This is a genomic window from Heyndrickxia vini, from assembly GCF_016772275.1.
GTDB lineage: Bacteria > Bacillota > Bacilli > Bacillales > Bacillaceae_C > Heyndrickxia > Heyndrickxia vini.
The window spans coordinates 3,344,187-3,687,500 of the sequence record NZ_CP065425.1; the positions used below are offsets into that span (position 1 = coordinate 3,344,187).

The 343,314-nt window shown below is 36.2% G+C and carries 324 protein-coding genes, 7 tRNA genes, 10 pseudogenes, 1 CRISPR repeat array and 6 riboswitches (2 of these 348 running past the window's edge); of the genes and pseudogenes, 100 read left to right on the plus strand and 241 right to left on the minus strand.

Annotated features, from left to right (window positions below):
* On the plus strand, positions 1-61 hold the 3' portion of the coding sequence (locus I5776_RS16725) for an MFS transporter (RefSeq protein WP_425490288.1). The gene continues 1,199 nt to the left of window position 1, outside the view; 61 of the gene's 1,260 nt are visible here — the last part of the coding sequence; the start codon falls outside the window, past its left edge; it ends in the stop codon at positions 59-61.
* Between the two features lie 92 nt (positions 62-153).
* Here the strand turns inward: I5776_RS16725 and I5776_RS16730 are convergent, their stop codons facing one another.
* The 3 genes from I5776_RS16730 to I5776_RS16740 all read right to left on the minus strand — a co-directional run bounded on the left by I5776_RS16730 (position 154) and on the right by I5776_RS16740 (position 2,621).
* Positions 154-615: a hypothetical protein gene (locus I5776_RS16730; protein WP_202777472.1), complete on the minus strand. Its 462-nt coding sequence runs from the start codon at positions 613-615 to the stop codon at positions 154-156.
* A 161-nt stretch (positions 616-776) separates the two neighbouring features.
* A complete protein-coding gene (locus tag I5776_RS16735) occupies positions 777-1,547 on the minus strand; it encodes an SDR family NAD(P)-dependent oxidoreductase (RefSeq protein WP_202777473.1) in 771 nt (256 codons plus the stop codon).
* Positions 1,548-1,577: 30 nt separating this feature from the next.
* Positions 1,578-2,621 carry a 2,3-butanediol dehydrogenase gene (locus I5776_RS16740; RefSeq protein ID WP_202777474.1) on the minus strand — a complete coding sequence of 348 codons (1,044 nt, stop codon included), beginning with the start codon at positions 2,619-2,621 and terminating at the stop codon, positions 1,578-1,580.
* Positions 2,622-2,730: 109 nt separating this feature from the next.
* On the opposite strand from I5776_RS16740, the gene I5776_RS16745 reads away from it, so the two are divergent.
* Together I5776_RS16745 and I5776_RS16750 are read left to right on the plus strand one after the other, a co-directional pair.
* Positions 2,731-3,639 (plus strand): LysR family transcriptional regulator, encoded by a 909-nt coding sequence (locus I5776_RS16745; protein ID WP_202777475.1) that lies wholly within the window; start codon positions 2,731-2,733, stop codon positions 3,637-3,639.
* A 319-nt stretch (positions 3,640-3,958) separates the two neighbouring features.
* Positions 3,959-5,605: a beta/alpha barrel domain-containing protein gene (locus I5776_RS16750; protein WP_343066399.1), complete on the plus strand. Its 1,647-nt coding sequence runs from the start codon at positions 3,959-3,961 to the stop codon at positions 5,603-5,605.
* Positions 5,606-5,752: 147 nt separating this feature from the next.
* Here the strand turns inward: I5776_RS16750 and I5776_RS16755 are convergent, their stop codons facing one another.
* Together I5776_RS16755 and I5776_RS16760 are read right to left on the minus strand one after the other, a co-directional pair.
* Entirely contained in the window at positions 5,753-8,851 is a 3,099-nt protein-coding gene (locus I5776_RS16755; protein ID WP_202777477.1) for an MMPL family transporter, read from the minus strand.
* Between the two features lie 21 nt (positions 8,852-8,872).
* Positions 8,873-9,379, minus strand: a complete 507-nt coding sequence (locus I5776_RS16760) for a MarR family winged helix-turn-helix transcriptional regulator (protein WP_202777478.1) — start codon at positions 9,377-9,379, stop codon at positions 8,873-8,875.
* Positions 9,380-9,588: 209 nt separating this feature from the next.
* Here I5776_RS16760 and I5776_RS16765 point away from each other — a divergent pair, with 209 nt between their 5' ends.
* Together I5776_RS16765 and I5776_RS16770 are read left to right on the plus strand one after the other, a co-directional pair.
* The gene (locus I5776_RS16765; protein ID WP_066231340.1) at positions 9,589-9,909 is read left to right on the plus strand and encodes a YbjQ family protein; all 321 of its coding nucleotides are present in this window, start codon (positions 9,589-9,591) and stop codon (positions 9,907-9,909) included.
* A gap of 4 nt (positions 9,910-9,913) precedes the next feature.
* Positions 9,914-10,138 (plus strand): hypothetical protein, encoded by a 225-nt coding sequence (locus tag I5776_RS16770; protein WP_202777479.1) that lies wholly within the window; start codon positions 9,914-9,916, stop codon positions 10,136-10,138.
* A 47-nt stretch (positions 10,139-10,185) separates the two neighbouring features.
* Here I5776_RS16770 and proP read toward each other — a convergent pair whose 3' ends face one another.
* From proP to I5776_RS16845, 14 genes are all read right to left on the minus strand, one after another.
* Positions 10,186-11,655, minus strand: coding sequence for a glycine betaine/L-proline transporter ProP (gene proP / locus I5776_RS16775; protein WP_202777480.1), 1,470 nt, complete (start codon positions 11,653-11,655; stop codon positions 10,186-10,188).
* A 910-nt stretch (positions 11,656-12,565) separates the two neighbouring features.
* A complete protein-coding gene (locus tag I5776_RS16785) occupies positions 12,566-13,630 on the minus strand; it encodes an Ig-like domain-containing protein (RefSeq protein ID WP_202777481.1) in 1,065 nt (354 codons plus the stop codon).
* Positions 13,631-14,251: 621 nt separating this feature from the next.
* A complete protein-coding gene (locus I5776_RS16790) occupies positions 14,252-15,001 on the minus strand; it encodes an ABC transporter permease (RefSeq protein WP_202777482.1) in 750 nt (249 codons plus the stop codon).
* Positions 15,002-15,763: an ABC transporter ATP-binding protein gene (locus I5776_RS16795; protein ID WP_202777483.1), complete on the minus strand. Its 762-nt coding sequence runs from the start codon at positions 15,761-15,763 to the stop codon at positions 15,002-15,004.
* Positions 15,764-15,916: 153 nt separating this feature from the next.
* The gene (locus I5776_RS16800; protein ID WP_202777484.1) at positions 15,917-16,261 is read right to left on the minus strand and encodes a DUF1048 domain-containing protein; all 345 of its coding nucleotides are present in this window, start codon (positions 16,259-16,261) and stop codon (positions 15,917-15,919) included.
* Between the two features lie 18 nt (positions 16,262-16,279).
* Positions 16,280-16,657 carry a DUF1048 domain-containing protein gene (locus I5776_RS16805; RefSeq protein WP_202777485.1) on the minus strand — a complete coding sequence of 126 codons (378 nt, stop codon included), beginning with the start codon at positions 16,655-16,657 and terminating at the stop codon, positions 16,280-16,282.
* Positions 16,654-16,983, minus strand: a complete 330-nt coding sequence (locus I5776_RS16810; protein WP_202777486.1) for a PadR family transcriptional regulator — start codon at positions 16,981-16,983, stop codon at positions 16,654-16,656. The genes I5776_RS16805 and I5776_RS16810 overlap by 4 nt, the downstream gene beginning before the upstream one ends.
* 320 nt (positions 16,984-17,303) lie before the next feature.
* A complete protein-coding gene (locus tag I5776_RS16815; RefSeq protein ID WP_202777487.1) occupies positions 17,304-17,816 on the minus strand; it encodes a zinc ribbon domain-containing protein in 513 nt (170 codons plus the stop codon).
* A 141-nt stretch (positions 17,817-17,957) separates the two neighbouring features.
* Positions 17,958-18,527: a dihydrofolate reductase family protein gene (locus tag I5776_RS16820; protein ID WP_202777488.1), complete on the minus strand. Its 570-nt coding sequence runs from the start codon at positions 18,525-18,527 to the stop codon at positions 17,958-17,960.
* Between the two features lie 188 nt (positions 18,528-18,715).
* Positions 18,716-19,036: a hypothetical protein gene (locus I5776_RS16825; protein WP_202777489.1), complete on the minus strand. Its 321-nt coding sequence runs from the start codon at positions 19,034-19,036 to the stop codon at positions 18,716-18,718.
* Between the two features lie 160 nt (positions 19,037-19,196).
* A complete protein-coding gene (locus I5776_RS16830) occupies positions 19,197-20,087 on the minus strand; it encodes an SH3 domain-containing protein (protein ID WP_202777490.1) in 891 nt (296 codons plus the stop codon).
* Positions 20,088-20,825: 738 nt separating this feature from the next.
* Entirely contained in the window at positions 20,826-22,007 is a 1,182-nt protein-coding gene (locus tag I5776_RS16835; RefSeq protein ID WP_202777491.1) for a NupC/NupG family nucleoside CNT transporter, read from the minus strand.
* Between the two features lie 71 nt (positions 22,008-22,078).
* Positions 22,079-22,786 (minus strand): purine-nucleoside phosphorylase, encoded by a 708-nt coding sequence (deoD, locus tag I5776_RS16840; RefSeq protein WP_202777492.1) that lies wholly within the window; start codon positions 22,784-22,786, stop codon positions 22,079-22,081.
* Between the two features lie 189 nt (positions 22,787-22,975).
* Positions 22,976-24,412, minus strand: coding sequence for an AcpB/EbpR/MafR family transcriptional regulator (locus I5776_RS16845; RefSeq protein WP_202777493.1), 1,437 nt, complete (start codon positions 24,410-24,412; stop codon positions 22,976-22,978).
* 200 nt (positions 24,413-24,612) lie between these two features.
* On the opposite strand from I5776_RS16845, the gene I5776_RS16850 reads away from it, so the two are divergent.
* Positions 24,613-26,310 carry a M3 family oligoendopeptidase gene (locus I5776_RS16850; protein WP_202777494.1) on the plus strand — a complete coding sequence of 566 codons (1,698 nt, stop codon included), beginning with the start codon at positions 24,613-24,615 and terminating at the stop codon, positions 26,308-26,310.
* A gap of 229 nt (positions 26,311-26,539) precedes the next feature.
* Here I5776_RS16850 and I5776_RS16855 read toward each other — a convergent pair whose 3' ends face one another.
* The 7 genes from I5776_RS16855 to I5776_RS16885 all read right to left on the minus strand — a co-directional run bounded on the left by I5776_RS16855 (position 26,540) and on the right by I5776_RS16885 (position 33,322).
* Positions 26,540-27,124, minus strand: a complete 585-nt coding sequence (locus I5776_RS16855) for a class I SAM-dependent methyltransferase (protein WP_202777495.1) — start codon at positions 27,122-27,124, stop codon at positions 26,540-26,542.
* Positions 27,125-27,255: 131 nt separating this feature from the next.
* Positions 27,256-27,654, minus strand: coding sequence for an Rrf2 family transcriptional regulator (locus I5776_RS16860; RefSeq protein ID WP_202777496.1), 399 nt, complete (start codon positions 27,652-27,654; stop codon positions 27,256-27,258).
* 459 nt (positions 27,655-28,113) lie between these two features.
* Positions 28,114-28,992, minus strand: a complete 879-nt coding sequence (gene vanY / locus I5776_RS16865; protein ID WP_202777497.1) for a VanY-A/VanY-F/VanY-M family D-Ala-D-Ala carboxypeptidase — start codon at positions 28,990-28,992, stop codon at positions 28,114-28,116.
* Between the two features lie 114 nt (positions 28,993-29,106).
* Positions 29,107-30,213, minus strand: coding sequence for a sensor histidine kinase (locus I5776_RS16870; RefSeq protein ID WP_202777498.1), 1,107 nt, complete (start codon positions 30,211-30,213; stop codon positions 29,107-29,109).
* A complete protein-coding gene (gene vanR / locus I5776_RS16875) occupies positions 30,206-30,907 on the minus strand; it encodes a vancomycin resistance response regulator transcription factor, VanR-F/VanR-M family (protein WP_202777499.1) in 702 nt (233 codons plus the stop codon). The genes I5776_RS16870 and vanR overlap by 8 nt, the downstream gene beginning before the upstream one ends.
* A gap of 147 nt (positions 30,908-31,054) precedes the next feature.
* On the minus strand, positions 31,055-32,443 hold the full coding sequence (gene rlmD, locus I5776_RS16880) for a 23S rRNA (uracil(1939)-C(5))-methyltransferase RlmD (RefSeq protein ID WP_202777500.1): 1,389 nt from the start codon (positions 32,441-32,443) through the stop codon (positions 31,055-31,057).
* Positions 32,444-32,449: 6 nt separating this feature from the next.
* Positions 32,450-33,322 (minus strand): DNA-3-methyladenine glycosylase family protein, encoded by an 873-nt coding sequence (locus I5776_RS16885; protein ID WP_202777501.1) that lies wholly within the window; start codon positions 33,320-33,322, stop codon positions 32,450-32,452.
* A 205-nt stretch (positions 33,323-33,527) separates the two neighbouring features.
* Between I5776_RS16885 and I5776_RS16890 the strand changes: the two genes are divergently transcribed.
* Together I5776_RS16890 and I5776_RS16895 are read left to right on the plus strand one after the other, a co-directional pair.
* Positions 33,528-34,109, plus strand: a complete 582-nt coding sequence (locus I5776_RS16890) for a helix-turn-helix domain-containing protein (protein WP_202777502.1) — start codon at positions 33,528-33,530, stop codon at positions 34,107-34,109.
* 23 nt (positions 34,110-34,132) lie between these two features.
* Complete coding sequence (locus I5776_RS16895; protein WP_202777503.1) at positions 34,133-34,432, plus strand: hypothetical protein; 300 nt, start codon at positions 34,133-34,135, stop codon at positions 34,430-34,432.
* A 47-nt stretch (positions 34,433-34,479) separates the two neighbouring features.
* Here the strand turns inward: I5776_RS16895 and I5776_RS16900 are convergent, their stop codons facing one another.
* The 8 genes from I5776_RS16900 to I5776_RS16935 all read right to left on the minus strand — a co-directional run bounded on the left by I5776_RS16900 (position 34,480) and on the right by I5776_RS16935 (position 40,201).
* Complete coding sequence (locus I5776_RS16900) at positions 34,480-35,502, minus strand: DUF3231 family protein (RefSeq protein ID WP_202777504.1); 1,023 nt, start codon at positions 35,500-35,502, stop codon at positions 34,480-34,482.
* Between the two features lie 45 nt (positions 35,503-35,547).
* On the minus strand, positions 35,548-36,309 hold the full coding sequence (gene pdaA, locus I5776_RS16905) for a delta-lactam-biosynthetic de-N-acetylase (RefSeq protein ID WP_202777505.1): 762 nt from the start codon (positions 36,307-36,309) through the stop codon (positions 35,548-35,550).
* 237 nt (positions 36,310-36,546) lie between these two features.
* Positions 36,547-37,011 (minus strand): GNAT family N-acetyltransferase, encoded by a 465-nt coding sequence (locus I5776_RS16910; protein WP_202777506.1) that lies wholly within the window; start codon positions 37,009-37,011, stop codon positions 36,547-36,549.
* A 22-nt stretch (positions 37,012-37,033) separates the two neighbouring features.
* Positions 37,034-37,636 carry a GNAT family N-acetyltransferase gene (locus I5776_RS16915; protein WP_202777507.1) on the minus strand — a complete coding sequence of 201 codons (603 nt, stop codon included), beginning with the start codon at positions 37,634-37,636 and terminating at the stop codon, positions 37,034-37,036.
* A 16-nt stretch (positions 37,637-37,652) separates the two neighbouring features.
* A complete protein-coding gene (locus I5776_RS16920; RefSeq protein WP_202777508.1) occupies positions 37,653-38,189 on the minus strand; it encodes a DinB family protein in 537 nt (178 codons plus the stop codon).
* Between the two features lie 72 nt (positions 38,190-38,261).
* The gene (locus I5776_RS16925; RefSeq protein ID WP_202777509.1) at positions 38,262-38,735 is read right to left on the minus strand and encodes a methylated-DNA--[protein]-cysteine S-methyltransferase; all 474 of its coding nucleotides are present in this window, start codon (positions 38,733-38,735) and stop codon (positions 38,262-38,264) included.
* On the minus strand, positions 38,728-39,636 hold the full coding sequence (locus I5776_RS16930) for a DNA-3-methyladenine glycosylase family protein (RefSeq protein ID WP_202777510.1): 909 nt from the start codon (positions 39,634-39,636) through the stop codon (positions 38,728-38,730). The genes I5776_RS16925 and I5776_RS16930 overlap by 8 nt, the downstream gene beginning before the upstream one ends.
* Positions 39,620-40,201, minus strand: coding sequence for a bifunctional transcriptional activator/DNA repair enzyme AdaA (locus tag I5776_RS16935; RefSeq protein ID WP_202777511.1), 582 nt, complete (start codon positions 40,199-40,201; stop codon positions 39,620-39,622). Before I5776_RS16935 ends, I5776_RS16930 begins: the two co-directional genes overlap by 17 nt.
* A 428-nt stretch (positions 40,202-40,629) precedes the next feature.
* On the opposite strand from I5776_RS16935, the gene I5776_RS16940 reads away from it, so the two are divergent.
* The gene (locus I5776_RS16940; protein ID WP_202777512.1) at positions 40,630-41,604 is read left to right on the plus strand and encodes a nuclease-related domain-containing protein; all 975 of its coding nucleotides are present in this window, start codon (positions 40,630-40,632) and stop codon (positions 41,602-41,604) included.
* Here the strand turns inward: I5776_RS16940 and I5776_RS16945 are convergent.
* The 3 genes from I5776_RS16945 to I5776_RS16955 all read right to left on the minus strand — a co-directional run bounded on the left by I5776_RS16945 (position 41,590) and on the right by I5776_RS16955 (position 44,033).
* Positions 41,590-42,003 (minus strand): DUF1259 domain-containing protein, encoded by a 414-nt coding sequence (locus tag I5776_RS16945; RefSeq protein WP_202777513.1) that lies wholly within the window; start codon positions 42,001-42,003, stop codon positions 41,590-41,592. The two genes, I5776_RS16940 and I5776_RS16945, sit on opposite strands and share 15 nt — an antisense overlap.
* 111 nt (positions 42,004-42,114) lie before the next feature.
* Positions 42,115-43,659 carry a fumarate hydratase gene (locus I5776_RS16950; protein WP_281397255.1) on the minus strand — a complete coding sequence of 515 codons (1,545 nt, stop codon included), beginning with the start codon at positions 43,657-43,659 and terminating at the stop codon, positions 42,115-42,117.
* Between the two features lie 197 nt (positions 43,660-43,856).
* A complete protein-coding gene (locus I5776_RS16955; RefSeq protein WP_165797778.1) occupies positions 43,857-44,033 on the minus strand; it encodes an SE1561 family protein in 177 nt (58 codons plus the stop codon).
* 173 nt (positions 44,034-44,206) lie between these two features.
* Between I5776_RS16955 and yfkAB the strand changes: the two genes are divergently transcribed.
* Complete coding sequence (gene yfkAB / locus I5776_RS16960) at positions 44,207-45,334, plus strand: radical SAM/CxCxxxxC motif protein YfkAB (protein WP_202777514.1); 1,128 nt, start codon at positions 44,207-44,209, stop codon at positions 45,332-45,334.
* A gap of 111 nt (positions 45,335-45,445) precedes the next feature.
* Here yfkAB and I5776_RS16965 read toward each other — a convergent pair whose 3' ends face one another.
* From I5776_RS16965 to I5776_RS16990, 6 genes are all read right to left on the minus strand, one after another.
* Positions 45,446-47,014, minus strand: a complete 1,569-nt coding sequence (locus I5776_RS16965; protein WP_202777515.1) for an IS1182 family transposase — start codon at positions 47,012-47,014, stop codon at positions 45,446-45,448.
* Positions 47,015-47,170: 156 nt separating this feature from the next.
* Positions 47,171-47,767, minus strand: coding sequence for a S26 family signal peptidase (locus I5776_RS16970; protein ID WP_202777516.1), 597 nt, complete (start codon positions 47,765-47,767; stop codon positions 47,171-47,173).
* Positions 47,768-48,398: 631 nt separating this feature from the next.
* Positions 48,399-48,971 (minus strand): histidine phosphatase family protein, encoded by a 573-nt coding sequence (locus I5776_RS16975; protein WP_202777517.1) that lies wholly within the window; start codon positions 48,969-48,971, stop codon positions 48,399-48,401.
* A 90-nt stretch (positions 48,972-49,061) separates the two neighbouring features.
* The gene (locus tag I5776_RS16980; protein ID WP_343066400.1) at positions 49,062-49,898 is read right to left on the minus strand and encodes a phosphotransferase family protein; all 837 of its coding nucleotides are present in this window, start codon (positions 49,896-49,898) and stop codon (positions 49,062-49,064) included.
* 115 nt (positions 49,899-50,013) lie between these two features.
* A complete protein-coding gene (locus I5776_RS16985; protein ID WP_202780839.1) occupies positions 50,014-50,463 on the minus strand; it encodes a GNAT family N-acetyltransferase in 450 nt (149 codons plus the stop codon).
* Positions 50,450-50,875: a MarR family winged helix-turn-helix transcriptional regulator gene (locus I5776_RS16990; RefSeq protein ID WP_202777518.1), complete on the minus strand. Its 426-nt coding sequence runs from the start codon at positions 50,873-50,875 to the stop codon at positions 50,450-50,452. The genes I5776_RS16985 and I5776_RS16990 overlap by 14 nt, the downstream gene beginning before the upstream one ends.
* A gap of 691 nt (positions 50,876-51,566) precedes the next feature.
* Positions 51,567-51,667, plus strand: a riboswitch (SAM riboswitch).
* 81 nt (positions 51,668-51,748) lie between these two features.
* Here I5776_RS16990 and I5776_RS16995 point away from each other — a divergent pair.
* Entirely contained in the window at positions 51,749-52,876 is a 1,128-nt protein-coding gene (locus tag I5776_RS16995) for a 5-methyltetrahydropteroyltriglutamate--homocysteine S-methyltransferase (protein WP_202777519.1), read from the plus strand.
* Positions 52,877-53,473: 597 nt separating this feature from the next.
* Here the strand turns inward: I5776_RS16995 and I5776_RS17000 are convergent.
* On the minus strand, positions 53,474-54,034 hold the full coding sequence (locus I5776_RS17000; RefSeq protein WP_202777520.1) for a cysteine hydrolase family protein: 561 nt from the start codon (positions 54,032-54,034) through the stop codon (positions 53,474-53,476).
* Positions 54,035-54,354: 320 nt separating this feature from the next.
* Here I5776_RS17000 and I5776_RS17005 point away from each other — a divergent pair, with 320 nt between their 5' ends.
* Positions 54,355-54,876, plus strand: a complete 522-nt coding sequence (locus I5776_RS17005) for a GNAT family N-acetyltransferase (protein ID WP_202777521.1) — start codon at positions 54,355-54,357, stop codon at positions 54,874-54,876.
* 32 nt (positions 54,877-54,908) lie between these two features.
* On the opposite strand, the gene I5776_RS17010 is transcribed toward I5776_RS17005, so the two are convergent.
* On the minus strand, positions 54,909-55,544 hold the full coding sequence (locus I5776_RS17010) for a VanZ family protein (protein ID WP_202777522.1): 636 nt from the start codon (positions 55,542-55,544) through the stop codon (positions 54,909-54,911).
* 600 nt (positions 55,545-56,144) lie between these two features.
* On the opposite strand from I5776_RS17010, the gene I5776_RS17015 reads away from it, so the two are divergent.
* Positions 56,145-56,288 carry a hypothetical protein gene (locus I5776_RS17015; RefSeq protein WP_202780898.1) on the plus strand — a complete coding sequence of 48 codons (144 nt, stop codon included), beginning with the start codon at positions 56,145-56,147 and terminating at the stop codon, positions 56,286-56,288.
* 244 nt (positions 56,289-56,532) lie between these two features.
* Complete coding sequence (locus tag I5776_RS17020) at positions 56,533-57,540, plus strand: ketoacyl-ACP synthase III (RefSeq protein WP_202777523.1); 1,008 nt, start codon at positions 56,533-56,535, stop codon at positions 57,538-57,540.
* A 276-nt stretch (positions 57,541-57,816) separates the two neighbouring features.
* Here the strand turns inward: I5776_RS17020 and I5776_RS17025 are convergent, their stop codons facing one another.
* Entirely contained in the window at positions 57,817-58,278 is a 462-nt protein-coding gene (locus I5776_RS17025) for an NUDIX hydrolase (protein WP_202777524.1), read from the minus strand.
* Between the two features lie 176 nt (positions 58,279-58,454).
* Here I5776_RS17025 and I5776_RS17030 point away from each other — a divergent pair, with 176 nt between their 5' ends.
* The gene (locus I5776_RS17030) at positions 58,455-58,655 is read left to right on the plus strand and encodes a helix-turn-helix transcriptional regulator (RefSeq protein WP_202777525.1); all 201 of its coding nucleotides are present in this window, start codon (positions 58,455-58,457) and stop codon (positions 58,653-58,655) included.
* Between the two features lies 1 nt (position 58,656).
* A complete protein-coding gene (locus I5776_RS17035; RefSeq protein ID WP_202777526.1) occupies positions 58,657-59,055 on the plus strand; it encodes a DUF2178 domain-containing protein in 399 nt (132 codons plus the stop codon).
* Positions 59,056-59,389: 334 nt separating this feature from the next.
* Here the strand turns inward: I5776_RS17035 and I5776_RS17040 are convergent, their stop codons facing one another.
* The 16 genes from I5776_RS17040 to I5776_RS17110 all read right to left on the minus strand — a co-directional run bounded on the left by I5776_RS17040 (position 59,390) and on the right by I5776_RS17110 (position 74,210).
* Entirely contained in the window at positions 59,390-61,234 is a 1,845-nt protein-coding gene (locus I5776_RS17040; RefSeq protein ID WP_202777527.1) for an ABC transporter permease, read from the minus strand.
* Positions 61,224-61,985, minus strand: a complete 762-nt coding sequence (locus tag I5776_RS17045; RefSeq protein ID WP_202777528.1) for an ABC transporter ATP-binding protein — start codon at positions 61,983-61,985, stop codon at positions 61,224-61,226. Before I5776_RS17045 ends, I5776_RS17040 begins: the two co-directional genes overlap by 11 nt.
* A gap of 121 nt (positions 61,986-62,106) precedes the next feature.
* Positions 62,107-63,096, minus strand: coding sequence for a sensor histidine kinase (locus I5776_RS17050; RefSeq protein WP_202777529.1), 990 nt, complete (start codon positions 63,094-63,096; stop codon positions 62,107-62,109).
* Positions 63,093-63,785, minus strand: a complete 693-nt coding sequence (locus tag I5776_RS17055; RefSeq protein WP_202777530.1) for a response regulator transcription factor — start codon at positions 63,783-63,785, stop codon at positions 63,093-63,095. The genes I5776_RS17050 and I5776_RS17055 overlap by 4 nt, the downstream gene beginning before the upstream one ends.
* Positions 63,786-63,824: 39 nt before the next feature.
* Positions 63,825-64,928 (minus strand): GerAB/ArcD/ProY family transporter, encoded by a 1,104-nt coding sequence (locus tag I5776_RS17060; RefSeq protein WP_202777531.1) that lies wholly within the window; start codon positions 64,926-64,928, stop codon positions 63,825-63,827.
* 42 nt (positions 64,929-64,970) lie between these two features.
* The gene (locus I5776_RS17065; RefSeq protein ID WP_202777532.1) at positions 64,971-65,192 is read right to left on the minus strand and encodes a hypothetical protein; all 222 of its coding nucleotides are present in this window, start codon (positions 65,190-65,192) and stop codon (positions 64,971-64,973) included.
* 20 nt (positions 65,193-65,212) lie between these two features.
* Positions 65,213-66,382 (minus strand): Ger(x)C family spore germination protein, encoded by a 1,170-nt coding sequence (locus I5776_RS17070; RefSeq protein WP_202777533.1) that lies wholly within the window; start codon positions 66,380-66,382, stop codon positions 65,213-65,215.
* A 32-nt stretch (positions 66,383-66,414) separates the two neighbouring features.
* Positions 66,415-67,938, minus strand: a complete 1,524-nt coding sequence (locus I5776_RS17075; RefSeq protein ID WP_246483826.1) for a spore germination protein — start codon at positions 67,936-67,938, stop codon at positions 66,415-66,417.
* A 320-nt stretch (positions 67,939-68,258) separates the two neighbouring features.
* Complete coding sequence (locus tag I5776_RS17080; RefSeq protein ID WP_202777534.1) at positions 68,259-68,894, minus strand: pentapeptide repeat-containing protein; 636 nt, start codon at positions 68,892-68,894, stop codon at positions 68,259-68,261.
* 326 nt (positions 68,895-69,220) lie between these two features.
* Entirely contained in the window at positions 69,221-70,141 is a 921-nt protein-coding gene (locus I5776_RS17085; protein ID WP_202777535.1) for a DMT family transporter, read from the minus strand.
* Between the two features lie 101 nt (positions 70,142-70,242).
* Positions 70,243-70,983, minus strand: a complete 741-nt coding sequence (locus I5776_RS17090; RefSeq protein ID WP_202777536.1) for a DUF5694 domain-containing protein — start codon at positions 70,981-70,983, stop codon at positions 70,243-70,245.
* A gap of 417 nt (positions 70,984-71,400) precedes the next feature.
* A complete protein-coding gene (locus I5776_RS17095) occupies positions 71,401-72,111 on the minus strand; it encodes a class I SAM-dependent methyltransferase (protein ID WP_202777537.1) in 711 nt (236 codons plus the stop codon).
* A 99-nt stretch (positions 72,112-72,210) separates the two neighbouring features.
* Positions 72,211-72,654: an NUDIX hydrolase gene (locus tag I5776_RS17100; RefSeq protein ID WP_202777538.1), complete on the minus strand. Its 444-nt coding sequence runs from the start codon at positions 72,652-72,654 to the stop codon at positions 72,211-72,213.
* Positions 72,655-72,834: 180 nt separating this feature from the next.
* Positions 72,835-73,272, minus strand: coding sequence for a VOC family protein (locus I5776_RS17105; protein WP_202777539.1), 438 nt, complete (start codon positions 73,270-73,272; stop codon positions 72,835-72,837).
* A complete protein-coding gene (locus I5776_RS21645; protein WP_281397258.1) occupies positions 73,259-73,393 on the minus strand; it encodes a hypothetical protein in 135 nt (44 codons plus the stop codon). Before I5776_RS21645 ends, I5776_RS17105 begins: the two co-directional genes overlap by 14 nt.
* Positions 73,394-73,715: 322 nt before the next feature.
* Complete coding sequence (locus I5776_RS17110; RefSeq protein WP_202777540.1) at positions 73,716-74,210, minus strand: S4 domain-containing protein; 495 nt, start codon at positions 74,208-74,210, stop codon at positions 73,716-73,718.
* Between the two features lie 512 nt (positions 74,211-74,722).
* Between I5776_RS17110 and I5776_RS17115 the strand changes: the two genes are divergently transcribed.
* The 3 genes from I5776_RS17115 to I5776_RS17130 all read left to right on the plus strand — a co-directional run bounded on the left by I5776_RS17115 (position 74,723) and on the right by I5776_RS17130 (position 77,290).
* On the plus strand, positions 74,723-75,193 hold the full coding sequence (locus I5776_RS17115) for a low molecular weight protein-tyrosine-phosphatase (protein WP_202777541.1): 471 nt from the start codon (positions 74,723-74,725) through the stop codon (positions 75,191-75,193).
* A gap of 155 nt (positions 75,194-75,348) precedes the next feature.
* Positions 75,349-75,711 (plus strand): hypothetical protein, encoded by a 363-nt coding sequence (locus I5776_RS17120; protein WP_202777542.1) that lies wholly within the window; start codon positions 75,349-75,351, stop codon positions 75,709-75,711.
* A 1,123-nt stretch (positions 75,712-76,834) separates the two neighbouring features.
* Complete coding sequence (locus tag I5776_RS17130) at positions 76,835-77,290, plus strand: hypothetical protein (protein WP_202777543.1); 456 nt, start codon at positions 76,835-76,837, stop codon at positions 77,288-77,290.
* A gap of 212 nt (positions 77,291-77,502) precedes the next feature.
* On the opposite strand, the gene I5776_RS17135 is transcribed toward I5776_RS17130, so the two are convergent.
* The 5 genes from I5776_RS17135 to I5776_RS17155 form a co-directional block, all read right to left on the minus strand.
* Positions 77,503-78,006: a DinB family protein gene (locus I5776_RS17135; protein WP_202777544.1), complete on the minus strand. Its 504-nt coding sequence runs from the start codon at positions 78,004-78,006 to the stop codon at positions 77,503-77,505.
* 232 nt (positions 78,007-78,238) lie between these two features.
* Positions 78,239-78,697 (minus strand): NUDIX hydrolase, encoded by a 459-nt coding sequence (locus I5776_RS17140; RefSeq protein WP_202777545.1) that lies wholly within the window; start codon positions 78,695-78,697, stop codon positions 78,239-78,241.
* Between the two features lie 9 nt (positions 78,698-78,706).
* Positions 78,707-79,735: a serine hydrolase domain-containing protein gene (locus tag I5776_RS17145; RefSeq protein WP_202777546.1), complete on the minus strand. Its 1,029-nt coding sequence runs from the start codon at positions 79,733-79,735 to the stop codon at positions 78,707-78,709.
* A gap of 1,031 nt (positions 79,736-80,766) precedes the next feature.
* On the minus strand, positions 80,767-81,435 hold the full coding sequence (locus tag I5776_RS17150) for an O-methyltransferase (RefSeq protein WP_202777547.1): 669 nt from the start codon (positions 81,433-81,435) through the stop codon (positions 80,767-80,769).
* A gap of 15 nt (positions 81,436-81,450) precedes the next feature.
* The gene (locus I5776_RS17155; RefSeq protein WP_202777548.1) at positions 81,451-81,852 is read right to left on the minus strand and encodes a hypothetical protein; all 402 of its coding nucleotides are present in this window, start codon (positions 81,850-81,852) and stop codon (positions 81,451-81,453) included.
* 416 nt (positions 81,853-82,268) lie between these two features.
* Between I5776_RS17155 and I5776_RS17160 the strand changes: the two genes are divergently transcribed.
* Positions 82,269-82,889, plus strand: coding sequence for a cysteine hydrolase family protein (locus tag I5776_RS17160; protein ID WP_246483827.1), 621 nt, complete (start codon positions 82,269-82,271; stop codon positions 82,887-82,889).
* Positions 82,890-82,958: 69 nt separating this feature from the next.
* Here I5776_RS17160 and I5776_RS21650 read toward each other — a convergent pair whose 3' ends face one another.
* The 7 genes from I5776_RS21650 to cax form a co-directional block, all read right to left on the minus strand.
* Positions 82,959-84,185: an adenine deaminase C-terminal domain-containing protein gene (locus I5776_RS21650; RefSeq protein WP_202777549.1), complete on the minus strand. Its 1,227-nt coding sequence runs from the start codon at positions 84,183-84,185 to the stop codon at positions 82,959-82,961.
* 23 nt (positions 84,186-84,208) lie between these two features.
* Positions 84,209-84,712, minus strand: coding sequence for an amidohydrolase family protein (locus tag I5776_RS21655; protein WP_202777550.1), 504 nt, complete (start codon positions 84,710-84,712; stop codon positions 84,209-84,211).
* A gap of 26 nt (positions 84,713-84,738) precedes the next feature.
* Positions 84,739-86,520, minus strand: coding sequence for an adenine deaminase C-terminal domain-containing protein (locus I5776_RS17175; RefSeq protein WP_202777551.1), 1,782 nt, complete (start codon positions 86,518-86,520; stop codon positions 84,739-84,741).
* A gap of 18 nt (positions 86,521-86,538) precedes the next feature.
* Positions 86,539-87,843 carry an NCS2 family permease gene (locus I5776_RS17180; protein ID WP_213085701.1) on the minus strand — a complete coding sequence of 435 codons (1,305 nt, stop codon included), beginning with the start codon at positions 87,841-87,843 and terminating at the stop codon, positions 86,539-86,541.
* A gap of 363 nt (positions 87,844-88,206) precedes the next feature.
* Positions 88,207-88,308: riboswitch (purine riboswitch) on the minus strand.
* A 184-nt stretch (positions 88,309-88,492) separates the two neighbouring features.
* Entirely contained in the window at positions 88,493-89,251 is a 759-nt protein-coding gene (locus tag I5776_RS17185; RefSeq protein WP_202777552.1) for a GNAT family N-acetyltransferase, read from the minus strand.
* 218 nt (positions 89,252-89,469) lie between these two features.
* Positions 89,470-90,270 (minus strand): YfkD famly protein, encoded by an 801-nt coding sequence (locus tag I5776_RS17190; protein ID WP_202777553.1) that lies wholly within the window; start codon positions 90,268-90,270, stop codon positions 89,470-89,472.
* Positions 90,271-90,658: 388 nt separating this feature from the next.
* The gene (gene cax / locus I5776_RS17195; protein ID WP_202777554.1) at positions 90,659-91,714 is read right to left on the minus strand and encodes a calcium/proton exchanger; all 1,056 of its coding nucleotides are present in this window, start codon (positions 91,712-91,714) and stop codon (positions 90,659-90,661) included.
* Positions 91,715-92,020: 306 nt separating this feature from the next.
* On the opposite strand from cax, the gene I5776_RS17200 reads away from it, so the two are divergent.
* From I5776_RS17200 to lepB, 3 genes are all read left to right on the plus strand, one after another.
* A complete protein-coding gene (locus I5776_RS17200; RefSeq protein ID WP_202777555.1) occupies positions 92,021-93,205 on the plus strand; it encodes an MFS transporter in 1,185 nt (394 codons plus the stop codon).
* A gap of 147 nt (positions 93,206-93,352) precedes the next feature.
* Positions 93,353-95,278: a heavy metal translocating P-type ATPase gene (locus tag I5776_RS17205; protein WP_202777556.1), complete on the plus strand. Its 1,926-nt coding sequence runs from the start codon at positions 93,353-93,355 to the stop codon at positions 95,276-95,278.
* Between the two features lie 140 nt (positions 95,279-95,418).
* The gene (lepB, locus tag I5776_RS17210; RefSeq protein WP_202777557.1) at positions 95,419-95,958 is read left to right on the plus strand and encodes a signal peptidase I; all 540 of its coding nucleotides are present in this window, start codon (positions 95,419-95,421) and stop codon (positions 95,956-95,958) included.
* 209 nt (positions 95,959-96,167) lie between these two features.
* Here lepB and I5776_RS17215 read toward each other — a convergent pair whose 3' ends face one another.
* Complete coding sequence (locus tag I5776_RS17215) at positions 96,168-97,004, minus strand: YihY/virulence factor BrkB family protein (protein WP_202777558.1); 837 nt, start codon at positions 97,002-97,004, stop codon at positions 96,168-96,170.
* A gap of 152 nt (positions 97,005-97,156) precedes the next feature.
* Between I5776_RS17215 and I5776_RS17220 the strand changes: the two genes are divergently transcribed.
* Complete coding sequence (locus I5776_RS17220; protein ID WP_202777559.1) at positions 97,157-97,378, plus strand: DUF1128 domain-containing protein; 222 nt, start codon at positions 97,157-97,159, stop codon at positions 97,376-97,378.
* A 217-nt stretch (positions 97,379-97,595) separates the two neighbouring features.
* Here I5776_RS17220 and I5776_RS17225 read toward each other — a convergent pair whose 3' ends face one another.
* The 5 genes from I5776_RS17225 to I5776_RS17250 all read right to left on the minus strand — a co-directional run bounded on the left by I5776_RS17225 (position 97,596) and on the right by I5776_RS17250 (position 102,378).
* Positions 97,596-98,666 carry a PQQ-dependent sugar dehydrogenase gene (locus I5776_RS17225; protein WP_343066401.1) on the minus strand — a complete coding sequence of 357 codons (1,071 nt, stop codon included), beginning with the start codon at positions 98,664-98,666 and terminating at the stop codon, positions 97,596-97,598.
* Between the two features lie 559 nt (positions 98,667-99,225).
* On the minus strand, positions 99,226-99,975 hold the full coding sequence (map, locus tag I5776_RS17235; protein WP_202777562.1) for a type I methionyl aminopeptidase: 750 nt from the start codon (positions 99,973-99,975) through the stop codon (positions 99,226-99,228).
* A 328-nt stretch (positions 99,976-100,303) separates the two neighbouring features.
* Positions 100,304-101,113 carry a flagellar motor protein MotB gene (motB, locus tag I5776_RS17240; protein ID WP_202777564.1) on the minus strand — a complete coding sequence of 270 codons (810 nt, stop codon included), beginning with the start codon at positions 101,111-101,113 and terminating at the stop codon, positions 100,304-100,306.
* Positions 101,106-101,897 (minus strand): flagellar motor stator protein MotA, encoded by a 792-nt coding sequence (gene motA / locus I5776_RS17245; RefSeq protein WP_202777565.1) that lies wholly within the window; start codon positions 101,895-101,897, stop codon positions 101,106-101,108. Before motA ends, motB begins: the two co-directional genes overlap by 8 nt.
* A 106-nt stretch (positions 101,898-102,003) precedes the next feature.
* Positions 102,004-102,378 carry a DnaJ family domain-containing protein gene (locus tag I5776_RS17250; RefSeq protein ID WP_202777567.1) on the minus strand — a complete coding sequence of 125 codons (375 nt, stop codon included), beginning with the start codon at positions 102,376-102,378 and terminating at the stop codon, positions 102,004-102,006.
* 203 nt (positions 102,379-102,581) lie between these two features.
* On the opposite strand from I5776_RS17250, the gene I5776_RS17255 reads away from it, so the two are divergent.
* Entirely contained in the window at positions 102,582-102,746 is a 165-nt protein-coding gene (locus I5776_RS17255) for a hypothetical protein (RefSeq protein WP_202777569.1), read from the plus strand.
* 48 nt (positions 102,747-102,794) lie between these two features.
* Here I5776_RS17255 and I5776_RS17260 read toward each other — a convergent pair whose 3' ends face one another.
* Positions 102,795-103,451 carry a hypothetical protein gene (locus I5776_RS17260; protein WP_202777571.1) on the minus strand — a complete coding sequence of 219 codons (657 nt, stop codon included), beginning with the start codon at positions 103,449-103,451 and terminating at the stop codon, positions 102,795-102,797.
* A gap of 201 nt (positions 103,452-103,652) precedes the next feature.
* Between I5776_RS17260 and I5776_RS17265 the strand changes: the two genes are divergently transcribed.
* Complete coding sequence (locus I5776_RS17265; protein ID WP_202777573.1) at positions 103,653-104,726, plus strand: branched-chain amino acid aminotransferase; 1,074 nt, start codon at positions 103,653-103,655, stop codon at positions 104,724-104,726.
* A gap of 36 nt (positions 104,727-104,762) precedes the next feature.
* Here I5776_RS17265 and I5776_RS17270 read toward each other — a convergent pair whose 3' ends face one another.
* A complete protein-coding gene (locus I5776_RS17270; RefSeq protein ID WP_202777575.1) occupies positions 104,763-105,542 on the minus strand; it encodes an IucA/IucC family C-terminal-domain containing protein in 780 nt (259 codons plus the stop codon).
* A gap of 208 nt (positions 105,543-105,750) precedes the next feature.
* On the opposite strand from I5776_RS17270, the pseudogene I5776_RS17275 reads away from it, so the two are divergent.
* Together I5776_RS17275 and I5776_RS17280 are read left to right on the plus strand one after the other, a co-directional pair.
* Positions 105,751-106,478 (plus strand): annotated as a pseudogene (locus I5776_RS17275) (ZIP family metal transporter).
* Between the two features lie 695 nt (positions 106,479-107,173).
* Entirely contained in the window at positions 107,174-107,563 is a 390-nt protein-coding gene (locus tag I5776_RS17280; protein WP_202777577.1) for a hypothetical protein, read from the plus strand.
* 151 nt (positions 107,564-107,714) lie between these two features.
* Here the strand turns inward: I5776_RS17280 and I5776_RS17285 are convergent, their stop codons facing one another.
* Positions 107,715-108,167: an SRPBCC family protein gene (locus I5776_RS17285; RefSeq protein ID WP_202777580.1), complete on the minus strand. Its 453-nt coding sequence runs from the start codon at positions 108,165-108,167 to the stop codon at positions 107,715-107,717.
* Between the two features lie 300 nt (positions 108,168-108,467).
* On the opposite strand from I5776_RS17285, the gene I5776_RS17290 reads away from it, so the two are divergent.
* Positions 108,468-109,469 carry a DUF3231 family protein gene (locus I5776_RS17290; protein ID WP_425490289.1) on the plus strand — a complete coding sequence of 334 codons (1,002 nt, stop codon included), beginning with the start codon at positions 108,468-108,470 and terminating at the stop codon, positions 109,467-109,469.
* A 143-nt stretch (positions 109,470-109,612) separates the two neighbouring features.
* Here I5776_RS17290 and I5776_RS17295 read toward each other — a convergent pair whose 3' ends face one another.
* The gene (locus I5776_RS17295) at positions 109,613-112,039 is read right to left on the minus strand and encodes a bifunctional diguanylate cyclase/phosphodiesterase (protein ID WP_202777584.1); all 2,427 of its coding nucleotides are present in this window, start codon (positions 112,037-112,039) and stop codon (positions 109,613-109,615) included.
* Positions 112,040-112,297: 258 nt separating this feature from the next.
* Between I5776_RS17295 and I5776_RS17300 the strand changes: the two genes are divergently transcribed.
* The gene (locus I5776_RS17300) at positions 112,298-113,233 is read left to right on the plus strand and encodes an ABC transporter substrate-binding protein (RefSeq protein ID WP_202777586.1); all 936 of its coding nucleotides are present in this window, start codon (positions 112,298-112,300) and stop codon (positions 113,231-113,233) included.
* A gap of 550 nt (positions 113,234-113,783) precedes the next feature.
* Here the strand turns inward: I5776_RS17300 and I5776_RS17305 are convergent.
* The 3 genes from I5776_RS17305 to I5776_RS17315 form a co-directional block, all read right to left on the minus strand.
* Positions 113,784-114,203, minus strand: coding sequence for a disulfide oxidoreductase (locus I5776_RS17305; RefSeq protein ID WP_066232406.1), 420 nt, complete (start codon positions 114,201-114,203; stop codon positions 113,784-113,786).
* Positions 114,204-114,275: 72 nt separating this feature from the next.
* Entirely contained in the window at positions 114,276-114,536 is a 261-nt protein-coding gene (locus I5776_RS17310) for a hypothetical protein (RefSeq protein WP_066232407.1), read from the minus strand.
* Positions 114,537-114,781: 245 nt separating this feature from the next.
* Complete coding sequence (locus tag I5776_RS17315; protein WP_066232410.1) at positions 114,782-115,627, minus strand: hypothetical protein; 846 nt, start codon at positions 115,625-115,627, stop codon at positions 114,782-114,784.
* 171 nt (positions 115,628-115,798) lie between these two features.
* On the opposite strand from I5776_RS17315, the gene I5776_RS17320 reads away from it, so the two are divergent.
* Both I5776_RS17320 and I5776_RS17325 read left to right on the plus strand, forming a co-directional pair.
* The gene (locus tag I5776_RS17320; RefSeq protein WP_202777588.1) at positions 115,799-116,338 is read left to right on the plus strand and encodes an RNA polymerase sigma factor; all 540 of its coding nucleotides are present in this window, start codon (positions 115,799-115,801) and stop codon (positions 116,336-116,338) included.
* Complete coding sequence (locus I5776_RS17325; RefSeq protein WP_202777590.1) at positions 116,304-116,927, plus strand: hypothetical protein; 624 nt, start codon at positions 116,304-116,306, stop codon at positions 116,925-116,927. Before I5776_RS17320 ends, I5776_RS17325 begins: the two co-directional genes overlap by 35 nt.
* Positions 116,928-117,365: 438 nt before the next feature.
* Here I5776_RS17325 and I5776_RS17330 read toward each other — a convergent pair whose 3' ends face one another.
* Together I5776_RS17330 and I5776_RS17335 are read right to left on the minus strand one after the other, a co-directional pair.
* Entirely contained in the window at positions 117,366-117,797 is a 432-nt protein-coding gene (locus I5776_RS17330) for a thioredoxin family protein (protein ID WP_107982185.1), read from the minus strand.
* A gap of 340 nt (positions 117,798-118,137) precedes the next feature.
* Complete coding sequence (locus I5776_RS17335; RefSeq protein WP_133174984.1) at positions 118,138-118,344, minus strand: hypothetical protein; 207 nt, start codon at positions 118,342-118,344, stop codon at positions 118,138-118,140.
* A 93-nt stretch (positions 118,345-118,437) separates the two neighbouring features.
* Here I5776_RS17335 and I5776_RS17340 point away from each other — a divergent pair, with 93 nt between their 5' ends.
* The 3 genes from I5776_RS17340 to I5776_RS17350 all read left to right on the plus strand — a co-directional run bounded on the left by I5776_RS17340 (position 118,438) and on the right by I5776_RS17350 (position 121,062).
* Positions 118,438-119,478: a FecCD family ABC transporter permease gene (locus I5776_RS17340; RefSeq protein WP_066232424.1), complete on the plus strand. Its 1,041-nt coding sequence runs from the start codon at positions 118,438-118,440 to the stop codon at positions 119,476-119,478.
* Positions 119,478-120,473 (plus strand): FecCD family ABC transporter permease, encoded by a 996-nt coding sequence (locus tag I5776_RS17345; protein ID WP_066232426.1) that lies wholly within the window; start codon positions 119,478-119,480, stop codon positions 120,471-120,473. Before I5776_RS17340 ends, I5776_RS17345 begins: the two co-directional genes overlap by 1 nt.
* Positions 120,474-120,543: 70 nt before the next feature.
* Positions 120,544-121,062 carry a type 1 glutamine amidotransferase domain-containing protein gene (locus tag I5776_RS17350; protein WP_202777592.1) on the plus strand — a complete coding sequence of 173 codons (519 nt, stop codon included), beginning with the start codon at positions 120,544-120,546 and terminating at the stop codon, positions 121,060-121,062.
* Positions 121,063-121,487: 425 nt separating this feature from the next.
* Here the strand turns inward: I5776_RS17350 and I5776_RS17355 are convergent, their stop codons facing one another.
* Entirely contained in the window at positions 121,488-121,664 is a 177-nt protein-coding gene (locus tag I5776_RS17355; RefSeq protein ID WP_202777594.1) for a hypothetical protein, read from the minus strand.
* A 46-nt stretch (positions 121,665-121,710) separates the two neighbouring features.
* On the minus strand, positions 121,711-122,322 hold the full coding sequence (locus tag I5776_RS17360) for a hypothetical protein (RefSeq protein ID WP_202777596.1): 612 nt from the start codon (positions 122,320-122,322) through the stop codon (positions 121,711-121,713).
* Between the two features lie 206 nt (positions 122,323-122,528).
* Between I5776_RS17360 and I5776_RS17365 the strand changes: the two genes are divergently transcribed.
* Positions 122,529-123,722: a nucleoside transporter C-terminal domain-containing protein gene (locus tag I5776_RS17365; RefSeq protein ID WP_202777598.1), complete on the plus strand. Its 1,194-nt coding sequence runs from the start codon at positions 122,529-122,531 to the stop codon at positions 123,720-123,722.
* Between the two features lie 29 nt (positions 123,723-123,751).
* Here I5776_RS17365 and I5776_RS17370 read toward each other — a convergent pair whose 3' ends face one another.
* From I5776_RS17370 to I5776_RS17400, 7 genes are all read right to left on the minus strand, one after another.
* Positions 123,752-124,765, minus strand: a complete 1,014-nt coding sequence (locus I5776_RS17370) for a C40 family peptidase (RefSeq protein ID WP_202777599.1) — start codon at positions 124,763-124,765, stop codon at positions 123,752-123,754.
* 260 nt (positions 124,766-125,025) lie between these two features.
* Positions 125,026-126,084, minus strand: a complete 1,059-nt coding sequence (locus tag I5776_RS17375; RefSeq protein ID WP_202780843.1) for a dipeptide epimerase — start codon at positions 126,082-126,084, stop codon at positions 125,026-125,028.
* 61 nt (positions 126,085-126,145) lie between these two features.
* Positions 126,146-127,309, minus strand: a complete 1,164-nt coding sequence (locus I5776_RS17380) for a DUF819 family protein (protein WP_202777601.1) — start codon at positions 127,307-127,309, stop codon at positions 126,146-126,148.
* Between the two features lie 67 nt (positions 127,310-127,376).
* Entirely contained in the window at positions 127,377-127,703 is a 327-nt protein-coding gene (locus I5776_RS17385; protein ID WP_202777603.1) for a DUF3870 domain-containing protein, read from the minus strand.
* Between the two features lie 182 nt (positions 127,704-127,885).
* Complete coding sequence (locus I5776_RS17390) at positions 127,886-128,437, minus strand: YdhK family protein (protein WP_066226536.1); 552 nt, start codon at positions 128,435-128,437, stop codon at positions 127,886-127,888.
* 101 nt (positions 128,438-128,538) lie between these two features.
* Complete coding sequence (locus tag I5776_RS17395) at positions 128,539-129,081, minus strand: GrpB family protein (protein WP_202777605.1); 543 nt, start codon at positions 129,079-129,081, stop codon at positions 128,539-128,541.
* A gap of 71 nt (positions 129,082-129,152) precedes the next feature.
* Entirely contained in the window at positions 129,153-129,503 is a 351-nt protein-coding gene (locus tag I5776_RS17400; RefSeq protein WP_066226533.1) for a VOC family protein, read from the minus strand.
* Between the two features lie 158 nt (positions 129,504-129,661).
* On the opposite strand from I5776_RS17400, the gene I5776_RS17405 reads away from it, so the two are divergent.
* Complete coding sequence (locus I5776_RS17405; RefSeq protein ID WP_202777607.1) at positions 129,662-130,162, plus strand: GNAT family N-acetyltransferase; 501 nt, start codon at positions 129,662-129,664, stop codon at positions 130,160-130,162.
* Between the two features lie 130 nt (positions 130,163-130,292).
* A complete protein-coding gene (locus tag I5776_RS17410) occupies positions 130,293-130,451 on the plus strand; it encodes a hypothetical protein (protein ID WP_165797709.1) in 159 nt (52 codons plus the stop codon).
* 79 nt (positions 130,452-130,530) lie between these two features.
* Here I5776_RS17410 and I5776_RS17415 read toward each other — a convergent pair whose 3' ends face one another.
* Positions 130,531-130,992, minus strand: coding sequence for a GNAT family N-acetyltransferase (locus I5776_RS17415; protein ID WP_066226529.1), 462 nt, complete (start codon positions 130,990-130,992; stop codon positions 130,531-130,533).
* 171 nt (positions 130,993-131,163) lie between these two features.
* On the opposite strand from I5776_RS17415, the gene I5776_RS17420 reads away from it, so the two are divergent.
* Positions 131,164-131,610, plus strand: a complete 447-nt coding sequence (locus I5776_RS17420) for a carboxymuconolactone decarboxylase family protein (RefSeq protein WP_202777609.1) — start codon at positions 131,164-131,166, stop codon at positions 131,608-131,610.
* Between the two features lie 99 nt (positions 131,611-131,709).
* On the opposite strand, the gene I5776_RS17425 is transcribed toward I5776_RS17420, so the two are convergent.
* From I5776_RS17425 to I5776_RS17445, 5 genes and pseudogenes are all read right to left on the minus strand, one after another.
* Entirely contained in the window at positions 131,710-132,180 is a 471-nt protein-coding gene (locus I5776_RS17425; RefSeq protein ID WP_066226525.1) for a DinB family protein, read from the minus strand.
* Positions 132,181-132,464: 284 nt separating this feature from the next.
* On the minus strand, positions 132,465-132,890 hold the full coding sequence (locus tag I5776_RS17430; protein WP_066226523.1) for an ester cyclase: 426 nt from the start codon (positions 132,888-132,890) through the stop codon (positions 132,465-132,467).
* Between the two features lie 129 nt (positions 132,891-133,019).
* Positions 133,020-133,474: pseudogene (locus I5776_RS17435) on the minus strand (GNAT family N-acetyltransferase).
* A gap of 122 nt (positions 133,475-133,596) precedes the next feature.
* Positions 133,597-133,905, minus strand: a complete 309-nt coding sequence (locus tag I5776_RS17440) for a hypothetical protein (RefSeq protein WP_066226521.1) — start codon at positions 133,903-133,905, stop codon at positions 133,597-133,599.
* A gap of 271 nt (positions 133,906-134,176) precedes the next feature.
* The gene (locus I5776_RS17445; protein ID WP_066226519.1) at positions 134,177-134,362 is read right to left on the minus strand and encodes a hypothetical protein; all 186 of its coding nucleotides are present in this window, start codon (positions 134,360-134,362) and stop codon (positions 134,177-134,179) included.
* 397 nt (positions 134,363-134,759) lie between these two features.
* Here I5776_RS17445 and I5776_RS21475 point away from each other — a divergent pair, with 397 nt between their 5' ends.
* Positions 134,760-134,885: a hypothetical protein gene (locus tag I5776_RS21475; protein ID WP_373454629.1), complete on the plus strand. Its 126-nt coding sequence runs from the start codon at positions 134,760-134,762 to the stop codon at positions 134,883-134,885.
* 494 nt (positions 134,886-135,379) lie between these two features.
* Here I5776_RS21475 and I5776_RS17450 read toward each other — a convergent pair.
* The 7 genes and pseudogenes from I5776_RS17450 to hmpA form a co-directional block, all read right to left on the minus strand.
* Positions 135,380-136,546 (minus strand): annotated as a pseudogene (locus I5776_RS17450) (IS256 family transposase).
* Between the two features lie 411 nt (positions 136,547-136,957).
* Complete coding sequence (locus I5776_RS17455) at positions 136,958-137,446, minus strand: CBO0543 family protein (RefSeq protein ID WP_066226517.1); 489 nt, start codon at positions 137,444-137,446, stop codon at positions 136,958-136,960.
* A 119-nt stretch (positions 137,447-137,565) separates the two neighbouring features.
* Positions 137,566-138,201, minus strand: a complete 636-nt coding sequence (gene cdaS / locus I5776_RS17460) for a sporulation-specific diadenylate cyclase CdaS (protein ID WP_066226516.1) — start codon at positions 138,199-138,201, stop codon at positions 137,566-137,568.
* Between the two features lie 287 nt (positions 138,202-138,488).
* Complete coding sequence (locus I5776_RS17465) at positions 138,489-139,631, minus strand: mannitol-1-phosphate 5-dehydrogenase (protein WP_202777611.1); 1,143 nt, start codon at positions 139,629-139,631, stop codon at positions 138,489-138,491.
* A gap of 6 nt (positions 139,632-139,637) precedes the next feature.
* A complete protein-coding gene (locus I5776_RS17470; protein ID WP_202777613.1) occupies positions 139,638-141,728 on the minus strand; it encodes a BglG family transcription antiterminator in 2,091 nt (696 codons plus the stop codon).
* 205 nt (positions 141,729-141,933) lie between these two features.
* Positions 141,934-143,841, minus strand: a complete 1,908-nt coding sequence (locus tag I5776_RS17475) for a PTS mannitol transporter subunit IICBA (RefSeq protein ID WP_202777615.1) — start codon at positions 143,839-143,841, stop codon at positions 141,934-141,936.
* A gap of 540 nt (positions 143,842-144,381) precedes the next feature.
* Positions 144,382-145,608 (minus strand): NO-inducible flavohemoprotein, encoded by a 1,227-nt coding sequence (gene hmpA, locus I5776_RS17480; RefSeq protein WP_202777617.1) that lies wholly within the window; start codon positions 145,606-145,608, stop codon positions 144,382-144,384.
* Positions 145,609-145,777: 169 nt separating this feature from the next.
* Between hmpA and I5776_RS17485 the strand changes: the two genes are divergently transcribed.
* On the plus strand, positions 145,778-146,227 hold the full coding sequence (locus tag I5776_RS17485) for an Rrf2 family transcriptional regulator (RefSeq protein ID WP_202777619.1): 450 nt from the start codon (positions 145,778-145,780) through the stop codon (positions 146,225-146,227).
* Here I5776_RS17485 and I5776_RS17490 read toward each other — a convergent pair.
* The 4 genes from I5776_RS17490 to I5776_RS17505 all read right to left on the minus strand — a co-directional run bounded on the left by I5776_RS17490 (position 146,224) and on the right by I5776_RS17505 (position 150,213).
* Positions 146,224-146,583, minus strand: a complete 360-nt coding sequence (locus I5776_RS17490; RefSeq protein ID WP_202777621.1) for a DUF488 domain-containing protein — start codon at positions 146,581-146,583, stop codon at positions 146,224-146,226. The genes I5776_RS17485 and I5776_RS17490 overlap by 4 nt on opposite strands.
* Before the next feature lie 62 nt (positions 146,584-146,645).
* The gene (locus tag I5776_RS17495) at positions 146,646-148,298 is read right to left on the minus strand and encodes an acyl-CoA dehydrogenase family protein (RefSeq protein WP_202777631.1); all 1,653 of its coding nucleotides are present in this window, start codon (positions 148,296-148,298) and stop codon (positions 146,646-146,648) included.
* Positions 148,299-148,313: 15 nt separating this feature from the next.
* Complete coding sequence (locus I5776_RS17500; RefSeq protein ID WP_202777633.1) at positions 148,314-149,831, minus strand: class I adenylate-forming enzyme family protein; 1,518 nt, start codon at positions 149,829-149,831, stop codon at positions 148,314-148,316.
* Positions 149,832-149,847: 16 nt separating this feature from the next.
* The gene (locus I5776_RS17505) at positions 149,848-150,213 is read right to left on the minus strand and encodes a MerR family transcriptional regulator (protein ID WP_202777635.1); all 366 of its coding nucleotides are present in this window, start codon (positions 150,211-150,213) and stop codon (positions 149,848-149,850) included.
* A 158-nt stretch (positions 150,214-150,371) separates the two neighbouring features.
* Here I5776_RS17505 and I5776_RS17510 point away from each other — a divergent pair, with 158 nt between their 5' ends.
* The 3 genes from I5776_RS17510 (at position 150,372) to I5776_RS17520 (ending at position 154,254) form a co-directional block, all read left to right on the plus strand.
* Positions 150,372-151,604, plus strand: a complete 1,233-nt coding sequence (locus I5776_RS17510; protein WP_202777637.1) for an aminopeptidase — start codon at positions 150,372-150,374, stop codon at positions 151,602-151,604.
* A 561-nt stretch (positions 151,605-152,165) separates the two neighbouring features.
* Positions 152,166-153,401, plus strand: a complete 1,236-nt coding sequence (locus I5776_RS17515; RefSeq protein WP_202777639.1) for an MDR family MFS transporter — start codon at positions 152,166-152,168, stop codon at positions 153,399-153,401.
* Positions 153,402-153,486: 85 nt separating this feature from the next.
* Positions 153,487-154,254, plus strand: coding sequence for a TraR/DksA C4-type zinc finger protein (locus I5776_RS17520; protein ID WP_202780845.1), 768 nt, complete (start codon positions 153,487-153,489; stop codon positions 154,252-154,254).
* 31 nt (positions 154,255-154,285) lie between these two features.
* On the opposite strand, the gene hutH is transcribed toward I5776_RS17520, so the two are convergent.
* A complete protein-coding gene (hutH, locus tag I5776_RS17525) occupies positions 154,286-155,761 on the minus strand; it encodes a histidine ammonia-lyase (protein WP_202777641.1) in 1,476 nt (491 codons plus the stop codon).
* A gap of 355 nt (positions 155,762-156,116) precedes the next feature.
* On the opposite strand from hutH, the gene I5776_RS17530 reads away from it, so the two are divergent.
* Positions 156,117-156,623, plus strand: coding sequence for an acyl-CoA thioesterase (locus tag I5776_RS17530; RefSeq protein ID WP_202777643.1), 507 nt, complete (start codon positions 156,117-156,119; stop codon positions 156,621-156,623).
* A gap of 49 nt (positions 156,624-156,672) precedes the next feature.
* Here I5776_RS17530 and I5776_RS17535 read toward each other — a convergent pair whose 3' ends face one another.
* Positions 156,673-157,092 carry a GNAT family N-acetyltransferase gene (locus I5776_RS17535; RefSeq protein WP_202777645.1) on the minus strand — a complete coding sequence of 140 codons (420 nt, stop codon included), beginning with the start codon at positions 157,090-157,092 and terminating at the stop codon, positions 156,673-156,675.
* A gap of 213 nt (positions 157,093-157,305) precedes the next feature.
* Between I5776_RS17535 and I5776_RS17540 the strand changes: the two genes are divergently transcribed.
* From I5776_RS17540 to I5776_RS17555, 4 genes are all read left to right on the plus strand, one after another.
* Positions 157,306-158,166, plus strand: a complete 861-nt coding sequence (locus I5776_RS17540; RefSeq protein WP_202777647.1) for a permease — start codon at positions 157,306-157,308, stop codon at positions 158,164-158,166.
* Positions 158,167-158,182: 16 nt separating this feature from the next.
* On the plus strand, positions 158,183-159,022 hold the full coding sequence (locus I5776_RS17545; protein WP_202777649.1) for a TIGR03943 family putative permease subunit: 840 nt from the start codon (positions 158,183-158,185) through the stop codon (positions 159,020-159,022).
* A gap of 344 nt (positions 159,023-159,366) precedes the next feature.
* Complete coding sequence (mreBH, locus tag I5776_RS17550) at positions 159,367-160,374, plus strand: rod-share determining protein MreBH (protein ID WP_202777651.1); 1,008 nt, start codon at positions 159,367-159,369, stop codon at positions 160,372-160,374.
* 740 nt (positions 160,375-161,114) lie between these two features.
* Entirely contained in the window at positions 161,115-161,333 is a 219-nt protein-coding gene (locus I5776_RS17555) for a hypothetical protein (RefSeq protein WP_202777653.1), read from the plus strand.
* Between the two features lie 23 nt (positions 161,334-161,356).
* On the opposite strand, the gene floT is transcribed toward I5776_RS17555, so the two are convergent.
* From floT to I5776_RS17590, 7 genes are all read right to left on the minus strand, one after another.
* Entirely contained in the window at positions 161,357-162,904 is a 1,548-nt protein-coding gene (gene floT, locus I5776_RS17560) for a flotillin lipid rafts scaffold protein FloT (protein ID WP_202777655.1), read from the minus strand.
* A 21-nt stretch (positions 162,905-162,925) separates the two neighbouring features.
* A complete protein-coding gene (locus I5776_RS17565; RefSeq protein WP_202777657.1) occupies positions 162,926-163,489 on the minus strand; it encodes an NfeD family membrane protein in 564 nt (187 codons plus the stop codon).
* 221 nt (positions 163,490-163,710) lie between these two features.
* Entirely contained in the window at positions 163,711-164,352 is a 642-nt protein-coding gene (locus tag I5776_RS17570) for a queuosine precursor transporter (protein ID WP_202777659.1), read from the minus strand.
* 18 nt (positions 164,353-164,370) lie between these two features.
* Entirely contained in the window at positions 164,371-164,871 is a 501-nt protein-coding gene (gene queF / locus I5776_RS17575) for a preQ(1) synthase (RefSeq protein WP_202777661.1), read from the minus strand.
* 120 nt (positions 164,872-164,991) lie between these two features.
* Positions 164,992-165,038: riboswitch (PreQ1 riboswitch) on the minus strand.
* Between the two features lie 66 nt (positions 165,039-165,104).
* On the minus strand, positions 165,105-166,241 hold the full coding sequence (locus I5776_RS17580; RefSeq protein WP_202777663.1) for a bifunctional cystathionine gamma-lyase/homocysteine desulfhydrase: 1,137 nt from the start codon (positions 166,239-166,241) through the stop codon (positions 165,105-165,107).
* A gap of 8 nt (positions 166,242-166,249) precedes the next feature.
* A complete protein-coding gene (locus tag I5776_RS17585; protein ID WP_202777665.1) occupies positions 166,250-167,176 on the minus strand; it encodes a PLP-dependent cysteine synthase family protein in 927 nt (308 codons plus the stop codon).
* A gap of 64 nt (positions 167,177-167,240) precedes the next feature.
* Complete coding sequence (locus tag I5776_RS17590) at positions 167,241-167,882, minus strand: class I SAM-dependent DNA methyltransferase (RefSeq protein ID WP_202777667.1); 642 nt, start codon at positions 167,880-167,882, stop codon at positions 167,241-167,243.
* A 163-nt stretch (positions 167,883-168,045) separates the two neighbouring features.
* Between I5776_RS17590 and I5776_RS21480 the strand changes: the two are divergent.
* Positions 168,046-168,297 (plus strand): annotated as a pseudogene (locus tag I5776_RS21480) (carbonic anhydrase); the annotation flags it as partial.
* A 39-nt stretch (positions 168,298-168,336) separates the two neighbouring features.
* On the opposite strand, the gene I5776_RS17595 reads toward I5776_RS21480, so the two are convergent.
* Positions 168,337-168,642, minus strand: coding sequence for a hypothetical protein (locus tag I5776_RS17595; RefSeq protein ID WP_202777669.1), 306 nt, complete (start codon positions 168,640-168,642; stop codon positions 168,337-168,339).
* A gap of 94 nt (positions 168,643-168,736) precedes the next feature.
* Positions 168,737-168,823, minus strand: a riboswitch (cyclic di-GMP riboswitch).
* A 183-nt stretch (positions 168,824-169,006) separates the two neighbouring features.
* On the opposite strand from I5776_RS17595, the gene I5776_RS17600 reads away from it, so the two are divergent.
* Positions 169,007-170,248 (plus strand): ATP-binding protein, encoded by a 1,242-nt coding sequence (locus tag I5776_RS17600; protein ID WP_202777671.1) that lies wholly within the window; start codon positions 169,007-169,009, stop codon positions 170,246-170,248.
* A gap of 10 nt (positions 170,249-170,258) precedes the next feature.
* Here the strand turns inward: I5776_RS17600 and I5776_RS17605 are convergent, their stop codons facing one another.
* From I5776_RS17605 to I5776_RS17615, 3 genes are all read right to left on the minus strand, one after another.
* On the minus strand, positions 170,259-170,837 hold the full coding sequence (locus I5776_RS17605; protein WP_202777673.1) for a CBO0543 family protein: 579 nt from the start codon (positions 170,835-170,837) through the stop codon (positions 170,259-170,261).
* Between the two features lie 122 nt (positions 170,838-170,959).
* Positions 170,960-171,733: a hypothetical protein gene (locus tag I5776_RS17610; RefSeq protein ID WP_202777674.1), complete on the minus strand. Its 774-nt coding sequence runs from the start codon at positions 171,731-171,733 to the stop codon at positions 170,960-170,962.
* Complete coding sequence (locus I5776_RS17615; protein ID WP_246483828.1) at positions 171,717-172,244, minus strand: RNA polymerase sigma factor; 528 nt, start codon at positions 172,242-172,244, stop codon at positions 171,717-171,719. The genes I5776_RS17610 and I5776_RS17615 overlap by 17 nt, the downstream gene beginning before the upstream one ends.
* Before the next feature lie 351 nt (positions 172,245-172,595).
* Between I5776_RS17615 and I5776_RS21485 the strand changes: the two genes are divergently transcribed.
* Positions 172,596-172,859: a TetR/AcrR family transcriptional regulator gene (locus I5776_RS21485; RefSeq protein ID WP_246483829.1), complete on the plus strand. Its 264-nt coding sequence runs from the start codon at positions 172,596-172,598 to the stop codon at positions 172,857-172,859.
* On the plus strand, positions 172,860-173,495 hold the full coding sequence (locus I5776_RS17620) for a TetR/AcrR family transcriptional regulator (RefSeq protein WP_246483830.1): 636 nt from the start codon (positions 172,860-172,862) through the stop codon (positions 173,493-173,495).
* Between the two features lie 296 nt (positions 173,496-173,791).
* Here the strand turns inward: I5776_RS17620 and dhaM are convergent, their stop codons facing one another.
* The 6 genes from dhaM to I5776_RS17650 form a co-directional block, all read right to left on the minus strand.
* Complete coding sequence (gene dhaM / locus I5776_RS17625; RefSeq protein WP_202777676.1) at positions 173,792-174,166, minus strand: dihydroxyacetone kinase phosphoryl donor subunit DhaM; 375 nt, start codon at positions 174,164-174,166, stop codon at positions 173,792-173,794.
* Positions 174,159-174,788 (minus strand): dihydroxyacetone kinase subunit DhaL, encoded by a 630-nt coding sequence (gene dhaL / locus I5776_RS17630; protein ID WP_202777678.1) that lies wholly within the window; start codon positions 174,786-174,788, stop codon positions 174,159-174,161. Before dhaL ends, dhaM begins: the two co-directional genes overlap by 8 nt.
* A 17-nt stretch (positions 174,789-174,805) precedes the next feature.
* Complete coding sequence (gene dhaK / locus I5776_RS17635; protein ID WP_202777680.1) at positions 174,806-175,801, minus strand: dihydroxyacetone kinase subunit DhaK; 996 nt, start codon at positions 175,799-175,801, stop codon at positions 174,806-174,808.
* 421 nt (positions 175,802-176,222) lie between these two features.
* Complete coding sequence (glpK, locus tag I5776_RS17640; RefSeq protein WP_202777689.1) at positions 176,223-177,713, minus strand: glycerol kinase GlpK; 1,491 nt, start codon at positions 177,711-177,713, stop codon at positions 176,223-176,225.
* An 11-nt stretch (positions 177,714-177,724) separates the two neighbouring features.
* Positions 177,725-178,540, minus strand: coding sequence for an MIP/aquaporin family protein (locus tag I5776_RS17645; RefSeq protein ID WP_202777693.1), 816 nt, complete (start codon positions 178,538-178,540; stop codon positions 177,725-177,727).
* Positions 178,541-178,751: 211 nt separating this feature from the next.
* Positions 178,752-179,297: a glycerol-3-phosphate responsive antiterminator gene (locus tag I5776_RS17650; RefSeq protein WP_202777696.1), complete on the minus strand. Its 546-nt coding sequence runs from the start codon at positions 179,295-179,297 to the stop codon at positions 178,752-178,754.
* Between the two features lie 180 nt (positions 179,298-179,477).
* Here I5776_RS17650 and fdhA point away from each other — a divergent pair, with 180 nt between their 5' ends.
* The 4 genes from fdhA to I5776_RS17670 all read left to right on the plus strand — a co-directional run bounded on the left by fdhA (position 179,478) and on the right by I5776_RS17670 (position 183,152).
* Positions 179,478-180,695, plus strand: coding sequence for a formaldehyde dehydrogenase, glutathione-independent (gene fdhA / locus I5776_RS17655; protein WP_202777697.1), 1,218 nt, complete (start codon positions 179,478-179,480; stop codon positions 180,693-180,695).
* Positions 180,696-180,999: 304 nt separating this feature from the next.
* Positions 181,000-181,422 carry a DUF1641 domain-containing protein gene (locus tag I5776_RS17660; protein ID WP_202777698.1) on the plus strand — a complete coding sequence of 141 codons (423 nt, stop codon included), beginning with the start codon at positions 181,000-181,002 and terminating at the stop codon, positions 181,420-181,422.
* A 30-nt stretch (positions 181,423-181,452) separates the two neighbouring features.
* On the plus strand, positions 181,453-182,631 hold the full coding sequence (locus I5776_RS17665; protein ID WP_202777699.1) for an NAD(P)/FAD-dependent oxidoreductase: 1,179 nt from the start codon (positions 181,453-181,455) through the stop codon (positions 182,629-182,631).
* 448 nt (positions 182,632-183,079) lie between these two features.
* Positions 183,080-183,152: transfer RNA gene (locus I5776_RS17670), tRNA-Arg, on the plus strand.
* Between the two features lie 97 nt (positions 183,153-183,249).
* Positions 183,250-187,364: direct repeats of the CRISPR family, unit length 32 nt; unit sequence ATTTCAATCCACGCACTCATGTAGAGTGCGAC.
* Between the two features lie 170 nt (positions 187,365-187,534).
* On the opposite strand, the gene cas2 is transcribed toward I5776_RS17670, so the two are convergent.
* From cas2 to cas8c (I5776_RS17695), 5 genes and pseudogenes are all read right to left on the minus strand, one after another.
* On the minus strand, positions 187,535-187,825 hold the full coding sequence (gene cas2, locus I5776_RS17675; protein WP_202777702.1) for a CRISPR-associated endonuclease Cas2: 291 nt from the start codon (positions 187,823-187,825) through the stop codon (positions 187,535-187,537).
* Between the two features lie 9 nt (positions 187,826-187,834).
* Positions 187,835-188,866 (minus strand): type I-C CRISPR-associated endonuclease Cas1c, encoded by a 1,032-nt coding sequence (gene cas1c, locus I5776_RS17680; RefSeq protein ID WP_202777704.1) that lies wholly within the window; start codon positions 188,864-188,866, stop codon positions 187,835-187,837.
* Complete coding sequence (gene cas4, locus I5776_RS17685) at positions 188,863-189,531, minus strand: CRISPR-associated protein Cas4 (protein ID WP_202780847.1); 669 nt, start codon at positions 189,529-189,531, stop codon at positions 188,863-188,865. Before cas4 ends, cas1c begins: the two co-directional genes overlap by 4 nt.
* Positions 189,512-190,372: a type I-C CRISPR-associated protein Cas7/Csd2 gene (gene cas7c / locus I5776_RS17690; protein WP_202777706.1), complete on the minus strand. Its 861-nt coding sequence runs from the start codon at positions 190,370-190,372 to the stop codon at positions 189,512-189,514. Before cas7c ends, cas4 begins: the two co-directional genes overlap by 20 nt.
* A 15-nt stretch (positions 190,373-190,387) precedes the next feature.
* Positions 190,388-191,101 (minus strand): annotated as a pseudogene (gene cas8c / locus I5776_RS17695) (type I-C CRISPR-associated protein Cas8c/Csd1); the annotation flags it as partial.
* Positions 191,102-191,187: 86 nt separating this feature from the next.
* On the opposite strand from cas8c (I5776_RS17695), the gene I5776_RS17700 reads away from it, so the two are divergent.
* The 6 genes and pseudogenes from I5776_RS17700 (at position 191,188) to tnpC (I5776_RS21825) (ending at position 195,831) form a co-directional block, all read left to right on the plus strand.
* Positions 191,188-191,427, plus strand: coding sequence for a hypothetical protein (locus I5776_RS17700; RefSeq protein ID WP_202777708.1), 240 nt, complete (start codon positions 191,188-191,190; stop codon positions 191,425-191,427).
* A gap of 32 nt (positions 191,428-191,459) precedes the next feature.
* A complete protein-coding gene (locus I5776_RS17705) occupies positions 191,460-191,654 on the plus strand; it encodes a hypothetical protein (protein ID WP_055740709.1) in 195 nt (64 codons plus the stop codon).
* Complete coding sequence (tnpB, locus tag I5776_RS17710; RefSeq protein ID WP_202777712.1) at positions 191,651-191,944, plus strand: IS66 family insertion sequence element accessory protein TnpB; 294 nt, start codon at positions 191,651-191,653, stop codon at positions 191,942-191,944. The genes I5776_RS17705 and tnpB (I5776_RS17710) overlap by 4 nt, the downstream gene beginning before the upstream one ends.
* Before the next feature lie 308 nt (positions 191,945-192,252).
* Positions 192,253-193,695, plus strand: coding sequence for an IS66 family transposase (gene tnpC, locus I5776_RS17715; protein ID WP_246483979.1), 1,443 nt, complete (start codon positions 192,253-192,255; stop codon positions 193,693-193,695).
* Positions 193,683-194,042: an IS66 family insertion sequence element accessory protein TnpB gene (tnpB, locus tag I5776_RS17720; protein ID WP_202777717.1), complete on the plus strand. Its 360-nt coding sequence runs from the start codon at positions 193,683-193,685 to the stop codon at positions 194,040-194,042. Before tnpC (I5776_RS17715) ends, tnpB (I5776_RS17720) begins: the two co-directional genes overlap by 13 nt.
* A 205-nt stretch (positions 194,043-194,247) precedes the next feature.
* Positions 194,248-195,831: pseudogene (gene tnpC, locus I5776_RS21825) on the plus strand (IS66 family transposase).
* A gap of 87 nt (positions 195,832-195,918) precedes the next feature.
* Here tnpC (I5776_RS21825) and cas8c (I5776_RS17730) read toward each other — a convergent pair.
* From cas8c (I5776_RS17730) to cas3, 3 genes and pseudogenes are all read right to left on the minus strand, one after another.
* Positions 195,919-197,109: pseudogene (gene cas8c, locus I5776_RS17730) on the minus strand (type I-C CRISPR-associated protein Cas8c/Csd1); the annotation flags it as partial.
* Positions 197,106-197,825 (minus strand): type I-C CRISPR-associated protein Cas5c, encoded by a 720-nt coding sequence (gene cas5c / locus I5776_RS17735; RefSeq protein WP_202777719.1) that lies wholly within the window; start codon positions 197,823-197,825, stop codon positions 197,106-197,108. The gene cas5c and the pseudogene cas8c (I5776_RS17730), both read right to left, overlap by 4 nt.
* Positions 197,826-197,884: 59 nt before the next feature.
* Positions 197,885-200,314, minus strand: a complete 2,430-nt coding sequence (gene cas3 / locus I5776_RS17740) for a CRISPR-associated helicase Cas3' (RefSeq protein ID WP_202777724.1) — start codon at positions 200,312-200,314, stop codon at positions 197,885-197,887.
* A gap of 184 nt (positions 200,315-200,498) precedes the next feature.
* Between cas3 and I5776_RS17745 the strand changes: the two genes are divergently transcribed.
* From I5776_RS17745 to I5776_RS17755, 3 genes are all read left to right on the plus strand, one after another.
* On the plus strand, positions 200,499-201,056 hold the full coding sequence (locus tag I5776_RS17745) for a GNAT family N-acetyltransferase (RefSeq protein WP_202777726.1): 558 nt from the start codon (positions 200,499-200,501) through the stop codon (positions 201,054-201,056).
* 62 nt (positions 201,057-201,118) lie between these two features.
* Complete coding sequence (locus I5776_RS17750; protein ID WP_202777728.1) at positions 201,119-201,271, plus strand: hypothetical protein; 153 nt, start codon at positions 201,119-201,121, stop codon at positions 201,269-201,271.
* Positions 201,272-201,377: 106 nt separating this feature from the next.
* Complete coding sequence (locus I5776_RS17755; RefSeq protein WP_202777730.1) at positions 201,378-202,694, plus strand: bifunctional folylpolyglutamate synthase/dihydrofolate synthase; 1,317 nt, start codon at positions 201,378-201,380, stop codon at positions 202,692-202,694.
* Positions 202,695-203,335: 641 nt separating this feature from the next.
* On the opposite strand, the gene I5776_RS17760 is transcribed toward I5776_RS17755, so the two are convergent.
* The 14 genes from I5776_RS17760 to I5776_RS17825 all read right to left on the minus strand — a co-directional run bounded on the left by I5776_RS17760 (position 203,336) and on the right by I5776_RS17825 (position 222,198).
* Positions 203,336-204,388 carry a diguanylate cyclase gene (locus tag I5776_RS17760; RefSeq protein WP_202777740.1) on the minus strand — a complete coding sequence of 351 codons (1,053 nt, stop codon included), beginning with the start codon at positions 204,386-204,388 and terminating at the stop codon, positions 203,336-203,338.
* Between the two features lie 76 nt (positions 204,389-204,464).
* Complete coding sequence (locus tag I5776_RS17765; protein WP_202777752.1) at positions 204,465-205,205, minus strand: IclR family transcriptional regulator; 741 nt, start codon at positions 205,203-205,205, stop codon at positions 204,465-204,467.
* A 72-nt stretch (positions 205,206-205,277) separates the two neighbouring features.
* Entirely contained in the window at positions 205,278-206,450 is a 1,173-nt protein-coding gene (locus tag I5776_RS17770; RefSeq protein ID WP_202777754.1) for a saccharopine dehydrogenase family protein, read from the minus strand.
* Positions 206,451-206,932: 482 nt separating this feature from the next.
* On the minus strand, positions 206,933-208,435 hold the full coding sequence (locus I5776_RS17775) for an aldehyde dehydrogenase family protein (protein WP_202777756.1): 1,503 nt from the start codon (positions 208,433-208,435) through the stop codon (positions 206,933-206,935).
* A gap of 23 nt (positions 208,436-208,458) precedes the next feature.
* Positions 208,459-210,135: a thiamine pyrophosphate-binding protein gene (locus I5776_RS17780; protein ID WP_202777758.1), complete on the minus strand. Its 1,677-nt coding sequence runs from the start codon at positions 210,133-210,135 to the stop codon at positions 208,459-208,461.
* Positions 210,119-211,312 (minus strand): LL-diaminopimelate aminotransferase, encoded by a 1,194-nt coding sequence (locus I5776_RS17785; RefSeq protein ID WP_202777760.1) that lies wholly within the window; start codon positions 211,310-211,312, stop codon positions 210,119-210,121. Before I5776_RS17785 ends, I5776_RS17780 begins: the two co-directional genes overlap by 17 nt.
* Before the next feature lie 742 nt (positions 211,313-212,054).
* Positions 212,055-213,143 (minus strand): DUF871 domain-containing protein, encoded by a 1,089-nt coding sequence (locus I5776_RS17790; protein WP_202777762.1) that lies wholly within the window; start codon positions 213,141-213,143, stop codon positions 212,055-212,057.
* A 66-nt stretch (positions 213,144-213,209) separates the two neighbouring features.
* Complete coding sequence (locus I5776_RS17795; protein WP_202777764.1) at positions 213,210-213,518, minus strand: PTS sugar transporter subunit IIA; 309 nt, start codon at positions 213,516-213,518, stop codon at positions 213,210-213,212.
* A 20-nt stretch (positions 213,519-213,538) separates the two neighbouring features.
* Positions 213,539-214,840, minus strand: a complete 1,302-nt coding sequence (gene celB, locus I5776_RS17800; RefSeq protein ID WP_202777765.1) for a PTS cellobiose transporter subunit IIC — start codon at positions 214,838-214,840, stop codon at positions 213,539-213,541.
* Positions 214,841-214,860: 20 nt separating this feature from the next.
* Positions 214,861-215,169 carry a PTS sugar transporter subunit IIB gene (locus I5776_RS17805; RefSeq protein ID WP_202777767.1) on the minus strand — a complete coding sequence of 103 codons (309 nt, stop codon included), beginning with the start codon at positions 215,167-215,169 and terminating at the stop codon, positions 214,861-214,863.
* Positions 215,170-215,358: 189 nt separating this feature from the next.
* On the minus strand, positions 215,359-217,992 hold the full coding sequence (locus I5776_RS17810) for a sigma-54-dependent transcriptional regulator (RefSeq protein WP_202777776.1): 2,634 nt from the start codon (positions 217,990-217,992) through the stop codon (positions 215,359-215,361).
* 194 nt (positions 217,993-218,186) lie between these two features.
* Positions 218,187-219,515 (minus strand): polysaccharide biosynthesis protein, encoded by a 1,329-nt coding sequence (locus tag I5776_RS17815; RefSeq protein WP_202777778.1) that lies wholly within the window; start codon positions 219,513-219,515, stop codon positions 218,187-218,189.
* Positions 219,516-219,882: 367 nt separating this feature from the next.
* Positions 219,883-221,070 (minus strand): alkaline phosphatase, encoded by a 1,188-nt coding sequence (locus I5776_RS17820; protein ID WP_202780848.1) that lies wholly within the window; start codon positions 221,068-221,070, stop codon positions 219,883-219,885.
* A 216-nt stretch (positions 221,071-221,286) separates the two neighbouring features.
* Positions 221,287-222,198, minus strand: coding sequence for an SDR family oxidoreductase (locus tag I5776_RS17825; RefSeq protein WP_202777780.1), 912 nt, complete (start codon positions 222,196-222,198; stop codon positions 221,287-221,289).
* 168 nt (positions 222,199-222,366) lie between these two features.
* On the opposite strand from I5776_RS17825, the gene I5776_RS17830 reads away from it, so the two are divergent.
* Positions 222,367-222,957, plus strand: a complete 591-nt coding sequence (locus I5776_RS17830) for a biotin transporter BioY (RefSeq protein ID WP_202777782.1) — start codon at positions 222,367-222,369, stop codon at positions 222,955-222,957.
* Positions 222,958-222,992: 35 nt separating this feature from the next.
* Here I5776_RS17830 and map (I5776_RS17835) read toward each other — a convergent pair whose 3' ends face one another.
* Positions 222,993-223,736 (minus strand): type I methionyl aminopeptidase, encoded by a 744-nt coding sequence (map, locus tag I5776_RS17835; protein ID WP_202777784.1) that lies wholly within the window; start codon positions 223,734-223,736, stop codon positions 222,993-222,995.
* A 250-nt stretch (positions 223,737-223,986) separates the two neighbouring features.
* Between map (I5776_RS17835) and I5776_RS17840 the strand changes: the two genes are divergently transcribed.
* Positions 223,987-224,427, plus strand: coding sequence for a C40 family peptidase (locus tag I5776_RS17840; protein WP_202777786.1), 441 nt, complete (start codon positions 223,987-223,989; stop codon positions 224,425-224,427).
* A 96-nt stretch (positions 224,428-224,523) separates the two neighbouring features.
* Here I5776_RS17840 and abc-f read toward each other — a convergent pair whose 3' ends face one another.
* From abc-f to I5776_RS17855, 4 genes are all read right to left on the minus strand, one after another.
* Positions 224,524-226,383, minus strand: a complete 1,860-nt coding sequence (abc-f, locus tag I5776_RS17845; RefSeq protein WP_202777787.1) for a ribosomal protection-like ABC-F family protein — start codon at positions 226,381-226,383, stop codon at positions 224,524-224,526.
* A 311-nt stretch (positions 226,384-226,694) separates the two neighbouring features.
* The gene (locus tag I5776_RS21675) at positions 226,695-226,826 is read right to left on the minus strand and encodes an RAxF-45 family protein (protein ID WP_281397266.1); all 132 of its coding nucleotides are present in this window, start codon (positions 226,824-226,826) and stop codon (positions 226,695-226,697) included.
* Positions 226,827-227,089: 263 nt separating this feature from the next.
* Positions 227,090-228,040 (minus strand): Gfo/Idh/MocA family protein, encoded by a 951-nt coding sequence (locus I5776_RS17850; protein WP_202777789.1) that lies wholly within the window; start codon positions 228,038-228,040, stop codon positions 227,090-227,092.
* A gap of 70 nt (positions 228,041-228,110) precedes the next feature.
* Complete coding sequence (locus I5776_RS17855; protein WP_202777791.1) at positions 228,111-228,644, minus strand: RNA polymerase sigma factor; 534 nt, start codon at positions 228,642-228,644, stop codon at positions 228,111-228,113.
* Between the two features lie 791 nt (positions 228,645-229,435).
* Here I5776_RS17855 and I5776_RS17860 point away from each other — a divergent pair.
* Positions 229,436-229,999 carry a hypothetical protein gene (locus I5776_RS17860; protein ID WP_202777793.1) on the plus strand — a complete coding sequence of 188 codons (564 nt, stop codon included), beginning with the start codon at positions 229,436-229,438 and terminating at the stop codon, positions 229,997-229,999.
* Positions 230,000-230,296: 297 nt separating this feature from the next.
* Complete coding sequence (locus I5776_RS17865; RefSeq protein WP_202777795.1) at positions 230,297-231,853, plus strand: ABC-F family ATP-binding cassette domain-containing protein; 1,557 nt, start codon at positions 230,297-230,299, stop codon at positions 231,851-231,853.
* Between the two features lie 85 nt (positions 231,854-231,938).
* Here the strand turns inward: I5776_RS17865 and I5776_RS17870 are convergent, their stop codons facing one another.
* The 4 genes from I5776_RS17870 to I5776_RS17885 all read right to left on the minus strand — a co-directional run bounded on the left by I5776_RS17870 (position 231,939) and on the right by I5776_RS17885 (position 235,140).
* Positions 231,939-233,000, minus strand: coding sequence for a DUF4097 family beta strand repeat-containing protein (locus I5776_RS17870; protein ID WP_202777797.1), 1,062 nt, complete (start codon positions 232,998-233,000; stop codon positions 231,939-231,941).
* Between the two features lies 1 nt (position 233,001).
* A complete protein-coding gene (locus I5776_RS17875; RefSeq protein ID WP_202777799.1) occupies positions 233,002-233,553 on the minus strand; it encodes a DUF1700 domain-containing protein in 552 nt (183 codons plus the stop codon).
* Positions 233,540-233,869 (minus strand): PadR family transcriptional regulator, encoded by a 330-nt coding sequence (locus tag I5776_RS17880; RefSeq protein ID WP_108072680.1) that lies wholly within the window; start codon positions 233,867-233,869, stop codon positions 233,540-233,542. The genes I5776_RS17875 and I5776_RS17880 overlap by 14 nt, the downstream gene beginning before the upstream one ends.
* Positions 233,870-234,000: 131 nt before the next feature.
* On the minus strand, positions 234,001-235,140 hold the full coding sequence (locus I5776_RS17885; protein ID WP_202777801.1) for a DEAD/DEAH box helicase: 1,140 nt from the start codon (positions 235,138-235,140) through the stop codon (positions 234,001-234,003).
* A gap of 246 nt (positions 235,141-235,386) precedes the next feature.
* On the opposite strand from I5776_RS17885, the gene I5776_RS17890 reads away from it, so the two are divergent.
* A complete protein-coding gene (locus I5776_RS17890; RefSeq protein WP_202777803.1) occupies positions 235,387-235,875 on the plus strand; it encodes a GNAT family N-acetyltransferase in 489 nt (162 codons plus the stop codon).
* Positions 235,876-235,882: 7 nt separating this feature from the next.
* Here I5776_RS17890 and I5776_RS17895 read toward each other — a convergent pair whose 3' ends face one another.
* Together I5776_RS17895 and helD are read right to left on the minus strand one after the other, a co-directional pair.
* Positions 235,883-237,127 carry an ATP-binding protein gene (locus I5776_RS17895; protein ID WP_202777805.1) on the minus strand — a complete coding sequence of 415 codons (1,245 nt, stop codon included), beginning with the start codon at positions 237,125-237,127 and terminating at the stop codon, positions 235,883-235,885.
* 185 nt (positions 237,128-237,312) lie between these two features.
* Positions 237,313-239,613, minus strand: a complete 2,301-nt coding sequence (helD, locus tag I5776_RS17900; RefSeq protein ID WP_202777807.1) for an RNA polymerase recycling motor HelD — start codon at positions 239,611-239,613, stop codon at positions 237,313-237,315.
* Positions 239,614-240,008: 395 nt separating this feature from the next.
* On the opposite strand from helD, the gene I5776_RS17905 reads away from it, so the two are divergent.
* Positions 240,009-240,209: a cold-shock protein gene (locus I5776_RS17905; RefSeq protein WP_058003138.1), complete on the plus strand. Its 201-nt coding sequence runs from the start codon at positions 240,009-240,011 to the stop codon at positions 240,207-240,209.
* Positions 240,210-240,754: 545 nt separating this feature from the next.
* Here the strand turns inward: I5776_RS17905 and I5776_RS17910 are convergent.
* Positions 240,755-241,672, minus strand: a complete 918-nt coding sequence (locus I5776_RS17910; protein WP_202777809.1) for a nuclease-related domain-containing protein — start codon at positions 241,670-241,672, stop codon at positions 240,755-240,757.
* Between the two features lie 201 nt (positions 241,673-241,873).
* Between I5776_RS17910 and I5776_RS17915 the strand changes: the two genes are divergently transcribed.
* The 4 genes from I5776_RS17915 (at position 241,874) to I5776_RS17930 (ending at position 244,233) form a co-directional block, all read left to right on the plus strand.
* Positions 241,874-242,428, plus strand: coding sequence for a 3D domain-containing protein (locus I5776_RS17915; protein WP_202777811.1), 555 nt, complete (start codon positions 241,874-241,876; stop codon positions 242,426-242,428).
* A 217-nt stretch (positions 242,429-242,645) separates the two neighbouring features.
* Positions 242,646-242,777, plus strand: coding sequence for a hypothetical protein (locus I5776_RS21680; protein ID WP_281397267.1), 132 nt, complete (start codon positions 242,646-242,648; stop codon positions 242,775-242,777).
* Between the two features lie 100 nt (positions 242,778-242,877).
* Positions 242,878-243,171 carry an RNA polymerase alpha subunit C-terminal domain-containing protein gene (locus tag I5776_RS17925; protein ID WP_202777813.1) on the plus strand — a complete coding sequence of 98 codons (294 nt, stop codon included), beginning with the start codon at positions 242,878-242,880 and terminating at the stop codon, positions 243,169-243,171.
* A 99-nt stretch (positions 243,172-243,270) separates the two neighbouring features.
* Positions 243,271-244,233 carry a D-2-hydroxyacid dehydrogenase gene (locus I5776_RS17930; protein ID WP_202777815.1) on the plus strand — a complete coding sequence of 321 codons (963 nt, stop codon included), beginning with the start codon at positions 243,271-243,273 and terminating at the stop codon, positions 244,231-244,233.
* A 168-nt stretch (positions 244,234-244,401) separates the two neighbouring features.
* Here the strand turns inward: I5776_RS17930 and I5776_RS17935 are convergent, their stop codons facing one another.
* The 3 genes from I5776_RS17935 to I5776_RS17945 all read right to left on the minus strand — a co-directional run bounded on the left by I5776_RS17935 (position 244,402) and on the right by I5776_RS17945 (position 249,125).
* A complete protein-coding gene (locus I5776_RS17935) occupies positions 244,402-244,887 on the minus strand; it encodes a DinB family protein (RefSeq protein WP_202777817.1) in 486 nt (161 codons plus the stop codon).
* A 27-nt stretch (positions 244,888-244,914) separates the two neighbouring features.
* Complete coding sequence (locus I5776_RS17940; protein ID WP_202777819.1) at positions 244,915-246,276, minus strand: aspartate kinase; 1,362 nt, start codon at positions 246,274-246,276, stop codon at positions 244,915-244,917.
* Between the two features lie 158 nt (positions 246,277-246,434).
* The gene (locus I5776_RS17945; protein WP_202777821.1) at positions 246,435-249,125 is read right to left on the minus strand and encodes a tetratricopeptide repeat protein; all 2,691 of its coding nucleotides are present in this window, start codon (positions 249,123-249,125) and stop codon (positions 246,435-246,437) included.
* 531 nt (positions 249,126-249,656) lie between these two features.
* Between I5776_RS17945 and I5776_RS17950 the strand changes: the two genes are divergently transcribed.
* On the plus strand, positions 249,657-250,007 hold the full coding sequence (locus tag I5776_RS17950; protein ID WP_202777823.1) for a hydrolase: 351 nt from the start codon (positions 249,657-249,659) through the stop codon (positions 250,005-250,007).
* A 29-nt stretch (positions 250,008-250,036) separates the two neighbouring features.
* Here I5776_RS17950 and I5776_RS17955 read toward each other — a convergent pair whose 3' ends face one another.
* Entirely contained in the window at positions 250,037-250,432 is a 396-nt protein-coding gene (locus I5776_RS17955; RefSeq protein WP_202777825.1) for a VOC family protein, read from the minus strand.
* 163 nt (positions 250,433-250,595) lie between these two features.
* Positions 250,596-250,708, plus strand: a riboswitch (SAM riboswitch).
* Between the two features lie 159 nt (positions 250,709-250,867).
* Here I5776_RS17955 and I5776_RS17960 point away from each other — a divergent pair.
* Genes I5776_RS17960 through I5776_RS17970 form a run of 3 tightly spaced genes read left to right on the plus strand, consistent with a single transcriptional unit; the run spans position 250,868 to position 253,424 of the window.
* Positions 250,868-251,851 (plus strand): aliphatic sulfonate ABC transporter substrate-binding protein, encoded by a 984-nt coding sequence (locus I5776_RS17960; protein WP_202777827.1) that lies wholly within the window; start codon positions 250,868-250,870, stop codon positions 251,849-251,851.
* Positions 251,852-251,865: 14 nt separating this feature from the next.
* Positions 251,866-252,708, plus strand: a complete 843-nt coding sequence (locus I5776_RS17965; protein ID WP_202777829.1) for an ABC transporter permease — start codon at positions 251,866-251,868, stop codon at positions 252,706-252,708.
* Between the two features lie 14 nt (positions 252,709-252,722).
* Complete coding sequence (locus I5776_RS17970) at positions 252,723-253,424, plus strand: ABC transporter ATP-binding protein (RefSeq protein ID WP_202777830.1); 702 nt, start codon at positions 252,723-252,725, stop codon at positions 253,422-253,424.
* A gap of 27 nt (positions 253,425-253,451) precedes the next feature.
* On the opposite strand, the gene I5776_RS17975 is transcribed toward I5776_RS17970, so the two are convergent.
* The 5 genes from I5776_RS17975 to I5776_RS17995 form a co-directional block, all read right to left on the minus strand.
* Positions 253,452-253,685 carry a helix-turn-helix domain-containing protein gene (locus I5776_RS17975; RefSeq protein ID WP_202777832.1) on the minus strand — a complete coding sequence of 78 codons (234 nt, stop codon included), beginning with the start codon at positions 253,683-253,685 and terminating at the stop codon, positions 253,452-253,454.
* Between the two features lie 18 nt (positions 253,686-253,703).
* Positions 253,704-255,335, minus strand: coding sequence for an L-glutamate gamma-semialdehyde dehydrogenase (pruA, locus tag I5776_RS17980; RefSeq protein WP_202777834.1), 1,632 nt, complete (start codon positions 255,333-255,335; stop codon positions 253,704-253,706).
* Between the two features lie 228 nt (positions 255,336-255,563).
* Complete coding sequence (locus I5776_RS17985; protein ID WP_202777836.1) at positions 255,564-257,417, minus strand: ABC transporter ATP-binding protein; 1,854 nt, start codon at positions 257,415-257,417, stop codon at positions 255,564-255,566.
* Between the two features lies 1 nt (position 257,418).
* Positions 257,419-259,143: an ABC transporter ATP-binding protein gene (locus I5776_RS17990; protein WP_202777838.1), complete on the minus strand. Its 1,725-nt coding sequence runs from the start codon at positions 259,141-259,143 to the stop codon at positions 257,419-257,421.
* Positions 259,144-259,269: 126 nt separating this feature from the next.
* Entirely contained in the window at positions 259,270-259,854 is a 585-nt protein-coding gene (locus I5776_RS17995; protein ID WP_202780849.1) for a histidine phosphatase family protein, read from the minus strand.
* Positions 259,855-260,128: 274 nt separating this feature from the next.
* Here I5776_RS17995 and I5776_RS18000 point away from each other — a divergent pair, with 274 nt between their 5' ends.
* Positions 260,129-260,419, plus strand: coding sequence for a CD3324 family protein (locus I5776_RS18000; protein WP_202777840.1), 291 nt, complete (start codon positions 260,129-260,131; stop codon positions 260,417-260,419).
* 789 nt (positions 260,420-261,208) lie between these two features.
* On the plus strand, positions 261,209-261,847 hold the full coding sequence (locus tag I5776_RS18005; protein ID WP_202777842.1) for a FusB/FusC family EF-G-binding protein: 639 nt from the start codon (positions 261,209-261,211) through the stop codon (positions 261,845-261,847).
* A gap of 126 nt (positions 261,848-261,973) precedes the next feature.
* On the opposite strand, the gene I5776_RS21515 is transcribed toward I5776_RS18005, so the two are convergent.
* From I5776_RS21515 to I5776_RS18040, 8 genes and pseudogenes are all read right to left on the minus strand, one after another.
* Positions 261,974-262,594: an NUDIX hydrolase gene (locus I5776_RS21515; protein ID WP_246484018.1), complete on the minus strand. Its 621-nt coding sequence runs from the start codon at positions 262,592-262,594 to the stop codon at positions 261,974-261,976.
* Between the two features lie 9 nt (positions 262,595-262,603).
* Positions 262,604-263,257: pseudogene (locus tag I5776_RS21520) on the minus strand (HAD family hydrolase); the annotation flags it as partial.
* A 41-nt stretch (positions 263,258-263,298) separates the two neighbouring features.
* Positions 263,299-264,696, minus strand: a complete 1,398-nt coding sequence (locus I5776_RS18015) for a right-handed parallel beta-helix repeat-containing protein (RefSeq protein ID WP_202777846.1) — start codon at positions 264,694-264,696, stop codon at positions 263,299-263,301.
* A gap of 47 nt (positions 264,697-264,743) precedes the next feature.
* A complete protein-coding gene (locus I5776_RS18020) occupies positions 264,744-266,381 on the minus strand; it encodes a hypothetical protein (protein ID WP_202777848.1) in 1,638 nt (545 codons plus the stop codon).
* A 2-nt stretch (positions 266,382-266,383) separates the two neighbouring features.
* Positions 266,384-267,163 (minus strand): ABC transporter ATP-binding protein, encoded by a 780-nt coding sequence (locus I5776_RS18025; RefSeq protein ID WP_202777850.1) that lies wholly within the window; start codon positions 267,161-267,163, stop codon positions 266,384-266,386.
* 294 nt (positions 267,164-267,457) lie between these two features.
* A complete protein-coding gene (locus I5776_RS18030) occupies positions 267,458-268,414 on the minus strand; it encodes an endonuclease/exonuclease/phosphatase family protein (RefSeq protein ID WP_202777859.1) in 957 nt (318 codons plus the stop codon).
* A gap of 163 nt (positions 268,415-268,577) precedes the next feature.
* Positions 268,578-269,528 carry a DMT family transporter gene (locus I5776_RS18035; protein WP_202777861.1) on the minus strand — a complete coding sequence of 317 codons (951 nt, stop codon included), beginning with the start codon at positions 269,526-269,528 and terminating at the stop codon, positions 268,578-268,580.
* A gap of 75 nt (positions 269,529-269,603) precedes the next feature.
* The gene (locus I5776_RS18040; protein ID WP_202777863.1) at positions 269,604-269,921 is read right to left on the minus strand and encodes an MGMT family protein; all 318 of its coding nucleotides are present in this window, start codon (positions 269,919-269,921) and stop codon (positions 269,604-269,606) included.
* A gap of 88 nt (positions 269,922-270,009) precedes the next feature.
* Positions 270,010-270,054: riboswitch (PreQ1 riboswitch) on the plus strand.
* 8 nt (positions 270,055-270,062) lie between these two features.
* Between I5776_RS18040 and I5776_RS18045 the strand changes: the two genes are divergently transcribed.
* A complete protein-coding gene (locus I5776_RS18045; protein WP_202777865.1) occupies positions 270,063-270,548 on the plus strand; it encodes a QueT transporter family protein in 486 nt (161 codons plus the stop codon).
* A 50-nt stretch (positions 270,549-270,598) separates the two neighbouring features.
* Here I5776_RS18045 and I5776_RS18050 read toward each other — a convergent pair whose 3' ends face one another.
* The 8 genes from I5776_RS18050 to I5776_RS18085 all read right to left on the minus strand — a co-directional run bounded on the left by I5776_RS18050 (position 270,599) and on the right by I5776_RS18085 (position 282,903).
* Positions 270,599-272,398 carry a S9 family peptidase gene (locus I5776_RS18050; RefSeq protein WP_202777867.1) on the minus strand — a complete coding sequence of 600 codons (1,800 nt, stop codon included), beginning with the start codon at positions 272,396-272,398 and terminating at the stop codon, positions 270,599-270,601.
* 107 nt (positions 272,399-272,505) lie between these two features.
* Entirely contained in the window at positions 272,506-273,717 is a 1,212-nt protein-coding gene (locus I5776_RS18055) for an MFS transporter (protein WP_202777869.1), read from the minus strand.
* 17 nt (positions 273,718-273,734) lie between these two features.
* On the minus strand, positions 273,735-274,184 hold the full coding sequence (locus I5776_RS18060; protein WP_246483833.1) for a MarR family winged helix-turn-helix transcriptional regulator: 450 nt from the start codon (positions 274,182-274,184) through the stop codon (positions 273,735-273,737).
* 142 nt (positions 274,185-274,326) lie between these two features.
* Positions 274,327-275,694, minus strand: coding sequence for an MATE family efflux transporter (locus I5776_RS18065; protein ID WP_202777871.1), 1,368 nt, complete (start codon positions 275,692-275,694; stop codon positions 274,327-274,329).
* 30 nt (positions 275,695-275,724) lie between these two features.
* Complete coding sequence (locus I5776_RS18070) at positions 275,725-277,905, minus strand: ATP-dependent helicase (protein ID WP_202777873.1); 2,181 nt, start codon at positions 277,903-277,905, stop codon at positions 275,725-275,727.
* Positions 277,906-278,112: 207 nt separating this feature from the next.
* Positions 278,113-279,372 (minus strand): exo-beta-N-acetylmuramidase NamZ family protein, encoded by a 1,260-nt coding sequence (locus I5776_RS18075; protein ID WP_202777875.1) that lies wholly within the window; start codon positions 279,370-279,372, stop codon positions 278,113-278,115.
* A gap of 75 nt (positions 279,373-279,447) precedes the next feature.
* The gene (locus tag I5776_RS18080) at positions 279,448-281,043 is read right to left on the minus strand and encodes a serine hydrolase domain-containing protein (protein WP_246484019.1); all 1,596 of its coding nucleotides are present in this window, start codon (positions 281,041-281,043) and stop codon (positions 279,448-279,450) included.
* A gap of 87 nt (positions 281,044-281,130) precedes the next feature.
* Complete coding sequence (locus tag I5776_RS18085) at positions 281,131-282,903, minus strand: glycoside hydrolase family 3 protein (protein ID WP_202777877.1); 1,773 nt, start codon at positions 282,901-282,903, stop codon at positions 281,131-281,133.
* 377 nt (positions 282,904-283,280) lie between these two features.
* On the opposite strand from I5776_RS18085, the gene I5776_RS18090 reads away from it, so the two are divergent.
* Entirely contained in the window at positions 283,281-284,984 is a 1,704-nt protein-coding gene (locus I5776_RS18090) for a M4 family metallopeptidase (RefSeq protein WP_202777879.1), read from the plus strand.
* A gap of 82 nt (positions 284,985-285,066) precedes the next feature.
* Here I5776_RS18090 and I5776_RS18095 read toward each other — a convergent pair whose 3' ends face one another.
* The 3 genes from I5776_RS18095 to I5776_RS21865 all read right to left on the minus strand — a co-directional run bounded on the left by I5776_RS18095 (position 285,067) and on the right by I5776_RS21865 (position 287,090).
* A complete protein-coding gene (locus I5776_RS18095; RefSeq protein ID WP_202777881.1) occupies positions 285,067-285,825 on the minus strand; it encodes an ABC transporter permease in 759 nt (252 codons plus the stop codon).
* Positions 285,822-286,577, minus strand: coding sequence for an ABC transporter ATP-binding protein (locus tag I5776_RS18100; protein ID WP_202780852.1), 756 nt, complete (start codon positions 286,575-286,577; stop codon positions 285,822-285,824). The genes I5776_RS18095 and I5776_RS18100 overlap by 4 nt, the downstream gene beginning before the upstream one ends.
* A gap of 228 nt (positions 286,578-286,805) precedes the next feature.
* Complete coding sequence (locus tag I5776_RS21865) at positions 286,806-287,090, minus strand: YczF family membrane protein (protein ID WP_484496855.1); 285 nt, start codon at positions 287,088-287,090, stop codon at positions 286,806-286,808.
* A 63-nt stretch (positions 287,091-287,153) separates the two neighbouring features.
* Here I5776_RS21865 and I5776_RS18110 point away from each other — a divergent pair, with 63 nt between their 5' ends.
* From I5776_RS18110 to I5776_RS18120, 3 genes are read left to right on the plus strand one after another with little or no spacing between them, the layout of a single operon-like run.
* A complete protein-coding gene (locus I5776_RS18110) occupies positions 287,154-288,782 on the plus strand; it encodes a spore germination protein (protein ID WP_202777885.1) in 1,629 nt (542 codons plus the stop codon).
* Positions 288,779-289,984, plus strand: a complete 1,206-nt coding sequence (locus I5776_RS18115) for a Ger(x)C family spore germination protein (protein WP_202777887.1) — start codon at positions 288,779-288,781, stop codon at positions 289,982-289,984. The genes I5776_RS18110 and I5776_RS18115 overlap by 4 nt, the downstream gene beginning before the upstream one ends.
* 23 nt (positions 289,985-290,007) lie before the next feature.
* Positions 290,008-291,126, plus strand: coding sequence for a GerAB/ArcD/ProY family transporter (locus I5776_RS18120; protein WP_202777889.1), 1,119 nt, complete (start codon positions 290,008-290,010; stop codon positions 291,124-291,126).
* Between the two features lie 45 nt (positions 291,127-291,171).
* Here the strand turns inward: I5776_RS18120 and dacB are convergent, their stop codons facing one another.
* The 7 genes from dacB to I5776_RS18155 all read right to left on the minus strand — a co-directional run bounded on the left by dacB (position 291,172) and on the right by I5776_RS18155 (position 300,102).
* Entirely contained in the window at positions 291,172-292,674 is a 1,503-nt protein-coding gene (gene dacB / locus I5776_RS18125; RefSeq protein ID WP_202777898.1) for a D-alanyl-D-alanine carboxypeptidase/D-alanyl-D-alanine endopeptidase, read from the minus strand.
* A gap of 213 nt (positions 292,675-292,887) precedes the next feature.
* Positions 292,888-293,595 (minus strand): response regulator, encoded by a 708-nt coding sequence (locus I5776_RS18130; RefSeq protein WP_246483835.1) that lies wholly within the window; start codon positions 293,593-293,595, stop codon positions 292,888-292,890.
* Positions 293,573-295,183 carry an ATP-binding protein gene (locus I5776_RS18135; protein ID WP_202777902.1) on the minus strand — a complete coding sequence of 537 codons (1,611 nt, stop codon included), beginning with the start codon at positions 295,181-295,183 and terminating at the stop codon, positions 293,573-293,575. Before I5776_RS18135 ends, I5776_RS18130 begins: the two co-directional genes overlap by 23 nt.
* Before the next feature lie 154 nt (positions 295,184-295,337).
* Complete coding sequence (locus I5776_RS18140) at positions 295,338-296,864, minus strand: tripartite tricarboxylate transporter permease (protein ID WP_202777904.1); 1,527 nt, start codon at positions 296,862-296,864, stop codon at positions 295,338-295,340.
* Positions 296,865-296,882: 18 nt separating this feature from the next.
* A complete protein-coding gene (locus I5776_RS18145; protein ID WP_202777906.1) occupies positions 296,883-297,335 on the minus strand; it encodes a tripartite tricarboxylate transporter TctB family protein in 453 nt (150 codons plus the stop codon).
* Between the two features lie 114 nt (positions 297,336-297,449).
* Positions 297,450-298,478: a tripartite tricarboxylate transporter substrate binding protein gene (locus I5776_RS18150; RefSeq protein WP_202777908.1), complete on the minus strand. Its 1,029-nt coding sequence runs from the start codon at positions 298,476-298,478 to the stop codon at positions 297,450-297,452.
* 481 nt (positions 298,479-298,959) lie between these two features.
* Positions 298,960-300,102 carry an AbrB family transcriptional regulator gene (locus I5776_RS18155; RefSeq protein ID WP_425490293.1) on the minus strand — a complete coding sequence of 381 codons (1,143 nt, stop codon included), beginning with the start codon at positions 300,100-300,102 and terminating at the stop codon, positions 298,960-298,962.
* Between the two features lie 162 nt (positions 300,103-300,264).
* Between I5776_RS18155 and I5776_RS18160 the strand changes: the two genes are divergently transcribed.
* From I5776_RS18160 to I5776_RS18175, 4 genes are all read left to right on the plus strand, one after another.
* The gene (locus tag I5776_RS18160) at positions 300,265-301,146 is read left to right on the plus strand and encodes a LysR family transcriptional regulator (protein ID WP_202777910.1); all 882 of its coding nucleotides are present in this window, start codon (positions 300,265-300,267) and stop codon (positions 301,144-301,146) included.
* A gap of 129 nt (positions 301,147-301,275) precedes the next feature.
* Positions 301,276-302,859, plus strand: a complete 1,584-nt coding sequence (locus tag I5776_RS18165; protein ID WP_202780854.1) for an ATP-binding protein — start codon at positions 301,276-301,278, stop codon at positions 302,857-302,859.
* A 17-nt stretch (positions 302,860-302,876) separates the two neighbouring features.
* Positions 302,877-303,560: a response regulator gene (locus tag I5776_RS18170; RefSeq protein WP_202777912.1), complete on the plus strand. Its 684-nt coding sequence runs from the start codon at positions 302,877-302,879 to the stop codon at positions 303,558-303,560.
* A gap of 229 nt (positions 303,561-303,789) precedes the next feature.
* Complete coding sequence (locus I5776_RS18175) at positions 303,790-305,082, plus strand: CitMHS family transporter (RefSeq protein ID WP_246483836.1); 1,293 nt, start codon at positions 303,790-303,792, stop codon at positions 305,080-305,082.
* 46 nt (positions 305,083-305,128) lie between these two features.
* Here the strand turns inward: I5776_RS18175 and I5776_RS18180 are convergent, their stop codons facing one another.
* A complete protein-coding gene (locus tag I5776_RS18180; protein ID WP_202777914.1) occupies positions 305,129-306,124 on the minus strand; it encodes a S8 family peptidase in 996 nt (331 codons plus the stop codon).
* Positions 306,125-306,286: 162 nt separating this feature from the next.
* On the minus strand, positions 306,287-307,549 hold the full coding sequence (locus tag I5776_RS18185; protein ID WP_202777925.1) for an ATP-binding protein: 1,263 nt from the start codon (positions 307,547-307,549) through the stop codon (positions 306,287-306,289).
* 339 nt (positions 307,550-307,888) lie between these two features.
* Between I5776_RS18185 and I5776_RS18190 the strand changes: the two genes are divergently transcribed.
* Both I5776_RS18190 and I5776_RS18195 read left to right on the plus strand, forming a co-directional pair.
* Positions 307,889-309,964 (plus strand): carbon starvation CstA family protein, encoded by a 2,076-nt coding sequence (locus I5776_RS18190; protein ID WP_202777927.1) that lies wholly within the window; start codon positions 307,889-307,891, stop codon positions 309,962-309,964.
* Positions 309,965-309,968: 4 nt separating this feature from the next.
* Complete coding sequence (locus tag I5776_RS18195; protein ID WP_202777929.1) at positions 309,969-310,163, plus strand: YbdD/YjiX family protein; 195 nt, start codon at positions 309,969-309,971, stop codon at positions 310,161-310,163.
* A 100-nt stretch (positions 310,164-310,263) separates the two neighbouring features.
* Here the strand turns inward: I5776_RS18195 and I5776_RS18200 are convergent, their stop codons facing one another.
* Complete coding sequence (locus I5776_RS18200) at positions 310,264-311,025, minus strand: stalk domain-containing protein (RefSeq protein ID WP_213085684.1); 762 nt, start codon at positions 311,023-311,025, stop codon at positions 310,264-310,266.
* A gap of 195 nt (positions 311,026-311,220) precedes the next feature.
* Positions 311,221-311,844 carry a 3'-5' exonuclease gene (locus I5776_RS18205; protein WP_202777933.1) on the minus strand — a complete coding sequence of 208 codons (624 nt, stop codon included), beginning with the start codon at positions 311,842-311,844 and terminating at the stop codon, positions 311,221-311,223.
* Between the two features lie 594 nt (positions 311,845-312,438).
* Here I5776_RS18205 and I5776_RS18210 point away from each other — a divergent pair.
* Positions 312,439-312,864, plus strand: a complete 426-nt coding sequence (locus I5776_RS18210; protein ID WP_202777935.1) for a universal stress protein — start codon at positions 312,439-312,441, stop codon at positions 312,862-312,864.
* Between the two features lie 78 nt (positions 312,865-312,942).
* On the opposite strand, the pseudogene I5776_RS18215 reads toward I5776_RS18210, so the two are convergent.
* The 4 genes and pseudogenes from I5776_RS18215 to metA all read right to left on the minus strand — a co-directional run bounded on the left by I5776_RS18215 (position 312,943) and on the right by metA (position 317,690).
* Positions 312,943-314,277 (minus strand): annotated as a pseudogene (locus tag I5776_RS18215) (IS3 family transposase).
* A 145-nt stretch (positions 314,278-314,422) separates the two neighbouring features.
* Positions 314,423-315,484 carry a dual-specificity RNA methyltransferase RlmN gene (gene rlmN, locus I5776_RS18220; RefSeq protein ID WP_202777937.1) on the minus strand — a complete coding sequence of 354 codons (1,062 nt, stop codon included), beginning with the start codon at positions 315,482-315,484 and terminating at the stop codon, positions 314,423-314,425.
* Positions 315,485-315,683: 199 nt separating this feature from the next.
* A complete protein-coding gene (locus I5776_RS18225) occupies positions 315,684-316,688 on the minus strand; it encodes an alpha/beta fold hydrolase (RefSeq protein WP_202777939.1) in 1,005 nt (334 codons plus the stop codon).
* 93 nt (positions 316,689-316,781) lie between these two features.
* A complete protein-coding gene (metA, locus tag I5776_RS18230) occupies positions 316,782-317,690 on the minus strand; it encodes a homoserine O-acetyltransferase MetA (protein WP_202777941.1) in 909 nt (302 codons plus the stop codon).
* A 186-nt stretch (positions 317,691-317,876) separates the two neighbouring features.
* On the opposite strand from metA, the gene I5776_RS18235 reads away from it, so the two are divergent.
* Positions 317,877-318,302: an SRPBCC family protein gene (locus tag I5776_RS18235; protein WP_202777943.1), complete on the plus strand. Its 426-nt coding sequence runs from the start codon at positions 317,877-317,879 to the stop codon at positions 318,300-318,302.
* Positions 318,303-318,635 carry an ArsR/SmtB family transcription factor gene (locus I5776_RS18240; RefSeq protein WP_202777945.1) on the plus strand — a complete coding sequence of 111 codons (333 nt, stop codon included), beginning with the start codon at positions 318,303-318,305 and terminating at the stop codon, positions 318,633-318,635. It abuts the gene before it with no gap.
* A 53-nt stretch (positions 318,636-318,688) separates the two neighbouring features.
* On the opposite strand, the gene I5776_RS18245 is transcribed toward I5776_RS18240, so the two are convergent.
* The 8 genes from I5776_RS18245 to I5776_RS18280 all read right to left on the minus strand — a co-directional run bounded on the left by I5776_RS18245 (position 318,689) and on the right by I5776_RS18280 (position 325,571).
* Positions 318,689-319,162, minus strand: coding sequence for a hypothetical protein (locus tag I5776_RS18245; RefSeq protein WP_202777947.1), 474 nt, complete (start codon positions 319,160-319,162; stop codon positions 318,689-318,691).
* Between the two features lie 154 nt (positions 319,163-319,316).
* On the minus strand, positions 319,317-319,946 hold the full coding sequence (locus tag I5776_RS18250) for a biotin/lipoyl-containing protein (RefSeq protein ID WP_202777958.1): 630 nt from the start codon (positions 319,944-319,946) through the stop codon (positions 319,317-319,319).
* A 35-nt stretch (positions 319,947-319,981) separates the two neighbouring features.
* Positions 319,982-321,589, minus strand: a complete 1,608-nt coding sequence (locus tag I5776_RS18255; protein WP_202777960.1) for an MFS transporter — start codon at positions 321,587-321,589, stop codon at positions 319,982-319,984.
* Positions 321,590-321,799: 210 nt separating this feature from the next.
* Positions 321,800-322,228, minus strand: coding sequence for a MarR family winged helix-turn-helix transcriptional regulator (locus I5776_RS18260; protein WP_202777972.1), 429 nt, complete (start codon positions 322,226-322,228; stop codon positions 321,800-321,802).
* 231 nt (positions 322,229-322,459) lie between these two features.
* Entirely contained in the window at positions 322,460-323,152 is a 693-nt protein-coding gene (locus I5776_RS18265; RefSeq protein ID WP_202777974.1) for a GNAT family N-acetyltransferase, read from the minus strand.
* Positions 323,153-323,250: 98 nt separating this feature from the next.
* Complete coding sequence (locus I5776_RS18270) at positions 323,251-324,471, minus strand: cation:proton antiporter (protein WP_202777976.1); 1,221 nt, start codon at positions 324,469-324,471, stop codon at positions 323,251-323,253.
* 6 nt (positions 324,472-324,477) lie between these two features.
* Positions 324,478-324,972 (minus strand): cation:proton antiporter regulatory subunit, encoded by a 495-nt coding sequence (locus I5776_RS18275; protein ID WP_202777978.1) that lies wholly within the window; start codon positions 324,970-324,972, stop codon positions 324,478-324,480.
* Between the two features lie 50 nt (positions 324,973-325,022).
* A complete protein-coding gene (locus I5776_RS18280; protein WP_202777986.1) occupies positions 325,023-325,571 on the minus strand; it encodes a tyrosine-type recombinase/integrase in 549 nt (182 codons plus the stop codon).
* A 186-nt stretch (positions 325,572-325,757) separates the two neighbouring features.
* Between I5776_RS18280 and I5776_RS18285 the strand changes: the two genes are divergently transcribed.
* On the plus strand, positions 325,758-326,246 hold the full coding sequence (locus I5776_RS18285) for a cation:proton antiporter regulatory subunit (protein ID WP_202777987.1): 489 nt from the start codon (positions 325,758-325,760) through the stop codon (positions 326,244-326,246).
* Positions 326,247-326,296: 50 nt separating this feature from the next.
* Here the strand turns inward: I5776_RS18285 and I5776_RS18290 are convergent, their stop codons facing one another.
* Entirely contained in the window at positions 326,297-327,019 is a 723-nt protein-coding gene (locus tag I5776_RS18290; protein ID WP_202777988.1) for a 3-ketoacyl-ACP reductase, read from the minus strand.
* Positions 327,020-327,355: 336 nt separating this feature from the next.
* Between I5776_RS18290 and I5776_RS18295 the strand changes: the two genes are divergently transcribed.
* Positions 327,356-328,021, plus strand: coding sequence for a hypothetical protein (locus I5776_RS18295; RefSeq protein ID WP_202777989.1), 666 nt, complete (start codon positions 327,356-327,358; stop codon positions 328,019-328,021).
* 35 nt (positions 328,022-328,056) lie between these two features.
* On the opposite strand, the gene I5776_RS18300 is transcribed toward I5776_RS18295, so the two are convergent.
* The 8 genes and pseudogenes from I5776_RS18300 to I5776_RS18330 form a co-directional block, all read right to left on the minus strand.
* The gene (locus I5776_RS18300; RefSeq protein ID WP_202777991.1) at positions 328,057-328,617 is read right to left on the minus strand and encodes a GNAT family N-acetyltransferase; all 561 of its coding nucleotides are present in this window, start codon (positions 328,615-328,617) and stop codon (positions 328,057-328,059) included.
* A gap of 15 nt (positions 328,618-328,632) precedes the next feature.
* Entirely contained in the window at positions 328,633-329,697 is a 1,065-nt protein-coding gene (locus tag I5776_RS18305; protein ID WP_202777993.1) for a C45 family autoproteolytic acyltransferase/hydrolase, read from the minus strand.
* 313 nt (positions 329,698-330,010) lie between these two features.
* The gene (locus I5776_RS21830; RefSeq protein ID WP_425490388.1) at positions 330,011-330,358 is read right to left on the minus strand and encodes an ABC transporter ATP-binding protein; all 348 of its coding nucleotides are present in this window, start codon (positions 330,356-330,358) and stop codon (positions 330,011-330,013) included.
* Between the two features lie 102 nt (positions 330,359-330,460).
* A pseudogene (locus I5776_RS21835) lies at positions 330,461-330,936 on the minus strand (ATP-binding cassette domain-containing protein); the annotation flags it as partial.
* Between the two features lie 2 nt (positions 330,937-330,938).
* Positions 330,939-332,000, minus strand: coding sequence for an ABC transporter ATP-binding protein (locus tag I5776_RS18315; RefSeq protein ID WP_202780856.1), 1,062 nt, complete (start codon positions 331,998-332,000; stop codon positions 330,939-330,941).
* A gap of 17 nt (positions 332,001-332,017) precedes the next feature.
* Positions 332,018-333,037 carry an oligopeptide ABC transporter permease gene (opp3C, locus tag I5776_RS18320; protein ID WP_202777995.1) on the minus strand — a complete coding sequence of 340 codons (1,020 nt, stop codon included), beginning with the start codon at positions 333,035-333,037 and terminating at the stop codon, positions 332,018-332,020.
* Positions 333,037-333,966, minus strand: a complete 930-nt coding sequence (gene opp3b, locus I5776_RS18325) for an oligopeptide ABC transporter permease (protein WP_066236031.1) — start codon at positions 333,964-333,966, stop codon at positions 333,037-333,039. Before opp3b ends, opp3C begins: the two co-directional genes overlap by 1 nt.
* A gap of 138 nt (positions 333,967-334,104) precedes the next feature.
* Entirely contained in the window at positions 334,105-335,775 is a 1,671-nt protein-coding gene (locus tag I5776_RS18330; RefSeq protein WP_202777997.1) for a peptide ABC transporter substrate-binding protein, read from the minus strand.
* Positions 335,776-336,101: 326 nt separating this feature from the next.
* Here I5776_RS18330 and I5776_RS18335 point away from each other — a divergent pair, with 326 nt between their 5' ends.
* Positions 336,102-336,437: a DUF3899 domain-containing protein gene (locus I5776_RS18335; RefSeq protein ID WP_202777998.1), complete on the plus strand. Its 336-nt coding sequence runs from the start codon at positions 336,102-336,104 to the stop codon at positions 336,435-336,437.
* A gap of 34 nt (positions 336,438-336,471) precedes the next feature.
* Here the strand turns inward: I5776_RS18335 and I5776_RS18340 are convergent, their stop codons facing one another.
* Positions 336,472-337,227, minus strand: a complete 756-nt coding sequence (locus I5776_RS18340) for a MerR family transcriptional regulator (RefSeq protein WP_202777999.1) — start codon at positions 337,225-337,227, stop codon at positions 336,472-336,474.
* Between the two features lie 96 nt (positions 337,228-337,323).
* On the opposite strand from I5776_RS18340, the gene I5776_RS18345 reads away from it, so the two are divergent.
* Positions 337,324-337,743 carry a DoxX family protein gene (locus I5776_RS18345; protein ID WP_246483837.1) on the plus strand — a complete coding sequence of 140 codons (420 nt, stop codon included), beginning with the start codon at positions 337,324-337,326 and terminating at the stop codon, positions 337,741-337,743.
* Positions 337,744-337,773: 30 nt separating this feature from the next.
* Here the strand turns inward: I5776_RS18345 and I5776_RS18350 are convergent, their stop codons facing one another.
* The 12 genes from I5776_RS18350 to I5776_RS18405 form a co-directional block, all read right to left on the minus strand.
* Positions 337,774-338,493 (minus strand): YebC/PmpR family DNA-binding transcriptional regulator, encoded by a 720-nt coding sequence (locus I5776_RS18350; protein WP_202778000.1) that lies wholly within the window; start codon positions 338,491-338,493, stop codon positions 337,774-337,776.
* Positions 338,494-338,737: 244 nt separating this feature from the next.
* Positions 338,738-340,189, minus strand: coding sequence for an N-acetylglucosamine-specific PTS transporter subunit IIBC (gene nagE, locus I5776_RS18355; RefSeq protein ID WP_202778001.1), 1,452 nt, complete (start codon positions 340,187-340,189; stop codon positions 338,738-338,740).
* 274 nt (positions 340,190-340,463) lie between these two features.
* Positions 340,464-341,288 carry a PRD domain-containing protein gene (locus tag I5776_RS18360; RefSeq protein ID WP_202778002.1) on the minus strand — a complete coding sequence of 275 codons (825 nt, stop codon included), beginning with the start codon at positions 341,286-341,288 and terminating at the stop codon, positions 340,464-340,466.
* A gap of 38 nt (positions 341,289-341,326) precedes the next feature.
* Positions 341,327-341,821: a PTS sugar transporter subunit IIA gene (locus I5776_RS18365; protein WP_202778003.1), complete on the minus strand. Its 495-nt coding sequence runs from the start codon at positions 341,819-341,821 to the stop codon at positions 341,327-341,329.
* Positions 341,822-342,071: 250 nt separating this feature from the next.
* Entirely contained in the window at positions 342,072-342,323 is a 252-nt protein-coding gene (locus I5776_RS18370) for a DUF3949 domain-containing protein (RefSeq protein WP_202778004.1), read from the minus strand.
* An 88-nt stretch (positions 342,324-342,411) separates the two neighbouring features.
* On the minus strand, positions 342,412-342,624 hold the full coding sequence (locus I5776_RS18375) for a gamma-type small acid-soluble spore protein (RefSeq protein ID WP_202778005.1): 213 nt from the start codon (positions 342,622-342,624) through the stop codon (positions 342,412-342,414).
* 150 nt (positions 342,625-342,774) lie between these two features.
* Positions 342,775-342,848, minus strand: a tRNA-Ile gene (locus tag I5776_RS18380).
* A 12-nt stretch (positions 342,849-342,860) separates the two neighbouring features.
* Positions 342,861-342,934, minus strand: a tRNA-Gly gene (locus I5776_RS18385).
* 27 nt (positions 342,935-342,961) lie between these two features.
* Positions 342,962-343,037, minus strand: a tRNA-His gene (locus I5776_RS18390).
* A 12-nt stretch (positions 343,038-343,049) separates the two neighbouring features.
* A tRNA-Trp gene (locus I5776_RS18395) sits at positions 343,050-343,119 on the minus strand.
* Positions 343,120-343,122: 3 nt separating this feature from the next.
* Positions 343,123-343,206 (minus strand) — tRNA-Tyr (locus I5776_RS18400).
* Positions 343,207-343,244: 38 nt separating this feature from the next.
* A tRNA-Asp gene (locus I5776_RS18405) sits at positions 343,245-343,314 on the minus strand (it continues 7 nt past the right edge of the window).

Consider the following 343,314-nt stretch of genomic DNA (forward strand, 5'->3'; position numbering starts at 1 on the left):
AATCATTGTGTTGATTGCCGTATTGGTTCTTTTTCATAAGAGGATTCGAGCATTTAATTAAAAAAGCGGACAACGTTTAGATTCGTTGTCCCAAAAAAAAGCAGTGATTTCCTTATTTTTCGTGAATAACGGAATCACTGTCCACTAAATTTTTTAACATTCCTTCGGACATTGCTCAAGATTTTCGTTAGACAAAATTTCGATTGCCTTTCTTATATTAGATACGTTTATATAAATGATATTGTTTTCCCCCACATAAAAGGATTTAAGCTTTGTCTTGCACCAAAGACTGCCAATTACTCGATTGTATCCCCCAGGAATTCCCGCAGGTATGGTAGAAAGTGCAATCACTTTTTCCTCTTTAAATCGAACTTGTAAAGATTTAAGGGTTTTTACCACTACGGAAAGATCTTCTGCACTTTCCGATTCAGATGAGCCTACTACGAGTCTAACAAAATTAGCATTTCTAGCATCTTTAGTAGTAAAAAAGGCAGCAATGTTAACCGAATTCTCAGCTATCCCGCTCAAAATACAGCTGAGGGTTACATCATCGACCATGAACGTAAACTGTGTTCTTAATTTAATTCCCGGTTGACTTACCTGTGAATGATTCATATTCTCCACATCCTTAAATATTCTTTCCCATTAGGATATGTTGAAAAATGAAATTCGGATTGTACCTTGGACTAAAACAGGGAAGTGGATTCTTTTTTTGATCATTTAATCCAAAAGAAATTTTTAAAAAAATCCAACCAATCAATAGATTACTATGTTTACTACATAAATTTACTTAAATCCGGATAACCACTAACAGCCCATGCGCCATCAACTATTAGACTAGCACCATTTACATATGAAGCATCTTCGCTAACAAGAAATAATGCAGGACCTGCCATTTCATCTGGATTACCTGCACGTCGCATCGGTATACGTTCCATGTATGCATCATTTATTGCTTCAACATTTGTTAACCCACTTGTTAATGGAGTAGCGACCAATCCAGGTAGTATAGTATTTACACGAATATTGTGCTGTGCAAGTTCTAAAGCAGCATTTTTCGTTAACATTTCAACACCAGCTTTTGCAGATGAGTATGCCGCTCCGTAGAACATTGGTACATGAGCATTTAGCGAAGCTACATTTACAATAGCTCCTCCCCCATGTTCTTTCATATACTTAGCTTCGTGTTTTAAAGATAAAAATACACCTTTTAAGCATAAGTCTACTGTAAAATCCCAGTCTTCTTCACTTTGATCGACTATTGCACCAGCTTTTGATGCTCCCGCAACATTAAATGCATAATCAAGTCCTCCAAACGCATCAACTGTTTTCTGCACAAGAGTTTCAATATCCTCTTCCTTTGTTACATTGGTTACACAACCAATTACTTTCCCTTTATGAGCCGCTTCCATTTCTTTTAATTTTTCACGATTCAAATCTGCAACAGCCACTTTCACATTAGCGTTTAGTAAGCGTTGAACAATGGCATATCCGATCCCTGACGCACCGCCTGTCACGATTGCTATTTTACCTGATAAATTCCCCATTTTTTAATCCCCCTTAATTGTCGAATGGTTTTAATTACTTGAAGTTTTAACTAATATTTTCGCTTGTTTTTTATCGTTGATTAATTGATTAAATCCTTCCTCGACAATGTCTTTAAGGTCAATTTTTTTAGTAATTACTGATTTTACATCTAATCTTCCTGTCGCAATCATATCAATCACTTCCGGGAATACATGTCGATAGGCAAGTGTTGAAGTGATATCTGCCGCTTTAAACATTAATTGTCCCATATTTATTGCAACTGGTTTTGCAAATACAGCAATCGCCATAACTTGTCCACCTTGTTTAACCGAAGCAACCGCATTTGTCATCGTTGGCTGCACTCCCGCACATTCATACGCAACGCTGACACCACCATTTGTTAATTGATGAATCGTTTCAACAATATCACTACGCATTCCATTAATAATCGTAGTTGCACCTAATTCTTTCGCTTTTTCAAGTCGTTCCTCTGATAAGTCAACGACAATGATTTTTGTTGCTCCTGCTGCTTTAGCTGATAATAACGTTAATAATCCGATTGGTCCCGCTCCAAAAATAGCTACTGAATCCCCAGGTTTGAGCTTACTTTCTCTAACAGCATAAAAAGAAACAGCTGTCGGCTCAACTAACGCTCCTTCTTCGAAAGAAACATGATCTGGAAGAACATGAACCATATTCTCATCAACAATTACATATTCTGCAAAACCACCATCACGATTCAATCCGACAAACCCCACTTTGTTGCATTGGTTATAATATCCTCTTTTACAAGCATAACATTCGCCGCAATATATTAATGGTTCGATAGCAACTCTTTCACCTGCATGATGGCTTGTCACATCATCAGCTACCTCAACGATGGTTCCTGAAAATTCATGTCCAAGTGTAAGTGGTGGTTTTTGTCCGCTAATTGGATGCGGTTCTGAAGATAAACCATGCGAATAAGCATGAAGATCACTTCCGCAAATACCAGCCCATTCAACTTTCACTTTTATTTGACCTGATGTAACTTTTGGCTCTTGTACTTGTTCTACACGTACATCATTAATATTATGCCAAACTGCTGCTTTCATTTTTATCATCTCCATTAACTTTCTATAGAATTATTATAACAGTTTGACTAGTTAAGTTATAGTTAATATAATTTAACTTTAATTAACTATTACTTAAGGATATGATTTCATGAACATTGAACAACTCACTTATATTGTTGAAGTTGCAAAAACAAAATCGTTAGCAAAAGCAGCGGAAATTTTAAATATTAGTCAATCAGGATTAAGCCAAGCAATCTCACGCTTAGAGTCTGAGCTTAATATAAAATTATTTATTCGGAGCAGAACGGGAGCTGTCACTACTAAGGAAGGAGATGCAATAATAGAAAAAGCGCAAGATGCACTTTATGCCTTATATCAGATTAAGGCTGAAGCTAAACACCAATTAAACAACATAAACGACTTGCTTAGAATATCTGCGATCCCCGGTTTAGCAGGTCCCATTATCGACACTTATATTTTATTGAAACAAAAGGAATCTACCTTAAAAATTGAAGTCAACGAAAAAGCAAGTATGGAAATTATTGAAGATATTAAGGATGATAAAACTGATATTGGTTTTATAGCAATTAATAAAGCAAGTATCGATCTCGTTTCTGATCTTCATTTTATACCTGTAATGAATGGGAAAATTTCGGTATATACATCAATAGATTCACCTTTAGCAAATACCATGGAAAGGATGACAGTTGATCTATTAAAGACACAAAAATTTGTTTTATATAAAGATGAATATGTACAAAACTTCATTAATAATTTCCAAAGATTATACGGCCCAATTGATGTTTTCTTTAAAACTACTAACTTAGATGTGATTACTAAAGCAGTAATGGAACTTGGAGCAGTGACGATTGGCCATGATATTTCCGCAGTTTTCAACCACAGCTTTCCTTCTGATACAGTAAAGGCAATAGAAATTGCAGATTTAAGTGACACATCGTTTCGATTCGGCTGGCTAAAAAAACACGATAATAAACTATCTAATGAGGCTAAACACTATATTGAAGAGGTTAACAAAATGTTGTGGAGGCAGCAATAGAGGAAAACACGAGGAGATTTCTCTTATGGCTTCAAATAGGTAGAACCCACTCGCCTGGTAAAAGTGCTTTAATGCAAATCCTTCATCACAATTTGCATGGAGTTATAGTAAAATAACAGGTAGTACTAACTTTTTTTACCACTATTATCTTAAAAGACGAAAGAGGGAGTTCACCTTGCCGGATTGGTCATATCAAACGATATTCAAGCCTCTTCTACAAAAGCTTCCACCTTCCTTTAGTCGAGAGTGTATTCACCGTGGAATGAGCATAGTATCATCCACATTAATTGGGGAAGCATTTATAGAATTTCTTGGCCACATGGCACCTTCTAAAAAACTAGAGAAGCATGTATTTGGGGTACAGTTTCCATCTTCAGTTGGATTAAGTGGCAAAATTGATCCGAAATTATCCGGACTAAAAGCTTTTCAAAATCTCGGTTTTGGTTTTATGGAAATTGGCCCAGTTTCAATTCTGGGTTCATCAGAGAAAGAAGCACTACAGATTGATCAAAAAAAGGAACAAATTTCGGGATATAGCGAAAGGATACCGCTATCAAAAGTCAAAGAGAAACTCGCCTCTTTGAAAAAAAAGAAAGTACCATTTTTTATAAGGGTAGAGGGAACGCTCCAAGAATCAAAGCAGATTTGTGAAGAGCTCGATCCTTTTAGTGATGGATTCATTATAAACAGTCATACTTTTCATTCGGTTAATGAATACATTTTTTTACGTGAGCAAATAAATAAACCTATTTTATTAGCTTATTCAGCCGAAAGTTTTACTGACAGTAATAACCTAGAAAACTACCATCCAGATGGAATATTACTTGAAGAAAGCCATTCACTTGATAGGCTACAGCATGCACTTATTGCTATAAAGAAAGTACATAAGGACATACCAATTATCACTTCGGGTGGAGTAAGAGAACCAGCAGATGCTATCAGATTACTAGATAGTGGAGCTTCCCTTATTTTGCTGGGATTTGAATACGTGTTTACCGGACCCGGTCTCCCTAAGAGAATTAATGAAGCTTGCGACAATAGATTTCCGAAGGAACCTGTGAAGGTTGAAGGATGGATTTGGTATTGGTTGTTTGGTTTGGCGATTACAGTAGCCGGTTTTATCGCTCTGTTTTTTAGTATGACGAGGATTATTCTTCCATATGATGAATCTTTTTTAGACATCTTTAGAAATGATATTTTACGTTTCAATCCCGCCATTTTATACTTTATGGCACATGACCGGATGACACTTTCAGGAACGATGATTTCAGGTGGATTTATTTACATGCAGCTTGCAAGGCATGGAATCAGATATGGCGTTCATTGGGCAAGAAAAGCGGTAAATATAGCAGGGCTGGTTGGTTTTCTTGGTATCTTCTTATTTATCGGTTACGGTTATTTCGATTGGCTTCATGGATTGTTTTGGCTTATATTATTACCTTTATTTATTATTGGATATGTAAAATCTAGAAATGCAACAGAAGCATCATCTAGTACTAACCTTTTCAATCATCAATACTGGAAGTTGAGTTTAATCGGGCAACTATCTTTTGTCCTATTAGGCGCTTCATTAGCTCTTGGAGGTGTTGTCATTTCTTTCATTGGTGCATCAAGTGTCTTTGTACCAACGGATCTTACCTACTTATGTCTATCTCCAGAAGCGCTGAATGAATTTAATGACCGCTTAATCCCTGTTATTGCGCATGACCGGGCCGGATTTGGAAGTGCCCTACTAAGTGTAGGTTTACTCGTAATGATGCTTGCCTTATGGGGAATTCGCGAGGGAGAAAGATGGGTTTGGTGGAGTTTCACAATTGGTGCCATTCCAGCTTTTTCAGCGGGAATTGTCACTCATTTTATTATCGCATATACTGATTTTGTTCACTTATTACCTGCCTATTTTGCAGTATTTCTATACTTAGTAGGTGTCGTTTGTACAGCACCATTTTTATTAAAAAGAAATTGAGAAAGCGCAAGGTCGTTCTCTTCCTTCGTTAAAGAGGAAGAGCTCCCACTTGCGCTTTAAATCATAGAATTTTAATCTCACACTAATAAAAACGCATCATTTCAAGATTACCTTCCGCCTCAAATACTCGTGCTTTAATCAGAAGCTTTAGTTGATATTCGAACGTACATTGTTTTTTTCTAAGCGTAAATTTTCACCCTTTTTCCGGGACACTGAATGTGCAAGGGCATCCGGAAGGACCATCAATGCCGGTACAAAAATAGGAAGTAATATAAAGCAAAGTACAATTAAGCCTGTAATAACTGCTATGGCTAATTCAGATAAGAGTACCATTCCCGAAGGCATAAGTGTAGCAAAGGTTCCACCAAGTATGATAACTGCTGATATAATTACTCCGCCAATCTGCTTAGACGCTAACACAATTGCCTCTTTAGTCGTCATATGAGGGTATTCCTTAAAGCGCATCATTAAGAATATGCTATAGTCTACTCCTAAAGCTACAATGATAATAAAGGAGAAGAATGGGACAAAGGAAGAAAGACCTTCATACCCCTGCAAATCTATGAAAATATAGTTTGTAATGAACATAGCCGCATAGTATGCTCCAACAAGTGATGCTGTAATGAAAACCGGTGTCCAGAAAGATCGTATAACAACGAACAATACAATTAATACGCCTATTATGACGATGATTGTTGTCTTATTTAAATCTCTTGACAATACATCATTCATATCTTTAGTTGTGGCACTTGATCCAGATGTGCCACTTTTGGCACCAGAAAGCAGTGTGCCTTTTAGTCCATCGGAAACCGTCGTATTAATTTTCTCAATCGTATTTAAAGCTTCAGTAGAATATGGATCATCGTTAAGTATCACGATCATTTTCGTGATTTTTCGATCTTTCGTCATGAAAGCATCTAATGATTTTTTGAAATCCTTATTCGTCAAAGCTTCCTTTGGAATAAAGAATGTTTTATTCGAATTAAGTTGAGTTAAATAACCATTCGTTTGTCCAAGACCGTTAGAGATTTCTTTTAACCCATCATTTACATCTGTTAAATTTTCCCCAAAGACGTTGAACCCATTGAGTCCATCTACAAGCTGCTGTTGACCCGTTTTCATCTGCCCAAGCCCATCATTTACCGTATTCATATTTGTTGCGATTGTACCGATTCCTGATGATGCCTTTCCAAGTCCATCTTTCAGTTTTTTCAACCCATCTGACATTTGAGATAAGCCACTGCTCATACTAGCAAGATTTTTATTTGCTGTAGCAAAACCGGCAGTTACTGTATTGTAATTATCGTTTAATGCTTTTATGCTTTTAGGTGTAATTGGACTTAAAGACGAGGATAACTGGTCGATTGTTTGCTTTAATCCTTGGTAATTAGCATCACTCTGCACATTCGGATAACTTTTTCCTAATGCAGTCACCATTGATTGCATTTGCGAAAGTGCACCTTTCACACCAAGAAGTGCCTGTGCTGCTTCTTGATAGTGGGTACCCATCTCCTTATAACCGGCTTGCATCTTTCTATAATTTTCAGCTAACACATCTACTCCACTGCTCATTTTTGAAAGATTCGATTCTATCGTAGCTAAACCGCCTGCTATCGTTTGCGGATTACTTGATCCATCATCAATACCAGCTTGGATTTGTTTCAGTCCTTTGGTTAGAGCACTCACTCCATCCTGGAGCTTAGCCGTCCCATCAACCATTTGGTTTACTTTAGAAAAGTCTGCTGATCCGAGCTTTTCTTGCGCTTCCTTCAATCCATCATGTATTTGATCCACACCGTCTTGAGTTTGTGATACGCCGTCTGTAACAGACTCCATTTGTCTATCAACGTAAAAATCGTCAATTATCTCCCCTTGAGGCTGTGTGACCGAAGAAACCTGTTTCACTCCTTTAAGACCTTTGAGTCTTTCTGTTACATTATCTATAACTGCAAGCGACTCATTATTATCAAGCGCTTTGTCATTTTCAATAACGACTGTTGCAGGCATGGACTGTCCTTTTCCAAAATGATCGGAAATCAAATTAATTGCTTTGGAAGAAGGATATTTATTTCCAAGTTCCCCAACGGTATCAAAGTTTAGCTTTTCTTGATGAAAATATACCATTGGCCCTATGATTAGTAAGATAATAATTGTGATTATTATCGGATGCTTAGTAGCTAACGAGGATGTTTTTCCCCAGAATTTGTTTTCTTTGTGACCACCAACATTTTTGGAAGGCCAGAAAAGCTTATTGCCTAACACTTTCATAATGAAAGGGGTTAATGTCAAAATTTCAAGTAATAGGATGGTTACACCAATAACTACAACAACACCGGATTTATAAATTGGCGATTCGGAAAAAACAAGCGCAAGGAAAGCAATAAATACAGTGAGTATACTATATGCAATTGTTTTTCCTGCCGTTTTATACGTATTAATAATCGAGTCATCTACCGAATGTCCATGTGATAATTCTTCCTTAAATCGATTAAAAAGCAGGATATTGTAATCCGTACCTACACCAAAGAGAATAAGGACTAAAAGCATTTGGGTAAGGCTTGTTATCGGGAAATTTGCCTTATCAATTAATTGGGCCGCGATTCCCATGGAAACAAGATAGGAAAAGGCAACAGCTACTAAGGATATTAAAGGAGTAACAACTGACCTAAAGGCAATGATCAGCACTACTAGAATAAAGATGACTGTTAATGCAGCACTCTTCTCCACACCTGCTTGAGATGCTTTTAGATAATCATTATTAATAAAATCTTCACCGCTAAGATAATATTCAACAGGTACATCCTTAAGTTTGCTATTAAACTGTTTTTGTATATCGTCTATTTCTCTATCTTTTTTATCAAGTTTGTAGCTTACCATTAAGGTCGTACCATCTTTAGAAACTAAAGTGCTTTTTGCATCAGGCATACTGAAAGGATCAATCATGTCGGTAATCCCAAGCTCTTGACGACTATCATTAAGTGACTTTACTGCATCACCAATTTTTTTCATTTCATCATTTGAAATTTTATTTTTATCGTAAAAAACGATAAGGTTATTGGTCCCCTTCGTAGTATCCATTTTTTTCAGGATATTATCTGCTATCACTGAAGGACTATTAGCACTTGTTCCTTCCTGCCCTTTTTGCCGCAATATTGCATTGATATCTGGCTGAATGATTGTTAGCAATATAGTTGCAATCAGCCATATTGCAATTATGGCCCAACGGCCCTTAATAATTTTGCTCACTTTGTATCCTCCGATTTCATTTTATATAGTATCTCCCATGTTTGGCTTTTCCAAGAACAACACATCAAAGAAATCATAGTTATCCATTCCATCTGCCTTCATTTTTTCCTTAACAGCTGAAACTAACAATCCCATTCCCTTTTCCACAATCTCCTGTTCATCCGGGCTCAAAAGACTTAGTGCACCGATTAATGACATATTTGCAATTTCAGAGATGCTTCCGTTAATGCCTTCCGCAAGTTCAGGTGACAAGGAAATATCCACTAAACGTTTATCCTTTGCATTAGGTGTTTTCACGAGAAACCCTTTTGAAGTAAGTCTTTCAACAATATCTGAAACCGTACTTTGTGTCATTTTAAGATTTTGAGAGAGTTGTTTAATGCTTACAGTATTATGGGCAAACACATCGCCAATAACTCTTACTTGAGGAATGGTCACGCCATGCTCCTCCGCCGTTTTCTGAAGACTTTTCATCAGATAGCGATGTAAAAAATCAATTGATTCACGAATAAAATCTGCTTTATCCATTTTATTTATCCTCCCTTCAAAAAACATCGTATGCGATACATCGGATACGATTAATTATTATGGATACATGGTACTTTTGTCAATGTGGAAATGAGTTTTTATTTTTAGTGATCTCCTTCTATTTCATTCTGAAAAAATAATGGGATTTTTAACCCTTTATAACGTAAAATGAACATGTAGGGAATCAATTTTGAAAAGGGGCGTTCCAAATGATTATCGTAACAACAGAGAAAATTGCTAATCATAAAGTTACCGAAGTGAAGGGTCCAGTATTTGGGTTAACTGTTCGAGCAAGGGGTATCGGGAAAGATATCGTTGCTTCGTTGAAAGGTCTTGTAGGCGGAGAAATTAATCAGTATACGGAAATGTTGGAGGATGCCAGAAAGCAAGCGATCGATCGCATGGTGGAAAACGCCAGAGCAATGGGCGCGAACGCGATCATTATGATGCGCTTTGACTCTGGTGAAATCGGCCAAAATATGAGTGAAATCGTTGCGTATGGAACAGCCGTTATTGTAGAAGAAGAATAAGTCGATGGAATGGGTTTTCGGCTTTTACGGTATTCAATTCATTGTTCTCCTTATTTTAATTTTCGGCTCTTGGTTCATTTGGGATCGTCGCTTCAAAACAAAGCACGGTCAACAAGTACCTAAAGGATTCGTCCGAACAAATGAGGTTTCAATCGACCCAACCACAAAGAAAAGATTAGTCGTTTATTTTAATCCAGAAACTGGGGAACGATTTTATAAAGAAGAATAAAGATCTAAAAGGCTGCCGGAAGTTGGCAGCCTGAACAGAACTACTTGTTATTTTTCATTATCTGAATCAGCGATTTTTTCATCAATAGTTACTTTTTCTTCTTTCCACCAAATTGCCTCTTGTGGATTCTCTAAAATATCTGCAATTTCATGTTTCTCTTCTACTGCCGGAGCAGAACCTCTTAGCGCTTTCCCCGTCGTTTCTTTCACAAAAATCATTGTCAAAATACCAATTAAACAAGCAGCCATAATATAATAAGCTGGAACCATTGGGTTATTTGTCACTTTTATAAGCCACGCCATAACCAATGGCGTTGTTCCACCAAATAAGGAAACCGAAATATTAAAAGTAATGGCAAGGGCGACATATCTTACTTCTGTAAAAAATAAGGAAGGCAGCATAGACGGCATGGTTGCTTCGAATGTAGCTAAAAGAATAGCTAATATCATTAGTCCAAAAAACACGGTCGTATAACTTCCACTTCCGATCATCTTGAATGCTGGGATGGACAGAATAACTATACCTATTAATCCACTTAAAATAATGCGTTTATTCCCCACTCGGTCACTGATATAGCCCATAAATAAAACGATCGGAATCATGATAAACATAATAATCAAAATGAACAAAAGACCAACTGTTTCTCCATAACCTAACACAACATTTAAATAAGACGGCATATATGATAGCAACATGTAGTCGACAACATTAAAAAATAAAACTAAAACTACACCTTTAAGCAGTTGCGGCCAATGATATACAAAAACTTTTTTTATTAAGCCTTTTTCTTTTTCTTTGTCTTTCCCTTCATTCATTGCTTCAAAGACAGGGGATTCCTCTAAATTATTTCTCAAATAAAGACCTATCAGTCCCATCGGAGCAGCAATAAAAAACGGGATACGCCATCCCCAATCAAGCATCTTATCTGGTCCAAGTATATAACTCAGAATCGTCACAATAGCGGATCCACCGATGTATCCAACTAATGTTCCCACTTCTAAACCGCTTGAAAAGAAGCCTCTTTTTTTATCGGGAGAGGATTCAGCGATAAAAGTCATGGCACCCGAATATTCACCGCCCGCGGAAAATCCCTGAACCAGTCTGGCTAAAAGCAAAAGAATTGGAGCCAAATTTCCAATCTTTGCATAGCTCGGAATCAAACCCATACATAGAGTAGAAAAAGACATTAACACTAAAGTGATCGTTAATATCTTTTTTCTTCCTAACTTATCACCCAACATACCAAAAAACATTCCGCCAATAGGACGAACGAGAAATGCTACAGCAAAAGTAGCAAATGAAAATACTAATTGTAACGAACCAGCTGTGCCCGAAAAAAACACCTTTCCTATCGTTACAGCTAAATAAGAGTAAATTCCAAAATCAAACCACTCCATCGCATTTCCAAGGGCAGTAGCCACCACCGCTTTTTTTGCCGCTTTTGTATCAACAACCGTAATATCATCCTTTTTTAGTCTTCTTTTAGGATTTTTTTTAACCCCCGGAATTTTGCTCAATTGCTTCACCTATATTCTTATAAAAATTATAATTTATTGTTATTTTGAACTGACTTCATTATTTCTATTCCTTCGAAAACTAGACAGCTGTCTCACCTTTACATTCCAGTGAAATGTAAGGCGCCATGCTACAACAACAACGTTTCCAAAAGAAAAAAAACAGTAAGAGTTCATTAATAATGACTCCAACTGCTAGGTTTAATTTTTCTCCATTTTCGGTATTAAAGTAAATGGTTGTAATTCCTTAACTCCGATTGATAATAAGTTCACTGTGTTCTTATTGATTGTTTCCGCTTAATATTGATAAATGTAACTTTCAAAATGAGTTTCACATGATAAATTTTATCCTTTGCCAATGAAAAAGCCGAAGATACATTTACTCTTCAGCCCACACCCATTTATATAAATTTTATTTTCAAATTCACTGTTCAATAAAGGTGACATGAAAGTCTTTTCCTAATTCTTCTTTTACTCTTTCTGCTAATAAACCGCCTATTTTATTATGCTCCTCCATTGATACTTGTTTATAGGCGAGAACCCAATTAATTAATTCCTTTTTTAATTCGTCTGATATTGAAAAATCATCAATGTCTAGGTTATAACCACATTCACTACACTATAATGGGTCAGCACTAAAATCAGCTTCCATTTTTAATGAGGAGTGTTTACAGTTTCCTTTTTTTTCTTTATTTTGCAGCCATTTAAAAATATTCATCTCGATCATCCTTTTTTACTACTTCCGCTTTGTCACATTGAAAACAACTATTCATTTTTAGTTTTTCTACGAAAGTGAGGAGTCATCCCATCCAAAAGGGAAGAACTAGAATAGGCAACAACCGTTTAGGTTAGTTGCCTTCTTCTCATAAGTAGAAACCGGTTTTTACAATTTGTGGATAGTAAGATCATAATCTTACTTTACTTTCACTTTGATTGTTTTTGCATTTTTTGCTTTATCTTTTGCAATTATCGTTAATGTTGTTCCTTTTTTCTGTTGTTTAATTTTTATTTTATATACACCTTTTTTATTTGCTTTTGCCTTGCCCAATAATTTTTTTCCCTTTTTCACTTCAACTGAAGCTGAGGCCTCCGTTTTTCCGGTAATTGTTTTCGTTTTTGATGTTATCTTATTCACCTTTAATGTTTTCGGAGGGGTTTTATCACTTACTGTAAGTGTAACCACTTCACTTTTATAACCAGAATATACTTGATATGCAGTTACTTTCGTTCCCGCCTTTAAAGGTTTTATCTTGACGGAAAATTTACTATCACAAACAAGTGTACCGTTATTTAATGGTTTCTTATTTGCAAATAGGTATACCTTTGAATTTGTAACGGCACTTCCGGTTATTTTAGTATCTCGGTCACTTATAGATTTTACTTTCGGTGCATAAACCTCTGGACGAAAAGAAGTACTTAATATATAAGGTACATTTATTGAGTTTTCCGAATTAAATGCAGTAATATAGTAAATTCCACTAGTAACATTGTACTCGGATATTGTTCCACTATCTTCATACTGCATTGCGGCCTTCTCTTGAAGATTTCCATTCTCATCGTGTAAAATGGCTGAAGCGAGAGTGTAATTGCTCTTACCAGCCGTTGTCTTAACTTTAAGAAGACCATCAGATTTGATCACAACTTTATAAACATCAACATCAGTATAACTGCTGTCATATGTTCCTACTACATATGTTTTTAGGGGTAGATCATTTGCGGTTTCAAACGTATTATTAGGTTCTTTTTCAAAGAGATAATCTCCTAAAAGTTTGTGTTCTCCATCATTTGAAACAGTATTTCCAGCTAATTTTTTCAATAAATCCCCTTTTGATCCATTTATTACATTGTAATTAAGTGCTTCTTTACCTGTGTCGCTTTTTATCGTTTGATTGGTCGATTCAGCATTGACGTTCACTTTGAAAAAAAGTGTAGAGCAAAGCGCAAATACTACTAATAAGCTTATAATCCTCTTTTTCAAAAGATTCCCCTCCAAATATTTTTTTATATTGACTCCTGATTGGGTCTTCTTAGTTGTCGTCAATAATTATTTTACCACATTTCTCCTTTCTAAATTTTGCAAAGTTCAATTAAATCTTATTTTAATTCTTTAGTATTGCCTTTCACTACTGAAAACTGAAGACTTTTCTGCTTAATGAAATTTTAGAAAAACGCATTTTTTTCTCAGAAATTGCGTGTATGTTGATGTCTTTTTGAGCAAAAAAAAAGATCATCAAAATAAGTGGATATTTTCCGGTTATACAGCAGAATAGAGCTTGTTTTGTGGGAAATAAGCGGATGTTTTCCGATTACGCAAAGCAAAATTATTTATTTTCACGTTTTTTAAGTGAATGGTCGGAAAACTTACGGCTATATTAGGTATTTTCAGTGCTATTTCATAATTAAGGGAAATTTCTCCGCTTATCAAACTCGAATTAGCGCCTAATGAACTTGTACAACTCCTCTTATAGCACACAAAGCTTGGGAAAAATCCCAAGCTTTGTGTGCTAATTTAATTATTAAAGAGCCACGGACAATTACATGACCTACAAACCAGGAAAGGCAATTGTTTTTGTGTATTATATTTAAAGATTTGTGTTTCCTACCCTAACTGGCGTTTAAATTGTTTACTAGCAAAGAAGTAAGCGATGACCATAACGCCGACACACCAGATAAGTGCAATCCAAATATCGTTCCCTACTGACCCTTTATATAAAAGGGCACGAATCGTATTCACAATGGAAGTCACGGGCTGATTCTCAGCGAATACACGAACAATTTTAGGCATGGTTTCTGTGGGAACAAAGGCCGAACTGATAAAAGGCAAGAAAATCAGTGGGTATGAATAGGCTGTCGCTCCTTCCATAGACTTCGCTGTCAAGCCGGGAATAACCGCCAACCATGTTAACGCCAGAGTAAACAGCCCGAGTATTCCGGCAACAATAAGCCAATCTAGGATATCCGCGCTAGATCGGAACCCCATTAAGAGTGCGACAAGGAAAACGACCACGAGAGTAAGCCCATTGGAAACAATCGAAGTCAGCACGTGAGCCCACAATATTGACGAACGCTTAATAGGCATCGTAATGAAACGGGCCATTAACCCGCTCTTTACATCTGTAAACAACCGCAAAGAAGTGTATGCGACACCGGAAGCGATAGTAATCAGCAAGATTCCCGGCAATAAATAATTAACATAGTTTTCCGTGCCCGTCTTTATCGCGCCGCCAAATACGTAGACAAATAGCAGCATCATCATAATCGGAGTAATCGCCACCGTGATAATTGTATCCGGGCTGCGCATGATGTTACGCATTAAACGACCTAGTAATACTCCTGTTCTGTTTTTCATTTACTTCTCCTCCTTTTGGCCAATAATTGCGAGGAAAATTTCCTCCAATGTCGGCTGCTTCTCAATGTACTCGACTTTCGTTGGCGGGAACATCTCTTTAAGTTCGGTAAGAGTACCAGTCGTGATGATTTTCCCGCCATGCAGGATGGCAATACGGTCCGCAAGTTGTTCGGCTTCTTCCAGGTACTGAGTCGTCAACATAATTGTCGTGCCGCCATCGGCAAGCTCCTTGACTGTATTCCAGACTTCAATCCGCGCTTCAGGATCAAGCCCTGTCGTCGGTTCATCGAGAAAAATGACTGCTGGCATCCCGATCAGGCTCATGGCGATGTCAAGCCGGCGCTTCATCCCGCCGGAATATTGGTCTGACCGGCGGTTGGCCGCTTCACTCAGACTAAACCTTGCAAGCAGATTGTCGGCGACCTCGGCGGGATTGGAAACTCCCCGCAACTTACCGATCATTATCAAGTTTTCCCGACCAGTGTGCATGCCGTCTAATGATGCAAACTGCCCTGTCAGGCTGATGCTCTGGCGAACTTGATCTGGTTGACGTTGGACGTCAAAACCGCAAATACTTACTTCACCGCCATCGGGCTTCATCAGCGTTGAAAGGATGTTGACTGCCGTCGTCTTACCGGCACCATTTGAGCCTAGCAGGGCGAAAATTTCGCCACGCCGAACATCAAAATCCACCCCCTTTAGGACTTCCTTGTCTTTAAAAGATTTCTTTAACCCATTTACCGAAATCGCTGCATTGTTCATGCTTTTTTCCTCCCTATAAAATGTATTACGGAGCTAGATTGCCTATATTCTCCTATTTATTCCGAATAGTAATCAGTACAACTTAGTACTAAGTTAAAAATATAACTGAACAGTTTGTTTTCAAAAAATCTGTTCAGTTGGGTTGTTCAAAGCTTATTTTTTCTTACCCACACGATTCAGAATGCTTTTGTTCAAATTATTGCGTAACTTATCATCCCAACTTTTCGCTTGATCGATAAGTCCAGTGGCGAATGCTGTCACGTCTTCACCTGTCACTTCCAAAACTTCTTTGCCATTTGCCGCACCAGTTTCAAACAAATCAATGAGATCATACTGAATTCTCAACATATCCATTCCGTTACCAGATGCGAAATTCCACATATAGTTGCAGATCTTTTTATAGGTTTCTGGGTAGTCGCCTGGCAAAGATTCCACACGCGCCATCATTTCTTTGTATTCTTTTTTGTCTTCAAGTATCTTTTTGATGAAATTTACCATGTTATTTAACCTCCTGCATTATTTTTTATTCGTCCATCTTTTCACTTGCTGTTCAACCCTACTCTCAATTTCTTTTTTTAAATCTACGTTCCTTCCTAATATGCTCTCCGATTCTCCATCGAGTTTTGAGAGAGCCATCAATTCGTCGGCAAATGCCGCCACATCTTCACCAGTAACATCTAGTACATGCTTGCCTTCTGCTGCACTAGCTTCAAACAATTCATACAAATTGAAAATTTCTTCTCCAAACCCATATCCGAAATTCCACATGTACTTTTGAATCTTTTTGAACACAAAGGCGTAATCTTTCGGTAGAGAATTTACTTTTTTCATAAATGCTTTGTATTCCTTCTTACTTTCTAAATCGCCAATGATTATCTCTATAAATTTCTTCATATTTTTTCTCCCCCTTTTAGGATATTAATTTTTGACGATACAAAGTCCCATTTTTCCCAAAACAATTCAAGTTCCTCACGGCCTGCCTCGTTAAGCGTGTAAAACTTTCGTGGCGGTCCCATATCCGACGGTTTCTTCTCTATGCTTACAAGTTTTTTCTTTTCTAAACGCACGAGGATCGTGTAGACCGTCCCTTCCACTACCTCGGTAAACCCAAGCTCATTCAGGCGGCGGGTAATTTCGTAGCCATAGGTTTCATGCCGGCTGATAATTTCCAAAACGCAGCCTTCCAGCGAACCCTTCAGCATTTCAGTTAAATTTTCCATATTTATAGCCACCTCTATTTTGTCTGACTTATAATCAGTATTACTTAGTACTGAAATAAATTTTTACGTAATAGCTTTTTGGAACTTCAGCTATTACGTATTACTTATTACAGGTATATCGTAACACACAGTAGTATAGCAGTCAACTGGATTTTTAACTTTTTTTAAAACCAGCTATAGCACAGGAATCATGCTAAATTAACAGCTACACATTTGAAGTTGTAATTCTATCCCGACACAAAAATTGCTTGGGCATCTAAGCATCTTCACATCATATTATATTTGCATTGAAAATTGATAACAGCCCATTCACATGTAAATTATCCTAGCGATTTACCACAGGAATTACAATATAAAGCACCAGCCGTATTTTCTTCTTCGCAATGAGGGCAAATCTGCATTAACTTCCCTCCACAATGACTACAAAACTTTGCATGAATTGGATTTTCTTCGTTACATTTGTGACATCTCATTGAATAGGTTAAGTTTGCTCCATCTTGAATCGCTTTTGAGATTTCCTTTATTCCAGAAGTAGTTTCAGTTGCCAAATAATTGAAGGTATCCTTTACTACTGGAGCATATTCCCTACTTTCAAACCTTGCAATAGCTCCACCATACCCCACACCAGTTAGTAAGAATCCAATAAAAAGAAAAGGCATCACTACAAAAAATAACCAAAAGAATTTTGGTTCTTCAAATCCTTGAAGAGTGAAGATGTCTATAAGTGCAACAATTAAACATATAGCTCCTATAACTAAAAGTGCCGGTCCTAGGATACGAAAGAATAAACGTGTTTTTTTGTGCTGTTCTGTAATAAACTTTTCTTTTCTCATATTCTATCATCCCCTTTCGATAATTAGTCTTAAATACGATTCAATTAAACAATAGGTTCCTGAATTTTTTTCCTTTATAAATAGGAAAGAACCACCGTAAAGGTTATTGGTAATATTTAACTTTTGGTATACTTCAAATTATTAATTCCCATCCAAATGATAGATTAGTTGCACAACACCAGAGGAAAACGTTTTTGTATTAACCGTTTTTAAATTCAACCTTTGTTTTATATCACTAAACAACGGTTTTCCTTCTCCCAAAATAACAGGGTGAACAGATAATCTCAATTCATCAACAACCCCCAAATTGATAAAAGTTGTAATAAGACTTGATCCGCCATATAGCCAGATATCCTTACCAGACTTGTTCTTCAATTTATTTACTTCTTCTAGAATATTATCATTTATGAATATTGCTTTATTATTAGTCCCTTTTTGCATTCTAGAAAACACATACTTTTCTTTACTGTGAACTAATTCCCAAATTTCCTTTTCAGTATCAGTTTCTTCATTTTCAGGAGTAAATTGCCCCCATAAATCGTAGCTTTTTCTTCCATATAAAATTGTATCAATTTGATTTAAGAAATTAATAAATCCCATTTCGGAGTCCATGATGCACCAATCAACTTCCCCATTTTTCCCTTCAATAAATCCATCTAAAGTAACTGCTAAATCTAAAATGATTCTTCTTGGACTTACATTACTGGTCATGATTCCTTCTCCTCACAAATTAATCTTATATATTTCATCGTTACCATATACATAAAGAAACTATCCCCCGCATAAACACAGATCCAATGATAAGTTTATCTTTTTCATCAGTTAGTCGCCATTTTACCTTAGGAGATAACTTCGTTTTTTTTCGATTGCGTATCATTGTATGCATGATTTTCATTGTCCTACCTCTGTGTTTTGTCACGGTATACAAATAGAGTAATTGCATTTAATAGGATCGTAACGGTTACAAGAACTGCCGAAGCAAATGCCACAGCACCTATTGTGTCCATAAGAGCAGATATATCCTCAATTTTTACTAAATGATAACTGTAGAAAACCTGAAAACATATCGAGATAGCACAAGCACTGATACTTATAATGGAAAGAACAACCCATTTTTTGTACTCCTGCTTTTTTTCTCGTAGGAGATTGACAATAGGAAGTATCCAAGCAATTAGTCCAAGCACGAGGCTACCAACATTAAGTGAAGTGAAATCGAACATACATCATTCCCCCTTGTTTAAAACCTAAACGAAAACAAATTTAATTCCCTTTATCCATTTTCCGAATTGTACCATAAATCTCCAAGAATTTATGTATTTATCCAAAAAATGATTATAAACAAAAAACCTACAAACGAGATATTATGTAGGTTTTACTTGATTAATATTTGTTTAGTTCCTTAATAGGTGTTTGAATGATAACTGGTTTCTTTTTAGGATCCAACCATTTTAAGATCCTCACAACATTGGTTTGCGATGTATCAGTACAACCAAGAGTGTAACCACTTCCTACATGGAAGAAGATTGCACTTCCTTTATATGGAGTCCGTTTTGTATTGTAATTAATTACAAAACCGTAGTTATATGCTGAAATATTCATATTCTCAGCACTTTTCCACTGGCTTTTGGTTTTCTTGCGAGATTGCCAAGTGTTGTAAAGTTTAGATTTTGAATCATCCACCCAAACATCATCGGATGTAATTTTTCGGTAAGGTAATTTAGTGCCTGGATTACCGTATCGTCCAAAAGCTGTCCCGATTGTATACTTTCCAGTTGGAGACTTTTTACCGCCTTCACTCATCTTTGAGGCAGGAGTGAATCCATATTTACCAATATGACCTTTAGTTGTTAAAACAGGAATCCATTGTCCTTTAGAATTTTTCTCAAATGTCCTTATTACCGCGGTGGAAGTATTGTAACCGTTAGAAGTGACAAGAATTAATTGCTTATTACTTCCCACTGTTTTTAACCCTGCCGCCAAATTCTTAGGAGTTGCTGGTTTCTTCGTGGTTAGGTATTTATTTGATGCCCAACCGATTTTACTCCCAATGGTTACCTTGTCCCAAGAACCTTTGGTTTGGGTTACTTTCACCGATTGATTCTTCTTAATCGTTGTCACCACTTTGTACTTCGTACCTGCACCAGTTCGGACATTTAATGCACTAGCTGTAACATATTTTGTTTTGCTAGTTGCCGCATGAGCCGGTTTAGTCATATGAAATCCAGCAAATACTACGGAAAATATAACTAAGACTGCAACTATCTTTTTCATCTTTTCTTCCCTCCCTTAATAGTAGTGAAATTAACCTTTATTATTGTTTTAAAACCTGAAGTTTCCTGCAAGGGAAGTAAGTACAAGAGTAATTTTACCATTATCAATTTATAAAATCATTTCCTCACCTTTACAGTTTGAGGGTTTTTGATTAAATGATTATTACCTCCTAATGAATCGGATTACCAGACAAAGTTATTTGATTTTGGTTGTTATAATGAATGTTGATTTCCCTGTGTTTGAGAAATAAACGGATGAATTCCGTTTAACTCGGGAAATATCTATATTTCCCTAAAAATAAAGGAAGTTTTTCAGATTATATGATTCGAATCCTTGGATTCTGTCTTATTTAGCGAGGTTAATCGAAATACCTCCGCTTATTTCCGCTTTTTTAGCCTACCGTACATACATTAGCCGGAAATTATCCGCTTATGATTTCTCATACCTACTTCAGCTTTCCTTCAAATATCGTAAGTATATTCAAATTACGTTTATATCTTATTTCCTTTTAAAAATTAAACGCATAATATCAGCATTTTAGTGTTTGACTTTAGGGTTTTGCATTGGTTTTAAGAAATACAAAAAGCACGGCTAATTCTTTTGCAATGAATTACCATGCTTTTTCGTATGTTATTAAACTTGTTTTTTCATCAAAAGTGAACCCGCTATATTCGCCGGAGAGGTTCTAACAACAGAACCGTCCCTGCGCTATCTTCAATTCTTAATTTCCTTATATAATTAAAATATGAGACTGACAATTATTGAGGAGAGAACGCTTACAAGAGTAGCGCCATATAACAATTTTAACCCGAAACGGGCAACGACATTCCCTTGTTTTTCATTCAAGCCTTTCACCGCTCCAACGATTGTACCGATCGATCCAAAGTTTGCAAATGAGATTAGAAATACTGAAACAATGGCGGTTGTACGCTCACTCATACTGTTTTGTATTTTAACAAAATCAAGCATTGCAACAAATTCATTCGAAACAAGTTTGGTTGCCATGATGCCACCTGCTTTAACAGCTTCATGCCATGGAACACCCATTAGAAAAGCAATTGGCGCAAACACATAGCCTAAAACTCCTTGGAACGAGATGCCGAATATTCCATTGAAAATTCCGTTAATTAAAGCAATTAACCCAACAAAACCAACTAACATTACTCCAACTACTATGGCTACTTTAAAGCCGTCCATAATATATTCGCCAAGCATTTCAAAAAATGTTTGTTTTTCTTGTTCCTTCACTTCAACTATATCTTCTTCCGGTTTCACTTCATATGGATTAATGATAGATGCAATGATAAAACCGCCAAATAAGTTTAATACTAGCGCAGCTACTACATACCTAGGTTCCAACATGGTCATATAGGAGCCAACAATTGACATTGATACGGTCGACATCGCAGACGCACATAATGTGTATAAGCGATTTTTAGATAATAATCCAAGTTGGTTTTTAACAGAAATAAATACTTCATTTTGTCCGACAATTGCTGCTGCAACCGCGTTATAAGATTCTAATTTACCCATACCATTTACTTTACTTAGCACTAAACCAATATACTTAATTATAAACGGCAATATTTTGAAATGTTGTAAAATCCCTATAATTGCAGACATAAATACAATTGGCATCAATACATAAAGGAAAAATGTATGAGCACCTTTATTTGCCATTCCACCAAAAACAAAATCGGTACCCTCATTGGCATAGCCAAGTAATTTTGCAAAACTATCGGCAAAGCCTTTAACTAAAAATTCACCTACACCCGTTTTTAATAGAATTAACCCTAAAACAATTTGAATAACAATCATTACTATGATTGGACGATATTTAACCTTATTCTTATTATTACTTGCTAGCCACGCCAGTAAGAGAACAATAATTAGACCAATAACAGAAATTAAATAATGCATTTTTTTATTCCTCCAAATATCGGTTAAAAAGCTTGTTCCATTTTTCGATATCTTTCTATTAAAATCATAAATTAGTTATCAATGATTGTATTAAGAGCTATTTCTACCATTTCGTTAAAAGATTGTTCACTATCCTTATGAGATGAGCGTTCATTTGTTAATAATTGACTGCCCACTGTCAAAATAGATAGTGCTTTCACACCATATTTAGCAGCTAAAGTATAAAGTGCTGTGCTTTCCATTTCGACCGCTAATACACCGAAATCCATAAATTTGTGGAGTCGATCTAATGTTTCACGGTAGAATTCATCAGAATTATAAATGTTCCCAACAAAGACGTTCACGTTTTTATTTTGTGCTTGCTGATATGCTTTCATTAACAATGAATAATCCGAAGTCGGTGCATAATTACACCCGTGGAAAATTTTCTCCGTCATATTGCTATCTGAAGAAACTGCTTGGGCTAATACAATATCACGAATATTAAGTTCCTTTTGCATAGCACCACATGTACCAATTCGAATCAACTTTTTAACACCATAATCGTTTATCAATTCTGTTGCATATATACTCATCGAAGGATTTCCCATCCCTGTCCCTTGAACCGAAATCGGAACACCTCTGTATAATCCGGTGTAACCATACATCCCTCTTACTTCGTTATAACAATAGGCTTTATCTAAAAACTTTTCTGCTACAAATTTTGCGCGCATTGGATCTCCAGGGAGTAAAACGCGTTCAGCTATCTCTCCTTCTTTTGCTTCCAAATGTACACTCATGTTTTTTCCTCCTTTTAGCTTTATTTTAAAAGTGATACTCATAGGGAAATCGCTTACATTTCCGACTAATTTTCCTATAAGAAAATTGATGAGTTAAACTACATTTAAAATCTACTAAAAGCATAAGTTTTTTTACAATAACAAACTAGACCAAAAACTTACGGAAGGAACAGAAAATAATTGACCAAACTATAAAAGCAATTCTTTACGAATATTATCAAAATCTCTTTTAGTTGGTATTGTAGAAATAATCACAACGGGTACTGTTTTTAACGTTACGGGGATATTACTTATAACGAAATCAATATTATGTTGCTGTACAATTTCATCAGTGAGCCCTTTCATTATTGAAGTATTAATGGTCAATTCATCCCCAATTTCTTTTTTTATCAGTTTCGCTACGTAATGTTGAATTGAAAATTCCTCCCCGATAACAAGAAAAGCTTTTTTACTTTTATAATGTAAGCTTGAACTAACTAGCAGCGTTAATTTTGTTAAATGAAAGTCATTATACGTTACAACAGGGTATGCAGTATTCCACTCTTGCAAGCAAATTTGCACTTCTTGATAATTTTGCTGACATTCTTTTTGAACATACGTATTTAAATTATTATTTGAATTCAACATCAATTCAGGAATTGCATTATCAATTAAAAGCTTGTCAAAAAACTCATCTATTTCCCAAAGAAAACGTTCATTCATATTAAGATTGGGATACACCTTTAACAATAACGATAAAAACCGATCAACCATTTGATGTTCCAGTTTATTTTTGCTTCGCTCAGCTTCCTTCACTTTCACCATTATCGAATGATCGTAATAATTATATTGGCTAGTACTAAATAGTGATTGCATAAAGAATATTTCACTTTGCGACAATTCAATTGCAAACATTTGCTGAAGCATTTTTGCTAAATTTGTCATCGGAAAATAAAACATTCCTTGCTTCCAAGGATAATTTCTTTCAGAAATTGTTACAGATTCACCTTTATTTACTCTTTCTAAAACAATAGCAACTAAAAAAGACAATCTTCTCTTGGAGTTGATAAAATAAACAATATTTTTTTCTTCCTCAATATTTGATATTAATTGATTTATAACGTCAAAATTAACTTTAGTAAAAGGCCATCCTGCAAACTCATAGGCATCACCATACAATTTCCAATAAAAATATCGGATATTAATTTCATTTCCTTTCATTGAAGGTGAAGAATAAGTGATGCGCAGATTATAAGGTTTAAGTACATGATTATTTAATTGCACAATAAGCTTTTTTAAAGAGGAGGAACTCATGAACATTTCTTCAGCTAGTTCCTCAAGTGTGAATCGACCACCATCAGTAAATAACAAATCCATTAATCGAAAAAAAGTGGTTTGTTTAAACATAGTAGAAATCACTTCACTAACAGTTTTGTTTCTTCTATCACGTTGGAGAAAGACCCCCTTTCCCCTGGAAACTTCAATTTTTATACCAGATGGTAGTTGCTTGCTTATCCCTTCAGATATCTTGCTTATTGTTTTATCAGAAACACCTAATTTTTTCTCGATTTCGGCTAAAGTAAACCATCTTTGCTCAGTATCGAGCAATGTTAAAAATTCTCTCGCTATTAAAAAATCCTTATCCATTTTTTCACCTTTTTTCTAGCTAATTTATATCCGTAAAAAAACTCATTATATAAGTATAAATGATAATGAATACAGAATCATAATTTCCCATTAAAGAATTAATTATTGACCCTTTTGAAAAAGCTAGGTGTGATAATTAGTAAACTATATTATAATTATTAAGATAATTAAAACAATTCAAAGGGGAGGATGAGTTATCTATGACACAAGTGATAGGTCATAATTATTATAAAGAATTAATTGATTTACAAGATGTAGAAGGGGTGGAAGCTCAAATTCGAAATTTACTTGAGATTCCGATTGAATCCATTTCTGACCTGGAAAAGTGGTTAAAAAGTGAAAAGGATTTAATGAATAAAATCACGGAGGCGATGACAGGTCACCAAGTCGACTTCTACCGGAATACAGAGGATGCAGAAATCAAGTCGACTTATCTTCACGATCAACAAGTCATTCAACCACTTTTAATGAAATATGAAGCAAAACTGAATGAGAAATTTTGTGGGTCTCCTTATCTACAACAATTAGATGAAAAACGGTACGGCCTAATGCGACGTGTTCGCGAATCCAAAGTTAAACTATTCAGAGAAGAAAACATTCCATTAATGGTAAAAGAGCAAGAGCTCTGTACGAAATATAGTGAAATTATGGGTGGGTTAACAGTTGAATGGGACGGGGAGGAAAAGCCTTTTCCGTTTATCCAATCCCAACTTGATCATTTAGACAGAGCAGTTAGAGAAAAAGCTTATAACAAGATGGGTTCTGCCTTTCTTAAAATTAAACCCGATATGGACGCCATCATGGACGAACTCATTCAACTGCGCCATCAAATCGCTGTAAATGCAGGCTTTGAAAATTATCGCGATTATATGTTTGTGGTCAAAAATCGTGAGTATAGTGTTCAAGATTGCTATGACTTTCATGAAAATGTAGAGAAACATATTATTCCTGCTTGGAATCGACTCGCGGAAGTTTTTAAATCCAAGCTTGGTGTCGATACTTATCGCCCTTGGGATAACACCGCTAAATTGATGAAAAACCCACCATACGCAGAGGTGTCTACTCTTATGGATGGTGTTTCTGAGATGTTAGGGAATACTGACCCATATTTTGCAGAACGTTTCGACTACATGAGAGAACATGGGTTACTAGATCTTGGGGATCGGAAAGGAAAAAGCCCCGGTGGTTTTTGTACCCCATTACCTGTCTCGGGGGATACCTTTGTTTTTGCGAATTTTAGTCCCTCCTTTTTCTCTTTAATCGCATTAATTCATGAAATGGGCCATGCGGTAAATGGATACCTCGAGTATGCAGAACACGGTCCTATTGAGGACTATAAGCACAGAATGGAAATTGCTGAACTGTATTCTCATGGGATGGAATTGCTTTTATTAGATAAGCTGGATCAATTTTATCCTGAAGAAGAAGATTTTAAGAGCGCACAGCGTGAAGAGCTGAGACGGGCGTTTACCATGTTATTCGGTCCATTGTCAGGGGACCTTTTCCAGCATTGGATGTATACGAATCCTACACACACTGCCAAAGAGCGTGATGAAAAATTCTTTGAAATCTCAAAACGTTACGGATTAAACCCTATCGATACTTCTGGGCTTGAGGAGGGAATTGGGATGAGTTGGGTAGGCACCCTTCATTATTTCGAAGTTCCTTTCTATAATATTGAATACTCCATTTCGATGCTTGGTGCTCTACAATTACTTGAGAATTATCGAAATAACCCAGAGCAAGCTATCGAATCCTTTAAAAAAGGCGCAAGTGCGGACTACAATCAATCCATCGCAGCTATTTATAAAGAAACTGGGGTAAGTTTTGATTTTTCAGAGCCGGCTGTAAAGCGAATGGGTGAATTTCTGGAAAAAGTCATTCAAGAGATTCATTAATAAAGTGTGAGCACTGGAATGGTTCTTAGTAGAGGACAATCGGAAGTTGCGTGCAAAAAGGTACAGCTAGTGAGATTTTCTAGTTGTACCTTTTGCTTTACAGTCAAAAGATCTGTCCACAATATTTGGGATTGCTCGAGAAGTATGAAGCCGCGGTCCCAGCTAACTCTTTGTGTAAATTCTGCTAGTATTTTTTCTGTTCAGTAAAAATTTAGTCCACCCTTCTTTTTTATCCTTGTTTTTGAGCAATAATAATGTATATTGCTTCATTTGCAACTTTGTTAGAAGGAAGTATTTTTTCCTTGATATCGAATCCCGAATTTAGTAATTCTTGTTCCATTACAGATGAATGGACTCTTGGACTAACAGATGTCTCTTTTGGTTCAAATTCTACACATAAAAAGTATCCTTTCTCTATTAGTACTCTGTTTATTTGTTTCAAAGTATTGGATAAAGGATTAACCTCATGTAATGCTATGGACGCTAAGGCAATATCAATTGTGTTGTTTTCCAGTGGAATATTCTCAAAACTGCCCTCTATAGTTTTAATATTATCTAGTTTTTCTTTTTTGGCTTTCGATTCCAAATAGGTAAGTATATCTACATCTAAATCTAATGCATAAACAATACCGTCAATTTGTTTAGCTGCAGGAAGTGCCAAATAACCTGTTCCTGCACCTAAGTCCAAGATATTGTCAGATCTCTTTATCGGGAGCAAATTTAACAAGTCTTCTGCTGGAAAATTATTTTTTCTATCAGCATTTTCTAGCATATTGATCTTTCTTGTTAATTTTTCACTATTATTTTGTCTCATATCTTCCTATTCCCCTTTTAATTATTGTTTCTAAAGACTAACTTTAGAAAAACATAAATGTATTTGTATTTTATCGATCGACATAACAGACATTTTATATCCTTAATTATGGTATAGACAACACCATTTAATCATGTTGTTGTCTTTTTAACAATCAAATCTGCAATTGTTTGCTTTCTTAGTTCTTCCTCCATTTTTTCTTCTGATCTTAATATGACTTTTTGAATTGCACATTCAGTTCCATGATCAAAATCACATTCAAATAATGAAGACTTTCCTTCTATTGCATAGATAATATCGAGAAAAGAAATAGTTTCCCACCCTTGGGCTAACGAGTATCCACCATTAGCTCCTGAAGCGGAAGTAACCATGCCTTCTTTAACAAGCTTTGTTAGAATCTTTGATAAATAAGTAGGTGATACTTTTTGCTGTTCTGCTAGCATCTGCACACCAACGGGTTTGCTGGAATTTGAAAATGCTAAGTATGCCATAGTATGAAGAGCATAATTAGTGGCTTTTGAATACTTCAATGTTTTTCATCCTCTCCTAACAATAAAGGACTTTAAGAGTCTTTAATATCTATTATTGTTTTAGTTGTTTTGATTGTCAAGTTTAAGGTAATTCTATTTATTAAATTTACACAATCTTATATGTTACTTTTCCATTAGCTTTTATTGAAAAAAATGTGCCTAAACCCCAGTGCATTAATGCATTAACATACCGGGGGGCAGGCATCAAAGTACAGAAATACTTCAATTACTTAATTTGATACATTTAAAATGAGTTGCGATACACACTCCACATGGACGGAGTGTATGTGGCAACTCATGGAATGCCGTTGAAGTTTGCGGGCTTAATAATTTGCCCTTCTTGTCTTCGGTTGTTGTCTTTCTTTATTAAGGAAGCGTACGATTGCAAAATAAGCTTTTTATTTTAACCTTATCCTTACTTTCATTCGTTGGGATATAGAGTGAATTTTCTTATTCCACTTATGATTCGTAAAAGGTCACAATTACTCCATCAATATTGTTACCTGAAATCTCGTACTTGTGATTTTCCGGTATATTAATGGTCATGTTTTCGGAATAAGGGTAATACGAAACATTATATTTTTTACCATCAACTTTAACAGAAACCTTCTTCTCCTCCTTGAGGTAATCCAAATACTCTTCTAAAACAAAATTCTTCTCTTTCATAATCGCGCTATGCGGTAAACCAACATAGCGGATATGCCACGGTTCATTTTGAATTCCCGTTATGTCCGTTTTATCCCCTGGGTATCGTAAAATAAACCCGTATTTCCAAGCGTTATTTTCAATCCACTTTCCCTCAGGCGCTTTCTCCATCTTCATATGGGTAGTTCCAACATCTAGCGATAAGCCCAAATTGTGTTCGCTATAGCCGGCGGGCAAGGCACGGTTGGAACCCATTTCTTGATAAAGTTTATTTTGCTCATCAAAGTTACGAAAACCGCTTGTAATGAAAAAATTAAACTCTTTATTTTCTTCCGCATCAAGGACCATATCCGAAAATTTACGTGCTAAATCTTCAGATAAATATGTTTTGTTGTCAAATAAGCTGTATCCTTTTACCAATTTATTGTGAGTAGATAGATTAACGACATCTGATTTAATACTTTTCGGATGAACCGGGTACTTACTGTTGACTAATAGTAAATTTCCTTGATAGATTTGTTCTGCTGAAATTTCTACTGTTTGGATATTTTCAGAAGCCTTGTTATACTTTACTTTATCATTCTCATAATCAGTTATTAGAATATCCTCTTCATCTTGAAAGAACGGTACTATCTTAAATGCTGTCACACCTAAGAGTATTAAAAAAATTAATAAAAATCCCCACTTCTTCAATTTTTAGTCTCCTCCTTATTCTTCTTTGCTTAAAAGAATAGGTAAAACTATTTAAAAAAAAGGTAGGGTAAATCTTAAATCTTTCTTAAATCATGTACTTAAAGTGAGTCTATCCTAACTATTTTGTTCACTTTCCTTTGGTAATCGGACTTCAAAAATTGTCTGTAATATGCTGCTTTGGACAGTAATCGATCCATTATGCTGCTCCACAATATTCTTTGCAATGAACAAGCCGAGACCAGTGCTACCCTCTTGATGGGTTCGTGCTTTGTCACCAGTATAGAACATATCAAAGAGATGCGGGAGTTCTTCCGGTGGAATGCTATCTCCATAATTCACAACTTGAACTACTGCTTCATCTACATCAAGAAAACCGTTAATATCGATATACTGACCGTCATAACCGTAACGAATGGCATTACTTATAAGATTTTCAAACACTCGTGCTAACAAATCTCCATCACCACAAATGGGTAAGTGGGGTGTACTATTCATCCGGGCAATCAAATGGTTCTTTTCGAATACAGGATACAATTCTTCCTTTAATTGATTGAGTAGGTCAGTTAAATTTATACTCTTTTTTTCAACTCGCAGCATTCCATAGTTCATTTTAGTTATCTCGAATAATTCATCAATTAGTCTTTCTAAACGTTGAGATTTTGTAAAGGCAATCGATAAATAATGTCTGACCTGTTCTTTAGTCAAGTTCTCTTCCTTAATAAGCAAATCCAAATATCCTAAAACGGAGGTAAGTGGTGTCCTCAAATCATGGGCTAAATTTACGACCAATTGATTCTTACTGCTCTCCGAGAAATCACCTCTTTCCATGGCTTCTTTTAACTTTTTACTTGCGAGATTAATGTCTTTCGCAATATCGTTAAACTCATCGTTTGATTTGATTTCAACATGATGTTGAAAGTCGCCACGAGCAAGGTAGTGAATTCCTGTTGAAATCTCATTGAAATAAGTGGAATAGCGCTTCGAAAGGGTAAAGAAAAACAATATTGAAAGTGGAATAAATATAAGTAAAAAGAAATTAATGTCTCCAATTTTGTACATAAATGAACGAAAATGGGCCAATGGATCACCGTAATCAACCCGGGTATGATAATAATATTGAAGTACTTTAAAGATTATATAAGTTATAGAACCAGACAGAAACATACTTAATCCAAATAACACAATCATTTTTGAGCGAAAACTTTGTACGATTTTACCCATTAAATGTATACCCGATTCCCCACACAGTTTTAATGAAATTGTTTTTCCGGTTATCTTCTTTAAGTTTTTTTCGTAATGTACGAATATGAACCATAACTGTATTCCCACCTTCAAAATAGGCATCGCCCCACACCTGCTGAAAGATATTTTCCGCACTATAAACTTTCTTTGGATGACTGGCTAGTAAATACAAAATATCAAACTCTTTTCGTGTTAGCTCGATACTTTCCCCATATAGAGTAACTGTTCGTTGAGAAGGAGAAATAACTAATCCACCATATTCCACGCATACGTTATTTTTTGTATCTATTTTAGGTTGATTTAGCTTTATATAACGTCTAAGCTGAGCATTTACACGAGCAACCAATTCTATCGGGGTGAATGGTTTAGTCATATAATCGTCTGCTCCAATTACCAGTCCCTGTACTTTATCGAAATCAGATGTTTTAGCACTCAAAAATATGATAGGCATATTATGCTGTTCACGAATGCAGCGGGTCACCTCATATCCATCCAATTTCGGCATCATAATATCCAAAATCAGCAAATCAAATACCTGAGTCTCGACAACACGAACAGCCTCTTGTCCATCCGAGACTTTAAAACACTTGTACCCTTCTTTTTCTAAATGAATGGTAATCAGATCAGCAATTTCCTCCTCGTCATCGGCAATTAATATCGAAATATCTCTCATTTTATCACCCCCTAAATAAAGTTAACATACAGCTATATAACAAGTCCTATTCATTTTTTTATATTCGTGCCTGCCGCAACCCGAATTTTCTTGTTCACAGCTTTGTTGATCCGCTGCTAGAAACTTAAGAAGGCAACGCCCAAAGGGTTAGTTGCCTTTCTTTAAAATGAGTTGCGATACACACTCCACATGCGCAGTCTGCGGAAACATATCCACCGGCTGCAAATACTCTACCTGATATTTCTTACTTAATATCTGTAAATCCTTTGCCAAAGTAGACGGATTACAGGATACGTAAATAAACTTCTTCGGCTTTACCTTCAAAATGGTTTCAAGAAATTTCGGATCGCAGCCTGTTCTTGGAGGATCAACAACAACGACATCAGGACGCCAGCCTTCTTTCACCCATTTTGGCATAAGTTCTTCGGCTTTGCCGGTGAAATAGGTTGCATTTTCTAAGCCGTGCTTTTTGGCGTTTTTCTTTGCGTCTTCGATTCCTTCAGGGATGATGTCCATGCCGCGGATTTCCTCAGCTCCGTCAGCAAGCCATAGACCGATTGTTCCAACTCCGCAATAGGCGTCAACAATTTTTTCTTTTCCCGTTAACTCGGCTGCTTTTTTTACTTCGTTATATAATTTGACTGTCTGTTCGGGATTGAGCTGGAAGAATGCACGAGCAGATAGTTCATAGGTGAATTCTTCTAGTCGTTCCTCGACGATTTCTTTTCCTGATAGATGAATCGTTTCATCCCCTAAAACGATGGATGTCCGTTTTGGATTGATGTTTTGCATGACTGAAACGACTTCAGGAAGGCGATTTTTGATTTCTGAAATTATTGCTTCTTTTCGTGGCAGTTCTTTTTTTGCTGTAACAAGCATGACTTGGACTTGTCCCGTTTGAATCCCGACTCTAGTAACAATCGTACGCACGATGCCTTTTCTTGTTTTTTCATTATATATAGGGATTTTGAAGTCAGCGAGAATTTGTTTGACGACATTTGTTACTTTATTCGTTACTGGCTGTTGGACGATACATTCCGGAATGTTAATTAGACGATGGGAATCGATGCTATACATTCCTGCCATGACTTTTCCGTGATCGAAGCCAACTTGGAATTGGCTTTTGTTACGGTAATGCCATGGGTTGTCCATTCCGATTGTTGGGCGTATATCCAACTCTTCAATCGCAAAGAGTGTGTGTCGTTCGATTGCTTGGATAAGTATGTCGCGCTTTTCTTTCAATTGTTGACTGTATTCTAAATGCTGGAGCTGGCATCCACCGCATTGTTCATAGACAATGCACGGTGCTTTCACGCGATGTTCAGAGCGTTTGCGTACCTTTTTGACAATGGCTTCTGCATATTTTGGGTGGGCTTTTGTTACCTCAACAACAACCTCTTCACCAGGTAGTGCACCAGGTACGAAAACGACTTGTTTTTTAAAATAGCCGACACCTTCTCCGTTTATTCCTAAACGCTTAATTGTTAATGGGAATTGTTGTTTTTCTTTTATTAAAAGGGTTTTTTCGTTTTTCAATATTGATCACTCCGCTGTCTCGATGCTTCTCCATAAGTAAAGGGAGGCATAGCTTAAATATGGATGCCATTCCTGACTAAAATTTTCCATTTCTTCATAGGTTGGCTTTTTTTCCAGGTTAAATAATTTTTTTATCGCATTTTGAATACCAATATCTGCTAGCGGGAATAGGTTCGGTCTTCCTAAACCAAACATTAGAAAGTTTTGTGCAGTCCATGGGCCGATTCCGCGTATTTTCACTAATGTTTTCGTGACTTCCTCGTCGGATTTACTGGCAAGCTCTTGTAAATTAAGTTCGCCGCTTGCAATCAATTTGGATAAGCCAATCAAGTACTCCGCTTTTCGTTGACTGAATTTCATCGAACGTAATTCTTCGATTTCAATTTTAGCCACTCTTTCGGGTGACGGATAAAACCACACACCATCCTGCTCGAATCCATATGTATGAACGAAGTCTTCCGTCAATGCCATCGCAAATTTCATATTTAATTGCTGGTGAATAATGCATTTAACTAAACAATTATATGGTGAGAAATCTAATATAATCGGTGTTCCGCGATTAAGTGTAAAGATATCTTTTAAAGAAGTCTGCCTGAAATGATCATTGATTTGATGTAGGGTTACATTCCATTGAAAAATGACATATACTCGCTCAATCACTTGTACCTTCGTTTGATTGTTTTTTCCTTTTATTATAAAACAAGGATCATCTGTTGTTCCTATTGCTTGAACGCTGACTACTTCAGCTTCAGGCTCATATATAGGGATATTGATCAATCTTAATTCACTATGTACATCATTTAATGGGTCGATAGATTGTCTTTGTAGTGCTAAATCGAAATTATATGGCCCTTCTATTTTCACCGTTTCTTCCCACATATTCCCCACCCGTTCCGTGTTTAATGCTCTTTCTGAAAAGCTTTTCTGTATTATATCACAAAGCAATCGTCAATGCGGTTTAGATCAATATAGTGGAAAACACCATAAAATACCTGTTTACAAATTTCGACATTTTCTCTACATCCTCGATAAATATGTTATAATATATATAGATAAATAATATAGCATACATTCAAGGAGCGTTATGGATAAAAACTTCTTATCAAGTCAAATTGGACAACAATTGCGCTTTTATCGCCAACAGCGGCAATTGTCATTAGATGAGCTTTCAGAAATTACCGGAGTAAGTAAACCAATGCTAGGACAAATTGAACGAGGAGCATCGAATCCAACGGTAGCTGTCCTATGGAAAATTGCATCAGGGTTACAAGTTCCGCTTGCTTCTTTTCTCATGAAAAATCCTTCTATTAAGTTGATTCGAGAGGCTGAACAGCCCTTTTTTAAAGAAGATCATCATTTATTTGAGGCATTTACCAATTTTGCTTTGCCAGGTATTCCTTTAGAAAACTATCGCATTCGCATGCATCCGGGTTGTCTTCGTCAATCGGAAGCTACTGGTATCGGAGTTACAAAAATGATCACAGTTTATTCCGGCGTTCTTTCTATTGAAATAGGCGAAGAAAAACATACGTTGCGAAAAGGGGATGCAATCTCTTTTTCAACCGATGTGCAACAAACATATCAAAATTCACATGAGGATATTTGTGAATATCATATGACCATTCATTACTCCAGTCCATATATGAACGCACAAACGAGCTGCTAACTTTTATGAAAGAGGTGCTTTTTTTGGCAAAAGTAAAAGAAACGATGTATTATTTGAATAATCCTGAGCGACACATCATTATGTTGGCTTCAGAAACGCAATTGAAATATGAAGGCATTATTAAAGAAATATTTGGTGTGGCATGTGAAAGTGATTTGCAAATGATGATTAAATTTAATAAAGGATTTAAAGAAAGCATATGCCACGAGTTCGGAGTAGACGAGAACAAGATTACACTTAGCATGGTTTTCCGTCAAGCAACTAATGAGGATTTAGTTGAAAATATGCCGATGGGAAAAGAAGACCCGATCACAACATATTAGCCAGTCATAACCGACTGGCTTTTTATTTAGTCTTATGCATTAAATCCTTATTTCGTATCTTTTTTCTTTGCCAACTGGGTTTTATCTTTCGTTCCAGGTGGCTGCTCAAGCCATGCATGCTTAATCATAAGATCAGCCCCGTCTTTAGCATATTGGGCAATTTCAAATGATAATCTCTCATAATTGAGAATAAGATCACTTCTTTGACTTGCCGCTGCTGCAGTCGCATAGTTCCCCGTTCCGGCGGCACTTAGTAATCCCATATGAAAAAGTGTTAATTTATCCGAAAATGGTGGAGTGGTAGAATCGGTAATACTAATATCAGATGAAACAGGTGGCTGAATATCATTATTAAGAAGCGCCTTCGTAAATACTTGAATATGCTTTTCTGAAATATCTTTCCCTCTTAACATCCATTGCTGTATCTCTTTTCTCGGAGATATTTGAGCGAAACTAATCGCCAATTTTGCTCCCATAAGATTTGTTTGGATGTTCGTGTATAGATGGGAGATTTCAATGACATTAAGTGGTCGTTGTGAGCTAAAAAGAGAAAAACCACTTAAATATTTATGTGTATCAACAAAATCACTTGATGTTGGATAAGAAATATATGGTGCTCGTACAAATAATCCTTTTGAAAGGGAAACGTCCATACCTTTTTCATATAAATCAGATACTTCTTGGAGTCCTTCCCTGAAATAAGTACGGATGTCTTTACGAGCACTCATCGCAATAAATCCTCCATACCCGATTAATCCAAACTTCGCCATGTTTTCTATATAAGTAAGGATGAACATATCTGTATAAAGACGTGGTGCATTCAAATTTACATCGTTTTCGAAGGAAAATCCCGTAGGAATCGGAAGCTTTTCCTCTTTAAATAGTGCCGTTAGTTTTTCAATATGGGAGGCTGCTAAATCATAGGAATATTTAACAACCGAACGAATTTCTTCATCTTCCAAATGCTTTAAAAAATATCCTAAAATGCATTTGGACATACTGTCTTGCATATATGCAGTCCAAATGCAGGCGATTTCGGCTGATGTTAATAATGGGCATCGGTCACTCATTACAAATTCCTCCAAGTAGTATCATTTATTACAGCTAAGGGAGAATCATTTAAACTTGTCTATACGTTTAAATTTATATCCACGTGCTTTCAAGTCTTGGATTACTTTTTCGAGTGCATCCGCATTATCTTTGGAAACAGTATGGAGTAAAAGTACGGCACCTGGGTGAACTTGGGCCATGATATTATCATAAGAATATTTCCAGCCTTTTTGTTGATCCACCAACCAATCTTTAAAGGCGAGTGACCAAAGGACATGGGTATATCCTTCTTCATTGGCAAGCTGCATTGTTCTCTCACTTAAGATTCCTCTCGGTGGCCGTAAATAATGCATTTCTTTTTGCTTTGTTATTCTAGCTGTCTGATCCTTCACTTTTTTTAATTCTTCTTTTAATTTTTCATCCGATACTTGCGTTAAATCCGGATGGCTCCAGGAGTGATTCCCAATGAGATGACCTTCATTAACCATTCGTTGAACAAGCTCGGGTTTCGATGTTAAATAATGACCAGTTACGAAGAAAATAGCCGGTACTTTTTCTTTTTTTAGTACATCCAAAACTTTTGGGGTGTACCCGTTCTCATACCCGTTATCGAATGTTAAATATAAAACTTTTTTATTTGGATCTCCTTTATAAAAAGCATGGTGTCTACTCAGAAGATCATCATATGCCTTCCCTGCTTGAGCTTGCTGTTCATTCTTCCCTTTAGTAAATCCCCAATGAACTGGAGCATTTGAAATCGCTGAAGCATAGTTTGTATTGATCATCGTAAACAAAACAATTGCCGCGATAAGAAACCATTTTTTCATGAATTCACCTTCTTTTTTATTATGTATTTTTTTCGAAGGTGAAATAGATATGCTAATTAAAAATTACCAATTGCACTTATTGTGGATAAGCTCAGATTATTTTCAGAAGAATTAATTTTTGTTGTGGATATTGCGAATATTGTGGATGAATCTGTTGATGAGTGCTTAATTTTGTGGATAGTAATGTGAATTGATTGAATTTTATTATAATATGTGGATAAGTTTAAGGGCGGTTACTTATCGTAAACGCTCTTTCATCATAATTTCTTCGTCTCCAACTGACATATCTATAGAAATGAATCCTAGATGTTCATACAATTTTCGTGCAACCATATTATTTTTATGAACCGTCAAACGAATTTCCTGGCATTGGGGAAAGCGATTTTCAATCCAAGTCATCATTTCTATCATTGCTCGTTTGCCATAACCTTTTTGTTGAAAAGCTTGATCGATAAAAAATCCGTTTATCCAGTACATATCCGTTGTTGCTTCTTCGTAGGCATGCATAATAAAGCCTACTATTTGTTCTTTATCATAAATAGCAAATGGGAGATATTCAACATTTTCCCCATCCGGTTTAATAAAAACCTTAGCCAAGGAGACGGCGACTGATGGAACAAATTCATGTTGATGGTCTAAGATTTTTAAAGCTAGTGCCTCTTCCCAATTATCTCTTGTGACAGGTTTAAAATGGATGTCCAATTAATCCCTCTTCTCAACGAGTTTATGAAGCTGAGTATGAGTTTCTTTTTTCAATCAAACCTTTTTTCACTGTTTTCCATTCTTGATTGGTGATGGAATATACAACAGCATTTCTAATATAACCATCGGAAAGGATGCGTTCATTCCGTAAAATTCCTTCTTTCACAGCACCTAGACGTTCAATTGCCTTTTGTGAACGAAGATTGCGCTCATCTGTCTTCAGCTGAACACGAATCATTTTAAGTTCTTCAAAACAATAAGTTAGTAAAAGGAGTTTGGTATCGGTATTCACAAAAGTTCGTTGAAAATCGGTCCCATACCATGTTGAGCCAATTTCACATGATTTTTGTTTAAAGTCGATATAGCTCATTTTTGTCGTTCCAACCACTTGATTGGTTTCTTTCAATAAGACGACAAATGGCAATGCTGATTGCTGCTCACGAAGCTTGATGGCAGCGGATACCCACTCCTGCATCTCTTGTTCCGATTTCACAATGGTCAACATATAGTTCCAATGACTCGGATCGTTAATTACATAAAGAGATTGGACATGCCCCTTTTGCATAGGGATTAATTTGATTCTTTCATTTTCTAATGTTGGTGGGTTGTTGAAAAGTTCGAACAAGGAATTTCTCTCCTTATTATAAAGTTTGAAATGCATCGGCCTCAATATACCGTTCTTTTAAAATCCGGCGATGATGTATTTCATGTCCTGCAATAATGTAGGCCAATGCACGCACAGATACTACAGAGTGATTAGCATCTCCTTTTCGCAACCATGTTTCTTCTTCTAGACTTTTTAGCAAGTGAATCGTTGATTGACGAACACTATGTAAATTTTCGCGTAGATCTTTGATCGATTGGCGGTTGAAATGTGCATTTTGTACATATTCGTTTTCTTCAAATCCCGGCAATGAGACGGAATCACCACGTGCAATTGTGAGAAGCCGGTAGGCCATAATCCGTTCGGCATCAGCCAAATGACCAAGCACTTCCTTGATACTCCATTTTTCAGGGGCATATTTGAAGTGTGCTTGTTCATCTGCAACGCCATTTAACAACTGAAGCGTTTCTTCTATTTGTTCTTGTAAAATCGTTTCGATGTCTCCTTCTGGAACCAAACTGATATACGTTGAAAAAGAAGGATTGTATTCATCTGAATTTGGGCGATTTTTCACGTTCATCACACCTTTATTTGAATTTTTTCCACTTTATTTTAACATAAAATTCTGATTTGTTTGGATAATAATTTAATTATTCGCCATAGATTGTTCATGATTCAGCAGCCATTCTTTTCTCCATAATCCGCCCGCGTAACCAGTTAATGTCCCATTTGCTCCAATAATTCGATGACAGGGGATTATGATACTTAATTTGTTTCTTCCATTGGCCGTGCCAACTGCTCGTACAGCTTTTTCATTCCCAATGGACAACGCAATGTCCTTATATGAGCACGTATTTCCGTAGGCTATTTTCGTTAATGCATTCCACACCGATTTTTGAAAATCCGTGCCATCATATTCAAATGGAATGGTAAAGTCTTGGCGCTTCCCTTTAAAATATTCATCCAGCTGTTGATAGCAGTCCTTTAAAACAGTTGGCGTGTCGTCCTGTAGGGAGTTTATTTTTGTTTCCTCCTCACAAAACAAAATTGATCGAATTGCTTTGTCCGTTCCAGTGATTTCTACTAGCCCGATAGGTGATTGATAATAAATTTTATACATATAATGACCTCCATAAATAGAAAGTGGCATAGGCTTGCCAACCTTCCCAATTTGTCGCATATTGTTTAATTTCTTCGATTGTTGGTTTACGCTCAAGCTGTAGCTGCACTTTTAATGCATTATGAATTCCAACATCAGCAATAGGAAACGCAGATGGGTGATTTAGGCATTTCATCATGACATAGTCAGCTGTCCATGCACCTACCCCTCTAATGGACATTAGCGTTTTATGTATTTGTTCAAAATCTTTTAATTGCAGCAAGCCTTCCTTCGTTATCTCTCCATTTGTCATTGCTTTTGCGATGTCGATAATATATTCCGCTTTTCGTGTTGTGAATTGAAGCTGTTTTAAGTCATTTACATGTAGTTTTGAAATTGCTTTCTCGGTAGGATGTAGCCAGTACGTCTCTTTGTTCCACTCTAGATTTTCACCAAAATGCTTTACTAACCTACTTTTTAACGTATAAGCAAATGTCAGATTGATTTGTTGGCCGATAATTGCCCAGGTTAGTGCTTCAAATAAGTCGGGAATTCCGATAATTCGTAGGCCTGCGTATTTTTCCACTAGAGGGGATAAAATTTTATCTTTTTTTGCGATTGTGTAAAAGCTTTTTAGATCCTTATTTAAATCGAACCAATTCCAAATATAATTCGCAATTTCTTCACGATTTGATGGAGTTCCTAAAGGAAAATCAACATGTACAGTTGTTGGAGCCGTGCTTGTTATTTTCAGTAAAATGAATTTTTCATTTACTTTTATTAATTTATATAGTTCTTTATTTTTTATTTGATGTAGTATTTCTCGGTCTGATCGGCCTAAGAAAACGAGCAACTCGTCAAAATTGAATTCGGGTGGCGTACAAATATCAATAGACGTTTCCAGATCAATCCACTTTACCATTTTCGGTCCTCTCCCTTTCCCGTCGATATTCACTAGGTGAACACTGCTTTAGACGGCGAAATGTTTTATAAAAATTAGAAGGAGTTCGAAATCCTACTTCATAGCAAATATCTAGATTTGTGAGATCCGTGTGTTTGAGGAGATATTCTGCTTTATCAATCCGAATTTTCTCCAAATATGCTCTTGGTGTTTCTGCGGTTTCTTGCTTAAACACTCGTTCCAAATAAAATGGGCTGACCCCAACATGATCTGCAATTGTTTGTAATATGAGTTTCTGTTTGTAGTTATTCACTAAAAAGGCCATCACGCTTTTTACTAATGCTGTATTCGGTGAATGCTCGACCTCCGGCTGACATCTTTTGCATGCACGGAAACCGTCCGTTTCAACCATTTGGATATCGTGGTAAAATTCTACGTTCATTTTTTTAGGCTTTCGTGATCGGCAAGATGGACGACAGTAGATTTTCGTCGTTTTTACTGCCGTATAAAATAACCCATCATATGTACAATCGCAGGCGAGAATAATTTCCCACATTTCATCAAAAGTTAAGTTTAAGCCAGCCATTGTTCGAGATTCCTCCTTTATCCTTATTATAAAAGAATGTTCTATCATTTTAACAATTCAGCAGTATTATTTCGTCCTTTTTCTTGCTTTTATGGTCGAATTTATTTGTGGTTCATGGAATCTGGTTTGTAACTCATGAATCTTCGTTTGTGCATCATAGTTTAGATTTTGTGGATCATTGTTCCCTCTTCGCTAGGAGGATTTTGGATTTGTGGTTCATGAAATCTAGTTTGTGAATCATAGATCTTCGTTTGTGCACCATACGCAATCATTTGTGGATCATCCACACTCTTTTAACTGCTATTTTCGGTGTATCTCCAATCTGTTATCAATTTCTTTCTTCCATGAAACAAAAAAGTTTGTAAAATTAAAAGGGTTTTTCACAAGTATTGTTGAAAATTTTACTATTCAAGAAAGGAGGAAATCGATTGATTGATAAAGATTTAACTGTACCATTAAAATTGCAGGCGGATTATGCACTTGATGAGCGCTTGGAAGAGGTTTATCCTAAGAAAGGAGCGATTTTGGAGGATATCGCAAAAAGAGTGACCGGCTATAACGGTGAGAAAAATCTACGTTATCACTTGAGTTTTCTACCGAAAGAGGATTTCAGAATCCTTTTTGATCTTCAATTAAAAATTAATGATAAGGAATTCCAAATTGATGTTTTGTTAATTTCACTTTACTTTGCATTAATTATCGAAGCGAAAAACTTTGCCGGAACGTTAGTATTTGATTCGAAATTTAATCAATTTATTCGTACCTTCAATAATAAGGAAGAGGGTTACCCCAATCCGTTAACCCAAGCGAAGAAACATCAGCTTCTTCTTGACTCCTGGTTGAAAAAGAACAAGTTCCCACTCCCTGTTGATTATTTAGTTGCGATTAGTTACCCTTCCACGATTTTACGTTCAACTGAAGCAAAAAAAATACCAATACATGATAAAGTTCTCCATGCTGAAAATATTCCTTTAAAAATTCATGAACTTCAAAAACGATATAAAGAGCCAATTTTAACACCTAGGTCGTTAAAAAAACTATCCGAAACAATCATCCGATCACATACTCCATTAAGACCAGAAATTCTTCAAACATTTTCAATTCCTCCAAAAGATATTCAAACAGGTGTTTGCTGCCCTCAATGTAAAGGGTTCGCCATGTTGCGAAAATATAGAAGATGGCATTGTCCGCATTGCACATACATTTCGAAAGATGCACATCTGCAAACATTAAAAGACTACTATCTATTGATTTCCCCTACTATTACCAACATGCAATGCCGGGAGTTCCTTCATTTATCCGACAGAAAAACAGCACAATTTTTATTAACATCCCTTAACCTGCCTTTTTCTTATGTAGGAAGAAAAAGGGTATATCATTTCCCAGATTCATTCCTCTGTTGAAACAGGATAGCTTTGTAAAAACCTGAAAGAATAGGCTACTTTTTTTGCGAAGTTTAGTGGAGGCTCAACGGATTGAATGTGAAGGTATAAAATAGTGGGCTCCATGAATATCCAATGGTTGTGAAGTGCACTGATGATGATTCCTTGTTGGACGATGGCGTGGATAAAAGCAGGTATTTCTTCCTGAAGGACAGCGATTTCTCCAAAATTCAAAGCATTTCCATGCTGGTCTAACGATTCAAATGCGAATCCAGCAGGTACAACCGATTTACTTTGTTTCCCTTGTACGGTTACATGGAATTGACGATGCAAATCAACAGAGCAAACACCATGACTGACTTTGCTTTTTCCATGAAGTGTCTTTGCAAATTCCTGGCAAAGAGAATCAAATTGACTCATCATTTTTCCTCCTTAATTACACACAATGTTATAGAAACGTTATGTCGGTGGAGGTAGTTTTATGAAAATATTAAAGCTAGGCCGATTATTCAGACCTAGCTAAAATCCAACTTATTTAAAAACAGGCTCTTTAAATTGAGCTAATTTTTCTAATGATGATTTGTCCACATCTGCGTGTAAACTATTTCCGTGTGAATCCATAGTTACTACTGCTGTGAAGCCTTCGACATTTAAGTGCCACATCGCTTCAGGGATACCGAACTCTGTAAGATCAACCCCATCTACTTTTTTAATACAGTCAGCATAGTATTGTGCTGCACCGCCGATTGCATTTAAATATACTCCACCATGTTCTTGAAGGGCTGCAAGGGTTTTTGGTCCCATTCCGCCTTTACCGATAACGGCGCGAATACCGAATTTCTTCATAATGTCCCCTTGATACGGCTCTTCGCGAATAGAAGTTGTTGGGCCAGCTGCTTTCACTGTCCAATTACCTTCTTCATCCTTCGCCATTACTGGTCCACAGTGGTAGATGACTTGGCCATTTAAATCTACCGGTGCGTCATGATCAGTTAAGTATTTGTGAATCGCATCACGACCTGTGTACATTCTGCCATCGATACGTACAACATCGCCGACTTTTAATTCACGGATTTGTTCTTCGGTAATTGGTGCAGTTAAAGTTACAACATTGCTTTCTTCCTTAGAAGCTGCCACTTCGTTTTCTGCTTCATTGGCAAATTCGACTTTTTCGCCATCTTGATATAGCCATTCTTGAATATCGCCTGTTTCAGGATTTACCTTTACACCTAGGCGACGGAATGCCCAACAGTTATAGGCAACTGATACAAAGAAGCTGGCAGGAATACGGTTCATTACTCCGACTTTACAACCTAAAAGAGTTGTTTCGCCACCGAATCCCATTGTTCCTATTCCTAATTTATTGGCATTATCCATAATATACTCTTCAAGTTTGCGCAAATCTTCATGAGGGTTCACATCTTCGACAGAACGGAATAATTGTTCTTTCGCTAAATCGTACCCAGATGAACGATCTCCGCCGATCCCAACACCGATGAATCCAGCACTGCAGCCTTGTCCTTGTGCTTGGTAAACCGAGTGAAGGATACATTTACGAATTCCATCAAGATCACGACCAGCACGTCCTAATCCATCTAATTCACATGGAAGGCTGTACTGAATATTTTTATTTTCACAGCCGCCGCCTTTTAAAATTAAGCGAACATCGATGTAATCGTTTTCCCATTGGTCAAACTTAATTACAGGTGTTCCGCCTCCGAGATTGTCTCCACTGTTTTTCCCAGTTAAGGAATCCACTGAATTTGGGCGAAGCTTTGTATCTTTTGTCGCTTGAGCAATTGCGTTGTAGATTGCTTCTTTTATTTTGATTTGGTTTACGCCAACAGGTGTTTTAATTTTAAAGGTAGGAAGACCTGTGTCTTGGCAAATTGGTGAAATATTCTCATCTGCCATTTGGATGTTGTTAGTAATGGTACCTAAACTCATTGCAGCACGAGTCCCTGCACTTTCACTTTGCTTAGCTTTTTTCACAGCTCTACGAACATCTTTTGGTAGATTAGTAGATGTTTCAACAATTAGTTGGTACATGCTCTCTTGGAACGTTTCCAAATTCATCTTATTCCTCTCCCTTATTCCTTCTATCTATATGTATAAATTCCATAACCATTATACTCCTAAAAAGTGTTGATTTAAAGGGAAGATTTTGGTGCGTTCCTTTCATTTACCTAGCTATCGTTTAGTCTATTTTATCTGGTTTCGTGCACATAATTCTTCATTAAAAAAAGCCAAACCTATCTCGGTTTGACTTCCTGTTACTTTTTAAATTGCTCACATTTCATTTCCAAATCGTCAATCATTTCGATTAAGCGATCAATGTCTTCTAATTCTGTATCTTCAGGATCAATGGAATCCAACACTTCTAAAAACATATTTAATCGTTGCTTTAAATAAAGCACTTGTGAATCTTTATCATGAACTGCGTTTCCCAAAGGTGCATCTCTCCTTTCGTCATTTTACTATCATACCAAACATATACTTAAGTGAAAACATCTTCTTCTTTAAAAAATGATTACCCTGGTATAATATGATATCTGGGCATCTTTTCTACAAAGATGAAAAGACCCCAAAGTTAGGTTTATAAATGATAAGAGGAGTCTTAATTATGCAAAATGTTTCACAACTTCCATTGATTACCCCGGCAAATGATCCGTGGGAAGCATACTTAGATGTAAAAGATCATGGAAGTCTTGTTCTATCGAATATTGAATTTACGACCACTACCCTGTGTAATATGCGCTGTGAGCATTGTGCGGTAGGTTATACGCTGCAGCCAAAGGATCCAAATGCATTGCCACTTGAACTGTTACTTCAACGCCTGGAAGAAATTCCACAATTGCGTGCATTGAGTATTACAGGTGGGGAGCCGATGCTTTCAAAAAAGTCGGTAGAAAATTATGTTCTTCCATTACTTAAGTATGCCCATCAAAACGGCATCCGAACACAAATTAATTCGAACTTAACCCTTGACCCCGATCGCTACTTATTAATTGCTCCATATTTAGATGTCTTACATATTTCTCATAACTGGGGAACGGTAGATGATTTCATTGATGGTGGGTTTGCTAATATGGCTAGAAAGCCTACACGCGAACAAAGAAAAAAATTATTTGACCGAATGATAGAAAACAGTCGGCTACTTTCTGAAAAAGGTGTCATGGTCTCCGCAGAAACGATGTTGAATAAGCGGACACTTCCCCATCTAGAACATATCCATCGACAAATCGTCGAAGAAATGAAATGTGCTCGTCACGAGGTTCATCCAATGTATCCAAGTGATTTTGCAGCCAATTTAGAAGTGTTGTCGCTTGAACAAACACGGGAAGCGATTCATCATTTGCTTGATATTCGAGATGAACATACTTGGATGTTATTCGGAACGTTGCCTTTCTATCCATGCAGTCCGAATGAAGAAGATTTAACCTTACTGAAGCGGCTGTATTCGAGTAAAAATGTGACTGTGCGAAATGATCCTGATGGACGCTCACGATTAAATGTGAATATTTTTACTGGGGATGTCATTGTTACTGATTTTGGCGATACACCGCCACTTGGAAATATTCAACATGATGTCCTTCCAGCTCTATATGAAAAATGGATGGCAACTCCTTTGGCCAAGTCATTGAATTGTCATTGTCCAGCTGTTCAATGTGTAGGTCCAAATGTGCTTGTAAAAGATGCATATTATCGTGAGGTTGATTTTCAAAAGAGGAAAGCCAATATTAGTATATGATAAAACATTTAAGAGGCTGGGACATAACTAGCCTCGAATAGTGAGAAAGGAGAATTTGAGTATCCTCAAATTCCCCTTTCTCTATTTTTATCTGTAATTTCTTCTATTACTTTAGTTGTTGGCAGTGAATTTTCTTAAATTCACTGCCATTAATGCAAGGCCCATTTCGTTTTCTACCTTCGATTTTCCTCGTACAGAAAATCGAGTGAAACGCAAATTAGCCTTCAAGAATCCAAAAACTGGTTCCACATCGATTTTGCGTTTTCGATAGATGGCACTCGTTTTCTCTTCTGAAAGCTTCGCTCTCACATATTCTTTTTGCTGTTCCCATTTTTCATTCACCATTAGTTTTCGATTGTTGCCTTCTTTAGCTTTTGTACATGATGAACGGAATGGACAACCCGAACAGTCCTCGCATTCGTAAATTTTGAGATTCCGTTGGAATCCTGTACGGTCGTTTCGGACAGAATGACATTGAAATTCAAGACGTCTCTGATGGGGGCATATATATGTATCCGTTTCTTCATCATACCGCCAGTTGTCGGGATTAAATGTGTTTTGTTTATACTTTTTCTTTTGTTCCTTCAAAAATAGGTTATACGTAATAAGTGCTTCTCGTTTTCTGTTCGAAAGGATATCATTGTAGTTTTGTTCACTACCATACCCCGCATCTGCGACAATATGTTTCGGTAACTCGAAATAATGCTGCTCGATTTCATCTAAAAATGGAATTAACGTACGTGTATCTGTTGGGTTTGGAAATAAACTAAAGGCAAGTGCGTATTGACCTTCTGTTGCGATTTGTACATTATAACCAGCTTTCAATTGTCCGTTTTTCATATAATCATCTTTCATTCGCATAAATGTGGCATCCAGATCTGTTTTTGAATAGCTATTACGCGTGCCAAAGATTTCAAAGTCTTGTTGGTATTTCTGTTTTCGTAAGACAAAATCAATCAACTGTTTACGGGCTTGTTTCGGGTATTTGCGTTCGTTTCTTAAGGCTTTTCGTTCAGTAACGTCCGATGAAGCCTCGATTTGTTTATCGAACTCGGTTACGACATCATCCACTTTTTGAACCAATTGAGAAAGCTCTTCCAATGATAATTGTTCATCACTTTCACGTTCCATTTCAGGTATGATTTCGTTCTTAAGTAGCTCATCGTATAGCTGGTTTGACTTTTCAATTAAACTTTGATGATATTTTTCAATCGATTTCTTCCAAACAAACGTAAATTTATTCGCATTTGCTTCAATCTTTGTACCATCGATAAAAATCGCTTCTTGATCAATTAGTTTTTCTTCGATTAATTGACAACGAAATCGGACGAAACATTGGCGAATTAAATCTTTCACTTCCGGTTGAACACGGAATCGGTTGATTGTTCGGTAGCTTGGTTCATACCCTTGAGCTAGCCACATCATACGGATGCTGTCTTTTAATAGGGCTTCAATTTTTCGCCCTGAAAAGACAGATTGCGTGTAGGCACATAAGATAATTTTAAGCATCATGCGTGGATGGTAGGCAGGACAGCCATCATTTCGCAGAAATGGTTCGAACGCTTCATGAGGGATACTTTCAACTAAATGATGAACATGGAAGGCAATATCATTTTTTTGTAACTTTACTTCTAAATCTAAAGGCAAAACTAATTGATTCATGGTATAATTTTTAAACATAAGGATCCTTCTTTCTGATTATATTTTGTGTGGTAACTTAATTTTATCAGAAGTGGTCCTTATTTTATTGTAAAAAAACCAAAAGCCGGTGAAAATTTACTTGTCGTAAATTTCCACCGGCTTTTTCATCTCAGAGGTGGGTTATGTCCCAGCCTCTTAATTTTTATACCCTAAAACAACTCCAATAATATCACTTTTTTTGACAACCTTTTGCTCACTGCGAAGCCAATCATCACCAGTTGTAAAAAACTCATTTTCTTGCAGAACAATTTTACTTTTATCTTGCTCAAAAAATTTAGTCATTACGTTTTTATTATAATCAGCATTATTTTTATCCATTTCTTTAAAATATTCCTCTTTTTTGCTTCCCAAACGATGTACTGAGCCATAAAAAGTATCTAATTTTTGATCATTGATAAATATTTGTCCTTCTTTAATAGTTACTTGTTCATGCGGTAAAGCTACGATTCTTGTTATTCTTTTTTCACCGCTCTTATCCTTAAATAAAACAATTGCACCTCTTTGGAAGTCTTTTTTAGTTGGATCAAATACAATCACATTATCGCTATATTCATGATTGCCCCTGTCCATGGAGTCAGACATATGATGAAATGTAAGCATATTTGGTTCAAGATTATTTATTATGGCTATATTTAAATCTGTTCTACTATCTGATACCGTTTTTGCAGATGATTGATACGAACAACCGGCTAATAAAAATGCTATCGTGATTAGTAATGGAAGTCTTTTCATAATCATCCCCCTCATCTATATTTTACAATAAATGAGATAAATAGTTCGTTGCAATTTTGTCACTTTTCTGAACATTCTTTTTTAGCTATTTACTCCTTTTCATTAATAATTCAAACACATAAATAATGATTGAATAACTAATAAAAGAATAAAATATATGTTTAGGTTTAAAGTTGACTAGCTTAAAAAGTTTCAGCTTTTGACACATAGAACATATTAGAAAAGCAAATAAAGAATCCATCACTAAATTTATGCAAAGATATTTCTTTAGATTTCCAAAAGAAAAATGAAAGATCCATAAGGTACCTACCAAGAATGGCCCAAAAATAAAACTGCCATCATTTAAAAGTTTCGCTTTCCATCCGCCTTTTACAACCCACCATTTAAAGGGGATAGCTAGTATACACATCCCGATTACAAGAAATGAGGCAAAAAGTGACACAGGTAGGTATTGTTTAAATGATTTTTTCGGTAGAAAAAGGATTAAAATCCAAGGTGCAATTAATTGTATGACTCTAATTAGATTTGGCATATAATTCATTCTCCTTTTCATTAATTTCCCTAATTAAAAGGAAATCATTCTTGGAGAAATGTTTTAATATTTTGCTACCGTAAAAAATCCCGATCTTACTTAACCTTTCCACAATCTTTTTACTTCTACCAACTCTTGACCATCGAATTCCATCCTATAAATATCAGGTTTTGTTGTTTGCAGTAAAAAATTCAAATCGTATCTACTATCATAATATCCCATCATTAATGTCATCACAGCGCCATGGGTGCCTACGGCTATCTTTCTTCCTTTGTAATTGATTAAACATTCGTTTAAAACCTTTATCGCTCTTTTTTGACATGTTGCATTTGACTCTCCACCCGCTAAAGCAAAATTGGGGTCGGAAAATGACTTCTTTAATAAAGGAAATAATTCGCTATCAGCCATTCGATTGACTTCGGAAGAAAAGACCCGTTCTTTCAGCTCTTCGATTGCTAATACCTCTTGACCTGAACGCTTAGCTAGCTCCTGTATCGTTAAAATTGCTCGACTGTATGGACTGGAAATAAAAACATCAATCTTCTCATCATGTAATAACTCCGTTATGCGATTTGCATCTAATTGGCCTTTTTCAGTTAACCCCCTTGTTCGTTCATTTTCTTCTATTTTCGGTGATTCGCCGTGTCTCACCATGTAAATTAAAGTGTTCATTTACAATTATTCCTCCTCATTTAGATGCTCTTTATATATTATTTCGATATTCATTTCATCCACCCTTTTGATACCTAATTTACTAGTTTCCTATTCATTATGATTGACAATTTTCAATAGCCTTTCTTGTCGTTCAGTCGTTACATTCTCGGATAATCTTGCTCCTGCAATGATTGGTGCCCATTGAAAAATTTCCTCTTTCTCCAAACCGCTTTTTTCACAATAAAGTGACACGTATAAATCAGCCATTTTAACAGAAACTTGTGAAAGCAAGAGATATGTTCGATATACATCTGCACACCTACTTCCTCCACTTGCATCAACCCAATCGATTATTGCTACTTTGTTATCCGACACAATTAAATTATAAAAATGAAAATCTCCATGACAGAGCTTATTGTCAACTGACAACAATTCTAACCTTTTTATTAATGTTTTCTTTTGATCTAATTGTAATATAGGTGCGGCATGAATTTGTCGACTTAATTTTTCAGCCATCGGTTCAAATGATTCCCCGCTTTTACTATGGATATTTTGGTGTACTTCAACAGATAAAGTCATATAGTATTCCGCTTCCTCCATGTTTTCATAGAGGAGTTCTCCGATTGTTTTTCCCTTTATATATTCCATGACAATCGCAGGTTTCCCATTTATTTCTCTAACATCAACTATTTTTGGAACAAATAGCCCACTTTTGTAGACAATATTTTGTTTAGTCGCTTCATATAATGCCTCTGACTTCGGCAAATAGTCCTTAAATACCTTAATAATTCTATTTTCATATAAATAAATTTCTGCTGTATTTCCTACTGCAATGGGAGATCCTAATACCATTCCATTTCTCTCTCCTTTGATAAAACGTAACTGATAATAGTAATTCGTTAAAAATGAATCAATTCCTTTAAAAAGGATTTTTCCGGCATACATAGCATAGAACTTTTATGTAAAGAAGGTATTGCAATTTATGAGTGAATTTCCATCTAGTAATATCAATAAAAAAAATAAAGAGAACTCAAATATACTGAGTTCCCTCCCGTTCTCTTTATAAAGTATTTAATTCCATCCATTCATCTGTTTCTTTAAAGCCAAACTTCTTATAAACAGGTCTACCTAACTTCGAAGCGCCAAGCCATATTTTTATAACTCTTCTATCTTTTGCTTCGTCCACTAGTTTCTTTAACAAACTCGTTGCAATGCCTTGTCCACGATAACTTTCCTTTGTAAACATGTTAGTAATATAGCCCTTTTTCCCACTCTTATTGGTATAAGTCGGTGGGAAGTCATAAAAAATGATTGCACCACATGCAATTATTTCGTCATTATCTTCCGCTAGCCATTGAATGAGGGATCCAGTCTTAAGTTTTTCTTTAAAGAAAGCTGATAATTCAGGATCAATATCTATAGTAGGTTCAATTCCTTCATCAATTAATTGCTTCTTTCTTAAATCGATTAATTGATTGATATCTTCAATAGTTGCTTTACGATAATTCAACATCCATTGCTCTCTCCTTCATTAATGAAAATGCTTTTAAAATCAATTCCCTTTCTTCATTACTCATTTTTTCGAATAAAAGCTGATTAAGTTTTTCATCATCAAGTGACGAATGACGATGCAAAACAGCATTTCCCAGACTAGTCAAATCCAAAATAACCTTTCGTTCATCTTCCAACCTTCGCCTTTTACAGACATAATTTTTTTCTAATAAGCGTTTAACATGTTCTGAAGCGGTGTTATGTGAAACTTGTATGGATTGGGCAATTTCTTTAATCCCTACATTTTCTTCCTTTTGAATCACTTGCATAATCCTAACACTTTGGTGCGTAATCTTTTCTTGATGTTGATAACGCAGTTGATAGTAAATATCTGTCCATAAATGATTTAGCTGTGCAACCTCTTTTTTCATATAATCCCTCTTTTTATCGTTAATTAAGATTATATCTTATAATACGATGTTTATTTATAAAAGTCATTAACGAATATTTTTTTCAAAAAAAGAAACGCTAAATTTTGTACCATCACCGACTTGCTTACAGTAAGCCAATAAAAAGAAAAAGGAAGTATTTAAGATGACAAAAAGGAATAAATCACTATTTAATGTTTCAATGATATTGTTTTCTTGGATATTAATATCTTTTTTGGATCTACGAAGTATAAAAAGATTTTTCCCCTCCTTCGTCTTCGTTTTTTTTATCCATTTAATAGATGTCCCGATTGGAAAGAAACGTAAATGGTGGGTTTTCTATAATAAGCCGAATTCCTTTTTTCTTAATGAATTTCCTTTTTTAATCGGTCCAATGATGGCGGTAGCCTTATGGACTTTAAAATGGACTTATGGAAAATTCATAAATTTCATCTTACTCAATGCCTTCTTCAATTTCAGTTTTTCAGTTTTGGCTAAAAGTTTTTTCCCGAAAATTAAATTATTTACATTGGTTCGGTTGAATGTTTTTCAGTTTTTCATTTACTTCTTTTACAAGGCATTTCTCTTATATGGATTTCAATATATTTTGGAAAATAAAAGACCAAGAAATAATTTTTATTGACAGAACAGCAAAACAGGTGTAATTTAGCTTGTAGTTAAATAGTTTAGAATATTCTTATCTAGAGAGGTGGAGGGACTGGCCCTTTGAAGCCTCGGCAGCAGACTTTTAGAAGTACTGTGCCAATTCCAGTAGCGAATGCTTGAAGATAAGAAGAGACCCGGTTATGGAAACTCCCCCTCTTCTTATTTATGTGAAGAGGGTTTTTTATTTTAAATTGAGAGGGGATTTATTTTATGACAAAGACATTAACGAAAGTTCCATTTAAAGCTGATCATGTAGGCAGTTTTCTTAGAACGGAGCCGATTAAACAAGCAAGAAAAGCTTTTGCAAATGAAGAAATCGATAAAGCTGCATTAAAAGCTGTTGAAGATAAAGAAATTGAGAAACTTGTGCAAAAGGAAATCGAGGTTGGACTTAAATCCATTACTGATGGGGAGTTTCGACGTTCTTATTGGCATTTAGATTTTTTAGCAGGTTTAAATGGTGTTGAACTGTTTGAAGCGGAATATATTAATAACTTCAAAGGAGCGCAGCCGAAAAATAATGCCATTAAAGTAGTCGATAAAGTAGAATTCCACGATCATTATATGCTCGAACATTTTAAGTTTTTAAAAGAAGCTGTAGATAAATACGGAGATGGTAGCCAAGTTGCCAAGTTTTCCATACCAAGTCCGAATATGTTGTTCACTAGAATTCAAGGTGATGAATATTATAACGGGAACAGAGAGCAGTTCTATCAAGATACTGTTGTTGCCTATCAAAAAGCCATTCAAGCATTCTATGATGCCGGCTGCAGATATCTGCAATTAGATGATACTTCGTGGATTGATTTTGTATCGGAAGAACGAATCAAAGCAGTTGTTGAAAAACACGGTATGGATGTACAAGACATCATTGATACGAGAGTACGTTGTTTAAATGATGCCATTTCACTGAGACCTAATGACATGTTGATTACAATGCATATTTGCAGAGGTAACTTCCGATCTACTTTTATTACCAGTGGCGGATATGATACGATTTCCGATGCCATATTTGCAAACTTAAACGTCGATGGACTTTTCCTCGAATATGATGATAATCGTTCAGGCGATTTTGAGCCATTAAAAAGTTTCGCACGTGATGACAAAACCGTTGTACTTGGATTAATCACCTCAAAATTCTCTGACCTGGAAGATTCTAATCGAATCAAAGAAAGAATAAAAGAAGCTAGTCAATATATTCCTTTGGAAAACCTAGCATTAAGCCCTCAATGTGGATTTGCCAGCACGGAAGAAGGAAATGTATTAACTGAAGAAGATCAGTGGAATAAAATTAAACATGTAATTGAAATTGCTAGCGATATTTGGGGAACGATTTAATAAGTATGCCTTCTTCCGTGATGGAAGGAGGCCGTTTTTCTTATTTTGGCTATTTTGTAAATAAAAGTAAGCCGAAATTAATCACTGCTAATAGTAAACTGATTTTAGATATAAGTGATGATCTTGTTGCAGCGGATTAACTGTGTTGGCCTTAGGCTGCTTTTCCGTTTGTGGATCATACAATTTTGTTTGTGACGCATGAATCTCCGTTTGTGCATCATACAATTTCATTTGTGGATCATCGACTCCTTTTTATACTGCTGGTTTTCCGTTTGTGCATCATAAAATTTTGTTTGTGACGCATGAATCTCCGTTTGTGCATCATACAATTTCATTTGTGGATCATCGACTCCTTTTCATACAGTGGATTTTCGGTTTGTGGATCATACAATTTTGTTTGTGCCGCATGAATCTCCGTTTGTGCATCATACAATTTCGTTTGTGGATCATTGACTCCTTTTTATACTGCAGATTTTCGATTTGTGGATCATAAAAATTAGTAACCAAAATTATGAATAAAGATTAATGGAGTTACCTTGCCTCAAATAAAAAAGGCTGCCAATTGGCAACCAAATCATAAAAAAAGAATAGATTATATTATTCTCGATACGAGTCATGTGTCGGATGAAACAAGTCTTCCTCCGCATCTCTAACCATTGAAAAATGTTCAACATTGTAGTGCCCATGAAGGGTACGATTATGATGCTTAATGATTTGTTCCGCACTCAAACAATCATTATCTGTTGTTGAATGTCCATCACCGACTAATGTCACATCAAATCCAGTAATTGTGGCAGTTCTAACTGCAGTATCTATACAATATTGTGTTGCACATCCCATAACTACGATGTGCTCAATCGCTTGTGACCGCAGATGAGAAAGAAGTCCAGTCCCATGGAAGCAATTTGTTGCCGCTTTATCGAAAATTTTTGAATCAGAGGGAACATTAATTGCGTTGTGAACCTGAAAACCTTCTCCTTTCCCTTCAGCTACGTCAACATCCCTTACAAACACAATTGGAACATTTACCTCTATTGCTTTTTCAATCACTAAATTAATATTTCTTACGAGCTGCTCTTTATTGAAAACAGCACTTTCCTTTTCATTCCCATCAATTAATTCTTGCTGGGCATCAATAATTAATAACGTTTGATTCAAATGATTTTCCCCTTTCAATTCTCGGGAAAACGCTGTATATAATTAGTTAGCCGTCTTCCCTTTTCTATTTTTCACGCTAACATGTTTATTGTATTTCATACGATCTACCCCCTTTAAGAGATTATCTATAAAACGAAAATTTATAATTTTCAATTAAATTTTAGCATAATAACCTTTAAAAAGATACGATTTCTTCAATTAAAAAAATGTCTCTTAGCTACCTTGTTGAAGATAACGAATGTTAAATATATTATGTTAAAATAAAAGAAAAAAAGTACTCAACAAACTGAGGGCTTTAACATAATAGTGAGGAATGCACAATGACGATACAATTTATAAAATTAATCGAACCGACCGAAACCATTGTAAAGACATTAAATAAGTGGGAAAATGATCCAGCATTAATCCCATTGATACGACCAAACAAAAACAAATCAGAATTGGAATGTAGAGAAAATTTGACCATTGATGACTTAACAAATCGCTTGGAAAACCATCACATCTACTTAATTTACATGGACGAGCAATTGATCGGTGAAATAAATTATATGGTTGATCCAAGTCATCTTTACAAAAAAGAACCTGGAACTGCATGGATAGGTATTACCATCGGTGAGTCTGTAGGAAGAGGGAAAGGGATTGGTTATAAGGCCATTCAATATTTGGAAGAGCAAATTAAAACGCAAGGATTAAAACGCATTGAATTAGGTGTGTTTGAATTTAATAATCAAGCCCAAAGACTCTATCAGAAGATGGGATACAAAGAGATTGGTCGTATTGAAGATTTTACATATTGGAAAGATAAGTTATGGGGAGATATTCGTATGGAAAAATATCTATAAAATCAAAAAACGTTTAAAACGAATAACAGAGGTCAAATAGGTATATCATGTTTCCCGATATTGATTCGAATTGCTATTTTTGACCAAATGTAGTAGCATCCAATTCCAAATAGAGCACCTATCGTGTTTAAAATAATATCATCAATGTCAGTGCTTCTTCTTAAGCCAATTTCAAATAATGAATAAAATGAGCTTTGAAAGAACTGTATGAGTTCAATTCCAACTGCACAAATAAATGAATACCAAATCGTTTGTTTATAACTTCTTGTCCATTTAAAGTAGAGCATTGCAAATGCAAACGGGGCAAGCATGATGATATTACCGAAAATTTGATAAAATGCGGTAGGAGAGCTCATTACATCTATAATACCTTTAATTGGTATTAGGTTAACCGTATTAAAAAAGGTTTTCACGTTATCTACTGAGAAATGATAAGTTTCAAAAATAAAGCCTCTTAAGTAAATAGTTTTGGAGTATACTATACAAAAGTAAATCATAAAACAAATCCCTATGATCCAATCGAAGAAGTTCCTTAAGGTAGTATGCCTTAAAATAAAAATCAAGCCAATCAATACAAGTGTTAAATTAATCATGTTTTCCACAGAAAAATATAAAATATTATTTTTGTAAAAGAAAATTGGGATGACTAATAATATATATTTTTGCATCGATTACTCCTTTCCCACTTATATTTCACGTTCATTCGATTAATTGTAAATAAAACTTATGGTGATCCCTACTAAAACCATTAGAAAAAGACCCCCAAATAAAAAATAACCTACATACCTAATTCCTTTAGGGAACTTACTAGTATCATAACTATTCCTTTTAAATACCCCTCCGGATTCTATTTTTTGTAAATCTTCGATTGGTGTATATATCCTTTCATCGTTTACGTCTTTATTTAACTGATTATCTGATTGTGTTTCATGAATTTTTTTAATCCTGATCACGTCCTTGTTATTATTTCTGACACGCTTATAGTTTATTTCTATACGTTTACTTTAACTTCCTGTTCTATTTGGAAAAAATATCGAATCCAAGAGGACTTGGTGTTCATTAGCAAAAAAATATTCATGGTCATATCTAGAAATGTAGTCACGATGAATCACTTGATTATTAGAGGGAATTTAATACAAAATTCGGAAATTTGTGATACGCTTACATTAACTATATTCACGATATAAACATCGTTTCTTCTTCAACACGGCAGAAGAATTGAGGAATAAAATAAATTTAGAGTAAAGTTTTAAAAAAGGGGGTATTGTGTGGAAGTCTTCGGAATTATGGGGTTCACATTCGGAATTATGGGATTTACTTTCGGACTTGTTGCTTTTACGACAGCATTGACTAGTAGTAATAAAGTAAAAGTACTTGAAAAGAGAATTGATGATTTAGAGGGAAAATCGTGAAAAATGTTTCAAGTAAATGGGTACTTTGATTGAATAAAACTATATTACAAAATAGAACTTCCTTAAAACTGGGAGTTCTATTTTTTTCACTTACTGAAACATTAAAATTTAACAGAGCCTTTTTAAACACAAGTCAAGTGGTATTTTGAAAAAAGAATTAACATTGATTTTTAATAATAAAAATTGTTATAATTGGTACTAGATATTAGTACCAGGTAATAATTCTAAATTAGGGGTGGTTACTATGATAGGAACGAGAATAACTGCTATCGGTACATATGTACCTGAAAAAAAATTAACAAACTTTGATCTTGAACACATGGTTGAAACAAATAATGATTGGATTATCCAAAGAACAGGAATCCATGAACGCAGAATTAGTCGTCCTGATGAGTATACGAGTGATTTATGCGAGGCTGCCATTAAAGATCTAATGCATAGGTACGATAAAACTGTCGAAGATGTAGATATGATAATCGTTGCCACAAGTACTCCTGATTTTCCATTTCCTTCTGTTTCAAGTATCATACAGAACCGTTTAAATATTGCTCAAACAGGTGCCATCGATTTAAGTGCGGCTTGTGCAGGATTTGTTTATGCTTTGCATACTGCTCATACCTTCATTGCTTCCGGACTCCACAAAAAGGTACTTGTTATTGGAGCGGATACACTTTCCAAAATAACGGATTATGCTGATAGAAGTACATGCATTTTATTTGGTGATGGTGCTGGTGCAGTATTAGTTGAAAGGGACGAACAATCGAAAAGTTTTATCGGATTCCATTTAGGAAGTGATGGAAGTGGAGCACAACATGTATACCGTCCTGGTCTATCCAAAAAAGTCAATGGGATTGAATTAATCGACACTCAATATTTGGTGCAAAACGGTAGGGAAGTTTTTCGATGGGTTGTAAGAAATGTTCCTGAGAGTGTAAAACAAATTTTAGAAAAAACGCAATCAAGTTTAGATCAAGTTGATTGGTTTATTCCTCATAGTGCAAACTTACGGTTAATCGAACCGATTTGCGAAAAATTAGGATTCCCAATGGAAAAAACGCTTTACAGCTTAGTGAACTTCGGAAATACATCCGCTGCAACTATTCCTTTAGCACTTGATCTTGGAATTCGTGAGGGGAAAGTTAAAAATGGAAACCGGGTTCTTTTGTACGGTTTTGGTTCTGGTTTGGTTCATGCCGGTCAATTACTAGAATTAAACTTAGACAAACAAATTAATGCACCAAAACCATTGTAGGGTAAAACATTGTGAAAGCAATCAGCAAAGAAGGGATTTCATGTTAAAATCCTAAAATGACTAATAAATTACTTAACTTGAAGTTGATTTGATTTTGATGGATTTGATAGGTTTTGTACCACTTCATCGGTGTTTATCACATTTGCAAGGCACATTTACTTTACTTAAGGATTGAGAAGTAAGTTGTATTCTAGATGGTCTAAGGGAATGACTCAATTTTGGAGCCATTCCTTTTTGTCTAACAGATAATACTTCATTCTTAAACAAAAGCTGCATTTAACTTAAGTTCTTTTTTTCAAAATCTATGTATTGCTCAATAAACCTTCTATACTCATCAGTTAATTCATTTGGTAAATTATTCATAGAAAAATACTGCATTTTTTCTGATTCGCTGTAATCAATCTTCATTTCTCCACTTACATCTCTAGTATAATAAACAGCTGTTACCGAATATAATTCATCACCATTTGGAACCCTTAAGTAATATTCAGAACCAGAGAATACATTAAGTAGTTTTAGGTTTTCTATTACTAATCCTGTTTCTTCAAAAACCTCTCTTTTTGCTACCTCTTCAAAACTTTCTCCTAAATCCATTAAACCGCCCGGTAACCCCCAATAACCATCGTGTCTTTTTTGCATTAGCACCTCATTTTGTTCATTTAAAATGATAACTACAGAACCTGGTAAAATAATAGGTTTATGTCCTACATACTGTCGTAAATATTTATAGTACTCCATTTATTCCTATCTCCCCTTTAACCGTTTATAATAACTTCTATACTTCAACTTGCGGTTTGTTTTTTCCTTCTTGTTGAAATAGGCTTCGATTAAATGTAAAATATGTTTGACAATTTGAGAAGCGCATCATAAACTAAATATGTAAAAAACCTTTGACATTAGTTGGTGATAATACTTTGAAAAATCGTATCAAAGAAATTCGTAAAAGGAAAAAACTGTCTCAAGAAGATTTAGCAGAAAAATGTGGAGTTTCCAGACAAACAATTAACGCAATCGAAAACAATAAGTATGATCCCAGTCTGTCTTTGGCCTTTTCATTGTCCAGAAAATTGGATGTTTCAATGGAAATTTTATTTTTGTATAAGGAGGATGAATAACGTGAAAAAAAAGGGGAAGATGTTTACTGGATGGATTATCATTGGATTTGCACTCCTTTTTTATATTGCTGTTACGTGGGAGGATTTGATTAATGGGGATTTCCTTACGAAAGGAAATGTATTCATGCTTGTTATAATTCTTGCAGGAATATTTCGGTTATTTACCTGGAGAAATGACGAGAAGGCAAAACAGGATGAACTGGGAAAATATATTGTGAATAAAAGTTCAGTTATTGGATATCGAATTTTAACCACCCTACTTTTCTTTTTGTGGATTACTGATCGTTTTCTTTATAATCATAGTAATGAGTTTGGTAATCTATTTCTCTTCTTAGGATTTTGCATTTCCATTATACTTCTTCCCATCATTCAATTATTTATCTCAAGAAATTATCACTAAACGTAAGTTAGCTGTGCTTAAAGCTGTAAAACAAGCCAAAATTTTCAAAATTGAGATCTAGCAATTGTGCTAGATCTTTCTAATTTACATGTTTTTATTTTTTGTGGATACAGATGGAATTTGAAGAAATTGTTAGAACAAAAGTAAGACTCTGTTACGACTTTGTCGTTATGGATAATAAATAGAGTAGCGCCACTGGAACCCAACTTTTCGGCACTTTCTTTTACACGTGCTATACTGTGTGCCAATTCCTGCAGGTGAGGGCTCGTTATAAAATAAAAAAACAGAGTGCGATAAAATTAAAATCCTCGCACTCTAAAAAATTTTGACAGTGTTAATTCACAAGTTTATTTATATAACCTCTTCGAATAAAGAAAAAGCTTATTATAAAGAGTAGTAAAAATATACTTAAGCCAATGGCTGTTAGTTGATAAAATGCCAATGAGATATAGTTATGCATGCCGAGCAACGTTGCAAATAATATAAAAGCTGCAATTATAAACGGGATAAAAATTAGGGTAGTCAGCTCTTTTGTCACAACAGATGTTAATTCTTTAATGGAAAAACCAACTTTTCTTATGCCCGAATATTTTTCTCTTTCTCCTGCAAGCGATGTTTGGAGGTAAAAATAAAGAATACTCATTGCTGCGCTCATAAAAATCATACTAAGCATAAAACCGATGAAGAACATAATGCTTTTTACAAACCTCTCAGTATCATATAATTCAATTTTGGAAGCCATTAAGCGTACATCAGATTTAGTCGAAATCTTTGATAAAATCGTGTTAGCCACATGGACCTTGTTTGTCCAATCATCTAATTCATAAGCAAATACTTTATACTCAGGATACCCAATCGACTTGTATACTTTATCAGGAACGATATAATATACATTTTGTAATCCAGTTGATAAAATATTTCTCTTTTCTATACCCGTATATTCAAGGTTTCCAAAAGGATAATCATGAATGGATTCTTTGTTAGGTTGAACACCTTCATTACCAGCTGCAACAAAATACTCATTGTCGTTTAACGTTATCGGCTTATGCTGGCCAAGTTGATTGTATTTCGAAACGGACATAAAAGCAATCCTACGCTTTTCATCGGTTTTAAAGGAAGAATAATATGCTTCATAATTACCTGCTTCATCTAAGGTAGCTTCGATAAATGTTATATCTTTCTTTGCTTGTAATACGTTACCCGGGAGTGAAGTATATTGGAAACTATAAGGATATAATGATTCTGTATTTTCCTTTACATTGTAGTAAGAGCTGTAAAGTACGCTTGTACATAAAAAGGAACCTAACAGTAAGATTGTTAATAAATAAATGATATGGGCATGTGAACGTCCTTTCGCCTTTAGGTTAGAAACAAAAAGCATATTGGTTTTTCTAAAATATGATGGCCGCTTTTGCCATAAACGAATAGCTACTAACATTCCTTGTGTGATTGTAAAGTAAATGGCTAGTAATAAACTAATAAATAACGCAATGTAAGAGAGAATTCCAAGGGATCCCACCCAATTCATTTCCTTTATCACAGAAAAAAGTAAGATTACACTTACGATGATGGATAGTATCAGTTTAAATGGTGCAGGTTTTATCAGCTTTTCCTGTGTCATATCTGCTTTTAATAGGTGAACAATTTCTTCTTTTTTAATCATACGTGTCATAAATTTAGTAATGATCAGGAATAGAAGAGAAAATAAAACAATCGTTAGCAGGATGGCTTGGATTGGGACATACATGCCAAAGATTTCCGCGCGTAATAGCCTTTTGGCAATCATTAAAAATAATGGTGCCATAACAAGCCCGCACACAATAGCTGTGATAATCGCTGCACCTGCAATAATCATATTTTCTCTAAATACCATTTGTCGGATTTGTCTCATGGCAGCACCCATCATCATAAAAGTACCTAGCGTTTTCGTTTTCTTTTTCAAAAAAGCGAACAACGAATAGATGATAAAAACAAAAGAAAAAATATAAATAAAGAAGCTAGCAAGCATCAATGTAATCCCTAGTGAACTTGTTGTATCCAATTCCGCCATCCTTGGATGAAAAGCTGTAATTGAAAACAGAAAAAAAACTAATATAGAAAACACACTGCTTAAAAAGTAGGAAATGTATGTCGACTTATCACGTAAAATATTTTGAACAACAATATGATTAAAATTCATGCTGGCCACCACCTAAAAATGTGAGTGTGTCCATAATTTCTTGGTAAAATTGCTGTTTGTTTTTGCCGCGATGTATCTCATTATAGAGAATACCGTCTTGTATAAAGATAACACGCTGGGCGAAACTAGCAACGTAGGCATCATGCGTCACCATTAGAATGGCTGTATTAAAGGTTTTATTTATTGATTCAAATAACGTCATAACACTATTCACAGATTTAGAATCCAAGTTTCCAGTCGGTTCATCTGCTAATAATAATTTGGGTTTATGAATAACCGCTCTTGCAATCGCCACTCGTTGCTTCTGTCCCCCAGAAATTTCAAATGTGCGCTTTTTTAATATTTCCTCAATCCCTAAAAAGTCAACGACTTCCTCTAAACTCTGTTTCATTGCTTTTTCAGTTACAGAATCTAGTGTTAAAGGAAGTAATATATTCTCCTCTACTGTTAATGTGTTGACAAGGTTAAAATCCTGAAATACAAAGCCTAATTCTGTACGTCGAAACTTTGCTAATTCATCATCATTTAATTTATACGGATCTTTTGAATTGATTATGATTGACCCATTCGAAGGGCGGTCGATGGTGGAAATGCAGTTAAGAAAGGTTGTTTTCCCACTGCCAGAGGGACCCATCACCGCAACAAACTCTTTCTCCCCTAAATGAAAATCGATGCCTTTTAATGCCTTATATGTGATTTCTCCAGTATATTCTTTTTGTAGTTGCTGTACATTTAAAATTGTATCTGTCATTACGGTTTCACTCCTTGGTGTTCTTTCATACAATTAGTATAAACAAACCGTTCTTCCCATAAAATCTTTGAACATGACAGCAATATGACAAATTTGTCATATACAAAAACGGCTACCTTATTTAGCAGCCGTCTATATTTCCGGAAAAATCAATCATAAAGATTGTTTCGTTTTGAGCAGAGGATAACTTGTATGGATGATGTAGAGTAGAAAGTATTTTTTTAACTAAATATAGTCCGATACCAGTCGCTTCACCTTGGATACGCCCCTTTGTTCCAGTGTAAAACAATTCAAATACACGGTTAATTTCACTTTCCGGTATCGTTTCGCCTTTGTTCTTGATCCACAATTGACCATTTTCATAGTGAATGAGAACGAAAGATTTCTTTTCACCATATTTGACAGCATTACTTAATAGCTGATAGATAACAACTTTAAGCCATTTACGATCAGAGTAAATGAAGATATTTTCTTCGATTGCACTCTTAGGATATACCTCCATCTCAATAAAGTAGTCTTTTAAATCGTTAGCCACTTCTTGGACGATACTCTTTAAAGATATCGCTTCAATCTTTAAATCAGCTAATAATTGGGATGATCGGCTATAAGTTAATAGTTGATTTAAAGAGAAATTCACTTTATCGCATTCTTTTTTTACCTTTTGCCATTCTAAAAGTAAACTGGTTTCTTTTAATTGATTCGTTTGTATAAGTAATTGTATGACGGAAAGCGGTGTTTTCATTTGGTGAACAGTTTGGGAAATCATTAGTTGCTGTTCATGTAAGAATTCTTTGTGTTCATCCTCTTTTGAAAGAAAAAGAGACTGAATGAACCGCATTTGATTTGCATATGCCTTTTCAACAGGAGCTTGGGGAAGGTGAATCAAAAAATCATCTGCCCCTATTCCCTTTCCTTTCAAATGTGCATACATTTTTTTGCGTCGGATATATCGAAATAAAAGAAGAATGGCTAATAAAATGATAGCTAAAAAAATATAGTAGGCATAATGATTGCCCAAGTCATCTAGTCGATGAATGATAATTGGCAAGCAAATCATCGTTATCATGTAAAGAATTATAAAGCTTAAATGATCACGTAAAAAAAGCTTCATACACTTTTCTCCGTTAATTGATAGCCAATCCCTCGAATAGTTGTTATTACCAATGATGAATGAATAGATTCTAATTTTTTGCGTAATCGAACGATATTTACTGTTAGTGTATTTTCTTCGACAAATGCCTCATCATCCCAAATAGCCGCCAGTAGTTGCTGCCTCGTTACAACATTCGGGAAAGCTTCAAAAAGCACGGAACATAATTGAAGTTCTTTTATTGTTAATATTGTTTCGTGTTCGGGTGTAAATAATCGAACAGTATCCAAATTTAAAGTTGTATTTCCCTCTTTCACCATTCGAGTTTGCGAATCCTTCGCATATTCCCCATAAACTCGACGAATTTGTCCATTTATTTTTGCTAGAACTACATCCATTAAAAAAGGTTTTGTTATGAAGTCATCCGCCCCATTCTCAATACCATACACTTGATCTAACTCACTCATACGGGCAGAAAGTATAGTAATGGGACAATTTGAAACTTGCCTAATTTTTCGAGACCAATAATAGCCATCAAAGGCGGGGAGATTAATATCCATTATGACGAGGTGAGGTTGGAATTCTTGGAATGTATCAAAGACCCTTTCAAAATCCTCAACAATATGGCAATTATAATGATATTTTTCAAAATGAGTCTTTAATGTGTTCGCAATATTCATTTCATCTTCAACGATTAATAGTTTATACATAGCATCCTCCTAATCGATAGTATAAACTATCATTACTTTTCAAGAAAAAGTTTTCTTTTTTTGCAGTTTATTTTTGACTGTACTAATAAGGAGAAGAAGAGACGGGACTACGATTAAAAATGTAATAAAATAACTCGGTAATATATTCATAAAAAAACTCGAAAGTTCCTGAAAACTTTTTGAAACCCAAAAACACATAATTAATTGTAAGAAACCTAAAGGAAATATTAACACCTTATCATCTTTTAAATTTAGAAATCCAGAAGCCACTTGAGTAACGATATGATATAGAACAGTTACTTTAACAAATGTTCCTAAAATCCAAATGGCCAACAAACCAGCTTCTACATGTTCAAAAAATTCCCCTAGACTAATATATCTAACCGCTGTTAATAAAGGATTTAAAGCATAATAGGAATAAGCGCCTAAAACAAGTAATACAACAAGATTAACCATTATTAATGTAATTGTTATAGCGATTGTTGTATACATTCCCCACTTTAATCCTCTTTCTCCTTTTTTAAGATAGGGAAGAAAAAAGGCAATTAAAAACATTTCGGAAAACCATGAAGAAAGGATAAAAGAACCCTTTAAAGAGGGAACGATACCATTTTCCATTATCGGCACGATATTATGGGGCTCCATAGAAATCAATAGTATAAATAAGAAGAAAAAAAGTGGTATTGTAAATAGCGGAAAAAAAATTTGTCCCATTCGAACAATAACTTCTAATCCACCATGAACAGCGTATGCACAAAACAGAAGTAAAATAGCGGTAATTAATAGGGCCGGAGTTTGATTAAAGAAAGTACCCCAAACGAAATCAGTATATTCTCTAATAACAATTCCATTAAAATGAAGAAAAAATAATAAATAAAAAAAGATTGTAATTTTGCCAAAAAACCTACCTAAAATATCCTCGGTATATTGAATGAACGTTTTCTCAGGAAACTTTTTGTTCAATTGATAAGCAACAATTACAGAAATAAACCCAATCAAAGTTGCCCATATAGGGGAAATCCAAGAATCCTTCCTTGACACATATCCTGTAAGCAAAGGTAAATTAATTATACCTGTGGCAATTATAGTAGGATACATTACGACTGCCATTTGAATGGATGAAATTCTTATTTTTCCCGGCATACTTTGAACACTCCTAAAGTTCTTTCATTTTTTCACGAACCATTATTCTTTCTTTATCATATCCGGATACAGCTTTTGAATTAATTGTGTAGGGCCAGGTAAATCCGGTTTAATTATAAGTAAAGTGGCTAATCCTAACCCCACCAATGTAAAAAGGAAATATGCACTAATATCCTTTTTTTGCTTTTGTTTTAAAAAAGGAAATTGAAGTAATGTAAAAAATAAAACCAAAATAAAAAGTCCTATAATCTGTACAGAAATCATTTTATACCACACTTACACCTTTATTTATAATGATTAGCAGGAATTGTGAATAATCCTGGACCCGTAATATGTGCATCAACATCAATCTCCAATTGAATATTTTTAAACTTTTCATCCCAATGATCTTTTACCTTTTTAAATTCATTAGTATATTTTCTTTCAAATGTTTCAGCAATATCAACTATATCTGCATTCATATCCTTTTGCAGTTTGTTAAACGACTTTTGAATACGCTTGCTTATGTCATTTTCAATCTGCTTTTCTACTATACGAACAATCTGTGGATTCATTAGATCAATATTTGTTTCATTTTCGATAATTTCTCCTTTTGCCCTACTTTTAACAATTATTTTCCACTGACCATTCTTGATAATTGGTACAAGGTGAGTAGTAGCTTGAAATGGAGATAAAGTTATGCTCCCTTTTCCTAAAGGATTCTTTACAACAACTTGACTATCCTTTATATCATTTTTCATCCACATTATACCCCGTGTAAGTCTATCATCTAACACGCCCACCAATTTTCCATGTTTTAATACAGCTGTCCCTGTAATAAATGGTACCGTTTCTTGTCCACTTTCCGAGGCAGAATTAGGTGGTAAAATATCAACATACGGAAGATATGAATCATTTGAAACACTTATCATCATTTGTACAAAATCAATCACTGTGATTGACATTAATATATTTAACTCCGATAATAAACGAATCACTCTTGATGACACCTTTTCCATAGGAGGTTGAACATATAAAATTTGTTTTGCATCACCTTTGCTAACAAATAATTTTGCTTGTTCACGAGTATAAGGAGCTCTTACAATGTAATCTAACACATCACTTATTCCTTCCTTCACCAACCCTTCACCAAAAACAAAGACTTTACAATGTCCCCAAAAAAGTTTTCGAGGGATTAATTCCTGCAGCTTAGATGCAGCATCGGAAACTGTCAAACCTTTACCCGTTCGTACTATCGAAAAACTCCCATTTCCTCCGCCGCCACTCCCACCACCCCCACTAATATTTCCCCCTGCTTCGGGGTTTAAAAATTGAACGGATAATTCTATCTCTCCGTCTTCTGTTAAATCGATGGCAGTTCCTAACACAATCGCATATTGATTAAGCTCCCTGCTATTTCCACAACCACTCAATAAAGATAGACTTAAAAATAAGGATAAAACTACTCTAAACATTAGCTCCTCCTCTAACCAAATGCATTTTGTGGTTAATCATTTTTCGGTGGTCTAGGTTTTTGATTTTTAGATTGGCGATATTTATTATATTTTCCTGTTAATCGTGGGCGTGTATTTAATTTCCAAATTGGGGCACGAACGAGTGTATCTTTAAGTTGATCCATATGGATGGGCGCTAATGTTGATAAATAAGGTACACCAAAAGAGCGAAGTTTACATAGATGAATGACAATTCCACATATACCGAGCATAATACCAAGAATTCCTAATGTTCCAGCAAGAATCATTATTGGAAAACGTAAAATGCGGATAGCAAACCCCAAATTATAGCGAGGAGTCATAAATGATGCTACTCCGGTTATAGATACAACTATAACCATGGCCGGTGATACAATTCCTGCTTGAACAGCAGCCTGTCCGATTACAAGTGCTCCCACAATACTTACTGCCGAACCAATTTGTTTTGGCAGCCTTACACCCGCTTCTCTCAGAGCCTCGAAAGTAATTTCCATAAAAAGTGCCTCTATTAACGAGGGAAATGGGACCATTTCTCTAGCTGATGCCATCGATATAAGTAAAACAGTCGGGACCATCTCTTGATGAAAAGTAACGAGTGCAATATAAAAGGATGGGAGTAACAAGGATATAAAAAAGAATAAAAATCGAACCCATCTTATCATGGTACTAATAAAGTATCTTTGATAATAATCCTCTGCTGATTGTAAAAAGGAAAATAAGGTTACAGGTAAAATCAACGAAAACGGTGTTCCATCAATTACTATGGCCACCCTTCCTTCAAGTATATTGGCTACAACCGTATCCGGCCTTTCTGTCGAAAGTATCTGTGGAAAAGGTGAAATTGGAGAGTCTTCAATTAATTCCTCTATATAACTACTTTCCAATATTCCATCAATGTCGATTTTGTCCAATCGATGTTTCAATTCCTCAATTAACTCGATGCTAGCTAATCCTTCAATATAGACAATAACTATTGTAGTTTGTGTATGTTTTCCAATAGTGAATTGCTGCATTTTCATTTGGGGACTACGAACTCTTCTCCGTAATAAAGAAGTATTTACCGAAATGGCTTCTATAAATCCTTCACGCGGACCACGAATAACAGATTCGCCAACTGGTTCCTCAATACTACGAGTCTCCGATTTCACTATTCCTAATGATAATGCTACCTTTTCTCCATCTATCATTAATAATGGCTGGCCTGAACCAATTGCTTGAATACAATCATTGTAGGTTGTATTATTTTTAATTTCAGAAATGGGGATCTTTAAGAATCGTGCATCTGTAGTCCAATTATTTAATAAAAGTGGTTTGATCACATTCTCATTAATTTCTTCTATGTTCGATAAGCCTTGTATATAGATGATTACAGCGCTTTTTTGCTCTTTTGTTTCAAAAAAATGAAATACAACATCATAACAATCTTTGTAGGTATCTTTCAAATATTGAAGGTCATCCGATAATACTCCCTTTATTACATCTTTTGACTCTTCACTTGATTCTTCTAATTGCTTCATTTTCTTTCGAAATCGAATCATCTTGAATAGCTACCTACCTTTTTTTCTAAATTACTTATTTTTCATATTTATATTATCCAACTATTTTTTTTACATTCATATTTGCCAATTGTCCTTAGTTTGTGTGAGACAAAATAAAGCCTAAACCCATTATCGTTATCGATGAACATTCATCATAACTTTTGAATGAAATCTAACTTAATTGATTAGTAAATTTCATTAGCTCACCTTCTTTTTCCAAATTAAAAGGCACCCCAAAGGATGCCTTTTAATTTTTAATTTATAGTTATATTAAGCTATTTTAATCACTTAAAATCTGTAAAGGGGATATACCAATTTCACTACTGTCGGATATTTAGACCTAATAACGAAGCAAATTTTATCGCTTGGGACGTTGATACCATACATCCTTTTAGGTTTTCTATTGAAACAACTAATGAGTCAAAATCGGATGAGCTTATATCAATTCCTTTTAATGGTGTCCCTTCAAAACTCGCGCCATTAAGATTGCATGAGAGAAATTCTACTTTCTTAAGCTTACAGTTAAAAAGGTCAGCGCTTTCTAATGCAGCTTCATCAAAAATCACCTTTTCAAGTTTTGAATTACCGAACGCAACCATATTAAGAATTGATTTCCTAAATCTTGTATTACCAATATAAGACTCTGTTAAGCTGCTGCCAAGTAACTTACAATTAAGAAATTCAACTCGATTCATTGAGGCATTGCCCAAATTAGTATTGGATAAATCACAATTCTCAAAGCGCACATCGGTAAGATCAATTCGGCTAAAATCCGTATTTGTAAAATTACAATTCTTGATCACTGTTTTATATAGTCGCACTCGCTCTAATACTTCGTTGGCAAATTCTGAATCGGTAATCATACACATTTCGAATTCCGGATCTTCTTCGTAAAAAATATCTGTAAATCTTCTCTCCGTTAGATCTTCAGGGATCTTGGGTGTGTCGATCTTCACTCTATACCTACCTACCTTCAAACGAATTTAATTCATTTATAAGCTCTATAGATACTAATATAAGAGAACGCACGTTCTTTTTCAAGAATTGACTTTTATGCATTTTCTGTTACACAGGATTCATCACTTTATATGTCGTATAGTTTCAAAGTATTTACTATTTTTTTATGGTAAGAAAATCCGCATATAAGTTTCTCATTCAAAGGTAAGGGTGGATCGGATGTCCAAAAAATTTACATGTGTATTTCTCAAAACGTAAGAACGGGCACAATTCATGTTAAAGAATCATACATTTGGTGAAAAACAAACATAGGTAAGACTAGTATTTAGGATGAAATATTTTGAGTATGTTGTTCCTTTCTTTTTATTGTCTTATTTCTTGTTCCGAGAAATATTGCTCCTAAGACACTCATGATTCCGATAGCTTGATTCCAGCCAAAAGGTTCTTTTAGCAATATAATACCTACAAGTGTTGCGGATATTGGGATAAAACCCGTAAAAATCCCCGCAACACTGGCCTTTACGTTCGCCACACCGCAATACCAAAGAACAAATGACAGTACACTTGCTGTTATTGCATAATAGAAGATGAGTATCCAGATTGACCACCCGAGATTTAAAAGGTTAAACGATGTAACTTCCCTCACTGCAAAAGGAAGAAATAGAAGAAATCCAATGATATTGACTCCGGCGGCCATTTGAATTGGAGTAAGCACACCTGATAGTTTTTTTGCTAAAATAGTGAACAAGGCTTCTGATATAACAGCACCAAAAACAAGGATATTGCCTAGTGCTAATGGCGTACCTTCTGTATTTGATGGGGTTGCTTGAAAGGTAATGATAGAAATTCCTAATACTGCAAGACAAATTGAAAGTGTTTGAGAGATGGACAGCCTTTCTCTTAAAAATATAAACGACAATATGGCTATCACTGCTGGAACCGTACTCGTTATAATTCCGGCTGCGGTAGCCGAGGTAAACCGAACCCCATAAAGCATCAAAACACTAAACAAGAAAACCCCAAAAAACGATTGTAGAAACAAAAATCCCCATTCATTTTTCTTCAGCTGTAGCGCTTGCTTTTGTCGGTTAATTAATAACATAGGCACTAAAAAAAGTAGAGCAATCAAGAATCTTATTTCGGAAAAAAGAAATATAGGGACATCGCTAACAATAATTTTCCCAACCGCTACATTAGCTCCCACAAAAGCCATTGATAGAGCAAGCTGTAAATAGGCTACTTTCAATTTTTTCACCCCTGTCTAACGTTAAAAGAATATATTTTTATTCTCCCATTAATCTACCGCTATATTATCATCGAAACGCTATCTGTTAGAACACCTTTCGGTTATAAATAATCTTCAACCTTCTCAACATTAAAAAGTCCACTTTCATTTAAAAATTGATTAAGTAAATGAAGATGTCCTACACCGTATAGAACAAAAATTCTTTCTGTATCCGATTCAATTAGTTCAACTATGTTCTTATATATGATTAAGTTTCTATAATACCAATATTTAGCTGTCCATACAGCACCCACTGGATTGCTATTATCACCTACTAGGGCAAGATTCATATAAAATCTTTGGTTTTCATTATTGAACTCTTTATGATTAAGATATAATAAGGAATCTCTGATGGAGTGGTTATTTAAAAAATCTTGAGTTTTTGCAAATACCTTTTCGCCTATTTTTATAGTTTGCTTATATTTTTCTGAACTGTGTCCCTTAGTCCATAATTCTATATCGGGAATATCCGGGTCAGAACTATTCCAATCGACACAAAATACTTCCTTGTGATTCACTTCTTTTGCTAATCGAAAACCAATTTGATGATACTCATTTCTAGTTAATTCATACTTACCTAGTAGAAAGTCGTTATAAGTTTCGTTTATATATTCACTATCTTCCGGTAAGATTTCTAATGCAACCTTTGTTGGTTCGAACTTCCTTAAAGAATCAACCACTCCTGCTATTTCTAATTGCTTTTGTTCGCTGAAAATGTCACCCGTTTTTATCTTAAATAAATCTCCATTATCGGGATTACTTAAATGTGCAGTACCAAGAACAAGAATACTTGGTTTCCTCATTCATTTTACCCTCCATTTCATTTACCAATTAAGGTATTCTACATAATTACAAAATTATCCTGTTTAAAGTTACTCGTTTGTTAAACGATCCCTTTAGAACAATTAGAATAAGTTGGTTGAAGAAGTTTGTGAGGTAGCTGAAGTGATAAATCAGATAGAAGGTAGAAGTCAAATAGCGGAAGCTTCTCATTAGAAAAGAGGTAGCAAACGTCAATACCTTACACTGTTGCAAGTGCAAATATAAATAATATTGACTTATCTAAAGTGATTTTGGAAAAAGACATGATGACTGCTATTAAATACAAACAATTCTCGATTTTAGAAGGATGTTAACCCAATAACATCCCTTTAGTCGAGCAAAAAAAGAGCACCGTGGCGACCCCATTTCTTTAACTCTTGACCATGCTAGTCAAAGAATTATCCAATATTTTTTCTCAAAACATATGTTATGGCGTTGGTCCTTAGTAATACAGGTCTTTCATTTCGAATAATGTTGTACTCTAACGGTTTTACCATGTTTTTTAACACTTCCCACCCAGTATAAATACTACCCAACTTATTCAGCATAACTTCCGTCGAAAGGTTTAATTCCATTAAGGCATCTAATTTTTTGTTAGTTTCTAAATCTCTTTCTTCAACTTCTGAATTAACGATAAGACAATTTATTCCGTTCCTTTTCGTACCCTCTTCCATTTTTCGGACTACACTTTCAAAAGTTTCTTCTGATTTGACATGTTCTAATGTAGACACTGCAATAATTATATCGTACTCATTAGGCTGTATTTGAAAGTTCTCGATATCAGCTTTTTCCAGTCGAATCACTTCTTCAACATTATATATCTTTGAATACTTCTCTAACTTACACAATGCCGAGTCTAGTAAATCCACACAAACAACTTTACCGTTTTTATCTTTTATTGTTTCTGCAATTGGAATACTGTTTCTACCTACCCCGGAACCTAAATCAAGAACATTTATATTCTTTTTACTACTAAATAAAGGCAATAGGTCCATTACAGTTTTAACTGGTTTATGTAGCCAAGAACCTTCTTTAAATAATTGATAGTTATCATAGCAAAAATCGTGATACTTCTTCTCTTCATTCCGAATAAATTCAATTCTATTCAATATGTTTCCCCCATAAATCGATTTTCTCCCTCAAGACGAAATTCCTTGTTCATTTATCCTGCCCCTTTAATAAAAATAGAAAAAACTGATGACACGTTACTATTTTAAGAATCCAATCATTTCTAAAATTTTTTTAGTAGTATAGTTTAAATTGGGTAAAGAATCTAAGGGAAAATAAGCTAATTCCAAACTTTCTTCATCCTTTATTATTTTTCCGGTTACATCCAAAGCCTTGAATATAACAGTGACATTATATATCTCGTCTCCGTTAGGAAATTTATAATAAAACTCCTTACCAGAAGCTACTCCTACTATTTCCAAGTGATTGGTAATAAGTCCTGTTTCTTCATATAGTTCTTTTTTAGCTGTCACTTCAAAACTATCCCCTAACTCCATACCCCCTCCAGGAATTCCCCAATCGTGTGTGTCTGAACGTAATTGCAATAATATTTCATTCTTATCATTTATCACGATTATTGCTGAGCCAGGAGCAATAATTGGCCTCGTACCAATAATACTTCTAAGTGACTGGATATAGTTCATCATTTTCTCCTTTTTAATCGGTTTCTCCTATTATTCTTCTTACCTATTAACTCTTCCTTCTTTTACCTTTCTTCCCTTTACTTGAAATAAAAAGAGTATCCCTTATAAAAGAATACCCTTGATAGTTTATGAAGGAATCTTAATGTTGGAGATATAAATCATTTAACTTCCATTCAATATTTATCCGATTTTCTCCGCCAACTCTAAAATAATTCCCTCTGGACCACGAACGTAGCATAACTTATAACTTTCTTCATATTGCTGTATCTCACTAAAGATTTCTGTACCCTTCTTTTTCAACTTTGCAACAATAGCTTCAATATCTTCAACATTAAAACAAATATGTCGGATACCAAGCGTATTTGCAAAAGGTTGCAGAATATTACTTTCATCGGACGGCGAATAAAATTTGACTAGCTCGATCCATACCTCCCCATCTGGCATCCCCAATCCTACGCATGAAGTTTTAACATCATTAAGCCCAACTATTCTGTCCAACTGTTCTCCATCCAATTCCCATTCCGCTTGCACTTCAAGACCTAAATCAAGAAAAAAAGCTTTAGCCCCTGAAAGATCATTTACGTTTATACTCACATGATCTATTCTATTGATCCTCATATCTCATACCACCTTTCGCCAACGTCGTCACCCTCGTATAATCCATCATGGATAATAGCTTGCTAAATTCCAAACTTAAACCCTCTTTTTGATCAATTAAAAATAAACCTTGATTTTCCATTATAAATCCCCCTTTTCTTTTATCTTTCTACAAAAACGGAGGTAATACCTTCCAAATGGAGCATTTAATCGTAAGTGAAAAGCAATTAATTCCTCTAAGTTTAGGTGGAGATAAGTTGCATAAAAAAGGCATAATCTTTGTTGAAGTAATTTGTCTCTTTAACATAAAAAAAGCTTTAATTACCATAATCTTCAACTAACCCGCTCATTCCTTCAATAGGAAAAGGGCATCCCTTTTTAAAGGAATGCCCCAGTAAGTTGAATAATTTAAAATACCTTTTTCACTAATATTAAAGTTTATTTCTGGTGCTAAATGTTTTTCGTCAAATGAAAATGGAAATGCGTTCTCCCTTTGACAATCTTGAACTTGGTTTAGTGACTTGTTCATTTAATTGAATCGTTCCTTTTTCAATCTTTTTTATGATCTGTGAACGAGTCCAATCCTCAATTTGATTTGCAAGTACTTTATCAATTCGATGTTTTCCTATCACATCTTCTAGTACAATGTGTATCACCTTTACTCCTTGTTCCACTAAGCTGGTTATTGGAATGGCTGACAAAATTGAAGATTCTTCCTTCTGCTCCTCCATTTCAGCAACGTGCTCTGTGAACGATTTATAAACAGCTAATTTTTTGTTCCACGTATGATTTTTTTCACATTTATAAATTGCATATTTGTATATGCTTTTTCCGTTTGCATTATGCCTTCGCACATTGGTGTCCGAAAAAACTGATAATTTTCTACACATTTTGCAGTGCTTCTTTACAGCTCGTTCTGATATTTGAGAAAGTTTCCAGTGGAAAGTTATATTTAACATTAATCCTTCACCTCTTAATAAGATAAAGGAACGCAAGCATCTATTTGGATAACTTGCAGCGCGCATTATAAAATTAAATGGAAAAATTAAATAGGAGATCCTACACAAGGACCTCCTCTCGCATCGAGACTACAGGGTTGCTTGGTTCCTTTGTAATGAGAAAAATGGGCATACTCCTCCCTTGAAAAAAACACCGTGTTTTTTCAGGGGGATGCTATCCAATTTATTGTTCATTACAAAGTAAATATTGGCATACTGTTCTCCTGTATCCTTTCTTCCAAATAGAGTTATTCTCATTTTACTCCGTAATTTCATTCAAAAGCAAACGTTTTCTTATCTCTTTCTTAAATAAATTTCTAAAATTCAGTTTAGTCTTACTTCCCCATAACAGTGGCTGAATACGTACGCCGCCGTTCCAAATTTCTATGTAGTACATATTTTGTAATGACAAATAGGGTGTTCTGTACATGAAATAGTTTTTGAGAAAATAAGAGATAAAAGGGGTAAAGTGCATGATTAGTGTTTTATTTGTATGCCTGGGGAATATTTGCCGTTCACCGATGGCTGAAGCTTTGTTTCGTGACTTAGTCATTAAAGAAAATTTGAATGACATCATCTTAGTTGATTCCGCTGCAACTAGTTCATGGCAAATCGGCTTACCTCCTCACCAAGGAACCCTTGATATTTTAAAAAAATACAATATTTCTTCTACGGGGCTTATCGGACGCCCACTAATTAAAGAAGACTTTTGGAGGTTCGACTATATAATAGGTATGGACAAGAATAACATAAAAAATATTTATAATATAACCGGCAAACCTAATCATCCAAAGATTATTAGGTTGCTAGACTTGACCAAAGAAAGGAAAGATATACCCGATCCATTTTTCACTGGCGACTTTGAAGAAACATATAGACTTGTTTCGACTGGCTGTCGAGCATTACTCAAGAAAATATATAGGGAAGAGAAATTATACTATTGAATTACTCTACCCCTTTAATTTCAGTAAAATGTAACGCATAGTATCATTATAATTAAACTTATTAGCTAGCCAGATTAGAATGCAAGGATTGTCGAAATGAGTCGTTTTATGTATTATAGTACAGTAGTTATTTTTCACACTTTGGAGGAGAAACAATGAGAAAGCTATATTCCTTTGAATTGGATGAAGAGAAAGGCATTTTCTTTATAAAAGTAGGCGGCTTTTTTAAAGAGGAAGATGCAAAAATATATTTAAGCGAGTTCCAAACAATCGTAAATACTATTAATCCTTCAAGGTATAAATTAATTATAGATGGCCGCGAACAAGAGGAAGTGGCTGACCAGGTGGTGGATGATATCACATTCGTTTTAAAATTATATTCGATGGCTAATTTTAAAAAGATATTAATTATTAATCCTTCCTCTCCTACTTCAAGAATGCAAGTTGAAAATTGTGTAAGGAAAATTATCTTTCCTGGAATATTTGTGGATTCCATAGAAGAAGCTTACAGTATATAAGATTAATACTATTTTTTTACTGTTATCTTAGCACAGGCACAGTTAAGAGATGGAAAACTTTTACTGACCCTCTCATTAGTTCTGTGATTTTTTGTTCTACACTGTCCAGCACCTTCAGTTAAATAATTAAAAGGCTGCTGTTCAATCTATTCAATCGTAAACTGTTTTAATTTAATTTACATTTTTCTCCGTTGTGTCTACCTTATGCTAATAAAGGTGATTTTTATGATTTTGTATATGTTCTATTAAAATACTTCTATCTTCTGGATAGGTTAATTCTAATTTCTCTATTTCTTCCTCGGTTTTCCATGCTATCTCATAAATCAGTCCATCTGGGTCTTGAATATTCTTCTTCAGGTTTTCCTTGCAAAACCATTAATAATTCAGCGTTATCATTTAAACATATCACCGGAGCACCAAACCATTTTTCCATATTTATCCCCCAGATATTTTATCACTTCTTCATATTTATGGTAATTTCCTCCTACTTCTTTAGAAAAATGTTGCTACTAGTTTGAATAAGAAGTTCAGATAACGTGGATAAAAACTAAAATCACTGCACACAAAAGCTTGGGATTTTCCCAATACCTATGACTTTAATATGGTTTTTTGTTTCATTAAAGCTGAAGTTGTACTAATTCATTAGACGACAAATCGAGTTTAATAAGCGGAGAATTTTCTCTTATGTAGAAAATAGCACTGAAAATCCCTTAAATAGACGGAAGGATTCCGACTACTAAATCAAAAAACGTGAAAATTGGGTAATTTTGCTTTGCTTAATCGGAAAACCTCCGCTTATTTCCCCCAAAACGCGCTCTATTCTGCTGGCTAACCGGAAAATATCCGCTTATTTTAATGATCCTCGATTACTCAAAAAGGACATCAATTAGCTACTTAAGTGTAAAAAGATCACCCTACCAAATAGCATATCAATTAACACTGTAAATGGCATGTCGACAACAGCAATGGTCAAGGTGTTTTTTAGGCTGCGATTTTACTTTGCTAATTAAAGTAGTAATATCCCATAATTGTTATATGAAATTTACGAATATTCAAATTTGATAAGATGGCTTGTTAAAGAAAAGTGATCTAACATAGAAATGAAGGAAGGAGGAATAAAATTGTGAAAAAGACTTTTTCCATCATACTAGGCGTTATTCTCCTCGTTATATTGATAAATTTATCAAGTATTATTGCCCATATTAAGAAATATTCTTTCGATCATAATAAACAAGTTACAACTGAGACAAAAGTTCTCAGCTATAAAGAAATTCGGGAGATGTATTATCAGCAAATGTTATTAGCCCAGAAAATAGAAGGCTCAATAAAATATTCATTAGTAGGAAATGAAGTAAGAAAAGGCTATGATGCAGTTACTTACGATGTAGATTTTTTACATGATAATCAGCAAATAAAGGTAAAAATTGAACTACCAATAACAACATACAAAGATAGCAATATGACTATTAACTTTATATCGGGCGAAGGATATATTTTAAAAATATTTGAGGATGGAAAATGGAAAAATGTTAATAAAAAAATCACACAAGAGATTATTAATAACTATGACGGCAAGTAGTGCAAATAAAGGGCATTGGTTGAAGACGACATTATTTAAAAATAAACGTAAAAGGCCGACTTTTCTACGAGTCGGTCATTTCTTATTGAATCTAACGCGAATAACACATTATTTTTGAAGTTAATTATGCTGCTATCTATTACCTAATTGGAGAATTATTCAATAGGAGTTAAATTGCTAAAGTGGATCCGCTCATTTGATCATGTGTTTCGTTACCTTATCCCCAGTTTCCCTTCCAACTCACTTTTCTGACGCAAGTGATGACGAAAATGCATGGAGACCAAATCGTACCATTCATTCGCGTTAAGCCAGCCAAAGCCACCATGTTTTACTTTATAATCAGGATTTATTTTATTTTTTTTTGATTCCAATTGTCTCATTCTTTGGATTACCTCATCTAGCATGTTCATCAGTTCCTCTTTACTATCCGAATTATTCGGAGGGCTGTTTAGCTCAGATGGTAATTTTATTTTAATCGGTGGGAAGCCACCCATTTTAAAAAGCCGTTCTCCAAATTCTGTTTTTCCATGTGTTTGTACTTTCTCAGTTGCAGTACAAGCTTCCACATTGTCAAGGTATTCATGGGCAACAAGAATCAAATGGTCATACATTTGCCCAATGGACCATACTCCTTCCTCCGTTATTGTGTGTAATTGTTCCAGCGAATAATTTTGAAGATTATTTTTGTAGGTATGAATTACTTCCAAATCGGCCACACAATCACTCCTTTATTTGATGGGTGTGCAAATTCAATAATGCACACTTTACTTCCATTTTATGTTGATGAAGACCATCTAATCTAAAAAAAAGGAAGTTATTTGTAAGTAAGATTAAAAAACCAAATACAGATAACACACAAAGTGAAAAAGAACAGATGCAATAGCTCATCAAATTTCGACATGTTATTTGTGTTAATAAGGTCCGTACTAACAGTAAAACAGTTCACTCTTAATGAAAAATTTGTTCGTTAAAAAATTCTAACGAATAAATTTGTTCATTTTGAAGCCTGCTTATGATTTGCTTAATAACTCCCGCATTACGAAATTCATTTTGATTAAAATCTATCAACCCTGGGACATTAATCCATTTACTATCTACAATTTCATCTTCTACTAAATTCAATGACCCTCCAATAATTTCACCAGTAAAATGAAATAATATTACTTGATCATTTGTATCGCTAATAAAGTTATAGATTCCTGTCGTACCATTAAGCTTCACTTCATATCCCGTCTCTTCTTTTACTTCTCTGCAAGCAGCTTTACGAATGTCCTCTTTATTTTCAATATGTCCGGATGGAAAATTCCATTTATTTTTTGCGGATGGTTTGTTTTCTTTTATGAGTAAAACCTTTCCATCTTTTATGATGGAGACACTTACTACTAAAACGATTCCATTTTGAGTCATTTTTTCCCCCTAATTGGTGAATGAATGATAGATTTCACCAATTAACCCTTTCATTTGATGAACCCCTAAATCTGTATTTGTCATAATGACTAATCCTTTTCCTTGATAGGGACTGGCCGTCATGATACATTGAAATCCTACTCCCCATCCTAATGATGAGATTTCTAAATCCTTACCCATACCTTCTAAAAACACCCCTAATCCTGTCCATTCCTTGGATCCTTGAGCGCTAATCATTTCTTTCACCCGATTAGCGGAAATTCCAAGTTTACTTTCACCTTGTAAAGCTTGCATGAGTTCAAGTACTAATTGGGCAAGATTTGTTGGGGTTGTCCATAGTCCGGAAGCTGCTGGATATGGATAAATCGGATATTTACCATCTACTAGCTGACCATTTTTATGATGACCTGAAGCAACATTTTCGGCTAATTTAGTCAGACTGAATGTGCTATCTTCCATTTCTAACGGTTCGAAAATAAGTTCATGTACGACTTTCGTGAAAGGTTTTTCTGTCACGTCCTCAATTAGTTGCTGGATGATGCAGAAGTTCGCATCTGAATAATGAAAATCTGTCACCGGTTCAATCTTTACTTCAATCGGAATTTTACAATAAGGTGTACTTCCCTCTAACAGTTCGACCATTGAAGGTGCATGATTAATGGTGGTAAGTTCAGTAAAACCTCCGTCTGGATCGATGATTCCAGATTGATGGCTGAGCAAATGTCGTAAAGATACTTTTTTATTTCTAGTAAACTTATTATTTGGTATCTTCCATGCTTTCAGTCTTTTGTTTACATCCTCATCCAATTGAAGAAGACCTTGTTCTGCTAATTTCATTATGAGCATTCCCGTAAGAAATTTACTGATTGAACAAGCACTAAAAAGAGAATGATTGTTTACGACTTGATTCGTATTTGCCTCAATGACACCATAGTTTTTGTTAGTACTCATTTTGCCATTTTCAATGGATGCAATACTTAAACCAGCTACACGATAATGTTCCATACGCTCTTTAATATTTAAAAGATTTAGCCCCATATTGGACCTCCCCATTGTGATAGATTGATTATACCACAAAAGACAAACGTACATTCCCCTTTCTTGCACGTCCGTTTTTTCTTAAACTTCAATCTAGTCGTTGACAAAATACCACCATGGAATAAAAGGATTGCACCGATAATCCTTTAAACGACAAAACTTCATGTGAAAACAATTAACCGACAAGGCTGCTAACACAAGCTTTCACTAGAAAAATAAAACATGTGTGGTTGGAATAGGTATATCCTTGGAGATTTCTTCATTTTATCTACCATATAATTGTATCCAAAGGTACTTCCTTTGCTAATATTCCATATCATCTACCTCATAATCATTGTTCGAGCTATTTCCTTTGTTAATTTTCCTTATCATCTACCTCATAATCATTGTTCGAGCTATTTCCTTTACTAATATTCCATATCATCTACCTCATAATCATTGTTTGAGGTACTTCCTTTGTTAATTTTCCTTATCATCTACCGCATATCCATCGTTCGAGCTATTTCCTTTGCTAATATTCTATATCATATACCTCATAATCATCGTTCGAGCTATTTCCTTTACTAATATTCCGTATCATCTACCTCATAATCATTGTTTGAGGTACTTCCTTTGTTAATTTTCCTTAACATCTACCGCATATCCATCGTTCGAGCTATTTCCTTTGCTAATATTCTATATCATCTACCTCATAATCATTGTTTGAGGTACTTCCTTTGTTAATTTTCCTTATCATCTACCTCATATCCATCATTCGAGCTATTTCCTTTGCTAATATTCTATATCATCTACCTCATAATCATTGTTCGAGGTACTTCCTTTGTTAATTTTCCTTATCATCTACCTCATAATCATTGTTCGAGGTATTTCTATTGTTAATTTTTCTTATCATCTATCTCATGAACGGTGTTCTTGGTAAACTCGGTGGTAAATTCCAATTAATAGATACTTCATAGACATCTTATTCGAAAATATGCACTATAAATAAACAAGAGCTGTTAATAAACAGCTCTCCATACATTGCTATTATTCTATTTTACAATCCCCAAAACAAATCCATCATACCCTTTACTACCTACCGTTTGGATTGCTGTTGAATCAATTCGGGGTTCTTTTGATAATAAATCAATAAATTTGCGCACTCCTAGGATACTTTCATCTTCACTATCTTCCTCAATAACACGACCCCTGCGAACCACATTGTCTCCAATGATAACTGTTCCTGGTTTGGAATATTCCAATGCCCATTTTAAATAGTGCGGGTTGTTCGGTTTGTCGGCATCAATGAATATTAAATCGAAGTTTGCAAATCCTCTTTCTTTAAGAGTTGGTAATGATTCTAATGCAGGACCTACAATTACCTCAATTTTATTTTCTAATCCTGCAGTTCTTATGTTCTCTTCAGCCACTTTAGCATGTTTCTGTTCATATTCAAGTGTGATAAGACGCCCGTCTTCTGGTAATGCGCGGCCTAGCCAAACACTGCTATACCCACCGAGCGTACCAATTTCTAAAATGTTTTTTGCCCCTTTTAACTTTGCTAGTAAATGAAGCAGCTTGCCTTGATTGGGAGAAACATCAATCGCTGGCAAATTGGCCTCTGCATTTGCTTTAAGGATTGAATCCATTACGGGATCTGACGCGTGAAGTTTAGATGTAAAATAAAGATCTACTTCATTCCATTTTTCAGATTTAGTCATATTAGTCTCCTTTTATCATTTATTCTCTTTTTCATCTTTGTTTAAAGTTTCCTCATTCGATAGAGAAATGTCTTTCTCATTGTCTTCTGGAGATTCGGCAGTAGCTACTTTAGAAATTTCTTCTTTTTCGTCGGTATCCATATCCTCAAATTCATGAAGTTCAAATAATTGAACAAACTCGTTAATTACCATTTCGATTGCTTTTAGTTCTCCAACTAAAATGGGGTTGATCGTTTGTAGTTCTGGTGTTTCTAACTGTTGCTTTAATGTCGTGCGTTTGAGATTCAACGTCTCTAAAAATGCAATCGCTCTTCCACGGCGAAATGTTTTTGCCCCACCACGCCCATGCATGTGATGCTCTTTTCGTTTTGGGACATCCCCATGATGGCGCCTTTCTTTAAATCCTTCGTTTTTCATATAAAGGCCTCCTTTTGTATACAAGTGTATACATCGTTATAATTGCATTGTATACGATTGTATACAGGGAATCAAGGGGAATATTTAATATTTTGGTATTTACTTTATCTAGGGCCTTTAATCCACAAATCTCTTTGTATGATGCACAAACCGAATTCTATGCGGCACAAATGACTTTCTATGATCCACAAACTAAATTTTCCCCGCAAAAAAGAGTGCCTTTGGTCCACAAATCTTTCTTTATGATGCACAAACTCATTTCGGTTCGGCACTAATCCCTTTCTATGATCCACAAACCGAATTTTCCCCATTCAAAAGAGTCCCTTTGTTTCGTCATTAGTAAATCGGGTATAAAAACTATAAAATTCGACAAAAGTGTTTTGGAGTTTTACTTTCAAATTTTGGAGGAGAATTCATTGTCTAAAGATCACACGTTACACGGGAATACACTTAAAAAGGCAACAACCGCCCTCTTGATGATTGATGTTATAAACGGCATGAATTTCGATGGAGGAAAGGATTTATTAAAGAACGCTTTACCTATGGCGAAACGACTGTCCACTCTAAAGAGGGAAATAAAGAAAAAGAATATCCCGGTTATATATATAAATGATAATTATGGGAAATGGAACTCGGATCGGGAGCAGATTATTAACGAAGCATTGAAGGAAGGTAGCATTGGGAATCAGGTAACAGATCTGCTTAAGCCGGATGAAGATGATTATTTCATCATAAAACCGAAACATTCTGGTTTTTTTTCCACCACTTTAGAAGTCCTGCTTGCCTCACTCAAAGTCAAACAGCTCATCCTTACTGGTGTGCAGACAGATATTTGTGTGTTTTTTACTGCAAATGATGCGTTTATGCGAAACTATCAACTATATATTCCTGAAGATTGTGTTGCCTCCGAAAGTATAGATGATCATCACTATACTTTGAAAAAGATGGAAGAACTTCTGCATGTAGATACCACTCCATCAACAAATCTTGACCTAGACCAAATACTTGATAATGAAAATATGTCAGAAGCAAACTAATAAAGCTAGGATCGTTCCCTTTCAAAAAAAAATGAGAGCCTGCTTTGAATCATAACAGGCTCCTTGAAACTAATTTTTTATAATTTCTTCCCTAACAGATACGGGTACGAATTCAAATTTTGTCACATCAACAAGTCCTAAATCAGTGATTTTTAACGTAGGAATCACAGCTAAGGACATAAAGCCTAACGTCATGATTGGATCAACGTTCTTTGCAATACCTAAAGTTTTGCGTGCCACTTCATTGACTTTTTCTTGTTGTTCAACAACTTCTTCTCCCGAAAGATTGCTCATCAGTCCCCCAACCGGCAAGGCCATACTGCAGAGGACTTCACCATTGTCGACAAGGACCACACCACCATCTTGTTTTTTTAACGTTTCAACGACAACTGCCATATCCTCATCATTGGTTCCAGTTACAATTAAGTTATGGGAATCATGTGCAATCGAGATACCAATAGCACCTTTTTGAATTCCATAGTCTTTCAATAACCCAACGAACACATTTCCGGTGTTATTATGTCTCTCAATTACAGCAATTTTTGCAACTAGTTTTTCAGGATTATACACAAACTCTCCTGCCTCGTCTCGTTCAACTTCAACAATCGCTTCATTAGTCAATGCTTCCGTTTGAACAACTTCAATTGCCCTTGCTTTATTTGAATCCAATTTCAAACGAAGTTTCTTTTTTGAAAAATCGCTGATGTGTACGCTCGATTGAACGGAAGTAATATCCGCTCTTGTAAACGGCACGACGTATTTTCCTTGCTCTGCCACAAGTTTTCCATCAATATATGTTTGTTCTACCACTAGGTTATTAAGATCACTGAAAATAACCAAATCTGCTTTTAACCCTGGGGCTACAGCTCCACGATCGTCCAATTTACAGCATTCTGCCGTATTTATAGTCGCCATCTGGATTGCCTGGATCGGATCAACATTTTCTTCCACACAAATGCGAACGCTGTTATCTAAATGACCTTTTTCCAAAATCGTTTTTGCTTGTACATCGTCCCCACATAATACGCATCGACGTGCATTTTGAGGGGTGACACCTTTTAACAAAGTTCGTAAATTTTGAGTAACTGAGCCTTCCCTTAAGAAAACATACATTCCTCGAGAAATACGAGCTTGCAACTCTTCTATAGTGGAACATTCGTGGTCATTTTCTACTCCGGCAGCAATGTACGCATTAAGTTCCTTGCCACTTACCATTGGACTATGCCCATCAATTCGTTTATTCATATTTTTAGCCACTAAAAGTTTTTCCAACACACGATCATTCGCTTGAATCACGCCGGGGAAATCCATAAATTCAGCTAACCCTCGGCCTTTCCTTCTTCTAATGGTGCGACCATATCCGAAGCATTTAGAACCGCTCCGGCATTTTCCATATTTGTAGCAGGGACACAAGAAGGCAGCATGTATTGAATATCTAATGCTGTATGACCGGCCGCTTCAATCATATAATCCAGTCCTTTAAGTCCCGCCACATTAACGATTTCGTGTGGATCCGCCATGACAGTCGTTGTCCCATGAGGTACAAGTAAACGACCAAATTCTTCCGGAGTCACATAAGAAGATTCCACATGGATATGCGGGTCAATAAAACCCGGTGCAATGTACTTTCCCTTTACGTCAACAATCTCTTTACCGTCATACACTTCTCCGATACCGGCAATTTTTCCGTCTACGATTGCCACATCGCCAGTAAGGATAGAACCTTGATAGACATCAACGATTTTCCCATTTTTTAAAACCAAATCTGCTTGTTTACGACCTGCAGCTACATCGATCAATTGTGTTAATTCATGTTTTTTCATCTTGTCTTCCCCCTGTATTAGATTACTTATTCCGGAGTCAATTCTGTGATCGGATCAAAAATCTCCAAGGTTACACAATCCACATTCCCTACATCAGTGATGGCCAAATCTGGAATAGCTGTAATTGGGAGAAAGCTCATATAAAACATTGGATCCGGTACACTTCCACCTAATACTTTGATTGCCTCATGCAATGAATGTTCCGCAGCGACTAAGTGATCAGGATCTTCATCTGTCACAATTCCACCAATCGGCAATTTTAACAAACTAATGACTTGACCATCCACGACGACAACCTGTCCGCCACCACAATCGATCAATGTATTAATAGCAAGGGACATGTCTTCAGGATTGGTGCCCATTACGATAAGATTGTTATCGTCAGGTGCAGAAGAAGAAGCCATTGCTCCACGTTTCAGTCCCCAACCTGCAACAAATCCTATTGACTTATTGCCGTTTTTACCAAATCGTTCTAGGACAGACACCATAGCTACATCTTTCTCTACATCCAATACTACTTTTCCATCTTTTACATCCAGTTCAACAAATCTCTCTTTCCGAACGAAGGCGCCATGACTTTCAATCGCACGAATTTTCGCTGTTCCATTATCAATGGAAACTTTGTATTCAAATGTTTCTGGTGTCGTTTTATCACATTTTAATTTTGAGGCTAAAAGCGGACTGCGTTTTGGTTCTAAAAGTTCCACTATCATTCGATTGTTTTTTGCAACAATTTCACCTTTACTAATTACCGTTTCTACTTGAAAATCTTCCAATGATTCAACGAATAAAATATCAGCAAAACGCCCCGGTGAAATTGAACCTACTTGATCATCAATTCGATATGCTTCCGCACTATTGATTGTTGCCATTTGGATTGCTACCATCGGTGTCACTCCCGCTTGAATAGCCAAACGAACCAAATGATCAACATGACCATGTTTCAAAATATCAGTGGCATGCACATCATCTGTACAAAAACTAGTTCTGCGGCCAATCGCTGAATTCACTTCTGTCACCGCACGAATATTTTCTTTCAAAAAGTTTGTCACAGAAGATTCCCGAATCAAAACATGCATACCTTTGCGTGCTTTCTCCACAAGTTCTTCGTGATCATAGCTTTCGTGATCTAAGCGGATGCCCGCAGACAAGTATTCGTTGAGATTGTTCCCACGTGCCATCGGTGCGCATCCAAAAATTGGAAGATGATTGTTATGGGCAATTGCCAATGTTTCCATTGTATCTTCGTCTAGGGTTTGAACCGCCTCACGAACGGTTTCCCACACACCAAAGCATTGTGGCCAAGACTGAACTTCTTTTTGTACTTCAGGTGTTATGTTGTATGCAATTGTTGATTTTGGTATTGTATAAGGTGTTTTATAAGGTGCACCCCAGTAAACACGAAGCGGCAATTGTTCAATTTCTTCAAAGATTTCCTTCAGGCCGTCCATTCCAACGACAGAAATGTATTCATCAAGACCAGAAATTGCACTCGTTGTCCCAAAAGGAATCACTGCCTTAGTAAAGCTTGTCATACTCATCTTGCTGCATTCTATGTGAATATGCCCATCAATTAACCCCGGAACTAGATATTTACCTTTCGCATCGATTCGTTGTGTATCTTCACCGATATAATCAGTCACATCACCGACCGCTACAATTTTTCCTTTATAAATCGCCACATCAGCGGGATATACTTCACTTGTCATAACATTGACTAATTGACCATTTTGAATCACTTTTTCGGAAGGAATTTTCGCCCCTCCTGCTTGTATGTATTCTTTTAATAATGCTGCTGTCATTTTCATCTCATATTTCTCCTTTCATTAATTCAAAGTATTTAGGATATAAAGCAATAATAGAAAAACAAAAAATAAAACATATAAAACCGGATGAACCTTTCTCCATTTACCAGCTGCGATCATCAAAATGGGATACGTTAAAAATCCAAAAGCAATCCCGTAAGAAATGTTATATGTTAAAGGCATACCCACAACAATTAAAAACGCCGGAACGGCAATTTCAAACTTGTGCCAATTAATTCCTTTTAAAGGCTGAGCCATTAAAATCCCAACAACAATTAAAACAGGTGCCGTCACATTTGTTGTAATGACAGTCAACAACGGTGAAAAGAACATACTTAGGAAAAATAGAACTGCTACCACAAGCGCCGTTAACCCGGAACGACCACCAAGGGCAATTCCTGCGGAAGATTCTACATATGCCGCAGTTGGAGTCGTACCTAATAGTGAACCAGCTAGTAAAGAACCCGAATCCGCTCCCAATGCACGGCCAATACGCGGCATTTTATTATTTTTCATAAACCCCGCTTGTTCAGCTAATCCAATCAATGTTCCTGCAGTATTAAAGAAAGCTACAAATAAAAACAGTAAAACAACCGACCATAATTGAAACGTATTAATGTTTGGAATATTCATCAAGCCTACACCGATGGTTGGTTTCAAACTAGGAATGGAGGAAACAATATGATTCGGTAAAGGAATCAAATGAGTAACCAAACCTAAAATTGCAGTTGCTACCATACCGATGAAAATAGCTCCCGATACCTTGCGTGCAATCAAAATAATAATAACTAAAAAACCAAAAATCGTTAGCCAAACTTCTCCGTTTGTAAACGAGCCAATAGTAACCAACGTGGATTCTTCCTTAACAATCAGCCCACCACCTTGGAGGCCCACAAAAGCAATAAAAATTCCAATCCCAGCGGACATTGCTAGTTTTAAATCATGAGGGATAGCATCAATGACTATTTCGCGAATCTTCATAAATGTGATGATAAAAAACAAAATCGAAGCGACTACGACACCGGCTAAGGCCGTTTGCCAAGGCACTCCCATCGCAATAACGACTGAATAAGTAAAAAAGGCATTGTCCCCCAACCCTGGAGCAATAGCAATCGGATAATTTGCTAAAAAGGCCATCAACAGACAACCGATAATTGCCGAAATGGCTGTCGCTGTAAAAACAGCCCCCTTATCCATTCCTGCATCTCCCAATATATCTGGATTCACAAATAAAATATAAGACATGGAGATAAACGTCGTAAGCCCCGCCAGCATCTCCTTCTTGACAGATGTACCTAACTCACTTAAATGAAAGACTGATTCCAGCCAACTTTTTTTCTCTACTAATTTTCCTTCTTTATTCAATTCCGTGTGACCTCCTGCCGTAGACAATTTGATTACGTAAAATCGGCTTATAAACTATGATTATATGTGATTACTATTATATTTTTTTGAAATTAAGCCGGAGCGGTCACTTCAAACGTGCCACTAAAATTATTATCAACTCCCCTAAGTGTGGTGTCAGGATTCTTCACCGGGAATGGGAAGTATTCCAAACATTTTAGTTCTTAAGCTTATTTTGTAAAATAAAAAAAGCCGAAGAACTAATACATCCAATCATCTACGAGTGGAGCAAAAGTCCTTCGACTATATGTCGAATAGGATAGTTAATAGATTAATAAAAGTCTATTACTATTCTTTGCTTCTCATAGTCAGTTCATTTACGGTAAACTGGTAGAAACTCGCAGGCCATATTCCTGCTATTATATGAGTGAATGTTATGTAATTTTTGATTGTTATTATTATAGCATGTCATTTTTGGAATTCAATAAAAAGCATATAAATAAAACTATTCAGATAACTAAAATCCGAATATTCAGTAGAGGAGAGGCAATTATTAAGTAATTAATTAGTCAAAAGGCGAACTTTATTTCAAAATACCTAAATTATATACGGATATTTTTGTTAGTGTTGCTTAGATCAATTCTTTCAGCCGTTTCAGTGCTGAGTGAACAGTCAATCTATGAAATGTAATAAATGTCTTTTTAAAGATGACACCGTAAATGCCATAAGGAGTAGGTGAAAGTCTCATTAGTTCTTCCCTGCTCTGTATATCAATAATATCTGCTTGAATCCCCAATCGGTTTGCTCCCTTTATGATATTTTCCGTTGCTATATCAACAAACGGACATTGTTGAGTCCGAATAATTGTTAAATTTGTAAAAGGTTTTAACCGATTCTCCCAATCTGTTGGAAAATAAGGATTAGGTGAATGGCCAAATTTATGAACAAGCAATTCAAATCCATAAGGAGCAGTGTCTACCTCAATAAAGTTATTTTTTATAAAAATTTCCTTACTCGGTGTCCAGGAAGTATCGGGATTCGTTACGACAATCACACCATCTTTCCTTTGCTCCCTTGCCTCTTGGATACATGTTTGGATTAATTTCGATGCATACCCTTTTCCTGTTATATTTACCCATAAGCAATGAATCACTAAATAATTTTCACCATATACGACGCGTGAAGAATGTTCAATCGGTGTGTATTCGATAAATCCCGCGTGTTTATTGTCCTCCATTATTTTTATGTACTTTAACCCTTCATGGAACTGTCCAATTAGCCACTCGTTTTTATTTGTGTAACCTGTGGAATTTGGTTTGCTGCGTAGACAATAACAACCTTGATCGTCTAAATTTTCTTTGTTTATCTGAATGAACTCAATCGTTTTCACATATTATCCCCCCTTCAAATGCTACACATAATTTCCCTATTCGAATTCAAAAATCCTGCTTTAAATGAAAAAAACAGACAATGTACCATTTGAAAAGGTGGCTTTGATTCACAAATGACTTTGTATGTTCCACAAATCACGTTCGATCCTACACAAACTAAATTCAAACAACAAGACCAAATCATTACTACGATTTGGTCTGCTGAATAGAGAACTATTTAAGGATGTTCTGTTGCCCGGAAACCAAAGGATATATGATCCTGAACCGGAATCCAAGCACCGATGCCTTGAGATGTAACGTTTTTGACGACGATTTTCTTTTTTGTTCCTTTTAGTACGAGGTATACTTCACCATACGTAACTTTTCCTTTTTCATTAATAGCTGGTGCATAGCCATACAAATAGCCAAGACGTTTAGCCGGTACATTGTAGTAATGATCTTTCTTCGTACCTGCACCTATAATTGTGTCAAAGGATAGAGGTAATTTTGTTTTTTCCATTGCTTTTAGCAGCATCATCTTGCGGACATCCTCTGATTTAGCTACTTTTGCCGTTAGCCCTCCTCTTACCGCTTTTTGAGATTCCTGAACATAGTGAATTTTGTAATTCGTTTTCCCGCCGCGATTATCAAAATAATTCGTATTAATTTTTTGATATTGCCAGTTTGGAGCAGTTTCAATTGAATCGTAATTAAGCGGCCATTCCCCTAAATAAATCGTTGCACGAAGGCCTAAAGAAAATGGTGAATTATTTACAGATGTTTCATTAAGCATTCGGATTAAATTAGGATTTTCAATTTTCACTTTTGATGTTTTAATTATTTTCTTCGTAAATTCACTTGGTTGTAGATATGGCAAATCCTGTGTCGGATTCGGATACGTATTTTCTTTTGCTATGTCTAAAACATGAGTAGGAATTTTCACATTTTCTATTTTGTTAACCTGTTTGCTCGCCATTGCTGATGGTGAAGCTGATAAAAGAATTAATAAAAACACAAGAAGAATTCGTTGCCATTTCATTTTTGGTGTACTCCTTTCTTACCCTTCATTGTTTTGTTCTTATTTTTTTCCGTTCCTTTAATTATTATCCATTATAAAAAATATTTCTTTCCGTGCTTATTAAAACTTAGATTGTAATTACCATAGCAGGTGCTCGTACCATCTTCTCCAAACAATTTAATGACAAAATCAATTTAAATCTGAATATTTACAAATTTTAAATAATAATATATACTATATTTAACTTATTTAAAAGGAGGGTCGTTAGCAGCACTTAGGCTCATAAAGGGGGAATGGATGAAGAGGTAGTTCTCTGTAATCTTACTTTTAAAAACCGTGCTGTAATTTTATATGAATATTGAATGGTAAAAGCCTCTAAGCAAATTCGTTATGCTTAGAGGCTTTTTGTTTATAAAAGATAAAATCCGATTCCCATAATAATATAAGCTGCGAGCAAGGTCGCACCTTCAAACCAGTTTGTTTCCCCGTCATTAGCAAGCACGATTGTCAACAAGACTGAGGTTGCCATGGCGACTAATTCGGGAAGTGTAAATACTAATGGCATGCTCGGGTTAAAGAATAATGAAAGAATAACGAGTACAGGTGCTACAAACATCGAAATTTGTAAAGTGGACCCAAAGGCGATTTCAACGGCAATATCCATTTTATTTTTGTACGCCATTAATATAGCAGAAGCATGCTCAGCCGCATTTCCGACAATCGCGACAATAACAATCCCGATAAAGAGTTCACTCCAACCGAAGCTTTTTGCCACTGCTTCAAACGTATGAACAAGGTTTTCAGATACATAGGCGACAGCTAATGTAGCAACAGCTAGAACTAAGATCGACTTCCCTTTTCCCCATTCCGGTTCCTCTTCATGTTCTTCTTGTTTCGATTCTGGATCTTGATAGATTCCGCGATGTGTAACAAGTTTAAAGAATAATGCCGCTAGGTAAAGAATAATCAATATAATGGAAATTCCAACACTTAGATTCATCGTTTTTGCTTCAGTTAAATTAACCGAAAATACAACCGGAATCACAAAAGCGACAATCACTGCGAAAATTAATAGCCCCGAATTATGCCTTGCATCATACACATTAAATTTCTGTCTTTTGTACTTGACCCCTCCAATAAAAAATGCCATTCCTGCGACGAGCAGCAAGTTTCCTAAAACGGACCCTGTTAACGAAGCTAACACAACTCCCGTTAATCCGGCTTGAAGGGAAAATATGGATATGATAAGCTCCACTGCATTCCCAAATGTTGCATTTAACAATCCGCCAATTCTAGGACCGGCTACAATTGCCAAACTTTCAGTTGCCCGTCCCATAAAACTTGCCAATGCAACAATCGTCAAACAATAAATGATAAACATAAGCACACTTGGCCAATGCAATAAAGAACCAATAACTGATATCGGAACCCCGATAAAAACCATAATTGCAAAAACTTTATTCATCTTTCTCCTCCCGGTATTAGGTGGTTTATTCGTTTTTTGAATAATTTCATTTCCTAAAAGAGCCTTAATAAAAAATTTATAGCATAAAATTCCATCTTATTAAAGCATATGTTTAAATATAGGTTAATTTTATTCTTATTTCTATTTATATTTCCCTATTGTTTCTTCTCAAATCTTTTATTTTCGCTTGATCGTATGTACAGTTTATTCCAAACAGTATGTTCGGAATAATTATTATCTTGCCAATTGTCCGGTATACGGTTAACATCACTGATAGAAAGTCTTTTTTATAAGGAGTTTGCTTCTATGGTCAAAACAGATAAGTATCGTTTTTGGATATTAGTTAGTATTGTCGCAATATCGGGATTTTCCCAAGGTATGTTATTACCCTTAATTGCAGTTATCTTTGAAAATGATGGAATGGCTTCTTCCTTAAATGGATTAAATGCAACCGCACTTTATATCGGTGTACTTATTGCCTCACCGTTAATGGAGGCACCGTTACGAAAAGTTGGGTATAAACCGTTAATTTTAATGGGAGGCTTCACTGTAGCGATTACGTTATTTTTATTTCCCGTATGGAAATCCTTTTGGTTCTGGTTTATTTTACGACTATTAATCGGTATTGGCGATCATACGCTCCATTTCGCAACCCAAACATGGATTACTTCTTCTTCCTCCAAAGAAAAGCTTGGAAGAAATATCTCATTGTACGGGTTATTTTTCAGTTTAGGGTTTGCATTTGGACCATCTTTAACAAACTTAGTGAAAATAAATGAGTCATTGCCATTTATGATTACATCTGCGTTAAGCTTAATCTTAACGTTCACTGTTATTACGTTAAAAAACGACTTTCCCGAAAAGGATACGGAATCTGTTTCGTTCCTTGGAACATTTAAACGATTCGGGAAAGTATGGAAATATGCGTGGGTTGCCCTTCTCCCCCCTTTCGGATTTGGGTTTATGGAAGCCTCTTTAAATAGTAGCTTCCCTGTCTTTGCTTTAAGAAATGGGATTAATGTCGAAGCGGTTTCAATTATTGTTCCTGCTTTTGCAATCGGTACGATTATCACACAATTACCACTTGGAATGATTAGCGATCGTTTCGGTCGTAAAAACACGTTAATTACCGTAATTTTCATCGGATTCCTTTGTTTTATCGCTGCAGGATTTGTGAGTCATTCGGTCATCGGGTTACTTCTTTGCTTCCTTTTTGCTGGTATGGCAGTCGGTTCCACGTTTTCATTAGGAATTAGTTATATGGCCGATTTACTGCCAAAAACGTTATTCCCTGCTGGAAATATTATGTGCGGAATCTTATTTAGCCTGGGAAGCATGCTCGGTCCTTTTTTTGCAGGACTTATTATCGAGCACATACAAGGGGCGAGTTTCTTCTATTTGATTAGTGCTATGTTATTGATTATTCTTTTATCATTATGTACATTCCGTACTTCGGAGAAGAAGAAAATATTTTCGGGTATTTCACAATAGAAAAAACTTTTCGCACGCTTCTGAATATGATAAGATATAGAAAATTTATAAAGCAAGTACAGCTGTCATCTTTCCCTGAGATGACAGCTTTCGTCTTTTTTAAGGGTATTGAATTTGATTCTTTTTCTCAATTAAGGAGGTCTATCCATGGAACAAGGGCAAATCGTAACAACGGGTCGTGAAAAAATTTCATTAACAGAATCATCTCGTTTTGATCAACTCCTTGAACATATCGAACTGATTGCTGCACTTCTAAGTGGTCTTTTCATTTTCATTGGATGGCTATCTTCCCAATGGAATCATGAAACGATTTCGATGACGTTTTACCTAGTAGCTTTTATCATTGGAGGCTATGCAAAAGCGAAAGAAGGAATTCTCGATACTGTAAAAAATAAAGAATTAAATGTAGAAATGTTAATGGTTTTTGCAGCTATCGGCTCAGCGGTGATTGGCTACTGGACTGAAGGTGCAATACTCATTTTTATCTTTTCATTAAGTGGTGCACTCGAAACTTATACGATGAATAAAAGTCAAAAAGAGATTTCTTCCCTACTAGATATTCAACCAGAAACCGCAACAAAAATTATCCAAGGTCGGGAAGAAGTCATCCATGTTTCTCTTTTAAAAGTGGGCGACCAAATCATAGTGAAACCAGGTGAAAGAATACCCGCTGATGGAATGATTATAAAAGGAACGACAACAATTGATGAATCAACTATTTCAGGTGAATCTATTCCTGTCACGAAGGGAATTCAAGCTGAAATATTTGCTGGCACAATGAATGTAAATGGCTCAGTGATTGTCAAAGTAACGAAGCATGCGAATGAAACGGTATTTCAAAAAATAATTGCGCTCGTTCAGTCTGCACAAAGTGAAAAATCTCCATCCCAGCTTTTTATCGAACGATTTGAAGGTGTATACGTAAAAATCGTATTGCTTGTCGTTCTGCTCATGTTGGTAGTCCCGCATTTTCTGTTCGATTGGAGTTGGAATACGACCTTTTATCGAGCGATGATTTTATTAGTTGTAGCATCACCATGTGCCCTAGTTGCATCTATTATGCCAGCAACTTTATCTGCTATTTCGAATGGTGCACGGAATGGAATTTTGTTCAAAGGTGGTGTTCATCTTGAAGCTCTCAGTCATGTTAAAGCTATTGCTTTTGATAAAACAGGGACATTAACAAAGGGAAAACCGGAAGTGACGGATATTATTGTTCGTACGGGGGTGGATACTAAGAATCTATTGCACACCATTGCTTCAATTGAAAATCGCTCTAATCATCCACTTGCACATGCAATTGTAGACTATTGGAAAAAGGCACATGATCAGCCACTACTTCAACCTGAGAAAATTGAAGATATCCCTGGATGGGGATTAAAAGGCTGGCTCCACCATCAAGAATGGTGGATTGGTAAAAAAGATTTCGTTGGTAAAGATGCCCTAGCATTTGAAAACGGAAGAGCAATGGAACTTGAACGTGAAGGAAAAACAATCGTTTATATCAAAGACTCAATTGGAATTGTTGCTGCAATTGGTCTTCAAGATATCGTTAGAAAAGAAGCAAAACACGCATTAACATTGTTGAAGAACGAAGGCGTTCAAACAGTAATGTTAACCGGTGATAGTAAGAATACAGCAAAAAACATCGCCCAGCAGTCAAACATTGATGAATACATTGCTGAATGTTTACCGGAAACAAAGGTAACTTCTTTAAAAAATCTTAAAGATAAATATGGGGTGGTAGCCATGGTTGGTGACGGTGTAAATGATGCTCCCGCCCTTGCTACAGCAAATATTGGAATTGCTATGGGAGAAGGAAGCGATGTCGCCATGGAAACAGCAGATGTCGTTTTAATGAAAAATGATCTATCCCGAATTGCCGAAGCAATCCGCTTATCAAAAAAAATGAATCGAATTATCAAACAAAATATCATCTTTTCATTAACAGTCATCCTACTCTTAATCACCTCTAACTTTTTACAGTTTTTAAATCTTCCCTTAGGGGTTGTTGGCCATGAAGGCAGCACCATTTTAGTGATTTTGAATGGTCTAAGATGTCTTCGGGGATAAAAGAATTAGTAAGGAGCACCTCATCGATATGAGGTGCTTTTACTTTTGAAAACGGCCTTAGTATATTATTTAATAAAAAGGATTTTATAAGAACATGGAGAATAGATTATTTTATAGGGAAGATGGAAGGAGTTAAAGTAATGGAACATAAAACAAAAAAAGAATTGAAAAGTTGGGGAAAAGCATTAATTATTGCATTAGGAATTGCATTTGTTGCCAGAACATTCCTTTTTGCTCCATATACAGTAAAAGGTGTGTCAATGGAACCAACATTACATGATCAAGAAAAAATTTTTGTGAATAAATTTACTATGAACGATCGTTATCATAGAGGAGATATTATCATCATTAAAGGGAAAGAAAAGAATTATGTTAAACGAATTATTGGTCTTCCAGGGGAAAAAATTTATATGGAAAATGATAAATTATTTATAGATGGAGTCTTAAGCAAAGAACCCTACCTTTCACAAAACCTAAAATTAGCCATGGAAGATGGAAGTAAGTTGACTGGTGATTTTGGTCCAATTACCGTACCTCAGAATAAATACTTCGTTATGGGGGATAATCGTTTAAAAAGTGAGGATAGCAGAAATGGTTTAGGCTTTATTCGAAAGCAGAGTATTGTAGGAAAAAGTGAATTTGTTTTTTTCCCACTGTCTCATTTTAGAGATGTAGATTAACATAAGCGACCTCTTCTGCAGAAGAGGTCGCTTATCATTAGTGATATCCATTTTGTCCGTTTGCTGATCCGGAAGTTTTGCCTTTTGGTTTTTGCTTACTGTTTTGTTTTGTTTTTTTACCCATGTCCATTCTCCTTTCAAATGTATTTCATAATCATTAATAGTTTGTTTCATTTTTCGTGAAGTTTCCCCGTTATTTATTAACAGCCTTAGCAAGTTTTCTTTTTCGCTGAAATCAATGCATTGATTTCTCCCCCAACGATTAAAATGATTCCACTGAAATAGAACCACAACATAAGTACAATAATCCCGCCTAAACTTCCGTACGTCGTTGAGTAGTGGCCAAAATTACTTACATAAAAGGAAAACGCTAATGAGACAATTGCCCATCCAACTGTAGCGATAACCGCACCTGGAAAAACAGCAAGACACTTAATTTTTTTATTCGGGGCAAAGTAGTAAATTCCAACAAAAACAACAAATAATATGAGTGGACTAATAACCCATCTTAACGCTGTCCAAATATGTGTAAATTGTTCAGAAAGCCCAAACAGTTGAAAAATATAAAAACCGATATATTGTCCAAACACGGGTAATAACAATGCAACTAAAAAAACAAAAATCATCGCAAGTGTTAAAAGAACCGACATGGCTCGTGCAACAATTGCCGAACGGGTTTCCTTTACTTCGTACGCACGATTTAATGCTTTTGTAATTGCATTCATCCCTTTTGATGCCGACCATAACGTGGCAATAATTCCAAAAGAAAGCAAGCTTGTTCTTCGATTATTCAGGATGTCTGCTAAGTTCGATTCAATCATTTTCAATGTTTGTTTCGGCGCAAAATTACGTAATACGTTCAAAATGTCATCCAAATCAATCGGCAGATAAGGAAGTAAGCTAACAATAAAGAGAAGTAATGGAAATAAAGATAACAGAAAAAAATAAGCTAGTTGTGCAGCCAAACCAGTGATGTCATTGTACGTTGAATGTTTAATGATCGAAATGATAAAATTTTTATCTCGAATGATTCTTGAGTTCCCCATTTTTTCACCTCGTAAAAAATCCTCTAATTCGGTTAGTTGTAATACTATCTTCCCCTCAGCTCTTCCAATAAAACATAATATGTATTTGACACCTATTTTAATTCGTGGAAAGATAGTATTATCTTTTATGAAAAAATGAGAGGATGACACGTGTGGATCTTACAATTAAATCAACAGAAAATATTCAATATATGATTTCCCAAATCACAACAAAATTACGGATGGTTAACGTAGATGCGATAAAATCTTCACAATACAATGAAGATGTTTATGAGGATTTACATGATATTTACGAAATGGTGATGAAAAAAAACACCTTCAGTCCAAATGAAATGCAAGCAATCGTAGAAGAATTGGGTAATTTACGTAAGTAGTCTCGTTGATACAGGACAAGAAAACCTAATGAGGACATAGAATCCGTTATTCTTTTAAAATCGCCCTGATTCAGGGGCTAAGCGGACACAGGGTACGCTATTTACAAAAAAATATTTAAAATTACTGCTTTTTTGTAAAATAGCGGATTCTGTGTCCGCAAAAATAAGGAAATAACCTATTTTTTCACAAATAACGGAACCGGTGTCCGCCTTCAATTTATTTAATCTCCTTTATATCCATCTTCCATAATTGATCATCATCAGCGGCTGGTGTACCCCGGCCATCCAAATTATTGGAAATAAAATACAGATTATCTCCCTCGATATAAACATCTCGAATTCTTCCAAAATCGCCTCTTACATAAGTAGAACTTTTTTCTTTTAGATCAAATATCCTTAGTTTTTCCCCCCGTAGTGTAGCAATGTATATTTTTCCATCCTTATATTGAATGCCCGAAGGTGCCCATGTTGTATTACCTGTTTGAAAAATTGGTGTCTCCATCCCTTGTTTGCGTGTATTTCCTTCAATGATTGGCCACCCATAATTGGCTCCGGGTTTAATTTGATTAATTTCATCATGTGCACTTTGGCCATGCTCTGTACTATACATCGTTCCGTGCTCATCCCATGCAAGTCCTTGTGGATTTCTATGTCCATAGGAATAGACGTAACTATTTTTAAACGGATTATCACCCTGAATACTTCCATCTAATTCCATTCGTAAAATTTTCCCCGATAGGGAATTTAAGTCTTGTGCATTTTCTCGTAAGGCTGCATCTCCAACAGTTACATAAAGTTTTTGATCTGGTCCGATTTTTATACGCCCACCATTATGGATGGTTGATCCGGGGATGCCTTCTAGTAAAGCCGAAACTTCCTCCCATGTTTCTCCTTTTTTTTGAATAAGAATCACACGGTTAAATGTATTGCCATTTTCCTTGTATGTGTGATAGGCATATGCTTGATGGGATTGTTCAAAATTTGGAGTTAGTTCAATCCCAAGAAAGCCGCCTTCCCCTTCGTGATGAATTGGTTTGTTGGTTTTTACTTGGGATCGATGAAATTGATTCGTTGTTTCATTCCATGATACGATTGTTCCATCTCTTTCACTGATGTAAAAGGTATCCTTATGTTTTGCCATCGCCCATGGGACTTTTAATTTTTGTAAAATCGATTGTGGCTGCTGATTTGTGGTCGTTTTTTGTGCTTCGAAAGAATTTTCTTTTCCCTGTTGATTCGAGCATGCGGTTAAAAGTATAAAAACGAAAATGAGTATTCCTCTAATCAATTTTAATCCCTCCATTTTGAAATATTCCTATCTACTATTTCATCAATGGAAAGGCGAATCCCTTCATTAATCTGGCGGATTCGTGCACATGAGCTCAGATTTCTCTGCTTTTCCTTCTCGCATCCGACGGATTCATTCACGTAAGCTCGGTTTTCTTCGCTTTTCCTTCTCGTATCCAGTAGATTCGTGCACCTAAGCTCGGTTTTCTTCGCTTTTCCTTCTCGTATCCAGTGGATTCGTGCATCTAAGCTTGGATTTCTTCGCTTTTCCTTCTCGTATCCGATGGTTTCGTGCACATGAGCTCAGATTTCTCTGCTTTTCCTTCTCGCATCCGACGGATTCGTGCACATAAGCTTGGATTTCTCTGCTTTTCCTTCTAGCATCCGACGGATTCGTTCACGTAAACTCGGATTTCTTCGCTTTTCCTTCTCGCATCCGACGGATTCGTTCACGTAAGCTCCGATTTCTCAGCTTTTTCTTCTTGTATCAAATTTTTTCGAGAACTGTTTTCATCATTTTTATCTAATCAATTCAAAAAAAAAGCCTCACATTCGAGGCTTTAATCTTGATCAGTTATAATGATAATTCCATCTTTTGTTACGGCAATTGTATGCTCGTATTGGGCAGATAATGTGCCGTCCATTGTTCGTGCGGTCCATCCATTGTTGTCCATTTTCGTTTCAAATCCACCGATATTGACCATCGGTTCAATCGTGAATACCATACCTTCTTTAATTCTAGGTCCTTTACCAGGTAATCCAAAATGAGGTACTTCAGGTTTTTCGTGAATTGTTGGCCCAATGCCGTGACCGATGAAATTTCGAACAACAGAAAAACCATGTGGTTCAACAAAGGATTGAATGGCATGACCGATATCACCGATTCGATTTCCTACTTTTACTTGTTCAATTCCTTTATATAATGCTTCTTTCGTTACGTCTAATAATTGCTGTGTTTGCTCACTTACTTTTCCAACCGGATAACTCCAGGCTGAATCTGCTAGTGCTCCGTTCAAGTTTACAACCATATCAATGGTAACAATATCCCCTTCTTGAAGTGGCTGTTTTCGCGGATAGCCATGGCAGATTTCATCATTAATACTTGCACAAGTCGCAAATTCATAGCCTTTATAACCTTTTTGTTCCGGAGTTGCTCCATTCCTTTTCAAATAATCATTAACGAATTCTTCAATTTCCCATGTTGTCACACCAGGCTTAATCATTTTGGCAATTTCATTATGGGTACTTGCAAGCAGTTCACCTGCTTTTTTCATCATATCGATTTCACGTTGTGATTTGTATGTGATCATCTTACCTCTTCCTTTCAAAATTACACTTATCTATATTTATATCGAATAATTATGTTATGAACACTATCATCATATCGTTATTTCTACGTTATAGCAAAAATATTTCCTTAAATACACCATACATTATTCAACAACTTTCATGAGGCTGTATGTTGAATAATGGCGGCTAATTGTTGAAATATCTGTGTACAAAAAGCACAGTTTTTAATATTTCCTAAGAAATAAAGGCTTTTCCTTATCTGTAAGGTTGTGAAAAACTGTCGAAAATACTTCGACAGCTTTCATCTAAAAAAACAAAAGCCTTCTGTACAAATGTACAAAAAGCTTGTTAATTTGATTTTACTCTTGGGAGAATAAGGACTTCAACTCGACGATTTTTCGCTCTGCCTTCTTCAGTTGCATTTGTTGCAATTGGTTGGTACTCACCATACCCTTTAACACTAAAGTTTTTTGCCTCTAAATGCTCATTTTTCAAAATGACTTTCATAAAATTATAGGCTCTCATCATACTTAATTCCCAATTCGATTCAAAATTGGAATTATGGATTGGTACATTATCAGTATGACCACTGATAAGAATATTTCTTGGTGGATCCATTACAAGTAATTTAGAAACTTCTTTTGCTATTTTTATATTTCCCCCTGTAATACTAGCATTTCCTGAACCGAAAAGAACATTGTCCCGAATCGTTAGAAGCAAGCCTTCCGTTGTTAAAGAAGTGGCAAACTTTCCTGTCAAGTTGTTTTCTTTTATATATGCGTTTATCTTAGTTTGTACCTCAGCTAATTCTTCATGATCTTTTATCTTTTGTTGTTCAAATTTCTTTTTTTCTTCATCTGCAGCTTTTTGTTCTGCATTTGTCTTTTCTTTATTAACTTGAGTTTTCTCCTGTGGTTTTGTTGTTTGAAAATTTTCCTCTTGTTGCGGATTGGAATAATCCAATACTCCAACTCCAGAGGAGAAAATGCCGTTAAATACTTTTGAAAGTTCTTGGAACTTTTGTGCATTAACTGTACTTGAAGCAAATAACACGATAAATAAAGCTAATAGTAATGTCATTAAATCAGAATAAGGAAGTAACCAAGATTCATCTGGATGCCCTTCATCGTGGTTTTTTCTTTTCTTTTTCTTACTCATTCGCTTCACTACTTTCTTCAAACAGCTTTTTCCGTTCCCCGACAGGAAGATAAGAAGCTAATTTTTGCTCGATGACTTTCGGAGCTTCACCAGCAAGAATGGATAGAACCCCTTCAAGCATAATTTCTTTCCTTTTTGCTTCTTCTTTGGATTTTCGTTTCAGTTTATTGGCGAAAGGGTGCCATAATACATACCCGGTAAATATCCCAAGCAATGTGGCGATGAAGGCAGCAGAAATCGCATGTCCTAATTTTTCCGTATCTCCCATATTCCCTAAAGCAGCAATAAGACCAAGTACAGCTCCTAGAACACCTAGTGTTGGAGCATATGTCCCTGCTTGTGAAAAAATGGCTATTCCCGCTTGATGACGACCTTCCATCGCATCAATTTCCTCACTTAACACATCACGGATATATTCTGCACTTTGTCCGTCAACAGCAAGACTGAGTCCATTTTTTAAAAATGGATCATCAACCTCCTCCAATTTCGCTTCAAGTGCAAGTAATCCTTCCTTTCGTGCTACTTGTGCCCAGTCAGAAAATAGATTGATGATTTCTTTTTCACTCATATTTTTCTTTTCTTTAAAGATGACACCAAATAATTTTGGCACTCTTTTTATTTCACTCGTAGGAAAAGCGATCGTTACCGCAGCAATGGTCCCTAGAATAATAATTAAAAACGCAGCGGGATTCACTAATGCATTTAGGGGGACGCCCTTCATAACCATTCCCACGCCAATGGCCACTACTCCTAAAATAACCCCAATTACCGATGTTTTGTCCATTTACTTCACCCTAATTTTTCAAAATCTTATTTCTATCCTTTATATCGACAAGGTAGTGGATTTTTTTAGAGGAAAACGGCAAAACTTCGACAAATAGTTCATCTTTCTATTTCAAAAATTTCTTTTCTATCTTTTGCTCGTAGTTTTTAAATACGGAGGAATTGGTTTTCCCTCCTTTTTTCGATACGAGTTCATTGTACTTTAACATTTTTTCATTCAGTTTTTGGGTGAGCTCTTCTTTATTTAGTTCATTTTTACTTTGTTTAATGAGGTCTTCGATCGTCATTAGTTCTTTTTTCACCGACGCCTCTTCAGGGGAAAATCCCGCATTGCGCATAATTCGATAGGCCATTCGCAAGTCCTCTGGAATGTTGGCTAATTCATCATCGGGCAGCGGCTTCCCGTACCCCGGTAAATTTTCAAATTCACCATTTTTAAATGCTTCACGAATTCGATCCTCGGTTAATCTAAAAAAGTCCACAACAATCACCCTTTCAATTAATTTCTTACTTTTATTATATCGATTTTACTTTATAAAGACGTAGGATCCTATTGATATTTTTGACAAAATTCAAACTATTTTCACTAAAGAGAAGAACCTTTTGATCATTAATCTGTGATAATGTAACGATTTTTGGGAGAATCTAAACAAGAAGGAAATCAAGAAGGCAGGAGTGTGGAAAAATGGCTAGAGGGACCAGTTTTAATCATAAGAAAAAAGGACATCCGGGTAATTTCCCACAAGACAGCTTAACTGAAAAACATACAAAAGAAGCAATTGGTGATGAAGAATTCATCGTAACAAGAGAAGCATTTAAAAATCGGGTGGAAGAGGAAGAAGTTGAATAAGAATTCATCGAAAAAGAGTTGTACCTATTAACTTGGTCAACTCTTTTTTCATCTCACCTGTTTCTTCAACATTTTCACAGCTAACCACATCGTCCAAATAAACGGCGGTCCGGAAGTAAGTGGAATGACAATATAACCGATTGGAAATGATATGCACGTAACGATAATTCCAATCAGGCCGATTAGTCCACAATACAATGCACTATTATTAAACAATGTAGAGAAATGCTGTGTTTTTGTACTTCGCATCCCCCATCCGTATAAAAAAACACCCATCCAACCACAGGCAACCGCAAAATAACCCGCTAACAATAAAAAGGAAAAAACTGATTCCCACACTTTAAACAATGTCGATCCATCGTTTTGAATGACTTCTTCCCCAATAATCGGGAGAATCGTTAGCTCAGCCGTAAGAATAATAACCCACATACATAAAGAAACAATGAATAAATAGGACCCTATTTTAGAGGAAACCTTTCCGGTGGAATAATAAAATTTACTTCCTGCCAAACCAATTAACCATAAAAAAGTGGCGAAGAGCATGAATATATGATCCCACATCCATAATCGGGAATGACTGTATCCGTGAAAAGCCGTCTGACCATCATAAGGATTTACTAACGGTGGATGCAGTACAGTAGCTATCAGCAGCAATATTCCACCAATAAAAATTGAAGTACCTACTAATCGGAATCCCTTTTCCATGCGTTTCCACCACCTTACATCGTCTTTACTCTTCATCTTGCCCTGGCGCTCAATCGATTAAACACTGTGACGAGCCACTACCCTAAATGGAAATTATTAATTGTATGAAATACCCAATTAACTAATGACAAATCGCTTGAATAGTGAAATAATGATAAGAAATTAAATATTTTAATACTTCACAGTAAAAGAGGGAAAGCAATGGAACAAAATCACATTGAAATTATCCGAAGTGAAACGAAAAAGCAAAAACCTCAAACGAAGGAACTTGAATTTGGTAGAATCTTTACAGACCATATGTTTATCATGGATTATTCTGTTGACAAAGGATGGCATCATCCGCGTATCACGCCCTATCAGCCAATTAGTTTAGATCCGGCAGCAATGATTTTTCATTATGGACAAACTGTTTTTGAAGGTTTAAAAGCCTATAGAACGAAGGAAAATAAAGTTCTCCTTTTTAGACCTAAAAAAAATATGGAACGACTAAATTTATCCAATGAGCGAATTTGTATTCCACCAATTGATGAAGAATTTGTTTTAGAAGGTTTAAAACAATTAGTCAGCTTAGAAAAAGATTGGGTGCCATCAGCGGAAGGAACGTCGCTTTATATTCGTCCATTTATTATTTCAACCGAACCGTATCTTGGTGTAGCAGCATCGAAAACGTACCGCTTAATGATCATTCTCTCCCCAGTCGGTTCTTACTATAAAGAGGGAATTAATCCGGTGAGAATTTATGTTGAACGCAACTATGTCCGAGCAGTTGCAGGCGGAACAGGAAAGGCAAAAACTGCTGGAAATTATGCAGCAAGCTTAAAAGCGCAAGAGGAATCGGAAAAACTCGGTTATTCCCAAGTTCTTTGGTTAGATGGAGTTGAAAAACGCTATATTGAAGAAGTTGGCAGCATGAATATTTTCTTTAAAATCAACGGGGAAATTGTTACCCCTGTTTTAAACGGAAGTATTTTACCAGGTGTGACGAGAGATTCCGTCATCCAGCTGTTAAAACATTGGGGAGTACCAGTGAGTGAACGAAAAATCTCGATTGATGAAATTTATGAAAGTTTTCAAAAGGGATGGGTAGAAGAAATTTTTGGCACAGGAACAGCTGCCGTTATCTCTCCGGTCGGTGAATTAAATTACGAAGGGGAAAAGCTTGTCATTAACAATGGGAAAACCGGACCAATCGCAAAAAGATTATACGAAACCATCACGAATATTCAAAACGGAACGGAACCGGATCCATTTGAGTGGACAATTGAAGTGAACTAACAGACCTTGAGGAACAGTGGAATTAGTCCACTGTTCCTATTCAAATATATGTGTAGGTTTACATGCTGTATCATACTTGTTTACCGGATTTAGTCGACAGTCACCGCAAAATACGGGTGAGCCCGGTAATTTATATGTTAAGCAACATGTTTTACGGATTCTTACGATGGTTTTATCTTCTTTTTCAATAAATTTAAAGCAATTTTTGAATGGGTTGTAATCCTTCCCAAATATCGAACCAGGCGCGTCCATAACAATATACCGAAAATCTTCATTTGTAAACGGACTCGCGGCATCTTCTTGTTGAAGACGTGATTCATATAACCAATAAATATAGGAGGCAACATTTTCCCAAAGAATCGATTCGGGAATTTTTGTGATTGTTGAAAGAGACTTATGGAGAAGCGTCAGATTATCTTTAAACAACTTTTGCAAAATATTATCACGCCATACATTTCTTTCCCCAGGCACAAATCCATCAAATGATATCTCTTTAAGATGAAGTGAATAAACTCCCTCTTTAGACAATTCGACAAACCCATTGGAACTACTGGCGTCAATCCCCTTTTGAAAAACGGTCATTGAATACAATATGGGAACAATTAAAGCAAAGCTATAATTCTTTGATAATTGCGCAGCCGTAATTACCTTTTGTGGTGACTGCAACCGTTCTGTTAATTCATCTACCACCGTTGAAAGTTTCCCACTGGATTCTTGGTGAATCAACACCGAATCTTTTGCCGCTGCCTCATTTGTTAGCGCTGAATTATTAATCAAAAACTGTAATTCCACATCATTTAACATCTGTAATGCCATACAACTTTCCAACTTTCTATTTTCCTTCTCTAATCCTATTATATCTATGCTGAAAATCATTATCAATTGTCAATAGTTCCTAGTAAGCAATCTTTGTTGAATCCTGAAGGAGTTTAATGGGATTTAAATTTAATATGTGAAACAAGAAGTTTAAAAAAGATGCGACAGGTTAGATAGAAAGAAAACCTGTTTATGGGGAGAGGTAACGATGTGGAATTCATTAATGTGGGGTGGCATATCCGGTTCAGCTGTTTTGCTTGGAGCACTTGCCGCAATGTTTTTGCCAATAAAAAAGCGACTCATTGGATATATTATGGCTTTCGGAACAGGTGTGCTAATTGGAGCTTCTGCATACGAGCTGTTAGGTGAATCCGTGGAGGATGGCGGTTTTTTGGCTACAGGGCTTGGTTTTTTAGCGGGAGCATTCATTTTCACACTTTTAGACATTTTTATTTCAAAAAAGGAGCAGACAATCGGAAACGGTCTCACAAGCAAAGCTCAAATGGCGGATCCGGACTTGCAATATTTATCGGAACCGTCATGGACGCGATTCCGGAATCGATTATGATTGGTGCAAGCCTCTTGGCTGGAAAAGGGGTAAGTTTTCTCCTTGTTATTGCTATATTCATTAGTAATGTACCAGAAGGACTCTCTAGTACGACTGGTCTTTTAAAAGGCGGCTACTCCAAGAAGAGAGTATTGGTTTTATGGATAACCGTTCTTCTTATTTCAGCTGCCAGTGCTTGGGGAGGTTACTTTTTCCTTGAAGGTGCAAGTCCGAAGGTTACGGCGGGTATCGCTGCATTTGCCGGAGGCGGTATCATTGCAATGGTTGGGTCCACCATGATGCCCGAGGCGTTTGAAGAAGGTGGACCTACGGTTGGTTTTATAACCGCACTTGGATTGTTTATTTCACTTTTGTTGAATGAATTGTGAAACGGAAGCTACCAATCTTTGGGTTAACGGAGATGTTTCAATTTGCAAAATTGTTTTTTATAATATACAAAAATGGAATCTTTTGAAAGAGAGTACAATATGAACCTATTAAAATATTTCGGCTTGCAGTTTATATTATTTAGTGTACTAATCCTAACCAATTTTTACTTAGACGGTTACATAAGTAAGCCATTTACCCGGACTGACTTAATAGCAATAGTTATTGGAGTTGCGATACTAATTCTTTGTTTAAGTCTTTATACTCAGTTAAAAAAACGTTTAAAACCTATTCGAGTTTTTAATAAAATTTTTTTTACTATTTTAGCGGTTTTTAATAGGGGTTTTAACGGGAGCCTTTAATTTTATATAGTTTTGTTCCAGGTTTTATTCTAAAACCTTAAATCCCCTTTAATTAAAGACGACGAGGACTCCTCCCCGTCTTTCTCTAAAAATCATTGATACCTAATTTTTATATAAGTATTTTGGGCATAAGGAATATTATTTTATTTTATTTTATGCTTACAAACTTATATATTTGACACTAAAGTGAATCTCTCCAAATTTCAAGGAATACAAATTTTAGTATTTAATAGAATATAATACTTTCCATATGCTTTACCTTTTGCTACTTTACTAGTAATTTAAAACATATATAATTTTAAGGAAATGAATTTGAATTATTAGGAGGTAAAATCTTGAGAGGAAAAGCATTCGTTTTTTTATTGGGTATTATTTTGCTCGTTCTCATTTTTTCTGCGCTTGGTGGAATGAAGTATTTTTCAAAAAGGTCCGATAGTACTCACTATAAAGTAACGGATTCTCAAATAACAGTTGATGAAAAGAAGCATAGTGAAGATTGGAAAAAAACTTGGATTATTGTACATGATCCTAATAATAGCCCTTCAGAAAAGTTTGAAATTATTATTGAAGATAAAAATACATGGAATCTAATTAATATAAAAACAAATTATTTTGCCTCATACGAAAAAAAGGGATCAATTAAAAAAGTCAACGATAAAAAAGCCCCCTATCATTTATCACAAATTGTTTATCCGGATAATCCAGACAATATACCTCTTAATTAATGTTGTTATGTATTAAAACTTATCGGTGTAATTTTATATATAGGTCCATATATAACCCCTGAATTTTCTGGTATTTTATCACTATAAAGAATAGATAAGGTGAATATTTAAATTGTTGAAGTTATTCACCTTTTTGTTTTACAAGTTACCTTTACTTATTTTCTGCAATTTTCTTTAATGCATTTGCTCGAGAAATAATAAAATTTTCCATATACTTTTCTAAAAATAATTTATCAGCAATTAGTCCGATTACCCCTAATGGTGCTTTATATTGAAACTGGTCTTTCATTATAGTTCCATTTTTTTCTCTAATAAAATGATGAGTATGCACAAAAGAATGGAAAATTCCCTCTAACATAATATCTACAAATCTATTAGGTTTCTGCATTTCTATTACTTGTGCAGTTAATCTTTGTTTCATTCCGAAGTGAATTGCTTCCCAAGTAACAATATCTCCTTTTTCTAACAGCCCTTTTGTAACTCCTGCTATCGCTTTTTCTCTTGTTTTAGATGTTGTTTTAGTATGAATTTCTATATTTCTAGCCAGATCAAAACATACTTCAATTGGTGCATTTATAAATATATCATGCTCTATTTTGGGCATTTATTATCCTCCATTATTAATGTTGCATCCAATATCAAAGGAATAAAATTCATCTGTCAATAAATCAGTGAATTCTATGTGATTACTTTTATGAATATAGATTGGTACATTAGGCATAAGTTGTTGACTCCTTATTATTGTATATATTTAGGTTCCAATCCTTTTAAAGCAGGGATACCTAATTGACATCCCAAGAAGCGATATAAAAATATAATTATTTCATTCCTGTTGTGAATAAAAAAATCCGTAATACAAAAAAGTTGTTTAGGGAACAATACCCTTTAAATGGTATTGGAGGTAGTGGATTTGAACAGTAAGAAAATTAGGTTAACGACTTCGGAAGTTACGGGTTTATGGGCACAATATATGCAAAACACAATGTCAATATGTGTTAGTAGTTATGTGTTAGCAACAGTGAAGGATCCTGAGATTTCCTCTCTTTTCAAATATACATTGAAACTATCTAAAAAGCATTTGAAAATGGTGGAGGAATTCTTTGAGACTGAAAATTTGGATCTTCCAAATGGTTTTACTCAAAATGATGTGAATTTAAGTGCACCACCTTTATTTTCGGATGACTTTTGGTTAATTTATATACATGATATGACCTTGCATGGATTAGCTGGTTACACTCTTTCTTTTAGTGTCTCAGCTAGAAAAGATGTACGAGACCATTTTTATCAGTGCAATATTGATACAATGGATCTTTATAACAAATCAATTGAAATTCTTTTATCTAAAGATCTTTATCAACGTTCTCCCTATTTTTCAACAAAACAAAAGAGTGAATCTCCAAATGACTTGACATATGTCTTGGATTTATTCGGAGATAAAAGGCCCCTGAATTCAATGGAAGCGGGAAATATTTATTTTAATTTAAAAAAGAGCATTGTAACTAAAACACTGATTAATGGGTTTCAACAGGTAATTCAAGATAAAGAAGTACTTAAATTTATGGAACAATGCTTAGGTACAATTACTAAAAATATAGGTGTATTTACAACCTTATTTGAAGAAGAAGATTTGCACTCACCCAACTTATTAGACGGTGAAACCACAAATTCTGTCGTCCCGCCTTTTTCAGATAAATTAATGACGTTTCATGTGGGCTTTTTGTTCCATTTAGCCGCTACATATTATACTACTGCTATGATAACAAGCATGAGGTTAGATGTACTTGGACATTGTGATGCGGCTATTTTAAGGGATTTAAAAATAATTACTCAGTTCGGAAAATTAATGATGAAAAAGGGTTGGTTGGAGAAATTACCGGTGGCAGATGACCGAAAAGAATTACCTTAATTTTCATTCACCTCTTCCTTAAATTTACCTTGTATATGATAAAACGTGCTTTTTTACCGGCTTAAAATAGTGTCTCCACCTCCGTAAGGGAGAGGTATTTTTTCGACAATTATGCATAAAAAAGCACACAAATCTGTGTGCTACTAATTAAGTAATAATTCATTTTTAAAGACAATGGATAGTTCTTCGGCGGAAATAGGGCGACTAAAGAAGTAGCCTTGTGCCTCATTGCATTGAGTTTGCTGGAGAAATTGAAGTTGTTCTCCCGTTTCAACACCTTCGGCTATCACCTTTAAGTCTAAACTATGTGCCATGTTAATAATAGTATGAACAAGTGCGGCATCTTTTGTATCGGAAAAAATATTTTTTGTAAATGACTGATCAATCTTTAAAGTATCAATTGGGAACAGCTTGAGATAGCTTAAGGAAGAGTAGCCGGTTCCAAAATCATCTATCGATAGATGAATTCCCATATCTTTTAATTTTTGCATAGTTGATATCGCATGCTTTGAATCTTGGATAATACTTTCAGTTAGCTCGAGTTCTAGATATTGTGGGTCTAGTCCAGTTTCTGTCAATGTTCTTTGCACTACCTCAACTAAATTACTATGCTGAAACTGACGAGAAGAAATATTCACTGCCACCCGTAAAGGAGCATACCCCTCTTGTTGCCATTCTTTATTTTGTCTGCACGCTTCATAGAGTACCCATTCGCCTATCGGGACGATTAGACCCGTTTCTTCAGCTATTGGTATAAAATCAGAGGGTGGGATATTTCCCAAATCAGGATGATTCCAACGAATAAGAGCCTCTACTCCAATGATTCTTCCAAAACTTACATCCACCTGTGGTTGATAATGAACGTTAAAATCGCCACGTTCCAAACCTTTACGTAATCCCATCTCTAATTTTATTTTCTGTGATACTGCCTCATTCATATCTGGTGTGTAAAATTGAAAATTGTTTTTCCCTTGTTCTTTTACACGATACATGGCTGTATCCGCATTTTTGATTAAGGTTTCCATATCGTTGCCGTCAGATGGATATAAACTAATACCAATCGATGGGGTTATAAACATTTCTTGTTCGTTAAGAACAAATGATTGAGTAAATAATTGAACGATTTTTTGGGCGCATTTTGTAATCTCATTATGAGTAGTATCTGGAAGTAGTATGATAAATTCGTCCCCACCTTGACGTGAAAGAGTATCTGTTTTGTCTAAACATGATTGAATTCGCTTGGATGCCTCTATCAATAAATCATCACCCGCAGCATGCCCTAGTGTGTCATTAATGTACTTAAATCGGTCTAAATCGATAAACATAATACCGATAATTTGTTTTTTATCATGCGCTTGTTCTAACGCTTGTGTAAGACGGTCATTTAATAAGTGACGATTGGGTAATCCAGTTAGAGGGTCAAGATAGACCATCCGATTAATTTTTTCCTCAGTATGTTTTCGTTCAGAGATATCGCGAATAATGCTGCTAAAATAGATTGTTTGTTTCTCTTTCCAGGTGGCAAGAGAAATCTCAAGCGGAAATTCACTTCCACTTTTTCTCAACCCATGTAATTCCATCGTTTTTCCAATTACATGTGGTTTTTCAGTGGAAATATAGCGCTCCATTCCCATCTGATGAGCCGCTCTATATCGTTCAGGAATAATGATTTGTAGATTCTTACCAAGAATTTCATCTTCATCATAGCCAAACATAAGACTGGCGGCTTTATTCCATGAAATAATAACACCGTTATAGTCGGCTAAGACAATCGCATCATTGGCCGATTGCACTACCGAACTAAATTTTTTACCTAACGTTTTGGACTGAGATTCAAATCGTTTATCAATAAGGACGCTTATCAACACTAATCCTAAGATGATTAACATTCCCACTCCTATAAAATACGCCAAGAGGTTATTATCGTATGACCCGGATAATTCCATATGATGATGGTCATGTTTAAATGTCGCCGCGGACATTCCTGTGTAATGCATCCCCGAGATGGCAATCCCCATAATAAAGGCACTCCCCATCTTTTTCCACCTAGCCTTAGGAGTGCCGGATTGTTCCCGAGCCTGAAATAATAAGTACAAAGCGACTAGTGAAACCACATAAGCTATGACGGCAGATAACCCCCATAAATAGGGATTATATTTAATGGTCGCCTGCATAACCATCGCTTCCATGCCTGTATAATGCATTGAAATTATGCCTGTCCCAATAAAAAAAGCACCGATAACAGCTCTTGATTTACGTATAATTGGTTGGCTAACGATCGCTAACGCTAACCATGAAGAAACGATTGCAGGAATGATCGATATAATCACCCAAGTCGTATTATAAGTGACCGGAATTGACAAATGGAAGGCAAGCATCCCAATAAAGTGCATGGACCATATTCCCATTCCCATTGCAAATGCGCCGCTAAATAACCATAAATTTCGTGCGAAACCTTTTGCCTGATGTATACGAACACCCAGATCCAATGCCGCGTATGAAGCAAGGATCGCGATTATAATAGAAAGAGAAACAAGCGGAAAATGGTAAGTATTTGAAATTGTTATCATATGTATAACTTCTAGTCTCCTTTGATCGTCAAAAATAAATATGATAAAACTATACTACGAATTAGTTAGTAATACCTTAACTTAAATTAGATTGTTTTTTTTATATCATAAAATAAAAATGTCCTCTTCCGCTATGTTTTTTTTATTTATTTTATGCTGTTGGGGATAATAAAAAATATATTGATTTTTCATTATGTAAATGATAACCTTTCTCATTGGAAGATAAATAAGTAACTACATAACATATAGGAGGTCATCATGAAAAAGTATCTATCTTTAATTGCCTTTTTACTCATTATCTCAAGTGTATTAATCGCTTGTGGTAATCAGAAAGATACATCAAATAACAAGAAGAAGTCAGCTACCGTAACAGTAACGGATGCTCGTGGAGAAAAAGTAGAAATCCCTGCTAATCCGAAACGTATTGCTGATATTTCAGGATCAAGTGAAGAATTAGTTCTTTTAGGACATAAACTTGTCGCAACAGCCAATTCTGATTCTTATGACTATACTAAACCTGCGCCATATATTAAAGACCAACTGAAAGATGCCAAAATTGTCGGCTACTATATGGTCGATAAAGTCGATGTAGAGGCGATTCTTCAAACACACCCCGACTTAATCATCGTCAGCAAACGTCATCTTAAAAGCGTCGATCAACTGAAAAAAATTGCACCTGTCATCGTTCTTGATGAAGGATTAACAAAATGGAAACAACGATTTAAACAAATCGGAACAATCTTTGGTCAAGAAAAAGAAGTAAATGATTGGCTTGCTAAATATGACGCGAAAGCAACTGAAATTGGAAATGACATTAAAAAGAAAACAGGTAAAGGTACCGTCTTAACTTTACTTGCTGATGAAAAAAATACGTACACATTCGGAAATGAAGGTTTAGGCCAAATCGTCAATGATGATATGAAGTTACCAAGACCTGAAGGTGCATCCAAAAATACTGGTACGTCCCAAATCAATTTAGAAAATATCTCAAAATTGAATCCTGATGTACTAATCGTCGTCAGTTCAAAAGGTGCACAAGCTGAATTAGAGAAAAGCTCGATATGGAATGGCTTAAAGGCTGTTAAAAACGGAAATGTTTATTACTTCCCTAACCAACCATACTTCGGACAATCCTTCTTACCAATCGGAAAAGATAAATTACTCGATGATTTAAAGGAAAAAATGGCGAAATAAGTAAGAAAAGCGAAAGCGCCTTGCCCATCGACGTAAAAGACTTACGGGACTTTGACTTATTGTAGGGAAAAGTCCTGAAGTTTTCTAGTCGATGGCTGCTTGCGCTAGACGTAGACAGTTTATGTAAAAAAGCTGCCCACAATGCGTATAATTTATTATTCCCACGAAAAATTTGAGGAAAGATGTTTGCCAATTATGGTGGATATCTTTTTCCATTAATTTCTAAAATATTGTTGCTTTTAAAATGGTTAAAAAGCACAGAATGGATTGGAGCGGGAGGCACTTGACTCCTGCGGGATATAAAGGAAAGGTCGAGATAAGATAATTCGAATATTCTATATAGTAGATAAAAGTCAAAATCGGAAATTAAGAAAAAAGATAAGAGTATAGATGGATCATGTTTGGGAAATTTGGTCAACTGACCCCTATTTATTAGAATAGGGGTTCTGTTTGTTAAGATGTGGATTTTGTTAAATACAACCCTGCAGCAAGATTATCTTCTATATTAATTAACTTTATACCAGTACACTAATATAAATTGGACATAGATTTATTCTTTTAAACTTGTTTTTCTTTTAGCAATTAGATATAGACATATTACCGTTATTAAAACAAAACTAACTAGGGATAGTAATGGTATAGTAATAAATCCGAAAATTTTTATATAATGTGTAGTGCAAGAAACCCTTCCACAAGAATTATTTATAACGAAAAACTGTAGTAAATTATGGTATATTGATATAAATAAACCAATCATAGCTAAACAAATTATATAATTTGCTTGTTTAAAATCTTTTTTTACATATGAAATTGCAGATAAAAAAAATATAGGATACATAAAAATTCTTTGAAACCAACATAATTTACATGGTTCAAATTTAAGTATCTCTGAAAAATATAAACTACCTAATGTGGCAATAGTCGAAACAATCCAGATAATAAATAATAAATATTCTTGTGACCTTTGCAATTTATTTCCCCTTTGATTTATTTTTTTATCTTAATACTTCTATGAATACTAATAGATTTGTACGAATAGATATCAATAATCTAAACCAAAAAAGTATATTCCAATAAAACCCACTATTTCAACAATTTGAATCAATATACCTATTACACAAAAAATACAACCTAATATAAAAAGGATTTTCCCTCTTTCCTTATAAACTTTAATTTCATTGGAACTAAAGTTAGAGAATATAATACCTAGTATTCCCAAAGCGAAACCCAATAGCGGAATAAAGATTGACAATACTCCTAATATAAAAGTTACGATTGCTTTTCTGTTTATCTTTTCCGTCATTTTCTTCCTCCCTCTATAAATGTTGCTGGCTCCCTAATCTAATTTTTAATAATTATATTTATAGTTATCTATTATGTAATTTTTAAATTTAATAACGCTTAAAAGGTGAACAATATAAAAGATTGATTTTTGTTTACTTTAAAACATCCTTTTAAATTAAATTTATTCTCTTATTCCTTTTATTATCAAATAATTCACAAAAGGCTTTCTGTCTTTCAAAAACAGAAAGCCTTAACTTTGAATATTTAATCATAAGCTGGGCAAGTGGTCATCCATTTACCTTCTACACAAATATAATATGCAGGAATGTAACAACCAATAATTTTTGTCCCAGCACAAATTAATGTTTTTGCCCATTTTAATAGTTTTGGACCTGTAATTTTAACACTACAAACGGTACCTACAGCTTTTTTACATTCTGGGCTATAATCACCTTGGTATTTTTGTAATTTTGAGCACTGATAGCAAATATTCCCTGCAGCTAATGGTTCTATATCAGTAATAGCGACAGGTGCTGTGGAAGTTGATTGAATATTCTCGGAAGCCTCTTCTAAATCTTTTTCTTTATTTGCTATTTCATCTTCAACAGTGGTGATAAAAGGTTCTAATTCTTCATTTACGCCATCAACATCTGATACGTCAATTTTTTCAGATTCACCTGAGTCAAGATACCTTAGATAAATAGCCTTTTCATCTATTAGTCTATTATAATCAATTACATAGGTATTTAACTTTTTAGTTTCGAAATCATACATAAAACTAACAAGCGATGTAAGAGTTGCTTCTACTTTTGGATTTTCATTTCCTTTATTTTTTTTACCTTTACTTTCCTCTACATTGTATAAAGCCTCGTACTGAACAATCCAACCTGTTTGTTCTGCGTCTTCATTTATAACTGGATTCAATAAATAATACTTTTTTATATCTTTGGAGAGAAAATCTTTCTTTAGTTCCTTAAACATTTTACTTTTTTTTACGTATTTAAGAAACTGATCTTGGGTGATTGTATTCGAGTCATTAGATGCTTTAGATAGTCCTGTGTTTACGAATACCATGATTAATACTGCAACAATTAATAAAAACTTCTTCATACAATTCCCCCTATATATTAAAATATTTGGTATACCATTTTCTATTATGTCATATTTTTCCATTCATTTAAATGGAAATTTCAAAATAATTAAATATTTATAAAAAGAAGCTAATAAAAGTGATACCAATTTTACACACGTTCGTCTAAATTAATATAGGGGGGGATAATAATGACTTCTGAAGATTTCGAGTCTCTTTATTTTGAGTATAGCGATAAAATTTACAGTTATATTTTTCTGTATATTAAAAACAAAGAAATTACAGAAGATTTAACCCATGATACATTTTATAAAGCATTTAAAAACATAAATTCATTTAAAGGTAATTCCACAATTTATACATGGCTTATTAAGATTGCAAGGAATATAGTTTTTGATCATTTTAGACGAAAAAAGGTTCTTCGTTTTTTTTCAATCGAGAAACATGATTCAAGAAAGGATGAAATTACACCGCAAGAAATTCTTATTAAAGGAGAGGAGGTAAAGTTATTATATGAAGCCATCAACAAATTAAAATTAGAGTATCGAGAGATTATTATACTACGAAAAATTAAGGAACTCTCAATTAAAGAAATATCAATAATCTTAGGTTGGAGTGAAACCAAAATTAAAAATACAACTTCAAGGGCACTGGCAGCTTTAAGGGAGAATTTTCCTAAGGGAGAGGAGGATTTTAATGAAAAATTCACTGAAATGGGAAAAACTCTATAATCAATTAAACAATATTAGCCGTCCTAATGAAAGCAAAATTAACACATTTCATTTATTAGAAAAAAAATTAGCAAATCAGAAAAGCATAAAAAATAGTCCTTTTATTAATGGAATTAGTGTCATCGCTGTAGCATTTATTTTGGCGATATTAAGCTTCTCAAACCTATTTAATGAACCTTCTAATACAAAATCATTTAAAACTGCTGATAACCCTTATATTGAGCAAATAAAAGGGAAAAAGATTACTCGCTCATTTGTTTCTAAATCAATTTCAGACCAATCATTTACTCCTAGTCAATATCCAAAACCTCTGGGGGTTGCTACAATAGAAAATGACGAACGATGGAATAAAGCTTGGGAAAAAGCACTTCAACAATTAAAAAAAGTTAAAAATCCTCCTACTGAACCACCGCAATATGATTTTATGATGTATTTTAATGATGAAGTTTCTTATAAATTTAAAATTTGGTTTAAAGGGAAAGAGCTAATATTTAAAGATATTACCTCTAAAGACTACTATTCTATTAGTACTGAAGATTACTCAGAACAAATCAAGTTTATCTTTAGTAAATTAACTGAATATAAATAATACTACAGTTATTAATAACCGTAACCGTTAATGCAAAAGTATTATGGGGTTGCAATATACAGATTCACATACAAATTGTTCCAGTAGTATAACAATTTTTTTCATGCCTTTTGGCACTAATATTTATTATAATGTTTAATTCTAATTGCAATCTTTTAAGATATATGTGGAGGTAAAAACTAGCAGTAATATCTTCGACTTAAAAGTGTGAAATTGGAAATCGAGGTATGTGACTTGCTGAATTAGAAGGTACTAACAGATTATATGTGAATAGTCCAATTGCTTTAAGATGTACATTTACGTTCAGATAGGAGTTTCAATAGTATTAAGGCTTTATGCCATAGTTTTACTTTTTATTCAAAAATAAATGTTGTCATCGAAATATTAAACTGTATAGATGGTAGTAGAGAGGTCAGTTTTTAACCGCCTCTCTTTCAACTATTCCTTGATTGATTTAAACCAGAGCTCATAGGCTTTTTCTGTTAATTCTCCAACAATTCTTTTATCTTCTCTTCCATTTTTAAAATGGACTATTGTTGGAGTCGCATCAATATTAAACTCATCCCAACCAGTTTCGGAGTAATTTTCCAAGTTGATTAATTTTAAATCGATCTTCAATTTTTGGGCCATCGGTATAACAATGGGTGTAACCTTTTTACAGTGTGAACAGCTAGTTTGATAAAAATAAACTGTTAATTCTTCTTGATTTTTTAAATAAGTTTGTAATTTTTTTAAAGAAATTTCATTTTTATAAAGATTATTAGTCTTATGTTCTGTAGCTGATTCAATTTGTTGAGATGGTTTTTGAAATACAATTATTAAAACAAAAGCACAAACAATTACTATAAATGTAACAATTATTTTTTTCATAATTACCCCCATATTTTAATCTATGGTAAATATTCCACAAAATAGGTATAACTCCTTCAAATAATTAGAATTATTTTGCAAATCATTAATAATTGGATAACGATAATGATTATGATTAAAATAACTTGTAACATTTTACAATTAAAAAAGTTTGGCCCAATTTACATATATCAGTTTATTTATAATGCCCTATTATAAATATAATGTTCTGTAATATTTTTATAGATATTATCATTACGGACGGCAGCTGTCATTATCTAACTATTAGTTGCTTTAGTGATGTTGTGTTCCTAATAAACCATTAATATCAATTCCTCATATGTTTCTTGCCTATAATTTGTTACAAATAAAACTGTGAATCTAAGCATTTGTTATTGATGTATTTTTCTTTAATCTTGTTATCTATTTCCACAATCCATTCTTTCATTATTTTTGCTCTCCACTCATTCGTTAATCCGTTTGTAAAGTATTGATGTTTATAATCATCATCATGACAAGAAACTGATTTATTATTAGTAGGATGATGGCTTGTATTGGTATAATTCATGATGACAGGTATTAGGTTAACATGCCTTAGTGAAACAACGTTTATATGATAAAATAGATGAGGATTTAGTAACTAATAAAGGATGTAGGAATTATGGGGCATAAAGCACCCTCAAATAAAAAGAATAAACCTTTCTTAACAAAAAACGGAAAAGCGTGGGTCATACTAATCGGCGGTTTTCTTTTATTATTGCTTTCGATCATCGTTTCCATCTCCATGGGAGAAGGTAAAACAAGCGTGACAACGATTCTTAATTCTTTCTTCCATTACAACGAGGATAATATTGTTCACCAATACATAAAGGAAATTCGTTTACCACGTGCTTTAGCTGGTGTATTTGTTGGAATCTTTTTGGCGATTTCTGGAGCGATCATGCAAGGAATGACGAGAAATCCTTTGGCTGACCCTTCGATTATGGGGGTCATGGGCGGTTCTGAATTAGCGATTGCGGTAGTATTCGCTTTTTTTCATGGAACCTCCTATCTCTTTCTGCTTTTTGCCTCCTTTATTGGGGCAGGAATTAGTGCAATGATTGTCTTTTCGATCGGATCCTGGACGAAGGGTGGACTAACACCTGTGAAACTTGCCCTTGCAGGAACAGCCATCGGTACGATGTTTAGTGCACTATCAACGACAATTGCGATTCGTTTTAATGTAGCGAGAGACTTAAGTTTCTGGTATGCAGGCGGTGTCGTTGGGACGAAATGGTCGAGCATTCCGTTTATTCTCGTCGTTGCTGTCATCGGAATCCTAATCGCCCTCTTTATATCAAAAAAAATCAATGTATTAAGTATGGGAGAAGATGTCGCATTAGGGTTAGGTATCAATGTGTTTTGGACAAAGCTATTAGGATCGGTTACTGTTGTCCTTTTGACAGGTGCCAGTGTTTCAATCGCTGGAATGATTGGCTTTATCGGATTAATTATTCCACACATTACCCGATTTATTGTTGGTTCGAATTATCGATTGATCATCCCTTGTTCAGGTATACTCGGTGGTCTTCTTTTAATTTTTTCTGATATGCTTTCACGAGTGATCAATCCACCATACGAGACACCTGTAGGGGCCATTACTTCCTTAATTGGTGTACCTTTTTTCCTCTATCTTGCTAGAAGAGAAGGGAGAGGTCTGTGATGAAACGAAAAATAACGATCGTGTTTGGCATTCTTCTTCTTTTATTAATTGCCGTCTTTTTTATTAATTTATCATTAGGGACAATTAGTATTTCACCCCTATCTGTCATAGCTACTTTGGCGGGTTATGGGACTAGTCAGGATGGCATTGTATTGTTTGATTTCCGTCTCCCACGTATTGTAATTGCACTGCTCATAGGAATAGGCTTAGCAATTTCGGGTGTCATCTTGCAAGGAATAACGAACAATGATTTAGCTGACCCAGGAATTTTAGGAATCAATACTGGTGCAGGACTTTTTGTCGTTATCTTTATTTTTTTCACTGAGAATACCGTTTTCAAATCACTTAGCAGTTATCTTATGCCATTGGCTGCTTTTGCCGGAGCCATAATTGCAATGTTTCTTATTTATGTTTTGGCATGGAAAAATGGTATTACCCCTAAACGGTTGATTCTTGTCGGAATCGGAATCAATTCGGCCTTTAGTGCGTTATTGATCATTTTTCAATTAAAAATGACCAACCAAAGCTTCTCCGAAGTCATTACTTGGTTATCGGGCGATCTGTGGGGAACAAATTGGGGGTTTGTTGTAGCTATTTTACCGTGGATTATTGTGCTAGGTTCCTATGTATGGATTAAATCGCGGACACTTAATGTGTTGCGACTCGGTGATGAGTTATCTGTCGGAATGGGAGTAAAATTGGAACGGGAACGCCGCATTCTTCTTTTTGTTGCTGCCGCATTAGCCGGTGCATGTGTTGCTTTTGGTGGCGGTTTGGCTTTTATTGGATTGATTGCACCCCATTTAGCGAAAAGAATCGTTGGGCCACTACACCAAATCATGATACCTGTTGCCGCTTTGATCGGAGCTTTGATTTTATTGATTGGAGATACGATTGCAAGGAACTTCTTCGGTCCATCGGAGATCCCTGTTGGTTTGATTGTGTCAATTATCGGTGCTCCGTATTTTGTGTATTTATTGGTGAAAACAGCATAAGGATTCATCTCTTTTACGTTTATATTTGTCCAAATCGGGAACATATACACTATAAAGGAGATGATTTTTCTTGAGTAAAAAAATTGCAACAGTGATCACAGACCTGTTTGAGGATTCAGAATATAGTGAGCCTGCAAAAGCCTTTCAGGAAGCAGGACATACTGTCGTAACGATTGAAAAGGAAAAAGGAAAGAAGATAACAGGAAAAAATAAGGAAGTAGAAGTCACAATCGATGAAAGTATTGACTCAGTAAATCCGAATGACTATGACGCATTATTTATTCCAGGTGGATTTTCTCCCGATCAACTTCGTGCAGATGACCGTTTTGTTCAATTCGCCAAAGCGTTTATGGATGAAAGTAAACCAGTGTTCGCTATTTGTCATGGACCACAATTGCTTATTACTGCAAAATCACTAGATGGCAGAGATGCAACTGGATATACTTCAATAAAAGTGGATTTAGAGAATGCTGGAGTTAATTTTCGCGATGAAGAAGTCGTTGTGTGCGGTGAACAGCTTGTCACGAGTCGAACACCGAAAGATATCCCCGCATTTAATCGTGAAGCATTGAAGCTTTTGAATAAATAATGATTGATAACCTATCCCGGCTAATGCCGGGATATTTGTGTTTAGGGAACATCGATTTGATTTTATGCAACATCGGAATCTGGTTTGAGGATTATGTACCTTCTTACAAACTACATTGAGGTACCTGTTTGCAATTTTTCATTAATGATATACCTCATCAACTGCTTATGAGGTACTTCTTTTGGTTTTTTCTTCACTAATGTACCTCATCACCCGCTTATAAGGTGTTTCTTTTGGTTTTTTCTTCACTGATGTACCTCATCACCCATTTATAAGGTACTTCTTTTGGTTTTTTCTTCACTGATGTACCTCATCACCCATTTACAAGGTACTTCTTTTGGTTTTTTCTTCACTAATGTATCTCATCACCCACTTATGAGGTACTTCTCTTTCTGTTTTCATCAATGATGTATCCCATAGCCCATTTATGAGGTACTTCTTTTTCCTTTTTCATCAATGATGTATCCCATAGCCCATTTATGAGGTACTTCTCTTTCTTTTTTCATCAATGATGTATCCCATAGCCCACTTATGAGGTACTTCTTTTTCCTTTTTCTTGTTTGTGGATCATAGCATCTCATAAGTCTATGTTCTTTTTTCAAAAAAAAATAGGACACTAGAAAGTCTACTGTCCCAAAATTACCCTAATTAATCCATGTCTATAATTATTTCAGAAAGGATTGGAGTCTCCTTATATGTGTATGGCTCCTTAAATGCTTTAAATACAAATTGCAATCCAGAAAGATCATCAGGCAGTGGCGGTGACACGATAAAATTGTAGCTAAAATGTCCACCTGTTCCCCCTCCGTCATTCATTCGGCAGCTGTACTCCTCTGCTATGAATAACTCCCAATGACGTTGCCTACGAAAATGATCCTCATGAGAATCTTTTGTATCATCCCAATCAATCGTAAAGTTTACTACACTTGCATTATTATACTGGCGCATGAATGCCACTGTATAAAAATATTCATCTTTTGCCACTGATTTCAATATTGGCATATACTTTTGGAATTTATTCGGTTCAACTTGAGGTCGAAACTCTTCGTCATTTCTTAACGTGCTAAATACCGCATGTAACAAATCTTCGTAAAGATCATACTTATCGGCCCACTCAGAAATATATTTTTTTGGCGGAAATCCAGGATCAGCATTTGATACTTCTTTCCTCTGTTGGATTAATGAACAAATCTGCTCATCAATCTGGCGGATTCTTTCATCATAATGATTAGTAGGTCGTTCAAATGGCAAACGTTTCATTTTTTCCCCCTTGTGGACTTTTCTAGATTCGCCTTACTATCCCCTATTGATTTAGTCAACGCTTTTATTTTACCCCATCATGATTGTTAATTACAGTTAATTCCTTCTTCTTATCTCATTGCTTAGATGTGTTCTTTCTACTCGATACAATTAATGTTTTGAATAAGTGTTTTTTGTTTAGGGAAAAATTTAACTGGGGTGATGACTTGTTCTTTTTATTAAATATACTCGGTGTATTGATTGTAGCCGGACTGGTTTTCCTTTGTTCACCAGCTAAGCGTAAAATAAAGTGGCGATCTCTTCTTAGCTTGTTTATCGTTGAACTTGTAATTACTTGGTTTATGTTATCAACATCAATTGGGACATGGATTATTAATAAGATTGCCGCTTTCTTTTCTTGGTTGGTTTCATGTGCCAATGATGGAATTGCCTTTGCTTTTCCTTCGGTGATGGCAAATGACACGGTTGATTTCTTTTTTAGCGCTTTGATGCCGATTATTTTTATTGTTACTTTTTTCGATATTTTATCTTATTTTGGAATTATGACATGGATCATTGACAAGGTAGGATGGGTCATATCGAAAATTTCCGGTTTACCAAAGATGGAAAGTTTCTTCTCGATTCAAATGATGTTTTTAGGAAATACGGAGGCTTTGGCAGTTATTCGGGAACAGTTGATTGTCCTGAAAAGTCAACGACTTCTTACTTTCGGCATCATGAGTATGAGTAGTGTCAGTGGTTCCATTCTTGGAGCTTATTTATCCATGGTTCCCGCTGAATATGTATTTGCCGCGATTCCGTTAAACTGTTTAAATGCATTATTATTAGCAAGCATTTTAAACCCGGTTGAAGTTAGTAAGGAAGAAGATATCGTCTATGTTCCACCGAAAGAAGAAAAAAAAGATTTCTTCTCTACGATTTCAAACAGTATGCTCGTTGGCATAAATATGGTCATTGTTATTCTAGCAATGGTTATTGGATATGTTGCAATAACATCATGCCTTAATGGAATACTCGGGTTCTTCGTACATGGATTAACCATTCAAAAGATTTTCGGTATTATTTTCAGTCCTTTTGCTTTCCTCTTAGGATTAGGAACGCACGATGCCATGTATGTTGCATCCTTAATGGGAATCAAAATTTCAACCAATGAATTTGTCGCTATGATGGACTTAAAAAGCCATTTAAAGGACATGTCTCCACATACGATTGCTGTAACTGTTACATTCTTAACCTCATTTGCCAACTTTAGTACAGTCGGCATGATTTACGGCACATATAATTCGATATTCGGAGAAAGTAGCTCAAGTATTATTGGGAAAAATGTGTGGAAGCTTTTAGTTAGTGGAATGGCAGTCTCACTACTTAGTGCCATGATTGTCGGATTATTTGTGTGGTAGGAAGAAGGGGACAAACCCCTTTTTCCTATTTAAGGTAAGTATCTTCTTGCACCTGCTAATTCTTCGATATATCCTTTCGTGTTAACGGGGATGATTTCAACATTTTTCTTAGAGTTTGGCGAATGGATCATCATTCCATCCCCCGCATACATTGCTACGTGATGGACACTTCCTTTTCCATTATCGTGTGCAAAGAAAAGCAAATCTCCCGGTTGTAATTCATCTAGATTCACAGGTATACCATTTTTAGCTTGAACACTTGAGTCTCTTGGAATTGTGATGCCATGGGATTGATACATAGTAAATGTAAATCCGGAACAATCAAATCCAAAACCGCTCATCCCCGCCCATAAATAGTGCAACCCAAGAAATTTTTTTCCGGTTTCCACTAATTCTTTACCTGTTGGCGTAGGGATATCAGCTTGTGAACGATACATTTGTGCATGTTCTTTTTTTATAAAAGCAAGTTTGCCATTTGGTTTACGTACTTTATAAGCGTATTTTGTTTCTCCTTCATATGGAAGGCGAGTATTATAGCTAATTTCGATTTCCTTCTTTTTAAAAGATGGTGACTGATAAAGAAATGTTGTCGGTTCAGTAATCATTACAAATGGTTGATTGTCTTCCTTTGCGAACTTTTTGTTAAAAGCAAGTTGGGAAGCTGGCATCCAACCTGGATAACCAATTTCACTTCTCGGAGTTGGCTGTCCTTCTATTGCTACTTTTACCCAGTCCCCTTGCCGCTCAAGGATGGTCACTTTATTTCCGTATAAGCCTTGAGTTTCCAGCATCCCATCACCTGATAATTGTAATTGTTGTTCAAGATTCATGGCGTTCGTCCATTTTCTCATATCGACCGGGTTTGTTGCTGAAGGAGCATCAACTGGACGTAAAATATTAGGTGCTGTCCAAAGTGTCGCAACAGAGACGTCGATATAAGCAGTTTCTTCCGACTTTTTCTCTTTTGCTTCTGTATTTGTAGGATTCACTATTCCAAAGCCTACTAGAAAAACCGCTACTAACGTTAATACGAATCGTTTCATTCCTAATTCCTCCCTTTTTTAAAATTATCAATGAAACTATTAATCTATTAGTGATATTTCGATTTATGACGGATAGAATCTGTTTTGTGACTCATAGATTTCGATTTGTGCATCATACTTTTTGGTTTGTGGATCATAGATCCAGTTCTTACCGCTGTTTTTTCTGTTTGGGTAGCATAGAATCTGTTTTGCGACTCATAGATTTCGATTTGTGCATCATACTTTCAAGTTTGTGGATCATCGTTACACCTTTCGACGACCTAAAGCACCGTTCCAATCCCAGGCAAATCAGATAATTGAATGTTTTCCCCTTTATAAGTCATCACGTCTGGTTCTTCAGAAAGCCAAAGGGGCGCATCCAGATCAAAGTATTTTACATTTGGATGTGCGGCGGCAAAATGTGCGGCGGCTCCTACTGAAAGGGTTGGTTCCATCATACTTCCAATCATGCAGGCGACCCCATTTGCTTCAGCAATACTTGCAATACTCCAGGCTTGCGAGATTCCACCGCATTTCATAAGTTTGATATTTAATAGATCAATATAACGACCTGAGACGAGTTTGAGTGTATCTTTTGCAGAAAACAGACTTTCATCCGCCATGATTGGCGTTGATACTCTTTCTGTGACGAATTTCAGGCCATCAAGGTCATAGCTGGCAACAGGCTGTTCAATGAATTCAATATTAAACTGTTTTTCTTCCATTTCTTTAATTAGTTGGACCGCTTGTTTTGGCTTCCATCCTTGATTTGCATCAAGACGAAGCATTACCGTATTAGGAATAACTGAATGGATAGCTTCAATGCGTGCAATATCAAGCTGTGGATCGGCCCCAACCTTTATCTTTAATGTTTGGAACCCATCTTCTACACTTTTTTTAGCATCTAATGCCATTTTCTCAGGTGTATCTACGCCTACGGTCATACATGTGGTTAAAGCACGTTTGTCACCAAGAAATGCATATAAAGGGATGTTCAGCAGTTTGCAATAGGCATCATGCAAAGCAATATCTGCTGCGGCTTTTGCACTTGTATTTCCAACACAGCACGTTTGGATTCGCTGAATAGCTGTTTGAAAATGGGTAATATCTTTACCAACCAGAGCATTTTTTATTGGGCCTGTTATTGCTGCCTCAATACCTTCCGATGAGTCACCCGTGATAACAAAGGTTGGTGCAGCAGCACCTCGTCCGATAATGCCATTCTCTAGTGTTAACGAAACTTCAATGTTCTCAATTTCAGTTGCAGTTCTTAATGCTGTCTTGAAGGGTACACGCAACGGAATATTACGACGCTTGACTTGTAAATCTTGAATAATCATACAAAGACGCTCCCTTTCATTCATTTAATTTGAGGGGATACCAGGCAGACCCGTTATCCCATTAAAAAATACTTAAAATTTTCGCAACAATCATTCCAAAATAGGTTCCTAGGAATGAGCCAATTAATGCCATGATAACCCCGATTGGGATTAGGGCGCGGCTGTAGGCTGCTGCTAGCATTGGTGCGGATGCCATTCCACCGATATTGGCAAGACTTGCTACGCCAAGTGTAAATAAATCATATTTAAAGAGTTTGCCTAATAACAACATGATGATTAAATGAATCAACATAATTAAAAATCCTGAGATGAGATAAATTGGTGCTTGTGCGATATTTGAAAAATCGGATTGTGAAGCGATTAAAGCAACAATGATATAAAGCATTACATTAGATACATCGAGTGCACCTGCAATTTTTGCAACAGGTGTTTGTCCTAAAATTAACCCAATAACAGATGCAATCATTATCGTCCAGCTTGTCCCATTAATTACTGCCCCTACTTCAGGAAGATGTTGCCCTGCGAAGGTGGATAATGACGAGATTAATAAGCCAATCCCGAGCAAATACAAAATATGTTGGAACTGAATCCCGGATTTTTCTTCTGAACTCGCTGCTGCTTCTTCAAACCCTTGTTGAATAAAACCTGTATCTGCTTTTGTCCAACGATTAAACTTACCTGCAAATGGAACGAGCCAAAACATGAACATAACCCAAACAGCGTAATTGATCGTGTCCATCATTAATGCATAACCGAAGATATTCTCCGGTACTTTCAAAATACCTTGAAGGGCAACCATATTAGCGGAACCGCCTGTCCAACTACCAGCAAGTGCGCCGAACGCCTTCCACGTATCTTTAATGTAAAAATGTTGAAAAGCAATATAGACAACGACAAAACCAACCATAATACTGAAAACTGCTACTAAAAATCCTCCAAGCATTCTAGGTCCAAGCTTAAATATGCTTCGGATGTCACATTTTAATAACATAATTGCCAGCATTGCCGGGAGCAGCGCCCCTTTTACATTCGTATAAACGGATGCTGTGGAATCATTATGAGCAAATAATCCACATGTTTGCATGATGGCGGAACCGATGTAAATAAGAACGATACCCGGTATAAATTTAAAAAATCGATTGCTGGAAAACTTTTTCTCAAATGCAACCATTAAAGCTGCAAATGCCACCAAAACACTTAGATACATAAAACCATCAGTAATCATAAATTTATATCCTCCTTTAAAAGACAAAAAATCCAGCCTAACAATGAAAAGTTAGACTGGATTTTGCCTAGGTTTTTTTAGACAAAGCAGTAATAGCATGATATTTTTTTAAGGCATCCTGAAAAGCGACAATCATCGCCTTTTGGGAAGAACCAAAATAACGATTTGAGATATCTTCTAAGAGTGACGGATCATCGATATGACGGCCAATGAAGAGTGATTGGACAAATCTTCGAGTTAAGTCTACCGTCGCCGAACAATCTACATCAATAATTTTTCCTGTAGTCCGATTGACAACTAATGCGAGAAAATACTGACTGAATTTCTTAGTGATCGGATTATTTTGCGAAGACTTCGCATCTCCCGTAATAAAAATTGCTTCTTTCTCGTACATACGATTGTTTCCTTTCAATTTTATTAACAGACGATACAAGGAACAAACAAGGGACACTTGTTCAGCGCTTATATCATGTAATCGTTTTCAAAGGAATACTATTAATATATCATTTTTTTTGTAATCAGACAATAGGAAATATTTTGTCTGAAAAAGGACAATGGATCTAGTCCACTGTCCTGCTATGATAATTCACTTTCAGTCACCCATTTATGGTTCTTAACTTCTTTGCCCCCGTTAGTTGGCTTGTAGTCGACCATATAGACAGTTGTTTTTTCCGCTGAAACAATTTCTGCTTTTGCACCTTTCATTCCCTTCATATGATCGGCTTCAATGGTAACTTTGTCTCCCGGTTTGAACGTTTTATCGTCTGCATTTTTTATTTCTTCCTGAATCACCCATTTGTGATTCTCCACTTTCGGTCCGCCAGTTGTGGGCGTGTAGGTAATGATATATGCTGTCGTATCATATGCCCCGACAATTGTTGCTTCTGCACCTTTCATCCCCTTCATGTGGTCTGTTTGAATGGTGGCTTTACTTCCAGCTTGAAATTTAGGATTCGCAGCAACCTTCAGCCCTTTAGGGACTTCGCTTGAACTAGAATGTTTCATATCCATATGTTCTTCGGATTCGGAATTTGATTTTACATGTTTGTCTGGTTCTTTAGTTGAAGAACAGGCAGCAATCGAAATTGTTAAAATGATCACGACAATACTTAATATGTACTTTTTCATAATATCCTCCTCAAGTTTGCTGTTTAGGAAAAAAGGTTCCCTTAACTATATTTACCTTAAATAAAATCGGTAAACATACAGCCTTTTTGAGATGGAATTCTTTATTCGTCATTCGTCGATCTAGTTCCATTCCTTTGCTTTTCTTCAAACCAGTAAAGCGCCTTTTTCTCCATTTCTTGTACAAAAGATTTTTTCGCTTGGCTGTATTCTCTAGTGTCTTCAAACCGCTGGGCTAACTCGTCTTTAAAGCGACTATATTTGGAGACCGCTTCCGGATGAGCGCGCAAATAATCTCGAAAGATTAAATGTCGATTGATTTGAGGGTTGTCATATTGATAAAAGTGAATATGATGTGTACGATTTTCCCCGCCTTTTCGAAATAATCTTCTCCCGGGAATTCCCCATTCACCTGCAACATCATAGCCTAATGAGTTCATTTTTTGATTAAAAGAATCTATCCTCTCGATCTCTTTTACAATACACATCATGTCGATAACAGGTTTAGCCTTCAACCCTTTAACAGATGTACTGCCAAAATGCTCACATTTAATGATTTCATCACCAAAAATAGTATTTAGGAATTGTTCCTCCATTTGAAACATTTTAGCCCAATTTTCATCAAAATTAGATAGGCGAACTTTCATTTGATTACTCCTTTCTTAGTTGTAAACAACAAAAAAGGCTGAAACAATCCAGCCTTTGTAAATTCTATGCATCATTTATTTTGAATAAGTCCAAAACCTAATCCTACAGGGTCAACCAAGTAGGCGAGATAGAAATCATCAAACTCCATTTTCTCACGCACAATCATCGCGCCATTTTCTTTCGCGTTCGCAATAGCATCATCGATTGAATCCACTTCGATTTGAATACGCGTTCCATATGGATAATCATTAGGACCTTTTCCAATCCCCCCGTTCATCCCTGGCTTTTCTTCTCCCCCTGTGGTGACTTCGCGATAGTCCCAATTAGGTGCGGAAATTTCCCAACCGAAAACACTCGAATAAAACTTGGCAGCTTTCTCAGGATCTTGACTATTTAACTCGAATCCAATCACTCTTCCCATTCCAACCATCCTTTCAAAACTATATTTATTAGAATCTTTAGTTAACACTTCTATATTTGGTGGAAAATCCCTTCTTCACAAATAAAAAAATCTCGCAATCACTCCATTTGTCGATTATTATTTTATTAATATAATTTTTTAAAAAAGGAGAAAAACTCATGCTACAAATTAGAGATGCTGTTTCGAGTGATTTACCTGCCATTCTTGACATATACAATGATGCAATACGAAATCTTACTGCTACTTTTGATCTTACCGAACAAACATTAGAAGAACGGACAGTTTGGTTTAATAAATATGGAGGACAATATCCATTAATTGTTGCGGAATTAAATCATGAAGTCGTTGGGTATAGCTGCTTAACTATGTTCAGGGACAAACCTGCTTACGCTAAAACGTCGGAATTATCGATTTATATCTCTCCGAATCATCAAGGGGCCGGTATTGGAAGTGCGTTAATGAAGGAAATTCTTAAGCGAGCCGCAGAACTTGATTACCATACGGTCATCGGCGGAATTACCGGCGGCAACGAAGGAAGTGTTATGCTTCACAAGAAGTTTGGATTTGAATTTGTTGGAAACTTTAAAGAAGTCGGATTTAAATTTGGTGAATGGCAAGATGTACATTTTTATCAACGGATGATTGAAAAAGGGGCATAATAAATCAGGGAACGCATGTAATTGATGGACTTGGAGGACAGTGTCCGCTTACCATATATTGATTTGGGAATTATCTATTGAATTGTTGCAAATAATAAGATTGATAAATAATCAATAGAGGAGGTCCAGTATGCAACAGGATCAACAAACTAACAATAAGTCGGGCTCAATTATGAAACCGGAATTTGCCGGAACGGATGCACAAAAAGTAAAACAACAAATTCAAAAAGATGTAAGCGAGGGACAAGGTGCAATGACATCCCGCGAGGCCGGAGCAATGCGTGATTAGAAAACTACTCTTGTAGTGAATCTCCTAAGTTGGATTAGTCATCCAACTTAGGGGAGATAAGCTCATTCCGATCTCCCGTTCAGGAAGGAAAATACTCCATTGGTTCGGTACAATGAACATACCCATTTTTCTTGTAATAATTAATCGCATCATCACTTGGCCATACAATAACAAATTCATAATTGTTTTCTTTAATCCACTTATTTATTGTAGCTAATAGTTTACTTCCAATCCCCTTATTTCTAAAATCCGGAACAGTATATACGTTTGTCATGTAAGCAAATGGGTAGGTGATCCTACCTGGGCGGGGAACCTTTTGTATTAATTCTATGTATATGTGTGAAACAATTTTCCCACTTTCCTCCGCAACCCAAATAAACCATTGACCATTATTTAGTGCATTTTCTAAAAATGCTTGGCATTCTTTTTCAAAATCTGCGAATGATTCATCTTTTTTACTTTCATCGTGTTCAATTGTAAAATCCCATCTCATCCTTATTAGTTGCTTAATGTCTATTTCTTCAGCAAGCCTTATGTTCATCTATTGCTTCTCCCCTTTCTTGTCCTTTTTAAAATATTCTACACTAATCTTTATTGCCTTTTAAGAATAAAGATTAGTGGATTGTGGACAAGTTAGTAATGGTCATATAAACTTGGTTCAAATGTAAGACTACAATAAAAATGTATGATCTTTTTTTAGGAGGCCGGGAAAATGGAACAACGCATTAATTATTATGAACTAGCGCCTGAAGCACTTAAAATTATGATGGAAATGGAGAAATACACCAAATCTACTAGTATCGATCGGAAACTCCGTGAACTAATTAAAATTAGAGCTTCTCAAATTAATGGCTGTGCCTTTTGCCTTAATATGCATACCTCTGACGCTCGAAAAATGGGTGAAACGGAACAACGTTTATACTGCGTCGGCACATGGAGAGAATGTGATTTCTACACAGATGCTGAAAAAGTGGCATTAGAATTAACTGAAAATGTAACGTTAGTATCCACTATGCGTGTACCTGACGATCTTTATCATCGAGTGCGTGAGCATTTTAGTGAAAAAGACTATGTAGATCTTGTTATTTTGATCAATCAAATTAATAGTTGGAATCGAATCTCCATTTCAATGGGGAATTTTGCAACTGCAGTAAAATAAGAGATTTTTATCCCTTGATAATTAAAACCCTTAGAAGCAAGAAAAAAAGTCCAATTTCCCAATTTTAATGCTGGGAAATTGGGATTTTTACTATTGACTCTATATCTTTTTTTGCAGTTTTCGAATAAATACGATTTGACCAATGTGATATGCATTATGTGTGGTTACATTTCCAAGTATCTCCCACCACTTCGCATGTACAGGAAAGCCATTTACGTCACTCTCAATTTTTTCTTCCGTTAATAAATCTTGCCATTGTAGCAACACCTCTAAAAGTCGTTCTTTTAAGTCACTGAAACTTTTATTTTCGGGAATTATAAAACTATTATTATTATCACCTATGGAAGGTACAGCATGAACATGAGATTTTTGGTACCTCGTTTGCCATGTTTCATTCCAATAAAGTAGGTGCTGTACAATTTCCGCAATACTATTGCAATTTTCGTTTGGCTTCCAAAACGCTTCTTCCTCTGACAAATTTTCGACAGAGTCGGAAAATGGAAGGTACCAACTAGGATCATTTGCATTAGCTAATAACTGATCGGATAAGACGTCTTTTGCATGAAACATACTCTCCACACTCCTAATAATTTTTTCCTGATTTATTCAAGTTCTTTCTTAATATCAGCAAATCCCATAGCTTGCTTAACCACAAAACTTTATTTGAAAGAGTCAATGTAAAAAGCACTATAGCTTGCGACAAAGAGATTTTTAGAATATTTATCATATAGAAAGCTTAAGAAAGAATTTTTTATCACATACATTGTGGCCATTTTCATCATGAAAGACGCTCTCCTTATTTCAGAATAGCGCCCTAGTAAAAAGAGATTCCTAATACCTTGGAATATTAATAACTATTCAATAGTTTTATTGTACTCTAATTGTTTTTGAACTCCTAACCTATCAATTTGAATCCAATACTCGGAAATTTTTTCATCTTCTATCTTATATACGGCACTTGTCATTTGAGTTATTGGTAGTCCCGTAGGTTGATATCCATCGACTACCCCTACGTGTGTACCTACTTGTTTCCAGCGTACATATACTTTTTGTCCTTGTACCAATAATTCCTGAATTTCCAAAGAATAATTACCATATGCCTCAATCATTTCTCTTACGTGTTCAGCATAATCTTTAGGCGTCCTTAAGACTGTTTGTTCTTCCTCGGATGTAATTTGATGAGCCAGTACTTGTTCAGACATTAATTGATTTGAGTAGTCAGGATTTTTACCTGATCGTACTTCTTCAAAAAAGTTTCTAATTATTTGTTCTGGTGTCATTTGAACACCTCCCTATTTAATTCAATGCTTATTCTACCAGAATTGATTCTATTATTGCTAATCAGGCTCTTTTCATGTAAAAAGCCGCTTTTCCAATTTCGGAGCGCTTATGCTTAAGAATAAACACTCTTATCTATGTCCATCTTTACGGGCATGTATATATCCATAATACGCACAGGTACCATTTTTGGATAAATCCTTAACTTCAAAACCACATTTCTTATAGAAATTAAAATTGTTAGCCGAGGTATGTGCGAACCAATCGCCGTGAGGAAGTTTTTGAACACAAAGTTCCACAATTTTTTTTCCTATACCCTTTCCACGATATTCCGATAAAACAACAAAATCCATTATGTTAGCAGCCATTATTTTGTCTGAGATAACCCTAACCATCCCAATCATTTTGTTATTGTCCCATACAGTAAATGCCCAAGTTGAATTAATAAAAATTAATGAAAACTTTTCCTTTTGCCAATTCGGAGTATTTCTTGCCCAACCAGCATCTTCGAAGAGGGCTTCTACAGCATCTCCTGGAACTCCATCCGTACCTTCTCTAATAGTAACACCATAAAATATTGATACATACGTTTTCCCCCCTATTTTTATATGTATAAATACTACATCGTGAGGTGTTTTACCTATTCTATAAGATAGTGGCATCACTAATGCCTTTATTGCACATGATTGTTTAACGAGCACGTGCTTATTAATCATTATTGTTAGATGACATTGTTGTTCCCTTTGTGCCACTAAGAAAAGATTTAATATAAGTAAATACGCCCGCTAATAAACCAACACTAAATAGAATGCTTCCCACAATTACAAGGTTGTTTATATATGTTTCAATAATCAACGTGTATAGGCTGTCATCATTATCATATACACCTGGCTGATTTGAAACCCAAGAGTCCCCTAGATAGGTTCCAATCGAAACACTAAAAAACATCAAGAACAATCCCATAATCATCAATAAAGACGAGATAATACTAAGTCCCTTAATATGTTCTTTTGACATCGAACTCCCCCTTTAAAAGTTACAAAATTGTTTACTTGGGGTAAACAATTATCTTGATTTGTTAGATATTTCAGAAAATCCCTATTTTCATGAAGCAACATGCTAACTTCAAGCTGAAGGTTTGGAACAGCATAAATGTTAAAAAGTCCAAATGTATGTGAGAGTAAATGATAAATTGTTATATTTGGGTGCAAACCATCTAATTCTGATAGGTAAGGTACTTGGTGATAGGCGAGGTGAATTTTCTCTTTCATATGCAGTTTTATTTCCATTATGAATTCAACCTTTTTAGTAGAACACCATTTGCAACAACGCCAAAAAAACCACCAATTGCCAAAGTATATGCTGCTAATAAAGGTATTGAAGAAAGAGATTCAGTAAGTATTCTAAACATACTAACAGCAAAAATAAGAAAACTACATATAAGTGTAAAAATTATCCGATTTTTATTATTCATTAACTAAACCTCCTAAAAGTTACTAACCTTCTCCACAATCAATCCTTAATAATTTTTCCCCTTGTAATTTTCCCTCTTAAACTATATGAGTAATTTCGTCCTATTAAATCACTTTTTTCAGCATAACTTATATATTCAAGATGTACCTTCCAATTTCCTTGCCTTCCACCCAAAACAGCCCAAAAATGAAAAATGAGCTTTTTTCCTTGTTCCAGGATAGTGTCCGATTATTAAATAACTGTCAATATAAAAGGAGAATTTAATCAAGTCATGTAAAAACCAGAATGGAGTTTTGAATGAATTTGCAATTAAAACGAAAGGTTTAGAATTGCTTCGAATTAGGAAATCTCGGATGGGTTTGGGATTTTTATTCAACTTACTTGAAGAGGAACTTAATATGAGATTTTTGGTGGGGCTCCACCCATTGGATCGTTTAGGTAAACCGGTAGAAGTAGCAAAAACTGTATTACTCCTAGCAAGTGATGTTTCATCATTTATCTTAGAGGTAACTTTTGCCAGTTAATGGCGGTTATACTGCAGCTTAGTCTTTTCACAACTTAAAAATTTCTTTGTGAATAAGAAGTCTTATCCTTATTGAGTGACTAGTGATAGTTAAGCGGAGATTCTCCGCTTATACTACAGAATAGAGCTTGGTTTGGGCGATATAAACGGAGATTTTCCGATTAAGCAAAGCAAAATAACCTATTTTTATGTTTTTAGAGTCAATAGTCGGAAAACTTCCGTCTATTTAAGCTTCTTTTAGTGCTTTTTTCTAATTAAGAGAAATTTCTCCGCTTATTTAGTCAAGTCCTTAATATTGTGTAAAATCCTATACAATGTTTTCAACCTGTTATGATATTTGGGGTTAATCCTTCCCCTTTACATTTTTTGAGCGAAACTTCCATGCGTCTTTTACTCCATATCCAGTCAAGGGTGTCAAAGGTGGTTTTCCTTTGATAGCCTTGACTGGATATGGAATAATCCAAGAATGGAAGTTACCTTAAAAATGAAACATAGCTATCTCTTAATAGATTTTTGTTTTGAATATACGGTCTCTTGATAATGCATTAAAACAGCTCCAACTAAACGAAAAGCAGACTGTGTATTTGGAAAGATACGGATAACTCTTTCTCTTCGACGTACTTCTTGGTTTAAACGTTCAAGAGAATTTGTACTACGAATGTGACATCGTATATCTTCCGGGTACTCCATGTATTGAATGGTATCTTCGAACCCTTCATCTAAAATAGAGAGTGCCTGTTTATACTTAGAATTTTCACCAAACTGATCCATCAGCTCCTCTTTACATTTCCGGGTGTCTTCGATAGTGACCGCTTCAAAAATACGCTTTATCATCATTCGAATATCGGCGGAGTCTTTTTAGGTAGTCTTTCAATGATATTTCGTTTAAAATGTACGTTACACCTTTGCCAGCTAGTTCCAATGAATTCTCGTTGAATGGCTTTTTGTAGTCCTTGATGAGCATCTGAAATCACTAACTTTGGAGATTGAAGACCTCGTGATTTAAGTTGTTTAAAAAAATGGCTCCAACTCTCAAAACTTTCAGCGTGATCTACACTTAGACCAAGTATTTCACGCTTTTTGTGATCCGTAATAGCTGTGGCAATATAAACAGCTTTAGAGACTACACGGTTATGTTCTCTTACTTTTATATACATTGCATCCAAAAAAACAAATGGATAGTATGTTATATTTAAAGTGTTTGTTTTACCAATCATTGACGATAGGATCAAGCTTCTGAGTAAGGGAAGAAACGAATGACTTCGAGATATTTTCGCCACAAAGTTGTTCTACTATGTGCGTAACCTTACGGGTAGAAACCCCGTTGATAACCATCTCCAGCATAGAGAGAACTAAAGCCTGGTCGCACCGAGAATATTTTTCAAAAACGGAAGATGAAAACTCCCCATTTCGAGTTCTAGGCACTCTTAGTTTTATTTTACCGATACTCATGGTTAGTTCTCTTTCATAGTAGCCATTGCGGTAATCTAGACGTTCAGGAGAGCGTTCATAAGCGTCCGCATGTAAATAATCATCTCTTTCCTTTTCCATGTACTCATTTAAAACTAAAACAATCGCTGATTTAATAACTGCGTCAATATTGGAATTCAAAACAGATTCTTTTAAAAGATCCATATCTAGGTTAAACTGTAATTGGGTCATTCTATATTCCTCTTTTCATTGTTTATCGTCGTTGAAAACATTGTTTCCAAGAGGGATTAAAATGACTCTTTTCTTTTTACACAATTATATGGACTTAATCGCTTATTTATCAAACTTGCTTTTATCATCTAGTACACTTGTGGTTTTGAGAAAAAAGCTTAGGGAAATTTACATCTCTAAGTCTTTTGACTGTGAATTATACGATGAAGTTTATGTGAATTGATCTGTGATTTACCGTTTTGCACCTCACAAGTTAACCCGTTATGAAAATAATTATCAAAACGGGGTCATCCTTTGTGTAATTTTTAGTTGAAGAATTCCTTATAATTGAAACTCTTCCAAAATGGGTTCTTTTTTAATGATAATAAAGATATTTAATTTTAGTTATCTCAAGTATGATAATATCAACCTTTAATATTCGGAAATATTGTGATTATCCTTTATCTTATCTAACTCTTTTATTAATCCCACAAAACCTCTAATTGTAAATAAAGTAAAACTCACACTTCCGAATGTATGAAATGGTGACCATTTTTTCCATTTAAATAACCTGGAATTCCTTTCAAAATACCATTGACCGATGCTCATTGGAACACTAAATAACAAACTTTTTAATAAAATTTTCCAAAGGTCATCATTATAGGATAGTTTAACCCATATGACACTTAAGATAGGAAAAAACAGCATGTCGTAAATGATGTTCGTTTTAAAAATTTTCCTAAAAGGACGAGCTGGATATTCAACTTTTTTTGTTCCGACAACATAAGCATCGACCAAAGTAGCAAGAACCCCTTTTGAGAAGAAAATAAGAAGATTTTCTCTCATTTTTGTACCTTTAAATAAAAATGGAAGGGAAACTAGACATAAAACTGTAAGTAAGTTTAACAACTTTTTCTCCATTAGGCATCATCCTTTTGGTATATAATTTATTTACTTGACCCTAGTAAAGTTTTTTATCTATTTTTAATTGCTCGAACACAAACCACTGATGCCCATTGTGCTCATTTTACCTAAGAAATTTAATGACCTTTAAAAACAATTGGTTCTGTTGTATTTATTGGATATAAATTTCCGTCTAATGCAAATGAAATTCTGCCCGTTTCTTCAGAAACAACCAAGGCAAGCGCATCGCTTTGTTCAGATATTCCTATTGCCGCTCGATGCCGTGTTCCAAATCTCTTCCCTTCTATAACACTTCTTGTTAAAGGAAGGACATTTCCTGCAGAAACAACTTCGTTCCTTCTGATTAAAACAGCCCCATCATGCAATGGATTTCCCGGGTAGAAAATGGATTCTATTAATTTTGGTGTTACCAAAGCTCCAATCTGAGTTCCTTTTTGCATAATAGGCTCAATGGATTCACCTCGTTCAACTATTATTAAAGCACCATGCCTAAGTTTAGAAAGCTGTTGAACAGAAATCGATAAATCTTCATAAGTGTCAGTAAATGATGATAAATAGCAATTCAAATAATAGGTAGCAGCCATTGATTCAATATTTTCCAGATCTTCTTTCGCACCTTCGAGACTTCCCAATACACAATAATTTTCTTTACCCAATATATTTAAATTAGATTGAAGCACGTCAATAAGAGATTGAATTCCATCTTCCAACTGCTTCTTCAAAGGTGAAAAATCGCAATTACTCCCGTCCATAACTTATGCCTCCTTAATAATTCAAACCAATCTCACTAATTGTGCAGCCGCTAGTCATATACAAATATGAATTGTTTAACCAAAATATCTTTCCATTCATATGTCATTTTTATTTGCTAGAAGTAGTATTTGCTGAATGTGCTGTTCCTATTAAGGAAGTTAGATAAGCTTAGAGTAATTGATTGGTTTCATTTACCCAAATTTGGTTAATAAAGTCCAAAAAAAGGGATAGATGAACAAGTATTCTCACTTGTTCATCTATCCCTTTTTATCTGATCCTCTAAAAATTACTTTTTCAATAAATCATATTGTCGTAACACTTCTTGAGCAATTTCACTATCCTCAGCTAATCCACTTACTTCTTGTAGAACATATGCGACACCGTGTTCACGAATCATTTCCTGGACTTTCACTGCTTCCTCGTCTTCTTTGTAATCAAAAAGCAAGGCGGCAGCGATTGCTTTTGCAAGGTTTGTGAATGATAGACCTGCTTTTTGTGCTTCTGTAGCAGGACGGACAAGACGGTCATTTGGACCAAGTTTGCGAATTGGGGAACGCCCCACTCTTGTAACTGCATCATTCAAATAAGCATTGCGAAAACGGTTGATAATTTTATTGATATACTTTTCATGTTCATCTGGGTTTAGACCGTATTGCTTGATTAAATATGCTCCAGTTTCTCCAAGTGTTGCTTTAACTTGTTTAACAATGGCTTCGTCTGCCAATGTTTGGTCAATGGTCGCTTTTTTTTCAAGGTAGCCAAAATATGCAATGGTCGCATGTCCTGTATTTACGGTAAACAGTTTTCTTTCAATAAATGGGGCGAGGTCTTCAACGATTGTCATTCCTTCAACAGGAGGGATTGATTCTGTTGTTTCTACAACCCATTCATAATAAGGTTCGACTAGCACATCGAGAGAACCTTGATTATTTTGTATTGGCACAATACGGTCAACAGCAGAATTAAAGAAATAGACTCTACCGGATAGTTTACTCTTCGTTTCATCATTCAGATTTTCTTCTATGTAGCCTTTTAGCAGGTCTGTTGCGGAAATTTGATTTTCACATGCAATGACATATAATTTTTCATCTGTTGCTTGTACTCTTTCTGTTAATGCTTTCGCAATTAACGGTGCAATTCTTGGTAAAATATTAGGACCAATTGCAGTCGTTAAGTATGTTGCATTCTTAATCGCTTCGATTACTTCTTTTTCTTGTTTCATATTATTTAATCCAGAAACATTCGTAATCGTCATCGTTTCTTGTTGATCAGTCGCCAACTTCACATCGTATTGCTTTTCACTATTTAGACCATCAATGATTTGGTCAGCTAAATCCACGAATGTGACATGGTAACCTGATTGTGAAAATAGCGCACCAATAAACCCTCTACCAATATTTCCTGCACCAAAATGTACAACTTGTTTCATGTAAACTCATTCCTTTATCACGTTAGTATATAAATAATCTAAAAAAATTGTTTCCATTTTTGAACGAATGATCTTTTCATCTGAGGATGAGAAAATCATAATTGCTTCATTATTCTCAATCAAACTCGTACTTAACAAACTTATCATTTCCTGCTCTCTTGAACTTAATTCTTCTGGAGCTAACATCAATAATAAACTATTCATGTACATGTCATTCCCGTCCATCCCTTTAATCACACAAGGTTCTTCAAGATGGGCGATTTGAAAAATAAGTTTATCCACATGTGGATTTCGACAATGAAAAAGGCCCATGCCCGTTCCCGGAATCCCGAGCCCGCCTTTTCTTTCACGGTCAATTAGCGTTTCAAAGACGTTTTCTACATTCGTAATAAGATTTTCTTTTGAAGCTGTTATTAACATATTCTTCATAACTTGTTGATAATCGGTCATAATCGTTATTCGAACTACACGAAAATGTTGAATAATCGCTTCAATGCTTGTATGTGTATCTTTTAATTCTTGTAATACGTCCATTAATGGTTGTTGCTTTGTGGAAGATACGTCTTCATTTGTGGATAACCCTGTATAAAGTTTATTTCTTGTAAACTGTTCAATATTTTTGCGTAAAAAGCTTCTAATTGTCTCAATATCTTCACGACTCAACAACGGATTGACTATTATATATTCATTATTCATAAATGGGAGTCGAACAGTAGAAAGTATGACATCGAATTGATTTAAGCTTTTTTGCTTCTGAACATCCTTGATTGATTTGATTTCCACTGAATCGATTTCCATAATTTCTTTTTTTAAGCGGCTAGCCAACATTTTTGAGGTTCCAATCCCCGTCGGACAGATGACAAGTGCTTTGATGGGCAATTGTTCCTCTTTCAAGACTAATGCAGAGCCGAAATGGAGAACGATGTACGCAATTTCCTCATCGGGAAATGCAGCAAATTCTTTAAACTCTTTTTCCACACTATTCTTCACAGCGAGAAAAAGGACGGGATATTTCTTTTTAATTTCTTCTGTTAACGGATTATAAAGACTCATATTTTGCTTCAGACGGAATAGGGACGGCAGCATGTGGGCAAGCAACCCTTGAAACAACGAGAAATCATTCGTTAAGTCGATATGCAGCTGTGTGGAAACGGATTGAATGATATTTTTAATCAATTGTCCTAAAATGACACTATCATAAGAGACGAACCCAGCTTCATGCAGCTTTGAACCTTTTAATACTGTGGATAAATAGTGGATATCCCTATGATTAAATTGTACAGGAAACCCTTCTTCCAAACAGGTGCATATTTCTTCTATTTGGCGATATTCATCGTCGATATCTTCATCTAGATGTTCATCTTCTTCAATCCGAAAGCCATTCATTATCCTTTGCATCGTAATACAAATTTGTATGACAAGACCAATATAATCGCTATCTGCCAAACGTGTTTGCCGTTTATTCACAATGTCGTTGACCAATCGCTCAATGGTTAGTAAATAATCGGAACGGAGATAGTGGAGAATTTGACTGTTTTCTACTTGTCCCTGTTCCAACAAAAACAAGCTCTCAATTAATTCTTCGTTAAAATACAGTAATAAATAATTAGCAAGTGCTTTTCGCTTATTCACTTCGTCTCCAGTCAGCTCTACTCCAACACCCCTTTTTCGACTAAGCACTAATTGAAAGTTCGTTAGCCATTCCGCTAATTCATCGAGATAAGCAGATAGCGTCGTAATACTGACACCAAGCTCATGGGCTAACGCTTGGATTTTAAAAGATTCAGCTGCTTGAAATAAACTTAGTAACAATTGGAGCTTTTTTTCTTGAGGTGGTTGGTCAATCGGCTGACTGCTTGCTAAATGTTGAACCAATCGGAAAACTTGCTCATTTTTCCCTTCGATACATAAGCCTTTATTCGTATTTCTCACCAATTGTAGTTGAAATTGCTCGAGGATTTTTTCGATTGCTTTCAAATCCCGTTGAATCGTCCGTACACTTACATTTAAAAATGTAGCAATGGAAAAAGCCGTATGCTTCCCAGATGTCTTAATAATCAGTTCAATAATTGCTTTTTCCCTCGAAGTAATAAACATGCAACCATCCCTTTTCCATTTTATTACTAGAGAAAATTAGAAAGCACAAGCGCCTTGTTCAGCCCCGACAAGCAAATGTTCTTCGTCAATAAAAGTCCGCTCTTTGACTTTTATTGACGAAGGTTATTTGACCTCGAGGGGCTAGACGCTGGAGCTGGAATACAGAAATAGAAAAGCGCATTATAGCGCTTTTCTATTTTATTTGCTATTCTTTATCATTTAAAATAGCGATAATTTCCTTCGCTGATTTCGCTCCAACCATCTTCTCGATATTATCCATTTCCGAACATGTAACAGCTATTCCTGATAATATTTCAAGATGTGTTCCATCTTTCCCTGCAATTCCAAAGATTAAGCGAACATGATTGCCATCAAAATCAACACCATCTGGCACTTGGATAACGGTAAATCCTGATTTAAGAACATCCTTCTTCGCTTCCTCTGTTCCATGTGGAATCGCTACATCATTTCCCATAAAGGTCGATGTTATTTGATCACGTGCAATCATCGCTTCAATATAGCTTTCGTTCACATAGCCAGCTTTATATAATGCATTACCTGCAAAACGAATCGCTTCTTCTTTATTTGCAAATGATTGATTTAAAAAGACATTTTCTTCTAACAATAAATCATTTTCATGATCGTTTGCTCCAGGAACCGCTTCTTCGGCATCCTCAACAATTTCTTGAAGATCATCTTTGCCATTTCCTTTTAATCGCTCGATTAAGCGTTCATATTCCGGGCTTGATAAAAAGTTATCTACGGAAATATGGAATGCATTTGGCAGTTTATTCTGTGCTCTCGGTGTAAGCTCTTCCTGTGTCACAACAATTTGTGCATCAGCCGGTAAATTACTAATCGCTGTATTCGTAACAGATAGATTTAAGCCGGCTTCCTTCACCTTTTTGCGAAGTAAAGAAGCACCCATCGCACTTGATCCCATTCCTGCATCACATGCGAAAACAATTTTTTGAACGTTTTCTGGAAATTCTCCTGGCTGTGATGCAAAAACATCTGCTACTGAGCTTTTCTTTCCTTTCATTTCTTGCATTTTACGGGCTGCATCTTCAATATTTTCTTCTGTTTGTTTTCCAGTTTTTAAAATCAATGATGCGATAATAAATGAAACGACACCTGCTACGATTACCCCTGCAAAGTTAGCAATATATGCTCCTGCACTATGCGGTGTAACTGCAGCAATAGCTAAAATACTTCCCGGTGATGCTGGTGCGAATAATCCTCCACCTAAAAGAACTAATGTGAAGACTCCACTTATTCCCCCGAGGATAACCGCAAAGAATAACATTGGCTTCATCAGGATGTACGGGAAGTAAATCTCGTGAATACCACCAAAGAATTGAATGATCGCTGCACCTGGTGCCGATCTCTTTGCCGTACCTTTTCCAAAAATACAATAAGCAAGTAATACACCAATACCAGGGCCCGGATTCGCTTCAAGAAGAAATAACACCGATTTCCCTGCTTCTTTTGCTTGCTCTATCCCAATTGGCGAAAGAACACCATGGTTAATTGCGTTATTTAAAAACAATATTTTTGCAGGCTCAATGATGATACTTGTTAATGGTAATAATCCTGCTCCCACCAACCAATCAACACCACTTACAAGCCATGCAGTTAAAACTTTTACAGCTGGACCAATTCCTAAAAACGCTAATATTGCCAAAATCCCGCCTAAAATGCCTGCTGAAAAATTGTTAACAAGCATTTCAAAACCGGCTTTAACTTTACCTTCAATCAATTGATCGAATTTCTTTATTACATAACCGCCAAGTGGCCCCATAATCATGGCACCTAGAAACATAGGTACGTTAGGTTCCCCAACGATGACACCCATCGTTGCAATAGCACCAACAACCGCTCCACGTTGGTCATGTACTAACTTACCACCGGTATAACCGATTAATAATGGAAGTAAGTAGTGAACCATCGGGTCAACCATTTTGGCAAGGCTTTCATTTGGGAGGAAACCAGTAGGAATAAATAGTGCAGTAATTAAACCCCATGCAATGAAAGCTGAAATATTCGGCATTACCATGGAACTTAAGAAGTTACCGAACTTCTGAACAGCTACTTTAACATTTGATTTCGCCATTCTCTCTCTTCCTTTCATTAATATATTTCACTTATAATGATAAAACTCCGGAAACCTTCATTCAATATAGAAGAAAACTAACTTTGTCGCCAACCTCTTGACAAAACTATTGTTTCACTAAAAAAGGGAATTATCCAACTATAGAAGTGCGGGGGAAATCCATAAAAAAAATCGGCATATGAATACCGTTAAAAAGTACTCATGTGCCGATATTGCCGCGGGGAGTTGCGTTTGCATCGTACCGCTTCAACCTTTTCCAGTACCATTCCTGCGAGATTCACGTTACCATCGTACCGCTTCAACCTTTTCCGGTACCTTTGCTGCGAGATTCACGTTACCATCGTACCGCTTCTCCCTTCTCTGGTACCTTTGCTGCGGGAGTCGCTTTGCTATCGTACCGCTTCAACCTTTTCCAGTACCTTTGCCGCGAGATTCACGTTACCATCGTACCGCTTCTCCCTTCTCTGGTACCTTTGCTGCGAGAGTCGCTTTACCATCGTACCCCTTCACACTTTTCCGGTACGATATGTTAACAAATTTTTATGCTTTCACTGTTTCTTTTTCTTCCGCCTTTAGATCCATTGCAGGACCGAAGAATTCATAACGAATATTTTCGTCTTTTACACCAAGTTCAGTTAAAATGCGTACAGCATTTTTTAAGAACGGAACTGGTCCACAAATATAAGTGATTGTTTCTTCATTAATAATATTTTCTAGGAATGATTTTGATAAATATCCTTCGAAATTGTGGTTTCCATTTGCATTTAATGGTTTTTCATAACCATAATATGCATGGCCGTTTTCTAGTCTTGCAGTACTTTCTTCTACCGCATCTTTAAATGCATGGAATTCTTCGTTTCTAGCTGCGTGGATAAAGTGTATTTCACGTTTAGAACCCGTATCAGCTAATGTTTCCAGCATACTCATCATCGGAGTTAAACCAACACCTCCTGAAATAAGTGCGATTGGTGCAGTTTCTTCCATATTTAATGTAAAGATACCTGATGGAGCACTAATTTCAACTGTATCACCTTCATTCACATGGTCATGTAAATAATTTGATACTTTTCCGTTCGGATCGAAGTCTTTTTCCTTTTTTACAGAAATACGGTAATAATCACGACCTGGTGCACATGATAAGCTATATTGACGGTTTAATGTATATTCCTCGCCAGGAATTTTCACACGGATTGTTAAGTATTGTCCTGGTTCATATGTTGTTACACCTGAACCATCTTTGGGTTGTAAATAGAATGAAGTAATTACATTGCTTTCTTGTTCTTTTTTGACTACTGTGAAATCTTTGAAGTCAATCCAGCCATTTGCTTGATTAGCTGCTGCATCATACATGCCTTTTTCTACATCAATAAATGCTTGTGCAATGACACCATAAGCTTCTGCCCACGCATTAATAATTTCATCAGTTGCCGCATCTCCAAGAACCTCTTTAATTGCTTTTAATAAAAATTCTCCTACGATTGGATAATGTTCTGGTTTAATTCCTAAACCACGGTGTTTATGTGCAATTTGAGTGACAACTGGAATAATCGCTTCAAGTTGGTCAATATATTTTGCTGCAGCATAAACAGTGTTTGCTAGAGCTGTTTGTTGGCGCCCTTGTTTTTGATTGACATGGTTAAAAATATTTAATAATTCCGGATGTGCTTCAAACATCATTTTATAAAAACAAGTAGTAATTTTTGTTCCTTCAGTTTCTAAAATTGGTGCTGTTGATTTTACAATATCTATTGTTTTTTGTGATAACATTTGGAATCTCTCCTCTTTTTTAAAGAAGTATTTTGAATACATCTTTAAGATACTCCTGAAAATCACTAAAAGCAATATTTCAAATACATCTTTAAAAAAGCTGTCACAATTTAGACAGTGAATGTTCAAAAACGGTATAATGATAATGAGAATGTTAGAAGGTGATTAGATGAGGTTAACAAACTATACCGATTATTCGCTGAGGGTTCTAATTTATTTAGCTTCACTTGAACCTGGTAAGCTATCTAATATAAAGGAAATCGCAGAAGTATATGGGATTTCAAAAAATCATTTAATGAAAGTGACTCATGAATTAGGGAAGATGGGTGTAATTGAAACGATCAGGGGGAGAAACGGTGGAATCCGTTTGGCAAAGTCCCCGAAGGAAATTAATATTGGCAAGATCGTTCGTAAAACTGAGGAAGATTTCCAATTGGTCGAATGCTTTGATGGAAAGCCCGGCTCATGCATCATCTCCCCCGTGTGCGGATTAAAACACTTACTAAATAAAGCATTAGTCGCTTATTTAACCGTGCTTGATCAATACACACTTGCTGATATCGTCCAAAACCCCTTGAATTATCGGATGTTATTTCAGTCACATGAAGAAGGTTCCTAGAAAGAGCCTTCTTCTTCTAAATATTGTTTGAGGACAATTGCTTGATTATGTTCTTCATCTTTTGCTGAGTATACAAGCGTCACGGTGCCTTCATCATTCATTTTTCTTAATTTTTTCAAGTCATCGTGTAGTTCAGTGTTGTCGAGTTCTTCCTTATATTTTTCCCGAAACTTGTCAAATTTCTCCGGATCATGATTAAACCATTTCCTAAGTTCATTGCTTGGGGCAATGTTTTTCATCCATTCATCAATGTTCGCTTTTTCCTTTGAAATTCCTCGCGGCCATAAACGGTCAACCAGTATTCTTTTTCCATCAACTTCACTAATCGGTTCATACGCTCGTTTAATTTTAATCATTTTTTTCCTCCTAAACCTTCACTTAAAAATCCTCACAAGAATTTTCCCATGAGGACTGCAAGTTATTGTTTCACGTAATCTTTTTCTAAAAATAAAAGTTTCTTATACTCTTTTACATATTTTAACCCAGTATCCACTTTGTAAGAATTCTCCCACTCTAGTTCAAAAAAGAGTTCTGCTACTAATCGTTTTCGGGTATCCCCTTCATTTGCATCCTCTAAAGCAACGACACTTTCAAATACTTTTGTCATCTGTTTGGCAATCCGTTTACAATTAAAGGTCTGGACATCCTCTTCTAGTGTTAATAGATATTCACAATCGGCCTCTAACTGATTTAACTTTTTTAGTAGAAATGTGGATAAATCTGTTGAAAGTTTATTTAGGCGCTCGCGCATTGACCGAACAAACAATCGGTGTACGTCATATTTTTTCATCAAACGTAAGACCTCTAAGCCTAAAATATTTGCTGTACCTTCCCAAACCGTCAGTACCTGTGCATCTCGTAATAGTCTCGGTGTGACAAAATCTTCAATAAAACCATTCCCGCCATGCATTTCAATGGCTTCGTGAGCAAAATGGATGGCTTGTTCGGCGGATTCCATTTTTAATAACGCAATTAGCAATCGATTCATCACTTGATCATGCTCTGATTCATTTGTCTTGTCAAACGAATGGACTAAATGAAAGACAGCACTAGTTTCAACTTCCTGTTTCACGGTCATTTTGCCAAGAGTTTCTTTAACCATTGGTAAATGAATTAACTGATGACCAAACGTGATTCGCGCAAGCGCATAGGATTTTGCTTCGATTAGTGCTCTTTTCATAATGCCAATAGAGGCAACCGCATTACAAATTCTCGATAAGTTTAATGCCTCCATCATATAGTAGAACCCTTTATTCGGATTACCAACTAAATAGCCTTTAGCACCATCAAATACCACTTCAGCGGAAGGTACGGCTCTAACGCCTAATTTATCTTTTAACCTACGAATATTAATGCCGTTCAAACGACCATCCTCTGTAAACCATGGAACAAGAAACAGACTTAGACCTTTCGTTCCATGTTGAGCATGTTCCCTTCTTGCCAAAACCATCGCCACTCCACAAGCCCCAGCATTCGAAGCAAAATACTTCTCACCATACAGACGATAATGGTTTCCGTCTGAAACTGCCTTCGTTTCATTTGCTCCTACATCTGATCCTCCTTGACGCTCTGTCAAGAAGGTCGCCCCTTCATAAAGTTCAGTGTCTCCTGTAGAAATAATATGTGGCAAGTATTTTTGTTTTAATGCTTCATCGCCATATTTATCTACTAAATAAGCAGTTGCCTGTGTTAATGTTACCGGACAATAGAATCCAGGCTCGGCATGTGATAAAAGATACCCCTGAGCCATTGAATACACATAGCTCCCTTTTCTCCCGAGCTCTGGTATTTCTTTATGAACATATCCGACAATCCCTTTACCATATACTTGCTCTACTGTTTTCTTATATCCTTCATTTACCCAAACCTTCGACAATTCCTCACCTAGACGGTTATATTTTATTAGTTTTGGCTGTCCTTCCCGATCAGTATGAACCGCCCTTTCATCAATTTCCGTTCCACATAATTCCCCAAATTCATATAGTTCCTGTTCTGCCCAAGCATAAAAATCATGATCCATATATTTTTTTAATATCTGTTTTAAGTTAGGATCTTCTTGGAAAAAATTCATCCGTACTCCCCCTCATTAAAGTGATGCAACACCATTTCTTAAAACATGTTTTAGTATTTTTCCAGTCGCATTTCTTGGTAGTTCGTCAACAATTTCATACAATCTTGGAATTTTGAATGACGCAATCTTCCCGTTCAGGAAACGCTTACATTCCTCTTCAAAATGTGGCAAATCTTTATTCACTACCGCGTATACTTTGACAGTCTCTCCCCAATCAGGGTGCGGGACCCCAATGACCGCAGTTTCAACAATTGCTGGATGTTGTATTAAAAGATCTTCAATTTCCTTTGGATAGATATTTACCCCTCCAGAAATGATCATGTCTTTTTTTCGATCAACAATCCAATAATACCCGTCCTCATCCTTTCTTGCTAAATCACCTGTTAATAGCCATCCTTTTTTCATAACGTCTTGAGTCTTCAGTTCGTCCTTGAAATACCCTTTCATGATACTTTCTCCGTAGAGGGCAATCTCGCCAACTTCCCCATCAGGAACATCTTTACCAGTTTCATCTACAATTCTAATTTCCGTCCCTAATGCTGCCCGCTTGCCAATACTGCCCGATTTTATCGTGTGTTCCTCTGCTGTTAGTAATGTTCCACTAGGTCCGGCTTCCGTTAAACCGTAAACACACATAAGCTGATTTGTTTGAAATTGGGCTTTTACAAACTCCACTTCGGTTTTGGATAGTGGTGCACCTCCATACACCCAATACTTCATTGAGGAAAGATCGTATTCATGTAAATTCGGCATCCTTGCGGAAAATAGGTAAGCAACTGGTGCGCCGAAGAAATGAGTAATTTTTTCATGATGGACGAGATGCAGTAATTTTTCAGGAGTAAAAATAGGTGATAAAACATGGGTTGCCCCCACAAATGTACCTGCAACTAAAAATAAGTGCAGCGGGGCAGAATGACTTAATGGCATCATGTGTAAAATTCGGCTTTCTAATTTCATCTCAAGCTCGACACACATCATAACCGCAACATTTAATATATTTCGATTGGTTAACATGACCCCTTTAGGTTTTCCGGTCGTACCTGAAGTATAGAGGATCGTTGCTAAATCATCTTCTTTTTGCGAACAGGTCATTTCTTTTTTGTCACTATCTACTTTAAGTTCATGATAAGAAATCCACTCATTGTGACTTTGGCCTGTTTTTATTTTAATTAAAGATTGACGACTAGTTATGTCTTGAATCGATTCCCACAATGACTCGTGGACGAAGAGAACGTTAGCTTCACTATGATCAACGATATATTTTAGCTCGTTCTGTGTAAGCTTCGCGTTAACAGGAATACTGATTCCGCCTAATCGATGGATTGAAAAATAGGTTGCAATAAACTCGATTGTATTAGGCATGAAAATAATTGCCTTGTCTCCTTTTTTAAAGCCAAGACGCAGTAATCCATAAGCTATCCGATTCACTTCTTCATTTAATTGCTTATACGTCAATCGTTGATTATCTAAGATGACAGCTTCTTGATGAGGATATTTTCTCCCATTTCGCGCTAACAACTCCGAAATATTCATTTCTCTACACTCCTTATTACGATAATCTTTTTTTAAAATCAGCCAAATACTCTTCTATATCCTTTTTTAATTCGGTCAGCTCTTCGATTTTGCTAACCACCTCCTTAAATTTTTTCTCGCCATATTCAATGGTCTTTTCTAATTGTTTTGTTCCTGTACGATCTGTGTCAAAAAGTTGGATCATCTCCCTAATTTCATTTAGTGAAAATTTCAACCGTTTCCCACGAAAAATAAGGACTAAGCGCGTAAATTCCTTTTTTGTATAAATTCTTTTCCCGTATGAATCTCTGATTGGTTTAATTAATCCTAATTCTTCATAATATCGAATCGTTCTCGTTGTTACTTCAAAATGTTTCGCTACTTCTGTAATCGAATAATGCATACCATCACCTAATAGTTGAATATTCTGTATTGTTTACATCATACCATTTACGTTAACGGAAACCACAAGACCCTTTTGAGAAAAATATTGTTTTCTTTTCCTATATTTGATTGTTAAAATAGAAGGGAAGATTCTGAAAAAAAGGGGAGAATACATAAATGACAACATTTCAAGAGAAGCTTGAGAAATATGCAGAACTAGCAGTTGTAGTTGGCGTGAATGTTCAAAAGGGCCAAACACTTGCAATAAATGCTTCAATTGACGCTGTAGAATTTGTTCGACTAGTAACGAAGAAAGCGTATGAAGTTGGTGCCAAAAATGTAGTTGTAAACTGGAATGATGATGTAGTGTCAAAGCTTAAGTATGACTTAGCTCCTGATGAAGTTTTTACAGAATACCCGAAACATCGTGCAGCTGAAACGACAGAACTGGCGGAAAATGGTGCTGCTTTCATTTCCATCGTTTCATCCAGCCCCGATTTATTAAAGGGTGTGAATCCTAGTCGGATTTCTAATTTCCAAAAGGCCGCTGGTCAAGCATTGGAAACATATCGTCAATACATCCAATCGGATAAAGTTAGCTGGACGGTCATTGGAGTTCCGTCTGAAGCATGGGCTAAAAAAGTATTTCCAGATGTGTCTCGAGAGGAAGCCGTTGAAAAGCTTTGGGAGGCGATTTTCAAATCAACGCGTGCAGACCTTGCCGATCCAATCCAAGCTTGGAAAGATCATGACGCATCCTTGCATGAAAAAGTCGATTATTTAAATGAAAAACGTTACAAAAAATTACACTATACTGCCCCTGGAACAGATTTAACGGTTGAACTACCAAATGGACATCTATGGGTAGGTGCTGGAAGCCTGAATGAGCAAAATATAGAGTTTATGGCGAATATGCCTACTGAAGAAGTATTTACGGTACCACATAAAGATGGTGTTGACGGCCATGTTTCAAGTACAAAACCATTAAGCTATGGCGGAAATATCATTGATGAATTTACCGTGTACTTTGAAAAAGGGCGAATTGTTGACGTAAAAGCAAAAGAGGGCGAAGAAATTTTAAAGCAATTAGTTGAAACGGATGAGGGTTCCCACTATCTTGGGGAAGTTGCTTTAGTACCGCATAATTCACCAATTTCACAATCGAATATTCTTTTCTTAAATACATTATATGACGAAAATGCATCAAACCATTTTGCGATTGGCAGTGCGTATGCATTTTGTGTTGAAGGCGGCAAAAAAATGTCCCGCGAAGAACTTCTGAAAAATGGCTTAAACCAAAGTATTACCCATGTTGATTTCATGGTAGGGTCAGCTGAAATGAATATCGATGGAATTAAGGAAGATGGAACAACTGAGCCAATTTTCCGTAATGGAGATTGGGCGTTTTAATTATAAGAAGATAGAATCGACCCACTTTTAAGTGGGTTTTTCTTTTTGCTTAAAAATATTTTTTTGTTCCTATGCTATTGAAAAACCGTGGGCGGGAAGGGTAGCCTATGATCTACAAATGGCCTTGTATGATCCACAAACTGATCATCCACCCTTCGAAAACGAGCTTGTGATCCACAAATGACCTTGTATAATCCACAAATCGTTTTCCATGCGGCACAAATTTAATTCTATAATCCACAAACTGATCATCCACCCTTCGAAGACGAGCTTATGATCTACAAATGGCCTTGTATGATCCACAAATCCATTTCTATGCGGCACAAACTTAATTCTATGATCCACAAACTGATAATTCACCCTTCGAAAACGAGCTTGTGATCCACAAATGACCTTGTATGATCCACAAATCGTTTTCTATGCGGCACAAATTTAATTCTATGATCCACAAACTGATCATCCACCCTTCAAAAGATGCCGATCTCCCTATATTTTTCCTTGTCCACCTGCCCTTTTCCAAGTAAGATAAAAAAGTCAAATACAAAAGTGGGGTATCATCTTATGAGACTTAGGGACTGGGATAAAAATTTAAAGATTCGACTTATTGGGGAAGCATTGATGAATGTTACGTTTTGGATGTTTTTCCCCTTTTTAACGATTTACTTTACAGAATCTTTCGGTAAAGGAACTGCAGGGATATTATTAATTGGTTCACAAATTCTTTCTGTTATTGCCAATTTATTAGGCGGATATTATGCGGATAGGTACGGTCGTAAGAGAATGATGGTCATATCTGCTTGTGGGCAGGGAATCGCCTTTTTTATCTTTGCTATTACGAATATGCCTATGGTCGGATTTATTTGTTTTTCAGTGGCAAGCATTTTCGGTTCATTTTATTATCCAGCCAGCCAAGCAATGGTAGCTGATGTCGTAAAGGAAAAGGATCGAAGTGATGTGTTTGCTATCTTTTATACATCCACAAATATTGCGGTCGTTATTGGTCCGCTTGTGGGAGGCATCTTTTTCACCTATTATCGTTTTGAATTATTGCTTGCCTCGGCATTCGTTTGTATCGTATTAGCCTTTTTGTTAGGGAAATTCACGAGGGAAACTTCTCCTCTTCAAGAGCGGACTGTAGATCAATCCGATAAATGGTATCAAGTATTAAAAAAACAGTTTTCGTCTTACGGGATCATTTTTAAGGACAGAGTTTTTTTACTTTTTATCGTTGCGGGAGTTTTGATTGGCCAAACCTTTATGCAATTGGATTTACTAATTCCTGTGTATACAAAAGAAGCTATTGATAAGGTTTCCTTTTTTCAACTTTTTACACTTAACGGTGAACAAATATACGGATTCATTCTTTCCGAAAATGGCTTTTTAGTTGCTCTTTTTACTGTATCTATTACAAGATGGATGACTAAATTTAAGGAGAAAAAGGTATTTATTCTATCATGTATTTGCTATGCGCTTTCGATGTATCTTTTCGCTATTTTTCCGAATTTATGGGGATTTGTCTTTGCAATGGCAATTTTTTCTTTAGGCGAATTAGTGGTAGCAGGCATTCAACAAACATTTATCTCGAAGCTTGCTCCTGAACATATGCGTGGACAATATTTTGCAGCAGCGAGTTTGCGGTATACGATTGCCCGGACGATTGCACCTATTTCCATTCCGTTAGCTTCATTCATCGGCTATTTTCAAACATTTAATATTTTGGCTATTATTGCTGTCTTAAGCGCATTTATCTATATCACTATGTTCAATAAACTACAATTGAAACAAAGAAGTTTATAAACATGTACTTTTTTACAGTTATTTTTTGATGTAATTGGATAAATAATAAGTACAGATTAATTTCTTTATGAAAGAAGTGGTTTATATGCTTACAAATAAGCAACTTTCAGAACTGCGCTCTCAATTACTACAAGAAAAACATGAATTAGAAGAACGCTTCAAACTAAATGATCATTATGATTTGAGCAAAGGACATGCTCATGAATCGGTCGGGGAGTTATCCAGCTATGATAACCATCCAGGTGATGAAGGAACCGAACTATATGAACGGGAAAAAGATATTGCACTCAATGAGCATAGTGAATATGAGCTACACAATATTGATAAAGCGTTAGAAGCGATGGCAAATGGGACTTACGGAAAATGTGTGGAATGTGGAAAGGAAATTCCCGAAGAACGCCTGGAAGCTATTCCAACCACATTATTCTGTAAGGAACATAGTCCAGACCAAACGATCTCAGAGGATCGACCTGTTGAAGAACAAGTCATACTTTCCTCTTCCTTAGGAAATTTTAATTTTGATGATGAAAAAAATGAGCATGTCGGTTTTGATGATGAGGATTCTTGGCAAGCTGTAGCTGAATGGGGTACATCAGAATCCCCTTCTGATTTATACAATCCTCCCGATAATTATAATGACATGTATATTAATTCCGATGAAAATGTTGGTTATGTAGAAGACTTTGAAAATTTTGTTGGAAATGATATGTATGGGAAAAATACAAAATATTATCCTAACCCTGAATATGATAAATATACAGAGGAATTAGACGAAGAAGGAATAATGACTACCTTTGGTGACTTACCAGCCTATGAGCATGATCCATATGTTGAAGAGGATGATGATGAATAAAACGGAGCTCTTTTGCAGAGCTCCGCTTTTTTTATACTGCTAACCATCCAGCCAGCGCTTCGATATCCTTAGAAAAAATTCGATCTTTCACAATGCTAGGTACAATTTCTCGTCCTTTATCATAGAATTCTTTTGTTGCACTTGCCATCTTTTCAACTCCGCGATATTCGGCTCCTTGCATCGCACAAATCATCTCAATGGCAAGTACCCTTCTTGAGTTTTGGATAATTTGATAGGCATGTCTTGCAGCAATCGTTCCCATGCTCACATGATCCTCTTGATTAGCAGATGATGGTATGGAGTCAACACTTGCAGGATGGGCTAATGTTTTATTTTCAGATACTAGAGATGCTGCAGCATACTGCATAATCATCGCACCCGATTGCAGTCCCGGTTCCGGGCTTAAGAAACCCGGCAAATCGTTTAGACTTGGATTGACCAGTCTTTCGATTCTTCTTTCCGAAATATTGGCTAGTTCCGCTACAGCAATTTTCATAAAATCCATTGCAATTGCAATTGGTTGTCCATGAAAATTACCACCAGAAATAATTTTTTCCCCATCATCAAAAATTAATGGATTATCAGTAGCGGCATTGATTTCAATTTCTAATTTTTCTTTTACATAATCAAGTGCTTGCCATGAGGCACCGTGGACTTGTGGGATACACCTTAATGAATAGGCATCCTGCACTCGAAGCTCACCTTGTCGCGTAATAAGTTTGCTGTCAGATAAATGTTCACGCATTCTTCTCGCAACATCTACTTGTTGTTGGTATCCGCGAGCAACATGAACATCCTCATCAAATGCATCGATTATTCCTTGTAACGCTTCTATAGTAATAGAAGAAATTAGCTCACTGTGTGTTGCCAATTGTTCAGCCTCGATATAGGCAACTACACCCATAGCAGTCATTGCCTGTGTGCCGTTAATGAGAGCTAATCCTTCTTTCGCCTGCAAAGTGACAGGGCGGATGTCTGTATCTCTTAGGGCTACTTCAGTAGGAACTCTTTCACCTTTATAAAAAACTTCTCCTTCTCCCATTAATGCAAGTGCAAGATGTGATAACGGAGCTAAATCTCCGCTTGCTCCTAATGACCCTTGCTGTGGAATGACGGGGTGAATACCTGCATTGATAAAATGAACGAGCGTTTCAATGACTAGTGGACGCACACCTGAAAATCCTTTTGTTAATGCATTTGCACGTAATAATAGCATTGCCTTTGAAACGATTTCAGGAAATGGTTCACCAACCCCACATGCATGGGAATGGATTAAATTTAATTGCAGTTCTTCAACATTTTCCGAATCAATATAAACATCACTGAATTTACCAAAACCAGTCGTTATTCCATAAACAACTTTCTTTTCCTTCACAATTCTTTGAACTGCTTCATGACTGCGATTTACTTTCTCCATACTAGCTTTTGCGATTCCGACTTGTTCGCTGTCGAATAATACTTTTTTTACCTCGTTGATCGTTAATGTATTTCCCGTTAATTGAATCATTTGTACGTCCCCCTTGATTAAAATACTACGGTAGTGAATTAAAGAAAAAAGGCTTCATCCCCTTAAGCGGGAACGAAGCCTAAAAAAAATATGTGGATGTCGAAAATTCTTAGCAATTTGCATGAACATGTCGGATCCTCCACGAAGTAATGACCTTAATTATAGATTATGTGCAGTCCCTCTTCTTTGTCAATTAATTTCATCCAAATTTTAACAAGTCATCAAAGTAGTAAGCTACTTCACTAAAGGAACGTCTATTTTAATATAATATAGGAATGAAAATTATGGTATTATTAACTAGTAAAATAATCATACCGCTCATTGGATATAGTAAAAATAAATTGAGGTGAATAAAATGAGTAACCGCCCAACGAAATTTATGAGAGAAACCTTAACAATAAAAACAAGTCATGTGCTCCCACCTGATACAAATCATCACGGAACATTATTTGGTGGTAAATTAATGGCTTACATAGACGACACTGCATCGATTGCAGCTACTAAATTTGCAAGAAATCCTATTGTTACTGCATCAACTGACTCAGTTGATTTTATCAAGCCTATTCGTGTCGGAGATGCCGTTACATTGGAGGCGATGGTCACCCATACAGGACGAAGCTCAATGGAAGTCTTCGTAAAAATCACTTCTGAACATCTACTAACTGGTGAAAAGGCGATTGCCGCTTTATCTTTTCTAACCTTCGTTGCCATAGACGAAAACGGCCGTCCGGTTGAGGTTCCAATCGTTGTCCCCGAAACCGACCAAGAAAAATGGTTAAATGAAACAGCAAAAAGAAGAGCCGAACATCGTAAAATGCGCAAAAAAGAAAGTGAAGAACTTGCGCAATTCTTTTCAGAGTGAATAACAACTAACGCTTGGAATTAAATTTTTCCAAGCGTTTTTTCTGAAGTTATTCTAAATATTCATTCGTTAGATTCGGATTTAGGTACCTTGCCATTCCTGTTTTAATTCTTTTTAAACCGAGCTTCTTATAAAAGCCTTCATTTCCCGTTGTAGAGATTAAATGAACGCAGGACACATCACTTAGTTTCTCAAGTAAATACTGCATAATTTGTTTAGCTATCCCTTGTTTTTGGAAATCCGGATGTACCACAACATCATAAATAGCCGCATTAAACACTCCATCACTCATCGCTCTTCCAAATCCGACAATTCGACCATTTACGGTAACAAAGGCAAGAACATTACTTGCTTCGAACACTTGCTTAATAATCTCTTCTGTATGCTTCGTCCAACCGACAGATGCATATATTTTTTTCATTTCATCAAGATTTACTTTCGAAAAATCATTATGTATTTTCAAATCCATACTGCCCCTCCTTAACTCTAGATAATTTCTACATGCTTACTGCATGCTCCTTCCTAAAATCTGACGATAACATGAATTCATTTCCATTAGAGGAGTTCTTCTACACATGCGTCATTTTAGTAGTGTGCTATAATGGACAAGTTAAAAATTTAAATAAAGAACTTCCATAGATAGTCGGAGGTGGATGTATTGTTATCTCAATCATTTTTACAAATGAATACGATTTTTATTAGTATTTTAATAGAATCATTGCCATTTGTTCTATTAGGTGTCATTATTTCAGGTGTCATTCAAATGTTTATAACTGAAGAAATGATTGCCAAAGTTATTCCAAAAAATCGCTTTTTGGCGGTGCTGTCAGCTACAATTATCGGTGCGTTATTTCCGGCGTGTGAATGCGGAATCGTTCCGATCACGAGACGGTTAATGGCCAAAGGTGTCCCGCTTCATGCAGCAATTGGTTTCATGTTGACCGGACCGATTATTAATCCGATTGTTCTATTTTCGACCTATATTGCTTTTGGAAACAGTTGGAGAATGGTGCTTTATCGAGGCGGTCTATCCTTTGTTGTTGCTCTTATCATCGGATTTATTTTGTCCTATCAATTTAAAGATTCCCAGCTTCGGGATGAGGCACATGATCACCATCATCATGATCATGGACATGGTTTTATTGGGAAAATTAAAGGAACACTCCAACACTCTATTGATGAGTTCTTTTCAGTTGGTAAGTTTTTAATTCTCGGTGCCTTTATTGCTGCCGCGATGCAAACATTTTTAAAAACATCTACTTTAACTGCGATTGGTCATGGTGACTACTCATCAAATATCGTTATGATGGCACTCGCGTATATTCTCTCATTATGTTCAGAGGCAGACGCATTTATCGCCGCATCATTCCAAAGTACATTTTCATTGAATTCATTAGTTGCCTTTCTTGTATTCGGCGCAATGTTTGATATCAAAAACACGTTAATGATGTTAAGTGCATTCAAATCTAAGTTTGTTCTATATTTATTTATCTATGTAAGTATCTTCGTCTTTTTAGGTTCAGTTGTTATAGGATTTTTATAAGTTAGGAGGGGAAAAGATGCTAAGATTTCTCATTTTACTTGGATTTTCGTTTCTTTTTATGCACCTGCACGTAACAGGTTCCATTTCAAAGTACATTAATATGAAGTATTCTTATATCTCCTACATTACGATTTATGTTATGTTTTTCCTTACTTTTGTACAACTCATTATTTATGTAAAAGGGGATAAAAAGACTTCTGAAGATGACTGTGGACATGGTTGTGATCATCACCATGTAAGAAAAGGGTGGAAAGAATATATTTTCTATCCTGTTCTTATTTTCCCGATTATTTCCGTCTTCTTTATTCCAATTGCTACACTTGATTCTAATATTGTAAAAGCAAAAGGCTTCCATTTTGATGTGTATAATGATAAAGACACATCAGCTATCCACCAATTTTTACAGCCTGATTCAAGTATCTACTACGGGCAAGAAGGCTACGATGAGTACATGGATAAAGCGAAGAAAAAATTTGTTAACAATAAGGATAAAGTTGTCCTTGATGATAAAGATTTCCTCATTGGGATGGAAACCATTTATAAGTTTCCTGGTTATTTTGACGACAAAACCATTCAGGTTAAAGGATTTACTTATAATGAAAAAGAACTGGAATCAAATCAAATCTTCTTATTCCGGTTTGGTATCATCCACTGTGTTGCTGACTCCGGCGTATTCGGGATGCTCGTTCAGTTTCCAAAGGATATTCATTTCAAAAATGATGAATGGATCAATGTAGAAGGAAAATTAAGCAATCAATACTATCAGCCATTTAAGAAAACAATCCCTGTTCTAGAAGTAACAAAATGGAATACGATTCCTAAGCCAGAGGATCCATATGTTTATCGTACGTATTAAGGGTAGAGGTTCAAATCGACACTGATTTGAACCTTTTTTATTATAGAATATTGTTATATAAAAAACTCATATTCCGCTCTCTCTATACACGTAAAACCGATCCACCTAATTATTTTGATACATTACAATTTTTAAATTTAGTTAACACACTTTTTTTAAAGATAAAAATCAATCGCCCTTATCCCAGTTGTATCATGGCTTGTCTATAATATTCCTATTTTAAAAAATGTAATATTACGTAATGGAATAAACTGTATTCATAAATACCCTCACAAATACCTTATACTTTATTGAAGTATTATATGTAAGAAGAAAGTCATATGAAAAGGGTTAGGTGAACATATATGTTTTCAGGTACAGAAATAGGGATCGATTTAGGTACTGCAAATATATTAGTCTATAGCAAAAATAAAGGTGTTATTTTAAACGAACCATCTGTCGTGGCAATTAATACTGAAACGAAACGCGTATTAGCTTTTGGTACGGATGCAAAAAACATGATTGGAAAAACTCCGGGAAAAATTGTGGCGATTCGTCCATTAAGAGATGGAGTCATTGCAGATTACGATATTACAACCGAAATGTTAAAATTAATAATGAAAAGAATTGGCAAGCAGCTAGGCTTCGCCGTTCGTAAACCAAGTGTTGTAGTTTGTACGCCATCCGGTGCAACGTCTGTAGAACGTCGCGCCATCCAGGATGCAGTAAAACTTGCCGGAGCAAAAACGGTTCATTTAATCGAGGAGCCGGTTGCTGCTGCGATTGGTGCTGATTTACCGGTGGACGAGCCGGTAGCGAACGTGATTGTCGATATCGGTGGCGGTACAACAGAAGTAGCCATCATCTCCTATGGTGGAGTTGTAACATGCAATACCCTTCGGATCGGCGGGGACAAAATGGATGAGGATATCATTCAATATGTTCGAAAAAACTACAATCTTCTCATCGGAGAACGTACAGCTGAACAATTAAAAATGGAAATTGGCTATGCACTTGTTGATCATGAAGGGATGTCTATGGATGTCCGTGGCCGTGATTTAGTATCAGGACTTCCAAAGACAGTCAGCATCCACTCAAAAGAAATCCAAGGTGCAATTCGTGAATCCCTTCTAAGTATATTAGAAAGTATTCGTGCAACCCTCGAAAACTGTCCTGCTGAACTTAGCGGCGACATCGTTGACCGAGGTGTAATCTTAACTGGAGGCGGTTCTATGCTAAATGGCATTCAAGAATGGTTGAGCAAAGAAATCATTGTTCCTGTTCATTTGGCGCCAAGTCCATTAGAATCTGTTGCCATCGGTACAGGACGCTCTCTGCAGTTTATTAATAAACTGCAAACAGTAGCAAAATAATTCTATGAATCTAGTAACCCATCGCTAATCGTCTTAGCGATGGGTTTTGTTTTGATTATTGATTTTTGAGATTGATTGGGCTGTCTTTAATGGATGCAATTTTGTATTTGCTCTATCTTTATTTATTGATGTAAATAATTCTCGGTTTGATGCTTTTATCTATATCATTGGCTTTCTTTGATCTACATAATTCGCTGTTTCCACCTTTTATCTATATCATTGGCTCTCTTTGATCTACATAATTCGCTGTTTCCACCTTTTATCTATATCATTGGTCTTCTTTGATCTACATAATTCGCTGTTTCCACTTTTTATCTATATCATTGGCTCTCTTTGATCTACATAATTCGCTGTTTCTACTTTTATCTACATCATTCGACCTCTTTGATTTACATAATTCGCTGTTTCCACCTTTTATCTATATCATTCGACCTCTTTGATTTAGATAATTCGCTGTTTCTACCTTTTATCTACATCATTCGACCTCTTTGATTTACTTAACTCGCAATTTCTACCTTCTATACCCATCGCTATATTTATTATAGAAAAGTCCCTTTTCGGACGTCTACCAATATAATAATCTGATCTGGAAATATAATTATCTACCATCCATATCTATTGCATAATCTTTCCGATTCCTATTACAAATTAAATGCACTAACCACCAGTAATTGGTACATACTAAAAGATAAACAAACAAAAAGTGAGTGATTGTTATTTTAGAACACCAAATCGAGGATATGTTTATTTACTCAGGGTATGGGCATCTGTATAATCATTTAAAAACTCCCATTGAAATTTCGGGCATATTATCAAATACAGATCCCGATGTATTAGAAGACTTCTTTGCGGAGTTTGATTTTTTAGAGTATGACCGTCTTCTTTTTGATGAATTCCGGTATTTCTTCTCCATTTACAAAAACATTCGTACACAAGAAAAGGAACAACTAATCGAGTAGTTGTTCCTTTTCGTTCCCATTTTTTATTCTTCTTTATCAGCTGCTGCGAGTTGACCTTTTGTTTCCTTCATTTCATACGTTAATTGATCAATACTCCCGCGAATATTGTGTTTTCCTGATAAGTTTTCAAGTAATTCTTTTACATCAATGCCTGATGATGCTTTTAATGATTCTTGTAAAGTGGACATAAGGTTTGTTGCATAGCCTGTGATTTTATTCGCGCCACCTTCGCTGCCATTGCCGCCTGTATCGACAACCGTAATTTTATCGATGTTTGCTAGCGGACTAGCCACTTGTTTCGCATATTCAGGAAGCATTTTCATAACCATATCGAGTACAGCCGCTTGACCGAACATTTCGAACGCTTCGGCAATTTTTCTCTTTGCTTCCGCTTCGGCAAGACCTTTTAAGCGGATGATTTCTGCTTCAGATTCCCCTTGGGCTCTTTGAGCATCCGCTTTAGCAAGACCGTCCACGCGGACTCTTTCCGCTTCGGCTTTAGCCATTGCTTCAATTCGATATTTATTCGCATCTGCTGAAGCAATTTCTTTCGCTTTATTCGCAACCGCTGCTTGTTCAACAGCATAACGATCGGCATCTGCTTTTTTCTTAACCTCTGAATCGTATTGACGTTCACGACGAAGTATTTCCTTTTCTTCCAATTCAATTTGCTTTTGACGCTCGATGATTTTGATTTGCATTTCTTGTTCGGTTACATCCTGTTTCGCGCGCGCCGTTTCTAAATCATATGCTTGGTCGGCTTTCGCCCTTGCAATATCTTGTTCACGGCGGAATTCAGCAATTTTTAGCTGATTAACTTTTTCTGCTTCTGCTATTTCGGTTGCACGCTCAAGTTCTGCTTTTTGAGCATCCTTAGCAGCTTCTGCCCGCTTAATTCTTGTTTCTTTATCGGCTTCAGCTGTTGCGATATCGGCATCACGTTTCACTTGCGCGATTCTTGGCTTCCCTAAAGAATCTAAGTAGCCATTTTTGTCACGAACTTCTTTAATCGTGAATGAGACGATGATTAACCCCATTTTAGCTAAATCTTGTGATGCAACACGTTGTACCTCTTGTGAAAATTTATCACGATTTTTATAAATTTCTTCTACCGTCATGGAACCTAAGATGGATCGGAGATGACCTTCCAATACTTCTTTCGCTTCGTTCTCACGGTCTTGTTTTGTTTTTCCTAAAAATTGTTCTGCAGCTGTCGCTATTTCACCGATGGATCCGCCAATTTTGATAATTGCCGTACCATCAGCCATGACTGGAACACCTTGCTCCGTATACACTTCAGGCGTTGTTACTTCAAGTTTACTAGATAGTAAGCTTAATGGTTGTGCCTGTTGGAATACCGGAAGCACAAATGTACCTCCACCACGAATAATCTTTATTTTGTTTCCTGATTCATCTGTATGGACGTTGCGTCCACCTAAATAGCTTCCTGTTACGATTAATGCTTCGTCGGGACCCGCTGTTCGATATTTTGTAATGAATACACCAATTAATGCAATAATTAAAAATGCAACGATCCCAATGATAACCCATAGTCCTACACCTTCAAGCATAGCTTCTCCCCCTAACAAAAATTATATAGTTTCTATTTTTTCAAGGTCTTCATTATATAGTCGATTATTTTCATACGGGACGACATAAAGAACACCATCTTTTACCTCAATGATTAACACTTGTTTGCCTTCTTCAATTGAATGATTTTCGTAGCTTGCGGCAGGTTTAGAAATCATTCCACTTTTACTATCAATGACAATTTCACCATATCCGTCTTGTGGAATCGATATGATTAATTTCCCTACCCGTCCCTTTAAAGAATCCTCCGTATAGCTAAGTGATTCTTCTGCAGAGGATAGCGGTATAAGGACAAACACATTTAAAAGTGTGACAAGTATGATCGCAATAATTGCTGAAATGGCCATAATAAGAATGCTGGATAATGAGGTTACCCGCTCAAAAATATAGCCGGATGCGGAAAAAAAGGTGATAAAAGATAAAACTAATGTTGGATGTAAATAACCGAGTGCCTCTCCGATCCCATGGAAAATATCCCCAAATAGGATATAAAGAATCGTAAGACTCCCTGCAACAATTAGGAGAACTAAATAAACCGTTTCAATCGATGTTCCGAAAATGGTCATTCGCACCAAATCCTTTACGTGTTATAGTGAAAATGATGAATGATGATCACACCTTTCAATTTTTCTTTATGATTTATTTACGGATAAAACGTTAAGAAGGTTTCAAAAATATTTCAAAAAGTTTACGTGTGTTTTTCTAATGGAGAAATGTATGTAGATAAAACTTTTCGATGCAGAGATCATCCCTGCATCGATATATATCTATTGTATCATAATTTAGACTAGGACAAATATTCTATTTTATTTAAACCAGACTTTGATTGTTTCTTTCGAATGCAACCTACTAATACATATACAAATGGTGTGGCAACAATGGATGCGATAAATTTAAATACGTATTGTGTAAAGACGAGCATGATTAATGCAGCAACAGGCATTGTGCCAAAAAAGGCGATTGAAATAAAAATCGCTGTATCCACTAATTGACTAAGCATAGTCGATGCATTGTTTCGGAGCCAAAGCTTTTTCACTCCATGTCTTTCTTTCAGTTTATTAAAAACATATACATCCAAATTCTGACTAACAGCGTACGAAACTAGACTCGCGATAATGACTCGAAAGCTGCCACTTAAAATCGTTTGATATTCTGATTGATGCTCGAAAAATGGTGCTGATGGCAAATAAATCGTAATCGTAATAAAAATAATGGCCAGCATTTGGGTCATTAAGCCTGCTTTTACCGTTTTACGTCCCGCATCCTTTCCATACACTTCAACAATCGTATCCACAATCGGATACGTAAAAATGTAAATGATGACGGCAGCGGGCAACACTGCCCAATCACCGATACTAAATAATTTTACCGCGACAATATTGGATAAAATTAATAAACCTACAAATATTCCATTTAAATATAACAGCATAGTCGATTGATTCCTTTCTTAGCGATTATCTACTTTTTCAGGATACATATCATGGTTCATCAGACGATATGCAGCCATATCCTCATATTTGGTTCCCGGTCTCCCGTAATTGCAATACGGATCAATCGATATCCCGCCACGCGGTGTAAATTTTCCCCACACTTCAATATATCGCGGGTCTAATAATTTAATTAGGTCATTCATGATGATGTTCACGCAATCCTCATGAAAATCTCCATGATTTCGAAAACTGAACAAATATAGTTTTAAAGATTTGCTTTCTACGATTTTTTTATCAGGGATGTAGCTGATATACATAGTTGCATAGTCAGGTTGGTTTGTGATTGGGCATAGTGAAGAGAACTCCGGACAATTAAATTTCACAAAATAATCACGGTCCACATGCAAGTTATCAACTGATTCCAATACTTGTGGTGCATAATCAAATGCATACTTCGTCCCTTGATTCCCTAATAATGTTAATTCATCTAGTCCTTCTTCTTTTTTTCTTCCAGACATAAAAAAACCTCCTTTAAATGTTTCGTACATTTAAGAGAGGTTCACTTTTTTCATAGCTACTATAATAAATGGTCAAAAAGAAAAGCCATATCCTGATATGGACATGGCTTTAAATGACATGAATCCATAGTTTTTTATAGAGGGTTTCAGCTATGAACCTCTCCCGTATGTACGGGTATGAATTTGTACAAATTTTAGCATATAAAAAATGGTCATTTCCGTCAATAGGCAAATTATTTAGAATCTAGTGCCTGCCCTAAGTCTTCAATGAGATCCTCGATATCTTCAATACCTACTGATATTCTTATTAATCCATCCTCAATTCCAAGTTCTAAACGACGCTCCCGTGGAATTGACGCATGTGTCATTAGTGATGGGATTGAAATAAGACTTTCAACCGCACCGAGACTTTCAGCTAACGTAAAATATTTCACATTCTTTAACACAGATAAAGCTTTTTCTTGGTTTACTACAGTAAATGAAATCATTCCACCGAAACCATCTGCTTGTGTGCGATGAATATCGTGTCCAGGATGTTCAGCTAATCCCGGGAAGAAGACTTTTTCTACCTTGGAATGCTCTTGCAGAAATTTCACGACATCTAACGTGTTTTTCTCGATTTCCTCCATGCGGATGCCTAGTGTTTTAATCCCACGAATCAATAACCAACTATCTTGTGGTCCGAGAATACCACCAGTTGAATTTTGGATAAAATGAACATCCTCACCCAATTGTTCATCATTAACGACGACTAGGCCAGCAACAACATCACTATGGCCGCCAAGATATTTTGTAGCACTATGAAGGACAATATCTGCACCTAAGTCCAATGGATTTTGCCAGTAAGGGGTGCTAAAGGTATTATCGACAATGAGTTTTAGTCCTTTGTCTTTTGCAATCCCGCTTATTGCACGAATATCAGTAATTTTTAACAAAGGATTTGTCGGTGTTTCGACGTATATAGCTTTCGTATTAGGTCGGACGGCATTTTTTACTGCATCTAAATCACTTGTGTCTACAAACGTCACTTCAAGATTGAAACGGTTTAAAACCTTTGTCATCACACGGAACGTCCCACCGTACACATCATCCGTTGCAATAATATGATCGCCTGATGAGAATAAATTCATCACAGCCGTTATCGCGGCCATCCCAGATCCGAACGCAAAGCCACGGGTACCATTTTCAATATCGGCAATCAATTTTTCCAATGATTCACGAGTTGGATTTCCCGTTCTTGAATATTCATATTTAAAATTACCTACTCCCTCTTGTTTGTACGTACTGACTTGATAGATAGGGGTCGAAACAGCTCCTGTATATGGATCACGGCTAATGCCGCCATGAATAAATTTTGTTTTCTTCTTCATCTTTTTTCTCACCTTTCATTGAATTGATATATCCCGCTACTTATATATCGCTCACTGCTATCGGGAAAAATGGTCACGATATTCGTTCCAGGTTTTGCTTGCCTCGCTTCTCTTAAGCATGCTTCTAAAGCAGCTCCTGAAGAACTTCCGACTAAAAGCCCCTCTTTTCGTGCAATCTCTGCTAAGCGAAAAAACGCATCCTCATCTGAGATCGTGTGAATCTCATCGAAATATTCCCGATCAATAAATGGCGGCAAAAATTCCATTCCTATCCCTTCTGTCCGATGCGAACCAGACTCCCCGCCATTTAAAATGGAACCTTCTGGCTCAACGATTACCGTTTTGATCTGTGGAAGCTTTTCTTTTAAAAAGCGGGAAGTTCCCATAAACGTTCCACCAGAACCCGCCCCCGCAACAAACACATCTATCTTTCCATCAAGAGCTTCGTAGATCTCTGGTCCTAAACTTTCATAATACGTATCTGGATTAGCGGAATTTTGAAATTGTCCTGGGTAATATGAATTAGGAATTTCTATTAAAAGCTCCTTCGCCTTCTCAATGGCACCTTGCATGCCCATATCCGTAGGTGTATTTACGACTGTTGCACCAAGTGCCCGCATAAGTGTTTGCTTTTCGATACTAAATTTTTGAGGTGTCACGAAAACCGCCTTTACCCCGAACTTGATAGCAGCCATCGCAAGGCCGACCCCCGTGTTACCAGCTGTCGGCTCAATAATGGTTCCACCCTTCTGCAGCTTCCCTTCATCTAATGCTCGTTTCAATAAATATTGACCTAAGCGATCTTTGACACTGCCTCCTGGATTAAAATATTCCAGCTTTGCAAATAAACGAACATTTTTCGGAAGTGAATAAGAAGTAATTTCAACTAACGGTGTATTTCCAATCAATTCACTGATATGCTTTGCATATTTCATTGCCTATCCCTCTTTTAGCCAATCATTCATTTTATTTAAGCTTTAGGTGCAATTACTGAATCTATTATTCTACTTTTTCGCCATTTATTAACCAGACAAATGGATTTAATTTCGTGAATGAGACGGAAAAGCCATTTTGATTAAAAATATCCTGTAAAACTGAAATTGTTGTATAGTACTCTCTTTCTAAATCTTCCGCCAATCGAAGGAAGTTTTTTCGCTTTGCATCTTGAATCATTTCCATCTTGGCATTCAAAGTTGCAAATACGGTATCGGCAAAAACAATTCTCCCACCATTATTTAACAACGTACTATATTTTTTAATCGCTTTCGCTTTCTCCTCATCTGTTAAGTGATGGAAAGCGTAAGTACTCACAAAAGTATCGATAGACTCTGATATCTTTGGAAATTCTAAAAAATCCCCATCCAAAATTTTTACGTATGGTATCTTTTTGCGAGCGATCTTTCGCATCCCTTCAGAAGGCTCCATACCATATACATTTAATCCTCTATTTAATAACTTCGCCGTTAAGTTTCCTGTTCCCACACCGAACTCAACAACGGTTCCGGAAGCATGTTCGGCGACTTTCGTTAATATTTCATCATAATGGATAAACACATCTTCATATTCCGGATCATTTCCGGAAACTGTATTGTCATAAGAAAGGGACCATTCATCAAAAAGCTCATTAAATTCTCTGCCCAAACTTAATTCCCTCATTTCCTATAAAATAACTATGAATTAACTTTAGCACGGAATAGGTGAAAGTGCAATTACTTGGATAAAAAATGGGCAATCATCCATAATGGGGGTCGTTTTCACTGGAATGGGATTATTACTATTTAAAAAGATTTTTTCAAAAGAGAGGGTAAAAAATGCCGGGGACATTGTCTCTCATCCTTTTCGGAGTACTATGAAAAGTCTATCAATTGATGTTTGTGAGCTCCAAGCTGACAAAATATAAGTCATTGGACATCACAAATGCGGAATGAGTGTAGAACATAACATTAAAATAATTAAAAAACATCCTTTATTATCAGATGATATTCCAGTGCAAGGTCTAGTTATCGATCCGGAAACAGGAAAATTAGATCTTGTTGTTGATGGATATAATAACTAACTAACCATTCCCTGCCTTGTGCAGGGAAATTTCCTTTTACTACTTATCTTTAAATACAATTCCTTGCAAAATATATTCAAAATAATGTTTAATGTTGGATTTCCGCTTTTTGATTATTTGAAACATATGCAGGAGCTCGAGTAATTGTGTGCGGCTTAGATGAGTAACCAAAACATTTATGATTGTTTCAGTATTCACCTCGAATAATTCTCCATCTTTTGTTCTAATCTTTAATCCCGATAATGGAGTAATATACATTTTTAACAAACCTTTTAATTGATTTAAACTAATTCGGACACTCGTATAATCCGTCGATGTATCCGTGTTAATCGAGGGTTTTTCCATTATAATCCTCCATTCTTAATAATGTTAAATAAGAATAGAAATAAAAAAACTATTCCTAAATAAGAAATAGCCAATAAAAATCTTTTCATGACTATTCGGTGGCTCGGCGATCATCATTCCTTAGAACCTTAGACCCGTAGCTTTGCGTCCCTAACTTTCGCAAGGTTTGCCATTATCGTAGTGTTGATATTTTGAAATTTTTAATACTATTCATTTTATTACTGTCCATAAATTTTATCAACAAATATTCATATTTTTCGACATTTATACATATTTCTGTCGAAAATTATTTGATAATTTTCAATTTTTAAGACAGTTATATTACTATATACTTATATTAAAACACTGGACGAGGGACCTATCCATGAAAAAAACTGCACAAATTGTGTTAATTTCTGTTTCAATCCTATTTTCCACTGGACAAGCTGTTATTACCCAGCATTTTCAATTTAGTGACATGATTGACGCTGTTATTGCGACTGTTATTGCCTGGTTTGTTGGTTGGCAGTATGATAAACTACAATACTTTGCAACACAAAAAAGAGAAAATGAAGCTTGTTACCGAAAATTAATTGATTGGTTGCCAAATCCGCTTTTCATTCATGACAATGAAATAATTATCTACGCAAATGAAGCGGCAATTTCAATGTTGAAAGCTACATCAAAACGTCAAATCATTTCTAAATCCATATACGATTTTATTGATAAGGAATATATTGATAGAGTAATTGAAAGGGTGCACCAAGTTAAGAAGAATGGGATGCCTCTTCCTAATATTGAACACAAATTGATTCGATTTGATGGGCAAACGATATTTTTTGATGCAACATCAGTATTATTGCGATATGAAGGAAAAGATGTCATTTTATCTATTGGTAAAGATGTAACCGATCAAAAAAAGCAAACCGATTCTCTCCTTCAAAAGTCGGAAAAACTAGCCATTGTCGGTCAAATGGCTGCTGGAATTGCACACGAAATTCGTAATCCACTTACCTCTATAAAAGGGTTCATTCAATTATTCCGTTCAAATACTTATCAAAAGGAGTATTATGACCTTGTACTAACTGAACTGGATCGAATTAATATTATTTTAGGTGAATTCCTTGTCCTGGCCAAACCTTCTGTAGTCGTATTTAAAGAAAATGATGTAAGAACATTAATCGAAGATGTTGTTACATTAATCAATACACAATCAATATTAAATAATGTTCAAATAAACGTTGATATGAATGAAAGTATACCCCGAATTTCTTGCGAAGAAACCCAACTAAAACAAGTCTTAATCAATATCTTAAAAAATGCCATCGAGGCAATGCCGAATGGTGGATTGATTGAAATCAAGGTCCAGGAAAAGCAAAAAGGGAAGCTCTCAATTTGTATTATTGATCAAGGAATCGGCATTCCTAAAGATCGTATTTCTACATTAGGGGAGCCGTTTTACACTACGAAGGAAAAAGGGACAGGGCTAGGACTTATGACATGCTATAGAATCATCGAAAGCCATAACGGAACCTTTCATATATCAAGTGAACTAAATAAAGGGACGACCGTGGAGATTACAATACCAACAATCAACCAGCCATATATACCGATAATGATTCAATAAGCGAAACAACTTATACTGTTGCTTTGCTTTTCTTTTGCATATATAAAAATAAATTAGCAATCCATTTCGACAACAAGAGTACAATTATATACCCTAAAAACAAATGAAAATAATTCATTCCTTTCATTAGAACAAGAAGATCCATTGCAACAAATATCGGTTTAATAATAAAAGATAAAATTAAACTAAGTCCTATGGAGCAAAGATAATAATTTTTCTTTTCGTTAATCGACCATTGGTAAACAAGCATAAATAACACCGGGATAAGAGCAGCATCTAAACCGAAACTTACAGGTATAAACGGAATCGCTTGAAACGGATATACCCATAATGAATTCCTAACACCAATTGTATCAATATAAGTGAACCAAACATGTACATTAAAACCATAAAATCCAATTTGAAGTGCCTTTTTTCGATCGATTAAAATGAATACACAGATTAACGGTACGACAAGCATAGCCATATGTAACCAAAATTGCCATGTATGGAAGTCTGAAAATCGATGCCAGTACTCCATAAACGTGTGGACTGCATGTTCCTGGGCATTTTCTACTTTTTCTAAGGATAGTCTTTGTTCCCCAGTCAATTTCCCCATCTCCTTTTTTAATGATTTGGGTAAGTGACCATTAGTTTTACACCTATAGGAAAGATTATTCAAAATTGTATTTGAGAAACGATTAAAAGCCCTAGAATAGGGCTTTTTATTCGTTATTGATAAAACTGAATCTGTTTCGCCAGATCTATTAAAGGTTTTTCATCTATTATCGGTTGTTGGTTATAAGCATATTGGATAGTATACATAAACTGTTTAGTTACAATAAAGACTTGTGGGGATGTTTTCTCCGTGTTTTCCCATAATACGGCATGTTTATTGGAAATCTTCATTTCTTTATATCCCGATTCTTTGTTCGTTAGCTCTTTTATAATCTCATTAATTTCCTCGTCATTTGGCAGTACTCTAACTAATAAGGAATTCCCTTTATTTTTATACGGATAATCGACCATGACATCTTGTAAATTAGTAGAATTCGCCATAGAAGCATATCCAGTAATATTTGGCAGTACCTTTCGGATATCAACAGGGATTGTAGCTTCGTCTGAAATAATAAATGAGGTCCGATCATTCATTGTAAATGTATTGCCTTTCACTTCTCCGTTAGCGGGAAAAAGAGGGAAATCTATATTACCTTTAGATGCACCATGTACATTATGTACATTTTGATTATGTGGAGCTGCGCTTTGAATATCGTTACTATTATCCATTACGATGTTATACCCAAAAATAATAAATGCAAGAAGGGCTGCAACTACTGTCGATGAATAAACAAAGACCTTTTGGGTTTTTGAGCGCATATTTCTTCTAGTTAAATCTGCTGCGATTTTTTTCCGCATTTTCCTCTTTCGATCGATATTCCAACTAATTTCTGAATCCAATCTTTCCAGTGATGTATCATATATACTTTCATCAAACTGTTTTTTCATTTAAGAAAACCTCCTTTAGCATTTGTTTTTCCAATGCGGGAACGGCTCGGAATAACGTTGATTTCACTTTGCTCTCCGACCAATTTAAAATCTTAGAAGTTTCTTCAATGGAGAATCCTTTAATCTTTCGTAAAATAATCACCTCTCGGTAGGATGTCTTAATTTCACCTAATGCTTTAACCAGTTCTTGGGACGTTTCTTTTATCTGTACAATCTCCTCAGGTGATGGCTGCTTATCTTTTTTCGAGTTAAACACATCTTTAAACAGCATAATCGGCTTTCGTTTTCTCAAATCATCTAAGGTGACATTTCGTGCAATCGTGAATAGCCATGTTTTTGGGCTTGCATCTTGTTTAAACGTTTGATGTTTTGTATAGGCCTTCATAAAAGTTTCATGGGTTAGATCTTCAGCAAGTTGATAATCTTTTACCATGAGGAGAATATATTTAAAAATCGCATCACTATACCTCTCATACCATTCTTCAATTTCCATCTGTTTTGCATCAGGCAACTCAGGTCCCCCCCATCTTTTTAAAATTCTATATTTAGACGGAAATCCTTTTAAAAAGTTTTAAAAAATCTTAAAGTTTTCTAGTAGATATGGCTGGATCCGGACATAGGCACTTTTCATAATAAAGTTATCCGTATTGTGTAAAATTTACCATTCCCTAAAAATAAAAAAAACCACATTAAACGCATGCGGGACTTCCTACCATTCTCAATTATACGGAATAACTTTTTATACGTTCATTCCATGTTTTTTCACTAATAAAATAGCAGTATATATAAGTTTGTACAATATGGAATTATAAGTTAGTATACATTTAGACAAGTAGTACAATTTTAAATTCAGGTGATAAAAATGAAAAGTCGAAAACAGCATGTTATGACTGTTGCCCATCAATTATTTATTCATAAAGGGTTTCAAGCAACCTCTATTCAAGATATTTTAGAAGGAAGCAGTATTTCAAAAGGTACATTCTATAATTATTTTCCTTCGAAAAATGAACTTTTACTCGCGATTTTCGCGGATTCGTATAATGAACTTGAAAAAAAGAGAGAAAAATTATTAATTGGACAAAATCGGTCGGATATTGAAATTTTTATTAAACAAATTGAATTATAAATGGAAACGAATAAACCTGATAAACTGTATTCTCTTTTTGAAGAGGTGACTGTTTCTAAAGACGAAGATTTGAAGCAATTTTTTAAACGTACACAATATGACAATCTCATTTGGATGAATGAACGGTTAATTGATATTTTTGGGGAAGACAAAAAACCATATTTATTAGATTGTGCCGTCATGTTTACTGGGATTCTTCATCATAATTTTCATTATAATTATTTGGCGAAATTTTATTCTAATGCTTCTCCCTTACAGGTTATTCGCTACAGTGTAGAACGGTTGAAGAAAATCGTAGAAGATGTTTCAAATTCACATGCACAATTATTAGACCCCGACATTATTGAACAATGGCTTCCAGGGTTTTCGGAGAAAAAAAGAGGATATAAGGAGCGTGTCCATCAGCAGATCAAATATTTAAAAGAATTGTTGGAAATGATTGAGGATAATGAAAAAAGAAGTAAGTATAAAGAATCGCTAGACTTCATTCAAGAAGAGTTATTTATATCAAGGAAACCGAAGATTTTCTTAATTGAAAGCATACTTTTTATGATGAAAGACTATCCTTCAAAGCATTGGAAAGAAGAGATTGAAAAACTTGGCCAAATTGTTCAAGAGTACGTAAAAGAATTGTAATCATTTGTGACAATTTTGTTTCTCATTAATTTTTCATCTTCCTTTCATTCAGATGTAGGAAAATTATTTTATGATGTATTTACCAAGGACAAGCAATGCTTAATCCTTTAAATCTAGACTCTCCCCCCCTAAGAAAGTCTAGTGAACCTCCTTTTTTATATACCCGGTCTTTATTAAGACCGGGATTTTGTTTTATTAAAGGGGTTTAAGGGCTAAAATGAACCGTTCCTTTCCGCTGCAGGAGTCAAACTCCTTCCGCTCCAATCCACTCTGTGCTTTGTTAGAAACTCAATCCATTAAAAGGACTCGCGTATACTGCGGATGATTTTGTCAATGTCATTTCCTATACTAGATTCGACTGCTGCTATATAGGCTCCTTCTACTAATGGAATATTTTCTGCTATTTTTATATTTTTATAGCCTGTTAGTTCATTAGCAAGTTCTGCGTTCATCATGGCACTACCAAGGTCATATAGGAGTATGACCCCTTTTTCATTATGGACTTGCTCGATTGCTTTTACTATTTTTTCAATACTCGTACCTATTTCATTTTCGTCCGTTCCTCCGGCTGTACCAATTGGGACATTATTCACAACCTGTGCAAGAATATCTTTAATGCCCTCAACAATTTTTGAACTGTGTGAGATAAGGACAATACCAACATTATTCATTTTTATCTCCTTCTGTTATGACCTCTGCAAGTGATTGAAATAGATAATAAGAGGATGCTGAACCGGGATCAATATGTCCAATTGAACGCTCTTTTAGATAAGCCGCACGCCCTTTTTTCGCCAGTCTTTGTTTCGTTGCTTCCATTGCGAGTTTAGCTGAATGATCGATAACATCCCAATCAACATCATCGTTTTCCTGAAGGATTCTTAAAATAGGCATCCACACATCGAGGAGCGTTTTATCCCCTTCACTTGCTTTCCCGCGATGAATGATCCCTTTTATCGCATCGTCAAGGGCTCTTGTGAATTCAGCTTGACTAATTGATTCCTTTCCTTTTACGGCCATTGACATTTTTAAAAACGCCGTTCCAAAAATTGGACCTGAGGCGCCGCCAACTTTTGACATTAACGTCATTGCTACATCTTTGAAACAATCAGAAACCGTTTCATAATGGCTACTAGAAAGCTTCTTCACGACTTCTTGAAACCCTCTGGCCATATTGATTCCATGGTCACCGTCACCAATTGCTTGATCCAAAGAGGTTAAATACGTTTTATTGGTTTGAATTTTTTCATTAGCCTTTATAATCCATTTCAACGTTTTATCGACAGTGAGATTCATCAGGACACATCCTTTATTTATTTGCGGAATGCAGGTGCCAATGATTCAGCATCTAATAATTGTTTAAGTTCCTCGTCGAGTTTTAAAAGCGTAACTGAGCAACCAGCCATCTCCAATGAAGTCATATATTCACCTACAAACGTTTCGTACACTTTGATTCCTTTACTGGATAAAATTTGATGAACTTTGCCATTTACGATGTATAGTTCCATTTCTGGTGTTGAACCTAAACCATTTATCATTACTGCCACTTCATCCCCATGATTTAATTGCATATCCTCCAATATTTTGTTCGTCAACTCTTCAGCAATTTCGTTTGCACTAGCTATTTCCTTTTTCTCCGTTCCCGGTTCCCCATGAATCCCCATGCCTATTTCCATTTCATTTTCCTTTAATTCGAAGCTTGGTGTTCCTGCAGCTGGAACTGTGCAAGGACTTAATGCCATCCCCATCGATCGAACATTATTTACTACTTTATCGGCAATTGCTTGTACTTCCTGTAATGTCGCACCTGACTCTGCTTTTGCACCAGCGATTTTATGAACGAATACAGTTCCCGCAATTCCCCTGCGTCCGGTTGTAAATGAACTATCCTCTACCGCGACATCATCATTAACAATTACCTGTGCTACTTGGATCCCATCAGCTTCTGCCAGCTCTGCTGCCATTTCAAAATTCAACACATCGCCCGTGTAGTTTTTAATCACCATAAATACCCCAGCACCACCGTCTACTGCTTTAATCGCCTCATATACTTGATCAGGTGTTGGCGATGTAAACACTTCACCAGCGATTGCAGCATCAAGCATCCCCTTCCCAATATACCCGGCATGGGCCGGTTCATGACCGCTGCCACCCCCACTAATAATCGCCACTTTATTCGGTATCGGTGCATTTTTCCTCGCAATAACCGTCGTTCCCTCCACCAGCTTCAACTGATTCGGAAACGCCGCAATCAACCCATCCAACATATCCTGCACAACCTCATTCGCCTCATTAATAATCTTCTTCATTTCCCCACTCCTTCGGTGCCTGGCACCATTTATACATTTTTTGAATAATAATGCATCTTTTTTGTATGGTGAATTGGCTTTGTTTTATTAAAATGACCGCATAGCATCGAGGATTTGTGTGGAATCTTTGATGTGTGCGGTCGTTTTTTTCTAGATGTAATGGTGAGTGCTATGATGTTATTTAGCTAGTGTACGTTTTTGTGTGCTTGTTTAAAAGGTAAGAAAATAAAAACTTTATAGGATTAATTTTCCTAATTAATATCTGCTTTGTCTAGCTCCAGCGCCTATCGACTAGAAAACTTCAGGACTTCTCCCTACGATAAGTCAACATCGATTCGCCTTTCAGGCTCATCGTGTTTCCTTTATCTCAGTCAAAGTCCTTCCAGTTTTTACGTCGATGAGCAAGTCGCTTGCGCTTTTCTTATTTGAAGGCTCTTGTTGCTGCCACTGCTTTTTGCCAGCCGTCATACAACTGAGCACTTGTTTCTTCATTTAATTGGTTAGTAAATGTACGGTCAATTTTCCATTGCTTCGCAATTTCCTCTTTGTCTTGCCAGTATCCTACCGCAAGGCCTGCTAGATAGGCAGCTCCGAGAGCAGTTGTTTCACTAACAACCGGACGGTCAACGGGCACACCGAGAATATCACTTTGGAACTGCATGAGGAAATTGTTCTTTACCGCCCCTCCATCCACACGTAACGTTTTCAAGTCAATACCGGAGTCTGAAATCATCGCATCTAAAACATCTTTTGTTTGATAGGCTAATGATTCTAATGTGGCACGGATAAAGTGTTCTTTCGTTGTTCCGCGTGTAAGACCAAATACCGCTCCTCGGGCATCACTATCCCAATATGGAGTTCCTAATCCGACAAAAGCTGGGACCATATATACACCATCAGTCGATTCAACCTTTGACGCATACTCTTCACTGTCAGGTGCGTTTTCGAACATTTTCAGCCCATCCCGCAGCCATTGAATGGCCGATCCCGCAACAAAAATACTCCCTTCCAAAGCGTATTCAACTTTTCCATCCACACCCCAGGCAAGTGTCGTTAATAACCCATTCTCCGATTTAACTCCTTTTTCACCCGTGTTCATAAGCATGAAACAGCCAGTTCCATACGTGTTCTTCGCCATTCCCGTTTCAAAACAAGCCTGCCCAAATAAAGCTGCTTGCTGGTCGCCGGCAATTCCCGCAATCGGTATTTCATGTCCAAAGAAGTGGTAAGAAGCTGTTTTCCCGTAAATTTCCGACGAAGGTCGTACTTCTGGAAGCATGCTTTTTGGAACGTCAAGGATTTCTAATAATTCGTCATCCCATTTTAAATCGTAAATATTATACATCAGTGTTCTAGATGCATTGGAATAGTCTGTTACATGTTTCTTCCCGCCTGAAAGCTTATACACAAGCCACGTATCAATCGTACCAAACAACAGCTCACCTTTTTCAGCTCTCTCCCTTGCCCCTTCAACATGATCAAGTATCCATTTTACTTTTGTACCGGAGAAATAGGCGTCAATAAGTAGCCCGGTTTTGTCCCTAAATAAATCATTGTAACCCTTTTCGCGGAGCTCCTTGCAAATATCATCCGTTTGTCTTGATTGCCATACAATTGCCTTGTACACAGGCTTACCAGTATGTTTATCCCATACAACCGCTGTTTCCCGCTGATTTGTAATCCCAATTCCTGCAACTTGATCAGGTTCAATATCGGCCTTTCTTATCACCTCTGCAATACAAGCAAGTACCGATGTCCAAATTTCATTCGCATCATGCTCAACCCAACCCGGTTTCGGAAAAAATTGTTCAAACTCTCTTTGTGCGGTTTCAACAATTTCACCTTCATGGTTAAAAAGAATCGCTCTTGAACTCGTCGTCCCTTGATCTAATGCTAAAATATATTGACTCATCGCTATTCCCCCTATACGGCTTCTTCAGAAGCGTGTCTTTTTTTCAATTCACTATTAAGAGCAGCAAGTAAAACGACAATAACTACGATACTGACAATCCAAAATGCTACTGAATAATCCCCTTTAAAAATCGCTTTATAAAATAATGCCCCATACGTTCCGCCTAATAATGGACCGACAATCGGAATCCATGAATATCCCCAATCGGAGCTCCCCTTTCCAATGATTGGCAGCAATGCATGAGCAATTCTTGGACCTAAGTCACGTGCAGGATTAATTGCATAACCTGTTGTTGCCCCTAATGATAAACCAATCGCAGTAATTAATAAACCGACAATCGCAGGATTTAATCCTTCCGTAAATTCATTTGCTCCAATAAATAATAAACCCATAATAAGGACAAATGTACCAATCATTTCACTCACTAGGTTCGAGAATGTACTGCGAATTGCAGGGCCAGTTGAGAATACGGCTAACTTATCACCAGGATCCTTCGTCGCTCTCCAATGTGGCAAGTATTGAAAAAAGACAATGACACCACCAAGAAATCCTCCAAGTACTTGGGCTGTCATATAAAGTGGAACCTTTTCCCATGGAAATTCACCTATCGCCGCGAAACCAAGTGTAACGGCGGGATTTAGATGCGCTCCTGATATGCTTCCAACTGCATAGACTCCCATAGTTACCGCCAAACCCCAGCCGATCGTAATGACAATCCACCCTGCACCTTCCGCTTTTGTCTTTTTGAGGACTACTCCGCCTACCACACCACCACCAAAAATAATTAGAATCATTGTTCCAATCATTTCAGCAAGAAATTCGGACATACTCCTTCCCCCCTAAAAATTAATTTATAAACGCTTACAAAAGAAGTTAAAATGACGACAAAAAGACCCACATTAACAAAAATCATATTTATCGTTTGATAAATATCATTTCGTAAACGTGGATCTCCAGTTTCTCCATCACATTTTAACTTGTAGTTACAGAATAATCTGAATTCACAACAATGTCAATCCGTTTTTTATAAAATATATTTTACAATTCCCACAAATGGACGAAAGAAGTAGTAATGGCTTTCGCCCCCTTATTTAGCGCATTTTCAACATCCTGTTTTGTTCGGATTAAACCGCCAGCAATAATTGGAATCCCCGTCTTTTCATGAACCTCTTCTAAAATTTCCGGGACGACACCAGGCAATATTTCAATATAATCCGGTTTCAATGTATTAATGATTTTAATATTATGTTCAAGCGCTTGACTATCTAAGGCGAATAATCGTTGAATCGAAGTTACTTTATTTTTTTTTGCATGTGAAATGACATTGGACCTCGTAGATATTAACCCATCGACTTTAATATCCCTTAGCAGAAATTCAATGCCAAACTCATCTGATTTAAGTCCTTGAATTAAATCTGCGTGTACCAGCACCTGCTTATCCATTTTTTGCGCATATTTCACCGCATGCCGAAGAAGTGAAAGTCGAGTTTCTAGGAGAATAATATATTTTTGTTTACTGTTAAGAATCCGATCAAAATCCTTCATGTTTCTTACAGCTGGAATTACTCCTTGTAAGTTAATCATACATACTCACCTCTCTTCTACTATCATTAAATAATTATGCGTAGATAAGTAGAATAGACGAGCTAGAATAAAATTATTTTCCCCCCTCCTTACTTGTTCTATTTTTTTCGTCCATGCGTATACATTTGACTGAACGACAAAAAAAAGAAAAACGTTTACTGTTAGGGGGAGGATTTAGATATGTCAGGTAATAAAGCAGTTGTGTATAATGGGGTCGGAAAAGTAGCAGTAAAAGACATCGGTTATCCTGATTTAGTTTTACGGGATGGTCCAGGGGTCAATCCGCTAAATGTCGGACGTAAATGTGAGCATGGTGTCGTATTGAAAGTTGTCACCACAAATATTTGTGGAAGTGACCAACACATGGTACGTGGACGTACTACAGCACCGGAAGGATTGGTTCTTGGGCATGAAATTACCGGTGAAGTCATCGAAGTCGGACGGGATGTCGAATTTATTAAAAAGGGTGATCTCGTTTCCGTCCCGTTTAATATTGCATGCGGCCGCTGTCAAATGTGTAAAGAACAAAAAACCCATGTATGTTTAAATGTAAACCCAGATCGACCTGGCTCTGCTTATGGTTATGTCGATATGGGCGGATGGGTTGGCGGTCAATCAGAATATGTCATGGTTCCTTATGCAGATTTCCAATTACTGAAGTTTCCTGATAAGGAACAGGCAATGGAAAAGATACTTGATTTAACAATGCTTTCAGATATTTTCCCAACGGGATTTCATGGGGCTTATTCTGCTGGTGTCAAATCCGGCTCTACCGTATATGTCGCAGGCGCGGGACCCGTCGGTTTAGCCGCGGCACATTCTGCACAGCTGCTCGGCGCCTCTGCGGTTATTGTTGGTGATTTAAATCCGGAACGTCTAGCCCAAGCAAGAAGCTTTGGCTGCGAAACAATTGATTTAAGCCAACATGATAATTTAGGTGAGCAAATCGAACAAATTCTAGGTGAACCTGTTGTTGATGCAGCAGTTGACTGTGTGGGCTTCGAAGCACATGGACATGGGCATGGTCACTCGGAAGCTCCAGCAACTGTATTAAATTCGATTATGGATGTGACACAAGTTGGCGGACGACTCGGTATACCTGGTCTTTACGTAACAGGTGATCCAGGTGGCGTTGATGAAGATGCAAAAATTGGTTCCCTCAAAATTCGCTTCGGATTAGGGTGGGCAAAGGCTCATACATTCGTTACTGGTCAAACACCAGTTATGCAATACCATCGAGGATTAATGAAGATGATTTTGCACGGAAAAGCGCAAATTGCGAAAGCGGTAAATGCGACGTTAATTTCTATTGATGAAGCTCCTAATGGCTACGCTGACTTTGATAAAGGGGCAGCAAAGAAATTTGTCATTGATCCACATGGTTCGGTAAAAAGATAGCTTGTAAGGCATGGCACGAATAAGTGCTCATGCCTTTTTTACTTCCAATATAAGAGGATTTAATCCTAATTAAAATTTCCACCAAGCTTTCTTATTTTTTTATCCACTTTGTTAAATACTATGAGTAGACTTCTACTATATATATTGTTCTTCCCCAGAATAATCCAATTTCTTTCCTAATCATCTCTAAAAATATGTTTATTGCCAAATTTTCTATAAAAAATTTTCATTCACTAATGGACAAGAGTTAAGAAGTGGAGTAGCCTAGTAGTGATGCCTAAAGAAAAGTAAAGGAGAATTGAAAATGTCAGAAACTAACAATCAACCAAATGCTGAGCTAAGCCAGCGACAACTTGATGTTCTTGATCAGTTATTAAAGCCAGAAGTTCAAGAATCATTAACTGTTCTTGTTGAACAACTTCCTAAATTGGCCGAGCTTGTTACTATTTTAACAAAGTCTTATGACTTTGCTAAATCCGTAGCCACTGATGAAGTATTAAAAAATGATACTGTTGGTGCGATTACAGAAATTGTTGATCCTATTAAAACTGGTGTTAAAAACATTGCACAAAAAGCAATCGAAGCAAAAGATATCGCTGATGATAGCACTGAAGTAATCGGCCTATTCGGTATGCTTAAATTGTTGAAAGATCCACAAGCACAAAAACTTTTCCGTTTCTTAAACGCATTTCTTCAAGTTTCTGAACAACGTGAAAATCAAAGATAATATTTTTTATACAAGGATGGAGGATATACTATGTCAAAACATATCGTCATTTTAGGTGCTGGGTATGGTGGCCTTCTATCAGCCTTAACATTGCGTAAGTATGTAGATAAGTCAGAAGCGAAAATTACTGTTGTTAACCAGTATCCAACACACCAAATTATCACAGAATTGCATCGCCTTGCAGCAGGTAATATTTCTGAACAAGCAATTGCAATGCCTTTAGAAAAGCTTTTCAAAGGAAAAGATATCGATCTTAAAATTTCTAAAGTCACTTCTTTTTCAGTAGATAAAAAAGAAATAATACTTGCTGATAGTTCGATGCTAAAATATGACGGACTTGTTGTTGCTTTAGGAAGTGTTACTTCTTATTTCGGCATTCCAGGACTTGAAGAAAACAGTATGGTATTAAAATCTACAAGTGATGCAAACAAAATTTTCAAACATATTGAAGGTCGCCTTCAAGAATATGCAAAATCAAAAAATGAAGCAGATGCTACAATCCTTATTGGCGGCGGTGGCTTAACTGGTGTTGAACTAGTTGGTGAAATTGTTGATACCATTCCAAGCCTAGCTAAAAAATATGGCATCGATCCAAAAGAACTTAAAATCATGCTTGTTGAAGCAGGTCCAAAAATTCTACCAGTATTGCCAGACCATTTAATCGAACGCGCAACTGCTAGCCTAGAAAAACGCGGCGTGAAATTCCTTACAGGTCTTCCTGTAACAAATGTAGAAGGCAATACAGTCGATCTTAAAGACGGACAAAAAATTGTAACTAACACATTCGTTTGGACAGGCGGAGTTCAAGGTAACCCACTAGTTGGCGAATCAGGTCTTGAAGTAAACCGCGGCCGTGCAACAGTGAATGAACATCTTCAATCGGTTTCCCACCCTGACGTATTTGTTGTAGGTGACAGTGCCGTATTAATGGCGCCAAATGGCCGTCCATACGCACCAACTGCACAAAACGCATGGCAAATGGGCGAACTAGTTGGCTACAACCTATTCGCTTCATTAGTTGGGAAAAAATTAGAAGAATTCTCTCCAGTTGACTCTGGTACACTTGCAAGCCTAGGACGTAAAGATGCTGTTGCCATCATCGGTGGAAACCAAACTCCACTTAAAGGATTGCCAGCAACAATGATGAAAGAAGCAAGCAACATCCGCTACTTATCACATATTAAAGGACTATTCAGCTTAGCATACTAAGTAAAACAAGGAAGCCATCTTATGATGATGACTTCCTCTTTTATTTTTTTATGTGCATACTACTATGTGGAGGTCGTTTATCTATAATATTGGCCTGGTTTGACTTACTTATTTCGGTGTGAGGATCGTTTATCTATACCATTGGCCTGGTTTGACTTACTTATTTCGGCGTGAGGATCGTTTATCTATACCATTGGCCTGGTTTGACTTACTTATTTCGGCGTGAGAATCGTTTATCTATACCATTGGCCTGGTTTGACTTACTTATTTCGGCGTGAAGAATGTTTTTCTATATTATAGACACTATTTGTATTACTATTTTGAATTGTTGGTAAAAAAGGCTAAACCAAGTATCTTGGTATTATTAAAATATGATTCAATTCTCTTTTAAAAAATAACTAATTCCTTTATAATATATAATGCACATTAAAAATAGCCTTCATATCATGGCTCCGTAGCTCAGCGGATAGAGCGTTGGTTTCCTAAACCATGCGTCGGAGGTTCGAGTCCTCTCGGGGCCGTTACTATAAACACAAGAAAGACAAAGATTCTATACTATTGAATCCTTGTCTTTTATTTTTCTCTTTAGGATTTATGAGAACTAGGGCAAAGCTAGAGATTTCAATTCACTCACTCATGTAGAGTGCGACTTCAACCATTATGCAAGGAATGTCATGATGATATGATTTCAATCCACGCCCTCATGTAGAGTGCGACATAGATTCACTTTGTTTCGCTCGTTATAAAGATATTTCAATCCACGCACTCATGTAGAGTGCGACATAGATTCACTTTGTTTCGCTCGTTATAAAGATATTTCAATCCACGCACTCATGTAGAGTGCGACTTTATACCTTCTGGTTTACTTTGCTGGATTGCTATTTCAATCCACGTACTCATGTAGAGTGCGACGTATCCCATCAACAAGCCAATCAATCGCTTGCTTAATTTCAATCCACGCACTCATGTAGAGTGCGACTTCCTCCTTCCTCGCTTTAATCACGATATGTGGGCATTTCAATCCAAGCACTCATGTAGAGTGCGACGGAATCTAATGCAGCCATGCTATCGTCCATCCAAATTTCAATCCACGCACTCATGTAGAGTGCGACACTTCGTTCCTAAGCTATCAAGTGTTTTGGAAGAAATTTCAATCCACGCACTCATGTAGAGTGCGACGGCGAAGGTATTAAAGTTATCGGAAGGCTTGATATATTTCAATCCACGCACTCATGTAGAGTGCGACGGATCATCATGTCGAAGTACAAAGCGAAGAAGACGATTTCAATCCACGCACTCATGTAGAGTGCGACGTTAACCAATGTTAAGGTTCGCTCACGTATAGAGATTTCAATCCACGCACTCATGTAGAGTGCGACTTATATCGAAATGGTTGTTTTATAATGGATGATGTATTTCAATCCACGCACTCATGTAGAGTGCGACTCCAAACTTTTTACAATCAAATCCTACCCGCGAAATTTCAATCCACGCACTCATTTAGAGTGCGACATATCGAAATGGTTGTTTTATAATGGATGATGTATTTCAATCCACGCACTCATGTAGAGTGCGACCTTCGGAACAGACAGAACAGCCATAGTACACCTTAATTTCAATCCACGCACTCATGTAGAGTGCGACTGTTTACCTTGAATGTATCTACTTGAATTTCTTTATTTCAATCCACGCACTCATGTAGAGTGCGACGATACTCGTTTTTGAAATTCAACATCAAGAGATTATTTCAATCCACGCACTCATGTAGAGTGCGACCAAGTTCTGCCCCATTATTCAAGGTAAGGGTAGCATTTCAATCCACGCACTCATGTAGAGTGCGACGCCGAACAATTAGCAATGTTTGAAGAAGTAGACATTTCAATCCACGCACTCATGTAGAGTGCGACCGCAGTATCAGTTTTATTTCGGCAGGGCATCAACAATTTCAATCCACGCACTCATGTAGAGTGCGACGTTGGAGATTTTTTTACTTTAGATTTATATGATGTATTTCAATCCACGCACTCATGTAGAGTGCGACACCTGTGAATTGGTTTAATTCGAATCTATCAGGATTTCAATCCACGCACTCATGTAGAGTGCGACCTTCGCTTTGCTAAGTCGGTTAACTTTAGTGATATTTCAATCCACGCACTCATGTAGAGTGCGACCTTGAATTTTCAACATAACCATTTTCATAATTTATTTCAATCCACGCACTCATGTAGAGTGCGACGGAACTTATCTACGACTACTTTAGCGTGTGGTAATTTCAATCCACGCACTCATGTAGAGTGCGACAGTTTGACATAGCGTGACCGAAAGCACTCGAATTATTTCAATCTACGCACTCATGTAGAGTGCGACGGATACACCTTTGGAGTTTTTCCGGTTTCCTCAATATTTCAATCCACGCACTCATGTAGAGTGCGACCCGGATAAAAGTGATTTTGTCGAAAATTTTCAAGATTTCAATCCACGCACTCATGTAGAGTGCGACAATAATCTTGGCCACACCCTGTCACTTTGTAATGATTTCAATCCACGCACTCATGTAGAGTGCGACGCCCAATAATATTGATCATACAAATTTCTATCTATTTCAATCCACGCACTCATGTAGAGTGCGACATATTCATTCTCCTTTTCTTTGACGTCTTCATTATTTCAATCCACGCACTCATGTAGAGTGCGACGGACATTGGCTTGGTTTGGTGATCGTTCTATTCCAATTTCAATCCACGCACTCATGTAGAGTGCGACATTAGATGACACTGATTTAATTAAACAGTATAAAGATTTCAATCCACGCACTCATGTAGAGTGCGACAAGTGCAACATAAAATTTTTGCTTGAGGGTGTCCATTTCAATCCACGCACTCATGTAGAGTGCGACGGTTGGATGGAACCATTGAACAGTTTAAAACAGAATTTCAATCCACGCACTCATGTAGAGTGCGACGCTTAGTGATATTTTCCTTTTCAATTACCCAAGAATTTCAATCCACGCACTCATGTAGAGTGCGACCAAACAACTTGTTCGGTTAAGATACTGGAACAAATTTCAATCCACGCACTCATGTAGAGTGCGACATGCGGTTAGTGTTACGGATTTGACCAAGTCTATATTTCAATCCACGCACTCATGTAGAGTGCGACGGGTAAACTTCCTCTTAAAATGTACCAAAGTACAATTTCAATCCACGCACTCATGTAGAGTGCGACGATGGTGAACAAAGATCTTTGCAGCAAATAATTATTTCAATCCACGCACTCATGTAGAGTGCGACGACGTCATGTCTTTGTATTCAGCTTTACCGTATATTTCAATCCACGCACTCATGTAGAGTGCGACGTTTGTAATGTAATTTTCTTTTCTTCTCTGGCGTATTTCAATCCACGCACTCATGTAGAGTGCGACTTACTGTCGGCTATTTCGAGGAATTGTTTTATTATTTCAATCCACGCACTCATGTAGAGTGCGACAAAACGATGTCTGACCGCCTAAAAGGTGCATTAATTTCAATCCACGCACTCATGTAGAGTGCGACTCAGTATGATAATACGAAAATCAAAGACATTGAAATTTCAATCCACGCACTCATGTAGAGTGCGACCGATAATCCCCATTACTTTTGTAGCGATCTTGATTTCAATCCACGCACTCATGTAGAGTGCGACTTTCGAGTGTTCTAATCATTAAATCAGCGATTTGATTTCAATCCACGCACTCATGTAGAGTGCGACGAATAACTTTGTGTATAATGTTGTGGATAGTTTGATTTCAATCCACGCACTCATGTAGAGTGCGACAATTATTAACCGCAAATTTTAAGTAAACTGGAGATTTCAATCCACGCACTCATGTAGAGTGCGACACCGTGTTTCAAAGCTACTTGGTTTCGTTCTGTATTTCAATCCACGCACTCATGTAGAGTGCGACAAGTATGGCGGAAAAATTGAAACATATTTCAGAAATTTCAATCCACGCACTCATGTAGAGTGCGACTTGTATTACTTTCATAATCTTCATATTCATTTTATTTCAATCCACGCACTCATGTAGAGTGCGACCGTGATGCAGGTATCTTAACGGCTAATGCAAATGATTTCAATCCACGCACTCATGTAGAGTGCGACATGTTGAGCTTCTTTTTTTATCCTCTAACAAGGATATTTCAATCCACGCACTCATGTAGAGTGCGACAAAGACCTTAAAAAGACCATATATGATGTTTTAATTTCAATCCACGCACTCATGTAGAGTGCGACATGGTGGCGGTGTACCGATACCAAGTGGTGGAGGATTTCAATCCACGCACTCATGTAGAGTGCGACGGACATGCATTTTTACTTCATTCGCCCATACAATATTTCAATCCACGCACTCATGTAGAGTGCGACCATTTTCTCCTTCTCGTATTCGACATCGTCTACATTTCAATCCACGCACTCATGTAGAGTGCGACATGTTCTCTGATGCCGGCATTCTGAAGTTGTTGGAATTTCAATCCACGCACTCATGTAGAGTGCGACTGGTATAACTCTTAACCAATTATCTTTAGCCATATTTCAATCCACGCACTCATGTAGAGTGCGACACTATGTGCCCATCTTTCTTGCGTATACATAAATGATTTCAATCCACGCACTCATGTAGAGTGCGACATTGAGGTGATACGTTCAAATCTAAAGCTAATTATTTCAATCCACGCACTCATGTAGAGTGCGACAGCGATTTTCAGCCAAAAGTACTTAAAACAAGTTCTTTTCGACCCAAAAAACACTATTTTCTTTACTAGAATAAAGAACATTTATTACAATAATACCAAAATTTAGGATAAGTAACTTAATAAATCCGGTGCGAATGTCACAGGAATTTTATGTGCACTATACATCCGCACTAAAAAATTAGCGGTGCTTCTAAATCAATTGATTTCTTTACGCCAATATGTTCAACCTTATTCTTATAATTGTTACCTAATTGATAGAATCTGAGACTATCTTGATTTTCATCAATAATATTAGCTAGTTCTATTTTCAAAGTAGCAAATTGTGTAGCATCTACAACGCATTCAAACACTGAGTTTTGAACTCGTTGACCGTAATTTTGGCACAACTTAGAAACTTTTCTTAATCTTTTTTGTCCAGCATTATGAACCGTGCTCACATCATACGTAATTAATACTAACAATTAAGGCACCTACTTCCATAGAAAAGGTGGATATTCGTCTAAGTCTCCACGGAGATAACGAGCTAGTAATAAAGCTTGTGCATGTGGTACTAATCCCCAAGAAATTTTTTCATTTAAATATGGGTGGGTTATCTTTTCTTGTTTCTTATTTTGCCAAGCAGTTAAAAATTTTTTTCTAGATTCATCGGACATGATAACCGCTCCATTTTCTTTTTTGAGAAAGTCATCTTTATTTATAATTTTTTTATTAATTAGTGACAGAACAAATCGATCTGCATAGACCCCTCTTAGTTCTTCCATAACATCTAAAGCTAAGGATATTCTTCCCGGACGATCACGATGCAAAAATCCAACATAGGCATCCAAGCCTACACCCTCTAATGCTGATGCCATATCATTAGCCAATAACGTATAAGCAAATGATAGCATAGCATTCACGTTATCTAACGGTGGTCGCCGAGAACGAGTATGAAAATAAAATGAATCTTTTTGCTGGAGAATCATTTGATTAAACAATTTGTTATAACTAATAGCTGCTTGACCTTCTAACCCTCTAAGTCTTTCTAAATCCTCACACTCTCTTACATCGAGAATAATAGATGATAGATAATGTGAAACTTCTTTAAATTGTGTAACATCGACGCGCATCGGATAATCCCTTGTCATACGCTCGATCATCCACTTGTTATTATAAATCTTTCCAACAATAAAATTACGGGCAATTTTTGCGGATTTTAGTTCATCGTCTGAAACACGATATTGTTTTTTTCTCAGAACGACATTCCCTCTACTTTCACCGATTACTCTTGCAAGAAATCGACCGTTCATCGTAAAAAACACAAGTGAGATATTTCTCTCAGCACAGTAGCCCATTAATGCTGGACTTGCTCCGGTATAACCAAAAGATATGACCGCTTCTAAATTATGTAGCGGAAGCCTCCCTAGTTTCTCATCATCTTTCAATAAGATAATATTATCTCCGTCTAAAGCAAGATACACATCCGGTTGATTTATAAATAGCGTATTCAAAAGTTTCTTCATTCATGAATCTTCCCTTCAATATAGCTTTTAACCGACCGTTTGTTCATCAATTTCGGTAAACAAATGTGTTGAAGGGAACAATTTTTGCAAAACGATCCCGTTTCTACTTTTGGAGTGTGTCTACGTCGATAATATCCTTGCATTTTTGTGACTATTATTCTTACCTTATTTTTATCATTTTGTGTTATGGGTACTTCGACTCTGTGTTTTATTTCATTATAAAATACATAGCCCATGTTGATCTCACAAAGGAGCATTTCTTCTAAACACATCGCTTGAGCTGTTAATTGTAAAATATCCGAATCATTCATTTTAGGCTTTCCGCGCTTGTATTCCACGGGATAAGCTATATATTTTTCATCCAAACCGTTTATTTCAATACCATTATCATCTTTAATAAACTCTACCACATCACATATACCTGTGATTTTAAGTTCATTGGATTTGACCGGCATAGCACGTACTATCAGTTTATTTCCGCGTTTCTCTCTTGTAAATGGCTGATCCGCTTTTCGATGTAAATATTGCCCTTCAACGGTTCGCACATTTTCTTCCCATTGCTGTTCTATATGAATCAGAGCCCATTGCCGTTTACAAAACTGAAAATGCTGAATACCCGACAACATAAGGTAGTCATCTTCATCCTTATAGCCCTTCGATGACATCAACTTTTAAACCTTCTAATTCATTTAAAGTAATTGTATAATCGTCAATTGATTTTGGTTCTTCTACATTGTGGGTGATGTCCAATAAACGATGGACCTTTGCTGAAGAATATTGTCCCAATTTTGAATTATGTTCCCACCAATAAACTTTGTGAACTTCCATACTGCCTTCAGGTCTAGCGGATGACGTATCATTTTCAAACAATGTTACAAGAGCTTGTTTAATTTTTTCTGCATCATCATTAGTAAATCCTGTTTTTCCTGCTAATTGTGTGTTAATGCTGCCGAAAAAAACATATACACCAAAATCCACGCGATGCTTCATACCCATTGTGTCAGAACCTTTGTCTTTTCCAGGCTCAGAGTTCACGCTTTTTGTGATTTGCATGCTGGTAATATCGATAGGGTATACACTTGTTGCTGTATGAATGGATACTGGACCTCTAACACCAACAGAAACACCTTTTCCTCCAGAACTTTTAAATGCAAAAACTTGTCCAAAGCTGCGAACATCGATCCATTCATTACAGGCAATCATAGCAAACTTATCGCTTGAACTATCCTTTGATTTGAATTCCTTTTCTAACTCAGGATTTGCCTCTGCCCGCTCTCTTAAACTACTAAATTGATCCGCTTTTCTATCATTGGATTGTACAAAGATAGATTCACCCATATCTTGAAGCCGATTTCGAATCTTTCTTTTAATCGCAACATCTGAAATTTCACCATGTCCATCATAATTTTGGCGAGGACGGTTCCCATTTAGTGGATCTCCATTCGGATTCGCTTTAGTAACAGATAAAACAACCGCAAAATCAATTTTGTGATCTAAAATACTCATGCTCATTTCCCCCTTTTAATTAGTAACCCCTTCATTTGACACCTTTTTATCTTTTTTCTGGTATAACTCATGTCGTTGACTATAAAACCCTAATAAATACTTACCTGATAATGATCGATTATTAAAGTCTTCTATTTTAATTCTTGAAGCCACTTCATCTATTAAACTGGATAAATAGTTTGCTTTTGTTCCAAGTCTAGCTTGATAAGGCTGCAAACTATCTTGAATTGTTTTCCAAGTTCTAGCTGGATGTTTTGAAAACGAATTCATATACCTAATTGCATTACTTGCTCGTGTTTCTTCTCTTCCTAGTGCTTGTCTTTCTAAGACATCTGCGATGGCCAACAATCGACCAAATAAATAATCTCGATCATTATTTTCCTTATCCAGTGTCACTCTATATCCCTCCCTTTTATTAATTAAGGCACATGCTACGCTCAATGTTTTCTCCCATTCCCACCTTTCCATCGATATAGGATTAGATGCGCGTTGCAAAGCGCTTCTAATGATATCAAGTGGAATATTTCTATCATCAATTACACAAGGTAACATTCTCTCCATCAAACCTTTAACGATCTTGTCACTTGCTTTTGGTCCGTATGCTGCAAAAGCAATATCCCTTGAAGAAGGAGCACCTAAAAATTCCACATATTCATTATTGTTATTTTTACGATATCTATGCATCCAAACACATGTTGAATGCCATTTTACAAGTCTATTTAAATAAAGTGTAAGCCCCCATTCAAACCACGCATTTCAAACATATGGCACCACTTGGTATGATACTTATATCAATCAAAGGAGGTGCTTTTTCTATGCCACAACAAAAATTAACCATCGTCCCCGTCACACTTCATACCGAAAGTAAAAAGGATTTACCACCCACTTCTCCAAAAGAATCTTTAACTAGCATTTGCACAATCAAAATGGCAAACGTTGAAATCTCCCTTCATAGCGGCGTAGATGAGTACGTAATTCGAACCATTATGAGGGAGTTGAAACGTAAGCCCCCATTCAAACCACGCATTTCAAACATATGGCACCACTTGGTATGATACTTATATCAATCAAAGGAGGTGCTTTTTCTATGCCACAACAAAAATTAACCATCGTCCCCGTCACACTTCATACCGAAAGTAAAAAGGATTTACCACCCACTTCTCCAAAAGAATCTTTAACTAGCATTTGCACAATCAAAATGGCAAACGTTGAAATCTCCCTTCATAGCGGCGTAGATGAGTACGTAATTCGAACCATTATGAGGGAGTTGAAACATACGTGAAGCACGATTATACAAATGTCAAAAACATTTACATTATTTGTGGAAAAACCGATATGCGTAAAGGAATTGATGGCCTTGCCACACTGATTCAAGATACATTCAAACTGGATCCATACGGCGATTCCATTTTCTTATTCTCTGGATGGAGTAAAGATCGTTACAAATGTTTATACTTTGATGGTGATGGCTTCGCCATGCTTTATAAGCGTTTGGATAACGGCAAAACTACAATACCAAGGATGAAAACGAAGTACGCAATCTTTCACAAAAGGAGGTTCGCTGGCTTCTAGAAGGATTATCCATTCAGCAGCCAAAAGCAATAAAATCATCACTGAAAGGGGCGTTCTAAATCTATCAAAACATTGATTTACAGCCGTTTTTAGCTTCATTTTTTTGTCCCAAATGGTATACTATAAGTAACGAAAACGGGCGAAAAGTGGTGAGACGAATGGTTAATGTTTCTTCAAATAATGGGGCACAATATGAAAAAAATTAATTCAGCTTCTTGAAACGCAATTGACCAATTCCAATCAACAAAACAATAGGCTTTCGGAAAAACTCGATAAGTTTAAAACAGAACGAGGCATTAACCGAACAAATTCGTCAATTAACCAAAGCTTTATATGGTTCTAAATCAGAAAAATCAAAGTATCAAGTACCAGACGGTCAAGGCTCTTTATTTGAAGACGATCCGTCTTTTAACGATTCTGAGCAGACAGAAGAACAAAGCACAGAAACAGTTAGCTATACCGTTGTCCGTAAAGTATCAAAGAAAAAGAGAAACGATTCATTTAGCAACAATATTGAGATAGAAGAAATTCACCATCATCCAGCTAATACGCTATGTGATTGTTGTCTTCATCAAATGACAGAAGTAGGTACAACAATAGCACGTGAAGAAGCAAAATTCATTCCAGCTACAATGAAGCGTGTGCAACATATCGAGCATGCCTATGAGTGCACGGTGTGCAAAAAAGATACCACTCAAAAAGCACAAATCAAGCGTGGGAAAGCACCGCAAACTGCCATTCAACGTAGCATTGCAGGACCAACTGTTTTGGCTAAACTTATCTACGATAAGTTTATTCAGTACTTGCCTCTTTACCGCCAGGTGAAAGAATGGGAACGATATGGTCTACTTACAAATGATAAGAACCTATCTAACTGGGTTATTCGCGCTGCCGAAGATTGGCTTCAACCAATTTATGATTTGATGAAGCAAGTACTAACAGCCAAGTCAGTGCTCCATGTGGACGAAACCTATGCGCAAATCATTAATCGTTCCGACGGAAAATCCGGTCAATCGAACGCTTATAACTGGGTATGTCGTAGCGTACCAAGTCAAGGTCCTATCATTGTCCTTTTCAAAAGCGCCTTATCTAGAAGTCGAGCTGTATTAGAAGATTTGATAGCCGGGTTCAAAGGAACGGTGATTTGCGATGGCTATTCAGCTTACGGTCATTTACCTGACGTGCAGTTCGCCAACTGCTGGGCGCACACGAGGCGTTATTGGTTAAAAGCTGATAGTAAAAACGGGCGAATAGGCGTCGATTACTGCGACCGGTTGTATCAGATTGAGCGTAAAATTAAACACCTTTCGCCAGAAGAGCGCCAACAAATAAGACAAGAAAAATCGAAGCCCATCGTAGATGAATTTTTCGCTTGGATTGATCGCTCACCGTTCTTCGGTAAAAATGCGTTGGCGAAAGCAGCTGAATATACGTTGAGCCGAGCAGAAGGATTAAAAGCATTTCTTGATGATGGCCATTTAGAAATCGATAATAATCTTGCTGAAAATGCGATTCGTCCCAACGTAATCGGTCGCAAAAATTGGCTGTTCTCTGTAAGCGAAGCAGGTGCAAAAGCGAACGCTATTTGTCTAAGTTTAGCTGAAACAGTAAAAGCAAATGGTATCGATTTTTATCAATATTTAGTCAAGCTACTAACAGAGCTGCCAACTTTACCAATTCACCAGCAGTCGGATCTTTTACATAACTACATGCCTTGGTCAGAAAATATCCAAGCCACATGTGCAAAATAGCCAACTATCCGAAAAAAATATCAGATGGCTGGCTATTCGTTGTGCGTACCGTAAAGGTGCGCTATTTTTTTATATTTCGGGCTTACGTTGAAACATACGTGAAGCACGATTATACAAATGTCAAAAACATTTACATTATTTGTGGAAAAACCGATATGCGTAAAGGAATTGATGGCCTTGCCACACTGATTCAAGATACATTCAAACTGGATCCATACGGCGATTCCATTTTCTTATTCTCTGGATGGAGTAAAGATCGTTACAAATGTTTATACTTTGATGGTGATGGCTTCGCCATGCTTTATAAGCGTTTGGATAACGGCAAACTACAACAATACCAAGGATGAAAACGAAGTACGCAATCTTTCACAAAAGGAGGTTCGCTGGCTTCTAGAAGGATTATCCATTCAGCAGCCAAAAGCAATAAAATCATCACTGAAAGGGGCGTTCTAAATCTATCAAAACATTGATTTACAGCCGTTTTTAGCTTCATTTTTTTGTCCCAAATGGTATACTATAAGTAACGAAAACGGGCGAAAAGTGGTGAGACGAATGGTTAATGTTTCTTCAAATAATGGGGCACAATATGAAAAATTAATTCAGCTTCTTGAAACGCAATTGACCAATTCCAATCAACAAAACAATAGGCTTTCGGAAAAACTCGATAACTTTAAAACAGAACGAGGCATTAACCGAACAAATTCGTCAATTAACCAAAGCTTTATATGGTTCTAAATCAGAAAAATCAAAGTATCAAGTACCAGACGGTCAAGGCTCTTTATTTGAAGACGATCCGTCTTTTAACGATTCTGAGCAGACAGAAGAACAAAGCACAGAAACAGTTAGCTATACCGTTGTCCGTAAAGTATCAAAGAAAAAGAGAAACGATTCATTTAGCAACAATATTGAGATAGAAGAAATTCACCATCATCCAGCTAATACGCTATGTGATTGTTGTCTTCATCAAATGACAGAAGTAGGTACAACAATAGCACGTGAAGAAGCAAAATTCATTCCAGCTACAATGAAGCGTGTGCAACATATCGAGCATGCCTATGAGTGCACGGTGTGCAAAAAGATACCACTCAAAAGCACAAATCAAGCGTGGGAAAGCACCGCAAACTGCCATTCAACGTAGCATTGCAGGACCAACTGTTTTGGCTAAACTTATCTACGATAAGTTTATTCAGTACTGCCTCTTTACCGCCAGGTGAAAGAATGGGAACGATATGGTCTACTTACAAATGATAAGAACCTATCTAACTGGGTTATTCGCGCTGCCGAAGATTGGCTTCAACCAATTTATGATTTGATGAAGCAAGTACTAACAGCCAAGTCAGTGCTCCATGTGGACGAAACCTATGCGCAAATCATTAATCGTTCCGACGGAAAATCCGGTCAATCGAACGCTTATAACTGGGTATGTCGTAGCGTACCAAGTCAAGGTCTATCATTGTCCTTTTCAAAAGCGCCTTATCTAGAAGTCGAGCTGTATTAGAAGATTTGATAGCCGGGTTCAAAGGAACGGTGATTTGCGATGGCTATTCAGCTTACGGTCATTTACCTGACGTGCAGTTCGCCAACTGCTGGGCGCACACGAGGCGTTATTGGTTAAAAGCTGATAGTAAAAACGGGCGAATAGGCGTCGATTACTGCGACCGGTTGTATCAGATTGAGCGTAAAATTAAACACCTTTCGCCAGAAGAGCGCCAACAAATAAGACAAGAAAAATCGAAGCCCATCGTAGATGAATTTTTCGCTTGATTGATCGCTCACCGTTCTTCGGTAAAAATGCGTTGGCGAAAGCAGCTGAATATACGTTGAGCCGAGCAGAAGGATTAAAAGCATTTCTTGATGATACCATTTAGAAATCGATAATAATCTTGCTGAAAATGCGATTCGTCCCAACGTAATCGGTCGCAAAAATTGGCTGTTCTCTGTAAGGAAGCAGGTGCAAAAGCGAACGCTATTTGTCTAAGTTTAGCTGAAACAGTAAAAGCAAATGGTATCGATTTTTATCAATATTTAGTCAAGCTACTAACAGAGCTGCCAACTTTACCAATTCACCAGCAGTCGGATCTTTTACATAACTACATGCCTTGGTCAGAAAATATCCAAGCCACATGTGCAAAATAGCCAACTATCCGAAAAAAATATCAGATGGCTGGCTATTCGTTGTGCGTACCGTAAAGGTGCGCTATTTTTTTATATTTCGGGCTTACAATAAAGTTCTTTTTCCATATTACGATAGTAGAGAACAGCCAACCTTCCTGTTGTTGCTGAATCTACTATTAAAATATTTACGTCTGCTTTTGAAGATAGTTTATTTCGATATCCATCTAGCGCTTTCGCAAATTCATTTGCAAACTCTTGATTAGTAAACGATCTTTTCTCAACTTTGGTATCAACTGAAGAACTAGATGGGAAAGTATCATATGCATCTGCTGTTGGATCTGGAATTTTCTGCCCATTATTTTCCCAAACAAGAAATACGCGTTGATCAACAATTTTCCCTTGACGATTAATTAACCATTTTAATGCGTTATGGGCTTTTTGAGATGCTTCATAACTAATACTTGCAACCTCATTGCTTTTGTTAAAACGTCCTCTATAGGTGAAACCACTTGTATCATTGGCCGAGATTAATTTGGCCTTATCTGCTGCGTTTCTTATTTTATTTGCGTGCCTTTCCGTGCTTGGCAAGCTTTTTCCGGTAACAAAACATAAATCATTATCACTTAATAAGTCATTATAAAATTGAATAAATGATTTATACATATCCGGGTCTTTCCACACATGAGTTAAAATTTTATTGGAAGAATGAACATTAAAACGTACAAAAGCGCTTTCTTGCCCGCCAGCGACAACTGAAAAAATCGATGGTTTGTATCCTATAAATGATTCATATTTTTTGTCCCACTTTTCTATTAACTTTTCTTCTTCATCCAACCATAAAATCTTTTCTTCAACTAAATCTTTAACTAATTGTTTCTTACTTAAATACGTATAAATGCTTTTCACTTTTTGAATTGTATAAGGAGAATTCGCCCAATCTTTTAGCTGCTGAATATAATATGTAAATGGTTCTTCCTTCTTTATTTTTCCACCATATGCGACGAAGTCTCCTGCCACATAACTTAGCTTATCGTGTAATGGATATGGCGCTATTTTTGAACCTGCTCTGCTGGCTGATTCCTCAGTACACGGAATGAGCGTACTAGCATCATCCTTATCAATTACTCTAGCTGAGTGAAATTCACCATCTTCTGTAAGTGTTACTTCTATATGCGCATTCTGCGTAGTATGTGAAATAGGCAACAGTGTATATTCCTGATTATTATGCTTCTTTTCTATTTCTCCAACTCGGTCCAAATTTGCTTCATACGTTTCATAAAGATTAAATAACCAGCTCATTGATTCCCCCCCTCTACTAACTGATCGTATAGTCGATCAACGGATTCCACATTTTCTTTTGTAAACCGTTTTGGCTCCATTTCTGCTATTTTTCTTATTTGTGTACACTGATCAGGACGTGGAAATTGAATAATTCCATCTTTCATTACTGGATTCCACAAACGAACTTCCATTTCATTTTTTCCTGTTTCATCAGGATAATTAATGCCGTGTACCATGGTGCCAAGGTGAAGTTCTCCATAATTATCATAGTAACTTTTTCCTTCTCCAAAGACGCATGGTTCCACGTAACCTTGACATTCCCTTGCACCTAAGTAGATATCTCGTCTTCCGCCAGCTTTGAGTGAACGTAAAAGAATATTATGGTGCTTATTTTCGTTTCTATCAAAAGCCATATCCGGTCGATGTGGGTTAAATATAAAATGCGCTCTTACTTGGTAACATGGATCCTTTAAATATGTGTAATTGGCAAGTGTGTTTCCACCCCCATACTCAATGGGGCGAATGCCCTTTGACTCCATTCGAATCGCATTCATAATTCGAACCTCATCTACCACCATAAGGAGAGTAGGCTTCCAATAAATCGATTCCACTATTCCTTTTAAAGCCTGATATGAAGGGACTTGGTAGGATAGCTTTTCTCCACCCATTTTTGTTAATGGATCGGTAAACAAGGCATACTTTCCGTAAACAACAAATTCTATTGAGTTTCTCACAGAATCACCTCCATTAATTTGATTTTCCTAACAATTTAATCATGTTATTTAAAAGGTATTTAAAACATATTAACCTCAAATCCACTTTCATTTTGAAGATCCAATCCAAATTCATGATTATAAGCCCCTTCTTTTAAAGCTAAAATTTTCCCATCTAAATAGGACACAATTCCATCATTTTGATCTAATGCTTTTAATTCATGTGAATAAAGATTAATAGAATACTGCTGAGCTTTTCGCAATTCTCTTGATAAATCGGTAATGGATTGATTGCTATTTAATTGTGCAATAATTTCCTTACCCTCTTTATAAGGGACAATAACTGCAGTCGTATGATCATCGATGACACGAAAATTTTCCGCTGCTGTATAATAACTGTTCGCTATAAACAATGGAAGCTTCTCACCTTTATTGGACATATATGCTTGATGGTAGCTATTCCGATTCTTTGATGCAGTCAAAAGCTCAGTCATATTCTTTTTAATTTTTGGTATATAGTAATTTAAGTCTGATTTAAATTGTGTAAAGTATTCTTTAAAAAACCTTTCCATTGCTTGTCTTGATAAGATATTGCCACCATGTTTTTGTAAATCCTTCTTGATATCAATAAGTATTCTTTTAGAAACCTGTTTGCCAACTTTTATTTCTTTTAAGTGATCAAGATTTTCTTCTTCATGATCAATGACATAAACAAACCTCATTTCTTTTTCACCGTGACGATTGCATCTCCCTGCTGCTTGTGCTACCGAATCCAATCCTGCTAATGACCGAATAACACATTCAAAACTGACATCTACACCAGCTTCAATAAGTTGAGTACTAATACAAATAATTTTGTCTCCGGCATTTAACCTCATTCTTACCTCATCTAATATTTCGTTTCTATGTGCCGCACACATAGATGTACTTAAATGGTAGATTGGAATTTGATTTTCTTTTTCCATTAATAGATTATATAAATTTTTTACAACTGATTTCGTGTTAAGAATGACTAGTATACTTTGAACCTCACTCATCTTTTCATCAATGAAGTGACAAAGCTTTTCGTTGTTAAAGGATTCCTTAGTCGCCATGTCCACAATTTCTACTCGTTTAAATGCTTCTATAACATGATCGAGGTTGTTAATTATTTCGCCGTCTGTGTTAATTTCTAGTTTATGTTCAACAAAATCTAACGCTGGTTGTGTGGCAGTACAGAGGATAATACTCGAATCACAATAAGTCTTTAAAAAGTTTAGTGCCTGATTAAACAATGATACACATGAAATGGGAACCTTTTGTACTTCATCAAAGATAATAACTGATTCACTTAAATTATGAAGCCTACGTATATTTCTGCTTCCTTTTGCATAGAACACATTTAAAAACTGTACCATCGTTGTAAAAATAATCGGTGAATCCCAATTATCTCTAGCTAGTTTTAGTTTTTGCTGCACATTTACGATTCCATCCTGATTCTCATCATCGTCATTTGTATCTTCAATAATATTGGAGTGATGCTCCAGAATATTGACATGATCCTGTAGTATATTACGAACTTCTTCTGCGTTTTGTTCAATAATCGTTGTGTAAGGAACAACGTAAATAATTCTTTTTTTGTTATACAATTGGGCATGTTTTAATGCGTATCGTAAACTAGCTAATGTTTTTCCTCCACCAGTTGGTATGGATAATGTATAAACTCCAGACTGCTTTTCAGCGAAGACTTCACATTGTTCCGACATTTGAGCTCTTAATTGGTTAATCTGATTTTGTGCACTTGGTTGGTTTTTAAAAGAATCAATTTTTGATTTAAGTTTTTGATAATACCTATTAAAAGGGAGTTCATTTCTGTTAGATGTCTCATCTATTGTATTTTCTTCAAATAATCGTGTATTTGTTCGATCAGCATCAATTAAAGAGCTAAAGGTAAATTTCGTTAAAAACATCACCTTTTCTTCAAACTGCTGAATATTTTTTTTCGCTAAAAATCTTTCTAGTTCAGCAACAGCAAGGTCAACATAATCATAGAATTCTTTCTCGTTCATTACATTTTCAAAAAATTGTTGTTTACTTAAATAGAATTCATCTAGTACTTTCTCTCTAACTCTATTTAAATATTTTGATTCTAATTCAGGATCTAAAAAATCTTGAAGATATGAGTGGTGAGAAATGATTGCATTTCCTACAATCTCAGCTAGTAATTGCTTAAAGGGGGAAATATTTGCCTGAGTATGAAAATATTCATACAGCAATTTTCCTCCTGCAGTTGAGTGGTCTATTTTACCCCTTTTTATTGGGGAATTTGGATTGTTAACAGCTTCTATTATGTATTCTTTAAATCCGTTCGTATATTTACCTAGATCATGAAGCATCCCTGCAAGACCTGTAATATGTTTTAAATCAATCTTTTCACCAAAAGATTCCGCTAATCTCTTTACTTCTAATAAATGCTCTTCAACGGTCTGGATCAGTTTATCTTTTTCACGAATGTGCGCAATGAAACTCATTTCCCTCCTCCTTACCTTAGTAATTAAAACCTATTTAACAAGATTATATTTCCAAAAAGTCATACTATATTATCATTTTCTGACTTTTCCAAATAACTGTCAATACCTATCTTTATTCTATTTTGAAGGAAATTCACTACCTCCAATCGAATACCCATAGAAGAATACAATCGGAGGTAAATCTATGAACCTATTAACTGGCGAAACAATAAAATTAACAGCTCTAACTGAGGAAGATTTAACTACAATCATTAACTGGTTTGAAGATACTACTTTTACCCAACTGTTCGATGCTCTGCCAGCTGTGCCTAAAACGAAGACACAACTAACTAGTTGGTATGAGGAGTTTACGGATACGAATACACAATTTCTGTTTGGCATTCGAACCCAGCACAAGAATGATTTAATAGGCTATATTGAGATTGATGGGATTCTATGGAATCACGGGGTAGGTTGGATTTCCATTGCAATCGGAGAATCTAACAATCGTGGAAAGGGATATGGTTATGAAAGCATGAAGCTTGCATTGGATTTTGCCTTTTATGAGTTGAATTTGCAACGGGTTCAATTGACTGTATTTGATTACAATCAATCGGCCATTTCGCTATATAAAAAACTAGGTTTCCAACAGGAAGGAAGTTATCGAGAGTTTATACACCGAAATGGAAGAAGACATGATATGCTCTTATTTGGTCTTTTAAAAAGAGAGTGGGAAGTAGAACGGAAAAACTTGAATAATTAGTGAAAAAAGATGAAATTTCAATCATGCGTCCGCATACCTTTATAATAAAGGGGATGAAGATGATGCTTGAATGGATAACGACGATAGGCGTTCTTGTTACAGTTGTAGGTTTTGGGTGTTGGCTGTTTATTTATTCTTTTAAACTAGCAATCGATCCGGAAGATGCGTACAGGGTTGACCCCGTACCAAAAGAGAGTGATGAATGGCACCAATAGAATGTTGGTGTCTTTTTTTTGAATACCTTTTCTTGATATACATTTCTTGTGAATCGCATGACTTATGGTAAAATTTTATTATTAAAATAATAGGAGTTTTTACAAAGTGAGGAATACAAATTACCTTCGTGCGTTAAACTATCTCTCACAATTTAATACTCGTACGATGAATCGAACAAATGGCTTACACCACCAAATCATGCAGGATTTACTCGATTTGTTTTCAATTCGTCCACAGGATTTCAAGTTTGTTCAAATTACTGGTTCATGCGGGAAAGGAAGTACCGCTCACTTTATATCCTCCATTCTGTCAAAACATTCGTATAATCATGGATTATTTACGGGACCACATCTTAACCGGTATGAAGAAAGATTTATGTATAATGGTGAAATGATTGAACAGGATGATTTTTCGGCGATTGTATTGGAAATAGAAGAGAAACTGAGTGGCTATCATTATGAGCAAGAAGTTGGACATATGCATGTTATGATTATCATCGCTCTCATATTTTTTCAAAGAAAAGGAATTGAGCTGATTATCTTTGAAAATGGTGTCGGAGGGAAAGCAGATCCGTCTAATATTTTTGACCCGATTATTGCGGTTCTAACCGAAATTACACTGGACCATTCCCATTTGCTCGGATCGACAATTGAAGAAATTATTGTTGATAAATCCTGTATTATTAAGGATTCTACAAAATATGTTGTCTGTGGCATGAATAATGTACAAGCTCGGAATTACTTATTAAAAATTGAAGCACATGACCCGGCAGCATTCCTTTTTTTTAATCGTGATTACGTAAATTTAATTAAACAATCGAATGAAACAGGAAGTACCTTTCATTTTAAAAGTGAACATCTTTTATTAGAGAATATTGATTTATCACTTATTGGAACGCATCAAGTGCAAAATGCGAGCACTGCTTTAGCTGTAATTGAAGCCTTCATCCGGCTTGGCTATAACTTCGATGAAAACACGATTCATAGTGCACTTAAATCTGTTCACATCCCTTGTCGAATGGAGATCCTTGAAAAAAACGGTGTAAAGTTTCTATTCGATGGCGCACATAACATATTGGAATTGAAAACATTAAAGAAAAATATCGACATACTTGGTTCACCTATTTCAACTGTTATTTTATCGATTTCATCTAATAAAGATATAATAAGAATGCTCAAAGCGATTGAATTTACCAATGCAACATACATCGTTACACCACATCCGTTTCTTGAACGGAATATTAGTCGAAAAGAAATAGAAGAAGCATTCCAGACATTTGAAACTAATAACTATATGTACAATCCGAATCTAGAAGGCATAATCAAATCTATTTATGAAAATACTAAAGGGAATACATTTATATTAGTAACCGGATCACTATACTTAGTTGGATATGTGAAAAGTATCCTCTTTCCGGATTAAAAAACTTTTGTGGACATAGAATCGGTTATTTTTAAAAAATAACAAAAATTTAAGATCTATTTGGGCTTAGTGGTCCCATGGTTAGAGTGAAAGATCTGTTATGGTACCGGTAAGTGGAGAAACGATCCCATGGCTAAAGTGAAGGATCTGCTATGGGACCGGTAAGTGGGAATGCGGGCCTTTGGCTAGAGTGACAGACATGCTATCGTACCGGTAAGTGGCGATGCGATCCTTTAGCTAGAGTGACAGACATGCTATCGTACCGGTAAGTGGCGATGCGGGCCCATAGCTAGAGTGACAGACATGCTATCGTACCGGTAAGTGGCGATGCGATCCTTTAGCTAGAGTGACAGACATGCTATCGTACCGGTAAGTGGCGATGCGGGCCCTTAGCTAGAGTGACAGACATGCTATCGTACCGGTAAGTGGCGATGCGGTCCCTTAGCTAGAGTGATAGAACTGCTATGGGACCAGAAAGTGGCGATGCGATCCCATGGCTAGAGTGACAGACATGCTATCGTACCTGAAACATAAGTAAATCATCCATTCTTTCGCAAATAAAGGAACTGATGTCTGCTAAGATTATAAAAGACCAAATCGCAATACCGATTTGGTCTTGATATATTGATTATTCCCCTTCTTTAAAAAACAACCTGATTCCGTCCATTCTCTTTCGCTTTATATAAATGCCCATCGGCGATTTTTACAGCTTGTTCAAGTTTTGACTCCGGAAATAATGGAGCAATTCCGATTGATATTGTAATTTTTCTTAACGGGTCACCTGATTCCGTATAAAACTGCTGGGCTTCAATATATTTTCTTAGTTCATCAAGTGAAGATGCAGCATCTTCAATGGTTGGAGCTAATTTGTATGCGATAAATTCCTCTCCTCCATATCTTGCAATAATCGAACCTTTTCTATGAAACTTTAATAACGTTTGGGCAAAATCAATTAAGACTTGATCCCCTGTTTGGTGGCCATATGTATCATTAATTCCCTTAAAATGGTCAATATCCAGCATCGCTATGAAAGCTTTGTTCGTCCCTGTTTGTTTTGTTTTCAAAATCTCTTCATTAAATCGCTTCATATTATAAAGCTTCGTTAATGGATCATGGTCAGCAAAAAATTTAAAACGCGCTAATAAATGATTATGCTGAAACGATAGCTTGGTGAATGAAAACAAAATTAGCATGCTGATTTGAAATGTAATATAGCGTAACAAATAAAAATCAGTATCTAAATGAACATAAAAAAGAAAAGGCAGATCACATGCCGCCCATATAATCGTAGAATACAATAATGCTTTACCATAGTTTATTTTTTTCCAATTTACACAATATCTAATAATTAAACTGATTACTGCCGGAACAGTAATGCCAAAGATTACTCCAGGCAAAGCGCCGAGCCCCCCTAAAGATAATCTTCCAATCGCGGAAATAATGACTACTGGGATAACATATAATGGCCCTTGAATAATCCCAATAAAGGAAATAGGTATCGCTCTTAAATCAAAGCGAAAGCGATTCTCTATTAATATCGGGAAATAAAATAAGGCGATAACAGTTAATGAGACAATGATTATATGTACTATCGCCGTCAATTTTTTCTTTTGTCCATAGGTAAAGTATAGATGTTGGACACAGAGATGCATAAATAAGATGATTGCCATATTGGCTAACATTGTTTTTATCAAAAACAGTAACCTTCTTCCACTATTCCCACTATTAACCAATATAGCAATTCTAGTAAAAAAATAAAAGATTTTTTAACTATCGATAACCCATTTCAGAGGAAATATCTTTAGCACTTTTCTTTGTATTTTCCTTGATCATTTCTAGATGTGTTCCTTCAAAACGATAGGATGGGCCACTTACGGCTAATGCAGCAATCACCTGTCGATGATAGTCGTAAATAGGAAAGGAGATTCCTGTTGTCCCTTCATCTTGCTCCCCATAGCTAATAGACAACTCATTTCTTTTAATTTCTTCTATTTCATTTATCATCTGACTTTTATTTAAAGGGCGAAGGGTTGCTGTATCTAATATTTCTTTTCTTTTTTTATCTGGCAAGAAAGCTAGTAATAATTTTGGCCCTGATCCTAGGTAGAGTGGAGATCGTTTTCCTATTCTAGTGTATAATCTTACAGCATGGGTGCTCTCTACTTTTTCAATGTATACAGCTTCATCCTGATTGACTATGACGAGGTGGACGACCTCATTAATTTCATTTGCAAGTTTCTTCATATAAGGAAGTGCTACTTTTCTAAGCTCTAACTGTTCGGAAACTAATTGGCCAAGCTCCATTAACTTTAAGCCAAGTTTATAACGCTTGTCATAGTCCGAATCCATTGTTTTAGTCAAAAAACCACAGTATTCTAATGATGTTAGCAGCCGGTAAACGGTTGGTTTTGGCAATTGTACGCGCTCTGTAATTTCTTTTAAGCTTAGCTCCGATTTTTCTTCGGTAAATAAATCCAACAAGCCCAACGCTTTAATAATACTTTGATTCACTTTACTCCGACTCCTCAAGGTATGAAAATTCTCCCCCTAAGACATAGAGGGAGAATCAATTCACTATTAGATTTAAACCGTTACATTTGAACGGGACCCTTCGCTTTTATCAATAATATTTACATCCCGTTTCGCCATTTCTTTAATATATTCCTTACCTGGAACAACCTTTTCAGGTGCAAAGACACCTTTTTCAGTAATTAAACCACTGCCAATCATTTGTGCAACTACGGAAATCGTATTGGCGGTTGCACGTGCCATCGCTGTTACTTGATTTTCACGATCTTTATAGGTTACTAGTTCATATTCATATTTTTTCGTTTCTTCAGCTTTTGTGCCTTCAACAATGACACGCAGAAGGACAGCATCATCTTTTTCACCTAGCTCAACAATCGGATCTAATGCTTTTAACAGGACATCACGAGGTTTAATCTTCTGTCCGTTCACCTCAACCACGTAGTCATTTCTAGTTAAATTTAAGTCTACAAGTAATTGAAATTTTTCAGCATGACCACGGTAACGGATCGTCTTATATTCAAGTGTCTCTACGTCCGGATAAGATAATGATAATGTTGATGTTCCTCCAGCAGTATGAAAAGCTTCAAGCGGTCCAAATCTCTCAAAATGGATGGTTTCAATTTCCGATAAAGACGGCACTTCTTGCTTTATTCCGTTTCTGATTACTAAAGATGGATCGGTATAGTGGTCAAATACCCCTTCCATTGAAAAGACATGATTATATTCTAATGGTGGCTCTGGCACAACGGGTATCCCGCCTACATATATCTTAATTGATTTGACTTCATCTAACTGACTCGCGCCGTAACCGGAAAGAATATTGATCATTCCAGGTGCAACTCCTAAATCCGGAATTAAGGTAACGCCTGCATTCTTTGCTTCCTCATTCATGGCTAGCACATGATCTGTTGCATGACCAATATGCCCGCCTAAATCAACACAATTAACCCCTGCATCAATGGCAGCTCTAGCGACCCTTTCATTAAATGTATAAAAGAGGGCATTTATAATAACATCATACTCTCGGACAAAGTTTGTTAATTGGTCTTGATTTGTTGCATCTAAATAGGCTGCTGATAGTTTGGTAGAGTTCAGTTGCTGACAAACGGCTTCCGCTCTTTTTACATCGACGTCTGCCAATGTGACTTTCTCAACCCCCGCACTATTTACTAAATCTCTAGTAGCTTCTTTCCCCATAAGTCCCGCACCTAAAACTGCAATTTTCATGTAAATTCCTCCCAAGTTCGTTCGAATTCATTGAATATGCTGCTTAAAATAAACTAACTATCGCACCCTCTTTGACTTACTTTCTTTTAAAATAAGTAAACAGAAGGAAGCAATTGATAGAAGTAGTCTGGTATTATTGCTAGTTATCTCTATCAAAGTGACTGATTGGCATACATATTGCCGGTATTTCGCCGATTATCTATATCATAGCGGCTCTTTGACTTACTTATTTCGGTATTTCGCCGATTATCTATATCATAGCGGCTCTTTGACTTACTTATTTCGGTATTTCGCCGATTATCTATATCATAGCGAGTCTTTGACTTACTTATTTCGGTATTTCGCCGATTATCTATATCATAGCGGCTCTTTGACTTACTTTCTGTCCATGTTTCGCACATTATCTATATCAAACTGCTCATTACGAGCCCAAGACATACATCCCAACTCACTATAATTGACTATCAATCTTCCAAAATTATTTATTCTACATCTATTTGTGCACGTTGCAACTTACCACTATAATCCACATACACGCTCTTCCACTCTGTAAATACATCAAGTGCTTGAACGCCGGAATCTCGATGACCATTACCCGTACCTTTCGTTCCACCAAATGGTAAGTGTATTTCAGCACCTGTAGTGCCCGCATTTACATAGACAATTCCGGTATCAAGATCACGTTGTGCAGCGAAAACGCGATTTACATCTCTTGTAAAAATGGAGCTGGATAATCCATATGTAACTCCATTATTAACCTCGATTGCTTCCTCAAAACTTTTTACAGGGATAATCGAAACGACTGGTCCGAAGATTTCCTCCTGGGCAATTCTCATATCAGGACGGACATCTGTAAACAATGTTGGCTCATAATAATAGCCATTTGCATGCTCCTCATGTTTGACTATAGAACCTCCCGCTAATAGCTTTGCACCTTCATCCTTACCGACCCCTACATACTCATGAATTTTCTGCAATGCACTTCCATTAATAACAGGCCCAATCTTGACACTCTCATCTAACCCATTACCGAGAGTTAATTTTTCCATTGCTGCCAAAAGTCGTTCTTCTAATTGTTCCTTCACACTCTCGTGAACGATGACTCTGCTACATGCTGTACATCTTTGTCCACTCGTTCCGAAAGCACTCCACAAGATGCCTTCCACAGCAAGTGTTAAGTCCGCATCATCCATCACGATGACCGCATTTTTACCTCCCATTTCAAGTGATACACGTTTTAAAAGTCTTCCGCATGTTTCAGCAATTGTACGTCCGACTTCATTTGAACCTGTAAATGATATGACATCTATATCGGGATGCTCAACCATTGCATTTCCTACTTGCGAGCCTGAACCACAAACGAGATTAATCACTCCTTTAGGTAAACCCGCTTCCTCAAATATTTTGACTAATTCTCTTGCCATTAACGGCGTTTCTGATGCTGGTTTCCAAATTACTGCATTTCCTCCCACGATTGCCGGGAATGACTTCCACGTTGCAATGGCTATTGGGAAATTCCACGGGGTAATAATTCCAACGATACCAACCGGTACACGAATGCTCATAGCAAATTTATCTTTTAATTCTGAAGGTGTCGTATTTCCAAATAATCGTCTTCCTTCACCCGCCATATAGAACGCCATATCAATACCTTCTTGTACTTCCCCACGTGCTTCTTCGATCACTTTTCCCATTTCTTGGGTTAAGATGCGGGCTAACTCCTCTTTTCTTTCTTTCATAATCAAGCCAACGCGGTACAAAAGCTCCGCACGTTGTGGTGCCGGGACTAATGCCCATTTCTTCTGCGCTTTTTTCGCAGCTTCTACTGCATGATCTACATCTTCTTTCGATGATAAAAGGAGGTCACCGATTGCTTCACCAGTTGCTGGATTAATGATCGCCGCGTACTTTTCTTCTGCAGGAACTGTCCATTCACCGTTAATATAATTTACTACTTTTTCACCGCTAATAACTGTATTTGACATATAGAACCTCTCCTTAATAAAAATTATGATTTGTTTCGAATTTGATCGATTGTTTTGGACGTCGAGATTTGTTCACGATCCATTTCAATTTCAATAACCGTAGGGATTTTGCTCGTCATCGCTTCTTTTAATGCAAGTTCAAGCTCATTTCTTGTATCCACTTTTACGCCATTTGCATTCAAGGAATGGGCAAGCCCGATAAAATCGATATTTCCTAAATCAGTACCACTAATTTTATTCGGATAATGCATTTCTTGATGCATACGAATCGTTCCATACATTTGATTGTTAAAAACGAGACTAATGACCGGAATTTGGTAACGTGAAGCTGTTTCTAGCTCCTGAACAGTCATCATCATTCCGCCATCACCGGATAGGGAGACAACGGTAGCATCAGGTTTTGCTAATTTCACACCAATTGCCGCAGGCAGTCCATACCCCATCGCTCCAGATGTTGGACCTACATACGTTTTTTCCTTCTGAAATTGAAAATAAGAATGGAGCCAACCAGCAAAATTACCTGCATCATTGGTGATGATTGCGTTCTCTGGAAGATGTTTTTGCAGTAATTCGATCACATCAAAATTCGTTAGCTTACTATTATGATGATTACTTGTTAACGTGGATGCTTTTTCATAGGTGTGGCGACATTTATCTACCCAATCCTTCCAATTTGGTTGGATAGTTAAATTCATGCAAGCAAGTAAGGTCTTTTTTGCATCTGCGACAATCCCCATTTCAGGTGGATAGACATTTCCTAGCATATCTGCATCGATGTCAATATGAATTAATGTTTGGTTTTTGGAGAGTAATGTGTAGTCTTGTGTTGTCACTTCAGAAAGTCTCGTTCCTATTGCGATAATAACATCGGCTTCCATCGTTGTTTCGAGAACTCCCTTTGCAGTTCCTAACCCTAGATGACCGACATATAAGGGGTGATTATTCGGAAACACATCATGCCTACGAAACGCCGCTACAACGGGTAAATGGAATTTCTCAGCAAAATCAATTAGCGCCTGTTCCCCATTTGAATGGATCACCCCTCCACCGGCGATAATAAGTGGATTTTTGGCTCCTTCTAAAATTTCCCCAATTTCCACAACCTCTTCTATTGCGGGAGAAGGCCTTGGAATTTTCACTTTCGGACCAAAGGACATTTCACTTTCAACTTTTAACATATCTTCGGGCAATGATATAACCACCGGTCCAGGTCGACCCGTTTGTGCAATACGGAAAGCACGCTGAACAAGTTCAGGCACCCGTTCGGCATCTTTAATTTCAACTGTCCATTTTGCAATATGACCGAAAAACTGGTCTAAATCCACTTCTTGAAATCCTTCGCGACCGCGAAATTTACTATGAACTTGACCAAGAAAAACGACCATTGGTGTAGAATCTTGATAAGCAGTATGGACCCCGATTGCTAAATTTGCTCCACCCACACCTCGAGTAGCCATGACAACACCCGGTTTCCGTGTTGCTTTTGCATACCCTTCTGCCATAAAGGAGGCGCCACCTTCATGCCGTGCAGAAATTAAATCGATAGTCTGCTCATCATAAATCGCATCCAATACAGGCAAGTAACTTTCGCCAGGTACACAAAAAACCTTCGACACCTCTTCAATTTTCATGCACTCAATAATCGCTTTTGCCCCTGTCATAACTCGCTTCTTCTGTTCCTTTTCAATGATTTGGGACATGTTTTGTCACCTCTAGATTCAGGGATTTTATTCTTTTTACAGCTTCATCTAGTCGTTCGGTTGGGACAGATAAAGAAATGCGAAAATATCCTTCTCCAGATGGGCCAAAGGCATTTCCCGGTGTAATAATGACGCCCGCTTCTTCCAATACTTTTTCAGCAAATTGTTGTGAGGTGAATCCAGTTGGCACAGGTGCCCAAATGAAAAACGAACCTCTCGGTTTTTCTACATGAATACCGATATCTTTTAAGGCAGCCAACATTTTTTCTAAGCGCTCATTATACACGGCATTATTCTGTTCAACGGTTTTATAATCACTGTTTAGCGCTTCTGCACCTGCTTTTTGTATGGGTAAAAATTGACTTGTGTCACAATTGCTTTTTACATTAGATAAGGCACGAATAATTTCACGATTCCCGACGACATAGCCAATTCTCCAGCCGGTCATATTAAAACTTTTTGATAGGGATCCGAATTCAACGGCAAGATCTTTTGCACCTTCAATTTGTAAAATACTTGGGGCTTTAAATGAATCAAACGTAACTAATCCGTATGCAGAGTCGTGGATGACACCTATTTGGTGTTGTTTTGCGAAGGCAACTGCTTCTTCAAATACATCTAATTCAACAGTTGCGGCTGTAGGATTTCCTGGATAGTTTAAGAACATGAGCTTCGCCTTTTCACAGATGGATGGTGAAAGCTGAGAAAAAATCGGACGATATTGATCCTTTGGATCAAGTGGTAAATCAATACATTCTCCTCCCGCTAAATAGGTAGCAGTCCTGTATACAGGATAACCGGGATCTGGAATAAGAACGGCATCACCAATGTCTATCATTGCTGGGATGACATGGGCTATCCCTTCTTTAGAGCCGATTAAGGTAAGAACTTCAGTGTTAGGATCTAATTCCACATCATATTGTTTTTTATAAAAGGCAGCAACTGCCTCTCGGAATTCCTGACATCCAGAATAACCGGAGTATTTAAAGTTGTGTGGATCCTGTAATTCCTTAATTAACCGCTCAACAATAAAATTTGGTGTCGGTAAATCAGGTGCGCCAATGCCTAAATCAATGACGTCTACCCCTTTTTCCTGCAGCCGTTTCTTTTTTTCGTCAATGACGGAAAATAAATAAGGCGGCAAACCTTGAACCCGTTTGGAAACTAAAGAAGACATCCGATTCCCCTCTTTCCATATTCAATTCCCTGCATTTCATTATATGAAATACAGTTTCATATATTACAAAGTTCATTATATGATAGCGTTTTCATTAATTCAATAGTTAATTCCAAATTATCTAAATATTATTTCGGACATCAATTGGTATTGTAATCAGTTTTCTATTTATTGCCTGTTAACAAAAGCATGTGAAAAAGTGAAGCGGTAAGATTACGAGATTGTAAAAATACAGAAAAAGGGAACCAAAATTATCAGTGGTTCCCTTTGTGTTTCTGTACTATTTGATTGTATTGATACTTTCCGGTACCTTAACGGATCTTTTCCTCTTGCCACGGGACCGCTTTCTCTCTTTCCGGTACCTTAGCAGATCCTTCTCTCTGACCATGGGACCGTCTTCTCTCTTTCCGGTACTTTAACGAACCCTTCTCTCTGACCATGGGACCGCTTCTACCCTTTCCGGTACCTTAACAGATCCCCCCCTCTTACCATAGGACCGCTTCTTCTCTTTCCGGTACCTTAACAGACCCTTCTCCCTTGCCATGGGACCGCTTCTACCCTTTCCGGTACCTTAACAGATCCCCCCCTCTTACCATAGGACCGCTTCTTCTCTTTCCGGTACCTTAACAGACCCTTCTCCCTTGCCATGGGACCGCTTTCTCTCTTTCAGGTACCTTAACAAATCCTTCTATCTCGCCAGGAATCGCCCTATAGAAAATAAATGCTTAATAAAGTTCAAACACTATCTTCTCGTTCTCTCAATTAACTTAAATTTCTGCCAAGGTCTGATTTTATCTAACAGAAAGGTTTCCTCGTCTGCTATAGATCCAATCGTATTCGTCTTCCCCTCATTCTCCATATCTTGTAAGGCGATATGTAATTCCCCTTTATATCTCTCGTAGTGATTATTATCAATGGTTACACTTCCACGCGTAATTGAATCAGTATCGTGAGCAGGGATGGATTCTTGTTTATATTGTACGCGGCTTTCTGTTGAGCGAATCACATAGGCGGAAACATCCCCACGGTTCACATGAATTTTTTCTAAAGCAATTTTCTTTTCTAACTCCGAAACGTTAGGGACAAAATCAACACTTAACTCCAATAAATAGCGATTTAATTCGGATAGTTGTTTTAATTCCTCATCCGAAGCAAAAGCATTTCCAATAATTAAATCATCAATTAATCCAGTATTATATAAATCTTTTGCTTGAACGGTAATAGGAAGATAGCGATGCTCTTCCAATGACGGAAGTCCTTCTTGCACTGGCCAAGGACCATATTTTGCATGACTTGAAGAGATCATTGCAGCTGTGCGAATTCCATGTTCTTTATACTGCTTCGAACATTTGATAAAATGTTCCCGCGATAATCCAGTATACTTGCGAGGATAAAAGTTATGACAGCCAATTAACGAATGTTTATTCGGAGAATACGATAGAATTTGCTCTAAGTAGTTTGTACCTTGGCTCATATTCAACTCAATTTTCAAGCCATATTCATTTAACGACATGATGCTTTCCTCTAAACCTGAAAACCCAAGATCAAGTCGTAAACCTGATAAACCAAGCTCTTTAAAATAGCCTAAATCTCTAAATGATAAGTTAAGGTCTTGAAAAACACTCGGACTGACATCGGCAATAACTTCAAACCCTAATTCATTAGCCTTTGTTAATAAAACCTTTAATGTATGTAAATCCTTTTCTTCACTTGCAGACATTAGACAGGTAAACATTCGAGTAAATCCATACGAACTTGCTTTTTCAAGATAATCGATTTGGTCTTTTTCAGTTCCATATTGCGGATAAACAGAAATTCCAAGTTGTCTCAATGCTTTTCCCTCCTTTTAAAATAAATAGGGAGAGATGGGCAAATATGTCCATCTCAGCCTACCAAATTATTTATTCATTGATTCATATAACTCAACAAACTCTTTTGCAAGATCCTTAAATGTAATGGCATTCATTAAGTGGTCTTGTGCGTGCACAAGGAATAGGGTGACTTCTGCTTTATTTCCACATGCTTCATTTTGGATTAATGATGTTTGCACGTGATGCGCATGCAGCAATTCCGTTTCCGCTTTCTCGATAAGTTCATTCGCTGCTGCGATATCTTTTCCCTTAGCTGCTTGAATAGCTTCGACTGCGTCACTTTTTGCATTTCCACTATGAGTAATGATTTTCATGACAATTTCTTCTACATTCATTATATGTTCTCCTTTGCTGACTATTTCGCTTGTTGAATCGGATTGGCATGTAATTGCTCGTTTTCTTTTTTCAGAAATGCTCGCTCAGCCATTTTGATAAATGGAATGTAAATAATGATTGAAATGACTAGATTAATTGCCGCCAAAACTCCGCCTTTCCATGAAGCTGTTGCAACCACTCCACCGATAATAGGCGGTGTTGTCCATGGAAGCAAGACAACTGTCTTAGGAACAATGCCTGTAGCAATCGCAAAATAACTAAGAATCGTTAACACTAATGGCGTTAAAATAAAAGGAATAAACAAAATTGGATTTAATACAATTGGCAATCCAAATACAACTGGTTCATTAATATTGAATAATCCTGGTGCTACTGATAACTTCGACAAATCTTTATATTGCTTATGTTTACGGCCAGAAATTAAAATGGCAATCAACAGTCCAATCGTTGCTCCTGATCCACCTAAATAAACAAATCCGTCAAAGAACGATTTCGTAACAATGTTTGGTATTTCTGCACCAGCTTTTAATGCAGCAATATTTTCATTAATAGCCGGTAAATAAACCGCTTGCATTAATGGTTCTAAAATATTTGAGCCATGGAGACCAAAGAACCATAAGAAATGGTTCACAATCGCAATGACAATGGCAGACCATAATGTATTGGCCAATTTTGCAATTGGTGCTTGTAATAAATCATATAATGCTTGATGTAAGTCAGGAATCCCTAATTTAACTGTAATAACTTTAATAAGACCGAAAATCGTCAACGTAATCATTGCTGGTAAAAGAGCGGCAAAGGATTTAGATACTGCCGGCGGTACGCCATCAGGCATTTTTACATTCAATTTAGAATTTCCTAGTAATCTAGTAAATATTTCAGTTGATACTAACGCAACAAAAATTGCTACGAAAAGACCGGTAGCACTTGCCCATGATAGCGGAAACCCACCATCCTTCGTTGTTGCCATAATTGAGAGCAATGCTGCAATGGAAACTACCCCTGAAGAAAGTCCATCTTTATCATAAGATTTTGCCAAGCTATAGGCGATCGTAAATGCAACAAGCAATGATACAATGGCAAAAGTTCCTTGCCACAATACGCCGCCAAACATCGTCCAGTTTTCACCGAAAACAGATTTCATAAAGCTTTGATAAGCATCTATTGGCAATGCGTTAATTAATGTTGCAAATGATCCGAGAATCATTAATGGCATGATCGTCACAAAACCATCACGAATCGCAACTAAATGCCTTTGTGCTCCTATTCGACCTGCAACAGGAACAAAATATTTTTCTAATACCCCTATTAGTTTATTCATTATTGTTTCCCCCTTTTTTCCTATCCATCGAGTGATTGCAACGCTTTACCTAAAACGGCTTCCCCGTTCATCGTTCCATAATCCATACTATCGATTACTTGAACAGGAATTCCTTTACCAGCAAGTTGCTTCTCTAGTTTCCCCTTTAAAAATCGCACTTGTGGACCTAATAGTAAAATATCAATCTCTTCAAAATGGTTTCGAGCCTCGGCTTCTGCTACTGCAAAAATTTTAATTTCTTCTCCCTTTTGTTCCGCTGCTTTTTCCATCTTTGTAACTAATAAACTTGTAGACATTCCTGCTGAACAAACTAACATAATTTTTTTCATTTCTTTTCTCCCCTTATCAACTACAATTAATTGTTATTTCAGATTACAGAGAGCGCTTTCACCTCCTATAATCTATATTGATGCAAGAAACGTGCCAACAAAAAAACTGCAATAGTACGTATTTCCTACCTTAAAAAAAACGCAAGTATGTAATTCGATTTACACACTTGCGTTTTCTAATTACACACATTATTTACGATTCTCCATAAACATTTGACACAAGTAAGCGATTTCGGATTCCGATAAAATAAAATAATATTCCTTCTCAAGACTTGCCAAGGTTTCTTTTATCACACTCATTTCACGAGCATACTTTTTTCGAAATTGTTCAAACTCATGAAACACTCGTACCGGCTGATTCAATTTCATATTTTCGATTAGAAAGATAAGATGGATGATAATTCCCTTATCTACCCCATCTTCAAGAGTAACATTTAATTTTCGTTCAATCTCATGCATAAGATTTCGGATTCTTTGAATTAATTGCATAATAGATGGAATCGTTTTAATATGTCCTTCAAGAGAGTTCGCCATTTTTTGAAATGGCTCGTCATCTTTAATTAGTTCCTCGATTTCTATGAAAGAATTTTTTTGAAAAATATCAATCGCCGAATAAAATGGTATATCGTCATACTGAAAATGAACGGTGCCAACAATTGCTAAAATATCATATTGTTCAGTGATTTGTGCGATTTTGTCTGTAAATGCTTGACGATTTAAAAATTGTAAAGACAACAGTTCGATATCCCTGTTTCCAATAAGGCTCTTTAGCTTCGATTTTAATTTAAGAGCAACTCCTTCACCTGTAAAGCAAGCTGTAATAATCGCCTTCTTCAATGATTTTCCGCGGGATTTAATTGTATTAGACTGATAGTCGAACAACTGCAAACAACTTTGATAAATATCATCCAAACTTCTCCCTAATGACGCTTTGCGCACAGCCTCCATTACGATAGGTGTGCTCGTCATGGAGATCGTCCTCGTTTTCACACCTGTTTCTTCAAAAATTAAATTTCCAAACGAAGAAAGTGACCCCATATCGACAAGAAAAAGAACACCTTTTGAATGGTTCATATTTTTCACCGTATTTTTAACACGTTCATACATTTCGCCAACTTCCATTGATAACGGCATATCGATCGCTTTTCCTTGCTGAACTCCTAGTAATTCCTGAACAGTTTGCAGCATGCTTGTAGCAGTTGATTTCCCATGCATCATAACAATAATGCCGACAAGTTGTTCTTGATGATACATATTTTCTTCAACATCAGAAGCCAAAAACATCGTAATATAGCCAATTTCATCAAGTGGGATTTCTACATCCATTTCTTGTTCAATCATTTGCGCAACTTCAATCGAAATCTTAAATTCCATCGAATATTTTTTGCGAATATCATTTAAATTCGGATGATAAATTGCTGAATTTTGCCGAATCCGGTCAATCGTCCCTTGTAAATGAAGAGCAAAGGCAAATTTCATTTTTTTACTAAATGTTCTTTTCAATTCTTGTTCCGCAAATTGATAAATTCTTTCCGTCATTCCCCAAATCGATTCATTTACAACTTCATTTACACTACTAACAGGAAGTTGGTCTAAATATTGATTGAAATATTGATTGATATCTACTAGAATTTCCTTTTGTATTTCCGCCTCACTTCTACCATCTTGATGCAAATTGTGAAGCTTCCGTTCTATGACATCATATAAATTATCTTCTGTCCCTATGGCTTCCTCCTTATTTTGCTGCTCATGAAACTTGAAAATCTCTTGGTCACTGCCAATAAGCTTGTTCATTTTTTCACGAAATTCTTTCGTATCAAGCAGTCCTTTTTGAACATGGACTGGTAAATCCATTTGCGTTATATGTAAGTATTGAATTTGATTAGATTTATAGTTAAGGAATGCTTTGGCACATGCTAGTTTCAAATCGCGTTGGAGCTGACCAATATTTGCACTCGTATGATAAAGCAATAATGCACTAAGTGCCCTACGGTCAACATACACGGTCTCATTCAGGCGTTTCGATTCTTGTATAAGAAAATATTCGATCAGCTCATACCTTTCCTCCATCCTTCGATCCTTTAATGAGGGAAGGGTAATCGTCATTGGAATCCTTCTAGTAAAGGTTTCAAGTAAAAATGACTCGGGAATCTCCGTTGTTGCACCGATGATTTGAACAGAAGCTTTTCTTAGAGAATCAGTCTCTCCTAATCTTCGAAACTCACCTTTATCAATAAATGTGAACAACATTTCTTGACCTTCATGGGGAAGGCGGTGAATTTCATCCAGAAATAAAATTCCTTGATCACATTTTTCAAGTAATCCAGGGCGGTCTATATCCGCTCCCGTAAATGCCCCTTTTTTTATCCCAAAAATATGCCCGTATAAGAGCTGTGGATTTTGAGAATAATCAGCACAGTTAAATGTAATAAACGGAGCATTTTCCTGGATAACCTTCGAGTCTTTTGCGTATTCATACATACATTCGGCGAAAAGTGATTTTCCAGTTCCCGTCTTTCCTAAAATGAGCGTATGCAGCCCTCTAGGCGGATATAAAATGGCAGCTTGTGCCTGTTGAACGGCCACTTTCAAACTTCCTTCTGCTCCAATTAAACGTTGAAAAGGATAGTTTTGAAGCGTTGATGGGATTCGATACTTAATTGGTTTTCCACTACCTTTTTCAATCTTATTTTCTTTAAATAGCTCATTTAAATACCTGCTGACATTTGTTCGATCCAATTGAAATTTTTCTGCAATCTCCAGTGCAGAAAAACTCTCTTTTGTTGTTTGTAAAAGATGCAAAATTTCGTCTTTACGGCTCATTACATCCCCCTCATCCGGTTCATAACAGTAATATCTTTATTTTAACTGGTATGTGAAGGCGTTTCCATCTTTAAATATATTCTTTCATAAACAGCTTTTAAAAAAACTCGCCGCATTACATGGATGGGCGAGTTAATGACATGTTTATTTTGGCCTATTTCGTTCTTACATCGTAGTCTTAATGACTATATGCGCTAATAGGAATGCTTCACCGGCCTTCTAAATAGTAACGTTACACCGATTTTCTTACATATCGTGACATAATGCATAAGCATAATGAGTAATGCCCCCGTATTCATGCCAAGAATGATTCCTGTCATATTAAATTGCTGATTCGAACCAAGGATATACATCATGACGAACATAACGACCGTTGACCATAGAAAATGTAGGAGCGTGTCCTTAATCAGACCAATGCCAATCAAAATCGCTTGCATCGGAATTGCAAAAAAGTGAAACAAGAAATATGGCCAAAGTAATTGTAAGTAAAGCGGTGCAATATCTGAATCAAAAAACATATGGGTGAGCGGTTTGGCAAAGATATGAAAAATAATAATCGCAGGTATTCCATAAATAAACGTCATGAGTATGACTTGCTGTAAAAGATTGCGAAGCTTTTCAAAATCCCTTTTCGCATATGCTTCAGATACCGTAGGAATGAGGACAGTTGATAAAGAATGAGCAATAAATGCTGGAAAGAAGCCGATACTAAATGCTACTCCGGTTAACAACCCAAAGTGCTCAATAGCCATCGTTCCCGAAAATCCCGCTTTCATTAATGCAGCCTTGATTAAAAAGGGTTGTATCGCATGTGTAATAGAGTGAGAAATTCGCATACCTGTTGTTGGTAACGAGACAGACATCAAACTTTTTCTCACCGATTTACCTGTTAAACGGGCATTGTTCTTATTTTTAAAATACTTAAATTGGAGAAAAAACGTATTGACCAAATAAATAAAAACGATTAACTCACTTCCAACTAAAGTGCATAATGCGATAAAAATCGCTTTATCTAGTTCAAATTGAAACAATTTATAAATAATCACAAGGAGGCCTAATTGAACGATTCTTCGTAAAAAATTGGCCGTTGCAATTTTGCCCATATGCTGTACACCCATAAAATATCCCCTAGCTACTGATGAAAAGGATACAAGTGGGATGATTACGATGACTAATGCTCGAATATAGGGATGATAATGATTAAATACAGGAAGAATGGGCAGTACCAAAATAGAGACTACTACTAATACAATAGTAAAAAGCACGGTAAAGCGGATGGCGTGCTGAAGCATACTAAAATGATACTTCTCTTCCTTTTCGGCAATGAATTTTGAAATCGACACGGGTAATTCCATACTTGCCAACACAACAATAAAGAAAATAACTGGCAAAATAGACATATATAAGCCCATTCCAACTTCACCAAGCTCATTTGCTAGCACCATATTTATAAAAAATTCAACACATTCACCAATAAATGCAACAACAACTAACAGAAACGTTCCTTTAAAAAACGTACTCATACAGTCTCTCCTATCCAATAAAGCTCTAACTATTAAACAAGACATCTAATAAAGGATATGAGACAAGTCTAGATAATATTTTAAAAATTTTATTGGATACAAAAAAGAGCAGAGATCTGATGCCCTACTCTTACGATAATGCTGTTTTCTAAAATTTTGTTGATTTAAACGCTAAATAATATTGAAAACGCAGAGTGGATTGAAGCGGAAGGAGCTTGACTCCTGCAGGACATAGAGGAAAGGTCGAGACCCCACAGGCGTAAGCCGAGGAGGCTCGACTTCCTCCCTGCGGAAAGCAAGCTCCTGCAGCGGAAAGGAACGGCCACTGTTTAACAAAATTTACGAAATGAGCATAGCATAAAGCTATCTATCTTTTTTTCTTTAACCCCATTGCTTGAACCATCGCATCATAGATATGTGTATTTTCATAAAAACCAGTAAACAACTCTGCACCTTTTCCCATTGCAGTAAGGGGTACATCAACTGCTGTATGGCCGGAAGTTGTCCAATCGATAACAAACTGATCTTTGGAATTTGCTACTTTGAACGGACCATCTTCTTTTGATATCCCCTCACCAGATTCATCTGAAGGGTTCACTTCTTCGATTGTCAAACCGCCACATTCATGGTCTGCGACAACAAGCACTAATGTATCCGGATGTTTTTTCGCAAACTGTTTGGCAATGTCCACAGACTTATCTAATTGCTTCCCTGCCTTTAACATTAATTTCGCATTATTTTCATGGGCCATTTCATCAATTCCTTCCTCCTCTACCATTAGGAAGAAACCTTTTTTATTTTTAGATAAAGTGTCAATTGCCTTTTTTGTCATTGTTGGTAACGAAACAACTGGATCATAAATATCCCCTTCACCTTCTGGTCTTTGCTCAAACATTTCTTCATTAGCAAAGAGACCTAGCAGCTTATTTCCTTTTGCCTTTTTCAACTCTTTTTCATTTGTTATATATTTGTAACCTAGTTTTTTTGCTTTATTGACCAGATTTCCTTGTGTACCTTTACTTTGTTCAGACGGATCCTTTGCTGGCTTGTCTGGATATGTACCCGGATTTCCTGCTGGATACCAGAAGTCTTCGCCACCGCCTAACAAAACATCCACTTTACTTTTTTCTAAGTATTGTTTGGCAATGTCGCTTTGAGCAGAACGATTGGTAACATGTGCACCGAAAGCCGCAGGAGTGGCATCAGTAATTTGGCTTGTTGTTACAAGTCCAGTTGATTTTCCGGATTCTTTCGCTAATTCCAAGATTGTTTTTATCGATTTTTTGTTTTTGTCCACACCTACAGCACCGTTATATGTTTTAACGCCAGAAGCCATAGCTGTGGCAGCAGCTGCTGAATCGGTAACAGTCGTTGTAGAACTTGTATGCACTAATCCCGAGTAAGGCATCTTATTCATTGAAAGATCCCCTTTATTTCCGACAGCTGCTAAACGAATAGCGTCTCGATGAGCCAATCCCATTCCATCACCTACAAAAAGAATCACATTTTTTGCGTCTTTTTTAGGTATCTCTTTTGCATTTGCAAAAGAACTCATGCCAAGGGTAGTGGCAACTGTTAATGCAAGGGCCGTTTTTAACACTGTGCTTTTTTTCACTTTTAACACTCCTCGAATATGAATTAGCTTACATTTTCATCATAGCGAGGAATGTTTAAGAGAATATGAATCCTATGTAAACAATTGATTAATAGGTTTACAGTTTTTAGTTTTTGCAAGGTCGCAAATTAAAGCAACCTTGCCAATCTATTTCGTTTACGAACTTACCATTGTTCCCCCATTAACATGGATGACTTGACCTGTTACATAACTGGAATCCTCTGATGCTAAATATACGTAGGCAGGTGCAAGTTCATATGGCTGGCCCGCTCTTTTCATTGGTACATCGAGACCGAATTTAGACACTTGTTTCGCTGAAAAGCTTGATGGAATTAGTGGTGTCCATATGGGACCAGGTGCAACAGCATTGACCCTTATACCTTTATTAACTAGATTTTGTGATAATGCTCTTGTGAAGCCAACTATGGCACCTTTTGTAGCGGAATAATCTATTAATGTTTTGTTACCTTCATAGGCAACTACGGATGCTGTATTAATAATTGCACTTTTTTGTTTTAAATATGGAAGAGCTGCTTTTGTTAGATAGAAAAAGCTATAAATATTTGTTTTAAACGTCCGGTCCAACTGTTCTGTCGTAATATCTAACAGACTTTTTTGTGGGAATTGAACCCCGTGATTATTAACTAATATGTCCATTTTGCCGAATGTTTCAATTGTTTGTTTCACCACTTGTTTACAATGATCTTCGTCTGTCAGATCGCCGACTATAAGGAGACATCTTCTTCCTAACTTTTCAATTTTCCTTTTCGTACGATTGGCATCTTGATCTTCATAATGATAATAGTATGGAATAACAATATCTGCTCCCTCTTTTGCAAAGGCAATGGCGACTGCTGCCCCGATGCCACTATCTCCACCTGTAATAATGGCAACCTTGTTTTTTAGTTTCCCACCGGCTTTATACTTTTTATTATCCACGATCGGTTTTGGATTCATTAATCCTTCGATTCCTGGTTGCTTCGATTGATGCTGTGGTGGAAATGATGTTTTCTGCTTTTTGCTTCGTATATAGAACGGTTCATACGGAAACCGCGAATAAGGATTCATCCTTTTCACCTCTTTTTATAGGCATTTACCCGAATATTGTATTCTTCATAAGTGAAAAGGTGAGTCTTCGAATGTGATAAAGAACGTTTTATGTTAACCAAAATAATTTTTAGGTTGACATATAATGTTCCATTCTATTATTCTAAATTATATGAAAGGAGGATATACATGAAATTTCGGGCAATTGATATTTGTTATGTAGGATTGTTTGTTGCTTTTATGATGATTGGTGCGAATATTACTTCGTTGGTACCCTTTATGGTAATAGGTGGGGTCCCTATTACATTACAGACCTTTTTCGCTATTTTAGCAGGGGCAGTATTGGGCAGTCGTTTAGGATCAATTTCAATGATCGTTTATGCGGTAGTTGGATTAGTAGGTGTACCAGTGTTTGCACAGTTTGGTGGCGGCATTAGGGTGCTTATCAGTCCTACATTCGGTTTTATTCTTTCATTCATTATCTTAAGTTATGTTGTTGGAAAAATAGTAGAAAAAAATCAGCAATTATTCACTTATTTTATCGCTTCAATTATAGGTTTAGTGGTGAACTATCTTTTCGGAACGAATTGGATGTATTTTGCTTATAAATTTTGGGCGGCTGCTCCAGATGGGTTTACATATAAAATGGTATGGTTATGGATGGTTCCACCATTACCAAAAGATATCTTTCTTTCCTTATTTGCCGGATGGATGGCCCACCGCCTCCGTAAAACAATTAAAGTTAGCAGCTTTCATTCGAAAGCAAGCATTGAATCATAGAAAAAAGGGAAACGCAGGGTTTCCCTTTTTTCTATTTATAATGTAATAACAATCGGTTTATCCTTTGTTACAATGACAGTGTGTTCCACCTGTGCGACTAGGCTTCCATCAGGTGTTTTATATGTCCAGCCATCATCCATTTCAACTACTTCTTCCGCTCCCGTTGAGATGAAAGGTTCAAAGGCAATCACCATTCCATCTTTTAATAGATCATTATCCCATGGTTCATAGTAATTCATGATATAATCAGGTTTTTCATGGAGTGCCCTTCCTACCCCATGTCCCGTTAAGTTCATGATTACCGTGAAACCGTTTCTTTTCGCTTCATTCATAACCGCTTTTCCAATTTGATTTTGCTTTGTCCCTGCTTTAATTTTCTCCAATCCTTTATCAAATGCTTTTTGGGCACACTCACATAATGCATTTAATTCGGAGGTTGATTGGCCAACAACGAAGGAAATTCCCGTATCTGCGTAATAACCATTCCATGAACCAGATACATCAATATTAATAAGGTCCCCATCTGCAATTACGCGATCACTCGGAATTCCATGCGCCACTTCATCGTTTACACTTATACATGTGTATCCGGGAAAATTATACTCCCCTTTTGGTCCCGAAATCGCATCATTTTCTGCAAATAGTTGGCCGGCCCGTTCATCTAATTCCTTGGTTGTTACCCCAGGTTTCGTCAGATTTTTTAATTCATCACGTATAAGAGCAACAATTTTCCCGATTTTCTTCAAGCCCTCTACATCTTTTTCGTTTTTTACTATCATTTTATCTTTCCTTTCAAAATTGACATAGTCCCTTTCTATTATATAAAAAGTGCTCTTCTAATCCAAAATTACTTTCCTTATTACCTAACAACCCCTATAATATCCCAAAAAATGGCGAATTTCTCGTGAAAAAGCTCTATTTTTGTAACATTGTTGTAACATTTGTTTAAAACAACTGTAAAAAAAATTTCGACAAGTTTCTGTTATATTTAAATTAATAGAAAACTTTGAATATGAGGTGGCCCTTTTAATGAAACGTATCGCATCCCTAATTGCAGCAATGATTCTAGGAATTACACTTTTTTTACCCGTTCAATCTAGTGCAGCATTTTCTGCAAAAAATGTAATTAAAGAAGCAAAAAAGCATATTGGAACACCATATAAATGGGGCGGCGTTACTCCAAAAGGGTTCGACTGTTCAGGATTTGTCTATTATTCTTTTAAAAAGAACGGGAAGAAACTACCTCATTCATCTTCGGCTATGTACAAAAAGGGAACAAAGGTTAAGAAGTCTAAATTAAAACCTGGCGATTTAATATTTTTCAAAACAAACGGGCGCAGCATTTCCCATGTAGCGATTTATATCGGTAAGAATCAAGTTATTCATTCGGTGTCAAGAGGAGTTAAAATTGACAGTCTTTCAACAAATTATTGGAAATCAAGATATGTTGGGGCAAAACGATTAAAATAAACACTTGTAATAAACTGCATATCAATTGATATGCAGTTTTTTTGTCATCAATCTATCTGCTTATAATTATAAGACGTCTATCTACCCTATAAAGTTTCAATCTCCCTCAATTATTTGAGCTAATTTTCCGTACATATCCTCCCTCTGACTTTCAAGCGTTCTTTGTTGCATATATAATTCCTGAAGTTGATCTAACTTTATCGTCGACTCTATTTGTTTCAACAGTTCCTCAAGTTGTGATTCAATTGTTTCTATATCTACCTCTAGCACCTTCGTCGAAACTTTCTCTTCTTTTTTCTTCGGTTTTTTTTCAACTTTTACAGGCAGCATACTCCTTTGTCGTAATTCATTCATTTTTCCTTTTGCCCAATTATAATCACCATTAAACATATGAACAACTCGATTTTCTATCCAATATATTTTTTTAAATAGACGATTGAGGAAATAACGATCATGAGTTACAGCTAATATCGTACCGTTAAATTCATCGAGAGCTTCCTCCAATACCTCTCTCGAATCAATGTCTAAGTGGTTTGTCGGCTCATCAAGGATGAGAAAATTGATATCTTGATACATGAGCTGTGCCAATCGTAATCTCATCCTCTCTCCACCACTTAACTGATTTACTTTTCGAAAAACGGAATGACCGTAAAAAAGAAATTTAGCTAAAATATGCCTTGCCTCACCTTCTGTAACACTTATCTCATTTCGAAACGTATCGATAACAGATGTATCGGTTGATTGATTAAAAGCTTGCTGTGATAAGTAACCAATCTTTAAATTGCTGCCGAGAGTTACATTCCCAGAATCGGGGGTGATTTGTCCGAGCATTATTTTCAATAATGTAGATTTACCCGTTCCGTTTTCGCCAATAATAGCAACTCGATCAAGATATTGGATATGCATATTCACCTGATGGAATAGATGCTTTTCGGAAAAAGACTTTGAAACTTCTTCTAGCTTTACTACATCTTTCCCACTTCGATGGACCGCTTCAAAATCAACATTTATTTTTTTTCTTTCGAGAATGGGACGATTAATTTTTTCCATCCGCTCTAATGCTCGTTCCATATTGCGGGCACGTTTATGCAATCCTTCATTAGGCGGATTGGCTCGATTGGCCCACTCTTTCAACCGTTTGATTGCTTCTTTCATTTTTTTAATTTTTTTCTGTTGTTCTTGATAGGCTTGAAATTCCTGTAATAACCGTTCTTCTTTTTCTTTCACAAATCCCGAGAAATTCGTTTTGTACAGGTGAACTTCCCCATCTTCTAGGTCGATAATTCTATTTACGATTTCATCTAAAAAATATCGATCATGGGATATGACAACAACGGTGCCCGGATAGTCTTTTAAATAATCTCCCAGCCACTCAATCGCTTGTAAATCAAGATGGTTCGTCGGCTCATCAAGCAGAAGTAAATCGGGATTTTTCAATAATATTTTTCCAAGTCCTACTTTTGTCTTTTCTCCGCCACTTATATCGGAAAACTTTTGCGGTAGTAATGATGTAATTTGTAAACCATTCGCAACTCGCTCTAGGTTTGCTTCCATTTCGTAGCCGCCTTCTCGAATAAATTGGTCTTGGAGGTCTCCATATTTCTGTATGTCGGAATCCCTGCTTTCTTGTGCCATTTTTTCTTCAAAACTTTTCATTTTCATTTCTATTTCTACTAATGATTGAAAACTTGTTTTTAATACTTCCCTAACCGTTTGCTCATGTTGATTATCGGGTATTTGTGACAAGTAGCCAATTTCATACCCTTTTTTCCAATGGATTTGCCCTGTATCTGCTGTCTCGATCGACGATAAAAGTTTCATTAATGTTGTTTTTCCACAACCATTGCGGCCGACTAATCCGACACGATCTTTTTCCTTGATTTCGAAACTTACGTCTTCAAAGATGGCATTTCCGCCATAGGATTTGTTAATTTTATTTACACTGCAAATAATCATCTATTATCATCCTTTTTTGTTAGTTGTTTTTGGTTATAAACGATGACCGTTCCTTTCCGCTGCAGGAGCTTGCTTTCCTCTATATCCCGCAGGAGTCAAGCTCCTTCCGCTCCAATCCACTCTGCGTTATCAAAATTATTTAAAGCAAAACCATAATTTCTCAGAAAAGAGCATTTCATAAAATAAAAAGCCATAGGAAAGAGATCCCATGGCTAATAAGTTATAAATTAATTTGGTTTAAAAAAATAGAGAGAGCAAGAGCCCTCTCCTAAACCGAACCGAATTTAAGTTTTAGTGGGTATAGAGATTTCTCACCGTTTTTTCAATATGAAGTTGCTAAAAATGGGCAGACTGATCCCGTTAGCAGCTTGAGTATGAAAAATCGCACGGCAAATATACATATAATCCATCAATTGCCCGCGAACAAAAACGGTGTTACTCATCTTTTCCCCACCTCCTTAATCAATAGTTACCCTTATTTTAAAAGTTTTCAAAATTATTTGCAAGTCCTTTTCATATTAAAAATAGTCCCAAAGATGCTTCACTATACGAAGTAAAATCCGAAATGGCCAGAAAAATAGTTCAGGTATCCAAAACAAAAGATCCAAAATGAAATCCCAAAAGGTATATCGTTCGTTCTTTTGCTTCTTAATGGATTTTCTGCTTTGTTTTTTCATTAGTTCTCTCCCCGAAGAATCAACATAACTTATTCAGACTCCAACAACTGTTCCAACACTTTTTGGATGTCTAAGCCTTCTTTAAATGTGATCAGTCGTGCTTTTTCTCCGTTAATCGCATTTACAATCTCACTGATTAAATCCTGAAGTTCATTATTTACCGGCACATCAATGATTGCGCGTTCTTGATCCTTATTTTCACCTTCAAGTACACTCCAATTTTTCAATGCAATGGTACCTTTTTCTCCATAAATTTTAAAGAGAATTTCCTCTTTTCTCCCAACTCCACTTAATCCATCAATCAAAATCGTGTTTCCATTTACAAGTTCCAATCTTGCAATTACTCCCGTTTCACAGCTACTTGGATGATTGGGGTATTCGATAAAAGATTGAACATGCTTGATTTCACCAAATAATTCTACTATCACCTGTAAATAATGAGGTGTAATTTCCCGTATAAAGCCACCTTGTTCTCTTCCAGCTATCCACGGATTTTGCTGCCAAACTCTCGGCCAATCCGGGAAATGCATAGTTAATTCGATTCTTTTAATCTCACCAATTGTTTTTTCTTTAACTCTCCTTTTTAACTCCCAAACTGCATCATTATAGGCTAAAGGAAAGTTGATAGCATGTATCACTCGAGCTTCCTTGACCGCTTCATGCATTTCTTGTGCTTCCACATATGAATTGGCTAACGGTTTTTCACAAAGTATATGTTTCCCAGCTTTTGCTGTTGCTAATACAATTTGATGGTGGAATTTTGGCGGAACCGCGACATAAACTAGATCAATTTCTGGATTTAACAACAGGTTCTTATAATCATCATATAGTTCAACGTCTTGTAATTCTTTTTTGATTAGCTGCAATCGCTCACGATTTGTATCACAAATTGCTACCACTTCTGTTTTTGGATGATGGACGAATTGCTTTAATAATCGGTCCCCTACTGCACCTAGTCCAATGATCCCAACTCTTATCATAAAAAGACACCTACTTTAAATAAATTTATATATTCAAAGCATAGTCTTACTTTTTGAATTTTTCAACGGTTTAATAGATTCCTACTACTTTTCGGCGGAGACGCTCTTTCCCTCTTTTTAAATGAGTTTTTACTGTTGATAAAGGTAAAGCTGTTTTTTGCGAAATATCTTTCATACTATAATCATGAAAGTAATATAACATTAAAGATTGCTGATATTTATTTGGAAGTTCGTCAATCTTTTTCATTAGCTCTTCCTGTAAGCTGTTTTCCATTACTGTTTTTTCAGTTTCATCCTGCATGATGATTTTTTCAATAGCCTCTTGTTTACCTTCTATCAATCGTTGTTGGACATTTTGTTTTTTCCATTCATCCTTACATTTATTTGAAGCGATTTTGAATAACCAGTTTTTAAATGAAGATCGATACTCGAAGGAATCATAGCTAATAAAAGCAGATAATAATGTTTCCTGATAAATATCCTCCGCTACCTCCCATTTTTTCATCATTGAATAAATATAATTAAGTAATGCTTTACCGTGTGTTTTTATGAATGATTCGATATCTGCAGTTTTTTGTTGCTCTTTCGTCATCAATATTTCCATTGTATATTACTCTCCCTAAACTATTTTCTAATCTTTTCCTCATTATAAAGATCCTTTTTTAAAATATAAGAAACAGTTTCTTAATTTTTACTTAAGATTGTCTTTAAAAAGATTTAAAAACGAGTGCGCAATCAAAGCAAAACAAATTTTAACAATAATGTAACTATTTATTCAGTGACTAATTATGTTACTCTTTTCTAAATGCCACTATTCTAGTAAATGAATAGTCTATGATAAACATGGTTGTTGATTTCCGCTGCAGGTACTCGCTTTCCGCGTGGCTGGCGATGAGCCTGTCTAGTTCCGGCGGCTATCGACTAGCAAACTTCCGGTCACCTCCTTACGATAAGTCATCATCGATTCACCCTTTGGGTTCATCGTGATTCCTTTATCTCAGTCGCTGCCCTCCAGTTTGTACGTCGATAAACAAGCCGCCTCTACTTTTCTAACTCCTCATCGCTTCGCTCTTGCGGGGTCTCATCTGTCCAGCTAATCCCGCAGGAGTCTCGCACCTTCCGCTCCAATCAACTTTATTGCAGAATCAACAATGTTCCTAAACAGGAATGAATAAAATACTACTGTCAAATCATACATCTTAAATAACAAAATAAACTCCGTCTTAAGTCTTAAAGCCAATTACAACTGTAGTTCGTATATCAATTGTTCAAAATTAGATAAGATACAAACAAAGGGGAAAAAATGAACTTTATTCAATTTACAGTCATTCATACATGTTTTAAGACACACGCTTCCCTTCCTAAATTATTATTTCCTGTGGGAGGACCAATCCTGTGAATCAACGTAAAATCTATTTACTGCTTACTGATACGGGTACATTGTTTACTCGAATGATTAGACTATTTACTCAAGAGCCCTTAAATCACGCATCATTAGCTTTAGATGATAAACTATTAGAGGTTTATAGCTTCGGCAGGAAGAAAATACGGAATCCTTTTATCGGGGGATTTGTAAAAGAAAATATCCGATCAGAGCTATTTAAACAAGCCAATTGTGCAATATACTGTTGTACTGTAACAGATGAACAATATAAAAAGATGCGCAGAAAAATACGAAAAATGGAAATGAATAAACAAAAGTATAAATACAATCTTATCGGTCTAATTGGTGTTCTATTTAAGATAGAAATCGAGAGAAAAAATGCTTATTTCTGCTCCCAGTTTGTAGCTTCTGTCTTAACTGAGACCGGAGTTGTTATCATTAACAAGCCAATTGCCTTTGTAAAGCCACATGACCTAAAAGAATTCCCAACATTTGAATTAGTTTATGAAGGGAAACTTGACTTCTATTGTTTTCCTGAAGAATTGACTACCCCGTTAATGATGAAATCAATGTAGCAATTAAAAATGGTGTTCGGTACTTTTTGTGCCTTCCACCATTTTTTTCTATCGTTTTAATAAAAATAATTCTTTCAATTTGATTGGTTAGTTCGATATAATTTTTATATGTGTAAAAATTACTAAAGACTGTTTTCAAACAATTGTTGTTATTTTGTACTAGATGCAAAATCCTAACTACGGGGCATATTTTCTTAAATGCGACTCTTTTTTAATGTATGATACTGATTTTTTAGGATTCTTAATTCAAATTCAACAAAGTTAAGAAAATAGCCTAACTGAAAAAGGTGTATATAGATGAGTATTTTATCCGTGAAAAACCTTAGCCATGGTTTCGGTGACCGTGCAATTTTTAATGATGTATCCTTTCGACTGTTAAAAGGGGAGCATATTGGATTAATCGGTGCCAATGGAGAAGGTAAATCAACATTTATGAATATTATTACCGGCCAGCTTCAGCCTGATGAAGGGAAAGTAGAATGGGCAAAGAAAGTGCGTGTCGGCTATCTTGATCAGCATGCAGTATTAAGAAAAGGAATGAGCATGCGCGAAGCATTAAAAGGTGCGTTTCAATATTTATTTGATCTCGAAGCTGAAATGAATGGTCTTTATGAAAAAATGGGTGAGGCAACTCCGGAAGAACTTGAAAAAATGCTGGAAGATGTCGGTACCATTCAAGATATTTTGACCAATAATGATTTTTACGTCATTGATGCGAAAGTAGAGGAAATCGCTCGTGGACTTGGTCTTGATGATGTTGGTCTCGATCGTGATGTCCAAGATTTAAGTGGCGGACAACGAACTAAAGTATTGCTTGCAAAACTACTATTAGAAAAACCAGATATTTTGCTATTGGACGAGCCAACTAACTATTTGGATGAGCAGCATATTGAATGGTTAAAGCGCTATTTACAAGACTACGAAAATGCGTTTATTCTAATATCTCATGATATCCCATTTTTAAATAGTGTCATCAATTTGATCTATCATATGGAGAATCAAGAATTAAATCGCTATGTTGGTGACTATGATGATTTCATGAAAGTATATGAAATGAAAAAGCAGCAACTAGAGTCTGCCTATAAGAAACAGCAACAAGAAATCTCCGAATTAAAGGATTTTGTTGCAAGAAACAAAGCAAGAGTATCGACACGTAATATGGCAATGTCCCGTCAGAAAAAGCTAGATAAGATGGATGTCATTGAACTGGCACAAGAACGACCAAAACCTGAGTTTCGTTTTAAAGAGGGACGTACATCTGGTAAGGTTATTTTTGAAACGAATGATTTAGTGATTGGATATGACGAACCGCTTTCCAAGCCATTAAACTTACGCATGGAACGCGGGCAGAAGATAGCGTTAGTCGGTGCGAATGGTATTGGAAAAACGACATTATTAAAAAGCATTTTAGGTGAAATTAATCCTATATCAGGTTCAGTTCAACGTGGTGATTATTTACTTACAGGATATTTCGAACAAGAGATCAAGCAATCTAATTATAATACATGTATTGAAGAAGTATGGCAGGAATTCCCTTCATTTACTCAATACGAGGTGCGGGCCGCCCTTGCAAAATGTGGGTTAACGACGAAACATATCGAAAGCAAAGTAGAAGTACTTAGCGGAGGAGAAAAAGCGAAAGTACGTCTATGCAAGCTAATAAATAATGAAACAAATATTCTAGTACTTGATGAGCCTACCAACCATCTTGACGTTGATGCAAAAGACGAGTTAAAACGTGCCTTGCAAGCCTATAAAGGCAGCGTCCTCATCATCTGCCACGAACCGGAATTTTATGATGATGTAGCAACAGAAGTTTGGAATTGCGAAAACTGGACGACAAAGTTATTTTGATTTGTAAATAACTAAAAGGTATTTTGATTTGTAAATAACTAAAGAGGCGATCTCAATTTCTTTCTTGAGATCGCCTCTTTCTACTTTATTGTAAATCAAAGTCACCAGAACCTGTTCTTACTTTAAGTTTAATTGTTCCTGACTCTATCTTCCCGATAATTCGATGCTCCGACTTGTCAGTATAATTTGCCCCGGTAACACTAACATCTCCCTCACCGGAGCCTCCTTCATAGTCAATGGCAAATGGAATACTTTTCTGCTTCGTGTTGACCGTTATCGATCCACTTGTTGTTTCTAAGCTCGTATTTCCGATATGTGCGTTTGGAACAATTTCAATATCTCCCGAGGTTGCACTTCCAATAATTGTTCCAGATATATCATCAACATAAATTTCCCCGGATGTCGCTGTAAATTCGGATTCCTTCGCCGCTAATTGATTGACTTCGATATCTCCGCTTGTTGACTTCAATACTACCTTTGTAGCTTCGTTATTTGTGACGCTGATCTCTCCACTTGTCACATCAATCGATAAATTTTCAGATGCCTTCCCATCTTCTGTAAGAATATCTCCGCTACTTGTTTTTAATAATATATTATTAGCCTGATTATTCATCGCTTTTATGCTTCCGCTAGTAGCTTCCAACGAAAGATCATTTTTTACTCGACCGTCTTCTACTAATACATCACCTGAGCTTGCTTGGAAAGAGGCGTTTTCAGCTTGAAAATCTTTTACAGCTAATTCCCCGGAAGAAGTTTTCACATCTAATGTTTGATACATTTTATCCGGTACACTAACATATAATTTTACACTGCTATAAAAAGTAATACCGAAATGAACTTTCTGTTTCACCTTTACATTTAGCGTATGCTGTTCCTCATTGACTTCCAGCTTATATTCTCCTTTTTTTCTAATACTTTCTTTTCCCGCTAATCTAATTTGAATATCTTTGTCACTTGTTTTTTCAACAATGACATCTACCGGACCGGAATTAATATCCAGTTTATCGATTCCATTACTAGAAACGCTTTTTTTCTTTTCCCATTCAGTTAAGTTTAAAATGGACCCTTTTGAAAAATACAAAGTTGCAACGGTACCAATGATTCCTATAATTAAAAGGATTAATGCTCCTCCAACCATTTTTTTCATTTTACTTTCCCCCTTTAATCACCTTCACATTGAATTTAATATAGCGAAGAATGATTGCGTAGAACCATTTTCCAACATTAATCATTGCCATACTCATTAGCAATCCTAGCGCACAGCAAATGAGTGAAAGAAAGAACTGTAGCATAAATTGTTCAAAACCGGTAAAAATAGCTGCAAATACAACGAGCAATGGTGTTATGGTTAACACAAATGCCGTCACACATAATCCTATATAAACGCCTATAAGACCAATCACTGGTCCAAATAGAAAGACCAAATTAAAGAAGCTTAAGCTAATCGTTGCAATCATGGCACGCGTAATGTTTGATACCGATTTATTCGTTTCTGCTGCACTAATTCGATAGTCCGCAATGATATCCTTCGCAATCATTTGTGGATCACCGAGTTCTGATACAACCTCTTCTTCCGTTTTCCCATTTTCCATCCCTATTGTAAAATGTTCTTCAAAATCATAAAGCATATCTTTACGATCCCGTTCCGGTACTTTTAATAAGTATTTTTCTAATCTTTTCAAAAACTCATTTCTTCCCATTGTTCATCCCCTCCGTTATAAATTGATTTACTGCCTCCGAAAATTGCCGCCATTCGCTAATCAACGTAAACATATAGTCAAGACCTTTAGTTGTAATGGAATAGTATTTTCTTGGTGGACCTTCATTTGATTCTAGAAGATAGGTAGTTAAGAGGTCATCCTTCGTTAATCGTCTAAGCAACGGATAAAGCGTTCCCTCCGCCACTTCGATTTTGCTGGATATATTTTGTGCAAGTTCATAACCGTATTGGTCCTTTTTTGAAATTAAAATTAACACACATAGCTCTAAAACACCCTTTTTAAATTGTACGTTCAAGGTCAACACCTCCTATAAGTTAATATTAGCTACTGTATATTATTCACTAGTTGATAACTATATAATAAACTACGCTACTGAATAATGCAAGGTACTGATTAAAAAAAATTAGACAGTTACTGCCTAATTTTTCATTTTCTTTCATCCACTATTTTTCCGGCATATAAATATTTTTGTTTCACTGGTACATTAAGTTCACGACAATATTGTTTTAATGTTCTTTCTTCCCTAGGTGTTACGATGGATATAACAGTACCTGAATCCGCACCTAGTCGACCGGTTCTCCCTGAACGATGCGTATATTGTGAAACATTTTCTGGTAAATTGAAATGGATCACAAAAGGAAGATTTGCAATATCTAAACCTCTTGCCGCTACCTCTGTCGTTAATAATAATGAATCCTTCCCAGTTTGCAATTGAGAAATCGCTTTTGCCCTTGCCTCTTTTTGCAAGTCACTGTGTAATTCACCAACTGCGTGCCCTTTGAATTTCATCTTTTCCGCAAGTACTGTCAGCTTTCCGATATCATTCAAAAATACAAGTGCCTGCATAGAATCTATTCGGCTCAATTTACTCAATACCTCAATTTTTTCTCTTTCTTCACAAACAATATAGATATGTTCAACTTTTCCTTCATTTTCAGACCTGGTTACCTGAATAATTTCTGCTTGCTTCATCAGCTTTTGCGCAGTTTGAATGGTATATTCCTGTAGCGTTGCCGAGAATAAAAGAAGTTGGCGATCACTTAACGTTGATTTAATGATTCCAGAAATAGTTTGCATATACTCATAAGTAAGAAGTTGATCCCCCTCATCGAGTACAATTGTTTTTACTTCGTGCATTTTCACTTTTTTTTGTTTAATTAATTCAAAAATTCGCCCCGGTGTTCCCACAATAATTTGTGGTCGTTTTTTTAACTTTTCTAACTGGCGCTTTACATTCGCACCGCCTATAAAGGAAGCTGCCTGAATATTACTCCCTTTAGACCATGTTTGGATTTCCTGAAGGATTTGCATGACCAATTCCCTCGAAGGAGCGATGATGACTTGTTGAATGTTTTTATTTTCTACATTGATTTTTTGAAGGAGAGGAAGGATATACGCTAACGTTTTCCCTGTTCCTGTCGGAGAACCGGCAATAATATCTTTTCCTTGCACTATAAGTTCTGCTGTCTGTTCTTGAATTGAAGTCGGTTGTTCAAATCCGGCTACTTCCCATGCCTCTTGAAGTTGGGGATTTAATGTCGATAAAAATGGCCAATTACTAGTCATATCTTTCTCCTTAACTTATCATTTCTATTTATACGTATTTTTACACTTTATCATACACTATCTACAATTCACATGACAAACGCGGAAAACAAGTATAAAAATTGCATAAACCTTTCCACACTTGTAAAAATGTACTGGTCACATTACTCCTATATTATTTTTAGGGACAGCAGAAGCCTATTCTCTTTTCTATCAATTTCTTTTACAATAATATAAGTTAAGTTGTTATTGATAGGGGAGATTCTCATGACTATTGAGTTACAAGAGGTTCGATTAGAAGAAAAAAGTATTTTAGAAAATATGCTTCATTTTTATCTTGATGACCTTTCTAAATATACAAATCAGCTTAAAGCAAATCAGCTAGGAATTTTTGAATATGATAGTATAGATCTTTTTTTCACAAAGACTAATTTAATCCCGTATTTTATCAAATATGAAGGTTTAGTAGTAGGATTTCTTTTATTCGTAAAAACAATTAAAAATGCACAAATCGATTATTGTGTAAATGATATATTTATTTTTACTCAATATCGAGAAAGAGGTTTTGCGGGACAAGCAGTCAAAAAATTATTTTCCGCTTATCCTGGTACCTATTATGTTGTTCAACTCGAAAAAAATAAAAAAGCGATACAGTTTTGGAGATCACTTTTTACCGAATTACATTTAGAATGTACAGAAAAACCTGTTATCGATAGTGGAGAAAGATGTTGGGCACAAACATTTACCATTCGCTAATAACATTTCATCTCATTCTTGGGAAAAGTATTGTTACTTCAGTTCCCATCCCTAATTCACTTTGAAAAATGACCTTCCCTTTCATTTCTTCAATGATTTTTATGGATACTGATGTCCCAATACCTGTCCCCTTTTCCCTTGTTGTATAAAATAATGTACCTAGTTGGGACAGTTGTTCTTTCGACATTCCTTTCCCGGTATCTGCAATTTTTAAGATTATATTGTCTTGATCCTCGTTTAAATGAATGATAACTTCACCCTTTTTTGGGGTGGCCTCAATAGCATTTTTTATTAAATTAATAAATGCTTGAGTTAGTAAGTTTTTATCCGAAAGAATTTCAGGATTACTATATACTGTAAATTTAAGATTAACTCCATTTTTTAAGGCAATTGATTCCATTAATGTCACTATATTAATAAGCAAATCTCCAAGCCTGGTATTTTCCATCTTTTTAAATTGGGGTTTGGCAAAATTCAAATAATCGTTAATGATCAATTCCGCTCTTCCTAATTCACTTAAAATTAAGGATAAATATTGATAATTATTATCCTTTTCCTGTTTTTGCATAAGTTGAAGAAATCCTTTAACAACCGTTAAAGGATTGCGAATTTCATGTGCAATAGATGCTGCCATTTCTCCCAATGTGTTCAACTTTTCGGCGCGAACGATTTCCAATAACATCTGCCTTTTCTCATTTATTTTCTCATGTAATAACATAGAGGCGAAAATTCCAAAACATTGAACAACTCCATAAACGAGAACAACATAGAAAAGGTGTAGTGCATCAGAATGTCCATCATTATGAAAATGCAAGAAACTATAAGTAATAACTAATTGACCAATAGCAATTAAAATACCTGAAGTTAGTATAATACGAATTTTCTTTTGTTTTGTTCCCACACTGTATTTTTTCCTCACAAAAAATGGATAAATGGCTGCGAAAATGGCGCTAACGAAGGCAATCATTACACCATCCCCACCCATCATAAATCTTTCAATAAATATGATGAATAATACGATAAATCCCGCGATCGGTCCGTAATATAGAAAGGAAATAACGAGTGGAATATATCGCAAATCCCAATATAATCCTAAAGCTGAAATTGAAAAAGACATCGTTAAAAAAGCACAAAAACCATTAATTAAACCTAATATGTATGGTGACTGACCCGCTTTTCTATTTTCCAAAAATATACTATTTATATGGACAGGTAAAAGAATAATAAGGATGTGTAAAATCAATTTTTCCATAAGGAAAATGACTCCTAACCATTAAAGTTTTTTCTAAAAAATAAATTCATGACTTTTTTCCTGTTTTTTCTACATGATTAGTGTTATTATACGACAACTTCATATTAATTCCCTCTTTCGTTTCTAAAATATTTTTAATAGTTAAAAGTGAAAAAAAGAAGCTGAATCAAATGATTCAGCTTCTTTCACTTTTCCCCTTCTATTTGCAGCAAATCAGAATCCACCCGATCTAATAAAAAATTGGATCGTTCCTTTCCGAAGAAGGATAATCGGTGCAATGGTCTTGTCATTGAAACATATAGAAGTTTAATATCAATTTCATTATCAAGGAATGAAGTACCAAGTGAACAAATTAACACCGCATCAAATTCTAGCCCCTTTGACAAATGTGAACTTACAATGACGACTTCGTCCTTATGAATTTCTTCATTTTCCTTTAAATATTGGATAGGGAGCTCGGAATGCGTTTTGAATAGCTGAGCTAATTTTTTGCACTCTTCATTTGTTTTCCCAATTAACGCAATTGTTTTTATTCCATCCTTGTACAATTGGTTAATCTCGTCCTCAATCGATTGAACAGTGTCCTTATCTGATGATGTTTTATGAAAAGTCGGTTTCTTTCCGTGCCTAACTACCGGTTCAACAATTGGTAAATCGATAGGAAGGAGGCGCAAAATTTGATTGGCTGCATTCATAATTTCAACTGTCGTACGATAACTTTTTTGCAGCGTTTTATAACTCGCTCTCGGAAAAATTTCATTTTGAACGATGCCCCAATCCTTAATTCCCCGATAGGAATGGATTCCTTGTGCGAGATCACCAACGATTGTAAACATATCCGTTTCAAGAACCGTTTTTAATGCATACAGTTGAAAATAGCTATAATCTTGTGCCTCGTCGACAACGATATTTTTCACACGCAAATGCTTGTCGATTCCAAACAGTTTTCCTTGTAAATAAAGCAAGGAAGCTAAATCCTCGATTTCATATATCTTTTTTGCATTCAATCGGTTCTGATATTCAATGAAAAAATTCACTTCCGATGGTTTAAGTACATCATGAGCATATTTCATCAATACTTCTTTATTAGTCACCAGCTGCTTGTAATAATAAAATAAATCATGTTTAGGGAGTTGTTTTATGTAAGTATTAACGGCGGTTCGTACTTCTTTTTTTATATCATTTAGTGCTTCAGCTTTCTTATCTAAAGCTTTTGATACATAACGACGGCGTTTTTCCGGTTCAGCCTTACTGTACAATGCTTTTTCTAGCTTAGTATCATAAAAGTTTGTCACTTTCTCAACCATTCGTTTCTTTTCCGTGCGAACATGATTTTGCAATACACGTTTAATCTTATCGATTCGATGATAATAAGGTAAATACCTATATTCATATTCCATAAGCTGTCTTAATTTCTTTCCACTATATAAACGAAACTTCGATACGAAGAAATCCTCGGTTGGAAGCAATGTTTTTAATACATCCTCTAAGTAGCGGTCAATGATATCTTTAAATAATAATGAACCTTTAAAATCTGAGACCCATTTTACTAATTCTGGCTGTTCTATATCCTGATTTATAAAATGAATGAGCTTTTCATCAGGGGATGCTAATTTTATTTTCTTTCCAATGCATAACCTAACGTAATCAACAAATGTCGTTTGAAGAATATTTTCTACACCAAGTTCCGGGAGAACCTCTGATATGTAATCAATAAATAAACGGTTCGGAGCTAAAATCATTAATTGGTCGGGCGTGAACTTTTCAGCAAATGTATAAATGAAGTATGAGATACGGTGGAGTGCAATTGTTGTCTTACCACTTCCAGCAGCTCCTTGAACAATAATCGGTTTGTTCAAATCTGCACGGATAATATTATTTTGTTCCTCTTGAATAGTCGAAACAATTTCAGTTAGACGATTACTCGCACTCTCAGATAAGGACATTTGAAGCAATTCATCATTTGTTGTTAAATCAATATCGCGGATTTCTTGAAGTTCACCATCATCAATAATAAATTGACGCTTTAAAGATAAGTATCCGTAATAGGTATTCCCTTCGGATTCATACGAAACATCACCTAAACGCCCGTCATAGTATAAGTTCGCAATTGGTGATCGCCAGTCAACAATAATCGGTTGCTGTGTTTCTTTATCAAAAAGTGACACTTTGCCTAAATACAAAATTTCTTCTTTATCCACTTTTTCTTGCAAAAAGTTAATTCTGGCAAAGTACGGCTTCTTTTCGAATTTTTTCAGTCGTTTCAATTCATCTCCAGTTCTTTGGAGGAGATTCGCATTCGTTAGCATCGTCATATAGCTAAAGCTGCTATCTTTAATATCCATCCCTTCCAGCGACTGTTTCAGATTTTCTCTAAATGTTTCTTCATTCGATTCAGATGCTTTAATAACCACATTCATATACTTTTTCGTGAACTCAAGCCTCTCAATCTCCTCTTGAAAATCCGGATGCTCGTTATTTGTCATTACTTAACCCCCTTCTAATTAAACTTTAATTACTTATAGGCAGGCAGGCAGGAAAAAGCCATGAATACACAACGAATTCATGACTTTGCTAAAATTATGTTTTTCTAAAGACGTAATTGTGATTATATAATATTCAAAATAAATTGTCTAATCATAAAGACAATTTTCATAAATTGTTTATTCTTTTGTAGAAAAGACTATTCGGCAATACTATTATTTCAATCTTTCGGAAGAAATCCATCCTATAAAATTATTTTCGTTTTTTATGTATACTTTTTCTTTTTGTGACAAAAATATAGGGTGTAGTTTTAATTTTATATTAGGATATTTTTTCTATTCGTAAAAATTCAATTTTAAACGAGAGTAGTGAATATCCGTACTCTGGAGGTATATAAATGGTAACAGGTAAAGTTAAGTGGTTCAATGCAGAAAAAGGCTTCGGATTTATTGAAGTAGAGGGACAAGATGATGTCTTCGTACATTTTTCTGCCATTCAAGGTGAAGGTTTCAAGACTCTTGAAGAAGGTCAAACCGTCACTTTCGAAATCGAGGAAGGCGCTCGCGGACCACAAGCAACAAATGTTCAAAAAGCATAATAAAAGGACTCCTAATTGGAGTCCTTTTTAATTTAGATTTGTCTTTCTTTTGGGTGCGTGGTTTCTGATCACTGCTTTAGCCTGTATCGTGGTGGATTCATGCACATAGGCTTGGATTTCTTCGCTTATTCTTCTCGTATCCGATGGATTCATGCACGTGAGCATAGATTTTCCCGCTTTTCCTTCTCGTATCCGATGGATTCATGCACGTGAGTACAGATTTTCCCGCTTTTCCTTCTCGTATCCGATGGATTCGTGCACGTGAGCATAGATTTTCCCGCCTTTCCTTCTCGTATCCGATGGATTCGTGCACGTGAGCATAGATTTTCCCGCTTTTCCTTCTCGTATCCGATGGATTCATGCACATAGGCTTGGATTTCTTCGCTTATTCTTCTCGTATCCGATGGATTCATGCACGTGAGCATAGATTTTCCCGCCTTTCCTTCTCGTATCCGATGGATTTGTGGATTCAATAAATTCTTAATTTCCGTAATCTTCCAAAAACCCGCCACGAACAAGAGGTTCCCTAGGCGTTGATTAATAAATCATTTGTCACTTTTTATATAATGGGAATTTTTACCACTGGCAATCATTTTATAATGGTCAGAAAGAATATTAATAATAGTTTTCCCTGGTACAATTTTACACCATTCTTGGATTACCTTTCTGGTGACTTTTTCCTCCGGGAAAAGAATCATATAGTCGTCCACACTTCGCAATACTGCTGATGTAACTTTTTCTCTATTTCCACAATGATCGCAAATTAAATACATTCTATTAAAGGTATTTATAAAAGAACGACACTTTATACAAATAATCCCTTTTTTCAAACCATCAAAAGTGTATTTTGGTATACGATTATACGGCGACTCAGTAAGGTGGAAATGTAATAATTGTTCAACAATTTTTGTATGATTTTTTGCTACTTTGGATGTTTTTTTGGAAAGATTATTCATAAAGCGAGGGAGTTGGGTAGGGAAAATAATTTGTTGGTTTCGTGGAGCATGGTATAAATGAAACTCAGGGTTAATGAAAATTAAATACGATTCTATCGAGTAATTGAAACCAAGGCTTTTAATAAATCTTCGTAGCAAAGATTCAGCCCGCGTCAGCTGCAAAAATGGATTGCTTATTTCCTTTCCCTTTATTGAATACCAAGTATCTTTTTCTATATAATAGTCTCCCTCATAATTTTTCACTTCGAACTGATAAATGGTTTCCGAAAAGAGGGACAAACTATCAATTTGATAATAAGTATTATTCATTTCAAAACGTAAATCGTTAAGGATGTTCCATTCATTTGATAGAGTTAAAAGCCATTCATCAAACTTTTGTTCACCTTCGAATCCTTTTGCTAGATTTGTCAAATCATACTTCTCTTTGACAGTTAAATTCATTCGATCATTTAAAGTCTCTAAAACTTTCATTTCATCTGGTTTGCTTCGATGTTTAATAAAACTCATCACATCACCTTGCTTTCTTTTTAACTTATTTTATAAAAATCTACTTATATTTACAATCTTCAACAAACACTTTTACCCTAACTTCTACCAATATATCATTTGAAAACAACTTGTAATAGAATTTGTACACCAATGAAACATAACTGTTACATTTCCATGATAAGGTTTATTTAACATAAAAAATAAAAGGGGAACACTATTTTGAAAAAATTTATTATATCAATTAGTACAGTACTCTGCTTAAGTATCGGAATTTCAAGTGGCGCATTTGCAAGCTCAAATACATATACAGTTAAAAGCGGAGATTCATTATGGAAAATCTCTCAAAAATATAAAGTATCCGTTAGTAATCTAAAAAAATGGAACCATCTTAAATCAGATACTATCCATCCTAAGCAAAAGCTAGTAATCTCTCAAACAAAAAAGGCTGCAGCAAAAAAGAAAACAACTCAAAAAGTAAAAGCAAAAAAAGTTATCACTGTTTCAGCAACAGCTTATACTGGAAGTTGTAAAGGATGCAGCGGAATCACTGCAACAGGAATCAACCTTAAAAAGAACCCTAAAATGAAAGTTATCTCTGTTGATCCAAAAGTTATCCCACTAGGAACTAAAGTTTATGTAGAAGGGTACGGAAACGCAATTGCTGGAGATACTGGCGGTGCCATGAAAGGCAAAAAAATTGATGTGTTCATCCCATCAAAGAAAAAAGCCATTCAATGGGGAAGAAAAAATGTAAAAGTAACGATCCTAAAATAATAGTTTTGAAAACCAAGTGTGATTGGACACTTGGTTTTTTTGTTTAGTTATTCGAATACAATTGAAATTAAAAGGAGAATATGGTTTATTTTAAATGTGAAATGAAAAAACACAATTCGGTTGGTAGTCCGGATGCATTAGAAATTTAATGCCAGTAACCTTCCCCTCCTCGTGATGTCCATCATTTCATGAAACACATATATGAGGAGGAATCGTTATGAAGTTAACGATTTATTATGATGGTCAGATTTGGGTTGGCGTTAGCAAGAACGGGAAGCTAAAAAGAAAGAGCGAAAAATATATCAACGCAACTCTAAAAAAGAACGTAAAGATTTTAAGTATGCACTAAAGAAACAAAAAGCAAAAGAAAAACATAGAGAAAAATAGACAGGGGATCATTTTACTCCTGTCTATTTTTAACACACCCAAAAGAAAGGAGTATTTTTAATATGACAATTTCTGAGAAAAACTTGAAGATTTGCAGCAAGGGACATAAATTTTATAAAAGCACCGATTGTCCAACTTGCCCAGCTTGTGAGCAAGAACGAAAACCTACAAATGGATTTCTTTCCTTACTTTCGGCACCAGCAAGACGAGCACTGGAACACAATGGAATAACGTCTTTACAACAGCTATCAGCATATAGCGAGAAGGAGATTTTGCAATTTCACGGCATGGGACCCGCTTCTTTGCCAAAATTAAGGACAGCTTTGGAAGAGGCAGGATTATCATTCAAAAATTAAATACCAAAAGTATTCCTAATGAAAGCTTTTAACAGGAAAGGCAATACTATTTTTAGTATAATTTAAATAGTCAAAGTTTTTAATGCAAAGGAGGAAATTATGTCACAGCGTAAACTAGTCATAACCCAGAATCTAGATCAAGATTTATTCGAAAAAATTAAAGAAACAGTTCCTGATTGGGATGTCATAGCCGGGAAAGATTCTTCTGTTTGGAAAGATCATTTGAATGATGCCGAAATCATTGCAGGCTGGAAGAAAGAAGTAAAACAATACGGGATTGATCAAGATTCAAATCTGAAATGGTTGCAAAGCTGGAGTGCTGGTGTAGATCGTTTTCCATTGGAAGAGTTACATGCCAAGGACATTTTCTTAACTACTGCTAGTGGGGTTCATGCCTATCCAATTTCTGAAACAATTTTCGCTTTAATGCTTGGTTTAACCCGAAAAATTCATACATACGTGAGAAATCAGCAATCCAAAACATGGCACCATGCTCACTTAAGTCTTGAAATGCACGGAAAAACAGTTGGAATTATTGGTGCAGGGGCAATAGGTAAGGAAACGGCAAAAATCGCTAAAGCATTCGGCATGAAAGTAATCGGGATTCGACATTCGAATATTTTGGAGGAATCCTTTGATGAGATGTATACAACATCCAGTTTGAATTCAATACTGCCGGAATGTGATTACATCATTGTTACAACACCACTAACAGACGAAACTTATCATCTATTTGGTAATGAACAATTCCAATTAATGAAGGAATCATCCTTCTTCATTAATATTGGCCGGGGAGAGATTGCCGTTGAAGAGGAACTCGTTCATGCACTTGAAACAGGCTCAATCGCCGGTGCCGGTCTAGATGTTTTTGAAAAAGAGCCCCTCGCCGACCAAAGCCCATTATGGAATTTGGAAAATGTCATCATTACCCCACATACTGCTGGCTCAACAGAACATTATGATACAAGAGTGATTGAAGATATTTTCATCCCGAATTTGAAGCATTACTTACAAGAAGGAGTACCCAAGATTAATCTCGTAGACTTTAAAAAGGGATATTAAAGGTAAAAAATGACCTACTCATCTTAATGGGTAGGTCAAATAATTTCACGACGGGATACTACTATTTCAATGTCTATAGTAAAGTGTTTAAGGTTGCTTCCCTTCTTGGGTTTTCCATACAAAGAACTTCAAACCTAAAAACTGCTCATTAAAAATGATACTATCCTATTAATAACCAAGTACTTGCTTGATTTCTTCAATTTGCGCTAGATGACGTTTTTCATGCAGACCAATAAATGGTATCCACTGTTTTACCGTCATTTGTCCGAATACAGGATGTAGAAACGATTTTTTCTCAAATAGTCTTGTATCGGCTGTTTCTTCTACTGCAGTTAAGTTTGCCCGTGAGTCTTCTAGCTTAGTCTTCATTTCCGCAAGCGTAATAAAATCATTTGTGGGAACAAAATATGATGGAGCTGGAATCTTTGTTGAACGATTCAACGTTAATTGGATAGGCTTAGGATCAGTAGGATGATCTTCCTCTGTTAACGCCTTTTTCATATTTGCAACAATTCCTTTTTCCATTAAATAAAGATGCTCTAATACTTGCATAATTGACCATGACTCTTCACTTACCCGCCGATTCAATTGTTCATCAGTCAACCCATCGACACTTTTCCATAGTTCATTTCTGATTTTCCTATTTTCATTCAACACATATTCCTCCAATTTTTCAATTCCTCATACTAATACACCGACAAAGAACTCTTGGTATAAAGCTTGAACTGCCTTTTTTTCATTTACTTCTTTGACTCCAAACATCATACTTACCTCGGATGATCCTTGGTTGATCATTTCAATATTAATGCCAGCATGTGCTAATGCTTTCGAGGCTCTTGCAGTCGTTCCTACGTTTTGCCGCATCCCTTCACCGACAATCATAATAAGTGCAAGGCCATGCTCCACTTTAACCTCATCTGCGTGAAGTTCCTCTTTAAATAACTCGATTATTTGTTTTTCAATCTCTGAATTCAATTGATTTTCACGTAAAATAATTGATATATCATCAATACCGGACGGAGAATGTTCATAGGATAATCCGAAGCTTTCCAAAATTTGCAGAAGCTTTCGGCCAAACCCTACTTCACGATTCATTAAATATTTACTAACATAGATACTACAAAATCCTTTATCACTAGCAATTCCAACAACAGGACCATTTCTTTGTTCTCTTTCATTCACAATTCTTGTTCCGGGTGCAAAAGGATTATTCGTATTTTTTACATGGACGGGAATACCTGCGCGATACGCCGGAATAAGTGCTTCCTCATGAAAAACGGAAAAGCCGGCATAGGAAAGTTCCCGCATTTCTCGATATGTAACCTCTCGTATTTCCTTAGGTTGTTGAATAATTGTTGGATTGACGGAATATACAGCATCTACATCCGTAAAGTTTTCATAAACGGATGCCCCTGCCCCATTGGCTAAAATAGAACCAGTAATATCCGAACCACTTCGTGAAAAGGTTAAAACCTTCCCTTGTTCGTTATATCCAAAGAATCCGGGAAAAATTATGATGCCTGAATGAGTTGATAAATCAGCTAATCGATTGTAACTTTCCGGTAATACTTGAGCATTCCCAGGCTCATTGCTCACAAGTAATCCCGCATCCTTCGGATTGATATAGTGTGCTTCAACACCACGAAGTTGAAAGTAGTGTGCGATTAATTTTGCGTTAGTATCTTCTCCGCTTGCTTTTAAAGCTTCTAAAAACATAACTGGATTGCTTTTATCATTCTGCAAAACTTGAAGAAAAGAGTTTCTAATCTCTACTATAAACGATTCATGGAGTCCTAATTCCTTCGCAATGAGGATGTATCGTTGGATAATTTCATTTAATACTTCTGTTTCTGAATCGTTATCCAGTATTTTTTTTCCGCAAGAAATCAATAGGTCCGTTATTTTCTCATCTGATGGATGCCTTTTTCCCGGGGCAGAAACGACGACAATTTTCCTTTCCGGATCGGATAAAACAATATCAAATACCTTTCTAATTTGTTCACCTGTGGATAACGAGGAACCGCCGAACTTTACAACCTTCATAAACACATCTCCCGTTGTAGAAAATTTTCAGATAAAATTTAGTTTTTATTATCTCTCTTTATCAAGAAATAATCAAGACATTTTCTACAAGAGATGAACATTTGTCTTTCTGCAGTGAACTACCTTTTTTCAAAAAAAAACGCTAGTAAACTAGCGTTTTAACCAACTGGATAGCTTTCTTTGCTCGCATCAATGATCCACTCATATTGACGTAATTTAACTTGAAATAGTGATAGAGGGTCACTGAATTTTTCCGGACTTGCTTTCATTCTATTTAACGTTTTCTCATTATCTTGGCGGGTAGCCTCGGTTTTCTTAACCGTTTCCTCAAGTTCAGTTAAAGGATTCTTAAAGAACATCGCAATATCTCTTTCTATAGATGTTTCAAATAGTTCAAATTGCATTAGGAACTTGTTTGTAATGGTATTTACGACTTCTTGATAATCCTCATTTTCGACAAACTTTTTATATTTATTAAAAAGAATTGATTTATTTTGCTGGAGTGCCCCAAAAAGTTTGCCGGCACTTTTTAATAAAACTTGGGACGGTGTATGCCTTAGTAAAATATTTACCTTATCAATTCGGATACCATTTTTCATTCTTTCCGCATCGCGTCGCCAATCATCAAGTACTTTCTCATCTGCAAATAGCTTTAATCTTTCCTCACCGTATAATGAGTTAAAGCCCTCTCGCATTTCATCCAGGAACGTCTTACACTGATAAAATTCTTCATCTGCATAGGAAATCCATTGTTGAATCGAAGAATAAAAATTTGGTAAAACCTTTTTTTCAACATGTAATTGAATCCGACTGTTCATTTCTTCATTCAATTCTATATGAAGTTTTCTAAAGTCGCTATCTTCTTTAATTAGTTCGGAACTTCCCTTTAATAATGCAGGGATAGATTTTCTTAGCTCCTCTTTAATGTCATCTTTAATAGTTTGATACGATTGTGTGATGTTTTCTACTTTTTCTTTTTCCATATCTTGCAGTTGATGAATCGCTCCGCCTAATTTAGTAGCCATTTCTTCTTCCCATTTAATCGATTCATTTAAACCATTTTCCATTTGCAGTCGTTGCTCTAAAATGTTTGACATTAATGCACGAATGAAGGATAGCATATTAGCTGTACGCGCTTCCTCCACATTGATTGATTGTGTGATCGTTTTTATAAAGTTCGTTAAATTTGCCGAGTCTGTAGATGTGAAGACCATCGCATACGGAAATTTAGAACGAATCTCATCTTCAAGAATAGTTAATTCTTGTTCACTGTATACTTTTTCCACATCGTTAATTACAAAATGTAATGGGGTATACGGCATTTGCTCGTTTAAATCAAGTAAATAGTCACCATCATATTCACTCGGATTTATTACTGCTAGAATAGCATCTGGCAGATACATATATTGCTTGCTATTTAGCCCTTGGCTATTTCTTGGCATATATGACAATGATACTGCGCAATCATACAAAAGTTCAGCTGGCAACTTAAAATCAATCATTGTTTCATGCATCGATAGTTCATGAAATTCTTCTATATTGTCAATTTTACTTATGCCATCATTCGTAATTTCTGAAATGTCGATTGTATCAGCATCTTTATACATAATGAGCGAAGATGATGGTATTCCTAGACTATGGCCTCCAAGTGCTGCATTGATAAAATCAACTTTTCCATTTTCTGAATTACCAGCAACTAATAAATGATGTACGCGATGATCAAGAAGTTGGCGAACCATCCAATGTAATGAATAACCAATCTGAACCTCTTGCTTTTTCGCCCATTCTATTATGTTTTCAAATAAACGTACACTTTCCTTTAAGACATCCGTTTCATTTTTTGCATGTACAATAATATTTTCTGCTTCTTGAATGATTGACTGATTGATGCTCGACGGAAAGATTTCTGCCCACGAAAGTACGGCTGCTGAAGCTGCTAATGCATGTGTAGAATCAGCGACTTTGAGCCAGTTTTCAAGATGTTCCGGCACCATCAATGATAAATCTTTTAATAAAAGCTGCCCATTTAATAGCTCCGAATATGACTCCGCAAATAGAGCGGATAATTCATGCCAATTTCCATTACGACGGTCCTCGATATTTATAAGGATATGATTAATCTCTTTAATCCAAGTTAGGTAAACATCTTTTGCTTCATTTCGATAACCTTTCCATAGCGAGGAAACAAATGATTCAAACAATCTTTGATTTTCTATATATAACGAAACTAGGACTTTACTAAAATAACTTGGTGCAAATCGGTTTGTTTTTTCATCCAAACTATAGGAAATGAGTACCTCAAACCATTTTGCAGAATCCGTTCTTATTGCTTCGTTCACAGCTAGTTCTACTGCATTTGCCCAATCCTGCTGATTTTCAAAAAAATCGCGTGCTATGTCTGTTAGATTTTTGTAATCAGGATTATAGGCGACAGCTTCCTTAATTGTATCAACCGCTTTTCCCATGTCTCCCTGCACATTATAAATAGAGAAAAGCATAATCGAAATTTCCGTCGTTAATATTGGGGAATCAGAAACGATTGAACGGTATATTTCTTCAGCAGTAGAGTACAGGCTTAATTCAAAATAGGCATCTGCCATATTTTTTTTCGCCCATGGCTCTAATTCATTTTCGATATTTTCCCATTTAAAAATGGCAGATTCAAAGTCTTTATTATGAAAATACACTTCTCCTTGGGCGAAACGAATATACGATAATTCAGCTAGCTCATTTTGCTGTTCCGCCATGTATGCTTCACCAAGGATTCGAATTGGATGGTCGAATTCATTCTCTTTCATAAATGTTTTTTTATAATACATTTTATCAATTAATAACTCTTCAAAAGTCATATTATATCCTCCGATAATACATATTTACATAATCAATTAATGCGACAGAATATGTAAATATGCTTCCCTTTTGTTACAGTATTAAAACTTTTCCTGCAAGTAGCTAAACTCTATTTTTATAGTTTAACAAATGAACATTTGCAATAAATTTCATTTTACTTTCATTTTTGATACAGGCACAAGAGACATAAGTAATACTTTTAATATTGCTGAATATTTGTACTTTGGTGGCACCTGTGTTTGGTATATTTTTGTGGATAAACAATAAACCGTTCCTTTCCGCTCCACTCTGCGCTTTTACTATTGTTTAAAGCTACAATCTTTCGAAAAGGGTCATTAATTGCCCAAAACGGTCTTACATATATTTCATATATCCTTTAAAGTAATTAATGGGGAAGTTGATGAGAATCAATTTTAACATTACATCTTAATAATGATTAATGAGGACAAATTAGTGGTAAAACATCTTTAAGTTTCTTTTTTGGAGCTACCGATAGTTTTATAAAAAAAAAACTTAAGGAGATGAAATGTATGGAGTCGAATAGCAGAAAATATTATATTGATATCACCAATGGTGAAATATTAGACACTCCAATTGAAACAAATCAACAATTTGAAATTACTGCTAACCATAAAGAAATTTCTCAGCTTAAAGAGCTTTTCAAAAAGTTATATGCTGCTGATTTAGAAACATATGCACGGGCCCATATTCCTTTCCTTGAATATCACCATGATTCCGAAAATCATAAATATGATCAAATTCTTACTGAAGTTTATCAAATGATCTATCAATTAGGGAATGAAGAAGCACGTCAATATATAATTAATAATGGAATATTGAATGATGACACCCAATCTAAGGGATTAGAAAACTTTAAGTAGATTAAAAAGGGGATGCCTTTCTATCCCCTTTATTTTCGATAATTCAATTCCCACGTAACTCCATATTTGTCCTGTACTTTTCCATAGGTAGCATTCCAAAATGTTTGCTGCAGCTCCATTTTTACTACCCCTTCTTTGGAAATTGCGTCATATACTTGCTTGATTTCCTCATCACTTTCGAATTCGAGTCCAATTTCAATATTATTCCCATAGATTGGCTCATTCCCAAATACATCATTAAAATAAATGGCAAACCCATTAGGAAAATGGAGTTCTGCATGGATGTATTTTCCTTCATGTCCTTTGAACATTTCAATTCCGTCGGCGAGTTGAGTATGTCCAATCTCACCATTTAATACTTCGGCATAGTATTCTATAGCTTCCTTGCAATTTTCAATTGTAATATGTGGGATTATCCTTTTCATTTGTATCCTCCTACCAATTTTCTGCATTGTAAAAAAATTAAAAAAACTAATTGACTTCCTATTCAACTTATTTTATACTTCATCACAGATACAACGCAATTAAAAAGCGTAAAGCTCCTTGTTGAAGACACTCTAGCTGGACAGCAATTAAAAATCGAATACACTCTTATTGAGAGCGGCGGAGGGAATAGGCCCTATGAAGCCCGGCAACCTTCAAGCGATTTGCTTGAAAAGGTGCTACATCCTACAGATCCATGATGATCTGGAAGATAAGAGGAGGACCATTACTTTTCGCCCTCTTCTTATTGGAAGAGGGCTTATTTATTTTTCCACCTCTTCTTCTCTCACCTATCATTCATTTTTTACACTTCGCAGAATCTACATACCAAATTCCAAGTAATCCTATCAATAAAATTAAATAAGGGGGTCATTTAAATGAAAAAGTATTTTATCTTTTGTTTAAGCATCATTACAATTTTTGGTGTGCTTTCAGGATGCTCCAGTAGTGCAAGTGGGGAAAATAAAAAACCTAAAAAAATTATTTTGGATTACGCATTTTACTCGCCAACAAGTCTTGTTTTAAAAAACAAAGGTTTTGCGGAAAAATTATTTAAAAAGGAAGGGATTGATATCGAATTTGTTCTAAGTCAAGGTAGCAACAAAGCACTCGAGTTTTTAAACTCAAAAAGTGTGGATTTTAGTTCTTCGGCTGGTGCAGCTGCACTAATGGCGAAAGCAAACGGGTCACCTATTCAATCCATTTATATCTATTCAAAACCAGAATGGACCGCTCTGGTTACACTTGATCCATCCATTCAATCAGTAGCTGATTTAATAGGAAAAAAGGTTGCCGCAACTATTGGAACCGACCCGTATATTTTTCTGCTTCGTGCATTAAAGGAGAATGGGTTATCACCAAATGATATTGAAATTGTCAATCTTCAACATAGTGATGGTGCAAGTGCATTACAGTCTGGTGAAGTCACTGCTTGGGCAGGATTGGATCCACATATGGCAAAACTAGAACTGGAATCGAAAGCAAACCTATTTTATCGTCAACCAAATTACAATAGCTATGGAACATTAAATGTCCGAAAGGAGTTTGCTGATCAATACCCTAAATATGTTGAAAAAGTGATTGAAGCGTATGAGCAAGCAAGAAAATGGGCGATTGAGCATCCCGATGAAACCGCTGGAATTCTTGCAAAGGAAGCAAAAATTGATAGTGATGTCGCAAAAAAAGAGCTAGAAAGAAATGATTTCTCTTCTCCTACTCCTGGAAATGAGCAAGTTGAAACGATTCAAGCAGCTGGGAAGATTCTTCAAGAAATGAAAGTTTTAAAGGATACTCTTAATATTGAAAAGCTCGTAAATGAGCTGATTACGCCAAAATATGCGAAAAAGGTAATTAATCAATAAAGGAGGCGGGGCAGATGATTGAGCAAAGTGAAAAAGTAAGATTGGTACGAAGAAGAGATACCTCTAAAAAACTAACTTTAAGTAAGAAAAAAGGCAAAAGGAAGTGGATAATAGGAAGCATTATCCCTTTCATCCTCCTCTTACTTTGGGAAATCACCGGAAGGATGGGACTGATTGAGGCACACCTACTCCCGGTTCCATCTATCATCCTTAAAGGAATTTATGACATGGCACGGGAAGGAACGCTGTGGGAGCATACCGGGGCGACGTTATATCGCGTATTTGCTGGGTTTTTTATAGGAACATTCTTCGCTATTTTACTAGGATCTATTGTAGGTTATTTTAAACTATTTGAGAGTCTGTTTGATCCAATTATTCAAGCCTTTCGGTCGATCCCATCTTTGTCATGGGTACCACTCTTTATTTTATGGATGGGAATAGGTGAAACATCAAAAATTATACTCATTGCAGTTGGTGTATTCTTTCCTGTCTACTTAAATATGGTATCCGGAATTCAAGGGGTCGACCGCAAACTTATTGAGGTCGGCAGAATTTATCATTTTTCACCTTATAAAATTATTCGTAAGATCATCCTCCCTGCGGCACTTCCCTCATTTCTTGTCGGAATTCGCAGTGGGCTGGGACTTGGCTGGATGTTCGTCGTAGCCGCTGAAATTATGGGGGCAAGTAAAGGGCTTGGCTATTTATTATTCGTCGGTCAAAACACGTATTCACCCCAGCTCGTTTTAGGCAGTATTTTGTTATTCGCGATACTCGGGAAACTTACGGATTCCATTCTCAAAAAAATAGAAGATCGATCACTTAGATGGCAAGACAGTCTTTCTAACCAAAACTAAGGGGGATTTCAACGATGCTGGCGGTTCGAAATATTTCACGTACGTTTAATCAGGGGAAAACTGGTTTTCAAAACATCTCCTTTTCGATTCAGAAAGGAGAAATTATTGGCATTATTGGTACAAGTGGCTGCGGAAAAAGCACATTATTACGTGTCCTATCTGGACTTGATTCTAACTTTAAAGGCTCGCTTGACCTAGACCTTGCGGCGATTGGAATGGTCTTTCAAGAACCACGGCTAATGCCTTGGCTGGATGTTGTTGATAATATTAGTTTCGGTATCCATTATCCTGAGCAGAAACAAAAGGTAACAGAACTTTTACAATTGGTTGGATTAGTTGGTTTTGAAAAGCATTTCCCTAAGGATCTTTCCGGCGGGATGGCACAACGAACAGCTATAGCACGATCGCTCATTACAGAACCTAGCATATTACTATTAGACGAACCGTTTAGTGCACTTGATGCTTTTACAAAAATGCAGCTTCAGGACCTCCTTCTTTCTATATGGAAAAGAAGAAATACCACAATGATCCTTGTCACACATGATATCGATGAAGCACTTTATTTATGTGACCGTATTCTCATTCTTAGAGGACAGCCGGGAGAACTTTATTCACAAATTTCAATCTCATCAGAAAAACCTCTCTCGCGAAGTCACCCGGATCTTGCCTTGAAAAAAGCAGAAATTCTTCAACTATTAGATGTTAGTAAAACATAAAGAGCCATCATTAAATGGCTCTTTACGTCAATCCTCATCCTTTATATCCGCATCTTCCGGAATCGGTTCATTTGCCAATTCCTGAACTAATAGTTTATATTTTTCAAGTTGTTCAAAATGTGTCTTAAACTGGTCCTTGTAAACCAATATTTCTCCATTACTGTCATGCAAAGCCCGTATTTTACCTTGTAAAATTAAATTCTTCACATATGTTTCAGATACGGATAAATAATCAGCTGTTTCTTTAATGGTTAAATACACTTATTTTGACCTTTTAAATTATTCTGCATCCATAAATGGATAAGAAATTTCTGCAGTTGGTGCAAAGTTTTCTTTAATAACACGAGGAGTTGTCCAACGAATCATGTTAAATACAGAACCTGCTTTATCGTTTGTACCAGAACCACGAGAACCACCAAATGGTTGTTGATTAATCATCGCACCTGTTGGTTTATCGTTAATATAGAAGTTTCCAGCTGCGCCAGATAAACGACGTTCTAAATGCATAATCGCTCCTCGATCTTGTGCAAAAATCGCACCGGTTAATGCATACATTGAAGCTGTATCTACTGCATCCAATGTTTCTTCTAATTTATCATTTTCATATACATAGATTGTTAATACTGGTCCAAAGATTTCTTCTACCATCGTTTTGAAGTTCGGATTTGTAGTCACAATGATTGTTGGTTGAACGAAATATCCAACAGAATCATCATACGTACCACCGGCAATAATTTCTGCTTCTTCAGATGCTTTTGCATGTTCAATATAGCTTGTAATTGAATCGAATGCAGCTTTATCAATTACCGCACCCATGAAGTTTGTAAAGTCGCGAACATCTCCAACTTTTAGCTTTGCAGTTTGTTCTACTAATCCAGCTTTAACTTCTTCCCACATACTTGCTGGAATGTAAGCACGTGAAGCTGCTGAACATTTTTGACCTTGGTATTCAAACGAACCACGAACAAGGTTAGCTACCACTTTGTCTGCTTGTGCTGTTTCGTGAGCAAATACAAAGTCTTTACCACCCGTTTCACCAACTAAACGAGGATATGATTTGTAGTTCGCAATGTTTTCACCAACATTTTTCCAAATTGTTTGGAACGTGCTAGTTGATCCAGTAAAGTGGAATCCAGACATACGAGAATCTGTTAAAACGACTTCAGATACCTGTGAACCACGAGATGGTACGAAGTTGATGACGCCTTTTGGTAATCCCGCTTCTTCTAAAATACGCATGAAGTAGTAGTTTGCTAGCATAGAAGTTGTGGCAGGTTTCCAAACTACTACATTCCCCATCATTGCAGGTGCTGATGGTAAGTTCCCACCAATTGCTGTGAAGTTAAATGGCGAAATCGCTAATACGAAACCATCTAATGGACGGTAATCTGTACGATTCCATACATTTTTCATACTGTCTGGTTGAATTTGATAAACTTGATTAGCATAATCTACGCCAAAACGTAAGAAATCTGCTAATTCTTGTGCTGAATCAATTTCAGCTTGTACAACTGTTTTAGATTGTCCTAGCATAGTAGCCGCATTCATTACATCACGATATGGACCAGAGATTAAATCCGCAGCTTTTAAGAATATAGATGCACGATGTTCCCATGGCATATTTGCCCATGCGTCTTTTGCAGCCATTGCTGCTTCAATTGCCGCACGTAACTCTTCTTCTCCAGCTTGTGAATAGTTTGCTAACACATGTTGATGATCATGCGGCATAACTACTTGTTTCACTGTATCTGTCTTTACATTTTCTCCATTAATAATCACAGGGATGTCTACTACGATATTAGATTGGCGTTTTAATTCTGCTTTTAATGTTTCCCGCTCTTTTGTACCTGGAGCGTAAGAATTACCAGGCTCATTTATAGGTGTTGGGATTTTGAAAATTCCGTTACTCATTTTATCATGTACCTCCTGTTTAAATACTCTGTCACTTATACAGTCATACTGCATGTACCTCTAAAGTATAACATGTCTTTACTATTTATGCGCTTTCTTTTGTTCCCCACAAATAAGAAATTGAACTCCAAAATAGACAAAAAATCCCTATTAAAGCTTAGATTAACTATTTTTTTAAAGCTTTAATAGAGATATTTTCGTTTTATTTATTTTTTGCGCGCAGTTATGCTAGGTTTGTTGTTGAAGAGAACTTTGATTAAAAAACATATGATAATACACACCCTGTTTTCCAATTAATTCATCATGACTTCCTTTTTCAACAATCTTCCCATGATCAATGACCATAATCGTATCAGCTTCTCGGATTGTATTCAATCGATGTGCGATGATAAAACTCGTTCGTCCATCCATTACTTTTAATAGTGCATCTTGAATATGAAGCTCTGTTCTTGTATCAATACTGCTAGTTGCTTCATCTAAAATAAGTAGGGAAGGCTTAGCCAGCATAACACGTGCAATAGCCAGTAATTGCCTCTGTCCTTGACTTAAGTTTCCACCGTTTTCCGAAAGCATCGTATCATACTGATTCGGTAGTTTTTTAATAAAGAGATCAGCATTCGCCATTCTTGCCGCCGCTTTCACTTCTTCATCTGTTGCATCCGGTTTTCCGTATTTAATATTCTCTTTAATTGATCCTGAGAATAAATACGTATCTTGCAACACAATCCCAAAGCACTTCCGCAAACTATCCCTTGTATACTCCTTTATATCCCTTCCATCAAGGTAAATACGCCCTTCTGTTACATCATAGAAACGTGTTAACAAGTTGATAATCGTTGTTTTCCCCGCACCTGTTGGTCCGACAAGTGCTGTGCTGCTGCCGATTTCTGCCTCAAAGCTAATATTTTTTATTATCGGAACATCACGGCGGTACCCAAATGACACATTTTCAAAAATCACATTGCCTCTTGGTTGTGTTAATTCAATTGCCCCATCCTGATCAGGGGCTTCCTCGTTTTCATCTAAAATTTCAAACACGCGCTCCGCACCCGCTACACCGGACTGAAGGATATTAAAAATATTTGCCAAGTCATTCAAAGGCCGGCCAAATTGTCTGGAGTAAGTGAGAAAGCTTGCAATAACACCTATGGTAATTAAGCTTTTTACAACAAGGAGCCCACCTACAATTGCGACAACGGCAAAACCTAAGTTACTTATCACGTTCATAAGCGGCATTAAAAAGCCCGACCAAATTTGTGCTTTTAACCCAACTTGCTTTAATTTCGTGTTCACTTCTTCAAATTCCTCAATAGCTTTATCCTCATGATTAAATGCTTTCACTACTTGGATTCCGGAAATTGTTTCTTCAATATGACCATTCAACTTGCCGAGCTGAATTTGTTGGTTTTTAAACAAAACTCGTGTCTTCTTAGCGATGGTTCTCGTAAGCAAGAAGACAAGCGGGACAGTGATTAATGTCGCTAACGTAAGAATTGGACTAAGTATAAACATCATGATTAACGAACCAAAAAGGATAATTCCACCCGACATTAATTGTGTCGTTGACTGCGAAATCGTGTTACTCACATTATCAATATCATTAGAAAGTCTGCTCATCAATTCCCCATGTGTCCGTGTATCAAAAAATGATACTGGGAGCTTTTGCAGCTTTTTAAATAACGAACTGCGGAGACGCTTGACAATCCTTTGAGAGACACCAGCCATTAACCAGCTTTGTAAAAAAGTTAATAGCGCATCAGCAATATAGGCAATTAAAAGAACAAAAATCAATACTTCGAGCAAATTAAAATCTACTTTTCCGCCTATCGTCATTGCATCGATTGACTTGCCGATAAGATAGGGGGCCGACAAGGTAATTAGGGAATCGATTAAAATGAATAAAAAAATGATGGATAACATTTTTCGCTCGTTTCCGAAATAATGCCAAAGCCGTTTTACTGTTCCTTTAAAATTCTTCGGCTTCACCACAGGAGCGCCTCTTCCGCCATGTCCACGCATTCCGCCACTTGGTCGAGGAATAGGATTGGATTGCGGCACTGTATTTTTCTTTTCTGCAGACATCCTATTCCACTCCTTTCCCAATTTGAGATTTGTAAATTTCTTGATACACGCTACTATTCATTAATAAATTTTCATGTGTACCAATCCCTGTGATTTCCCCATTATCCAAAACGATAATTTTATCTGCATCCATAATCGATGTAATCCTTTGGGCAATGATTAGACAGGTTAACCCGTTCGCATATTTTTTCAGAGATTCCTTTAACTTTGATTCTGTCACCATATCAAGTGCACTCGTGCTATCATCAAGAATTAGAATTTCCGGCTGTTTTACTAACGCCCGCGCAATAGATAGTCGTTGCTTTTGTCCGCCCGAAAAATTAACTCCGCCTTGTCCTAATTTTGTTTCATATTTTTCCGGAGATTCCATCACAAAATCATGCGCTTGAGCCATTTTCGCTGCTCGTTCAATTTCCTCCATCGTTGCATCTTCTTTTCCCCAACGGATATTTTCTATGACTGAACCTGTAAATAATGTTGATTTTTGTGGGACAATTGCAATTTTCCCTCTTAATGTCTTCGGGTTTACTTGTTTTATATCTTCGCCATTCACTTTAATGGTTCCCGATGTTGCATCATAAAAACGCGGAATTAATCCGATTAAACTCGATTTCCCTGAACCTGTTGAGCCAATAATTCCTACTGTTTCTCCGGGTAAGCATGAGAATGTGAGGTTTCTTAATATCGGTTCACCCGCCGCCTCATCGTAGGAAAAGCTCACATGGTCGAAATCAATTCGTCCTTTTACATGAGATTCTTTCTCCTCATTATTCCAAGTCATATCATTTTTTTCATCAAAAACTTCACCTATTCTTGCCGCTGACGCTTTTGCCCGAACAAACATATTAAAGACCATTGATATCATCATCAGTGAAAAAAGAATCTGGGTCATATAATTTGTAAATGCAATAACTGTCCCTGCTTGTAAACTGCCATTTCCAACCCGGATTCCGCCAATCCACAACACAGCAACAATGCCAAGATTGACAATGAGCATAATAACCGGACTGAAAATCGCCATAATGCGAATGGCCGATGTCGATTTCTCCTGAAATTCATCATTTGCTTTACTAAATTTATTAACTTCATAGTCAAACCGGTTAAATGCTTTGACGACCCGCACACCCGACAAATACTCCCTCATCATACCATTCACTTTATCCAAAGCTTTTTGAACTTTAATGAAAAAGGGAAAACTAATCTTCATATTTAAAATAATGATTAGAGCGACCATCGGTACAATCACCGCCAGAACGACTGATAAATGAACATTTAAATGGGTGGCCATAATGAGACCCCCAATGCATAAGAGGGGTGCCTTTACGAATATTCGCATCAGCCCATTCACAAATACCTGAACCTGTGTCACATCGTTTGTTAAGCGGGTTACTAGTGATGCACGATCAAATTTATCAATGCTTTTAAATGAAAGTGCTTGGATTTTCCGAAAAAGATCTGAACGTAATTCTGATCCAAAATTTTGCGATACAATACCGGAAATAACATTACGTGCCGATGCAGCTAATGCACCAAATGCCGTTACTAACAGCATGATTCCTCCATATTTAAATACATAGTCTAAATCTTTATTCGCTACACCGTTATCGATAATCTTTGACATAATTGTCGGTTGCAGGAGGTCAGACACTGCTTCAAACGTAAGAAAAAGCACAGCTAAACAAAAGGGGAGCCAATACTTTTTTATGTATTTATTTAAAAATTTCATCTCAGTTCATCCTTGTATCCGATTTTTTATATCTTAAAAGATACCCCTTTCCTATGAATTAGTCACTTATTTTTATTCGGAAGCTTTTTTCATTGAAAAAGAACTGCTCAAATTTGGCAGTTCATCTCAATTCTTTCTATTAGATGATAGATGGGTCACTTGATTGAAGTCTTTTATTCCCCACTTTTCTTGTTGAAAATGAATATTACTAATACAGGCATTTAATAAAGGCGTTTTTCTAAAATCAATTTCATCTTCCGAGATTATACTTAATATCGTATGGATAACAGCACCATGTGCAACAAGCAATACCTTTCCGTTCGGATATTGTTGATTAATCTTATACAAACCTGCCATTACACGCTTTTCTAAAGTTGCCCGGTCTTCTTGATTTGGATAATTCTTATCTGGAAATGCTGCGATTCGTTCTTCGAGAGTCATACCTTCCGCATCTCCAAAAAAACGTTCAACAAATTCATTCATTTCAATAAGTGGGATATTCAAATACGTATTAATAATTTCCGCTGTTTGTTTTGCTCTTTTTAAAGGACTTGTAATCAGTACATCCCATGTTGAGGAACTCAAAAATTCTCCAGATTCCTCCGCTTGGCGTTTCCCCGTTTCATTTAATGGGATATCTGTTCTTCCTTGTATTTTTCCTAAAGCATTCCATTCTGTTTCACCATGTCTCACTAAACAAACTGTAGTAATTTTTACCTTCCCCTTTCACGGATTCATACTTTTATTTTATAATAGTTAGAAATAAAATGATTGTAAATCAAAACATTTGAAGGGTGGTGTTCTTATGGCAATGACGGTTTGTTTGCCAGAATCCGCAGCGTCTCATGCAAAGCCTAGTATTAGAAAGGCGATCCTTTGCATGAGGTGGACATAACATTTATTGATTCGCCTAACAATACTTTCTAATATTCTTGGCTTTGCACCTTATTTTTAATGATCGAAAAAGATAAGGGGCTGACCAAAAATGAAATATGTGAAAGCAAATACAGTTTTACCTGAAAATCTGCTAGCAGAAATTCAAAAGTATGTTCAGGGGGAAACAATCTATATACCGAAGCCAGCTGCATCCTATCGAAAGTGGGGAACGCAATCTGGTGGGAGGAAAGTCATTGATGAAAGAAATAGTGAGATTAAAACCGCCTTTAAAAACGGCAGATCCATCGAGCAATTAGCAGATGACTATTTTCTTTCCGTTGAAACGATCAAGAAAATTGTTTATACAAGAAAAGCGGAAGGGCCTTGCTCATCGACGTAAAAACTGGAGGGACTTTGACTGAGATAAAGGAAACACGGTGAGCCTGCAAGGCGAATCGATGTTAACTTATCGTAGGGAAAAGTCCTGAAGTTTTCTAGTCGATAGGCGCTGAAGCTAGACAAATAGAAATGCGCACTGATTTAAGTCAGTAGTTCTGTTTCGGTGGAAAAACACACCAAATAGTATGCTAATTATCAGACCAAATCGCAGATGATTTGGTCTCCTATTTTCCTCTTATATAACAACGATTATGAGATATTACTACTTTATTTAGAAAGTAACATCTTGACAATTGTTGTTGTCAACATGCTAATTGATATATTTTTTTACTTAAGTAATTGATGTCCTTTTTGAGCAACTAAAGATAATTAAAATAAGCGGATATTTTCCGGTTATACAGCAGAATAGAGCTCTGTTCGTGGTATATAAGCGGAATTTTTCCGATTAAGCAAAGCAAAAATACTTATTTTTACGTTTTCCGAGTTAATAGTCGGAATCTTTCCGTCTATTCAAGGTATTTTCAGTGCTATTTCTCAATTAAGAGGAATTTCTCCGCTTATTTATCAAACTCAATTTAGTTCAAATGAACTTGTACAATTTCTTTTATTAGGTAGTTAACTTAATACCCAATACAAATTAGAAAAAATCAGTTTTAGGATTTTTTCGACCTTTACGAAAACAGTCTTTATGTAGAGTTTGTTTACTAAACATTTAATACCTATCAAAATCAAGTTTTTTCCTTTAAAGTGAATGATGTGGTTTTGAAATTCACCTATAGGAGGGAAAAAAGTGGAACCCTTTATTCGAAATGATCAATTTAACTTTATCAAAGATCAAGCCCTAGTTCTAGCGAATAGTCACTCGTCTGTTAATGATAAAGCTGTCCTAAGTGCAATAAAATCTTTATCCGAGGAAAAAGTAATGAATTTGTTTACGAACATAAATGAAGAACAAAAAGAGTTACTCGCTCCCATTTCTACTATTAAAGATAAAACAAATGTTGAAGACTTTTTATCGCAATTGAAACCCTTCGTTATCCCCTTTAAAGAAGTAACAGAACAATCACTAAAAAAATTGTTTCCTAAAGTAAAAAAATTAAAGACACCTTTTTTAGAGAGTGTTGATTTTCGAGAAATTTCATATTTGGGATGGATTGATAAGGGATCAAATAAAAAGTTTATCGTGGCCGAAAAAAATGATAAGCTAATTGGTTTACTGGGATCGTATACAATCTTAAACAAAAAGAGTGTTTGTGCGCTTTGCGGCCGGCACGAAGAAGTCGGATTATTCTTATCAGAAACAAAGGGTGCGGTGAGAGATACCTTTTTTAAACGGGGGAACTATATTTGCCAAGACAGCCAAAAATGCAATCAAAACTTACTATCGCTAGATAAATTGAATGAATTTATTGAGAGTATCGGTAAATAAACAAAACATCGTTCACTATCCTTGAACGATGTCTTGTTTTTATTTACGAATCAAGTTCACGTCGTATTGGCTTGACTCAAGTGCTCGTACCCTTTGCTTAGGTCGTTCTCTACCTAAATGATGCAATTAAAGCGCATTATAAATCCACCTTATAATGGTTTCATAGTATAAGTTTTTATGCGGGACAAAATCTTCTTTACAAGCCAATCGGTTAATCTCAACTTTGTTTCCATCTTTATCTATATCAAATCCTTTTATCCTTACAAACTCCTTCTTTCCTAACCAAAATTCATAAAAGGCATCCAATTCAATTTTTACCATCCCGGAAACTTCTTCTTCCTGCAATACGAAATTTTCCAATGAATGGTTGCTTTTATACAAAAATACATGGGCAATTTCTTTATCAATTAACTCTTCACGAGTTACACAATAATCGAAAATCCCTAAAGAAATAAGTTCATTAAATGAAACATCGATTCCGATCTCTTCTTTAATTTCCCTAATACCATCCTGTACAGTTTCGGTGGCTAATAAATGGCCAGCTGAAGTAATATCAAGAAGATTTGGGTAGTCTTTTTTTTGGCTGCTTCTCTTTTGAAGGAGAATGTATTCCTTTTCCTCTTCTTTGCTAACAAACCAACATTGAAAGGTTTCATGCCAGAATCCCTTTTTATGAACTTCTTCACGGGAAGCCACACCGATTGGATTTCTCTTATCATCAAATATTTTTAGCAATTCTGATTCCATTTTCCCCGCCTCTTTCAATATAATAGGGATTTCCGATAGATCATTAATGATATAGTCCGCCTCTATCTTTCCCCAATATTCATCCCTTTTCCAAATCCCTTTCATCCCCGCATTTTCTGCCGCTTTCACATCATTATCCGGGTGGTCACCAACAAATAGACTCTCACTTGCGGACACATTTAACTTTCTTAGTGCCTTTTCAAAAATTTGAGGTTCCGGCTTTTTACAGCCTTCCCATTCAGAGATTAAAATGGCATCAAAGTATTTTTCAATTCCCAACGCGACAACATTATCCATTTGGAATTGACCTTTCCCATTGGTGATCATACCTAACTTCATGTTATTATCTTTTAACATTTCAAGCATTTCAATTAGATTAGGATATGGCACACAACTATTTTTAAATTGGGTTATATAATCTTCCAACAGTTGTTCCGGCGTTATTGTATGTATGTTAAACTCATTTACAAGTTGTTCATATACTTTATCTTTCCATACATAACCTCTGCAATCTAATTCTATAAACTTAGATACATATTTTTCTTTCGATATATGACCAAGGAAACGATAAAAACGGTGATACTGATCACATATAAATTCCCGTACAGATAAATCACGATTTAAAAGTGTGCCATCCAGATCAAAGAGGACAGCTTTAATCATTTAAAAATAACCTCCTCGCATGATGGGAGAACCATAGAAAGTTAGTCGACTATTTTCCTCGCAGGTGAATCTTTTTTTAGTCTAAAATCCTTTTTGCTCGCATTTACATATTTCGGATCTAAATAACCGGATTTTATATCACTTTTTGAGGCCTTTTTGAATTTGGGAAAAGACGTGTATTCTTCGTCTTTCCATACCCAAATACCGGACTTGCCCTTTTCTTTGTGAAATACATTTTTAATCAGTTTATTTTTTTGATTGGTTGTAAAATAGTTGGCGATAAATAAACGAGATGGTCCGGCTGTCAAAATGTTTTTTTCTATCACATTGTTTTGTATATCATGCTGTAATAAAAGCTGACCTCCATCCAGCCCCTTCGTATCATTCCGATAAATAATATTTTGAGAGATCGTCGAATTTATCGTACCTCCCCTTTTTTCATCATATCCGCCAATCGAAATCCCGGTGTAAAAGTTGTTATAAATAATATTGTTTTTAATGTTTATATGTTCTGCATATTTTTTAGCGTGTTCGGAGGTTGCTTCGATACCGATATCGTTTTTATAAATAGTATTTCTTTCAATGGTTATATTTTTCCCACCATCGACGTAAATTCCGCCAGCAGAATAATCTTTTCCATAAGCGGGATTGCCGTAAGAGGAAATTTCATATACTTTATTATTTTTTACGATCCCGTTACGTACATAATCAGCTTTTTTATTAGCAGAGGTGCCTTCATAGCCAATTAGATCAATTCCGATATTATCATTTCGGCGAACGAGGTTATTTTCTACTTTAAAGCCATTAATATTTCCGTTAAGAACAAGAGATTCACTCGAACCGAGTTTTAATTCTTCCACAGTATTTTTCGAAACAGTTATGTCCTTCATTGGCCCGGTCCCGTATATTGCAATTCCATGAGCATTTCCATCTGCTGCATGAGTCTCAATCCGCCGTACATGATTATTTTCTAACTTAATATGACTACTAGATCCCGTTACATAAATACCCATAACTGTTTCATCTGTTAACTTAGTTGTTAGATCCTGTATCGTGATTCCACTAATAGTTAGATAGTTTTTATTCTTAATAGCAACAAGTGATGTATCGCCTTCAACATTCTTTATTTTTTTCCCACTAAGAACAACCTTTTCATTGTTAAAGGATTTAAAAATTACTGGTTTTAACTTTGTGCCGCTGTGCTTAACAATAAGCTTTTCATAATAGGTTCCTTTACGGATATAAACGGTCGTTCCAGCTATCGCCTCAGAAGCCGCCTTTTTTAATGTACGAAACGGTTTTGATTTTGTACCATTATTTTGATCATTTCCATTTAAAGCCACATATATTTCCTTATCCTGTTTTGCATTCGTATTATTGAAAACACAACCAATCAAAATAGCAACTGCAAACAGTAGGAGAAAAGCTAATTTTTTCATTTCATCGTTCCTTGTTAAAAATTTTGTGAATTTCATATTTAATACAGTTATGCTATCCTCTTAATCCCAATCTTCCAAACAACCAAATTAACAATAAATGTTATAATAATATTAAGGTAAACTCCAATACTGCTAGAAATACTTAAAAAATGAATTCCAGCAAAAACTGCTATTGGTATGAAAAGTAAGAAAACCTTCCACCCCTCGCTCTGACCGACCGTTTCAAATGCTTCTGAAAATGGAATAGCCTTTTTCAAAGCTAAGAAACAAATCATTGTATATAAAAACGAATCGATTAACACAACAACTAAATCAGGTATAATTCGCCCACCATAAATGACAACAAAGATGATACTTAATAATAAATAGATGGGAATGTATAGTTTAACTAAAAAAGCTTTTAATGTCCCTTTAAATAATGTGGAGTAATCCTTGATCGGCAATGTTTTATATATCCAGGAACCTTTGTATTTCCCTGAATATCGCAGCATCATGACAATGGTAGGAATAATAATCATACTGAAATAAATCGTTAAATATGAATGACCAGATGCTACTTCCTGATAGCCTCCATCCCTGCTTACACTAAATATAAAAATAAATGGAATAACAAACGAAAATCCTAATGACGGATATACTTTTAATTTAAAATCGCGTTCTTGTTTCATCATTAAACTGGCAAATCGAAAGAAAGCACGCTCTTCTTTACTTCTACAAATATAACTTAATAAAGTATCCTTCCATTTCCTACGCTTTTTAATATTAATATTGCTATGACTGGAAAGCTTTTGTAGATTTCTTTCAAAAGTTGGGACTAAACGAAGATAGACGAAAAATGCAACAATTGGTACGATTAATGCCAAGCTCGAAAAGAGTAGATAAAAAGAAGACCCCTGCCCATTAATTAGCCATTCAAATGGAGCAGCATACCACATCGGTATAATAAAAACATGCCACCACTGTGGATGAAGAACAAAGTTGAAATCAAATATTTCAAAAGATCGAATGAGAACTTGATAACCAACCATTAATGCCAATGATAAACCGATTTGAACATAATTAATCATATCCTTCAGTTTCTCACCATCGAAAAACCGTAAAATAAGAATATATAGTAAAGCCGTGATAACAACAATCAATAAGTTAATTAAGATTAATTCAATAATACCAATCAGAAAAAATACAATTCCATGTCTAAATAGACCAACGAACATTGGAATCGTTGCGATCGATGCTGTTAGAAAAAACAAATAAATACTAATGTGTACAAATTTAGCAACACTGATGGTTTTTCGGCTAATCGGCTTTGTTTGCAGAATATTTTTATCCCGAACATCGAGTAATACAGAAGAGAAATCTGAGATCATCGAGGACATGACCATAAACATCGTAATCCCAAAGAAAATACTCATTTGGAACATATAATGATTTCCTAATGCAATAAATGGAATGGTGAAAAGGCCCACCAGGACATAGATCCAAAGCGATTTAATAAACCCATTTACTTCCTTCGTATTTTTTGGCTTTTTTCTATTCGCAGACTGACTGAAAATAGTGGGAACCCGTCTTTGGTCCATCGTGAGTTTTACTTGTAAAATCTTTCTCATGATTGGATAGTCGACTCCCATTTTCTCAAATACATTTTTAAATCGATCAAGAACTTTTAATGTACGAAAATCTTCCATCACTACACCTCTTGAACGATGGTTACGAATCTTTCACCAATTTCTTTATGTTCATTGAATCCCGTTAATTGGTTGAAGATTTCCTCCAACGTTCCTTCTTTGTTTTGATTTTGCAGATCGGCAAAGCTTCCGTCAGCAACGATCTTCCCGCCATTTAACAAGATGATTCGGCTACTGATTTTTTCAACGACATCCATGATATGTGAAGAATAGAAAATCGTTTTTCCTTGTGCCGCCAGTTGAGACAAAATTTCTTTAAAAATCATGACGCTATTGGCATCTAGGCCATTAATCGGCTCATCCAAAAACAAAATTTCCGGATTATGTAATAAGCTGGAGATAATTAACAACTTCTGTCGCATCCCTTTGGAGTAGGATGATATTCTTGAATGATACACTTCTCCAACACCAAACAACTCCATTAATCTTTTAGCCTTGTAATCTACCAAGTCAAAGTCCATACCATATAGTTCACCAATAAATGTTAAATATTCATGTGCGGTTAAATTATCATATACTTCGGCAATTTCAGGGACATAGCCGATTTTTCGCTTGTAGTCAATGTTTCCATCTGCAATATCTCTTCCGAATAGCTTTACTTCACCAGTGTAGCCATCTTCAATCCCAAGAATGATTTTCACAGTTGTGCTTTTCCCGGCACCATTAGGACCAATGTATCCAATGATTTCTCCTCTAGTAACATGAAGATCAATTCCTTGGAGAACATCATTCGTTCCATAGCTCTTTCGTAAATTACTAATTGTTAAAATTTCTTCTAACATTCCGTTCACCCCCACAACATATTATTTTTAATATTAACATAATTTTACAAACAATAAAAACCCATCGTTTAGATGGGCTTTCAAAAAGGTTTGGCTATTCTGGACTATTGATTTCCGCTACAGGTACTCGCTTTCCGAGGGGCTGGCGATGAGCCTCCCCATCGCTTTGCTCTTGCGGGGTCTCATCTGTCCAGCTGATCCCGCAGGAGTCTCGTACCTTCCGCTCCAATCAACATGGTGTCAATATCAACACTGGATTTTAAATCGGCCTAAAAAAACTGTGTGCATATCCAATTATTTTTTTAATTGTAATTTCGAAAATACTCCAGCATGGTCTGATGGCCAAAGCCCCGAATACGAACGACTATTAGGCTTATCTCCAACGGTTTCTGCTCGGATTGATTCCAAACCATTTTTAAATAAAACAAAATCAATGCGGCTCGTTAAATTTGAAGCATTATTTAATAAGTCTGGATCCTGACAACACGTATTTCCTATTCCGTTACCGCTTTCTTCCCATGCATCTTGAAATCCACCTTTAATAAAGCTCCTATAAGTAGGTGCATCATCGTTATGTGCATTTGAATTCAAATCCCCTGTTACGATTAAAGGAAGCTTTGTTTTAGCTGGTCCTTCTAAAATTTCCTTTGCTTGTTGCACCTGTATATCGGAATTCGTATCTAAATGCGTATTTATCATCCTAATACTTTGTCCCTCTAACTGTATGTCAATCGAGGACCATCCTCGTAATATTTCAATTTGTTGGCCTGCTATTTGAACAATAAGATTTGTTTTGAAATGTTTAGCCATTCTTTTATTTATCTTTAGTCGATATCCTTTTCGAACTAAAATAACATCCCTATCTAATAAACGTACAAAATTGCCATTGCTATCCGGAAGCTCGACGGATGTATTTTTGTTTTGAATAGCTACTTCATAATCTAAACCGCTTTTTTTCAATTCAATCAATAATAATTGAACAAAATCATAAGTGACTTTACGATAATTAGGAATAATTAATTGCCATCGAACCGCTTCTTGCAGACCAATAAGATCGGGTTTCTTTCTGGCAATCTCACGGGCGATTGCTTTTACACGAATAGGTAGATTCGTTGCAAGAAATTGACGGTACACCTTTGACACAAGATTGGGAATTTGATCTCGTGTTGAAGTAAATAACGGCGGTAATTCTACACCCATATATAGATTCCATGTGAGAATCGAAAGATGAAAACCATCCCATATTTTCATCTTTTCACCTCCAATCATTAACACACTCCATATAGTAAATGAAAGGTGTCGATGAATGGATACGAATTTTTTCTTAAATGAACAATTCTGGATGAAACTAACGTAGATTGCCTCAAGATATGTTGCAATTTTTTCGGAGTAATATGTGCAACAGCCCTTTTACTTATAATAAGATGTTTTCTTCCTTATTTTCTATAATGTTTACCTTATCAGTTTTAACTGTCGATAGAATAATGATTGTACTAATAATACAAAATGAACCTATCCAATCGACAACACCGAAAGCAACATGCAGCCAAACAATCGATAGAACAGCCGCTGCCAATGGCTCAATACAAGCCAGAAGGCTCGTCTCGGATGCGCTGATATACTTTAAACTTTCTAAATAACTATAAAAAGCAATTAGTGTTCCAAACAAGACAATAAACGCTACTGCAAAAAATGCGTTAAATGACCAATGTCCTTCAAACTTCCAAGGTGGATGAATAAAACTAAAACATACTCCGCCAATCAGCATTCCCCATCCTACAACGATTGTTGATCCCCAATTAGCCAGCAATTGATGGGGCTGTAATGTATAAAATGCTAAGGCAACGGCTGAGGCAAGCCCCCAAAACAATGCCATGCCAGAAATTGATAGGCTTTGAATATTCCCATGTGTAACAAGAAGAAACGTACCTAACAAGGCTAAAATTACCGCTGCCATCTCCTTAAAAGTTGGCAGCCTTTTCGATTTCATTGCTAGGTAACAAGAAATTAAAACCGGTGCTAAATATTGCAATACAGTAGCTGTTGCGGCATTCGATTCTTTAATCGCAGCAAAATATGTATACTGGACTGCTAACATTCCGAGAATACTAAACAATAAAATACGGAAAATATCATATTTGTTCTTCCATATCCCCCAAATACTTTTTGGCTCCTTCTTGGCTGCAATTCCTAAAAGGATTACGCCTGATAGTAATAAACGGATTACGACTAACCATTCCGGACTAAACCCTTGCTTTTGGAAAAGAAACTGAGCTACAGTCCCTGATATCCCCCATAACGAAGCACCAGTTAGGACTAATACCATTCCTTTAGTTCTAGAATAAGATTTATCGTTGATATTCATAATATTTCCTTAAATTTATTTAAATGGTGATGTAAGCAGAAAAACACATTCAAGTAAATGTAATTATTTGCATTTCTATTCATGATTTAATGGATGAAACTGATACTTTCCAAGGTCAATCCGGTCATTCATGCCAAATTCAATTCCTTCACTTTCAAGAGAAAATTTTTGTATTTGAAAATATTCATCATCCGCGAAGCCAATTTGACCTTTTGCATTTACCACACGGTGCCATGGAAGCTTGTGCTTTTTACTCATTGAGTGAAGGATGCGGACGACCTGCCTGGCAGCCCTGGGGCTCCCCGCTAATGCCGCGATTTGCCCATATGTCATCACTTTTCCTTCGGGGATATGTTGAATAATTGAAATGACTTGAGAAGTAAATGGAGTCATATGCATCTTTTCCTTTTTCTACTAGTTTTTCAGTAATGATTGACGTGATTGTAATATATATTATACTATAATAGCTTGAATAATTTTGAAAGACGTGGTTCGTAACCATCCCACGATAAAAAACTAAGGAGAGAATAATAGATGAAAGTAAAAACACTCGTTGTTAATGCGATTATTGCCGCATTGTATTTTGTAATTTCCCTTGTTATCCAGCCGATCGGATTCAAGGCGATTCAATTCCGGATTCCAGAAATGTTTAACCACTTAATCGTATTTAATAAAAAATACTTTTTTGGAATTGTTTTAGGAGTCATTCTTGCAAACTTCTTTTTATCACCAATGCCGAATTTTGACCTAATTTATGGGGTTGGGCAATCAATTATTGCATTATTGATTACGATTGGGGTGTCCCACTTTATAAAAAATATATGGGGCCGAATGATTGTAAATACAATTGTGTTCACCTTTACAATGTTTATCATTGCATATGAGCTGCAGGTAGCCCTTGGCTTTCCTTTTCTTTATACATGGCTAACTACTGCAATCGGTGAATTTGTAGTCATGGCAATAGGTGCACCAATCTTTTATAACCTAAATAAACGCGTCCATTTTGAAAATCAAGTATAAATAAGAGCGATTGCTGCAGTTCACAGTAGCAATCGCTCTTTTTATTATGTTTATGCTTTTACTTTTGAGCCCACAAATTGTTCAAAAAAAGTGAGGATTTTTTTATAAACAGCAATTTCATTTTCTTTCTTCGAAAAACCATGACCTTCATCCTCCAACAGCATATATTCTACATCTCTTCCTTTATCTTTTAACGCCTGAACGATTTGATCAGATTCCTCTTTCACGACACGAGGATCATTTGCTCCTTGGATGACGAGCATAGGTTTGGTCATTCCATCTAAATGTGTAATTGGCGAATACTCAATGAGCTTTTCTTTATCTTTCTCTGGATTTCCTACCCATTGATCCATCACAGGTTTCCAGTCTTCAGGAACAGAATTGATAAATGAGAACAAATCAGATGGTCCAAAAATGTCTACAACTGCTTTAAAGTAATCAGCATGTCGACCATGTAATAGAAGGGCCATGTATCCACCATAGCTTCCACCCATTAACAAAATATTTCCTTTTTCCGCATAACCGTTTTCAATTAACCAGTCTAACCCGGCGACATTATCTAGACGAGGTCCATATCCCCAGTCACCTTCAACCATTTTCATAAATTCTAATCCATAACCGTAAGAGCCACGGAAGTTTGGTGCGAATATGCTGTAACCTTGATTTAAGAAAAATTGGAAGGAAGCCCGGAAAAATTTCCGTTCTGATGCTTGTGGTCCACCATGCGGCCAAAAGATAATTTCACCATTGTCATTTTCTTTCTTTGCTTTGAAAAAGAGTGATTCAATTTCAAGTCCATCAAATGAACTATAATTAACGACCTCAGGCTCAACTAATTCATTTGAATCGACACCTGGTACAGTATATTGAGTTAATGGGGTCCACTCATTTTCTTGAAGCTTATAAATATTATGTGGCTTTGTTGCACTTCTTCCTAATAAATAGATTGTTCCCGATTTGGCAACGATAAGCTTTTCAATGACACTGCATGGTGTAGGAAGCTTCCTCCACTCCCCATTTTGCAAGTCATACTCATATAAATAATCTTCTACACCTTTGACACTGCTTATATACAATACTTGTTTGGATTTATTATATTTGATGCTGCTCAGACTCTCATTCTCAAATTCTTTTATTTTCAAAAACGTATTCGTTTCAAGGTTATAAGAAGCTAAATAAGTAAAATCTGATTCATAATCGGTTAGTAAATAAACAGTTGAGTCAGAAACAAACACACCATCGCTAGCAGTATGCTGTTTATCGGTGGGTGGGGTTAGAAGAATATCTTTCTCATCATGTCTCGCATATAAAAGTGTATGGGTATTCGCATAATGTTTAAAGTAAAGAAAAGTCGATTCATCAGGGCTAAAGTCAATCAAGTATGTAGCTGCATCTTTTCCTTCCAATACCTTCGTTTCCTGACCAGACTCTAAATCTAAACAATAAGCATTCAGATATGTCGGGTTGTCTTTTGCAGATGTGTAATAAAGCTTTTTCCCATCATCCGATAAAATCGGTATGAAATTCCGGGTGCCTTCATGATACACGATTTCTTTCATCGTCCCACCTTGCAATGGAATCCCATAAAACTGAGTATTCTCATCCCCATCTTTATCAAATCCGGCAATGATAAACCTTCCTTGCTTATCATAAATCAAATCTTGACAGCTTTGGTCGATAAATGTGAGCGGGTAAGGAAACGTATTTGGCAGATCCATCGCCCATAAATTATACTTTCCACTTAAATTTGTGCTAAAAGCAAGCTGATTTTCATCCGGGCTTACGGCAAAGTCTTCAATAGCAAATGTCCGTAAAAATTGCTCCACATCTGGTTTTGAAAATGAAATCATTCATCCCACCCCTTATATTCTTTCAATATAGAAAAATCTGTCTATTATTATACCATACATTATAAAAAAAACGGCAACAAGCTAAGCCCATTACCGTCTTTTCTATATTACATACTTTGAGATGTAGCTGTTACTGTTTCTGGTTCCGATTCTTTCTTTTTCATAAAAAGAAATGTGTAGATAATTAATAATAGAACTATGCATACAATTGAAAATCCATAGATGAAATGGAATCCCTTATTCGCAGCAAGGATGCCCAGTCCTGTTGAACCGATAGCCATTCCAAGATCCATGGAGGAAAAATACATTGCGTTCGCAGTTCCTTGTTTTTCCTTAGTAACAAGACTAACCGCTATCGCTTGTAAGGTTGGTGTCACCATTCCATAAGCCACTCCATAGAAAAACCCTGCAAAAAGTAAAGTACTTGCACTATGGGTGATAGATAATAGAAACAATCCAATGATTCCGCAAATTGCTGCGGGGTAGATAATTACTTTATGTCCTAGCGTATCATATAATCTTCCTGAAACTGGTCTTGCAGCTAACATGACAATGGCCACCACTAAAAAGAAAAGGGAAACTGATCCCCCGAGGTGTTCCTCCTTACCCAGTTCTCTTAGAAAACTAATGACTCCTCCAAGCGTAATTGAAAAAAGTGCACATAAAATACTTGGAACAAACGCCTTTTTATCAAAAATAGATTCTTTAAAGGAAAGCTTATGTTTCGGTTCTGCCTTCGTTAAAGTTGGTTCTTCTTTTGAAGGTTTAATAAAAAAGCTGAAGATAAAAGTAAGAACTGCTAAAACAACTGAAATAATTAATAAAAAATTAAATGGCAACGTAGCTAATAAGGCAAGTGCTACCATAGGGGCCATACTTGTCCCAATACTTGTCGCTAATCCGTAATAACCGATTCCTTCACCTAATCTCTTTTTCGGAATGATATTTGTAGCTAAAGTCGCTAAAATCGTTGTCATAATTCCAAATCCAATCCCATGAAATACCCTTAATAAAAGTAATAATGGTACGGACTGTTGATTGTAAGCAATCGCGAGTGTAATGGCTACGAAAGCAAGTGAATAAATACTCATTTTTTTCACATTGACACGGTGGATGAGATAACCGATAAACGGACGCGTAATAATTGCCGCTACCATAAAAACAGTCGTCATCAGCCCACCTTGAGCCGGATTATTTTTTATATCAGTAATAAAAGCTGGAAAACCAGCGGTAAGCAATTGCAAACATAAAAAAAATAAAAAAGCCATTAAGACAATGGCTACATACTGACCTGTCCACAATTTATTCGATTCCTTCATACATTTATTCCTTCTTTCTAGTTGTTTACATCATCAAGTAGTGAATCTGCATTATCTTCAAGTTGCTTCAATACTTTCAAATAAATATGGAGTGACTCTTCATCAATTCCATCGATAATTTTTGTGAAAATCTCTTCCAAATACGGAGTAACCTCTTTAACTAAGTTCGTTCCTTTTTCCGTAATCATTATTAAGAAGGAACGCCGATCAGTTGGTTTTACCTTTCTTTTAATAAACTCACTCTTTTCAAGCAAATCGAGAATTTTTGTCAGTGTTGCTTGATCTTTATCCGCTCGTTTTGATAACTCCTTTTGTGAAATATGATCATGCTCACTTAACGTTCTTAGAACACTCCATTGTTCAGAAGTAATATTATAAGATTTTAAGTAAAAATTAATTGTACGACTCATTTTTTTACTAGTACGCACAGAAGCGAACCCGATTGATCTATCTTTTGAAATGGTCACCTTAAACGTTCTCCTTTCAATTATATTTTAATTATATACTAAAAATTAATTTGTGTAAATATAGTTTGTATACAAATTAACTTGATACAAAAAAGATAACAATGAAATTGTTGGTTTCATTGTTATCCCTTTTTTTACACATTTACGTTCTTTGAATTTCCACAATCACAAATTTCCGTTTTTGAATATAAATAAGTCTTGCTGCTAAGCCAATTCCTGCAGCCAGTAATCCGGATGTTAAGCCAATCCAATATCCTGGTGCACCAAGTGCAGTGAAATGTGCTAATAAATAGCCAACCGGTAAGCAAATTAGCCAGTAAGCAATAAGAGTCGTAATAAAGGCGATGTTTACATCTTTGTAGCCTCGAAGTGCCGCTTGTGCAGTCGCTTGAATCGCATCGGAAATTTGGAAAAATAAAGCATAAATTAAAAAATGTGCAGTTAAGTTAATAACAGCTAGTTCATTTGAATAGAAGCCTGCTACCTTGTATCTAAATAAAACAACAAGTAAACCTGTAAATAGAGCAATGAAGATAGCTAAAATAATCCCTAACCAACTATAAGTCCTTGCATCTTTATAACGTTTAGCTCCCACTTCAAAGCCAACCAAAACTGTTAAGGCTAGGGAAATACTAACAGGCACCATATAGAGAAACGAAACGATATTGAGTGCTGATTGGTAGGCAGCAATCGTTGTCACACTGAACTTACTGATTAATATCGTCACAACGGCAAACATACTCGTTTCAAAAAAGGTCGACAATCCCATCGGGACACCAATTTTTAAGATTTCCTTACATTTTCCCACTGAAAACTCTTTAAAATTCGAAAATACTCGATATGCCAAAAACGGATCTTTTTGTTTTATAATGTAAGCTGTTATCCCCGCAATAATCCAATACGTAATGGAAGTCGCATAACCTGCACCCGCCCCACCAAGCTCAGGCAATCCCCAATGTCCATAAATAAACAAATAATTTAATAGAAAATTGAAAGGTAACGATGAAATCATAATGACCATAACGACACGCGTTTTTCCGAGTCCGTAGATAAACGATCTTAAAACGTTAAAAATAAACAGTGGAAGAATTCCATAACTTAGTCCCACTAGATAATCATGCGCTGTGTTTTGCACACGTGTTGGCAGATTCATTCGATTTAATAAGGGATCCAATAGAAAAAATCCAAGAACAATTACTATTAATGCGATCATTAACGATAAATAGACGCCATTGACGACAATTGAAGATACTTCTTTATTTTTCTTTTCTCCAAAGCGCTGGGCGACGATCGGCGATACGGCAAGTAGAATTCCACTTAATCCCGTAAACACCGGATTCCATATAGAGGAACCAATTGCTACCCCCGCCAAATCGGAGGAATTATACTTACCTGATAAAATGGTGTTAAAAAACACCATCGAAAACATTCCCAATTGAGTGATTAAAATAGGAATGAGTAAAATAAATATTTGTTTTATTTTTTCTTTCATTGTATACGTTTGATTCATTTTTTTCGGTACTCCTACACGTAATTAATATTAATCGACTGGTTCAAGAAGTCCCATTTCTAAACAAGTTGAAAGGGATAATTTTTTCAAGCTGGATTGAAATCGAATATCGATGCTTTCCGGCCCGATAAGGGTTATTTCACCATGGCCAAACACACGATGTTTTATCATTTTTCCTACCGACAATTGTGAACGAGCTTTAATTCCATTTGGATTAGAAAGAAATTTTGACTGTTTAGTACTCGCCTTCATTTGCTGTTTTTCCTTGGCAGGTGCGATAATTTGGCGGATATTGTTTAAAAATGGTGATTCTTTTATGGGACTGCCATTTTTCTTTTCGTATGAAAGTAATTCCAAGTGATGCTTGGCTCGAGTCATTCCAACATAAAAAAGGCGAACAGCCTCTTCCATTAGCTCAGGTTTCCCTTCATCATAACTTTTTGTTTCGGGTTTTGAAGGGATAATTCCATCTACCAAGTCAATCATATACACGCGCTTAAACTCTAGTCCCTTCGAACTGTGAAAAGTAGAAAGTGTTACGACATTTTCACTTTTTTGTCGTTTCGAATTTTTCATTAATTCTTCTAAGTATTTCAAACGATGTGCAAACTCTTCCATCGACTCTAATGTATCGGCAATTTCTTCTAATGTATTGAGAATTCCCACTAGATATTCCAGATTAAAGCCAAGGCGTTCGCTCATTTTTTCGATTGCCTTCTCATATCCGAGCTCATAGCGTATAGATCGGATAGCAGAAAGTGGAGCATTGCCTTGCATATCATGGAAAATTTCCTTGCATTTTTTCAGCTGTTTCACTTGATAGTCCTTTAACTGGACGAACTTAAGAAGATTGTCAAAGACAGAATCCTTATTACGTATAGCTTTTAGTTCGGCCATTTGCTGTTTCGTAATATATCCATTAAATTTCATATGGATTTTATCTAAAATATCCACACGTTTATCATTAAAAGTCATTCTCATGAAATTCAACATATCTTCAACGACCCAATGAGAAAAAAATCGATTGTCCGAGTCTTTTATATAAAATGGGATGCCAGCTCGATCAAATAGATTTATTAACGGTATTGATGACGAATTATTTCGGTATAGCACCGCAACATCTTGATAGTTTGCAAGCCCGGAAATCTCTTTCACTAAATACGAGGTTTGATTTTTATCATTAAAATGACGTCTCATAATAATTGGCTTGGCAACTGGGTTATCCGTAAACATGTTTTTATCATAGCGATTCTTGTTTCGCTTGATGAATTGGTTGGCAACATCAACGATATTCTTTGAGGAACGATAATTTTGCTCCATCTTAAGAATGGTTGCCTCCGGGTATATTTTTTTGAAATCCATTAAATATTGTGGTTCGGCAGCACGCCATGTGTAAATCGATTGGTCATCATCGGCTACAACACACAGATTTTTATGCTGCTGTACGAGTTTTTCAATGATTGCATGTTGAACCATTGATGTATCTTGACTTTCATCGGTAAGAAAATAATCATACCTTTGTTGATATTTTTGAAGAAGTTCTTTCTCTTCATCCAATACTCCGTTAGCTATCGTTAACATATCATCATAATCTACTAATAATTGATTCGAACTTGTTCGTTTAACTTTTTCATATTCTCGTAAAATTTGTTCTGCCTGAGGAACAGTACATTCAACGGTTGACCATTTTTGCTGTGGAAGAAGTTTGTTTTTTATATAGCTAATATAGGTTGTTAATTCATCTAGCTGATCCTCCGTAATCAATTCGCCTACCATCTCTTTAAATAGCTCTCGAAGAATCATTTTTTTATTTAAAGTGCGATTGTTTTGGTTAGCCGTGGTTCCACCCTCGATTAATTGATAGGCGATCTTTTGATGAGTGAAATGTTCTCGTACTATTGCAAAGGCTAAACTATGAATCGTTGAAAAATGAACAGGAGGAAGAGATGGAAAAAAACGTTTGAATCGTTCTTCCATATCGATTGCGGATGCTTTACTAAATGTCACCGCTTTAATCCGAGCCGGATGCACACCTTTTTCTTCTATTATATAGCCAATTCTCATAATGATTGTTGTCGTTTTTCCTGAGCCGGGAGTTGCTAAAAGTAGGAGTGGACCCTCGGTCTGAAGAACAGCTTTCTTTTGAACATCGTTCAGTGAAACACCTAATTGCTGCTGCTTAGACTCAAAAAACTTTTCTCCTGAAGACATTTGCTAAAACCTCACTAAAACTATCAAAATATATATTGTTCTAATATTATCATACAAGCGGAAGTACAAAAAGCTGCTAGACATACTAGCAGCCGATTTTTTAATAAGTAAAAAAGTATAAATTTTTTTAGGTTTAATGTTCATAATAAATATCTGCCGTTGTATAACTCCGGCATAGCCCCGACAAGCAAGGCGTTTCCGCTTTTCTTAATAGAGCAAATATTTCTTTCTCGTTTTCTCAAACTTCTTTAAGTCAGCTTTCCATTTCCCTTCAATTTCCTTAAGGGATGTTCCATCATTTATCGCTTTTCGTACCCATCCATTGCCGATTAATTGGTCGAATGCGGATATTCCGCTGCTATTTTCCGGACGGAAGGCAAAATCGTTTGGATAAAGATCATGGATCATTTTAACGATAGCTACCCCCGTTTTTACAGATTGATAGCTTTTCCGATCAGTTACATGAATTTGAATGCCCCCAGAGAGTTGACCATTAAATTTCGAACTTGTTGGAGTAAAATAAGCACTTCTAAACATAACACCGGGAAGCTTAAGATTATTCAAGCTTTGAGCAAGCTCTTCTCCATCGATAAACGGTGCACCTATCAGTTCAAATGGCTTTGTTGTCCCTCTTCCTTCCGACACATTTGTTCCTTCGATAAGGGCCGCACCCGGATATACAAGCGCCGTATCTAAAGTCGGCATATTCGGTGAAGGAAGCACCCACTGAAGCGGTGTTTCATCGTAGTACATATTCCGTTTCCAACCTTTCATCTTCACAACTGTTAAATCAGCGCCTATCTTAAATTCTTTGTTGAAATATTTAGCTAGCTCCCCTACCGTCATCCCATGTTGTAAGGCAATTGGATACAGCCCGACAAATGAGGAATATTTCGGATCCAGCACTGTCCCTTCTACTTTTGTACCACCGAGTGGGTTCGGACGATCTAACACAACAAAAGGGATATTGTTTTCTTTGGCAGCTTCCATTGCATAGGCCATTGTGTAAATATACGTATAAAATCGAGCACCTACATCTTGGATATCGAATACAAGAACGTCTACATCTTTCAGCATATCAGGGGTTGGTTTTTTCGTTTCCCCATATAGACTATAAACAGGAAGGCCTGTTTTTTCATCAATATAAAATGGAACGTAGGATCCTGCTTGTTCACTTCCTCTTACACCGTGTTCCGGCCCAAATAAGGCAACTAAATTAATTTGTTTATTATTGTAAAATTTATCGACGATACTTGTTAAAGACTGGTCAACGCCAGTTGGATTAGTTATAAGTCCAACCTTTTTCCCCTTTAATAGGTTAAGTTGATCTTTTAATAATACTTCTACCCCTAGTTGAAAAGACTTGTCTTTATGCTTTTTTGCAGGTTCGATTGGCTTCGCTAAAACTGCAGATAAGCATGAAACAGATAGAATCACCGCAAAAATTGCGACTAACCACTTCTTCATCTCCATTCTCCTCCCTTAAGTTAAGTGAGAAGGAGCTGGTTTCCCCAACTCCCCGCTTCCTACATACCTATTGACCTAGCGATTTCGTAACTCCCAATCGGTGCTAGTAAAATGAAGCTTTACCTTTTTCCCTTTTGACTGAATTTGTGGATCGGCAATATACCATCCTCTTCCATTTACTGTAGCATCCGTCTCATATTGAAAACGAATAAATTTCGTTCCTTCTGGAATCGAATAGGTTGCCTTTTTCCAATTTACACTTGATCCTGTATATCCCATTCCAAGCGATGTCCAACTCTCACCATCATTAGAAATTTCTACTTTTCCATAGTCGGCATCATTTTCAATTCGATACCATGTTTGGAACGTAAGGGTTGATGGTTTTTTACTATTCACTTCCGCTTGTAATATTGCTTTTTTGTTATCCCCATAACCAGCAAACCATGCTTGTTTTTTTCCTTTCATATCGACAGGAATCGCATCCCCCGCTTGTCTGGCAACGAGTCTTCTCGTTTGGTTCGTTGAAACCGTATTACGGGATGGATGAACTCGATTTGTTAAAAGAATAACTATTGTTTGGTTTTTTGGACTAATCACTAATGAAGTTCCCGTATATCCTGTATGGCCCATCGTATTTTCATCTGCAAAACCATCCATATACCAACCTTGATTCAATTCATAGCCAAGACCATGATCATCCCCTGGAAATGCTTGATTCATATTTTTCTCCATTAGCTTTACAGTAGAAGCTTTTAAAATTCGAGAATGACCATATTTGCCTTCGTTTAAAAATGTCTGTCCAAGTATGGCAAGATCATTGGCAGTTGAAAAAACTCCAGCATGCCCGGCTACACCATCAAGGGACCATGAATTTTCATCATGGACTTGGCCCCAAACGAGACCTCTATTCGTCCATGGTTGATATTCAGTAGCAGCAATTCTTGATTTCAAAGATGCAGGTGGATTGTACATCGTATCCTTCATGCCTAGCGGCTTCGTAATATGTTTTTTTACATATTCATCCTGCCTTTGCCCCGACAGCCTTTCGACAAGAACACCTAATGTGATCATATTCAAATCACTATATGTGTAAGTCGTTCCCGGAGCATTTGTAAGCTGATGTTTTAACACAATCTGTAATCTATCCGCTCTTGATGTTCCCATTTTATAAACGAGAATTCCCGGCTCGAAACCAGAAGTATGGGTCATTAGTTGACGTATCGTTACTGTTTCTTTCCCATTTTCCGCAAATTCCGGAATGTATTTAGCTACGGGATCATCAAGTTTAAATTTTCCTTTTTCATATAACTGCATTGCTGCAATGGAAGTGAAAATTTTACTGATTGAAGCAATATCAAAAATCGTATCTTTTTTCATTTGAATGGGTTGATTGGTTTCAGTAAACTGATCATCTGTATAGCGATAAGCATATCCGTATGCTTGATGTTTTACCGTCACCCCTTTTCTTGCAACATAAGTAACAGCACCGGGCATAACTTTTTGAGTGATTGCGTCATTAATGATAGAATCCATTTCTTTCAATGGAGCTTCAGCCATTCCGGCTAACTTAGGCTTTCCAGGAAGTAAAACAGGAAAAGATGAACCGGGATGATCCCATGTATATTTTGTCTGCATCACATCATCTCTCTTACTTGCTTCTACTGTTGATATCCCCTTGGTTGAAAACAATAATGTTGTACTCAACAACACAACTGAACATGTTTTAATAATTTTCTTGTTCAATTGAATCTCCCCCTATTAATAATGTAGTCCTGAACCAAATGAATACAGACCAGGAATTGTAACTGGAAGCTTTCCATTTGGAGAAATTTCTCCTACTAATGCCTTTGCCAGAGCTCTTGTTGAGATATCACGATTTCCGTACGTTAAAATGTTTGCATCCATATTAGGAAATGACATAATATCATATGGATTTCTCATCGATGCAATTACGACTGGTTTGCCTGTTTGCTTTAGTGTGTTAACCAACGTTTGCTGTGCACTATTTGTATTTGCATTATACGTGGCAACCACGATGACGTCGGTGTTTTTTGATTTGTCTACCGCTGTCTGAATTTGCGCCGCAGTTGGTGAAGTATTAGTGCCGTAAGCAGTAGTCTCCAAACCCTTTTCAGTGAGTAATGTGCCTAGTCTTTCAGAATTAGCTGTCGTTGGGCCAGTAATAAACACTTTTTGATTGTGCTGTAGGGGTAGAACATGATTATCATTTTTGAGTAATGTAATGCTTTTTTCAGTGATTTCATCTGCCATTCGAAGATTTTCCGGCGTTCCTATTTTTTCAAGCTGCTTTTCCTTGGTCAAAGGATGCTCAATAATTCCGCGCTTATATTTTGCAAGAAGGATACGAGTCACTGATTGGTCAAGGCGTTTTTTACTAATTTTCTTTGTTTTAACTGCTTTTACCATAGATTTATAGGCAAGTTCAACATCTGGCGGATTCAGTAAAATATCTGCCCCTGCTTCAAATGCAGCTACTGGAACTTGATCAGCTGGCAAAACATTTGCCCCTGACATATCTAAACTATCTGTAATAATTAATCCATCGTACTTAAGCTGGTTCCGAAGAACCCCCGTCATTATCGGTTTGGACAGTGTCGCTGGTAAGCCGGAAGAATCTAAAGCTGGAACGACAATATGTGCCGTCATAATTGCATCAACTCCAGATTTGATCGCTGCCCTAAATGGATTTAAATCAACTTCGTAAAGTGTTTTCAGATCATGATTCACAATTGGAAGTCCATAATGGGAATCGACATTGGTATCCCCATGACCAGGAAAATGCTTTCCTGTTGCAATGACATTTTGCTTTTGTAATCCTTCAATCTGTGCAGTTCCTAAAGCTCCCACTAAATTAGGATTTTCAGAATAAGAGCGCACACCGATGACTGGATTTTCTGGATTCACATTTACATCTAAGTCAGGAGCAAAATCCATATTGATGCCCAAACTTTTTAGCTCTGTTCCCATAATTTCAGCAGATTTTTTTGCATAGATCACGGATTTAGTTGCACCTAATGCCATGTTTCCAGGCAAGACAGTTGCTGGCTCGGTGACACGTGCAACGATTCCACCTTCTTGGTCGGTTGAAATGAATAAAGGTATATTTGATTTTTGCTTCAAAGCAATCGCTTGTAGACCATTTGATAAGGATTGGACTTGATTCGGATTTATAGGAGTTCCGATATTATCGTTCCAATTAAAATAGATGACACCGCCAATATGATATTTCTCAATAATTTCTTTATAATTTGCCCCTCCACGTTTAGAGTTTAAATTCGTTTCTGTATAATCTGGGTCAGTAGGTGTTTTCCCATAAGCATGGATGATAAAAAGCTGTCCTACTTTTTCTTCGACAGACATGCTTTTCAGCTTTTTCTTCACCCACTTTTTAGCAATCTTATCTTGATTCCCCTTAGATTTTTCCTTTGCCTGAATGGTTGATGTATTCGGTAACATTAACGAAAGTAGAAGCACGAATGTCAGCATGAACACCCAAATTTTTTTAGGCATTTGTTTTCCTCCCCTAAGTTCAATTTTTTGCAAGGGCTTACTTGTATTAAAGTCTACCAACACTGTTGGAATTGTCTATATAACTTTTGCCCTCTTTTATTTTGAAAATTCCCTATTTACATATCTGGATGCCTATGTCTTTTTACATATTTTCGAAAGCGGCATTCAATACACAATCATGCCCAAAATGCTTGTGAAAAAGACACTATAAATAGTCAATAGACCAGTTTTATAATCGATTTTCTTAAAACTAATTAAATTAAGTTTTACTTACTTTCACATGATTTTTTGCCCAAAATTAAAATAGTCAGAAAGTTACTATTATTCTATCTATTTTTTCTATAAACTTGACCTAATCTAGTAGAGGAGGAGATTCAATGAATAAGAAAAAATTCGTCATTCCTATGATCTTGTCTGCGGCAATAATAGGAGGATCGTTTTCCGGAGGTGCTGCTTATGCTATTCAGCCCGATGATTCAGGATATCCAAAGATTCAAAAGATGGATGCCAAACAAAGTTTAAAAAGAGATGCCAACCATTCTATCTTTGCTAAGAAGCTAGGATTTAATAAGAAAAAAGATGTTGCTGCTATTAATTATATTGAAAAAAATAAGAATCTCTTAAAAATGAAGGAACCCGCAAAAAACTTAAAGGTTAAAAAAATGGAGATTGATAAATTTGGCATGACCCATGTACGTTTGCAACAAACAAAAAATGGAATACCGATTGAAGGTGCTGAAGTCATTGTCCATTATGACAAAGAAGGGACCGTTCAAACTGTTAATGGCCAATACAGTAATGATATTGCGGAGATAGATTTAAATACAAAAGCAATAATTACTGCAGATCAGGCCATTGAAAAAGCCAAGGAGATAATCTCTGCACCAAAAGATTTAGACTATAAACCTACACAGGAGTTGGTTGTTTATCCTTTTAATGGCGAAAATTATGTCACCTATAAAGTAAATGTGAATTTTCTTGGGGAACACCCTGGGAATTGGGATGTATTTATCGATGCGAAAACAGGTGACGTTGTAGATATGTATAACGAATTAATGCATATCGAAGGCAACGATTACAAACCGATGAAGGGTGTAGGTACAGGGGTGCTAGGAGAAAAACGCGAACTCCATATTTCCAAAAAGAAAGATCCGGCATTAGGAAACGGAATGATGTTTTTTCTAAATGATATTAATCATGACCATTTAGGAGGAATTACTACCTACGATTTCGGAAACGAGTTCGATTCAAGAACTAACCCGTTGCCTGGTAAATTATTTGCAAAGAAAAACAATTCTTGGAATGATGACTATGATCGTGCTGCGGTTGATGCCCATTATAATTCCGAAAAAGTTTATCATTATTATTTAGATAAACATGGCCGAAATTCTTTGGACGATAATGGCATGGAAATAAAGTCCACCGTACACTACGGAGATGGCTATAATAATGCTTTCTGGAATGGACGGCAAATGACTTATGGTGACGGGGATGGACAATTCATGATTTCTCTTTCAGCCGGTCTTGATGTAGCCGCCCATGAAATGACGCATGGAGTAACTACCCACACAGCCGGATTAAAATACCGAAATGAATCTGGTGCGCTCAATGAAGCATTTTCTGATATTTTTGGTGCATTAGTGAATGAAGACAGCTGGGAAATTGGCGAGGACATTATGGCGCCTGAAGCAAAAGCTTCCGGGAGAACAGCTCTAAGAAGTATGAGCAATCCGAACAAGTTTCCAGTGAACGCAGCCTACACTCCTTACGGAAACGGAAGTGGTGTATATCCCAAACATATGGATGAATTCTACCATCTTCCACTTAATCTAGATAACGGCGGAGTCCATGTCAATTCCTCCATCATTAATCATGCTGCCTTCTTAACAGGAGAACAAATTGGAAAAGACAAACTTGGACAAATCTATTACCGTGCACTAACCATTTATTTAACTCCCGATTCTAACTTCAGTGATGCTAGACAAGCCATTATCCAATCAGCCATTGACATATACGGAGAAAACAGTACCGAAGCACAAGCAGCCGAAAACAGCCTAAACCAAGTCGGCATCCTCCAATAAATACCATACCGGTGCCAGGCACCATTTATACAGTTTTTTGAATATTTATTGCAAATTATGTATAAATGGTGTCAGGCACCGCTTATTTCCATCCTTTTATTTCTAGTTGTTGGTGTTTGTTGAATAGGCCAGGGTAGATGAGAAAGCCGAGGATGATGGCCGTTAAACATGCAGCTGTCATTATTAGAAAAACAATTAATAGTTGCAGACGTACTGCTTGAATCGGGTCAGCGCCGGCAATGATTTGTCCTGTCATCATACCTGGTAACTGGACAAGGCCAATTGTTTTTTGGCTTTCGATCGTCGGAATGAGGCTAGAACGGATCGATTGTTTAAGAATCGGATAAATTGATTGTTTTATACTGCCTCCCAATGAAAGGACGAGAAGTACCTCTTCCTTTCGCATATCTAGCTCACCTTTTAAGCGATTTAAGAAAAGATTAGCTATGACCATTGAGTTCCCTATAATCATCCCACTAATTGATATCATATATTGTGGAGATGCTGGTACAATATGCATCCCTATTAAAAAACTTTGAGTTATCACCTCAACAATCAATATCGTTAAAAAGGTTTTCCAAAAAATTCGCGGCAATCCTTTACCACGTTTCGCTGCGTTTTTAGTTGCTACCAAAATCATCAATAAGATCATTAAAATCACGACTGATAAGTGCTGGAAACCAAAGACTATTTTTAATATGTATCCAACAATCATTAATTGGATTGTTGCCCGCAAACTTGTTATGATTAAATCTTTACCTAGACCTAGTTTAAAGGCTGCTGATAGAAAAAGCGCGATGACAACAAAACCAAAACTAAATAATATTGCAAGTAGATTCATACCTTTTCCCTCTTCAAGTCTAAAAATTGTCTTGTTAGTTTTTCTCTAGGTTCAGAGAAAAATAGTTTCGTAGGTGCAGATTCAATCAGGCGTCCATCCATAATTAGCCATGTTTGATCACCCACTCGCTCTGCTTGAGCAAGATCGTGAGTCACCCAAAGAATGGTCGTATTTTGATCACGATTAATCTGTAAAATAAGCTCTTCCACTGCAAATGTAGAATTAGAATCAAGTGCCGAGGTCACCTCATCTAACAATAAAATGGAAGGCCCGTTCACAAGCGTTCGAGCTAGTGACAATCTCTGCCGCTGTCCTCCTGATAGTTCCCTTGCTTCTCGTGATAAAAGTTCTTCTGGTAAACCAACATAGTCCATATATTTTTTAGGATGTTCAAGCGTTTTTCCCATCAAACGTGCAGGTAAAGTTAAATTTTCTAGTGCTGTTCCATTTATCATTGGTCCTGACTGAAAAGCAATCCCAACCTGTCTTCTAAGTTCTTGAATATCCCATTCTCTCACTTCTTTCCCATGTATCAATATGTCACCTTCATTAGGCGAAATAAGTAAATTGCAAAGGGATAAAATCGTACTCTTTCCAGAACCGGATGGGCCGATAATCGTTACAATTGAACCAGCTTCCACCTTTGCATGAATATCCGATAAAACTTGAATCGTTTCTCTTTGATTCATAAATGCTTTACACACGTGACGAAATTCAATAATAAACTCCTCTGTATTTAATTCTAAATCCATAGCCTCTCTCACTTTTCATTAAATTTTTTATAACGACTTCTCTATCCATTACCTCATTTTATCATGGAAGTTCTATTTCTTCCCTGCAGATAAAGAGCCTTTTACAGGAGATTCATCATGTCCATCTCAAGTGGACAAAAACACCATTTTGTCCACGAGCGGTACCTGGCACCATTTATGCAAAAGCTGCATAAATATCCAAATAATGAATAAATGGTGCCTGGCACCTTAGCGTTTTTTCTTTTGGTAGTAGGTGTTTAGTGATTGGATGAAGAAGAGGAGGACGAAGAAGAGGAGGGTGATGATTTCAATAGGGTCCATGACGCTAAAGGGGATGATGACATTGTGTACGGCCTTTTGAAGTTTATATCCCATGAGCATATCTATTCCTATAGCAAAAAATAATAATACTACCAGTAAACCAAAACTAATGCTTAATAATTTCATCTGTTCTCTTCCTTTCGCAGCTATTATTATCTTTTCCGATTTACAGAAAAAGAATGATACTTGCATAATTTACCTTTAGATTGGGGAAATTTTGAAGTATACATAATCATACGAAAATGAGGAGACGTAATGCCCAATTGGTTGAAAAATTTCAGTAAGAACAAAAAACGAAACGTCAAAAAAGGAAAGGACATTAGCGGGCAAACTACTGTCTCCATATCTGAAGATGAGATAGGAACCAATTTAGATGAAAATATAAAAAAGATCATAAAAGCGACAGGTAATAGTTCCGATATTGTGATTCGGAAAATGCATGTAAATGATTCCATCCATTTTGCCGTTCTTTACACTGACGGACTAGTTGATAATAATACGATTAATGACTTTTTATTAGAAGGGCTACTACATGATAATGGAATTTTTTATCCTGTTTCCGCTGAACATGCTCTTCACTTAATAAAAGATAAAATGATTGCCATTGGTGGTATCACCTCCATTTATCGATGGGACGATCTATTCCAATCACTATTCTCCGGTGCAACGATTATCTTAATAGATCAGGCTAATGAGGCATTAAGTGTAAGTACTGTAGGTGGGGAAAAAAGGCAAATTTCCGAGCCTGGTACGGAAACAACTATTCGTGGCCCACGAGAAGGATTTACTGAAACCCTTCGCACCAATACTGCCTTAATTCGCAGACGAATCAAGAATCCAAACCTATGGCTAGAAACAATAAAAATTGGAAAAGAAACGCAAACAGATGTTGCGATAATGTACATTAACGGGATTGCAAATGACAACATCATTAAGGAAATAAGGAAAAGATTGCAACGGATTGATATAGATGGAATATTGGAATCTGGATATATCGAACAGCTCATTGAAGACCAAACATTTACCTCCTTTCCGACACTTTATCATACTGAAAGACCGGATGTAGTAGCAGCAAATATTTTAGAAGGTAGAATTGCCATTTTAGTTGATGGAACGCCATTTATCCTTACCGCACCAGCTTTATTTGTGGAGTTCTTTCAAGCAGCGGATGATTATTATTCACGATTTGATATTTCATCAGGTATTCGTTTACTAAGGGTGTTAGCCTTTTTCATCTCACTTACTGCACCATCGATTTATATCGCTGCTACCACCTTTCATCAAGAAATGATCCCTACACTTCTTCTTATTACAATCGCTGCCCAACGAGAAACGGTTCCTTTTCCCGCCTTTGTAGAAGCAGTGATTATGGAAGTGATTTTTGAAATATTACGTGAAGCAGGGGTCAGACTACCGAAGGCAATTGGACAAACCGTTTCGATTGTAGGTGCACTTGTAATCGGTCAAGCTGCGGTGCAAGCTGGAATTGTTTCACCCGCAATGGTCATAATTGTTTCTATTACTGCTATCGCTAATTTTTCAACACCATCCTTTTCCATGGCGATTGCCGCTCGCTTAATTCGATTTTTATTCATGATCCTTGCCGCTACATTTGGTTTTTATGGATTAATTATGGGGGTATTAGTCATGCTTATTCATTTATGCAGTTTACGTTCTTTTGGTGTACCATATATGTCACCATTAGCACCGTTCATAAAGAACAATGTAGATGATACGATCACCCGAATGCCAATATGGGCATTTAAAGAAAGACCTAGATTGATAAGTCAAAAAAATATTGTTCGTTCCGGAAAAAATCAAAAACCACAGCCACCAAAACAACATACCAAACAGCAAAATAATCAAAACGGTGAAAGTGAATGAAACGAAACTTCCTTCTATTCACCGTACTTATTACTTCCATTACTTTTCTTTCCGGCTGTTGGGATAAGAGTGAGCTTACAGATTTAGCAATAGTGAACGCGGTTGGTGTAGACAAAACAGAAAATGGAAAATATCTGCTTACCTTTCAAATTATTAATCCAGGTAATGTTGCCAGTGAACAAGGTGGAGGAAGCAGCGGTATCCCTGTTACAGTTTACAGTACAACTGGAAATAATTTAGAAGAGGCTGCTAGAGATGCATCAAAAGAAATATCACGGAAGGTGTATTATGCACATGCCAATTTAGTCGTCATTGGAGAAGAATTGGCTCGAGAAAACATTACGAAAATATTTGACATAGTCGAGAGAAATCCTCAATTTCGAACAACTGCGTCAATCGTTATTGCCGAAAATAGCAGGGCTAACGATATGCTGAAAATGCTTACTCCAATCGATAAACTTCCGGCAAATAAAATTACTAAAGCATTAAGATTTACTGAAAAAGCATTAGGTGAAAATATCGATGTAAGTATAGATGATGTCATCAAACGGTTGACCAACCCCGGAAAGGAACCGATCATGAGCACATTTCTCATCATAGGGGATCCTGAACAGGGGCAAGGTCAGTCCAATACGGAAACAACCGAAGCTGCAGCACGTTTGTCAGCTGGAGGATTGGCAATTTTCAAAGAAGGAAAAATGGAGAAAATCGTCTATGGCCAAACGGCCCGCAGCATTGTTTGGATTTTAAACAAGTTAGACCAAACAGTGATTGGAGTAAATTGGAGGGAAAAAAAAGTTCCCATATCTTTTGCTGTCAATTCAGGTAAATCAGAAATTCGTGTGAAAATAAAAAACAAAAAACCGATTTATACCATTCACATTAAAGCGGAAGGAGATATTAGGGAAGCTACAGTTCCTATTGACTTAACAGATCCTAAAGTACTTCAGAATTTAGAAAAAAAAATAGCAAAAAAAATAAAAAAAGAAACATTAAATTCAGTGAAGTTTATTCAAAAGGAAAAAACTGATATTTTTGGACTTGGAGAGATCCTTTATCGTGAATCGCCGGATTTATGGAAAACAGTTAATCACGATTGGAATGAAGTCGTCTTTCCGGAGCTTACTGTTAACGTAAAAGTCGACGTATTTATTAGGAGAACGGGATTAAGGAACAATCCATATTTTTCGGATTTAAAGTAGCATTATAGGAATAGGTGATTTTCATGGAAAAAGTAAAAATAAGCCCGATACAATTATTTGTTTTATATGTTTTATTTGAACATGGAAGTGCACTTGTTATTTCCTTAGGTACAGATGCAAAGCAAGATGCATGGCTTGCAATTCTTATCGGTATGCTCGGTGGCTTATTCTTGTATTACATCTATTATCGACTTTATCAATTTTACCCAAGCTTACCACTAACATCCTATGTCCAAGAAATTATTGGCCCTTTTTTCGGTAAGTTCATTGCTTTTCTTTATATTTTATATTTCCTCTATATTTCCTCAAGAGTACTCCGAGATTTTGGGGAATTATTATTAACCTTTGCATATCCGAATTCACCACTTTTTATTATAAACATGATTATGATTTTAGCGATTATGTATGCTGTTTATAAAGGGATTGAAGTACTGGCTCGAACAGGAGAATTACTTTTTGCTTTTCTCTATTTTTTAGCCATCACCGGTTTCTTACTCGTCGTCATTTCCGGATTAATTGATCTTAGCCAGTTGAAACCCATTCTTGAAGAGGGGATTGTTAGAATACTTAACGTCGCTTTTAAGCAGACCGTTTATGTCCCATTTGGTGAAATGATTGCCTTTACAATGATTCTTCCGTATTTAAACACACCAGCTAAAGCGAAGATCGTTGGTTTTTCAGCAATCATTTTAAGTGGGGTCAATCTAGCACTAACAATGGCGGTTAATATAGCGGTTAATGGGATAAATCTCGTTTCTCGTTCTCCATTCCCACTTTTAACAACCATCCAACGAATTGAAGTAGCAAGCTTTTTAGAGCGTCTTGATGTATTTTTTATGCTTGCTGTCATTATTGGGGGATTTTTCAAAATTAGTGTCTTCTTCTATGTTGGACTGATTGGAACGGCTGACTTACTTAAGATGGAAAATCATCAAAAGCTCGTCTATCCACTTGGGCTAATCATCCTCATTTTGTCTATGTCAATCGCCAGCAGTTTTGCTGAGCATATGAAGGAAGGGTTAGTTATTGTACCGATCTATTTACATATTCCATTTCAAGTCATCATTCCTATACTGCTACTCATGATAGCCTTCCTTAAACATTTCATTCAAAATAAAAAGAAACATAATGTATCTGGGTAACAAAAAAGAGCTCGATCTTTTTTCTGAGCTCTTTTTTCTATCCGATTATTTTTTCATTTCGTAACTGGCAATCACTTTTGCAATTTGATCTTGAATTTCTGTAACGCTGGAAGCGACATAATTATTATTTAAAATCGAAAAGATTATTCGTTCTCCACTTTTCGTTGTTACATATCCGGATAATGTACTTACAGCAGTCAAGGAACCCGTTTTTGCAATGACATTTCCTTTTGTCGGTGGTTCTTTCATCCGATTTCTTAACGTTCCCCCAACAAATCGGTCGCTATCGCCAGCAACAGGCAAAGACGCAAGAAAGGACGGATACCAGCTTTTTTGTTGTATGGCAAATAAAAGCTCGGAAATTTCATTTGCTGGAATCATCGTTACATGTGACATCCCTGATGCATCCCTAAGCATTAGTGTTTGGGCATTCACACCAAGTGAAGAAGCTGTATCTCTAATCACTTTCAAACCCTTATCCCAGCTACCTTCTCCATACACAACCTGACCCATTTCCTTTGCTAGCATTTCCGCGTGTCCATTATTGCTTAGCTTCATAAAAGGAATTAGTATATCCTTTAATGGCATTGACTGTTTTTTAACTAATAGTTGACCGTTTTTAGGTGTTTTGCCAAGCTTCATCTCACTTTTTCCGATGAATTGAATACCCTTTTCTTTTAACGATTGATTAAACAATGACAACGCATATTCTGAAGGTTCCCAAACCGTCATCCATTCCTTTGCGGCACTTGCACCGACAGGAATTGTTCCTTCCACCACAATTGTATTCGTTCCATGCTCCCGTTGAATCGTAATATTTTTCTTACCATCCTTTTCTACAGTTACCGCTTTGTTAATGACTTTTACATAGTTGGTTTTCGGTGTTACCGTCCATTCAGCAGGTTTTCCAACTTTAGAGGCCGGAGTGGCTTCTACTATTACTGTACCAGTATCATAATCTGTATTTGGTGATACAGTTAATGCCGACACTTGTGATCCGTAATATTCTGTTTCGTCTGTCCATGTCAGATCTTGTGATAATCGGACATCATCATACCATGTGTCGTCCCCGATTAAATCTCCATGAATTTTCCCAATCCCTTGCTTTTTCAGCTGATCAGCAAGTCGGTCTAAATCTTCTTTCAGAAGCGTCGGATCTCCTTTTCCTTTTAAGTAGAGATTCCCTTGAAGTACCTTCCCTTTGACCTTCCCATCCGTCAGCACCTCTGTTGCAAATCGATAGTTTTCGCCAAGCGTTTCAAGCGCTGCGGCGGTTGTGAATAACTTCATATTTGATGCCGGCCGTAATCGTATGTCACCGAAATGTTCATACAAAATTTCCCCGCTATCGGCTGAGCGAAGACTTACACCGGTTACTGAACCATCTAATTTCTTATCATTTAAAATGACATTTATTTGATGACCTAATTCAGCATACTCGTCCGATGCATTTACATAGGTTGTTGTTTCCTTATTTACATAAGGAATAATTGCCACCATGAATACCGCTAGAACAATTAACCATTGCTTCACAAACCTTTTTCCCATCTAGTTTCCCCCTTCTTATGATCTCCTTTACTAGATATTAAAATAGTATGAAGGCTTTAAGATTTTTACCTCAACTTCTGCATTTATCGTGAAAAATGATTCTTTTGGATTCAGGTCTTTTTACATAGTTTGATTCAATCAAGGGTATCTATTATTGACATACATCTTGAAGTATAGTCACATATATGTTTATTACCCTAAAATATTAAACGATTATTTTTTAACCAAATACACTCTTTCCGGTCTTCCCACCGTCCCATATGCTAAATCGGCATCAATTTTTTCTCCTGACACAAGATGTTCTAGATAACGTCTAGCTGTTGTTCTGCTTACACCCATTTCTTGGGCTACAAACTCTGCTGTTACTCCAACCGAAGCTGTTTTGAGAACTTCTAATACCTTCACTAAGGTTAGTGGGTCAATTCCTTTCGGCAACTGAGATTTATCTGTAAGAAGACGGGTCATTTCCTTTTGCAACAGCTGATCGATTTGTTCCTGAGTAATATGAGGATACTCTTTTCCAAATGTCTCTAGCTTGCATTGAAAGTCACGATATCGGATTAATGCTTGTTTAAATCTCTCAAATACAACAGGCTTAATAATATAATCAAAGACACCTATACTAATAGCTTCTTGTACCTTATCAATTTCCTTCGCTGCCGTGATCATAATCACACCCATTTGTTTATGTTGTTGTTTGGCTTCTTTTAATAGAGCGAGACCATCCATATCTGGAAAGTAAACATCTAATAATAGGAGATCAGGCTGCAAAATATCGATATAGCTCTTCGCTTCTATATAACTCGCAGCGATACCCACTGTTTGGAATCCCTCTAATTGTTCAATGAACCGTTTTTGTATTTCAGCGACCCTTAAATCATCCTCAATAATAAGTACTTCAATCGTTCGATTGCCATTCAAACTTAATCCCCCCACTTTTTGGTATAGCGACCGTGAATACCGTTCCCTCTCCTTCATTCGAAGAAAAGGTAATCGTCCCCCCAAGTCCATGAATCGCCTTTTGAACAAGGCACAAGCCGATTCCTGAATTCGTATTCTTATTCTTCGTCGTATATCCCTCTTGGAAAATTTTCTTCGCTGTGTTCCTTGGAATTCCATTTCCATTATCTTCAACTTCTATAATTAACTCTTTGCCCAGGTCGGTCAAAAAGAGAGAAACTGTTTTCTCGTTTTTTCCATTTTCCCGAACTGCGTCAAATGCATTATTGATCAGGTTTCCTATAATTGTAACTAATGAATCACGACTTATTTCCGCGGGGACATCGATGAAACTACTATCGCGGTCGATCGAAAAGTCAATTTTCAGCTCACTTGCCAAACTGACTTTGCCAAGAATGAATCCGGCTAATATTGGGTCAGGAATCTCCTTCATAAGAAAGTGAATAATTCCCTGTGCCACATCTACCTCTTTGGAAATAAAATCAATCGCTTCCTTATATGACCCTAGTTGAATTAGTCCGAGTAACGTATATAGTCTGTTCGAATATTCATGCGTTTGTGCCCGTAACCCTTCCGCATAAGCTTTTACATGGGAGAGTTCCTGAAGCAAATAAGACAGATCATTTTTGTTCCTAAGGCTGGCCACAGCCCCAATTACTACCCCTCGTTTATCAAAAATTGGAACCCGATTAGCTAAATAGACTTCTCCAAGAATCATAAATTCTCGATCATATTCAGCTTGTCCGGTCTTTACAACGTCAAGTAGCCGCGTATTTTCAAGGACATCCTCAATCCTTTTCCCTCTAAGAAGAATATCGTTCGGTACATGAAGAATTTTGTGAGCCGTTTCATTTACAACCGTTATTAAACCCGCCGTATCTACAGCAATGATTCCTTCATGAATGGATTCTAAAATAGCATGCTTCTCCTGATACATCCATGCAATTTCCTCTGGCTCAAGACCAAAGATTGCCTTTTTAATATGCAAAGAAATAATAAGAGATATTAATAAACCGCCTATCAAAATCCCTATTGTCGTCATAAAAATCTTTTTTTGGACTTTAGAAACTTCTTCTTCAATATCGGTTTGAAGATAGCCCACGGAAACGACGCCAATCACTTTTCCTCGATAGAAGATAGGCGCTTTCCCCCTCAAAGACGGGCCTAATGTTCCCGTTGATTCCGATATGGCTGATTCACCTCTAAAAGCCGCTTCATTGTCACCGCCCACCATCTTTTGTCCAATTCGGCTGGGATTTGGATGGGAATAACGAATTTCATTTCGATTGCCAATTACGATAAACTCAGCGTCTACTTGTTTTCGAATTTTCTCCGCAATAGGTTGGATAATGCTTGCTGGGTCTTTCGTATAAAAAGCTTCTTGAATATTTGGTATGTTAGAAATAGCTTGTGCTACAGCTAAGGCATTTTTTCCTTTTTCATGTTTTAATTTGGATTCCATAATATTTTTATAAGTAAATTCAAAAATCCCCCCCATTAACAGGATGAGTAAACTTAATCCAAGCATTAATTTTGTATGTAAACGCATCCAATCACCCCTGGTGTAAAAGCAATGAAACGAACAATTCGAAAGATATTTGTCTAAAATGTGTCATTTTATAGAATTATTAATAATTATACTATTTTCACAGAGAAAAAACCCCTTAAAAAAGGAGTTTTTCATCTATTACACTATTGATTTTTTATCCTTCTACATTAATAACCACTTTCTTGCCTCTGGCTTTTAATAGAACTGGGATGGTTAACCAAAGGACTGTCACAATTAGAAAGACAAGTGAGATTGGTCGAGTGAAGAAAACACCATAATCTCCGTTTGAAATAGTTAGCGCTCTTCGTAAATTATTTTCAATCATTGGCCCTAATACAAGCCCTAATACGAGGGGAGCGATAGGGTAATCATTTTTATTAAGGAAATAGCCTACAACTCCACACCCTAATAATAGTAATAAATCATTTGTAGAAACCTGTACGGCATATACCCCAAAGATAGAAATTGCAATAATAAGGGGAATCAAAAATTGTTTAGGTGTTTGAATAATTTTAGCAAATACTTTAACAAGCGGTAGATTTAGAACGAGCAACATTAAGTTTCCTATAAACATACTCGCGATTAATCCCCATGCTACTTGTGGATGATCATCAAACAATAATGGGCCTGGCTGGACATTATACATCATTAATGCTCCCATTAATATCGCTGTTGTGCCCGAACCCGGTATTCCTAATGTTAATAAAGGAATCATCGCACCACCTGATGCCGCATTATTTGCTGTTTCAGGAGCAGCCACACCAGCAATGGTTCCCGTTCCAAACTTCTCTGGATTTTTTGAAATTCTTTTTTCCAATAGATAAGAAAAAAACGAAGCTAATGTCGCACCTGCACCTGGCAAGATCCCAACAAAGAAGCCTAATATTGAACCACGGGCGATAGGCATTGCCGATTCCTTCATTTCTTCTTTTGATGGAAGCATATTATTAATTTTTGCGATACTTCCATCCTCTTCTTCTTTTTCTAAGATGGTCTTGAAAACCTCGCCGAGAGCGAACAGGCCAACGGCAATTGTCAGAAATTCAATTCCTTGGTAAAGCCAAGGAATATCGAAGGTAAAACGGGCGATTCCCGATACACTGTCAATCCCAATCGTTCCAAGTAACAACCCGCAAACCGTCATAATTAACGCTTTTGTTACTGATTTTCCCGCTAATCCACTTACAGCGGCAAGTCCTAATAGCATGAGCGAAAAATATTCAGCTGGTCCAAACTTTAGCGCTACATTAGATAAAGGTTCCGCTAACGCAATCAAAGCAATGATTGTGACAATTCCACCTACAAATGAACCAATTGCAGCAATAGACAGAGCACTGCCCGCTCTCCCCTTTTTTGCCATTTGATAGCCGTCCAATGTTGTAACGACCGAGGAAGATTCACCGGGAGTATTTAAAAGAATAGATGTCGTTGAACCTCCATACATCGCACCATAATAAACACCCGCAAGTAGGATGATCGCACTGGTAGCAGCAGTTTCTGGAGGAAGTCCGCCAGTAATCGATGCCGTAACCGGAATCAATAACGCCACACCACTCATAGGACCAATTCCCGGGAGCACCCCAACAGCTGTCCCAATTAATACACCTACAAATGCAAATAAAATATTATACCAAGTCAATGCCGTCTCAAATCCATGTAACAAATAATCCAATGTACCCATCATGCAGCTCCTCCTTTCCTACGAAAACCAAATTGGCCATCCCGGAAGTGTTCCTTTTAAAAGTCCTACGAAAAGGTAATAGACAGCCCCAGAAAATCCTGCCGATATAATAATTGAGGTAATCCATTTCTTTCGTTCCATCGTCTGAAAACAAACAAAAAGAAATAAAAATGTTGTAATAACATATCCAATCGTTTCCAACGTTAATATGTAAATGAGTGTTGCCGCGAAAATAATCAAAAATGGTTTATATTGCAGCACTTGTTTATTCCCTTGACTTTGTGTTCGAAGTGTTTCATAAAATAAACGAATACTTAATAAGGAAAGTATAATACCGAGAATAAAAGGAAAAATATCAGGCCCCACTTTACTGCCATATGAGGAGCTGGCAAGATGCTTACTTCCAATCATAAATAACACACCCACAGTCAGAAACAAAACAGCAGCAATACGATCAAATTTAATGCTCATTTGCAAATCTCCCTTCTGCAAGAATAATATGAAGGCTGGCTCATCGTAATCTGTCCCTTGAATCAAACTTACTTGTATTTGATCACGATGTGAGTCAGCCTCTTTTTGCTTATATTACTTTTGCATACCTAATGCTTCTAATAGTTGTTGTACTTGTGTTTCTTGTTCACCTAAAAATTTCTTAAATTCCTCGCTATTTTTATATTGCATTTCCCAACCTTGCGTTTCGACTTCTTTCTTCCATTCTGGAGATTCAACTAGCTTGCCAATTGTTTTCTCCCAATATGCCTTCGCTTCGTCGGACATTTTCTCTGGACCAAACACACCGCGCCAAATTGTAAATTCTGCGTCTACTCCTTGTTCTGTAGCTGTTGGAATATCTTTGAAATCTCCTGCTAATCGTTCAGGTGAAGTAATAGCTAATACACGAACTTTACCCGCCTTTAAAAATTCCTTCACACTTGAAGCATCTGTTCCAATAACATCAGCATTTCCACCAAGCAAAGCAGTTATTGCTTCTCCGCCTCCATCATAAGAAACATATTTGACCTTCGTCGGATCTACACCGTATTTGAAAGCAGGAAGAATGGAGACTAAGTGGTCCATTGATCCTGGTGCTGATCCACCAGCAAAAGTGAGTTTGCTAGGATCCTTCTTTACTTCTTCTAGAACGGATTTCAAATCTTTAAATTTAGAATCCGCTTTTACAACTATCGCTCCATAATCTTTCGTCAACTGTGCTAATGGTGTTGTATTTTTATAACCAAAAGGACTATTTCCTTCTTTTTTCAAATTATTGATAATGATTGGAGGAGAACTCACAAATAACATATCATTATTATTTTTCTGTTGGGTTGCGTATTCTGCCATGAAGACAGCTCCCCCGCCCCCGGGCTTATTCTCGACTGTCATCGGAACTTCGACGAGCTTCGTCTCGCTTAATACTTTTGTGAATGAACGTGCAGTTAAATCCCATCCACCACCTGCACCAGAAGGGGCTACAACCGAAATGGTTTTCTTCGGATAGCCTGTATTTTCCTTTTTCTTGCCAGTGCCCGAGGCATCATCGCTGCTGCATGCACCTAGACTTAAGGCCAGAGCACCTGCACAAAGAAGCGCTGAAATTTTTTTCACTTTTAACATATAAATCCCCCTTGAAAACGTTTTCTAAATTTTATAATAAAGTCATCATTTATTTTGATTAATCATTTAAAAAGCATTAAAAACATAAGTCCTATTTTGTTCATAAAATACACAGAAAGTTGCAAATAAACTTATGATCAAAAAGACACTTACCTTGTTTTTTCCCTTTGATGTACCTCCAAACTGCTTTATGAGACACTTTCTTTGCCTTTTTTTCCCTCTGATGTACCTCAAAACTGCTCCATGAGGTACTTCCTTTGCCTTTTTTTCCCTCTGATGTACCTCCAAACTGCTCCATGAGGCACTTCCTTTGCCTTTTTTCCCACTAATGTACCTCCAAACTGCTCTATGAGGAACTTCCTTTGCTGTTTTTCCCTCTGATGTTCCTCCAAACTACGCTCTATGAGGCACTTCCTTTGCTATAAAAAAAAGAAGAGTTTAGAAGCTCTTCTTTTCGAACGATTGTATTTAAAGTGTCTATTTAAGCAGATATTCGCGAGCGCATCATTTTTCGGAGTTCCCACTGTTTTAACCCTCTAAAAAGTGTAGGTAGAACAATACAAACGACGAGTACACGAAGCACTTGAACGACGACGACAAAAGTGGAGTCTGCATCAAGAACAGCAGATGTCGTTGCCATTTCAGCAATCCCACCAGGGGCAAAGGCCAACATTGAAGTGATAAAAGAAATACCTGTAATGATGGAAACAAAATAGGCACAAACAAGCATCGAAAAAATCAACCCAATAGTTGTTAAAAGTGAGACCCACATTGTTTTTCCAATACCCGTGAGCATCTCTTTATTGAAACGTGATCCAATACTTGAAGCAATAAAAATTTGCGATAAAATAATGGCACTATGAGGCCACCAGGCAATCAAATCGTGACCAATAATGGTAGAACTCAAAGTTTGCAAACAACCAACCCCCAGCATTCCGCCAACTAACCAAGGGGCCGGAAACTTCAAGTGTTTTCCAATATAGTAGCCACCCCATACTCCAAATGCTAGAATCAAAGTCCATAAGAGATGACTCCATTCAAATCCAGGAACGACCCCGGGAGAGGCAACATGACTATTTACCATTCCCCCGTTAGCAGGTAGATGCGACCATGTAGACGCAAATAGCGGTATAGTCAGCACGACAAGAAATACACGCATCGTTTGTATGATCGTAACCACGATGGTATTAGCTCCGACCTCTTCAGCAATACTGGGCATGGCACTTAACCCACCAGGGGAAGTTCCAAAAAAGCTGGTGATCATATCAGTATGACTATATTTCCATAGAACCAATCCGGACAAAAGAGCAAAAATAATAGATAAAAAAAGCATAACCAATATAACCAACCAATGTTCCTTAAAGGTGTGAACTACCGATAAATTAATTTTTTGCCCCAGTTCAATTGCTAGAATAATTTGACCGATTCTTAGCCAATATGATGGTATTCCTTTTTGTCCACTGGGAATCTTTAAAAATGCTGGTCTTTTATATGAAAGAATAGCTGCTGCCAGTAAAGTTCCAATCATCCATCCAATCGAAAGGCCAGCCAAAGAAAGAACGAGCCCGCCAATACAGCTAATTATCATAAAATAAATGCTTTGAAATAATGCTTTCCTTTTCAAACGATATCCTTCTTTCTTTTGATAAACTGTACTCCTGATGTGAAATAATAGTTGAATCGCTATATAAATAACTATAATATGGTTTTAGATATAAATAAAATATCCATTTTGAATGGTGAACCATCAAAAAAATTGATGACTATATGAGGAGTTTTAATTTATATGGATGACCGAGATTGGCTCATTTTGCAAACCCTTTATTATGAGAAGAATATTACTAAAACCGCTAAAGAGTTATATATTTCCCAACCTGCTTTAACAAATCGCCTGCAGCAAATAGAAAAAGAATTCGGGGTCCAAATTGTTAATAGAGGCAGGCGAGGTGTGCAATTTACACCGCAGGGAGAATATTTAGCAAAAAGTGCACATGAAATGCTTTTAAGAATACAAAAAATCAAGGAGAATGTTCGTGATATGGAAAATCATGTAACAGGAACCTTAAGGATTGGTGTCACAAATTTTTTTGCTTATCATAAACTTCCCGAATTATTAAAGCTTTTTAAAGATCAATATCCAAATATCGAATTTAAAATATCTACAGGTTTCAGCGGAGATATCGCCAATTTAGTGAGTAATGAAGATATCCATATAGGATTTGTAAGAGGTGATTATGGATGGAAGGAGAAAAAGCATTTATTATTTGAAGAAAAAATTTGTATTGTTTCGAAAGAAAAAATAGACATTCAGCATCTCCCCCAGTTACCAAGAATCGATTATCGGACAGATCACTTATTAAAAACATTAGTGGACCATTGGTGGGGAGAAAATTATTCTAAGCCGCCATTGATAAGCATTGAGGTTGATAAAGCGGAAACCTGCAAAGAAATGGTGATCAATGGATTAGGCTATGCCATTTTACCAAGTATGATTTTAGACGATATTGACGGCCTTTATAAAACGGAAATCAAAACAAAAAATAATGAAGCCATTTTACGAAAGACATGGATGTTTTACCATGAAGAATCGTTAAAGTTAAGTATGGTGAAAGCTTTTGTCACTTTCGTTGAGAATATCGATTTCTACAATATAAATAAAACGTCGTAGAAGATTCCTCTTCCGAAAGTAATATGCTCGGGAGTTTTCATAATTGATAAGAACATTTGAAACTTTTATACTTATTGACGAAGTTGAAATATAATTCCCCATTTGAATTCATATTAGGAGGGATGTTTCCTGAAGGCAATTAAAGTATCATTACAGATAAAAATACTTGGGCTCGTATTGTTGCTAGGATTCCTTCTGATTTTCCTCCTAACAGGAATTTTCAGCTATATGGAAAGTAAGCAAATTCAAGAAAATAAAGGCAGGATGGCTTTGGAAATATCAAAAACGGTCTCTTTTATGCCTACAATAAAAAATGCTTTTCAAACCGCCGATCCTTCTAAAACGATCCAGCCTTTAGCAGAAAAGATTCGAAAAGAAACCGGGGCAGAGTTCATTGTTATAGGAAATAAAGACGGTACGCGGTATTCACATCCTAATAAATCTGAAATTGGGAAAAAAATGAAGGGTGGAGATAATGAAAGAGCCCTCATTAATGGGGATTATTATATTTCCAAGGCGAAAGGTTCCCTCGGACCGTCTCTTAGAGGGAAATCACCCATATTCAACAAACAAGGTGAGATTATTGGCTTAGTTTCTGTAGGATTTCTCATAGAGGATATCCATCAGCAAGTCATGAATCATCTCATTAAAGTACTTATTGCTTCTCTTTTCACACTTATACTCTCGATTATTGGCAGTATTTTCCTAGCCCGCAATATTCGGAAGGACACGATGGGTTTAGAGCCATATGAAATTGCCGGACTATATAAAGAAAAGAATGCGGTTCTGCATGCGGTGAAAGAGGGAATCTTAGCCATAGATCAAGAAGGCTTTATTACTATGATGAACCAGCCCGCAAAGAACCTTCTTCATATACAAGGTTCTGTTCGGCATAGAAAAGTGGATGGGCTCTTTCCGTCTAATTATCTTTATGAGGTATTGAAAACTGGAATCCCTCAAATGGATAAAGAAATGGTTTGGAAAGACCAAACCGTTATTGTGAACTGCACGCCACTTTTCGATAAAGATCGGATTACGGGGGTAGTTGCTTCTTTCCGGGACAAAACAGAAATCGAGCGGATGGTCAACACGATATCGGAGGTAAAAAGATATTCAGAAGATCTTCGTGCTCAAACACATGAATTCACGAATAAATTATATGTATTATCCGGACTGCTTCAACTAGGAGAATATGAGCAGGCAATCAGCATGATCCAAAGTGAAACAAAAGATTTACAAATACAAAATTCTGTTGTTTTTAATCAAATCAAGGATACAAAAGTACAAGCTATTCTTATTGGAAAATTGGGAAAAGCCTCTGAAAAAAAGCTTAAATTTACAATCGTTCCCGAAAGCTATTTAGAAATACTGCCATCACATATGACACTTTCGAACTTAATAGTTATACTTGGAAACCTAATCGATAACGCATTTGAGGCTGTGTATGGAAAAGACGATCCGATTGTTAAATTTTTTGCGACAGATATCGGAAGCGATGTCATTTTTGAAGTAACGGATAACGGGAAAGGCATAAGTGAAAATGAAAAACCTCTTCTTTTTAACAGAGGGTACACATCAAAGCAAGGTACAGAACCTAGAGGATTTGGTTTGTCGAATGTCGAAGAGGCTGTAAACGCAATGGGCGGGATTATCGAAGTACAGAATAATTCAGAGAACGGCACTGTATTTACGGTGTATCTGCCAAAGAAATAAGCGAGGTGTTCCTAAGATTGTCTAAATTAAATGTAGTCATTGCAGAAGATGATTTTCGGATAGCAAATATTCACGAAAAATTTTTGGAAAAGTTCGAGGAAATTAACGTAGTTGGAAAATCTCTGAACGGGGAACAAACTTTACAATTACTTAGGACAATGAAAACTGATCTGTTGCTTTTAGATGTATACATGCCTGATATGCTAGGAACTGATTTGCTTCCTATCATCCGATCGGAATTTCCAAAAGTAAGCATTATCATGATCACTGCCGCAACAGATAAAGACTTCCTTGAAAAATCCCTAAGTTATGGGGTAGAGAATTATTTAATCAAGCCTGTGAGCATGGAAAAATTTGAAGACGTTATTCAAGAATTTATTAAAAAGCGCTCTATTCTTACATCCAATCATGTAGTTAACCAACAATATGTTGATCAACTATTTGGATATGAAAAGAAAGAAAGTAGTGGAAATAGAGCAAAGTTACCAAAAGGGATTGATGAAATCACTTTAGAAAAAGTGAAAGCGGTTCTTCAAATAAAAAGAGACGGTCTTTCTGCCGAAGAGGTTGGAAATGAAATCGGTGCCTCCCGATCGACAGCTCGCAGATATTTAGAATATCTTTCATCTGTACAAGAAGCAAAAGCGGGAGTCGTTTATGGCATTGTGGGGAGACCCGAGAGAAAATACTATCCAATTTGATACGAGGATGATCCAAAGATAAAGGCACAATTTGGATCATCCTCTCTTTAAATGGAATATTACTCTTTCTATCAAACTCTTCAATTCTGCACCTCCAAATCTAGTGGGTCCTCGCGTGAGCAAAATGAGCAAAATGAATTTAAATCTTTTTAATCACTTTATTGTGAAAACGGTTACAATACTGAAAATTTCACCTATACTCAATATACAAACAAGAGAGGTGAAAATCATGTTAGCAATATTAGGATTTTTAATGATTATCATATTTATGATTTTAATTATGACCAAGCGACTTTCAGCCATGATTGCCCTTATGGTGATTCCAGTTATTTTCGCTCTTATTGGCGGATTTGGGAGTAAAATGGGCCCTATGGCACTGGAAGGCATAAAAAGTGTAGCTCCGACAGGAATTATGATTCTGTTTGCGATTCTATTTTTCGGAATCATGATCGATGCGGGTGTCTTCGATCCAATCATTTCAACCATCCTAAAAGTGGTGAAAGGGGATCCGGTAAAAATAGCAATAGGGACGGCAATTCTTGCGCTATTAATTTCCCTTGATGGTGATGGAACAACAACTTACATGATTACGATTTCAGCGATGCTTCCATTATATAAACGCATCGGCATGAGACCGCTAGTACTTGCTGGTATTGCGGTATCCGCCTCTGGGGTCATGAATCTTCTTCCATGGGGTGGACCGACTGCACGAGCAATGACCGCGTTGCATCTTGAAATGTCAGACATCTTTACACCTGTTATTCCTTCTATGATTGGCGGCGTATTATTCGTATTATTTATGGCCTTCTGTCTTGGAAGAAAAGAACGCAAACGAGTAGGTATTCTTAAAATTGATTACAGCACGATGGCTGAGATTGCTGTTACATCAGAGGGAGCTTCTTTAAAACGTCCGAAGCTCATTATTGTAAATTACGCGCTAACCATCTTGCTTTTAGTTGCATTAATCAAAGAAGTACTACCTACAACTGTCTTATTCATGATTGGATTCGCTATCGCGATAACGATGAATTATCCGAAATTAAGTGACCAAAAGGAACGTATTGCACACTATGCAGATAATGCTTTATCTGTTGTATCCATGGTGTTTGCAGCAGGGATCTTCACTGGTATTCTATCAGGGACAAAAATGGTGGATGCTATGGCAAACACGATGATTACTCATATTCCCGATGCCTTTGGTTCACATTTTGCATTGATTACGGCAATTATCAGTGCACCATTTACATTTTTCATGTCAAACGATGCATTTTACTACGGAGTACTTCCTTTACTTGCTAAGGCGGCTAGCGGTTATGGAATTGATCCCGCTATGATTGGACGGGCATCCCTTTTAGGATTACCTGTACATTTATTAAGCCCATTAGTTCCTTCAACTTACCTATTAGTTGGTATGGTCGGCGCGGATTTTGGCGATTTACAACGTTCATTCCTAAAATGGGCTTGTGGATCAACAGTCGTCATGATAGTAGTCGCGTTACTATTATCAATTATTCCTTTATAAAAATGTAAAATATGAAAAAAAGCTCGGAGGTCATTTCCTCCGGGCTTTATTTATAAACAACCGAAACCGTTTGTGCTGGCAATTGCAGACTTTTGGATTCTATCGTAATGGTAATTTCCTTTTCACCGCTTTCTTGCGCCGTTGAAAAGTTTAATAAACCATTACCTTGTGCTTTTTTGCTAAGACCAAGATCTTCGGTCGTTTTGCATAATTGTGCGTATAGCTCCGCTTCCGTTAGGGTACGATCAAATTCTTTTTCAGCAATATTTTTGACTAAAGCAGCCGCACCACTTACATGTGGAGTTGCCATAGAAGTTCCTGATAGCTTGGCGAATTTCCCACCTGGATAAGTGGAGAAAATTTCAACCCCCGGTGCAACTAAATCGATTTCATCATTCGTATTTGAAAAATCCGCTAAATTCTTTTCTAAATCAACTGCTCCAACTTGTACAACTTCAGGGTATGCTCCCGGATAGTCCATTTCATCCGTATCATCTTTTCCATCACCACTATTCCCCGCAGCGCAAACGACTAGAATATTATTTTGAACCGCCTTTTGAATCAATTGATGTTCTTCTTCCTCTTCCGGTCCGCCTAGGGACATGGAAATAACGGAGACCTTCTCCTTATTCGGACCTTCCCAATTAATTGCATAGTCAATCGCTGCATTAATCCACTTGATATCCCCTTGTCCATTTCCATCCAATGCCTTTAAGACTAAAACCTTTGCCTTTGGTGCGACCCCTACCACTCCATAATGATTTATCGCTGCCAGGATTGTTCCACATACATGTGTTCCATGTCCGTGATCATCTTGATAATCACCTGTGTTCGTGAAATCTTTCCCTTCAATAATTTGTTCCTTTAAATCAGGATGTGTTTTGTCAATGCCTGTATCAATGACGGCAATCACAATACCTTCTCCATAATTACCTTTTTCCCAAACTTCCTCCGCATGGATTACTCCAATACCTGCCGGAATATTTTCCTCTACTGAATCAACAATCTCTATTACCTTATAAGGAATTAACTTTTTTTCCATCGTCTTTCCCCTTTCATTAAGAGATTGAAAACCTTTCTTTAATAGTAATAGATTCATTTTAAAAAACAAGATACTTTACTGAATTTTCTAAAAATGATTCTATTGTACGAAATCATTATTCCTAGTTTTCTACTAAAGAAGTGATCGAATGACAAAAAAGGCCTACACCCCTTTCCGTATTCGCGGGAAAGTAAGGGATAAGACCGTTCCTACTCCTTTCGTGCTATTCACTTGTATATTGCCGTCCATTTCATCGATGATTTGCCTTGAGACCATTAGTCCCAGTCCGGTTCCTTTTTCTTTTGTGGAGTAAAAAGGCAGTCCAAAATTCTCCATCGACTCTTTGCTCATCCCTTCTCCATTATCAGATATTGATATGTACACATGCTTATGATCAGCAGTAACCTCTAAATCTATTATTCCATTCCCACTTGATGCTTCAATTCCATTTTTAATTAGATTAATAAGCAATTGTTGAACCCTGCTACTATTTCCAGCTAGATAGATTGGCAACTTCTGTGCAAAATTTAATTGAACATTATTAAGCGTTGCAAATGTTGATAAAGAGCGTACAGCCTTATTTATTTCACGTATGATATCTAGCTTACTGACTTCATTTGATTGACTTTTGCCTAAAGCCAAATAGTCAGCAATGATGGAATTTGCTCGGTCTACTTCTTCTATACAAATTTTTATATAATCCTTTTCAGACCTAGATAAGTGGGTGGAGGCTTGTAAAATTTGCATAAATCCTCTAATACTCGTCATCGGATTCCTAATTTCATGAGCAACACTTGCCGCAAGCTGCCCAATCACATTAAACTTTTCTGCGTTTTGAAATTCTTTTTGTAAAGCTGTTTTTTCAATTTGTGATTCAATTAAATAAATAACAATCCAGGTAACTATTACATTTTCTAATAAGTATGATATGTAAATGGATAGCTTTATTGATGTTATACTAATCGGCATTACTATACTTCCGATTATCGGAAGTAAAAGTGACGCAATTAATAATAACGTAGATGAAAAGATTAGTTTCTTTTTTAATGTCCAAGAAAAAAATTGCTTTCGTATTCGATAGATATATATGCATCCGATAATCATTACGCTTATGGCAGGAAACATTCCAAGTCCCCCCATAAAAATACGGACAATAATGTAAAACAATGAAACAATAATGCCTACTATATTTCCTCCGTATATGAAGGATAGATACCATGGGATATATCTCAAATCAAGATATTTCCCCTCTCCTAGTTGAATGGCAAAAGTCAGTGATAGCGAGATGCTTAACAAACACATAAGTCCAAAGATAATCTTTCGTTTCAGATCATTAATTTTACCATTCGCAAAAACTAAAAATAGTACGAAGGGAAATAACACCATTAACACTTGAAGTAAGATTCTTTCGAACTGAAATTCCATCAAACTTGAACCCCTTTTGAAAACTATGATGTCTTTACAGTAAGATTCGATATAAATCGGGAAAATCCTTTATTAAAAAAGACCATGATAAAACTTATTATTAGTTTTGCAAGCTTATAGATGAAAGTGGAAATCAATAGAAATATTAAACAAGATCGAAAAGGTAGGAATTTGTCGAAAAATTTTTTTATAAAAAAGGAAAATATGTCCCACGGCATATTGATTGAAGTAGTTAGCTCGGTTATTATTTCTATAATTATAAATATTTTAATTTTTCTAAACAAAGGAGGGTAGATGTTAACAAATGTTCTATTTTTTTAGGAAGGGGAAGACAAACACATGAATAAGAAATTACTTTCAATATTGATCTGGACAGCTATTTCTATTTTTGGAGCAGTTGCATTTGCCTTACTTGGCCTTGCAAACGGAGAAACCATTTCGGCTGCTTGGTTAATTGTAGCTGCTGTTTGTACCTATGCAGTAGCTTACCGCTTTTATAGTAAATTTATTGCGTATAAAATTTTTAAACTAAATGATAAGAGGGCAACACCTGCGGAAGTTAATGATGATGGAAAAGATTACGTTCCTACAAATAAATGGGTTTTATTTGGCCATCATTTCGCTGCAATTGCGGGTGCGGGACCCCTTGTAGGTCCAATATTGGCCGCACAAATGGGCTATTTACCTGGTGCACTTTGGATTATCATTGGTGTCGTACTAGCTGGAGCTGTACAAGATGCTGTTATCTTAATGGGCTCCATGAGAAGAAATGGAAAATCACTTGGACAGATGGCAAAAGAGGAAGTAGGACCATTTGGTGGGATTATTGCTTCCATCGGTATTCTAGCTATTATGATTATTTTATTAGCGGTACTTGCCCTCGTCGTCGTGAAAGCGCTTGCCGGTTCTCCTTGGGGAGTATTTACTATTGCTGCAACCATTCCGATTGCTATTCTTATGGGTATTTACATGAGGTACATACGTCCAGGGAAAGTATTAGAAGGTTCTATCGTTGGCTTTATATTACTGATGCTTGCACTTTGGGGCGGACAGTTTATTGCCGCGGATCCGGAATTAGCGAAAATGTTTACATTTACTGGTGGACAGCTTGCCGTGATGATTGGGATATATGGTTTTGTCGCTTCCATTCTACCAGTTTGGCTTTTGCTGGCACCTCGTGACTACTTAAGTTCCTTTTTAAAAATCGGTGTTATTTTCCTATTGGCTGTAGGAATCTTAATTGTACTTCCTGAATTGCACATGCCTAAGATTAGTAAATTTATTGATGGATCAGGACCAGTATTCGCGGGAAATCTTTTCCCATTTTTATTTATTACAATTGCTTGTGGTTCTGTATCTGGTTTCCATGCTCTTGTTTCTTCGGGCACAACCCCGAAAATGCTTGAAAAGGAAACTCATTCCCGATTTATCGGCTACGGCGGTATGCTAATGGAATCCGGTGTTGCCATCATGGCATTAATTGCAGCCTGCTCTTTACACCCCGGTCTTTACTTTGCAATGAATGCACCGGCAGCTGTTATTGGAGGCGATGCAACTAGTGCAGCAACTGTCATTTCGGAATGGGGTTTCCAAGTAACAGCAAATGATATTACAAATGCAGCTAAAGATATTGGCGAAGCCTCTATTTTATCCAGAACGGGTGGTGCACCAACATTAGCTGTCGGAATGGCTGAGATTTTCACAAGCTTTTTAGCAGGTGCAAAGGCCTTCTGGTATCATTTCGCCATTCTCTTTGAAGCCTTATTCATTCTTACAACCATTGATGCGGGGACACGTATCGGAAGGTTTATGTTACAGGATTTAGTTGGGAATTATTATAAACCATTTGCTAAAACAAATAATCTTTTCGCCAATATCATTGCTTCTGCTATTATCACAATCGGTTGGGCTTATATAACTTACCAAGGGGCGGTTGATCCTTTTGGCGGTATTAACTCCTTATGGGCATTATTTGGAATCTCGAACCAAATGTTAGCCGCCATCGCACTTGCTGTCGCTACAACGATTATTATTAAAATGGGGAAAGCACGTTATGCATGGGTGACCATTATCCCATATGTCTTTTTAACTGTCACAACCTTAACAGCGGCATTTATGAAACTTTTTTCAAAAGTACCCGCAATCGGATTTTTTGCCCATGCTAAAATTTATCAAGACGGAATTGACAGTGGCAAAGTAATTTCACCTGCAACCGATATGGATGTCATGAAGCAAATTGTATTCAACGATCGATTGGATGCAGTATTGACGATGATTTTTATCGCAATTGTGTTATTAATGGTTATAGCTTCCTTTAGAGTTTGGTATAACATTTTGGTAAAGAAGAAAAAATCAGTATTGCATGAATCACCTTACGTACCATCAAAATATCCGAACATACCGATTGGAAGGTGAGCAAATGAAGAAATTAGTTCAAACAATAACCAAAATCCCCTGTCATATCAAAACGATTTTTGGCTTACCAAACTATCAAAATTATGTAGCACATCAGACAAGGAAGCATCCGAATGAGCCAATCATGTCTGAAAAGGAGTACTATATGTATGCGTTAAAGGAAAGATATGAAAGCGGAAAAGTTAATCGTTGCTGTTAAAAAAAGCGCATGCGCCTTTCTTATAAAGACGCAAATAATATTTTATTACCTATAAAAAAAGAGAAGCAGATGTCTTTTGCACATCTGCTTCTTTTCTTTATTAATTTATATATATCGTTTGTAAAACGTACTTACCACTTTCTAATCTTGTAAATCCTAAACTTACATGTACACTACTTGTTGCTGTCCAGCCATCTGGGTAGAAACTGAAATCAAAACTTGCACTGCCGCCAGATTTATAGGAATACGAGTTTTTTAATTTTGATGTAGTGACTTTTTTCAAAGCGCTAGAATATTTCTTTCTTTTATCCGCATTATTTACTTTTCTAACATTTGTAATCTGTTGTTTATATTTATCTTTATTGTATTTACGGCCTAAAACATAGTTTTTCGAAGTCTTCTCAATGATATGTTTATCTACATAACTATTAAATTTAGTTGTTTTTCCAGAAACAATTTCATCTGCATAAAGTTTGATTAACGCTACCGCATCTGCTTTTAAACTATTTGTAACGGAGCTTTCGCTGAAATCACTCGATAATGTGATAATGCCTTTTTTACTTACAGGTGCCTTCGTAATTTTGAATGTTGACTTTTTGCTATCATAAGAAATCGGTTTTTGCATTGCTGAAGCGATTGAATTTACAGGAACATAAGTCGTACCTTTATATTGAATCGCTTTGGCAGCTTTTCCTTTCCCATCTTTAATCGCTAGATTCTTTCCGTCAACTGTTACTTTAATTGCTGGATTTTGGTATGCCGTAATTTTAATTAATTTACTTGCAGCACCGGCACCTATCGCACCAAATACTAAACTGCATACGACCAAAATTGACACAAATGCCTTCTTACTCATCTTCACCCTTTTTCTCCCCCATCATTTTTAATAAAAATGAATTATTGTCATACATTACCAACAATTCCTTATTTTTTTATACCAAATTTGTAATCAATTGGCATAGAGGAAAATTTCCTATGACAATATACTTATGTATACAATTGTTAAATATGTTAAAGATGAGGTATATTTTTTTCATAAAAAAAAGGATATGTACATCTAAAAAGATGACACATCCCGTTTTCTTTTTTTGCTGGAAGAGACTAGTGAGGAACGATAGTAACCTGGAGCAATTTCCCCAGCTTTAATATTTGTTTTAGAAAAAATGGCATCCAAATCATATAGTTCAAATTCAGTAGTTAGTTGAATCATTATTTCGGCGCATGCTTGTGCATCGCTTAATGCGTGATGATGATCGAGGATATCTATGCCATAATGATCGCAAACAGATTTAAGTGAATAACTCGACTTGCCTCCTATTAATCTTCTTGATAGCTGATAACTACAAAGCAACTTACTCGGAACCGGCGGTAGATTATATCGATTCAGACTATCTCTTAAAACATATCCGTCAAAGGCTAAATTATGTGCGACAATTACTTGATCTTCTATTCGATGTTGAATGGATTGATAGAATGTATGAAATGTCGGAGCACCTACAACATCAGAAGGTTGAATGCCATGAACCGATATATTCATTCGATCAAATGGCTCTTCCGGATCAATTAGTGAATAAATAGAGTCGACTATTTTATTCTCTTCTACAAATACCATTCCTACTGAACAAACACTATATCGATTACGATTAGCTGTTTCAAAATCGAGTGCGATGAAATTATTCATGTGCCGCTCCTTTCCAAAAAAATCATTTTATCTTTAAACTATATTGTATTATAAATCCCCTAACCCTTTCCACCTTGAACTACATAAGAACTTTTTTAGATATCCTTGTTGTTTTTGGGAACATAGACCGTTCCTTTCCGCTGCAGGAACCTGCTTTCCGCGGGGAGGAAGTCGAGACTCCTGCGGGATCAGCGGGACAGATGAGACCCCGCAAGAGCGTAGCGATGAGGAGTTAGAAAAGTAGAGGCGGCCTGTTTATCGACGTACAAACTGGAGGGCAGCGACTGAGATAAAGGAATCACGATGAACCCAAAGGGTGAATCGATGATGACTTATCGTAGGGAGGTGACCGGAAGTTTGCTAGTCGATAGCCGCCGGAACTAGACAGGCTCACCGCCCGCCCCGCGGAAAGCGAGCACCCTGTAGCGGAAATCACCTTCATACTGATCAATAGCAACAAAGTTTGTGAAAACAGCCTAGACAAATGAACAAAAAGTGTCAACTACCCAAAATGATTTATTTACGAATTGACGGGGTATATAATAAAAGAGGGGATTATTTCCACCCTACTTTAATAGAGGGCCGGTGTTTATTATGTTATTTTCAAAAATTTTAGTGGCTTATAATGATACGGATCTTTCTAACAAAGCATTAGAAACTGCGATAGAAATAGCAAAAGGAAGTCCGGAAACAGAAATTGATATTTTATATGCTGTTCAACTTCCTATTCCTACGTATACTTCAGGGATTATTATTCAGGAAACCCAGGATAAGTTGAATGAATATGCTGAGGAAACGTTAGAAAAAGCAATGAGTAAACTATCCGGACTACCTAATACTATTCATAAACATGTGGTAGACAAACAACCAATACCAGCGATCTTAGATCATATAGAAAACCAGAAAAATGATTTAATTATTATGGGCAATAGAGGCTTAAGTGGAATAAAGGAATTTTTTGATAGCGTTAGTCATGTGATCGTTCAGAAATCCCCTATTCCCGTATTACTTGTAAAATAATAATATAACTATTTTATACAAAAAAAGGAGCTTGGAAATTTAAAATGTACCCTTTGTAAAGGACATTTTTAAAAAAGGTTAGGCAGTTCTAAGAAGATGATCTCTGTATTGAACAGGGGTCATCTTTTTTAGATTCCATTGATATCTGTAATGATTATAATAGGCCATGTACTGCTTAATTTCTCTTTTCAATTCATCTAGTGTTGTACATGCTTTAATAGAGGCTTCATCTTTAAGATGGCCAAAGAATGACTCCTGAGGAGCGTTATCCCAACAGTTTCCTCTTCTTGACATAGATTGTCGCAATCCTAGTTTCTTAACTGATTTTTGAAAATTTGGATGTGTATAATGTACTCCCTGATCTGAGTGGATTAAGGCATCTTTTGCTTTCTTAAAATGTTTATTTTTTTGTAGTCTTTTAAGGGTGTCTGTAGCTAAATTAATAGTCATCCGATCGGATACATGATAGGCTAATATCTCTCCTGTGGATCCATCTTTTATCGCAGATAAGTAAGCTTTCTGACCTTTACTGAAAAATAAATAAGTGATATCTGTTAGAAGAACTTTGTATGGGATATCCTGTTTAAATTCACGATTTAAAAGGTTGGGTACTACTCTATGTTCCTGTGTAGCCTTCATAATTCGTCTATATGGATTTGCTTTTCTAATAGGGCAAATAATATTGTATTTCTTCATTATTCGTCTAATACGCTTTAAATTGTAGACAACATTAAATTGACCCTCCAATGTCATCTTGATTTGACGAGCCCCTTTTTTGCGTTTTTTAAAATTAAAAGCCTTTAAAACAATTTCCTTGACCTTTTGATCTTTCACTTCTCTTTGATTTTTTTTTTCCACTGAAGTATAGTAAAGTATTTATAATATCCGCTTCTAGATACGCCAGCTAAATCGCATAAATAACTAGTCATTCTGTAAAGTTTGTATTTCTCTATAACAGAACGAATGAGTAAATACTTCTGGTATGGCTGTAAAGCTATTTGTTTTTCTTTAACCCCCTTTCTGCAAATCTGATCTTTTTTAGCAATTCATTTTCTGCCTTTAATAAGTTGTTTTGAGCCTCTAAACGAGCATATTTCTCCTCAAGTGTAAGTTCTCTTTCCGAAGGTCTACCGAGTTTGTTTTCCTAGTATCAGTTAAACCACTTACTCCATTCTCTCGATAAGCTATACGCCATCTATCCGCTGCTGACTGCATTCTTTTCTTACCAATAACATTAATATCAAATCCACATTCCTCAAATATTTCCCTTGGCAACTTGCCTTTACTATTCTCAGTAACTAATAGTTCCTTAAATTCATCTGTATAAGTAATTCCCTTTGAACTAACAGATTTTACATAAGGATTTCCTGATAGTAGTTTTATCTCTCTTTCTGTAAAAAACTTTTTACTCATAATTTTCCCCAGTCTATTTTTTTCTTAATTATACAAAAAGAACCCTATAGAAAGACACTTTTTTTAAGTGTCCACTCTATAGGGTACATTTTAATTTTCCATGCTCCTTTTTTATTTATTCATTTCCTGCATCTTCAATACTTTTCTATTTTGCTTTTTTTAATTGTTTACTGCGAAGTTGACCGCATGCTGCATCAATATCTGTTCCGTGCTCTTGACGGACAACACAATTGATTCCGTTTTTCTTCAATGTATCATAGAATCCCAAAATGGATTCCTTTTCACTTCTTTTATATTGAATATGCTCACTTACTGGGTTGTAAGGAATTAAGTTAACATAGGCTAAGTGACGTTTATTTTGAAGTAGCTTTGCGAGCTGTAATGCTTCTTCTTTATGGTCATTTACATCGTTTAAAAGAATATATTCGAAAGTGATTCTGCGATTTGTTTTTTCCAAATAATAATCAATCGCTGGCATTAATTTTTCCAATGGATACGCACGATTAATTTTCATAATTTGTGTACGTAATTCATTATTTGGTGCATGTAAAGAAATCGCTAAGTTCACTTGTAAGTCTAAGTCAGCAAATTCATAGATTTTCGGAGCTAGTCCACTCGTTGAAACGGTAATATGTCTTGCACCAATTGCTAACCCTTTCGGTGAATTGATATTTTTCAAGAATGTAACTAAGTTTGTAAAGTTATCAAATGGTTCACCGATTCCCATGACAACTACGTGGCTTACCCTTTCATCTTTTCCAACTTCGTCTAAATGAAGCTGAACATTCATAATTTGTTCGACGATTTCACCGCTCGTTAAATCACGATTTTTTCTCAAAATTCCACTAGCACAGAAAGAACATCCGATATTACAGCCCACTTGTGTTGTCACACACACTGAGAGACCGTATTTTTGTCTCATCAATACTGTTTCGATTAGGTTGCCATCTGGTAATTTAAATAGAAATTTAACAGTTCCGTCCTTTGATTCTTGTTTAATTTCTAGTTGTAGTGTATGCATTTCGAACTGTTCCTCTAAAAGCTGAATACATTCTTTATTAATATTGCTCATTTCTGAAAAGCTTTTGACACGCTTTTTATATAACCATTCCCACACTTGTTGTGCCCGGAATTTCTTTTGCCCGTTTTCCAAAAACCACTCTGTCAGTTGTTCTATTGTTAATCCATAGATGGATTGTTTATTCATTCGTTACCCTCTTTTCAAAGATACTTTACGCATAACCTCTATTTTACATGAAATAAGAACGATTTTCTATCACTAACCCTCAATTCCTTATTGTTCCAAGATTTTAAAAGCCACATACATCCTTTTTTATTTTTTATTCCTATAACTATTGTATTGCTCCTAAAAATCAGATAATAGAAATAAGCCACATTAACGTGGCTTATCTTTCTAAATTAATTAAATTTTTTTGCCATTCCTTTATCGTATCCAAAATAAAACGATGAAAAAAGTCCTCTTCTTCTAACATGGGGGTATGAGCGGATTTTTCAAACCACACCCATTTTTTAGCGGGTGCTTGAAGTTTATGAAAAAAGTCCTCCGCAAGTTCACCTGGACATGTGTAATCATAGCGCCCGTTACAAAATGCAATAGGGACCTGAACCGATAAATCATCTTGATATAGATCAATTGTTTCTGCTTCTTCCTTTAATGAAGATTTGGAGAACCACTGCCCTTTTAACCATTTGATGACATCAAATAAGTGATACTCAGAGCGCTTAAATAATGGCAGAAGGAATAATTTCATAAAGCTCCCTTTATGGATCACTCCACCACCAAATTTTTGTAACCAATGATTATGGATATGTTCAGAACTCACTTTGTCCCAAGGCGGGGCTCCAATCTTTATTAATTGGGTATATGCTTTTTCATTGCCAACTTCTTTTGCTTTTTGGAGAGTTCGTTCGTAGGACACATATTCAAGTTGTTTCCAATTGACGATTTGCGAAACAGAAATATATCCATGGAATAGCTCTGGGTGACGCTTAATCGCCAAATAGGAAAGAACTGTCCCCCATGAGTGACCTAGTATATAAACTTTGTCTTGTTGAAATCGTGTGCACAGAACTCTCACTAATTCGATGAGATCATTTAGCATCTGCTCAACCGTCATCGACTCTTTTGTAATCTTTTTTGAAAAAGAAAGACCGGCTCCACGTTGATCCCAATTAACTACAAGAAAGTCCTTTTCATATTCAGAGGTATACTGACTAATAAAACCAATTTGTGCAGCACCTGGACCACCATGCACCCAAAGCAGAATTGGTTTCCTACGATCTTGACCACGAATGAGAACCCATTGCTCGACTCCGCCAATTGTCATTGCTTCAAGGGAGGAATGACTATATGACCCATTCTTAATCGTAGGGGTTTTGCGAATAAACATGATTTCATCTCCTGGTGAGTTTAAAAGAATTATTTAATAACATTATTGCAGACTTTCCGATCTTGACTAGGAATTAGGCAGCAGAGAAAACTATTATTCCCACTGATAAGGTGTTTGTTGATAAACGTAATAATTTAGCCAGTTAGAAAATAACAAATGTGCATGTGCCCGCCATTTGTGTTTCGGTTTTTCATTTGGGTCGTCATTTGGAAAATAGTGTTTTGGCATATATGCCTCCCCACCTTTTTTCGTATCTCTATCATATTCCTCGGCAAGTGTCCCTGCTTCATACTCTAAATGGCCCGTTATCATAATCTGCTTTTCGTCTTTAGAAATCATCAGAAGTGGACCAGCCTCATCCGATTCTGCAAGTAAGATGACATTTTCACATGCATGGATGTGATCTTTTAAATTACCTGTATATCGAGAGTGCGGTGCAAGAAATTCTTCATCAAACCCTCGAACAAGCTTTACATTTGAATTCAAAATAGAATGTTTAAATACTCCTGTACATTTCTGTCCAATCTCAAATTTATCAATGCCAAAATGATAATAAAGAGCAGCCTGTGCCCCCCAGCAAATATGCAGTGTTGAGGTCACATTCGTTTTTGACCATTCCATTATCTCCATTAATTCCTGCCAATAGTCCACTTCTTCAAATGCGAAATGCTCTACTGGTGCACCAGTAATGATCATTCCATCAAAACGCCGATCTTTCACATTTGTAAAGGTCGTATAAAACTGTTCAAGATGCGATTTACTTACATTTTTCGATTCATGTGTAGCCATATGAAGAAACATAATATTGATTTGGAGCGGGGAATTTCCAAGAAGTCGAAGCAATTCCGCCTCTGTTCTTTCCTTTTCAGGCATTAAATTTAATATAAGGATATTTAACGGACGAATATCCTGACTATTCGCTCGTTCATCATCCATCACAAAAATATTTTCCTTCTCTAAAATTTCACGTGCAGGCAATAATTTTGGTATTTTAATAGGCAATCCTATCGCCTCCCATATCTGAATTTTTTCATAATTCCATTATAGGGGTGCTCCTTATGTTTGTCATCCATTAGGATTTCTCGTTATTTTATCTGTATCTTTTTCGTATGTTGAAGTTTTTTCAAAGCATGTTATAATAAAAAGTAACACCATTTAGTGTCATATTTATTTACGGAGGTTATTATTATGGAAAATAAGAAAAACGGGCATTTGCCTGATATTCGATACACAATTATCTTAAATGCACCCATTGAAAAGGTTTGGAAGGCAGTTGCTACTTCAGAAGGTATCGCTGGATGGTGGATGTCAAATACATTTGAACCCATACTTGGAAAAGAATTCGTCCTACATGCTGGACCATACGGTGATTCACCTTGTAAGGTAACAGAACTAGATCCTCCAAATCGTGTAGGTTTTGATTGGGGGAAAGATTGGCATCTGACATTTGAATTAAAAGAGCAGAATGGAAAAACGGAATTTACTCTTATTCACTCTGGATGGGACGCAAATAAGGTGACTGAGTTCAATCAACCTCACACAGTTATTCGAGGAATAATGGATAATGGCTGGGCAGGTCTTGAAGGAAAACTTAAAGAATATATAGAAGCGTAGATGCAAAATTCAGAGTCAAAGCACGATGTCTTTCAGGCGATAGCTGACCCAACGCGCCGTCGTTTATTACAATTATTATCGGAAAATGAAATGTCGATTGCCTCCATCACGAAGTGCTTTTCAATTAGTCGAACCGCTATCAATAAGCATCTCAAGGTATTATCTGAGGCTGGGCTTGTCACAAGCCAAAGAATGGGAAGAGAAACTCGATACAAATTAAAACCAGAACCTTTAAGTGAACTTAAACAATGGCTTTCTGTCTTTGATCAATACTGGACAAGTAAACTTTTTGATTTAAAAAAATATGTGGAGTCCGACGATGAGAACCAGTAAGGACTATAACAAGAGACGAACTTTACGTCTCTTTTTTATGTTATCTATCCTAACTAAACATTGTTTAATGTTTTCCTTTCTAGCCTAAGCACCCATTTATAATACAGTAATACTGTGCATAATAATAATGGATTAATACAAAATGAATACCATATATTCCACCATCCATAGCGGAAGTATCCCCATGGTTCCGGCAATTTTGCAATCATTTCATATAGCAGTAGAAAGAATTCCCAAACTACAAAGTAACCCACTCGTTTTATTAATGAGGAGCCATACGGGAACCAATTTAAAAAGATGACATTAACCGGCGGTATTAAAATTGTATATGCAGGAAGACCGACCCAATCAATGCCTTGAGTAAAATACCAATACCCCTTATACTTCAAATCGATAAAAACATCAAACATTAATTGGAAAGTAATTGTAAAAGACCAAATATGAAGAACTTGACTTCCCGTTAGTCGTTTATTTGTATATAATGCTAGGAAATTAAAAATAATAACTGATAAATAAAGTATGATCATTGTACGCCTCCTATCATTATTATCAGTTACCTTTATTTGTAAAATACCTATTCAAAATAAAAATAAATATTCGGAAATTTACTATTGCATCAATTATTACGAACGCAAATGAATAGAAAAATACCTATCCCCATTTTATTAGGGACAGGTATTTTTATAGTGATATTTTAATTTCCGCGTTCATTCCAGGTAAAACTTTGTCTGAAGCTTGGTTTATTGAGATTTTAACAGGGACTTTTTGTGTTACTTTTGTGTAGTTTCCGGCTGAACTTGATGGTAATACCGAAAAGACGGAATTGGTTGCATATCCTATTTCCTTAACCGTTCCATCAAATGTCGTATCATTGTCACCATCCACAGTAATATCGACACGATCACCTATCTCAATATCTTTAAGATCCGTTTCTTCAATGTTTGCAATAATATACATATGATCTAGGTCGGCCTCTTTTGCTAATTCTTGACCTGCTTGGACCATTTGATTTTTTCTAGCTTCATTTTTGATAACTTTTCCATCCATTTTCGCATCAACAGGAATTTCGTTTTTACCGTCAGATACTTTACCAACTATATCTTTATTAGTAACGTTTTTTCCATCTTTAACATCCCAATTGGTAAGAATACCGGATGTGGGTGCAACAACTCCCATCATATCAGCAGAAACAACCGCATCATCTGTTTTAACATAATTTTTATTTTGAACGTAAAAATATCCGCCTAACGCAATAAGTAGAACTACAACGATAACTCCGATAATATTAGCAACTATAATACGTTTACTCATATACTTTTCTCCTTCATTATTTAATTTTATATTATTTACACTGTTGTTTCTTTCATAGAAGAAACTGGTACTTTCGGTTCCTTCTTCACCAGACCTATTCCTTTTCCAGTCACCATTTTTCCTATTGATGCTACGAGCATGATACAAGCAACACCAAGCATAATTGTAAATAAATGATGGTATGCACCAAGAATAGCCGCTTTCTTCGTATTAGCAATTAATTCATATGAAGCTATTGATTGTGCTTTACTTAAAGGAAGACCAGATTCCATTAAACGATGGGTTAATTGCGCAATTTCCGATTTCGCCTCCGGACCGTTCTCCCCAAGATATTCTTGAATATTTCCATATTGGAATTCATTTTGCGTAGTTAGAAACCAACCAACCATAGGGGTTATAATTGCCCCAATGAAGTTCCGAGTCGAATGCAAGGTTAACGAACGTAATGATGCATGGTGCAAATTACCCGCAAACGCTGTTCCTAACGCACCACCAACAAGCACCATACTAACACCTGCACCTAATAGAGCAATTTGAAAATATAATGTTGCCATCGTAACTTCCGGGCCCATGACTCTCCATTGTAAACATACATAAATAACTGCAAGTGAGCCGATAATCCCCATCTTTCCTGCGCCGAGCATACCGTAAAATATAGTCTTAAGAATCGCAGTTATAAGAATTCCAATAAAAAACCAAATATAAAAGTGCAAGAGATAATGAAATGGAAGATCTTTATTATGACGCAAAAAACCGTTTATACCAGCTATCGCAAGGATGAGCAAGACATGAGATGCAATCGCCATAATCGTTCCGGAAATGGGTTTAGCTGCTTTTAGCGTCCGAAATGGAATTAATGGATTTTCCGCTTTCATATCAATTGAAAGAAACAAGATTAATAAAAGAAATGCAACAACAAAAAACGGCCAAACATATAAAGATGAAAAGCCTTTATCCATTAAGTTACATAATGGAAATGAAAGTACAATTAAAATGAGCGTATATAGAAAGATTCCTGTTTTATCAACTGGTGCTCGATCTAGTTCATACTCTTCCGTCTTTGGCAATCCAAAGAAACCGACAATTAAGCATAGAACAGCAGAGACAATATTTAATATAAATAGCCAACGCCATGCATCGACACTTAATGAAAGTGAACCAAAGAAAGCTCCCAGTGCAGTTGCCCCAAACAATCCTGATATAACCATGAACAGAAAGGTATTTCGGATTTTATTTGGAAATGATTTTAAACTGACGGGCAGCATCGTTAAAAACAAAACACCCGCACTTAAACCTTGAATCGTCCTCCCAATAATTAAAATGATCAAATCCTGGGAAATCGCATTAATAATTGATCCAATTAAAAAAATAAATACAAGGTATAAATAATTTTTCCGAAGTCCAAGTTTTCTTGTAAACAAAGGTCCAAGTGGTACACCTAAAGCGAATGCCAGATTAGATAATGTTGAAGGTAACAGGAGAGCCTTCGAACTTAAATGTAATCCATTTTGAACGATTTCTTGGTTCATCGTATACGAAAGATTAATAAAATATTGCGGTCCAATCGCAAAAATCGTTAAAAATGAGATAATGATGTAATTAGGAATGCCTACCATCCCTTTTGCAATGCCTTTTTGATTCATTCTGATTCCCCTTTCACTTTGTATTTGTCTTCAACAACCAAATAAAAAGAATTTCCGAAAAAGTGGAAATCCGTTCTTCGTTTCATATATTGTATTATGCAATATGTATTATACAACTTGTATTAAAAATAGCAATAGTGTATTTTTGTCATTTTTCCATTTCTCTTTCCCAATTTTAAAAAAAGAGATGACCCACTGCTTAACGTAGGATCATCTCTTCCACTTTTTAAAATCATTATTCAACCGTGATAGGTTCTCTTCTAAACTTTTCAATTCTTCTGTCGACCAATCATGGAGCATTTCCGTATAAGCTGAATAACGGGCGATTTGGACTTTTCGAAGAATTTCATGCCCTTTATCTGTCAATTCAACAAGGCTGATTCTGCCATTTTGAGCATCAGGAAAACGCCTTATGTATTTTTTTGTTTCTAACGCTGAGACTTGTCTACTAGCAGTAGACAGGTTTAGTAATAAATTTTCCGCAAGTGAATTAATGGCTAATGGACTCGATTTTTCAAGTTCACTTAGTAAAAGGTATTCTGAGCGATCCAAACTTCCAAGTTTGGGGCTATGGGCTGTCGTTAGGCGAACAAGCAGGGCAATTTCGTATTCAATCAATTGGAGTACACGATCTGTCAATATTCTTCCCCCTCTTACTTACATCCCGAATGGTTATTTATTAAGTATATCATAGGAAACTTGGTGCCTTCCTCTGCAATTAGACGATATTCCCCTATCTTCTACAAAATAATTAAAAACGAAAATTAATCAAACGTTTGATTAAAAAGCGCAAAATCCTCTATCTTATCGCCTTCACGTATTTAATCCCATGCAAAGATTGTAGAAAACTGAAGATTCTATTCACTCATCCTACATGGCATATTCAACCCAAATTTCATCACCTCGCACTTCCATTCTGATTCCTCTCCACCCTTTCAATAATAGTCCTTGTTGACCTTCCGTGTCATTCATGTTCAGAGTGACTTTTTTAGTCCAAAAATTATTTACATCCCCAAGTTTTTTAACAAATACATACCTTAAGCGTCTCCCGTATTTTTCCTTCAGCGCAGCAATTTCCATCCCTTGAGAAAATTTATCTTTTAAACTAGGTATATTAAATGGAGCCACTGTACAGCAAATATAAGAGTACTTTCCACTTAATTTAGATAACTCATTCATAATAATTTTTGCTAAAATCTTTTGTAGATGATTCCCTCTATATTGTGGATGAACATTCGAAATTTCTTGGTAGACTACACTTGGTAGTTCTTCTTTTGCTAACCCAATATCATAACCTAAATGATCGGAATCTATTGTAGGAACCAAAAGTGCACGAAACGCGATAAGTTGCTCGTTTACAAAAGCCCCCACCATTAAACCATTTCCCTCTAAAATAAATTTAAATTCCTCCAGTGTTAGCGGTTGTAAAATCTTTTTATCTTCTAATGCAGAAACAACTAGATCCTGTAATAGTAATATTTGATCGATATCACAACTTGTTAATCTTGTTACTTTATATGGTGTTCCATCATGCTTCAACGTATCTTCGTAGATGATTTTCACAACTTATCCCTCACATGTTTTAATGTTTCACATATTTCTTATCATACATGAAAACGTATGTTAAAAAAATAAGTGCCCCGTAGCGGGACACCTAATCATTAGACCTTTTTTTCTTTTACCTTTTTTGTTTGATTACTCCATTTAAAGATTTTATCCAAAAATTGATAAATTGCTTTTGATTCTTTCGTCATAAGTGGCCCTAAAACAGCTAATATGAGTACATAAAGGGCCGTAAACGGTTTTAATATTGGAAGTAGTCCGCCAGCAAGACCTAGATTAGCAACGATGATGGAAAACTCACCTCTGGAAACAATGGTTAGACCTATATTTGCGGATGCCTTGTGGGATAATCCCGCCTTTCTGCCTGAAATCATTCCAGCGATAAAATTCCCAATAATCGTAAGGCCAACTGCCCCTAGTGCAAGCCAAATTGCTCCACCTAAGGAAAATGGATCAATTGTTAACCCAAAGCTGAAGAAGAAAATCGCACCAAAGAAATCTCTAAACGGAATAACCAAATGTTCAATACGTTTTCGATGCTCTGTTTCTGAAAAGACAAGACCTAAAAGCAATGCACCGATTGCTTCCGCGACATGAATCGTTTCCGAAAAACCGGCGATAAAAAATAATGCGGCAAAAACAACAAGAATGAAAATTTCATTTGAACGGATAGTAAGGAGCTTATTGATAATTGGTGCTCCCTTGCGAGCAATAATTAAAAATACAAGCATATACCCAAGGCAAATAAGAACGGATCCAATCGTGCCCATTATTGAAGTGGAATCTCCCAGTAAGAGTCCGGACATGACGGATAAAAAAACAGCGAGGAAAATATCATCGAACAAAATAATTCCTAAAATAAGCTCTGTTTCGGAATTAGCTGTTCGTTTTAAATCAACGAGTACTTTTGCCACGATGGCACTTGAAGAGACGCTTAACAATCCTCCAATAATAAGGGTTTCATAAAACGGAAATCCAATAATAAACCCATAAAGCAGACCCAATACAAAATTCATTGTTACATAAATCGATCCGCCAATAACAATGGAACGCCCCGATCGAATTAACTTTCCAACAGAGAATTCAAGACCTAAATAGAAGAGGAGAAAGAGGACACCAATCCGCCCTAAAAACTCAATAAACTCGGAACTCTCAATGAATTTCAGATTAATCACGCCTATCGTCGGGGCGTGCGGGCCGACAAGCATTCCCATAATGATTAAAAATGGAATGATTGAAAATTTCATTTTCCCTGCTATTATCGCAGCAAGCGCAACCAATACCAATGCTGTACCAACTTCTAACACTAAATGATTCATCTAGTATCACCTCTCATTGGACAACAACTCACTGATTAAATTTTTCAGTTCTTTTCTTTCCCCCGAAAGGACAAGTGTATCCCCTTCTTCAATAAGAGATTCAGGTCCCGGATTCAATATTTTTTTCATATTTTTCTTTAAAATCGCAATGACCGTTACATTATATTTGTTTCTAATTTCAAGTTCCCCGATATTTTTACGAATGGCTGGTGCTTTAGGCTCGACTTTATACCACTCAATCACCAATCCATCGAAAGCCATTTCGATCGTTTCAAGTGTTTGAGGTTTATAAATCATCCCACCTAAAATCGCTGCGATATTTCTTGCTTCTGAATCGTTTAACGTTGTGCTCGAAACACTTTCTTCATGATTCGATTCATCATAGTAATACATTTCTCTTCGTCCATCGTCGTGAATAATAATCACAATTTTTTCTTCATTACTCGTAATAATCTCAAATTTTCTTCCAATTCCCGGTAACTCACTCTCCCTAATCATCATTGTATTTCCTCCCTCATATGTTTTGTAACAGATTTAGGAGCTTTTGAAGCTCAAAGGTTTACATCTATTTCTGTTTGAATGATTTCATCCTTTGTAATTCCGAGATATTTACGGGTTTCAGATGGTGTCGCGTGATGAAAATGCTTTTGAAGCAGTGAAATGGCAACCCCTTTTTTATAGGCATGATATCCAAATGTTTTCCGCATGGAATTGGTACCAATTTTCCCCTCAATCCCAACTGAAACTGCAGCATCATGAATAATTCGGTAAGCCTGTTGACGTGTAATCGGTTTTTTTGTTTTAGCGGATTGAAATAAATAGGAGTCTGTAGGTAAATTGTTCGTGTGAATATAATGCAGAAGAGCATTTTTTACTTTGTGGTTAAGATATACATTTCTATCAGGCAGTCTGTAAAAGTTTCTTATTTTATCTTCCTTTTCAAAAACATCCTCTACCTTTAAATTTAGAATTTCAGTGATCTTTAACCCCGTATTTATTCCAAAAACAAAGAGGACATAATCCCGTTCTGAATGCTTTTTTAAATATCTCTTCATGGAATTAATTTGCTTAATATCCCTAAGAGCTTCAACGTATTCCATTTGTTTATTCTCCTTAATCTATGTTACTTAATCATATTATAACATATGGTTATGTAATATAATGTGTGTATTTTTGACAAAGTTTAAAACAATACTGTTTCTATGAATGTCCCTTTATTATTCGGTCACAATCGGCTAGTATTAAATATACAATATAATTATGTCCAAAACTAAGGAGCGAGTAAATTGAATATCCGTGAATGTGAACTCCCGGGCATCGGACAAAAATTCGAAATTCAAACAAATGGAAATGAAAAAATCGTCGTCATTTTGCATGAAGACGGTCAAAGGGAAATTTATCAATTCGACTCGATGAATGCAGAGGAAAGCTCAGGCTGTGTTACATTAACTGATGAAGAATCAAGACAAATTGCTGCAATATTAGGAGGAATTATTTATAAACCGAAGGCAATTGAAAACTTGGAGCATGCATTTGAAGAATTAGTATTTGAATGGTGTAAAGTTGATGCAAACGCAAGCATTATCAACCGTACAATTGGCGAATTAAAAATTAGGGATCACTTTGGCGTTACTATCATTGCAATTGTAAGAAAAAACCGCGAAAAAGTATTAAATCCGGGGGCAAATGAAATCCTTCAACATGGGGATACTGTCGTTTTATCAGGTGAACGTGCGAATATTCAAAGGATTTTATCTAAGTTGTTCAATCATTAGGTTAAAAAAAGATCGAGACAGATAACTCGATCTTTCACTTTTTATGTATATTAGAATGGATTCGTTCCCAGTAGAGTAGCATTTTTCACATAAATTCGAGGGTGCAATTTTAATTGGGAAACAATAAATTCTGCAAGATCTTCAGGCTGCATGTATTTTTCTTCATTTCCAGAAATCAGGTTACTTCTTGCTGCAAGCTCTGTTGCCACTGTACTTGGAGTGAGAGCAGTCACGCGAATATTATTTCTCCGTACTTCTTGTGCTAACGATTCGGTTAATCCAATTAAGCCAAATTTAGATGCACTGTACGCACTTGAGGTAGCAGCACCATTAAGACCATTTGTTGAAGAAATATTAATAATGTCGCCGCCGTTTTTTTCTATTAATTGCGGAAGAACTGTGCGTGTTACATAATAAGGTCCCATTAAATTGACCTCAATCGTCTTTTTCCACTCTTCAGGCTCCGTTTCTAATAGTGGGGCAAACTTTCCTATACCTGCATTGTTAATTAATATATCTGTTGTACCAAGTGTATTTGTAATAGTCTCTATTGCTTTTTGTACTTGTTCATACGATGAAACATCAACAGATGCATAGGCAGCCTTTACTCCATACCCTTCAATTTCAGTAGCTACTTCCTTTAACGCTTCCTCTGTTCGAGCTAAAAGCCCAACATTTACACCTTCTTTAGCTAAAGCAATGGCGATCGCTTTACCAATTCCTCTTCCTGCACCTGTAACAAACGCAACTTTTCCTTTTAATGATTGTGCCAAAGGACTACAACCCCTTTCAAATATATCATTCATTTATTATTGCATATTTAATTACTAACATGCATTTCTAATGCTTCATGAAACTAATGAAAGATACTTTCTATTGGTTTGAAATTTATGTTCCATTTATCGGAATATTTAGTATAATTGAGTCACTAGCAAAATTTAGGATGTGAAACATTGAAAATCAAAAAGTTATCTATCGTTTTGGAAATTATCATATTGCTCTGTTTGACACTCTTTCTAATTTTTGATTATTTTCCACAAGCTCCATTTACCCAATTTATATCGCCTAAAAAGATTTTTTGGATCATCATTTCCATCTTGGTGTTAAGCATGATAATCTTTCGAAAAAACAGCGACGATGGAAATATGTCATTTAAATACTCACTAATATTAAACGGATACTTTATTTTTTTAATTGGGCTATTAACATTGCTCGGGGGACAATCTTCAACGGGTATTTCTTTTAGTAATTATGAATTTTGGATCATATTTATTATTGCGTTAGTCGATATTTGGGGGACATATAAAAAGACAAAAAACCCTTCATTCGCTAAGTTCATTTCAGCTACTCTTCTTTTAACAATCATAATCATCTCGTTCCAATTTTGGAATGAGCACCGTGAAAGAAATTTAGCCGAGTTAATTCGGTTCAACCCACATGATCTTGTATCTATAGGGTTTACAATGAACAAAATTCCTGAAAATAAGACTTATGAATGGATAACGGAAAAAGTTGAACCAGCAAATGAACTTATTGGATATTTAGGGAAGTACCGTGTTAAACGGATATCTGAAAAGGAATATAACAAGACATTGTCGGAAGAAAAGTTTGAAATTACACTCTCACATAAAACGATACCCCCCTCAGTCGTTTTCGGTACTAAAAATTATCTTCACATTCTATCAGGGAAATATTATAAAGTACTGAATGGACCAATTAATATGAGATCAATCCGTTCATATAATGAAAAGTATCGAAAAATATATCAGGAATAGTAGAAAGAGAGGCCTAAAAACCTCTCTCTTTTCTCTTATATTTTTTTTACCATATAGTCATACTCATGATCATTAATTATAATGTTTTTTTCCTTCATGTATCCAAGTTTCTCGTATAGTCGTTTCGCTCCGGGATTATCTTCTGCAACATTTAAAGTGACTCTCGTAAACCCTTTATCCTGTGCCACTTGTTCTGCTTTTTGGATAAGGATTGTTCCAATTCCTCTCCCTTGAAAATCTGGACCAACACTGACCGTATCAATATAATAATCACCTTTGTCAGCTTCTTGATCGAATGACTCTATATGATTTTTCCCTTTCTTTTTCAGTCTTTCAAGAATTGGTCTGTCCAACTTTTCTGCATCGTCACCGGAATAGGCGACAAGAATACCTGCAACATTACCATCAACTTCCGCGACAATACTATTTTGATAGCTCAATCGATTATTTTCCTGATGAAATAAGTCTGATAGAACGTTTCTTATTTTCTCCGTTTCCTTTTCACCCGTTAATGCTTCCGCAATATCATGTATCGCTAAATGGATATAATCTGCCGCTTCCTTTGCATCACTTTTCATAGCTAGTCTGCATTGCATGTTGTTGTCACTCCTCTATTTTCTTGACCAATCTGCGCCTTCATCCATATGGACAAAAGGAATGGTTGTATCAATTTCTCCTACTATCCTTTCAAAAGTGATGTCTTCACCACTTAGCCATTTTTGCCAATCAAACTCATATGGTTCTACATCTCCACCAAGTGCAAACCATGCTTTCATAGCACGTGGTAAATAAGCTGAAGTATGAATTGTTCCTGCCCAGCTCCCATATAAATCAGAAAAAACACCTTTATCGGTACTATTCATTAAACGAAAAGCTTCCTGTGCACCCGAAATTGTTTCTTGGTTTGCTTGTAGAATTTGTAACCGTCTCTTCGAATCGACGAGATGATGGCGATTTTCATCTTGCATTAATTCAAAATGATTGGTGCACGCATTTGCTTGACGAACCCTTACTTCACGGGGAGAAGTTTCCACAATTTGTGTCTCACCATTTTTGTCATATACAACATATGTAAAGGAATGGCGATGTGGAATTTCTTTCAGCATTTCAACGGCTTCTTCCACATTTGCACACGATTCTAATACTAACCTGCCTATCATACAGCAGATGAACCCATCACCTGGAGATTTACGATTCATAAAGTTATAGCCCATGGCCAATCCCTTCTCGTTCATTCCATCCATTCGTCCAGTAATTCGCTGACTCGGTCCCACTATCGCGTAGCCTTGGTCGGTCGGTTGAAAAAAAGTATAACGACCTTCGTATGTCTTAGGATGATAATCATAATTACGGATTAAATAATGATCTCCCGTTAAAATGGAACAGCCTGATCGCACATAATCTAAGCGATATCCTCCAAATTCCATCAACACCCGTTCGATCGGCCATTCCAATGCGTCCTGCAAACCAAGCAGTTCATCCCAAATTCCTGAAGCAAATCGAGTAATCGCTTGTTTTACTTCCTTAGCCTCCACAGTAAATCGGGGTTTTCTTACTTGCCACTGTTTTTCACGATTTTGAATTATAAGTGAATCCTTTAATTTTTTCCCTTGCATATAACCAAAGTCATAATGCGTTCCTCTAAATTGAATAATCTCACTATAAATTTGCTTCATGTCAGATCCCTCTTAGAAAAATTTAGTTCCTTATATTTAAGATACGGGATTAACAAATGAAAATAAAGCATATCCCCTTTTATGCGGACATGGAATCCGTTATTTTTGATAAATGAGCTATTTTAAAAGCCCATCGGACACTGGGTACGTTATTTACGAAAAAACATAAAGAAATCACCGCTTTTTTATAATATAACGGAACCAATGTCCTCAAACATAAGGAATAACCCCATTTTGTCACAGATAGCGGATCGGGAGTCCGCAGAAAAAAAGACCAAATCGTAAACGATTTGATCTTCATAGTGGCAATCTATTACTGTTCTTTATATTGCTTAAATTCCTTCTCAGAACAATATACAAAATGCCCTGGTGTTACTTCACGCATTTTAATTTCTTCGCCTTGTTCATATTGATGAACGGCCGGGTCATATGTTTGGCGCACACGTGTCCGTTCATAATCTGGATCCGGTAATGGAATAGCTGAAAGCAATGATTTCGTATAGGGATGTAGAGGATTATTATATAAATCCTCTGCTGGAGCTAACTCCACTAACTTACCAAAATACATAACCCCAATACGGTCACTTATATATTTAACCATTGATAAGTCATGGGCGATAAATAAATAAGTTAACCCTTTTTCTTTTTGAAGCTTTTTCATTAAATTAACTACTTGTGCTTGAATGGATACATCCAATGCAGAAATAGGTTCATCCGCAATGATAAATTCAGGGTTAACGGCAAGAGCTCGGGCAATTCCGATCCTCTGTCTTTGTCCACCCGAAAATTCATGTGGATAACGATTGGCATGCTCGCGATTTAAGCCAACTGTTTCAAGAAGATGGGCTACCATGTCCATTCTTTCTTTTGGAGATTTGGCCAAACCATGGATATCAATACCTTCTGCAATGATATCAGCAACTTTTGTTCGCGGGTTGAGCGATGCGTAAGGATCCTGAAAGATCATTTGCATTTTTTGATGGAATTTCTTCAATTGTCCTTTTGACTTCTTCGCATGAACATTTTCTCCGTTAAAAGGACTTCCCCACCTGTTGCATCATAAAGTCGAATAATCGTACGTCCAGTTGTTGACTTGCCACAACCAGATTCACCTACTAGGCCAAGCGTTTCTCCTTTAAAAATATCGAAGGAAATATCATCAACAGCACGCACTTCATTCGATGTACCCATATTAAAATACTGTTTTAAATTTTTTATTTCTAATAATTTTTCTGCCATTTTTATTTTGCCTCCTTATTAGGAGCTGCTTTTTTATTAGCATTAAATTTATTCATTCGCAATTGAACTGCTGCAGGCGGTTCCACTTTTGGTGCATCCGGATGGAGCAGCCATGTTGCAGCATAATGCGTATCAGATACTTTAAACATTGGCGGTTCTTTTTCATAATCTATTTTCAACGCATAAGGGTTACGAACAGCAAAAGCATCACCCTTCGGCGGATTTAGCAAGTCCGGTGGTGTTCCTGGAATGACATATAATTCTTCATCGTTCGCATCAAGACTAGGCATGGAACTGATTAATCCCCAAGTATATGGATGTTTAGGATTATAGAAAATTTCATCTACTGTTCCTACTTCAACAATTTTCCCACCATACATAACGGCTACACGATCGGCTACATTTGCAACAACGCCTAAATCATGGGTAATAAAAATAATAGAAGTATCCACTTTCTTTTGTAGTTCTTTCATTAAGTCTAAGATTTGACCTTGAATCGTTACGTCTAATGCTGTTGTTGGTTCATCAGCGATTAATACTTTCGGATTACATGCTAGTGCAATTGCAATTACAACACGTTGTCTCATACCACCAGAAAACTGGTGAGGGTATTGTTTCATACGAGATTCTGGTTTCGGAATCCCGACTAGCTTTAATAAATTGATTGCTCGTTTTCTTGCTTCATCTTTACCAAGATGTTGATGTTTCAACAATGGTTCCATAATTTGCTTCCCGATGGTCATCGTTGGATTAAGTGAAGTCATCGGATCTTGGAAGATCATCGAAATATCTTTTCCACGAACTTTTTGCATTTCTTTCTCAGAAGCTTTGGCAATATCTTTTCCATTAAAAAGAATTTGACCGGATTTAATTTCAGAATTGCTAGGTGGTAACAACCGCATAATGGATTTTGTTGTGACCGACTTACCGGAACCTGATTCCCCAACAATTGCTAGTGTTTCACCTTCATACAGATCAAAGTTTACTCCCCGGATTGCCTTTACTTCTCCAGCAAATGTATGGAATGAAATATTAAGATCTTTTACTTCAAGCATTTTTTTCATCTTTCTCACCTCGCTCTTTAATCTCTCATTTTCGGATCAAATGCATCACGTAGTCCGTCTCCGATTAAGTTACTTGCAACTAATATAATACAAATGACTAGACAAGGAATAATCATTAAGTGAGGTAAGAATTGGAATGTTTTATACCCATCCTCAATCAATGTTCCTAAAGATGCCTTAGGTGCTTGTAAACCAATACCAATGAAGCTTAAGAATGCTTCAAAAAATATCGCACTCGGAATCGTAAACATCGTATTGATGATTATAACCCCTGATAAATTCGGTAATAAATGTTTAAATAAGATTCTTCCATTAGATGCACCAAGTGTTTTCGATGCCATAACATATTCTTGGCTTTTTAGTTTCAATACTTGACCGCGAACGACCCGAGCCATCCCAATCCATCCAGTGATAACCATTGCAATTGTGATGGATAAAATCCCCGGTTCCATAATTAATAGCATGAGAATAACGACAATTAAATTTGGTATACCAGAAATAACCTCTAAAATACGTTGCATGACGTTATCTACTTGTCCACCTTTAAACCCTGAGATTAGTCCGTATGTTACCCCAATAACCATATCAATAAGCGCAGCTAGGAATGCGATATATAATGAAACCCTTGTTCCAAGCCATACCCGTGAAAATAAATCCCGTCCAAGACCATCTGTTCCAAACCAATAGTAGTCTTTAATATGCTGTTCTTTATATACGTTGGTTTCAACTCCGCCAATTTTTTGGCTGCCATCAAATATTCCCATTTTTTCTAAGCCAGGTACTCTTGGAGGAAGATTAGCCCTCGTTGTATTTACTTCCGTAGGATCAAAATGTGAAAGATGTGGCCCAATAATTGCCATAATAATGATTAGTACTAATAGAACTAAACTAATTATCGCACCTTTATTTTTTCTAACCCGAAGCCATGCATCCTTCGCAAAGGAAAGTTGCGGTTTTGAAATAACTTCACTTTCATTTGGATTCACTGGAGCGGGCTCAAACATTTCTTTCGGTATTTTTTCTAACATTTCAGCCATTATTTTTTCCCTCCCGCTACACGAATTCTTGGATCAATGATTCCGTAAAGAATATCAACAATCAAAATGATTACTGTTAATAAGAAAGCAAAGAAAATGGTTGTTCCCATAATAATAGGAAAGTCATTCGTTTGAATTGATTTAACAAACTGCTCGCCGATTCCAGGTATAGCAAAAATTTGTTCTACAACCATGGAACCAGTCATTAAACCAACTGCCATCGGTCCTAACACCGTAATTAACGGAATCAATGCATTTCGGACAGCATGTTTAAAGGAAATTTCCATTTTTGAATTTCCTTTTGCTTTTGCTAATGTTATATAATCTGAACCTAATACTTCAATTAGCTCTGTCCTCATGAACCGGGCAGCTGTTGCGATTGGGAAAATAGCCAATGCAATAGTAGGCATTATGGATGAGGCAAAACTATCCCATGAGGCAACTGGGAGCCATTGTAATTTAACTCCAATGATATATTGTAGTACTGCAGCAAATACGAATGAAGGGATCGATTTTCCTAACACTGCGAGGAATGTACTTCCATAATCAATCCAAGTATTTTGAAACATCGCTGCTAAAACACCTAATAATATTCCGACAATCGTTCCGATAAACATCGCTTGAAAGCCTAGCTGTAATGATGGCCCCATTCGATTGATAAGCAGTTTTGTAACTGGCTGATTATCAAATTGGAATGATACCCCTAAGTCACCCTTTACAATGTTTACCATATATCTTCCGTACTGAACTGGAATTGGGTCATTTAATCCATACTTTTCTTCAAGGATGATCTTTTGTTCGTCAGATAGCTTTTCTTCTGCCCGAAACGGTGTACCCGGCAAAAATTTCATCAAAAAGAAAGTAAATGATGAAATAATAAACAAAGTAAGAATTAAATAAACAATTCTTTTTGAAATATACTTTGCCATCAAGCATACCTCCTAATCCAAATAATTTAAAATCTTCTAAATATGGTGATATATAAAGGGGAAAAGAGAGTAATCTTTTTATTGTAAAAAGATACTCTCTTTTTGGAAGACCTTCAATATATCCTATTGTCTATCTTCTTATTTTTCGATTGTTACATTTTTTAACGTATAATCTGGTCCAAATAAGTGTTCTTCAAAGCCTTTTACATATGGCTTAATTAATTTCAAGTGACCTCTTTGATAAATTGGAGCAATTGCTGCATCTTCTTGAACTAAGATTTTCTCAGCTTGTAGCAATGTTTCCCAACGCTTTTCAAGATCATTACCATATTTTACTTTTGCATCATTGATTAATTGATCATACTTTTTATTTGAGTAACCTGTTTTGTTATTTCCACCATTAGTTACAAATAAATCAAGATATGTCATTGAATCTAAATAGTCTGCTCCCCATCCAGCCATTTGAATTTCATAATCTTGCTTGTCTTGTTTTTGGATACGGATTTTAAATGGAACGTTTGTTAATTTAAGTGTTAAGCCTGGTAAGCTTCTTTGTAATTGATCTTGGAAGAATTCACTTGTTTTCTTCGCATTTTCTGTATCATCACTTAATAATTCAAGTGTTAAGCTTTTTACGCCTAATTCTTTTAAGCCTTTTTCCCAATATTCTTTTGCTTTTGCTTTGTCAGTAGTTAATAAATCTCCACTTGCATCACGGAAGTCTTTACCATTCAATTGATGTACACCTTTAGGAACTAATCCGTTGCTTGGGAAAGATCCATTTGAAAGGATAGTATCTGTGTATGCTTTTTTATCAAATGCCATAGCTAGTCCCTTACGAATATTCTCATTCGCTAAAGGTGTTTTCTTTCCGTTACGCACTTGGTTGAATTTCAAATACCAAGAGCTAGATTCTACCATTTTTAAAGCATCTTTATTGTTTTGATATTGTTTTGCATATTCTGCACTTAACGCAGCTGTAATATCAGTTTTACCTGTGTTGTATAGGTTAATTGCTGTATTTGGAGTTTTTGCAACTTGTACATTTACTTCTTTAATTTTTACATTTGCTTTATCATAATAATTGTCATTTTTCACATATTTCCATGTTAAACCTGTTCCATCCCAATCTTTTAATTCGAATGGACCATTTGAAAGCATATTGTCACTGTTTGTTCCGAATTTATCGCCTTTTTCTGTAACGAATTTTTCATTTAACGGAGCAAAAGTAGCAAACGCTAGTAATGAATCAAGATATGGAACTGCATTTTCTAGTGTAACTTTTAATGTATTGTCATCAACAGCTTCTACACCTAATTGATCAGGTTTTGCTTTGCCATTCATAATTTCATTTGCATTTTTTACTACACCTTGAAACATGTACGCATATTGAGCACCTGTTTTAGGATCTACTGCTCTTCTCCAAGAGAAAACAAAATCTTTTGCTGTTACAGGGTCACCATTAGACCATTTAGCATCTTTGCGAATTTTAAATGTATAAACTTTACCGTCTTCACTAATAGAAGGTTTTCCTTCTGCAAGTGCAGGTACCGGTACATCTTTGTCATTTAATGTATAAAGACCTTCTAATGTTTGTCCGAATACACTGAAACTTGCTGCATCTGTTGCTAAAGTTGGATCTCCTGTTGGGATTTCCGCAGTCTCAATCATATTGAGAACTTGGTCATTTTTTGAACCGCTATCGCCATTGCTTGAGCTCTTCTTATCGCTTCCCGCACCACATGCAGATAGTACTAGTGCAAGTGATAGGGCAATAGCAGTAAATAAATAAAATTTTGACTTTTTCATTTACTTGTCCCCTTTTTCTTTTTTTGAAAAGATTCTAAAAAGCTTTTCTATTAATATTATATAATATAATTCTGATTTGTACATTATTTTGAGAAAACATTTTTAACTTTTTTATACCATATTTATAGGTAAAATTACATTTATTTTCTATTTTATGCACTTTTAAGCGAAATAATTATTTGAAATGTCATAATATTATATAATGTCATAATATTTTAAATATTATTTCACAAAAATTTTATTTTAATTTTTATATTACTTACTATATAATTTTCATTATCTTTATCTCCTCTCTTCCATTTCTTTTAATGAAAGGAATGATTCTATTGTTTAAAAAATATGTTATATGGGTGTTGATTTCACAAATATTTGTCATTCTGTTTTCTTTTATCTTTTATCACTCCATTAATTTATTGGCATATATTAATGTTTCCTTTGTTATTGGTGCTCTTCTTATATTATTAGCATTAACAGGTTACATTATTAATAAAGGATTTTTTGATATTGTATTTGCCAGTTTCCAGCAAATGTTTAGCAAAATGAACGATGAAGACCGAAGACCGTTGTCAAAATTAATTCCATTAAGGTACACTTTACCATTTACCGTAGGACTTGTTACGATTATTTTAATGATCATTGCATTGTTTGTTTATTATGGATAAAAAAAGCGATTGGTGCACCCCAATCGCTTTTTGCCTATTTCTTAGTATAAATATGGATGGCATCTCTCAAAAATTCGGTCATCCCTGGTTGCTTTTCATAATAGGATTTAAATCGTTCATCATCCACATACATTTGTGCAAGTCCTGCGTGAGCTTCTTTACTGTATTCTTTCCAAGTATAGGTCAACCATTGTTTATGCAAGTCTGCTGTTTTTTGTGCAAGCTCACTTGATGGATCACCAGTTGCGAAAGCTTCTACTAACGTTTCTATTACTTGTTTCTCTAGTTTTGTGAATCTTTCATATTGATCTTGAGTCATATTCATTAATTTTGCATTGGATTGATCAATTGTCTCATTGCCGTACTTGTTTCGAATTTCTTCCCCATATTTTTCTTCATTTTCCTCAATCATTTTTTTCTTAAAACCTTCGAATTTCTCTTGGTCCGTCATTTCTATTCTCCCTTCCTTTAAGCAAATCGTTTTATTTACATTTTCGATTAATACGTCTAGTTGTTTTCTTTTTTCGAGGAGTTTCTCACGATGATCCTTAAGTGCCTTTGTACCATCAAAGCCAGGAGTGTTCATGATGTTTTTTATACTTTCTAATTCAATACCTAATTCCCTGTAAAATAAAATTTGCTGCAGTCTGTCAACTTCATTTTGCCCGTAAATTCGATACCCGGATGTATTCATTCTTGCCGGCTTAAGAATGCCTATCTCATCATAGTATCGAAGGGTTCTTGTGCTTACTCCCGCTAATCTCGCTAGCTTTTGCACTGTATATTCCAAAGTTGATCACCTCCTCTTAATGTAAAGGTACACCTTTACGCAACGTCAATGTCAAATACTATTTATTAAATTATTTTATAAGTAATATCCATTTTTTTGACATGGTTTGTCCTATTATTCATATATTCAAATAAAGGGGGGATTGCCATTCATACGAAAATCATTCGGTATTTAGTCGGATATGTTTTTATCACATCTGGGGTAATGAAAATCGTTAGCGAAGATTTAGGGAATTATTTTACTAGCCTAGGATTGCCGTTCCCAATTTTATTAATGAACATAGTTGCAATAATAGAGCTCATTTGTGGTATTCTCATTTTGGCAAATAAATGGGTTAAACAATCAGCTATTCCATTAATGGCCATAATGATTGCAGCAATCCTTTTAACAAAAGTGCCGATATTGCATACGGGATTGATTGCCTTTGCGTTTAATGCGAGGTTGGACATTATTATGATGGCGCTACTTGTGATTCTCTACAAACAAGATATGAATATAAAAGTCCCTTTCAAATAACTGAAAGGGACGCGTAGTACAAATATAGTATTATTCGCTTAAATCTACATTATGATATACTTGTTGAACATCTTCCAAATCCTCTAGCACATCGATCATTTTTTCAAATTGTGCTTTTGCATCTTCCGGAAGTGTTATATCGTTTTGTGCAAGCATCGTTAGTTCGGCAACTGTGAATTCCGTGATTCCAGCACTTTTTAATGCTTCTTGTACGGCATGGAATTGATCTGGTTCAGCATATACGATAACAGAATCCTCTTCTTCAATGATGTCACGAACATCGATATCCGCTTCCATTAACATTTCGAGCACTTCATCCGCAGATTTTCCTTCAAGTCCGATCACAGCCGTTGCGTCAAACATATAAGCAACAGAACCACTAACTCCCATATTACCGCCATTTTTACCGAACGCTGCACGTACTTCTGATGCTGTACGGTTCACATTATTCGTTAAGGCATCGACGATAACCATTGATCCATTTGGTCCAAAACCTTCGTAACGAAGCTCATCATAGTTTTCATCAGAGCCGCCTTTTGCCTTTTCAATTGCACGGTCAATAATATGTTTTGGTACATTATATGTTTTCGCACGTTCAAGTACGAATTTCAATGCTTGGTTAGATTCTGGGTCTGGTTCACCTTGCTTCGCAGCTACATATATTTCTCGACCAAACTTAGCATAAATTCGACTCGTATTTGCGTCTTTTGATGCCTTTTTTTCTTTAATATTATTCCACTTACGTCCCATTATGAACACTCTCTTTCCACTTTAGCTCTACTCAAAAATAGTAATACGAAATCAGCTATTACATCAAGTTTTTTTCAAAATAGTTACAAGGGAACTTTCCCCATTATATATCGCTATATTCTTCGTTTACTATTATACATTAAATGTAATAGAAGTATCGAGTAGTTAGCAAAAAAAGTAAGATCAAATGAATGGAGATGAAAAAGTGCAAAATCCAATTAGATTTTGCACTTTTAGTAAGCTATTAACCTTTTCTAATTCGATGAACTTCGTCAGCAACAAATTGTACAGATGTTCCAACAATTACCTGAATGCTTTGTGGTCCAACAATATTAATTCCTGGTACTCCAGTTGCCTTAATCTTATTTTGGTCAACAGCATTCATATCTTTAACTTCAACCCTTAAACGAGTCGTACAATTATCTACAGAAGTTACGTTCGCATCTCCGCCAAGACCTTCATAAATCTTAGCAGCCATCACTGTAAATTTATTACCTTTATCAGTTGCTGTACTTGCTCCTTCATTATCATCTACTATTTCTTCTCCTCTACCAGGAGTTGCCAAATTAAATTTCACAATAATAAAGCGGAATAAGAAGTAGTAAATAACCGCAAATACTAGACCTTGAACAATTAACATATATGGTTGGTTTGCAATTGGAATTCTTAAACTTAATACAAAGTCGACTAAACCTGCACTAAATCCAAAGCCAGCTGTCCAATGGAATAGAGCGGCAATCATAAGTGATAAACCTGTTAAAACCGCATGCACTAAATATAATGCTGGAGCAGTGAACATGAAAGCAAATTCAAGCGGTTCTGTAACACCTGTGAAGAATGCTGCAAACCCTGCTGCCATCATTAACGCAGCTACTTGTTTTTTCTGTTTTGTTTTTGCCGTATGGTACATGGCTAAAGCTGCTGCTGGTAATCCAAACATCATTACTGGGAAGAAACCAGCTTGATACATACCAGTAATACCTTTTTCACCTTTACTTGCCCAGAAGTTACCAATATCATTAATTCCCGCTACATCAAACCAGAAAACAGAGTTTAAGGCATGGTGTAATCCTGTTGGGATCAATAATCTATTGAAGAATCCATATAACCCTGCACCTGCAGCGCCTAATTTACTAATCGCTTCCCCAAATGAAACTAAACCTGTGAATACTACTGGCCAAACGAAAAACAAAATTACAGATACAACTAGCATAGAAACCGCTGTCATAATTGGAACTAGACGTTTTCCACTAAAGAAAGCCAATGCATCCGGCAATTGAACTTTACTAAATCGATTATACATATTCGCGGCTACAATACCTGAAATAATACCAATAAACGCATTTCCTATTTTGGCAAAGGCAGGACTAACAGCTTTTGCATCAATCCCTTTCAACATAGCCACTGTGTCAGTTGATAATAACGTAGTTACTACTAAATAAGCGACTAACCCACTTAAAGCAGCTGATCCATCTTTTTCTTTTGCCATTCCTAATGCGAGTCCAACCGCGAATAGGATTGGGATATTATCAATAATAGAACCCCCGGCTTTGATTAAAAACGCAGCTACTGCATTTCCAGATCCCCAACCTGTTGGGTCAATCCAATAACCAATCCCCATCAAAATAGCTGCTGCTGGTAATACAGCAACTGGTAACATCAATGATTTACCCATTCTTTGTAGATATTTCATCATGGTAACTATTCCCCCCTAATAAAAACTTATCTAAATTATTTAAAGCATCTCAACATAGTAATCCCCTCATCCGAACAAGTACATTTTAAAAATAACTACTTAAAGGAAATGTTCCTATTAAATAAAATGATTAAAAGAAAATACAAAAGATGGCACATTCAATATTAGGAATAATTCTATTAAATTATTATTATTAAAATGGTTTGTGATGTGAGTACTACTAATTACATTTCATTCCCCTTTGCCTCACCTCCTTAAAATTTTTTAAACTTTATTAAACCCACTGTTTTCTTAGCCTTTCAATATGGAGGGTAATATACCCTAGTTCATGTTCGGGCAGAGTGATGCGATACGAATTCATTATATTATTTGCTACTTCTACAGCACATTGATAGGATAGGGGAAATTTCTTTTTAATCATTTCAATCATTTCATTATCCATCGTATGTAGTTCGTTTTGATTCATTCGCGTTAATGCAAATCGCAAATGTGTGATTAAGCGATGATAAGATATATCATCCTCACTAATATGGATGTTTAGAAACTCCGTTATCGTTTGGACAATATCCCTAATAATCGTCGTTTGAATCACGGTTTGACGCATATCGCCGCCCTGATCTTTCATCGTATGAATATGGAGGGCGATATACGCAGCTTCATCGATTGGGAGTTCGATATTACATGTTTCTTTAATGTATCTAATTGCCCATAGACCGATTTCATATTCTTGTTTATAAAGTATTTTTATTTCATGTAATAACTTGTTTTTTAAATGAATGCCTTCCCGTTCTCTTTCTATCGCAAATGAAAGATGGTCAGTTAAAGCAATATGAATATGCTCATTTAGCTTTACACCAATATACTCTTCTGCATAAGTAATAATTTTTTCAGAGATAATAAAGTGCTCTTCTGGGATTCGATTCAGAAGCTGTTGGAGTTTTTCATTTTCTTTCATGACGAAAAGCTTTTCAATTTTTTGTTGATTGACAACATCATTTTTCTTTTTTCCATATGCAATTCCCGCGCCGATTGCTATTTTCTCTTGCTGCCCATCCCTTACTACAACAGCATTATTATTCAGAACCTTTGATATCTTCATAGAGCCATCTCCTTGTTTTCACTATACGAAACAGTGTATCACTTATCGGAAGATGTTATAACTACTGTTTTTCCCTGTAAACCTTCTTGCTCTTCTGTAACAGTATATTGTTTCTTCCCTTCCATACTATTTGTAATAACTATCGGAGTTATAGTGCTTTTGGCATTTGTCTTAATATATTCCCAATCAACTTCAATTAGTAGCTGTCCGCCAGAAACTTTGTCTCCATCATGAACCACTACATTAAATCCCTCACCCTTTAAAGCAACTGTTTCTAACCCTACATGTATGAGAATTTCTGAACCATCCTCTGCACGCAATCCAACTGCATGCTTTGTTGGCGCAACCTGAATGACTGTTCCACTAACTGGAGCGTGAATATTTCCACTTGATGGTTGAATGGCAATTCCTTCACCCATCATCTTTTGACTAAAAACCGGATCTGGAACTTGTTCAATCGGAACAATTTGCCCATTAACAGGTGCATATATGTGTAATTCTTCTTTTTCTTTTTTGAAAAGATTAAATTTCATTGTAAGGACTCCTTTTTCCTATGGTACAAACATTCTATTTATTAGAGTTGTTTATGGTTTAGCAATAAAATTATCAAATAAGACAATAAAAAAGGCATGGCAGCACAATAAAAGGGTTATCCCTTTTACATACCACCATGCCTGATCGTATCAGTAACATGTGATCAATATCTTATTATTAGGTATATAGTAACATTCTCATTGAAAAAAAACAAGTAAGCGGTAACATTTTTTTAAATTTTTATCAGCGTTAAGAATGTCGATGTCGTAGCTTGTAAATGAGCGCAGCAACTAAATTAGATGGCAAATTTAAAAGATTGCCTTGAAGATTAAAATTAAGTTGTTCTTCTTCGAAGCTCATTTTTTCATACATTTCATTATGAGATATATTTGCTTTCTTTTTTTGTTCCTTTATAGAAGAAATATTATTATACTCGATTGGAATCATAACAAGGAAATACATAATTAAAACGGTCCATAATACAATGAATGCAATATCCATACGACCACTCCTTTGTAGAAAGTAATTCTTTCTACAATGTACTACGTATCAAAAAAGAAAATGTTTCATTCGTTTAATTACATTTTTATTATTTATTTGCTCTTTTAGAACCATGAATATCCTTTTTTACTTCTTCAACATTTGTATCACTGTAAATATTTGTTCCATGCCCCCCGGTTGTTTTAGCTAACCATTCCTTCACTTCATTATATGACATGCCTGATTGAGCATTTTTCCTCCTTACATCATCAATGCTTGTACCAGCTATTGTAAACCCGCTATTATTTTGATTTTCGTTCATAATATCTCTCCTATTAGTAGTATTTCCATTCACTTATAAATTTTTATTCTGTTGTCTTAGTATGCTCATATTCTTTAGTTTTATCGTGAAACAAAAAAACTAGCCATATAAATTTAGCTAGTTTTTTGTCGTATAGAATATTTATTTGAATGGGCCTAAATGGACTCGAACCATCGACCTCACGCTTATCAGGCGTGCGCTCTAACCAGCTGAGCTATAGGCCCATTATGTATATTTGGAGCGGGTGATGAGAATCGAACTCACGACAACAGCTTGGAAGGCTGTAGTTTTACCACTAAACTACACCCGCATGTACAAAATAATTTTAAACCTTTTATGGGGCGGCTGATGGGAATCGAACCCACGAATGTCGGAACCACAATCCGATGCGTTAACCACTTCGCCACAGCCGCCATAATAATTGACAGGGGTAGTAGGAATCGAACCCACATCAAAGGTTTTGGAGACCTTCGTTTTACCATTAAACTATACCCTAACTGGTGGAGGGGGACGGATTCGAACCGCCGAACCCTAAGGAGCGGATTTACAGTCCGCCGCGTTTAGCCACTTCGCTACCCCTCCACGATTAAGAAAGTTATTAAGGGATAAATTATATTTAATGGCGGTCCGGACGGGACTCGAACCCGCGACCTCCTGCGTGACAGGCAGGCATTCTAACCAGCTGAACTA

Coding starts and splice junctions, on each gene's coding strand:
- I5776_RS16730 (WP_202777472.1), bottom strand. CDS start 615: ATGAATCATTCACAGGTAAGTCAACCGGGAATTAAATTAAGAACACAG.
- I5776_RS16735 (WP_202777473.1), bottom strand. CDS start 1,547: ATGGGGAATTTATCAGGTAAAATAGCAATCGTGACAGGCGGTGCGTCA.
- I5776_RS16740 (WP_202777474.1), bottom strand. CDS start 2,621: ATGAAAGCAGCAGTTTGGCATAATATTAATGATGTACGTGTAGAACAA.
- I5776_RS16745 (WP_202777475.1), top strand. CDS start 2,731: ATGAACATTGAACAACTCACTTATATTGTTGAAGTTGCAAAAACAAAA.
- I5776_RS16750 (WP_343066399.1), top strand. CDS start 3,959: ATGGCACCTTCTAAAAAACTAGAGAAGCATGTATTTGGGGTACAGTTT.
- I5776_RS16760 (WP_202777478.1), bottom strand. CDS start 9,379: ATGGATAAAGCAGATTTTATTCGTGAATCAATTGATTTTTTACATCGC.
- I5776_RS16765 (WP_066231340.1), top strand. CDS start 9,589: ATGATTATCGTAACAACAGAGAAAATTGCTAATCATAAAGTTACCGAA.
- I5776_RS16770 (WP_202777479.1), top strand. CDS start 9,914: ATGGAATGGGTTTTCGGCTTTTACGGTATTCAATTCATTGTTCTCCTT.
- I5776_RS16790 (WP_202777482.1), bottom strand. CDS start 15,001: ATGAAAAACAGAACAGGAGTATTACTAGGTCGTTTAATGCGTAACATC.
- I5776_RS16795 (WP_202777483.1), bottom strand. CDS start 15,763: ATGAACAATGCAGCGATTTCGGTAAATGGGTTAAAGAAATCTTTTAAA.
- I5776_RS16800 (WP_202777484.1), bottom strand. CDS start 16,261: ATGGTAAATTTCATCAAAAAGATACTTGAAGACAAAAAAGAATACAAA.
- I5776_RS16805 (WP_202777485.1), bottom strand. CDS start 16,657: ATGAAGAAATTTATAGAGATAATCATTGGCGATTTAGAAAGTAAGAAG.
- I5776_RS16810 (WP_202777486.1), bottom strand. CDS start 16,983: ATGGAAAATTTAACTGAAATGCTGAAGGGTTCGCTGGAAGGCTGCGTT.
- I5776_RS16815 (WP_202777487.1), bottom strand. CDS start 17,816: ATGAGAAAAGAAAAGTTTATTACAGAACAGCACAAAAAAACACGTTTA.
- I5776_RS16820 (WP_202777488.1), bottom strand. CDS start 18,527: ATGACCAGTAATGTAAGTCCAAGAAGAATCATTTTAGATTTAGCAGTT.
- I5776_RS16825 (WP_202777489.1), bottom strand. CDS start 19,036: ATGTTCGATTTCACTTCACTTAATGTTGGTAGCCTCGTGCTTGGACTA.
- I5776_RS16830 (WP_202777490.1), bottom strand. CDS start 20,087: ATGAAAAAGATAGTTGCAGTCTTAGTTATATTTTCCGTAGTATTTGCT.
- I5776_RS16835 (WP_202777491.1), bottom strand. CDS start 22,007: ATGCATTATTTAATTTCTGTTATTGGTCTAATTATTGTTCTCTTACTG.
- deoD (WP_202777492.1), bottom strand. CDS start 22,786: ATGAGTGTACATTTGGAAGCAAAAGAAGGAGAGATAGCTGAACGCGTT.
- I5776_RS16845 (WP_202777493.1), bottom strand. CDS start 24,412: ATGGATAAGGATTTTTTAATAGCGAGAGAATTTTTAACATTGCTCGAT.
- I5776_RS16850 (WP_202777494.1), top strand. CDS start 24,613: ATGACACAAGTGATAGGTCATAATTATTATAAAGAATTAATTGATTTA.
- I5776_RS16855 (WP_202777495.1), bottom strand. CDS start 27,124: ATGAGACAAAATAATAGTGAAAAATTAACAAGAAAGATCAATATGCTA.
- I5776_RS16870 (WP_202777498.1), bottom strand. CDS start 30,213: ATGGGTAAAATCGTACAAAGTTTTCGCTCAAAAATGATTGTGTTATTT.
- vanR (WP_202777499.1), bottom strand. CDS start 30,907: ATGAGAGATATTTCGATATTAATTGCCGATGACGAGGAGGAAATTGCT.
- I5776_RS16885 (WP_202777501.1), bottom strand. CDS start 33,322: ATGTGGGAAGAAACGGTGAAAATAGAAGGGCCATATAATTTCGATTTA.
- I5776_RS16890 (WP_202777502.1), top strand. CDS start 33,528: ATGGATAAAAACTTCTTATCAAGTCAAATTGGACAACAATTGCGCTTT.
- I5776_RS16900 (WP_202777504.1), bottom strand. CDS start 35,502: ATGAGTGACCGATGCCCATTATTAACATCAGCCGAAATCGCCTGCATT.
- pdaA (WP_202777505.1), bottom strand. CDS start 36,309: ATGAAAAAATGGTTTCTTATCGCGGCAATTGTTTTGTTTACGATGATC.
- I5776_RS16925 (WP_202777509.1), bottom strand. CDS start 38,735: ATGTATAAAATTTATTATCAATCACCTATCGGGCTAGTAGAAATCACT.
- I5776_RS16930 (WP_202777510.1), bottom strand. CDS start 39,636: ATGGTAAAGTGGATTGATCTGGAAACGTCTATTGATATTTGTACGCCA.
- I5776_RS16935 (WP_202777511.1), bottom strand. CDS start 40,201: ATGGCTGGCTTAAACTTAACTTTTGATGAAATGTGGGAAATTATTCTC.
- I5776_RS16945 (WP_202777513.1), bottom strand. CDS start 42,003: ATGAGTCAATTTGATTCTCTTTGCCAGGAATTTGCAAAGACACTTCAT.
- I5776_RS16950 (WP_281397255.1), bottom strand. CDS start 43,659: ATGAATTTGGAAACGTTCCAAGAGAGCATGTACCAACTAATTGTTGAA.
- yfkAB (WP_202777514.1), top strand. CDS start 44,207: ATGCAAAATGTTTCACAACTTCCATTGATTACCCCGGCAAATGATCCG.
- I5776_RS16965 (WP_202777515.1), bottom strand. CDS start 47,014: ATGTTTAAAAATTATACCATGAATCAATTAGTTTTGCCTTTAGATTTA.
- I5776_RS16970 (WP_202777516.1), bottom strand. CDS start 47,767: ATGAAAAGACTTCCATTACTAATCACGATAGCATTTTTATTAGCCGGT.
- I5776_RS16975 (WP_202777517.1), bottom strand. CDS start 48,971: ATGAACACTTTAATTTACATGGTGAGACACGGCGAATCACCGAAAATA.
- I5776_RS16980 (WP_343066400.1), bottom strand. CDS start 49,898: ATGTATGCCGGAAAAATCCTTTTTAAAGGAATTGATTCATTTTTAACG.
- I5776_RS16990 (WP_202777518.1), bottom strand. CDS start 50,875: ATGAAAAAAGAGGTTGCACAGCTAAATCATTTATGGACAGATATTTAC.
- I5776_RS16995 (WP_202777519.1), top strand. CDS start 51,749: ATGACAAAGACATTAACGAAAGTTCCATTTAAAGCTGATCATGTAGGC.
- I5776_RS17005 (WP_202777521.1), top strand. CDS start 54,355: ATGACGATACAATTTATAAAATTAATCGAACCGACCGAAACCATTGTA.
- I5776_RS17010 (WP_202777522.1), bottom strand. CDS start 55,544: ATGCAAAAATATATATTATTAGTCATCCCAATTTTCTTTTACAAAAAT.
- I5776_RS17020 (WP_202777523.1), top strand. CDS start 56,533: ATGATAGGAACGAGAATAACTGCTATCGGTACATATGTACCTGAAAAA.
- I5776_RS17025 (WP_202777524.1), bottom strand. CDS start 58,278: ATGGAGTACTATAAATATTTACGACAGTATGTAGGACATAAACCTATT.
- I5776_RS17040 (WP_202777527.1), bottom strand. CDS start 61,234: ATGAATTTTAATCATATTGTTGTTCAAAATATTTTACGTGATAAGTCG.
- I5776_RS17045 (WP_202777528.1), bottom strand. CDS start 61,985: ATGACAGATACAATTTTAAATGTACAGCAACTACAAAAAGAATATACT.
- I5776_RS17050 (WP_202777529.1), bottom strand. CDS start 63,096: ATGAAGCTTTTTTTACGTGATCATTTAAGCTTTATAATTCTTTACATG.
- I5776_RS17055 (WP_202777530.1), bottom strand. CDS start 63,785: ATGTATAAACTATTAATCGTTGAAGATGAAATGAATATTGCGAACACA.
- I5776_RS17060 (WP_202777531.1), bottom strand. CDS start 64,928: ATGCCGGGAAAAATAAGAATTTCATCCATTCAAATGGCAGTCGTAATG.
- I5776_RS17065 (WP_202777532.1), bottom strand. CDS start 65,192: ATGATTTCTGTACAGATTATAGGACTTTTTATTTTGGTTTTATTTTTT.
- I5776_RS17070 (WP_202777533.1), bottom strand. CDS start 66,382: ATGTTTAGAGTAGTTTTATCCTTATTTTTAAGTCTATCTTTATTGAGT.
- I5776_RS17075 (WP_246483826.1), bottom strand. CDS start 67,938: ATGATTCGATTTCGAAAGAAAATGAAGCAATTAGAAGAATCAAGTGAA.
- I5776_RS17090 (WP_202777536.1), bottom strand. CDS start 70,983: ATGAGGAAACCAAGTATTCTTGTTCTTGGTACTGCACATTTAAGTAAT.
- I5776_RS17100 (WP_202777538.1), bottom strand. CDS start 72,654: ATGAACTATATCCAGTCACTTAGAAGTATTATTGGTACGAGGCCAATT.
- I5776_RS17105 (WP_202777539.1), bottom strand. CDS start 73,272: ATGAGGATCAATAGAATAGATCATGTGAGTATAAACGTAAATGATCTT.
- I5776_RS21645 (WP_281397258.1), bottom strand. CDS start 73,393: ATGGAAAATCAAGGTTTATTTTTAATTGATCAAAAAGAGGGTTTAAGT.
- I5776_RS17110 (WP_202777540.1), bottom strand. CDS start 74,210: ATGTTAAATATAACTTTCCACTGGAAACTTTCTCAAATATCAGAACGA.
- I5776_RS17115 (WP_202777541.1), top strand. CDS start 74,723: ATGATTAGTGTTTTATTTGTATGCCTGGGGAATATTTGCCGTTCACCG.
- I5776_RS17120 (WP_202777542.1), top strand. CDS start 75,349: ATGAGAAAGCTATATTCCTTTGAATTGGATGAAGAGAAAGGCATTTTC.
- I5776_RS17140 (WP_202777545.1), bottom strand. CDS start 78,697: ATGACTCAAAATGGAATCGTTTTAGTAGTAAGTGTCTCCATCATAAAA.
- I5776_RS17145 (WP_202777546.1), bottom strand. CDS start 79,735: ATGGGGCTAAATCTTTTAAATATTAAAGAGCGTATGGAACATTATCGT.
- I5776_RS17150 (WP_202777547.1), bottom strand. CDS start 81,435: ATGACTAAATCTGAAAAATGGAATGAAGTAGATCTTTATTTTACATCT.
- I5776_RS17155 (WP_202777548.1), bottom strand. CDS start 81,852: ATGAAAAACGAAGGATTTAAAGAAAGGCGCCATCATGGGGATGTCCCA.
- I5776_RS21655 (WP_202777550.1), bottom strand. CDS start 84,712: ATGAAAAAACATGAATTAACACAATTGATCGATGTAGCTGCAGGTCGT.
- I5776_RS17175 (WP_202777551.1), bottom strand. CDS start 86,520: ATGAAAATGACAGCAGCATTATTAAAAGAATACATACAAGCAGGAGGG.
- I5776_RS17190 (WP_202777553.1), bottom strand. CDS start 90,270: ATGAAATGGCAACGAATTCTTCTTGTGTTTTTATTAATTCTTTTATCA.
- cax (WP_202777554.1), bottom strand. CDS start 91,714: ATGAATAAAGTTTTTGCAATTATGGTTTTTATCGGGGTTCCGATATCA.
- I5776_RS17200 (WP_202777555.1), top strand. CDS start 92,021: ATGGTCAAAACAGATAAGTATCGTTTTTGGATATTAGTTAGTATTGTC.
- I5776_RS17205 (WP_202777556.1), top strand. CDS start 93,353: ATGGAACAAGGGCAAATCGTAACAACGGGTCGTGAAAAAATTTCATTA.
- lepB (WP_202777557.1), top strand. CDS start 95,419: ATGGAACATAAAACAAAAAAAGAATTGAAAAGTTGGGGAAAAGCATTA.
- I5776_RS17215 (WP_202777558.1), bottom strand. CDS start 97,004: ATGGGGAACTCAAGAATCATTCGAGATAAAAATTTTATCATTTCGATC.
- map (WP_202777562.1), bottom strand. CDS start 99,975: ATGATCACATACAAATCACAACGTGAAATCGATATGATGAAAAAAGCA.
- motB (WP_202777564.1), bottom strand. CDS start 101,113: ATGAGTAAGAAAAAGAAAAGAAAAAACCACGATGAAGGGCATCCAGAT.
- motA (WP_202777565.1), bottom strand. CDS start 101,897: ATGGACAAAACATCGGTAATTGGGGTTATTTTAGGAGTAGTGGCCATT.
- I5776_RS17255 (WP_202777569.1), top strand. CDS start 102,582: ATGGCTAGAGGGACCAGTTTTAATCATAAGAAAAAAGGACATCCGGGT.
- I5776_RS17260 (WP_202777571.1), bottom strand. CDS start 103,451: ATGGAAAAGGGATTCCGATTAGTAGGTACTTCAATTTTTATTGGTGGA.
- I5776_RS17265 (WP_202777573.1), top strand. CDS start 103,653: ATGGAACAAAATCACATTGAAATTATCCGAAGTGAAACGAAAAAGCAA.
- I5776_RS17270 (WP_202777575.1), bottom strand. CDS start 105,542: ATGGCATTACAGATGTTAAATGATGTGGAATTACAGTTTTTGATTAAT.
- I5776_RS17285 (WP_202777580.1), bottom strand. CDS start 108,167: ATGCCCAAAATAGAGCATGATATATTTATAAATGCACCAATTGAAGTA.
- I5776_RS17295 (WP_202777584.1), bottom strand. CDS start 112,039: ATGATAACAATTTCAAATACTTACCATTTTCCGCTTGTTTCTCTTTCT.
- I5776_RS17300 (WP_202777586.1), top strand. CDS start 112,298: ATGAAAAAGTATCTATCTTTAATTGCCTTTTTACTCATTATCTCAAGT.
- I5776_RS17310 (WP_066232407.1), bottom strand. CDS start 114,536: ATGACGGAAAAGATAAACAGAAAAGCAATCGTAACTTTTATATTAGGA.
- I5776_RS17315 (WP_066232410.1), bottom strand. CDS start 115,627: ATGAAGAAGTTTTTATTAATTGTTGCAGTATTAATCATGGTATTCGTA.
- I5776_RS17320 (WP_202777588.1), top strand. CDS start 115,799: ATGACTTCTGAAGATTTCGAGTCTCTTTATTTTGAGTATAGCGATAAA.
- I5776_RS17325 (WP_202777590.1), top strand. CDS start 116,304: ATGAAAAATTCACTGAAATGGGAAAAACTCTATAATCAATTAAACAAT.
- I5776_RS17330 (WP_107982185.1), bottom strand. CDS start 117,797: ATGAAAAAAATAATTGTTACATTTATAGTAATTGTTTGTGCTTTTGTT.
- I5776_RS17335 (WP_133174984.1), bottom strand. CDS start 118,344: ATGAATTATACCAATACAAGCCATCATCCTACTAATAATAAATCAGTT.
- I5776_RS17340 (WP_066232424.1), top strand. CDS start 118,438: ATGGGGCATAAAGCACCCTCAAATAAAAAGAATAAACCTTTCTTAACA.
- I5776_RS17345 (WP_066232426.1), top strand. CDS start 119,478: ATGAAACGAAAAATAACGATCGTGTTTGGCATTCTTCTTCTTTTATTA.
- I5776_RS17360 (WP_202777596.1), bottom strand. CDS start 122,322: ATGAAACGTTTGCCATTTGAACGACCTACTAATCATTATGATGAAAGA.
- I5776_RS17370 (WP_202777599.1), bottom strand. CDS start 124,765: ATGAAACGATTCGTATTAACGTTAGTAGCGGTTTTTCTAGTAGGCTTT.
- I5776_RS17375 (WP_202780843.1), bottom strand. CDS start 126,084: ATGATTATTCAAGATTTACAAGTCAAGCGTCGTAATATTCCGTTGCGT.
- I5776_RS17380 (WP_202777601.1), bottom strand. CDS start 127,309: ATGATTACTGATGGTTTTATGTATCTAAGTGTTTTGGTGGCATTTGCA.
- I5776_RS17385 (WP_202777603.1), bottom strand. CDS start 127,703: ATGTACGAGAAAGAAGCAATTTTTATTACGGGAGATGCGAAGTCTTCG.
- I5776_RS17390 (WP_066226536.1), bottom strand. CDS start 128,437: ATGAAAAAGTACATATTAAGTATTGTCGTGATCATTTTAACAATTTCG.
- I5776_RS17395 (WP_202777605.1), bottom strand. CDS start 129,081: ATGAAAGTTCGCCTATCTAATTTTGATGAAAATTGGGCTAAAATGTTT.
- I5776_RS17400 (WP_066226533.1), bottom strand. CDS start 129,503: ATGGGAAGAGTGATTGGATTCGAGTTAAATAGTCAAGATCCTGAGAAA.
- I5776_RS17405 (WP_202777607.1), top strand. CDS start 129,662: ATGCTACAAATTAGAGATGCTGTTTCGAGTGATTTACCTGCCATTCTT.
- I5776_RS17410 (WP_165797709.1), top strand. CDS start 130,293: ATGCAACAGGATCAACAAACTAACAATAAGTCGGGCTCAATTATGAAA.
- I5776_RS17415 (WP_066226529.1), bottom strand. CDS start 130,992: ATGAACATAAGGCTTGCTGAAGAAATAGACATTAAGCAACTAATAAGG.
- I5776_RS17420 (WP_202777609.1), top strand. CDS start 131,164: ATGGAACAACGCATTAATTATTATGAACTAGCGCCTGAAGCACTTAAA.
- I5776_RS17425 (WP_066226525.1), bottom strand. CDS start 132,180: ATGTTTCATGCAAAAGACGTCTTATCCGATCAGTTATTAGCTAATGCA.
- I5776_RS17430 (WP_066226523.1), bottom strand. CDS start 132,890: ATGACACCAGAACAAATAATTAGAAACTTTTTTGAAGAAGTACGATCA.
- I5776_RS17440 (WP_066226521.1), bottom strand. CDS start 133,905: ATGTCAAAAGAACATATTAAGGGACTTAGTATTATCTCGTCTTTATTG.
- I5776_RS17445 (WP_066226519.1), bottom strand. CDS start 134,362: ATGAATAATAAAAATCGGATAATTTTTACACTTATATGTAGTTTTCTT.
- I5776_RS21475 (WP_373454629.1), top strand. CDS start 134,760: ATGAGATTTTTGGTGGGGCTCCACCCATTGGATCGTTTAGGTAAACCG.
- I5776_RS17455 (WP_066226517.1), bottom strand. CDS start 137,446: ATGGAGAAAAAGTTGTTAAACTTACTTACAGTTTTATGTCTAGTTTCC.
- cdaS (WP_066226516.1), bottom strand. CDS start 138,201: ATGGACGGGAGTAATTGCGATTTTTCACCTTTGAAGAAGCAGTTGGAA.
- I5776_RS17465 (WP_202777611.1), bottom strand. CDS start 139,631: ATGAAACAAGTTGTACATTTTGGTGCAGGAAATATTGGTAGAGGGTTT.
- I5776_RS17470 (WP_202777613.1), bottom strand. CDS start 141,728: ATGTTTATTACTTCGAGGGAAAAAGCAATTATTGAACTGATTATTAAG.
- I5776_RS17475 (WP_202777615.1), bottom strand. CDS start 143,841: ATGGCGAAATCAAATGTTAAAGTAGCTGTTCAGAAGTTCGGTAACTTC.
- hmpA (WP_202777617.1), bottom strand. CDS start 145,608: ATGTTATCACAAAAAACAATAGATATTGTAAAATCAACAGCACCAATT.
- I5776_RS17485 (WP_202777619.1), top strand. CDS start 145,778: ATGAGGTTAACAAACTATACCGATTATTCGCTGAGGGTTCTAATTTAT.
- I5776_RS17490 (WP_202777621.1), bottom strand. CDS start 146,583: ATGATTAAAATTAAACGAGCGTATGAACCGATTAGTGAAGTTGATGGA.
- I5776_RS17495 (WP_202777631.1), bottom strand. CDS start 148,298: ATGAATTTTTTCCAAGAAGATCCTAACTTAAAACAGATATTAAAAAAA.
- I5776_RS17500 (WP_202777633.1), bottom strand. CDS start 149,831: ATGAATATTTCGGAGTTGTTAGCGCGAAATGGGAGAAAATATCCTCAT.
- I5776_RS17505 (WP_202777635.1), bottom strand. CDS start 150,213: ATGCATTATTCGATTACAGAAGTAGCGAAACATTTTGAAGTAACAACG.
- I5776_RS17510 (WP_202777637.1), top strand. CDS start 150,372: ATGACAACATTTCAAGAGAAGCTTGAGAAATATGCAGAACTAGCAGTT.
- I5776_RS17515 (WP_202777639.1), top strand. CDS start 152,166: ATGAGACTTAGGGACTGGGATAAAAATTTAAAGATTCGACTTATTGGG.
- I5776_RS17520 (WP_202780845.1), top strand. CDS start 153,487: ATGCTTACAAATAAGCAACTTTCAGAACTGCGCTCTCAATTACTACAA.
- hutH (WP_202777641.1), bottom strand. CDS start 155,761: ATGATTCAATTAACGGGAAATACATTAACGATCAACGAGGTAAAAAAA.
- I5776_RS17530 (WP_202777643.1), top strand. CDS start 156,117: ATGAGTAACCGCCCAACGAAATTTATGAGAGAAACCTTAACAATAAAA.
- I5776_RS17535 (WP_202777645.1), bottom strand. CDS start 157,092: ATGGATTTGAAAATACATAATGATTTTTCGAAAGTAAATCTTGATGAA.
- I5776_RS17540 (WP_202777647.1), top strand. CDS start 157,306: ATGAATACGATTTTTATTAGTATTTTAATAGAATCATTGCCATTTGTT.
- I5776_RS17545 (WP_202777649.1), top strand. CDS start 158,183: ATGCTAAGATTTCTCATTTTACTTGGATTTTCGTTTCTTTTTATGCAC.
- mreBH (WP_202777651.1), top strand. CDS start 159,367: ATGTTTTCAGGTACAGAAATAGGGATCGATTTAGGTACTGCAAATATA.
- I5776_RS17555 (WP_202777653.1), top strand. CDS start 161,115: ATGTTTATTTACTCAGGGTATGGGCATCTGTATAATCATTTAAAAACT.
- floT (WP_202777655.1), bottom strand. CDS start 162,904: ATGCTTGAAGGTGTAGGACTATGGGTTATCATTGGGATCGTTGCATTT.
- I5776_RS17565 (WP_202777657.1), bottom strand. CDS start 163,489: ATGACCATTTTCGGAACATCGATTGAAACGGTTTATTTAGTTCTCCTA.
- I5776_RS17570 (WP_202777659.1), bottom strand. CDS start 164,352: ATGCTGTTATATTTAAATGGAATATTTGTAGGTTTATTAATTTTATCC.
- queF (WP_202777661.1), bottom strand. CDS start 164,871: ATGTCTGGAAGAAAAAAAGAAGAAGGACTAGATGAATTAACATTATTA.
- I5776_RS17580 (WP_202777663.1), bottom strand. CDS start 166,241: ATGAAGAAGAAAACAAAATTTATTCATGGCGGCATTAGCCGTGATCCA.
- I5776_RS17585 (WP_202777665.1), bottom strand. CDS start 167,176: ATGAAATATGCAAAGCATATCAGTGAATTGATTGGAAATACACCGTTA.
- I5776_RS17595 (WP_202777669.1), bottom strand. CDS start 168,642: ATGGAAAAACCCTCGATTAACACGGATACATCGACGGATTATACGAGT.
- I5776_RS17600 (WP_202777671.1), top strand. CDS start 169,007: ATGAAAAAAACTGCACAAATTGTGTTAATTTCTGTTTCAATCCTATTT.
- I5776_RS17610 (WP_202777674.1), bottom strand. CDS start 171,733: ATGAAAAAACAGTTTGATGAAAGTATATATGATACATCACTGGAAAGA.
- I5776_RS21485 (WP_246483829.1), top strand. CDS start 172,596: ATGAAAAGTCGAAAACAGCATGTTATGACTGTTGCCCATCAATTATTT.
- I5776_RS17620 (WP_246483830.1), top strand. CDS start 172,860: ATGGAAACGAATAAACCTGATAAACTGTATTCTCTTTTTGAAGAGGTG.
- dhaM (WP_202777676.1), bottom strand. CDS start 174,166: ATGAATAATGTTGGTATTGTCCTTATCTCACACAGTTCAAAAATTGTT.
- dhaL (WP_202777678.1), bottom strand. CDS start 174,788: ATGAATCTCACTGTCGATAAAACGTTGAAATGGATTATAAAGGCTAAT.
- dhaK (WP_202777680.1), bottom strand. CDS start 175,801: ATGAAGAAGATTATTAATGAGGCGAATGAGGTTGTGCAGGATATGTTG.
- glpK (WP_202777689.1), bottom strand. CDS start 177,713: ATGAGTCAATATATTTTAGCATTAGATCAAGGGACGACGAGTTCAAGA.
- I5776_RS17645 (WP_202777693.1), bottom strand. CDS start 178,540: ATGTCCGAATTTCTTGCTGAAATGATTGGAACAATGATTCTAATTATT.
- I5776_RS17650 (WP_202777696.1), bottom strand. CDS start 179,297: ATGATTAACTTACAAGGAGTAATTCCAGCTGTAAGAAACATGAAGGAT.
- fdhA (WP_202777697.1), top strand. CDS start 179,478: ATGTCAGGTAATAAAGCAGTTGTGTATAATGGGGTCGGAAAAGTAGCA.
- I5776_RS17660 (WP_202777698.1), top strand. CDS start 181,000: ATGTCAGAAACTAACAATCAACCAAATGCTGAGCTAAGCCAGCGACAA.
- I5776_RS17665 (WP_202777699.1), top strand. CDS start 181,453: ATGTCAAAACATATCGTCATTTTAGGTGCTGGGTATGGTGGCCTTCTA.
- cas1c (WP_202777704.1), bottom strand. CDS start 188,866: ATGAAGAAACTTTTGAATACGCTATTTATAAATCAACCGGATGTGTAT.
- cas4 (WP_202780847.1), bottom strand. CDS start 189,531: ATGTCATCGAAGGGCTATAAGGATGAAGATGACTACCTTATGTTGTCG.
- cas7c (WP_202777706.1), bottom strand. CDS start 190,372: ATGAGTATTTTAGATCACAAAATTGATTTTGCGGTTGTTTTATCTGTT.
- I5776_RS17700 (WP_202777708.1), top strand. CDS start 191,188: ATGCCACAACAAAAATTAACCATCGTCCCCGTCACACTTCATACCGAA.
- I5776_RS17705 (WP_055740709.1), top strand. CDS start 191,460: ATGCCACAACAAAAATTAACCATCGTCCCCGTCACACTTCATACCGAA.
- tnpB (WP_202777717.1), top strand. CDS start 193,683: ATGTGCAAAATAGCCAACTATCCGAAAAAAATATCAGATGGCTGGCTA.
- cas3 (WP_202777724.1), bottom strand. CDS start 200,314: ATGAGTTTCATTGCGCACATTCGTGAAAAAGATAAACTGATCCAGACC.
- I5776_RS17745 (WP_202777726.1), top strand. CDS start 200,499: ATGAACCTATTAACTGGCGAAACAATAAAATTAACAGCTCTAACTGAG.
- I5776_RS17750 (WP_202777728.1), top strand. CDS start 201,119: ATGCTTGAATGGATAACGACGATAGGCGTTCTTGTTACAGTTGTAGGT.
- I5776_RS17770 (WP_202777754.1), bottom strand. CDS start 206,450: ATGAAAATTGCAGTTTTAGGTGCGGGACTTATGGGGAAAGAAGCTACT.
- I5776_RS17775 (WP_202777756.1), bottom strand. CDS start 208,435: ATGTCAAATACAGTTATTAGCGGTGAAAAAGTAGTAAATTATATTAAC.
- I5776_RS17780 (WP_202777758.1), bottom strand. CDS start 210,135: ATGTCCCAAATCATTGAAAAGGAACAGAAGAAGCGAGTTATGACAGGG.
- I5776_RS17785 (WP_202777760.1), bottom strand. CDS start 211,312: ATGTCTTCTTTAGTTTCCAAACGGGTTCAAGGTTTGCCGCCTTATTTA.
- I5776_RS17795 (WP_202777764.1), bottom strand. CDS start 213,518: ATGAATGTAGAAGAAATTGTCATGAAAATCATTACTCATAGTGGAAAT.
- celB (WP_202777765.1), bottom strand. CDS start 214,840: ATGAATAAACTAATAGGGGTATTAGAAAAATATTTTGTTCCTGTTGCA.
- I5776_RS17805 (WP_202777767.1), bottom strand. CDS start 215,169: ATGAAAAAAATTATGTTAGTTTGTTCAGCAGGAATGTCTACAAGTTTA.
- I5776_RS17810 (WP_202777776.1), bottom strand. CDS start 217,992: ATGAGCCGTAAAGACGAAATTTTGCATCTTTTACAAACAACAAAAGAG.
- I5776_RS17815 (WP_202777778.1), bottom strand. CDS start 219,515: ATGAGTACGTTTTTTAAAGGAACGTTTCTGTTAGTTGTTGTTGCATTT.
- I5776_RS17820 (WP_202780848.1), bottom strand. CDS start 221,070: ATGAGTTCTTTTGCAAATGCAAAAGAGATACCTAAAAAAGACGCAAAA.
- I5776_RS17825 (WP_202777780.1), bottom strand. CDS start 222,198: ATGAATCCTTATTCGCGGTTTCCGTATGAACCGTTCTATATACGAAGC.
- I5776_RS17830 (WP_202777782.1), top strand. CDS start 222,367: ATGAAATTTCGGGCAATTGATATTTGTTATGTAGGATTGTTTGTTGCT.
- map (WP_202777784.1), bottom strand. CDS start 223,736: ATGATAGTAAAAAACGAAAAAGATGTAGAGGGCTTGAAGAAAATCGGG.
- I5776_RS17840 (WP_202777786.1), top strand. CDS start 223,987: ATGAAACGTATCGCATCCCTAATTGCAGCAATGATTCTAGGAATTACA.
- abc-f (WP_202777787.1), bottom strand. CDS start 226,383: ATGATTATTTGCAGTGTAAATAAAATTAACAAATCCTATGGCGGAAAT.
- I5776_RS21675 (WP_281397266.1), bottom strand. CDS start 226,826: ATGAGTAACACCGTTTTTGTTCGCGGGCAATTGATGGATTATATGTAT.
- I5776_RS17850 (WP_202777789.1), bottom strand. CDS start 228,040: ATGATAAGAGTTGGGATCATTGGACTAGGTGCAGTAGGGGACCGATTA.
- I5776_RS17855 (WP_202777791.1), bottom strand. CDS start 228,644: ATGGAAATATTGATGACGAAAGAGCAACAAAAAACTGCAGATATCGAA.
- I5776_RS17865 (WP_202777795.1), top strand. CDS start 230,297: ATGAGTATTTTATCCGTGAAAAACCTTAGCCATGGTTTCGGTGACCGT.
- I5776_RS17870 (WP_202777797.1), bottom strand. CDS start 233,000: ATGAAAAAAATGGTTGGAGGAGCATTAATCCTTTTAATTATAGGAATC.
- I5776_RS17875 (WP_202777799.1), bottom strand. CDS start 233,553: ATGGGAAGAAATGAGTTTTTGAAAAGATTAGAAAAATACTTATTAAAA.
- I5776_RS17885 (WP_202777801.1), bottom strand. CDS start 235,140: ATGACTAGTAATTGGCCATTTTTATCGACATTAAATCCCCAACTTCAA.
- I5776_RS17890 (WP_202777803.1), top strand. CDS start 235,387: ATGACTATTGAGTTACAAGAGGTTCGATTAGAAGAAAAAAGTATTTTA.
- I5776_RS17895 (WP_202777805.1), bottom strand. CDS start 237,127: ATGGAAAAATTGATTTTACACATCCTTATTATTCTTTTACCTGTCCAT.
- helD (WP_202777807.1), bottom strand. CDS start 239,613: ATGACAAATAACGAGCATCCGGATTTTCAAGAGGAGATTGAGAGGCTT.
- I5776_RS17905 (WP_058003138.1), top strand. CDS start 240,009: ATGGTAACAGGTAAAGTTAAGTGGTTCAATGCAGAAAAAGGCTTCGGA.
- I5776_RS17910 (WP_202777809.1), bottom strand. CDS start 241,672: ATGAGTTTTATTAAACATCGAAGCAAACCAGATGAAATGAAAGTTTTA.
- I5776_RS21680 (WP_281397267.1), top strand. CDS start 242,646: ATGAAGTTAACGATTTATTATGATGGTCAGATTTGGGTTGGCGTTAGC.
- I5776_RS17925 (WP_202777813.1), top strand. CDS start 242,878: ATGACAATTTCTGAGAAAAACTTGAAGATTTGCAGCAAGGGACATAAA.
- I5776_RS17930 (WP_202777815.1), top strand. CDS start 243,271: ATGTCACAGCGTAAACTAGTCATAACCCAGAATCTAGATCAAGATTTA.
- I5776_RS17940 (WP_202777819.1), bottom strand. CDS start 246,276: ATGAAGGTTGTAAAGTTCGGCGGTTCCTCGTTATCCACAGGTGAACAA.
- I5776_RS17945 (WP_202777821.1), bottom strand. CDS start 249,125: ATGACTTTTGAAGAGTTATTAATTGATAAAATGTATTATAAAAAAACA.
- I5776_RS17950 (WP_202777823.1), top strand. CDS start 249,657: ATGGAGTCGAATAGCAGAAAATATTATATTGATATCACCAATGGTGAA.
- I5776_RS17955 (WP_202777825.1), bottom strand. CDS start 250,432: ATGAAAAGGATAATCCCACATATTACAATTGAAAATTGCAAGGAAGCT.
- I5776_RS17960 (WP_202777827.1), top strand. CDS start 250,868: ATGAAAAAGTATTTTATCTTTTGTTTAAGCATCATTACAATTTTTGGT.
- I5776_RS17965 (WP_202777829.1), top strand. CDS start 251,866: ATGATTGAGCAAAGTGAAAAAGTAAGATTGGTACGAAGAAGAGATACC.
- I5776_RS17970 (WP_202777830.1), top strand. CDS start 252,723: ATGCTGGCGGTTCGAAATATTTCACGTACGTTTAATCAGGGGAAAACT.
- pruA (WP_202777834.1), bottom strand. CDS start 255,335: ATGAGTAACGGAATTTTCAAAATCCCAACACCTATAAATGAGCCTGGT.
- I5776_RS17985 (WP_202777836.1), bottom strand. CDS start 257,417: ATGTCTGCAGAAAAGAAAAATACAGTGCCGCAATCCAATCCTATTCCT.
- I5776_RS17990 (WP_202777838.1), bottom strand. CDS start 259,143: ATGAAATTTTTAAATAAATACATAAAAAAGTATTGGCTCCCCTTTTGT.
- I5776_RS18000 (WP_202777840.1), top strand. CDS start 260,129: ATGAAATATGTGAAAGCAAATACAGTTTTACCTGAAAATCTGCTAGCA.
- I5776_RS21515 (WP_246484018.1), bottom strand. CDS start 262,594: ATGGAATCAGAATTGCTAAAAATATTTGATGATAAGAGAAATCCAATC.
- I5776_RS18015 (WP_202777846.1), bottom strand. CDS start 264,696: ATGAAAAAATTAGCTTTTCTCCTACTGTTTGCAGTTGCTATTTTGATT.
- I5776_RS18020 (WP_202777848.1), bottom strand. CDS start 266,381: ATGGAAGATTTTCGTACATTAAAAGTTCTTGATCGATTTAAAAATGTA.
- I5776_RS18025 (WP_202777850.1), bottom strand. CDS start 267,163: ATGTTAGAAGAAATTTTAACAATTAGTAATTTACGAAAGAGCTATGGA.
- I5776_RS18030 (WP_202777859.1), bottom strand. CDS start 268,414: ATGAAAATATGGGATGGTTTTCATCTTTCGATTCTCACATGGAATCTA.
- I5776_RS18035 (WP_202777861.1), bottom strand. CDS start 269,528: ATGAATATCAACGATAAATCTTATTCTAGAACTAAAGGAATGGTATTA.
- I5776_RS18040 (WP_202777863.1), bottom strand. CDS start 269,921: ATGACTCCATTTACTTCTCAAGTCATTTCAATTATTCAACATATCCCC.
- I5776_RS18045 (WP_202777865.1), top strand. CDS start 270,063: ATGAAAGTAAAAACACTCGTTGTTAATGCGATTATTGCCGCATTGTAT.
- I5776_RS18050 (WP_202777867.1), bottom strand. CDS start 272,398: ATGATTTCATTTTCAAAACCAGATGTGGAGCAATTTTTACGGACATTT.
- I5776_RS18055 (WP_202777869.1), bottom strand. CDS start 273,717: ATGAAGGAATCGAATAAATTGTGGACAGGTCAGTATGTAGCCATTGTC.
- I5776_RS18065 (WP_202777871.1), bottom strand. CDS start 275,694: ATGAATCAAACGTATACAATGAAAGAAAAAATAAAACAAATATTTATT.
- I5776_RS18070 (WP_202777873.1), bottom strand. CDS start 277,905: ATGTCTTCAGGAGAAAAGTTTTTTGAGTCTAAGCAGCAGCAATTAGGT.
- I5776_RS18075 (WP_202777875.1), bottom strand. CDS start 279,372: ATGAAGAAGTGGTTAGTCGCAATTTTTGCGGTGATTCTATCTGTTTCA.
- I5776_RS18085 (WP_202777877.1), bottom strand. CDS start 282,903: ATGCCTAAAAAAATTTGGGTGTTCATGCTGACATTCGTGCTTCTACTT.
- I5776_RS18090 (WP_202777879.1), top strand. CDS start 283,281: ATGAATAAGAAAAAATTCGTCATTCCTATGATCTTGTCTGCGGCAATA.
- I5776_RS18095 (WP_202777881.1), bottom strand. CDS start 285,825: ATGAATCTACTTGCAATATTATTTAGTTTTGGTTTTGTTGTCATCGCG.
- I5776_RS18100 (WP_202780852.1), bottom strand. CDS start 286,577: ATGGATTTAGAATTAAATACAGAGGAGTTTATTATTGAATTTCGTCAC.
- I5776_RS21865 (WP_484496855.1), bottom strand. CDS start 287,090: ATGCAAGTATCATTCTTTTTCTGTAAATCGGAAAAGATAATAATAGCT.
- I5776_RS18110 (WP_202777885.1), top strand. CDS start 287,154: ATGCCCAATTGGTTGAAAAATTTCAGTAAGAACAAAAAACGAAACGTC.
- I5776_RS18115 (WP_202777887.1), top strand. CDS start 288,779: ATGAAACGAAACTTCCTTCTATTCACCGTACTTATTACTTCCATTACT.
- I5776_RS18120 (WP_202777889.1), top strand. CDS start 290,008: ATGGAAAAAGTAAAAATAAGCCCGATACAATTATTTGTTTTATATGTT.
- dacB (WP_202777898.1), bottom strand. CDS start 292,674: ATGGGAAAAAGGTTTGTGAAGCAATGGTTAATTGTTCTAGCGGTATTC.
- I5776_RS18135 (WP_202777902.1), bottom strand. CDS start 295,183: ATGCGTTTACATACAAAATTAATGCTTGGATTAAGTTTACTCATCCTG.
- I5776_RS18140 (WP_202777904.1), bottom strand. CDS start 296,864: ATGGGTACATTGGATTATTTGTTACATGGATTTGAGACGGCATTGACT.
- I5776_RS18145 (WP_202777906.1), bottom strand. CDS start 297,335: ATGAGCATTAAATTTGATCGTATTGCTGCTGTTTTGTTTCTGACTGTG.
- I5776_RS18150 (WP_202777908.1), bottom strand. CDS start 298,478: ATGTTAAAAGTGAAAAAAATTTCAGCGCTTCTTTGTGCAGGTGCTCTG.
- I5776_RS18160 (WP_202777910.1), top strand. CDS start 300,265: ATGGATGACCGAGATTGGCTCATTTTGCAAACCCTTTATTATGAGAAG.
- I5776_RS18175 (WP_246483836.1), top strand. CDS start 303,790: ATGTTAGCAATATTAGGATTTTTAATGATTATCATATTTATGATTTTA.
- I5776_RS18180 (WP_202777914.1), bottom strand. CDS start 306,124: ATGGAAAAAAAGTTAATTCCTTATAAGGTAATAGAGATTGTTGATTCA.
- I5776_RS18185 (WP_202777925.1), bottom strand. CDS start 307,549: ATGGAATTTCAGTTCGAAAGAATCTTACTTCAAGTGTTAATGGTGTTA.
- I5776_RS18190 (WP_202777927.1), top strand. CDS start 307,889: ATGAATAAGAAATTACTTTCAATATTGATCTGGACAGCTATTTCTATT.
- I5776_RS18195 (WP_202777929.1), top strand. CDS start 309,969: ATGAAGAAATTAGTTCAAACAATAACCAAAATCCCCTGTCATATCAAA.
- I5776_RS18205 (WP_202777933.1), bottom strand. CDS start 311,844: ATGAATAATTTCATCGCACTCGATTTTGAAACAGCTAATCGTAATCGA.
- I5776_RS18210 (WP_202777935.1), top strand. CDS start 312,439: ATGTTATTTTCAAAAATTTTAGTGGCTTATAATGATACGGATCTTTCT.
- rlmN (WP_202777937.1), bottom strand. CDS start 315,484: ATGAATAAACAATCCATCTATGGATTAACAATAGAACAACTGACAGAG.
- I5776_RS18225 (WP_202777939.1), bottom strand. CDS start 316,688: ATGTTTATTCGCAAAACCCCTACGATTAAGAATGGGTCATATAGTCAT.
- I5776_RS18235 (WP_202777943.1), top strand. CDS start 317,877: ATGGAAAATAAGAAAAACGGGCATTTGCCTGATATTCGATACACAATT.
- I5776_RS18240 (WP_202777945.1), top strand. CDS start 318,303: ATGCAAAATTCAGAGTCAAAGCACGATGTCTTTCAGGCGATAGCTGAC.
- I5776_RS18245 (WP_202777947.1), bottom strand. CDS start 319,162: ATGATCATACTTTATTTATCAGTTATTATTTTTAATTTCCTAGCATTA.
- I5776_RS18250 (WP_202777958.1), bottom strand. CDS start 319,946: ATGAGTAAACGTATTATAGTTGCTAATATTATCGGAGTTATCGTTGTA.
- I5776_RS18255 (WP_202777960.1), bottom strand. CDS start 321,589: ATGAATCAAAAAGGCATTGCAAAAGGGATGGTAGGCATTCCTAATTAC.
- I5776_RS18270 (WP_202777976.1), bottom strand. CDS start 324,471: ATGAATCATTTAGTGTTAGAAGTTGGTACAGCATTGGTATTGGTTGCG.
- I5776_RS18275 (WP_202777978.1), bottom strand. CDS start 324,972: ATGATGATTAGGGAGAGTGAGTTACCGGGAATTGGAAGAAAATTTGAG.
- I5776_RS18280 (WP_202777986.1), bottom strand. CDS start 325,571: ATGGAATACGTTGAAGCTCTTAGGGATATTAAGCAAATTAATTCCATG.
- I5776_RS18295 (WP_202777989.1), top strand. CDS start 327,356: ATGATAATCTTTCGAAAAAACAGCGACGATGGAAATATGTCATTTAAA.
- I5776_RS18300 (WP_202777991.1), bottom strand. CDS start 328,617: ATGCAATGCAGACTAGCTATGAAAAGTGATGCAAAGGAAGCGGCAGAT.
- I5776_RS18305 (WP_202777993.1), bottom strand. CDS start 329,697: ATGAAGCAAATTTATAGTGAGATTATTCAATTTAGAGGAACGCATTAT.
- I5776_RS21830 (WP_425490388.1), bottom strand. CDS start 330,358: ATGAAAAAGCTTCAAAAAGAAAAAGGGTTAACTTATTTATTTATCGCC.
- I5776_RS18315 (WP_202780856.1), bottom strand. CDS start 332,000: ATGAAAAAAATGCTTGAAGTAAAAGATCTTAATATTTCATTCCATACA.
- opp3C (WP_202777995.1), bottom strand. CDS start 333,037: ATGGCTGAAATGTTAGAAAAAATACCGAAAGAAATGTTTGAGCCCGCT.
- opp3b (WP_066236031.1), bottom strand. CDS start 333,966: ATGGCAAAGTATATTTCAAAAAGAATTGTTTATTTAATTCTTACTTTG.
- I5776_RS18330 (WP_202777997.1), bottom strand. CDS start 335,775: ATGAAAAAGTCAAAATTTTATTTATTTACTGCTATTGCCCTATCACTT.
- I5776_RS18350 (WP_202778000.1), bottom strand. CDS start 338,493: ATGGGACGTAAGTGGAATAATATTAAAGAAAAAAAGGCATCAAAAGAC.
- nagE (WP_202778001.1), bottom strand. CDS start 340,189: ATGATGAAATATCTACAAAGAATGGGTAAATCATTGATGTTACCAGTT.
- I5776_RS18360 (WP_202778002.1), bottom strand. CDS start 341,288: ATGAAGATATCAAAGGTTCTGAATAATAATGCTGTTGTAGTAAGGGAT.
- I5776_RS18365 (WP_202778003.1), bottom strand. CDS start 341,821: ATGAAATTTAATCTTTTCAAAAAAGAAAAAGAAGAATTACACATATAT.
- I5776_RS18370 (WP_202778004.1), bottom strand. CDS start 342,323: ATGGATATTGCATTCATTGTATTATGGACCGTTTTAATTATGTATTTC.
- I5776_RS18375 (WP_202778005.1), bottom strand. CDS start 342,624: ATGAACGAAAATCAAAATAATAGCGGGTTTACAATAGCTGGTACAAGC.